This is a genomic window from Pseudomonas sp. SHLD1 (assembly GCF_028640935.1).
Classification (GTDB): Bacteria; Pseudomonadota; Gammaproteobacteria; order Pseudomonadales; family Pseudomonadaceae; genus Chryseomonas; species Chryseomonas aestiva.
In genome coordinates, this window is record NZ_JAQZAD010000006.1 from 168080 (window position 1) to 612618 (window position 444539).

Annotated in this window: 413 protein-coding genes, 1 tRNA gene and 14 pseudogenes (2 of these 428 running past the window's edge); 210 read left to right on the plus strand and 218 right to left on the minus strand. The window is 65.3% G+C overall.

Annotated features, from left to right (window positions below; genetic code table 11):
- Nucleotides 1-81: the start of a Dps family protein gene (locus tag PVZ77_RS00785; protein ID WP_017639603.1), read on the minus strand. 450 nt of this gene lie to the left of the window's left edge; only the first 81 of its 531 coding nucleotides appear in the window; its start codon is at nt 79-81; its stop codon lies beyond the left edge, outside the window.
- Nucleotides 82-453: 372 nt separating this feature from the next.
- On the opposite strand from PVZ77_RS00785, the gene PVZ77_RS00790 reads away from it, so the two are divergent.
- From PVZ77_RS00790 to PVZ77_RS00800, 3 genes are read left to right on the plus strand one after another with little or no spacing between them, the layout of a single operon-like run.
- Entirely contained in the window at nt 454-1167 is a 714-nt protein-coding gene (locus PVZ77_RS00790; protein WP_273805692.1) for a hypothetical protein, read from the plus strand.
- A complete protein-coding gene (locus PVZ77_RS00795) occupies nt 1164-1577 on the plus strand; it encodes a phage holin family protein (RefSeq protein WP_158890583.1) in 414 nt (137 codons plus the stop codon). The genes PVZ77_RS00790 and PVZ77_RS00795 overlap by 4 nt, the downstream gene beginning before the upstream one ends.
- On the plus strand, nt 1574-2551 hold the full coding sequence (locus PVZ77_RS00800; RefSeq protein ID WP_273805691.1) for a DUF3618 domain-containing protein: 978 nt from the start codon (nt 1574-1576) through the stop codon (nt 2549-2551). The genes PVZ77_RS00795 and PVZ77_RS00800 overlap by 4 nt, the downstream gene beginning before the upstream one ends.
- 94 nt (nt 2552-2645) lie before the next feature.
- Here PVZ77_RS00800 and PVZ77_RS00805 read toward each other — a convergent pair whose 3' ends face one another.
- Complete coding sequence (locus PVZ77_RS00805; protein ID WP_169742412.1) at nt 2646-2798, minus strand: hypothetical protein; 153 nt, start codon at nt 2796-2798, stop codon at nt 2646-2648.
- A 210-nt stretch (nt 2799-3008) separates the two neighbouring features.
- Nucleotides 3009-3989, minus strand: coding sequence for an aldo/keto reductase (locus PVZ77_RS00810; protein ID WP_273805690.1), 981 nt, complete (start codon nt 3987-3989; stop codon nt 3009-3011).
- Between the two features lie 203 nt (nt 3990-4192).
- Here PVZ77_RS00810 and PVZ77_RS00815 point away from each other — a divergent pair, with 203 nt between their 5' ends.
- From PVZ77_RS00815 to PVZ77_RS00840, 6 genes are all read left to right on the plus strand, one after another.
- The gene (locus PVZ77_RS00815; RefSeq protein WP_273805689.1) at nt 4193-5107 is read left to right on the plus strand and encodes a LysR family transcriptional regulator; all 915 of its coding nucleotides are present in this window, start codon (nt 4193-4195) and stop codon (nt 5105-5107) included.
- Between the two features lie 70 nt (nt 5108-5177).
- Nucleotides 5178-6911, plus strand: coding sequence for an OPT/YSL family transporter (locus PVZ77_RS00820; protein WP_273805688.1), 1734 nt, complete (start codon nt 5178-5180; stop codon nt 6909-6911).
- Between the two features lie 219 nt (nt 6912-7130).
- Nucleotides 7131-8411, plus strand: coding sequence for an MFS transporter (locus tag PVZ77_RS00825; protein ID WP_133862022.1), 1281 nt, complete (start codon nt 7131-7133; stop codon nt 8409-8411).
- A gap of 136 nt (nt 8412-8547) precedes the next feature.
- A complete protein-coding gene (locus PVZ77_RS00830) occupies nt 8548-9606 on the plus strand; it encodes a haloacid dehalogenase-like hydrolase (protein ID WP_273805687.1) in 1059 nt (352 codons plus the stop codon).
- Between the two features lie 59 nt (nt 9607-9665).
- Nucleotides 9666-10190, plus strand: a complete 525-nt coding sequence (locus PVZ77_RS00835) for a glycine cleavage system protein R (protein ID WP_273805686.1) — start codon at nt 9666-9668, stop codon at nt 10188-10190.
- A gap of 86 nt (nt 10191-10276) precedes the next feature.
- Nucleotides 10277-11434 (plus strand): ATP-binding protein, encoded by a 1158-nt coding sequence (locus PVZ77_RS00840; protein ID WP_273805685.1) that lies wholly within the window; start codon nt 10277-10279, stop codon nt 11432-11434.
- Between the two features lie 30 nt (nt 11435-11464).
- On the opposite strand, the gene PVZ77_RS00845 is transcribed toward PVZ77_RS00840, so the two are convergent.
- The 3 genes from PVZ77_RS00845 to PVZ77_RS00855 form a co-directional block, all read right to left on the minus strand.
- Nucleotides 11465-11953, minus strand: coding sequence for a UPF0158 family protein (locus tag PVZ77_RS00845; protein ID WP_273805684.1), 489 nt, complete (start codon nt 11951-11953; stop codon nt 11465-11467).
- A gap of 77 nt (nt 11954-12030) precedes the next feature.
- A complete protein-coding gene (locus PVZ77_RS00850) occupies nt 12031-13431 on the minus strand; it encodes a sugar porter family MFS transporter (protein WP_133862027.1) in 1401 nt (466 codons plus the stop codon).
- A 201-nt stretch (nt 13432-13632) separates the two neighbouring features.
- Nucleotides 13633-14616, minus strand: a complete 984-nt coding sequence (locus tag PVZ77_RS00855) for a LysR family transcriptional regulator (protein WP_273805683.1) — start codon at nt 14614-14616, stop codon at nt 13633-13635.
- A 92-nt stretch (nt 14617-14708) separates the two neighbouring features.
- Here PVZ77_RS00855 and PVZ77_RS00860 point away from each other — a divergent pair, with 92 nt between their 5' ends.
- The 6 genes and pseudogenes from PVZ77_RS00860 (at nt 14709) to PVZ77_RS25955 (ending at nt 19217) form a co-directional block, all read left to right on the plus strand.
- Nucleotides 14709-15347, plus strand: coding sequence for an alanyl-tRNA editing protein (locus PVZ77_RS00860; protein ID WP_273805682.1), 639 nt, complete (start codon nt 14709-14711; stop codon nt 15345-15347).
- A gap of 35 nt (nt 15348-15382) precedes the next feature.
- Complete coding sequence (locus PVZ77_RS00865; RefSeq protein ID WP_133862030.1) at nt 15383-16153, plus strand: 2OG-Fe(II) oxygenase; 771 nt, start codon at nt 15383-15385, stop codon at nt 16151-16153.
- A gap of 1 nt (nt 16154) precedes the next feature.
- Nucleotides 16155-16796 (plus strand): LysE family translocator, encoded by a 642-nt coding sequence (locus tag PVZ77_RS00870; RefSeq protein ID WP_273805681.1) that lies wholly within the window; start codon nt 16155-16157, stop codon nt 16794-16796.
- Nucleotides 16797-16825: 29 nt separating this feature from the next.
- Nucleotides 16826-17155, plus strand: a complete 330-nt coding sequence (locus PVZ77_RS00875; RefSeq protein WP_273805680.1) for an Arc family DNA-binding protein — start codon at nt 16826-16828, stop codon at nt 17153-17155.
- A 217-nt stretch (nt 17156-17372) separates the two neighbouring features.
- A pseudogene (locus PVZ77_RS25950) lies at nt 17373-18518 on the plus strand (methyl-accepting chemotaxis protein); the annotation flags it as partial.
- Complete coding sequence (locus PVZ77_RS25955) at nt 18492-19217, plus strand: methyl-accepting chemotaxis protein (RefSeq protein WP_405046453.1); 726 nt, start codon at nt 18492-18494, stop codon at nt 19215-19217. The pseudogene PVZ77_RS25950 and the gene PVZ77_RS25955, both read left to right, overlap by 27 nt.
- Nucleotides 19218-19256: 39 nt before the next feature.
- On the opposite strand, the gene PVZ77_RS00885 is transcribed toward PVZ77_RS25955, so the two are convergent.
- Nucleotides 19257-19841 carry a flavin reductase family protein gene (locus PVZ77_RS00885; RefSeq protein ID WP_273805678.1) on the minus strand — a complete coding sequence of 195 codons (585 nt, stop codon included), beginning with the start codon at nt 19839-19841 and terminating at the stop codon, nt 19257-19259.
- Between the two features lie 172 nt (nt 19842-20013).
- Between PVZ77_RS00885 and PVZ77_RS00890 the strand changes: the two genes are divergently transcribed.
- Nucleotides 20014-20706 (plus strand): hypothetical protein, encoded by a 693-nt coding sequence (locus tag PVZ77_RS00890; RefSeq protein ID WP_273805677.1) that lies wholly within the window; start codon nt 20014-20016, stop codon nt 20704-20706.
- Between the two features lie 59 nt (nt 20707-20765).
- Complete coding sequence (gene rep / locus PVZ77_RS00895) at nt 20766-22778, plus strand: DNA helicase Rep (RefSeq protein WP_273805676.1); 2013 nt, start codon at nt 20766-20768, stop codon at nt 22776-22778.
- A 105-nt stretch (nt 22779-22883) separates the two neighbouring features.
- On the opposite strand, the gene PVZ77_RS00900 is transcribed toward rep, so the two are convergent.
- Entirely contained in the window at nt 22884-25484 is a 2601-nt protein-coding gene (locus tag PVZ77_RS00900) for a cellulase family glycosylhydrolase (RefSeq protein ID WP_273805675.1), read from the minus strand.
- 284 nt (nt 25485-25768) lie between these two features.
- On the minus strand, nt 25769-26746 hold the full coding sequence (locus PVZ77_RS00905) for a hypothetical protein (protein ID WP_273805674.1): 978 nt from the start codon (nt 26744-26746) through the stop codon (nt 25769-25771).
- A 127-nt stretch (nt 26747-26873) separates the two neighbouring features.
- On the opposite strand from PVZ77_RS00905, the gene PVZ77_RS00910 reads away from it, so the two are divergent.
- Entirely contained in the window at nt 26874-27455 is a 582-nt protein-coding gene (locus PVZ77_RS00910; RefSeq protein WP_273805673.1) for a DinB family protein, read from the plus strand.
- A gap of 348 nt (nt 27456-27803) precedes the next feature.
- Here the strand turns inward: PVZ77_RS00910 and PVZ77_RS00915 are convergent, their stop codons facing one another.
- From PVZ77_RS00915 to dadA, 4 genes are all read right to left on the minus strand, one after another.
- A complete protein-coding gene (locus PVZ77_RS00915; protein ID WP_273805672.1) occupies nt 27804-28358 on the minus strand; it encodes a cupin domain-containing protein in 555 nt (184 codons plus the stop codon).
- A gap of 182 nt (nt 28359-28540) precedes the next feature.
- The gene (gene alr, locus PVZ77_RS00920) at nt 28541-29611 is read right to left on the minus strand and encodes an alanine racemase (RefSeq protein WP_273805671.1); all 1071 of its coding nucleotides are present in this window, start codon (nt 29609-29611) and stop codon (nt 28541-28543) included.
- 92 nt (nt 29612-29703) lie between these two features.
- Nucleotides 29704-30060 carry a RidA family protein gene (locus PVZ77_RS00925; RefSeq protein ID WP_273805670.1) on the minus strand — a complete coding sequence of 119 codons (357 nt, stop codon included), beginning with the start codon at nt 30058-30060 and terminating at the stop codon, nt 29704-29706.
- Nucleotides 30035-31333 carry a D-amino acid dehydrogenase gene (gene dadA / locus PVZ77_RS00930; RefSeq protein WP_273805669.1) on the minus strand — a complete coding sequence of 433 codons (1299 nt, stop codon included), beginning with the start codon at nt 31331-31333 and terminating at the stop codon, nt 30035-30037. Before dadA ends, PVZ77_RS00925 begins: the two co-directional genes overlap by 26 nt.
- Before the next feature lie 157 nt (nt 31334-31490).
- Between dadA and PVZ77_RS00935 the strand changes: the two genes are divergently transcribed.
- From PVZ77_RS00935 to PVZ77_RS00985, 11 genes are all read left to right on the plus strand, one after another.
- A complete protein-coding gene (locus tag PVZ77_RS00935; RefSeq protein WP_007159864.1) occupies nt 31491-31979 on the plus strand; it encodes an Lrp/AsnC ligand binding domain-containing protein in 489 nt (162 codons plus the stop codon).
- Nucleotides 31980-32050: 71 nt separating this feature from the next.
- Nucleotides 32051-32860, plus strand: coding sequence for a class I SAM-dependent methyltransferase (locus PVZ77_RS00940; protein ID WP_273805668.1), 810 nt, complete (start codon nt 32051-32053; stop codon nt 32858-32860).
- Nucleotides 32861-32896: 36 nt separating this feature from the next.
- Nucleotides 32897-34177, plus strand: a complete 1281-nt coding sequence (locus tag PVZ77_RS00945) for an NAD(P)/FAD-dependent oxidoreductase (RefSeq protein ID WP_273805667.1) — start codon at nt 32897-32899, stop codon at nt 34175-34177.
- On the plus strand, nt 34174-35724 hold the full coding sequence (locus tag PVZ77_RS00950; RefSeq protein ID WP_273805666.1) for a phospholipase D family protein: 1551 nt from the start codon (nt 34174-34176) through the stop codon (nt 35722-35724). The genes PVZ77_RS00945 and PVZ77_RS00950 overlap by 4 nt, the downstream gene beginning before the upstream one ends.
- A 502-nt stretch (nt 35725-36226) precedes the next feature.
- Nucleotides 36227-37276: a biotin synthase BioB gene (gene bioB / locus PVZ77_RS00955; protein WP_007159868.1), complete on the plus strand. Its 1050-nt coding sequence runs from the start codon at nt 36227-36229 to the stop codon at nt 37274-37276.
- Nucleotides 37277-37355: 79 nt separating this feature from the next.
- Nucleotides 37356-38531: an 8-amino-7-oxononanoate synthase gene (gene bioF, locus PVZ77_RS00960; RefSeq protein WP_273805665.1), complete on the plus strand. Its 1176-nt coding sequence runs from the start codon at nt 37356-37358 to the stop codon at nt 38529-38531.
- Between the two features lie 7 nt (nt 38532-38538).
- Entirely contained in the window at nt 38539-39264 is a 726-nt protein-coding gene (locus PVZ77_RS00965; RefSeq protein WP_273805664.1) for an alpha/beta fold hydrolase, read from the plus strand.
- Nucleotides 39245-40042, plus strand: a complete 798-nt coding sequence (bioC, locus tag PVZ77_RS00970) for a malonyl-ACP O-methyltransferase BioC (protein WP_273805663.1) — start codon at nt 39245-39247, stop codon at nt 40040-40042. Before PVZ77_RS00965 ends, bioC begins: the two co-directional genes overlap by 20 nt.
- Nucleotides 40043-40047: 5 nt before the next feature.
- A complete protein-coding gene (gene bioD / locus PVZ77_RS00975) occupies nt 40048-40719 on the plus strand; it encodes a dethiobiotin synthase (protein WP_273805662.1) in 672 nt (223 codons plus the stop codon).
- A 76-nt stretch (nt 40720-40795) separates the two neighbouring features.
- Nucleotides 40796-41902: a hypothetical protein gene (locus tag PVZ77_RS00980; RefSeq protein WP_273805661.1), complete on the plus strand. Its 1107-nt coding sequence runs from the start codon at nt 40796-40798 to the stop codon at nt 41900-41902.
- Nucleotides 41903-41991: 89 nt separating this feature from the next.
- Nucleotides 41992-42258, plus strand: coding sequence for a hypothetical protein (locus tag PVZ77_RS00985; protein ID WP_273805660.1), 267 nt, complete (start codon nt 41992-41994; stop codon nt 42256-42258).
- 52 nt (nt 42259-42310) lie between these two features.
- Here the strand turns inward: PVZ77_RS00985 and PVZ77_RS00990 are convergent, their stop codons facing one another.
- Entirely contained in the window at nt 42311-44368 is a 2058-nt protein-coding gene (locus PVZ77_RS00990) for a methyl-accepting chemotaxis protein (RefSeq protein WP_273805659.1), read from the minus strand.
- Between the two features lie 180 nt (nt 44369-44548).
- On the opposite strand from PVZ77_RS00990, the gene PVZ77_RS00995 reads away from it, so the two are divergent.
- A complete protein-coding gene (locus PVZ77_RS00995) occupies nt 44549-45121 on the plus strand; it encodes a xanthine phosphoribosyltransferase (protein ID WP_027597415.1) in 573 nt (190 codons plus the stop codon).
- Between the two features lie 3 nt (nt 45122-45124).
- Nucleotides 45125-45529, plus strand: a complete 405-nt coding sequence (locus PVZ77_RS01000) for a YkgJ family cysteine cluster protein (protein ID WP_093255091.1) — start codon at nt 45125-45127, stop codon at nt 45527-45529.
- Between the two features lie 131 nt (nt 45530-45660).
- On the opposite strand, the gene PVZ77_RS01005 is transcribed toward PVZ77_RS01000, so the two are convergent.
- Nucleotides 45661-45975 (minus strand): YkgJ family cysteine cluster protein, encoded by a 315-nt coding sequence (locus PVZ77_RS01005; RefSeq protein WP_273805658.1) that lies wholly within the window; start codon nt 45973-45975, stop codon nt 45661-45663.
- Nucleotides 45976-46104: 129 nt separating this feature from the next.
- Here PVZ77_RS01005 and PVZ77_RS01010 point away from each other — a divergent pair, with 129 nt between their 5' ends.
- Nucleotides 46105-47808 carry a peptidoglycan D,D-transpeptidase FtsI family protein gene (locus PVZ77_RS01010; protein WP_273805657.1) on the plus strand — a complete coding sequence of 568 codons (1704 nt, stop codon included), beginning with the start codon at nt 46105-46107 and terminating at the stop codon, nt 47806-47808.
- Between the two features lie 62 nt (nt 47809-47870).
- Here the strand turns inward: PVZ77_RS01010 and PVZ77_RS01015 are convergent, their stop codons facing one another.
- The 4 genes from PVZ77_RS01015 to znuA form a co-directional block, all read right to left on the minus strand.
- Nucleotides 47871-48323: a thioesterase domain-containing protein gene (locus PVZ77_RS01015; RefSeq protein ID WP_017642321.1), complete on the minus strand. Its 453-nt coding sequence runs from the start codon at nt 48321-48323 to the stop codon at nt 47871-47873.
- Between the two features lie 61 nt (nt 48324-48384).
- On the minus strand, nt 48385-49779 hold the full coding sequence (locus PVZ77_RS01020) for an ATP-binding protein (RefSeq protein ID WP_273805656.1): 1395 nt from the start codon (nt 49777-49779) through the stop codon (nt 48385-48387).
- Nucleotides 49776-50453 carry a response regulator transcription factor gene (locus tag PVZ77_RS01025; protein ID WP_007159882.1) on the minus strand — a complete coding sequence of 226 codons (678 nt, stop codon included), beginning with the start codon at nt 50451-50453 and terminating at the stop codon, nt 49776-49778. The genes PVZ77_RS01020 and PVZ77_RS01025 overlap by 4 nt, the downstream gene beginning before the upstream one ends.
- A 518-nt stretch (nt 50454-50971) precedes the next feature.
- Nucleotides 50972-51958: a zinc ABC transporter substrate-binding protein ZnuA gene (znuA, locus tag PVZ77_RS01030; RefSeq protein WP_273805655.1), complete on the minus strand. Its 987-nt coding sequence runs from the start codon at nt 51956-51958 to the stop codon at nt 50972-50974.
- A 65-nt stretch (nt 51959-52023) separates the two neighbouring features.
- On the opposite strand from znuA, the gene PVZ77_RS01035 reads away from it, so the two are divergent.
- From PVZ77_RS01035 to znuB, 3 genes are read left to right on the plus strand one after another with little or no spacing between them, the layout of a single operon-like run.
- Nucleotides 52024-52509: a Fur family transcriptional regulator gene (locus PVZ77_RS01035; protein WP_133860004.1), complete on the plus strand. Its 486-nt coding sequence runs from the start codon at nt 52024-52026 to the stop codon at nt 52507-52509.
- The gene (znuC, locus tag PVZ77_RS01040; RefSeq protein ID WP_273805654.1) at nt 52506-53276 is read left to right on the plus strand and encodes a zinc ABC transporter ATP-binding protein ZnuC; all 771 of its coding nucleotides are present in this window, start codon (nt 52506-52508) and stop codon (nt 53274-53276) included. The genes PVZ77_RS01035 and znuC overlap by 4 nt, the downstream gene beginning before the upstream one ends.
- Nucleotides 53269-54054: a zinc ABC transporter permease subunit ZnuB gene (gene znuB, locus PVZ77_RS01045; protein WP_273805653.1), complete on the plus strand. Its 786-nt coding sequence runs from the start codon at nt 53269-53271 to the stop codon at nt 54052-54054. Before znuC ends, znuB begins: the two co-directional genes overlap by 8 nt.
- 5 nt (nt 54055-54059) lie before the next feature.
- Here the strand turns inward: znuB and PVZ77_RS01050 are convergent, their stop codons facing one another.
- Nucleotides 54060-55016, minus strand: coding sequence for a sulfonate ABC transporter substrate-binding protein (locus PVZ77_RS01050; protein ID WP_273805652.1), 957 nt, complete (start codon nt 55014-55016; stop codon nt 54060-54062).
- 197 nt (nt 55017-55213) lie between these two features.
- On the opposite strand from PVZ77_RS01050, the gene PVZ77_RS01055 reads away from it, so the two are divergent.
- Both PVZ77_RS01055 and PVZ77_RS01060 read left to right on the plus strand, forming a co-directional pair.
- Nucleotides 55214-55510, plus strand: coding sequence for a YciI family protein (locus PVZ77_RS01055; protein WP_058791723.1), 297 nt, complete (start codon nt 55214-55216; stop codon nt 55508-55510).
- A gap of 302 nt (nt 55511-55812) precedes the next feature.
- The gene (locus tag PVZ77_RS01060) at nt 55813-56874 is read left to right on the plus strand and encodes an acyltransferase family protein (protein ID WP_273805651.1); all 1062 of its coding nucleotides are present in this window, start codon (nt 55813-55815) and stop codon (nt 56872-56874) included.
- 57 nt (nt 56875-56931) lie between these two features.
- Here PVZ77_RS01060 and PVZ77_RS01065 read toward each other — a convergent pair whose 3' ends face one another.
- Entirely contained in the window at nt 56932-57948 is a 1017-nt protein-coding gene (locus PVZ77_RS01065; protein ID WP_273805650.1) for a zinc-dependent alcohol dehydrogenase family protein, read from the minus strand.
- Nucleotides 57949-58097: 149 nt separating this feature from the next.
- On the opposite strand from PVZ77_RS01065, the gene PVZ77_RS01070 reads away from it, so the two are divergent.
- The 10 genes from PVZ77_RS01070 to PVZ77_RS01115 all read left to right on the plus strand — a co-directional run bounded on the left by PVZ77_RS01070 (nt 58098) and on the right by PVZ77_RS01115 (nt 71733).
- Nucleotides 58098-59018 (plus strand): LysR family transcriptional regulator, encoded by a 921-nt coding sequence (locus PVZ77_RS01070; RefSeq protein ID WP_273805649.1) that lies wholly within the window; start codon nt 58098-58100, stop codon nt 59016-59018.
- 596 nt (nt 59019-59614) lie between these two features.
- A complete protein-coding gene (locus PVZ77_RS01075; protein WP_133860010.1) occupies nt 59615-60832 on the plus strand; it encodes an efflux RND transporter periplasmic adaptor subunit in 1218 nt (405 codons plus the stop codon).
- Nucleotides 60833-60961: 129 nt separating this feature from the next.
- A complete protein-coding gene (locus PVZ77_RS01080) occupies nt 60962-64138 on the plus strand; it encodes an efflux RND transporter permease subunit (RefSeq protein WP_273805648.1) in 3177 nt (1058 codons plus the stop codon).
- The gene (locus tag PVZ77_RS01085) at nt 64135-65568 is read left to right on the plus strand and encodes an efflux transporter outer membrane subunit (protein ID WP_273805647.1); all 1434 of its coding nucleotides are present in this window, start codon (nt 64135-64137) and stop codon (nt 65566-65568) included. Before PVZ77_RS01080 ends, PVZ77_RS01085 begins: the two co-directional genes overlap by 4 nt.
- Before the next feature lie 432 nt (nt 65569-66000).
- Nucleotides 66001-68808, plus strand: coding sequence for a monovalent cation/H+ antiporter subunit A (locus PVZ77_RS01090; protein ID WP_273805646.1), 2808 nt, complete (start codon nt 66001-66003; stop codon nt 68806-68808).
- A gap of 1 nt (nt 68809) precedes the next feature.
- On the plus strand, nt 68810-69139 hold the full coding sequence (locus PVZ77_RS01095) for a Na+/H+ antiporter subunit C (protein ID WP_058791729.1): 330 nt from the start codon (nt 68810-68812) through the stop codon (nt 69137-69139).
- Nucleotides 69136-70635 (plus strand): monovalent cation/H+ antiporter subunit D, encoded by a 1500-nt coding sequence (locus PVZ77_RS01100; RefSeq protein ID WP_273805645.1) that lies wholly within the window; start codon nt 69136-69138, stop codon nt 70633-70635. The genes PVZ77_RS01095 and PVZ77_RS01100 overlap by 4 nt, the downstream gene beginning before the upstream one ends.
- Nucleotides 70632-71135 carry a Na+/H+ antiporter subunit E gene (locus PVZ77_RS01105; RefSeq protein ID WP_273805644.1) on the plus strand — a complete coding sequence of 168 codons (504 nt, stop codon included), beginning with the start codon at nt 70632-70634 and terminating at the stop codon, nt 71133-71135. Before PVZ77_RS01100 ends, PVZ77_RS01105 begins: the two co-directional genes overlap by 4 nt.
- Entirely contained in the window at nt 71120-71389 is a 270-nt protein-coding gene (locus tag PVZ77_RS01110) for a K+/H+ antiporter subunit F (protein ID WP_059228879.1), read from the plus strand. Before PVZ77_RS01105 ends, PVZ77_RS01110 begins: the two co-directional genes overlap by 16 nt.
- Before the next feature lie 14 nt (nt 71390-71403).
- Complete coding sequence (locus tag PVZ77_RS01115; RefSeq protein ID WP_059228877.1) at nt 71404-71733, plus strand: Na+/H+ antiporter subunit G; 330 nt, start codon at nt 71404-71406, stop codon at nt 71731-71733.
- Between the two features lie 51 nt (nt 71734-71784).
- Here PVZ77_RS01115 and PVZ77_RS01120 read toward each other — a convergent pair whose 3' ends face one another.
- On the minus strand, nt 71785-73362 hold the full coding sequence (locus PVZ77_RS01120; protein ID WP_273805643.1) for an ABC transporter substrate-binding protein: 1578 nt from the start codon (nt 73360-73362) through the stop codon (nt 71785-71787).
- 391 nt (nt 73363-73753) lie between these two features.
- Here PVZ77_RS01120 and rpmB point away from each other — a divergent pair, with 391 nt between their 5' ends.
- A complete protein-coding gene (gene rpmB / locus PVZ77_RS01125) occupies nt 73754-73990 on the plus strand; it encodes a 50S ribosomal protein L28 (protein WP_007159903.1) in 237 nt (78 codons plus the stop codon).
- An 11-nt stretch (nt 73991-74001) separates the two neighbouring features.
- Nucleotides 74002-74157, plus strand: coding sequence for a 50S ribosomal protein L33 (rpmG, locus tag PVZ77_RS01130; RefSeq protein ID WP_007159904.1), 156 nt, complete (start codon nt 74002-74004; stop codon nt 74155-74157).
- A gap of 95 nt (nt 74158-74252) precedes the next feature.
- Here the strand turns inward: rpmG and PVZ77_RS01135 are convergent, their stop codons facing one another.
- From PVZ77_RS01135 to PVZ77_RS01145, 3 genes are all read right to left on the minus strand, one after another.
- Complete coding sequence (locus PVZ77_RS01135; protein ID WP_273805642.1) at nt 74253-75647, minus strand: aminoacyl-tRNA deacylase and HDOD domain-containing protein; 1395 nt, start codon at nt 75645-75647, stop codon at nt 74253-74255.
- A gap of 75 nt (nt 75648-75722) precedes the next feature.
- Nucleotides 75723-77798 carry an ATP-dependent DNA helicase RecG gene (gene recG / locus PVZ77_RS01140; RefSeq protein WP_273805641.1) on the minus strand — a complete coding sequence of 692 codons (2076 nt, stop codon included), beginning with the start codon at nt 77796-77798 and terminating at the stop codon, nt 75723-75725.
- The gene (locus PVZ77_RS01145) at nt 77795-78727 is read right to left on the minus strand and encodes a hydrogen peroxide-inducible genes activator (RefSeq protein ID WP_007159908.1); all 933 of its coding nucleotides are present in this window, start codon (nt 78725-78727) and stop codon (nt 77795-77797) included. Before PVZ77_RS01145 ends, recG begins: the two co-directional genes overlap by 4 nt.
- A gap of 151 nt (nt 78728-78878) precedes the next feature.
- Here PVZ77_RS01145 and PVZ77_RS01150 point away from each other — a divergent pair, with 151 nt between their 5' ends.
- Nucleotides 78879-79724, plus strand: a complete 846-nt coding sequence (locus PVZ77_RS01150) for an NAD-dependent epimerase/dehydratase family protein (protein ID WP_273805640.1) — start codon at nt 78879-78881, stop codon at nt 79722-79724.
- Nucleotides 79725-79775: 51 nt separating this feature from the next.
- Here the strand turns inward: PVZ77_RS01150 and gltP are convergent, their stop codons facing one another.
- The 5 genes from gltP to PVZ77_RS01175 all read right to left on the minus strand — a co-directional run bounded on the left by gltP (nt 79776) and on the right by PVZ77_RS01175 (nt 85521).
- Nucleotides 79776-81125 carry a glutamate/aspartate:proton symporter GltP gene (gltP, locus tag PVZ77_RS01155; RefSeq protein ID WP_273805639.1) on the minus strand — a complete coding sequence of 450 codons (1350 nt, stop codon included), beginning with the start codon at nt 81123-81125 and terminating at the stop codon, nt 79776-79778.
- Nucleotides 81126-81435: 310 nt separating this feature from the next.
- Nucleotides 81436-82266, minus strand: a complete 831-nt coding sequence (locus tag PVZ77_RS01160; protein ID WP_273805638.1) for an aldo/keto reductase — start codon at nt 82264-82266, stop codon at nt 81436-81438.
- A gap of 67 nt (nt 82267-82333) precedes the next feature.
- Nucleotides 82334-82696: a hypothetical protein gene (locus PVZ77_RS01165; RefSeq protein WP_273805637.1), complete on the minus strand. Its 363-nt coding sequence runs from the start codon at nt 82694-82696 to the stop codon at nt 82334-82336.
- A gap of 144 nt (nt 82697-82840) precedes the next feature.
- Complete coding sequence (gene fdhA / locus PVZ77_RS01170) at nt 82841-84040, minus strand: formaldehyde dehydrogenase, glutathione-independent (RefSeq protein WP_133860026.1); 1200 nt, start codon at nt 84038-84040, stop codon at nt 82841-82843.
- Nucleotides 84041-84207: 167 nt separating this feature from the next.
- Nucleotides 84208-85521 (minus strand): MFS transporter, encoded by a 1314-nt coding sequence (locus PVZ77_RS01175; RefSeq protein WP_273805636.1) that lies wholly within the window; start codon nt 85519-85521, stop codon nt 84208-84210.
- A gap of 481 nt (nt 85522-86002) precedes the next feature.
- Between PVZ77_RS01175 and PVZ77_RS01180 the strand changes: the two genes are divergently transcribed.
- The gene (locus PVZ77_RS01180) at nt 86003-86404 is read left to right on the plus strand and encodes an acyl-CoA thioesterase (RefSeq protein WP_026083995.1); all 402 of its coding nucleotides are present in this window, start codon (nt 86003-86005) and stop codon (nt 86402-86404) included.
- An 18-nt stretch (nt 86405-86422) separates the two neighbouring features.
- Here the strand turns inward: PVZ77_RS01180 and PVZ77_RS01185 are convergent, their stop codons facing one another.
- Nucleotides 86423-87631: an aldose 1-epimerase family protein gene (locus PVZ77_RS01185; RefSeq protein WP_273805635.1), complete on the minus strand. Its 1209-nt coding sequence runs from the start codon at nt 87629-87631 to the stop codon at nt 86423-86425.
- Between the two features lie 231 nt (nt 87632-87862).
- On the opposite strand from PVZ77_RS01185, the gene PVZ77_RS01190 reads away from it, so the two are divergent.
- Nucleotides 87863-88300 carry a hypothetical protein gene (locus PVZ77_RS01190; protein WP_273805634.1) on the plus strand — a complete coding sequence of 146 codons (438 nt, stop codon included), beginning with the start codon at nt 87863-87865 and terminating at the stop codon, nt 88298-88300.
- Between the two features lie 44 nt (nt 88301-88344).
- On the opposite strand, the gene PVZ77_RS01195 is transcribed toward PVZ77_RS01190, so the two are convergent.
- The 7 genes from PVZ77_RS01195 to PVZ77_RS01225 form a co-directional block, all read right to left on the minus strand.
- On the minus strand, nt 88345-89745 hold the full coding sequence (locus tag PVZ77_RS01195; protein WP_133860029.1) for a sugar porter family MFS transporter: 1401 nt from the start codon (nt 89743-89745) through the stop codon (nt 88345-88347).
- A gap of 109 nt (nt 89746-89854) precedes the next feature.
- Nucleotides 89855-90907: an SMP-30/gluconolactonase/LRE family protein gene (locus tag PVZ77_RS01200; RefSeq protein WP_273805633.1), complete on the minus strand. Its 1053-nt coding sequence runs from the start codon at nt 90905-90907 to the stop codon at nt 89855-89857.
- Between the two features lie 104 nt (nt 90908-91011).
- Nucleotides 91012-92337 carry an MFS transporter gene (locus PVZ77_RS01205; RefSeq protein ID WP_273805632.1) on the minus strand — a complete coding sequence of 442 codons (1326 nt, stop codon included), beginning with the start codon at nt 92335-92337 and terminating at the stop codon, nt 91012-91014.
- A gap of 331 nt (nt 92338-92668) precedes the next feature.
- Nucleotides 92669-93817, minus strand: coding sequence for a galactonate dehydratase (gene dgoD / locus PVZ77_RS01210; RefSeq protein ID WP_183632456.1), 1149 nt, complete (start codon nt 93815-93817; stop codon nt 92669-92671).
- Nucleotides 93818-93856: 39 nt separating this feature from the next.
- Nucleotides 93857-94483, minus strand: coding sequence for a 2-dehydro-3-deoxy-6-phosphogalactonate aldolase (locus tag PVZ77_RS01215; protein WP_273805631.1), 627 nt, complete (start codon nt 94481-94483; stop codon nt 93857-93859).
- Complete coding sequence (locus tag PVZ77_RS01220; protein WP_273805630.1) at nt 94476-95429, minus strand: 2-dehydro-3-deoxygalactonokinase; 954 nt, start codon at nt 95427-95429, stop codon at nt 94476-94478. The genes PVZ77_RS01215 and PVZ77_RS01220 overlap by 8 nt, the downstream gene beginning before the upstream one ends.
- On the minus strand, nt 95426-96220 hold the full coding sequence (locus PVZ77_RS01225; protein WP_273805629.1) for an IclR family transcriptional regulator: 795 nt from the start codon (nt 96218-96220) through the stop codon (nt 95426-95428). Before PVZ77_RS01225 ends, PVZ77_RS01220 begins: the two co-directional genes overlap by 4 nt.
- Before the next feature lie 159 nt (nt 96221-96379).
- Between PVZ77_RS01225 and phoB the strand changes: the two genes are divergently transcribed.
- From phoB to PVZ77_RS01240, 3 genes are read left to right on the plus strand one after another with little or no spacing between them, the layout of a single operon-like run.
- Entirely contained in the window at nt 96380-97069 is a 690-nt protein-coding gene (gene phoB / locus PVZ77_RS01230; RefSeq protein WP_133860036.1) for a phosphate regulon transcriptional regulator PhoB, read from the plus strand.
- An 18-nt stretch (nt 97070-97087) separates the two neighbouring features.
- The gene (gene phoR, locus PVZ77_RS01235; RefSeq protein ID WP_273805628.1) at nt 97088-98401 is read left to right on the plus strand and encodes a phosphate regulon sensor histidine kinase PhoR; all 1314 of its coding nucleotides are present in this window, start codon (nt 97088-97090) and stop codon (nt 98399-98401) included.
- A 54-nt stretch (nt 98402-98455) separates the two neighbouring features.
- Complete coding sequence (locus PVZ77_RS01240) at nt 98456-100207, plus strand: sensor histidine kinase (protein ID WP_273805627.1); 1752 nt, start codon at nt 98456-98458, stop codon at nt 100205-100207.
- On the opposite strand, the gene PVZ77_RS01245 is transcribed toward PVZ77_RS01240, so the two are convergent.
- Nucleotides 100204-100425 carry a hypothetical protein gene (locus tag PVZ77_RS01245; protein ID WP_273805626.1) on the minus strand — a complete coding sequence of 74 codons (222 nt, stop codon included), beginning with the start codon at nt 100423-100425 and terminating at the stop codon, nt 100204-100206. The two genes, PVZ77_RS01240 and PVZ77_RS01245, sit on opposite strands and share 4 nt — an antisense overlap.
- A gap of 131 nt (nt 100426-100556) precedes the next feature.
- On the opposite strand from PVZ77_RS01245, the gene PVZ77_RS01250 reads away from it, so the two are divergent.
- The 10 genes and pseudogenes from PVZ77_RS01250 to PVZ77_RS01295 all read left to right on the plus strand — a co-directional run bounded on the left by PVZ77_RS01250 (nt 100557) and on the right by PVZ77_RS01295 (nt 110211).
- Complete coding sequence (locus PVZ77_RS01250) at nt 100557-101231, plus strand: thermostable hemolysin (protein WP_273805625.1); 675 nt, start codon at nt 100557-100559, stop codon at nt 101229-101231.
- Nucleotides 101221-102699 (plus strand): annotated as a pseudogene (locus PVZ77_RS01255) (AMP-binding protein). Before PVZ77_RS01250 ends, PVZ77_RS01255 begins: the two are co-directional and overlap by 11 nt.
- Nucleotides 102696-103379 carry a TenA family transcriptional regulator gene (locus PVZ77_RS01260; protein ID WP_273805624.1) on the plus strand — a complete coding sequence of 228 codons (684 nt, stop codon included), beginning with the start codon at nt 102696-102698 and terminating at the stop codon, nt 103377-103379. Before PVZ77_RS01255 ends, PVZ77_RS01260 begins: the two are co-directional and overlap by 4 nt.
- Nucleotides 103366-104175, plus strand: coding sequence for an SDR family oxidoreductase (locus tag PVZ77_RS01265; RefSeq protein WP_273805623.1), 810 nt, complete (start codon nt 103366-103368; stop codon nt 104173-104175). Before PVZ77_RS01260 ends, PVZ77_RS01265 begins: the two co-directional genes overlap by 14 nt.
- A complete protein-coding gene (locus tag PVZ77_RS01270) occupies nt 104172-104819 on the plus strand; it encodes a hypothetical protein (RefSeq protein WP_273805622.1) in 648 nt (215 codons plus the stop codon). The genes PVZ77_RS01265 and PVZ77_RS01270 overlap by 4 nt, the downstream gene beginning before the upstream one ends.
- Before the next feature lie 10 nt (nt 104820-104829).
- On the plus strand, nt 104830-105489 hold the full coding sequence (locus tag PVZ77_RS01275) for a response regulator transcription factor (RefSeq protein WP_027597373.1): 660 nt from the start codon (nt 104830-104832) through the stop codon (nt 105487-105489).
- Entirely contained in the window at nt 105486-106859 is a 1374-nt protein-coding gene (locus PVZ77_RS01280) for a sensor histidine kinase (protein ID WP_273805621.1), read from the plus strand. Before PVZ77_RS01275 ends, PVZ77_RS01280 begins: the two co-directional genes overlap by 4 nt.
- 64 nt (nt 106860-106923) lie before the next feature.
- Nucleotides 106924-108249 carry a sigma-54-dependent transcriptional regulator gene (locus PVZ77_RS01285; protein WP_273805620.1) on the plus strand — a complete coding sequence of 442 codons (1326 nt, stop codon included), beginning with the start codon at nt 106924-106926 and terminating at the stop codon, nt 108247-108249.
- Nucleotides 108250-108419: 170 nt separating this feature from the next.
- The gene (locus PVZ77_RS01290; protein ID WP_273805619.1) at nt 108420-109727 is read left to right on the plus strand and encodes an MFS transporter; all 1308 of its coding nucleotides are present in this window, start codon (nt 108420-108422) and stop codon (nt 109725-109727) included.
- 175 nt (nt 109728-109902) lie between these two features.
- Nucleotides 109903-110211: a hypothetical protein gene (locus tag PVZ77_RS01295; RefSeq protein ID WP_017642364.1), complete on the plus strand. Its 309-nt coding sequence runs from the start codon at nt 109903-109905 to the stop codon at nt 110209-110211.
- A gap of 188 nt (nt 110212-110399) precedes the next feature.
- Here PVZ77_RS01295 and PVZ77_RS01300 read toward each other — a convergent pair whose 3' ends face one another.
- Nucleotides 110400-112364: a DNA topoisomerase III gene (locus tag PVZ77_RS01300; protein ID WP_273805618.1), complete on the minus strand. Its 1965-nt coding sequence runs from the start codon at nt 112362-112364 to the stop codon at nt 110400-110402.
- Between the two features lie 243 nt (nt 112365-112607).
- Here PVZ77_RS01300 and PVZ77_RS01305 point away from each other — a divergent pair, with 243 nt between their 5' ends.
- Nucleotides 112608-112799 carry a hypothetical protein gene (locus PVZ77_RS01305; protein WP_144945249.1) on the plus strand — a complete coding sequence of 64 codons (192 nt, stop codon included), beginning with the start codon at nt 112608-112610 and terminating at the stop codon, nt 112797-112799.
- Between the two features lie 18 nt (nt 112800-112817).
- Here the strand turns inward: PVZ77_RS01305 and PVZ77_RS01310 are convergent, their stop codons facing one another.
- The gene (locus PVZ77_RS01310) at nt 112818-113723 is read right to left on the minus strand and encodes a LysR substrate-binding domain-containing protein (RefSeq protein ID WP_115946315.1); all 906 of its coding nucleotides are present in this window, start codon (nt 113721-113723) and stop codon (nt 112818-112820) included.
- A 155-nt stretch (nt 113724-113878) separates the two neighbouring features.
- On the opposite strand from PVZ77_RS01310, the gene PVZ77_RS01315 reads away from it, so the two are divergent.
- Nucleotides 113879-114493, plus strand: coding sequence for a glutathione S-transferase (locus PVZ77_RS01315; protein WP_044342513.1), 615 nt, complete (start codon nt 113879-113881; stop codon nt 114491-114493).
- A 138-nt stretch (nt 114494-114631) separates the two neighbouring features.
- Here PVZ77_RS01315 and gcvT read toward each other — a convergent pair whose 3' ends face one another.
- The 5 genes from gcvT to vapB all read right to left on the minus strand — a co-directional run bounded on the left by gcvT (nt 114632) and on the right by vapB (nt 120126).
- Nucleotides 114632-115741, minus strand: coding sequence for a glycine cleavage system aminomethyltransferase GcvT (gene gcvT, locus PVZ77_RS01320; protein ID WP_115946314.1), 1110 nt, complete (start codon nt 115739-115741; stop codon nt 114632-114634).
- 212 nt (nt 115742-115953) lie between these two features.
- The gene (gene gcvP / locus PVZ77_RS01325) at nt 115954-118809 is read right to left on the minus strand and encodes an aminomethyl-transferring glycine dehydrogenase (RefSeq protein WP_273805617.1); all 2856 of its coding nucleotides are present in this window, start codon (nt 118807-118809) and stop codon (nt 115954-115956) included.
- A gap of 7 nt (nt 118810-118816) precedes the next feature.
- On the minus strand, nt 118817-119185 hold the full coding sequence (gene gcvH, locus PVZ77_RS01330; protein ID WP_007159937.1) for a glycine cleavage system protein GcvH: 369 nt from the start codon (nt 119183-119185) through the stop codon (nt 118817-118819).
- A 297-nt stretch (nt 119186-119482) separates the two neighbouring features.
- Nucleotides 119483-119896: a type II toxin-antitoxin system tRNA(fMet)-specific endonuclease VapC gene (gene vapC, locus PVZ77_RS01335; RefSeq protein ID WP_027597361.1), complete on the minus strand. Its 414-nt coding sequence runs from the start codon at nt 119894-119896 to the stop codon at nt 119483-119485.
- Nucleotides 119896-120126, minus strand: coding sequence for a type II toxin-antitoxin system VapB family antitoxin (vapB, locus tag PVZ77_RS01340; RefSeq protein ID WP_042135407.1), 231 nt, complete (start codon nt 120124-120126; stop codon nt 119896-119898). Before vapB ends, vapC begins: the two co-directional genes overlap by 1 nt.
- Before the next feature lie 282 nt (nt 120127-120408).
- Here vapB and poxB point away from each other — a divergent pair, with 282 nt between their 5' ends.
- Entirely contained in the window at nt 120409-122133 is a 1725-nt protein-coding gene (poxB, locus tag PVZ77_RS01345; protein ID WP_273805616.1) for a ubiquinone-dependent pyruvate dehydrogenase, read from the plus strand.
- Between the two features lie 18 nt (nt 122134-122151).
- On the opposite strand, the gene PVZ77_RS01350 is transcribed toward poxB, so the two are convergent.
- From PVZ77_RS01350 to PVZ77_RS01365, 4 genes are all read right to left on the minus strand, one after another.
- The gene (locus PVZ77_RS01350; RefSeq protein WP_273805615.1) at nt 122152-122886 is read right to left on the minus strand and encodes a substrate-binding periplasmic protein; all 735 of its coding nucleotides are present in this window, start codon (nt 122884-122886) and stop codon (nt 122152-122154) included.
- Nucleotides 122883-124742 (minus strand): GGDEF domain-containing protein, encoded by a 1860-nt coding sequence (locus PVZ77_RS01355; protein WP_273805614.1) that lies wholly within the window; start codon nt 124740-124742, stop codon nt 122883-122885. Before PVZ77_RS01355 ends, PVZ77_RS01350 begins: the two co-directional genes overlap by 4 nt.
- Before the next feature lie 5 nt (nt 124743-124747).
- On the minus strand, nt 124748-125488 hold the full coding sequence (locus tag PVZ77_RS01360) for a substrate-binding periplasmic protein (protein WP_273805613.1): 741 nt from the start codon (nt 125486-125488) through the stop codon (nt 124748-124750).
- A 75-nt stretch (nt 125489-125563) separates the two neighbouring features.
- The gene (locus PVZ77_RS01365) at nt 125564-127084 is read right to left on the minus strand and encodes a sigma-54-dependent transcriptional regulator (RefSeq protein WP_108581666.1); all 1521 of its coding nucleotides are present in this window, start codon (nt 127082-127084) and stop codon (nt 125564-125566) included.
- 88 nt (nt 127085-127172) lie between these two features.
- On the opposite strand from PVZ77_RS01365, the gene PVZ77_RS01370 reads away from it, so the two are divergent.
- From PVZ77_RS01370 to PVZ77_RS01380, 3 genes are all read left to right on the plus strand, one after another.
- On the plus strand, nt 127173-127607 hold the full coding sequence (locus tag PVZ77_RS01370) for a MarR family winged helix-turn-helix transcriptional regulator (RefSeq protein ID WP_027597356.1): 435 nt from the start codon (nt 127173-127175) through the stop codon (nt 127605-127607).
- Nucleotides 127608-127752: 145 nt separating this feature from the next.
- On the plus strand, nt 127753-128169 hold the full coding sequence (locus PVZ77_RS01375; protein ID WP_027597355.1) for an organic hydroperoxide resistance protein: 417 nt from the start codon (nt 127753-127755) through the stop codon (nt 128167-128169).
- 68 nt (nt 128170-128237) lie between these two features.
- Nucleotides 128238-129263 carry an alpha/beta hydrolase gene (locus PVZ77_RS01380; RefSeq protein WP_027597354.1) on the plus strand — a complete coding sequence of 342 codons (1026 nt, stop codon included), beginning with the start codon at nt 128238-128240 and terminating at the stop codon, nt 129261-129263.
- Nucleotides 129264-129323: 60 nt separating this feature from the next.
- Here the strand turns inward: PVZ77_RS01380 and PVZ77_RS01385 are convergent, their stop codons facing one another.
- On the minus strand, nt 129324-130232 hold the full coding sequence (locus tag PVZ77_RS01385) for a LysR family transcriptional regulator (protein ID WP_027600609.1): 909 nt from the start codon (nt 130230-130232) through the stop codon (nt 129324-129326).
- 105 nt (nt 130233-130337) lie between these two features.
- Between PVZ77_RS01385 and PVZ77_RS01390 the strand changes: the two genes are divergently transcribed.
- The 3 genes from PVZ77_RS01390 to nfsB are packed head-to-tail and all read left to right on the plus strand — an operon-like array spanning nt 130338 to nt 133159.
- Nucleotides 130338-131345 (plus strand): zinc-binding alcohol dehydrogenase family protein, encoded by a 1008-nt coding sequence (locus PVZ77_RS01390; RefSeq protein WP_273805612.1) that lies wholly within the window; start codon nt 130338-130340, stop codon nt 131343-131345.
- Nucleotides 131345-132493, plus strand: coding sequence for an L-dopachrome tautomerase-related protein (locus PVZ77_RS01395; RefSeq protein ID WP_273805611.1), 1149 nt, complete (start codon nt 131345-131347; stop codon nt 132491-132493). The genes PVZ77_RS01390 and PVZ77_RS01395 overlap by 1 nt, the downstream gene beginning before the upstream one ends.
- Before the next feature lie 18 nt (nt 132494-132511).
- A complete protein-coding gene (gene nfsB / locus PVZ77_RS01400; protein ID WP_027600607.1) occupies nt 132512-133159 on the plus strand; it encodes an oxygen-insensitive NAD(P)H nitroreductase in 648 nt (215 codons plus the stop codon).
- Nucleotides 133160-133491: 332 nt separating this feature from the next.
- On the opposite strand, the gene PVZ77_RS01405 is transcribed toward nfsB, so the two are convergent.
- Together PVZ77_RS01405 and PVZ77_RS01410 are read right to left on the minus strand one after the other, a co-directional pair.
- Nucleotides 133492-134493: an LLM class flavin-dependent oxidoreductase gene (locus PVZ77_RS01405; RefSeq protein WP_007159949.1), complete on the minus strand. Its 1002-nt coding sequence runs from the start codon at nt 134491-134493 to the stop codon at nt 133492-133494.
- A complete protein-coding gene (locus PVZ77_RS01410) occupies nt 134477-134887 on the minus strand; it encodes a winged helix-turn-helix transcriptional regulator (RefSeq protein ID WP_027597349.1) in 411 nt (136 codons plus the stop codon). Before PVZ77_RS01410 ends, PVZ77_RS01405 begins: the two co-directional genes overlap by 17 nt.
- Nucleotides 134888-135082: 195 nt before the next feature.
- On the opposite strand from PVZ77_RS01410, the gene betI reads away from it, so the two are divergent.
- The 3 genes from betI to betA all read left to right on the plus strand — a co-directional run bounded on the left by betI (nt 135083) and on the right by betA (nt 139230).
- Nucleotides 135083-135670, plus strand: a complete 588-nt coding sequence (gene betI / locus PVZ77_RS01415) for a transcriptional regulator BetI (RefSeq protein ID WP_007159951.1) — start codon at nt 135083-135085, stop codon at nt 135668-135670.
- 255 nt (nt 135671-135925) lie between these two features.
- A complete protein-coding gene (gene betB, locus PVZ77_RS01420; protein ID WP_273805610.1) occupies nt 135926-137398 on the plus strand; it encodes a betaine-aldehyde dehydrogenase in 1473 nt (490 codons plus the stop codon).
- 89 nt (nt 137399-137487) lie between these two features.
- Nucleotides 137488-139230 (plus strand): choline dehydrogenase, encoded by a 1743-nt coding sequence (betA, locus tag PVZ77_RS01425; RefSeq protein ID WP_273805609.1) that lies wholly within the window; start codon nt 137488-137490, stop codon nt 139228-139230.
- Between the two features lie 168 nt (nt 139231-139398).
- Here the strand turns inward: betA and PVZ77_RS01430 are convergent, their stop codons facing one another.
- Nucleotides 139399-139743 carry a hypothetical protein gene (locus tag PVZ77_RS01430; protein ID WP_145153766.1) on the minus strand — a complete coding sequence of 115 codons (345 nt, stop codon included), beginning with the start codon at nt 139741-139743 and terminating at the stop codon, nt 139399-139401.
- 117 nt (nt 139744-139860) lie between these two features.
- Between PVZ77_RS01430 and PVZ77_RS01435 the strand changes: the two genes are divergently transcribed.
- Nucleotides 139861-139936, plus strand: a tRNA-Thr gene (locus PVZ77_RS01435).
- A gap of 124 nt (nt 139937-140060) precedes the next feature.
- Entirely contained in the window at nt 140061-142058 is a 1998-nt protein-coding gene (locus PVZ77_RS01440; RefSeq protein WP_181125838.1) for a DUF4214 domain-containing protein, read from the plus strand.
- A 103-nt stretch (nt 142059-142161) separates the two neighbouring features.
- Here PVZ77_RS01440 and PVZ77_RS01445 read toward each other — a convergent pair whose 3' ends face one another.
- The 12 genes from PVZ77_RS01445 to PVZ77_RS01500 all read right to left on the minus strand — a co-directional run bounded on the left by PVZ77_RS01445 (nt 142162) and on the right by PVZ77_RS01500 (nt 162085).
- Entirely contained in the window at nt 142162-144312 is a 2151-nt protein-coding gene (locus tag PVZ77_RS01445) for a DUF6311 domain-containing protein (protein WP_273805608.1), read from the minus strand.
- Nucleotides 144313-144342: 30 nt separating this feature from the next.
- Nucleotides 144343-144756, minus strand: coding sequence for a GtrA family protein (locus tag PVZ77_RS01450; protein WP_273805607.1), 414 nt, complete (start codon nt 144754-144756; stop codon nt 144343-144345).
- Nucleotides 144753-145739: a glycosyltransferase family 2 protein gene (locus PVZ77_RS01455; RefSeq protein ID WP_145153757.1), complete on the minus strand. Its 987-nt coding sequence runs from the start codon at nt 145737-145739 to the stop codon at nt 144753-144755. The genes PVZ77_RS01450 and PVZ77_RS01455 overlap by 4 nt, the downstream gene beginning before the upstream one ends.
- 171 nt (nt 145740-145910) lie before the next feature.
- Nucleotides 145911-147302, minus strand: coding sequence for a TolC family outer membrane protein (locus PVZ77_RS01460; RefSeq protein WP_273805606.1), 1392 nt, complete (start codon nt 147300-147302; stop codon nt 145911-145913).
- A gap of 7 nt (nt 147303-147309) precedes the next feature.
- Nucleotides 147310-148629 carry an HlyD family type I secretion periplasmic adaptor subunit gene (locus tag PVZ77_RS01465; RefSeq protein WP_273805605.1) on the minus strand — a complete coding sequence of 440 codons (1320 nt, stop codon included), beginning with the start codon at nt 148627-148629 and terminating at the stop codon, nt 147310-147312.
- Nucleotides 148626-150392 (minus strand): type I secretion system permease/ATPase, encoded by a 1767-nt coding sequence (locus PVZ77_RS01470; RefSeq protein WP_273805604.1) that lies wholly within the window; start codon nt 150390-150392, stop codon nt 148626-148628. Before PVZ77_RS01470 ends, PVZ77_RS01465 begins: the two co-directional genes overlap by 4 nt.
- Nucleotides 150393-150474: 82 nt before the next feature.
- Nucleotides 150475-153801, minus strand: coding sequence for a glycosyltransferase (locus tag PVZ77_RS01475; protein ID WP_273805603.1), 3327 nt, complete (start codon nt 153799-153801; stop codon nt 150475-150477).
- Nucleotides 153802-153815: 14 nt separating this feature from the next.
- A complete protein-coding gene (locus PVZ77_RS01480) occupies nt 153816-155084 on the minus strand; it encodes an alginate O-acetyltransferase AlgX-related protein (protein WP_273805602.1) in 1269 nt (422 codons plus the stop codon).
- A gap of 17 nt (nt 155085-155101) precedes the next feature.
- Nucleotides 155102-157456 (minus strand): glycosyltransferase family 2 protein, encoded by a 2355-nt coding sequence (locus PVZ77_RS01485; protein WP_273805601.1) that lies wholly within the window; start codon nt 157454-157456, stop codon nt 155102-155104.
- The gene (locus tag PVZ77_RS01490; protein WP_273805600.1) at nt 157449-159950 is read right to left on the minus strand and encodes a glycosyltransferase; all 2502 of its coding nucleotides are present in this window, start codon (nt 159948-159950) and stop codon (nt 157449-157451) included. Before PVZ77_RS01490 ends, PVZ77_RS01485 begins: the two co-directional genes overlap by 8 nt.
- 104 nt (nt 159951-160054) lie before the next feature.
- Nucleotides 160055-161167, minus strand: coding sequence for a DUF4214 domain-containing protein (locus PVZ77_RS01495; RefSeq protein ID WP_273805599.1), 1113 nt, complete (start codon nt 161165-161167; stop codon nt 160055-160057).
- Nucleotides 161168-161191: 24 nt separating this feature from the next.
- Complete coding sequence (locus PVZ77_RS01500; protein ID WP_273805598.1) at nt 161192-162085, minus strand: cell wall-binding repeat 2 family protein; 894 nt, start codon at nt 162083-162085, stop codon at nt 161192-161194.
- 313 nt (nt 162086-162398) lie between these two features.
- On the opposite strand from PVZ77_RS01500, the gene PVZ77_RS01505 reads away from it, so the two are divergent.
- Nucleotides 162399-163505, plus strand: a complete 1107-nt coding sequence (locus PVZ77_RS01505) for a glycosyltransferase (RefSeq protein ID WP_273805597.1) — start codon at nt 162399-162401, stop codon at nt 163503-163505.
- Between the two features lie 7 nt (nt 163506-163512).
- Here PVZ77_RS01505 and PVZ77_RS01510 read toward each other — a convergent pair whose 3' ends face one another.
- Genes PVZ77_RS01510 through PVZ77_RS01540 form a run of 7 tightly spaced genes read right to left on the minus strand, consistent with a single transcriptional unit; the run spans nt 163513 to nt 173785 of the window.
- Nucleotides 163513-164649, minus strand: coding sequence for a glycosyltransferase family 4 protein (locus PVZ77_RS01510; RefSeq protein WP_273805820.1), 1137 nt, complete (start codon nt 164647-164649; stop codon nt 163513-163515).
- A gap of 5 nt (nt 164650-164654) precedes the next feature.
- Nucleotides 164655-165551 (minus strand): NAD-dependent epimerase/dehydratase family protein, encoded by an 897-nt coding sequence (locus PVZ77_RS01515; RefSeq protein WP_273805596.1) that lies wholly within the window; start codon nt 165549-165551, stop codon nt 164655-164657.
- A gap of 14 nt (nt 165552-165565) precedes the next feature.
- Complete coding sequence (gene gmd / locus PVZ77_RS01520; protein WP_007159973.1) at nt 165566-166597, minus strand: GDP-mannose 4,6-dehydratase; 1032 nt, start codon at nt 166595-166597, stop codon at nt 165566-165568.
- A 57-nt stretch (nt 166598-166654) separates the two neighbouring features.
- Nucleotides 166655-170371: a glycosyltransferase gene (locus tag PVZ77_RS01525; RefSeq protein ID WP_273805595.1), complete on the minus strand. Its 3717-nt coding sequence runs from the start codon at nt 170369-170371 to the stop codon at nt 166655-166657.
- Nucleotides 170371-171780, minus strand: coding sequence for a class I SAM-dependent methyltransferase (locus PVZ77_RS01530; RefSeq protein WP_273805594.1), 1410 nt, complete (start codon nt 171778-171780; stop codon nt 170371-170373). Before PVZ77_RS01530 ends, PVZ77_RS01525 begins: the two co-directional genes overlap by 1 nt.
- On the minus strand, nt 171777-172994 hold the full coding sequence (locus tag PVZ77_RS01535; RefSeq protein ID WP_007159976.1) for an ABC transporter ATP-binding protein: 1218 nt from the start codon (nt 172992-172994) through the stop codon (nt 171777-171779). Before PVZ77_RS01535 ends, PVZ77_RS01530 begins: the two co-directional genes overlap by 4 nt.
- Nucleotides 172991-173785: an ABC transporter permease gene (locus PVZ77_RS01540; protein ID WP_132832639.1), complete on the minus strand. Its 795-nt coding sequence runs from the start codon at nt 173783-173785 to the stop codon at nt 172991-172993. The genes PVZ77_RS01535 and PVZ77_RS01540 overlap by 4 nt, the downstream gene beginning before the upstream one ends.
- Nucleotides 173786-174343: 558 nt before the next feature.
- Between PVZ77_RS01540 and PVZ77_RS01545 the strand changes: the two genes are divergently transcribed.
- Nucleotides 174344-175912 carry a cellulase family glycosylhydrolase gene (locus PVZ77_RS01545; protein ID WP_273805593.1) on the plus strand — a complete coding sequence of 523 codons (1569 nt, stop codon included), beginning with the start codon at nt 174344-174346 and terminating at the stop codon, nt 175910-175912.
- 919 nt (nt 175913-176831) lie between these two features.
- Here the strand turns inward: PVZ77_RS01545 and PVZ77_RS01550 are convergent.
- Complete coding sequence (locus tag PVZ77_RS01550; RefSeq protein ID WP_273805592.1) at nt 176832-177725, minus strand: helix-turn-helix transcriptional regulator; 894 nt, start codon at nt 177723-177725, stop codon at nt 176832-176834.
- A gap of 153 nt (nt 177726-177878) precedes the next feature.
- Here PVZ77_RS01550 and PVZ77_RS25905 point away from each other — a divergent pair.
- The 7 genes and pseudogenes from PVZ77_RS25905 to PVZ77_RS01580 all read left to right on the plus strand — a co-directional run.
- A pseudogene (locus PVZ77_RS25905) lies at nt 177879-178175 on the plus strand (5-aminolevulinate synthase); the annotation flags it as partial.
- A pseudogene (locus tag PVZ77_RS25910) lies at nt 178174-178398 on the plus strand (asparagine synthase (glutamine-hydrolyzing)); the annotation flags it as partial. The pseudogenes PVZ77_RS25905 and PVZ77_RS25910, both read left to right, overlap by 2 nt.
- A 69-nt stretch (nt 178399-178467) precedes the next feature.
- Nucleotides 178468-179667, plus strand: coding sequence for an MFS transporter (locus tag PVZ77_RS01560; RefSeq protein ID WP_273805591.1), 1200 nt, complete (start codon nt 178468-178470; stop codon nt 179665-179667).
- A gap of 14 nt (nt 179668-179681) precedes the next feature.
- Nucleotides 179682-179771: pseudogene (locus PVZ77_RS01565) on the plus strand (LysR family transcriptional regulator); the annotation flags it as partial.
- Nucleotides 179772-179918: 147 nt separating this feature from the next.
- The gene (locus PVZ77_RS01570) at nt 179919-181487 is read left to right on the plus strand and encodes a ParB family protein (RefSeq protein WP_273805590.1); all 1569 of its coding nucleotides are present in this window, start codon (nt 179919-179921) and stop codon (nt 181485-181487) included.
- A 29-nt stretch (nt 181488-181516) separates the two neighbouring features.
- Nucleotides 181517-182068: a DUF2857 domain-containing protein gene (locus tag PVZ77_RS01575; RefSeq protein ID WP_273805589.1), complete on the plus strand. Its 552-nt coding sequence runs from the start codon at nt 181517-181519 to the stop codon at nt 182066-182068.
- Between the two features lie 11 nt (nt 182069-182079).
- Nucleotides 182080-183288, plus strand: coding sequence for an STY4528 family pathogenicity island replication protein (locus tag PVZ77_RS01580; protein ID WP_273805588.1), 1209 nt, complete (start codon nt 182080-182082; stop codon nt 183286-183288).
- 346 nt (nt 183289-183634) lie between these two features.
- On the opposite strand, the gene PVZ77_RS01585 is transcribed toward PVZ77_RS01580, so the two are convergent.
- Nucleotides 183635-183871, minus strand: coding sequence for a type II toxin-antitoxin system Phd/YefM family antitoxin (locus PVZ77_RS01585; protein ID WP_042134779.1), 237 nt, complete (start codon nt 183869-183871; stop codon nt 183635-183637).
- A 446-nt stretch (nt 183872-184317) separates the two neighbouring features.
- Between PVZ77_RS01585 and pilL2 the strand changes: the two genes are divergently transcribed.
- From pilL2 to PVZ77_RS01620, 7 genes are all read left to right on the plus strand, one after another.
- The gene (gene pilL2 / locus PVZ77_RS01590) at nt 184318-184836 is read left to right on the plus strand and encodes a PFGI-1 class ICE element type IV pilus protein PilL2 (protein ID WP_273805587.1); all 519 of its coding nucleotides are present in this window, start codon (nt 184318-184320) and stop codon (nt 184834-184836) included.
- 23 nt (nt 184837-184859) lie between these two features.
- Complete coding sequence (locus PVZ77_RS01595) at nt 184860-185504, plus strand: hypothetical protein (protein WP_273805586.1); 645 nt, start codon at nt 184860-184862, stop codon at nt 185502-185504.
- Nucleotides 185501-186214 carry a TIGR03759 family integrating conjugative element protein gene (locus PVZ77_RS01600; RefSeq protein ID WP_273805585.1) on the plus strand — a complete coding sequence of 238 codons (714 nt, stop codon included), beginning with the start codon at nt 185501-185503 and terminating at the stop codon, nt 186212-186214. The genes PVZ77_RS01595 and PVZ77_RS01600 overlap by 4 nt, the downstream gene beginning before the upstream one ends.
- Nucleotides 186199-186798 carry a transglycosylase SLT domain-containing protein gene (locus PVZ77_RS01605; RefSeq protein ID WP_273805584.1) on the plus strand — a complete coding sequence of 200 codons (600 nt, stop codon included), beginning with the start codon at nt 186199-186201 and terminating at the stop codon, nt 186796-186798. Before PVZ77_RS01600 ends, PVZ77_RS01605 begins: the two co-directional genes overlap by 16 nt.
- A 62-nt stretch (nt 186799-186860) precedes the next feature.
- Nucleotides 186861-187319 (plus strand): integrating conjugative element protein, encoded by a 459-nt coding sequence (locus PVZ77_RS01610; protein ID WP_273805818.1) that lies wholly within the window; start codon nt 186861-186863, stop codon nt 187317-187319.
- A gap of 8 nt (nt 187320-187327) precedes the next feature.
- The gene (gene traD, locus PVZ77_RS01615; RefSeq protein ID WP_273805583.1) at nt 187328-189418 is read left to right on the plus strand and encodes a type IV conjugative transfer system coupling protein TraD; all 2091 of its coding nucleotides are present in this window, start codon (nt 187328-187330) and stop codon (nt 189416-189418) included.
- The gene (locus tag PVZ77_RS01620) at nt 189411-190133 is read left to right on the plus strand and encodes a DUF4400 domain-containing protein (protein WP_052382640.1); all 723 of its coding nucleotides are present in this window, start codon (nt 189411-189413) and stop codon (nt 190131-190133) included. Before traD ends, PVZ77_RS01620 begins: the two co-directional genes overlap by 8 nt.
- A 260-nt stretch (nt 190134-190393) precedes the next feature.
- Here the strand turns inward: PVZ77_RS01620 and PVZ77_RS01625 are convergent, their stop codons facing one another.
- Nucleotides 190394-190837: an Rrf2 family transcriptional regulator gene (locus PVZ77_RS01625; RefSeq protein ID WP_042134791.1), complete on the minus strand. Its 444-nt coding sequence runs from the start codon at nt 190835-190837 to the stop codon at nt 190394-190396.
- Between the two features lie 118 nt (nt 190838-190955).
- Here PVZ77_RS01625 and PVZ77_RS01630 point away from each other — a divergent pair, with 118 nt between their 5' ends.
- Nucleotides 190956-191843 carry an NAD(P)/FAD-dependent oxidoreductase gene (locus PVZ77_RS01630; protein ID WP_042134793.1) on the plus strand — a complete coding sequence of 296 codons (888 nt, stop codon included), beginning with the start codon at nt 190956-190958 and terminating at the stop codon, nt 191841-191843.
- Between the two features lie 134 nt (nt 191844-191977).
- On the opposite strand, the gene PVZ77_RS01635 is transcribed toward PVZ77_RS01630, so the two are convergent.
- The gene (locus PVZ77_RS01635; RefSeq protein ID WP_042134795.1) at nt 191978-192235 is read right to left on the minus strand and encodes a hypothetical protein; all 258 of its coding nucleotides are present in this window, start codon (nt 192233-192235) and stop codon (nt 191978-191980) included.
- Between the two features lie 504 nt (nt 192236-192739).
- Here PVZ77_RS01635 and PVZ77_RS01640 point away from each other — a divergent pair.
- Genes PVZ77_RS01640 through PVZ77_RS01680 form a run of 9 tightly spaced genes read left to right on the plus strand, consistent with a single transcriptional unit; the run spans nt 192740 to nt 200369 of the window.
- Nucleotides 192740-193099, plus strand: coding sequence for an integrative conjugative element protein, RAQPRD family (locus PVZ77_RS01640; RefSeq protein ID WP_273805582.1), 360 nt, complete (start codon nt 192740-192742; stop codon nt 193097-193099).
- The gene (locus PVZ77_RS01645; protein WP_007160000.1) at nt 193096-193335 is read left to right on the plus strand and encodes a TIGR03758 family integrating conjugative element protein; all 240 of its coding nucleotides are present in this window, start codon (nt 193096-193098) and stop codon (nt 193333-193335) included. Before PVZ77_RS01640 ends, PVZ77_RS01645 begins: the two co-directional genes overlap by 4 nt.
- 12 nt (nt 193336-193347) lie before the next feature.
- Nucleotides 193348-193719 (plus strand): TIGR03745 family integrating conjugative element membrane protein, encoded by a 372-nt coding sequence (locus tag PVZ77_RS01650; protein ID WP_042135424.1) that lies wholly within the window; start codon nt 193348-193350, stop codon nt 193717-193719.
- 21 nt (nt 193720-193740) lie between these two features.
- A complete protein-coding gene (locus PVZ77_RS01655; protein ID WP_042134799.1) occupies nt 193741-194160 on the plus strand; it encodes a TIGR03750 family conjugal transfer protein in 420 nt (139 codons plus the stop codon).
- Nucleotides 194157-194825, plus strand: coding sequence for a PFL_4703 family integrating conjugative element protein (locus PVZ77_RS01660; RefSeq protein WP_042134801.1), 669 nt, complete (start codon nt 194157-194159; stop codon nt 194823-194825). Before PVZ77_RS01655 ends, PVZ77_RS01660 begins: the two co-directional genes overlap by 4 nt.
- Nucleotides 194822-195712 carry a TIGR03749 family integrating conjugative element protein gene (locus PVZ77_RS01665; RefSeq protein ID WP_273805581.1) on the plus strand — a complete coding sequence of 297 codons (891 nt, stop codon included), beginning with the start codon at nt 194822-194824 and terminating at the stop codon, nt 195710-195712. Before PVZ77_RS01660 ends, PVZ77_RS01665 begins: the two co-directional genes overlap by 4 nt.
- Nucleotides 195699-197093 carry a TIGR03752 family integrating conjugative element protein gene (locus tag PVZ77_RS01670; protein WP_042134805.1) on the plus strand — a complete coding sequence of 465 codons (1395 nt, stop codon included), beginning with the start codon at nt 195699-195701 and terminating at the stop codon, nt 197091-197093. The genes PVZ77_RS01665 and PVZ77_RS01670 overlap by 14 nt, the downstream gene beginning before the upstream one ends.
- Entirely contained in the window at nt 197074-197502 is a 429-nt protein-coding gene (locus tag PVZ77_RS01675) for a TIGR03751 family conjugal transfer lipoprotein (RefSeq protein WP_042134807.1), read from the plus strand. Before PVZ77_RS01670 ends, PVZ77_RS01675 begins: the two co-directional genes overlap by 20 nt.
- The gene (locus PVZ77_RS01680) at nt 197502-200369 is read left to right on the plus strand and encodes a conjugative transfer ATPase (RefSeq protein WP_042134809.1); all 2868 of its coding nucleotides are present in this window, start codon (nt 197502-197504) and stop codon (nt 200367-200369) included. The genes PVZ77_RS01675 and PVZ77_RS01680 overlap by 1 nt, the downstream gene beginning before the upstream one ends.
- Before the next feature lie 272 nt (nt 200370-200641).
- Here PVZ77_RS01680 and PVZ77_RS01685 read toward each other — a convergent pair whose 3' ends face one another.
- Both PVZ77_RS01685 and PVZ77_RS01690 read right to left on the minus strand, forming a co-directional pair.
- On the minus strand, nt 200642-201145 hold the full coding sequence (locus PVZ77_RS01685; RefSeq protein WP_042134811.1) for an RES family NAD+ phosphorylase: 504 nt from the start codon (nt 201143-201145) through the stop codon (nt 200642-200644).
- Nucleotides 201142-201612 (minus strand): antitoxin Xre/MbcA/ParS toxin-binding domain-containing protein, encoded by a 471-nt coding sequence (locus tag PVZ77_RS01690; protein ID WP_042135426.1) that lies wholly within the window; start codon nt 201610-201612, stop codon nt 201142-201144. The genes PVZ77_RS01685 and PVZ77_RS01690 overlap by 4 nt, the downstream gene beginning before the upstream one ends.
- 414 nt (nt 201613-202026) lie before the next feature.
- On the opposite strand from PVZ77_RS01690, the gene PVZ77_RS01695 reads away from it, so the two are divergent.
- The 6 genes from PVZ77_RS01695 (at nt 202027) to PVZ77_RS01720 (ending at nt 207406) form a co-directional block, all read left to right on the plus strand.
- Nucleotides 202027-202368, plus strand: coding sequence for a TIGR03757 family integrating conjugative element protein (locus PVZ77_RS01695; RefSeq protein WP_273805580.1), 342 nt, complete (start codon nt 202027-202029; stop codon nt 202366-202368).
- Complete coding sequence (locus tag PVZ77_RS01700; protein WP_115946258.1) at nt 202365-203300, plus strand: TIGR03756 family integrating conjugative element protein; 936 nt, start codon at nt 202365-202367, stop codon at nt 203298-203300. The genes PVZ77_RS01695 and PVZ77_RS01700 overlap by 4 nt, the downstream gene beginning before the upstream one ends.
- 74 nt (nt 203301-203374) lie before the next feature.
- A complete protein-coding gene (locus tag PVZ77_RS01705) occupies nt 203375-204709 on the plus strand; it encodes an integrating conjugative element protein (RefSeq protein WP_115946406.1) in 1335 nt (444 codons plus the stop codon).
- Nucleotides 204706-205050 carry a hypothetical protein gene (locus PVZ77_RS01710; protein ID WP_042134816.1) on the plus strand — a complete coding sequence of 115 codons (345 nt, stop codon included), beginning with the start codon at nt 204706-204708 and terminating at the stop codon, nt 205048-205050. Before PVZ77_RS01705 ends, PVZ77_RS01710 begins: the two co-directional genes overlap by 4 nt.
- A 15-nt stretch (nt 205051-205065) precedes the next feature.
- Nucleotides 205066-206583, plus strand: coding sequence for a conjugal transfer protein TraG N-terminal domain-containing protein (locus PVZ77_RS01715; RefSeq protein ID WP_042134818.1), 1518 nt, complete (start codon nt 205066-205068; stop codon nt 206581-206583).
- Nucleotides 206584-206647: 64 nt separating this feature from the next.
- Nucleotides 206648-207406, plus strand: a complete 759-nt coding sequence (locus tag PVZ77_RS01720; RefSeq protein ID WP_255211819.1) for a TraI domain-containing protein — start codon at nt 206648-206650, stop codon at nt 207404-207406.
- A 105-nt stretch (nt 207407-207511) separates the two neighbouring features.
- Here PVZ77_RS01720 and PVZ77_RS01725 read toward each other — a convergent pair.
- Nucleotides 207512-208161, minus strand: a pseudogene (locus PVZ77_RS01725) (GlxA family transcriptional regulator); the annotation flags it as partial.
- A gap of 454 nt (nt 208162-208615) precedes the next feature.
- On the opposite strand from PVZ77_RS01725, the gene PVZ77_RS01730 reads away from it, so the two are divergent.
- The 3 genes and pseudogenes from PVZ77_RS01730 to PVZ77_RS01740 form a co-directional block, all read left to right on the plus strand.
- Nucleotides 208616-209080, plus strand: a complete 465-nt coding sequence (locus tag PVZ77_RS01730) for a helix-turn-helix domain-containing protein (protein ID WP_042135427.1) — start codon at nt 208616-208618, stop codon at nt 209078-209080.
- Entirely contained in the window at nt 209080-209655 is a 576-nt protein-coding gene (locus tag PVZ77_RS01735) for a PIN domain-containing protein (RefSeq protein WP_273805579.1), read from the plus strand. Before PVZ77_RS01730 ends, PVZ77_RS01735 begins: the two co-directional genes overlap by 1 nt.
- A gap of 142 nt (nt 209656-209797) precedes the next feature.
- Nucleotides 209798-209923: pseudogene (locus PVZ77_RS01740) on the plus strand (helix-turn-helix domain-containing protein); the annotation flags it as partial.
- A gap of 11 nt (nt 209924-209934) precedes the next feature.
- Here the strand turns inward: PVZ77_RS01740 and PVZ77_RS01745 are convergent.
- On the minus strand, nt 209935-210606 hold the full coding sequence (locus PVZ77_RS01745; protein ID WP_042134825.1) for a nucleoside/nucleotide kinase family protein: 672 nt from the start codon (nt 210604-210606) through the stop codon (nt 209935-209937).
- Between the two features lie 273 nt (nt 210607-210879).
- On the opposite strand from PVZ77_RS01745, the gene PVZ77_RS01750 reads away from it, so the two are divergent.
- Entirely contained in the window at nt 210880-212340 is a 1461-nt protein-coding gene (locus tag PVZ77_RS01750) for a YdgA family protein (RefSeq protein ID WP_042134826.1), read from the plus strand.
- 108 nt (nt 212341-212448) lie between these two features.
- Here PVZ77_RS01750 and PVZ77_RS01755 read toward each other — a convergent pair whose 3' ends face one another.
- The 5 genes from PVZ77_RS01755 to PVZ77_RS01775 form a co-directional block, all read right to left on the minus strand.
- Nucleotides 212449-214410, minus strand: a complete 1962-nt coding sequence (locus tag PVZ77_RS01755; protein ID WP_042134828.1) for a DUF7844 domain-containing protein — start codon at nt 214408-214410, stop codon at nt 212449-212451.
- Complete coding sequence (locus PVZ77_RS01760; RefSeq protein ID WP_007160025.1) at nt 214407-214727, minus strand: DUF2388 domain-containing protein; 321 nt, start codon at nt 214725-214727, stop codon at nt 214407-214409. The genes PVZ77_RS01755 and PVZ77_RS01760 overlap by 4 nt, the downstream gene beginning before the upstream one ends.
- A 34-nt stretch (nt 214728-214761) precedes the next feature.
- Nucleotides 214762-215061, minus strand: a complete 300-nt coding sequence (locus PVZ77_RS01765) for a DUF2388 domain-containing protein (protein WP_037006567.1) — start codon at nt 215059-215061, stop codon at nt 214762-214764.
- A gap of 100 nt (nt 215062-215161) precedes the next feature.
- Nucleotides 215162-215482, minus strand: a complete 321-nt coding sequence (locus PVZ77_RS01770) for a DUF2388 domain-containing protein (RefSeq protein WP_007160027.1) — start codon at nt 215480-215482, stop codon at nt 215162-215164.
- Nucleotides 215483-215555: 73 nt separating this feature from the next.
- Entirely contained in the window at nt 215556-215765 is a 210-nt protein-coding gene (locus PVZ77_RS01775) for a DUF1127 domain-containing protein (protein ID WP_042134830.1), read from the minus strand.
- A gap of 261 nt (nt 215766-216026) precedes the next feature.
- Here PVZ77_RS01775 and argC point away from each other — a divergent pair, with 261 nt between their 5' ends.
- Nucleotides 216027-216980 carry an N-acetyl-gamma-glutamyl-phosphate reductase gene (gene argC / locus PVZ77_RS01780; RefSeq protein ID WP_042134831.1) on the plus strand — a complete coding sequence of 318 codons (954 nt, stop codon included), beginning with the start codon at nt 216027-216029 and terminating at the stop codon, nt 216978-216980.
- Nucleotides 216981-217168: 188 nt separating this feature from the next.
- Here argC and yihA read toward each other — a convergent pair whose 3' ends face one another.
- Complete coding sequence (gene yihA / locus PVZ77_RS01785) at nt 217169-217807, minus strand: ribosome biogenesis GTP-binding protein YihA/YsxC (RefSeq protein WP_027598614.1); 639 nt, start codon at nt 217805-217807, stop codon at nt 217169-217171.
- A 201-nt stretch (nt 217808-218008) separates the two neighbouring features.
- On the opposite strand from yihA, the gene PVZ77_RS01790 reads away from it, so the two are divergent.
- The 3 genes from PVZ77_RS01790 to PVZ77_RS01800 all read left to right on the plus strand — a co-directional run bounded on the left by PVZ77_RS01790 (nt 218009) and on the right by PVZ77_RS01800 (nt 221414).
- Nucleotides 218009-218638 carry a thiol:disulfide interchange protein DsbA/DsbL gene (locus PVZ77_RS01790; RefSeq protein WP_027598615.1) on the plus strand — a complete coding sequence of 210 codons (630 nt, stop codon included), beginning with the start codon at nt 218009-218011 and terminating at the stop codon, nt 218636-218638.
- Between the two features lie 177 nt (nt 218639-218815).
- The gene (locus PVZ77_RS01795; RefSeq protein ID WP_042134835.1) at nt 218816-220603 is read left to right on the plus strand and encodes a diguanylate cyclase; all 1788 of its coding nucleotides are present in this window, start codon (nt 218816-218818) and stop codon (nt 220601-220603) included.
- A 25-nt stretch (nt 220604-220628) separates the two neighbouring features.
- A complete protein-coding gene (locus PVZ77_RS01800) occupies nt 220629-221414 on the plus strand; it encodes an N-acetylmuramoyl-L-alanine amidase (RefSeq protein WP_042134837.1) in 786 nt (261 codons plus the stop codon).
- 15 nt (nt 221415-221429) lie between these two features.
- On the opposite strand, the gene PVZ77_RS01805 is transcribed toward PVZ77_RS01800, so the two are convergent.
- Nucleotides 221430-222527 (minus strand): GlxA family transcriptional regulator, encoded by a 1098-nt coding sequence (locus tag PVZ77_RS01805; RefSeq protein WP_443218019.1) that lies wholly within the window; start codon nt 222525-222527, stop codon nt 221430-221432.
- A 466-nt stretch (nt 222528-222993) separates the two neighbouring features.
- Here PVZ77_RS01805 and choX (PVZ77_RS01810) point away from each other — a divergent pair, with 466 nt between their 5' ends.
- The 4 genes from choX (PVZ77_RS01810) to choV all read left to right on the plus strand — a co-directional run bounded on the left by choX (PVZ77_RS01810) (nt 222994) and on the right by choV (nt 227336).
- Nucleotides 222994-223932: a choline ABC transporter substrate-binding protein gene (choX, locus tag PVZ77_RS01810; RefSeq protein WP_273805578.1), complete on the plus strand. Its 939-nt coding sequence runs from the start codon at nt 222994-222996 to the stop codon at nt 223930-223932.
- Between the two features lie 270 nt (nt 223933-224202).
- On the plus strand, nt 224203-225141 hold the full coding sequence (locus PVZ77_RS01815) for a choline ABC transporter substrate-binding protein (protein WP_027598620.1): 939 nt from the start codon (nt 224203-224205) through the stop codon (nt 225139-225141).
- A gap of 116 nt (nt 225142-225257) precedes the next feature.
- Entirely contained in the window at nt 225258-226100 is an 843-nt protein-coding gene (gene choW, locus PVZ77_RS01820) for a choline ABC transporter permease subunit (RefSeq protein ID WP_027598621.1), read from the plus strand.
- Nucleotides 226101-226103: 3 nt separating this feature from the next.
- Nucleotides 226104-227336, plus strand: a complete 1233-nt coding sequence (gene choV / locus PVZ77_RS01825; protein ID WP_027598622.1) for a choline ABC transporter ATP-binding protein — start codon at nt 226104-226106, stop codon at nt 227334-227336.
- Between the two features lie 275 nt (nt 227337-227611).
- Here choV and purU read toward each other — a convergent pair whose 3' ends face one another.
- From purU to glyA, 6 genes are all read right to left on the minus strand, one after another.
- On the minus strand, nt 227612-228469 hold the full coding sequence (gene purU, locus PVZ77_RS01830) for a formyltetrahydrofolate deformylase (protein WP_042134842.1): 858 nt from the start codon (nt 228467-228469) through the stop codon (nt 227612-227614).
- A 98-nt stretch (nt 228470-228567) separates the two neighbouring features.
- Nucleotides 228568-229197: a sarcosine oxidase subunit gamma gene (locus PVZ77_RS01835; RefSeq protein ID WP_042134845.1), complete on the minus strand. Its 630-nt coding sequence runs from the start codon at nt 229195-229197 to the stop codon at nt 228568-228570.
- A 15-nt stretch (nt 229198-229212) separates the two neighbouring features.
- On the minus strand, nt 229213-232233 hold the full coding sequence (locus tag PVZ77_RS01840) for a sarcosine oxidase subunit alpha (protein WP_115946254.1): 3021 nt from the start codon (nt 232231-232233) through the stop codon (nt 229213-229215).
- Entirely contained in the window at nt 232230-232529 is a 300-nt protein-coding gene (locus PVZ77_RS01845; RefSeq protein WP_017639232.1) for a sarcosine oxidase subunit delta, read from the minus strand. The genes PVZ77_RS01840 and PVZ77_RS01845 overlap by 4 nt, the downstream gene beginning before the upstream one ends.
- Before the next feature lie 11 nt (nt 232530-232540).
- Nucleotides 232541-233791 carry a sarcosine oxidase subunit beta family protein gene (locus PVZ77_RS01850; protein WP_017639231.1) on the minus strand — a complete coding sequence of 417 codons (1251 nt, stop codon included), beginning with the start codon at nt 233789-233791 and terminating at the stop codon, nt 232541-232543.
- A gap of 79 nt (nt 233792-233870) precedes the next feature.
- The gene (gene glyA, locus PVZ77_RS01855; protein WP_027598628.1) at nt 233871-235124 is read right to left on the minus strand and encodes a serine hydroxymethyltransferase; all 1254 of its coding nucleotides are present in this window, start codon (nt 235122-235124) and stop codon (nt 233871-233873) included.
- A 214-nt stretch (nt 235125-235338) separates the two neighbouring features.
- On the opposite strand from glyA, the pseudogene PVZ77_RS25960 reads away from it, so the two are divergent.
- The 3 genes and pseudogenes from PVZ77_RS25960 to PVZ77_RS01865 form a co-directional block, all read left to right on the plus strand.
- A pseudogene (locus tag PVZ77_RS25960) lies at nt 235339-236109 on the plus strand (PAS domain-containing protein); the annotation flags it as partial.
- A 111-nt stretch (nt 236110-236220) separates the two neighbouring features.
- A pseudogene (locus PVZ77_RS25965) lies at nt 236221-236697 on the plus strand (methyl-accepting chemotaxis protein); the annotation flags it as partial.
- A gap of 81 nt (nt 236698-236778) precedes the next feature.
- Nucleotides 236779-237207 (plus strand): universal stress protein, encoded by a 429-nt coding sequence (locus PVZ77_RS01865; protein WP_007160045.1) that lies wholly within the window; start codon nt 236779-236781, stop codon nt 237205-237207.
- A gap of 58 nt (nt 237208-237265) precedes the next feature.
- Here PVZ77_RS01865 and PVZ77_RS01870 read toward each other — a convergent pair whose 3' ends face one another.
- On the minus strand, nt 237266-238045 hold the full coding sequence (locus PVZ77_RS01870; RefSeq protein WP_007160046.1) for an exodeoxyribonuclease III: 780 nt from the start codon (nt 238043-238045) through the stop codon (nt 237266-237268).
- An 80-nt stretch (nt 238046-238125) separates the two neighbouring features.
- Between PVZ77_RS01870 and pyrE the strand changes: the two genes are divergently transcribed.
- The 4 genes from pyrE to PVZ77_RS01890 all read left to right on the plus strand — a co-directional run bounded on the left by pyrE (nt 238126) and on the right by PVZ77_RS01890 (nt 241112).
- Entirely contained in the window at nt 238126-238767 is a 642-nt protein-coding gene (pyrE, locus tag PVZ77_RS01875) for an orotate phosphoribosyltransferase (RefSeq protein ID WP_158890670.1), read from the plus strand.
- Between the two features lie 24 nt (nt 238768-238791).
- Nucleotides 238792-239388 carry a DUF4124 domain-containing protein gene (locus tag PVZ77_RS01880; protein WP_273805576.1) on the plus strand — a complete coding sequence of 199 codons (597 nt, stop codon included), beginning with the start codon at nt 238792-238794 and terminating at the stop codon, nt 239386-239388.
- A gap of 191 nt (nt 239389-239579) precedes the next feature.
- On the plus strand, nt 239580-240245 hold the full coding sequence (locus tag PVZ77_RS01885; RefSeq protein WP_273805575.1) for a GntR family transcriptional regulator: 666 nt from the start codon (nt 239580-239582) through the stop codon (nt 240243-240245).
- Between the two features lie 15 nt (nt 240246-240260).
- Nucleotides 240261-241112: an urea carboxylase-associated family protein gene (locus tag PVZ77_RS01890; RefSeq protein WP_273805574.1), complete on the plus strand. Its 852-nt coding sequence runs from the start codon at nt 240261-240263 to the stop codon at nt 241110-241112.
- A gap of 60 nt (nt 241113-241172) precedes the next feature.
- Here the strand turns inward: PVZ77_RS01890 and argB are convergent, their stop codons facing one another.
- From argB to PVZ77_RS01915, 5 genes are all read right to left on the minus strand, one after another.
- The gene (argB, locus tag PVZ77_RS01895) at nt 241173-242075 is read right to left on the minus strand and encodes an acetylglutamate kinase (protein WP_273805573.1); all 903 of its coding nucleotides are present in this window, start codon (nt 242073-242075) and stop codon (nt 241173-241175) included.
- Nucleotides 242076-242149: 74 nt separating this feature from the next.
- A complete protein-coding gene (gene algC, locus PVZ77_RS01900) occupies nt 242150-243544 on the minus strand; it encodes a phosphomannomutase/phosphoglucomutase (protein ID WP_218568701.1) in 1395 nt (464 codons plus the stop codon).
- A 1212-nt stretch (nt 243545-244756) separates the two neighbouring features.
- A complete protein-coding gene (gene dut, locus PVZ77_RS01905; protein ID WP_273805572.1) occupies nt 244757-245212 on the minus strand; it encodes a dUTP diphosphatase in 456 nt (151 codons plus the stop codon).
- The gene (gene coaBC, locus PVZ77_RS01910) at nt 245205-246428 is read right to left on the minus strand and encodes a bifunctional phosphopantothenoylcysteine decarboxylase/phosphopantothenate--cysteine ligase CoaBC (protein ID WP_273805571.1); all 1224 of its coding nucleotides are present in this window, start codon (nt 246426-246428) and stop codon (nt 245205-245207) included. The genes dut and coaBC overlap by 8 nt, the downstream gene beginning before the upstream one ends.
- 340 nt (nt 246429-246768) lie before the next feature.
- Entirely contained in the window at nt 246769-247440 is a 672-nt protein-coding gene (locus tag PVZ77_RS01915; RefSeq protein ID WP_273805570.1) for a uracil-DNA glycosylase family protein, read from the minus strand.
- A 140-nt stretch (nt 247441-247580) separates the two neighbouring features.
- Here PVZ77_RS01915 and PVZ77_RS01920 point away from each other — a divergent pair, with 140 nt between their 5' ends.
- On the plus strand, nt 247581-247958 hold the full coding sequence (locus PVZ77_RS01920; RefSeq protein ID WP_273805569.1) for a glutaredoxin family protein: 378 nt from the start codon (nt 247581-247583) through the stop codon (nt 247956-247958).
- A gap of 112 nt (nt 247959-248070) precedes the next feature.
- Here PVZ77_RS01920 and PVZ77_RS01925 read toward each other — a convergent pair whose 3' ends face one another.
- From PVZ77_RS01925 to PVZ77_RS01975, 11 genes are all read right to left on the minus strand, one after another.
- Nucleotides 248071-248619, minus strand: coding sequence for a DUF3299 domain-containing protein (locus PVZ77_RS01925; protein ID WP_273805568.1), 549 nt, complete (start codon nt 248617-248619; stop codon nt 248071-248073).
- Nucleotides 248620-248786: 167 nt separating this feature from the next.
- Nucleotides 248787-249035, minus strand: a complete 249-nt coding sequence (locus PVZ77_RS01930) for a GlsB/YeaQ/YmgE family stress response membrane protein (RefSeq protein ID WP_007160058.1) — start codon at nt 249033-249035, stop codon at nt 248787-248789.
- Nucleotides 249036-249163: 128 nt separating this feature from the next.
- Entirely contained in the window at nt 249164-250246 is a 1083-nt protein-coding gene (locus PVZ77_RS01935) for a 5-(carboxyamino)imidazole ribonucleotide synthase (RefSeq protein WP_273805567.1), read from the minus strand.
- Nucleotides 250243-250737, minus strand: coding sequence for a 5-(carboxyamino)imidazole ribonucleotide mutase (gene purE / locus PVZ77_RS01940; RefSeq protein WP_007160060.1), 495 nt, complete (start codon nt 250735-250737; stop codon nt 250243-250245). The genes PVZ77_RS01935 and purE overlap by 4 nt, the downstream gene beginning before the upstream one ends.
- A 314-nt stretch (nt 250738-251051) precedes the next feature.
- A complete protein-coding gene (locus tag PVZ77_RS01945) occupies nt 251052-251972 on the minus strand; it encodes a dihydrodipicolinate synthase family protein (RefSeq protein WP_273805566.1) in 921 nt (306 codons plus the stop codon).
- Nucleotides 251969-252760, minus strand: coding sequence for an AraC family transcriptional regulator (locus PVZ77_RS01950; protein ID WP_273805565.1), 792 nt, complete (start codon nt 252758-252760; stop codon nt 251969-251971). Before PVZ77_RS01950 ends, PVZ77_RS01945 begins: the two co-directional genes overlap by 4 nt.
- Nucleotides 252757-253992: an NAD(P)/FAD-dependent oxidoreductase gene (locus PVZ77_RS01955; protein WP_273805564.1), complete on the minus strand. Its 1236-nt coding sequence runs from the start codon at nt 253990-253992 to the stop codon at nt 252757-252759. The genes PVZ77_RS01950 and PVZ77_RS01955 overlap by 4 nt, the downstream gene beginning before the upstream one ends.
- Nucleotides 253989-254225 carry a (2Fe-2S)-binding protein gene (locus tag PVZ77_RS01960; protein WP_273805563.1) on the minus strand — a complete coding sequence of 79 codons (237 nt, stop codon included), beginning with the start codon at nt 254223-254225 and terminating at the stop codon, nt 253989-253991. The genes PVZ77_RS01955 and PVZ77_RS01960 overlap by 4 nt, the downstream gene beginning before the upstream one ends.
- Nucleotides 254219-255334 (minus strand): NAD(P)/FAD-dependent oxidoreductase, encoded by a 1116-nt coding sequence (locus PVZ77_RS01965; protein WP_273805562.1) that lies wholly within the window; start codon nt 255332-255334, stop codon nt 254219-254221. Before PVZ77_RS01965 ends, PVZ77_RS01960 begins: the two co-directional genes overlap by 7 nt.
- Nucleotides 255331-256269 carry a 4-hydroxyproline epimerase gene (locus tag PVZ77_RS01970; protein ID WP_273805561.1) on the minus strand — a complete coding sequence of 313 codons (939 nt, stop codon included), beginning with the start codon at nt 256267-256269 and terminating at the stop codon, nt 255331-255333. The genes PVZ77_RS01965 and PVZ77_RS01970 overlap by 4 nt, the downstream gene beginning before the upstream one ends.
- 106 nt (nt 256270-256375) lie before the next feature.
- A complete protein-coding gene (locus PVZ77_RS01975; RefSeq protein WP_273805560.1) occupies nt 256376-257281 on the minus strand; it encodes a LysR substrate-binding domain-containing protein in 906 nt (301 codons plus the stop codon).
- 154 nt (nt 257282-257435) lie between these two features.
- Here PVZ77_RS01975 and aspA point away from each other — a divergent pair, with 154 nt between their 5' ends.
- The 3 genes from aspA to PVZ77_RS01990 all read left to right on the plus strand — a co-directional run bounded on the left by aspA (nt 257436) and on the right by PVZ77_RS01990 (nt 260866).
- Nucleotides 257436-258869 (plus strand): aspartate ammonia-lyase, encoded by a 1434-nt coding sequence (gene aspA / locus PVZ77_RS01980; RefSeq protein ID WP_273805559.1) that lies wholly within the window; start codon nt 257436-257438, stop codon nt 258867-258869.
- Nucleotides 258870-259079: 210 nt separating this feature from the next.
- Entirely contained in the window at nt 259080-259439 is a 360-nt protein-coding gene (locus PVZ77_RS01985; protein ID WP_273805558.1) for a cupin domain-containing protein, read from the plus strand.
- Between the two features lie 221 nt (nt 259440-259660).
- Nucleotides 259661-260866 carry a GGDEF domain-containing protein gene (locus tag PVZ77_RS01990; protein WP_273805557.1) on the plus strand — a complete coding sequence of 402 codons (1206 nt, stop codon included), beginning with the start codon at nt 259661-259663 and terminating at the stop codon, nt 260864-260866.
- On the opposite strand, the gene PVZ77_RS01995 is transcribed toward PVZ77_RS01990, so the two are convergent.
- Nucleotides 260863-261651, minus strand: a complete 789-nt coding sequence (locus PVZ77_RS01995) for a helix-turn-helix domain-containing protein (protein ID WP_273805556.1) — start codon at nt 261649-261651, stop codon at nt 260863-260865. The two genes, PVZ77_RS01990 and PVZ77_RS01995, sit on opposite strands and share 4 nt — an antisense overlap.
- Before the next feature lie 271 nt (nt 261652-261922).
- On the opposite strand from PVZ77_RS01995, the gene PVZ77_RS02000 reads away from it, so the two are divergent.
- Nucleotides 261923-263377, plus strand: a complete 1455-nt coding sequence (locus PVZ77_RS02000) for an alanine/glycine:cation symporter family protein (RefSeq protein ID WP_158890251.1) — start codon at nt 261923-261925, stop codon at nt 263375-263377.
- Between the two features lie 161 nt (nt 263378-263538).
- The gene (locus PVZ77_RS02005) at nt 263539-264522 is read left to right on the plus strand and encodes an asparaginase (protein ID WP_273805555.1); all 984 of its coding nucleotides are present in this window, start codon (nt 263539-263541) and stop codon (nt 264520-264522) included.
- 228 nt (nt 264523-264750) lie between these two features.
- Here PVZ77_RS02005 and PVZ77_RS02010 read toward each other — a convergent pair whose 3' ends face one another.
- Nucleotides 264751-265653, minus strand: a complete 903-nt coding sequence (locus PVZ77_RS02010; protein WP_273805554.1) for a D-hexose-6-phosphate mutarotase — start codon at nt 265651-265653, stop codon at nt 264751-264753.
- A 171-nt stretch (nt 265654-265824) separates the two neighbouring features.
- Between PVZ77_RS02010 and ampC the strand changes: the two genes are divergently transcribed.
- Entirely contained in the window at nt 265825-266979 is a 1155-nt protein-coding gene (gene ampC, locus PVZ77_RS02015; RefSeq protein WP_273805553.1) for a class C beta-lactamase, read from the plus strand.
- Nucleotides 266980-267184: 205 nt separating this feature from the next.
- Here the strand turns inward: ampC and PVZ77_RS02020 are convergent, their stop codons facing one another.
- The 4 genes from PVZ77_RS02020 to PVZ77_RS02035 form a co-directional block, all read right to left on the minus strand.
- Nucleotides 267185-268855, minus strand: coding sequence for a Na/Pi cotransporter family protein (locus tag PVZ77_RS02020; RefSeq protein WP_007160079.1), 1671 nt, complete (start codon nt 268853-268855; stop codon nt 267185-267187).
- 164 nt (nt 268856-269019) lie between these two features.
- Nucleotides 269020-269772, minus strand: a complete 753-nt coding sequence (locus tag PVZ77_RS02025) for a TerC family protein (protein ID WP_273805552.1) — start codon at nt 269770-269772, stop codon at nt 269020-269022.
- A 116-nt stretch (nt 269773-269888) separates the two neighbouring features.
- Nucleotides 269889-271223: a CitMHS family transporter gene (locus PVZ77_RS02030; RefSeq protein WP_273805551.1), complete on the minus strand. Its 1335-nt coding sequence runs from the start codon at nt 271221-271223 to the stop codon at nt 269889-269891.
- Between the two features lie 242 nt (nt 271224-271465).
- A complete protein-coding gene (locus PVZ77_RS02035) occupies nt 271466-272407 on the minus strand; it encodes a LysR family transcriptional regulator (RefSeq protein WP_273805550.1) in 942 nt (313 codons plus the stop codon).
- A gap of 100 nt (nt 272408-272507) precedes the next feature.
- On the opposite strand from PVZ77_RS02035, the gene PVZ77_RS02040 reads away from it, so the two are divergent.
- Complete coding sequence (locus PVZ77_RS02040; RefSeq protein ID WP_273805549.1) at nt 272508-273260, plus strand: SDR family oxidoreductase; 753 nt, start codon at nt 272508-272510, stop codon at nt 273258-273260.
- Between the two features lie 74 nt (nt 273261-273334).
- Here PVZ77_RS02040 and PVZ77_RS02045 read toward each other — a convergent pair whose 3' ends face one another.
- On the minus strand, nt 273335-274237 hold the full coding sequence (locus PVZ77_RS02045) for a homocysteine S-methyltransferase family protein (protein WP_273805548.1): 903 nt from the start codon (nt 274235-274237) through the stop codon (nt 273335-273337).
- Nucleotides 274238-274337: 100 nt separating this feature from the next.
- On the opposite strand from PVZ77_RS02045, the gene PVZ77_RS02050 reads away from it, so the two are divergent.
- From PVZ77_RS02050 to PVZ77_RS02070, 5 genes are all read left to right on the plus strand, one after another.
- Nucleotides 274338-275165: an ABC transporter substrate-binding protein gene (locus tag PVZ77_RS02050; RefSeq protein ID WP_042134911.1), complete on the plus strand. Its 828-nt coding sequence runs from the start codon at nt 274338-274340 to the stop codon at nt 275163-275165.
- A complete protein-coding gene (locus PVZ77_RS02055) occupies nt 275162-275968 on the plus strand; it encodes an amino acid ABC transporter permease (RefSeq protein WP_273805547.1) in 807 nt (268 codons plus the stop codon). The genes PVZ77_RS02050 and PVZ77_RS02055 overlap by 4 nt, the downstream gene beginning before the upstream one ends.
- 136 nt (nt 275969-276104) lie before the next feature.
- Nucleotides 276105-276995 carry an SH3 domain-containing protein gene (locus tag PVZ77_RS02060; protein WP_273805546.1) on the plus strand — a complete coding sequence of 297 codons (891 nt, stop codon included), beginning with the start codon at nt 276105-276107 and terminating at the stop codon, nt 276993-276995.
- A gap of 12 nt (nt 276996-277007) precedes the next feature.
- Nucleotides 277008-278903 (plus strand): hypothetical protein, encoded by a 1896-nt coding sequence (locus PVZ77_RS02065; RefSeq protein WP_273805545.1) that lies wholly within the window; start codon nt 277008-277010, stop codon nt 278901-278903.
- Nucleotides 278903-279910 carry a hypothetical protein gene (locus PVZ77_RS02070; RefSeq protein WP_273805544.1) on the plus strand — a complete coding sequence of 336 codons (1008 nt, stop codon included), beginning with the start codon at nt 278903-278905 and terminating at the stop codon, nt 279908-279910. The genes PVZ77_RS02065 and PVZ77_RS02070 overlap by 1 nt, the downstream gene beginning before the upstream one ends.
- 9 nt (nt 279911-279919) lie before the next feature.
- Here the strand turns inward: PVZ77_RS02070 and pdxR are convergent, their stop codons facing one another.
- Nucleotides 279920-281335, minus strand: coding sequence for a MocR-like pyridoxine biosynthesis transcription factor PdxR (gene pdxR, locus PVZ77_RS02075; protein ID WP_273805543.1), 1416 nt, complete (start codon nt 281333-281335; stop codon nt 279920-279922).
- Nucleotides 281336-281425: 90 nt separating this feature from the next.
- On the opposite strand from pdxR, the gene PVZ77_RS02080 reads away from it, so the two are divergent.
- From PVZ77_RS02080 to PVZ77_RS02090, 3 genes are read left to right on the plus strand one after another with little or no spacing between them, the layout of a single operon-like run.
- Nucleotides 281426-282058, plus strand: a complete 633-nt coding sequence (locus PVZ77_RS02080) for an FMN-binding negative transcriptional regulator (RefSeq protein WP_273805542.1) — start codon at nt 281426-281428, stop codon at nt 282056-282058.
- Nucleotides 282059-282072: 14 nt separating this feature from the next.
- Nucleotides 282073-282522 carry a GNAT family N-acetyltransferase gene (locus PVZ77_RS02085; RefSeq protein ID WP_273805541.1) on the plus strand — a complete coding sequence of 150 codons (450 nt, stop codon included), beginning with the start codon at nt 282073-282075 and terminating at the stop codon, nt 282520-282522.
- On the plus strand, nt 282519-283190 hold the full coding sequence (locus tag PVZ77_RS02090) for a GNAT family N-acetyltransferase (RefSeq protein WP_273805540.1): 672 nt from the start codon (nt 282519-282521) through the stop codon (nt 283188-283190). The genes PVZ77_RS02085 and PVZ77_RS02090 overlap by 4 nt, the downstream gene beginning before the upstream one ends.
- Nucleotides 283191-283194: 4 nt before the next feature.
- On the opposite strand, the gene PVZ77_RS02095 is transcribed toward PVZ77_RS02090, so the two are convergent.
- The 8 genes from PVZ77_RS02095 to PVZ77_RS02130 form a co-directional block, all read right to left on the minus strand.
- Entirely contained in the window at nt 283195-283629 is a 435-nt protein-coding gene (locus PVZ77_RS02095; protein WP_007160094.1) for a CBS domain-containing protein, read from the minus strand.
- 66 nt (nt 283630-283695) lie between these two features.
- A complete protein-coding gene (locus PVZ77_RS02100) occupies nt 283696-284541 on the minus strand; it encodes a metal ABC transporter permease (RefSeq protein ID WP_273805539.1) in 846 nt (281 codons plus the stop codon).
- Complete coding sequence (locus PVZ77_RS02105) at nt 284541-285395, minus strand: metal ABC transporter permease (RefSeq protein ID WP_273805538.1); 855 nt, start codon at nt 285393-285395, stop codon at nt 284541-284543. The genes PVZ77_RS02100 and PVZ77_RS02105 overlap by 1 nt, the downstream gene beginning before the upstream one ends.
- On the minus strand, nt 285395-286156 hold the full coding sequence (locus PVZ77_RS02110) for a metal ABC transporter ATP-binding protein (protein WP_273805537.1): 762 nt from the start codon (nt 286154-286156) through the stop codon (nt 285395-285397). Before PVZ77_RS02110 ends, PVZ77_RS02105 begins: the two co-directional genes overlap by 1 nt.
- Nucleotides 286153-287046: a metal ABC transporter substrate-binding protein gene (locus tag PVZ77_RS02115; RefSeq protein WP_273805536.1), complete on the minus strand. Its 894-nt coding sequence runs from the start codon at nt 287044-287046 to the stop codon at nt 286153-286155. The genes PVZ77_RS02110 and PVZ77_RS02115 overlap by 4 nt, the downstream gene beginning before the upstream one ends.
- A gap of 167 nt (nt 287047-287213) precedes the next feature.
- Nucleotides 287214-287345, minus strand: coding sequence for a hypothetical protein (locus PVZ77_RS02120; RefSeq protein ID WP_273805535.1), 132 nt, complete (start codon nt 287343-287345; stop codon nt 287214-287216).
- A gap of 146 nt (nt 287346-287491) precedes the next feature.
- Nucleotides 287492-289297, minus strand: coding sequence for a sodium-extruding oxaloacetate decarboxylase subunit alpha (oadA, locus tag PVZ77_RS02125; RefSeq protein ID WP_273805534.1), 1806 nt, complete (start codon nt 289295-289297; stop codon nt 287492-287494).
- 13 nt (nt 289298-289310) lie between these two features.
- Entirely contained in the window at nt 289311-290726 is a 1416-nt protein-coding gene (locus PVZ77_RS02130) for an acetyl-CoA carboxylase biotin carboxylase subunit (protein WP_273805533.1), read from the minus strand.
- A gap of 138 nt (nt 290727-290864) precedes the next feature.
- Between PVZ77_RS02130 and PVZ77_RS02135 the strand changes: the two genes are divergently transcribed.
- Nucleotides 290865-291839, plus strand: a complete 975-nt coding sequence (locus PVZ77_RS02135; RefSeq protein WP_273805816.1) for a LysR family transcriptional regulator — start codon at nt 290865-290867, stop codon at nt 291837-291839.
- Here the strand turns inward: PVZ77_RS02135 and PVZ77_RS02140 are convergent.
- Nucleotides 291769-291990: a PA3496 family putative envelope integrity protein gene (locus tag PVZ77_RS02140; protein ID WP_081594569.1), complete on the minus strand. Its 222-nt coding sequence runs from the start codon at nt 291988-291990 to the stop codon at nt 291769-291771. The two genes, PVZ77_RS02135 and PVZ77_RS02140, sit on opposite strands and share 71 nt — an antisense overlap.
- 74 nt (nt 291991-292064) lie before the next feature.
- Nucleotides 292065-292934 (minus strand): transcriptional regulator HexR, encoded by an 870-nt coding sequence (hexR, locus tag PVZ77_RS02145; protein ID WP_017639169.1) that lies wholly within the window; start codon nt 292932-292934, stop codon nt 292065-292067.
- 340 nt (nt 292935-293274) lie between these two features.
- Here hexR and PVZ77_RS02150 point away from each other — a divergent pair, with 340 nt between their 5' ends.
- The 3 genes from PVZ77_RS02150 (at nt 293275) to PVZ77_RS02160 (ending at nt 296526) form a co-directional block, all read left to right on the plus strand.
- Entirely contained in the window at nt 293275-293793 is a 519-nt protein-coding gene (locus PVZ77_RS02150; protein WP_017639168.1) for an Hcp family type VI secretion system effector, read from the plus strand.
- 133 nt (nt 293794-293926) lie between these two features.
- Nucleotides 293927-296095, plus strand: a complete 2169-nt coding sequence (gene uvrD / locus PVZ77_RS02155; protein WP_273805532.1) for a DNA helicase II — start codon at nt 293927-293929, stop codon at nt 296093-296095.
- 2 nt (nt 296096-296097) lie between these two features.
- A complete protein-coding gene (locus tag PVZ77_RS02160; RefSeq protein WP_273805531.1) occupies nt 296098-296526 on the plus strand; it encodes an EamA family transporter in 429 nt (142 codons plus the stop codon).
- Between the two features lie 180 nt (nt 296527-296706).
- Here PVZ77_RS02160 and PVZ77_RS02165 read toward each other — a convergent pair whose 3' ends face one another.
- Nucleotides 296707-298467: a cation:proton antiporter gene (locus PVZ77_RS02165; RefSeq protein ID WP_273805530.1), complete on the minus strand. Its 1761-nt coding sequence runs from the start codon at nt 298465-298467 to the stop codon at nt 296707-296709.
- A 271-nt stretch (nt 298468-298738) separates the two neighbouring features.
- On the opposite strand from PVZ77_RS02165, the gene PVZ77_RS02170 reads away from it, so the two are divergent.
- From PVZ77_RS02170 to PVZ77_RS02185, 4 genes are all read left to right on the plus strand, one after another.
- The gene (locus tag PVZ77_RS02170) at nt 298739-299596 is read left to right on the plus strand and encodes a Tim44 domain-containing protein (RefSeq protein WP_263258561.1); all 858 of its coding nucleotides are present in this window, start codon (nt 298739-298741) and stop codon (nt 299594-299596) included.
- A gap of 179 nt (nt 299597-299775) precedes the next feature.
- On the plus strand, nt 299776-300177 hold the full coding sequence (locus PVZ77_RS02175; protein ID WP_133860206.1) for an SMI1/KNR4 family protein: 402 nt from the start codon (nt 299776-299778) through the stop codon (nt 300175-300177).
- A 68-nt stretch (nt 300178-300245) separates the two neighbouring features.
- Nucleotides 300246-301004 carry an SDR family NAD(P)-dependent oxidoreductase gene (locus PVZ77_RS02180; protein ID WP_027598710.1) on the plus strand — a complete coding sequence of 253 codons (759 nt, stop codon included), beginning with the start codon at nt 300246-300248 and terminating at the stop codon, nt 301002-301004.
- 59 nt (nt 301005-301063) lie between these two features.
- Nucleotides 301064-301546, plus strand: coding sequence for an acyl-CoA thioesterase (locus tag PVZ77_RS02185; RefSeq protein WP_133860207.1), 483 nt, complete (start codon nt 301064-301066; stop codon nt 301544-301546).
- Between the two features lie 207 nt (nt 301547-301753).
- Here PVZ77_RS02185 and PVZ77_RS02190 read toward each other — a convergent pair whose 3' ends face one another.
- Both PVZ77_RS02190 and PVZ77_RS02195 read right to left on the minus strand, forming a co-directional pair.
- Nucleotides 301754-302716 (minus strand): energy transducer TonB, encoded by a 963-nt coding sequence (locus PVZ77_RS02190; protein WP_273848527.1) that lies wholly within the window; start codon nt 302714-302716, stop codon nt 301754-301756.
- A 131-nt stretch (nt 302717-302847) separates the two neighbouring features.
- A complete protein-coding gene (locus tag PVZ77_RS02195; protein WP_273805528.1) occupies nt 302848-303804 on the minus strand; it encodes a CobW family GTP-binding protein in 957 nt (318 codons plus the stop codon).
- A 51-nt stretch (nt 303805-303855) separates the two neighbouring features.
- Between PVZ77_RS02195 and PVZ77_RS02200 the strand changes: the two genes are divergently transcribed.
- Nucleotides 303856-304206: an NADH:ubiquinone oxidoreductase gene (locus tag PVZ77_RS02200; RefSeq protein ID WP_273805527.1), complete on the plus strand. Its 351-nt coding sequence runs from the start codon at nt 303856-303858 to the stop codon at nt 304204-304206.
- A gap of 18 nt (nt 304207-304224) precedes the next feature.
- Here PVZ77_RS02200 and glmS read toward each other — a convergent pair whose 3' ends face one another.
- The 21 genes from glmS to rpmH form a co-directional block, all read right to left on the minus strand.
- Nucleotides 304225-306060 carry a glutamine--fructose-6-phosphate transaminase (isomerizing) gene (gene glmS, locus PVZ77_RS02205; RefSeq protein ID WP_273805526.1) on the minus strand — a complete coding sequence of 612 codons (1836 nt, stop codon included), beginning with the start codon at nt 306058-306060 and terminating at the stop codon, nt 304225-304227.
- A gap of 67 nt (nt 306061-306127) precedes the next feature.
- The gene (locus tag PVZ77_RS02210; RefSeq protein WP_273805525.1) at nt 306128-306898 is read right to left on the minus strand and encodes a DeoR/GlpR family DNA-binding transcription regulator; all 771 of its coding nucleotides are present in this window, start codon (nt 306896-306898) and stop codon (nt 306128-306130) included.
- A 54-nt stretch (nt 306899-306952) separates the two neighbouring features.
- The gene (glmU, locus tag PVZ77_RS02215; RefSeq protein WP_273805524.1) at nt 306953-308320 is read right to left on the minus strand and encodes a bifunctional UDP-N-acetylglucosamine diphosphorylase/glucosamine-1-phosphate N-acetyltransferase GlmU; all 1368 of its coding nucleotides are present in this window, start codon (nt 308318-308320) and stop codon (nt 306953-306955) included.
- Between the two features lie 154 nt (nt 308321-308474).
- Nucleotides 308475-308900: a F0F1 ATP synthase subunit epsilon gene (locus PVZ77_RS02220; protein WP_007160117.1), complete on the minus strand. Its 426-nt coding sequence runs from the start codon at nt 308898-308900 to the stop codon at nt 308475-308477.
- A gap of 38 nt (nt 308901-308938) precedes the next feature.
- Nucleotides 308939-310315, minus strand: a complete 1377-nt coding sequence (atpD, locus tag PVZ77_RS02225; RefSeq protein WP_017641466.1) for a F0F1 ATP synthase subunit beta — start codon at nt 310313-310315, stop codon at nt 308939-308941.
- 30 nt (nt 310316-310345) lie between these two features.
- Entirely contained in the window at nt 310346-311209 is an 864-nt protein-coding gene (gene atpG / locus PVZ77_RS02230; RefSeq protein ID WP_273805523.1) for a F0F1 ATP synthase subunit gamma, read from the minus strand.
- A gap of 48 nt (nt 311210-311257) precedes the next feature.
- Nucleotides 311258-312802: a F0F1 ATP synthase subunit alpha gene (gene atpA / locus PVZ77_RS02235; RefSeq protein ID WP_017641467.1), complete on the minus strand. Its 1545-nt coding sequence runs from the start codon at nt 312800-312802 to the stop codon at nt 311258-311260.
- Between the two features lie 18 nt (nt 312803-312820).
- Complete coding sequence (locus tag PVZ77_RS02240; RefSeq protein ID WP_007160121.1) at nt 312821-313357, minus strand: F0F1 ATP synthase subunit delta; 537 nt, start codon at nt 313355-313357, stop codon at nt 312821-312823.
- A 12-nt stretch (nt 313358-313369) separates the two neighbouring features.
- Nucleotides 313370-313840 (minus strand): F0F1 ATP synthase subunit B, encoded by a 471-nt coding sequence (locus tag PVZ77_RS02245; RefSeq protein WP_184289321.1) that lies wholly within the window; start codon nt 313838-313840, stop codon nt 313370-313372.
- Nucleotides 313841-313895: 55 nt separating this feature from the next.
- The gene (atpE, locus tag PVZ77_RS02250) at nt 313896-314153 is read right to left on the minus strand and encodes a F0F1 ATP synthase subunit C (RefSeq protein WP_003097235.1); all 258 of its coding nucleotides are present in this window, start codon (nt 314151-314153) and stop codon (nt 313896-313898) included.
- A 139-nt stretch (nt 314154-314292) separates the two neighbouring features.
- The gene (gene atpB / locus PVZ77_RS02255; protein WP_133860216.1) at nt 314293-315156 is read right to left on the minus strand and encodes a F0F1 ATP synthase subunit A; all 864 of its coding nucleotides are present in this window, start codon (nt 315154-315156) and stop codon (nt 314293-314295) included.
- Between the two features lie 16 nt (nt 315157-315172).
- Nucleotides 315173-315577 (minus strand): F0F1 ATP synthase subunit I, encoded by a 405-nt coding sequence (locus tag PVZ77_RS02260; protein WP_183632190.1) that lies wholly within the window; start codon nt 315575-315577, stop codon nt 315173-315175.
- A 146-nt stretch (nt 315578-315723) separates the two neighbouring features.
- Nucleotides 315724-316596 carry a ParB/RepB/Spo0J family partition protein gene (locus PVZ77_RS02265; protein WP_273805486.1) on the minus strand — a complete coding sequence of 291 codons (873 nt, stop codon included), beginning with the start codon at nt 316594-316596 and terminating at the stop codon, nt 315724-315726.
- A 9-nt stretch (nt 316597-316605) separates the two neighbouring features.
- Complete coding sequence (locus PVZ77_RS02270; RefSeq protein WP_133860219.1) at nt 316606-317400, minus strand: ParA family protein; 795 nt, start codon at nt 317398-317400, stop codon at nt 316606-316608.
- Between the two features lie 8 nt (nt 317401-317408).
- Nucleotides 317409-318053: a 16S rRNA (guanine(527)-N(7))-methyltransferase RsmG gene (rsmG, locus tag PVZ77_RS02275; RefSeq protein ID WP_273805485.1), complete on the minus strand. Its 645-nt coding sequence runs from the start codon at nt 318051-318053 to the stop codon at nt 317409-317411.
- On the minus strand, nt 318053-319945 hold the full coding sequence (gene mnmG, locus PVZ77_RS02280; RefSeq protein ID WP_273805484.1) for a tRNA uridine-5-carboxymethylaminomethyl(34) synthesis enzyme MnmG: 1893 nt from the start codon (nt 319943-319945) through the stop codon (nt 318053-318055). Before mnmG ends, rsmG begins: the two co-directional genes overlap by 1 nt.
- 444 nt (nt 319946-320389) lie before the next feature.
- Nucleotides 320390-321754: a tRNA uridine-5-carboxymethylaminomethyl(34) synthesis GTPase MnmE gene (gene mnmE / locus PVZ77_RS02285; protein WP_273805483.1), complete on the minus strand. Its 1365-nt coding sequence runs from the start codon at nt 321752-321754 to the stop codon at nt 320390-320392.
- Nucleotides 321755-321817: 63 nt separating this feature from the next.
- Nucleotides 321818-323533 (minus strand): membrane protein insertase YidC, encoded by a 1716-nt coding sequence (gene yidC, locus PVZ77_RS02290; RefSeq protein WP_273805482.1) that lies wholly within the window; start codon nt 323531-323533, stop codon nt 321818-321820.
- A gap of 2 nt (nt 323534-323535) precedes the next feature.
- Nucleotides 323536-323784, minus strand: coding sequence for a membrane protein insertion efficiency factor YidD (gene yidD, locus PVZ77_RS02295; RefSeq protein WP_133860224.1), 249 nt, complete (start codon nt 323782-323784; stop codon nt 323536-323538).
- The gene (gene rnpA / locus PVZ77_RS02300; RefSeq protein ID WP_133860591.1) at nt 323777-324178 is read right to left on the minus strand and encodes a ribonuclease P protein component; all 402 of its coding nucleotides are present in this window, start codon (nt 324176-324178) and stop codon (nt 323777-323779) included. The genes yidD and rnpA overlap by 8 nt, the downstream gene beginning before the upstream one ends.
- Nucleotides 324179-324190: 12 nt before the next feature.
- Nucleotides 324191-324325 carry a 50S ribosomal protein L34 gene (rpmH, locus tag PVZ77_RS02305; protein WP_017641476.1) on the minus strand — a complete coding sequence of 45 codons (135 nt, stop codon included), beginning with the start codon at nt 324323-324325 and terminating at the stop codon, nt 324191-324193.
- A 526-nt stretch (nt 324326-324851) separates the two neighbouring features.
- On the opposite strand from rpmH, the gene dnaA reads away from it, so the two are divergent.
- Genes dnaA through gyrB form a run of 4 tightly spaced genes read left to right on the plus strand, consistent with a single transcriptional unit; the run spans nt 324852 to nt 330984 of the window.
- Nucleotides 324852-326315 carry a chromosomal replication initiator protein DnaA gene (gene dnaA, locus PVZ77_RS02310; RefSeq protein ID WP_273805481.1) on the plus strand — a complete coding sequence of 488 codons (1464 nt, stop codon included), beginning with the start codon at nt 324852-324854 and terminating at the stop codon, nt 326313-326315.
- A gap of 28 nt (nt 326316-326343) precedes the next feature.
- Entirely contained in the window at nt 326344-327447 is a 1104-nt protein-coding gene (gene dnaN / locus PVZ77_RS02315) for a DNA polymerase III subunit beta (protein WP_007160136.1), read from the plus strand.
- 10 nt (nt 327448-327457) lie between these two features.
- Entirely contained in the window at nt 327458-328567 is a 1110-nt protein-coding gene (gene recF, locus PVZ77_RS02320; protein ID WP_007160137.1) for a DNA replication/repair protein RecF, read from the plus strand.
- A complete protein-coding gene (gene gyrB, locus PVZ77_RS02325) occupies nt 328564-330984 on the plus strand; it encodes a DNA topoisomerase (ATP-hydrolyzing) subunit B (RefSeq protein WP_133860228.1) in 2421 nt (806 codons plus the stop codon). Before recF ends, gyrB begins: the two co-directional genes overlap by 4 nt.
- Nucleotides 330985-331370: 386 nt before the next feature.
- Here the strand turns inward: gyrB and PVZ77_RS02330 are convergent, their stop codons facing one another.
- Genes PVZ77_RS02330 through glyQ form a run of 4 tightly spaced genes read right to left on the minus strand, consistent with a single transcriptional unit; the run spans nt 331371 to nt 335688 of the window.
- Nucleotides 331371-332120: a lysophospholipid acyltransferase family protein gene (locus tag PVZ77_RS02330; RefSeq protein ID WP_273805479.1), complete on the minus strand. Its 750-nt coding sequence runs from the start codon at nt 332118-332120 to the stop codon at nt 331371-331373.
- Nucleotides 332120-332662, minus strand: coding sequence for a D-glycero-beta-D-manno-heptose 1,7-bisphosphate 7-phosphatase (gmhB, locus tag PVZ77_RS02335; protein WP_273805478.1), 543 nt, complete (start codon nt 332660-332662; stop codon nt 332120-332122). The genes PVZ77_RS02330 and gmhB overlap by 1 nt, the downstream gene beginning before the upstream one ends.
- A 3-nt stretch (nt 332663-332665) precedes the next feature.
- Nucleotides 332666-334723 (minus strand): glycine--tRNA ligase subunit beta, encoded by a 2058-nt coding sequence (gene glyS, locus PVZ77_RS02340; protein WP_273805477.1) that lies wholly within the window; start codon nt 334721-334723, stop codon nt 332666-332668.
- Complete coding sequence (gene glyQ / locus PVZ77_RS02345) at nt 334723-335688, minus strand: glycine--tRNA ligase subunit alpha (protein ID WP_150340262.1); 966 nt, start codon at nt 335686-335688, stop codon at nt 334723-334725. The genes glyS and glyQ overlap by 1 nt, the downstream gene beginning before the upstream one ends.
- Before the next feature lie 356 nt (nt 335689-336044).
- On the opposite strand from glyQ, the gene PVZ77_RS02350 reads away from it, so the two are divergent.
- From PVZ77_RS02350 to PVZ77_RS02360, 3 genes are all read left to right on the plus strand, one after another.
- Nucleotides 336045-336629: a DNA-3-methyladenine glycosylase I gene (locus tag PVZ77_RS02350; protein WP_273805476.1), complete on the plus strand. Its 585-nt coding sequence runs from the start codon at nt 336045-336047 to the stop codon at nt 336627-336629.
- Between the two features lie 90 nt (nt 336630-336719).
- Complete coding sequence (locus tag PVZ77_RS02355) at nt 336720-337607, plus strand: lysophospholipid acyltransferase (RefSeq protein ID WP_187980760.1); 888 nt, start codon at nt 336720-336722, stop codon at nt 337605-337607.
- Between the two features lie 171 nt (nt 337608-337778).
- The gene (locus PVZ77_RS02360; RefSeq protein WP_017641486.1) at nt 337779-338051 is read left to right on the plus strand and encodes a PilZ domain-containing protein; all 273 of its coding nucleotides are present in this window, start codon (nt 337779-337781) and stop codon (nt 338049-338051) included.
- Here the strand turns inward: PVZ77_RS02360 and PVZ77_RS02365 are convergent.
- From PVZ77_RS02365 to def, 4 genes are read right to left on the minus strand one after another with little or no spacing between them, the layout of a single operon-like run.
- Entirely contained in the window at nt 338042-338359 is a 318-nt protein-coding gene (locus tag PVZ77_RS02365; protein WP_273805475.1) for a tetratricopeptide repeat protein, read from the minus strand. The two genes, PVZ77_RS02360 and PVZ77_RS02365, sit on opposite strands and share 10 nt — an antisense overlap.
- A 10-nt stretch (nt 338360-338369) precedes the next feature.
- On the minus strand, nt 338370-339671 hold the full coding sequence (gene rsmB, locus PVZ77_RS02370; RefSeq protein WP_273805474.1) for a 16S rRNA (cytosine(967)-C(5))-methyltransferase RsmB: 1302 nt from the start codon (nt 339669-339671) through the stop codon (nt 338370-338372).
- The gene (gene fmt, locus PVZ77_RS02375; RefSeq protein WP_273805473.1) at nt 339668-340612 is read right to left on the minus strand and encodes a methionyl-tRNA formyltransferase; all 945 of its coding nucleotides are present in this window, start codon (nt 340610-340612) and stop codon (nt 339668-339670) included. Before fmt ends, rsmB begins: the two co-directional genes overlap by 4 nt.
- Nucleotides 340613-340670: 58 nt before the next feature.
- Nucleotides 340671-341177 carry a peptide deformylase gene (gene def / locus PVZ77_RS02380; RefSeq protein WP_007160149.1) on the minus strand — a complete coding sequence of 169 codons (507 nt, stop codon included), beginning with the start codon at nt 341175-341177 and terminating at the stop codon, nt 340671-340673.
- A 229-nt stretch (nt 341178-341406) separates the two neighbouring features.
- Here def and PVZ77_RS02385 point away from each other — a divergent pair, with 229 nt between their 5' ends.
- From PVZ77_RS02385 to PVZ77_RS02395, 3 genes and pseudogenes are all read left to right on the plus strand, one after another.
- Nucleotides 341407-342438 (plus strand): LysM peptidoglycan-binding domain-containing protein, encoded by a 1032-nt coding sequence (locus tag PVZ77_RS02385; protein ID WP_273805471.1) that lies wholly within the window; start codon nt 341407-341409, stop codon nt 342436-342438.
- A 50-nt stretch (nt 342439-342488) separates the two neighbouring features.
- Nucleotides 342489-343551: pseudogene (gene dprA, locus PVZ77_RS02390) on the plus strand (DNA-processing protein DprA).
- A 79-nt stretch (nt 343552-343630) separates the two neighbouring features.
- Nucleotides 343631-344185 carry an L-threonylcarbamoyladenylate synthase gene (locus tag PVZ77_RS02395; RefSeq protein ID WP_273805470.1) on the plus strand — a complete coding sequence of 185 codons (555 nt, stop codon included), beginning with the start codon at nt 343631-343633 and terminating at the stop codon, nt 344183-344185.
- Nucleotide 344186: 1 nt separating this feature from the next.
- Here PVZ77_RS02395 and PVZ77_RS25970 read toward each other — a convergent pair whose 3' ends face one another.
- From PVZ77_RS25970 to PVZ77_RS02405, 4 genes and pseudogenes are all read right to left on the minus strand, one after another.
- Nucleotides 344187-344645 carry a response regulator gene (locus tag PVZ77_RS25970; protein WP_443218024.1) on the minus strand — a complete coding sequence of 153 codons (459 nt, stop codon included), beginning with the start codon at nt 344643-344645 and terminating at the stop codon, nt 344187-344189.
- A pseudogene (locus PVZ77_RS25975) lies at nt 344646-344888 on the minus strand (ATP-binding protein); the annotation flags it as partial.
- A gap of 198 nt (nt 344889-345086) precedes the next feature.
- Nucleotides 345087-347570 (minus strand): annotated as a pseudogene (locus PVZ77_RS02400) (PAS domain S-box protein); the annotation flags it as partial.
- Between the two features lie 158 nt (nt 347571-347728).
- On the minus strand, nt 347729-348706 hold the full coding sequence (locus PVZ77_RS02405) for an NADPH:quinone reductase (RefSeq protein WP_273805468.1): 978 nt from the start codon (nt 348704-348706) through the stop codon (nt 347729-347731).
- 143 nt (nt 348707-348849) lie between these two features.
- Here PVZ77_RS02405 and hemF point away from each other — a divergent pair, with 143 nt between their 5' ends.
- Nucleotides 348850-349779 (plus strand): oxygen-dependent coproporphyrinogen oxidase, encoded by a 930-nt coding sequence (gene hemF / locus PVZ77_RS02410; protein WP_273805467.1) that lies wholly within the window; start codon nt 348850-348852, stop codon nt 349777-349779.
- A 4-nt stretch (nt 349780-349783) separates the two neighbouring features.
- Complete coding sequence (gene aroE, locus PVZ77_RS02415) at nt 349784-350599, plus strand: shikimate dehydrogenase (RefSeq protein ID WP_273805466.1); 816 nt, start codon at nt 349784-349786, stop codon at nt 350597-350599.
- Between the two features lie 184 nt (nt 350600-350783).
- On the opposite strand, the gene PVZ77_RS02420 is transcribed toward aroE, so the two are convergent.
- The gene (locus tag PVZ77_RS02420; protein WP_273805465.1) at nt 350784-351209 is read right to left on the minus strand and encodes a hypothetical protein; all 426 of its coding nucleotides are present in this window, start codon (nt 351207-351209) and stop codon (nt 350784-350786) included.
- A 71-nt stretch (nt 351210-351280) separates the two neighbouring features.
- Here PVZ77_RS02420 and PVZ77_RS02425 point away from each other — a divergent pair, with 71 nt between their 5' ends.
- Complete coding sequence (locus PVZ77_RS02425) at nt 351281-351631, plus strand: MerR family transcriptional regulator (protein WP_273805464.1); 351 nt, start codon at nt 351281-351283, stop codon at nt 351629-351631.
- 177 nt (nt 351632-351808) lie between these two features.
- Here the strand turns inward: PVZ77_RS02425 and PVZ77_RS02430 are convergent, their stop codons facing one another.
- Entirely contained in the window at nt 351809-352360 is a 552-nt protein-coding gene (locus PVZ77_RS02430) for a gamma carbonic anhydrase family protein (protein WP_273805463.1), read from the minus strand.
- Nucleotides 352361-352404: 44 nt separating this feature from the next.
- Here PVZ77_RS02430 and prlC point away from each other — a divergent pair, with 44 nt between their 5' ends.
- From prlC to gloA2, 5 genes are all read left to right on the plus strand, one after another.
- Complete coding sequence (gene prlC / locus PVZ77_RS02435; protein ID WP_273805462.1) at nt 352405-354501, plus strand: oligopeptidase A; 2097 nt, start codon at nt 352405-352407, stop codon at nt 354499-354501.
- Nucleotides 354498-354770, plus strand: coding sequence for a YheV family putative zinc ribbon protein (locus PVZ77_RS02440; protein ID WP_158890069.1), 273 nt, complete (start codon nt 354498-354500; stop codon nt 354768-354770). Before prlC ends, PVZ77_RS02440 begins: the two co-directional genes overlap by 4 nt.
- Nucleotides 354771-355134: 364 nt before the next feature.
- A complete protein-coding gene (locus tag PVZ77_RS02445; protein WP_273805460.1) occupies nt 355135-355593 on the plus strand; it encodes an anti-virulence regulator CigR family protein in 459 nt (152 codons plus the stop codon).
- Nucleotides 355594-355855: 262 nt separating this feature from the next.
- A complete protein-coding gene (locus PVZ77_RS02450) occupies nt 355856-357022 on the plus strand; it encodes a lactonase family protein (protein ID WP_273805459.1) in 1167 nt (388 codons plus the stop codon).
- The gene (gloA2, locus tag PVZ77_RS02455) at nt 357022-357411 is read left to right on the plus strand and encodes an SMU1112c/YaeR family gloxylase I-like metalloprotein (protein ID WP_273805458.1); all 390 of its coding nucleotides are present in this window, start codon (nt 357022-357024) and stop codon (nt 357409-357411) included. The genes PVZ77_RS02450 and gloA2 overlap by 1 nt, the downstream gene beginning before the upstream one ends.
- Before the next feature lie 7 nt (nt 357412-357418).
- Here gloA2 and PVZ77_RS02460 read toward each other — a convergent pair whose 3' ends face one another.
- Nucleotides 357419-358405 carry a choline sulfate utilization transcriptional regulator gene (locus PVZ77_RS02460; protein ID WP_273805457.1) on the minus strand — a complete coding sequence of 329 codons (987 nt, stop codon included), beginning with the start codon at nt 358403-358405 and terminating at the stop codon, nt 357419-357421.
- A 117-nt stretch (nt 358406-358522) separates the two neighbouring features.
- Here PVZ77_RS02460 and betC point away from each other — a divergent pair, with 117 nt between their 5' ends.
- Complete coding sequence (gene betC, locus PVZ77_RS02465; RefSeq protein ID WP_273805815.1) at nt 358523-360022, plus strand: choline-sulfatase; 1500 nt, start codon at nt 358523-358525, stop codon at nt 360020-360022.
- 21 nt (nt 360023-360043) lie between these two features.
- Nucleotides 360044-360961: a choline ABC transporter substrate-binding protein gene (locus PVZ77_RS02470; RefSeq protein WP_158890080.1), complete on the plus strand. Its 918-nt coding sequence runs from the start codon at nt 360044-360046 to the stop codon at nt 360959-360961.
- A gap of 17 nt (nt 360962-360978) precedes the next feature.
- On the opposite strand, the gene norR is transcribed toward PVZ77_RS02470, so the two are convergent.
- Nucleotides 360979-362517, minus strand: a complete 1539-nt coding sequence (norR, locus tag PVZ77_RS02475; protein ID WP_273805456.1) for a nitric oxide reductase transcriptional regulator NorR — start codon at nt 362515-362517, stop codon at nt 360979-360981.
- A gap of 131 nt (nt 362518-362648) precedes the next feature.
- Here norR and hmpA point away from each other — a divergent pair, with 131 nt between their 5' ends.
- Complete coding sequence (gene hmpA, locus PVZ77_RS02480; RefSeq protein ID WP_273805455.1) at nt 362649-363818, plus strand: NO-inducible flavohemoprotein; 1170 nt, start codon at nt 362649-362651, stop codon at nt 363816-363818.
- A gap of 87 nt (nt 363819-363905) precedes the next feature.
- Here hmpA and PVZ77_RS02485 read toward each other — a convergent pair whose 3' ends face one another.
- Together PVZ77_RS02485 and PVZ77_RS02490 are read right to left on the minus strand one after the other, a co-directional pair.
- Nucleotides 363906-364133 (minus strand): DUF1161 domain-containing protein, encoded by a 228-nt coding sequence (locus PVZ77_RS02485; RefSeq protein WP_273805454.1) that lies wholly within the window; start codon nt 364131-364133, stop codon nt 363906-363908.
- 44 nt (nt 364134-364177) lie between these two features.
- Complete coding sequence (locus tag PVZ77_RS02490) at nt 364178-364393, minus strand: dodecin (protein ID WP_017641514.1); 216 nt, start codon at nt 364391-364393, stop codon at nt 364178-364180.
- Between the two features lie 217 nt (nt 364394-364610).
- Here PVZ77_RS02490 and PVZ77_RS02495 point away from each other — a divergent pair, with 217 nt between their 5' ends.
- Nucleotides 364611-364934, plus strand: a complete 324-nt coding sequence (locus PVZ77_RS02495) for a DUF883 family protein (RefSeq protein ID WP_158890088.1) — start codon at nt 364611-364613, stop codon at nt 364932-364934.
- 39 nt (nt 364935-364973) lie between these two features.
- Here PVZ77_RS02495 and PVZ77_RS02500 read toward each other — a convergent pair whose 3' ends face one another.
- Nucleotides 364974-365870 (minus strand): LysR family transcriptional regulator, encoded by an 897-nt coding sequence (locus PVZ77_RS02500; protein ID WP_273805453.1) that lies wholly within the window; start codon nt 365868-365870, stop codon nt 364974-364976.
- Nucleotides 365871-365962: 92 nt separating this feature from the next.
- Between PVZ77_RS02500 and trpB the strand changes: the two genes are divergently transcribed.
- Together trpB and trpA are read left to right on the plus strand one after the other, a co-directional pair.
- Entirely contained in the window at nt 365963-367171 is a 1209-nt protein-coding gene (trpB, locus tag PVZ77_RS02505) for a tryptophan synthase subunit beta (RefSeq protein WP_273805452.1), read from the plus strand.
- Nucleotides 367168-367974 carry a tryptophan synthase subunit alpha gene (gene trpA, locus PVZ77_RS02510; protein ID WP_273805451.1) on the plus strand — a complete coding sequence of 269 codons (807 nt, stop codon included), beginning with the start codon at nt 367168-367170 and terminating at the stop codon, nt 367972-367974. The genes trpB and trpA overlap by 4 nt, the downstream gene beginning before the upstream one ends.
- Before the next feature lie 732 nt (nt 367975-368706).
- Here trpA and PVZ77_RS02515 read toward each other — a convergent pair.
- The 4 genes from PVZ77_RS02515 to gbcA form a co-directional block, all read right to left on the minus strand.
- Complete coding sequence (locus PVZ77_RS02515) at nt 368707-369117, minus strand: DUF2141 domain-containing protein (RefSeq protein ID WP_133860259.1); 411 nt, start codon at nt 369115-369117, stop codon at nt 368707-368709.
- Between the two features lie 10 nt (nt 369118-369127).
- Nucleotides 369128-369760 (minus strand): HAD hydrolase-like protein, encoded by a 633-nt coding sequence (locus tag PVZ77_RS02520; RefSeq protein WP_273805450.1) that lies wholly within the window; start codon nt 369758-369760, stop codon nt 369128-369130.
- Between the two features lie 97 nt (nt 369761-369857).
- Complete coding sequence (locus PVZ77_RS02525; protein ID WP_273805449.1) at nt 369858-371483, minus strand: methyl-accepting chemotaxis protein; 1626 nt, start codon at nt 371481-371483, stop codon at nt 369858-369860.
- An 82-nt stretch (nt 371484-371565) separates the two neighbouring features.
- Nucleotides 371566-372864: a glycine-betaine demethylase subunit GbcA gene (gene gbcA / locus PVZ77_RS02530; protein ID WP_273805448.1), complete on the minus strand. Its 1299-nt coding sequence runs from the start codon at nt 372862-372864 to the stop codon at nt 371566-371568.
- 328 nt (nt 372865-373192) lie between these two features.
- Here gbcA and PVZ77_RS02535 point away from each other — a divergent pair, with 328 nt between their 5' ends.
- On the plus strand, nt 373193-374290 hold the full coding sequence (locus tag PVZ77_RS02535; RefSeq protein ID WP_187980786.1) for a hybrid-cluster NAD(P)-dependent oxidoreductase: 1098 nt from the start codon (nt 373193-373195) through the stop codon (nt 374288-374290).
- Nucleotides 374291-374358: 68 nt separating this feature from the next.
- Here PVZ77_RS02535 and PVZ77_RS02540 read toward each other — a convergent pair whose 3' ends face one another.
- The 8 genes from PVZ77_RS02540 to PVZ77_RS02575 form a co-directional block, all read right to left on the minus strand.
- The gene (locus PVZ77_RS02540; protein WP_273805447.1) at nt 374359-375471 is read right to left on the minus strand and encodes a hybrid sensor histidine kinase/response regulator; all 1113 of its coding nucleotides are present in this window, start codon (nt 375469-375471) and stop codon (nt 374359-374361) included.
- The gene (locus PVZ77_RS02545; RefSeq protein WP_273805446.1) at nt 375464-377221 is read right to left on the minus strand and encodes an ATP-binding protein; all 1758 of its coding nucleotides are present in this window, start codon (nt 377219-377221) and stop codon (nt 375464-375466) included. The genes PVZ77_RS02540 and PVZ77_RS02545 overlap by 8 nt, the downstream gene beginning before the upstream one ends.
- On the minus strand, nt 377214-378194 hold the full coding sequence (locus PVZ77_RS02550) for a SpoIIE family protein phosphatase (RefSeq protein WP_273805445.1): 981 nt from the start codon (nt 378192-378194) through the stop codon (nt 377214-377216). Before PVZ77_RS02550 ends, PVZ77_RS02545 begins: the two co-directional genes overlap by 8 nt.
- Nucleotides 378191-378544 (minus strand): ATP-binding protein, encoded by a 354-nt coding sequence (locus tag PVZ77_RS02555; RefSeq protein ID WP_133860267.1) that lies wholly within the window; start codon nt 378542-378544, stop codon nt 378191-378193. Before PVZ77_RS02555 ends, PVZ77_RS02550 begins: the two co-directional genes overlap by 4 nt.
- 4 nt (nt 378545-378548) lie before the next feature.
- Nucleotides 378549-378974, minus strand: a complete 426-nt coding sequence (locus PVZ77_RS02560) for an STAS domain-containing protein (RefSeq protein ID WP_007160184.1) — start codon at nt 378972-378974, stop codon at nt 378549-378551.
- 10 nt (nt 378975-378984) lie between these two features.
- Nucleotides 378985-379824: an STAS domain-containing protein gene (locus PVZ77_RS02565; protein ID WP_273805444.1), complete on the minus strand. Its 840-nt coding sequence runs from the start codon at nt 379822-379824 to the stop codon at nt 378985-378987.
- A 114-nt stretch (nt 379825-379938) separates the two neighbouring features.
- Complete coding sequence (locus PVZ77_RS02570) at nt 379939-380202, minus strand: PepSY domain-containing protein (RefSeq protein ID WP_007160186.1); 264 nt, start codon at nt 380200-380202, stop codon at nt 379939-379941.
- Between the two features lie 75 nt (nt 380203-380277).
- Nucleotides 380278-381243, minus strand: a complete 966-nt coding sequence (locus PVZ77_RS02575) for a CHAD domain-containing protein (protein ID WP_273805443.1) — start codon at nt 381241-381243, stop codon at nt 380278-380280.
- 199 nt (nt 381244-381442) lie between these two features.
- Here PVZ77_RS02575 and pap point away from each other — a divergent pair, with 199 nt between their 5' ends.
- A complete protein-coding gene (pap, locus tag PVZ77_RS02580) occupies nt 381443-382927 on the plus strand; it encodes a polyphosphate:AMP phosphotransferase (RefSeq protein WP_273805442.1) in 1485 nt (494 codons plus the stop codon).
- Between the two features lie 420 nt (nt 382928-383347).
- Here the strand turns inward: pap and PVZ77_RS02585 are convergent, their stop codons facing one another.
- Complete coding sequence (locus tag PVZ77_RS02585; protein WP_007160189.1) at nt 383348-383557, minus strand: cold-shock protein; 210 nt, start codon at nt 383555-383557, stop codon at nt 383348-383350.
- 268 nt (nt 383558-383825) lie between these two features.
- Between PVZ77_RS02585 and PVZ77_RS02590 the strand changes: the two genes are divergently transcribed.
- From PVZ77_RS02590 to PVZ77_RS25985, 3 genes and pseudogenes are all read left to right on the plus strand, one after another.
- Nucleotides 383826-387296: an acyl-[ACP]--phospholipid O-acyltransferase gene (locus PVZ77_RS02590; protein ID WP_273805441.1), complete on the plus strand. Its 3471-nt coding sequence runs from the start codon at nt 383826-383828 to the stop codon at nt 387294-387296.
- A 92-nt stretch (nt 387297-387388) separates the two neighbouring features.
- Nucleotides 387389-388114 (plus strand): annotated as a pseudogene (locus PVZ77_RS25980) (MCP four helix bundle domain-containing protein); the annotation flags it as partial.
- Nucleotides 388115-388423: 309 nt separating this feature from the next.
- A pseudogene (locus PVZ77_RS25985) lies at nt 388424-389020 on the plus strand (methyl-accepting chemotaxis protein); the annotation flags it as partial.
- Between the two features lie 13 nt (nt 389021-389033).
- Here the strand turns inward: PVZ77_RS25985 and PVZ77_RS02600 are convergent.
- The 7 genes from PVZ77_RS02600 to PVZ77_RS02630 all read right to left on the minus strand — a co-directional run bounded on the left by PVZ77_RS02600 (nt 389034) and on the right by PVZ77_RS02630 (nt 396955).
- Complete coding sequence (locus tag PVZ77_RS02600; protein WP_273805439.1) at nt 389034-390452, minus strand: MFS transporter; 1419 nt, start codon at nt 390450-390452, stop codon at nt 389034-389036.
- A 139-nt stretch (nt 390453-390591) separates the two neighbouring features.
- The gene (locus PVZ77_RS02605) at nt 390592-391542 is read right to left on the minus strand and encodes a sugar-binding transcriptional regulator (RefSeq protein WP_273805438.1); all 951 of its coding nucleotides are present in this window, start codon (nt 391540-391542) and stop codon (nt 390592-390594) included.
- A gap of 187 nt (nt 391543-391729) precedes the next feature.
- Complete coding sequence (locus tag PVZ77_RS02610) at nt 391730-392530, minus strand: SDR family oxidoreductase (RefSeq protein ID WP_273805437.1); 801 nt, start codon at nt 392528-392530, stop codon at nt 391730-391732.
- Between the two features lie 54 nt (nt 392531-392584).
- Entirely contained in the window at nt 392585-393349 is a 765-nt protein-coding gene (locus PVZ77_RS02615; RefSeq protein ID WP_273805436.1) for an SDR family oxidoreductase, read from the minus strand.
- A 14-nt stretch (nt 393350-393363) separates the two neighbouring features.
- Nucleotides 393364-394869, minus strand: coding sequence for a sugar ABC transporter ATP-binding protein (locus PVZ77_RS02620; protein WP_273805435.1), 1506 nt, complete (start codon nt 394867-394869; stop codon nt 393364-393366).
- A 101-nt stretch (nt 394870-394970) separates the two neighbouring features.
- Nucleotides 394971-395903 (minus strand): sugar ABC transporter substrate-binding protein, encoded by a 933-nt coding sequence (locus PVZ77_RS02625; protein ID WP_273805434.1) that lies wholly within the window; start codon nt 395901-395903, stop codon nt 394971-394973.
- Between the two features lie 56 nt (nt 395904-395959).
- Entirely contained in the window at nt 395960-396955 is a 996-nt protein-coding gene (locus PVZ77_RS02630) for an ABC transporter permease (RefSeq protein ID WP_443218020.1), read from the minus strand.
- A 337-nt stretch (nt 396956-397292) separates the two neighbouring features.
- Between PVZ77_RS02630 and PVZ77_RS02635 the strand changes: the two genes are divergently transcribed.
- Genes PVZ77_RS02635 through PVZ77_RS02645 form a run of 3 tightly spaced genes read left to right on the plus strand, consistent with a single transcriptional unit; the run spans nt 397293 to nt 400588 of the window.
- Nucleotides 397293-398129, plus strand: coding sequence for a transketolase (locus PVZ77_RS02635; RefSeq protein ID WP_133860280.1), 837 nt, complete (start codon nt 397293-397295; stop codon nt 398127-398129).
- Nucleotides 398119-399075, plus strand: coding sequence for a transketolase family protein (locus tag PVZ77_RS02640; RefSeq protein WP_273805433.1), 957 nt, complete (start codon nt 398119-398121; stop codon nt 399073-399075). The genes PVZ77_RS02635 and PVZ77_RS02640 overlap by 11 nt, the downstream gene beginning before the upstream one ends.
- 40 nt (nt 399076-399115) lie before the next feature.
- A complete protein-coding gene (locus PVZ77_RS02645; RefSeq protein WP_273805432.1) occupies nt 399116-400588 on the plus strand; it encodes an FGGY family carbohydrate kinase in 1473 nt (490 codons plus the stop codon).
- 243 nt (nt 400589-400831) lie between these two features.
- Here PVZ77_RS02645 and PVZ77_RS02650 read toward each other — a convergent pair whose 3' ends face one another.
- Both PVZ77_RS02650 and algB read right to left on the minus strand, forming a co-directional pair.
- Complete coding sequence (locus PVZ77_RS02650) at nt 400832-402622, minus strand: ATP-binding protein (RefSeq protein ID WP_273805431.1); 1791 nt, start codon at nt 402620-402622, stop codon at nt 400832-400834.
- Nucleotides 402619-403968 carry a sigma-54-dependent response regulator transcription factor AlgB gene (gene algB, locus PVZ77_RS02655; protein WP_273805430.1) on the minus strand — a complete coding sequence of 450 codons (1350 nt, stop codon included), beginning with the start codon at nt 403966-403968 and terminating at the stop codon, nt 402619-402621. Before algB ends, PVZ77_RS02650 begins: the two co-directional genes overlap by 4 nt.
- A gap of 437 nt (nt 403969-404405) precedes the next feature.
- On the opposite strand from algB, the gene PVZ77_RS02660 reads away from it, so the two are divergent.
- From PVZ77_RS02660 to PVZ77_RS02670, 3 genes are read left to right on the plus strand one after another with little or no spacing between them, the layout of a single operon-like run.
- Nucleotides 404406-404660 (plus strand): hypothetical protein, encoded by a 255-nt coding sequence (locus PVZ77_RS02660; RefSeq protein ID WP_007160204.1) that lies wholly within the window; start codon nt 404406-404408, stop codon nt 404658-404660.
- 10 nt (nt 404661-404670) lie between these two features.
- On the plus strand, nt 404671-404892 hold the full coding sequence (locus PVZ77_RS02665; RefSeq protein WP_273805429.1) for a hypothetical protein: 222 nt from the start codon (nt 404671-404673) through the stop codon (nt 404890-404892).
- Between the two features lie 29 nt (nt 404893-404921).
- Nucleotides 404922-405083, plus strand: a complete 162-nt coding sequence (locus PVZ77_RS02670; protein ID WP_007160206.1) for a DUF1328 domain-containing protein — start codon at nt 404922-404924, stop codon at nt 405081-405083.
- A 316-nt stretch (nt 405084-405399) separates the two neighbouring features.
- Here the strand turns inward: PVZ77_RS02670 and PVZ77_RS02675 are convergent, their stop codons facing one another.
- The 4 genes from PVZ77_RS02675 to PVZ77_RS02690 are packed head-to-tail and all read right to left on the minus strand — an operon-like array spanning nt 405400 to nt 410155.
- A complete protein-coding gene (locus tag PVZ77_RS02675) occupies nt 405400-406299 on the minus strand; it encodes an efflux RND transporter periplasmic adaptor subunit (protein ID WP_273805428.1) in 900 nt (299 codons plus the stop codon).
- A gap of 10 nt (nt 406300-406309) precedes the next feature.
- Nucleotides 406310-406510 carry a DUF1656 domain-containing protein gene (locus PVZ77_RS02680; protein WP_007160208.1) on the minus strand — a complete coding sequence of 67 codons (201 nt, stop codon included), beginning with the start codon at nt 406508-406510 and terminating at the stop codon, nt 406310-406312.
- A complete protein-coding gene (locus PVZ77_RS02685) occupies nt 406500-408656 on the minus strand; it encodes an FUSC family protein (protein ID WP_273805427.1) in 2157 nt (718 codons plus the stop codon). The genes PVZ77_RS02680 and PVZ77_RS02685 overlap by 11 nt, the downstream gene beginning before the upstream one ends.
- Nucleotides 408653-410155, minus strand: a complete 1503-nt coding sequence (locus PVZ77_RS02690; RefSeq protein WP_273805426.1) for an efflux transporter outer membrane subunit — start codon at nt 410153-410155, stop codon at nt 408653-408655. The genes PVZ77_RS02685 and PVZ77_RS02690 overlap by 4 nt, the downstream gene beginning before the upstream one ends.
- Before the next feature lie 255 nt (nt 410156-410410).
- Between PVZ77_RS02690 and PVZ77_RS02695 the strand changes: the two genes are divergently transcribed.
- Entirely contained in the window at nt 410411-411364 is a 954-nt protein-coding gene (locus PVZ77_RS02695) for a LysR family transcriptional regulator (protein WP_273805425.1), read from the plus strand.
- Between the two features lie 243 nt (nt 411365-411607).
- Nucleotides 411608-412597 (plus strand): DMT family transporter, encoded by a 990-nt coding sequence (locus tag PVZ77_RS02700; RefSeq protein WP_273805424.1) that lies wholly within the window; start codon nt 411608-411610, stop codon nt 412595-412597.
- Here the strand turns inward: PVZ77_RS02700 and ubiA are convergent.
- The 3 genes from ubiA to PVZ77_RS02715 all read right to left on the minus strand — a co-directional run bounded on the left by ubiA (nt 412582) and on the right by PVZ77_RS02715 (nt 414715).
- A complete protein-coding gene (ubiA, locus tag PVZ77_RS02705; protein ID WP_273805423.1) occupies nt 412582-413529 on the minus strand; it encodes a 4-hydroxybenzoate octaprenyltransferase in 948 nt (315 codons plus the stop codon). The genes PVZ77_RS02700 and ubiA overlap by 16 nt on opposite strands.
- Before the next feature lie 75 nt (nt 413530-413604).
- The gene (locus PVZ77_RS02710) at nt 413605-414162 is read right to left on the minus strand and encodes a chorismate--pyruvate lyase family protein (protein WP_273805422.1); all 558 of its coding nucleotides are present in this window, start codon (nt 414160-414162) and stop codon (nt 413605-413607) included.
- Nucleotides 414146-414715 (minus strand): DUF2780 domain-containing protein, encoded by a 570-nt coding sequence (locus PVZ77_RS02715; protein WP_273805421.1) that lies wholly within the window; start codon nt 414713-414715, stop codon nt 414146-414148. The genes PVZ77_RS02710 and PVZ77_RS02715 overlap by 17 nt, the downstream gene beginning before the upstream one ends.
- 127 nt (nt 414716-414842) lie before the next feature.
- Between PVZ77_RS02715 and PVZ77_RS02720 the strand changes: the two genes are divergently transcribed.
- Nucleotides 414843-416072, plus strand: a complete 1230-nt coding sequence (locus PVZ77_RS02720; protein WP_273805420.1) for a nucleoside recognition domain-containing protein — start codon at nt 414843-414845, stop codon at nt 416070-416072.
- Here PVZ77_RS02720 and PVZ77_RS02725 read toward each other — a convergent pair.
- Nucleotides 416054-416722, minus strand: coding sequence for a hypothetical protein (locus PVZ77_RS02725; protein ID WP_273805419.1), 669 nt, complete (start codon nt 416720-416722; stop codon nt 416054-416056). The genes PVZ77_RS02720 and PVZ77_RS02725 overlap by 19 nt on opposite strands.
- Before the next feature lie 147 nt (nt 416723-416869).
- Here PVZ77_RS02725 and PVZ77_RS02730 point away from each other — a divergent pair, with 147 nt between their 5' ends.
- The gene (locus PVZ77_RS02730; RefSeq protein WP_273805418.1) at nt 416870-417100 is read left to right on the plus strand and encodes a DUF1161 domain-containing protein; all 231 of its coding nucleotides are present in this window, start codon (nt 416870-416872) and stop codon (nt 417098-417100) included.
- 103 nt (nt 417101-417203) lie between these two features.
- Complete coding sequence (locus PVZ77_RS02735) at nt 417204-417380, plus strand: hypothetical protein (RefSeq protein WP_273805417.1); 177 nt, start codon at nt 417204-417206, stop codon at nt 417378-417380.
- Nucleotides 417381-417423: 43 nt separating this feature from the next.
- Here PVZ77_RS02735 and PVZ77_RS02740 read toward each other — a convergent pair whose 3' ends face one another.
- Together PVZ77_RS02740 and PVZ77_RS02745 are read right to left on the minus strand one after the other, a co-directional pair.
- Nucleotides 417424-417858: a PA0061/PA0062 family lipoprotein gene (locus PVZ77_RS02740; protein WP_273805416.1), complete on the minus strand. Its 435-nt coding sequence runs from the start codon at nt 417856-417858 to the stop codon at nt 417424-417426.
- 34 nt (nt 417859-417892) lie between these two features.
- A complete protein-coding gene (locus PVZ77_RS02745) occupies nt 417893-418315 on the minus strand; it encodes a PA0061/PA0062 family lipoprotein (RefSeq protein ID WP_133860296.1) in 423 nt (140 codons plus the stop codon).
- On the opposite strand from PVZ77_RS02745, the gene PVZ77_RS02750 reads away from it, so the two are divergent.
- On the plus strand, nt 418314-419435 hold the full coding sequence (locus PVZ77_RS02750; protein ID WP_273805415.1) for an aminopeptidase: 1122 nt from the start codon (nt 418314-418316) through the stop codon (nt 419433-419435). The genes PVZ77_RS02745 and PVZ77_RS02750 overlap by 2 nt on opposite strands.
- Here PVZ77_RS02750 and PVZ77_RS02755 read toward each other — a convergent pair.
- Both PVZ77_RS02755 and PVZ77_RS02760 read right to left on the minus strand, forming a co-directional pair.
- Nucleotides 419432-420778, minus strand: a complete 1347-nt coding sequence (locus tag PVZ77_RS02755; RefSeq protein ID WP_273805414.1) for an MFS transporter — start codon at nt 420776-420778, stop codon at nt 419432-419434. The genes PVZ77_RS02750 and PVZ77_RS02755 overlap by 4 nt on opposite strands.
- A complete protein-coding gene (locus PVZ77_RS02760; RefSeq protein WP_273805413.1) occupies nt 420775-421569 on the minus strand; it encodes a siderophore-interacting protein in 795 nt (264 codons plus the stop codon). The genes PVZ77_RS02755 and PVZ77_RS02760 overlap by 4 nt, the downstream gene beginning before the upstream one ends.
- A gap of 54 nt (nt 421570-421623) precedes the next feature.
- Between PVZ77_RS02760 and PVZ77_RS02765 the strand changes: the two genes are divergently transcribed.
- The 3 genes from PVZ77_RS02765 to PVZ77_RS02775 all read left to right on the plus strand — a co-directional run bounded on the left by PVZ77_RS02765 (nt 421624) and on the right by PVZ77_RS02775 (nt 422771).
- Nucleotides 421624-422040, plus strand: coding sequence for a MarR family winged helix-turn-helix transcriptional regulator (locus PVZ77_RS02765; protein WP_044341206.1), 417 nt, complete (start codon nt 421624-421626; stop codon nt 422038-422040).
- A 65-nt stretch (nt 422041-422105) separates the two neighbouring features.
- Nucleotides 422106-422339, plus strand: a complete 234-nt coding sequence (locus tag PVZ77_RS02770) for a hypothetical protein (protein WP_273805412.1) — start codon at nt 422106-422108, stop codon at nt 422337-422339.
- Nucleotides 422340-422498: 159 nt separating this feature from the next.
- On the plus strand, nt 422499-422771 hold the full coding sequence (locus PVZ77_RS02775) for a cupin domain-containing protein (protein ID WP_273805411.1): 273 nt from the start codon (nt 422499-422501) through the stop codon (nt 422769-422771).
- On the opposite strand, the gene PVZ77_RS02780 is transcribed toward PVZ77_RS02775, so the two are convergent.
- On the minus strand, nt 422768-422896 hold the full coding sequence (locus tag PVZ77_RS02780; RefSeq protein ID WP_260175707.1) for a hypothetical protein: 129 nt from the start codon (nt 422894-422896) through the stop codon (nt 422768-422770). The genes PVZ77_RS02775 and PVZ77_RS02780 overlap by 4 nt on opposite strands.
- Nucleotides 422897-423012: 116 nt before the next feature.
- On the minus strand, nt 423013-423441 hold the full coding sequence (locus tag PVZ77_RS02785; RefSeq protein ID WP_017641568.1) for an OsmC family protein: 429 nt from the start codon (nt 423439-423441) through the stop codon (nt 423013-423015).
- Between the two features lie 118 nt (nt 423442-423559).
- Between PVZ77_RS02785 and PVZ77_RS02790 the strand changes: the two genes are divergently transcribed.
- Entirely contained in the window at nt 423560-424540 is a 981-nt protein-coding gene (locus tag PVZ77_RS02790; protein WP_273805410.1) for an aldo/keto reductase, read from the plus strand.
- A gap of 221 nt (nt 424541-424761) precedes the next feature.
- Here the strand turns inward: PVZ77_RS02790 and PVZ77_RS02795 are convergent, their stop codons facing one another.
- A complete protein-coding gene (locus tag PVZ77_RS02795) occupies nt 424762-425364 on the minus strand; it encodes an FMN-dependent NADH-azoreductase (RefSeq protein WP_273805409.1) in 603 nt (200 codons plus the stop codon).
- A 110-nt stretch (nt 425365-425474) separates the two neighbouring features.
- Here PVZ77_RS02795 and PVZ77_RS02800 point away from each other — a divergent pair, with 110 nt between their 5' ends.
- Nucleotides 425475-426383, plus strand: a complete 909-nt coding sequence (locus PVZ77_RS02800; RefSeq protein WP_273805408.1) for a LysR family transcriptional regulator — start codon at nt 425475-425477, stop codon at nt 426381-426383.
- Here the strand turns inward: PVZ77_RS02800 and PVZ77_RS02805 are convergent.
- The 3 genes from PVZ77_RS02805 to PVZ77_RS02815 form a co-directional block, all read right to left on the minus strand.
- On the minus strand, nt 426380-426964 hold the full coding sequence (locus PVZ77_RS02805) for a LysE family translocator (protein WP_273805407.1): 585 nt from the start codon (nt 426962-426964) through the stop codon (nt 426380-426382). The two genes, PVZ77_RS02800 and PVZ77_RS02805, sit on opposite strands and share 4 nt — an antisense overlap.
- Before the next feature lie 47 nt (nt 426965-427011).
- Complete coding sequence (locus tag PVZ77_RS02810; RefSeq protein ID WP_273805406.1) at nt 427012-427851, minus strand: AraC family transcriptional regulator; 840 nt, start codon at nt 427849-427851, stop codon at nt 427012-427014.
- Nucleotides 427852-427926: 75 nt separating this feature from the next.
- A complete protein-coding gene (locus tag PVZ77_RS02815) occupies nt 427927-428823 on the minus strand; it encodes a LysR family transcriptional regulator (protein ID WP_273805405.1) in 897 nt (298 codons plus the stop codon).
- 105 nt (nt 428824-428928) lie between these two features.
- Between PVZ77_RS02815 and PVZ77_RS02820 the strand changes: the two genes are divergently transcribed.
- From PVZ77_RS02820 to PVZ77_RS02830, 3 genes are all read left to right on the plus strand, one after another.
- Nucleotides 428929-430014, plus strand: coding sequence for a tartrate dehydrogenase (locus tag PVZ77_RS02820; RefSeq protein WP_273805404.1), 1086 nt, complete (start codon nt 428929-428931; stop codon nt 430012-430014).
- Between the two features lies 1 nt (nt 430015).
- Nucleotides 430016-430894 (plus strand): alpha/beta fold hydrolase, encoded by an 879-nt coding sequence (locus PVZ77_RS02825; protein ID WP_273805403.1) that lies wholly within the window; start codon nt 430016-430018, stop codon nt 430892-430894.
- A gap of 104 nt (nt 430895-430998) precedes the next feature.
- Complete coding sequence (locus tag PVZ77_RS02830) at nt 430999-431790, plus strand: phosphatase PAP2 family protein (RefSeq protein ID WP_273805402.1); 792 nt, start codon at nt 430999-431001, stop codon at nt 431788-431790.
- 6 nt (nt 431791-431796) lie between these two features.
- Here PVZ77_RS02830 and PVZ77_RS02835 read toward each other — a convergent pair whose 3' ends face one another.
- The 6 genes from PVZ77_RS02835 to choX (PVZ77_RS02860) form a co-directional block, all read right to left on the minus strand.
- Nucleotides 431797-432048 (minus strand): hypothetical protein, encoded by a 252-nt coding sequence (locus PVZ77_RS02835; protein ID WP_064309107.1) that lies wholly within the window; start codon nt 432046-432048, stop codon nt 431797-431799.
- 276 nt (nt 432049-432324) lie between these two features.
- Nucleotides 432325-433305 (minus strand): alpha/beta hydrolase, encoded by a 981-nt coding sequence (locus PVZ77_RS02840; RefSeq protein WP_273805401.1) that lies wholly within the window; start codon nt 433303-433305, stop codon nt 432325-432327.
- On the minus strand, nt 433302-433772 hold the full coding sequence (locus PVZ77_RS02845) for a thioesterase family protein (RefSeq protein ID WP_273805400.1): 471 nt from the start codon (nt 433770-433772) through the stop codon (nt 433302-433304). Before PVZ77_RS02845 ends, PVZ77_RS02840 begins: the two co-directional genes overlap by 4 nt.
- An 8-nt stretch (nt 433773-433780) precedes the next feature.
- On the minus strand, nt 433781-434725 hold the full coding sequence (locus PVZ77_RS02850) for an L-carnitine dehydrogenase (protein WP_273805399.1): 945 nt from the start codon (nt 434723-434725) through the stop codon (nt 433781-433783).
- Entirely contained in the window at nt 434722-435609 is an 888-nt protein-coding gene (locus PVZ77_RS02855) for a 3-keto-5-aminohexanoate cleavage protein (RefSeq protein ID WP_273805398.1), read from the minus strand. The genes PVZ77_RS02850 and PVZ77_RS02855 overlap by 4 nt, the downstream gene beginning before the upstream one ends.
- Before the next feature lie 19 nt (nt 435610-435628).
- On the minus strand, nt 435629-436561 hold the full coding sequence (choX, locus tag PVZ77_RS02860; protein ID WP_273805397.1) for a choline ABC transporter substrate-binding protein: 933 nt from the start codon (nt 436559-436561) through the stop codon (nt 435629-435631).
- Between the two features lie 158 nt (nt 436562-436719).
- Here choX (PVZ77_RS02860) and PVZ77_RS02865 point away from each other — a divergent pair, with 158 nt between their 5' ends.
- The 6 genes from PVZ77_RS02865 to etfA all read left to right on the plus strand — a co-directional run.
- Entirely contained in the window at nt 436720-437706 is a 987-nt protein-coding gene (locus tag PVZ77_RS02865; RefSeq protein ID WP_273805396.1) for a GlxA family transcriptional regulator, read from the plus strand.
- Between the two features lie 131 nt (nt 437707-437837).
- Nucleotides 437838-438815 (plus strand): dipeptidase, encoded by a 978-nt coding sequence (locus tag PVZ77_RS02870; RefSeq protein WP_027597310.1) that lies wholly within the window; start codon nt 437838-437840, stop codon nt 438813-438815.
- Nucleotides 438816-439003: 188 nt separating this feature from the next.
- Nucleotides 439004-439534: a DUF5943 domain-containing protein gene (locus PVZ77_RS02875; RefSeq protein ID WP_007160248.1), complete on the plus strand. Its 531-nt coding sequence runs from the start codon at nt 439004-439006 to the stop codon at nt 439532-439534.
- Between the two features lie 105 nt (nt 439535-439639).
- Complete coding sequence (gene dgcA / locus PVZ77_RS02880) at nt 439640-441700, plus strand: dimethylglycine demethylation protein DgcA (protein WP_273805395.1); 2061 nt, start codon at nt 439640-439642, stop codon at nt 441698-441700.
- 146 nt (nt 441701-441846) lie between these two features.
- A complete protein-coding gene (gene dgcB / locus PVZ77_RS02885) occupies nt 441847-443838 on the plus strand; it encodes a dimethylglycine demethylation protein DgcB (RefSeq protein WP_273805394.1) in 1992 nt (663 codons plus the stop codon).
- A gap of 175 nt (nt 443839-444013) precedes the next feature.
- Nucleotides 444014-444539, plus strand: the beginning of a protein-coding gene (gene etfA / locus PVZ77_RS02890; RefSeq protein WP_273805393.1) for an electron transfer flavoprotein subunit alpha. It continues 710 nt past the right edge of the window; only the first 526 of its 1236 coding nucleotides appear in the window; its start codon is at nt 444014-444016; its stop codon lies off the right edge, out of view.

The following is a 444539-nucleotide window of genomic DNA, read 5'->3' on the forward strand; positions in this document are numbered from 1 at the left end:
GGTGGCGTCCTCGCCCTGATGGGCCTTTTGCTTGACGCTGGAAACGGTCTTGAGTTCTTGCTTGGCATTGGCTACGGCCATGAGAGATCTCCTGTCAGGACGTGAAGAGAAAGAGGGTTCGCTTGAAGGAGCGCGAACAACAACGTCTGCAGAAATCGACCGCACCGGGCGAAAAATCGTTCATCGAATTTGCATATCGCCACCATGGGCAAGACGAATGGTTGCTGCCAGTGCGACTGCGTTTCATTGCCCGCTCCAGAGCCTGCCCCTGCGATGGCCGCTGCGCTTGTAGCTAGATGTGTAGGTAAAACCGTTTGTCAGCTTTGCCGCTAAACCACGGCGGTGCGAGAACTGCCGCTCGCTTGTCCCGGTCACCTTAAAGGCAAGGCACACGAACGGTCGCCGACAGCTCTCCGCCGGCCATTACCAGGTTCTGCAAACAGGTAGACGAGTATGACAAACCCCCTCGATACGGCTCAGGGAAGCACCTTGCAGGCCAAGGACGGCACCTCGGCAGAGGCCCATCTGCACGACCTCAAGGAGGTCGCCAAGGACACGGTGCAAGACGCCAAGCAAGAAGGCGCTGCCCACTTCGAACACTATCGGGACACCGCTGCCGACCAGCTCGGTGCCATTGCCCAAGGCGCCCAGGCGGCCGCTGACGAACTGGAAGACAAGGACACCCTGGGCCTCGCTCACTACGTCAGCGACATGGCGCAGAGCCTGACCGGCCTGGCCGAGGATCTGCGCGGCAAGAGCGCCGAGCAGCTATTGCATCAGGCCGGCACCCTGGCACGGGAGAATCCGGCGCTGTTCCTCACCGGCAGCATCGCCATCGGCTTCGGCCTGTCGCGCTTTCTCAAGGCCTCCAGCCAGCCGGACACCAGTAGCAGCCCGGGTGTCAGCGGCTCGAACGAGATGCCCTCGCTGACCACTCCCTCGGTCGCCGCGGAAAACGAACTGGTGGAGCCGGCGGCCGGAGCCGACGTCATCCATACCAACAACATTCCCAAGGGTACTGGCATCCATACGCCGACCACCACCGGCAGCGGTGACCCCATCGGCGGTGCAGCGATCAACCCGGCGCATACCGACAGCAGCCTGAACACCGGCATCTCGTCCAGCCATCTGGACCGTCCCACCCTGAGCGGAGACAAGCAGCCATGATCAACGAGAATCCCACTCCGCGTCCCGCCGAGGGCGATACCTCGGTCGTCGGCCTGGTCAAGCAGCTGGTTCACGAGGTACCGGCGCTGTTCACCAAGGAACTGGCGCTGGCCAAGGCCGAACTGGGCGAGTCGCTGCGCACCACCAAGGCCGGTGTGGCCGGGGTCGCGGCCGGCGCCATCGTGCTGCTGGCCGGCTTCATCGTGCTGCTCATGGGCATCGTCTATTTCCTCTCCCAGTACCTCACCCCCTGGGCCGCCGCGCTGCTGGTGGGCGCCGTGGTCATGGTGATCGGCTTCATCATGCTGCAGTCGGGCAAGAAGCAGTTCGAGCCGTCCCACTTCACCCCTGATCGCACCGTCAACAGCCTGCAGAAGGACAAGGACGCCGTACGGAGAGCCGCACAATGAGCATCACCGATCAGATCGATCAGGAATCCCGCAAGAATCCCGACGAGCTCGAGCGCGAGATCGACCAGAAGCGCGAGCGTATCGAAGACCTGGTAGGGGCCCTGGAAAGCCAACTGTCGCCTGGCCAGCTGTTCGACCAGGCGCTGTCCTACACCAAGGGCCATGGCGGTGAGTTCGCCCATAACCTGGGCAACACCCTCAAGGCCAATCCGGTTCCGGCGGTGCTGACCTCCGTAGGCCTGCTGTGGCTGGCGCTGGGGCAGAATCGCACACCGGCGCCGGCCACCACGGGCACCCCGCTCAAGGACAAGCTGTCCGGTGCGCTGGACTCGGTCGCCAACAGCGCGGGCCATACCCGCGATTCCCTGAATCGTGGCAGTCACGATGTCCGCGACAAGGTGACCGGCCTGGGCGAGAGCGTATCGGCCAAGGCCTCCCAGACCGGGGAGCGGCTGAGCGATACCGCTGCGCAGGCAAAGGACACCCTGGCTGACCAGGCGCAACAGCTCAAGGGCACCTTCGAGACCCTGCTGCGCGACCAGCCACTGGTGGTCGGTGCGCTGGGCATAGCCCTCGGTGCCCTGCTGGGCGCTTCCCTGCCACGCACCGAGACCGAGGACCGCGCCCTGGGCAGGCACAGTGACAAGCTGACCGCCAAGGCCAAGCAGGCCGCGAGCAGTGGCTACGAGCAGGTCAAGGCGGCAGGACAGGATGTGGCGAAGGAGACGCGTCAGGCCACCCAGGCCAACGACAGCCAGCCGGCAGGTGCGGGGACTGCGCCCAGAAACCTGGGCAATGATCCCGATGCCGGGGTCGAATCCATGGCAGGCTCGCCGAGGGCGGGCACCGGCAGCACCCTTGGGGCCACCCAGGCGACAGCGGGCATGAATGTCGGCCGCACCGCGGCCAGCGGCAATACCCCTGGAGCGGTAGGCGACGAGAGTGGCATGGCCACCCCACCGCGCAGCATCTGACCGGCAGGATGGCCGGGGTCAGCAAGTGACCTCGGTAGCAAAAGCAAGGGCGCACCGGTCCGAACCGGTGCGCCCTTGTCGTTTGATGCCTGTCTCAGTAACCCGGATCCGGGTTTTCCTTGGGCTGTTCGGGTCGCTTGCTGTCCTGCGGACGCTGCTCTTCACCGCCCTGATTGAGTTCCTTGTGGGTCTCGCCGACCTTGCCGGCGTTTTCCGGCTTGTGGTCGAGATCGTCGCGCTTGGCCATGATGCTCACCTCTTGTGGCTGAGTACGTTAGGCAACGGGACGGGGCCAGGGTGCCCCGCCGGCGTCGGCTAGGCCCATCTAGAAAAGTCGCCAAGCGAAGGTCAGGCAAGGCAAAAATCAGCAAGGAAGCGGAGTCTACGAGTGGTAAATGAGCATTCCGAGCTGATTTTTAACGCAGCATGGCCGAGCGCGGGCAGTTTTCGAATGCGCCTACCGCAGGGGCGGCGCCATGAATTCCGGCCCCACCGGGTCCTTGACGTGCTCGGCGAGAAGGGCGTCGATGGCCGCCAGGTCCTCGGCGGACAGCCGCCAGCCGAAGGCCTCGTCCAGTCCCTGCAGCTGCTCGGGCTTGCGCGCGCCCCACAGGGCGATGGTCGGCCCCTGATCTAGGATCCAGCGCACCGCCAGGGCCAGCACCGACTTGCCATGGCGCTCGCGGGCAAAGGCGGTCAGGGCCTCCACCGCGGCCAGGTACTGGGCGAAGCGCGGGGCCTGGAACTTGGGATCGCCCTGGCGCAGGTCGTCGCCGTCGAAGCGCGTCTGCGCATTCATGCGCCCGGACAACAGGCCGCGGCAGAGCGCACCATAGGCCAGCACCACCAAGCCATGGCGCTGGGCATAGGGCAGCACATCAGCCTCGATGGTGCGCTCGAAGAGGTTGTAGGGCGGCTGCACCGTAGAAGGGTTGGCGAACTGGCGGAAGGCCTCCAGTTGCTCGGGCGAATAATTGCTCACGCCGATGGCGAGGATCTTGCCCTCCTGCCGCAGGCGCTCCAGTTCGCGCGCGGTTTCCTCGTGGGGCACCTGGGGATCGGGCCAGTGCACCTGGTAGAGATCGATGCGATCGGTGCGCAGACGCCGCAGGGAATCCTCCACCTCCTGACGGATGCGCGCGGCGCTGGCGTTGCGGCGCACCTCTTCATTCGGCCACTCCAGGGCCACCTTGGTGGCGATCACCGCCTGGTCGCGGATGCCTTCCAGGGCCTTGCCGACGATTTCCTCGGAACGACCGAAGCCGTACACCGGCGCGGTGTCGATCAGGTTGATGCCGCCTTGTACGGCGCCACGGATGGTCTCGATGGAGCGGGCTTCGTCGGTACCGCCCCACATCCAGCCACCGATGGCCCAGGTGCCGAGGGCGATGCGGGAAACGGGGGTATCGATACCCGGGATACGTAGGGTTTCAGTCATGGAAAGCTCCAGGCGAAAGACGCCAGTCGGAAGGATCAACCTTGTGAGGCTAATTCAAAAGGCGTTGAATAGGGCTCAACGAACGCTTGACCCCTAGAGCGTGTTCAAAGGCTCGCGAGCTGGAGACAAACAAGGCATCTTCAACGCCGTTTGGCCGACGCGCAGCATTTTTGAACAGGCTCTTATTCGCGCGAGGACCGTGCATGCCCACCCTGAATCGCGGTGAACTGGCCGATCTCAACGTCTTTGTCGCCCTGGTCCGGCGGCGCAGCTTTCGCCAGGCCGCCATCGAACTGGGCGTCACCACCTCGGCGCTGAGCCATGCCCTGCGCCAGCTGGAGACCCGGCTGGGGGTCAAGCTGCTCAATCGCACCAGCCGCTCGGTGGTGCCGACCCTGGCCGGCGCAGCCCTGGCGGAAAAGCTCGAACAGGGCTTCGCTCTCATCGGCGAGGCCCTGGGCGAGCTGGACCAGCACCGCGACGCCCCGGTCGGGCGCCTGCGCCTGAGCGTGCCGCGCGATGCGGCGCGGCTGCTGGTGACCCCGACCCTGCCCCGCCTGCTGGCGGCCTATCCACAGTTGCAGCTGGACATCAGCGTCGAGGATCGCCCGGTGGACATCGTCGCCGACGGCCTCGATGCCGGCATCCGCTATGGCGACACCGTGCCCCAGGACATGGTCGCCCTGCCGCTCACCGACGAGTTGCGCTGGATCGTGGTGGGCGCCCCCGCCTACCTCGACCGTCACGGTCGACCGCAGCAGCCGGAGGAGCTTGCCGAGCATCGCTGCGTGCGCCTGCGCCTGGGCAGCGGCGCCCTCTATCGCTGGGAACTGGGCAGCGGCGCCACCACCCGAACGATCGACGTGCCCGGCCCGCTCACGGTCAACGAGACCGAGACCTCGATCCAGGCCGCCCTCGACGGCCTGGCCCTGGCCTATTGCCTGGAATGGCGGGTGGCCGACGAACTGCGCGACGGTCGCCTGGAGCAGGTGCTGCCGGACTGGGCCTCGCCCGGCGCGCCGCTGTGCATCTACTACCCGAGTCGGCGCCAGCCACCACCCGGCCTGCGCCAGCTGATCGAGGCCCTGCGCCAGACCTGGACCGGTCGCCACCCCTGAGGGCGCGAACCAACCGCCACGCCCGGGGGTCCCCTGACCACGCCATGATCGCCTGACCGAGGAGGCCCTCTTGCCCGCAGCCAACGCCGCCGCATCCGACCTGCCGCTGCCCGTGGAGCGCGAACTCAGCCCCCGGGCGCTGCTCACCGGGGCGCTGCTGGGCATCCTGCTGACCCCGGCCAATGTCTATGCCGGCCTCAAGATCGGCTGGTCGTTCAACATGTCGATCATCGCCCTGCTGGTGAGCTACGGCCTCTGGCACCGCCTGGGTCGCCGCCTGCAGCAACCGGGCTGGACGCTGCACGAGAGCAACATCAACCAGACCGTGGCCTCGGCGGCGGCCAGCATCGTCTCCGGCGGCCTGGTCGCGCCCATTCCGGCCTACACCCTGCTCACCGGCCAGGAATTGCCGACCCTGCCCCTGATGGGCTGGGTGTTCGCGGTGAGCTTTCTCGGCATCTGGGTGGCCTGGTATCTGCGCCCCCTGCTGCTGGCCGATGCCAGCCTGAAATTCCCCGAGGGCCTGGCCACCCTGGAAGCCCTGCGCCAGGTCTATGCCAGCGGCGCCGAAGCCCTGAGCCGCTTGCGGGTGCTGCTGGGCGCCCTGGCGCTGTCGGCGGCGGTCAAGCTGGTGGACAGCTTCGCCTGGACGCTGCCGCGAGTCGCGCCCTCGCCGGCCCTGGAACGCCTGACCTTCAGCTTCGATCCCTCGCTGCTGCTGCTCGGCTTTGGCGGCATCATCGGCCTGAGGGTCGGGCTGTCGCTGCTGCTCGGCACCCTGCTGGCCTGGGGCGGTGTCGCGCCCTGGCTGCTGGACAGCGGTGTCGCCGCGCTGCCGGCCGGCGCCAGCGGCCCGCAATACGCCTTCCTGGTGCAATGGCTGCTCTGGCCCGGGGTGAGCCTGATGGTCAGCGCCACCCTGGCTTCGCTGGCCGTGCGGCTGATCACCCTGCCCCGCGCCGAACGTCGTCGCCAGGGCTGGCGGCGGCCGCGCGCCTGGCCGCTGGCGCTGCTGCTGGGGGCGGCCCTGCTGGTGGTGGTGCTGCAGGTGCGGCTGTTCGGCATCGATCCCTGGCTGGCCCTGCTGGCCCTGCCCCTGGCGCTGTTTCTCGCTGCCATGGCCGCGCGGGTGGTCGGTGCCACCGGCATTCCTCCCATCGGCGCCATCGGCCAGCTGTCGCAGCTGACCTTCGGCCTGGCCGCCCCTGGGCAGGTCAACATCAACCTCATGGGTGCCAACACCGCCGGCGGCGCGGCGGGCCAGAGCACCGACCTGATGAACGACTTCAAGGTCGGCCAGGCCATCGGCGCCACCCCGGCCAAGCAGGTGGTCGCCCAGTGCCTGGGCATCGCCCTGGGCGCGGTGACCGGGGTGCTCACCTACCGGCTGCTGATTCCCGATCCCCAGGCGCTGCTGCTCAGCGCCGCCTGGCCGGCGCCGGCGGTGGCCCAGTGGAAGGCGGTGGCGGAGACCCTGACCCAGGGCCTGGGCGCCCTCGATGGCGCCATGCGCCTGGGTATCGTCCTGGGCGCCCTGGCCGGCTTGCTGCTGGGCCTGGCCGAAGCCCTGCTGCCCGCCCGCCGCGCGCACTGGCTGCCCAGCTCGGCAGCCCTGGGGCTGGCCTTCATCCTGCCGGCCTCGGTAGCCCTGATGATGACCCTGGGCGCCCTGCTCACCGCCCTGGTGCGCTGGCGGGCGCCGGGCCTGGCCGAGCGCTTCGCCCTGGCCGCCGCGGCGGGGCTCATCGCCGGGGAAAGTCTGGCCGGCGTCGGGGCGGCGTTCTGGCAAATGCTCGCCGCCTGAACTGCGACAACGTGTCAACTGGACAATAATTTCCAGACGTAATGTCGCGAACCTTTCAATAACCTTTCAAACCCATGAAATTCGGGGGTTCCGGTCCGATTCAGCTTGCCAGCGCGCTTTTGCAACACATAAGGTTACAAATAGCGCGACCCACCCGCGAGAGGTCTGGGCGCCCTGCGCGAGCTGTCTCCATAACAAACCCAATCCGAGCTAGCAGTCATGGCCACCACCTCGAAAGCCAAATCCGTCTTCCGCGTCGTCAGCGGAAACTTCCTCGAAATGTACGATTTCATGGTCTATGGCTTCTATGCCACGGCCATCGCCAAGACGTTCTTTCCCGGCGACAACGAACTCGCCTCCCTGATGCTGTCGCTGGCCACCTTCGGTGCCGGCTTCCTGATGCGCCCCCTGGGGGCGATCTTCCTCGGCGCCTACATCGACCGCCACGGCCGTCGCCACGGCCTGATCGTCACCCTGGCGCTGATGGCCCTGGGCACCCTGCTGATCGCCGTGGTGCCGGGCTATGCCACCCTGGGCGTCGCCGCACCGCTGCTGGTGCTGCTCGGCCGCCTGCTGCAGGGCTTCTCCGCCGGCGTCGAACTGGGCGGCGTGTCCGTCTACCTGTCGGAAATCGCCACCCCCGGCCGCAAGGGCTTCTTCGTCTCCTGGCAGTCCGCCAGCCAGCAGGTCGCAGTGGTCTTCGCCGGCGTGCTGGGCGCCCTGCTGAACCACTGGCTATCGCCCGCAGAGATGGGTGAGTGGGGCTGGCGCATTCCCTTCCTGATCGGCTGCCTGATCGTGCCCTTCCTGTTCATCATCCGGCGTTCCCTGGAAGAGAGCCCCGAGTTCGAGGCGCGCAAGCATCGGCCGACCTTCGGCGAGACCATGACTTCCATCGGCCAGAACTTCGGCGTGGTGCTGGCGGGCGTGGCCATGGTCTCCATGACCACCGCCTCCTTCTACCTGATCACCGCCTACACCCCGACCTTCGGCCGTCACGAGTTGCACCTGACCGATCTGGACAGCCTGATCGTCACCGCCTGCGTGGGCATCTCCAACTTCATCTGGCTGCCGGTGATGGGCGCCCTGAGCGATCGCGTCGGCCGTCGTCCGCTGCTGATCTTCGCCACCGTGCTGGCCATCCTCACCGCCTACCCGGCGATGATCTGGCTGACCCACGCCCCGGGCTTCTCGCGCCTGCTGATGGTCGAGCTGTGGCTGTCCTTCCTCTATGGCACCTACAACGGTGGCATGGTGGTGGCCCTGACCGAGGTGATGCCGGCCCATGTGCGCACCACCGGCTTCTCCCTGGCCTACAGCCTGGCCACCGCGACCTTTGGCGGCTTCACCCCGATGGTCTGCACCTGGCTGATCCAGGAGACCGGCAACAAGGCCGCCCCCGGCATGTGGCTGACCCTGGCCGCCGTGCTCGGCCTGGTCGCGACCCTGACCTTGTTCAAGGGCAACGCCCAGCCGCGCTTCAAGACCGTCACCGCCTGACAGGCCTGTCGCAGAGCGGCAGGCCCTGCCGCTCTCGCGCCCACCCAGGTCGCTCCGTGCATCGAACTGTCATGACCTTTTGCTATGGTCTAGACCAGATGACCGCATGCCGCGGTCACCGTGCCGGAGCCCGCCGATGCCCACCCTTCCCCGCCTTCTCGCCGGCCTGGCCGGCGGTCTGCTCAGCCTCACCGCTGCCGCCACCGAGCTGACCCACTGGCCGGCCGATGCCGCCCGCCAGCTCGACGCCCTGATCGCCGCCAATGCCAACCAGGGCAACTACGCGGTGTTCGACATGGACAACACCAGCTATCGCTACGACCTGGAAGAGGCCCTGCTGCCCTTCCTGGAGATGAAGGGCGTGCTGACCCGCGACACCCTGGATCCCTCGCTCAAGCTGATCCCCTTCAAGGACGTCGGCGGCCACAAGGAGAGCCTCAACAGCTACTACTACCGGCTGTGCGAGGTCGACGACCTGGTCTGCTACCCCTGGGTCGCCCAGGTGTTTTCCGGCTTCACCCTCAAGCAGCTCAAGGGCTACGTCGACGAGCTGATGGCCTACGGCAAGCCGATCCCCGCCACCTACTACGGCAAGGACGACACCGTCGAGACGGTGGAGATCAACCCGCCCAAGCCCTTCACCGGCCAGCAGGAGCTCTATCACAAGCTGATGGAGAACGGCATCGAGGTCTATGTGATCAGCGCCGCCCACGAGGAGCTGGTGCGCATGGTGGCCGCCGATCCGCGCTACGGCTATGGCGTGAAGCCGGAAAACGTCATTGGCGTCAGCACCCTGCTCAAGGACCCGGCCACCGGTGCCCTGACCACCGCCCGCAAGCAGATCGCCGAAGGCAAGTACGATCCCCAGGCCAACCTGAAGCTGCAGGTCACGCCCTATCTCTGGACCCCGGCCACCTGGTTCGCCGGCAAGTACGCGGCCATCCTCACCTACATAGATCCCTGGAAGAAACCCATCCTGGTCGGCGGCGACACCCCGGTCAGCGACGGCCCCATGCTGTTCCAGGGCGTGGACGCCGCCAAGAACGGCATCCACCTGTGGATCGACCGCAAGTCCAAGTACCGCACCCAGATCGAGGCGATGATGAAGAGCAACGCCGAGGGTCAGGCCAAGGCCGGTGTGGCGGTGAACGCGGACCAGCACTGGGTGATCGTCAAACCCGAAGACATCCAGTAGGCCCGCGGCGATCGGGCGGGCTAGACTGGAGACTCCTTCTGCCCGCCCTGGAGCCCGCCATGGAACACCTGGTCCTGACCGTCATCGCCCCCGATCGCCCCGGTCTGGTGGAAGCCCTGGCCGACTGCGTGGCCGCCCAGGGCGGCAACTGGCTGGAAAGCCGCATGGCCCACCTGGCCGGGCAGTTCGCCGGCATCCTCTCGGTGGAAGTGGAACCGGAATTGCGCAACGGCCTGGTGGAGACCCTGCAGCAGCTGGCCATTCCCGGCCTGCGCATCCTGGTGGGCGAGCCGGGCCAGCCGGCTGCGGTGGGTGCACCGCTGGTGCAGCTCGACCTGCTGGGCAACGACCGCGTCGGCATCGTCCGCGACATCACCCGGGCGCTGCATCAGGTGGGCGTCAACGTCGAGCGCCTGTCCACCGAGACCCGCCCGGCACCCATGAGCAGCGAGGTGCTGTTTCACGCCACCGCCCTGCTGGCGCTTCCGGCGGACCTCGAGCTCGAGGCCCTGCAGGCCCACCTGGAAACCCTCACCGACGACCTGATGGTAGAGCTCAAGCTCTATCGGCACGGGCATGACTAGCGTTGCGCAGACATCAGGGCGACGATCTATAAAGATCTATAAAGATCTATAATCGACTTTAATCGCCTTTAAATAGGGACTTGTCGATGTCTGAGCGCTTCTATCACCGCCACGCCATGGCCACTACCTATGCCGCCAAGATCATGGCAGACCCTCTGCATCCTGGTCTGTTTTTGGCGGCACCACGGCGCACCGGCAAGACCACCTTCATGCGTGAAGATCTGGCGCCCGCACTTCAGCTCGCAGGGGCCGAGGTGATCTACGTCGATCTCTGGTCGAATCGACAAGCTGATCCGGCTGAGTTGATCAACCAGGCGGTTCAGGTTGCCATCGAACGCAATCTTGGTCTGATCGCCAAGCTGACCAAGCAAAGTGGCGTGGTGAAACTCAAGGTGGGTGGGGTCGAGATAGATACCGGCAGCATCGGCAAAGACAAGGGCGTCACCCTGGCCGCTGCGCTCGCCGCGCTTTCCGACAGCCTGGGCAAACCCATAGCCTTGATCATCGACGAAGCCCAGCATGCGGTAACCACAGCCGCCGGCAGCAATACGCTCTTCGCCCTCAAGGCTGCCCGCGACGAATTGAATGGCTCGCACCACCACGGCCTGAGGCTCATCTGCACCGGCTCTAGCCGGGACAAGCTGGCCATGCTTAGAAACAGTCGCGACCAGGCTTTCTTCAATGCGCCCCTGGTCAACTTTCCCCATCTCGACAGAGGCTATGTGGACTGGTTCTGTGCGCAGTCCAGACTTGAATTCCCGCTGGATCCAGAAGTGGTCTGGAACAAGTTCGTCGCAGCGGGCTATCGCCCCGAGGCGCTGCAGGCAGCCCGTGAGGTGCTCGAGTACTCGATGATCGTCGATGCCACCGAAGGCAATGTCGCCTTCGCCCAGGCCGTCGACGAGCATGTGCGAGAAATGTCCGAGAGCGCCCTATCGGTGATTCGCAGCCTCACACCCATTCAGGCAGCGGTGTTGAAGGTCATGGCGATCCAGGGCAAGGATTACGCCCCTTTCGAATTGGCCACTCTCGGCAAATATGCCGAGATGCTGCAGTTGGCCGGCATGCCCGAAGCCCAGGCTCAGGAGGCAGCCTATGCGCAGAATGTGCAGCAGGCGTTGTCTGCCTTACAGGAGAAGGCCCTTATCTGGAAAGCTGAGCGCGGCGTCTATGCCATCGAAGAACAAGGACTGCCTGACCTCATGCGCAGCGCCAGCATGCTACCGACCGCCTTGGCGACCTGAAGCGATCAGCGAATTTAAGGGTGATGGGCTTCAAGGCTCCCGCCCCTTCTCCAACCGCCGCCGGATGCCCTCGGGGACATCGTCCGGCAGCGGCATCCGCCCGTCCGCCGGCAGGGCTTCAAGGCCAGCTTCGTCCAGCAGTGCCAGCACCTCCTCCTTGAGACGACTCAGGGCAAAGGCCTGCCAGGCCTCACGTACCGAGGGGAAGAGGTCCAGTTCGTAGTTGAAGGTACGAATCGGCCGGCGGCTCTCCAGGGCGGCACGCAGGAGCGGCTGGGCGTGGGGATGGCGCAGCTGGTGCAGAAAGGCTTCGCGTAGCTCCAGGCGATCCTCCTGGGTCAGGCGCGGCAGCGGCAGGTAGCGTTCGAGATCTTCCAGTTCCTCGCGTTCCTCCAGACTGAGGTCGTCCGGATCGAGCAGGCGCAGGGCGCCGCTTGCAAGGTCGAGGAAGTGGGTGCCTCGCTCCCGGCTGTCGAGGGCGGCAGCCAGCAGATCGAGGTCGAGGGTGAAGGGGCGCATGGCAGGACTCCGGCACAGGCGAACAGGAGCGGAGGTTACCTCCGCTCCTGTTGCGACCCTAGTACCGGAGCTCGCGTTCAGCCCTTCCGCTGATAGGGAAAGAAGCGCCGCTCGCGCAGGTCGTGCTCGATCTGCTCCAGGCTCTTGCCCTTGGTCTCCGGCACCAGGCGCCAGATGAACAGCAGCGCCACCAGGGAAATCCCGGCATAGAGCCAGAAGGTGTGGGCGGCGCCCAGCTTGGTCACCAGGCTCAGGGTGGTGAGGGTCACCAGCAGGTCGAAGCCCCAGTGGCTGAAGGCACCGACGCTGGCACCCTTGCCGCGCACGAACAGCGGATAGACCTCGGCGTTGATCAGCCAGATGCAGACACCGAAACCGCCGCAGTTGAGCATCAGGTAGGCGGCCAGGCAGGCCACCACCGTCCAGCGCTCCACGTCGGTCTGGGGACCGGCGCCCTGGAACAGGTAGCCCATGATCGCAAGGGCGACGATGGAGCCGGGAATCAGCGTCAGCAGATAGCGGCGGCGACCGATGCGATCCACCAGGAAGCTGCCGACCACGGTCATGATCACCACCAGGATGGTGCTGCAGCCGGTGGCCAGCACCGCGGTCTGGTCGGAGAAGCCGGCCTGGGTGAGGATGGTCGGTGCATAGTAGATCAGCGCATTGTTGCCGGTGATCTGCGAGAACATGGCGATGCCGGCGCCCACCAGCAGGGCCGGACGCACCCAGGGCGAGAACAGATCGCTCCAGTTGCCTTCCGGCGCGTTGCTCACGGTCTTGATCTCGGCCAGTTCGGCCTCGGCCGCGGCCTTGCCACCGCGGACCCGCTCCAGCACCGCCAGGGCGTCAGCCTCGCGGCCCTTGACCAGCAGCCAGCGCGGACTTTCCGGCAGCACCGTCATGCCCGCCAGCAGGATCAGCGCCGGCACCAGGCCGAGGCCGAACATCCAGCGCCAGTGCTCGTCCAGGGCGAAGCCGGTGAAGTAGGCCACGGTGATACCGAACACCACCATGAACTGGAACAGCACCACCAGCTTGCCGCGGTGCTCCGGCGGCGCTACCTCGGCGATGTACACCGGAATGATCTGGGTGGAGCTACCGGCCGACAGGCCGAGCAGGAAGCGCGACAGGATCAGCAGGGTGACGTTGGGCGACAGTGCCGAAAGCACCGAGCCCAGGGCGAACACCAGGGCCACGCCGATGATGGTCTTGCGGCGGCCGAGGCGGTCGGAGATCGGGCCGGTACCGAGGCAGCCGAACAGGGCGCCAAAGATGATGGCGCCGGTCACCAGCTGCTTGACGGTGTCGTCCATGGCGAATTCGCGGCCGAGGCCGAGCAGGGCGACGCCGATGATGCCGGTGTCGTAGCCGAACAGCAGGCCGCCGAGGGCGGCGATCACGGCGATGAGCACGACCAGCCCCTTGCGCGGGGTGGCCGCCACGGGTGCGGCGAGCGAGGGTGATGAAGCGAGCATGGGGAAATCCTTTCTTGTTTTGCCAGGGCAAGGATCGCGGTGGCAACCCGATCCACCCGCGCAGGCGGGCCGTGGGGGAGCATGGCCCAGAGAAAAGCGCGATGCGGCAGGCAGAGAAACGTTAGGTGAATCGTTTCACCTAATACCGCCAGTTGTAACAGGACTTGTGAAAAGCATCACGAAAGACGGATCGGATGTGGCCTAGCTGCCGATGGTCAATTCCTGGAAGCGCTGCTCGGGCAGCGCGGCGGCACCCTGGCCGGGGCGCAGCGCCTGGTCGCCCAGGCGCTCGACCAGAAAGTCGATGAACACCTTGAGCTTGGGCGGCAGGTGGCGGGTCGCCGGATAGAGCAGCCAGGCGCCGCCATGGTAGTGCGGCAGAAAGGACCACTCCGGCAGCACCTGGACGATCTCGCCTCGGGCCAGGGCCGCCTGAGCGGTGAACAGCGGCAGGCTGCCGATGCCGATGTGGTTGAGCACCGCGTCCAGGCGCACCCCGGTGTGGTTGGCGGCATAGCGCCCACGCACATTGACGTGGACCACCTTGGCGCCCTGGCGGAATTTCCAACGTGAATCGGCCGGCTCTTCCGCCAGGTAGATGCAGCTGTGCCCGGCCAGATCGCGGGGATGGGCGGGCCGACCATGCTCGGCCAGGTACTGCGGCGTGGCGCAGAGCAGGTGCTCGATGGTCAGCAACTGGCGGCCCACCAGTCCGGGCGGTGGCCGGTCAGTGATGCGGATGGCCAGGTCGACGTTCTCGTCGATCAGATCGACATAGCGGTCCTCCAGCAGCAACTGCACGTCCACCGCCGGGTAGCGCCGCAGGAAGTCGGCCATGTGCGGATGGATCACCGTGCTGCCCACCGCCTTGGGTACCGACAGCCGGACGATGCCGGCCGGCGCCTGGTTGAACTGGCCACTGACCTCCAGCACCGCCCGCGCGGCGCCGACCATGTCGCTGCAGCGCCGAAAAACCTCCTCCCCCGCCTCCGACAGCCGTAGCTTGCGCGTACTGCGATTGAGCAGGCGCGTGCCCAGGGCCTTCTCCAGGCGTGCCACGCTACGACTGGTGGAAGACGGGGTCAGACCGAGCTGACGGGCCGCCGCAGAGAAGCTGCCGCTCTCCACCACCCGCACGAAAATGGCCATCTCGCTGAGCAGCGGCAGGGGAAGATTTATGCTCACAGCGCAAAATTCCTTTGGAGAAAGGGTGGATTATCACCCTTGCGTGCGCTCTTTAGAATGAGGATGTTTCTCGTTTTCTAGGTAGTAGACGTATGACCGAGCGCCTGTATTTTCTGAGCGACAGCCTGATCGCCGAGGTCGAGGTCCACGCCTGTAGCGCCGCCGAGGACGGTTATGTCGTCGAATTGCTGACCACGCCCTTCCATCCCCAGGGCGGCGGGCAGCCCAGCGACACCGGCTGGATCGGCACCGCCGAGGTGACCCGGGTGGTCCAGGACGGCGACCGCATCCTGCACCACACCACCCGCCCCCTGTCGCCCGGCCGCGTGCTGGCCCGGGTCGACGAAGACCGGCGCCAGCTGCATTCGCGGCTGCATTCGGCCGGGCACCTGCTCGGCCACATCGGCGAGAGCCATGGCTGGAAGCCGGTCAAGGCCCATCACTGGCCGGGTGAAGGCCGCATCGAATTCATCCCGGGCGAGGCGTCGCAACCGCTGGACAGCGAAGTCCTGCAGGCGCACTTCGACGCCCTGGTGGAAGAAGACCTGCCGCTGCACGTCGAGGTGCAGGCCGATGGCCAGCGCCAGGTGTGCTTTGGCGAGGACGTGGCGCGCTATGCCTGCGGCGGCACCCACGTGCGCTCGCTGCGCGCGGTTGGCGCCCTGAGCGCCCTGGGCGTCAAGGAAAAGAAGGGACGCCTGCTGGTGAGCTACGACATGGCTGGCGCCTGATCAACCGCTCACCTCACCCGCAGAAAGGAAACGCCATGCTGCTCGAACTCGACGCTCTCGACACCGAGAGCCTGCTCCGTCTCACCGAAGAACGCCTGCTGGCGGTGCGGGTGCGCCGCTTCGTGCCGCGCCCGCTGGCCGACGACCTCGGCCAGCAGATCCTCGGCAACGGCTTCGCCACCTACACCAACGCCCCCAGTATCGGCCGCATCGGCATGGCCTTCTACGAGGCGGAACACCAGCGCGCGCAGATGGACGACTATTTCGCCAGCGTCGCCAGCAACCTGGAAGAATTGCGCCGGCGCTGCCGCCCCTATCTCAACCCCATCGACCTGGTGCGCTGCACCCTCGACGAGGTCTGGCCCGCCGGCGCCCGCCTGCAGACCCTCTGGGGCCGCAAGATGTACGTCGGCCTGTCGCGGGTGGTGAAGCCGGGGGTGCGCTTTCTCGCCCATCACGACATCTTCGCCAAGGACGCGCCGGGCAGCGAGGAAGCCGAAAGCCTGGTCACCCAGCTGGCCTGCAACGTCTACCTGACCATGCCCAGCCTGGGTGGCGAACTGCAGCTCTGGTCACGCGAGCTGTCGCCGGCGGCCTTCGACGCCCTGCGCGGCGACAGCTACGGCATCGAGCCCGACCGGCTCGGCCCGCCTTGCCTGACCATCCGCCCCGAACCGGGCGACCTGATTCTCTTCAATTCCCGCCGCATGCACGCCGTGACGCCCGGCAACGACCAGCCACGGCTGTCGCTGTCGTGCTTCGTGGGCTATCGCGGGGCGGCCGAACCCCTCACGTACTGGAGCTGACATGTCCCCCTACCTGAGCGAATTCCTCGCCCTGGCGACCATCCACTTCCTCGCCGTGCTGGCGCCCGGTCCGGATTTCGCCGTGACCGTGCGGCAGAGCGTGAGATACGGGCGCCTGATCGGCCTGTGCACCGCCCTGGGCATCGGCGCCGGAATCTCGGTCCACGTGCTCTACACCCTGCTCGGCATCGGCGCCCTGATGCACGCCACGCCCTGGCTGCTGGGGGCCGCCAAGGTGGTCGGCGGCGCCTACATCCTCTGGCTGGGCTTCAACCTGATCCGCAGCAAGCCCACCGCCGCGCCGCTGGACGACAGCCAATGGCAGCAGGCCGACCTGCAGCGGCAGTCGCCCGGCAAGGCCTTCCTCACCGGCTTCCTGACCAACGCCACCAATCCCAAGGCCACCCTGTTCTTCCTGGCCATCTTCACCACCGTGGTCAGCGGCAGCACGCCGCTGACCGTCCAGGGCCTCTATGGCCTGTGGATGTGCGCGGTCAACGCCGGCTGGTTCGCCCTGGTCAGCCTGCTGTTTTCCAGTCCGCGCGTTCGCCAGACCTTCCTGCGCCTGGGCCACTGGTTCGAGAGAACCATGGGCCTGGTGCTGGTTTTCTTCGCCGGTCGACTGCTGTTGTCGGCGCTTTGACGTCAGTCCATTCGTATTGGAGGTCCTCCATGCCCTACGTCCACCGCGCTCCCGCCGGTATTCCCACGGAAAAGTTCGTCGTCCGCCTGCCCGACGGGATGCGTGAACGCATCGCCGCCGTGGCCCGCTCCCATCGGCACAGCATGAACACCGAGATCGTCGCCTGGCTGGAACGCAGCCTGGTACAGGACGGCGTGCTGGAACAGCAACATGTCGAAGCGGACGACGAGCTGCTCAATGCCAGCGAGCAACTGCTGCTGCAGCGCTTTCGCCAGCTCAACGAGCGTCAGCAGAATGCGCTGATCTCGGTGCTGGAGCTGGAGTTGCCCGTTCCCGTGCACAACCGCGAAACCGCCTGAAGCCATCCGGCAGCACCGCGGACGGCGCCCGCCGTCCGCGGCGGGGCCGCGATCCAGGCGGCCCTGACGTGCGGCTTTCAAGTATCGATCGGGACGGCCGATGAAGGGGGTCTTCGTACTCTCTTCCGGAATTCCCATGTCTGTATCCAAAGCCTCCTGGCTGAGCAATCTCGGCATTTCCAAGAAGCTGGCGCTGGGCTTCGGTGCCCTGCTGGTCATGGTGACGGTGGTGGCTCTGTTCGGCTATTTCACCGCCAACACCCTGCTCGAGCGCATCAACAAGACGCGCTACAGCGGTCAGCTCAAGGCCGACGTGCTCGACGTCAGGATCGACGAAAAGGCCTATCTGCTCGATCCCAGCGCCGCCAACGGCACCCGGCAACAGGCCACCCTGGCCAGGGTGACGGCAGACATCGGCAAGGGCCTCACCCTGCTGACCAACCCGGCCAACGTCGCCATCCTGGGCAGCATCCAGCAGGAGATGAAGACCTATCAGGAGCGCTTCGCTGCCCTGCAACAGGCCAACCAGACCAGCGCCGATGCGCAAAAGGAACTGACCCGGGTCTCCGATACCGTTACCGAGACCCTCGACCAGCTGTTCGAATTGGTCTTTGCTCCGGGTGGCAGCTACAGCACCGCCGACCTCAAGGCCATGGCCGAGATGAAGGCGCAGATGGTCGGGGTGCGCCTGGCCATCCGCCGCTTCCTCGGCACCCCCGATGACAGCAAGTCCCAGGCGACCCTCAAGGTCATCGACGAGCTGCTCAAGACCCTGGCCAGCGCCCAGAAGCAGATCGACGGCGACACCGCCGCGCGCCTCTACAGCGCCACCCAGGACGTGACCCGCTATCGCGCCTTCTTCGAATCCATCGTCGCCCAGAATCGCCAGGCCCAGGCCGCCGTTGCCAGCCTCCAGGAGCAGGGTAACAAGCTGGTGCAGCTGCTGGACCAGCTGGGCGAAGGCCAGCTCAAGTCCGCCGCGGCCGAGCGCCAGGCCGCCCTGCTCAAGCTGCTGCTGAGCAGCCTGATCGCCCTGCTGATCGGCATCGCCGCCGCCTGGCTGATCACCCGCCAGATCACCCAGCCGCTGGCGACCGCCATGGCCATGCTCAAGCGCGTCGCCGCTGGCGATCTCACCCAGCGCAGCGAGATCAATCGGCGTGACGAGCTGGGCGAACTGCAACGCACCACCCAGGCCATGGCCGATGACCTGCGCCAGCTGGTCAGTGGCATCGCCAGCGGCGTGGGACAGCTCAGCAGCGCGGCCGACGAACTCTCGGCCTTTGGCGTCCAGACCAGCCGCGGCGCCACCCAGCAGCGCGACGAGATGCATCAGGTGGCCACCGCCATGAACGAGATGGCGGCCACGGTGCACAACGTCGCGCAAAACACCGCCAACGCCTCCAGCGCCGCGCAGAACGCCGACAGCATGGCCCGCGAAGGCAGTCGCACGGTCAAGCGCGCGGCCCAGGAAATCACCCTGGCCGCCGAAGAGGTGCAGGGCCTGGGCGCTGCCATGGAGCGCCTGGACACCGCCAGCGGTCGCATCGGCAGCGTCATCGACGTGATCAAGGCGATCGCCGAGCAGACCAACCTGCTGGCGCTCAACGCCGCGATCGAAGCCGCTCGCGCCGGCGAACAGGGCCGCGGCTTTGCCGTGGTGGCCGACGAGGTCCGCTCCCTGGCCCAGCGGACCCAGGAGTCCACCCAGGAAATCGGCGAACTCATCGCCACCCTGCAGCAGGGCACCACCGAGGCCAGCGCGCGGATGCAGGCCAGTCGCGACCGTACCCTGGGCACCGTGACCCTGGCCCAGGACGCCGAGCGCGCCCTGGAGGTCATCTACCAGGCGGTAGCGGAGATCCAGGGTCTCAACCAGCAGATCGCCACCGCGGTGGAGGAGCAGAGCCTGGTGGCCGAGGAAATCAACGGCAACGTGGTCAAGGTCAGCGGCCTGGCCGAGGAATCGGCCACTGCCAACGCCCACGCCGCGGCATCGGTCAACGAACTGGCCCGCCTGGGCGGCGATCTGCAGCAGATGGTCGCGCGCTTCCGCGTCTGACCCCGGCCGCGCCAGCGCCAGGCACTGGCGTCGGCGGTCTCAGGCTTTCGGCTTCAGCATCTGCCCCTGGATACCGTCGCCGATCACCAGGAAGTGACCGCCGGCGACGTGGTGCAGGGTGCGCAGGCCATCCTGGCCGCGAAAATCCCAGCGGCCTTCGCGAAACACCCGGGTATCGGCCCGGGCGGCGAGTACCTCACCGAGAAACAGGTCGTAGCCTTGCTGGTTGTGCGCCTCGGGCAGCAAGCGGCATTCCAGCCAGGCCACGCAGTCGGCGATCAGCGGCGCGCCAACCTGTTCGCCGGCCAGCGTCTCGATGCCGTAGGCGGCGAACTTGTCCAGCTCGCGACCGCTGGTATTGCCTACTGTCTGCACCAGATCCACCTGGTCGGCGCAGGGCACGCTGAGCACGAAGCTGCCCTCGGCTTCCAGCAGTTCGCGGGTCCAGGTCTGCTTGTCGAGCACCACCGCCACCTTGCCCGGCTCGAAATCCACCGCCATGGCCCAGGCCGCGGCCATGACGTTGCGCCGGCCGGCGTGGGCGGCGCTGACCAGCACCGTGGGACCGTGGTTGAGCAGGCGATAGGCCTTGGACAGGGGGACGGCGGCAAGGGTCGAATTCATGGATGGACTCCCGCGGGAAAAGCCCAGGTTAACGCAGCCCTTGCCGTTCGGCGCCGCGCGGGTGAAAAATTGCCGCTTTGCGCCGCGCTCGCCAAACGCCGGGGGACATCAAGGGTCTATCGCCCACTCCCGGTATGGGACCGACAAGAAACCTGCGTTAAGGATGACCTCTATGCCCACTCGCCTGGCTCTCTCCGCCCTGCTGTTCTGCGCCTGCTGTCTTGGTCTGCCGCTGGCCCAGGCACAGACCGCCAGCCCATCGCACGCGACTTCCGCTACCCAGCCACTCCTCTCCAGCTCCATCAACGACTTCAGCAACGAAGACTGGGATCGTGGCGTCCTGCGCCGGGTGGCCGGCGTGACTATTCCGGCGACCCCGGCCAACGTCGAGGGCTTCATCAGCGGACGGCAGGTCCAGCTGGGCGACGGTGAGTGGCGCGCCATCACCGAGGTCCAGCGGGTCGGCGACAACCTGGCCGTGTTCATCGAGGGCAAGCCGCTGGATGCCGAGGCCGTGGGTTATCCCCGGCGCCTGGCGGTGGACGACGCCCCCGGTACCGGGCGCCATCTGCAGCGCCTGCCGGGGCGCTTCAACACCCCGATCAACGACTTCACCAACCAGGACTGGCTCAAGGGCATCTACCGCAAGGCCGCCGGCATTTCCATCCCGGTCACCGAGCGCAATCGCGAGGAATTCAAGCCGGGCGCCATCGTCCGCCTGGCCGACGGCCAGGACTATGCCGTCACCCACGTCAGCGAATTCGGCCGCAGCATGGGGGTGTTCCTCGACAGCCCGGTGCTGCCCGGCGAGAAGTACGGCTATCCGCGCCAGCTGACCTTCGTCGCGCCACCGCCCAAGCCCTGAGACCAGGGCTGACCGGCGCTGGTAGAATCCCCCGCCCAGCGTCGTCACCCCGGTCCGCCATGTCCAAGCTCAATCCCCGCCAGGCCGAAGCCGTGGCCTACATCAGCGGTCCCCTGCTGGTGCTGGCCGGTGCCGGCTCCGGCAAGACCAGCGTCATCACCCGCAAGATCGCCTACCTGGTGCAGCAGTGCGGCGTCCGCGCCCAGTACATCTGCGCCGTGACCTTTACCAACAAGGCGGCGCGCGAGATGAAGGCGCGGGTGGCCAGCCTGCTGAAAGCCGGCGAGGGCCGTGGCCTGACCGTCTCGACCTTCCACAACCTCGGGCTGAACATCATCCGCCGCGAGTACGTGCACCTGGGCTACAAGCCGGGCTTCTCGATCTTCGACGAGGGCGACATCAAGGCGCTGCTCACCGACATCATGCAGAAGGAATACCAGGGCGACGACGGCCTGGACGAGATCAAGAACTACATCGGCAACTGGAAGAACGACCTCATCCTGCCGGAAGAAGCCCTGGAAAAGGCGCGCACGCCCAAGGAGCAGACCGCCGCGGTGGTCTACCTGCACTACCAGCGCACCCTCAAGGCCTACAACGCGGTCGACTTCGACGACCTCATCCTGATGCCGGTCAAGTTGTTCCAGGAGCATCCCGAGGTGCTGGAGCGCTGGCGCAATCGCATCCGCTACATGCTGGTGGACGAATACCAGGACACCAACACCAGCCAGTACCTGCTGGTGAAGATGCTGGTGCAGGAGCGCGCCCAGTTCACCGTGGTGGGCGACGACGATCAGTCGATCTACGCCTGGCGCGGCGCGCGACCGGAAAACCTGATGCAGCTCAAGGACGACTTTCCCTCGCTCAAGGTGGTGATGCTGGAGCAGAACTACCGCTCCACCAGTCGCATCCTCAAGTGCGCCAACGTGCTCATCGCCAACAACCCCCACGTGTTCGAGAAGCAGCTGTGGAGCGAGATGGGCCACGGCGATCCAATCCGGGTATTGCGCTGCAAGAACGAGGATGGCGAGGCCGAGCGCATCGCCCTGGAGATCCTCACGCTGCACCTCAAGACCCAGCGGCCCTACGCGGATTTCGCCATCCTCTATCGCGGCAACCACCAGGCCAAGCTGATGGAGCTCAAGCTCCAGCACCACCAGATTCCCTACCGGCTCTCCGGCGGCACCAGCTTCTTCGCCCGCCAGGAGGTCAAGGACGTGATGTCCTACCTGCGCCTGCTGGTGAATCCGGACGACGACAACGCCTTCCTGCGGGTCATCAACGTGCCGCGCCGGGAGATCGGCTCCACCACCCTGGAAAAGCTCGGCAACTATGCCGGCAGCCGGGATCGCTCGATGTACGCCGCCGCCGACGAGATCGGCCTGGGCGAGCACCTGGACGCCCGCTTCACCGAACGCCTGTCGCGCTTCAAGCGCTGGATGGACGGGGTCCGCAAGAACTGCGCGGGCGAGGACCCGATCGGCGCCCTGCGCAGCATGGTGATGGACATCGACTACGAGAACTGGATCCGCCAGAACGCTAGCTCCGACAAGGTCGCCGACTTCCGCATGGGCAACGTCTGGTTCCTCCTGGATGCCTTGAAGAACATCCTGGAAAAGGATGAAGACGGCCAGATGACCATCGAGGACGCCATCGCCAAGCTGGTCCTGCGCGACATGCTCGAACGCCAGCAGGAAGAAGAGGAAGGCGCCGACGGGGTGCAGATGATGACCCTGCACGCCTCCAAGGGCCTGGAATTCCCCTATGTGTTCATCATGGGCATGGAAGAGGAAATCCTGCCGCACCGCTCCAGCATCGAGGCCGACACCATCGAGGAGGAGCGCCGCCTGGCCTACGTGGGCATCACCCGCGCGCGCCAGACCCTGGCCTTCACCTACGCCACCCGGCGCAAGCAGTACGGCGAGCTGATCGACTGCACCCCCAGTCGCTTCCTCGACGAACTGCCACCCGAGGACCTGCAGTGGGAAGGCCTGGAAGAAGCGCCCCAGGAACAGAAGGCCGCCCGCGGCAACGACGCCCTGGCGGCGATGCGGGCGATGCTCAAGCGGGGTTGAGGATTTCTTCCGGCAATGACCCTCACCCACTACCGCTCCCCCAAAACGACACCGCCCCCGCTACCGGTCAGGCAGCGGGGGCGGTGGTGTGGCCGCGCCGGGGACTTACTTGGCGAAGCTGGTCACCATGTCGAAGATCGGCTTGGGACGCTTGAGGTCATACATCATCCCGAAGTGGCGCTCGTGGACCACCGAGAGGGTCGGCTCGTCGAGCAGTTCGTAGACGTTGATCTCCGCCACCACGTCCCTGTAGCTGGTGTTGAGCACCGTGAGCATCTGCTTGACGCTGTCGTAGCAGGCCCGATCGCCGTCACGGCCGCCGTCGGTGTTGCCCTGGTAGACGTTGCCGCAGTTCATCTCGTTGAAGAACACCTTGGTCTTGTACTTGTTGGCCATGGCGCGTATCTGGCCCAGGTACATGTCCATCCAGTAGCCCTTGTCGTCGACATAGGGGTAGTAGTGGAAGCTGATGTAGTCGAAGTTGAAGCCCGACGCCTTGGCCTGGTCGAGGAACCACATGGCCCCATTGCGATCACCCGGGCAACGGGAGGTGGTGGTGCGGTCATCCGAGTTGCACGCCATCACGTTGATGGTGGTCTTGAGGTTGGCGCCCAGCTCGTCCGAGGCCTGCTTGATGCCGCGATAGATCCCGACCAGGGTGTTGATGCGATCCTGCGCACCCGCCTTGGCGTAGTCCTGCTCGTTGCCGATCTCCCAGATCTTGATGTCGTTGGCGTACCGCTTGGCCAGGGTGTAGGCCTGCGCCTGGGTCAGCTTGTGGGTGATCACCGGCCGCAGGGTGATGTTGTACTTGCGCGCCAGGGACACCAGCCGATCCAGCTCGGGCAGGTTGGTCACCAGATACTCGCCGGAGCGATAGGTGCGCAGATTGCGCGCCGCCAGAAGCTGCAGGCGGCCCTCCATCTCGGCAGGCGGATAGGCGGCGCTGTTGTCGTGGCCGACCACCCCCAGGGGGATGTTCTTGTAGCCGGTCAGCGGCGCCGAGGAGACGCTGCCACTGGCGACCGGCAGGACCACGTTCTGCACCGGTTGCACGCTGGCCGCGGGGGTCGGCGTGGTCGTGGTGGTGCCCTGGGCCAGAGCGGTGTTCACCTTCTTGTCGAAGGCGGTCTTGTCGTCGCCCGCGGCGCCACGCATGACCTCCAGCGGCAGGTTGGCGCGCGAGGTGACGCCGTTGGCCAGGCGACTGGTCCAGTAGGCGCTGCCGCTGCTGTCGGCGCTGCGGCCATAGAGGTTCTGGTAGACCTGGTTGACCAGGGCCGCACCGCTCAGCGAGCCATAGAGGGCGGTCGATTCGCTGTTGCCGGCGAAGTTGGCCGCCAGCTGCTCGACGCTCATGTCGCCAGCCAGGCGCGAGGCCCAGTAGTTGAGGCCACCGGCATCGGCTGCCCGGCCGTAGTAGGCCAGGTAGAGCTGCTCGACGGTGGTCAGCTTGGACGAGGTCGCGGCATTGGCAGTGGTGCCAGTGACGGCGCCAGCCATGGGCGTGCTGCCCGCGGTGGCACCCGTGGTGCTGGTACCCGTGGCCGGTGCGGCGCCGGTGGTGGTGCCGGTGGTCGCTCCGGGCGTGCCAGTGGCCCCGGTCCCGCCGGTGGTGCCCGCGGTCGCACCGCCCGTGGCGGTCTCGGTCTTGGGCGGCGTGGCGGCCGTCGGGGTCACCTGCGGGCCGATGCCGGCGCAGCTGTCCTTGTCCAGGTACTTGGCCAGCACCGCCCACTGCGGACGCTCCTTGCCATTGATCGGCTCGACCGCCTGGTTGTAGGTGCCCCAGCCCGGGCCGGCGGCCCAGTAGGTGGCCGGAATGCAGTTCTGCTTCAGATAGGCCAGCATGCCGTCGAGAATGGGCAACCAGCGCGCATCCGTGTCAGGTACGCCGAAGCCGCCGATGAAGCCGCGCTTGTTGTTGGCCTTGAGCCAGGTGACGAAGGGCTTGAGGCGCTCGACGCCATAGCCGGGCGAGAGGGTCGCCACGTTCAGGCTGGTGTCGAAGAAGGCCTGGGCCATGAAGATCAGGTTGTTGGCCGGGTCGTTGAGCTTGAGCAGCGTATCGTTCCACTGCGGCCAGCGGGTGGTGTCGGCCCAGCCGTTGCCTTCGATGAAGATCGGATGGGTCGAATCGACCGCGCGCACGCCATTGATGCCGTACTGGGCGGCGGTCGGCCAGTTGCTCACGGCGTCATGGGGCTCGTTCATGATGTCGTAGCCATAGAGCGCCGCATGGGTGCCCCAGCGCTGAGCGACGCGGGTCATGAGATTCTGGAAGGCTTCGTAGGGGACTTCGCCCGCGCCGATGACCTTGCCCTGGTAGCGGGCGTAGTTATGCAGATCGAGGATGACCTTGACGCCGTACTTCTGGGCGTAGCCCAGGGTGCGATCGACCAGGCCGGCGTAGGTGGGATCGAAATTGACCCCCATGGACGGTTGCAGGCGCTCCCAGAGAATGGGGAAGCGCACCAGCTTCACGCCCTTGGCGCTCCACTGCTGGAAATGGCTCTCGGCCGGGAAGATGAAGTTGCGGTCGTTGACACCTGGCAGTACCTGGGCGGCGAAGGTGGCGCCGGAGAAGTTGAGACCGACCAGGTCAACGGCCTGGGCGGAGGTGGCAAGCGAAGCGGTGGCGAACAGGGCAGGCAACAGCAGCGCCTGACGCGGCAGGCGGCGGGAGATGGAGCTAAGGATTGTCATCAAGAAGGAACCAGATAGGCCGAGGTGCGCGATTCGATCCGTGCATCCCACCTCGGTACAGCAGGAAAACTGCCGGGGAAGATCGTTTCCCTAGCACCTGCAAAGCCTAGTGCAAGCGCTAGACCAATAAGAACCCGTGCCATCACGAAGCAGGGGTAAACGCAGCGTTTTGCCAGATGTACGGTGCCGATGATGGCACTTTGTCTACCGTTCGTCGGTGACCACTCGGTCACCCAAGAGACCTGTTCTCGCAGTGAAGTCAGGTTCGTCCGCTTTCTGGCGGCTCAGGGCTGGCCGGCATAGCGGCGGATCAGTTCCATGACCGGTTTTGGGCGGTCCAGGTCGTACATCAGCCCGAAGTGACGCTCATGGGCAATCGGATGGGTCGGCTCGTCGAGCAATTCGTAGACGTTGATCTCGCGGACGATGTCGCGATAGCGCCCATTGAGCTCGGAAAGGATGGCTTCGAGGCTGTCATGGCAGCCGCGATCCCCCGGTCGACCGCCATCGGTGGCGCCCTGGTAGATCTCGCCGCAATTGACCTCGTTGAAGAAGATCCGCGTCCGGTACTTTTCCGCCATGGCGCGCATCTGCCCCAGGTAGAGATCCATCCAGCGGCCGCGATCGTGGTAGTGCGGGTAATAGTGGAAGCTGATGTAGTCGAACGCGAAGCCGGCGGCCCGGGCCTGATCGAGAAACCACATGGACCCCAGGCGATCGCCCGGACAACGGGCCTTGGCGCCCCGATCGTCGGGGTTGCAGGACATCACGTTGATGGTGGTCTCGAGGCCGGCGTTGAGCTCGTCGGAGGCGCGGCGGATACCGCGATAGATGTCCACCAGGCGACTGATGCGGATGCCGGCGCCGACCCGCGAATAGTCCTGCTCGTTGCCGATCTCCCAGACCTTGATGTCCTTGGCGTAGCGTTTGGCCAGGGCATAGGCCTGGGCCTGGGTCAGTTGCTGGGTGATCACCGGTCGCAGGGTGATGCGGTACTGGCGGGCCAGGGCCACCAGGCGATCCAGGCGTGGCAGGTCCAGCAGCAGGAATTCACCCGAGCGATAGCTGCGCAGGTTGTAGCGGTCGAGCAGCTGCAGGCGCCTTTCCATCTGCGCATCGGGATAGGCGGCGTTGTTGTCGTGGCCGACCACGCCCAGGGGGATGTAGGGCAGGTCGGGCAGGGAGACGGATTCGGCGGCCCCGACCGGGGCACCCAGGCACAGGGCGGCGACCAGGCCTAACCAGGGCGAAATTCTAGGCATCGGGCGCATCCTTGCAGATAAAGAGCAGAGCGGCGGAGCATGGCAAAGTGCCGGCAGCGGCTCAATGCCAAGGCTGCCCAGGCTGCCCAGGCTGCGACCTCCACCACATCGCCGCAGGTTACAGTAGGTGTCCGCGCGCCTTGCCGAGGACCTGTCCATGACCACCACCCTGCTGCTGGCCCAGGCCTGCAACAATCGCTGGTCGAACCACCGCCTGCTGGCGGCCTGCGCCCTGTTGCCGGTCGCCGCCCTGCGGGCGAACCAACCCGCCGCCTTCTTCGGCTCGCTCTGGGCCCTGCTCGGCCATCTGCTCGATGTCGATCGCTTCTATCTCGATGCGCTGCACGACCAGCCCCGGCCCTACCAGGATACCGACTGGCCTGACCTGGCGGCGCTGCGTGCGGCCCAGATCGCCAGTGACCAGCGCCTCGTCGCCCTGTGCCGCAGGCTCGGTCCGCAGCAATTGACCCAGCTCATCACCCTGCCCCGCGTCAGCGGCCCGGTACGGGAACAGCGACTGCGCACCCTGCAGCACCTCTTCGTGCACCAGCTGCACCACCGCGGCCAGGCCCACGCCCTGCTCCTGGCCAGCGGCGTGGCGCCACCGCAACTGGACGAATTCTTTCTCGCCCAGGACGAACCGCTCCGCCGGGCGGAGCTGGCGGCGCTGGGGATCGAGGAAGGGGAGCTGTGGGGGACTGACCCGTAGGTTGGGTTGAGCGCAGCGAAGCCCGACAGGCCTTGCCTCAGCGTGGCGGCAATGTTGGGCTTCGACGATGAAACTGTCTCAGCCCAACCTACGGACTCGAGCGCTCACTCGGACAACCCCCTCTCCTTTCGGGAGAGGGTTGGGGTGAGGGCCGCCCCGGGCACCGCCCTCAACGTGGAAAAGGCTACGCCGTTTTCCACCCTACATGGCCAGAGGAACTCGAGCGCCCACTCGGACAGCCCCCTCGCCCTCCGGGAGAGGGTTGGGGTGAGGGGTGCACCCTGCACCGGCTTCAACGCGGAAAAGGCTGCGCCGTTTTCCCCCCTACAACCGCAGCGCTGCGGGTGCTCAGAAATTCGCCGGCGTGGTCGCGCTGATCAGCCGGGCGGGGGCTTCGAAGGGATTGCGGAAGCGGTGCGGGCGGCTGCTCTCGAAGTAGTAGCTGTCGCCGGGTTCGAGGATGTGCACCTCGCCGCCCACGGTCAGCTCCAGGCGGCCTTCCACCACCAGGCCGGCCTCCTCGCCTTCATGGGCGTACATCTCTTCGCCGGTGTCGGCGCCGGGCGGATAGGTCTCGTCGAGAAAGGCCAGGGCGCGACTGGGATGGGCCCGACCGACCAGGCGCATGCGCACGGTATGGGCGCCACTGGCGATGTCGATGAGCTCATTGGCGCGATAGACCACCTGGGTCGGCGTGTCCTGCTCCAGATCCAGGGAAAAGAATTCCACCAAGGACATGGGAATCCCGGCCAGCACCTTTTTCAGCGAGCTGATGGAAGGACTGACGCTGTTCTTCTCGATCATCGAGATGGTGCTGTTGGTCACCCCTGCACGCTTGGCGAGTTCGCGCTGGGAGAGGCCCTTGAGGGTACGGATGGTTTGCAGGCGGGCACCGACGTCCAAGGTGGGAAAGACTCCTCGAGCAGGCGGGTGAGACGTGGCCAGGCCACGCGCTGAAGGCGTGCCGCGGCACGGTGTTCAGCATCATGGCAACGCTGTTCGAGATTTACAACACCACGACGGACGTGCGGCCCCCGCAGGGCGTTCGCCTGGCGGCGGCAGCGCCCGGAGGCCCTGCCCAGGGCCTAATCGCGATAGCTGCGCGCCACCCGCTTGAGGTTGCACAGCAGCTGATAGGGAATGGTGTCGCAGCGTTCCGCCAGGTCCGCCACCGACACCTGGCGGCCCCAGAACTCCACCTCGCTGCCCACCCTGGCCTGGGGGTGATCGGTGAGGTCGACGGTGAGCATGTCCATGGATACCCGGCCGATCAGTTGGCCGGGACGGCCTTCGATGGCTACCGGGGTGCCGTTGGGCGCATGGCGCGGATAGCCGTCGGCATAGCCCAGGGCGACCACGCCGACCCGGGTCGGCCCGGCGGTGACGAAGCGCGCGCCATAGCCCACCGGCTCGCCGGCCGGCAGTTCGCGTACGGCGATCACCCGCGAGGTCAGGGTCATCACCGGTTGCAGTCGTTCGGCAGCGGCCTGGGCCGTGGCGAAGGGCGAGACGCCATAGAGCATCAGCCCGGGGCGCACCCAGTCACCGGCCGCCTGGGGCCAGCCCAGGGTCGCCGGCGAATTGCGCAGGCTGGTGGGGCCGGGCAGGCCCTCGGTGGCCGCGCGGAAGGTGGCGATCTGCGCCGCGGTGGCCGGGCTGTCCGGTTCGTCGGCGCGGGCGAAGTGGGTCAGCTTGACGATGCCGCTGACCTTGCCGCTGGCCAGCAGTCGCCCGTAGGCGGCGGCGTAGTCCTGGGGAAAGAAGCCGACCCGGTGCATGCCGGAATCCAGCTTCAGCCAGACCTGCAGGGGCCGCGCCAGGGTGGCCCGTTCCACCGCCTGGAGTTGCCAGTCGGCATGGATCACCGTCCAGAGATCGTGCTCGACGATCAGCGGCAATTCGTCGACGCCGAAGAAGCCTTCCAGCAGCAGGATGGGCGCGCGGATACCGGCGGCGCGCAGCTCCAGCGCCTCCTCGATGCAGGCCACGGCAAAACCGTCAGCCTCCTTGGCCAGGGCGCTGGCCACCGCCACGGCGCCATGGCCATAGGCATCGGCCTTGATCACCGCCAGGGCGCGGGCATCGGAGAGTTCACGGGCCAGGCGATAGTTCTGGCGCAGGGCGGCGAGGTCGATGACGGCGCGGGCGGGACGCATGGGAGGTCTCGGCAAAGGAAGCGTGAGGGACAGGAGGGCTAAACAGCGCCCTCACCCCGGCCCTCTCCCTGGGGAGAGGGGCAACAGCGGTCTTACACCTTGACGGCGGCGATGATGTTCATTTCCACCAGGATGTCCGGCTTGGCCAGCTTGGCTTCGACGGTGGTGCGACCCGGGGTGGCACCCTGGGCGGCCCACTCGTCCCAGGCGCGGTTCATGCCCTCGAAGTGCAGGGCGATGTCGCGCAGGAAGATGGTCACCACCAGGATGTGCTGCTTGTCGCTGCCGGCCTCGGCGAGGAATTTGTCGACATTGGCCAGGGTCTCGCGGGTCTGCTGGTAGATGTCGCCGGAAAAGTCGTCGGCCAGCTGGCCGGCTAGGTAGACGGTGCCGTTGTGGATATTGATTTCGCTGAGGCGGCGATCAGTGTGCAGACGCTGTACGGGCATTGCGCGAGGACTCCTGGGTAGCGGAATAACGGGAGATGTCGAGACCCTCGGCGCTGATCTGCGGCTGCTTGCGGGCGATCAGATCGGCCAGCAGGCGACCGGAGCCGCAGGCCATAGTCCAGCCCAGCGTCCCGTGCCCGGTATTGAGGAACAGGTTGCGATAGCGGGTGGCGCCGACGATGGGGGTCCCGTCCGGGGTGGCGGGCCGCAGACCGGTCCAGAAACTGGCCCGGGCGAGGTCGCCGCCGCGAGGATAGAGGTCCCCGGTGATCATTTCCAGGGTGGCGCGGCGACGCGGGTCCAGGCTCAGGTCGAAGCCGCAGATCTCGGCCATGCCGCCGACACGGATACGGTCGTCGAAGCGGGTGATGGCGACCTTGTAGGTCTCGTCGAGGATGGTCGAGGTCGGCGCCATGGCGGCATCGACGATGGGCACCGTCAGCGAATAGCCCTTGAGCGGATAGACCGGGGCGCGAATGCCCAGGGGCGCCAGCAGGTGCGGCGAATAGCTGCCAAGGGCCAGGACGTAGTGATCGGCGGTGAGCAGTTCGCCATCGACCCTGACGCCATCGATGCGATCGCCATTGGCACTGAGTTGCTGGATCTCGGCGCCGAAGCGGAATTCCACGCCCAGGCGGCGGGCCTCCTCGGCCAGGCGATTGGTGAACAGGAAGCAGTCGCCGGTCTGGTCGTTGGGCAGGCGCAGGCCGCCGGCCAGCTTATGCTTGACCGCTGCCAGCGCCGGTTCGACCCGGGCCACGCCCTCGCGGTCGAGCAGTTCGAAGGGCACGCCGGAACGCTCCAGCACGGCGATGTCCTTGGCCGCGGCCTCCACTTGCTGCTGGGTGCGGAAGATCTGGGTGGTGCCCAGCTGGCGGCCTTCGTAGGCGATGCCGGTGTCCTGGCGCAGCTCGTCGAGGCAGTCGCGGCTGTATTCGGACAGCCGCACCATGCGCTCCTTGTTCACCGCGTAGCGGGCCGCGGTGCAGTTGCGCAGCATCTGCGCCATCCACAGGTACTGGCTGCTGTCGCCGGTCAGGCGGATGGCCAGGGGCGCGTGCTTCTGGAACAGCCACTTCAGCGCCTTGAGCGGTACGCCGGGCGCGGCCCAGGGCGAGGCATAGCCAGGCGAGACCTGACCGGCGTTGGCATGACTGGTCTCCAGGGCGGGACCGGCCTGGCGATCGACCACGACCACCTCGAAACCCTGACGGGCCAGATAGTAGGCGCTGGTCGTGCCGATGACGCCGCTACCCAGAACCAGTACACGCATCGCTAGCTCCTGGCCGGTGAGAGGATTTCGCCGGCTTTCGTCGGAATGAAGGCAGATACGGCAAGTATAGAAAGCCGCTCGCAGTGCTAATCACTGAAGAATTGCCTATATTCGGAGTAATTTTCCGGTAAAGCCCCCTTTGGCAGAGACCCCCGCGATGCGTACCCATCACCAGGCCAGACGCGAGCTGGACAAGATCGACCGCAACATCCTGCGCATCCTCCAGGACGATGGCCGCATCTCCTTCACCGAGCTGGGCGAACGGGTGGGGCTGTCCACCACGCCCTGCACCGAGCGTGTCCGCCGGCTGGAGCGCGAAGGCATCATCCAGGGCTACAACGCCCGCCTCAATCCGCAGCACCTCAAGGCCGGCCTGCTGGTGTTCGTCGAGCTGAGCCTGGACTACAAGTCCGGCGACACCTTCGAGGAATTCCGCCGCGCTGTGCTCAAGCTGCCCCAGGTGCTGGAATGCCACCTGGTCTCCGGCGAATTCGACTACCTGGTCAAGGCGCGCATCTCCGAGATGGCCTCCTATCGCAAGCTGCTGGGCGACATCCTGCTCAAGCTGCCCCACGTGCGCGAATCCAAGAGCTACATCGTGATGGAAGAGATCAAGGAGACCCTGAGCCTGCCGGTGCCGGACTAGCGCTCGCCTGGCGATCCCGGGGATCACCGTCTAGGCTGCGGTCTTTCGTCAGATCGCCAAGGAGGCAGCCCATGGACCCCCGCCAACGCCAACTCATCACCGCCGCCAATCGCCAGGCCTGGGAGGTGTCGGCGCCGCTCCATGCCCAGGGCGAGGACTGGCAGCGCCTGCTGGAACAGGCCCGGCAACCCGGCTTTTCGGTCCTCGACGCCTGCCTGACCGCCACCCTCTCCGGACTGGACATCCGCAGCCTGAGTTGCGCACAGGTGGGCTGCAACAACGCCCGCGAATTGCTCTCCCTGGCGTCCTTTGGCGCCCGGCCCGCACTGGGCATCGACCAGTCGCCGACCTTCCTCACCCAGGGCGAGCAGCTGGCCGCGGCGGCGGGCCTGGCGCCGCGGCTGGTGGCGGCCGACATCTACGCCCTGCCCGCCGGGCTCGGCCAGCACGACCTGGTGCTGATCACCATCGGCGTGCTGAACTGGATGCCGGACCTGCCGGCCTTCTTCGCCGCGGTGCAGGGCCTGCTGGCGCCGGGCGGACGCCTGGTGATCTACGAGACCCATCCCTTCCTGGAAGTCTTCGAGCCCCACGCGGACCAGCCGCTGGTGCCGCACTACAGCTACTTCCGCCGGGAGCCGCTGGTCAGCGAGGACCTCATCACCTACGACGGTCTGGATCACGGACACGGCGCGCCGAGCTACTGGCACATCCACACCCTGGGCGCCATCGTCACCGCCTGCCTGGATGCCGGCCTGAGGTTGCAACGGCTGGAGGAGCATCCGCACTCCAATCGCGAGGCCGACTATGACCGCTACATCGGCCAGGCCGCCCAGTTGCCGATGAGCTATACCCTGGTGGCTCAACGCCCGACGGCTTAGCATGGTCCTCTTGTCCCCAGCCGACCTCTGTCTTCCATGCAGCCCCACGCGCCTTCCTACTACGCCGCCACCGCCAACCAGACGCTGAGTGCTCCGCCCCTGGAGGGCGAGGTCCAGGCCGATGTCTGCGTGGTCGGCGGTGGCTTTTCCGGGCTCAATACCGCCCTGGAACTGGCCGAGCGCGGCGCCCGGGTGGTGCTGCTGGAGGCCCGCCGCATCGGCTGGGGCGCCAGTGGCCGCAACGGCGGCCAGCTGATCCGCGGCGTCGGCCATGACGTCGAGCAATTCGAATCGGTCGTCGGTGCCGAAGGGGTGCGCGAACTCAAGCGGCTGGGCTTCGAGGCGGTGGATCGGGTCCGCCAGCGCATCGCCCGCCATGGCATCGACTGCGATCTCACCTGGGGCTTCGCCGACCTGGCCAACAAGCCGCGCCACTGGCAGCACCTGCAGGAGGAGCATGCCGCGCTGCAGGCCCTGGGCTATCCCCATCCGCTGCGCCTGGTGCCCAAGGCCCAGCTGGCCGAAGTGGTCGGCTCCGACCGCTACCAGGGCGCTCTGGTGGACGAGGGCTCCGGCCACCTGCATCCGCTCAACCTGGCCCTCGGCGAAGCCGCCGCGGCCCGGGCGCTGGGCGTACAGCTGCACGAAGACAGCCAGGTCACCCGCCTGGAATACGGCCCCAAGGTGCGGGTGCATACCGCCCGCGGCCAGGTCTCGGCCGATACCCTGGTGCTCTGCTGCAACGCCTATATCGACGACCTACAACCCGATCTCGCCGCCCAGGTGCTGCCGGCCGGCAGCTATGTGATCGCCACCGAGCCGCTGTCCGCCGAACGCGCCGCGCGCCTGTTGCCGGGCAATCGCGCGGTCTGCGACCAGAACGTGGCGGTGGACTACTTCCGCCTCTCCACCGACCGCCGCCTGCTGTTCGGCGGTGCCTGCCACTATTCCGGGCGCGATCCCAGGGACATCGCCGGCTACATGAGGCCGAAGATGCTGGAGGTGTTCCCCGAGCTGGCCGACGTCCGCATCGACTACGCCTGGGGCGGCATGATCGGCATCGGCGCCAATCGCCTGCCGCAGATTGGTCGGCTGCGCGAGCATCCCAACGTCTTTTATGCCCAGGCCTATGCCGGCCACGGGGTCAACGCCACCCACCTGGCCGGTCACCTGCTCGCCGAGGCGATCCTGGCCCAGTCGGCCGGTTTCGATCTCTTCGCCCAGGTGCCCCATGCGCGCTTTCCCGGCGGTCGCCACCTGAGGTCGCCGCTGCTGGCCCTGGGCATGCTCTGGTATCGCCTCAAGGACAGCCTGTGATCCGTCTGGTCGTGCCTCTGCTGCTGGCGCTGCTGGCCGGCTGCGCCACCCCGATTCCGCGCCACGCCTCCCAGGTCCTGCCGGTCGCCGGCACCGCCCTCGACAGCCAGGTGCGCGCGGCCGGCGCCACGCACCCGGGCCGGTCGGGTCTGCGTCTGCTGGAAACCAGCACCGACGCCTTCACCGCTCGCGCCGAGCTGATCCGCAAGGCCGAGCGCAGCCTGGACATCCAGTACTACATCGTCCACGACGGCCTCACCACGCGGCTGCTGGTCAACGAGTTGCTCAAGGCGGCGGATCGCGGCGTGCGCATCCGCTTTCTCATCGATGACACCAGCAGCGACGGCAACGACTACCAGATCGCCGTGCTGGCGGCCCATCCCAATGTGCAGATCCGCGTCTTCAATCCGCTGCACCTGGGTCGCAGCACCGGTCCGACCCGAGCCCTGGGCCGCCTGGTGGATCTCAACCATCAGCACAGACGCATGCACAACAAGCTGTGGCTGGCCGACGACAGCGTGGCCATCGTCGGCGGCCGCAATCTGGGCGACGAGTACTTCGATGCCCGCCCGGAGATGAACTTCACCGATCTCGATCTGCTCGCCGCCGGTCCGGTGGCGCGCCAGCTGGGCACCAGCTTCGACCAGTACTGGAACAGTCCGCTGAGCCAGCCGGCCCGGCGGCTGCGCTGGTTCGCCCCCTCGCCCACCGCCCTGGTGCGACTGCGCGCGCGGCTGCACCACTACCTCGACAGCGAACGCACCCGCGACCTGGCGCTGTACAACCGCCTGCGTCGCTACGCCACCGCGCCCCAGCTCGACGGCTGGCTGCGGGAGCTGACCTGGGCCCACGCCCAGGCGTTCTGGGATGCGCCGCGCAAGGTGCTGGCCGAGGACGAACCGGACTGGCAACTGCTGCTCACCCATCAGCTGCAACCGACCCTGGACGGCGCCCAGCGCGAACTGCTGCTGGTCTCCTCCTACTTCGTGCCGATGAATCAGGGGGTCGCCTACCTGGGTGGCCTGGCCGCCCGCGGCGTGGAGGTCCGGGTGCTGACCAACGCCCTGGAGGCCACCGACGTGCCCGCCGTGCACGCCGGCTATGCGCCCTATCGCGCGGCCCTGCTGGCCCAGGGGGTCAAGCTCTATGAGTTGCGCGCCCGCCCGGACCAGAAACGATCCGCCCTGCCCTACAGCTTTGGCGAATCCGAATCCAGTCTGCACAGCAAGGCCATGGCCATCGACGGGCGCTGGTCCTTCATCGGCTCCTTCAATTTCGATCCGCGCTCGGTGCTGTGGAATACCGAGGTCGGCATCCTGGTGGACAGCCCGGCCCTCACCGGTCGCCTGCGCCAGCTGATGCTGCAGGGCATGGACCCGAGCGTCTCCTATGCGGTCAGGCGCGTCGATGATCGGGGGCGGGTGCGGCTGGAATGGGTCAGCGAGCGCGACGGCCAGCCACGGGTGCTGCACCACGAACCGGGCAGCGCCTGGCGTCGCTTCAACGCCTGGGTGGTCAAGGCGGTCGGGCTGGAGCGGATGCTCTAGGCTTCGCCCTCCCCCCCAACCCTCTCCCAAGGGGAGAGGGGGCTAGCTCGTAGGTTGGGTTGAGACAGCTCCACTGTCGAAGCCCAACAACCCACGCCGTGCCAACCCTGTTGGGCTTCGCTGGCGCTCAACCCAACCTACGCGCCCACTCCTCCGCACCGTAGGTTGGGTTGAGACAGCCCTACCGTCGAAGCCCAACTACCCACGTCGTGCCGACCCTGTTGGGCTTCGCTGGCGCTCAACCCAACCTACGCGCCCACTCCTCCGTACCGTAGGTTGGGTTGAGACAGCTCCACCGTCGAAGCCCAACGATCAGCACCACGCCAGCCCTGTTCAGCTTCGCTGCGATCAAGCCAAACCGGCGACGCCCTCAATCTCCCTGCAAAAAATCCGGCAATTGCTCATTTTATGAGCAGTAGTCAACCCAGACTTCGGCTAAGGTCGACCGCATTCATCGGCCCCGCTCCGGCACCCGGCCGTTTCAATGCATCGAGGATCTCCCATGAGCGCTACCGCCCTGCGTCACGACTGGACTCTCGCCGAAGTCCGCGCCCTGTTCCAGCAGCCCTTCAACGACCTGCTGTTCCAGGCCCAGGGCGTGCATCGCCAGCACTTCGATCCCAATCGCGTGCAGGTCTCCACCCTGCTGTCGATCAAGACCGGCGCCTGCCCGGAAGACTGCAAGTACTGCCCCCAGTCCGGCCACTACAACACCGGCCTGGAAAAGGAAAAGCTGATGGAGGTGCAGAAGGTGCTGGAGGCGGCCGCCGAGGCCAAGGCCATCGGCTCGACCCGCTTCTGCATGGGCGCCGCCTGGAAGCACCCGTCCGCCAAGGACATGCCCTATGTCCTGCAGATGGTGCAGGGCGTCAAGGCGCTGGGCCTGGAGACCTGCATGACCCTGGGCCGCCTGGACCAGGAGCAGACCCGCGCCCTGGCCGACGCCGGCCTGGACTACTACAACCACAACCTCGACACCTCGCCGGAGTTCTACGGCAACATCATCACCACCCGCACCTACGGCGAGCGCCTGCAGACCCTGGCCTACGTCCGTGAAGCCGGGATGAAGATCTGCTCCGGCGGCATCCTCGGCATGGGCGAGTCGGTGGATGATCGCGCCGGCCTGCTGATCCAGCTGGCCAACCTGCCCGAGCACCCCGAATCGGTGCCGATCAACATGCTGGTCAAGGTGCAGGGCACCCCGCTAGCGGAAGAGAAGGACGTCGATCCCTTCGACTTCATCCGCACCCTGGCGGTGGCACGCATCCTCATGCCCAAGTCCCATGTGCGCCTGTCCGCCGGTCGCGAGCAGATGAACGAGCAGATGCAGTCCCTGGCCTTCCTGGCCGGTGCCAACTCCATCTTCTACGGCGAGAAGCTGCTGACCACCGGCAACCCCCAGGCCGACAAGGACATGCAGCTGTTCGCCCGCCTCGGCATCCAGCCCGAAGCCCGCGAAGAGCACGCCGACGAGGTGCACCAGGCCGCCATCGAGCAGGCCCTGGTGGAACAGCGCAACAGCGAACTCTTCTACGACGCCGCCACCGCCTGACCCACGCCCCGCCCCGCTTCTACCCCTCTCTCTCTGAGAGGGCTGGGGTGAGGGGCCTTGCAACCTGATCGAGAACCCCATGGCCTTCGACCTCGCCGCCCGCCTGGCCCAGCGTCACGCCGAGCACCTCTATCGGCGGCGCCCGCTGCTGGAAGCCCCCCAGGGTCCCGAGGTGGTGGTGGATGGCGAACCCCTGCTGGCCTTCTGCAGCAATGACTATCTGGGCCTGGCCAATCACCCCCAGGTGATCGCCGCCCTGCGCGCGGGCGCCGAGCGCTGGGGCGTGGGCGGTGGCGCCTCGCACCTGGTGATCGGCCACAGCGGCCCGCACCACCAGGTCGAAGAGGCCCTGGCCGAACTCACCGGACGGCCGCGCGCCCTGCTGTTTTCCACTGGCTACATGGCCAACCTGGCGGCGGTCACCGCCCTGGTCGGGCGTGGCGACACCGTACTGGAAGACCGCCTCAACCACGCCTCCCTGCTCGATGCCGGTCTGCTCAGCGGCGCGCGCTTCGGCCGCTATCTGCACAACGATCCCGTTAGCCTGGCCACGCGCCTGGCCAAGGCCGAAGGCGACACCCTGGTGGTCACCGACGGGGTCTTCAGCATGGATGGCGATCTGGCCGCCCTGCCCGAACTCTGCCAGGTCGCCCAGCGTCACGGCGCCTGGACCCTGGTGGACGATGCCCACGGCATCGGCACCCTGGGCGCCAGCGGTGGCGGCATCGTCGAGCACTTCGGCCTGGACCAGAGTCAGGTCCCGGTGCTGGTCGGCACCCTGGGCAAGGCCTGCGGCACCGCCGGGGCCTTCGTCGCCGGCAGCGAAGCGCTGATCGAGACGCTGATCCAGTTCGCCCGGCCCTACATCTACACCACCAGCCAGCCGCCGGCGGTGGCCTGCGCCACCCTCGCCGCCCTGCAGCTCGTCCGTGAGGAAGGCTGGCGCCGTGAGCTTCTGCACACTTTGATCCAGAGATTCCGCAGGGGCGCGACGGCTCTCGGCCTGGACCTTATGCTCAGCGCCACGCCGATCCAGCCCATCCTGGTCGGCGACAGCGCGCGCGCCCTCGCACTCTCCGCCGCCCTGCGCCGACGCGGGATCCTGGTCACCGCCATCCGACCGCCCACCGTACCGGCCGGCAGTGCCCGCCTGCGGGTAACCCTGACGGCGGCCCATCGCGAAGCGCACGTGGACCTCTTGCTCGACGCTCTGGCCCAGGCCATGGCCGAATTACCGCCTGACGCGGATAAGTGACCGACCCATGCGCGATACCCTGATCTTGCTGCCCGGCTGGGGCCTGGGCAACGCTCCGCTGGAGCCCCTGCGTGACGAACTCGTCGAGCAGGCACCCTTTCTCGACGTGCTGATCGAACCACTGCCGACCCTGACCGACACCCAGGCCTGGTTCACCGACCTGGAAGCCCGCATCGCCGAGGGCGGCTGGCTGGCCGGCTGGTCGCTGGGCGGCATGCTCGCCAGCGAATTCACCCTGCGCCGCCCCCAGGGCGTGCACGGCCTCATCACCCTGGCCAGCAATCCCTGCTTCGTCGCCCGCCCCGGCTGGCAGACCGCCATGGCGCGCAGCGTCTTCACCGATTTCTTCGAGGCCTGCTCGCTGGACGCCGACCAGACGCTCAGGCGTTTCACCCTGCTGGTGGCCCAGGGCGCGCGCGACAGCCGCACCCTCGCCCGCCAGCTGCAGGTGACCCTGCCCGAGATCGACCCCGAGGTGGTCATCGCCGGTCTGGAGTTGCTCGCGCGCCTGGACACCCGCGCCGCCCTGCAGGCCTTCAGCGGTCCCCAGCTGCACCTGTTCGGCGCCCATGACGCCCTGGTCCCGGCGACGGCTGCCCAGGCCCTGCGCGACGAGCTGCCCAACGCCCAGATCGAGGTCCTGGAGCACGCCAGCCATGGCCTGCCCCTGGAACGCCCGGACGAGGTGGCCACCCGTATCCGTGAATTCATCTATGCAGGACGCGATGGCTGACGTATTGCCCGACAAGCGCCAGGTGGCGCTGTCCTTTTCCCGCGCCGCCGCGCAGTACGACGGCGCCGCCCTGCTGCAACGCAGGGTCGCCGACGGCCTGCTCGCCCGGCTACCCGCTCTGCATCCGCAACGCTGGCTGGACCTCGGCAGTGGCACCGGCTATTGCAGCCGTGCCCTGGCCCAACGCCATCCGCAGGCCCAAGGCCTGGCCCTGGACCTGGCGCCCGGCATGCTCCGCCATGCCCGTGCCCAGGGCGCCGGTGCCGGCCACTACCTGACCGCCGACGCCGAACGCCTGCCGCTGCGCGACGCCTGCTGCGATCTCGTCCTCTCCAGCCTGGCCCTGCAGTGGTGCCCGGACCTGCCCGCCGTGCTCGCCGAGGCGCGCCGCATCCTGCGGCCAGGCGGTCTGCTGGCCTTCAGCAGCCTGGTCGAAGGCACCCTCGACGAATTGCGCCAGAGCTGGGCCCAGGTGGACGACCAGGTGCACGTCAATCGCTTTCGCCGCCAGGCGGCCTATGCCGACGCCGCCGCGGCCAGTGGCCTGCAGGTGCTGGGGTTGGAGGTCGCGCCCGAGCGCCTGCACTTCCCCGATCTGCGCGCCCTGACCCAGCACCTCAAGGCCATCGGCGCTCACAACCTCAACCAGGGGCGTCCCCAGGGCCTCACCGGGCGCCAGCGCCTGGCCGCCTTCACCCAGGCCTACGAGGGCCTGCGCGAGCCCGCCGGCCTGCCCGCCACCTATCAGGTGATCCACGTCCTGCTGCGCAAGGAATGACCGCCATGCCCGCCTATTTCGTCACCGGCACCGACACCGAGATCGGCAAGACCACCATCGCCGCCGGCCTGCTGCACCGGGCCCGGCTGCAGGGCCTCGCCACCGCCGGGGTCAAGCCGGTGGCCTCCGGGTGCGAACGCACCGCCGAGGGCCTGCGCAACGGCGACGCCCTGGCCCTGCTCGGCGAGACCTCGCTGCCGCTCGGTTACGGCGACATCAACCCCATCGCCCTGGAACCCGCCATCGCCCCGCACCTGGCGGCCCGCGAAGCCGGCATCGACCTCAGCGTCGCCGCCCTGGCCGCACCGGTGCGGCGGATCCTGGCGCTGCAGGCCGACTTCAGCCTGGTGGAAGGTGCCGGTGGCTGGCGCGTGCCCCTGGCTGGCCGCGAGTCCCTGTCCGATCTCGCCCGCGAGCTGGGTCTGCCGGTGATCCTGGTGGTGGGTGTGCGCCTGGGCTGCATCAACCACGCCCTGCTCAGCGCCGAGGCCATCCTCGCCGACGGCCTGCCGCTGGCCGGCTGGGTCGCCAATCTGGTGGCGCCGGCCACCCTGCGCCTGGACGACAACCTCGCCACCCTGCACGAACGCCTGCCGGCGCCCTGCCTGGGCACGGTGCCGCACCTGGCCGCGGCCACCCCCGCCGCGGTCGCCGCGCACCTGCGCCTGCCGGGCTGATATCAGTCTTTCGGGCGATGGCCGCAGGGTCAGGCCGGCGGCAGACTGCCCTGTCTACCGCTGCCGGATCGCCCCAGTGCCTACCTTCAAATTCCTGACCTGCCTGGGCCTGCTCGGCCTGACCAGCCATGCCTGGGCGCTGGACAACCAGACCCTCGTGGAGCAGCGCGGCGAGCGCCTCGGGGCCTTCCTCAGTCAGGCAGCGGATACCCGCCAGGGCACCCTGGAGGTCAGCCAGAGCGGTCGTGCCAGCCAGGCCTATCTGACCCAGAGCGCCTCCCAGGGCGACCGTACCCGCGTCGAGCAGGGCGGCGTCGGCAACTTCACCAATGTCACCCAGGCGGCCGGCGGTGCGCGCGAGGTCCTCATCGACCAGCGCGAGGCCAGCCAGAGCCACGCCTATGTCTATCAGGGCCATGGCCAGCGCAACACGGTGGACATCGTCCAGCACGGCCTGCTCGACGAAGCCCTGGTGCGCCAGGGCGGTGACGACCAGCAGCTGCGCATCGAGCAACAGGGCGAGCGCAACGGACTGAATCTGTTCCAGGACGGTCGCGACAGCGTTGCGCGACTCAGGCAGGTGGGCGCCGATCATGTCCAAGACGTACTGAGCCTGGGCGCGCGCAACGAGGTCGAGCTGCTGCAGGGCGGCGGTGCCAATCGGGCGGAGGTCGAGCAGCGGGGTGACGACAACCGGGCGACGATTCGCCAGAGCACGCGACAGCAGGAGGCGGAGCTGGTCCAGATCGGCCAGCGCAACGGCGCGACGGTGCAGCAGAACAGCCTCGCCGATCGACCCCAGCGCGTCAGCGTGCGACAGCTGGGCGACGACAATGCCGTCCAGGCGAACGTGACCGGCAATGGCAATCGCCTCGATCTGCAACAGCAGGGCAAGCGCAACAGCGCCAGCGTCCTGATCGGCGGTGACGACTCCCGCCTGACCCTGGCTGCCCAGGGCAACGATAACGAGATCAGTGCGGTCTGGGTGGGCGACAACGTCGAGCTTGGCGTCGAGCAGTTGGGCGACGGCCATCTCCTGCAGGTGGGACTGGCCAGCGACGCCCGGGTCAGCGTCAGCCAGCAGGGCGCCGGCCAGTACGCCTCGATCAGTCAGGCAGGCCCGGGCAACGGCCTCGATCTGCGCCAGAGCGGCCAGGGCAACCGGGCGACCATCCGGCAATAGCCGGACACAGGCGGCGACACGGGCTGCTGGTTCTTTGGCGTCAAAGCTGCTTCAATAGCCCTTTGACATCACCGTCGAGGACCCTGTCCATGAACGTGACCTCAAGCAATTCACTTTACGCCGGGGTGCAGGCCTACCAGAACGGCAGCCGCACGGTCGAAAAGGCCGGTGCCGCCCTCGCCTCCCAGACGGCGCGCAACGAGCAGGACGCCCTGGGCGCGACCACCAACAGCCAGGCCGATCTGGCCAGCGAACTGGTTAATCTGGATGTCGGCAAGTACCAGGCATTGGCCGGTACCAAGGTCATGCAGGCCTCGCAGGAAACCCTGGGCCGGCTGCTCGATACTCGCGCCTGATCAGCCATGCTTTGAATGGAAGGGGCGCCCTGAGAGGCGCCCCTTCTGCGTTCTAGCCCAGGCGGAAACGGGTGGTGTTGGCCGTCAGGGTGCGACTGCCCGCCTCCAGACCCACCGCCGTGCTCTGCACCGTGCGCGCGTTGCCGAGCAGATCGGCCGCGGCCCCATCGACCTGCTGGATGTTGCCACTGACCTGATCGGCGGTGACCGCCTGCTGCTCGGCGGCGGTGGCGATCTGCACCAGGGTGTCGGAGACGCCCTGTACCGACTCGGCGATCTCTTCCAGTCGCCGTCCCAGCCCGGTGATCGACTGGGCGTCGCTGGCGGCCTGGCCGCAGGCATCCTGCATCAGGGACACGGCCTGGGCCACGGTGCCGCTCAGGCTGCCGACGGTCCCGGCGATCTGCGCCGTGGAGGCCTGGGTGCGCTGCGACAGCGAACGCACCTCGTCGGCGACCACCGCGAATCCCCTTCCCTGGTCACCCGCCCGGGCCGCCTCGATGGCGGCGTTGAGCGCCAGCAGGTTGGTCTGTTCGGCGATGCCGCGGATGACGTCCACCACCTGCTGGATCTGTCCGGCCTGGGCATTGACCTGGGCCATGGCCGCCGCCGTCTCGTCCAGGCGCTGGTTAAGGCGCTGGATGCTGGCCGTGGTCTGGCGACTGTCGCTCTGGCTGGCCTCGGCGATGCCGCGCATCTGCTCGGCGCGGCCGGCGGCCTCTTCGCAACTCCGCGCCACGCCTTGGGCAGTGGCGGCCAGTTCGGTGGCCGCGGTGGCGATCTGGGTGATCTGCTGGCGCTGGGCTTCCACGGCACCCAGCGCCGCCTCGGCCTGCTGACCCAGCTCGCCGGAAGCCGTGCCGACCTGGCGACTCTCCTGCTCGACCGCCTGCAGGCTGCCGCGCAGCTGCACCACGGCCAGGTCCAGGGCGCGCCCGATCTCGGCCAGTTCGTCCTCGCCACTCACCTGGGCCGAGCGGGTCAGATCGCCATCGCGCAGGCCTTCGGCCAGGGTGGTGATGCGCCGCGCACTGCCGCGAATGGCGGTCTGCATGCATAGCAGCAGATAGCAGGTCACCACCAGCAGCAGACCGAAGCCGACGGCGATGGCGCCAAAGCTGCGCACGGCATCGGCGCCATAGTATTGCAGCCGTTGATCCAGGTTCTTCAGGGTCTGCTGGCGGAAGGTCTGCAGACCCTGCAGAACCCCGTCCAGGGTGGCTTCGAACTGCTCCGGCTTGAGCGTGATCTCGCCGCCGAACACCCCCTGATCGAGGGTCTTGAGACTGGCGTCCAGCTGACTGCTGACCTTCTGGTAGTCGTCCTTCCAGCCGGCCATGTCGGCGGGCAGCTTGTTGCCGAGCAGGACGGCGACCTTGGCCAGGCTCTCGCTGGAGTCGCCGACACGCGCGCGCAGGTCGCGCAGCTGCAGGCGGCTCTGCAGGCTGAACTGGCCGGAGACCACACTGGCCTGACCGACGCTGGCCAGGCGGCCGAGGCGTTCGTACAACTCGACCGACTGGGTGGTGCCGATCTGCATCAGCAGATAGGTTTCCAGCCAAGGGTCGAGGATGAGACCACTGTCCAAGGCGATTTCCTCGCGCAGCGCCTGGACGGCGCCAAGGGCAGCGGTGAATCTGTCATAGCCATCTGGCCACCAGCCCAACCCGCGCAAGTCGTTGACCTCGAGACCGGCGAGCGCCTGCTGCAGGGTCTTGAAACGGGCCTGCACATCCGCGCCGGCCCCTTCGATCTCCAGTTGCTGTCCGAGCCGGGCGAGCCGCTCGCGACGACTGTCGTCGCGACTTTCCAGGGCGGCGATGGCGGCCTGCACGGCCGGCGTCTGCTGCCGACTGGTGTCGATCGCCTTCCAGCGCGCGGTCAGGTTGCGCCGGAGGGTGAGTTCTTCTTCTACGGCGTCGAGCCGTTGCAGCAGCCGCACGCCACTGCGCTCGCCACTGACGGTGGCCAGCCTGGCCTGGAAATCGGCGCCCAGCAGCCAGAGACTGACCGCCAGGGGGAGGATGAACAGCACCAGCAGCAGGGCGAACTTGCGGGCGAAGCTGAACTGGCTCAGCACGCGAATCCCCGGTGACAACAAAACACCCATGTTCGACCACTCCTGTGCCAGCCACCGGCAAGCGTCAGCTATCCGTTGCGGATAGCGATAAGACGATTTGTCGGCAAACTAACGACTTTCTTGAAAGATAGGGCACAATCGCCGCCCTCCCGTATTCCCCGACCCGGTCCTGTACTCAGGCCCGGGCGTTGCCGTTAAAGGACCGTCCGCGTGGAACGCCTCAAAGCCAAGATTCGCAGCGAAGGCCAAGTACTCTCCGAGCAGGTGCTCAAGGTCGATGCCTTCCTCAACCACCAGATCGATCCGGCGCTGATGCGCGACATCGGTCAGGAGTTCGCCCGCCGTTTCGCCGACGCCGGCATCACCAAGATCGTGACCATCGAAGCCTCGGGGATCGCTCCGGCGGTGCTGACCGGACTGGAGCTGGGCGTGCCGGTGATCTTCGCCCGCAAGCACCAGTCGCTGACCCTGACCGACAACCTGCTGGTGGCCAGCGTCTATTCCTTTACCAAGCAGACGGAAAGTACGATCGCCGTCTCTACCATGCACCTTTCGTCCGACGATCGGGTGCTGATCATCGACGACTTCCTCGCCAACGGTAAGGCGGCCAAGGCGCTGATCTCCATCATCGGTCAGGCCGGGGCCCAGGTCGCCGGCCTTGGCATCGTCATCGAGAAGTCCTTCCAGGTTGGTCGCGCCGAACTGGATGCCCAGGGCTATCGCGTCGAATCCCTGGCCCGTGTCGCCTCCCTGGCCGATGGTCAGGTCACCTTCGCCGAGTAAGCCATGGCTCAGATACTGCGCATTCTCGGTGCCGATCTCGATCGCACCGAAACCTGGATCCGTTACGACAAGGCCATGTGCCTGGACTGCGTGTCCAGCTGCTGCACCCTGCCGGTGGAAGCCCGCCTGTCCGATCTGATCCGCATGGGCGTGGTGGATGAGTTCGAGAAGGGCGAGCCGCTCAAGGACATCGCCAAGCGGCTCAAGAAGGACGGCGTGGTCGAACGCCTCAACGCCAAGACCGGGTTGTTCACCCTGGTGCGGCTGTCCAACAACGACTGCATCTATCTGCATCCCAAGACGCGGCTGTGCACCATCTACGACCAGCGCCCGGAAACCTGCCGCAACCACCCAAGGGTCGGCCCGCGCCCGAACTACTGCGCCTACAAGCCGCAGAAGCTGCGTTAGACGGCGGCCCATCGTCGGTTGGGTTGAGCGCTAGCGAAGCGTGTCATGACATGCCTGCATTGTTAGGCTTCGACGAAGCAGCCGTCTCAACCCAACCTGCGGTCTATCGCGGCCCTGGCCACAACAAGACGCTAGAACTCACCGCTCTCCATCGCCCTTTTCATGTCCGCCCGTTCTTCCAGGCATTCCGGACCGGCCATGTCGAAGATCCGACAGACCCACGGGCGTACCTCGTAGATGCTGCAGTTCATCTCTTCGCGATCCAGGGCCGCGCACCAGCCGTCGTCGAGACGCTTCATGCGGGTGCCGGTCCAGTCTTCCTCGATGTAACGGGCAGGCACGCCGGCATCGTCGAACAGCAGGACTTCCTGGCGGCAGCACCAGGCCTGACAGCTCTCGCAGGTCACGGTAGGGGTGGAAAGGTCATGCAGGGGGATGTCACTCATGTGCGCAGTGTACCGCCCCTGACCGCCCAGCGGTTTCCGGCCGATGGCTGGACCAGTTACCATGCGCGTCCCTGACGGTTGTAACCAGTTGTGACCATGCCCAAGCCCTCTTCTCGCGCAGGAGCCGCCATGACGGCCGCACCCCGCTATCGCTTCTATGTCGTGGTCGCCGTGCTGATCCTGCTGACCTGCGTGGTCGCCGGCCGCATCACCTACCTCAAGCTGATCGATGCCGCCTTCCTCGGTGACCAGGGCGACCGCCGCTCGGTGCGCCACATTCCCATTCCGGTCACCCGCGGCATGATCACCGACCGCAACGGTGCGCCCCTGGCGGTTTCCACCGAGGTGGTGACCATCTGGTGCAACCCGGCGGAGATGCAGGACAGCGCCGACCAGCTGGGTCGCCTGGCCCAGGCCATCCACAAGCCCGAGGCGGAATTGCGCAACCTGATCCTCGGCCATCCGGAAAAGCACTTCCTCTACCTGGCCCGGGCGCTGTCGCCCATCGATGGCGAGAACATCATGGCCCTCGGCATGCCCGGGGTACGCCAGATCAAGGAATACAAGCGCTATTACCCCAGCTCCGACCTGGTGGCCCAGGTGATCGGCATGGTCAACATCGACGGCCATGGCCAGGAGGGGCTGGAACTGGGCTTCGAGGACTGGCTGGCCGGCAAGGGCGGCGTGCGTGAGGTGCTGATCAATCCGCGGGGCTCGGTGGTCAAGAACATCCGCGTGGTGCGCCAGCCGCAACCGAGCAAGGACGTCGCCCTGTCCATCGACCTGCGCCTGCAATTCATCGCCTATCGCGCGCTGCAGACCGCGGTGGAGAAGTTCGGCGCCCAGTCCGGGTCGGCGGTGCTGGTCAATCCGAAGACCGGCCAGATCCTGGCGATGACCAACTTCCCCTCCTACAACCCCAACAACCGCGCCACCCTGCAGATCCCCAACATGCGCAACCGCACCCTGACCGACGCCTTCGAGCCCGGTTCGGTGATCAAGCCGTTCAGCATGTCGGTGGCCCTGGCCTCGGGCAAGTTCAACGAGAACAGCACCGTGGACGTGGCGCCGGGCTGGATGACCATCGACGGCCATACCATCCACGACGTGGCCAAGCGCGGCGTGCTGACCATGACCGGGGTGCTGCTCAACTCGTCCAACATTGGCATGAGCAAGGTGGCCCTGCAGATCGGGCCGCTGCCCATCTACGAGCAGCTCAGCCGGGTCGGCTTCGGCAATCCCCTGGCACTGGGCTTCCCGGGCGAGAACGCCGGCTACCTGCCCGGCCACACCAAGTGGTCGCAGATCGCCACGGCCAGTATGTCCTTTGGCTACAGCCTGGCGGTCAACGTCGCCGAACTGGCCCAGGCCTACTCGGTGATCGCCAACGATGGCCAGCTGACGCCCCTGACCCTGCTCAAGGACCAGAAGCAGCAGAGCGTCCAGGCCATGGACCCGACCATCGCCCGGCGCATCCGCATGATGCTCAACCACGTGGTGGAAGACGACGGCGGCGTGATCCGCGCCCGGGTGCCCGGCTATCACGTGGCCGGCAAGTCGGGTACCGCGCGCAAGGCCGGCTCCGGCAGCTACACCGAGCACGCCTATCGCTCGATGTTCGTCGGCATGGCACCGGCGGCCGATCCCAAGCTGGTGCTGGCGGTAATGCTGGATACCCCGACCAAGGAAGGCTACTTCGGCGGCCTGGTCTCGGCGCCGACCTTCAGCGAGATCATGTCCGGTGCCCTGCGGGCCCTGGCCGTACCGCCGGACAACCTGCCCGACACCAATACCGCCCAGCAGGCTAAGTCCGAGCCGCACCCCCACGGCTAGCCGGGGAACGGCCACAAAAAAGGGCGACCCTAGGGTCGCCCTTTTGCATGCCACGCCCTCTGTCAGCGGTGCAGCACGTACTGACCGGTGAAGCGCACCCCATCCTCACCGCTCTCGGTGACGATGCGCGACTGCAGGGTGATGCGCGCGCGACCGCGGCGGCGGAAGGTGGTCTCGAAGCGTTCCCAGGCGCGGGCTTCGGGCGGTTCGCCATAGGCCAGGGCGTCGGCGGTGATGGGCCGCGGATAGCTGATCTGGCCTTCCTGGATGAGGATGTGGCCTTCTTCGATGCCGGCTTCGCGCAGACGCAGGTACAGCCAGCCCCAGCCGGCCAGCACGGCCACGCAATAGAGACTGCCGCCGAACATGGTGCTGGCGTGGTTGATGTTGGCATCCAGCGGAGCATGCAGCTGCAGGCGCTGCTCGCTCCAGTCGCGGACTTCCAGGCCCAGGGCCTTGGTGATGGGAATATCGTGGTGCAACAGGGATTCGAGGTGACGGCAGTCGCGGCTCATGCCGGGGTCCTTACAGACAGAATTTCACTATCAGGAGCAGACGCAAGCCATGACCCATGGGTCACGTCCTGGCGCCATTGTGCACCAAGGAAGGCCGCTCCGGGGAAATCGCCGCCGGCAGGCGGAAGCGGATGCGGGCGCCGCCCAGACTCGACTCGTCGATGGTCAGGCTGCTGCGATAGCCTTCGAGAATGTCCTGCACCACCGCCAGGCCGATGCCCTGCCCAGGGTGCCGGCTGTCCATGCGCATGCCGCGGCGCAGCACGCTTTCACGCCGTTCGGCAGGGATGCCGGGACCGTCATCCTCGATATCGAGCACCCAGTGCTCGGTATGGCGACGGGCGCTGACCCGCACCTGGGTCAGGCAGAGGCGATAGGCGTTTTCCAGGAGATTGCCGAACACCTCCAGCATGGCGGCTTCCTCGGCCTGCACCCGCAGATTCGGCGGCAGGTCCATTTCGGCCTGGACGCGTTTCTCGGCATAGACCTTGTCCAGGGTGCTGAACAGGGATTCCAGCAACGGCGCCAGCTCCAGCGGCCGGCTGAGCACCGCGCCGCCCTGACGGGTGGCCCGCTGCAACTGGTACATCACCTGCTGGTTCATGCGCTCGATCTGGGTCTGCAGGGTGCCGACTTCCTGATCCAGCTGCGGCCGCCGGCGCAATTCTTCGGTCACCCCCTGCAACACCGCCAAGGGGGTCTTCAGGCTGTGGGCAAGATCGCCCAGGGTGTCGCGGTAGCGCTCGCGCTGCAGCCGTTCGTGGTCGAGCAGGCGGTTGAGCGAGCGGATCAGGCGGCTGATCTCGCTGGGTACGTTCTTTTCGTCGAGCAGCTCGCGCTGGTCGGTTTCCACCGCGTCCAGCTGCTGGCTGAGGCGGCGCAGCGGTCTCAGGCTCCATTGCATGACCAGGGCCAGCAATACCAGCAGCGCACCCAGCACCCCGACCAGCCAGAGAATCACCTGGTGCACGAAGGTCGCGCGCAGCCGCTCGTACTCCTCGGCGGGTTGCATGGTGACCACGCTGAAGCCGGCCACCGGCGGATTGCCCAGCAGCACCTCGCGATCGAAGACGAAGAAGCCCTGGCCCTGGTCGTCGGTGGCCTTGACCAGCTTGACCCCGCCCCCGTCGAAGGTCGGCCGGTAGTTGGGCCGCTCCTTGATCGCCGAGCGCGAGCGCCAGAGCAGGCGACCGTTCTGGTCGTAGACGTAGCCGAGGATGGGTGAACCGGGTCGGTCGAAGACCTCTTCGGCGATCATCTCCGGCATTGCCAAGCGCCCGTCGATGGCCCGCGCCGCGCCGATCAGGGTGTTGGCGTTGGCCTCCAGCCGTGCGGCGACGAAGTTTTCCACGGTACGGTCGAACGCATTGCGGATCGCCGGCACGATCAGCGCCAGGCAGACGATCACCAGCAGCGCGGCGCTGAGCAGCAGCCGCACGCGAAAGGAACGGATCACTGGCAGCGCTCGGTGAACAGGTAGCCGCGGCCCCGGACCGTTTCGATGGGTTGCATCTGGCAGCTGGCCTCCAGCTTGCGCCGCAGGCGGCCAACCAGCACCTCGATGACGTTGCTGTCGTGCTCGCCATCATCGTCGTAGAGCTGCTCCATGAGCCGCTCCTTGGTGATCACCTGCTGGTGGTTGCGCATCAGGTATTCCAGCAGGCGGTATTCGTAGGCGGTCAGCTGCAGCGGCTGTTCTTCATTGAAGGCCTGCTGGCGGCCCAGGTCCAGCTTCAGCGACCCGGCGCGGATGCTTGGCTGGACGAAACCCGCCGAGCGACGCAGCAGCACATTGAGGCGCGCCTCCAGCTCTTCGAACTGGAAGGGCTTGACCACGTAGTCGTCCGCCCCGGCACCGAGGCCCTCGACCTTGTCCTGCCAGCTGCCGCGGGCCGTGAGGATGAGGATTGGCAGGGTGGCACCCTGGTTGCGCAGCTGACGGATCAGATCGAGGCCGCTCATGCCGGGCAGGCCCAGGTCGATGATGGCGAGATCGTGATGGAATTCGCGGGCGCTGTAGAGCGCTTCTTCCGCATCGGCCACGGCATTGACGACATGACCGGCTTCACCCAGACGCACCTTGAGGTGGTGGCGCAGCAGGTTTTCGTCTTCGACGACGAGGATCTTCATGCAGACTCCTGAACAGCTAACGAGACTCTCTGTGGCTGCGACCGCACGTAGTTCACGCTGCGCGCAGCGACGCCCGGGTACCGATTATGGCGGCTTTGGCGGGCTGACGGCGAGCGTGGGGAATACATGGACGGGGTCACTCACTTTATTCCAGGCAAAAAAAACCTCTCCAGTTGGAGAGGTAAGGAGCACTTCATGGGGATCGGAAACTGCCGTTGGGGGACGGCTCCGTCGCGAGACGGCTACAGGAGACCAGAGCTGACTTGGTGACCCTGCAGTGGAGTTACAAGGATGAACATCGCCAGGTCGGGTCGAAGTGTCCGGACGATCTGCCGTAGCGGGAGCTGCGCTAGGGTGAACATGTCCGGGCGACCTCGGCGTTGCTGATCTGACAGTTGCAGATTAGGCCAATGGCCCTGAACGCTGCCTGAACTCGTCCTGAACGCAAGCTGAACGGCCGCGAAGTGGCCCAAGGGCGACGGATGGCAGCGGGTGCCGCTCCGTCGCCCGGCAGCGCTTCAGGGCAGCTTGCTCAGGCAGCCACCCAGGGTGTCGGCGACGTTCTGCAGGAGCTGGCCATAGCCTCCGGCACCGGCCGGAATGTGCGCGCCGAGGGGATCGAGCTCCACCAGGGTCACCGGCAGACCGCTGCTCAGGGTGGTGGCGATCTTTGGCTGCAGTGGCGGTTCGGTGAAGACGCAGGTCGGGCCGGCGGCCTTGAGTTCTTCGCGCATGGCGGCCACGTGGCGGGCGCCGGGCTGGACGTCGGCGCCCAGGGCGAAGACGCCGCGATGGCTCAGGCCATAGGCTTCCTCGAAATAGTCGAAGGCTTCGTGGAAGACGAAATAGGGCTTGCCGGCCAGTGGCGCCAGCTGGGCGCGCAGGCTCTGGTCCTTGGCGGCCAGGCCGCTTTCGAAGGTCTTGAGGTTGGCCGCATAGCGCTGCGCATTGGCCGGATCGGCCTGGCTCAGGTCGGCGGCCAGCCGGGTGGCGATCACCCGGGCATTGGCCGGGCTCAGCCAGAGGTGGGCATCCAGGCTGCCCGGACGATGGTCGTGGTCGTGGGCGTATTGCGGTTCGCCGCCCTGTTCCTCACCGTGCGCATGCTCGTGCTCGTGCTCGTGCTCATCGCCGTGATCGTCGTCATGGGCGTCCGCATGCTCTTCGCCGAAGCGGCGCAGGTGCAGGCCGGGCAACTCCTGGATGGCCAGGCTGGGGCCCTGGCGTTCCTTGAGCACCGCCGGCAGGAAGGTCTCCAGATCCGGGCCGATCCAGTAGACCAGGTTGGCCTCGCGCACCTGGCGCAGATCCGAGGGCCGCAGGGCGTAATGGTGCGGCGAGGCGCCCGGCGGCAGCAGCACGGCGGGCTGGCCGGCGCCGTCCTGGATGGCCGCGGCGATCAGTTGCAGGGGCTTGATGCTGGTCAGCACCTTCACCTCGGCCTGGGCGGGCAGCAGGGTGCAGGCGAGCAGCAGGGAGGCGACGAGGGGTAGGAGGCGCGGCACGTGAAAATCCCGATTCTTAAGAGAGGTGCAATATAATAACGTCCTGGCTCCCAAGGTACTGTTTCATGTCCGACGCCCCCCTGGCCTTTCGGCCCCACGATCATTCGCGCTGCGTCGCCCACGCGCTGGCCGAGGCCGACACACTCTGCAGTCGCGCCGGCGTGCGCCTCACCGACCTGCGCAAGCGCGTGCTGGAGCTGGTCTGGCAAAGCCACAAGCCGCTCGGTGCCTACGACATCCTGGCCGTGCTCAGCGAGCAGGACGGCCGCCGCGCCGCGCCGCCCACCGTCTACCGGGCGCTGGATTTCCTGGTCGAGAACGGCCTGGTGCACCGCATCGCCTCGCTCAACGCCTTCGTCGGCTGCAACCATCCCGGCGAGGCCCACCAGGGCCAGTTCCTGATCTGCCGCAGCTGCCAGGTGAGCATCGAGCTGGAACAGCCGGCCGTGCACCAGGCCATCCTCGACGGCGCCAGCGCCGTGGGCTTCCAGGTGGAAGGCCAGACCGTGGAAGTGGTCGGTCAGTGCGCCGCCTGCCGGAAGCAGGCATGAGCGAGGCGCTGATCCGGCTGCAGGATGTCGGCGTGACCTTTGCCGGGCAGTCGGTGCTCGACCAGGTCAGCCTGACCCTGGATCCCGGCCGCATCGTCACCCTCATCGGCCCCAACGGCGCCGGCAAGACCACCCTGGTGCGCAGCGTGCTCGGCCTGCTCACACCCGATCGCGGCAGCGTCTGGCGTCGCCCGCGGCTACGCATCGGCTACATGCCGCAGAAGCTGCAGGTGGATGCCACCCTGCCGCTGTCGGTGCTGCGCTTCCTGCGCCTGGTGCCGGGCGTGAATCGCATCAGTGCCCTGGCCGCCCTGGGTGAAGTGGGCGCCGAGGGCGTCATCGACAGTCCCCTGCAGAGCATTTCCGGCGGCGAGTTGCAGCGGGTGCTGCTGGCCCGCGCGCTGCTTCGCCAGCCCGAGCTGCTGGTGCTCGACGAGCCCGTGCAGGGCGTCGACATCAACGGCCAGAGCGAGCTGTACCGGCTGATCGGCCAGTTGCGCGAGCGCCATGGCTGCGGCGTGCTGATGGTCTCCCACGACCTGCATCTGGTGATGGGCGCCACCGACCAGGTGATCTGCCTGAATCGCCACATCTGCTGCTCCGGCCATCCCGAGCAGGTCAGCGGTGATCCGGCCTATCAGGCGCTGTTCGGCCAGAGTGCGCGCAACCTCGCCGTCTATCACCATCACCACGATCACGCCCACGACCTGCATGGCGGCGTGGTCAAGACCCCGCATGTCCATGGAGCCCACTGCAAGCATGGCTGATTTTCTGCTGTATGCCCTGCTCGCCGGTCTCGCCCTCGCCCTCGTCGCCGGTCCCCTCGGCTCCTTCGTGGTCTGGCGGCGCATGGCCTACTTCGGCGACACCCTGTCCCACGCCGCCCTGCTCGGGGTCGCCGTGGGCTTTCTGCTGGATGTCAGTCCGACCCTGACCGTCACCGTCGGCTGTCTGGCGCTGGCCGTGGTGCTGGTGGTGCTGCAGCGCCGTCGTGGCCTGGCCGCCGACACCCTGCTCGGCATCCTCGCCCACAGCACCCTGTCGCTGGGCCTGGTGGCACTGTCGTTCATGCACGAGGTGCGCATCGATCTGATGAGCTACCTGTTCGGCGATCTGCTGGCGGTGGGTCCCGGCGATCTGCGCTGGATCCTTGGCGGCAGCGCCCTGGTGCTGGCGGCCCTGGCCTGCCTGTGGCGCCCGCTGCTGGCCATCACCGTGCACGAGGAACTGGCCCAGGTCGAGGGGCTGCCGGTGACCTGGATCCGCCTGGCGCTGATGCTGCTGGTGGCCATCGTCATCGCCGTGGCCATGAAGATCGTCGGGGTGCTGCTGATCACCTCGCTGCTGATCATTCCTGCCGCCACCGCCCAGCGCCACGCCCGCAGTCCCGAGCAGATGGCCTGTGGCGCCAGCCTGCTGGGCATGGCCGCGGTGTGCCTGGGCCTGACCCTGTCCTGGTACCAGGACACCCCGGCCGGGCCCTCGGTGGTGGTGGCCGCCGCCGGGATGTTTCTGCTGGGCTACCTCATACCCCGCCGCGCCTAGGCGTTCTAGCGCGGCGCCCGCCAGACCGCCTGGCTGACGTCCACCGGCCGGGGAATCAGCCCTTGGGCCTTGAAGATGTCGGCGGTCTGCTGCTGGGTGGCGATGATCGCCGGCGTCAGCGCCGTCGCGCCATACCCGGTACGCGCCTGCCAGGTGGCGATCACCGTTTCCGGCAGTCCGATCTGCTTGGCCAGGATGCGCGTCACCTCCGGCTTGTGGGCATTGGCCCAGGCGCCCGCCTTGGCCAGTTCCGCCAGCAGCAGGCGGATCGCCGCGGGATGGGCGTCGGCGAAACGGCGCGAGCCTTCATAGAAGCTGTTGGCGTGCAACAGGCCCTTGTAGTCGGCGAGCACGCGCACCGGCTGGCTCTGCTGGATGGCCGCGAGATAGGGGTCCCAGACCACCCAGGCATCCACCGAACCGTTGACGAAGGCGGCGCGGGCATCGGCTGGCGGTAGATAGACCGGCTGGATGTCCCTGAAGCTCAGCCCGGCCTTTTCCAGGGCGGCGACCAGCAGGAAGTTGGCGCTCGAGCCCTTCTGCACCGCCACCTTCCTGCCCTTGAGGCCGGCAACGTCACGGATCGGCGAGGCGGTCGGCACCAGAATGGCCTCCACCGCTTCGCTGGCCGGTTCGGCGCCCAGGTAGACCAGATCGATCCCGGCCGCCTGGGCAAAGATCGGCGGCGGTGAACCTGTGTAGCCGACGTCGATGCTGCCGGCGTTGAGCGCCTCCAGCAGCTGGGGACCGGCCTGGAATTCGCGCCAGCTCACCTGATAGCCCTGAGCGCCCAGAGCCTGCTCCAGAGTGCCCTGGGCCTTGAGCACGGCCAGCAGACCGCCGCCCTTCTGATAGCCGATGCGCAGGACCTGGTCGGCGGCCTGCGCCGGCGCGAGCATACCGAGTGTCAGCAACAGGACGGCGCCGTGCGCCAGCCATCGTTGCAGAGAGGAGCGAAACATGGTGACCTTCCTTATATTCCATTTGGAAAGGTCAGCCTGGCCTATCCAGACCAGAATGTTTAATACGTTTCGCTGCTAAGGCTATGCCCGGTCCAGGCAGCGTTGACAAGCCAAGGTCCGATTGACGCTGACACCAGGATCACGCCACCCTGCGCCAGCGGCGGCCACCGGGGCCGTCGACCCTATCGGAGCCTGCCATGCCTTTTCTGATCGAGACCTTCGACAAGCCGGACAGCCTGGCCCTGCGCCAGCAGCATCGCCCGGCCCACCTGGATTTCCTGCGCGAGAACGCCGCTGCCCTGCTGGCCTGCGGCGCCAAGCTCAGTGACGATGGCGAGACCGCCACTGGCAGCGTCTATATCGTCGATGTGGAAACCCGCACCGAAGCGGAAGCCTTCATCGCCCGCGATCCTTTCACCAGCGCCGGTCTGCCGGGCGAGGTGCGAATCACCCGCTGGCGCAAGGCGATTCTGGACGGCAAGGCGTTCGTCTGAATCGGCCCCTGGCGGCCTGACCGGCCGCCTCCGCCTTACCGCACCTTGGCTTAAGAACCCCTTAAGACTGGCACAATGCCACCTTAATCAGCGCTGTTCGCTGCCGTTGCAAGTTCACACTTCTAGGAATCGCTTCACAGAAAAGTGATGCAGCGCAAGAAAAGCCGGACTTTTCCCGCCCTCACCGCAAGGAAGCTAACGAACTAGCCTAAGCTCACCGGGCTCAGATGATCTGATGCGCCGACATCCTTTCCCACTCCTGTGGAAACGCTGTCTCGCTTAGCTAGTACAGAGGACTCAGCATGACCAAGACCACGCCTGAAAAGGATCTGCGCATCGAGACGATTCGCGGACTGGCGCTGTTTCTGATGGTAGCGGGCCATGTCATCGGCAGTTCGTCGACCCTGGGCATGAAGGTGCCGGACGAATCGGTGCTGCGCTATCTCTACGATTCTCTCGTCTATGTCCGGATGCCGCTGTTCACCGCAATCTCCGGCTATGTCTATGCGCTCCGCCCGGTGAATACCGGCAGCGACCTGTCGCGCTTCTACCAGGGCAAGTTCAAACGCATCGGCATTCCCCTGCTGGTGGTGTCGACGCTGTTCTTCGCCTTGCAGATGGCGGTGCCCAACACCAACTACAAGCCGCAGCTGACCGACATCTTCAGCATCTACTTCTTCAGCTACGCGCACTTCTGGTTCCTGCAGTCGATCTTCTGCATCTTCGTGGTGATCGCCCTGCTGGAGAAAGCCGGCCTGCTGCTGACCCTGCGCAACTTCGGCCTGGTGTTCGCCGTGGCCCTGGCGGCGTCCTTTGCCTGGGAGAGCTTTCCAGACCTGTTCAGCCTCTACAAGGCGGTGCAGCTGTTCCCCTTCTTCCTTTTGGGCCTGGGTCTCTACCGCTTCGGCGCGCAGCTCATCACCCAACGCAATGTCGTGACCATGGCCGTGGCCCTGGTGATCCTGGTGATCCTGGACCAGGCCTACCTGTTCGAGCTGGTCGATCTCGACGAGACCGACATGGCCATCATCGGTACCGCCCTCGGTCTTGCCGCCATCAGCCTGCTGATCGCCCGCCGCTTCTACTTCAAGCCGCTGGCCTGGCTGGGGTACTTCTCCTTCGAGATCTACCTGTTCCACGTCTTCGGCACCGCCGGTGCACGGATCGTGCTGAACAAGCTGCAGGTGCACGATGTCTGGGTGGTCTTTACCGTCAGCATGGTCATGGGTCTGTTCCTGCCGGTGGCGCTCAAGCTGGTGCTGGAACGGATCAGTCCGCTGCACTTTCTCAGCGTGGCCTTCTTTGGCGCCAAGACGCGCGTCAATCGCGCCACGCCGCCGCTGCAGAAGAAAGCCGCCGCCTAGCCCCACGGGCCACAAAAAACCCACGCCTTGGCGTGGGTTTTTTTGTGGCCTGATCCATCACTCGACGCTGATAACGACACGTCCCCGGGTAGGGCACTGCTCCATGCAGCGGTGGGCCTCGACGAACCGCTCGAAGGGAAAGACCTGTTTGATCTGCGCTTTGAGCAGGCGATCACGGGTCAGCTGGTCAATGTGCTGCAGGGCCTCGCGTACCGCGGCGCAATCGGCTTCCAGGCCCATCTCCGGCTGGCCGGTGAAGTCCTGCACGCAGTGGATGTAGAGCTTGAATTTCTTCTTGAAGGCCGCGCAGGCCGGCAGCGGAGTCTGGTTGCCACCGTTGAGGCCATAGAGCAGCAGCCGGCCGCGGGGCGCCATGGCCTCGCCGAGCAGCGCCAGTTGCGGCCCGCCCAGGGCATCCAGGGCCACGTGCACGCCGACGCCGTCGGTGATGCTGGCGATGCGGCTGACCAGATCCTCTTCCTCGGCGGCGATGACCCGTTCCGCACCCAGCTCCCGGAGGTAGTCACGGTCGCCGGCGTCGTGGGTACTGGCGATGACCCGGGCACCCAGGGCCTTGGCCAGCTGGATGGAGGCCGGGCCGCAGCAGCGGCTGGCATCGGTGATCAGCACCCATTCGCCCGGTTGCAGCCGGGCCTGATGCATCAGCGCGGTATAGACGGTGAGCAGCGGGTTGTAGTGCACCGCGGCTTCCACCGGGGTGAGCACGTCCGGGTAGCGCACCAGGGAGGTGGCCGGATAGACCAGGTCGTCGCCATAGGCCGGGTAGCGATTGATGTCGTGACCCAGAAAACTGGCCACGCGATCGCCTACCGCCAGGTCGGCCACGCCTTCGCCCAGGGCGGTGACCACCCCGGCCAGCTCGCAGCCGAGACCGGCCGGCGGTACGGCCTGCTCGGGGGCCAGATTCTGCCGCCAGAGCACGTCGTACCAGCTCACGCCGATGGCTGCTACCCGCACCAGCACCTCGCCTGGACCCGCCACGGGCGTGGGCCGATCGATGCAGGCGAGCACCTCCGGCGGGCCGAATTCGGTGAACTGGATCAGGCGGGACATGGCATTACCTCGCGTTGATGCCAACCCCGGGACGTTTGCCGAGGCGGACTGCTATGACTAGGACTCTAACCAGCCTTCCCTTAGGATTCTATGCATCCCCATCGATAATGGACATCGGGGGTATCGATCCACTCCCTGCCGGGGCCTGAATGAACCGTACCGATTTGCGTCGCGTCGACCTCAACCTGCTCATCGTGTTCGAGACCCTGATGCTCGAGCGCAGCGTCACCCGTGCCGCGGAAAAGCTGTTTCTCGGCCAGCCGGCGATCAGCGCGGCCCTGGCGCGGCTACGCACCCTGTTCGACGATCCGCTGTTCGTCCGCACCGGGCGCAGCATGGAACCCACCCCGCGGGCTCAGGAGATCGCCGCCCTGCTGTCGCCGGCGCTGGACCAGATCTCCAGCGCGGTGAGCCGCACCCAGAGTTTCGAGCCAGCCAACGCCGACCGAGTATTTCGTGTCGGCCTGTCCGACGACGTCGAATTCGCCCTGCTGCCGCCGCTGCTCAGGCGCATCCGCATCGAGGCACCCGGCACCACCCTGGTGGTGCGGCGGATGAACTACCTGACCGCCGCTGGCATGTTGGCCTCCGGCGAGATCACCGTGGCGGTGGGCTATACCGAGGAGTTGCCGGCCAATGCCAAGCGCCGGCCGGTACGCCGCTTCGGCTTCAAGGTGCTGCGCGCCGACAGCAAGCCCGGGCGCCTGACCCTGGACGAATACTGCGCCCGCCCCCATGCCCTGGTGTCCTATGCCGGCGATCTCACCGGCTATATCGACGAATTGCTCGACAAGCTCGGCCGCCGCCGCCGGGTGGTACTGGCGGTGCCCCAGTTCAATGGCCTGGGGTCACTGCTGGCGGAAACCGATCTGCTGGTGATGGTGCCGGACTACACCGCGCGCCTACTGGCCAGCACCGGCGGCCTCAGGTACGAGGACCCGCCGGAAGAGCTACGCGACGGCAGCCATGAGCTACCCATGGCCTGGAGCGGCGCCCAAGATCACGACCTCGGCGAGCGCTGGCTGAGGTCGCGCATCCAGATGTTCATTGGCGATCCGGACAGTCTCTAGCGCTCGCCAGCGTCGTACCTCTGGTTGCCGCGATGCGTCCGACGATTAGGGATAACGGTTCCCTCGGCACCGTCCGCACCCTTGGCGCCGGGAACGCCGCCAGGCCCAGCGGCGCCGCCCTGCCCCCCGCTACCACCCTTGCCCGGTAGCGCGCCGCTACCGCCTGCGCCACCTGCACCGCCGGCTCCCCCGTTGCCGGCCAGGAACAGGTATTTAGAATGAGCAGGTGCGGGCGTCGGCAAGACCGGCTGGGCGGCCGTTGCCGCGCTGGCCAGTAGCGCGGTGATCAATACCAGGGCGTGGCTAGATAGCAACATCGTCATCCTCCAGCGGGATCTGGGCCGGAGCCTGGAGACCATCGCGGCGCGCATGAGCAAGGCCAGGGTCTGCAGCCCTGCCACTCTAGCCCAGGGCGAACGCCGAGCTGAAGCGCTCTAGGCTGCAGCTCTACACTCAGCGCCATCACCGCCAGCGATACCTACAGTAAAACCATCATCGCCATCGATAAATAAGTTCGAGCCCTTCGATTCGTCGCTGCCCGCGCGCGGCGGCAGACTCGCCTCCCTGACCTCTTTCCACCTCGGGCGGACTCGAACATGGATCTCTTCGCGAAAACCCTCGGCCCCTTGGCCCTGACCTCAACACTGTTCCTGGCCGCCTGCGGCGATTCCCATCCCCAGGCCAGCGCCGCACCGCCCGCGCCCAAGGTGAGCGCCGCCGAGGTGCTGCGCCAGCCGGTGGTGGAATGGGACGAGGTGACCGGCCGCCTGGAAGCGCCCGAGTCCGTGGTGGTGCGTCCTCGCGTCTCCGGCTACGTCGACCGCGTACTCTTCCACGAGGGTGCCCGGGTCAAGCGTGGCGACTTGCTGCTGCAGATCGATCCGCGCCCCTTCCAGGCCGAGGTCAAGCGCCTCGAAGCCGAGCTGCAACAGGCCCGCGCCAGCGCCAGTCGCACCGCCGACGAAGCCGCCCGCGGCGAACGCCTGCGCAGCAGCAACGCCATCTCCGCGGAAATCGTCGAGGCCCGCCGCAGCGCCGCCCAGGAAGCCAAGGCCAGCGTCGCCGCCGCCCAGGCACAACTGGATGCCGCACGCCTGAACCTGGGCTTCACCGAGGTCCGCGCCGCCATCGACGGGCGCGTCGGCCGCGCCGAGGTGACCGCCGGCAACTTGGTCAACGCCGGTGACACGCGTCTCACCACCCTGGTCTCCACCGACAAGGTCTATGCCTATTTCGACGCCGACGAGCGCGTCTTCCTCAAGCAGCAGGCCCTGGCTCGCCAGGGTCAGCGCGGCACGGCCAGCCCGGTCTACATGGCGCTGTCCAACGAGGACGACTTCTCCCACGAAGGCCACATGGACTTCATGGACAACCAGCTCGATCCGCGCACCGGCACCATCCATGGTCGCGCCGTGTTCGATAACGCCGACGGTCGCTTCACCCCGGGGCTCTATGCCCGGCTGCGCCTGGTGGGCAGTGGCACCTACGACGGCACCCTGATCCAGGACGCCGCCGTGGGCACCGACCTGGGCAAGAAATTCGTGCTGGTGGTGGATGGCCAGAGCAAGACGGCCTACCGCACCGTCGATCTGGGTCCGCGCCTGGAAGGCCTGCGCATCGTGCGCAAGGGACTGGAAGCCGGCGATCGCATCGTGGTCAACGGCCTGCAGCGGGTGCGCCCGGGCATGACCGTCGACGCCCAGTCGGTGCCCATGGCCGATGCCACCACCCTGGCTGCCCTCAAGCGCCAGCGCGACGCGGTACTGGCCAGCCTGCCGGCGCCTACCCAGCCGCTCAAGGTGGGTAGTCGCTAACCGCCGCCGTAGACCGCTTCCCAGATCCGATCGACAACGCGACCTCAGAGGTCGCTCCTGCCTCCACCATGAGGCGGGAGCGACCCCGCGTGGCTGCGTTCTGCACGCCTCCTTGCCAGGACATTTCCGATGAACTTCTCCCAGTTCTTCATCCGCCGGCCGATCTTCGCCGCCGTGCTCTCACTGATCATCCTGATCGGCGGGGCCATCTCACTGTTCCAGCTGCCGATCAGCGAATACCCCGAGGTGGTCCCGCCCACCGTGGTGGTGCGCGCCACCTTCCCCGGCGCCAATCCCAAGGTGATCGGCGAGACCGTCGCCGCGCCCTTGGAGCAGGCCATGAACGGCGTGGAGCACATGCTCTACCTGTCGTCCCAGTCGACCGCCGACGGCAAGCTGACCCTGACCATCACCTTCGCCCTGGGCACCAACCTGGATACTGCTCAGGTGCAGGTGCAGAATCGCGTTACCCGCACCCTGCCCAAGCTTCCGGAAGAGGTGCAGCGCCTCGGCGTGACCGCCGACAAGGCTTCGCCGGACCTGGCGATGGTGGTGCACCTGACCTCGCCGGATCAGCGCTACGACATGCTCTATCTGTCCAACTACGCCCTGATCAATGTCAAGGACGAGCTGGCGCGACTGGACGGCGTGGGCGATGTGCAGCTGTTTGGCATGGGCGACTATTCCCTGCGCGTCTGGCTCGATCCGGACAAGGTCGCCTCGCGCGGCCTGACCGCCAGCGACGTGGTCACCGCCATCCGCGAGCAGAATCGCCAGGTCGCCGCCGGTGCCCTCGGCGCACCGCCGGCCCCCGGCAGCACCAGCTTCCAGCTGGCCATCAACACCCAGGGCCGCCTGGTGGATGAGGAAGAGTTCGCCAACATCATCGTGCGCGCCGGCAGCGACGGCCAGATCACCCGGCTGCGCGACATCGCCCGCATCGAACTGGGCTCCAACCAGTACGCCCTGAGATCCCTGCTGAACAACCAGCCGGCGGTGGCCATCCCGATCTTCCAGCGCCCCGGCAGCAATGCCATCGACCTGTCAAACCAGGTGCGCGCCAAGATGGCCGAGCTCAAGCAGAGCTTCCCCCAGGGCATGGACTACGAGATCGTCTACGACCCCACCATCTTCGTGCGCGGCTCCATCGAAGCCGTGGTGCATACGCTGTTCGAAGCCATCATCCTGGTGGTGCTGGTGGTGATCCTGTTCCTGCAGACCTGGCGCGCCTCCATCATTCCCCTGGTGGCGGTACCGGTGTCGCTGATCGGTACCTTCGCGGTGATGCACGCCTTCGGCTTCTCGCTCAATGCGCTGTCGCTGTTCGGCCTGGTGCTGGCCATCGGCATCGTGGTGGACGACGCCATCGTGGTGGTGGAAAACGTCGAACGAAACATCGGCCTGGGCCTGGAACCGGTGGCGGCCACCCGGCGCGCCATGAGCGAGGTGACCGGGCCCATCATCGCCACCGCCCTGGTGCTCTGCGCGGTGTTCGTGCCGACCGCCTTCATCTCCGGTCTCACCGGGCAGTTCTATCGCCAGTTCGCCCTGACCATCGCCATCTCCACGGTGATCTCGGCCTTCAACTCCCTGACCCTGTCGCCGGCCCTGGCCGCAGTGCTGCTCAAGGGCCACGACGCGCCCAAGGACCGTTTCTCGCGCCTGCTCGACCGGCTGTTCGGTGGCTGGCTGTTCGCCCCCTTCAACCGCTTCTTCGAAAAGGCCAGCCACGGCTATGTCGGCGCCGTGCGCCGGGTGCTGCGCGGTAGCTCCATCGTGCTGGTGCTCTATGTGGTGCTGCTGGGCCTGACCGGCCTGGGTCTGGTGAAGACGCCGACCGGCTTCGTGCCGCCCCAGGACAAGCAGTACCTGGTGGCCTTCGCCCAGTTGCCCGACGCCGCCACCCTGGATCGCAGCGAAGAGGTCATCCGCCGCATGTCGGCCATCGCCCTCAAGCACCCGGGCGTGGAAAGCACCGTGGCCTTCCCCGGCCTGTCCATCAATGGCTTCACCAACAGCCCCAACAGCGGCATCGTCTTCGTGACCCTGAAGCCCTTCGAGGAGCGCCGTGATCCCCAGCTGTCGGCCGGCGCCATCGCCGCCCAGCTGAACGGCGAATTCGCCGCCATCCAGGAATCCATCATCGCCATCTTTCCGCCGCCACCGGTGCAGGGACTGGGCAGCATCGGCGGCTTCCGCCTGCAGGTGGAGGACCGCGGCAACCTGGGCTACGAAGAGCTCTACGCCCAGACCCAGAGCGTGCTGGCCAAGGCGCGGCAGCTGCCGGAACTGGCGCCGGAGTCGCTGTTCACCAGCTACCAGGTCAACGTGCCGCAGATCGATGCCCACATCGATCGCGAGAAGGCCAAGACCCACGGGGTGCCCATCGACGCCATCTTCGACACCCTGCAGGCCTACCTGGGCTCGGTCTACGCCAACGATTTCAATCGCTTCGGCCGTACCTTCCAGGTCAACGTCCAGGCCGACCAGCGCTTCCGCCTGGAGCCCGAGCAGATCGGCCAGCTCAAGGTGCGCAACGACCGCGGCGAGATGGTGCCCCTGTCCACCTTCGTCAAGATCAGCGACACCGCCGGCCCTGATCGGGTGATGCACTACAATGGCTTCCTCACCGCCGAAATCAACGGCGCGCCGGCCCCGGGCTACAGCTCCGGCCAGGCTCAGGCGGCCATCGAGGGGCTGCTCAAGCAGGAGCTGCCCAACGGCATGACCTTCGAATGGACCGAGCTGACCTACCAGCAGATCCTCTCCGGCAATACCGCCCTGCTGGTGTTCCCGCTCTGCGTGCTGCTGGCCTTCCTGGTGCTGGCCGCCCAGTACGAGAGCTGGAGTCTGCCGCTGGCAGTGATCCTGATCGTGCCCATGACTCTGCTTTCGGCCATCACCGGGGTGATCCTGGCCGGCAGCGACAACAACATCTTCACCCAGATCGGCCTGATCGTGCTGGTGGGCCTGGCGTGCAAGAACGCCATCCTCATCGTCGAGTTCGCCAAGGACCAGCAGGCCACCGGCAAGGACCGCGTCGCCGCGGTGCTGGAGGCTTGCCGCCTGCGCCTGAGACCCATCCTGATGACCAGCTTCGCCTTCATCATGGGGGTGGTGCCCTTGGTGACCTCGACCGGGGCCGGTGCCGAGATGCGCCATGCCATGGGCGTCGCCGTGTTCTCCGGAATGCTCGGGGTGACTTTCTTCGGCCTGCTGCTCACGCCGTTGTTCTATGTGCTGGTACGCGCCTTCGTGGAGCGTCGCCAGGCCCGCTCCGCCGTTGCCCAGGAGGCCCAGGCATGAAGGCTTTCGCTCCCCTGCTGCTGGCGCTGGCGGTCTCCGCCTGCGCCGTCGGTCCGCACTACCAGGCGCCCGAGCAGGCGCCCGCGCAACTCCAGGCCAGCCAGCAGCCCGCGGTCTACGACCAGGGGCGCTTCGAGACACTCTGGTGGCGCCAGTTCGAGGACCCGACCCTCAACGCCCTGGTCGCCAGCAGCCTGGACGGCAACCGCGAATTGCGCGCGGCCTTCGCCCGGCTGCGTGCCGCCCGCGCCCTGCGCGATGACGACGCCAACGACCTCTATCCCACGGTCACCAGCCGCGCCAGCAGCCAGCTCGGCAAGGCCCAGCAGCCCGGCCTGACCGAAGAGCGAGTTAACAGCGAGCGCTATGACCTGGGCATGGACATGGCCTGGGAGCTGGACCTGTTCGGTCGCGTGCGCCATACCCTGGAAGCCAGCGATGCCCGCGCCGAAGCCGCGGCCTCCGACCTCGCCGGCCTGCAGGTCAGCCTGATCGCCGAACTGGTGGACGCCTACGGCGACCTGCGCGGCGCCCAGCTGCGCGAACGCATCGCCCGGGACAACCTGGGCAACCAGCGCGAGGCGCGCCGCCTGACCGTGACCCTCAGAGACGAAGGCATGGGCAGCGACCTGGACGTGCAGCGCAGCGAGGCGCGCCTGGCGGCCACCGAAGCCAGCCTGCCGGAATTCCAGGCCCAGGCCACCCGCGCGCGCAACCGCATCGCCACCCTGCTCGGCCAGCGCCCGGATGCGCTGAGCGTGGATCTCTCGCCCAAGGCCCTGCCCGCCATCGCCAAGCGCCTACCCATCGGCGATCCCGGCGAACTGCTGCGCCGCCGTCCGGACGTGGCGGCCGCCGAACGCCGGCTGGCCGCCGCCACCGCCGACGTTGGCGTGGCCACCGCCGATCTGTTTCCGCGGGTCAGTCTCTCCGGCTTTCTCGGCTTCACCGCCGGACGCGGCTCGCAGATCGGCAGCAGTGCCGCCCGCGCCTGGGGCCTTGGCCCGAGCATCAGCTGGGCGGCCTTCGACCTGGGCAGCGTGCGCGCCCGCCTGCGCGGCGCCCGTGCCGGTTCCGACGAGGCCCTGGCCAACTACGAGCAGCAGGTGCTGACCGCCCTGGAAGAGAGTGCCAACGCCTTCAGCGACTATGGCCGTCGCCAGGAGCGCCTGCAGGCGCTGATCCGCCAGTCGGTGGCCAGCCGCGCCGCTGCCGACCAGGCCGAGATCCGCTACCGCGAGGGCGGTACCGACTTCCTGGTACTGCTGGACGCCCAGCGCGAACGCCTGGCCGCCGAGGACCAGCAGGCCCAGGGCGAAATCGAGCTCTATCGCGGCATCGTCGCCCTCTACAAGGCTCTGGGTGGCGGCTGGGACGTCCAGCCCGCCCGTCTCGCCCAGGGCAACGCTTCCCCCGCGCCGGCGCGCTAACCGCCGGCGCTTACCCCCGACACGCGTGTTCTCTTGCTCCTTTGGCGTGTCGGGTTTTTTCTTCCGCTCCCCGGTGCGGTGCCTCGGGCACCGCACCGGGGAGCTCTCCTCCGCGCAGATCTGAGCAAAAGCCCGTCCCAGAGGTCTCAGTGAGACCCTGACAGCGCCCGCCGGGCGTTTGCGTCCTGCGCTGAACGCGGCATGCCTGTTTCCTAATATTTTGTAAGGGAGACGGAGATGGGATTTTGTGGTCTCTCTTTTATTATCACCTTAGGTTATTAAACCTTCGGTTCTTGTACGAAACTCGAACATCGATTTCTTCGCTTCTCGCCGTCTTGGCGATCGCTGCGTGGATGGATCGAATGCCGCTCGAGGTCTGAGGGAGCCCCATCTACCAACCGCCGTGAGGCGGCTCAGTTAAAGGATGCAGGCATGGTATTGGCGCTGATCATCGCGTTGCCCTTCCTGGGAACACTGCTGTCGCTGGCGACCGATCGCTTCGGCCGGCGCGCCTGCGCCCTGGGCACTGCCGTGGCCCCCGCCCTGGCCCTGGCCCTGCTGGCCACGCAACTGCCCGCGGTCCTGGACGGTGCCGTGCTGCTGCACCGGGTCGACTGGTTGCCGGTGCTGGGGCTGAATCTCAGCCTGCGTCTGGACGGCCTGGGGCTGATGTTCGCGCTGATGATCCTAGTCATCGGCCTGCTGGTGATCCTCTATGCCACCTATTACCTGAGCAAGGATGAAAAGGTCGGGCGCTTCTTCGCCTACCTGCTCTTGTTCATGGGCGCCATGCTGGGCGTGGTGCTGGCGGAGAATCTGCTGCTGCTGATGGTGTTCTGGGAGCTGACCAGCCTGTCGTCCTTCCTCTTGATCGGCTTCTGGAGCCACAGCAAGGAAGCCCGCCAGGGCGCGCGCATGGCCCTGACCGTCACCGGCGGCGGCGGCTTGGCCCTGCTCGCCGGCATCCTCCTGCTCGGCCATATCGTCGGCAGTTTCGAGCTCACCGACGTTCTCGCCGCCGGCCCGTTGATCACCGGCCATGCCCTCTATCCGCTGGCGCTGATCCTGGTGCTGCTCGGCGTCTTCACCAAGTCCGCGCAATTCCCCTTCCACTTCTGGCTGCCCCAGGCCATGGCCGCACCGACACCGGTCTCGGCCTATCTGCACTCGGCGACCATGGTCAAGGCTGGGGTCTTCCTGCTGGCGCGCCTCTATCCGGCACTGGCCGACTCCGAGTGGTGGTTCTACATCGTCACCCTCACCGGCCTCACCACCCTGGTGGTGGGCGCCATCCTGGCGCTGTTCCAGCACGACCTCAAGGGCCTGCTGGCCTACTCCACCATCAGCCACCTGGGGCTGATCACCCTGCTGTTCGGTCTGGACACCCAGCTGTCCACCGTGGCGGCGGTGTTCCACATCCTCAACCACGCCACCTTCAAGGCCTCGCTGTTCATGGCAGCCGGCATCATCGACCACGAGACCGGCAGCCGCGACATGCGCCGCCTGGCCGGACTCTGGCGCTACATGCCGCACACCGCGGTGCTGGCCATGGTCGCCGCCGCGGCCATGGGCGGGGTGCCGCTGCTCAACGGCTTCCTGAGCAAGGAGATGTTCTTCAACGAGACCCTCAACCACGGCCTGTTCGGCAGCTTCAGCTGGATCGTACCGGCGGTGGCGGTGCTCTACGGGGTCTTCTCGGTGGCCTATTCGCTGCGCTTCATCCATGACGTCTTCTTCAACGGCGAGCCGCGCGACCTGCCCCACTACCCGCCCCACGAGCCGCCGCGCTACATGAAGATCCCGGTGGAGATCCTGGTGCTGCTCTGCCTGCTGGTGGGCGTGGTGCCGGGCTACACCGTGGCGCCGCTGCTGGCCGCCGGGGCCAGCGCCGCCCTTGGCGGCAGCCTGCCCGACTACAGCCTGGCCATCTGGCACGGCTTCAACACCGCCCTGGTGATGAGCATCCTGGCCATGGTCGGCGGCGTGCTGGTCTATGCCTTCCGCCAGCCGCTGTTCCGCTGGCAGCAGGGCCTACCCGACATCGATGCCCTCCAGGTCTTCGAGAAGAGCATGAGTCGGCTGACGGGCTTCGCCCAGCGCCTGACCCTCGGCCTGGAAAGCGGCTCGCTGCAGCGCTACATCACGCTCATGCTGCTGGCCACGGTGGTGCTGCTGGTGGCGGCGCTGTCGGGTCTCGATACCCTGACCGGTCCGGTCGCTCTGTCGCCCTTCGATCCGCTCACCGCCCTGGGGTTGGGCATCCTGATGCTGACCGCGGTGCTGACCGTCTATTTCCACCGCAACCGCCTCAAGGCACTGATGGCCCTGAGCACCGTGGGCCTGATCGTCGCCCTGCTGTTCGCCCGCTACTCGGCGCCAGACCTGGCGCTGACCCAGCTGTCGGTGGAGGTGGTGACGGTCATCCTGCTGGTATTGGCGCTGTTCTTCATGCCCGATCGCACGCCCATCGAATCCAGCAGCCTGCGCGCCCTGCGCGATGTCCTGCTGGCCGGCGGCCTGGGGCTGCTAGTGGCCCTGCTGGCCTATGCCGTGCTGACCCGTCCCTATACGCACATCGGCGACTTCTTCCTGGCCAACTCGGTGTCCGGCGGTGGCGGCTACAACGTGGTCAACGTCATCCTGGTGGACTTCCGCGGCTTCGATACCCTTGGTGAGGTGACGGTACTGGCCATCGCCGCAGCGGGTATCTACGGCCTGCTCAAGCATCTGCACCTGCCGCATCCGCTGGTCGACCCCAAGGGCACGCCCTGGTCCCGCGACAGCCACCCGATGATCCTCGACAACGTGGCACGGCTGCTGCTACCTCTGGCCCTGCTGGTATCGGCCTTTATCTTCATCCGCGGACACAACCTGCCGGGAGGCGGCTTCATCGCTGGCCTGGTCACCGCCATTGCCCTGATCCTGCAGTACGTGGCCCATGGCGTGGCCTGGACGCAGCGCCGCCTGCCGATCAGCTACCACGCCATCTGCGGCGCGGGGGTACTAATCGCCGCCCTGACGGGGCTGGGTTCGCTGGCGTTTGGCCGGCCCTTCCTGACCACCGCCTTCGATTACTTCGCCATCCCCCTGGTCGGCAAGACCGAACTGGCCACCGCACTGATCTTCGACCTTGGCGTCTATCTCGCCGTGGTCGGCGCCACGTTGCTGATTCTCTCCAACCTGGGCCATGTCAGCCGGGACGAGAAGGACACCGACGGTTCCAGCCAGGAGGTGCTCTAACATGGAAATCCTGTTCTGCACGACCCTCGGGGTTCTGGTCGCCACCGGCGTCTACCTGTTGCTCAGGGCGCGCCTCTATCCGGTGGTGCTTGGTCTCACCCTGCTGTCCTATGCGGTCAATCTCTTCCTGTTCGCCATGGGTCGTCTGCGTACCGGCGTGCCGGCGGTCATCGGCAAGGCCGCCGAGCACGCCGATCCGGTGCCCCAGGCGCTGGTGCTCACCGCCATCGTCATCGGCTTCGCCATGACCGCCTTCGTGGTTGCCCTGTCACTGCGTGCCCTGGGTGAATTGCGCACCGACCACGTGGATGGCGAGGAGCCGCGCCGATGAACCCTCTGCTCATCCTGCCCATCCTCATCCCGCTGTTTACCGGCGGCTTCCTGCTGATGCGTCCGCGCCTCTCCGTAACCGCCTCGCGCTGGGTGTCGCTGCTGGCCACCGGGAGCCTGCTGCCGCTGGCGCTGCTGCTCCTGCAGCGCGCCAATGGCGGCCAGCTGGAGGTCTATGCGCTGGGCGACTGGCCGGCACCCTTTGGCATCGTCCTGCTGCTGGATCGCCTGGCCGCGCTGATGCTGACCACCGTGGCGGTACTGGCCGCGGGTGCGGCGCTCTATGCCTGCCGTGGCGACGACGAACGCGGTCCGGATTTCCATGCGCTGTTCCAGTTCCAGCTGCTGGGGATCAACGGTGCCTTCCTCACCGGCGACCTGTTCAATCTCTTCGTCTTCTTCGAGATCCTGCTGATCGCCTCCTATGCCCTGCTGGTGCACGGCGCCGGACCGGACCGGATACGCGCCGGCCTGCACTACGTGGTGCTCAACCTGGTGGGCTCGGCGCTGTTCCTGATCGGCATCGGCCTGCTCTATGGCCTGCTCGGCACCCTGAACATGGCCGATCTGGGCCTGAGGGTCGCCAGCGCCGACCCCGAGCGCGCGCCCCTGTTGGCCGCTGCGGGCTTCCTGCTGCTGGTGGTATTCGGCCTCAAGGGCGCCATCCTGCCGCTGTACTTCTGGCTGCCCAGCGCCTATTCGGCGGCCAGCGCGCCGGTCGCCGCCCTGTTCGCCATCATGACCAAGGTCGGGCTCTACGCCATCGTCCGCGTCTTCCTGCTGGTGTTCGGCACCGCCGCCGGCCCGCTCGCCCACTATGTGCTGCCCTGGCTCTGGCCGCTGGCGGCGATCACCCTGGCCGCCGGCGTATTCGGTGCCCTGGCCGCCCATCATCTCAAGGCGCTGCTCGGCTATCTGGTGGTCATCTCGGTCGGCATGCTGCTGACCGGCGTCGCCCTGGGCAGCGTCTCCGGCTTGGCCGCCGCGCTGTTCTATCTGGTACACAGCACCTGGATTGCCGGTGCGCTGTTCCTGCTGGCCGATCTCATCGCCCAGCAGCGTGGCGGGCACGGCGACCTGCTCAAGAGCGGTCCGCCGCTGCGTCACCCACGGTTGCTCGGCGGCCTGTTCTTTCTCGGGGCGATCTCCGTTGCCGGCCTGCCGCCCTTCCCCGGCTTCCTCGGCAAGGTGATGCTCCTGCAGGCCACTGGCACCGCCTGGCCGGCGCTGATCATCTGGCCGGTGGTGCTGCTGGGTGGGCTGGGCATGCTCATCGCCCTGTCCCGTGCCGGGACCACGCTGTTCTGGCGCGGCAAGGGTGCCGCCCTGGACGGGCATCTTGATCGCGTCCAACTCGTCGCCACCCTGGGTCTGCTGCTGGGCAGTCCGCTACTGGTCGCGCTGGCCGCTCCGCTGCATACCTATGCCCTGGAGACCGCCCGGCAGTTGCTGGACGTCGCTCCCTACTTCGACATCGTCCGGGGGGGCGGCCCATGAAGCACTGGCGCCTATTGCCACATCCGCTGCTTACCCTGCTGCTGACCCTCGCCTGGCTGCTGCTCAACAACAGCCTGAGTCTGGGCCAACTGCTCCTCGGGCTGTTCCTCGGCTGGGGCATTCCGCTGCTGTGCCGGGACTTCCTGCTGCGGACACCACGATTGCGGCGGCCCGGGTTGCTGCTGCGCTACATGCTAGTGGTGCTGTACGACATCGTCGTTGCCAACCTGCATGTCGCCCGTCTGGTGCTGGGCCGTCCCGAGGCCCTCCGGCCGGCCTTCATCGAGGTGCCCATCGACATCGAGGACGAATTCCTGCTCACCCTGCTGGCCTGCGTGGTGTCCCTGACCCCCGGCACCGTGTCCTCAGGTCTCAGCGGCGATCACAAGACCCTGCTGCTGCACGGTCTTGATGTCCCCGACAAGGACGAGGTGATTCGCCAGGTCAAGACGCGCTATGAAGCCCCGCTCAAGGAGATCTTCGAATGCTCACCTACGTGACCCTGCTGTGCCTGGGGATGATGGGCGTGGCCGCCGTGCTCAACGTCTATCGCCTGGTGAAGGGACCGGACATCCCGGATCGGGTGCTGGCCCTGGATACGCTCTACATCAACGTCCTGGCGATCATCATCCTATTCGGCATCTGGCTGGCTACCGACGTCTTCTTCGAAGCGGCGCTGCTCATCGCCGTGACCGGCTTCGTCGGCACCGTGGCGCTGGGCAAGCACATGCTGCATGGCGAAATCATCGATTAACGGAGCCCTATCCCATGCCTTTCTGGCTCGAACTCCTGATCTGCGCCCTGCTGCTCATCGGCAGCAGCTTCGCCCTTATCGGCGCCATCGGCCTATACCGGCTGCCGGACTTCTTCATGCGCCTGCACGGCCCGACCAAGGCCACCACCCTGGGCGTGGGCAGCACCATCGTCGCCTCGATGCTGTTCTTCAGCGTCCAGGGCGAGGGTCTCAGCCTGCACGAACTGCTGATCGCCCTGTTCATCTTCATCACCGCGCCGGTCAGCGCCCACATGCTAGCCCGCGCCGCCATCCAGCAGAAGGTCAAGCAGGTCGAGCGCACCGACGGCCAGCCCTGGCGCTAGGACTGGCCGCGCACCGCTCGCCGCGCCGGAGCGGGCGAGTCGCCAGCGGTCCTAGCGACCGCCACTGACCTTGCTGAAGTCCTGGCGGCCGAAGGGGTTGGGCTGGTAGCCCTCGACGCCGCTTCTGGCCAGCACCGTCACCGTCGGGTGCGCCAGTGGCAGCCACAGCGCTTGGTCGTGGATGATGCGCTGCGCCTGGTGATACACCGTGGCACGTGCCATCTGGTCGGACAGGGTCTTGCCCTTGCTGATGGCGCCGTCCAAGGTCTTGTCGCAATAGCGGGCGAAATTCAGGCCCGACTGCACCGAGGCGCAGGAGAATTGCGGCGTCAGGTAGTTGTCCGGGTCGCCGTTGTCGCCGGCCCAGCCCATGAACAGCAGGTCGTGCTCGCCGGTCTTGGCGCGGCGGATCAGTTCGCCCCACTCGATCACCTGGATCTGCGCATCGACGCCGATCTTCTTCAGGTCGGCCTGCAGCATCTGGGCGCCCAGTTGCGGATTGGGATTGAGCAGACTGCCGCTGGGGCGCGTCCAGATGGTGGTCTTGAAGCCGTCCTTGAGGCCCGCCTGGGCCAGCAGCGCCTTGGCCTTGGCCGGGTCATAGGGATAGGCCGGCACGTCCTTGGCATAGCCCCAGGTGGTAGGCGGATAGACGTTGTCGGCAGCCACCGCGGTGTCCTGGAACACCGCCTTCAGATAGCTCTGCTTGTCGAACGCCAGGTTGATGGCCTGGCGCACCTTGATGTTGTCCAGCGGCGGATGGCTGGTGTTGATGCCGACGAAGGCGGTCATGAAAGCCGGCGTCTGCAGCACCTGCAGGCTCTTGTCCTCCTGGGCGCTCTGCAGATCCTGGGGCTTGGGCGACAGGGCGATCTGGCACTCGCCGCGCTTGAGTCGCTGCAGGCGCACCGCCGAATCCGGAGTGATGGCATAGATCAGCCCATCCAGCTTGGGCTTGCCGGCGAAGTAGTCCGGATTGGCGACGTAGCGCACCGCGGCATCCTTCTGGTAGCGCTTGAAGATGAAGGGGCCGGTGCCTATGGGTTCGTCGTTGAGCTGGGCGGTCTTGCCGGCCTTGAACAACTGCTCGGCGTATTCGGCGGAGTAGATGGAAGCGAAGCCCATGCTCAGGGTCGGCAGGAAAGTGGCGTCCGGGCTGTTGAGCACGATGCGCACGCCGAGGTCACTGGTCTTTTCCACACTCTTGATCAGCTTGGGCCACTGCATCGACTGGGCATGGGGATAGCCGCTCTTGGCCACCGCGTGCCAGGGGTGATCCTTGTCCAGCATGCGCTGGAAGCTGAACACCACGTCGTCGGCGGTCAGGGTACGGCTGGGGGTGAAGTAGTCGGTGTGGTGAAACTTCACGTCCGGGCGCAGGGCGAAATCATAGGTCAGGCCGTCGCTCGATACCGTCCAGCTCTGCGCCAGGCTCGGCACCAGCTTGGCTTCGCTGGCGTCGTATTCCACCAGGCGATTCATCAGCACGTCGGCCGAGGCATTGGTGGTGGTCAGGGAGTTGTACTGCACCACGTCGAATCCATCCGGACTGGCTTCGGTACAGACGCTGAGCGTGGCGGCCTGCGCCATCAGGGGCGCGAAGAGCAGAGGCAAGGCGGCGAGACGCATAGAACGATTCCTTGTGGATCCGAAGTGGGCAGACGGCGCCTGGATGGCTGGCAACGGCTGACGGGCGCTGCGGGCGGTCGTCTGACGGCCGTGGATTGAAAATGGCAGTGGCTCTAAACTAGACCACCCGTCCGTCCGTCACAATGCTTCTGACCGACGAACGGTTGGCATTCCGGCCGGGCTCGCACAGCGCCCGGTGCGCGGGCATTTCATCCGTCGCCCTACCTTGTTATGCCAGAGTACTTCTGGTATAAAACAGCGCTCTTTTTTCGGGGTATGGCCGCTTCAGGTCCCCGGCATTTGCCGGCTCTCCCCGTCAAAACAGGAATCAATACAGTTACAAGCGGCCAACCCATGCCGGGTTTGGCATGAGGTTTATGAGGGCTGAGCCATGTCGAGAGTTTGCCAAGTAACCGGTAAGGGTCCGATTACTGGGAACAACGTTTCCCACGCTAACAACAAAACCCGTCGTCGTTTCCTGCCGAATCTGCAGCACCACCGTTTCTGGGTAGAATCCGAGAAGCGCTTCGTGCGTCTGCGCGTTTCTGCCAAGGGCATGCGTATCATCGACAAGCGCGGTATCGAAACCGTACTGTCCGAGCTGCGTAGCCGCGGCGAAAAATTCTAAGGGGATTCGTCATGCGTGAATTGATCCGTTTGATTTCCAGTGCCGGTACCGGCCACTTCTACACCACTGACAAGAACAAGCGCACCAAGCCCGAAAAGATCGAAATCAAGAAATTCGATCCGGTCGTGCGCAAGCATGTCATGTACAAGGAAGGCAAGATCAAGTAATTGATCGCCCCTTGAACAAGAAACCCGCCTCGGCGGGTTTTTTGTTGTCTGGCGTCTGGCCCGGCGGCGGGCGCCGCCGGAGCCTGGTCAGCGGCTCACTTGAACTGGCCTGTCAGCTCGCGCAGGGCGGCTTCGGCGCCAAGGATCTTCTGCATGCATTCCCGCGCCTTGGTCGGATCGATGCTCAGGCGCGCATAGAGGTCGTCGGGAATCGGCTGGGCCGGACCGTTGCCGATGCCCTCGGCACGCAGCAGCTGCACAGCGAGGAAGATCAGGTTGGGATAGACCGCCTGTTCGCCCTGATAGGCCGGATCGCCCTGGAAGCGCAGCGCCGTCACCACCTCTTCGGGCATCTCCCAGCAGCGCATCAGGGCCGCGCCGATCTGCTCGCGGGTGATGCCCAGCAGGTGGTGCTCGATCACCTGGTGATCGAGCTGGCGGTTGGCCTCCAGATGGCGGCAGATCAGCGAGAAGTGCGGCGGAAAGACGTGGGCCAGCACCAGATAGCCGAAGTTGTGCAGCAGGCCGCCGAGATAGGCCAGGCCCATCTCCGGTCGCTCCGCGCGCGGCATGGCGCGCGCCAGACCCTCGATCAGGGCGGCGGTGTAGATGGCCTGCTTCCAGTAGGGCGTCTCGTGCTGGGCCTGGTCGCTGGGCAGGCTCAGGGTCTTGCCCAGGGCCAGGCCAAGGGCCAGGTTGATCACCAGGTCGAAGCCCAGCACCCGCACGATGGCATCTTCCACCGAGCGGATCTTGCCAGGCGCGGCATAGTAGGGCGAGGCGGCCCAACTGATCACCTGGGCCGCCAGCGCCGGGTCGGTCTCCACCACATTGGCTAGGTCGTCCACCGTAGCGTCGGGGTCGACCCGCAGCTTGATGACCTTTTCCGCGGTCTTGGACAGCGGCGGGATCTCCAGCGTCTCCTCCAGGCGCTGGCGGATGCGCCGCGCAGTGAAGGCGGTGGCGGCATGGAGGATTTCCGCCTCGTCGCGCTCCGGTTGCCGCAGATTGGGCTGGATACCGGCCGCCGGGATGCCGAAGCTGCCGGCGGTGGCCTGATTCAGCAGGCGTCTATAGTCAGATGTTTCAACTTCCAGCAGCAGCGAGCGCTCACCGGATTCCAGCAGCAGTCGGGGCGCTTCCAGCAGACGCTCGTCATACAGGCAGGGGGAATTGGTCAGCGACGGCAGCCCCGGCAGTACATCCAGTTCGTAGCGCTCGAGGGTGCGCATCAGCCGCTCCGGCGCCACCACCGTCAGCTGCCGCCCGGTGAATTCCACCAGCCGGCGCAGATCCAGCAACTGATCCTCGGGCAGCAGCACCAGCAGCATGCCGACGCTGTCGCTCAGGAGCACCGTATGCACCCGATTCGCCTGCGGCTGGCGCGTCGTCGCCGGGGTCGGCCGATAGGCCAGGTTCAGCTGGGCAAGCAACTGCTGGATCGAAGGGGGAACCTCAGGGAGGGGCGAAGCGAGCGCTACATCGGTCATGGCATTTTCTTCCTCACGTACGCCCTGGAGTATAACCATTCGGCTTCGTAGGTAGCGTCGTCTGTATAAGCTTTGTCAAACCTGGCCGTATTGCTGCCCGTGGCGCAACCAGCGCTCCAGCAGCGGACCGGCATGACTGGGCCAGCGCGCCAGCAACTCCTGGGCAGCATCCCGGACCGCCGGCAGCCAGTGGGCGTCGCGTATCAGGTCGGCCACCTTGAACTGCAGCAGACCGGTCTGGCGGGTCCCCAGCATCTCGCCTGGGCCACGCAACTCCAGATCCTTCTCGGCAATGATGAAGCCGTCGTTGGTCTCGCGCATGATCGCCAGCCGCTCGCGACCGATCTGCGACAGCGGCGGATGGAACAGCAGCACGCAATAGCTCACGGCACTGCCCCGCCCGACGCGACCCCGCAGCTGGTGCAACTGGGCCAGACCCAGGCGTTCGGGATTCTCGATGATCATCAGACTAGCGTTGGGCACGTCCACCCCGACCTCGATCACCGTGGTGGCCACCAGCAGTTGCAGATTGCCGGCCTTGAACTCGGCCATCACCGCGGCCTTTTCCGCCGGTTTCATGCGCCCGTGGATCAGCCCGACGTGCAATTCGGCCAGGGCCAGCTGCAATTCCTCGTAGGTGGTCTCGGCCGCCTGACAGGTGAGTTCCTCGGATTCCTCGATCAGGGTGCAGACCCAGTAGGCCTGGCGCCCTTCGTGACAGGCGGCGCGCACCCGCTCCACCACCTCCTCGCGACGGCTGTCGGTGACGCTCACGGTATTGACCGGCGTCCGTCCCGGCGGCAGTTCGTCGAGCACCGAGGTGTCCAGGTCGGCGTAGGCGCTCATGGCCAGGGTGCGCGGGATGGGGGTGGCGGTCATGATCAGCTGGTGCGGTGCCAGGCGGCCGTCGACGCCCTTCTGGCGCAGGGCCAGGCGCTGCTGCACGCCGAAGCGGTGCTGTTCGTCGATCACCACCAGCGCCAGGCGGGCGAAGCGCACCTCGTCCTGGAACAGCGCATGGGTGCCCACCACCATGGGCGCCCCTGCGGCGATGCGCTCCAGGGAGCTGGCGCGGGCCTTGCCCTTGAGCTTGCCGGCCAGCCAGGCCACCTCGATGTCGAGAGCGGCGAACCAGCGCTGGAAGTTGAGGAAGTGCTGCTCGGCGAGGATCTCGGTGGGCGCCATCAGCGCCACCTGGTAGCCGGCCTCGATGGCCTGCAGGGCAGCCAGCGCGGCGACCACCGTCTTGCCCGCGCCCACGTCGCCCTGCACCAGCCGCAGCATGGGCTCGGACTGCGCCAGGTCATGGGCGATCTCGCGGCCCACGCGCTGCTGGGCACCGGTGGGGGTGAAGCCGAGGTTGTCCAGGTACAGCTGCGGCAGCCGGCGAGCGGCCGGCAAGGGTACCGCGCGCTGGGCGCGCAGGGTTTCGCGCAGGCGCTGCAGGGACAGCTGGTGGGTCAGCAATTCTTCGAAGACCAGCCGCTCCTGGGCCCAGTGCCGGCCCTCGGCCAGCTCTTCCAGGTCGGCGTCCGGCGGCGGCCGGTGCAGATAGCGCAGGGCATCGGCCAGCGGCCCCAGGCGATAGTGCTCGGCCATCTCCGGCGGCAGCCAGTCGGGCAGGGATTCGGGCCCGAGCCGCTCCAGCGTTTGGGCGCTGAGCTGGCGCAGGCGCAGCTGGGTGAGGCCTTCGGTGGTCGGGTAGATGGGCGTCAGCGTCTGCTCGACCGGCGCCGGGGCGTTCTCGTCCTGGGCGCGGTATTCGGGATGGTAGATCTCCAGGCCCGAGGCACCGGGGCGCACCTCGCCATAGCAGCGCAGCAGGGTGCCACGCTTGAGGCCGTCCTTTTGCGCCTGGCTGAAGTGGAAGAATCTCAGCGACAGGGTGCCGCTGCCGTCCTGCAAGCGCACCAGCAGGCTGCGGCGGCGCCCCATGAGCACCTCGGCGGAGGCGACCATGCCCTCCACCACCGCGTCCTGACCGGGCCGCAGGGCGCCGATGGGTACGATGCGGGTGCGGTCCTGGTAGCGCAGCGGCAGGTGGAAGAGCACGTCCTGCAGGGTTTCCAGGCCGACCCGGGCGAGTTTCTCCTGCAGGGCGGCGCCGACCCCCTTGAGGGCGGTGACCGGCGTCGCGGCCAGTTCACTCATGCCGGCTGCACGACGCCCTTGGCTTCAGGCCGCGCCACCGAGCAGAGGCGGACCGAGTCGGCCAGCACCTCGATGGCCTTGGGCCGCGGAAAGCTGGCGCGCCAGGCGATGGCCACGGTGCGGTAGGGCACCGGCCGCTCGAAGGGCCGTACCTCGATGATCCCCGGCGCATAGTGATGACTCTCCACCGCCGAGAACGGCAGCACCGAGACGCCCAGGCCCGAGGCCACCATGTGGCGAATGGTTTCCAGCGAAGACGACTCCACCGTGGAATTCTTGTTTTCCTCGTGCTTGCGCACGGTTGGGCAGGCTTCCAGGACCTGGTCGCGGAAGCAGTGGCCTTCGCCCAGCAGCAGCAGGCTCTTGTCGCTCAGCTGGTTCTGCGGAATGGCCTTGAGCTTGGTCCAGGGGTGCCGCGCCGGCATCATCACGTAGAAGGGCTCGTCGTACAGCGGCAGGGTCAGGACGTCCGGCTCGTTGAACGGCAGGGCGAGGATGACGGCATCCAGCTCACCGGTACGCAGCTTGTCGCGCAGCAGGTGGGTGAAGTTTTCCTCGATGTACAGCGGCATCTCCGGCGCCACCCGGTTGAGCTGCGGGATGAGGTGCGGAAAGAGATAGGGCCCGATGGTGTAGATGGCGCCGATCTTCAGCGGCGCGGTGAGCTGGTTCTTGCCGGCCTGGGCCAGCTCGCGGATGCCCTGGGCCTGCTCCAGCACCTTCTGCGCCTGGGCGACGATGCCCTCGCCGGTGGGGGTGAGGCGCACGGCACTCTTGCTGCGCTCGAAGATCAGAATGCCCAGCTCGTCCTCGAGCTTCTTGACGCCCACCGACAGCGTCGGCTGGCTGACGTGGCAACGCTCGGCAGCTCGGCCAAAGTGCTGTTCCTGGGCGAGCGTGACGATATAGCGCAGTTCAGTCAGGGTCATAGTCAAATTCCATGGGGTGCCGGCCAATCTTAGCGGCTGTCTCTATCAACGGCCAAGCGCGACGGGCAGCTGCCTGTTCTCCCGGGTTGGACCACGGCCAGGCGCAGGCTACCCTGGCCGTCTGTCCAGGCCTTTGCAGAAGGAAACACCGATGAGCACCATCCTGATCGCCGGTTGCGGCGATGTCGGCAGCCGTCTTGGTCTGCAACTGGTCGCCCAGGGCCATCGCGTCTTCGGCCTCAGACGCAACATCGCCGCCCTCCCCGCCGAATTGCTGCCGGTCGCGGGCGATCTCGCCGACACCGTGCCCCCGGCCGCCTGGCCGCGCGAACCCCTCGACCAGGTGGTCTATGCCACCGCCGCGACCCACCATGACGAAGCCGGCTATCGCGCCGCCTATGTCGATGGCTTGCGCCATCTGCTGGGCTGGCTGGCCGCCTGCGACCAGCGACCGCAACGGTTGCTGTTCGTCTCCAGCAGCGGCGTCTATGCCCAGGGCGACGGCGCCTGGGTCGACGAAACCGCCCCTGCCGAACCCGAGCGCTTTTCCGGACGCATCCTGCGCGAGGCGGAAGACCTGGCGCTGGGCAGTGGCCTGCCCGCCAGCGTGGTCCGCCTGACCGGTATCTACGGCCCGGGCCGCGAGGCACTGCTGCGCCAGGTGCGCGAGGGCTCCCGGGTGACCCGCGAACCGCCGCTGTATGGCAATCGCATCCATGTCGAGGACGCCGCCGGCCTGCTGGCGCTGCTGCTGCAGCGGGATCGCGAAGGGATCGCCCTGGACGCATTCTATCTGGGCGTGGACGACGATCCGGCGCCGCTGGACGAGGTGGTGGACTGGCTGCGGGCGCGCCTGGGCATCACCTTCTGGTCCGACGAAGCCCAGCTGCGCCGCGCCGGCAGCAAGAGGTGCCGCAACGCCCGCGCCCGGGCGCTGGGCTGGACGCCCCGCTACCCCAGCTATCGCGAAGGCTACGCGGCCATTCTCGACCGCTGAAACGACAGAGCCCGGCAGGGGGCCGGGCTCCGGACTGGAACGGCGACGCCCTTAGTCGCGGAGGGCTTCGCCACGGGTGGCCTGAGGACGTTCCTCGGCCTTGGCGGCGCTCTTCAGGTGCGGCAGGGCCGCCCAGTAGGCGGCGCCCTTCTCGGCGTCGTAGAGGCCTTCCCACTTGGCGATGACCAGCGCGGCCAGGGCGTTGCCAATCACGTTCAGGGCGGTACGCGCCATGTCCATGATGCGATCCACACCGGCGATGAAGGCCAGGCCTTCCAGCGGAATGCCGACGCTGCCGAGGGTGGCCAGGAGCACCACGAAGGAGACGCCCGGCACGCCGGCGATGCCCTTGGAGGTGACCATCAGGGTCAGCACCAGCAGCAGTTGCTGGCTCAGCGACAGGTCGATGCCATAGAGCTGGGCGATGAACAGCGCCGCGATGCTCTGGTAGAGGGTGGAGCCGTCCAGGTTGAAGGAGTAGCCGGTGGGCACCACGAAGCTGGTGATGGACTTGGGCGCGCCATAGGCCTCCATCTTCTCGATGATGCGCGGCAGCACGGTTTCCGAACTGGCGGTGGAATAGGCCAGGATCAGCTCGTCCTTGAGGATGCGGATGATGCGGAAGATCGAGAAGCCGAACAGCTTGGCCACCAGGCCCAGCACGCCGAGGGCGAAGAAGCCGATGGCGACGTAGACCAGCACCACCAGCTTGGCCAGCGGCAGCAGGGAGGCGAAGCCGAAGTTGGCCACGGTTACCGCGATCAGGGCGAAGACGCCGATGGGGGCGTAGTTCATGATCATGTGGGTGACCTTGAACATGGCCTCGGAAATGCCCTGGAAGACGCGCACCACGGGCTCGCGGGTGGCTTCCGGCAGAGCGCCCAGGCCCAGGCCGAACATCACCGCAAAGAAGATGATCGGCAGCATCTCGCCACGGGCGACGGCGGCGAAGACGTTGGACGGGATCAGGTTGAGGATGGTCGCGATGAAGGCATGGTCATGCTGCACCTCCGCGGTGGTCTTCTGGTACTGGGAGATGTCGGTGGTGCCCAGGGTGCTCATGTCGATGCCGGCACCGGGTTGCACGCTGTCGGCGAAGAACAGGCCGACGACGATGGCCAGGGTGGTGACGATCTCGAAGTAGAGGATGGTTTTGAGGCCGATACGACCGAGCTTCTTGGAGTCGCCGACGCCGGCGATACCGACCACCAGGGTGGCGATGACGATGGGCACCACGATCATCTTGATCAGCCGGATGAAGATATCGCCGGCCGGCTTGAGGACGTTCGAGATCCACCAGGCCTTCTCGGCGCTGAAGTGATTGAGCAGTGCGCCGACGGCGATCCCCAGCACGAGGCCGATAAGGATCTGCCACGCGAGGCTGAGCTTGGGCTTGGTCATGTACCGACACCTTTGTTCTATTTGGATGGAGTTCGGGACGAACGTCACCGTGCCGGGTCGTGATGCGCAAAGCGCATGCAACGCCAACGTGGAGGTGCGTTCAGGCTGCGGAAGCGGTGCTCGAAAAGGACGAGGAGCACCAAGGCGTCACACTTTTGCCAGAGGGTAACGGGGTATGTCTAATGCCGCTGTCGCCTGCCCTATGCCGTTCCGGCATGAGGTGTCCCGAAAGGGCCGCGCAGCATACAGGCACTGGCGCCTTGCACGCCAGGCATACAGAGGCGCCGCTCATCGCGGCGCCCCGTGCACGTCAGCCGTTGAAGGTGGCGGGATCGGGACCGAGGCGCTTGTCCTGATTCAGCCCGGCGATCTGCCGCAGGTCCTCGTCGTCCAGGGCGAAGTCGAAGATCTGCATGTTTTCTTCGATGCGCTTGGGCGTCTTGGATTTGGGGAAGATGATGTTGCCGAGCTGGATATGCCAGCGCAGTACCACCTGGGCCGGCGTCTTGCCGTGCTTGGTGGCCAGTTGCTGCAGTACCGGGCTGGCCAGCAGCTCGCCGCCCTGGGCCAGCGGACTCCAGGCTTCGGTGGCGATGCCCTTGTAGGTGTTGAAGTCGCGCAACTCCTGCTGCTGCAACAGCGGATGGCACTCGATCTGGTTGACCACCGGCACCACACCGGTCTCGGTCAGCAGGGTCTCGATATCGGCCTGGCGGAAGTTGGACACGCCGATGGACTTCACCCGACCCTGGTTGCGCAATTCGATCAGCGCCTTCCAGCTGTCGAGAAACAGGCCCTTTTCCGGCAGCGGCCAGTGGATCAGGTAGAGGTCGACATGCTCCAGGCCCAGCTTGGCCAGGCTGGTGTCGAAGGCGCGCAGGGCGCTGTCGTAGCCCTGGTCGGCATTCCACAGCTTGGTGGTGACGAACAGCTCGTCACGCGGCAGACCGGCCTGGGCGATGGCCTTGCCGACGCCTTCTTCGTTGCCGTAGATGGCGGCGGTATCTATGTGTCGATAGCCCAGGTCGAGGGCCGTCTTGACCACCTGGGCGGTCTCTTCGGCCGGAGTCTGCCAGACCCCCAGACCGAATTGCGGAATGTGGTGACCGTCGTTGAGCTGAAGACGGGTGATCGCGGACATGCGTCGCTCCTCTGGAATGAGTGGGATACCAGAGGTGTGACTGGTGGCGGTGGCCTTTTGCTCCCGATCAGTCGAGGCGCATGGCTTCGGGCACGCTGTAGCTTTCCACCCAGCCCAGCAGGGTACGGCCGTCCTGCTGCAGCTCGATGCGCTTCCAGCGCTGGAAGGAGCGGGTCTCGATCACCCGCACCTGAGTATCGCCGTCCAGCCGTACCAAGGTGTTGCGCGCGCGCTCGCGGCTACGGTCGTAGACGAAGGGCCACTTGAGGACATCGACCGGGCCGCGCAGCATCCAGCCCTGCCCTTCTTCGGCGAAGCGAAAGGACACACCGCCCTCGGCGCGGGCCAGGTTGCTGCCCAGCAGCAGTACGGACGCCACGAGCAGTGAGGGAAGGATACGGCGAAGGGTCGAAAGGACATTCGGGGTCATACTGGCCTCGTCTGTAGCACCAAAAAAAACAGCGCCCGAATCGGACGCTGCGAGGGTAGACCCTTTGGTGTGGCAAACGACTGCAGGCTTTGCCCGAGAATGCCAAATGGCCAGCATTCCCGAACGAAACCCTTGCCGCGATGATCAGGCCGCGCTGAACAGCTTGTGCGGATCGATGACGAATTTCTTCGGTACGCCCGCATCGAACTCGCTGTAGCCGCGCGGGGCCTCGTCCAGGGTGATTACCTGCACGCCGACGATGTCGGCGATCTTGATGCGATCCCACATGATGGCCTGCATCAGCTGGCGGTTGTACTTCATCACCGGGGTCTGGCCGGTGTGGAAGCTGTGGGACTTGGCCCAGCCCAGACCGAAGCGGATGCTCAGGGCACCCTGCTTGGCCGCGGCGTCGACCGCGCCCGGATCGTCGGTGACATAGAGACCGGGGATGCCGATCTTGCCAGCCACCCGCACGATGCCCATCAGCGAGTTCAGCACCGTGGCCGGGGCCTCGCTCTTGGCGCCTTCGTGACCATGGCCACGGGCTTCGAAGCCGACGGCATCGACGGCGCAATCCACTTCCGGCGTGCCCAGCAGCGCGGCGATCTGCTCGTGCAGCGGAGTATCCAGAGACAGGTCGGCGATCTCGAAACCCTGGGCCTTGGCGTGGGCCAGGCGCACCGGGTTGACGTCGCCGACGATGACCACCGCGGCGCCCAGCAGGCGGGCCGAGGCGGCAGCGGCCAGGCCCACGGGGCCGGCGCCGGCCACATAGACGCTGGTGCCCGGGCCGACGCCGGCGGTGACGGCGCCGTGGTAGCCGGTGGGCAGGATGTCGGACAGGCAGGTCAGGTCACGGATCTTTTCCATGGCCGCGTCGCGATTCGGCAGCTTGAGCAGGTTGAAGTCGGCATAGGGGACCAGCACGTATTCGGCCTGGCCACCGACCCAGCCGCCCATGTCGACGTAGCCGTAGGCACCGCCGGCGCGCGAGGGATTGACGGTCAGGCAGACGCCGGTGTCCTGCTCCTTGCAGGTGCGGCAGCGACCGCAGGCGACGTTGAAGGGCACCGAGACCAGATCGCCGACCTTGAGGGTCTCGACGTCGCGGCCCGCCTCGATGACTTCACCGGTGATCTCGTGGCCGAGAACCAGGCCTTCGGGGGCGGTGGTCCGGCCGCGCACCATGTGCTGGTCGGAACCACAGATGTTGGTGGAGACCACGCGCAGGATGACGCCGTGGTCGATACGCTTGCCCTGCGGGGTTTCCATCTTCGGGTAGGGAATGGTCTGCACCTCGACCTTGCCCGCGCCCAGATAGACGACGCCACGATTACCGGACATGTTGCACCTCGCTGTTGTTGTTGGACTGGCTCTAGCGGTTCGAGCCTAGTCTTCGCGAAGCACGGCGTCTGTGGGGATGGCGTTTTTGGTGATGCCGAGGTCGCCCTTGCAGGTCGGTCTGGCGAACCCGGTCACGCCGCCGGTGCGGGCGGCGTGACCGGTCGGGGTCAGGCGGGCGCCAGGGCGGCGGCGCGGCGCTCGCGGCTAAGCAGGTAGCAGCCGATGCCCACGCCCAGCAGGGCCAGCCCCATGACGTACCAGGCCGGGCCCAGCGGATGCTCCTTGAGCATCAGGGTGACGACCATGGGCGTTAGGCCGCCGAAAATGGCGTAGGCGACGTTGTAGGAGAACGACAGCCCCGAGAAGCGCACCTTGGGCGGGAAGGCCAGCACCATCACCCGCGGCACGCCGCCGATGACGCCGACCGCCGCACCGGCAAAGGCATAGAGCGGGAACAGCCACTCCGGATGGACCTTCAGACCGGCATAGAGCGCCCAGCTGGCCACTGCCAGGATCAGGCCACCGACGATGAACACCGGACCGCTGCCGAAGCGATCGGACAGGGCGCCGGAAACGATGCAGCCCAGGGTCAGGAAGACGATGGCCAGGCTGTTGGCCTTAAGCGCCATGGCGGCGGAGAAGCCGTACTGGGTTTGCAGCAGGGTCGGGGTCATGAGGATGACCACCACGATGCCGGCGGTGAGCATCCAGGTCAGCAGCATGGACAGGATCACGCTGCTGCGGTGGTCGCGCAGCACCGCCTTGAGCGGCACTTCCTCGGCCAGCGACTTGTGGATCGCCAGTTCGGCGAACACCGGCGTCTCGTGCAGCCAGCGGCGCAGATAGACCGAGAACAGGCCGAAGACGCCGCCGATCAGGAAGGGAAAGCGCCACGCGTAGTCGGCTACCTCCAGCGGAGTGAAGACGGTGTTGATCAGGGTCGCCATCAGCGAGCCGAGCAGGATGCCGAAGGTGAGGCCGGCGGTCAGGGTGCCGCAGGCATAGCCGACGTGCTTGCCGGGAACGTGTTCGGAGACGAACACCCAGGCGCCGGGCACCTCGCCGCCGATGGCCGCGCCCTGGATGATGCGCAGCACCAGCAGCAGGATCGGCGCGGCCACGCCGATCTGGGCGTAGGTGGGCATCAGGCCCATGCCCAGGGTCGGCAGCGCCATCATGAAGATGCTCAGGGTGAACATCTTTTTGCGCCCGAGCAGGTCACCGAAGTGGGCCATGATGATGCCGCCCAGCGGGCGCGCCAGGTAACCCGCGGCGAAGATGCCGAAAGTCTGCATCTGCCGCAGCCAGTCAGGCATGTCGGCGGGAAAGAACAGCTTCCCTACCACCGCAGCGAAGAAGACGAAGATGACGAAGTCGTAGAACTCTAGCGCACCGCCCAGGGCGGACAGCGAGAGGGTCTTGTAGTCGTTGCGGCCCAGAGGGCGCGACGTGAGTGGCGCGGCGGCGGATTGCAGTTTCATCGAGGATCCCGGACAAGAGAGGAGCGCAAAGGAAATTCGGCCTCTGGCATCCCTCCGGGTGTAGCGGACAAGACGCGGCCCCGAGTGACCGTCCGCCTGGGGCGGCTGGCAGGGATCGGGCGGGTCGCCGGATGGGCGCCGGACCTGCACCGCGCCGCCTGCGCTCTTGTGGAGCACGGCAGCAGCAGGTCTACCGATCATTACCTGATCATCGGACGTGCACGACCCTCTGGATTGCCTGGCCGTGCACGGTCTCCACGATAGCAAATCTGCAAGGAATTTCCGCTATTCATTCAGTGCCCATTCAGGGCCCATCTGCCGAGCTATGACTGTTCCATCCTGGTGCAAAAGCGGTCGAGCCGCCCTGCCCCAGGCGTTATACTGTAGCCCCCTAACGATCTCCACAGAGAGATTGGCAGCATTCTTGCGTGCAGATGCTGAACGTTACCTACCTATCCGGGCTCCCGAGGGCCCTGTCATGATCGAAGAGCTCGAACAAGAAGATCCCATCCCCCAGGGCGACCTGGCCATGCAGATCACCGCTCTGCCCCGCGAGACCAACGGCTTCGGCGACATCTACGGCGGCTGGCTGGTGGCCCAGATGGACCTGGCCGGCAGCGCCATGGCCAGTCGCCTGGCGGCTGGCCGCGTGGCCACGGTGGCCATCGACCGCATGGCCTTCATGACGCCGGTGCCCGTGGGCGCACAGCTCTCCTTCTATACCAACACCCTGGAGGTGGGCCGTAGCTCCATCCAGATCCTCATCGAGGTCTGGAGCGACGACCCCCTGTCCAGCGAATGGAGCAAGGTGACCGAGGCGGTGTTCGTCTTTGTCGCCATCGATGGCAGCGGTCGCACCCGGCCGTTGCCCGCGCGGCGCTAGCACCCGCCGGCCTTGCCGCTAGGGCTCCTGGGCCAGCGGCGTCTCTCGCACCTTGGTCGGCCGTCCGTGGCGAATGCCTTCGACCTGCTCCAACGCCTGCCGGACCTCGGCGGCGGTGGCCAGCAACCGATAATCGAGGGTGAAGTCGCGTGTGCCGCCGGCTTCGATCCGCGGCACCAGCCCCAGCGCCCGCTGCTGACTGCGGTTGTAGGAAAAGCTGGTTCCCGGTTCCAGGCCGGTGACATAGCCCTGGGCCTTGGCATCGGTGTTCTTCCACAGGGTGAAGACCGGCAGCTCCCGCACATTGAAAGCCAGCGCCACGCCCTGGTGGGCACTGTGATCGTGCAGTACCGCCAGGCTGCGCCCCTGATCGTCGCCCCAGGGGTAGAGGTTGTAGACCGTCTCGCCATAGCCCGGCATAGGCGCGCGATAGGCCTGCCATTCCCCCAGCTCCTGGCGTGCCCGCGCATCGAAGGGTGACATCTCCCGCACCGGAGCGGCGAACCGGGAGCCCTCGCCGAGCAGCGGCGGACCGAAATTGCTGTGATAGAGCACCTGGTACTCGGCGGTATGTGCCCCCTGGTTGGTCAGGCGGTCGTGCAGGGTGAAGCCGGTGGCCCCGGCCTGGGTCACCAGTTCGGTGTCGATGCGGAAGTTGGCCTGCTTGAAGGCCTCTTCGTGCAGCACGCCCTTGAGGCTGATGCGGTGCGGCGGCTGTTCGTCGATGGTCAGCACCACCTGGCTGGCCGGCAGGTAGCTGGCCCGGCCATGCAGGGTCAGCAGCTGCCCCCTGTCCATGCCCGGATGGCCGACCCACTCGAAGCCGGCGCGCGCCACCAGTTCGTTGAAGCCTTCCAGCCAGCCCAGGCCATTGCGACTTTCCAGGTTGACGAAGGCCGGATTGACCACCTCGCGTACCGGGGAATCCCAGCCCAGTCGCAGGGTGCCGGCCTGGGCGCGCAGGACGTTCATGCCGCGGGTCGCCACCACGGTGAGTTGCATAGCGCCGGTATCGATCTCGATCAGCACCGAGCCCTCCTGCCGCCCGCCACTCAGGCGGTGCACGCCGACGGTAAAGGCCAGGCCATCGCGCAGACCCAGGCGATCGCTGCTGATGCTCCAGTTCTGCACCGGCTTGTCGGGAGCGATGAGGGTGTATTCCCAGGCCGAGGCGCTGGCACTGGCAAGGAACAGGAGACAGCCAGACAACAGACGAGCACGGATCATGGAGTCCCTTGGCAGCGCGATCGCCTTGAGTCTAGACCAGCCTGGGCCAGGCTGCAGACCCTGCTCCAGACGCGTTCAGCGGCGCGAGACCCACCAATCCCGTATAGGTTTGTTCAAGGAAATCAAAGGAATGGGTAAAGACAACCTTTACCATTCAAACGACCGTTCGGTACTTGCCAGGGCAGCGATTTTTGCCGAGGATCGACTCGTCTCTACCACGGAGTGGACTCCATGAAACCTTCAGCCCTGTTCTTGTTGCTTGCCCTGGCGGGCGTTGCCCCGGCTTATGCGGGTAATACCGAAGCCGGACTCGGCGGCGCCGTGGGTGGCGTACTCGGCACTCTGGTCGGCCAGCAGGTCGGCGGCAGCACCGGTGCGGCCATCGGTGCCGGCGTGGGGGGTGCAGCAGGTGGTGTACTGGGCGCGGACCGTCGCAATCGTACCGAGGCCGCCCTTGGCGGTGGCCTGGGCGCCGCTGGCGGTAACGTGATCGGCAATCGGGTCGGTGGCAGCACCGGTGGCCTGGTTGGCGCGGCCCTGGGTGGCGGTGCCGGCAGTGCCCTGGGCAACAACCTGGGCGACAGCGGCCGCGACGACCGCCGCTATCGCGACCATCCCGGCAAGGGCTGGAAGCACGCCAAGCACCGACATAGAGGTTGGGACCGCTAACTAAAACGCCCGGCATTGCCGGGCGTTTTCTTGTGCGCTCGAGCCTACTGACCGAGATCGCGCAGGCGCTTGCCCTGCATCAGATTGCGTTCGATGCGCTCCAGGGTGACACCCTTGGTTTCCGGTACGAGCAGGAACACCAGGAAGATGAACACCACGTTCAGTCCGGCATAGATCCAGAAGGTGGTGCCCTGCCCCAGGGTGCCCAGCATGGTCAGGAAGGTGGCGCCGACGATCATGTTGGCGATCCAGTTGGTGAAGGTGGAGCAGCCGATGCCGAAGTCGCGACCCTTGAGCGGCTGGACTTCCGAGCACAGGGTCCAGATCAGCGGACCGGCCGACATGGCGAAGCCGACGATGAAGATCAGCAGCATGATCACGGTAAAGGTCTGCTGACCATGGCTCAGGTTGCCCATGCCGAGCATGGTGCCGACCACGCCCAGGCCCACGGCCATGACCACGAAGCCGGTATAGAGGATGGGTTTGCGGCCCCACTTGTCGACCAGGAAGATGGCGATGAAGGTGGCCAGCACGTTGGTCAGACCTACCGCAGCGGTAAACCACATCTGGGCGGCGGTATCGTAGCCCATGCCTTCGAAGATGCGCGGCGCGTAGTACATCACCACGTTCATGCCGGTGAACTGCTGCACCACCTGCAGCAGCACGCCCAGGCCCACCGAGCGGCGGAAGTTGGGATTCTCCTTGAACAGCGACCAGCCCTTTTGCGGGACCTTGAGCTGCTCTTCGATCTCGGCGACCTCCTGCTGGATGACCTTTTCGTCACCGCGCAGCCGGTGCAGGACCTTGATGGCCTCCTCGCGGCGACCCGCCATGATCAGCCAGCGCGGGCTGTCGGGCAGGGCGAAGACGCCGATCAGGAACAGCACCCCGGGGATGGCGATGATGCCGAGCATCCAGCGCCAGGCTTCGTAGTAGCTGAAGGCGGTGTTGGACAGGAAGGCGATCAGGATGCCGGCGGTGATCATCAGCTGGTACAGCGAGATCATCGAGCCGCGGATGTTTTCCGGAGCCACCTCGGCCAGGTACAGCGGCGCGGTGAAGGAGGCGATGCCGATGGCCAGGCCCAGCAGGAAGCGGGCGAAGATCAGCATGGTCGGCGAGGTGGCCAGGCCACAGAGGATCGAGCCGATCACGAACAGCACGGCGCCCAGCATCAGCGACTTCTTGCGACCCAGCTTGGCCGACAGCGAGCCGGCGCCGAGGGCGCCCAGGGCGGCACCGGCCATCATGCTGGAGACGATCCATTCGATCACCTGATCGGAGATCTGGAATTCCTGCTGGATGAATTTGGTGGCGCCGGAAATGACGCCGATGTCGAGGCCGAACATCAGACCGGCCAGGGCGGCCATCAGGCAGGCGAAGATCGCCTTGGGCTGGGCCTTCTCGGTGACGTGACCGTCGGCGTTGGTAGTGGTGTTGCTCATGACTGAGGCTCCTCGCTCGCCTTGTGGGCGATCTTGTTGTCGCGGGTCGTTCCGTATCCGCTTGTTACAGACCCGTCTGACGACCCTTGGTTCGGCCGGTGAGAGGCCCTTACCAGAGCCGCGCCGGCTGGGCGTTCACATAGGTGGCATAGAGCGAACCGCCGCCGGTGATGAACAGGCGATTGCCCTTGAGGCCGCCGAATTCGACGTTGGAGACGGTTTCCGGCAGGTGCAGGGTAGCCAGCGGCTGGCCGCTCGGGTTGAACACGCGCACGCTGTTCTGCTCGGCCGAGCCGGCCCAGCTGCACCAGAGATTGCCGTCGCTGTCGACGCGGAAGCCGTCGATCACGCCCTGCTCCTTGGCATCGATCAGCACCTCGCCACCACTCAGAGTGCCGTCATCCTTCAGCGTGAAGGCACGCAGGTGGTTGGGCTTGCCGGGATTGCCGCCGCCGGCGGTGTCGCTGATATAGAGCCGCTTGCCATCAGGCGCGAAGGCCAGGCCGTTGGGGCGGCCAAAATCCCCCGCCGCCACCGTGGCCTTGCCCTGGGGATCGATGCGATAGACGTTGGTGGGCAGCTCGAACTCCGCCTTGTGGCCCTCGTAGGCGCCGAGGATGCCGTAGCCCGGATCGGTGAACCAGATAGCGCCATCGGCGCCGACCACCACGTCATTGGGGGCGTTCAGCGGCTTGCCGTCGAAGCGGTCGAGCAGCACCGTGACGCTGCCGTTCAACTCGCGGCGGGTGACGCGGCGGCTGTCGTGCTCGCAGCTGATCAGCCGGCCCTCACGATCACGGGTATGGCCATTGGCGTTGTGGGACTGGTCGTCATAGACGCTGACGTGACCGTCGTCGGCGCTCCAGCGCATCACCCGGGCATTGGGGATGTCGCTGAACAGCAGGCAGCGCCAGTCGGCCATCCATACCGGCCCTTCGGTCCATAGACCACCGGACCAGAGGCGCTCGACGAAGGCATTGCCCAGACGGCCCTTGAAGGCCTGGTCGTGGATCTCCCAGGCGGGATCGGGCATGACGATGGGCGGCTTGCCCTCCCAGTTGCGGGAGAGACCGAACTTGTCGTCGGCCAGGGCGCGACTGGCGACCAGGCCGGCCGAGGCGGCCAGGGACACGCCAAGAAAGGTGCGGCGGGCGAGAGGCATGAGGAGACTCCTTTGTTGTCGTTATGGGTCCGGCAAGGCCGCTGGCAGAGCGCCTCCGCATCCAGGACGGGAGGCGCCTCCGGCGAGCGCTTCTTTAGTCGCCCTTATTCGGGCAGACGTTCCACCTTGCCCACCACCAGGCCATAGCAGAGGGCACCGACCAGCGCGGTCACGCCGATGAAGGCAATGGCCGGGGCGAAACTGCCGTCCTTGACCAGGAAGCCGATGACGATGGGCACGCAGATGGCCGAGAGGTTGCCGATGAAGTTGAACATCCCGCCGGTGAGGCCGATCAGTCGCTCCGGCGCCATGGCCGAGACCATCGACCAGGTGATGGACGCCAGGCCGTTGCCAAAGAAGGCCAGCGCCAGGCAGGCGATGATCAGGGCGGGCGAGTCGACGAAGTTGGCGCCGACGATGCTGGTGGAGATCAGCAGGCCGCCAATGATCGGCAGTTTGCGCGCCAGACCCACAGAGGCGCCGCGGCGGACCAGCCAGTCCGACAGCAGGCCCGAGCAGATCACGCCGAGGAAGGCAGCCAGGAACGGCAGCGAGGCGAGAAAGCCGGCCTTGATGAAGTCCATGCCGCGGTATTTCACTAGGTAGGTGGGGAACCAGGTGAGGAAGAACCAGAGGGTGGAGTTGAGGCAGAACTGCCCGATGTAGATGCCCCAGAGCTTGCGCTTGTTGAGCACGCTCCAGAGGTCACGCCACTGGAAGGCGGCGCGACTGCGATTCTTCTGCTCCAGATCGACCAGACCCCCACCTTCCTGGATCAGCGCGACCTCGGCGGCGTTGGCGCCGCGGAAATCCTTGGGTTCGCGATAGATCCCGTACCAGATGACCGCCCAGAGGAGGCCGACGCCGCCGGTGACGACAAAGACCATGTGCCAGCCAAAGGTCTGCTGCAGGTAGATCAGCACCGGGGTGAGAAAGGCCAGGCCGACGAACTGGCCGGAGGTATAGAAGCCGATGGCGGTGGCCCGCTCGCGCTCGGGAAACCAGGTGGTGACCACCCGGTTGTTGATCGGATAGGCCGGTGCCTCCAGGGCGCCCACGGCGAGACGCAGGATGATCAGGCCGATGAAGCTGCCGACGAAACCCAGGCCGATGGTGGCCAGCGACCAGAGCGCAATGGCCACTGGATAGAGAATGCGCGGGGCGACCTTGTCCACCAGCCAGCCGCCGGGGATCTGCATGGCGGCGTAGGTCCAGCCGAAGGCCGAGAGGATCAGCCCCATGTGCACCGGCTCGATGCCCAGGTCCTGGGCCAGGTGCGGAGCGGCGATGGAGAGGTTGCTGCGGTCGAGGTAGTTGATCACCACGGTGACGAACAGCAGCGTCATGATGAAGAAGCGTGCCCGGCTGGGCTTGGCCAGGGTCGGCGCGGCCGCGGCTGCCGCCGGGGCGGCGTGGGTAGGGGTTGGCATGGCTCGGGTCCTGTAATTGACGTTGTGGCGAGCGTTGTTGCTGTCTGGGGTTCGGGGCGCCGCGGCGGCCCTCACCCTGGCCCTCTCCCAGCGGGAGAGGGGATGGTCGGTGCGGTAGTCTTACCCCGCGCTCCTGCTCCTGCTCCCTCTTCCCTCGGGAGAGGGTTGGGGTAAGGGAGCAGCGGCGCCAATCTTCGAAAGCAACGCGTCGCGAGCGCAGGCGGAGCAAGGCGAAAGCCGGTGAGAAAGCGGAGTGCACATCAAGTGCATGAGCATTTCGAACCGGCTTTCAACGCCGCTCCGGCAAGCGCAGCAGCGTTGAATCGAAGAGTTACCACTCGGCGAAACTGCCGTCCTTGTGCCGCCAGATCGGGTTGCGCCAGCGATGGCCGATGGCGGCTTGTTCCTTGACGTATTCCTCGTTGACCTCGACGCCCAACCCCGGCCCCTGGGGAATCTTCACGTGGCCATCGGCGTAGTCGAACACCTCGGGATTCTTGATGTAGTCCAGCAGGTCGTTGCCCTGGTTGTAGTGGATGCCCAGGCTCTGCTCCTGGATGAAGGCGTTGTAGCAGTTGGCGTCCAGCTGCAGGTTGACCGCCAGGGCGATGGGGCCGAGCGGGCAATGCAGGGCGATGGCGACGTCGTAGGCCTCGGCCATGTTGGCGATCTTGCGCGTCTCGGTGATGCCACCGGCATGGGACGGATCCGGCTGCAGGATGTCGACGTAGCCTTCCTGGAGGATGCGCTTGAAGTCCCAGCGCGAGTACAGCCGCTCGCCCAGGGCGATGGGCGTGTTGCTCATCAGGGCGATCTCCTTGAGCGCCTCGTGGTGCTCGCTGAGCACCGGCTCCTCGATGAACATCAGGCGGAACTGCTCCAGCTCCTTGACCAGCACCTTGGCCATGGGCTTGTGCACCCGGCCATGGAAGTCCACGCCGATGCCGAAGTGCGGGCCGCAGGCGTCGCGGATGGCAGCGACGTTGGCGATCACCTGGTCGACCTTGTCGTAGGTGTCGACGAACTGCATCTCTTCGCTGGCATTCATCTTGATCGCGGTAAAGCCCTTGGCCTGGCGCTCCAGCGCCTGGGCCGCGGTCTCCGCCGGGCGATCACCGCCGATCCAGGAATAGACGCGGATGCTGTCGCGCACCTGGCCGCCGAGCAGTTCGTGCACCGGGACGCCCAGGGCCTTGCCCTTGATGTCCCACAGCGCCTGGTCGATGCCGGCCAGGGCGCTCATGTGGATGCCACCGCCGCGATAGAAGCCGCCGCGGTAGAGCACCGTCCAGTGGTCTTCGATGTTGCGCGGGTCCTTGCCGATCAGGTAGTCGGCCAGCTCCTCGACCGCCGCCGCCACGCTGTGGGCGCGGCCTTCCAGCACGGGTTCGCCCCAGCCGTGGATGCCCTCGTCGGTCTCGATCTTGAGAAAGCACCAGCGCGGCGGGACGACATAGGTGGTGAGTTTGGTGATCTTCATCGTGTGGGAATCTCGACTGTAATTATTGGGATCGAGGGATCAGGCGCCCTTGGTAGCCTGCCACCCCGCCGCGAAGGCCTGGGCGTTGGCACTTACCTGGGCAGCGCTCAGGCCCGGCTTGTACAGCGCAGAGCCAAGGCCGAAGCCGTTGGCGCCGGCGGCCACGTAGGGGCCCATGTTGTCGGGCGTGATGCCGCCCACCGGCAAGAGCGCCAGCTCCTTGGGGAACACTGCGCGCCAGGCCTTCACCACCGCCGGACCGAGTTGCTCGGCGGGAAACAGCTTGAGGCTGTCGGCGCCGGCGTCGAGGGCGGCGAAACCTTCCGACGGGGTGGCCACGCCCGGGGCACTGACCAGGCCGGCGGCCTTGCTGGCGCGAATCACCGCCAGGTTGGCATTGGGCGAGACGATCAGGCGGCCACCGGCGGCGTCCACCTCGGCCACCTGGGCCTCGGTGAGCACGGTGCCGGCGCCGATCAGGCAGCTTTCGCCCAGTTCGGCGGTGAGCCGGCGGATGCTCTCGAAGGGCTGCGGCGAGTTGAGCGGGATCTCGATGACGCGAAAGCCGGCGTCATAGAGGGCTCGGCCGACCGCGACGATCTCGTCCGGGGTGACGCCGCGCAGGATGGCGATCAGCGGCAGGTCCTTGAGATAGGTATCAAGCATGGGAGCCTCCAGAAGTGGGGAGCAGGCCGGCGGCCTGGGCCAGGCGCCAGAGCCCGGCCCGGGTGGCCTGCTCCAGCAGGCGGACCTGGTGGATGTCGAACAGCGCCAGGGCGTCGCGATAGCGCTGGCAGAGCGCCGCGTCGCCGATCAGCACCAGCGGTGGACAGGGGGCGCCCGCGAGGGCGGCGACCTGGCTGCGCAGCTCTTCGCCGATCAGCAGGCCGGAGAGGTAGTCGAGGCTGTGCGCCGCGCCCAGGTCGCCGGCCAGGAACCGGCTGCGGGCGGTGAAGAGGCGGCCGAACAGACCCTCGGCGCCGGCATCGCGGGCGGTGGTGAGGCCCAGGCGGAAGGCTTCGGCGCTGGCGGCGGGCCCCGCCTCGCTGGCCGGACGCCCCAGGATGGAGTGGTCGCGCAGCACGGCGAACAATTCGCCGGTCATGTAGGTGGCGAAATCGGTCAGGCGACCGTCTCGTACCCGCACCCACTTGCTGTGGGTACCGGGCAGCACCAGCAGGGCTTCGGCGGCCAGGTCCGGCTCCAGTTCGAGGGCGCCGAACACCTGGGTCTCCTCGCCGCGCAGGACATTGGGCAAGGCGCCGCGCTGCATCACCCCGGGGACCAGGTGGAGTTCGCCGCAGCCCGTGTCCAGGCGCAGCAGGCCGGCGGCCAGGCTGTGTACGTCGGCCGGGCAGTCTGCATAGGGCACCTCGCGCCAGCCGCCGCGGCTGCCGACCATGCCGCAGGCGATGGCGGGCAGGTCCGGCTGAGCCTCGCGCCAGTCGCCCACCAGGGTGCGATAGGCCGCGGCGAAGTCACCGTCGGGCACGTGCATGATGCCCCAGGGGCGGCTGCGGGTTTCCAGCACGGCGCCTTGGGCGTCGAACAGCTGGGCCCGCAGGGACGAGGTGCCCCAGTCGAGGCCGATGAGGTGTGGGGTGGCGGTCATGCAGGACTCCAGCCGAGTTCGCGGGAAATGGCCCGGGCGCAGGCAGTGACCTCGGGCTGCAGTTCATGCAGCCGCGCCTCGGGCATGTAGGGGATGGCACTGGCCACGCTCAGGGCCGCGACGATGGCGCCATCGGCGCTGCGGATGGGTGCGGCCACGCAGCGGATGCCCAATTCGTTCTCTTCTAGATCCAGGGCATAGCCCTCGGCGGCGTGGCGCCGCAGCCGCGCGCAATAGTCCGCCCAGGGCAGGAAGTCCTCGCGCAGGCCGGGCTGACCGGTCCGCCGGGTCACGCCCTCGCCATAGAGGGCCTCCCATTCGCCCTCGGCGAGATCGAGCATCAGCGCCTTGCCGACCCCGGTCAGCGCCAGCGGCATGCGCAGGCCGACGCGGGATCTCATCTCCAGGCCCCGGCTGCCCGGCAGCTTGTCGAGATAGAGCACATCGCCGCCCTCGCGCACGCCGAGGTGCACGGTGTCGCCACAGTGCTGGGCCAGGCGTTGCAGATGGGGCCGGGCCACACCGGTCAGCGGTAGTTGCTCGCGGGCCTGGTAGCCGAGGGCGATGAGATGGCTGCCCAGGATCAGCCGCCCGCCGTCATGGCGCAGATAGCCGGCCTGGGTCAGGGCAGCGACCAGCCGATGGGTGGTGCTGCGGGTGCAGCCGATGGCGGCGCCGACCTGGGCCAGGCTGTCGGCCCCGGCGGCCACGGCTTCGAGCACGGCCAGGCCGCGAAACAGGGCCTGGGCCCCACTGGGCGCTTCGCCCTTGTTGGAATTGTTGTCGTTCATGGCCTTCACTCTAGAAGCCTCGTCGGTAAATCTCAATATGTGATACGTCATCCCATATTGTGGGATGAAAGTTAGATATGACAGCCTTGTCACATAGCTGCAATATTGGCGCTATCTAATGCACGGCACATTGCAAGGACTCGAGAGGCAGAGCGCTCCATGACGGGTAAATCCATCCTGATCGTCGACGATGAGGCGCCCATTCGCGAGATGATCGCCGTGGCCCTGGAAATGGCAGGCTATGAATGCCTGGAGGCGGACAACAGCAAGGACGCCCACGCCCTGATCGTCGATCGCAAGCCCGATCTCATCCTGCTCGACTGGATGCTGCCCGGCACTTCCGGCCTGGAACTGGCCCGCCGCCTCAAGCGCGACGAGCTGACCGACGCCATCCCCATCATCATGCTCACGGCGAAGGGCGACGAGGACAACAAGGTCCAGGGGCTGGAAACCGGCGCCGACGACTACATCACTAAGCCCTTCTCGCCCCGCGAACTGGTGGCGCGCCTGAAAGCCGTGCTGCGCCGTACCGGCCACATGGAGAGCGACGGTCCGCTGGAGGTCAACGGCCTGATACTCGATCCGATCAGCCACCGGGTGACCATCGACGGCGCCCCCGCCGAGATGGGTCCCACCGAGTACCGGCTGCTGCAGTTCTTCATGACCCACCAGGAACGCGCCTACACCCGCGGCCAGTTGCTGGATCAGGTATGGGGCGGCAACGTCTATGTCGAGGAACGCACCGTGGACGTGCACATCCGCCGCCTGCGCAAGGCCCTCGGCGAGACCTACGAGAACCTGGTACAGACGGTGCGCGGCACCGGGTATCGCTTTTCCACCAAACTCTGACGCGGGATCACCGCCGCCGTGAACATCAACTGGCGCTCCCGCCTGGCCACCCAGCTGTCGACCGTGGTCGCCGGCTGCGCCCTGGCCGGCTGGCTCTTCGGCCATGTCGGGCTGGCGGTGGCTCTGGGACTGGCGGGCTATCTGGCGGTCACTCTGAGGCACCTGCTGCGCCTGCACGCCTGGCTGCTGAGCGAGGCCCCGGGCGCACCGCCGGAAGCCGAGGGGCTATGGGGCGAGGTGCTCGACCGGCTCTATCGTCGCCAGCGCCACGAACAGCGTCAGCGCGAGGAATTGCTCGCCGTCATCGGTCGCGCCCAGGCCTCCACCGAGGCCCTGCGCGACGCCATCATCCTGGTGGATCGCCACGGCAACCTGGAGTGGTGGAATCGCGCCGCGGAAACCCTGCTCGGCCTGCGCCAGCCTCAGGACCTCGGCCAGCCCATCACCAACCTGGTGCGCCATCCGCGCTTTTCCAGCTACTTTCTCGGCGGCGACTACGGCGAGCCGCTGGAACTGGCCTCGCCGCTCAACGACGATGAATACCTGCACATCCTGGTCACCCGCTTCGGCGAGGGCGATCGGCTGCTGCTGGTGCGCGACGTGACCCGTCTCCACCAGCTGGAACAGATGCGCAAGGATTTCGTCGCCAACGTCTCCCACGAGTTGCGCACCCCGCTAACGGTCATCACCGGCTACCTGGAGACCCTGCTGGACAACGCCGACCACGCCACCCCGCGCTGGCGGCGGGCGCTGGGGCAGATGCAGCAGCAGGCCGGACGCATGCAGCACACCATCGACGACCTGCTGCTGCTGGCGCGCCTGGAAGCCACCGACTATCCCGCCGACAACCGCCCGGTAGCTCTGGAGCCGCTGCTCGCCTCCATCCTGCAGGACGGCCGCGCCCTGTCCGGCACCATTGGCCACCGGCTGAGCCTGGAGTGCGAACCGGGCCTGGCGCTGCTGGGCAGCGAGACCGAATTGCGCAGCTGCTTTTCCAACCTGGTGTTCAATGCGGTCAAGTACAGTCCCGGGGGCGGCGAGGTGCGGGTGCGCGCCTGGCAGGACACCGAAGGCGCCCACGTCGCGGTGCAGGACAATGGACCCGGCATCGACGCCCGCCACCTGCCGCGCCTGACCGAGCGCTTCTATCGCCTCGACGCCAGCCGCGCCTCCAGCACCGGCGGCACCGGCCTGGGCCTGGCCATCGTCAAGCACGTGCTGATCCGCCATCGCGGCGGCCTGGACATCCACAGCGTGCCCGGCGAAGGCAGCTGCTTCACCTGCGATTTCCAGCCCGAACAGATCGCCCAGCGCACCGCCGCCTCGGCCTGAGCCGCCCCCTCCCGCCGTGCTATCGTCCGGCCATCCCTGTCACGGTCCCCTGCCATGCCCCCAGCCCTGCGCCTGCTGCCGGTCCTGCTGCTCGCCCTGATCGGCTGCCTGTTGCTAGGCAGCCAGGCCTGGCACCGCGCCGAACAGGCGAGCCTGGCCGAGGCCAGCCTGCTCGGCCAGGAGCAGTTGCGCCTGCATGCCAGCGGCCTGCAGACCCTGATCGACCGCTTTCGCGCCCTGCCGACGGTGCTGGCCCAGGACCCGGAGCTGATCGCCGCGCTCACCACCCCGCCCGATGCCGCCGCCACCGAGCGCCTCAATCTCAAGCTGGAGCGCCTGAACACGGCCGCCCAGTCCTCGACCCTGGAGCTGCTGGATCGCACCGGGCTGGCCATCGGCGCCAGCAACTGGCGGCTGCCCTCCAGCTATGTCGGCCACAACTACGGCTTCCGGCCCTATTTCCGCGAGACCCTCGCCGGCGGCAGCGGTCGCTTCTATGCCGTGGGGGTCACCACCGGCATTCCCGGCTATTTCCTTTCCCATGCGGTGCTGGACGCCCAGGGGCGCTTTCTCGGCGCAGTGGTGGTCAAGCTGGAATTCCCCGCCATCGAGGCACGCTGGGGCGAGCATCCCGAGGTCCTGCTGGTGAGCGATGCCCGCGGCGTGGTCTTTGCCGCCAATCGCCCGGCCTGGCGCTATCGCCTGCTGCGCGAGCTGACCCCGGCCGATCGCGCCGAACTGGCCACCACCCGCCAGTACGACCGGCGCACCCTGCAACCCCTGCCCTATCGCCAGGAGCGGGTGCTCGGCGAGCAGCGCCAGGTGGCGCACATCCAGGCCCCCGAAGGCAGCGCCGACTACCTCTGGGACAGCCTGCCGCTGCCCAGCGAAGGCTGGACCCTGCACCTGCTCAGGCCTACCCAGGACCTGCAAGGCGGCGGCCCGGGCGCGGCGCTGGCCGCCGCCTGCGTCTGGCTGCTGCTGGTCTGCGCCGGTCTCCTGTGGGCGCAACGGCGCCGCCTGCAGCGCCTGCGCCAGCGCAGTCGCCTGGAACTGGAGCAGTTGGTGGAAGCTCGCACCGCCGAACTCCGTACCGCCCAGGACGGCCTGGTGCAGGCCGCCAAGCTGGCCGCCCTGGGGCAGATGTCGGCGGCCCTGGTGCATGAACTCAACCAGCCGCTCACCGCCCAGCGCATGCACCTGGCGAGTCTGCGCCTGCTGCTGGATCACGGTCGGCTGGACGAAGCCCGCGCCGCCCTGGAGCGCCTCGATGGCCTGCTGACGCGCATGAGCGGCCTCACCGCCCACCTCAAGACCTATGCGCGCAAGACCCCCGCCGGGCTGCGCGAGCGGGTCGATCTGGCGCGGGTGGTGGACCAGGCGCTGGAATTGCTGGAGGCGCGGCGCGCCGAACTGGCCGTGGAGCCGATCCTGGAGTTGCCACGTCCGGCCTGGCTGCTGGGCGATCCCATCCGCCTGGAGCAGGTGCTGGTCAATCTGCTGCGCAACGCCCTCGATGCCGTGGCCGAGCGACCCCGGCCGCAGGTCCGGGTCAGCCTCGCGCGGGAGGGGGACAGCTGGTTGCTGGAGGTGGCCGACAACGGCGGCGGCATCGCCGCCGAGCACCTCGACCAGGTGTTCGACCCCTTCTTCACCACCAAGCCGGTCGGCGAAGGCCTGGGCCTGGGCCTGGCGGTGTCCTCGGCCATCGTCCAGGCCCAGGGCGGCAGCCTGGCCGCGCGCAACGGCGTCGAGGGCGCGGTCTTCGCCCTGCGCTTGCCGGCTGCGCCGGAGTCAGCCGCCTAGCGCACGCAGAGCGTCACCAGCAGGGCGAAGCCCCAGCCGAGCAGTCCGGTCACCAGCAGGGTCGCCGCATCCCACGGGCCGCGGGTGGCATCCAGCAGCGGCAGGCCGACGCCGCCGATCAGGGCGCCGGCGAGGATGCCGGCGAGGATCCGGACCAGCGGCCAGTGGCTGTCGACCGACTCCTCGGGAGCGGCAGCAAGGGTCTCTTCTTCGGACATGGCAGGGCTCCGCCGGGAAATACAGAGCGCGACCCTAGCCGGGCAACCTGAAGCTGCGATGAAGCGACGCTTCAGATTGCCTTCAGCTTGACCGCCAAGACTGCACCTCGCATTCCCCCGGAGAGGTCGCGATGCTCGACGTGACTTGGCAGTCCCCGCAAGGTTTTACCCTGGCCGATCGCAGCGGTTCGCTGCTGGCCCGCCTGGAGCCGCTCGAGGCGCCCGGCCGCCAGGCGACCGAGGCCTTCATCGGCGCCCGTTTCGCCCTGGAGCACGGCGCCCGCATCAGCCACTTCCTGCCGCTGCTGCTCGCTCTGCGCGATGCCGAAGGCGTGCTGCAGGCGGCGGTGGGGATCCGCCCCGCCCTGGACCAGCCGCTGTTTCTCGAACGCTATCTGCCCCAGTCGGTGGAGACGCACGTGGCGGCGGCGCTCGGCCGGCCGATCGATCGCGCGGAGGTGGTGGAGGTCGGCAATCTGGCGGCGCTGGGTCCGGGCCAGGCGCGCCTGCTGATCGTCGTCACCACCTGGCTGCTGGCCCGCAGCGGCCGCCGCTGGGTCACCTTCACCGGCCCTACCCGCCTGATCAACAGCTTTCACCGCCTCGGCCTCGCGCCCCGGGTACTGGGCGCCGCCGATCCGACCTGCCTGGGCGCCGAGCGCGAGAGCTGGGGCTCCTACTACGCCCAGGCTCCCCAGGTCTGCGCCGGCGACATCCAGCAGGGCTATCACCAGCTGCTGCAGGCCGGCATCTTCGCCCGCCTGGGCCTTCCCACCCTTGGCGAGGAAGACTGCCATGTCGCATGAAGCCTGCCCTGTCGTCGATTTCTTCACCACCCTGGAGCGCCATGCCTGGCACGGTGACCGACCGGCGCTGACCGGCAGTCACGAGACCTGGAGCTATGCCCGGCTGCTGCAGGAGGTCACCACCCGCGCCGCCTGGCTGCGCGAGCATGAGACCCAGCGACTGGCCCTGGACCTGCCCAACGGCCCCGAGCTACTGGCCTGGGACCTGGCCGCCCTGCATGCCGGACTGCCCTGCGTCATCCTGCCGGACTTCTTCAGCCCGGCGCAGCGCGCCCATGTGCTGCAGGACTGTGGCGCCGATCTGTTGCTGGGCAGTCCCGAGCGCGCCGCGGAATGGGCCGCCGCAGGCTTCACCGAAGGTCCCCACGGCTGGCAGCGTCCAGCCGCGGCGGCCACCGCGCTGCCGGCAGGCACCGCCAAGCTCACCTACACCTCCGGCACCACCGGCACGCCCAAGGGCGTCTGCCTCAAGGCCGGGCAACTGCTGCGGGTGGCCGCCAGCCTGGAAGCCGCCAGCGGCGCCCTGGCGCCCCGACGCCATCAGGTGCTCCTGTCGCTGGGCATCCTGCTGGAAAATCTCGGGGTCTATGCCGCCCTGCTGGCCGGTGCCGAGGTGGTGGTGCTCAAGGCCGAAGACCAGGGTGTCCGCGGCTCCGCCGGCATCGACTGGGCCCAGTTGGCTGCCTGCCTGCAGGAGCGCCAGCCGCACAGTCTGATCCTCATGCCGCAGCTGTTGTAGGGACTCGTGGAACTGGGCGAACGCGGACTGTTGCGCCTGGACGGGCTGCGCTTCGCCGCCGTGGGCGGGGCACCGCTGAGCGCGGCGCTGCTGACCCGCGCCAGCGCCCTGGGCCTGCCGGTGTTCCAGGGCTACGGCCTGTCGGAGTGCGCCTCGGTGGTGGCCCTCAATCGCGCTGACGCCAACCGTCCGGGCAGCGTCGGCCAGCCCCTGCCCCACGTGCGCCTGCGCCTGGCCGACGACGGCGAGGTGCTGGTCGGCGGCGTCGATTTCGCCGGCTACCTCGGCGAACCCGCGAGCGCCACCGACGAGGTGGCCACCGGTGATCTCGGCGAATTCGACGCCGATGGCTATCTCTACCTGCGTGGCCGCAAGAAACACCAGTTCAGCCTGGCCTCGGGGCGCAACGTCGATCCGGGCTGGATCGAAGCCGAACTCACCCAGCGCGGCGCCCTCGCCCAGGCCTATGTGCAGGGCGAAGGTGCCCGGCACCTGGTGGCGCTGCTCTGGCCACGGCAGCCGGACCTGCCCGACAGCGTGCTCGCCGACCAGGTCGCCCGCCTCAACCAGCGCCTGCCCGACTATGCCCGCATCGGCGCCTGGCACCGCCTCGCCGAACCCTTCACCCCCGCCAACGGCCTGCTCACCGCGACCGGACGCCTTCGCCGCGACGCCATCCAGGCGCATCACGCGGCCCTGCTCTCACACCTTCTGGAGGTACCAGCATGAGTTTCTTCGCCACCCTGCAAGCCGAAACCGCCGCGCAGCGCCAGGCGCTGTTCGAGGTGCCCATCATCCGCGCCGCCCTGAGCGGCAACGTCGCCCTGGAGAGCTATGTCGCCTTTCTCGGCCAGGCCTATCACCACGTCCGCCACACCGCGCCGCTGATGATGGCCTGTGGCGCCCGGCTGCCGGCGCGGCTGGAATGGCTGCGCGGCGCGGTCTGCGAATACATCGAGGAGGAATACGGCCACGACCGGTGGATCCTCAGTGACATCGCCGCCTGCGGGGGCGATGCCGAGGCGGTGCGCGCCAGCCGCCCCGAACTGCCCATCGAGCTGATGGTGGCCTATCTCTACGACTTCATCGCCCGCGACAACCCGGTCGGCCTGTTCGGCATGGTCAATGTGCTCGAAGGCACCAGCATCGCCCTGGCCACCCAGGCCGCCGGCGCCATCCGCGGCCAGCTGGGCCTGCCGGCCACGGCCTTCAGCTACCTGGACTCCCATGGCAGCCTCGACCAGGAACACATGGCGACCTACCGCCAGCTGATGGATCGCCTGGACGATCCGGCCGACCAGGCCGCGGTGATCCAGGTGTCCAAGGTGGTCTATCGCCTCTATGCCGACATGTTCCGCGCCCTGCCCGGCGCCGGCCAGCAACCGGAGCAGCGCCATGCAGCTGCCTGACTGCCGCATCCTGCTGACCGGTGCCAGCGGCGGCATCGGCCTGCCGCTGGTGGAACAACTCTGCGCCGGCGGCGCCCAGGTGCTGGCGGTGGCCCGTGACACCCGCGCCCTGCAGCCGCTGGCCGAGCGCCTGGGCGGTCGGCTGCGCGTGCTCGATGCCGATCTCACCCGCCGGGCCGACCGCCAGGCGGTGCTGGCCGAGGCCAGTCGCGGCCAGGGCGTCAACGTGCTGCTCAACGCCGCCGGCAGCAACAGCTTCGCCCTGCTCGACGCCCTCGACGACGACGCCATCGACAACCTGCTGGCGATCAACATCGGCGCGGCCATCCAGCTGACCCGCCTGCTGCTGCCGCTGCTGCGCCGCCAGCCGCGGGCGGTGATCGCCCATGTCGGCTCCACCCTAGGGTCCATCGGCTATCCCGGCTATGCGCCCTATTGCGCCAGCAAGTTCGCCCTGCGCGGCTTCACCCAGGCCCTGCGTCGGGAGCTGGCCGATACCCGCATCCGGGTGCTCTACGTGGCGCCCCTTGCCACCCGCACGGCGATGAACAGCCCGGCGGCCATGGCCGTGAACCAGGCGCTCAAGAGCCAGGTGGACGACCCCGCCATGGTCGCCGGCGCGGTGATCCGCGCCCTGGTCGAGGATCGCCAGGAGCTCCATCTCGGCTGGCCGGAAAAGCTCTTCGTCCGTCTCAACGGCCTGCTGCCCGGCCTGGTGGATCGCGCCCTGCGCCGCCAGCTGCCGGTGATCCGCCGCTTCATCGATCCCGCCTTCGCCCCGGAGAAACACCCATGACGTCCCCGCGCAAGGCCCTCGGCCTGCTGCTCGCCGCGCTACTCGCCAGCCCCTTCGCCCTGGCCGACGATGGCCAGCGCCTGGCCCAGATCCAGCAGCGCTGGGCCGAGATCCAGTACCGCCTGCCCGGCGCCGAAAAGCCCGCGGCCTTCGAACGGCTGGCCGGCGAGGCGCGTGCCTTCACCCAGGCCGCGCCGCAGTCGGCGCCGGCGCTGATCTGGCAGGGCATCGTGCTCAGCAGCTGGGCCGGTGCCCAGGGCGGGCTGGGTGCGCTGGGCAAGGTCAAGGAAGCCCGCACTGACCTGGAGCAGGCGCTCAAGCTCGACCCCACGGCGCTGCAGGGGAGCGCCTATACCAGTCTCGCCGCCCTCTACGACCGGGTCCCCGGTTGGCCAATCGCCTTTGGTGACGCCAGCGAAGCCGATCGTCTGCTGCAGCAGGCCCTCGCCCTCAACCCCACCGGTATCGATACCCTATACTTCTGGGGCGACCACCTGTATCGCCAGCAGCGCTATGCCGAGGCCCGCGCCGCCCTGCTCAAGTCGCAGCAGGCCGCACCACGGCCCGGACGCGAACTGGCCGACCAGGGACGGCGAGGCGAGATCGCCGCGTTGCTCAAGGACGTCGACCAGAAGCTGAAGTGACGAGGCCTCCATGCGCGTGCTGCTGATCGAAGACGATCCCGACCTCGGCGAGGGCATCCGCACCAGTCTGCGGGAAGAGGGCTATACCCTGGACTGGCTCAAGGACGGCGAAAGCGCCGTCCACGCCCTGCGCGAAGAGGGCTTCGACCTGGTGGTGCTGGACCTCGGCCTGCCGCGCCTGGACGGCATCCAGGTGCTGCGCCAGAGCCGCGCCAACGGCCTGACCACCCCGGTGCTGATCCTTACCGCCCGCGACGACACCGAGGACCGGGTCGCCGGCCTCGACGCCGGCGCCGACGACTACCTGGTCAAGCCCTTCGACATCAAGGAACTCAAGGCCCGCCTGCGCGCCCTGCTGCGGCGGCGCAACGGCCCCTCGCAGATCCAGCTCGAAGGCGGCGGCATCGCCCTCGACCCGGCCACCCGCCGGGTCACCTTCGACGGCCAGCCGGTCAACCTCACCCCGCGCGAATACCAGCTGCTGCACGAACTGCTGGCCAATCCGGGCAAGATCTTCAGCCGCGATCGCCTCATGGGGCTGCTCTACGGCTGGGACGAGGGGGTGGAAAGCAACACCCTGGAAGTGCACATCTACAACCTGCGCAAGAAGCTGCGCGCCGACCTGATCCGCACGGTCAGGGGCATCGGTTACCGCCTCGAATGTCCATGACCTCCATCCGCCGCCGCACCGTCGGCCTGGTGCTCTCGCTGCTGCTGATCGGCACCCTGCTGATCGCCCTGACCAACGTCCACGACAGCCAGCGCGAGATCGGCGAGATCTACGATGCGCAACTGGCGCAGAGCGCGCGCATCCTGCAGGGCATGCTGCGCGCCGCCCCCCGCGGTGAAGGCCGCCTGGCGCTGCACGCCAGTGTCACCCAGGCCCTGGCCGAAGCCACGGAGAGTCCCTATGGCCACAGATACGAGGCCAAGATGGCCTTCCAGGCCTGGAACGCCCGCGGCATCCCGCTGATGCGTTCGCCCAGCGCGCCCATCTTCAGCATGCCGACGACCCCGGGCTTCACCGAGCAGACCCTGGAGGGCGAGGCCTGGTATGGCTTCCTGCTGCCCGACCCGGAGCACGACCTGATGCTCTGGGTCGGCGAACGCGAAGAGGTCCGCGCCGATCTGGTCCGCCGCATCCTGCGCCATACCCTCACCCCGCACCTGGTCGGCCTGGTGCTGCTGTCGCTGCTGGCCTGGCTGGCCATCGGCTGGGGCCTGCGACCGCTGCGGCGCATGGCCGGGCTGATCCGCCACCGCGATCCGGAATCCCTCCAACCCCTGCAGCTCGATCCGCTGCCGCGCGAACTGGAACCCATGCAGGCCGCGCTCAATCGCCTGCTGCTGCAGATCGAGCAACTGCTGCAGCGCGAACGCCGCTTCATCGCCGACGCCGCCCACGAGTTGCGCACGCCCCTGGCGGTGCTGCGCCTGCATGCGCAGAACGCCCTGTCCGCGCAGACCGCGGCGGCCCGCGACGAGGCGCTGAAATTCGTCGTCAGCGGCACCGATCGGCTGACCCGGGTGGTCAACCAGCTGCTGATCCTGGCCCGGCTGGAACCCCGGCCGAGCTGGAGCGCCGAGCAGCGCTTCGACCTGCGCACCGCCCTCAGCGCCACCCTGGAAGAACTGGGCCCCTGGATTCTCGACAAGGACCTGGACCTCAGCCTCGACGCCGCAGCCAGCCAGGTACAGGTCCACGGCGACAGCGCCATGCTGGGTATCGCCCTGCAGAATCTGCTGACCAACGCGGTCAACGTCTCGCCCCCCGGCGGCGAGATCCGCGTCCGGCTGGAGGTCACCGCCGGCTGGGCCGAGATCCAGATCCTCGACCAGGGCCCCGGCATAGCCACGGAGATCCAGCCGCGGCTGTTCGAGCGCTTCTACAGCAGCGGCGCGGCCAACGGCGCCGGCCTGGGCCTGTCCATCGTCCAGACCGTCGCCCAGCACCTGGGCGGACGCATCGAACTGGACAACCGTCCCGAGGGCGGCGCCTGCGCCCGCCTGGGTCTGCCGGTGCTGCCGGGGCCCAGCTAGGGACTCGACCACTCGCCAGCCTTAGGGCAAGGTAGCGGCGCACCGGCCGCGAGAGGACGCCCCCATGCAAGCCCAGGTCTATCTGGTCGACGACGAAGCCAGCATCCGCGAAGCGGTGCGCCAGTGGCTGGAGCTGTCGGGGCATCAGGTGCGGCTGTTCGTCCGTGCCGAAGACTGCCTGGCGGCCGTGACGCCGGACTTCGCCGGGGTGGTGGTCAGCGACGTGCGCATGCCCGGCATGGACGGCCTGGCCCTGCTGGACCGGCTGCAGGCACTCGATCCCGACCTGCCGGTGATCCTGCTCACCGCCCATGGCGACGTCGCCCTGGCGGTGACCGCCATGCGTCAGGGCGCCTACGATTTCCTGGAAAAGCCCTTCAGCCCCGAGGCGCTGCTCGGCGATCTCGGCCGCGCCCTGGAAAAGCGCCGGCTGGTACTGGAGAACCGCCAGCTGCACCGCCGGGTCGACGACCAGAGCGCCCTCGCCCGCCGGCTGCTGGGCGTCTCGCCCGGCCTCGTGCGTTTGCGTCAACAGATCCTCGACCTGGCGCCAACGCCGGTCAATGTGCTCTTGCGCGGCGAGACCGGCAGCGGCAAGGAACTGGTCGCCCGTTGCCTGCACGACTTCGGTCCCCGCGCCGGCAAGGCCTTTGTCGCGCTCAACTGCGCGGCCATCCCCGAGCAGCTGTTCGAAAGCGAGTTGTTCGGCCACGAGAGCGGGGCCTTCACCGGCGCCCAGGGCAAGCGCATCGGCAAGCTGGAATACGCCAACGGCGGCACCCTGTTTCTCGACGAGATCGAGAGCATGCCCCTGGCGCAGCAGGTCAAGCTCTTGCGGGTGCTGCAGGAGCAGCGCCTGGAGCGCCTCGGTTCCAACCAGAGCATCGACCTGGACCTGCGCATCGTCGCCGCCACCAAGCCGGACCTGCTGGAAGAGGCCCGCGCCGGGCGCTTTCGCGAAGACCTCGCCTATCGCCTCAATGTCGCCGAGCTGCACCTGCCGCCGCTGCGGGCGCGCCGCGAAGACATCCCCCTGCTGTTCGATCACTTCCTCGCCGAGGCCGGCGCCCGCCTGGGGCGCCCGGTCACCCCGCCCGGCGCGGCGCGGCTGGCCCAGCTGCTGGGTCACGGCTGGCCGGGCAATGTCCGCGAGCTGGCCAACGCCGCCGAACGCGAGGTGCTCGGCCTGGGCGCGCCCGCCGCGACCCAGGGCAACTCCCTGGCCGATCAGCTGGAAGCCTTCGAGGCCCAGTGCCTGCGCGCCGCCCTGGCCCGCCACGGTGGCGAGATCAAGGCGGTGATGGACGAGTTGCAACTGCCACGGCGCACCCTCAACGAGAAGATGCAGCGCCATGGCCTGGTACGCGCCGACTTCCGCGACGAGGATTGAGAGGGAATAGGCGGAAATCCGCTCATTGCTCACCGCCTTTCGGCGATCTTTCGCCGATCCGCCCCGGCAAAACCCAGTCAGGACGCGGCTTCGCGACCTGGCACGCCCCCTGCTATAGCCCTTGTCGACGCCCCGAGCGCCCTAATAACAACGACAAGAGGAACACCCCTGTGGATAGCACCGCTACCCTCGCGGCCGGCCAGACCGCGCCCAAGACCACCTCGCAGCGCATCAAGTCCATCTTCAGCGGCTCCGTCGGCAACCTGGTCGAATGGTACGACTGGTACGTCTACGCCGCCTTCTCGCTGTATTTCGCCAAGGCCTTCTTTCCCCAGGGCGACCAGACCGCCCAGCTGCTCAACGTCGCCGCCATCTTTGCCGTGGGCTTTCTCATGCGCCCCATCGGCGGCTGGCTGATGGGCCTCTATGCCGACAAGGCCGGCCGCAAGTCCGCGCTGATGGTCTCGGTGATCATGATGTGCGCCGGCTCGCTGATCATCGCCCTCACCCCCAGCTACACCACCATCGGCGTCGCCGCCCCCATCATGCTGGTGCTGGCGCGGCTGCTGCAGGGCCTCTCGGTGGGCGGTGAATACGGCACCTCCGCCACCTACCTGAGCGAGATGGCGACCAAGGAAAGCCGTGGCTTCTACTCCAGCTTCCAGTACGTCACCCTGATCTCCGGCCAGCTGCTGGCCCTGGCCACCCTGATCGTGCTGCAGCAGACCCTGACCGTCGAACAGCTGGAAAGCTGGGGCTGGCGCATTCCCTTCCTGATCGGCGCCGCCTGCGCCGTGACCGCGCTCTACCTGCGCCGCGGCATGGAAGAGACCAGCTCCTTCAAGAAGGCCGAGAAGCCCAAGGAATCCCTGATGCGCACCCTGGCGCGCCATCCCAAGGAATTCCTCACCGTGGTTGGCCTGACCATGGGCGGCACCCTGGCCTTCTACACCTACACCACCTACATGCAGAAGTACCTGGTCAACTCGGTGGGCATGAGCAAGACCGACGCCACCTCCATCTCGGCGGCGACGCTGTTCCTGTTCATGCTGCTGCAGCCCGTCGTCGGAGCCCTTTCCGACCGCGTCGGCCGGCGCCCGGTGCTGATCGCCTTCGGCGTGCTCGGCACCCTGTTCACCTATCCGATCCTCACCGCCCTGGGTAGCGTCACCAGCTGGTGGGGCGCCTTCGGCCTGATCATGGTGGCGCTGGTGATCGTCAGCTTCTACACCTCGATCAACGCCGTGGTGAAGGCCGAGCTGTTCCCCACCGAGATCCGCGCCTTGGGCGTCGGCCTGCCCTATGCGCTGACCGTGTCCATCTTCGGCGGCACCGCCGAATACCTGGCGCTGTGGTTCAAGAGCATCGGCATGGAGAGCGGCTACTACTGGTACGTGACCGGCTGCATCGCCTGCTCGCTGCTGGTCTACGTCTTCATGAAGGACACCCGCGATCACTCGCGCATCGTCCACGAATAACCGCTCGTCCCTGGGTGCGGGCCTCTCGGTCATTAGATTTGGCCGTCCGGCCCGCACCCCTTTGCCTGGGCTTTGTGGCACGCCATCGTAGTGCCACCGGCAGCGCTCACAACGGTCATTTCGCTGGCCGCTGTGGCGAGTTCGCCCCCTCCTCCCAAGCCCCGGTTACACACTCATGGAAATCGACTACGGTCCCAGCTACGCCAAACTGGGTATCCAGTTTCAATACCAGTGGAGCACCCTGCTGCGCGATGCCCTGAAGAAACACGGCATCACCGACGCCCAGGCCAAGGCCATCTGCGGCGACTTCGCCTTCGATCTCTCCAAGCTCATCGACGAAGCCGAAATCAAGGCCGACGGCCTCTCCTATCGCCCGGTGATCGCCTTCACCGAGGACGAGGAAACCCTGCTGGTGCAGTCGGCCGAGTTCGACTATCACGAAGCGGCCTACGCCACCGCCGCGGCGGCGTTCGAAAAGAAGTAAGCCTCGCCGGGGGCCTCGCGCCCTCACCCCAACCCTCTCCCCAGGGAGAGGGAGCGGTCTGGAGCGGTAGCGGGCTCTTCCTCCAGGCGTGGGCCTCGATGTTGTTCCAGTGTTACCGCAATAGCGATTAGCGACACCCAGGCTAAGACCAGCTCCGGTGACTACACCTCCTGATCTCCACACCGCCCTCAGCCCGGCTTGACCCTCGGCTTGCGCACGCGCGGCGGTGCGCCACTCGTCTTCGCCGTCGCCTTGGCCTTGCTCCCACCGGTACGCCGCTTCTTCTTCCAGGGCGCGCCCTTGCCCGCCGGCGGCGGTCCGCTGATGGTCAGGGTCAGGCCGAGACAGCGCTCCACCTGCTTGCCCATCCAGGCCGATTGCTTGGTAACGAATTCGGCCAGGCTCAGCTCGCCCTCCTGCACCCGATCCAGCGCCTGCTCCCAGAGCGCCGTGGTGCCCGGATCGGCGATGGCCCGGGGCACGGCGTCGATCAGGCCGAAGGCCGCCGGCGTCGCCGCCAGGGCCTTGCCCTGCTTGACCAGGTAGCCGCGGTCCAGCAGGCCCTGGATGATGCTGGCGCGGGTCGCTTCGGTGCCGATGCCGGTGGTATCCTTGAGCTTCTGCTTGAGGGCCGGATCCTCCACCAGCTTGGCGACGTTCTTCATCGCCTTGATCAGATCGCCCTCGGTGAAGGGCTTGGGCGGCTGGGTCAGCTGATCCTTGCAGCGCACCTCCACCACCGGATAGGACTCACCCTCGCGCAACTCGGGCAGCGCCTGGGGCGGCGGTGCCTCGCGGCCCTTGGGCGGCGTGAGCGATTCGGGCAGGGCGCGCCGCCAGCCCGGTTCCACCAGCCGCTTGCCGGTGGCCCGCAGGCGTTCGCCGCCCGCCGCGAAATCGGCCTGGGTGCGATCGAATTCGTGCGGCGGCAGGAATTGCGCCAGGTAACGGGCGCGGATCAGGCCATAGACGTTGCGCTCCTGGGGACTCAGGCGGCCCAGGTCGCGGGTCACCTGCGTCGGGATGATGCCGTGGTGGGCGCTGACCTTCGCATCGTTCCAGGCCCGCGAGCGGCGACTGGCGTCCAGATGGTCGCGCAAGGGGGCGAGACTGCTGTCGGCGCCCAGCAAGGCGGCCAGCAGCGCCGGCGCCTCGGCGTGCTGGGACAGCGGCAGGTAGCCGCAATCGCTGCGCGGATAGGTGATCAGCTTGTACTTCTCGTAGAGCGCCTGGGCGACGTCCAGGGTCTGCTGGGCGCCCAGGTTGAGGCGCTTGGAGCAGACCTCCTGCAAGGTGCCCAGATCGAAGGGCAAGGGCGCCGCCTCGCGGACGCGCTCGGTCTTGAGCTTGACCAGCCGCGCCTGCCCAGCCGCCTCGATGGCCCGCGCCGCCGCCTGGGCCACCTCGGGCTTGAGACAGCGGCCCTGGTCGTCGCAGACGTCCTCTGGCGGTTGCCATTGGGCCTGGAAGCGACTGCCGGAGGCGTCCAGGGTCGCCTCCACGGTCCAGAAGGGCACCGGCACGAAGGCGGCGATGGCACGATCGCGGTCCACCACCAGGCGCAGGGTCGGCGTCTGCACCCGTCCGACCGAAAGCACGCCCTGATAGCCGGAGCGACGCCCCAGCAGGGTGAACAGCCGGCTCATGTTCATGCCGATCAGCCAGTCGGCGCGCGAGCGTCCCAGGGCGGACTGATAGAGCCCATAGGTCTCGGCACCGGGCTTGAGCGCGGCCAGGGCGCGGCGGATGGAGACGTCATCCAGCGCCGACAGCCACAGTCGGCGAATCGGCCCGCGATAGCGGCAATGCTCCACCAGCTCGCGGGCGATCATCTCGCCTTCGCGATCGGCGTCGGTGGCGATCACCAGTTCGCTGGCCTCGCCCAGCAGGCGCTTGACCGCCTTGAACTGGCTGCCGGTGGTCTTCTTGACCTGCAGCTTCCACTGCTCGGGAACGATGGGCAGGTCGTCCAGCGACCAGCGCTTGTAGCGGACGTCATAGGCGTCCGGTGGCGCCGTTTCCAGCAGGTGGCCGATGCACCAGGTCACGGTCACGCCCTGGCCCTGCAGGCAGCCCTCGCCGCGGCGGGTGGCGCCGAGGATGCGGGCGATGTCCTTGGCCTGGGAGGGTTTTTCGCAGAGATACAGCTGCATGGCGGGCGTCGCACGAGGGGAATCGCCACAGGATGCAAAGCCTGCGCGAGCGGCGCAAGGCCTAATCTGTATATCCGTACAGAAAGCGGTCTTTGCGCAAATTCGCCCAGTGGGCCACAGCGTGCTCAGGACGTGGATCACAGCTTGAACGGCGGCCGCCGCGGACGCGGAATCTTGCCGTGACTGGGCAGTCCTTGGGCTACGGCACTTTCGCCGTCTTTAGCCGAGCTCTGGGAGGCGTCAATGAACACTGTAGCTATGGATCGCGCCACGGCCGAGAGCACCGGCGCCGGAAATATCGTCGACACCGCCAGCGGCCAGGCCCTGCGGGCCAGCATTTCGGCCATGCGCCGGACCACCAGCCAGGTGCAGCGCATCAACGATCAACTCTGGGAAGTCTGGCCGGACGGCCGTCGCAAGCTGCTGCTGCGCTAAGACCTCCCGCCCGACGCCCTAGGCGGGCGTCGGCGTCTCCAGCGCGGCTAGGTAGGTCGCGACCTCGGCCTGGATCCAGGCACTGAAGCGCTCCTGCTTTTCCGCCGATTCGGCGCGTTCCGGCCAGACCAGCCAGTAGGCATAGGGATAGGGCGCTGTTACCGGACTGAGCTGGACCAGACGCCCCTCGTCCAGCGCCGCCTGCACCAGGCTGCGCCGCTCCAGCGCTAGCGCCTGACCAAGGCGTAGCGCCTCCAGTACCACGTTGGAATCATTCACGCTGATGCCGCGATTGGGTGCTGCTTCGCCTAGACCAGCCGTTTCGCCCCAGTGCAGCCAGGTTTCCTCCGTGTGCAATAGCGGCTGCGCGAGAGCCTCGTCCAGGCTGCACGGCACTTGCCCACCGTTGTAACCAGGTGCCGCCACCAGCAGCACATCGTCCTGAAACAGCCGAAGCGCCGTCAGGCCATCCCACTGGCCCTCGCCCATGCGCACTCCGATATCCACCATGCCCTGGCGCAGATCCTGGAAATCCAGGCTGGTCTGGATACGGATGCGATAGTCCGGGTACAGGGCGCGAAAACGCGGCAGCCGCGGCAGCAGCCAGTGGGTGGCGAAGGAGGGAAAGGTGGCGAATACCAGCTCGTTGCGCCGCGGGCGGGCCTGCAGTCGCCGGGTCGCCTCGCCCAGATCCTCGAGCAGCTGGCGGACCTGCTCGGCATAGACGCGACCGTCGCCGGTGACCTCGATCCCGCGCCCCTGGCGCTCGAACAGCACCATGCCCAGCTGATGCTCCAGGCCCTTCACCTGCTGACTGACCGCGGCATGGGTGAGGTGCAATTCATTGGCGGCGCGGGTCACGCTGCCCAGGCGGGCAACCGCTTCGAAGCAGCGCAGGGCATTCAACGGCGGCACACGGGACATGTAAGCTTTCCTTAACGGTCCGGTCAGAATTTCTCGCTGGAAGCAGCTTCGCTGAATCCTTAATGTCTTGTCCAGAGCGGAACCTGGCGTGAAACACGCGGCCAGGATGACGTTCCACGTGAAACAGGATTCACTCTTTCTGACAGGACGCCCCCATGCAACTCATCGGCATGCTCGACTCCCCCTATGTGCGGCGGGTCGCGATCTCCCTTCGCCTGCTGGTTCTGCCCTTCGAGCTGCGCCAGATCTCGCTGTTTCGTGAGGTCGAGCGCTTTCGCAGCTTCAATCCGGTGCTCAAGGCACCCACATTGATCTGCCTGGACGGTCAGCGGCTGATGGATTCGTCGCTGATTCTGGACTATGCCCAGCATCTCGCCTGTGGCAGTCGGCAGTTGCGGCCGAGCGGCCACGCGGCCCGGGCCACCGCCCTCAGTCGCAGCGGCCTGGCGCTGGCCCTATCCGAGAAGGCGGTGCAGCTGGTGTACGAGCGTGATCTGCGACCGGAAGAGAAGCGTCATGCGCCCTGGCAGCAGCGCGTGGAAGGTCAGTTGCGTGCGGCCTGTGGCGCCCTCGACAAGGCCTGGCTGGGCCCGCGTCCGCCGCTGGGTGAAGACAGTATCGGCCAGGACGCCATCGACACGGCGGTGGCCTGGACCTTCCTGCATTTCGCCCTCCCGGGGCTGATCGAGCGGCGTAACTACCCGACGCTGGAGGCCCTGACCGCCGAGGCGGAGGCGCTGTCGGTGTTTCGCGATTACCCGCTGGCGTGACGGAAAAGCATCGCGGCCATGGGCCGCTCCTACGAGACCCTGTTGGAGCGGCCCATGGCCGCGATAAAACGGTCAATCCTCGTCACCGGAGCGGCCGCAGCGGCGGACCGCCATAGCTAGGATCAGCCGGCCCGATCTTTATCCGCGATAATACCGCTGCGGCACGAAGGGGGTTTTGGCGACCTTGACCGGCACCTGCTTGCCGCGCACCACGGCGAACAGCTGGGTATCCAGGGCGGCGAAGGCGCTGTCGACATAGCCCATGGCCACCGGCGCTCCCAGGGTCGGGCCGAAGCCGCCACTGGTGACACGGCCGATGCTGGCGCCATTGGCGTCCACCAGCTCGGCACCCTCGCGCACCGGCACCCGCTCCTGCACCAGCAGGCCGACGCGCTTGCGGCTCACGCCTTCACGCTGCTCGGTGAAGATGCGCTCGGCACCGGGGAAACCGCCGGCGCGACCGTTGCCTTCACGACGCACCTTGGACAGCGCCCATCCCAGGTTGGCCATCACCGGCGAGGTGCCGGCATCCATGTCATGGCCATAGAGGCAGAGGCCGGCTTCCAGGCGCAGGGAGTCGCGCGCGCCCAGGCCGATCGCCTCGACCTCCGGCTCGGCCAACAGGCGGCGGGCCAGGGCCTCGGCGGCGGCGCTGGGTACCGAGATCTCGTAGCCGTCTTCGCCGGTGTAGCCACTGCGACTGACGATGCAGGGCTGGTCCAGCAGCTTGACGCGACGGACCTGCATGAAGGTCATCTCGGCCACTTCCGGCGCCAGGCGCGCCAGCACCGCGGCGGCGGCCGGTCCTTGCAGGGCCAGCAGGGCGCGATCGAATTGCGGCAGCACCTGACAGCGATCGCCGAGGTGCTTTTCCAGGTGGGCGAGGTCGGCTTCCTTGCAGGCGGCGTTGACCACCAGATAGAGGCAGTCACCCAGGTTGGCGACCATCAGGTCGTCGAGGATGCCGCCGTTGTCGTCGGTCAGCAGGGCATAGCGCTGCATGCCGCTGGGCAGGTCGATGATGTCGACCGGCACCAGGGACTCCAGGGCTTCGGCGGCTTCTTCGCCTTCGAGCAGGACCTGACCCATGTGGGACACATCGAACAACCCGGCCTGGGCGCGGGTGTGCTGGTGCTCCTTGAGCACGCCGAGCGGGTATTGCACCGGCATCTCGTAGCCGGCGAAGGGCACCATGCGGGCGCCGAGTTCCAGGTGCAGGGCGTGCAACGAAGTCTTGAGCAGGGACATGGTGGGGCTCCGTGTCGGGTGGCGGCTGTCGCCCCAGGCAAGGGGAACGGGACAGCGCTGGGCTATGAGGTCGCGACGTGGGTGATGGGGTCAGCCCTCACCCCGGCCCTCTCCCTGAGGGAGAGGGGGAAGAGCGGGCGGCTCGCGCGGGACTGCAGCGGGGCCACCGTTCTCCTCCCCTCTCCCCCTGGGAGAGGGGCCGGGGATGAGGGTCAGGCCTCGCCGTAGGCTTCGATCGGCGGGCAGGAGCAGACCAGGTTGCGATCGCCGTAGACGTTGTCGATGCGCGCCACCGGCGGCCAGTACTTGCCGTCCACCAGACTCGGCAGCGGGAAGACCGCCTGCTCGCGGCTGTAGGGGTGGGTCCACTCGCCCGCCAATTCGCGCGCGGTGTGGGGCGCGTTCTTCAGCGGGTTGTCCTGGGGATCCAGGGTGCCGGCTTCCAGGGCGCGGATCTCTTCGCGGATGGCGATCATGGCGTCGCAGAATCTGTCCAGTTCCTGCTTGGACTCGCTCTCGGTGGGCTCGATCATCAGGGTGCCAGCCACCGGGAAGGACATGGTCGGCGCATGGAAGCCGAAGTCGATCAGGCGCTTGGCCACGTCGTCCACGGTCACGCCGCTGCTGTCCTTGAGCGGGCGCAGGTCGAGGATGCACTCGTGGGCCACCAGGCCGCCGGTGCCGCTGTAGAGCACCGGGTAGTGCTCTTCCAGCCGGCGGGCAATGTAGTTGGCGCTGAGGATGGCAACCTGGGAGGCGCGGGTCAGACCGGCGCTGCCCATCATCTTCAGGTACATCCAGGAGATCGGCAGGATGCTGGCGCTGCCATAGGGCGCCGCGCAGACCGCGCCCTCCTTGCGCTCCAGCCGGGCATGGCCAGGCAGGAAGGGCGCCAGGTGCGCCTTGACGCCGATGGGGCCGACGCCCGGACCGCCGCCGCCATGGGGGATGCAGAAGGTCTTGTGCAGGTTGAGGTGGGAGACGTCACCGCCGAACTGACCCGGGGCGCAGAGACCGACCATGGCGTTCATGTTGGCGCCGTCGATATAGACCTGGCCGCCGTGGTCATGGACCACCTGGCAGATCTCGCGGATGGCTTCTTCGAACACCCCGTGGGTGGACGGGTAGGTGATCATCAGCGCGGCCAGGCGCTCGCTGTGCTGCTCGGCCTTGGCCCGCAGGTCGTCAAGGTCGACGTTGCCGCGCTTGTCGCAAGCCACCACCACCACGCGCATGTCGACCATGCTGGCGGTAGCCGGGTTGGTGCCGTGGGCCGAGGCCGGGATCAGGCAGACGTCGCGTTCGCCCTGGCCGCGGCTCGCGTGATAGGCACGGATGGCCAGCAGGCCGGCGTACTCGCCCTGGGAGCCGGCGTTGGGCTGCAGGGAGACGGCGTCATAGCCGGTGGCGGCGCAGAGCATGGCCTCCAGCTCGGTGGTGAGCTGGGCATAGCCCTCGGCCTGGTCGGCCGGGGCGAAGGGGTGGATAGCGCCGAATTCCGCCCAGGTGACCGGGATCATCTCGCTGGCGGCGTTGAGCTTCATGGTGCAGGAACCCAGCGGGATCATGGTGCGATCCAGCGCCAGGTCCTTGTCCGCCAGCTTGCGCAGGTAACGCATCAGCTCGGTCTCGGACCTGTGGCTGGCGAACACCGGATGGGTCAGGAAGGCCGATTGGCGCTGCAGCGCCGCGGGCACTTCCACGCCCTGGGCATCGCCCAGCTCGGCGACCTGGGGCGCGGGCTTGCCGTCGGCCAGGATCTCCAGCAACGCCTGGACATCGGCCAGGGTGCTGGTCTCGTCCAGGGACACGCCCAGGGCCTCGGCGCTGACTTCGCGCAGGTTGTAGCCACGGGCACGGGCGGCCTCGTGCAGGGCGGTGGTGCGCGCCCCGAACACCAGGGTCAGGGTGTCGAAGGCGGTGTGCTGGGTCTCGTGGCCCAGGCGCTGCAGGCCGGCGGCCAGCAGGCTGGTCAGACGCTGCACCCGGGTAGCGATGCGGGTCAGGCCTTCGGGACCGTGGTAGACCGCGTACATGCTGGCGATGTTGGCCAGGAGCACCTGGGCGGTGCAGATGTTGCTGGTGGCCTTCTCGCGGCGGATGTGCTGCTCGCGGGTCTGCAGCGCCAGGCGATAGGCCGGGTTGCCGTGGCGGTCGATGGACACGCCGACGACGCGCCCGGGCATGTCGCGCTTGTACTTGTCCTGGGTGGCGAAGTAGGCCGCGTGCGGGCCGCCGAAACCGAGCGGTACGCCAAAACGCTGGGCGGTGCCGATGGCCACGTCCGCGCCCAGTTCGCCGGGCGGGGTGAGCAGGGTCAGGGCCAGCAGGTCGGCGGCCATGGCCACCAGGGCACCGGCGGCCTGGAAGGCCTGGATGCTCTCCCGGTAGTCACGGATCTCGCCGGTGGTCATGGGGTACTGGAACAGCGCACCAAAGAAGCGGCCGTGGTCCTCGATCTCGGTTTCCACGCCCACGACCACCTCGATGCCCAGGGGCTCGGCACGGGTGCGCAGGACGTCCAGGGTCTGCGGATGGCAGTGCACGGAGGCAAAGAAGGCGCCGGCCTTGTTTTTCGCCAGGCGCTTGCAGAAGGTCATGGCCTCGGCGGCGGCGGTGCCCTCGTCCAGCAGCGAGGCGTTGGCCACCGGCATGCCGGTGAGGTCGCCGATCAGCGTCTGGAAGTTGAGCAGGGCTTCCAGGCGACCCTGGGAGATCTCCGGCTGGTAGGGGGTGTAGGCGGTGTACCAGGCCGGATTTTCCAGCAGGTTGCGCAGGATCGGCGCCGGGGTATGGGTGTTGTAGTAGCCCTGGCCGATCAGGCTCTTGAGCAGGCGATTCTTGCAGGCGATGGCGCGCAGCTCGGCCAGGGCGTCGGCTTCGGACAGCCCGGCGGGCAGGTCCAGCACGCTGGTGCCCTTGATGCTCTCGGGGATCACCTGGGCGGTCATGGCGTCCAGGGATTCATAGCCGAGCAGATTCAGCATGGCGATCTCGTCGAGCTCGCGCGGACCGATGTGGCGCGGGACGAATTCGTCGGCGGTGCTGAGGGTGTCGTGCAGCGACATGGCGGTCTTACCCCTTGATCAGTTGCTGATAGGCGGCTTCGTCGAGCAGCGCGGCGAAGGCTTCGGCATTGGCGGGCTGGAAACGAAAGAACCAGCCGGCGTTCAGCGGATCGCTGTTGATGGTCTCGGGCGCATCGTTCAGCGCCTCGTTGACCGCCAGGACCTCGCCGTCCAGCGGCATGGTGATGTTGCTGGCGGCCTTGACCGACTCCAGCACCGCCACCTCATCGCCCTGGGCGTAGCTGCGCAGCTCCGGCAATTGCACGAAGACCAGGTCGCCCAGAGAGTCCTGAGCATAGTCGGTGATGCCGACGGTAATGCTGCCATCGGCTTCCTGACGCAGCCATTCGTGTTCTTCGGTATAGCGCAGACCCATTGCCAGACTCCTGCGGACCTTTGTCCTGATGGATAGATGGGTCTGGGATTGCAAGGGTGATGCCAGGAACAAAGGCCAGTGTTTTCAGGGGCTTAGCTAAAGAACCCCTATTGCGCCGTAGCGAAATCGTTACGATTGACGCCCCAACCCGCCACACTCGTATCGATTTACAAACGTCGTATCGAAATCGTTACGATATTAGCCAGGCTCCTGGGTCCGACAGCTGGGCTGTACGCCCGGGCCCTGCTGTTCCTTATCACTGTGCCGCAGTCAGAGGCGGATAGAGCGCCTTGCGCGCTAATTTCCTCCCGCAGTGACCCAGTCTTCAACGCGCAGGCCTGGCACCCGGTCGAACTCGCGACGGTTGTTGGTGACCACGATCAGGCCCAGGGAGCGCGCATGCCCCGCGATCATCTGATCGTAAGGACCGATCTGCTGACCCGCTCGGGCTAGTTCGGCGCGCAACTGCCCGGTATGGGCTGCGGCTTCGGGACCGTACGTCAACACCTCCAGCCGCGCGGCGAAGCCCTCGATCACCGCCAGGTTGCGCTCCGGGCTGGAAGACTTTTCCGCACCGTAGATCAGCTCCATCAGGGTGATCGTACTGATGCACAACTGCCCCTGGTGCCGGGTGAAGGCCTCGCGAACCGACGTCGGTCGGTTCTTGATGGTGAAAATGCAGGTGTTGGTGTCGAGCATGAACTTGAGCATCAGAAGCCCTCGCGCTCCTGCTCGGCGGGCTGGTCCCGTTCCGCCATGAAATCCGCCGTGACACCCTCCCCCTCGAACCAGGAATCCCAGGATTCCCCGGCCGGGGTAATGATCCTCGTGCGACCGACCACGACCACATCGACGCGCTTCACGTCTGCGGGCAGGGCAACCGCCTTTGGCAGTCTCACCGCCTGACTGCGATTGCTTTGGAATACGGCGCCTTGATCCATGATCGACCTCTGGGATATATCGGATGTATATCCCATATTAGGGGCAAGGCTGGATCTGTCAATCGGCACCCTCTCGGCATCAGGCATCGCACTCTTCGCGCGGATGACACCTGGTGAAGCCTTGGGAAAGACGCCGGAGGCGGAAATGTCATCGGCGCGGGGCAAGATTCGGACAAGCGCACCCGCCGCGAACTTCCGCCCCGCTTCGTCGGACCAACAAGGCACAACAAGACCTCTGCCAAGCGGCTTTGCCCTCTTCCATCCTTGTCTGGAGTCTTTGTCATGGCTGTGAAAACCGTTGCCGATCTGCTCGTCGCCACCCTCGAAGCGGCTGGTGTCGACACCATCTGGGGCCTGCCGGGCGATTCGCTCAACGGCCTCACCGAAAGCCTGCGCAAGCGTGAGCGCATCCGCTGGCGTGGCGTGCGGCACGAAGAAGCCGCCGCCTTCGCCGCCAGTGCCGCGGCCGACACCAGCGGGCGTCTGGCGGTCTGCGCCGGCTCCTGTGGCCCGGGCAACCTGCACCTGATCAATGGCCTGTTCGACGCCCAGCGCAGCGGTGCGCCGGTGCTGGCCATCGCCGCCCAGATTCCTTCCAGCGAGATCGGCCTGGGCTATTTCCAGGAGACCCATCCGGAGCGGCTGTTCCGTGACTGCAGCGACTTCTGCGAGGTGGTCTCCCATCCCGAGCAACTGCCGCGCATTCTCGAGACCGCCATGCGTTCGGCCATCCTCAATCGTTCGGTGTCGGTGGTGGTGATTCCCGGCGACGTGGCCCTGGCCGAGGCGCCGATCAAGGAAGCCCAGTGGAGCGAGCCGGTGCGTCCGGTGGTGGTGCCGCCGGAGGCCGAGCTGGATGCCCTGGCCGAATTGCTGGCCGGGGAAAAGCGCATCACCCTGCTCTGCGGCGCCGGTTGCGCCGGTGCCCATGCCCAGGTAGTGGCCCTGGCCGAGCGCCTGCAGGCGCCGGTGGTCCATGCACTGCGCGGCAAGGCCCACATCGAGTATTCCAATCCCTATGGCGTGGGCATGACCGGCCTGATCGGCTTTTCGTCCGGCTATCACGCACTCAAGGAGTGCGACCTGCTGCTGATGCTGGGCAGCAACTTCCCCTATCGCAACTTCTTCCCGGATCACGGCCGCGTGGTGCAGATCGACGTGCGCGGCGCCCACCTGGGCGTACGCACCCCGCTGCTCAAGGGCCTGGTGGGCGATGTCCGCGCCACCCTCGACGCCCTGCTGCCGCGACTCCAGCCCAACAGCCACAGCCGCTTCCTGGAAAAGGCCCAGCAGCACTACCGCAAGACCCGCGCCGAGCTGGACGAACTGGCCACCGCCACCGCCGATGGCGAGCCGCTGCATCCACAGTACCTCACCACCCGCGTCAGCGAACTGGCCGCAGCGGATGCCCTCTTCACCTGCGACGTCGGCACGCCCACGGTGTGGGCGGCGCGCTACCTGGCGATGAATTTCGAGCGCAAGCTGGCCGGCTCCTTTACCCATGGCTCCATGGCCAATGCCCTGCCCCAGGCCATGGGTCTGCAGGCGGCCTATCCCGACCGCCAGGTGGTGGCGCTGGCCGGCGACGGCGGACTGTCCATGCTGCTCGGCGAACTGGCGACCCTGGCCAGCGAGAAGCTGCCGGTCAAGGTCATCGTCTACGACAACGCCACCCTGGGCTTCGTCGCCATGGAGATGAAGGCCGCCGGCATGATCGACGAGACCACGGATCTCGCCGCCGTCGACTTCGCCCAGGTGGCCGAGGCCTGCGGCGTGCGCGGCTGGAAGGTGGAATCGGCCAGCCTGCTCGACGCCACCCTGGAAGAGGCGTTCGCCCACCCCGGCCCGGCGCTGGTGGACGTGCGCATCGCCAAGCAGGAGCTGTCGCTGCCGCCGAAGATCGAAGCGGCCCAGGCCAAGGGCTTCAGCCTCTACCTGCTGCGCGCGGTGATGAGCGGGCGCGGCAGCGAGGTGCTGGACCTGGCCAAGACCAACGTGCTGCGTTGATGGTCGGGGGTCGCTCGGCTATTCCAGCAGCCGAGCGACCTCGCCACTGGCCTTGAGCTGCGCGAACGCCGTGCGCAGCCGGGCTACCAGCGGCGCCGGCGTGGTCGGGCTGAACGCCATGTACAGCGGGGTATCGAGATCCTCCAGGGCGGCGAGGCGGCGCAATCCCGGACAGGCGCTAGCCGCGTCCTGGCAGAAGCGAATGGCATCCTGCTCCGGCAGCAGCACGGCATCCACCTGACCATTGAGCAAGCGGCTGAAGTTGTCCTTTTGCTGGCCTGACACCACCAGCTGCTGGAAGCCGAGCGACTGCAAATACTGGTGGCGCACATCGTCGCGCATCACGCCCAGCCGATAGGCGCGGGCGTCGTCGAGACGCTCGATACGCACGTCGTCGCGATTCGCCAGCCGATAGAAGTAGTACCGCAGGCGCATGACCTCCCCGACCCACTGGAATTGGGTCTCGCGAGCCGGCGTGCGGGCGATCAGATAGATCAGCACCCCTGGCTCGTGCAGGGCCAGATCATAGGCGCGAGCCCAGGGATAGAGTTCCAGGCGGTAGTCGGTGATACCCGCCAGGGCCAGGGTACGCTCCACCACCGAGGTCGCCGGCCCACCCACCCGACCGTCCACGCTCCAGCTCAAGGACGTCTCTTCCGTCACGGCGCGCACCGTGGCGGCCTCCACGCCCGGCCCCAGCAAGGCCAGCAGGGCCAGCAGGGCCAGCAGGGCCAACAACAGATGACGCTTCATGGCAGCGGCTCCTCAGGCAGATGACAGCTGCGATGGCGCCCCAGGCTTTTCGCGCGGTAGAGCGCCCGGTCGGCCTGGCGCAGCAGGCTGGCGAAATCGTGCATATCGGTACTCAGGGTGGCATAGCCGATGCTCAGGGTGACGTGGCCAGCAGCCTCCGAGCCGGCATGGGTGATTTCCAGCGCGGCGACGGCCCGGCGCAAGCGCTCGGCCATCGCCCCCGCGCCCGCCAGATCGGTCGCGGGCAGCAGAACCGCGAACTCTTCGCCGCCGATCCGCGCCACCAGGTCGCCTGGGCGCGTGACGACCTGCTGCATGGCGGTCGCCACCTGCTGCAGACAGACATCGCCCTGGGCATGCCCATAGGTATCGTTGTAGCGCTTGAAAAAGTCGACATCGCAGAGCAGCAGCGCGAGGGGCTCCCCGGAGCGTCGCGCGCGGCGAAACTCCACCTCCTCGGCCTCGTCGAAACAGCGCCTATTGGGCAGCCCGGTGAGCGGATCGCTGCGCGACAGTTGCTCCAGCCGCGCGTTGGCGCTGCGCAACGCCTCCTGGGACGTCAGCAGGTCGCGCAATTGCAACTGGTGATGGGAGGCATGCAAGAGCAGTTGGGTGGTCATGTTGATGAGGGCGCGTTCATCGGTGCGCCACTCGCCGCCCAGATTGCAGCCGAAGAGCAGCAAACCGTCTTCGTCCTCGGCGATCCGCAGATGGACCAGCGCCAAGGCTTCGTTACCTAGTGCCAACAGCGGCTCCGCCGCGTCACCGAAGGCGGCCACGAGCGCCTCGCGCGTCGCGAAGGTACGGGGGACCTCGGGTTCCAGCAGGGCTTCCAGCACCTGGGCGCAGGGCGGCGGCAGTGTCAGACCGGCGGCCAACGGCTCGGCGTCGCGGAACCAGCCCTGGTAAAGGCGATAGGACGCATCCCGGGTGTCACGCTTGAACCAGAAGGCCTGACGCGCGCGCAAGCGTTGTGCGACCTCTTGTAGACAGAGCTGGCAATGCCGGTCGAAGTCCGCGTAAGGCGCATGGATCAGTTGGTTGGACAGCCTCAGGATGGTTTGCTGCGCCGTCGCCAAGGCCTCGAGCTCTGCCGTGCGCTCGCGAACTCGCTCCGCCAGGAGATCGCGATGCGCGGCGAGCTCTTCTTCGTGGCGATGCTGTTGGGCCAGGTAGCCCGCCAGGTTGCCCTGCAGGGTATTGATGCCACTCACCAGCAGATCCAGCTCGTCCTGGCGAGTAGGCCGCCGCAGTCGAAGGGGCTCGGCGAGGGTGGCGGCCGTCAGCCGGGACAGGTGGCGGGCGATCCGACGGACATGCAGGGTAACCAGCCGATTGAAGGCCAGGCTGACCAGGCCGGCGAGCAGCAGGGCGAGTGCCAGTTGGGTCAGCAGGGTACTCGCCACGCTGTCGCGCAATTCGCGCCAGAGCAGGGCTTCATTGCCTTGGATGAGGAGTTCGCCGAGCACCTCGTGACCGCCCGGATAGGGACTGTAGACCAGCGAGGAGCTTCGACTCGGCGCCAGGCTCGAGGGCGCCCAGTCGGCCTGCTGACGGGATTGGACGTCGGACTCCTGGCCGTGGCCGGTCAGCCGCAGCTCGATACGGCCGACCGAGGCGATGCGCGACGCCCCGTCCAGTTGCGCCTGCACCGCGGGCTTGTCCAGTTCCCAGATGGCCTTGGTCAGGGTCGACTGGTACACCTGCTCCAGCAATTGCAGCTCGGTATCCATACCCAGGCGATTCTGTTCCCAGATATTCCAGGTGCGCAGCCCTGCCGTGGCCGCGGAAAACAGCAGACAGAACGCCACCGTCAGCAAGGCCAGGCGGTTACCGAGCGAGAGGCGTTTCAGCACGCCCCTCATAGCCAGCGCCGCTGGAGTTCGGCCAGCGTACCGTCCTGTTGCAACGTCACGAAGGCCGCCCGCAGCCGTGCCATCACCTCGGGAGCGGTGCCCAGGCTGGCCGCCAGATACAGCGGATAGGGGGGGGCGCAGTAGGCCTGCCGCAGATCGCCCTGGGGATCGTAGCCGGCCTGGCGAGCGAGGTGATCGGCCACGGCGCGGTTGGCGATCCACAGGTCGACCCGACCGGCTTTGAGTTTCTCCAGGTTGAGGCTGTAATGCGTGCCGGATTGCAGCTCCCGTCCGACGGTGAAGCCCTGCTCCAGCAGGATGCGCTCTCCCGCATCGCCGTTGACCGTAGCGATTTGCAGGCCGCGGGCCGCCTGCAGGCTGGCCAAGGGACACACGCGGTCCCGCCAGCTGAACAGGCAGAGGGTGGTCTCGGTCAGGGGCACCACCCACTCGAACAGCGCCTCGCGCTCGGGCAGACGCGCCATGGAAAAGACGAGGACATCGGGCCGGCCCTGGGCCTGGGCGAAGGCCCGCGCCCACGGCATGACCTGCGGCTCGGCCGCAAGCTCGGCCCGGGCCAACAGCAGCCGCACCAACTCGACGGAAAAGCCGGTCACCCGGCCATCCGGCTGGACCACGCTGAACGGCGGATAGTCCTCGGTCACCAGTTGCAGTGCGCCGGCACGGACGCCCGTGCACACCAGCACCAGACCGAGAATCAGCCAATGCAAGAAGCTGCTCGTCACGAAGCCCTCCCCCCGTCCGAGCGTGATGTCGTCTGACGTTATCGGGCTGCCGTGACGAAACTTGAAGCGGCGGGGCTAGTCTCGCCGGGGGATACCATAACGGCGCAGGCGCATGGCAATGGCCGAGTGGGACGTCTGCAACCGCGCGGCCAGCTGGCGGCTGGACGGGTACTGTGGGTAGAGCCGCTCCAGTAGCGCCGCCTCGTAACCCTGGACGGCGGCCTCCAGGGTGCTGACCTCGGTCTCGACCTGCCCCGCCACCGCCGTCCCGGCCAGGTCGAGGTCGTCGACGTCGATCTGGCCACTCTCGCTGATGGCGGCGGCGCGAAAGAGGATGTTCTGCAATTGCCGCACGTTGCCCGGCCAGGCGTTGCCCAGCAGCACGCCATAGGTGGCCGGCGCCAGGCGGCACGGCGGTCGGCCGATCTGAGCGCAGGCCTGCTGCAGAAAATGCCGTGCCAGCAGCAGGATGTCCTGGCCCCGCTCGCGCAGTGCCGGCACCTGCAGGCTGAGCACATTGAGGCGATAGAAGAGGTCTTCGCGAAAGGTACCGGCGGCGACCATGGCCTGCAGATCGCGATGGGTGGCGGCGAGGATGCGCACGTTGACCTGGGTTTCCTGGGCCCCGCCAACGCGGCGGAAGGTGCCATCGGAGAGAAATCTCAGCAGCTTGGCCTGCAGATAGGGCGACATCTCGCCGACTTCGTCGAGAAACACCGTGCCCTGGTCGGCCAGTTCCAGCAGGCCCGGCTTGCCGCCGCGCTGGGCGCCGGTAAAGGCGCCCGGGGCATAGCCGAACAATTCGCTCTCGGCGAGGCTTTCCGGCAGGGCCGCGCAGTTCAGCGCCAGAAAGGGCGCCTCGCGCCGCGCACTGGCCGCATGGCAGGCGCGCGCCACCAGTTCCTTGCCGGTGCCGGTCTCGCCAAGGATCAGCAGGGGCGCCTCCAGGGCGGCCAGGCGCTGGGCGCGGGCCTTGAGGGTGCGGATGGCAGCGCAGTCGCCGAGCAGCGAATCGAAGCCCTCGGGGGTGTCGTGGCGCAGCGCCGAGAGGCGGCCACCGATACGGCTGGGGGCATAGAGGGTCAGCAGGCCACCGGCCAGGCCGCCCACCGGTTCGCCGATGGGGGTGGCGTCCAGCAGCAGCGCCTGGCCGCGCAGTACCACCTCGCGCAGGGGCAGGCGAAAGCCCTGGTCCAGCAGTTCGGCGGACAATTCGCTGTCATTGAAGAGCTCGGCCAGGGTGTTGCCGGCGCCTTCCCCGGCCAGGGCGGCAAAGGCCGGATTGGCCAGCAGGATGCGGCCCTCGCCGTCCACCGCCAGCACCGGATCGGCCATGGCGGCGAGCAGGGCGTCGAGCTGCAGGGAGCGGCGCTGGCCGGGCAGGATGTCCACCACCCGCACCGCCTCCACCCCCACCACGGTCAGCAGGGCGGCGCGCAACTCCTCCAGCACCGTCGCGCTCAGGGTCGGCGCATCGATGTAGACGTTGGGCGGCACCATCTCCACGGCGTCCAGGTTGAGATTGCGGGCACCGAGCAGCGCCAGGACTTCCTGGGTGATGCCGACACGATCGATGAACGACACATGGATACGCATGGAAACCCTGGGGTCTGAGTGCGAAAGGACTAATGCTACCCAAATGCTCGGGGTAGAATCATTTCTCATTTACCGAGGCGGGAACGCGATGAACAACAAAGACCCCCTTCTTCTCGATCAGCAGCTGTGCTTCGCCCTGTACTCCACCTCGCTGGCCATGACCAAGGTGTACAAGCCGCTGCTCGAAGAGGTGGGCCTGACCTATCCGCAGTACCTGATGATGCTGGTGCTGTGGGAAAACGATCGGCTGCCGCTCAAGGAGCTGGCGCGCCGGCTGCACCAGGACTCCGGCGCCCTGACCCCGGTGCTCAAGCGCCTGGAAGCCGAGGGCTACGTGACCCGGCAGCGCAATGCCGAGGACGAGCGCAACCTGTCCATCGAACTCACCGAGTCTGGCCGCGCCCTGCGCGAGCGGGCCCGGGAGATCAACGGCACCATCAGCAGCTATTGCGCGCTGGGCGATGCCCAGATGAATGCCCTGCGCGAAAACCTGATGACCCTGAGAGCCAAGCTGGAGCGTTAGCCTCCTTCGCTGCCGCTGGTCGGCTGCTCCTGAAAATATATTTGCGCGATAACGAATATCGCGATAACTTAAATCCGTACCCGGACGATTCCTTCGGTCAACGTCCGAACAATAAGTTATCGCGATACCTAAACAGGAGCACGCCATGAACATCCTCTATACCGCTTCCGCAACCAGCACCGGTGGCCGTGACGGCCGTTCCATCAGCAGCGACAAGGTCCTGGACGTGCAGCTGTCCACGCCCAAGGAGCTGGGCGGCGCCGGCGGTGCCGGCACCAATCCCGAGCAACTCTTCGCCGCCGGCTATTCGGCCTGCTTCATCGGCGCGCTCAAGTTCGTCGGCGCCAAGGAAAAGATCGCCGTTCCGGCTGACGTCAGCGTGACCGCCCAGGTCGGCATCGGCCCGATCCCCACCGGCTTCGCCCTGGACGTCGAGCTGGTCATCAGCCTGCCGGGCCTGGAGCGTGCCGTGGCCGAAGACCTGGTCGAGAAAGCCCACCAGGTCTGCCCCTACTCCAACGCCACCCGCGGCAACGTGGACGTGCGCCTGACCCTGGCCTAAGGGTCGCGGTATTACCCTGGCGCCTCCGCCGAGGCGCCCGGTCCTTCCCGTTCGAGGAGTCATCTGTCATGCGTACCGTCTCTCGCCTGCTTGGCCTTTCCGCGCTCAGCCTGGCTCTGGGCAGCGCCTTCGCTGCGCCCCAGCCCGATCCGCACCTGGAGCGCACCACCCAGGGCTTCGTCGATGCCCTGAACGGCAGCGGTGGCAAACCCCTGGAAACCCTGAGCCCCAAGGACGCCCGCGCGGTGCTGGCCGGCGCCCAGTCCGGCGTCAAGGTCGATCTCTCGGGGGTCAAGACCCGTGAAAAGACCATCCAGGTCGACGGCAAGCCGCTGCAGCTGACCATCGTCCGCCCGGCGAACGCCAAGGGGCAGACACCGGCCTTCATGTTCTTCCACGGCGGCGGCTGGGTGCTGGGCGACTTCCCCACCCACCAGCGCCTGGTGCGTGACCTGGTGGTGGCCTCCGGCGCCACGGCGGTGTTCGTCAACTACACCCCGAGTCCGGAAGCCCACTTCCCGGTGGCCATCAACCAGGCCTATGCCGCGACCCAGTGGGTGGCCGAGCACGGCAAGGACATCGATGTCGACGGCAGTCGCCTGGCGGTGGCCGGCAACAGCGTCGGCGGCAACATGGCCGCGGTGGTCAGCCTGATGGCCAAGGACAAGGGCACGCCCAAGCTGCGCTACCAGGTGCTGTTCTGGCCGGTGACCGATGCGAGCTTCGACAACGGCTCCTACCAGACCTATGCCGAGGGCCGCTTCCTGACCCGCAACATGATGAAGTGGTTCTGGGACAACTACACCACCAGCGACACCGAGCGCGCCAACGTCTACGCCTCGCCGTTGCGGGCCAGCGAGGCCCAGCTCAAGGGTTTGCCGCCGGCGCTGGTACAGACCGCCGAGAACGACGTGCTGCGAGACGAGGGCGAGGCCTATGCCCGCAAGCTCAACGCCGCCGGCGTCGATGTCGTCCAGGTGCGCTACAACGGCATGATCCACGACTACGGCCTGCTCAACGCCCTGGCCAAGGTACCCGAGGTCCAGGCTGCGCTGACCCAGGCCGGCCAGTTGCTCAAGCAGCACCTGCAGTAAGGCAGGCGCGGTACCCGGGGGGGGGGGTGGCTCCGTTCGCGGCGCCATCCCCTTTGCGTTTCAGGGCTGCTCGCCCAGGGCCGCGAAGCGTTCCGCCAGCCAGCCGTGCAGCTGCCGCACCGCCGGCGAGAATTGCCGCCGGTGCGGGCAGAACAGCTGCAGCGGCAAGGGCTCGCCGGGCTGCTCGGGCAGCAGCCGCACCAGCCGACCGCGCTGCAGGTCGTCGCGCATGTCCAGCCAGGACTTGTAGACGATGCCCTCCCCGGCCACCGCCCAGCGCCGCACCACCTCGGCATCGTCGCTTTGCAGGGGTCCGCTGACGGCTACCTGGCGCAGGCCACCGTCGGCCTGTGGAAAGCTCCACTTGTCATAGGTGCGCCCATGCAGCTGGTAGAGCAGGCAGGCGTGCCTGGACAGGTCGTCCAGGCTGCGCGGCGCGCCCTGGCGGGCCAGATAGGCCGGCGCCGCCGCCAGCAGCCGGCGATTGTCCGGGGCCAGCGGCAGGGCCACCAGGCTGTCGTCCTGGCTGCGGCCGTAGCGGATGGCGATGTCCACCGGATCGCGATAGACGTCGGCCTGCTGGTCCGAGACGTAGAGCCTGAGGGTCAGGCCGGGATGGCGCTGACGAAACTCGGCCAGCCAGGGCAGCAGGAGATTGCGCCCCAGGTCCGAAGGCGCCGCCACCTGCAGCACTCCGCGCAACTCAGGACTCTCCCCCTGCAACCGCTCGCGCCCTTCGCGCAAGGTCTCCAGCACCTCGCGGGCATAGGGCAGATAGGCCTCGCCCTCGGCGGTCAGGCGCAGGCTGCGGGTCGAGCGGGCGAACAGGCGAATGCCCAGTTCGCGCTCCAGCCGGCCGATGGCGGCGCTCACCTGCCCCGGCAGGAGGTCTGCCTCGCGGGCGGCGCGGGAAAAGCTGCCGAGGGCGGCGGAGCGGACGAAGAGGCCGAGGTCGTCGAAGCGGATCATTTTCACTCCTGCAGTGAAGGTGCTATCCGATTCTGCCGCTTTTTCCGGTCGAGCATGAAGACGACCATGGGCTCACGTCTTCTTATCGTACAAAGGAACCCGCCCATGAAAGCCATCGTCCACGGTGACACCACCCTGCCCGCCAGCGATCCCCGTGCCCTGCAGGACGCGGTGCTGCCCGACCCCACGCCCGAGGCCCATGACCTCCTGGTGGAAGTCCGCGCCGTGTCGGTCAATCCGGTCGATACCAAGGTGCGCCAGGGCCTGGTGCAGCGCGAGTCCAAGGTACTGGGCTGGGACGTCTCCGGCGTGGTCTGCGCCGTGGGCAGCGCCGTCAGCCGCTTCGCCGTGGGTGACGAGGTCTACTACGCCGGCGAGCTGTTCCGCCCCGGCTGCAACAGCGAACTGCACCTGGTCGACGAACACCTGGCCGGGCACAAGCCCAAGCGCCTGGATCATGCCCAGGCCGCGGCCCTGCCGCTGACCGCCATCACCGCCTGGGAATTGCTGTTCGACCGTCTCGGCGCGACCGAAGGCGGCGGCGCCGGCCAGCAGCTGCTGGTGATGGGCGCGGCGGGTGGCGTCGGCTCCGTGCTGGTGCAGCTGGCCCGCCAGCTCACCGAGCTGACGGTGATCGGTACCGCCTCGCGCCAGGAAACCCAGGACTGGGTGCGCCAGCTGGGTGCCCACCACGTCATCGACCATCACCAGCCGCTGCGACCCCAGCTCGAAGCCCTGGGTCTGGATGGCGTGACCCTGGTGGCCAGCCTCACCCACACCGATGAGCACTTCACCCAGCTGGTGGATGTCCTGCGGCCCCAGGGTCGCCTGGGCGTGATCGACGATCCGGCGCAACTCGACGTGGTGCCGATGAAGGCCAAGTCGCTGTCGCTGCACTGGGAACTGATGTTTACCCGCTCGCTGTTCCAGACCCCGGACAAGGTGCAGCAGCACGAGATCCTCGAACGCGTCGCCGGACTGATCGACCAGGGCACCCTCAAGACCACCCTCGGCGAGCACCTGGGCCGGATCGATGCCGCCAACCTGCGCCGCGCCCATGCCCAGCTGGAAAGCCATCAGGCGCGCGGCAAGCTCGTGCTGGAGGGGTTCTGATGCCTCGCTTGAGTGCCCTGACCCTCGCCGTCGCCCTGGCCGTGGGTAGCCTGACGGCCCAGGCCGTGCCGCTGCCCCAGGAGCACACCCTTGGCCAGCTGGAGCCGGTGTTCGCCTTCCAGGACGCCATGCCCACCGGCGTCACCGTCAGCGAGACCGGGCGGATCTTCGTCAACTACCCGCGCTGGGGCGACGCGGTGCCCTTCACCGTCGCCGAACTCAAGGACGGCAAGGCCGTGCCCTACCCGGACGCCGCGCTCAACGTCGAGACCCCCGGCCAGCCGGCCAAGGGCTTCATCAGCGTGCAGAGCGTGGTCGCCGACGGGCGCGGCCACCTCTGGGTGCTGGATACCGCCGCCCCCGGCTTCGCCGCGCCCAAGGCCGGCGGCGCCAAGCTGGTGGCCATCGACCTCAAGACCAACCAGGTGGTTAAGACCCTGGTCTTTCCGGCCGCGGTGCTCGAACCCAAGAGCTACGTCAACGACGTGCGTTTCGACTTTCGCGTCGGCCGCGCCGGGGTGGCCTATGTCACCGATTCGGCCCCTCCGGGCGGACTCATCGTCCTCGACCTCGCCACCGGCCAGGCCCAGCGTCACCTGACCGGCGCGCCCCAGGCCAACGTCGACCCCAGCTTCGCCCCGGTGGTGGAAGGCGAACCGTTGCTGATGCAGCGCCCCGATGGCAGCAAGGTCCGACCGGCCATCGCCAGCGACGGCATCGCCCTGTCGCCGGACGGCGGCACCCTCTACTTCAGCCCGCTGTCCAGCCGCCACCTCTATGCCGTGCCCACCGCCCTGCTGCGTGATCCCCAGGCAAGCGAGGCCCAGGTGCGCGCCGGGGTGCAGGATCTCGGCGAGAAGGGTGCCTCCGACGGCCTCGAAGCCGATGCCCAGGGTCGCGTCTATGCCGGCGACTACGAGCACAACGCCGTGCGCCAGCGCCAGACCGACGGCAGCTGGAAGACCCTGGTCCACGATCCCCGTGTGCTCTGGCCCGACACCTTCAGCATCGGTCCGGACGGCTACCTCTATTTCACCGCCAACCAGCTCCATCGCCAGGCCCAGTTCCACGGTGGCCAGGACCTGCGCCAGAAGCCCTACAGCCTGTTCCGCGTCAAGATCGACGCCCAGCCGGCCCCTACCCACTGATCCGATCAGGAGTTATCCATGCAGCTGTCCCAGATCGCCCGCACCCGTTACACCACCAAGGCCTTCGACGGCTCCCGCAGCATCCCGGCCGAACAGGTCGAGGAATTGCTGGAGCTGCTGCGCCAGGCGCCCTCCTCGGTCAACTCCCAGCCCTGGCACTTCGTGGTCGCCGCCAGCGCCGAGGCCAAGGCGCGCATCGCCCAGGGCATGCAGAGTCCCTACAACGAACCCAAGGTGCTGCCGGCGTCCCACGTCATTGTGCTGTGCACCCGCCTGGAAATGACCGAAGGCCACCTGGCCCAGGTGCTGGAGCAGGAAGCCCAGGACGGCCGCTTCGCCAAGCCCGAGGCGCGCGCCACCCAGGACGGCACCCGCCGTCACTTCGTCGACCTGCATCGTCATGAGCGCAAGGACGTGCAGCACTGGATGGAGAAGCAGACCTACCTGGCCTTGGGCACCCTGCTGCTCGGCGCCGCCGCCCTGGGCATCGATGCCACCCCCATGGAAGGCTTCGACGCCAACAGCCTGGACCAGGAACTGGGCCTGCGCGAACAGGGCTACACCGCCCTGGTAGTGGTCGGCCTGGGCTATCGCGGCGAAAGCGACTTCAATGCCGCCCTGCCCAAGTCCCGCCTGACCCGCGAGCAGGTGTTCACCTTCCTGTAAACCGCAGGACCTCGTAGCGTGGATAACGGCGCAGCCTTATCCACAGTACGAACCGGTAGCCGCCAGTGGAAAACGCTGGCGCGGTTTTCCACGCTACGCAGGCGTAGGTTGGGTTGAGCGCAGCGAAGCCCAACAGCAGCACCCATAAAAAAGCCGACCGTCGCGAGACGGTCGGCTTTTATTCGCGGCCATGCCGGTGCGCCGTAGCGACCGCTCCTACAGGGGCGATGCTTTTCATGCTTTTGTAGGAGCGGCCGCATCGGCGGACCGCCATGGCCGCGATAAATCCGGGTTACGCCGAGCCCAACGAGTCCCAACGCTACCTATCCCCATCAACCGCCCTTCAGATCCGCCAGGATCGAGAAGGCGCGCAGGCGATCCGCCTGCTCGTAGACGTCGCAGGTAAAGATCAGCTCGTCGGCGTCGGTCTTTTCCAGCAGCAGCTCCAGGCGCTCGCGGACCTTGTCCGGGCCACCGATCACCGCCATGCCGAGGAAACTCGACACCGACTCCTTCTCGTGGGGCAACCAGACCCCTTCCATGCTGCGCACCGGCGGTTGCAGGCGCAGGCTGTCGCCGCGGAACAGGGCGAGGATGCGCTGGTAGACGGTGGTGGCCAGGTAATTGGCTTCGTCGTCGCTGTCGGCTGCCACCAGCGGTACCCCGAGCATCACATAGGGGCGATCGAGCACCTTGGACGGCTTGAAGTTCTCGCGATAGAGGCGGATGGCCTCGTGCACGTAGCGCGGCGCGAAGTGCGAGGCGAAGGCATAGGGCAGGCCCTTGGCCGCCGCCAGCTGGGCGCTGAACAGGCTCGAACCCAGCAGCCAGATCGGCACCTCGGTACCCGCACCCGGCATGGCGATCACGCCCTGCCCCGGCTGTTGCGGCCCGAAGTAGTGCTGCAGCTCTTCCACGTCCCGCGGGAAGTCGTCGGAGCTGCCCAGGCGATCACGGCGCAGGGCATAGGCGGTGCGCTGATCCGAGCCCGGTGCGCGACCCAGGCCGAGCTCGATGCGGCCCGGATACAGCGAAGCCAGGGTGCCGAACTGCTCGGCCACCACCAGCGGCGCATGGTTGGGCAGCATGATACCGCCCGAACCCAGGCGCAGGGTGCTGGTGCCAGCGGCCAGATAGCCCAGCAGCACGGCGGTCGCCGAACTGGCGATGCCGTCCATGTTGTGGTGCTCGGCGACCCAGTAGCGGGAAAAGCCGAGTTGCTCGACGTGGCGCGCCAGATCCAAGGCGTTGTGCAACGCCTGGGCGGCATCGCCATCGTCACGGATGGGAGCGAGGTCGAGGACCGACAGGGCGGTCTTAGCGAGACGGGTCATCAGAGAACTCCTCGGCGACCTGATCGTAGGCCGCCCTGTGGCGCTGAATGAGAGGCTGCTTCGCGGAGGCCCAGGCGGCCAGGGCGCCCACCGGCACCATCAGGCTCTGGCCCAGTTCGGTGAGGGCGTATTCCACCTGGGGCGGCTTGCTCGGCGTCACCGTGCGGGACACCAGGCCGTCGCGCTCCAGCTGGCGCAGGGTCACGCTGAGCATGCGCTGGGAAATGCCGTCGACCCGCCGGCGCAATTCGTTGAAGCGCAGCGGACCGGGTTCCAGGGTAAAGAGCGTGAGCAGGGACCAGGCATCGCCGATCCGGTCCAGCACGTCCCTGATCGGACAGGCGTGGGCATGCAGGCGGCGACGGCTGGAGATACGACTGACCACGGCGTCCATGGCGATCCTCGAAGCAGAACTGGCTTCCAGCCTACGCCTTTCGGGCGGTTATTAAAAGTAACCACCCATCAGGACTGGTATTGCCGCCTTGGCGAGGGCACAATCCAGGAGGTCGTGACCGTTTTTATTGATTGAACGTTCAATAAAAAATAGTTACCCTCCGAGGCTCCTTCCGCTCTGTCCAGGAGATGCCTCGTGCCCAAGGTCGGGATGCAGCCCATCCGCCGTTCGCAGCTCATTGCCGCGACCCTCGAAGCCGTCGACGAAGTCGGCATGGGCGACGCCAGTATCGCCTTCATCGCCCGCAAGGCCGGGGTCTCCAACGGCATCATCAGCCACTACTTCCAGGACAAGAACGGCCTGCTCGAAGCCACCATGCGGCATCTGATGAATGCCCTGCGCCAGGCCGTGCGCGAACGCCGCGCTGCCCTGCCCGGTGACGACCCAGCCGCCAACCTGCGCGCCATCATCCAGGGCAACTTCGACGATACCCAGGTCAGCGGCCCGGCCATGAAGACCTGGCTGGCCTTCTGGGCCACCAGCATGCACCAGCCCAATCTGCGCCGGCTGCAACGCATCAACGACCTGCGGCTCTACTCCAACCTCTGCTGGCAATTCCGTCGCCTCCTGCCCCATGAGCAGGCCCGCGCCTCGGCCAAGGGCCTGGCCGCTATCATCGACGGCCTCTGGCTGCGCGGCGCCCTCTCCGGCGACACCTTCAACACCCAGCAGGCCCTGCAGATCGCCTACGACTACCTGGACCTGCAACTGGCCAAGGCCTGACCCCTCTCTCGCCGCCCCGCCCGTCCACTTGGCGCGGGGCTCTCCTCCCGCGTTTCCCGCTCCCTCCCCGCTTCGACAGAACCGCTCTGGGCCGCCCATCGCCCCGTTTCGGCACGCCTGTGAATTTTTCATTGATTGAACGTTCAATAAAAATTAAGTAGACTGGATTCATCGCTGGCGCAGAGAGACCTTTCTTTCGCGCCCCCTGTGTTCCTTGCGGGTGCCACGGCGCCCGCCCAGATTGGGAGAACGTCCATGGCCCGTTTCGCCGAACAGCAGCTGTACATCGGTGGCCGTTATGTCGCCGCCACCGGTGGTGCCACCTTCGAAACCCTGAATCCCGCCACCGGCGAGGTGCTTGCCACGGTGCAAAGCGCCAGCCGCGCCGACGTGGACAAGGCGGTGGCCGCCGCCGCCGCCGGCCAGAAGGTCTGGGCCGCGATGACCGCCATGCAGCGCTCGCGCATCCTGCGCAAGGCCGTGGACATCCTCCGCGAGCGCAACGACGAGCTGGCGCTGCTGGAAACCCTGGACACCGGCAAGGCCCTGTCCGAGACCCAGGCCGTGGACATCGTCACCGGCGCCGACGTGCTCGAGTACTACGCGGGTCTCGTGCCGGCCCTGGAAGGCGAGCAGATCCCGCTGCGCGAGACCTCCTTCGTCTACACCCGCCGCGAGCCGCTGGGCGTGGTTGCTGGCATCGGCGCCTGGAACTACCCGATCCAGATCGCCCTGTGGAAATCCGCTCCGGCCCTGGCCGCCGGCAACGCCATGATCTTCAAGCCCAGCGAAGTCACCCCGCTGACCGCGCTGAAGCTGGCCGAGATCTACACCGAGGCCGGCCTGCCCGCTGGCGTCTTCAACGTGGTCAATGGCGTCGGCCCCGAGGTGGGCGTGGCTCTGACCGAGCATCCCGGCATCGAGAAGATCTCCTTTACCGGCGGCGTCGCCACCGGCAAGAAGGTCATGGCCAGCGCCGCCGGCTCGACCCTCAAGGAAGTCACCATGGAACTGGGCGGCAAGTCGCCGCTGATCGTCTGCGATGACGCCGACCTGGATCGCGCCGCCGACATCGCCGTCATGGCCAACTTCTTCAGCTCCGGCCAGGTCTGCACCAACGGCACTCGCGTTTTCGTGCCCCAGGCGCTCAAGGCCGACTTCGAGGCCAAGGTGGTGGAGCGGGTCAAGCGCATCAAACTGGGCGATCCGCTGGCCGCCGAAACCAACTTCGGGCCGCTGGTCAGCACCCCGCACATGGAGAAGGTGCTGGGCTACATCGCCCAGGGCCAGGCTGAAGGCGCCCGCCTGCTCATGGGTGGCGAGCGCGTCACCCAGGGCGAACTGGCCAGGGGCAACTTCGTCGCCCCCACCGTCTTCACCGATTGCCGTGACGACATGGCCATCGCCCGCGAAGAGATCTTCGGCCCGGTCATGAGCATCCTGGCCTATGCCGACGAAGACGAGGTGGTGCGCCGCGCCAACGACACCGAATACGGCCTGGCGGCCGGCGTGGTCACCCGTGACCTGGCCCGTGCCCACCGCATGATCCATCGCCTGGAAGCCGGCATCTGCTGGATCAACACCTGGGGCGAATCCCCCGCCGAGATGCCGGTGGGTGGCTACAAGCATTCCGGCGTCGGTCGCGAAAACGGCCTCACCACCCTCGGCCACTACACCCGCATCAAGTCGGTGCAGGTCGAGCTGGGCGACTACGCCTCGATCTTCTAAGTCGCTTTAGCAGCGCTTTTCTCCCCTCTCCGCCGGAGAGGGCCCGGGGCTGGGGCCGGACCCCACCCGCCGTCAGGAGGAGAATCTTCATGGCACACGAATTCGATTACATCGTCATAGGCGCCGGTTCGGCCGGCAACGTCCTGGCCACCCGGCTGACCGAAGACAAGGACGTCACCGTCCTGCTGCTGGAAGCCGGCGGCCCCGACTACCGCCTGGACTTCCGCACCCAGATGCCGGCTGCCCTGGCCTATCCGCTGCAGGGCAAGCAGTACAACTGGGCCTACCAGACCGAGCCAGAGCCGCACATGGACAACCGCCGGATGGAATGCGGCCGTGGCAAGGGCCTGGGCGGCTCCTCGCTGATCAACGGCATGTGCTACATCCGCGGCAACGCCCTGGACTATGACAACTGGGCGCAACTCGACGGCCTGGAAGACTGGACCTACCTCGACTGCCTGCCCTACTTCCGCAAGGCCGAGAAGCGCGACGCCGGTGCCAACGACTGGCACGGCGGCGACGGTCCGGTCTCGGTGACCACCGCCAAGCCGAATACCAATCCCCTGTTCGAAGCCATGGTCGAAGCCGGTGTCCAGGCGGGCTATCCGCGCACCGAAGACCTCAACGGCTATCAGCAGGAAGGCTTCGGCCCGATGGACCGCTTCGTCACCCCGAACGGTCGTCGTTCCAGCACCGCGCGTGGCTATCTGGATCAGGCCAAGGGTCGCCCGAATCTAACCATCGTCACCCACGCCACCACCGATCGCATCCTCTTCGAGGGCAAGCGCGCCAATGGCGTCGCCTACATGAAGGGCGATTCGCTGGAAGCCATCACCGTGCGCGCCCGTCGTGAAGTCCTGCTCTGCGCCGGCGCCATCGCCTCGCCGCAGATCCTGCAGCGCTCCGGTGTCGGCCCCGCGCCGCTGCTGCGGCGCTTCGACATCCCGCTGGTCCACGACCTGCCCGGCGTCGGCCAGAATCTGCAGGACCACCTGGAAATGTACCTGCAGTACGAGTGCAAGCAGCCGGTCTCCCTGTACCCGGCGCTGAAGTGGTACAACCAGCCGCAGATCGGCTTGGAATGGATGCTCAAGGGGACCGGCCTGGGTGCCAGCAACCACTTCGAGGCGGGCGGCTTCATCCGCTCCAGCGAAGAATTCGACTGGCCCAACATCCAGTACCACTTCCTGCCGATCGCCATCAATTACAACGGCACCAACGCCATCGAGGCCCATGGCTTCCAGGCCCACGTCGGCTCCATGCGCTCGCCCAGCCGTGGCCGCATCGAACTGACCTCGCGCGATCCGCGCCAGCACCCGAGCATCCTGTTCAACTACATGAGCACCGAGCAGGACTGGCGCGAATTCCGCGACGGCATCCGCCTGACCCGCGAGATCATGCAGCAGCCGGCGCTGGATCCCTATCGTGGCGAAGAGATCAACCCAGGCCGCGACTGCGTGACCGACGCTCAGCTGGACGCCTTCGTGCGCTCCCATGCCGAGACCGCCTACCACCCGTCCTGCTCCAACAAGATGGGTACCGACGACATGGCAGTGGTCGACGGCGCTGGTCGTGTACACGGCCTGGAAGGCCTGCGTGTGGTGGATGCCTCCATCATGCCGATCATCGCGACGGGAAATCTCAATGCCCCGACCATCATGATCGCCGAGAAGATCGCCGACAAAATCCGCGGTCGCGCTCCGCTGCCGCGCAGCAACGCCGCCTACTACGTCGCCAACGGCGCCCCGGTACGGGGTACCCCACTGCGTGACGTCAACGGTCAGCGTGCCGCCGAGCCGGTGCCGGAACGTCGCAACCAGCCGGCCGCCTGATCCCAGGCAGCGGAACGCAAGAAGGGCGCCCTCGGGCGCCCTTCTTGTATCTGCCTTTCCAAGTGACGACGGTGGTTGCCTCGCTAAGCCTGAGCAACCACAGGCAACCCGCTCTTTCCCCTCTCCCTTGGGGAGAGGGCTGGGGTGAGGGCCACCCAGCCCCTCAACTCACAGGCAATCCTTCACCGCCGTCAGAATGGTCCGCGGCCGCAGCGGATTGTTGGCCATCTGCTCGCGCAGCTGGATGCGCGTGCCGCGCGACGCCGACCCGATGTCGATGATGGCCGCCGTGGCGCCCGGCACCTTGCTGTCCACCAGCACACGCTGCCCACTGCCCTGCGGCTGGACCAGCACGTGGCGGCCGTCCTTCTCCAGGCCGCTCACCAGACAGGAGCGATAGTCCTCGGCATTCTTGCCCGTGCGCAGCTCCATGGGTGGATTGCGCTCCAGATTCGCCTGGCTGGTGCAGCCAGCCAGCGCAGCGGCCAATATGGCCAGAGTCTTCGTTCTCATCAGCGGCTCCTGCAAGCTCTTTGCGCCATTTTAGCCGCAGCTGGCTTACGCCAGCCTTAACCGCCGCACATCCTTGGTTTACAAGGGCTTTCCCATGGCTATAATGGCGTCCCCCTTGCCGGTATAGCTCAGCTGGTAGAGCAACTGACTTGTAATCAGTAGGTCCCGGGTTCGACTCCTGGTGCCGGCACCACCTTCTTTGTAGTCCTGTCTGTCAGACGGTTTTGTCTAGCGGACGGAACGCACGCCTGCAACATGCAGCGGCAAGACATGGGTCTGTATGATGACCTGGAAGTCACCTACCGCCGCGGCCCGCCATGTTCCTTGTCAATGATCGCTCCACGTCCCCCTACCGTGAAATCGCGTTCATCCAGAGTATTTTTCCCGATGGCACTGTAGCCAGGGGCTCAGGAACGGTCGTCGGCAATAACGACGTACTCACAGCGCTACATGTGATCTACGACGACCGATACGGCGGACAGGCAATCAGTGTCACGGTTACACCGGGCGCCTACATCAATTCCACCTCTTTTTCCGCGCCTCTAGGTACCTACGCGGCCCATAGCTGGACTGGCTATTCCAACAACTGGGATAAAAACGGTGATCATGTCCCGAGTTATGAAGAGGTCGGGCACGATTTAGCGCTGATCAACCTCGACACGAATATCGGGGTGACTACCGGCATCCTGGGTATCTCGACTACGGGTTCGGATCTGACTGGTACGGTACTAGGATATCCCGTGCGCGGTACCGGGTTGATGCAAGACTCTGCAGCCGCCACCTATGTAGCCGACTACCCGCTTTATTTTGTGGATACGGGCCTAGGCGCAGGCGCTTCAGGGGGCCCGCTGCTGGAGGGTTCTGGGGCAACAGCAAGCATTCGTGGCGTGCTATCTGCCGGAGACAATGCCAACACCTTCTCTCTCTATGCCGCCCTGACCGGAGCCAATGCGGCCTGGCTAGCCAAAGCGAGCAGCGCTAACGATGGCTTGCTGGATGCCAGTAGCGCCTATCGACTAAGCGGTCTTGGAGTCGCCAGTGGCAGTGATGCAGACGATATTCTTGTCCAAGCTCGGCTGTCGTACGACACAACAGGCACCGCTCAGGTGTACGGCTATCGAGGCGCAGATGCGCTCATTATGCGCGGCGCATCTTGGTCTTATCAGCTGACGACGGCTACCGATGACCCGAGTCTATTGCAGGTGAAGGATAGCGTAAGTGGGCAGAGGCTGAACCTACACGACGTCAACGCGCTCGATTTTTCTGACAAAACTGTTTTTGTCATGACGGAAGAACAAGCTCAGCTGGCAAGGCTTTACACGGTATTTGATCGAGTGCCTGATCTTGCCGGGCTAGCTTACTGGACCGACTTGCAGGCCCACGGCATGAGCTTTACCGATATCAGTCGGAGCTTTGCCAATTCTGCTGAATTCATCGCTCACTATGGCGCCAGCACCAATAGCCAGTTTGCTTCCTTGCTATACGAGCGTGTGCTTGATCGTGCAGGTGATGGCGATGGACTGAATTACTGGACGACCTTGATGGATCAGGGCATGAATCGCCTGGACGTCATGACTCATTTCACTAACTCACCTGAAAGTCAGCAGCTCACAGAAGGCTCGGCGGGCTACCTCAAGATCGTTGACCACGTCGCCTGGACGAACGCGGATGTGGTCATCCAAAAAGGTGTCGCTTTCGGCAGCAGCTACGGAGACAGCCTCCTACAAAGCGAAATGGTTGCCGATTCTGGCCATACCATGCGGGTCTTTGGTGGCCAAGGAAACGATATTCTGTCGCTGCAAGGTACCGTAGCGGACTTCGGGCGTACCGCTACCGCACCTAGTACTCTGGTGCTCACGGCTAACAGTGGCAACGTGGCGCTGGAAGTACACGATGTGAATGTGCTGCGTTTCCAAGATAGGGATATCTTCGTACTGGATCAGCAAGAGGCGCAGATCGCGCGCCTCTATACCGCCTTCGATCGGGTGCCGGAGTATCAAGGCATCGAGTACTGGATGCACCAGCACGCTCTTGGTCGTAGCTTTGACGACATCGCCAGCAACTTCACTGCTTCGCCTGAATTTGCAGCCTGGTATGGCAGCCAAGACAATATTGGCTTCACCAACACCCTCTATCGCACCGTTCTAGGCCGGGAAGGCGAAGCCAGCGGTCTGAGCTACTGGGCGACGCAACTAGAGCACGGCATGAGCCGCGCGAACGTGATGCTGCACTTCACCGAGTCCCCGGAAAACCAGCAGCTCACCGAAGGCGGCTCGGGCTTCATTCAGTTGGTGGGACAGACGGACTGGGCATAAATCATCGCATTGCAGGCGACGCTCAAGCACAAGAACTTGCTGTGCCGCTTCATGCCGTGAGGTATCTGCAAGATGAGCCACCGGGACTCATCTTGCAGGGCTTTTAATACACCGTCAGGGTGCGAAGGCCAATCGCGAGATTCCGATCATCGCCATTGAAGCCATGTTCCTTGGGTATGACGGAGTTGGGCAGGTCCAGGGCAATTTCCAGCTCTCCCTTCGCCGCGATGGACTCCCGCATTTTGCTGGAGAACTCAATCTCAATAACGTTCTCGGTGATGCTGCGTAGTTGGAAAACGCCTGCAGGAATGCCATTTAGCGTGACACCCACCTGTTGTACCGCACTGGCAGGAGACAAGAAGGCATCCATCTTCATGGAGATACCTCTTACGCCGGTCGACGCCGGAATCTGAAGCCGGACGTGCTTGGCGTTCGACCAAACTCCCCAGGCTTCCGCGGCAGACCAGCCTTCGAGAAGATAGGCTTCGCCTTTACGATCCTTACCGAAAGACAGGATCGTGCCAGCACGTTCCTTGGGGCGACTGGCTTGGGGAGTACTTTGCTCAACGCCCTGAACAGCGAGACATTGCGGGCATTCGTTCCAACCAGGCGCCAGGACATTGAAGCCATTGACGAAGGTAAGGAGGTCCGACGGCTTTAGCGTCTTTCTGATCTCGGGCAGTTGGGCGCTGTCGACAATGTAGAGGGTATCCCGCTCATATACGCCTCGCGCAATACGCTCGCCTATTGCGGCCTTGGCATCGGCCAGTGCCGTCTGATCCATCCTCGCCAGGTAAACAATGTCAGTGGCAAGGTGGTGCGTCGCCGAGAAGTTGGAGAACGTTCCCCACTCTCCTCGCTCGTTAGCTGGATTGGTGCTTCTGACCTTCTGGTAACGCTGTGCAGCAAGGTCCCAGAAGGGGGCAACAAGCGGAGTACTCCATACCGATTCTGGCGGCGCCATCATTCGGGTACGGATACCTTCTCGAAACGGGTTAAGGTCAATGATCTGGACCACCGCCGCTAGCCAGACAAACGCCCAGACGCTCTTCCCTCCATTGCCACGCACTAGAAAATAGAGCGTAGCCAGCACGATCACATAGTAGACCGGCCAGAATATCCTGCCTGAGGCCCGGAACACGTTGGCCAGCCGCGCCAGTTTGTCGTTTAGCGGCAACGCCCATTCCAAGGAGCCAAAGCCGATCCGATTAGTAATGGCAAAGAGAGTAAGGGCAACCAAAGCGCCGAACAGGAAGGGGTAGCGCCGGATCAAGCCAGTCAGCGCTAGACGTTGATTGAAGTATCCAGGTACCGCGAGGATGATCGCTAGCAGGGTACCTAAACCTAAATAGTTAAAGCCTTCATAATCACCCTGCCCCTCTGGAATATCTCTCAGAACGTAAGACCAACTTGCGGTAGGTCCAGCAGTATAGGAGCCGACAGAATCAAATAGCGACAACAGGTTTAATCGCAGGATGCCATAACCTGTGGCAGCGACACCGTTCTTGACTGAGAAATAGCCTGCCTGCCAGGCGCACAGCAGGATCCCCGCCATCACCAGCCCTATCTCAATAGCGCCCCGTGGCAACGACTGACGCTTCTTAAGCATCTTTCCCAATAGATCCGCTGCCCAGATCGCCGCGATCATCGGCAGAAAATAGGCATGGGTCAGCGTCGCAACCATGAACAGTAGCGGCCAGGCCAGCAACCGCTGATAGTGGTCTGGCCGCAAGGCGTAATAAAGCGCGGCCAGAACAAGAAAGTGTCCGGAGAGACTGAAATGCCCCTGCATCCGCCATAGAAACGGCGGTGCAAAGACAAATAGCAACATCCCTCCCAGGCGAACCAACGGTGCTGTTGTAATCAGTCCTACGAGGCGCCAGGCAAAGAAAGACTGCAGGATGAAACAGAGAAGTAGCCAAATCCCCGTGTACTGAAACGGCTCGGGCAGCCAGTTTCCTACCAACTTGAAGAGGATGGCTAACAACGGATTTGAATCCGTGTAGACGATGGAGTTGCTCAGCTCCAAGCCAAAATTGGGATTCAATCCGAGTGGAAAGGACCACGGCGACTGACGGAAAAAAGCCCAGCCGAGGTAATGCTGCTGCGGGTCGCCAATACTCAGCCAGCCAATATTGGCTGGGTTAAGAATTCGGGGTCCGAGTACCAGCAAAAACGCCAGCGTACCTATGACAAAGGCACAGAGCAGTTCAACTCGAAGCTTAGGCTTCAAGGGAGTATGGAGGTCATTCAAGGTAAGTTTCCATCATCGACAGGCAATTGCTCACGCCTTAAATCCCCAAAGCCTGCTAGCGAAAAACGACAAGACAGGTACGATCAGGACGGCGATCAGCGCGCAGGTGGTATTTTCCAATGTGGTCCAGTACAACAGCAGCGCTAGTAGCGCACTGTTAATCAAGAAACCACCTACCGCGATAAGAAAGAAACGAAGGACGGCCCGAGCGATGCCGGCTGAACTGCGGAACGTCCAAAAATAGTGTCCACAAAAGGACACGCCGAAGGCACCCAGGAAGGCCAGCAGATTGGCTAGCAGCGGCGCTACGCCTGCTCGAATGAGCAAGGTGACGATGGCAAGGTGCACAGCTGTGGCCGCGAGCCCCACCAAACCAAAGCGGCTCGCTACCAATAGCTCGCCAAAGGCGCGGCCATCGCGCAATGCCTTAAGCCTGGCGATCATGGCTCGGCCCGATCGGTCACTGTGTAATTCTTACGCACCACATAGACCGGACGGCGCTTGGCTTCGATGTAGGTTCGCCCCAAATACTCGCCAAGAATGCCGATTCCCATGAGCTGCAGACCGCCCAAGAAAGTGACCGAGACGATGATGGAGGCATAACCCGGCACGTCTACACCCTTGATCAATACCTTCAGGGCAATGGACATGGCGAACAGGAAGGACACCAGGGAGACCGCTGATCCCAGATAGGTCCAGATCCTCAGGGGATCGGTGCTGAAGCTGGTGACGCCTTCCAAAGCGAAGTTCCACAGCCGCCAGCCATTGAATTTGGTCGAGCCGGCGACCCGCTCAGGGCGCGCATAGTCCACATAGGCGGTGCGAAAGCCCACCCAGGCGAACAACCCCTTCATGAAACGGCGCGACTCCGGGAGTTCCTTGAGCGCCTCCACCACGCAGCGATCCATGAGGCGGAAATCGCCGACATTCTCCGGCAATTGGGGATCGGCGATCTTGTTGTGCAGACGGTAGAACCAGTTGGCCGAGGCACGTTTGGCCCAGGAATCCGAATCTCGATTTAGACGCCGCCCCAGCACTACCTCGTAGCCTTCATGCCACTTGGCAATCATCTCCAAGATCACCTCGGGTGGATCCTGGAGATCGACGTCAATCGGCACTACTAACTGACCGCGCGCTTCTTCGAGGCCGGCGGTCATGGCCGCTTCCTTGCCGAAGTTGCGGCTCAGATCCAGCACTCGGATTCGCGGCTCACGCCGCTGGCATTCCAACAGCGTCTGCAAGGTCGCATCGGTACTGCCATCGTTGATGAACAGAAACTCCAGCTCGATTCCAGCCTGTGTCGCGAAGACGGCCCCTACTCGCTCTAAGAAGAAAGGAATGGCTTCTGTTTCATTGAATACCGGTATTACGAGGGTTAGTAGCACCGGAATGTCCGTGGCGCGTGGCCCGAGGTCATAGCTGTTCAACCTATCTCCTTTGGACTAGACCTGGCTTCGCCTGATAACACCGCGAACCTGTCTACCTCGTAGTGAATACTGCAATCAGGGCAATTCTTTCAGATAGAAAAGCGTCTGCCCCCAATAGGGGGCAGACGATAGGGGGTGGACGGCGCGGATGCAAACCCTATTGCCTTCCGCTCATCCCTTGGCAACCTCCCCTTCCTTAACCCCAGTCTTGCGCTCTTCACCGGGCGTAGGTACCGCCAGCCAGCCGTTGATCTTCTGGATATCGGTATCCCGGAAACCGCCGCTCCAACGCAGCAGCACCAGCTGGTTGGTAACGAAGTCGTACTGCGCCTGCAGGTAGTCACGCCGTGCGCTGTATTCCTGCTGCACCGCGTTGAGCACATCCACGGCAGTCGCCACGCCCAGGCTGAGCGATCGCTCACTGGCGGCGCGAGACTTGATCGCCGAGTCTAGCGCGTTACGCGAAGAACCGATCTTGGCCAGGTCCGCAGCGCTCTTCATGTAGGCCGTGCGCGTTTCCTTCACCACCTGACGGCGGATCGATTCGTACTCTTGCTCCGCGGCATCGCGCGAGCCATAGGAGCTGGCGACACGGGCGCTGGTCGAGCCTCCGCTATAGAACGGGATCTGCACGCTGATGGTGGCTGAGTAGGTGTTGATCGCGGAGGAGGCGATGACGTTGTCATAGGCGAAGTCGCTGCGCTGCGCGCCTAGGTTGAAGCTCAGGGTCGGCAGATGCCCGGCCTTGGCCTCGGAAATTCCGTAGTTGGCGGCATCCACGGCGCGCTGCTTGGCCTCCAGTGCAGGGTTGTTCGCCACTGCCGAATTCACCCACTGTTCTTCGTCACCTTGCGGCATGGCCAGTTGGGCTTTTTCGTTGAGGCGCTTGAGCGGCTGATAGACCGGACGGCCGATCAGCTCCCCCAGCGCCTCGCGGGTCACCTGGATCTGGTTGCGTGCTTCAATTTCCTGCGTTTTCAGGCTATCAACCTTGGCGGAGATCTGCAGCACGTCGGTGACCGTGCTCATCTGCTTGTCGAACAGCGCCTGGGCACGATCCAGGTTGCGCTGCGTCGCCTTGCGTTCGGCAGTGACCAATTCGAGATTATCTTCAGCCGCCAACGCTGCGAAATAGCGCTGCACTAGATCCGCGGCCGACTGAGTCTTGGCATCCTCATATTGGGCACGGTATTGCTCGGTCAACTGCTCATAACGCTTGAAGCCCCGCCAGGCCGCAGCGTTGTACAAGGCCTGGGTCAACGTCAGGTTGTAGCTCTCGCCGTTATAGTTGAGGTTCTGCGTGCCCTCCTCGCGTCGAACCCTACTGGTCGAGGCTCCACCGCTCAGCTGCGGCAGTATCTGGCCGAAGGCGCCGCGCTCCTGACCCTCCAGGTTCTTCACCTGGGCCTCTGCACCACGAATGCGAGGATCCGATACGGCACTGTCCTGATAGAGTTTCCAAAGATCCACAAAATCTTGTGACTGGGGTATGGCAGCGGTCTGCGCCTGAGCCCCGCCATAGCAACTCAGCAGAATAGCCAGAATAAAAGATTTGCCATTCATACCTGCGCTACTCCTCGATCATCGATCGAGCCATAGCATTGCGAGCTGGCTTGAGCAGGTATTGCAGCATGGTACGGGAACCGGTGTTGATCAACACGTCGGCTGGCATGCCCGCGACAAGCTCACGATGGCCCAGATCCTTCTTGCCCTGTTCGGTCAATTTAACCCGGCCCAAATAATAGAACGTACCATCCCGCTCGTTGGTGAGCCGGTCGGCCGACACATAGATCAACTCGCCCTCGATGATCGGCGTTGTGGCATTGCTGAAGGCACTGAACCGCACCTCAGCCTTGGTCCCCAACTCCACGCGGTCGATATCCTTGGGCTCGATGTGTACCTCAACGATGAGCTTGGCCGCGTCCGGCACGATATCGAGCAGATTGGTTCCAGACTGAATGACGCCGCCAATGGTATGAACCGTCAGGTTCATCACCATACCGCTGACCGGTGCCTTGACCTCGGTACGATTATATTTATCTTGCAAAGCGCCTAACCGCTCACGAGCCTCGTAGATTCGTGACTGGGTATCAGCCAGGCGGCTGGCTACGTCCGATTTAAATTTCTGGGTAGCCTGCAAAATTTGCAGTCTGGTCTCGCCGATCTGAACCTTCGCCCGAGCAATAGCCGAACGCTGATCTGCAATCTCCGCCTGCAGTCGTGAGAGATTGCGCTCTTGGTCACGAAGACGCTCGTTGCTGACGAAGCCTTCTTTCAACAAGCCGGTGAGATCCTTAATTTCACTGGCATAAGATTTGGCCAAACTCTCCTTGCTAGCGATGACTTCGTTGTAGCCACGAATCTGCTGTTCTAGCTCTGCTGCGCGATTTTTCAGTACGTCGATCTCACCGCGGCGCGCGTCACGCCCTGCCAGAAAGATCTGTCGCTCACTGGCGCGCGCCTCTTGGACACGTTTGTCCGCAGTGGGAAAGTCACTAACGCCAAAGGTGATGTCATTGGCGTCGTCACGCTCGGCGATGAGCCGGGCCTCCTGCGCTTGGGCGGCGACCAGTTGACCACGCGTCGCCTCCAGTTCGGAACCCGCCTGGGTGCTGTCCAATACGATCAGCACGTCTCCCGCCTTGACGTCATCACCATCATGCACCCGCACCTCTCGGACGATCCCGCCTTCTAGGTGCTGGACCGACTTGCGATAGCTATCTACGGCCACCACACCGGTAGCGAAGGCAGCGCTGTTGAGCGGTGCTAAGGCTGCCCAACTACCACCGATACCGAAAACAGCAAATAGAATGATGAAACCCAAACGACGCACAGGTGCATCATTGACCTTCAGGCCCGCCGCCTCGGCTTCCAAATAGACGTCTTTCATGCGGGCGCTCCTCCTGCACTACCAGGTTTAGGCGGCAAGGGGGTCACCGAACTTTGATTAGGCACCGGCTGCGGACTTCCGGACTGCTGTGCCTTGAGCTGAGCCAATACCTGATCACGAGCTCCGGACATCGCAATTTGGCCTTCGTTTAGTATCAGAAGGTTATCTACATAGGCCAGCGCGCTGACCCTGTGGGTAATGATGAATAGCGTCGTGCCCTTCTGCTTGAGCTTGATCAACGCTTCGCCTAAAGCGCGCTCACCGACGTCGTCCAAATTGGAGTTGGGCTCGTCGAGGATGACTAGTTTGGGATCACCGTGGACGGCGCGCGCTAGTCCGATACGCTGGCGCTGACCACCTGATAGAACACCACCATGAGCACCGATGACGGTGTCATAACCTTGTGGAAGCCTCAGGATCATCTCATGTACACCAGCCATCTTTGCTGCCTCAACGACTTTCGCCGCAACGACCTCACCAAATCTGGCGATATTTTCCGCAATAGTACCCTCGAATAGTTCAATATCCTGGGGCAAATAGCCAATGTAAGGTCCTATTTCTGCGCGATCTAGCTGAAACATGTCAGCACCATCCAATCGGACCTTACCGCTCTGGGCAGGCCATATGCCAAGCAGAGCCCGCGCCAAAGTAGACTTACCAGCTGCGCTGGCCCCGAGAATACCTACTGATGCACCAGCGGGAGCCCTAAAGGTAACGCCTTTGATGATCGGTACATGCCCACCGGGTGGCGTGACAAAAATCTGTTCAACTGACAAATCACCTTTGGGAGCCGGCAAAGACATGCGATCAGGCTCTATCGAAATTTGGCCCAACACCTCATTTAGGCGAAAGTACTGTCCACGTGCGGCAACAAATCCCCGCCAATTTGCTATCATCTGGTCTATCGGAGCCAAAGCCCTGCCAACCAAAATTGATGCTGCTGTCATAAGGCCAGCGGTAATTTGATTGTTTATTACCAAGTAAGCACCAACTCCTAAAATAAAAGATTGCAACAACATTCGCCAAGTTCGGGAGGCATTTGTAATAGCTCCTCCTAAATCGCTTGCTTGCCCCTGCAGTGCTAATACCTTATAGCCTCTGACCTTCCAGCGCTTCAACAGACTGGGGAGCATGCCCATAGATGTAATAACCTCCGCATTGCGAAGGCTTGAGTTCATTATATTTAGAGCTCCACCGCTTTCCCGATTTGCCTCCAACAGCTTCTTTCCAGTAGCCATTTCATTAGCAATAGCAAACACTATTGCTACTATCGCACCGAAAACTGTCAGCCAGCCAAACAGAGGGTGAAAATAAAACATTATCGCAACATATATCGGAATCCAGGGCACATCGAAGAATGCAAATAATCCGCTGCCTGTAAGAAACTGCCTCAGCCCAATAAGATCGCCAATAGGCTGACTTGAGACAGCCATTCCATTTGTAAAAAGCGACTGCTTAAAACTTGCGTTAAATACACGCTCTGACAACATGAGATCTAGCTTAGTGGATATTCTGACCATCATCCTAGAGCGTATCCACTCTAACAAACCGTAAGTACATAACAAAACAAACATTATAATGGTTAGCATCAGCAACGTTGTTTCGCTGCGACTGCTTACAACTCGATCATAGACCTCGAGCATATAAAAGGATGGAACCAGCATTAGCAAGTTAGTGAAAAGACTAAAAAAAGCTACAATCCAAAAGCTTTTTTTACATAGTACAATTGCTTTAAATAGCTCTTGCTGCCTTATATTTTTCACTTTTTTGCCTTTGAAATTTTTAAAATTTTAAATCTACATCGCGAAAAGCTGGCCGGACAGTCAATCTGCCTGGCCAACTAATTTAGCCTAAGCGGGCCAAATAATCAGCATAGCTAGTAGTTAACTCTATCGGAGGAGCTTTTTGATTTTTTAAACCCACATTCCACCCCACTGATAGCATTAGGTTTGATAGGGCTTCAGGAGAGCAGCTAGCATCGTAAATAGTGCCATAGCCGCATTCCTTAATACGTTCTGGAAGCGCTCCTATGTCTACAGAAACGGGCCAGACCCCTAATTCAAAAGCCAAACTTAATGTATACGAAAATGTCTCAGGCCAAACATGATTGAATAAGAAGACATCTGGACTGTGGGACGAGACCAAGTCATACAAATGATCTTCGTCATATCGACCTGTAATCTCCACATTTGGAAAATCCGCAAGTCGCGTGTCATCGAGTGTATACCCAATTATTAAAAAGTCCATGGGGATATCTTTCTCATTGACATACTTTAACAGCTCAACAATGTTCCAATAGCCTTTAATAGAAGAGATGGCGCCTATAATCCCCACCTTCATCCGATCTCTTCTTTTAAGTAGTAAAGGCTTAATTCTAGGCTGAGCCTTCAAAACTGGATGCTGAACGACCTTGTAATTACCATAAACGCCGTGCCTTATCATTCGTTTCATAACATCGATAGAGGGTGAAATCACAACCCGAGCTGAGCTAAATGCCCTCTTAAAATTATCAATATACGAAATGCCGTTCGAAACTGCGCTTTCGACCCAATACTTTAAACCGGAATGCGGGGGGTACTGCAGAAAGTCGTTTTCTGCGAGGTCACCGTGATAAACGTTATTTGGCGAAGTCATAGTTACCCATGGACAAATCCAAGAGTAGTCATGCACAGTGATCAATAAGTTATCGAGTGATTCCGCCCAAGATAAAATCTCTTTATTTAGGCCAAATGGAGAATTAAGATGCACTGACCTAAAGTTAAACTTCTTGACATCTTCAAGCAGTTTCAAATGTTCGTTTTTACTATATTTTTCGACGTGGGTTTTTTCAAAGAAGCCTTTCCACGACTTCTGATCTGTCGGTATCTCTAATACCGCCTCTCCTAAAGCATTAAACGATAGCACTACAGCCCTTCTGCCTTCCAGTTCGTGCAGCCTCGCTAAGTCATCAACATACTTTTTCGTACCGCCACCAAAGTTATGCGTAACTAGCAATGCACTTTGAGTATCTATAGAGGATAGAATCTCAATAGTTATATTTCGTCTTAAGCTAGCGGACGGGTCATCAGATATATAGCGTTGAATAAACGAGTCGTAAAAAGGGTAGTCTTTAGCAATTACTTTCGAACTTGCAAGAACCCTTTCCATTTTTTCATGCCCAAAAGACACGCTTCCTCTATGTACGACAAACGTGTCCGCTGCGAGAACATGCTTCCATCCGCCCAGCATAGCCTTTATGCAGAATTCCGTTTCTTCTCCATAACCCCTACCCCACTTCGCAGCATCTAAAAGCCCGTTGTCATCAATGGCGTATCTATTTATATACATACAAAAGCCTATCGCGACAGGCAGCTCTATTGATTTACCGCAATTCACTTTTTTCGCGACTTTATTTATCAAGCCCGCCACATATTCATCTTTTACATTGAGTGACTTGCAGAGATAAGGATACGTTGCAACTTCACCATTATTGGTAAAAGGCGTAACAGTCGCGATATTCTCATCTATTCTGGCTGCAGCTAGCATATTATCCAGCCACCCGTCTTGCACAACGGCGTCTGCATTTACGATAACAACATCTCGCCGCCCAGCGAATATTATTCCCGCGTTTACAGCTTCCGAAAATCCGCCGTTTGATTTACGGTTAAGTAGAAAGAAATTTTTTGGCTTTTTTAAATCAAACCACTTTAGGTAGTTATTGATCTCTTCATTGGGACTACAGTCATTTATAATCACGACATCGTGAGGTGCATTGATCTTTTTATGGATCAAACTCTCTATACACTCTACCGTCTCTACAAAACCATCGTAGATAGGCAAAATAATAACCACTTTGTCTTCGAGCTTTTTACTCGAAATTGGCTCCTTGACAAGATGGCAACTGACCTCGCCATAGCTATTCATAAGCCATCTAGATAGTTCCTTCTTTGGATACTCAGAAACCCTATCAAGCCCATGAACCTTACTATTCAGATCTTTTAATGCATCAAATTTCGAAGAAAGAACAAGGCTTGCGATTAAAATGCCGCTTTCATCATCCGAGACATCTATCTTTGCGCCGTGCGAAAGGCGATGCTCAGTCAAATCAAAATGAAAACCGTACCGTGCAGTCTTAATACCTAAGCTTTTTTTTACGTCTTCACGACCATGGTCAGCATACCCATCCGCCACAACCTGATCGTTGACACTTACCTTAAGAAAGACTGGGGAAGCACGGTCTTTTCTCTTTACCCAGCCTCCAATACTAGAGAAATCACCAACATCTAACTCAAAGCTATATTCAGGATACTTAAGAACAACTAGCTCACTAATCTTGTAATCATCAATACCTTTTGTTTTCAGTTGAAACACCCGTGATACCCCGTCACACAGGTCTTCTGGTATTTCCCAAAAACACTTCAGGTAGTTATCTTCAGGCTTATCTCTGACGAGTGAAACAACATCAATCCGCACGCCATTTACAAAAATTTTGGCGTCTACAATATCACCTAAATAGCCTCCAGCATAAATAGGTAAGCGACCATTCTCGATTGCACCTGTAAAAAGATTAAAACCGGACTCAAAATTATATCTTTTTGTCGGATTAGTAAGAGGATCCCCGCCGGACCTAACGCTTACGTTGCCGCTGAGCGAGATTATATGCTCCGAGTTTATTTTCTGTTTAAACCCACATTTCAACTTGGATTCCTGAACCATGCCAACGTCAGGCCTAATTGTGTTTGCTAGGACAGAATTCACCTTTTTGCCATCCAGATAGATATCTACCAGAGCTGGATCCGCATTCTTTTTGTCGACTGCCCAACCGCTTACTTCTAAATCACCACTAAGTGTTTCAAAATGGCCTACGACGGTTGATTGTCTCCGCCAAATAAAATCAATTGGCTTTTCATTTATAATGATATCTTCTGGAAGAAGCTTAAGTCGAAACGAGAACTCCCTTTCTGGCTCTATCAAAGATTTCAGATCGATGCGAAATTCGTATATTAAATTACTTTTAAAACTGGCATCACTATGATCGGCAGACCAACACCTGGCTGTTATCAAAATATTGCCACCTGACACCAAGGCTACAGAAGGGTATGAGTCGTTGTAGTTCTCACTTGAAAAGCTACCAATCAAAAAGCCATCTTCATCTATGTTTACTGATACGATAGGACTATTTTTGTAAGACACCTTCGACCCCCGAATTAAGAGATATTAACTAAATCTTCATAAAACTTATTTTTTTCTGAACCGCTCGATATATATTTTTTACTATAACCTTGCTCGTATAAGCCATTTAGCACTGAAGAGATTGATATTTCGAAATCCATTGGCTTATTTAAAAATCGCTGATTGGTTTGAAGGATAATATGATCTGCGCTTTCGTGAAAAAGTATCTTCCTATCTATCCTTCCAGCAGAGTGTACAAATACCACTCTAGAATAAAATATCGAAAGGAAATATATTAAGTTTCTACTAGACGAGGAACTCCCAAATATTAAGCAACATTTCTCTGAAAGAGCGGATTCATTTTCAATAATTACGATACTTCCAAAATGCTGCGCCTCATTTTTAAAGGTCATCCGCTCTTTAGTTTTTTCAAGATCTGCTACATAAACCCATCCTGGATTGCTTTGTATTACTTTATCTGAAAGGTCACCAAGCTCTTTTTTTAATGTATATTTAAATTTAAATAACTTTTGACATTGCTCATGAGTAAACCCTAACTTTTCTAACAAGCTAGCTGCAGCTAACGCAGCGCCGAAATCCGACCAATGCGTATCACCCTTGGAGAAACTCATCTCCCGCTGCGAGCCGAGTGATTCCAAAGGAAAAACAACCTCTCTATAGTTCCTCTGCAAATATTCAGCGACATCTAATTTAGAGGTATGCCTAGGATAATAGTCACTAAATACTTTCTCTTTAGAAGGTGCTATTAGAAAGCAGATCGCCTCCGTATACCGTGACAATACCGAACGGATATTCTTAAAATAGGCGTCCCAAGAATAAAATAACTTTCTTTTTTTTATGCCGAAAAAATCTAACTCGTTTTTTTTTGCATCTAAAAAAAGCCACTCCTTTTTTCCTACTACCGGAGAGCGTGTCCGGCGCGATATGATCTTATAGACTCCGTACTCAAGACCGTCCAAGAATAAATTTATATGTATCGAATCGTCTGAAAGCGGAATGCATATTTGGAAACCAAATTGCGGCAGCTGATTTTTTATTTCCAAAGCCTCGGCCACATCTGGTCGACTTTCTGAAGCAACAGAATCTAAAATACAGTTTCCATATTTTATTCTAATCTTTAGTGGACATTCTGAAGAGGCGCGATCGACTGCCCAGCCTTTGATATTCAAACTCGAATTGAAATTCACCCCACTACTCGGAGACTCCAATACAAGCGACAAACTTTCAGGAAGACTGCTACTTTTCCTGTCAACCTCAATAACTTCCACAGTGTATATAGACATTTAAGCTTCTAGATTAATTAATACATGCCTAATCCACCAAACGGACCAATTGCCCAGTCTGCATTAAGGCTCGGATGGTAGAAGAAATCCGTTTGGCGCGACGCATCCCAACGATCTATTAATAAAAATTGCTCGCGTAATGCTCGTTGCAATTTATCCTTTGTAATGTCCTTTCCTCTGCTTGCAGATTCGGCATGAATCAGCTCTGCGAACGGCGTCCACAGAATCTTCAGCCCTAGCTTATTGATCCTAAGACACATGTCTACGTCATTGAACGCAACTGGATGGCGGACTTCGTCCATCCCGTCGATCTGTAAGTAGAGATCACGCCTTAAAATCAAGCAGGCGGTGGTGCAGGCGCTCTGACGCCGAACAAGATGATTGAATCCCAGATAGCCAGGATCATTGCGCAGCCAATTATTACCTGTATGGGCAGCTAGCCCATTGATGCCTATTACTACACCGGCATGCTGGACCATATCGTTCTTCCACAGTAACTTGGCTCCGACTGCACCAACGTCAGGACGCACCGCCAAGCTCATCATTTCCTTCAGCCAGTCGGGATGTAGGATCTCGATATCATTGTTTATGAGCCCTATGTATTCTCCCGTAGCGAACTCAGCACCGACGTTGTTCAGGGTGGCGTAGTTGAAGGGATAGGGATGCGGCAGGATGCGGACGCCACGGCTCTTGAGTTCGTCAAAGTAGTCTAAAGTCTGCGGATCGCTGGTCTGGTTATCGACGATGATGAGTTCAAGGTCTGGGTAGTCAGTCTGGGTAAGGAGGCCTTCCATGCAGGCATGGAGAAGCTTGTAGGCATCCCGGGTAGGAATGATCAGACTCACCTTGGGCAGGCGATCGGGTAATGGCCAATGGGTGCGCAAGGCACCAGGCAATTTGGACTGGGGGATCAGACGGGTACCCGGCCGCAACTTGTTCACCAACCAGCTCATACGCTCTAGACGCTCGGGCTTGCCGGCATCGCAGGCGGCCGGCGTAGCAGGACAATTGGCACTGCGATGGCTAAGCACCTGAGTCACGCGGGCAACGCCTAGATCTTTTTGCACGGTGCTTAGGATCAAGGCAGCTAGTACACCTTCATGATCCCGCGGTAGCTCGGGTGCTGCATTCAATAGCCGTACGGCGCGCTGAATGACGTCGCGGCCGAACAAAGCAGCGGCTGTGAAGAGGTCCGCCCCTAGGTAGAGGTCCAAATCCCAGCTAGGTTTGAACCAAGGATTGCTACGCTGGCCATTCATCCCGTCTTGATCGCAGTCCGCGAACGACCAGGCGGCCGGCTCGCCCGCCGCTCCTGGTTGCAGAGCCAGAGCTAGCTGGTCCAGGGCATGGGGTCGCAGGCGGCTATCCACGGGCTGAAGTAGCACGGCTTCGGCCCCCTCCTCCAATAGCAGCTGTAGCGAAGTGGACACGTCCTTGGGATTGGCCACCGCCTGGGTGAAAGGTCGCAGACGTTGTTGGTTCAAGCTTTCCAGACATGCATGCTGCTCGGTTTCGCTAGCTTCGCCATAGAGCAGGACAGCGATCCTGCTCTTGGCGACGCTTTGCGGGTACTGAGGGGTGCGCTGGTAGTGGGCGAACCATTCAGGGTAATGGCCGAAGCCGGCGCTACGTGGACAACGCTGATCATAATCGCGTGCCAGGCGAATGAGCAGGTCGCGGGGCGCCTGATCGGCCCGCTCTGGCCAATGGGCGGCTACCAGCGCGCCAAGTCCTTCGGCATGGCAACAGATGGTGATAGGGCTGCCCAGCAGAGGTCGGCCCTGATCATCTTCAATATGCACTTCGCGGCGCTCACCGTCGCCGAAATGCCAGGGCAGCTCAAGGCTGTAGCCATGATCGGCATCTGCCCGATAAATGAGTGCGGGATGATGCAGATTTGCCTGGCAACGGGCTACGACCTGATCGCCCAAGCGCGCCCGAACTTCGACATGGCGCCCTGGGGTTGTGTCATCCCAAACCCAACCTCCTACGACGAGACCACCGCCGTACCAAACCTGGCTGCCCGGTACCTGGGCCTCAACTTTGGCCGGTTTTTCGTTGGGCAGCTCTAGGGCCTCGCCGACCCACGGACCTTCATTAGCCAATCGAACAGCGATACGCCGGGCCCCATTGAGCCAGCCTGGCTGCAACTGGAGGGCGAAGCCGTGGAAGCCATCACCCACCAGAGGATCATGCTGATAGGTATCTGCACGTACCAACGCTACGGAGGCACCGTCAATGGTGACGTCTAATGCCAAACGTAGATCGGGCTGGGCCGGATCAAAGGCCCAGCCCTGAAGCACATCACCGTGAAGACTTTCTATCTGGCCTTGCACGGTAACCAGGGCAGGAGCTTTGGAGAGTTCAGTCATGGAGAAACCTGTCGGGTAGGGCATCGCCTAGCAGAGCATTGAGGGGTGCGGGCAGCAGACTGAGGGAGTGGGCACCTATTTCGGTAGCCACTACGCCAGCCGGCGCATAGAGGGGCAAAGCGATATGCCGGGCGATCGCGGGTGCAAGCCAAGAGCTGGCCGGCGCGGCGTCTAAACTCAATGCCAGGGTGCAGCCGGCCAAAGCAGGTATTTGGGACCTCGCGACACCAGGAAGCTCGATCAAGGGGCTGACATTGCCACTGGCGAGCAAGCTCTTTTCCCAAGGGGTGCGCTCAAGGAGCAGGAAGCGGCACGCTAGGCCTTGACGACGACTCAAGCGAACCAGCTGCAGCCACGCCTGGGCCAGCTGTGAATTCGATAAGGAGTCGGCGATCAGAATGTTGCCAAGTCGCTGTGCGGGTAACATGTTGAGCGGCGGGAAAGGCACGCCTGCTCTCACCGGAACGTGGGGATTACTCATCAACAGCGTGGTAGCGAGTGCGTCGAAGGTCGAACGTTGCTCAAGGGCTGCCTTGTGGAAGCCCAAGACCGTACGGGAGGTATCCCTGGTCGTCGGATCGATCAGGCGATAAGGAACGTCGATGCGCTCAGGCAGCGTCTGCAGTAACGTGGGGCAACGTTCAGGCTGAACGTAGTCCAAAGCAGCTGGCCGCAGCTGATGCAAGTCTGCGGTCAACTGCGCGATATCCGCTGGCAGACGATAATCCAGCAGCAATGGCAAACCGAAGCCTTGAACTCGAAGTTCAACCTTAAGTACGGCATCCGACTGCTGGAAGGCGAGTACCAAAGCTGGCTCCGCACGTTCTAGCGCGGCGAGGAGGTTAAGCCGGTCGGCCGCACTAATTATCGCGTTCGCTTGAGTCCCCGCTAGCTGTTCGCTAAGCCAAGAGAGTCGCTTGCGCTGCAGACGCTGACGGTAGGGTTTGAGGGGATCATGGCGATAGAAGCGCTCAAAGGCACGTTCCGCAACCGGATAACGCTTTCGTAGAATCGCGTTATTGAATGCTACTCGTTCGAGCTTTTCCGCCCCGAAGGAAACACCACCTCGGTGGGCAACAAAAGCGCGGTGAGCCGCTACATGCCGCCAACCCTGCGATTTAGCTCTAAGGCACCAGTCAGTTTCTTCGCCATAACCGCGCTTGAGCTGAATCTCGTCGAGCAAGCCTACCTGCTCTAGCGCTCGACGTTTGATGTAGAAGCAGAAGCCACAGCCCACTTCGATCTCGGGCGGCGCTGAGGTATCAGCGGCCGCTTGGCGATGTAGGGCGCGCTGCTCGTCCATAGAGGGCATTGCATGACTTTTGCGACTTTCCGGGAAGCTGAGCAGCTCACCGTTGTTACTGAACGGGGTCGCAGTGGCGACGTCGGCTGCGGAATAGGCAGCCTCACGCAGCTTGTCCAGCCAGTCGTCACAGACCCTCGCATCGGCGTTCAGCCACACCACATCACGCGCACGATGCAGCGCCATGCCCCGATTCATGTTGCGGATGAAGCCCAGGTTAGCTGCGCTACGGTGAAGTTCGATCCGGCCAGCCTCCGCCAGCTCACGCAATGCCTGACTCAACTCCGGCTCTGGGCTTTCGTCATCGAGGACCACAATATTCATTGAGGTTTTGTTGACGTCCAGGCTATCGAGCACACTGTTAATGCAGGCTAGAGAAGCTTCGCGTCCACGATAGATGGGAATCAGGACATCTACTAACGGCTCGATCGAATCCACCGGCATTTTAACCGGCGTAGGCTGCAAGGATTCTACAGCGGCCAAGGGGCTACCTAGTACTTCGCTGCCATCTGCCCAGCACAGCCGCACGCGTCCCACTGGCGCAGGCAGACGAATACGAATACCACCATGACGGCCGCCATTGACTGATTTAGCCAGCAACGGACTGGGCAGGTTGGCAACGATGGTCTGTTGGCGATCGCCCAGATTAAGCGTGAGCTTCACTGGAGTTTGCGGATGCCGGGTGTCTAGCGCCCAACCACGAATCTCTTGGCTGCTAGGGTCAAATTCGACATGTCCCCAGCGGCGTGGCGACAGTTGACGAAGCAAGACGGCCAATTCGTCAGCGCTGTTGGCATAAGGCAGTTGCTCTATCAACTGAGCGGGTTTCACGCCAGGTAGCGCTGTTAGCGCTCGCAGACGTAAAAGCCTAACCGCGGAAGTATTACGCGCAGGATTAGCAGGATCGGAGAGAAAATCGTAGGCGGCCTGGGGTTCGCCCTTTTGCAAAAGCACATGGCCCAACAACGCGACTGTTTCACCCTGCTTTGCCAAGCTAGCGTTAGCTTCCGCTAAGGCTACAAATGCCTGGTCTAGCGCACCATTCTTGAGTGCTGCAACACCAGCAGAGACCAGCGCCACTGAGCGCTGCTCTGGAATCTGTAATGCCAGTTCGAGACGTTTTTGAGCCTCGCCTAGCTGTCCGGCTTGGAGCAGAGCCTGATAGTCCTCCATGAGTGTAAGTTGGCTCATGGCATCGGTCTCCGCGAAAAGCCAGGTGATTCTTTGTAGTACCGTTTTAAAAAAGACTTCCGGCCCTAAGGCCGGAAGTCTTGTTTCAGGTCAACGAAACGCTATTAGACCTGGCCGGTGACAACGATGACGCCGGTATCGTGAGCTTGGGATTCGGCAGAGCCGACAATGCCCACAACCACATCGGCACGGGTGTGACCGGTAACCAGCTGCTGTGCCCAGAACACCAGGCCTTCCGCATCGGCGGTACGGCCCAGGGCACCTTGGTAGATGTCCTGAATGAACTGAGCGTCAGACACGTTGCTACCGTGGACTGCGGTGTATTCAGTGGAGTTGATGAAGTTGTTAGCGATGGTGGACAGGCTAGTACCACCGTTAACTTGTTGCGTGTAGAACTGCGCGCCACCAACATCAGCGTCTCGGCCGAGCACTGCATCGAAGAGACGCAGGGCAATGCCTTCGGCCTGAGAATTGACGATGGAGATGGACTGGTTATCGGTACCAGCGACGAACTGAACATTGGTCAGGTTCAGGTTGCCATTGGTAGCACTTGCCAGGCTCACGGTACCGTTGGAGATGGTCACGCCGGTGTAAGCGCCTACGCTTACGCCTACGTTGACCACGTCGAAGCCTGCACCACCATCAATGGTGTGCACACCGTTACCCACGGTGATGACGTCGTTGCCAGCGCCAGCGCTAACGTTGTTGGTGCCATTGCCTACATGAATGGTGTCGTTACCGCCTGCAGTTACAATAGTGTCGTCACCGTCACCCGAATCGATGTAGGTATTGACATTGTCGCGGACGGTGATGGTGTCGTTGCCTGCGCCGGAAACGATGGCACGAGTAGCAGCAGCGCCTTCCACAGCAGCAGTCGGAGTAACAGTGGCGGCGGTGCCAATCGCGACAGTCACGTTTGCAGCGGTGTCGAAGACGAAGGTAGAGGCGTTAGCAAGCGCGGTAGGAATAACCACGGTTGCATTGGTGCCAGCAGCGCCCAGGTTGTCGAAGAAGGCGATGTCCGGAGTCTGAGTATTGCCCTGAGCATCAACAATGACGTTGAAGCTGCCGTTGTTGTAGGTCGAAGCAACGACGGTATTGTCTGCGACGTTCAGATCCAGAATGTCAGCAATAGCGGCTTTGGTAGTGCTGCTCAGCGAGGTAGCGTTCAGCGAGGTTTGAAAGGCAGAAGCGGTAATGGCGGCATCGTATTGCATGAAAAGAATCTCCTAGGTCGCGCGTCAGTTCGAGACTTGCGCGGAATGAAGCGGGGTTTGGGTGAGATCTTCCCTGGGAGACTGGTAGCGGGCAGCGTTCATCTCGATGCGGGGGGTGATCGATACATGTAGAGCAACTAGCTTGGCCTGCCCCTGTTGGGCAGTAACTTCCTGGCCGTCCACGAGGTCCTGCGGAGGGCATCCGGCAAAGACCGCCTGGGCGTCCAGAACGTATTCGGCGCGGCGAGGCCCGACCAGAGCCATGGCCACCGCGGTGATGGGTGCGCGCTTGCCGCGCGAACCCGAAAAATTGCCGCTGAGCACGGCCGGCTGCAGGACATCGGCGACCTTGCAGCTATAGGCGATGTCCACGCCCTGAGGTTTGTTTGGCCAGACGACGGCGAAACCTTCGAGACGGGCTTCCTGATCGATGTTACCCACCCATTCATTGGCCGTGACGTCGCCCTGGGCCTGAACATGGCCGATCAGTTTGAGCACCACAGGGCTGCCATGACGCTCGGCACGCGCTGCCGCTTCCAGGGCCTTGCTGGCCACGACCGGGGCGCTGCGCTGCTGTTCGGAGCGGATGATGTCAACGGAGGTATCGATTCGATCGACACGCAGGTCGACCTGGCGCACCGGTAGATCGGCACGCTGGTATTCGGTGATGAGCAGGGTTCCAGCACCGTTCTTGACACGCACAATCAGCGTATCGCCAAGACGGGACAGGGTATTGCGAACGACGGTTTCGCCTGGAAAGAAATCGACCGAGCTCTTGCCGATCGGGGCAGGCTGCAGGCTGATGAGGCAAGGCTCCTCGGCAGTGTCCTGGGATGCATATCGAACGATATACATGCCGGGCTCGAGGGTGAGCAGCCGAGTCTTGAAGGTGAAGGGTGAATCGTCCATTTGATCCATTACGCCCGTGACCGATGTCCTTAACAGCCCCGGATAGGTGCATCCGAGCCTTGGTCAAGTGCTAACCCTATCACACTTCTTCTGTGACGGCGCCAGCTTCTTGACGTGGTCAGAATAGAAGAATTTCATTAAATCTCAACGTCAAATCACAGCTAACCACTACCGTTCGGTAGAAAAGTTCAATGGCTTTGATAGCAAAAAGCCATAAAAAAGGGCGTATTGGTCCACAACTCCGAGATCCTTACCACTTAGATTGGAAACTGCATACTAGACACCTGTGCTAGGGTGCGTTCCTTTTGAGCTCAGATCGATCGTGCGCATTCTGCATGTCTTCAAGACCTACCTACCCGACACCCATGGTGGCATCGAACACGTCATCCGTCAGATGTGCCTGGCTACCAAGGGAGCCGGAATCGATCACAGGATCCTGACACTCAGCCGGCGTCCTGTTCCGGAGTACCTCGAGGTGGATGGCATTCCCGTCCGCCGAGTCCGGCAGGACATCGACCTCGCCTCGACTGGCCTCTCCCGGGCTGCCTTCAAAGCTTTCGCCGAGGAAGCCCGTGCTGTCGACCTGGTGCATTTCCATTTTCCCTGGCCGTTCATGGACGTCTTGCAACTGCTGATACGGCCAGGCAAGCCCTATGTCGTGAGCTACCACTCGGATATCGTCAAGCAACGCCATCTACTCAAGCTCTATGCGCCCCTGATGCAACGCTTCCTGGGCAACGCGACCTGCGTCATAGCGGCCACCGAACCCTATCGCCTATCCAGCTCGACCCTGCAGCGTCTGGGCGCCAAGGTCCGGGTAATTCCCTATGGTCTGGATCCTGACAGCTATCCGGACGCGGATCCGCAACGGATGGCGAGCTGGCGCCAGCGCCTGGGACCGCGCTACCTCCTGTTCGTAGGCGTGTTGCGCTATTACAAAGGTCTGCATCTGCTGCTGGAAGCGCTCCAAGGGCTGGACTACCCCCTGGCTATCGTAGGTGCCGGCCCGGAAGGCGACGCGCTGCGTGCGCAGTGCGAGCGGCTCGGCCTTAAGAACTGCCATTTTCTCGGACGTCAGAGCGAAGAGGATCTGGCAGCGCTCTACGCAGGTTGCGAGAGCTTTGTGTTTCCCTCGCACCTGCGCTCCGAAGCCTTTGGCATGGCGCTGCTGGAAGCGGCCATGTACGGCAAGCCAATGCTCAGTTGCGAGATCGGCTCGGGCATGAGTGAGATCAACCTCAACGGGCAGACAGGGATCGGTGTGCCACCGGAGCCTGCGGCTTTGCGCGAGGGGCTGATGACACTGTGGGAGGATGCCGAGCTACGGACCCGCTACGGGCAAGCGGCCCGGGCACGCTTCGAGACGCATTTTCGCAGCGAAATAATGGCCAGCAAGCTCATCGAGGTCTATCGCGAGGCCCTTGCCTGAGTAGAACCTACCGACCTTTCAGAGCGAGGCGATAGACCTCTAGCGTCCGAGCGGCGCAGGCGTCCCATGTGTAATCGCGGGCGCGGCGCTCGCCCTCTTCGACTCGCTGACGTACTGCCAGAGGGTCGTCGAGTACTTCCAGCATCGCCCGGGCAATGGCCTTGGGCTCCTGCGGATCGGCCTGCAAGGCCGCATCGCCGACCACTTCCGGCAGCGACGTCGTGTTGGAGCAGATCACGGGGCATCGCGCGGCGAAGGCCTCGATGGCCGGCAAACCAAAGCCTTCGAACAGCGACATGAACACCAGGGCCGCTGCACTCTGCAGCAAGGCGATGACCTCATCCTGTGGCAGATATTCCAGCCATTTGCCTTCGCCCCTGGCCTCCAGAGCACGCAGTTCCTCGACCAGGGTCTCGGCACGCCAGCCATTGCGCCCGACAACGACAAGGGGGTGCCGCTTGCGTAGCGCCTCGGGTAGCTGGGCATGAGCCGCAAGGACAGCCGCAAGGTTCTTGCGCGGTTGCAAGGTACCGACAAAGAGGAAGAAGCCAGGCTCCAGGCCATGCTTGCGCAGCACCTCATGACGCATGACGTCGGATTGCCGGGTGAAGTAGTGCCCGTCCACGCCGAGTGGCGTGACATGGACTCGCTCTTCCGCAATGCCCAGCAGCCTGACGATGTCTCTCTTGCTGTACTCCGATATGGTGATGACCTGATCTGCCCAACCTACGCTCTGGTTGAACAGCCAATTCTTCAATCTGCGCAGCTTGAGCGTGACCCACTCGGGGTGTATCTGTGGAATCAAATCCATCACGCTAGCCACCATCGCCACGTTTTTGAGTCGCGGAATGTGATGATCAGGCGCGTGGAAGACATCGACTTCGCTCGCAAATCGCTGGTCGACTTGGCGATCAGCGCCCAGCAGCGCGTTCTTCAGGACGAACTTGGGAAAGTGCGGCGCCAGGCTCGCAGGTACACCACAACTCAGGGTCGGCGTATCCACGCCGAAGGTGTAGGGCCTGACCTGAACATCCGGGCACGCCTCAAGTGCTTGGGACAGCGACTGAGTATAGATACCGATTCCATCGAGATGTCCCTTGGTCGTCCCGGAAGACCATACCGTCGTCCCCAGCCCAACCTTCAACGTCGTCAACGACTACCTCCCAAGGATACGTACAGATCCTCGAGGGTCTGCTCCAACGAAATCAGCGCTCTATCTCCTACGATCTCACGCAGGCGTACATCGCTGCCGCGGAGCGTTGGAATCTCATTAGCCCGAACGAAAGCCGGATTGACCCGGACCTCTATCGAGTAACCGGCAATGCGCTCCGTCATCTCGATGATGGTCCGCAGCGCCGTCGCCTTACCCGAGCAGACATTGACCGGGCTCGAACGATGGTCGCTGTCGAGCAGCCCAAGGTAAGCCTGCGCTAGGTCGCGAACGTCGGAGAAATCTCGACTCACGTCCAAATTGCCCAGCTCGATCACGCGCTCTCCGCGGGCGAAATGACCGACGATCTTTGGGATAAGGAAACGCTCGTCTTGACCAGGCCCGGTGTAGTTGAATGGCCGGGTGATGACGATGGGCAGACGGTCGTACCAGGTGGCGACCATATGTTCCATGGCCAATTTGCTGCAGGCGTAGTGATTCACCGGTGCCGGGCAGACGGACTCGTCGATCACTTCGATGCCCGGAGTCCCATAGATGTTGGCGCTACTGGCAATCAGCACCCGGTGTGGTTGACGCTCGAGAGCGCCGAGCGCTTCAAGCAAATTCAAGGTGCCGAACAGGTTCACCCGGTAGAAGGCTTCCTGATCGGCATGCCCGACAAAGGCCAGCGCCGCCAGATGGATCACCCAGTCCGGTTGCGCCTGACCTACGGCAGAGGCGACTGCCGCCTTGTCGGTGAGATCGCATGCCAGGGTGACATCCGCATCGGTAGCACCGCTACCGAATCCGACTACCTTGAATCCCCGCGCTTTGAGCGCCTGGATCAGATAGCGTCCTGTAAAGCCCGATGCGCCTGTTACCAGAGCGGTTGGCATGCCTATCCCCTTAGTTAGAACGAGAAGCCTTGCTCATTGCGGCGCAGGTCAGCCTCGACCATCATCTGACAGAGCTGCTCCAGGGTGGTCTTGGGTTCCCAACCCAGCTCGCGCTTGGCCTTCTCGGGATTGCCGATCAGCAGATCCACTTCAGCGGGACGGTGGAATTTCGGATTCACGGCGACGACCTTCTTGCCGCTACGGGTGCAGTAGCCTTCTTCCTTGTCACCCTCACCTTTCCACTCCAGCTGGATGTCCACAGCCTTGGCCGCCAGGCTGACGAAGTCGCGCACGGTCTCGGTGCGGTTGGTTGCCAGCACATAGGTGTCCGGCTTGTCGGCCTGCAGCATGCGCCACATGCCCTCGACGTATTCCTTGGCGAAGCCCCAGTCGCGCTTGGCGTCGAGGTTGCCCAGCTCCAGCACGTCCAGTTTGCCCAGCTTGATCTTGGCGATGCTGTCGGTGATCTTGCGGGTCACGAACTCGCGACCGCGCAGCGGCGATTCGTGGTTGAAGAGAATGCCGCTGGTGCCGAAGATGCCGTAGGACTCGCGGTAGTTGATGGTCATCCAGTGGGCATAGAGCTTGGCCACACCATAGGGACTGCGCGGATAGAACGGGGTGCTCTCGATCTGCGGGATGGCCTGGACCTTGCCGAACATCTCCGAAGTGGACGCCTGGTAGAAGCGGATCTTCGGATTGACGATGCGGATGGCTTCGAGCAGGTTCACCGGGCCGACGCCGGTGATTTCAGCAGTGGTTACCGGCTGATCGAAGGACACGCCCACGAAGCTCTGGGCAGCGAGGTTGTACACTTCGGTCGCTTCGGTGGTCTGCAGCAGGCGGATGCTGGCGGACAGATCGGTCAGGTCGTACTCGACCAGGTGCAGGTTGGGATGACCAGCGACACCCACTTCCTCAATGCGCCAGAAGTTGACCGAGCTGGTACGACGATAGGTGCCATAGACCGTATAGCCTTTTTCCAGCAGCAGTTGGGCCAGGTAGGCGCCGTCCTGACCCGTGATTCCGGTGATGATAGCTTTCATGAGGTTCTTCGTTCTCCGTTGGACCCTTGGGCTGCACTGCCAGCCGCCGGACCGTGATTATGTCGCACGGCTTTCCGTAGACATGTCGATGATGAGTTCTTGGGTGGTGCGCGCGCTTTCAGCCCAGGTCAGCCAAGGCATGGTGTGGGAGTCCGGATGCGTGCCTGCACGGTAAAGCGCAAGCCAAGCCTGAATGTCAGCAGCCAAACCGGGGCCATCTGCGACAGCAAAATAGTAGGCACTGTCCTTGGCGACCTCGCGAAAAACCGGGATATCGCGGGCAAGCACTGGAAGACCCTTCTGCGCGGCCTCAATCAGAGGCAGACCAAAGCCTTCCTCGTAAGAGGCGGCGATCAGACACACACTGACGCCATAGAGGCGCTCCAGGTACTCGTCGCTGATCCCTTGTAGCCAGAACAGACGCTGATTGGCTAGAGGATGGTCTGTCAGCCGTGCTACGACATCTTCCACCAACCATCCCTGCTTGCCGACGATAACCAGGTTGACCTTCTCACCTTGCTGCCAGAGCTGCTCGAAGGCATCCAGTACGTGCCGGTGACCTTTACGCGGCTCAATGGTACCAACCATCAGGAAGCTGGGACTATCCGTCAGCCGGTTCAGCACAGCATTAGCCTCATCCGGTAGACCGATGGTGGGTAACGAGGCCTCGATGTCGGCGCCGATATGCGATACCCGAAGCGCGAAGGCTGCGTTTGGACGACGCTGCTGCACAAGCATTCGAACTGCATCAGCCGTCGCCTGCGAAATACAGACAGCACCATCACCCTGTATGACCGTCGAGAACCAGCGATCAAACAATGGCTGAGCGCCTTCTGGAAAGTACTGTGGGTGTAGAACGGGAATGAGGTCGTAGATCAGGAAATAGGTCCTGACTCCCATCAACTTCATCTGTCTGAGCTGGTCGGCCTGTTCAGCCACCACAGCGGGCTGCAGATCCAATGCAAAGAAGATGTCGCCCGCCCGGAAGGCGATGGGCTCGTCTTGCAGGACCGGTTGAGCACCGAGGAATTCCAGCGCGAATCGCCGCGCATAGCGATAGCCTGCGGTACCGGCGACCGCGTAAACGGGCTCGATGCGATAGCCTTCAACTGGCTTTTCCAACCATTCGCGGAGCACGCTGCGTACGACACGCTGGATACCGCTACGGGCGTCGCGCTGCACCAGCTCTGAGATATCCACCAGGATCTGCCGCTGATGACAGGGCGGCGGCAAGGAAAGATCCAGTGCTCGGGCGAGCTGGCGATAGCTGGCGCCTTCTACCTGCTCAGCCCCAGCGGCCATGATGCGGCGAACCAACGCCGGCGCACCGATACTCGCCTTGTCGTAAAAGGCCTCGATTGCCTTGTGATACTGCTCAGCACATAGGCGCGGTGCATGCTGGGTAAGGATAGTAGAGCGAGCACGCTTACCAAGCTCGTGCCGCAATCCGGCATCATGGTGCAGCTGCTCCAAGGCGCGTACTAGGTCAACGTCGGCGAACTGATCGTCCAGCATCAGAACACTGCCCGCCGGTAAGTCCGCCATGCTGCCATTGGCATTTACGATGGTGGGCAGACCATATTTCATGCAGTCCAGCACGGCAGCCGACGTCTCGCCTCGTGAGCGAGTACGGAGCTGAACACCGACGTCAGCGATAGCTAGATAATCACCAAACGCTTCGGCGTCGGTCCAGCCCGTAATGCGAATATGTCGCTTGCGACCACTGGCGGCAATCTCACGCTGAATCTTCTCACCATAGATACCCTGGTCATTCTCGCCGACAAAAATAAGAACATTGTTGTCGTCTTGGGAAAGAGGCGATTGCAACCAGGCGCTCAGCAGGCGGTCGTTCATCTTGCTGGGGCCAAGCAAACCAAAGCTGCAGACCACGAAGTCGCTGCTTTTAAGCCCCAGTTTCTTGCGGATCAGCGCCCGGTCCTGTTTCAGCTGCAGATCGGGCACACGTAGGAGGGGAATGCAGGCCCAGTCCTGAGCAACGGTGCTGCCGTACCAGGCATCGGCCATTCGTTGCGAGCTCTGTGAATGGACGATCACGCCTTCGGCGTTGGCGATCACTGGATAGTTGCAGGGGTACTTCCAAACGACGTCAGCCGTATCTTCAGCCTGGAGACGCTCGATGACAGCGGCGTAGCCATGGCTTTCATAAAGCGCATTTACCCAGACGCCTTGTTGCAAGCCATGGCACTCCAAGTGCGCAAGAATGCCGGAAAGAAAGAAATCATGAAGCACCACTGTGCCCGGTATTTCTTCCAGCAGCGCAAACATGTGCTCATGAAATACAGAGTTGCCAAAATGATAGAGGACGCGATCGTAGCGGTCTGCATTGCGTCTAAACCAGGAGACATCGCGCACGGCGCAATTACCGGCAATGCAGGCAGACGTCACTTCATCCTGTGCGGCGATTACCTCTACTTCATAGTAACGACACAGTTCGGGCAGCAGCTCGGCGCTATAGTCGCTGATACCGCTACGAAGAGGCGGCAAGGGCGAAACGTAGGCTAGTCGAGGGCGCGTCTTGGGCCGGCTGGGTTTGTCCTGCGCCACCAGTGCGTGTAAAGCAGTTAGCGTCTGTTCGGCACAATGCTGCCAGGAGAAGCGACGCGACTGCTGGCGAGCATGAGCTTGCAATTGCGCCCGAAATACATCATCAGTCAGAACCTGGCCTAGCTTGTCGGCGAGGGCTTCGTCGCTACGCGGATCGAACAAAGCGGCCTCGTTACCGATGACCTCAGGCAGGCTTGAACTGTTTGAAGCGATTACCGCCCGACCACAGCTCATTGCCTCCAGCGCGGGCAGTCCGAAACCTTCGTGCCAAGACGGAAAAACGAATACCTTGCAGCTGTTATAGAGCCGCAACAGATCGTCTTCAGAAACGAAGCCGGTAAAGACGACCTCATGGGGCTTGAGTCCCTGGCTACGGACTAATGCCTCAAGGCGCTCACGCTCCGCGGGTTGAACAGAACAGACAATCGCGAGCTGAAGGGACTGACGCAACTTCGGTGACAGAAGACTATAGCCACGGATCAGACCTTCGATGTTCTTGCGGTGATCAATGCCGCCGGTATAGAGCACGAAGTCACCGGTCAGCCCGATTCGAGCCTGCAACTCAGCGCGTTCCTGCTCGGGTATCACCCTCTCCTGAAAGTGGCTATCGGCGGCCGTGGAGATCGTCACGATACGCTCGGCAGGTAGCCCCAAGTAAGTTTGGGCTTCGTTGCCAGAAGATTGAGAAATGGCCAACAGCAGATCAGCCCGGCGCAGGTGTCCAAGCTTGTTCTCATACCACCTGTCTACCGCCCACTCTTTCAGGTAAAGATCGCGATAGATGATTGGAATGAGATCGTAGAGGACCACCGCCGTAGGGACCTGTTGCGATAGCCGGCCGATACTAGTGACCGCCTCGTCCACCAGGCCTTCGAACAAACTGCAGACCAAAACAACGCTGGGATTGAGATTGGCGATAAAAGCCTCTCGCAGCAGCTCGGCCGCTTCTCGGTCCCAGGAAGTCGCCGAACCGAGCTGACGCGTTTGTGGCGGACAGCTCCAGACCCTGATCTGCTCCGGCAGGAGCAGGCCAGCGAATTCGGCGCGCAGGGGCTCGATGGTGTCTGGAAAGGCGTCCGACAGGACGATAAGTACTTCGGCTTCTCCACGTTGGGCCACGATGGCCTTGGCCAGAGACAACGAGTAGCGCCCTATACCCCGTTTACGATTTTCAGCCTGCGCACCCTGCAGATCGATAACGATGCGCATCAGGGACGATTCTCCATATCCTGTTTAACGAAAGCGGCGTAGAGCTTCTTCGAGCGCGCTGACAGATCTGCAGCATCACCCGGCATGCTCTGGCGCGGCGCGGTCGTGGCGCGTTCTACCACAACAGCCTGCCGATCACCACGCATCCGCTTAGCAAGGCCTGGATAACGAGCAACAAGAATATTCAACCGCCGTACGAACCAAGGATATTTGAGCAGCGGCCGGATACCGAGTTTGAGGACGCGTCGGGCAAAGGCCACAGGATTAGGCTGAGTGCCTTGACGCCCTTGCCCTACGCGCGACGCAAACGCCCGTAGAGGCGCGGTCAGTCGCCAGGACGTGCTGCTCAGCAAAGCGCTATTCTGCCCTTGCAGCGTATCGGCCTGAGTGTGCCAGTAGTGAGCACTTTGATGAGCAGCCTGTAGCTCGTGTCGTAGAGATTCCAGCTCGCGGTGCGCTTGCTGCCGGGCGTCCTCAGCGTGTTGCCGTTGTTCATCCGCTAGCCGCCGTGCGCTCTGCACGGCCTCGAGCTCACGACTGAGCAAGGCCACTGGCTCAGCAAAGATGCTCGACCAACGACTGGCGTCATGCAGCTGCTGGCTCAGGACGTGGATCTCGCTACGTACGGCCTGCAGCTCAGTTCGACTCTCCCAAAAGCGATGTTGAAGTTGCTGCTCGTAGCGCTGTGCCAATGCTCCTAGTGAAACCCCAAAATCCTTCTCGAAAGCCGACGTCAAGACCTCATAGCGGTTATTGTCAGCGTGCTTCTGCGCCACTACCGCATAGTCAGGGCTGGATCCACCCAGGACATCCAGCAACTGCAGTTGGTCCGTCTCTCTCACTTGAGGAGCTTCCTGCAAGCGCAGGATTTTCTGGCGAGCGAAGCCACTGTATTCGACAAGAAACTCGAGCAATTGATGAGGAAGCGGACGCTCGTGGGTAGGGTCGAGATAGAAGCTGTTGGTCCCCACTACCAGATTTTCCGCATTCGGCGTTTCTAGAATCAGCAGCCCTCCAGGCTTGAGGACGCGCAGCGCTTCGCTTACCAACTCTTGAAGTACCGAGAAGGGTATGTGCTCGACGATGTGAAAACCAGAAATGAGGATCTGACTCTCCGCCGGCAGCGCTTGCAATGCACTCAAGGCATCGCCCTGAACCGCTGGCAGTCCTCTGTCGCGACAGGCCTGGAGCATACCGTCGTCGAGGTCGACTCCCTGGGCCTGGAAGCCTTGCTCGATCAGCAGTTCAAGCCACTCGCCACGACCACATCCGATATCGAGTGCCGGACAGGCTTCATCGGCTTCCTTCAACGCCTGCAGGAAGGGTTCATATACGCGAAGGCGTTGCTTGATCAGCGCACGGGAGCCGCGATGTCGATCTTCGAAAGCACGGTAAAAATTTCCGCTCATCGCACGAGCTCCACTTCAGGTGGCATCCAGGTCAGCCCGACAAATTCCTCGCGGTCCATGTTCACGACGTTGAACACCGCGGCCAAGTCGCGCCACTCGTAGTTTTGCGCCAGATGGGTATCGGCCGTATGGAGGGCAACGGCAACCGAATAGGAGCCAACCCCAAGGTTCATTGCAAAGTTGAAGCGATACTCGATCTCCGTATCCGCTTCGAGCGCCTCAAGTTTGCATCCCAAGTGATGGGTATTGGTGCCATAGACGGATTGCCCGAGACGATCCTTGATCATGTAGCCCACCACCAACTCGGGGAGAGCCACCGAGACCGCCACCTTAATGCGCAATGAAGCGATTTCGCCTACCCGGATGAATTCCGCCGGCTGCTCGGCGGAATTGAAGACATCGACTGCAAGGATGCTGGCCTCGCCACTGCCAGAGCGCGTCTGTACCCGGCCATTGTCGAGGTGTTGCACGGTGACGCTGGTACCTTCCTTTTCGGCAATCAGCGCGTTATAGAAATCCATTACTTCTTCAGGATTCCCATCCTTGATGATGGTCCCCTTGTCGAGCAACACGGCACGGCTGCACAGGGCCTGAATCGCACTACGATCGTGAGAGACAATCAGCAGTGTGGTGCCCTGTTGCTGGAATTCGCGGATGCGGTCGAAACTCTTGTGCTGGAAATAGCCGTCGCCGACTGACAAGGCCTCGTCGATGATGAGGATTTCCGGCCGAAAGGCGGTGGCCACGGCAAAGGCCACTCGCATCTGCATACCGCTCGAATAGGTACGGACGGGCGCATCGAAATAGGATCCAATTTCAGCAAAGCTATCAATCCAATCGATAACTGAATCAATCTGCTCCTTGCTGAATCCCATCAGGCCGGCCGCGTGATAGGCGTTCTGCCTCCCGGTCAGCTCAGGGTTGAAGCCCATACCCAGTTCGAGGATGGCGGCAATTCGCCCGCGACACGTCACGGTACCCTCGCTAGGTTGGAGCGTGCCGGTGATCATCTTGAGCAGCGTGGATTTGCCAGCACCATTCTGCCCAACGATGCCGATAGCCTCACCAGGCTCTATCGAGAAATTGATGTGCCGAATGATCCAGTTTTCAGCACTGGGCTTGACCGGAAGGTAGAGCCAGCGCGCGAAGCGGAGCCACTCAGAACGATAGGAACGATAGGATTTCCCGAGGCCGGAAACACTGAGCAAGCTCATAGTACATCCGCCATTTCCGGCGCCGCGCGGCGGAACATGAGTAGGCCAAGCAGGAGGAGGCCGCAAGCGATCAAGCAGGAGGGATAGATCTGCAGCAGATCGGGCGCGCGCGCGTAAACCAATACGTCATGATAACCCGTGATGATAGGAAACAAGGGATTGTTACCCATAAAGCCCTTGAGGTACTCAGGAATGATGTTGGCGGGATAGACGATTGGGGTGAACCAGAACCACACCTGGAGCACTATGGGCACGACCTGGCCGACATCACGAACGAACACGTTGAGCACGCCAAGAATCAGACCGATTCCGACAGCAAGCGCCAAGATGGCAAGGGTCAGTGGTATGAGCCACAACATGAGCAGATCAGGAAATTTGCCGAAAAAGGCGAACACCACCAGCAAAGCACCGAAGAGCAGTACGTAGTTGAGCAGGCTTGATCCCATCACGATCACAGGCAGGGTGATCCGAGGAAAACTCATCTTCTTCAACAGGTTGCCCTGATCGACAAACAGGGTCAGGCAGCGGTTGATGACTTCAGAGAAAAGACTCCAACCCAACATGCCGGCCATCAGGTAGAGCGCATAGGCGTAGCTGTTGTTGATCCCAGGCAGTTTGGTTGCCAAGACGTTGGAAAGGATCAGTGCATAGATGGCAACCTGAGCCAGCGGATTGATGATCATCCACAGCCCACCTAGGCGACTACGGGCGAAGCGTGTCGAGAACTCGTTGCGAATGGAGGAGAGAACGAATCCCCGGTATCTCCACAGGCTCAACAACATCGATAGCATGGTCTTCCCTTCGAATTACAGAGCGCAGCGCCGATCACACTACGGCATAACGTGTCGGCAGGACTCTCGTGAGCCGCTGCTCCCTACCTTCTCTGAGCCAGAGGTCTGCTGTGCTGGTCGCGGCAACAGGTGTCCATTGGTACAGAGAATCCAACGCGGACCTACAAAAAGGTGGCGCAGTGCCATGAAACCGTTTGGCCCGGTAGGAGTTTTAGCGCGCCGTATGTTAACCCAGCGCTAGGGCCAAGGGGCCCAAACACCACGGTTTCAAAATCCAGCGACCTCTGACTATCGCGTTTTGCGAAGGGTTTCAGCTTAAGTAGCTTTTTTCTGCGTCGTCCCAGCCCAGCGTTTTCGACCTCCCGCCTCGCCCCCCTCCTCGTGCCGGCAGTAACCGCTCATCGCCTCGGATTAAAGAAGTTCGATCCAACGTCAGATACGCCTAGGCTCCCCGGGGATGCCTGGTCACGCGGTACGGCTCCGCAGGGGAATGCTATCTCCACTGCCAACCGGCTCGGCAATCCGCGTACCGCCGAGACGATACCCGGGCGATCTCTCATGGCATCTTCTTTCTTCTGCTCGAACATCTTCCGGCTCAGGACAGCCCTGATCTTAGCCATGCTGTCAGCCTTCATGGCCGGCCCTGCACGGGCGGAGCGGGTCAGCCTGCTGGGACTGAACCTATCGGGAGCCGGGTTTGCCTCGCAGATCCTGCCCGGGGTGAACGGCACCCACTACATTTTTCCTACAGAAAGCTATTTCAGTCAGTGGAGCGGCCGAGGGGTTAAGCTGATTCGCTTCCCCATTCTCTGGGAACGGCTACAACCCGTGCTTGGCGGCCCACTGGACCCTACCTATGCGGCTCTGATCGATCGCACCTTCAACTACGCGCAAAAGTACGACATCAAGATCATCCTGGACCTGCATAACTACATGCGCTATCGCGGTGTAGTGATAGGCACAGGCAACGTGTCCTATATGCACTACAAGGATGTGCTCGTTCGCATCGCTCAACGCTGGAGCACCCAGTCGTCGCTGTACGCCTACGACATCATGAACGAGCCCCATGATGCGGTGGCTCAATGGGCCACTGCGGCGCAGTACGGTATCGACGGCGTTCGATCCATCGATTCGGTTCGCCCCATCATGATCGAGGGCAACGGCTGGGCCGAGGCCACTCGCTGGCCACAATGGAACGATACGTTGCTGGGGCTCAAAGACCCGGCAAACAACCTGATTTATCAGGCCCACGTGTACTTCGACGGTGTAGGCGGCGGGGGCAACTACACCAACACAAGCGCCGCGGCCTACGGAGATAATTTTGGCGTGGAGCGGGTCAAGCCATTCGTCGAATGGCTCAAGAAGAATGGTAAGCGAGGCATGATCGGTGAGTTTGGCGTACCGGACTCAGATGGTCGCTGGAACGTCATCATGGGCAACATGTTGGCCTATCTGAAGCAAAACTGCATGCCGGCAACTTACTGGGCGGCGGGTCCTGGCTGGGCCAACTACAACCTATCGGTAGAACCAGTAAACGGGGTAGAACGACCGCAGTGGCCAACCCTTAAGAACTACCTCGATGACACCAGTTGCACGGGCATCGGGCCTGTTCAAATAACCCAGGGCGCGATCGCCAAACCAAACGCGAACAGTGCTTACGCCGGCACGGTGAAGCAGCTCTATATCGACTACCTAGGAAGAGAGGCGGAACCCGCTGGCCTAAGCTATTGGACCGGCCTGCTGGACAGCGGGACCATGTCGCTGGCATCCGTCATCAACTCGTTTTTCAATAGTGGCGAATACCAAAACCGCAGTTATGTCTGGCAGCTCTATAACAGCTACATGGGCCGCATAGCCGATCAAGCCGGACTGGCCTACTGGGCCGGACTGCTTAACTCCGGCACGATGACGCGTGATCAGGTGAAGTCCGCTATTTTGCATAGCGACGAAGCCATGAGTGTGGCACGGGACGGCGTGGTCCAGGCCTACCGTACCTATCTGGGCAGAGAGCCGGATGGTAGCGGCATGAATTATTGGGTACAGCAGATCACCGATGGAAACGCCACGTTGGATAACGCTATCGCTGCGATGAAGAGCAGTGAGGAGTATAGATTGCGTCAGCGCTAGCGGCCGAATTGGTATGTGAGCGTCACGCCTATCGGCGTCGCTTTCTAATGCCGAGCGCGTACCGTTCGCTTGCGCTCGATACGCTGACCATTCTGAAAAGGGCATCTGCGCCACCTTTGAGGACTGCTGAGTCCCAGTTGCAGTAGCAGCCTCAGAGCGTTAAATTTCGGTAGCCATGGTCAATCCCATGGCCGGGTGTAGCAACCTGACAAACCAAGGCGCGGCAGCGTCATAGCCCACAGCCAATGCTCAGCATCTGGTTGTGCGCATCCTATGGCGGGCCGTGCGGGGCAGGCTTCGGCCTGGCCGGTTCCCTTGGTTCCCGGTTTGCTACCCCCGTACGGTCCGCCTCCATACCGCGTAGCAACGGTGGTGGCGGCTCCTTAACCGAACCAAGGAGCAGCATGAACATGCATCGTCTTCCTTTTAAGCTCGCGCCCCGCCCCTGCCTTACCTCGTTGCGTTGTACCTCCATGATAGAGGTGAACAATGGCTGAGACGAAAGGTGCAGTCCTTCCCTTCCCCGTCAGCCCAGCCTCGTTGCGACAACCTGAGTTCACCCGGGAGTCGCCAGAGGCAGATGCGGATATACGGGCTTCAATTCTCAGCGACCTGTTGGATCGCCTAGCCAACGATCAGGGCAACGCGGATAGCCCAACAGACCTACGTCAGCGAATTTCGGCCTATATGGCTCGAGATTTACTCGATGAAATGGTGACGCTCTATCGCAGAGCGCTATCAGAGGCTCGTCACCCCTAGGGGAGGAGACAGCTGAGCGTCGCTCGTGTGGCGCTCAGCTGTCCATGAGGTTGTGACGGCTAGAAAAGCCTATGGGCTTTGGCGAAAGATTTCTCTAAGGCCGTTACCACCGCTTGTTCATCAGCGTAGGCTGCAAATCTGTAGTCGAGACGCGACCTGGTCATGAATACTCCTCAGCCAGGTCACTTGGCTTCGTGACATGAGCTTCTTTCTCCCCTTCCTTAAGCCAGCGCTCGAACGTCGCGTTCTGTGCTCCATCCAGCTGTGGAGCGTAGTAAACCAGCCGTAGATGTCGGTCCACATCTACTGTAAGCGTCGTGTGCTCAAACACCATCTGGCCTATTCCATCGAGTCGGAAGTATCGAATTCCTTGGCAGGGCCCATGGATGTCCTGCCGATTCCACCAGTCACAAAATTCTGGGGCTACCCGCTCCAGGTCCTTTACCAGTCCCACGATCTCTGCGTCCTGGGTTCCCTGAACAAAATCGCGCCGGAAGCTCGAAAAGATCTGGACTGCTTGGCCCTCCCATGGGTCGAGAAGCTGGCGTAGCCGCTTGGACGTAAACAGCATCCAAAGCAAATTACGTCGCTCAGGGATCTGCTCCGAAAAGCCAAACAGTCGGTCGGCCGCGTCATTCCAAGCCAACACATCCCAGCGCAGGTTCAAAACGTAGGACGGGCGGGCATCCAAATCCTCTATCAACCGAATAATCAGGGGCGGAACTACGCACCACGTCCTGCCGGGCTCACACGGTGGCCGCTGTTGGGCGAGTAGATAGAGATGACGACGCTCCGTGGCATCGAGCTTGAGTGCACGGGATAGATTGTCCAGAAAAGTCGAGGAAACGCTGATTTCTCGGCCTTGTTCGAGCCAGGTGTACCAACTGAGACCCACTCGTGCCAGCGTCGCTACCTCTTCACGCCGTAACCCAGGTGTCCGTCGTCGCCCACCGGACGGCAACCCAACCTCTTCAGGCGTCAGCCGCTCCCGGCGACTTCTTAGAAACTCTGCAAGCTCAATCCGAGAACGTTCGAAAGACCGCCCCGCCGACATGCCATTACTCCTAGTAACAGTATAAGCAACCAAATTGTAACAGGCTCAAAAGGGTGCGAAGAATAGCGCGTCCTGAAGCCGAGTGCCTCACGTCAGGGCTGCCGCGCGAGGAGAAAAAGACGCGCTTGCTATTACTGCCTAGGAGTCACACCGATGTACAACACGCTCTTGCATCAGAAGCTGGAAGCCCTGAAACAAGCTAACCAGTACCGCACCTTTACGACCTTGGACCGCTTATGTGGTCGTTACCCTTTGGCTCGCTTGGCCGACAACTCGCAATCAGCGGTCGTAATGTGGTGCAGCAATGACTACCTCGGAATGTCCCAGCATTCCGAGGTACGTAACGCTATGCACGAGGCCTTGGACACCTACGGTGCAGGTTCGGGAGGTTCGCGCAACATTGGGGGCTCTCATGCGTTGTACGGACAATTAGAGCAAAGCTTGGCCGACGCAAGATCTCGCTTACGAGCAGGGGCTACGCAAAGCCCTAGCCGCTATCCGAGATGACTCGAATGCGCCCGTCCGCCCCTTCCTCGACTTCACCCGTGTAGAAGCAGCGTTAGAAAGGCTCCTTGGCGCCCACTCGCCTATGTATGAGCGCATGGGTATGGAACTCGCGGTCGGGCTTGATACTTGGTTGCGCGAGTACGACGTCAGCGTCGAGCTTTTCTAGTTACCTGGACGACCGCCGCGTCGCCCCTTCACTTCCTATTTACCGACTCACCTCCGTGAGGACTTTGTCATGCCTTCAAATCGTACTTCACCTACCTATCTCATCGCCTTGGGCGCTTTCGCCCTTGGGATGGCCTCCTATGTGACAGCAGGGCTCATCCCGCTCATCCAAAGCTCCCTCTCAGTGTCAGTAGCCATGGCGGCCCAACTGGTTACCGCCTTTACCCTTGCTTATGGCATCGGCTCGCCTGTGTTCGTCGCCCTTGTGCCGCCCAACCGGCAACGTGCTGGACTGTTACTCGCCCTACTGGTCTTCGTACTTGCGAACGCAGGAAGCGCCCTTTCTGATAGCTTTCTGACGCTTGTAGTTTGCCGCGCAATCGCCGGTATTGGTGCCGGTGTCTACCTCGCCATGGGCATTGCTGCCGCCGCATCGCTCTCTACTCCGGAGCGCCGCGGCAAAGGTATCGCCGTAATTTTGGGCGGCATGGCCAGCGGTGTGGTCCTTGGTGTACCGCTGAGTTTGCTATTGGCTGACCAATGGGGCTGGCAAGCAGCTCTATGGTTGATCACGCTCCTGGGCGCTGTGAGCTGGGCGGGCCTTTACCTGCGTCTGCCAGCGCTACCCAAGGCGACCGCCAGCTCCCTTGGCCAAAAACTCGCCATGCTCAGCGATGGCCGAGTCCTGACCATTTTGCTCGTGTCGTTGCTAGCGGCCGTATCCAGCCTCGGCATGTATACCTTCATCGCCCCTCTGCTGTCCGACCCTGCCTACGGTGGTATCCACTCTGTCACGCCCTACCTCTGGGTATGGGGTATCGGCGGTGTACTAGGAAGTTTCTTAATTGGCCCCCTGGTTGATCGCGTTCGTGGTGCGGTGCTGACCCTAGGGATCATGGTCGTTCTGGCACTGTCTCTGCTTTTTCTTCCTCAAACCGCACAGTGGAATCAGTGGCTTGTCATGCTACCCATTGCCGCTTGGGGCGCGGTCGGCTGGGCCCTGCAGGTACCGCAGAACAACGAGCTGATCCAGGCGCGCCAACACCATGGTGATGGCAACCTTGCCGTGGCCTTGAATGAATCGGCCTTGTACTTGGGGAGCGCTCTTGGTGCGGCTGCAGGCGGGTTCGTTCTACTGCTCGAACAACCGGTCGGTAATCTGACGCTCTACGCTGCCGGCGTAGCCGCACTTGGCGCCTTTGCCCAACTGCTCCTACTACGCCAGAAAGGCACGGCATCCAATCACACCTATCTCGACTCTAAACACTGACTGAAGGAAAGGCTGTGGAACTGCGCCACTTACGCTGTTTCATTGCCGCGGCAAAAGAACGTCATTTCGCCCGGGCAGCGGCACGACTGCATATCGAGCAGTCGGTTTAGGGAGAGCGTCAGAAGCGCTTTAATCCTGGTATCTCCTCTTGGTCGTGCGCTATGAGGGCGTTTCCATCGACGGTGGCACCGTTTGCAGGAGCAACGGAGACCGGACCTATTCACCCCTACTCAATTGACCTTACGTCTGCCATGCACACGTATCCTCATGAAGCCACCGGCTCTGACGAGCCGATCAAACCTGACTCGCTTGACCCGCTGGCCCGAACAGTTTCCGGCGATGCCGAATCCCATGCCTCCCGACAGGGCGTTCCTGCCAAGGCTCACCAAGATAGCCCGGTAGAAGATTCGCGCCTGGAGCCCGAAACGTACGAAGCAGGAACGGCTTGCGAGTCGCTACGGATTGTCACCCTCGACGAGCTGCGCCCCTTTGATCACAACCCCCGTACTCTTAGAAATCCTGCCTATGACGAGATCAAGGCTTCGATCCGCGAGCGTGGTCTGGACAGCGTACCTGTCATCACGCGGCGTACTGGCGAGTCTCACTACATCATCTACAGCGGGGGTAATACGCGCCTGTCGATCCTGCGCGAGCTCTATGCCGAAACTGGCGAAGAGCGCTTTTCCCGGCTGACTTGCCGGTATCGTCCGTGGACCGAGCGTGGCGAGCTGGAGGCACTGACGGGCCACCTAGCCGAAAATGAACTCCGTGGCGGCCTCACCTTTATCGAACGCGCCAAGGCCATCCAACGGGCGCAAGCGCTGTACGAGCAAGAAGCCGGACGCACCCTCTCCCAATCCGAACTGGCACGGCGCCTCAACGCGGATGGCTATCCCGTTCGCCAATCCCACATCAGTCGCATGCAGGAAGCGTTGCGCTATCTGCTCCCTGCCATACCCACCGTGCTGTACGCCGGCCTTGGACGGCATCAAGTGGAACGCCTTGCGATTCTAAGACGGGCGTGCGAACGCACCTGGCAGCGTCTGGCAAACTACCGCGGGCGCCACACCTTTGCCGAATTGTTCCAACACGTATTGGCGCAATTTGATTCTGCGGGCGAGCACTTTTGCCCACGACGCGTACAGGACGAGCTGATCGCACAAATGGCCGCAGCGCTCGGGATGCATTACGAGGCGCTGGCACTGGACATCAATCATCAGGAAACGCGCCAACGTGCGCTCTCGCAAACGCCACCGCTCGGTTCGCACGCACCGGGGCACACACCCAATGAGACCGGTTCGGGTACTACTCCACGGCTCATGGCCATTCAACAGTTGATTGCCCGCCATACCGATGAGCCCTTCGCGCAGCCGGGAAACAAGTCCCACATGGCTCAATCTTCTCTGGGCAGGGATAAATCCAGCGACCACGCGACACCCCATGAATCTGTGCGTATCCAACCTGAGCAACTGCGGGAGCAGATTGCACATCTTGCGCAGCAGCTGGCTCGAGACGCGGGTGTCGAGCCCTACGTGAACGTCCATACCAGTCACCTGGGCTTCTCCTGTACGTGGCCGAGCGATGCTCATGCCCTGCAGCCCACCGCGCGTACCGTGTTGCTCCTGCTGCACGCGCTCAACGGCACCGCTCAGACGCTACCCCTGGTCGACCGCGCAGCCCTTGCCGATGGACTCGGCGCGCTCTTGCAGGGTCAGGCGGGCGAGATCGCCCCACTAAGTGGACCTTCGCTCTCACTGCTATTCCGGCTCATCCGCCACACCCGTCGCCTCAACCGCCTAGAGGCCGGTTCTTTCTCTTAATCCTGTGCACTGTTCCGAGAACCTCTGTCATGCCGACCAGCCACCCTCTGAACCAAGCCGTCCTGACCCAAGCCCTGCACCACTTACATCATGGCGAGCTGCGCCGCTGCCAAGCGATGGGATTTGACGAGGAGGAACTGGCCGCCCTGAAGCAGCCAGACCTGGTCAGCCTTCTGGTAAACGCGCCAGTCTCATGGTGCACGGTGTTGATCAATCGCGACGTGATCAAACGTCTGCTTGGACAATCTGCCGATGTGAGTCAGGAAATCGCGCAGATTGACCGCATGCTGCGCCTGGGCAGTAGCAGCGAGATGGTCAGTCATCGCTTCGGGCTCACCCACCAAGAGGTTGCCTTACGCCGCAAGGTGCTGGGCTTACCCAAGCGCAAAGGCCGTTATCCCGCGCTGGACGATGCGCAGGACGCCGCACTCTGGCGGCAATGGAAAACCGAGGTAGCGCAGCGAGGGCTATCAACCGACGACGAGACCGCCATGCTTGAGCTGGCCATGGAGCTTGCCGAGGCGCATGAAGTACCGCTGGCCGTTCTCTGGTCGTCGGTTCGTCGCTGGACCGGTCAATAGGGAGCGTAGGCATGGCCCACGAGGCGTTGCGGCGCGCGACTCCCGCGCCCCTGACAGCTGTCTTCAATGACGTCCTGCGCACCCTCAAACCATCCCCAAAGGCGGACGGCACGCCCCAGGATGGTTTCCTCTACAGCGGTAACCGCCACGACAGCCTACCGCGCGGGCTCCTGCTTGATCGGCGCCTGACGCCGCTAGAGCGCAACGCCTGGCAGGTTTTGCACGTGCTGCTGGATCGCAGCGGCCTGACAGCCTTTCCGACCTACGAGCGGCTCCGTCCGTACTTGGCGGTCATGCCTTGCGCCACACAAGCGTCCAACGAAACCGTGGCCCGCGCCCTGGCCCTCCTCCGACTGACGCGGTGGCTGAGTCTTGTCCGGCGACAACGTGATCCTCACACCGGCCGTATCCAGGGCAACCTCTATGTCCTGCACGATGAGCCCCTCACGCCGTTCGAAGCAATCCAGCTGGATCCGGACTATCTGAAGCTGGTGAGCCAAGCACTGAGCCACGCGGCGAAGACAGTACAGGTGGTCGCGCGACAGGTGCTAAGGGAGGTGACTGAAGATCCGCAGGTCAACCAGCGGAGCCTTCCCTCTCGCCTGCAGATCATTGCTCAACGTCTCGCTCAGCAGGGCTGGGCGGACAAAGGCGTGCTGGCGGTAACGGACCCTGAAATCCCGAAATCCGAAGACAGTACGCCCGCACCGTCTTCGGATTCCGAAGCAGGTGCAATCCCTGATTCTAACGACACCCTTCGGAATCCGAAGGCAGACTGTACTGTACGTAAAGTAGATAAAGAATTAGTACGTACGAAGATGACTGAGTCTAACGACCTCGTACTACCCCCACGCTTTCTCACCCTTGACCGCGAGCAACAGTCCGGCGCCCTAGCGGCCCTCAAGCCCGTGGAGCCCGCACAGCGACAGGCGATTCTCGATGAATGGGCGGCCCGCTGCGAGCGCTCTGCGGTTCGCAATCCCGCAGGCTATCTGTTCGGCATCATCCAGAAAGCCCTGCGTGGCGAATTCAATCGCGCGGCAGCATCTACGCCTGCCCCACCACCACTGCCGCCTGAGCCGACACCGATCATTCCTGCCAAATCGCCACCGGCGCGTGCGTGCCAGACGTCGCGAAATCCTGAGGTAGGTCGGGCTCACTTGGATCAACTACGATCAGCGCTGCGTCTCCCTCCGCGGGACGCTATCCCCAGGGGATAGCTCGTGGCAGGATCATTTGGAAACGCTCTCAGCACGGCGGTACGCTTCCAGAGAAGCTATCCCCAGGGGATAGATAGGGCAGGTTTACCGGGGCGCAACATTGTTCAGCACCGCCGCGTTCACTCCTGAAAGCTATCCCCCTGGGATAGCCTGAGACAATGCTGCTCAGTCCGGAGCAGGCGCCGGAAGTATCTATCCCCAGGGGATAGTGCGGGTAAGGCTCATCTGAGACAACGCTGGTCACCTCGGCGTCGTCCTTCAGGCCATCCTACGTAAAGAGATTCAGACACTGTTGTGAGCCTTCTTTGTGACATCGCATCGCCATATGGCTCATTGATGGTCACTCCTATGAGATGGCTTTGCTGGCCCGAAGCTGATCAATGGAGGCGCGAAGGCGCTTGGCGTTAGCCGACGATCCCAGGAGGTATATGGTTTCGCGCATACCGTTGTAATCATCCAAAGAAATCATCACAACAGGTTCGCCACGCTGACGCGTGATTACAGCAGGCTCGTGGTTTCGGCAAACCTCGTCCATCGTCTGCTCAAGGTCGGCGCGAGCCTGGCTAAAGGTCAGTACACGCATTCTTCACTCCCTTCTCAAACACCGCTTGAATTCGATGCTAAAAGCCCTTAGGCCAGCTTAGAGGCATTACCGTGGGTCCTAGAAACGCAGCAGAGATCTTTTTTCTGCAAGCAGAGATGCCTCTCGACATTGCACGCAGATCGAACATTCTGGCTCGAGCTACCCATGAAATCCATGGAGCCGCAGATCGTTCATGCCGTCGATCTGAGGGCATGCGGACAAATTGTGTGGATCGATACAGCAGCCACACGTACCTGCTGGAACGTCGCAAGAATTACCGTACGACCTGGTCATAGCTATCCCCAGGGGATAGCTATCGCGTGGCACGCAACCAACCTGCTCAGCTAACGCCTAGCGAAAACGGGTAAAGCCCCAGTACGCCTTAATTGCAGCTTCAAGACGGCCCTGCATTGGAAAGTAGGGACTCGCCTTCTCGGGAGTCTTCCATGCGCGCACCCTACGCCACCGCTTGCCTTATCCCTGCCTGCACAGGGGCCGTCCTGGGCTTACTGCTCCAAGGCTGTACCTCACTGCCGACCGACACAGCAACCGCGCTGTCCGACATCCCTTTAGTGCGCTCGCCCGCACCCGTGCCGGAACAGGAGCTTTTGGTTGTCCGCCAGGCACGCTACACCTTGGTCGAGCAAGGACCTGAACTCGCTCAACGCAACCTGATGCGCCAGATTGTGGACGTTTCCATCCCCGCTGGGGCCGACCGTACTGTGGGCGAAGCCCTGCGCTACGTGCTGATCCGCTCCGGCTTTTCACTGTGCGAGACGCAAGAGGCGACTCAGCTCTATGCGCTGCCCTTGCCGGCCGCACACCTGCAGTTGGGTCCGCTGCCGCTGCGTGACGCCCTGCAGACTCTGGCAGGTCCCGCCTGGACGCTACAGGTTGATTCGCTCGCTCGGCGTGTGTGCTTTGCACCTGCGCCCACCCATCCAACCGAGGGCCGGCCATCGTGAGGGTACGAGCGTCTTTTCTGGCCATGCGTGCTGATCGTCTACAACGCCTGGGCGGCGCTGCCTGGTTACTCGCGCTCAGCATCCTGATCGTGCATGACCACAGGGGCCAATCGCGTCTGCGTCAGCAGCTAGCGCAACACGATGACCAGCCGGGCCTTCAGGCGCTGCAGGCGGACATGGTCACCCTCAGCGCCCGACTGGATGCCCTGCCAACGCCAGAGCGCCTGGTCAGCCCGACCGAGCTAAGCGCGGTACGCGAGGACCTTGAAGCCAGATTGGCCGCCGTTGTTCAGCAGCAGGAAAAGCATGCCCAAGCTGCAGACATGCTGACTTTGCAACAACGCACTGACCGACTTGAGGCTCAGTTGTACGCCCTGATGCACCAAGCAACGGCGTTTCGCGAGAAGCGCCAAACACCGGCACGACCTGCGCCAAAGGTCAAGACGTCCAAACCGCCCTTTCAGCTACTCGGTGCAGAGCAACGTGGCGGTCACACCTTTCTTTCCCTGCTACCTGCTCATCAGCAAGGGCTCAACGCCGTCACGCTGCTCCGCGTGGGCGAGTCCTTGGGCCAATGGCAGCTCACCGGCTTGACCCAGGACACCGCGACATTTCGGGTGGATGGCCTGGTGCGGCGTCTGCCGCTGCCTGGAGGAGACACGCGATGACACAACGGTTACCTGCTACCGCGTTGCTCAGTCTGATCCTTGGCTCTATTCAGGCTGTTCAGGCATCTCCTGCGCCCGCCTCCCACGACCAGACGCGTTGGAGCGATACCCAACACAGCCGACTCGTGCTGAACGAGGAAGCACAGGCTCGGGCCTGGGGTCTGCAGGCCAGTGACTGGGTCCGCTATCGCGAGCTGATGCAGGGTCCGCTAGGTATCTACGCGCCGAACTTGGACCCATTGACCGCCCTAGGTATCGAGGCACGCAGTGACGAAGAGCGTGCGCGCTATGCGGAGTTGCAGGTCAGAGCCGAGGCCCGACGCGTCGAGAAACTGCTGACCTATCAGCGCGCCTACGACGCTGCCTGGCAGCGCCTTGCACCTGACTTGCAGCGGGTCACGCTCAAGGACGCCAACGTGGCAGACGAGGCGCGCCTTTCCGTGTTCGTCAAAGCGGACTGCACGCCCTGTCTTGACCGTGTCCGGCAGTTGCAGGCACAGGGTCGGGCCTTCGACCTGTACCTGGTGGATAGTAAAGGCGATGACGCACGACTCCGGCGTTGGGCGCGTCAGGCGCGCCTGGATCCCACACGGGTTCGGCAGCGGACCATCACCCTCAACCATGACAATGGCCGCTTTCAGTCGCTAGGTCTTGCCGGCGAATTGCCCGTCGTCGCACAGCGGGTGAATGGACAATGGCAGCGACAGTAGCCACGCCAACAAGGCGCCGTCGACCAGTCGCTGGCCTGGCTTTTTTGTTGTCGGCTTTGGTCAGCGTCGCCACCTGGGCGCAACCTCAACTGCCGCCTCCGGCTTATCAGCTTGCGGCCCAGCAAGCCGGCGTGCCCTCTCTGATTCTGTACGCCATAGCACTGCAGGAAAGCGGCCGCCGCTGGCAAGGACGATCAGTACCGTGGCCCTGGACCCTGAACGTAGCTGGCGAGGCCAAGCGCTTTGCCAATCGCCATACGGCATGCACTGGCCTGCTGCAGGCCATGGACACTGCCCCAGACCGCAAAATCGACGTGGGTCTCGGCCAGATCAACCTGGGTTACCACCGCCATCGCGTCACCCATCCGTGTGACTTGCTAGACCCCTATCAAAACCTTGCGATTGCCGCTGCAATCCTCGTCGAGCAGCGCGCAGCTGCGCCTGATTGGCCAGCCGCCATTGGCCGCTACCACCGCCCGGCCGGCGGCGCCCTTGCCGCACGCTATCAGCGCCTCGTCCAGGCGCATCTGGATCGCCTACAGGGTCAGGTAGCCAGTGGACTGCAGGTGGGAGAGCTGCCGTGAGACCTGGGTTCGGAAGACGCTCACTGTTCGTACTCGGTACGGGATGGCTATCCCTGCAGGCAATGGCGGACCCACTCATCGTGGTGGGTCACGAGGGAGGTGTTTCCACCCAGCCGTACTTCGAGCCGTTCAAGCGGACAGCTCCACCACGTACGTCTACTGTGACCCCATTTCCTGCCGATGCTTATGAGGCTGAGGCCGCAATGCTACCGGTGCGGTCACAAAGACTGCTTCCTGGCGAAGCTTCGACACGAGCGCTCCAAGCACCTGGGCTTAGCCCCCTATTTCTCATCGGTGATGATGAGTACTCACGTCATTGGCTGAGCCAGCAGCGGCGGCAGCTGAAGGACCAGCAGGCTATTGGCCTGGTGGTAAATATCGACACTGCCGCGGCCTTGGCAAAACTTCGGCGCCTGGACCCCGACCTCACCCTCATTCCAACGTCGGGGGATGACCTCGCCCAACGCCTTGGGCTGCACCACTACCCTGTGCTGCTCGTGCCAATGGCGGATGACAGGTAGCGCAGGCCATGTCCCATCCGACCGGCTATGAGCGCTGGCTTCGCCCCGCCGTGGAGTTGTACAGCGTTGGCGCCTGCATGCTAGCGGCTGGCCTTGTTGCACTCATTCCCGAAACGCTCGGGCTCTCGGCCCCAATGGCCTCGTTCGCCACAACGGCATTCCTATGCCTCGCCGCCGCACGGCTGTATCAGGCTCATCGCATCCTGCGCTACCGACGCAATCTTCGGCGGCTGCCTGCCTACACCCTGTCCAGCGCTGCGATACCGGTCAGCACGCACACGCTGTTCATCGGCCGTGGGTTTCGTTGGGAGGCGCGGCATACCCAACGCTTGCTCGAGACCTATTTGCCGCAGTGCCGCCGCTATGTCGAGCCAAGTCGGTATGACCGCTTTATCCAACACCTTTTCAAACAGCCTTCGCGGCGCGGTCACCTGACTCAAGCCGCCATTGGCGGCCTGCCTCGCCTTCATGGCGTTGAGCCTGACGAGCAAGACGTCTGCCTACCCTTGAACGAGCGTGTGGGCCATACGCTGGTACTGGGTACCACGCGGGTCGGCAAGACGCGGCTGGCCGAGCTCTTCATCGCGCAGGACATCCGCCGTCGCAATGCGCAGGGCGAGCATGAAGTGGTGATCGTGTTCGATCCCAAAGGCGATGCAGATCTGCTCAAGCGGATGTACGCCGAAGCCAAACGTGCCGGCCGTGAGCAGGAGTTTTTGGTGTTCCACCTGGGCTGGCCCGACAGCTCGGCTCGGTACAACGCCGTCGGCCGTTTTGGTCGTATCTCCGAGGTGGCTACTCGTCTTGCCGGGCAACTCTCCGGTGAAGGCGATAGCGCCGCCTTTCGCGAGTTTGCCTGGCGCTTCGTCAACATCATTGCGCGCGCGCTGGTGGAGCTGGGTCAGCGCCCTGACTATCGGTTGATCCAGCGCTATGTCATCAACATCGATGCGCTGTTTATTCAGTACGCCGAACACTACTTCGCCACACGTGAGCCCGAGGCGTGGGAGGCGATCCTCAAGCTTGAGGCGGGACTGAACAACCGTAATCTGCCGCGGCATATGATTGGGCGGGAGATCCGAGTCGTTGCCCTCGAGCAGTACCTTTCCAGTACGCATCACTTCGATCCGGTGCTCGATGGCCTGCGCAGCGCCGTGCGCTACGAGCGCAGCTTTTTCGACAAGATTGTGGCTTCGCTCCTGCCCCTGCTGGAGAAGCTCACCACCGGCAAGATCGTCCAGTTGCTCTCGCCGGACTACGAGGACATGCAGGATCCGCGGCCAATCTTCGACTGGATGCAAGTCGTTCGCCAACGCGCCATTGTTTATGTGGGCTTGGATGCCCTATCCGATGCCGAGGTCGCCGCAGCGGTAGGCAATTCCATGTTTGCGGATCTGGTTTCGGTGGCGGGACACCTCTACAAGTTCGGCGTCGACAGCGGATTACCCGGCGGCAAGCCAGGCACCAAGCCAACCATCAATCTGCACGCCGATGAGTTCAACGAACTGATGGGTGATGAGTTTATTCCCCTGGTCAACAAGGGCGGCGGCGCTGGCGTTCAGGTGACGGCCTATACCCAGACCCTGTCGGATATCGAGGCACGGCTAGGTAATCGCGCCAAGGCTGGTCAGGTGATTGGCAACTTCAACAACCTGTTCATGTTGAGGGTACGCGAAACAGCCACAGCCGAACTGCTGACCCGCCAGCTCCCCCAGGTCGACGTCTATACACCCGCGCAATCCAGTAGCGTCACCGATACCTCTGATCCAGCGGCCGCCAGCGCCTTCACCTCCAGCACTCAAGATCAGCTCGTGGGCAGCCGCCGGCCTCTCATCGAGCCTGCTCATCTCGTCGCGTTGCCCAAGGGGCAGTGCTTTGCGCTGCTTGAGGGCGGTGCGCTTTGGAAGGTGCGCATGCCCTTGCCGCTACCAGACGCCGATGATGATTTACCGGCTGATCTTCGCGCGCTGACCGCTGCCATGCGTCGGCGCCCGTTCGGATCCAAGACGGCTGAGCCATCTGGCGAACCAGACTCACCACTCCCGACCGCCCCAGAGCCACCGGTGACTTCGACTACTGAGGCATCTGCTCATGAATGATGCCGTAGACATCCGGCCGCGTCGTTACGGAGGGTTTACCCAGCTTCTGCTACTGCCCTTTACGGTCTTGGGCCTACTGTGCGCCGCGCTGCTCCTTCGGCTTTTGCTGGAAGGCTTCGGCATGTTGTTCGTTTGGCCGGATAACCGCGATCTGCACGCGCAGATCCTTTACGAGCAGGATCGACGCGATCTCGCCCGCACGCCTTGGCCGGATCGATGGCAGTCGATTTCCCGTACGTGGCTAAATACCAAACGCTCAGTACAGCTCATGGCGCTATCCAACCCGTGGATCGAGTTACAAGGCAGGCTCGAAGCCATACCCAGCCTCCTTGGCCACAGAACGCCGAGCCTGCCTTGGGCAAAAGAACGTTCGGGGCTAAAAGAGGCTTTATCTGTAGCCCGGCACAGCGCGCTGAGCGTTGGCATACGAAGCCTACTGCTGCTTCAGGCTCTGCCTCTGCTGATACTGAGCGTGCTCGTCGGTACCGTAGACGGCTTGGTCCGACGGCAAGTGCGTCGCTTCAACGTGCAACGTGAATCGGGCTATCTCCATCACCGCGCGAAGGCCCTCTTCGTTCCACTGACACTGCTGCCAGGGTTCATGTACCTGGTACTGCCCATCAGCCTGTCTATTGCCAGCTTTGCGATTGTGAGTGCGATCCTGTCAGGCCTGATGGCCACAATTGCCATTGGGACTTTCAAGAAGCATCTCTGATGAACAGCTTTGGCTATTCCATTCAGGCAAGACGTCTAGAACATCTATCGCCAGCCAGGCTAAGACACGTTTCACGTGGAACGCTGCACTGTCTCTTGATCGTGCGAGCCCAGATATAACCCTTAGCAGTTATCCAGCTGTTCGCTCATCAAGCCAAGCACGATAAGCCGCCCAACGAGCGGTCCTTTTACTTCATCACCTGAGGATAGAAGCTGCTTCCAGACAGGGCTTTGGGGATCAGCCGGAATCTTATGAAGACGTTACGCTCTGGTCGTCTCGAGTAGCTCAGCATGCTGCTCGAAGTCATCCGCTAGCTGCTGCAGCGTGATACTTCGCAGGCGCGTCAGCAGCAAAGCCTGCGCGGCATCGAATGCCTCGGTCAGCGCATTGTTTACGGCTCGCTCAACCAGACATTCAGGATGATCGGTCGCCAAACCTATGGCGAAAATCGACGACGACCCGAGCGCCTGATGGATATCTAGCAGTGTGATCTCTGCAAGGGGCTTTGCCAGCATCCACCCTCCCCGATGACCCTTTTCAGAACGAACGTACCCCTGCTCCTTGAGCAGGGCCATCGTCCTGCGCACGACCACCGGATTAGTACTCAGCATCTGCGCCAAGCTGTCAGACGTCGCAGGCTGTTCATGGCGAGCCATGTGAATCAGCGTATGCAGCATCCGCGATAGGCGCGTGTCATTTCTCATAGCTCAAAAGCCTCATTCAAGCCGGCCAGCATCTCTCGACACAGGAAAAGTTACAAGACCTAGACTTTCGCTCATCACGTAACTTATGTTGTTTCCTGAAATTCAAGAGGGAAATTCCATGATCTACGATGTGATCGTTGTGGGGGGTAGCTACGCCGGTGTGTCCGCTGCCATGCAACTGGCTAGGGCGCGCCGTTCTGTGTTGGTGATTGATGCTGCGCAACGCCGTAATCGATTCGCTGCCACGTCTCATGGGTTCTTGGGGCAAGACGGCAACAGCCCAGATGCAATTGCTGACCAAGCACGTCGGCAACTACTCGCCTACCCATCCGTCACCTGGCATGACGCGTCTGCGGTTGCAGCAGAGAAACAGGCCGATGTGATCTCTATCGCTACAAGCGATGGCCTCACCTTCAATGCCCGTCGGCTGATTCTGGCTTCCGGCGTCACCGATGAGCTGCCAGATATTCCTGGTTTGGCTGAGCGCTGGGGGCGACAGGTCTTCCACTGCCCTTACTGCCATGGGTATGAGCTGGACAAAGGAAACATCGGTGTCCTGGCCAGCTCACCACTCGCTATCCATCAGGCCCTGATGCTGCCTGATTGGGGAGCAACAACCTTATTCCTCAACGGCGCCTTCCAGCCCGATGCAGAGCAAAGCGAGAAGCTTGCACAGCGTGGCGTTTCGCTCGAGCAAGAGCAGGTTGTTTCTATTGGTGGGAAGCGGTTGGAAGTGACACTGGCCAGTGGTCGTGTGATTACGCTTGCAGGACTGTTCGTCCAACCACGCACGCATCTGAACAACCCCCTGATCAAGCAGTTGGGCCTTGCCGTTGAAAGCGGTCCCTTGGGCGACTTCCTGACAGTAGATCAGATGCGGGAAACCAGTGTGGCAGGCGTGTTTGCCTGCGGAGATGCGGCAGTGGCTGCCGGTAACGTGGCGATCGCGGTCGGCGACGGTGCTCGCACAGGTGGCGCAGCTCACCAGTCGTTGATCTTTCGCTGAGCGAAGCAACTTCAGGCCGCCGGCTTTTTACCAAAGCACTAGCACGTATTAACCTGTCTTCTTGGCAAGGACAGTAGCGCACCTGCCAGCTCTACCTTATCTGACAGGTGCAGCGTCATTGCTCAAGAGGGTTGTTAACGTCGTGCTTCTGTCAGGGCTTGGCGGTAAAGCACGACAACATCGTTAAGCAACTCGCGCATCATCGACGCAAGCAGTTGCTGACGAAGTTCTCCGTTCTCTACCGACTCAGACGCCAACTGATCAAGCAGATCGTTCAGCACTGAAACATGCAACTCAGCTTCGGCATCCGGCGTATCCGACTCGAAGTCTGGCTGGCGCGCCCGAAGCAGAGGCGTTGGAAAAGGGACTATGGTGCTAGTGCGACTAGTCATGGCGCACCTCCATGCGAGAGGTAAGACACGTAGTCGGATGTGCCAGGCGGAGCCCGGGCTTGAAAGGAGGACGAGGCATTTTCCTTTTAATCCTTGGACAGGTTAAGGAACCGCCTACCAGCCTTCTCACGAGCATAGGAGGCGGACCGTGCAAGGGTGAGAATCCGGCGTCCAAGGGAACCGGCCAGGCAAAAGCCTGCCTCACACGGCCCGCCATAGAGGAGCATTAGCGCAGCATGCAAATACTGGCTAAGCACTATGACGCTACCGCGCCTTGGACAACTTCCAGGTTCTCACGCCCGGTCGCGGGATTGACCACGACAGCCAAAATCTAACGTTCGCGGTTACCGGTTGCAACCAACAAACCGGCTGGCGTGCGCTCCGCTTTCTCGGTGAGGCCACCGTCTACAAAAAACCGGGTACGCGCTGAATCGGATTTTCTGCGGCGTGACGCTCCAGTAAACGGCACCTTCGCGCCATCGAATCGCTCAGGACGCGAGCAAGATGGCAACGCGCAAAGGCCTCGCCCTACTTCAGTGGGCACTCCTCCTCACACCGCTCTCGGTTGCCCTAAGCGCCCCCCATGCATGGGCGGGCGACGGTGACGCTGAACGTGAGCAGCTAGCTGCCGTCATCCGGCAATTGACGATCACTGAACACCTGGCCGTTCAGACCGCTGCGCACACAGCCCCTGCAGGCACCCGCTACCACTTCGACGATGCCCGCCTGCAGCAAGACCTGCGGCGCATCCGCCAGGGCATCGAACACTACCTGACGCCGTCTCGGGCCCAGCCCAGGGATCTGCAGCCGCTGGCAGGTGACTACGCCCGCGAGGTCGATCCACATGAGGCGTCCTCGCCATGACCCTCTCCGCCGCACAGAGCGCAGCCTTTCAGGCCAGCGGTGGCTTCACCCCTGCTGCCGTCTCCACGGTGGTGCTGAGCCTGGTCTTTGCCGTCTTTCAGCTCTGGGGCGTCTGGGCCCTGCGTACGGCCTTCGTGAGCTGGGCCGAACACCGCATGACCCAACGCCAATTGCTGGGCGTCGCGGTGCGTTTTTTCTTCCTGTACCTGGCCCTGATTTTTCTACTGCTCTCCTGACTTGTGGAGGACCTGAACGTGTCTACGTCGCTGCTGCGCATCTGCCCTCGCCGTCTTGCTCAATCCCTGACGGCCGTCAGTGGTATCGGGCTGATTGAAGGCGCCCACGCCGCTGGCTTGCCCAAGATGGAAGCGCCCACCCGTGGGCAAGGCACCGGCATCCTGCAGACCCTGCAGAACTACGGCTACGACATCGTCATGCTGGTCGCCCTGCTGGTTGTGGCGTCCATGTTTATCGGCGTGTGCTACCACGCCTATACCCGCTACTCCGAGATCCACACTGGCCGCGCCACCTGGGGGCAATTTGGTCTTACCGTGGCCGTAGGCGCCATGCTATTGGTCGTGGGGATCTGGCTGCTGACCACCGCCATCGGTGTGCTCTGACGCGCGGAGCGGCCCCTCACCATGGAGACCGTACGCGCCGAAGACGGCCAGGTTCTGTTCCTGCCCCACCGACTCAATCGCCAACCGGCCGTTGTTCGAGGCCTGACCGCGGACGAGCTCTGGTTTGCCTCCACCCTGTTTGCGTTGATCGGGCTAGGGCTGAGTCTGCCGCTTGCGGTTGTGGTTGGGCAGCTGGCGGTGCTGCCCACGGGCATCCTCATCACCCTCGCGGTTGGGCTCTACCTGAGCAGCGGATTGCTGCAGACCCTCAAGCGCGGACGACCTGATACCTGGCTGCATCGGCACCTGCAATGGCAGGTAGCAACCCGCCTCCCCCTCCTGGCCACCTGGGTCGGCGGACAGGCGTTGATCCTGCGCTCAGGCACCTGGAGCACACGACGTTCCCGGCCGGTCCTGCGTAAAGGGGAGCGCTGGTCATGAGTCGCTTTCGCCACGAAATCGTGCATCTGCAGGCGCACATACGCACCCTTCGCCTGGCCGCCGCTGCCCTGGCCCTACTGGCGCTGCTACTGGGCCTTGGCTGGTGGAGCGCGCCGCGCGATCTGACCATCCATATCCCACCCGACCTGCGTTCAGGTAGCACCCGACGCTGGTGGGACGTACCTCCCGAAAACGTCTATGCCTTCGCCTTCTACATCTGGCAGCAGCTGCAGCGCTGGCCCAGCGATGGCGAGGCGGATTACCCGCGCAACCTTAAAACCCTCTCGGCCTACCTCACGCCCGCCTGCCAGGACTTCCTCGAGCAGGACTATCAGCGTCGACGCGCCAACGGCGAGCTGCGGCTACGTGTCCGGGGCCTCTACGAGATCCCAGGACGCGGCTACGGCGAGGACCCGGCGCGTCGGGTCAGGGTGATCTCGGCTCGCGACTGGATCGTCACGCTGGATCTGACGGCGGATGAGTACTACAGCAGCGAGCAGATCAAGCGGGCACTGGTGCGCTACCAGCTCAAGGTCGCACGGCTGGATCAAGACCCTGAGCACAACCCGTTCGGCCTTGCGCTGGACTGCTATGCCCAGCCGCCACAACGCATCGACCGCCATCCGGACCCGACGCCTGCTCAAGCCCCAGGAGCCGCCACATGACTCGCCAGCCCCTATCCCTGCTCGCCGCGCTGTTCCTTGGGCTCGGTGTGGCAGCATCCGGTCAGGCCACACAGATCCTGCACTGGCAGCGCCTGCCCCTCACGGTGCCGCTCACGGTAGGCCAGGAACGTGTCGTGTTCCTTGACCGCAAGGTGCGCGTTGGCGTCCCTACAGCTCTGAGTGATCGCTTGCGTATCCAAAGCACCGGCGGCGCGCTGTACCTGCGCGCCAGCACCATGCTTCCGCCCACGCGGCTGCAGGTACAGGATGTGCAGACGGGCATGATCATCCTGCTCGACATCGCCGCAGAGCCGGCCAAATCGGGTCAACCGCCAGCGGAGCCGATTCGAATCGTTCTGGATGCGCCAGGCGAAGAGTCGTCGCCCGCGTCGACTACGCCCGAAGCCGGTACTGCTCAGAGCGCTCCGGACGCGGCCCTGGCGATGACCCTGACCCGCTATGCCGCCCAGCGTCTCTATGCACCCTTACGCACCCTTGAGCCAGTCGAGGGCATTCGCCCCGCCGCGGTGGAGAAAGAGCTGCCGCTGGACAGCCTGTTGCCGGGGCTACCGGTTAGGGCACACGCCCTTGCCGCCTGGCAACTGCAGCACCTGCGAGTCACCGCAGTTCGCCTGAGCAATCAAAGCGCACGTCCTATCGCGTTGGTGCCCGAGACACTACAGGGCGACTTTGTGGCTGCCACCTTCCAGCACCCCGACCTTGGCCCGTCCGGTCAGGCCACCGATACCACAGTGGTTTATCTCGTTACTCGCCACCAGGGACTGCGGGGCGCCGTGCTCCCCAGGGTCACGCCCTTCCCAGACGTCGCACCTCGCCCTCCTGTCTTACCCGCGCTGCGCCACGGTAATGTCGATGAAGACCAGTAGCCTACTCAAATGGGCGGCCATTCCCCTGGCCGGAATGATGACTGCCGTTGGCCTTACGCGATGCACCGGGTCCTCCAGTACGTCTGATGTTGAGCCCGAAACCGCTCATGCGCTGACCCAAGAGGAACGCGCCGCTTTGGGGGTTGAAGGCGACTCCCCTCGGGACACCGTCGCGACCCTGGTAGCTCAGGTCAAGCAGCTGCGTCAGGAGCTGGAGACTGCAACGCGCGATGTGCAGCACTCACGTCATGCGCCCGGCCGTCTTGAGGATGCAACCGCGCTGGTTGATCAGCGAATCGAACACGCCCTGCAGGCTGAGCGGGCGCAGCGGCAGCAGGCTCAGGAGCAGCTGGCGCGTGAACGGCAGCAAACCGAACAATTGCTCAACGACGTCAAGCAGCGCCTGCACACTCCCGCACAGGACGATGCCACGGAGCTGCCGGTAGGGCTCGGCCTTGAGCCCACCCAAGAGGCGTCGACTGAAGTACCACTGCGCTGGATTGAGCCGAGCGATGTGCCGCCTGACGCTGCGTCCAGCAAGAGCCAGGCACACCCACTGCAGCTGGGATTAGCCCCTGAGTCGCCACCCGCCCCAGTCCCTGACAACCGAATGAGCCACGCACCTGATGCTCCGGCCAAACCGGTCTATACCTTGCCGGCCAATGCCACCCTGGTGGGCTCGGTCGCCATGACGGCCCTGATCGGCCGGGTCCCCGTCGACGGCACGGTGAATGACCCCTACCCCTTCAAGGTGCTGATCGGCCCGGACAACCTGACCGCCAACGGCATCGAATTACCCGATGTGGCCGGCGCCGTGGTTAGCGGAACGGCCTCCGGTGACTGGACTCTGTCCTGCGTCCGCGGACAGATCCGCAGCCTGACCTTTGTCTTTACCGACGGCACGATCCGCACCCTACCTGACGATGACCCGCCCAGCGGCCAGGCCCGACGCGGTGAGTCGGCGGACAACGCCCTGGGCTGGATCAGCGATGACCACGGCATTCCCTGCGTAGCGGGTGAACGGCGTAGCAATGCGGCCCAGTACCTGGGCTCGCAAGCCTTGATCACCGCCGCAGGTGCTGGCGCGGCATCGCTCCTGTCAGCCGACAAGGGCACGCATGCCGTCTTCAGCGGCGCCGGCACGTTCGGCACCACCAGCACGTCCGGACAGGGGGCGCTCAACCAGATCCTGGCCAGTGGCATGCAGGACCTGTCGCAGTGGGTCAATCGGTTCTATGGCCAAGCCTTCGCGGCGGTGTACGTGAAACCCGGCGCCCAGGTTGCGGTTCACCTGGAGCGGCCCGTCACGCTCGATTACGTCCCCCAGGGGCGACGCGTTCATCACCTGACAGGAGGCTTCCATGCAGCGCCCTTGGACTGACATGACTTTCGCGCTTGCCACTCCGCTGCTGGCCCTAGCGCTGACGGGCTGCGCCAGCAAGGACATGCTACTTCCGCCCGGTGATCACACCATGCTCGACCTCTGGAGTACCTACACGAGCAGTGTCCAGGGCGCCGAGGTTCGCCTGAACGAGGCCCGGCAGCAGGTGCGTCGTCCGTTGTCCGTCGGAGATGAGCACCCCTCCAGCGGCCCGCGTGCGGACCTGCGCCAGCGCGCTCATTCCCTCAACCAGCAGTTTCCCCGCCTGCCTAACCCTGATCTGGTGATGTATGTCTTCCCGCATTTGGCCGGCGAGGAGTCAGTTCCGGTACCAGGCTACAGCACAGTATTTCCGCTCTATCGACACGTACCCTACGCCCTGCCCGGTGAGCGCGTGGAGGACTACTGATGCGCCGCGCTTGGCTCCGCTGGCCACGCCTGCGCCAGACGACACCGGATCCTCAGTCATCGGATGCCTGGCAGGCCCATGTCATGCGGCTAGCCAAGCACGGGCTGGCTGCCCCGGGCGCCTGCCTGGACCCGTCCAAACGCCGGCCTGCCACCCAAGCGGATCAGGACAGGCTGTACGCCCAGGCGCCCTCGTTCGTCGATCTCCTGCCGTGGGTGGAATACCTGCCTGATGCGCAGTGCATGCTCTTGGACGATGGCCGCTCGGTGGCAGCCTTCTTCGAGTTGCAACCACTGGCGACAGAAGGACGCGAGCCTGACTGGTTCGCCCAAGCGCGCGATGCCGTAGAAACCGCTCTGCAGGAAACACTCGATGAGCACGACGAGAGCCCCTGGGTCGTACAGTTCTATGCCCAGGACGAGCCCACCTTCGAGACTTACCTAAACACACTGTCCGACTACGTCCGCCCTCTCGCACGTCACAGCGTCTTCACGGACTACTACCTGGGCCTGACCGCCCGCCACCTGCAGGCCGTCAGCACGCCCGGCGGACTGTTCGACGACACCACCGTGACCCAGTTGCCCTGGCGTGGGCAGCACCGCCGTACCCGGATGGTCGTCTACCGGCGCCTTCCCGCCACCACGCGCCGCAGCCCTGTGTCAGCGCCTGAGCAGGATCTGAATGCAACCTGCGACCGCCTTACAGCGGCGCTCGCCAGCGCGGGTGTGTCCAGCACACGCCTGGACGCTGCCGCCATCCATGATTGGCTGCTCCGCTGGTTCAATCCCGATCCCACTCACCTGGGCCATACCGACGCCGACAAGGCACGCTTCTATACCCTGACCCGCTATCCGGACACGACACCACCCGACGCCCTGGAATTGGCCAGCGGGACCGATTTTGCGCAGCGCCTTTTCTTCACGCCACCTCGCTCAGACCGAACAACAGGGGTGTGGTACTTCGACGATCAGCCTCATCGCGTCCTGGTGGTTGATCGACTGCGTCAGCCTCCGGAAGCAGGCCACCTGAGCGGTGAGATGCGGCATGGTGAGGCTCTTAATGCGGTAATGGATCAGCTACCAGCGGGCACGGTGATGTGCCTGACGGTAGTCGCAACGCCACAGGATGGATTGGAAGCGCAGCTCAATACGCTGGCACGCAAGGCCGTGGGCGACACTTTGGCCTCCCTGCACACCCGCCAGGACGTCGAGCAGGCCCGCGCCCTGATTGGCGGACAGCACAAGCTGTATCGAGGCGCGCTGGCGTTCTATGTGCGCGCACCGGCGATGGAGAGTCTGCGCCAACGCTGCCACACGCTTAACAACGTGCTGCTGACGGCAGGCCTGCAGGTGGTACGCGAAGACGCGGAGGTGGCGCCGCTTAACAGCTACCTTCGTTGGCTACCCGCAGTCTTTGATCCTGCGGCCGACCGCCGGCATTGGTATACCCAGTTGATGTTCGTGCAGCACGCCGTGAACCTGGCCCCTGTCTGGGGCCGTAGTACGGGAACGGGTCATCCCGGCATCACCTTCTTCAATCGAGGTGGAGGTCTGGTGACCTTCGACCCGCTGAGCCGCCTTGATCGCCAGATGAACGCCCACCTGTTTCTGTTCGGTCCAACCGGGTCGGGCAAGAGCGCGACCTTGAATTACCTGCTGCAGCAGGTGACCGCGCTGTACCGACCTCGATTATTCATCGTCGAGGCCGGTAACTCCTTTGGACTGTTTGCCGACTTCGCCGCCCGCCTGGGGTTGTCCGTTCACCGCGTAACCCTCACACCGGGCAGCGGCATCAGCCTGGCACCCTTCGCCGATGCCTGGCGGCTGGTCACACCGACCTCCCCCAAAGCGCTCGACAGTACAGAGGGTAATCAGTCAGAGGCGTCGGATGAGCAGCGTGATGTCCTGGGCGAACTGGAGATCATCGCGCGCCTGATGATCACCGGCGGAGATCCACGCGAGGACGCACGCATGACCCGCGCAGACCGGAGCCTGCTGCGTCAGTGCCTATTGGCGACCGCCGAACGTTGTGTAGCGCAGGGACAGCCCGTGCTGACCCGCGATCTTTGCGCCACGTTACGCGAACAGGCGCGCGACGACGCCCTTCCCGAACCTCGACGCGCCCGCCTCTTGGACATGGCCGAAGCCATGAGCCTGTTTTGTCAGGGCAGCGACGGCGAACTCTTTGATCGCCCTGGCACGCCGTGGCCTGAGGCTGACATCACCCTGGTGGATCTGGCGACCTTTGCCCGGGAGGGCTATGGCGCGCAGCTTGCCGTGGCCTACGTCAGCCTCATCAACGCCGTGAACAACCTGGCTGAGCGCGATCAGTTCCTGGGGCGTCCCTTGATCAACGTCACCGACGAAGGACACATCATCACCAAGAACCCACTGTTGGCACCCTATGTGGTCAAGATCACCAAGATGTGGCGAAAGCTCGGCGCCTGGTTCTGGCTGGCCACTCAGAATCTGGACGATTTGCCAGCGGCGGCTGAACCCATGCTCAACATGATCGAGTGGTGGATCTGCCTGTCGATGCCGCCCGATGAGGTCGAGAAGATCGCCCGCTTTCGCGAGCTAACGCCTGCTCAGAAGGCCTTGATGCGCTCGGCACGCAAGGAAGCCGGCAAGTTTAGCGAAGGAGTCATCCTGTCCAAGTCGATGGAAACGCTCTTTCGCGTGATACCACCTAGCCTGGTTCTGGCCTTGGCCATGACCGACCCGGAAGAAAAAGCTGAGCGCTACCGCTATGTGCAACAGGACGGGCTCAGCGAGTTGGACGCAGCGTTCAAGATGGCAGAGGCGCTTGACCAGCAGCGTGGCATTACCACGGCCCTCCTTGACCCTCCTAGGCCGCCGCCTAACTGAACGAGCGGGCGCTCAGGCAGACCTGTCGCTCATTATCCGCAGGGATGATCAGTCGCCGCGCTGCCATAGGCTTTCTAGAAAACGCCTACCCCAATCTGCATGCTCCACCCAAGCGTGGCCAAATCGATTTATCCAAGCGAGGCGGTAATTTACCGTCAGCAGGAGCGGTGCTTCACATCCGTAAGGCTGGTTTCACGCTGGAAAATCCACCCGAAAGCATGCGAAACGCAAATCAGAGTTATGGGTTTGCGTTAGCAACGCTTTTGATCTTTCTACTCTTCGCTCACTTTTTTAAGCAATCTCGTATCGAGGCCAAACCGCTCCTGGCTTTCCAACCGGTATGAGCCTTCTGCCAAATCGCAGCTCATGAGCAGATTCCACGAGTGTCGAGATACCGTGGAGGGGATGAGAACAAACGGATGCTTATCTAACAGGTTGTCCCCGAACTGACACTGATTCGAGGAAGGCCGGGCACCTGTTAACCAATTGGGGTTAGGAACGTCCTCGAGTTGCACGACCTTGATCAGGTCTGGATCAAGCACAGTGAAGCAAGTCAGCACATGCGGGACGATGTCCAGCAGGTCAAACCCGGTGTGGACCGCGACTTCCAAGATCGCGGTAGCAGGATCCGCAGCCGCGTACACAACGTGGCGCCCCGGCGGATTCCATCGGCCACCCACCTTATGAGCTCCGATTCCTTTGTCCCATGTGTCCGCAAACTCAGCACGGTCGAGGCGCCAGGCATGCCACGCTCCCGACCAAGGCAAAGCATTCACTGATAGACCCCGTACTTAATCCGCTCTAGATAGTCCTCGACCGCCTGAAACCCCATCGGGTTATGGATGACATCTAAAGGAATGTCTCCGTCGAGATACTTACAGGGCCGACTCAACCACTGCTCTGCAAGCTGCTGGTCACCGAACACATTGATCGCGTCCTCTAGCACCTTGGCGTACTGGAACGCGATAGCGCTTTGAAGAGCATCCAGCCTTTCAGAGCGGCCTGCGCTGTTCTGGCGTTGCAGCGTACGGATCGATTTGCCAATGATGCGGCTGGTGATCTTTTTGTGCGCCAGAGGCTGATATGCCGAAATCAATGCATCTACGTCGTGACGGTAAAAGCCCTCTGTAGTGCGTTTGTAGATGTCGTAATCACTAAGCTGGCCAGCATCAACATGGATGAGAAACCATGTCGGCTTGGCTAGGTTGTAGTCTTTGGTCGACCGGCTGGTGACAGTAGTCATGACAAAATCCTCCAGCGTCATTTGACGCATACACTACCGCCGTTTGGCGCATAACGCACTATACCTACGAGCGATTGCGCGCTGGCCTGGCGCTCATTTCAGCCTTACAACGCAGCATGGGGCAGTGAGGTCCAGACCCGCTGCCAATTGAATTTTCGTTGAGCGTCGATCACTGCAGCTCACAAAGGATGTTCTCCGGTGCTGACCGCATGCGCGCTCAAGCAAAAACGTCGCTAAAAAATCCGGTAAGGCCCGCTTCCCTATTCTTTCTGGTACTCGGCTTCGTCGTCTTTTGAACTAGGCATATCCCCGCGCCTGGAGACGACTGCCGCCATGACCCATCGTAATGCCCGGTATCGCCCTACCTGTCTGGGACCCTTGGTCCTGGGGCTAGCCTGCCTTCGCGCAGAGGCTGTGGACGTTGTGGCCTATACGGACCGCCACCATCCACTTACCCAGACTCAAGGTGCCCGTGTCGTTCTGCTCGACGAGGCCTCGTGGCTGCAAGAAGCGCTTTCTCGAGACCTACCACCCAACCTTACGACTGCTGAACAACGGGTTCGCCATCGTCTGGAACAGACGCCGGCCCTCGCCCCGCAACTGGCCAATGCCTACCAAGACCTCCTACAGGCCTGGCATCTGGGCCTTACTCACCTGCCGGCCGTAGTGGTTGATCACCGCTACGTCGTCTATGGCGATACGAACGTGGCCCGGGCCGTGGCACGTATCGAACGCCAGCTGGGCCGCCGGCCATGAAGCGCTCTGCTCGCCTGCGCCCTTTGCTGCTGGCCGGCACCCTTGCCAGCACGACCGCGGCTTTGGCGCTGGATACCCCGGCGATCGTGGCTTCGGTGGCCTCACCCGACTGCCTGCAGTACCGCGTTGTCGGCATCTGTTACTGGCTTTACTGCACCTTAAGCGGCTGTAGCGTCCGCACCTCGCTCAAGGTCAGGCATTACGTTCCGGACGCCGTCGTTGCCAGCTATTCGAACACCGGTGAAAACCCGTGGCAGGCCCTGCGTGCACTGAGTCCGGCGACTGCCATGGCACGCTCAGGCGGCGCAGGAACCAGCGCCGAGGTGCATGAAAACAACCTTGCCCTATTCAAGAATGCGGATGTGATCGGTCATCCCGGCGCTGCCGCCCTGGGTCAGTATGCCGGCCAGTTTGGCTACACCTGCGGTGGCGCCGGGACACCGTTCAAACCCTATTTGCTCAGCACGCTCGATACCCTGGCCTGGCGATATGGCATACCCGAGCGCGCCTATCCTGAAGCGGTGTCACCCGGCCTACGGGAGATTGGCACCCGCGCGCAAGCCAACCTCTGGGGCACCGTCTATCCCCGGACCGGCTTTGTGCATCAAGCCGATGACTACAAGGGCGCTGCCGTCATCGCCCAGCGCGCAGGCGATATCGTCACACGCGAGGGACAGCCCCACGTCTACCAGCCGCTGCGGGCGCAGCCGCAACCGGGTTACTGGCCCGCCGGCCCGCTCAAAGAGGGCGATGCCCAAACCGGTAGGTGGCAGCCCTTGGCGCCTCGGCTTTCGTCCACCTGCGTGGTGTTCCCGCATGACCAAGCAGGGCCACAGGCCATGCAGGGCGACTACGCCTGGGCGTTGTGGCGCCCCTATGCCTGCTGTGAGCGCCAGGGCCAGGTGCTGCTGGGCAGCCAGGACTTTCTGTAGCGATCTCAGTAGGTATCTCCATGACCCCTTCTCATCGAATGGGCCTTTGGCGGGCTCTGCACCTCGTCACAGGCATGCTGCTGCTCACCACCAGTAGCGCGCAATCACTTCGCCTGGATAACACAGGCATCAACCTCAGCGGACCAATCTTCAGTGACGAGGTGTTCTACAGCATCGGCGGCGGCCGGGCGGTGTCCATGAGCCCGGCGGGCAACATGGAGAGCCTGGGTGTGGGCGTTGGCTGGAACAGCAACCTGGTCTGTGGCGACATGAGCCTGTCGACCACGGTGCAAAATCAGCTCAATGGCGTCACCAACGGCTTTCATAGCCTGATGAACAACGTCATCCAGAACGCCACCAGCGCGGTGGCCTCACTGCCCGCGCTCATCATCCAGCGGGCAGATCCTGCCCTGTATAACCTCCTCACCAACGGCATCCTGCAGGCGCGCCTGGACTTCGATCGCTCCAAGGCCAGTTGCCGCGCCCTGGCCGGTCGCATGGCAGATCTTGCAGGCGGAAGCGCCGGATGGGATCAGCTGGCCGAAGGCATGGCGCTCAAGCAAACCCTTGCCAGTCGCGACGGAGTGTCCGCGGTCGAGCAGGCTGAAACCCGCGGGGGTCAGCAGGGCGTGCCCTGGGTGGCCGGCGCGCCAGCGGGAGGACGTGATCAGCCCCCGATCCGCCTGATTAGCGATGTCACCCGGGCAGGCTACAACCTGCTCAACGGGCGAAATGCTCAGGAGACCACCGACCTGGACCCCGCGCAGTGCCACGACCGGTTGATCTGTCAGGTCTGGCCGTCGCCCCACGCCGCGACAGCCTGGGCCAATCGAGTCTTGGGAGAGCGCGAACTCAGAACCTGTACGCAGTGCACCAAGACCCAAACCACACCCGGCGTAGGCCTGACGCCGCTGATCCAGGAGGAGTACGACAAGGTCCTGCGCGCGCTGCGCGACCTCGTGGCAGGCACCACGCCCACCACCTCCGAGCAGCTTGCCGCTGCGGGTAGCCGCGCACTGCCCGTCACCCGAGGTGTCATCGAGGCCTTACGCGATGAGCCGGACCGAGATGTACTAAGCGAGCGTCTTGCCTCCGAGGTGGCCTTGTCACGCGTTGTGGAGCAAGCACTGTTGCTCCAGCGGTTGCTGCTGACCGGGCTCAAGGAGCCCAACGTCGCCGCAAATGAGATCGCCACGCGCACCCTTCGTACCGAGCAGGAAACCCTGACCCAGGAGGTCGGTAACCTGAAGACCGAGCTGGAGCTGCGCAGGACGCTGACGACCAATGCGGCGTCGCGTGTGGTAGATCGCCAACGCGAACGCGCCGCTCGCTCAGGCGGCATCTTCCAGGGTGATGCCACGCCCCGCCGCCTGGATGTGATTCAGGCTCCTCAGGAGGATGCGCCATGAGGCAACTCATTTGGCGTGCGGTCCGCAAACAATGCCTGCGGCGTCGCTCACTGGCCGCGCTGGTGCTCTTGGTGGTGTTCCTCCTGGCACCACAATTCGGCCAACCCTCCCTAGACCGACTACAGGCCTGGACCGCTTGGCTGGAGGCGCACGCGATGCTCCTGTTGCTGTGGCGGCTGTGCCTGTATGGCCTCACGGCGTGGGGCTGGTATGGGCTGCACCAACGGGTACGTGCCCGCGAAAGGTCATCGCGTGAGCTGGTACGTCTGTACCTGCTGGAAGGCCTCGCCCTGTCGACGCTGGCGGCTGCGGAATGGCGCCTTTGGACCCACGCCGTGTAGTGAGGACACCCTGCCATGACGCTCTACACCACGGACTACCTCGAGTACTACCTCACCCTGGTCGGCTGGCTTATCCATAACGGCATCTGGAATCTGTTGCTGGCCAGCGGTCTCTTTGCGCTGCCCTTTCTGCTGATCGTGATCCAGGAATGGCTGCACACCCGCACCATCAGTGCGGATGAAAGTCAGCAGAGCCTGCTCTCTACCCGACGCATCGAAAGCCGCATGCTCCTGGCGATCGGCATCATCGCCTTTGCAGCGATTCCCATGATCCCGGTATCGCTAAACACCCTTCAGTTTGATATGACCCGCTCCCGCCAATGCCAGGTCGATGTGGCAGCCCCTTCCAAGACGGGCTGGGCCCTGAGCTATACCCAGCTCAATGGACAGCAGGCCCTGATACCGGTCTGGTGGTTCTTCGTGCATGGGCTGTCCAAGGCCGTCACCGGCGCGGCCATCGCGGCCATTCCCTGCGGTACGGACTTGCGACAGATCCGTATGGAGCTCGATGCCACACGCATTGCCGATCCACTGCTCGCGCAGGAAGTAGCCGACTTTACCCGTGAGTGCTACGGCCCCTCGCGCGCCCGACTGTTCATGCAGCGCCCGGGCCTGGCTGCGGATCAGCGTTATGACGTCACCTGGATCGGCTCTCGCTATTTTCTCAACTCACCTGGCTTTTACGACACTGACCGCGCACGCACCCCTCGCCAGGCCTGGCCTTACGAGCCCACCCGTGATGCGGGCCTGGCACCGGGCGCGAATGGCGCGGGCTACCCAACCTGTCGCCAATGGTGGTCCGATCCGGGGCGCGGGCTGCGCGAGCGATTGCTGACCCAGGTCGATGCTGGACTGCTGAACCGCTTGGCACACTGGGCAGGCTTTGTCTCCCGGCAGACCGTAGACGATGCGGTCATACGCACTGTCGTCGCGCCGCGCCAGCAGAAGCTCAATCAGGGACAGGTCTATAGCGACTATGGTGGTCAGGTGGATATGTCGCTGCCCAACATGGCCGCACGCCTGGCGGGCGACACGGGATTAGCCTTGGGATCCCTGGGGTTCTTTCCAGCCATGGACGTCGTGCGTCAGGCACTGCCGATGGTGCTGTCACTGCTGAAGATGGCGCTGGTGATTGGCCTTCCCTTGCTGCTGGTCATAGGCACCTACGACCTCAAGACCACGCTGACGCTTAGCACCGTGCAGTTTGCGCTCTTCTTCGTGGAGTTCTGGTTTCAGCTGGCCCGTTGGCTAGACAGCACCATCCTGGATGCTCTCTATGGTTGGGGCTTTGGCGCCGGACGTCCCCATCGAAATTTCGATCCACTGATCGGCCTGAACAACGCCTTCGGTGACCTCCTGCTGAATTTCGTCATGGCCACCATGTTCATCGCCTTTCCAACGTTCTGGATAACGGCTCTGACCTGGGCAGGCTTACGGGCCGGTGCGGCCCTTCAGGCGCTGGCAACGGCCACCCAAGATGCACGAGGCGCAGGCGGCAAGGGAACCCAAGCGCTGCGACAAGGGATGCAGTAAAGGCTTACTCCTGACGCACGAGGTACCACCCGTGAACCAGCACATACGCTTTTTCCATCAGGTGATGCGATTAGCCACCAGAGACCTCAGCCTGCTCAGACATTGGCTCAATCGTCGCACCGACGCCTCTCCGCCTGATCCAGGCCCTACGACAGATTCGGCTCAACGCCTACGTCACCCCCTGCCAGGAGACGTCTTGTTGGCGCGTCCTGCGCGCACTGTCCTGGTCGAACAAATCTGGCAGCGCACCGCGGTCTCGCGCGAGCAATTCGCACAGCTGTACCTCGCTCCCCTGCAGCGGTACGCCCATTTGGTTCAGGAATTTCCCGCTTCACAGGACGGGCACTACCGGTACGCCGGAGGCATGCTCGATCAGGCGCTTCACCGCGTCATCTGCGCACTTCGTCTGCGCCAGGCCTGCCTGTTACCTGCCGGCGCGCCACCCGAGGAGCAGGCCGAGCAAGCCGAAGCCTGGACGGCCGCGGTGGTCTACGCCGTGCTGCTGCAGGATCTGGGTAAGCTGGTCGTTGATCTCCGCGTAGAACACGATGACGGAACACCATGGCGGCCTTGGCAGGGCCCGCTGCAGCGCCCCTATCGCGTTCACTATCCGGATGAGCGGCCCTATCGCTTACAAGCCGCGGCCACCGCACTGCTCCACGTCCACGTGCTGGATCCGGAGCTGCTCACCTGGCTCTCAAGCTACGATGTGCTCTGGACACAGATGCTGTACATGATGAGCGGCCAGGAAGCGCACGCAGACATCCTGGGAGATCTCGCCTTTCAGGCCGCTCAAGCTGTGGCAGATCAAGCCTCCTGTTAAGCGCGCGTAAGGGGCTCTAAGCTAAGTCGCAGCCTGAATAGCGCATGCGGATAGGCCATTTCAACGCTACCTGCCAGGTTCCACGTGAAACGTTTAAGGCCTGGGCTAGGCCAGACGACGGGCGTCGCGTCGGATCATCTGTGGCGGCACGCCGAAGCCGCGCATGAACAATCCGCGCAGATGGCGGTGATTGCGAAAGCCGGTCTCCCGCGCCACCGTTTCCAGGGAATGACGGGGCTGCTCTATCATCAAACGTGCCGTCTCCAGGCGCAGCCCCTCGACGGCCTTTGCCGGTGACTACCTCGTCTCGGCGATAAACACCCGACTAAATTGCCGCGGACTCAGGTGAGGCACCTCGGCCAGCTTCTCAACACTCAGGGGGCGGCCCAGGTGCTGCCGGGCGTATGCGAGCGCGGTCTGAATCCGATCCGATTTGGGCATCAGGGTCAGCAGTTCTGAATGCTAAGTCTGGCCGCCAGAGCGGAATTGCTGCATGACCAGCCGATGCGCCACCGAGCGCGCTACCTCCATATCCAAGCCTTTTCCACCATGCCCAGCGCCAGGTCCAGGCCGGCGGTGGTCCACACGGGGCCGTCGACGATGAAGATGCGGTCCTCCTCGACACGGATCTGTGGATAGCGATCCTGCATGGCCCGTGCGAAGGACCAATAGGTGGTAGCCCGGCGCCGGTGGAGTAGACCGGCCGCGACCAGCGCAAAGCCACAGGTACAGATCCCCGCTGTGCGGCGCGCCTGGGCGCCGGCCAAGCGGACGAAATCCAGCAGTGTGAGCAACGGCTCGATGGCCAGGGCTTAGTCTCCACCAGCAACTGCTGGCGACAGCCGCGCCATGCCACTGGACGCTTTCGTCTCCTAGACTTTGGACAAGCTGGTCACTGCCGAGACCGAGGTGCTAGTGGATCGTGTGGTGCCGCTGCGGGCCAATGCCGGCCCGCAGGAGCATGCGCTGATCAACCGGTTCAACCAGGCACTGGCCGACAACCCCATCCCCGTTGCCTGACCAAGATTGCCGGCCGCCTCCCGCGGTCGGCAGGTATCAGTGGTCGACGTGCATGTCACTCCAGCAGTGATAAGTAGGCATCAACGTTCTTTCGTTTATTTCGAATATTGCACGTTTCGTTTATTTCGACTATAAACGCTAGTGGCGTATGAGACGCCAGGAATGTGCGTTGCCTTTGGGAGATACATCATGACCACCGCCGATCTTGCTCGAACCATTCTCCCGGATGAAAAAGCAATCGCTACGGCTACTGAATCAAGCCGTCAGATCGCTGCTTTCGTTTCAACGAAGCTAGATACTCAGCGTATTGAACTGGTTGATGAGGCCCAGCAACGCCAGGTTGTTGAACTACCTACGCTCGCGCTTAAGTTGCTCGGGGACATACTCAGCGAATTGGCCTTAGGCAACACCGTGAAGGTAGTGCCGATTCATGCAGAGCTGACGACCCAAGAATGTGCCGACATGCTCAATGTCTCGCGCCCTCATCTCGTTAAGCTGCTGGACGAAGGCCAGATTCCGCACACCAAAACCGGTAGCCATCGACGTATTAGGTTCACCGACCTCATGGTCTACAAAGCTGACCGTGATAGGGCGAGTCAGGACGCTATGGAAGAACTGGCTGCGCAAGCCCAAGCGCTTAACATGGGGTATTGATGAGACATTCACCGTTCACTGTCATCTACGATGCCTGTGTTCTGTACCCCGCACCTCTGCGCGATTTGCTGATGCAACTGGCCCTCACTGGAGCGTATCGAGCGCGCTGGTCCGAGCAGATCCATGATGAGTGGACGAGAAACGTGCTGAAGAACCGTCCCGACCTGACAAGCGCGCAGCTCGATCGCACTGTCGAACTCATGAATCGGGCAGTTCCTGACTGTCTTGTGAAGGACTATGAGCCTTTGGTGAAAGGGCTCGACCTACCAGACGAAGACGACCGGCATGTATTAGCCGCTGCCATCAAATGCGGTGCTTCGGTCATCGTCACCTATAACCTCAGGGATTTTCCTGCTGAAATCCTCAAGTGCTTCGAGATCGAGGCGTTGCATCCCGACGTCTTCCTGTCCGACATCTGGGACTTGGATCAAGCAGCTGTGCTTGAAGCGGCCCGAAGACAGCGTGCTTCTTTGAAGAACCATACCCATACGCCCTGCGAGCTACTCGATACGTTGCTTAAGCAGCAGCTCCCCGAGCTCGTTAAGCATCTCTCCAACTTCGAGTCATTGATCTGACCTCTGCTAGGGCCAGAGCTCTAGGCCGGTAGGTGCGGGCCAGGTCCATCTGCTGCGCGGCGGACGCCTGAGCTTCGAAACCGCACGGGGCGAGCGGCGGGACTTGGTCGAGCCTAGCCTCATGCTGATGATTCGCCCGCGTGCGCATCAGCGCTTGCAGCAGCGCCGCCCCCTGGCGCTGATCGCCGACGAGGTCGGCTACGATAGTCCCTCGGCCCTGGCCCGCGCCTTTCGCCGCATCACCGGCGCGAGCCCGACCGAATGGCAGCGGGCACAGGCTCAGGCCTTCCCGGCAGCCGCCCCATCCCGCCATTCCACCACCAGATCCGCCCGCGCCCGGTCGCCGTCGATCAGTCGTGCATTAGGCTCATCGGTGCTTTCCACCCAGGCTTCGGCGTCCGCACGGCTGCGGCCAAAGTGCATGTGGCGGGCGACCAGCCGTTCGCGACGCTCTTCAGGATCGACACGCACATACCAGCACTCGTCGAACACCTCGGCGACATCGCTCCAGGGCGCCTGGGTCAAGAGCAGGTAGTTGCCCTCGCTGATCACCAGCTGGGTCTCGGCGTGGACCGGAATGGCATTGGCGATGGGCTCTTCGATCTCGCGATTGAACAGCGGCGCATAGACGGTCTCGCCGGCCACCGGCGCCTTCAGCCGCTGCAGCAGGGCGCGATAGCCGCGGGCGTCGAAGGTGTCCGGCGCGCCCTTGCGCTGGGCGCGGCCCAGACGCGCCAGCTCGCGATTGGCCAGGTGATAGCCGTCCATGGGCACCACCACGGCGCGCTCGCCGAGCGCTGCGGCCAAGAGTTCAGCGACGGTCGACTTGCCCGCGCCGGGAGTACCGGCGATACCCAGCAGGCGACGTCCACCCTGGGCCAGCAGCGCCTCGGCGCGGGCCAGGAGTTCAGCGGGGAGTTGCAGGCCCTCGACCGGACGCTGACTGCTCATGCCGGCACCCCCGGCAGCGCAAGGATGGAAATGGCAGGCAGGCACAGGAGAGCGGTCATGGCGGAGGTTCCGGCAGTGGGGATCGCGGCACGCTAGCACCCAGCGGAGCTGGTCGTCGACTCGGCGCCGGCATGGTCGGAAAGCCATCACAGTCTGCAGCCCGGCGAGCCGATACCGGCTGCTCCCCCTCGGCATCCACCCGGCGCTCTCGTACACTCCGCCTCCTATCGGCCGCGCGCCGCCGTGAGCCTCATACAAAAGGATTTGGTCACCATGAAGAAACCGCTACTTACCACCCTCGCCGGTGTGGCCCTGGTCGCCGTCGGCACAGCCGTGGGTGGCGCCTGGTACACCGGCACTCGGCTGGAAGGCGAATTGCGCCAGGCCGCGAGCCAGGCCCAGCTGGCTCTGCAGGCGCAACTCCCCGAGTACCCCTTGCAGCTCCAGCTGGTCGAGTTGCAGCGGGGTATCTTCAGCAGCACCGCCACCTTCAGTCTGAGCGTACAGGCCGAGGATCGGCCGCCCGTAGAGGTGCTGCGGGTGCTCGACAACATCCAGCATGGCCCCCTCCCCCTGACCCGCCTTAAGTCCCTGCAGTTGGCGCCGGTCATGGCGGTCAACCGCTTCACCCTGGCGCGCACGCCGGTCACGGCCGATCTCTTCACCCTGGCCAAGGGCGCCGAACCTGTACAGCTCGACGCCACCCTGGGCTACGACCGCGCGGTGGATGGCGGTCTCGCCCTGGCCGCCCTGCACGTGGACCAGCCCCAGGGCGCGGTGGCCTTCTCCGGCCTGACTGCCACCTTCAATACCGACATGGAAGCCAGTCGGCTGCGCCTGGACAGCACCGTCGGGCAATTCAGCCTTAATGTGCGCACGCCGGATGGCTGGGCCAAGCTGGAGACCGAAGGCTTCGGCCTGACCGGCGACAACCGTCGCAATGCCGATGGCTTCTGGCTTGGTCCAGGGCAGCTGCGTCTCGGCCGCCTGCTGTTGGCCATGCCCGGTAAGCCCGCAGTCGAGCTGCGGGATCTGCAGATTCAGGGCGACACCCGGCAACAGGGCCAGCAACTGGCAGGTACGCTCAACGCGAGCCTCAGTCAGCTTAATATCGCCGGCCAGACCCTGGGCAAGGCGACCCTGAGCAGTCACTACAGCAATCTCGACAGCCCGGCCCTGGCTCAGCTCAATGCCCTGCTGCAGCACCTGCAGCTGGATACCGAGCAAGGTCTCGACCCCACCACCCAGGCTACCCTGCAGCAGCATCTCGGCGATGTGCTCGCCGCGCGTCCCCAGCTGGTGGTGGATGATCTGCGTCTCGACACCCCAGGCGGCAGCAACCACCTGCGCCTGGACCTGACCCTGGCCAAGCCGGCGACCTACGATCTGCCGCCCGAGCAACTCGCGGCCCAGATGCTGGCCGGTCTCGATGCGCGCCTGTCGGTCGCGCGGGGCAGCCTGGTGGATGGCGTGCTGTTCCAGGCGGGCGCCCAGCGCACCCAGCCGGCCATGCAGCAGCAGGCTCAGGCCACCGCCGAAGCGCTGGCCGGCATCGGCCTGAACAGCGGCCTGCTCAAGGCTGAAGGCGAGGATCTGGTGGCTACCCTGAATTACAGCGCTGGGCGGCTGCTGCTCAACGGCCAGGAAGTCCCGCCAGAACAGCTGCTGGCCTTGTTGGAGCGCCCGCAACCCGCGGCACCCGCCAAACCCCAGGGTAAGGCGCCGAAGCGCTAGCGGATGCTTGGGCTGTTGGGCTTCGGCGATAGAGCCGCCTCAATTCAACCTACGTCACCAATCTCGTAGGTTGAATTGAGCAACGCGAAGCCCAACGCTTTAACCGCCTTACTTGAGCTCTAACCCGCCACTGGCCTTGTTCAGCTCACGCAGGTGCTTGCCGAGTAGGTCCAGGTTGGCTTCGGTCAGGTCCAGGCCATCGCGGGCCTCCGGCGAGAGCAGTTGGCGGACCTCGTTGTTGAGGGTGTCCCGGAGGCTGCGCAGGTGCGCTTGGCGCTTCTGGCTCTCGGCGGTCAACTGTTCCCACTCGCCCGGTTGCGGCAGGCCATAGCCGTCGGTGCCGAGCAGCTCGGCCGGACGGCTCAGGTAGCCGCTGTCCTTGAGGATCTGCTCCAGGGCGCCACCGGCCTTGCCGAAACGCGCCTTGTCCACCGCGTCCTGGCCCAGGTAGCGATCCTTGAGCTCGGTCTGCGCCTGCAGCAGCGCCCGGCGATAGGCCGCCTGCTCCAAGAGCAGCAAGGCGGCGCTGGCGCGCAGGTCGGCGCGCTGGAACTGCTCGCGACGCTGCTGCGGAGTCAGTGCCAGCCAGGCCTCGACATCCGCCTGGGGCAGCTTCAGGCGCTCTCGGGCCACCTTGAACATCGCCTGGAAGCGCTCGCGGAAGCTGTCGAAGCGATAGCCCAGCCGCAGCGCCTCACGTGGATCGTCTAGCACCGAGGTGTCCACCAGGTCCTTGAACCTCAGCGCATCCATCAACCCAGTGGGGGTGATGACATCGAGCTGGGCATCGGCCAGGCGCGGCACCCCGTCGTGCAGCAGCTTGAAGGTCTCCACCGCGCAGTTGTTGGTCACGAAGTAGTACTGGCCGTCATAGCTCCAGTGCACCTGGGCGGTTCGCTCGAGGAAGTCGGCGATCTCCGGACGGGTCAGCTTGAGCGGCACGGATTGCAGGCCGCGCAGCTCCACCTTGGTGTACTCGTCCACCACCTGGGCCAGGGGCAGCACGAACAGCCGCGACGGATAGGAGCCGGTCAGGCCGCGCCAGCTGGAGAGCTGGACGTCGTTGACGAAGGCGCGGAACGACAGCACTAGGTGGTATTGCAGATCCAGTCGGCAATCCGGGCCACGCGGCCGGCCGGGCGCGCAGACCACCAGGCGCAGCATGCTGTGCCCCCAGCGGCTCATGACCTTCTCGTTGCCCTCGGCCAGCAGGTAGTCCACCGCATAGACCCGCTCCGGATCGAGCCAGCCCAGGGGCGCCTCGCCGAAGTCGTTGCCGGCGTTGAGATAGGGATAGCGCCCCGGACAGGCATCGTGCTCGGGCGACCAGCCGAAGTGCTCGGCGAAGTAGCGCTGCAGCGCCGGCCGCCGGCAGGCATAGCTGGGGTCGAGCAGGAAGTACTCCATGTTCACCGCCACGAATTCCTTCGGGTTGGTGACTTCATAGAGATCGGGACTGCGGGCGATGAAGAGATTCTTGGACTCGCGATTGCCGTGCTTGCGGGTCTTCACCTGCCAGCCTGCCAGGTCCAGCAGCCGTGGATCGTCGGACAGGGTATAGCTGCGCCCGGCCTGGCCCTGGCATTTCACCGGCAGCTGGTCGGAGGTCAGCCCCAGGCCGCCGCAGGAGAGGATCAGCTGGCGCTGCGCGGGCGTCCAGACGCGCTCGCGGTCATAGAAGTGGGTCAGCTCGTGCAGCACCGTGGCCAGCAGCTCGCGGTGCTGGGTGCCATGGGGCCGGCCGGTCTGGATGCGGGTGTCGCTGCCGTCGACCAGGCTGGGCAGCAGGCGGCGATTGAGCAGCAGATTGCGCCGATCCGCTTCGCCATAGGCCTCTTCCAGCAGCTCGCTGCTCCAGCGCACCGGGATGCGCTCGTCCAGCGCCGCCTTGAATCTGGGTGGCAGCAGGGCCTGGCCTTCATCCAGCAGTTGCTGGGTCGCCTGGATCTGCGCGGGCGTCAGGCCCTGGGTATCGAGTTCGAGGTGCAGGGCGGCCTGGGCCCCACCGAGAGCCAGGCCGGCCGCGAGGCCGGCCAGCCACTGCCGCAGCCGGCCGGCGCGGTTCTTCACAGTGCCAGGATGGCCTGGGCCAGCTGCAGGTCGTTGGCCTGGCGCGCGGCCGGGAACTGGTCGCGCAGGCTGCGGAAGGCTTCTTCCAGCTGGACGCCACGGATGTCGCCGTCGGTGGCGACAAAGCTGGCGGCATCGCCGCGCGCGGCCTGGATCATCTTGGCGTCGCGGATGGAGGTGGTGGTATCGGAGGTGAAGTCGATGCTGCGCTGCAGCGCCCGCACCACGATGTTACTGGTGGCCACCAGGGTCTGGGCCTGAGCCAGGCTCGAAACGCCCAGGGTCAGGGCAGCGGCGATAAGCAGGGAACGGCGCATGGATACTCCAGGGATGTCACGGAATTGAAACGGACTACTGACTCAGAATCGCCTGGGCGAGTTCCCGGTCGGAGGCGTGCAGTGCCGGATCGGCTGCGCGCAGGGCGCGGAGGGTTTCCTCCAGCTGAGCACCGCGCAGGGCGCCGTCGGTGGCGACGAAGGCCGCGGCATCGTCACGCGCCGCCAGGACCAGCTTGTTCTGGAAGGGGCCAGTGGTGAGCTGGCTGGTGCCGTAGATGGTCTTCACCAGACCCTCGGTGGTGGAGTCGAACGCCAGGACCGGCGTGGCGAGACAGAGGCCGAGCAACAGCGCGGCAGAACGACGGATATGCATGGATGACGACCCTCCGGTGGCAGATGGTCGCCAAGGCTAACGCAGCCCCCCGCTCCGGGCTAGCAGCCACGGGGTACGGGGGGTATCGCGGTGTTGCGCGTCAGATGGCGAGAATCGCCTGGGCCAGCTGGTCATCGCTGGCCTGCCGCAGTTCGGGCGCCTGACTGCGCAGGTGGTCCAGCGCCGCTTCCAGGCGTACGCCGCGGATGTCGCCGGCGCTGCCGACGTAGGTGGCCGCATCGTCACGGGCTTCCTGGACCAGCTTGTCGTTCTTGAAGGAGCCGGTGATGGACGAGGTGGTGTCCGAGGTCGCATCGATGGCGTTGACGATGATGTCGGTGGTGACATAGAAGCTCGACGCCGAGGCGGCGGTGGACAGGCAGAACAGCGCCGCGGCGGCGCCCAGGTGCAGGGTTTTCATGGGGGACTCCCGTCTGGATAGGCCTGAGTGAGACTACCGTCAGCCCGAGGAAGTCGCATCCCGGCGCAGATTTTCACTCCCGCCAGAAGGGTTTGTCGCCTTCCCGCCGCTGATCCGCCAGATTCAGACCCAGATCGCCCAGCGCCCGGCCGTCCAGCTGCTGCAATTGCCGCCGGCCCAGGGCACGCAGGCGCCAGCGGACGAGCAGCGCGAACAGGGCGCGGCATCCGCGCCGAGGGGAGACCGAGCGGGCAATGGCACTGTCGGGCGAAAGGCGATCCATGGCGATATCCAGCGAAGCGGCAGAGGAGACTCAGCTTCGCCGCTGACGTGGAACCAGACCACTTACAGCTAAAGAATACTGTATCCGTACAAAATTCCAAATCTCGGATCTGTACCTGTCACTCCTGTCCGAACCACTCTGGCACGGCTCACTGCGCCGGTCGGACGGGATACGGCTGTATCACCTGCCTGCGGCGTATGCCTGATCTGTCCGAGTCGCTACAATCGAGGCTTTCAGCGCCCATCCGCGAGAGGCACCGCCATGAGCTTCAAAGTTTTCGTCGACGGCCAGGAAGGCACCACCGGCCTGCGTCTGCTGGACTACCTGACCGGCCGTTCGGACATCGAACTGCTGCGCATCGACGAGAGCAAGCGCAAGGATCCGGCCGAGCGTGCGCGCTTCCTCAATGCCGCCGACGTGGCCTTCCTCTGCCTGCCCGATGCCGCCTCCCGCGAAGCGGTCAGCCTGGTGACCAATCCCAACACCTGCATCATCGACGCCAGCACCGCCTTCCGCACCGACAGCAGCTGGACCTACGGCCTGCCGGAACTGGCGGCCGGTCAGCGCGAAGCGCTGCGCGCCAGCAAGCGCATCGCCAACCCCGGTTGCCACGCCACCGCCTTCATCCTGCTGGCCCGGCCGCTGGTGGATGCCGGTCTGCTGGCCCCGGACACCCCGCTGTCGGCCTTTTCCCTGACCGGCTACAGCGGTGGCGGCAAGCAGATGATCGCCGCCTACGAAGCCGGCGGCGATGCGCGCCTGCTGAGTCCGCGCCCCTATGCCATGGGCCAGGGCCACAAGCACCTGCCGGAAATGCGCGTGCAGAGCGGTCTGGCCGCCGCGCCGGTGTTCAGCCCCATCGTCGGCCCCTTCCTCAAGGGCCTGGCGGTGACCATTCCGCTGCATGCCAGCCAGCTGCGCCCGGGCACCACCGCTGCCGACCTGCAGGCGGCGCTGGCCCGTCACTATGACGGCGAAGCCTTCATTCGGGTGGCCCCGGTGGCCGCCGAGGAGGAGCTGGACAATGGCTTCTTCGACGTCCAGGCCAGCAACGACACCAACCGCGCCGATCTCTTCGTCTATGGCAATGCCGAGCGGATGACGCTGGTGGCGCGCCTGGACAACCTGGGCAAGGGCGCGGCAGGTGCTGCGGTCCAGTGCATGAACGTGCACCTGGGCGCCGACGAGGGTCTGGGGCTCGCCAGCGGCCGCTAGTCAGGGCGCCGGCTTTCTGCTCGGACGGGGCGAACCTTTTTCCTGGCGCCCCGTCTGAACTGCTGAACGGTTTGGATAGCCGTTCTGCTCCTTTGCTGTTTAGTGTTGGCAGATGCTGGACCCCTGCTTGGCGGTCCAGTCTTGAACTCCGGACTTCTCCCCTCCCCCGATGGAAGTCCGGAGTTTTTTTATGCCTCGGCGACGGGCTCGTCGAGGCCCAGCCAGCGGGCCAGCACACGCTGCGCGTCTTCCACGCCCTGACGCTTGGGCGCCGAGAACAGCTGGATGCTGGCGGTATCGCCCCAGCCCTGGCGTACGTCGCGCTGCACCTTGAGCAGGGCATTCTTCTGGGCGCCGAAGGCCAGCTTGTCGGCCTTGGTCAGCAGGATGTGCAGCGGCATGGAGCTGGCCTGGGCCCAGTCCAGCATCAGGCGGTCGAATTCGGTCAGCGGATGGCGGATGTCCATCATCAGCACCACGCCGCTGAGCGAATTGCGGCTGCTCAGATAGGCCTCCAGGTGCTCCTGCCAGTGCTGCTTGAGCGGAATCGGCACCTTGGCGTAGCCATAGCCGGGCAGGTCCACCAGGCGCCGCTCGTCGTCGAGGCTGAAGAAGTTGAGCAGCTGGGTCCGCCCCGGCGTCTTGGAGGTACGCGCCAGATTGGCGTGGGTCAGGGTGTTGAGCGCACTGGACTTGCCGGCGTTGGAGCGACCGGCGAAGGCCACTTCCAGGCCGCTGTCGAGCGGGCACTGATCGACCTTGGCGGCGCTGATGAGAAAGGACGCCTGCTGGCACAGACCGACGATGGGATTCTTGAAGCTGGACATGGGGGTACTCGCGAGCGCGCGGCAAAGCCAGCAGTATATCGGATGCGCCGGGCGAGAGCCGTGCCCCCGGCAACCTGAACGAAGCCTGAACATGGCCGGCCTCGGGCGCGCCGGCGACTAGGCGCGGCGATGCACCCGGCTACAATGCCCGCAATCCGTCATGCCCGGTTGGTGGGCGTGCCTTCTTCCAGGAGTAGTCCCATGCGCAACCTGCTTTTCTCCGCCGTGTTCGCCGCCGCCAGTCTGTTCGGCGCGGCCGCCCATGCCGACGACATCCAGGCCGGCAAGCAGTACACCGAACTGAGCAGTCCGGTTCCGGTGTCCGAACCCGGCAAGATCGAAGTAGTTGAGCTGTTCTGGTACGGCTGCCCGCACTGCTATGCCTTCGAGCCCACCCTCAACGCCTGGTCCAAGAAGCTGCCCGATGACGTCGCCTTCAAGCGCGTGCCGGCCATGTTCGGCGGCATCTGGAACGTCCACGGTCAGCTGTTCGTGACCCTGGAAGCCATGGGCGTGGAAGCCAAGGTGCATGACGCCGTCTTCGCCGCCATCCACAAGGAGCACAAGAAGCTGGCCACCCCCGAAGAGATGGCCGATTTCCTCGCCACCCAAGGCGTGGATCGTGACAAGTTCCTCAGCACCTACAACTCCTTCGCCGTGAAGGGTCAGGTGGAAAAGGACAAGAAACTGGCCATGGCCTACCAGATCACCGGCGTGCCGACCATGGTGGTCAACGGCAAGTACCGCTTCGACCTGGGCTCCTCGGGTGGTCCGGACGAGACCCTGAAGGTCGCCGACTTCCTGATCCAGAAAGAACGCGCCGCCAAGTAAGCGTTACCCGCCGCCGCGTCCCGCGGCGGCGGCTCCTCAGCTCGTCCCTCTCAAGCGGCCTCCGGTCGTCCTGCTCAAACTTTCCCCGAAACCGCCGATACCCTAGCCACTATCAAGTCGGCTGGCCGCCCCGTCGTGCCTGCCTGCTGGCCACCCTCAAGCCTTTGGAGCGGGCGGATGGAGCGCGCGGACGTCGAACGCTGGAAAAGCAAATACCTGGAGAGCCTCGAGAATCTCGAACGCCTGGAAAGCCGGTGGGAAAACCGCCTGGACCTGGTGCGTCGTGGCCTCGTGCGCAGCAGCCTGGCCGCCGAAGGCAACGACGCGGCGGTGGACGCCTGCCTGGTCGAACTGCGCGACATCCTCCGCCGTGACGACAGCGACGCCGACCTCGCCAAGCTGATTCCGCGCCTGGAGCGCACTGTGCTCGACTCCGAGCAGCGCCGGGAATTGCGTGCGCGCCAGGTGGCCGAGGCCTTTGCCGAACTCTGCCGGCTCTTGCAGACCCTGGAGTTGCCGCGCGACCAGCGCAAGGCGCTCAAGGGTTTCGCCAAGCGCGCCCAGGCCGCGGCCGACCAACCGGGTGAATTGCCCGCGCTGCTCGGTGAATTCAGCCGTCTGCAGCAACAGGCGCTGAGTCAGCTGCACCCCGAACAGCCCGCCCGCGCCGGTTTCCTGCAGCGCCTGCTGGGCGGTCGAGGCGAGGCGGCGGAAGAGGCGCCGGCGACCGCGTCGAGTCCGCTAGCTACAGACGCTTCGCCGGCGCCAGTAGCCTCGCCAGCGACGGAGGCGCTGGCAACGCCCGAACCGCCGCCGCTGCCGGTCGAAGGTATAGCCGCTGCGCCATCTGAAGCCCCTGTAGAGCCCCTGGCAGTCCAGGCCGATCCGGCCTATGCCCTGCCCCCGGTGCCCGAACCCGGCTACAGCGCCATTGCCCCGCACCTGGAAGCCACCCTGCTGCGGCTGCTCGACGACCTGGCGCTGCCGGACAGCCACAAGCCCCAGGCCGAGCACCTGCGCCAGCGCATCCAGGGCAGTCTGAACTGGTACGAACTGGTGCCGGTGCTCGACGATCTGTCGGTGCTGGTGCTGGCGCTCAACCATTCCGGGCAGAGCGAATTCCAGCTCTACCTGCGCCGCCTCAACGAGCGCCTCGCCGCCTTCCAGACCGGTTTGCAGGACGTCCATGTCGGGCGCCAGGACGGCCAGACCCAGGAGCGCGCCTTTGGCGACGCCCTGCGTGGCCAGGTCAATGAATTGCAGAACGAGGTGCAGGAGGCGACCGACCTGGACAGCCTCAAGCTGTCGCTCGACAGCCGCCTGGAAGGCCTGCTGACCAGCCTGGCCGACCAGCAGAGCCAGCGCGAGACCCGCGAGCAGGAAGCCAGCGAAAGACTCAGCGCTCTCACCGAGCGCGTCGCCGGCATGGAGCGCGAGGCCCAGCAGTATCGCGGCCATCTGGAAGAACAGCGGCAGAAAGCCCTCTGCGACCCCCTCACCGGGTTGCCCAATCGCGCCGCCTGGAGCGAGCGCCTGGAGCTGGAGGTGGCCCGCTGGCAGCGCCACGGCGGCGACCTGCTGCTGGCGGTGCTCGACGTCGATCTGTTCAAGCGCATCAACGATGGCTACGGCCACCTGGCCGGTGACAAGGTGCTCAAGATCATCGCCAGCGAATTGCAGCGTCGCCTGCGCAAGACCGACTTCATCGCCCGCTTCGGCGGCGAGGAATTCGTCATGCTACTGGGTGCCACGCCGGTCGCCGGCGGGGTCACCCTGATCGAGCAGCTGCGTGCCGCGGTCGCCGCCTGCCCCTTCCATTTCAAGGGCGAACGGGTGGTGATCACCCTGTCCGCTGGTCTCGCGGCCTTTGCGCCGGGCGAGGATGCCGATACCGTATTCGAGCGTGCCGACCAGGCGCTCTACCGCGCCAAGCGCGCCGGACGCGATCGCCTGGACGTGGCCTGACCCCTTCCACGTTCGCGAGGTAATCGTGCGAAAGCCCTTCAAGCTCCTCCCCTGGCTGCTCTGCGGCCTGCTCCTGGCCGGCTGTTCCAGCGGTCCGCGCATCAATGACGACTACACCGCCCGCGATCAGGACAGTCGGGTGCAGTACATCGTGCTGCACTACACTGCGGCCGATTCCAAGCAGTCGCTCAAGCTGCTGACCCAGGCCGGCGTCAGCGCCCACTACCTGATCGATACCGACGGCACCATCTATCGCCTGGTGGACGAGAATCGCCGCGCCTGGCATGCCGGCGTGAGCGAATGGGAAGGCCGCACCTGGCTCAATTCCACCTCCATCGGCATCGAGATGGTCAACCTGGGCTTTCGCGACACCCCGGCCGGACGCCAGTGGTATCCCTTCAGCGAAGCCCAGATCAAGGCGCTGATCCCGCTGCTCAAGGACATCGAACAACGCCACGGCCTGGATCGCCGCGCCATCGTTGGCCACAGCGACATCGCCCCGGGGCGCAAGCAGGATCCGGGTCCGCTGTTTCCCTGGGCGCGCCTGGCCGCCGCGGGCCTGATCAACTGGCCGGATCCGGCGGTGGTCGCCCAGCGCCAGGCCAGCCTGGGGGGCGTGCTGCCACCCCCGGCCTGGTTCCAGGATCAGCTGGCACGGATCGGCTATACGGTGCCCCGCACTGGCGTGCTCGATGCGGCCACCCGCGATGTGATCGGCGCTTTCCAGATGAAGTACCGGCCGGGCCGCTTCGACGGCCAGCCGGATCTGCAGACGGCGGCGCTGCTGCTCAGCCTGCCCAGCGGTCGCTAGGCGGCCGCAGGCGGCTTACAGCCGCACGCTGGCAAAGGTGGATTCGCCCTGGGCCTGGCTCAGGGCCGCCAGCGCGGACGAGGCCGGCATCAGCGACAATTCCTGGGACAGCGGCATTAGCGCAATGGGCTGCTGGATGGTCGGACCCTGGCGCTCGTCACGCGGCGGGATGCCGAAGTATTCGCGGTAGCACTTGGAAAAGTGCGGAGTGGAGACGAAGCCGCACACCGAGGCCACCTCGATGATCGACAGGGTGGTCTGCTTGAGCAGCTGCCGGGCGCGGATCAGCCGCAGCTTGAGGTAGTAGCGCGACGGCGAGCAGTGCAGGTACTTCTGGAACAGCCGCTCCAGCTGGCGTCGGGACACGTCCACGTAGACCGCCAGTTCGTCGAGGTCGATGGGTTCTTCGAGGTTGGCTTCCATCAGCGCCACGATTTCCTGCAGCTTGGGCTGGTTGGTGCCCAGCATGTGCTTGAGAGGGACGCGCTGGTGATCCTGCTCGTTGCGGATGCGCTCGTAGATGAACATTTCCGAGATCGCCGCCGACAGCTCGCGGCCATGCTCGCGACCGATCAGGTGCAGCATCATGTCCATCGGCGCGGTGCCGCCCGAGGCGGTGCAGCGATTGCGGTCGATGGTGAACAGGCGGGTGCTGAGCACCACGCGCGGATAGGCTTCCTGCAGGGCCGCCAGGGTTTCCCAGTGCACGCTGCAGTCGTAGCCGTCGAGCAGGCCGGCCCGGGCCAGGGCCCAGCTGCCGGTACAGACCGCGCCCAGCTTGCGGCCCTGGCGCGCTTGGCTCTGCAGCCAGGTGCAATGTTCGCGCGACACGCTACGCTGGATGCCCACGCCGCCGCAGACGATCACCATGTCCATCACCGGGGCGGCGCTCACGGCGCTGTCCGGGGTGATCTGCAGGCCATCGCTCGCCCGCACCGGTCGGCCGTCCAGGCTCAGGGTGCACCAGCGATAGAGTTCCCGTCCCGACAGCTGGTTGGCCATGCGCAGCGGCTCCACCACCGACGCCAGGGAAATGAGTGTGAAGTTGTCCAGCAGCAGAAAGCCGATGGACTGGATCGCACGGGCCTGTGGCGAGGTGGGAATGGGCGACATGGTTTGAATCTCCTTCACGCAGGCTGGGGCCCTTGGCTGGGCTCTAATGAGGTGCGGCGGACAACGTTGGGCGAAAGATGTGTCGCGGACGCATAAGTCATGTCGCAATTCCCATGCCGAAACTGGGTGAACCCCTGTCCAGGCAAGCTGTCTGGCACGAACAACCCATTCAGCAGCGCTCAATGACGTTGATTAGCTAGGGTTTTTATTTGCGACCTTTCTGATCCGAGACCGACCCTTTGCCGATGGCACTTCGCCAGATAAACGCCATCGGTAACACCGGGACGTAACCGACGCGCGCCAAAATGTGGCATGGCGACTCAACGGGCACGGTTGTAGGTCAGGCCCTACGACCGTCCGTCGCCCTTCTGGCCACTTATGGCGAAAAGCCACCAGGCCCCGGGTCAGACGGACCGGTACGTGCAGCGGCCAGCGGCCCTTCCCCTCGCGACCCCTAGAGTTCAGGATGAAAATCTCCCCAGCGCTGTGGTTGTCCGGTCTGTTGCTGAGCGCTGCCGTACAGGCAGGCGAAGCCGAGAATTGTCAGCAAGTACGCCTGGCCGATGTCGGCTGGTCGGATCTCAATATCACCAACGCCACGGCCCGCTATCTGCTCAGAGCCCTCGGCTACGAGACCGAGGTGCTGCGCCTGTCCCTGCCGCAGACCTACGACGCCCTGGCCGCGGGCGAAGCCGATGTCTTTCTCGGCAACTGGATGCCGGCGCAGGCCAAGCTCAGTCAGCCGCGGGTTGATGCGGGTGCGGTCGAACGCCTGCACGCCAACCTGGAAGGGGCCCGCTACACCCTGGCGGTCCCCCAGTACGTCTATGACGCCGGGGTGAAGAACTTCGCCGATATCGCCCGCTTCGCCGAGCGCTTCGATCACACCCTCTACGGCATCGAGCCCGGCAACGACGGCAATGCCCTAGTGAAGAAGATGATCGCCAGCAACGCCTTCGGCCTGGGCGACTTCAAGCTCGATGAATCCAGCGAGCAGGGCATGCTCACCCAGGTGCGGATGAAGGAACTGCTGGACCACCAGTGGATCGTCTTTCTCGGCTGGGAACCCCATCCGATGAACGTCCGGCACAAGCTGGCCTACCTCGACGGTGGCGACGAGTATTTCGGGCCGAACCAGGGCGGGGCGACGGTCTACACGGTGGTGCGCAAGGGCTACGCCCAGCAGTGCCCCAACGTGGCCCGGCTGCTGGGCAACCTGGTGTTTTCCCTGGACATGGAAAACCAGCTGATGGATCGGGTGCTCAATGAAAAGGACAATCCGCGTCGCGCCGTGCGCAACTGGCTCAAGCGCAATCCCGAACGTCTCGACGCCTGGCTCAAGGGCGTCGCCACCCGCAGCGGCGCGCCGGGCAACGTGGCGGTGAAGGCCAGTCTGGCCAACTGATCCAGGGCCGCTTCGGCCGACGCCAGCGCCTCTGGCCAGCGTTCCGCCACGGCGAGGGACGCTGCTGCCCGCCGCTCTCGCTCTGCCGCAACGCTCCGGGCGCGGACGTGCCCTGGGGCTCACGCTGGATACGACATCTCCGCTTCTGGTTACGACGCCGCGTACACTGGTAGCGACGCAGGCGGTAGGCGAGCCTGGGGGGATGGGTTACAGATAAATACACGTGGGGCGCACCGAAAGGTACCCCGCCAAACGCAAGGAGATGTGTCCATGAAAGGTTGTTCCCGTTGGCTCTTGAGTGCCGCCCTGCTGGCGCCACTCGCTGTTCAGGCGGCTGAACCGGCTTCCTGTGCCAAGGTGCGCTTTGCCGATGTCGGCTGGACCGACATCACCGTGACCACGGCCGTGACCAGCGAGGTGCTGCACGCCCTCGGCTACCAGACCACGACCAACATGATCTCCGTACCGGTCACCTACAAGTCTTTGCAGAACAAGGACATCGACGTCTTCCTCGGCAACTGGATGCCGAGCATGGCGGCGGACATCAAACCCTATGCCGACAACGGCAGCGTCGAGACCGTGCGCGCCAACCTGGAGGGCGCCAAGTACACCCTGGCCGTGCCCCAGTACGTCTACGACGCCGGAGTGAAGAGCTTCGCCGACATCGCCAAGAACGCCGACAAGTTCGACGGCAAGATCTATGGCATCGAGCCGGGCAACGACGGCAATCGCCTGATCCAGGGCATGATCGACAAGAACACCTTCGACCTGGGCAAGTTCAAGCTGGTGGAATCCAGCGAGGCGGGGATGCTGTCGCAGATCCAGCGCGCCGAGCGCCGCCAGCAGTGGGTGGTCTTCCTCGGCTGGGAACCCCATCCGATGAACACCCGCTTCAAGATGGCCTATCTCGAAGGCGGCGACGACGTCTTCGGTCCCAACTTCGGCGGCGCCACTATCTACACCAACGTCCGCAAGGGCTACGTCCAGGAATGCCCCAACGTGGGCAAGCTGCTGACCAACCTGTCCTTTACCCTGGACATGGAAAACCAGCTGATGGACAAGGTCCTCAACGAAAAACAAGCCGCGAGCGCCGCCGCCAAGGCCTGGCTCAAGGCCCATCCGCAGGTGCTCGACCAATGGCTGGCCGGCGTGACCACCCGCGATGGCAAGCCTGCGCTGGAAGCGGCCAAGGCCACCCTGGCCCCCTGATAGAACAATAACATTCGACTGTCCCGCGCCAGTTCGGGCGGGTACTGCCACAGCCGAAGCACGAATCCGCGGTTCTCGTGCTTCGACCTGTCCACTCCTACCTGACGGGCACCGTTATGTTACTTACCGACCACAAGCTCCCTCTCGGTCAGCAGATCGCCGACTTCATCGACTGGCTGACGCTGCATGGCGCCAGCGTCTTCGACAAGATCTCCGATGTGCTGTCCGGCCTCATCCACGGCCTCACCGCCGGCCTGATGTGGTTCAACCCGCTGGCCTTCATTGCCCTGGTCGCGGTAGGGGTCTATCTGCTGCAACGCAGCATCGGCCTGGTGATCTTCGCCCTCGTCTCCCTGCTGCTGATCCTCAACCTGGGGTACTGGCAGGAAACCATGGAAACCCTGGCCCAGGTGGTCTTCGCCACCCTGGTGTGCATCGCCGTCGGCGTGCCGCTGGGCATCGTCGCCGCGCACAAGCCCTGGTTCTACACCGGCCTGCGCCCGGTCCTGGACCTGATGCAGACGGTCCCCACCTTCGTTTATCTGATTCCTACCCTGACCCTGTTCGGCCTGGGCGTGGTGCCCGGGCTGATTTCCACGGTGGTGTTCGCCGTGGCCGCGCCGATCCGCCTGACCTGCCTGGGCATTCAGGACGTTCCCGCCGAGCTGATGGACGCCGGCAAGGCCTTCGGCTGCTCGCGTTGGCAGCTGCTGACCCGCATCGAGCTGCCCCACGCCATGCCCAGCATCGGCGCCGGCATCACCCAGTGCATCATGCTGTCGCTGTCCATGGTGGTGATCGCCGCCCTGGTGGGTGCCGACGGCCTCGGCAAGCCGGTGGTGAACGCCCTCAACACCGCGGACATCGCCCTGGGCTTCGAAGCCGGCCTGTCCATCGTCCTGATCGCCATCCTGCTCGACCGGGTGTGCAAGCAACCCGCCCCTCGCGAGGTTAAGTAAATCATGACCGCCATACGTTTCGAACACGTCGACGTCATCTTCGGCAAGCAGAACAAGCGCGCCTTGGAGCTGCTCGACCAGGGCAAGGGTCGCAGCGAGATCCTCCAGGAGACCGGCCAGGTGCTGGGTGTCGAAGACGCCTGCCTGGAGGTCCAGAAGGGTGAGATCTGCGTGCTGATGGGCCTGTCCGGCTCGGGCAAGTCCAGCCTGCTGCGCTGCATCAACGGCCTCAACACCGTGAGTCGCGGCAAACTGCTGATCGAGCACAAGGGCAGCGAGGTGGACATCGCCAACTGCTCCCCCGCGGTGCTCAAGGACATGCGCACCACCCGCATCGCCATGGTGTTCCAGAAGTTCGCCCTGATGCCCTGGCTGACCGTGGCCGAGAACGTCGGCTTCGGTCTGGAGATGCAGGGCCGCTCGGCCGCCGAGCGCAAGAAGCTGGTCGAGGAGAAGCTGGAGCTGGTCGGCCTGACCCAATGGCGCAACAAGAAGCCCGACTCCCTGTCCGGTGGCATGCAGCAGCGCGTCGGCCTGGCCCGCGCCCTGGCCATGGACGCCGACATCCTGCTGATGGACGAGCCCTTCTCCGCTCTCGATCCGCTGATCCGCCAGCAGCTGCAGGACGAATTGCTGCAACTGCAGGCCAAGGTCAACAAGACCATCGTCTTCGTCAGCCACGACCTCGACGAAGCCCTCAAGATCGGCACCAACATCGCCATCATGAAGGACGGTCGCATCATCCAGCACGGTCGTCCCGAGGACATCGTGCTCAATCCGGCGGACGAATACGTGCGCACCTTCGTCGCCCACACCAATCCGCTCAACGTGCTCAGCGGCTACAGCCTGATGCGCGGCTTGGACAAGTGCGGCCGCGAGGGCAACGAGATCTGCCTGGAGCGCAGCCACGACATCTGGCTGGCACTGGACAACCAGACGGTCAAGGCGCTGCGCCGCGGCGGCGAGAGCCTGGCCCTGCAACGCTGGACCCCGGGCATGCCGATCAACAGCCTGCAACGCCAGCCGACCCTGGCACCGGCCGATATCCGTATGCGCGACGCCCTGGAGATCCGCTACCACACCGGGCACAAGCTGGTGCTGGAGACCGATGGCCGCGCCGTGGGCATCCTTGGTGACAAGGAGCTCTACCACGCCCTGCTGGGCAAGAACCTGGAAAAGGCCGGCGAAGACGTCGCCCCGCCCGCGGTCCGCTCCACCCTGTCCCAGGCGGGCTGACCGCCCGCCCCGCCACCCGCCTCTCCGCTGCAGAGGCGGGTGCGCCCCTCTCCTGCTCCATCGCCGGCAGAGCCAGCAGGCTCGCCTGACAGGCTCCCGCCTCCCGTGCCCCTGAGCTACGCCTTTGACCCTGGCCAACAGACGCGCAGACGCCTTCCCCGGCAACGCCTGACGGTGCCGCCGAGCGACCAGGAGATGATCGAGGTAATACAAGGCAGGCGGGCTGCGAGCGCCTCGGCGCTCTCGCAGCCTGCCTGGAGAAGTAGTGGAAAACCCTAGAGCACCACCGTCCGCCCGGCGTTGAGGAAAACGCGGCGTTCCAGGTGATAGCCCACCGCCCGAGCCAGGGTCAGGCACTCGATGTCGCGGCCGCGGGCCACTAGGTCCTCGGCGTAGTGGGCATGGTCCACCGACTCGACGCCCTGGGCGATGATGGGGCCTTCGTCCAGGTCGTTGTTGATGTAGTGCGCCGTGGCGCCCACCAGCTTGACGCCCTTGGCATAGGCCTGGTGATAGGGCCGCGCGCCCTTGAAGCCGGGCAGCAGCGAGTGGTGAATGTTGATCGCCCAGCCGTCGAGGCGACGGCACAGCTCGGGCGACAGCACCTGCATGTAGCGCGCGAGGATCACCAGCTCGGCACCGGTCTCCTGCAGCACCTGCCAGACCCTGGCCTCCTGGGCCGGCTTGTCCTGGGGATCCAGAGGGAAATGGTGATAGGGAATGCCGTGCCAGGCCGCCAGGGGCTCCAGATCCGGGTGGTTGGAGATCACCGCCACCACGTCCATGGGCAACTGGCCGATGCGCTGGCGATAGAGCAGGTCGTTGAGGCAGTGGTCGGCCTTGGAGACCATGATGGCGACCTTGGCACGATAGCCGGGTGGGGTCAGTTCGAAGGTCATGTCGAAGGGCGTGAAGCGCAGGTCCAGACCGACGCGGAACAGGCCTTCGTTGAAGTCGCTGGGTACCTGGAATTCCACCCGGATGAAGAAGCGCTGGGCTTCACGGTCGTCGAAGCTGTGGTGCTGGGTGACATAGCAGCCCTGCTCGAACAGATAGCGCGTGACCACGTCCACGGTGCCGAGGCGACTCGGGCTCTGGGCGGTGAGAATCCAGGTATCGGGCGTGCGGCTCATGATGAATTCCTTTGCATGGAGATTAAGCCAGAATCACAAAACCCGACCTGCGCCTCACGCAGGTCGGGTTCGAGAGAACGACTGGACGCAGCGACCGATCAGGCCTCGATGCGCAGTCCGTACTCGGCGCTCGCGTCCTGCAGCCACAGCCAGACGTAGTCGGCGAAGCTGCGTCGCACCACCAGCTCCCAGGTGTCTTCCGCGGTATGGCGGATCATCAGCTGGGACTTGGCGAACACCGTCCCCACCGCCTTGCCCACCGGGAAGTTGCTCGGATGGACGTCGTAGGAGGTGGACTTCATCAGCACTTCACGCACCTTGGGGCCCTTGAGCTCGACCAGGGTCTGGCCGCCGCCGACGTTGACGATGGCGACATGGCGCTCGCCCAGGGCCTGGCGCAGGGCCTGCTCGGTGGCGAACTCGCTGCCACCAGGCACCACCAGCAGCCACTCGTCCGGGCCGAGCCACTGCAGCGAGCTCTCGCCCTTTTGGGTGATTGCCAGCGGACCGGGCACTTCCAGGCCGACCACACTCTGCACCGCGCCAGTGAAGCCTTCGTCATGGGCGTCGCCACGGAGGACCAGATGCCCCAGCAGGGCCCGCTCGCGCAGGGTCACCCCGGCGGTGGCCGGGCCGCGGCCGGCGAGCTTGTTCAGCTCGGCGTGGAACAGCGGGGATTCGGCGCGCGCCGTGGCGGAGTATTGGTCGTAGACATTGATGTTGTTCATGGGGCGCTATCCTCGTTAGGCGACGTTCTGCCGCTCACCCTTGGGGTCGTAGAACACCGGCGAGACGATCTCGGCAGCGATGTAGCGGCCATCGGCCAGCGGGGCGTAGACGGTCTGGCCCATGCGGCCCAGGCCACCCTTGACCATGGCCATGGCGAAGCCGTAGCCCAGGGTCGCGCTGTGGTAGCTGGAGGTCACGTGACCGACCATGTCCATGGGGATCGGCTGGTTGCGCTCGAACACCAGTTGCGCCCCTTCCGGCAGGACGTCGCGGGCATCCAGGGGCTTGAGGCCGACCAGCTGCTTGCGATTCTCGCGGACGCAATCCTGGCGATGCATGCCGCGCTTGCCGATGAAGGAGAAGCTCTTGTTCAGGCTCACCGCCCAGCCCATGCCCAGGTCCTGGGGCGTGACCGAACCATCGGTGTCCTGCCCGATGATGATGAAGCCCTTCTCCGCCCGCAGCACGTGCATGGTCTCGGTGCCGTAGGGGGTCAGGTCGAATTCCTTGCCCGCCGCGACCACCTGCTCGAGTACGCCCATGGCGTAGTTGGCCGGCACGTTGATCTCGTAGGAGAGTTCGCCGGTGAAGGAGATACGGAATACCCGCGCCGGTACCCCGCCCACCTGGCCTTCCTTCCAGGCCATGAAGGGGAAGGCGGCGTTGTCCAGAGCGATGTCGGTCAGCTTGGCCAGCAGCTTGCGGCTGTTGGGACCGGACAGGGTCAGGGTCGCCCAGTGGTCGGTGACCGAGGTGAAGTACACCTCCAGTTCCGGCCATTCGGTCTGGTGGTAGAGCTCCAGCCATTCGAAGACGCGCGCGGCGCCGCCGGTGGTGGTGGTCATAAGGAAGTGGTTGTCGGCGAGACAGGCGGTGACGCCGTCGTCGAAGACCATGCCGTCTTCCTTGCACATCAGGCCGTAGCGGGCCTTGCCAATGTCCAGCTTGGTCCAGGCGTTGGTGTAGACGCGGTTGAGGAATTCCCGCGCGTCCTTGCCCTGGATGTCGATCTTGCCCAGGGTCGAGGCGTCGAGCAGGCCGACGCTGCGGCGCACGGCCAGGCACTCGCGATTGACCGCGGCGTGCAGGTCCTCGCCCGCCTTGGGGAAGTACCAGGGACGCTTCCACTGGCCGACGTCCTCGAACAGCGCGCCCTGCTTGAGGTGCCAGGCATGCAGCGCGGTGTAGCGCTTGGGCTCGAACAGGTGGCCGCAATGCCGTCCGGCGATGGCGCCAAAGGTGATAGGCGTGTAGTTCGGGCGGAACATGGTGGTGCCGACTTCCGGGATGGCCTTGCTCTGCACCCGGGCAGCGATGGCCAGACCGTTGATGTTGCCCAGCTTGCCCTGGTCGGTGCCGAAGCCCATGGCGGTGTAGCGCTTGACGTGCTCGATGGACTCGAAGCCCTCGCGGCAGGCCAGCTCGATGCCGGCGGCGGTCACGTCGTTCTGCAGGTCGACGAACTGCTTGGGGGCACGCGACGACGGCTTGTCGTGGGGCACCTGGAACAGCGCCAGACTCGGCTCTTCCTGACGGAATTCGGCCTGGGGCAGCTCGCCGCTGACCACCTTGGCACCGGCTTCGGCCGCGGCGGTGGCGCCGGCCTCGAAACCGTCGGCCAGGACATCGCCCAAGGCGAAGACGCCATTCACGCCACCGGCGCAGAGGCGCTTCTGCGGCGCCGGACCGGGCACGAAGGCCTGGATGTCATCGCGCCACAGCGGACGACCGCCCAGGTGCGAGGCCAGGTGGACCACCGGGCTGTAGCCGCCGGAGGTGGCGATGAGGTCGCAATCGAGCCACTCGCCGCCACCCAGGGTACGGAAGGCGGTCAGATCGATGGTGGCGATCTTGGCGCCGGTCACCCGGGTATTGCCGCGGGCTTCGCTGACGGCGGTACCGCCCATGACGCGCACGCCACGCTTGCGCACTTCCTCGACCCAGGCGCCGCGGGGATTGGGGCGCGCATCGGCGACTGCCACTACCTGGCGACCGGCTTCGAGCCAGTCCAGGGCCACGCGGTAGGCGTAATCGTTGTTGGTGGACAGCACCAGGCGCTGACCTGGGGCCACCGCATAGCGACGGATGTAGGTGGACACGGCGCCGGCCACCATGTTGCCCGGCAGGTCGTTGTTGGCGTACACCAGCGGCCGCTCGTGGGCGCCGGTGGCCAGCACCACGCGGGTGGCGCGGACGCGGTGCAGGCGCTGACGCACCTGGCCATGGGGCGCGCGATCACCCAGGTGATCGGTGAGTCGCTCGTGGATGGTGAGGAAGTTGTGGTCGTGGTAGCCGTTGACCGTGGCGCGCGGCAGCAGCACCACGTTGTCCAGGCCCTGCAGCTCGGCCACGGCCTTGGCGGCCCAGTCGGCGGCCGGGGCGCCGTCGAGACGCTCGCGGCTGTCCAGCAGGCTGCCACCGAATTCTTCCTGTTCGTCGGCCAGGATCACCCGGGCGCCGCTGCGACCGGCGGCCAGGGCGGCGGCCAGGCCGGCGGCGCCGCCGCCCACCACCAGCACGTCGCAGTGCTGGTTGAAGTTGTCGTAGGTATCCGGATCGACCTGGGTCGGCGCGCGGCCGAGGCCGGCGGCCTTGCGGATGTACTTCTCGTAAGTCATCCACAGGTTCTGCGGATACATGAAGGTCTTGTAGTAGAACCCGGGCGGCATCATCTTGCCGCCGACCTTGCCGAGGATGCCCATGAGGTCGTTGTTGACGCTCGGCCAGCCGTTGGTGCTGGCGGAGACCAGGCCCTGGTACAGCGCCTGCTGGGTGGCCCGCACGTTGGGCACCTGGGTGGCCTCGGTGGCGCCGATCTGCATGATGGCGTTGGGTTCTTCGGCACCGGCGGCGACGATGCCGCGCGGCCGGGAGTACTTGAAGCTGCGGCCGATCACGTCGACGCCGTTGGCCAGGAGGGCCGAGGCCAGGGTGTCACCCTTGAAGCCCTGGTAGGTCTGACCGTTGAAGGTGAAGGTGATGGCCTGGCTGCGGTCCAGGCGACCGCCCTGGGTGAGTCGATGGACCTGGCTCATGTGCGCTCTCCTCGCTCGGCGGTGAAGCGGGGTTGCTCGCCGATCGGATAGGTTTCGAGAATTTCGTAGGTCTCGGTGTTACGGGTCGCGTTGAAGTACTGGCGGCAGCCCGAAGCGTGGACCCACAGCTCGTGACGCAGGCCGCGCGGGTTGTCGCGGAAGAACATGTAATCGCCCCACTCCGCGTCGCTGCAGGCCTCGGGATCCAGCGGACGCGGGATGTGCGCCTCGCCGGCGGCGTGGAATTCTTCTTCGGAGCGCAGTTCCCCGCAGTGGGGACAATGGATGTACAACATGCTCGGGCTCCTTAGTGCGCGACGGCCGCTGCGCCGTGTTCGTCGATCAGCGCGCCGGTGTGGAAACGGTCGATGGAGAAAGGCTTGGCCAGCGGATGCATCTCGCCGGAGGCGAGCGACGCCGCGAAGACGTTGCCCGAGCCCGGGGTGGCCTTGAAGCCGCCGGTACCCCAGCCGCAGTTGAAGAACAGATTTTCCACCGGGGTCTTGGAAATGATCGGGCAGGCGTCGGGCGAGGTGTCGACGATGCCGCCCCACTGGCGGTTCATGCGTACCCGCGAGAGGATCGGGAACATCTCGACGATGGCCTGCAGGGTGTGTTCGATCACCGGGTAGGAGCCGCGCTGGCCGTAGCCGACCCAGCTGTCGATACCGGCGCCGATCACCAGGTCGCCCTTGTCGGACTGGCTGATGTAGCCGTGCACCGCGTTGGACATGATGACGCTGTCGATGATGGGCTTGATCGGCTCGGACACCAGCGCCTGCAGCGGGTGGGACTCCAGCGGCAGGCGGAAGCCGGCCAGCTTGGCCATGTGCCCGGAGTTGCCGGCGGTGACCACGCCGACGCGGCGGGCGCCAATGAAGCCACGGTTGGTTTCCACGCCGATCACCTTGCCGTCCTGCTTGCGGAAGCCGGTGACCTCGGTCTGCTGGATCAGGTCGACGCCCAGGGCGTCGGCGGCGCGGGCGAAGCCCCAGGCCACGGCATCGTGACGGGCCACGCCGCCGCGGCGCTGCACGGTGGCACCAAAGATCGGGTAGCGGGTGTTCTTGCTGCAGTCCAGGTAGGGAATCTCCTCGGCCACCTGGCGGGTGTCGAGCAGTTCGCCGTCCACGCCGTTCAAGCGGTTGGCGCTGACCCGGCGCTCGGAATCGCGCATGTCCTGCAGGGTGTGGCAGAGGTTGTAGACGCCGCGCTGGGAGAACATGACGTTGTAGTTGAGGTCCTGGGACAGGCCTTCCCACAGCTTCATGGCGTGCTCATAGAGGTGTGCCGATTCGTCCCACAGGTAGTTGGAGCGGACGATGGTGGTGTTGCGCGCGGTGTTGCCGCCGCCCAGCCAGCCTTTCTCGATCACCGCGACGTTCTTCACGCCGAACTGCTTGGCGAGGTAGTAGGCGGTGGCCAGGCCATGACCGCCACCGCCGACGATGACCACGTCGTACACCGGCTTGGGCGTCGGGGTGCGCCACATCCGCTGCCAGTTCTCGTGATGGCTCAGGGAGTGCTTGAAGAGGCCGAAGCCGGAATAGCGTTGCATCTGGAGACTCCTGCAGACGACGCCCCTTTCCGCAAAGGGGGAAAGGGGTTGGATAAGGGTTGCGTCAGGCGCGTGGCGACTAGCGGTAAACCGGGTAGTCGCGGCACAGCGCGGCCACCTGGCGCGCCACCTGGGCTTCCACATCGGCATCGCCGAGGTGGTCGAGGATGTCGCAGATCCAGCCGGCGACGCGTTCGCTTTCGCTGACGCCCAGGCCGCGGGTGGTCAGGGCCGGGGTGCCGATGCGCAGACCCGAGGTCACGAAGGGCGACTGGGGATCGTTGGGCACGGCGTTCTTGTTCACGGTGATGCAGGCGCGCCCCAGGGCGGCGTCCGCGTCCTTGCCGGTGATGCCCTGCTTGATCAGGCTGACCAGGAACAGGTGGTTGTCGGTGCCACCGGAGACCACGTCGAAGCCGCGGGCCTTGAACACGCCGGCCATGGCCTGGGCGTTCCTGATCACCTGCTGCTGATAGGTCTTGAAGCCCGGCTCGAGGGCTTCCTTGAAGCACACCGCCTTGCCGGCGATGACGTGCATCAGCGGACCGCCCTGGGCCCCCGGGAATACCGCGGCGTTGAGCTTCTTCTCGATGTCGGCGTTGGCCTTGCACAGGATCAGGCCGCCACGGGGGCCGCGCAGGGTCTTGTGGGTGGTGGTGGTCACCACGTCGGCGAAGGGCACCGGATTGGGGTAGACCCCGGCGGCGACCAGACCGGCCACGTGGGCCATGTCGACGAACAGCAGAGCACCCACGCTATCGGCGATGTCGCGAAAGCGCTGGAAGTCCAGGGTCTTGGAGTAGGCGGAGAAACCCGCCACGATCATCTTGGGCTTGTGCTCTTCGGCCAGACGCTGGATCTCGTCGTAGTCGATCAGCCCGGTGTCGGTGTCGATGCCGTACTGTACGGCGTTATAGAGCTTGCCGGAGGAGCTGACCTTGGCACCGTGGGTCAGGTGACCGCCGTGGGCCAGGCTCATGCCCAGGATGGTGTCGCCAGGCTGCAGCAGCGCCAGGTACACGGCCGAGTTGGCCTGGGAACCGGAGTGCGGCTGGACGTTGGCGTAGTCGGCGCCGAACAGCTGCTTGGCGCGCTCGATGGCCAGCTGCTCGACCTTGTCCACATGCTCGCAGCCACCGTAGTAGCGCTTGCCCGGATAGCCTTCGGCGTACTTGTTGGTCAGCACGCTGCCCTGGGCTTCCATGACGCGCTGGCTGGTGTAGTTTTCGGACGCGATCAGTTCCAGGTGATGCTCCTGGCGCCGCGCTTCCTCGCCCATGGCGGCGAACAACGCATCATCGTAGCCCTGGATTTGGTCCTGCTTGCTGAACATCGCGGCGCTCCTAAAGTCTGTGGCGGTGAAAACCACCCCCTTGGCCGCGATGGTAGGCCCGGCCCCAGACCCCAAGATGCCTGTTTACGCCCCGGGCCGGCGCGTTTGCGACAGCCACTCAACGGCCGAGTTCTGCCGTTCGCCGGGTGCCATCAAGTCGCTCCGATCCGCGCCGATAGGCTGACTACCTCCCCCCCGGCCAGCGAGTCCTGCCATGTTCAATGCGCACCACAAGAAGACCATCGCTCGGCTGGAGGCCGAGTTGCACGCCAACCAGGGCCTGACCCAGGCGCTGGAGCGGTCCATGGCGGTGATCGAGTTCGATCCCGACGGTACCGTCCTGCGTGCCAACGACAACTTTCTCCGCCTGACCGGCTATCGTGCCGACACCCTGGTCGGTCAGCACCATCGCCGGCTCTGTCCGGCCAACGTGGTGCAGGGTCGCGACTATGGCGATTTCTGGGCCCGCCTCAAGCGCGGCGAGTTTGTTTCCGGCACCTTCCACCGCCTGGACGCCCAGGGCCGTACCCTCTGGCTGGAAGCCAGCTACAACCCGGTGCCCGACAGCAGCGGCAGGATCGCCAAGGTGGTGAAGTACGCCCTCGACGTCACCGCCCAGGTCGAGCGCGACAGCGAAGCCCAGAGCAACCTCAAGGCCTTGGACCGCGCCCTGGCGCGCATCGAATTCGACCTGGACGGGCGCATCCTCACGGCCAACGACAATTTCCTGGCCACCCTGGGCTACAGCCTCAAGGAGATCCAGGGCCAGCAGCATCGCCTGTTCTGCGAGCCGGCCCTGGTCAATAGCAGTGAATACGCCGACTTCTGGCGCCGCCTCAATGCCGGCGAGTTCTTTCGCGGCCAGTTCAAGCGGCTGGGTAAGCACGGCCGGGTGGTCTGGCTGGAGGCGAGCTACAACCCGGTGTACGACGCCACCGGTCGGCTATACAAGGTGGTCAAGTACGCCAGCGACATCAGCGAGCGGGTGGAAAAGCACGAAAGCGACAGCCGCAGCGCCTCGCGGGCCTATCACATCTCCGCCGAGACCGAGAAGGTCGCCGAGCACGGCACCCGGATCATCCAGGCGGCCGCCGGCGAGATGCGCGAGATCGCCCACAACGTCAGCGCCTCCGCCGAGGTGATCGGCCAGCTGGGCCAGCGCTCCGAGCAGATCACCGCCATCGTCAACACCATCCGCGGCATCGCCGACCAGACCAACCTGCTGGCGCTCAACGCCGCCATCGAGGCCGCGCGCGCCGGTGACCAGGGGCGTGGCTTCGCCGTGGTCGCCGACGAGGTCCGCCAGTTGGCGGGACGCACCAGCAGCGCCACGGCGGAGATCGCCGAGATGATCGGGCGGATCCTGAGCGAGACCCAGCAGGCGGTCGCCAGCATGGAAAGCACCCAGGGTCGAGCGGTCAAGGGCGTCGAGCTGGCCGACCAGGCCGGTGCGGTGATCGTGCAGATCCGCGATGGGGCCAGCGACGCCGTGGAAGCCGTGAGCATGTTCGCCAGCAAACTGGACGAATCCGAGGTGATTCCCAAGGGCGCGCGCAACTGGGTGGGGCATTGAGGCCGCGGCCTTGATTGGGATCAAGCGTCCCTGACAGCCAGGGTCTAGCATGAAGGCATACCCCTCTCGTGGAGATGCCCCATGCACAATGTCCTGGTCGCCTACGACGGTTCCCCCAGCGCCGACAACGCCCTGCGCTACATCCTCGACCTGGTGAAGGCCGGGCTGTCGCTGGAGCTGCACCTGCTCAACGTCCAGAACGAGCCGGAGATCTACGGCGCGCCCTTCGACGACCGCATCCTGCGCGAATGGCGCGGCAGCCTGCAGGACAAGGCCGAAGACATCCTCGTCCGGGCGCGCCCGGCCCTGCTCGAAGCCGGTATCGAGGCCCAGACCCACGTGGGCTTCGGCGGCATCGCCGAGACCATCGGCGAGACGGCGCGGCGCCTGCAGGTGGACACCGTGGTCATGGGCACCCGCGGCCTGGGCTCGCTCAGCGGCCTGCTGCTCGGCTCGGTGGCCCATCGCGTGGTCCATCAGGTGCCCTTGCCGGTGATCCTGGTGAAATAGTCGCCCAACAAAAAACCAGCCCTCGGGCTGGTTTTTTCGTTCTGGAGCAGCGTCTGGATCAGATGCTCAGGGTCCAGTCGTAGTCGACGATCAGCGGCGCGTGCTCGGAGAAGCGCGGCTGCCGTGGCAGGCGCGCCGAGCGGACGAAGCGGCGCAGACCCGGGGTCAGGATGTTGTAGTCGAAGCGCCAGCCCAGGTTGAGGTGCTCGGCCTGGTCGCTGTCCGGCCACCAGCTGAACTGGTCGCCTTCGCGGCTCACTTCGCGCAGGGCATCCACATAGCCCATGTTGCCGATCACCTCGTCCATCCAGGCCCGCTCGGGCGCCAGGAAACCGGGGATCTGCTGGCAGTCGCGCCAGTTCTTCACGTCCTGCTTCTGGTGAGCCACGTACAGCGAGCCGCAATAGATGTACTCGCGACGCTTGCGGCGCTGCTTGTTCAGGTAGTGGGTGAAGTCGTCCATGAACTTGAATTTCATGTTCAGGTCTTCGTCACCGCGCTTACCCGAGGGCAGCAGCAGGCTGGCGATGCTGACCTTGTCGAAGTCCGCCTGCAGGTAGCGACCGAAGCGATCGCAGGACTCGAAGCCCAGGCCGCTGATCACCGCCTTCGGCTGGACCCGCGTATAGAGTGCCACCCCGCCCTGGGACGGCACTTCGGCGTCGCAGGCATAGAGGATGTACCCCTCCAGCGCATAGGCCGGGTCGTCCATGTCGTAAGAAGAGGCGCGGGTATCCTGCAAGCAGATCACGTCGGCATTCTGCGCCTTGAGCCAAGGCAACAGGCCCCGCTCCACAGCGTCCTGAATACCATTGACGTTCAAGCTGATGATCCGCATAAATGGCCCCCAAAAAATCGTGGATGTATGATACCCGAGCTAAACCGGTTTAGCTAAATACAAGCCGCGCAAGGACTTATATGCAGGCGTATCAGCGTAATTTCATTCGTTTCGCCATCGAGCGCGGAGTTCTGCGCTTTGGTGAATTCACCCTGAAATCGGGTCGCATCAGCCCCTATTTCTTCAACGCCGGCCTGTTCCACAGCGGTTCGGCGCTGGCCCAGCTCGGCCGCTGCTACGCCGATGCGCTGGTCCAGGCCAATCTGCCGTTCGACGTCCTCTTCGGCCCGGCCTACAAGGGCATCCCCCTGGCCGCGGCCACGGCGGTGGCCCTGGTCGAGCACCATGGCCGCGACGTGCCTTGGTGCTTCAACCGCAAGGAAGCCAAGGATCACGGCGAAGGCGGCCTGCTGGTGGGCGCGCCCCTGACCGGTCGGGCGCTGATCATCGATGACGTCATCACCGCCGGTACCGCCATCCGCGAGGTCATGCAGATCATCGAAGGCCAGGGTGCCAGCGCGGCCGGGGTGCTCATCGCTCTGAATCGCCAGGAGCGTGGCCGCGGCGAGTTGTCGGCCATCCAGGAGGTCGAGCGTGACTACGGCATTCCGGTGCTCAGCATCGTCGCCCTGGATCAGGTGCTCGAATACCTGGCCGAGGATGCCGAGCTCAAGCGTCATCTGCCCGCCGTCCAGGACTATCGCGCCCAATACGGCATCTAGCCGTCAGCCCCAGGAGAGACGGCCATGGTCGTACGTCGCGCCGCTGCCAGCCTGTTGCTCATCGCCTTGCCGCTGGCCGGCCAGGCGGCCGAGCTGTACCGCTATCTGGACCGTAACGGCACCCTGGTCATTGATCGCCAGGGCGTCCCGCCGGAGTACGCCGGCAAGGGCTACGACGTGCTCAACGAACAGGGCCGGGTGATCCGTAAGGTCGCTCCGGCGCTGCCCGCCGCGGAACTCGATCGCCAGGCGCGCGAGCGCCAGCAGGCCCTGGTCGATGGCCAGTTGCGCAAGCTCTATAGCAATGTCGAGGACGTCGACCGCGCCAAAGCGCGCAAGCTGACGGAGCTCGACGGCCTGATGCAGATCAAGAAGGCCAACCTGGAGGCCACGCGCCAGCTGCAAAGCCAACTGATGGAGCAGGCGGCGGTGCAGCAGCGCAATGGCCAGGCGCTCCCTGCGGATCTGCAGGCTCGACTCGACGCCGCGGCGGCCGATCAGGTGCGTCTGCAGGCCGATCTGCAGCGCTATGCCGAATTGCGCATCAGCACCAGCGCCGCCTTCGACGCTGATCGCGCGCGCATGCAGCGGCTGGAAGGCGCGCCCGACGCGGATCGCTGAGCCGGTAGGGCGCAGCGCCCGGACCTGCCCTGACACCTGTCATAGAACTGGCTGCCTATCAGGCACCCCTCCCCTTGCCAGTAGCCGTCGCCCCTGCCCCAGGCGATTAACTTACTCGCCCGCAAGCTTCTGGCACGCACCATGCAACTCCGTTTTCAACGCATTGTTGAACAATCGGATGGCGAAGCCTCATGGGTGGCAAAGAAGCGGGCACGCTGTCCCTGGGGGCTCAGCTGCTCCTGGAGATGCGCGAGGACATCATCGGCGGCCGCCTGCTGCCTGGTACGGCGCTGGTCGAGGGTGAGCTGGTCAAAGCCTACAACGCCTCGCGTAACACCATCCGCGAAGCCCTGCACCAGCTGGATCGCGAGGGCCTGGCCACCTATGTGCGCCATAAGGGGGTCATGGTGCGGCGCCTGGGCCTGGCCGAGGTGCGCGACATCTTCCAGGTGCGTCGCACCCTAGAGCTGCAGGCCATCCTCACCAGCCGCCCGCTGCGCGAATACCAGTCCGATCGGATGCTGGATGCCCTGGAAGCGGCCGAACTGGCGCAGTCGCGCGAGGACTGGCGCGCCCTTGGTACCCACAGCCTGCATTTCCATCAGCACATCGTCGGCCTGCTGCGCAGTCCGCTGTTCGATGAATTCTTCGCCACCATCGCCGCCCAGATGCGCCTGCTGTTTTCCCTCGCGCCCGACGAGGAACACTTCCAGCGGCCCTGGATAGCCCGCGACCGCCAGATCCACGACCTGCTCGCCGCCGGGCACTGCCAGGCGGCGGGCGAGGCCATGGCCAGCTATCTCGACGATTCCGAAAACCGGCTGCTGGATCTGCTCAGCGCAGCCAGGCCGCTCTGACCGAGGAGACCTCCCATGTACAAGGACTACCCCGCCGCCTACCAGTCCACCCAGGGCTCCGCCCTGCAGGTCGATCAGGCCTTCTACGATCGGCTGCGTGAACGCAAGGACGGGCGCACCCTGATCGAGCAATTCGAGATTCCGATCCGTACCGGTCGCGCCTGGAAGGTGCCCGCCGGCCATCTGTTCCGCGTCACCACCCCGCACGGGCCTCAGGTCGGCGACTTCAACGTCTGGAACGCCGAGGATCCGCGTGAACGGATGTGGGCCGCGCGCACCCGGCAACTGCAGGGTGCCCACGTCAGCACCTACGACCGTCTCTGGTCCAACCTGCCCTTCCTGCGTCCGCTGCTGACCATCACCGACGACAGCCTGGCCGGCTATGGCATCGACGAACACGGTGGTCGCCTGCATGACCTGCTCGGCACCCGCTGCGACCCCTACGTCAACAAGATGCTTACCGGCGAGGACTTCCACCACCACTGCCATTCGAATCTGACTCGCGCGGTACTGCCCCACGGCCTCACCGAATTCGATGTCCACGATGTGCTGAACATCTTCCAGTGCACCGGCCTCAACCACGATGACCTGTACTTCATGAAGGCCTGCCCGGCCAAACCCGGCGACTACCTGGAATTCTTCGCCGAGATCGACGTGCTCTGCGCCCTGTCTACCTGCCCGGGCGGCGACCTATCCCTGGCGATGTGGGGGCCCGATGCCGAGGACCCGCTCAAGGTCTGCCGTCCGCTGGGGGTCGAGATCTACCGGGTCGAGGAGGCGCTGCTCCAGGGTTGGGAGTCGCCCAAGCGGGCCGCCTACAACGGCCAGCACGGCCTGACGTTGCCCAAGGCCAGCTGGGAGCAGTGAGTCCGGGCCAGCAATGAAAACGGCGCCCTGGGGCGCCGTTTTTGGTCCGACCGGAAGCGCTTAGCGCTTGCGGTTGGAAATCAGCGTACCGACGCCAACGTCGGTGAAGATTTCCAGCAGCACCGCGTTGGGCACCCGGCCGTCGATGATGTGGGCGCTCTGCACCCCGCCCTGCACCGCTTCCAGCGCGCAGCGGATCTTCGGCAGCATGCCGCCGTAGATGGTGCCGTCGGCGATCAGCGAATTGACCTGCTCGGTGGAAAGCCCCGTGAGCACCTGGCCCTGCTTGTCCATCAGGCCGGCGATGTTGGTCAGCAGCATCAGCTTCTCGGCCTTGAGCGCCTCGGCCACCTTGCCTGCCACCAGGTCGGCGTTGATGTTGTAGGACTCGCCCTCCGGACCCACGCCGATGGGTGCGATGACCGGGATGAAGTCACCGCGCACCAGCATGTTGATCAGGTCGATGTTGACCCCGGTGACCTCACCCACGTGGCCGATGTCGATGATCTCCGGCTTGGTCATCTCCGGCGTCTGCCGGCTGACCTTGAGCTTGGTGGCACGGATCAGGCCCGCGTCCTTGCCGGTCAGGCCGATGGCCTTGCCGCCATGGCGGTTGATCAGGTTGACGATGTCCTTGTTGACCTGGCCGCCCAGGACCATCTCCACCACGTCCATGGTCTGGGCGTCGGTGACGCGCATGCCGTCGATGAAGTGGCTCTCGATGGACAGGCGCTTGAGCAGGTCGCCAATTTGCGGACCGCCGCCGTGCACCACCACCGGGTTGATGCCCACCGCCTTCATCAGCACGATGTCACGGGCAAAACCGGCCTTGAGCTCGTCGCTCTCCATGGCGTTGCCGCCGTACTTGATCACCAGCGTCTTGCCGACGAACCGGCGGATATAGGGCAGCGCCTCGGACAGCACCTCGGCGACGTGCGAGGCATCCTCGCGGCTCAGGGTCATGGCTCACCTCTCAAGGTCGACTAAGAAAAGACAAAGGGCGCCTAGGCGCCCTCTGTGCTACCGCTGACCCGAGGTCAGAACGGCAGATTCAGATCCGGCTCCACCGCCAGCAGCTGCTTGCGGAACACCGTCTTGATGCGCTCCAGCTCCTCGAGGGTTTCCGCCTCGAAGCGCAGCACCAGCACCGGCGTGGTGTTGGACGCACGCACCAGACCCCAACCGTTCTGGTAATCGACGCGAACGCCGTCCAGGGTGGTGATCTGGGCATCGCCCCACTGGGCGTCGCGCTGCAGGGTCTCGATGATGCCGAACTTGCTCTCTTCGGTCACCTGGATATTGATCTCCGGGGTGGAGATGTCTACCGGGAAGGTATCGAACACCTGTTGGGCGCTGTTCTTCTCCTGGCTGAGGATCTCCAGCAGGCGCACGGCGCTGTAGATGCCGTCGTCGAAACCGAACCAGCGTTCCTTGAAGAACACGTGGCCGCTCATCTCGCCAGCCAGCAGGGCGCCGGTTTCCTTCATCTTCTTCTTGATCAGCGAGTGGCCGGTCTTCCACATGATGGGACGACCGCCGTAGCCGGCGATGAGGTTGTTCAGACGGCGGGTGCATTTGACGTCGAAGATGATGTCGGCGCCCGGATTACGGGAGACCACGTCCTTGGCGAACAGCATCAGCAGCTGGTCGGGATAGATGATCTTGCCTTCGTTGGTCACCACGCCGACGCGGTCGCCGTCGCCGTCAAAGGCCAGGCCCAGGTCGGCACCGGTTTCCTTGACCTTGGCGATCAGGTCTTCCAGGTTCTCGGGCTTGCCCGGATCCGGATGGTGGTTGGGGAAGTTGCCATCCACCTCGCAGAACAGCGGGATGACCTCACAGCCCAGGGACTCGATCAGCTGGGGGGCATTGACCGCAGCGACACCGTTACCGGCGTCCACCACCACCTTGAGCTTCTTGGCCAGCACCACGTCGTTGCGGATGTAGTCGGCGTAGCTCTTGAGCACGTCGACCTGCTTGATCTGACCCTGGCCGCTGGCCACGTCGCCGGTCTCGATGCGCTCGCGCAGACGCTGGATGGATTCGTTGGCCAGGGTCTCGCCGGCGATGACGATCTTGAAGCCGTTGTAGTCCGGCGGGTTGTGGCTGCCGGTCAGCATGACGCCGGACTTGCCTTCGAGCACGTTGGCTGCGTAGTAGAGCACCGGGGTCGGCACCATGCCGACATCGCTGACATTGGCGCCGCTGTCGGCCACGCCCTTGATCAGTTGGGCGACCAGCTCGGGGCCGGACAGGCGGCCGTCACGGCCGACGGCCACGTTGGGCTCGCCACGCGCCAGGCTCTCCGAGCCGATGGCGCGCCCGATCCAGTAGGCGGCTTCGGCGGTCAGGGAGTCACCCACCACGCCACGGATGTCGTAGGCGCGGAAGATGCTGGCGTTGAGTTGGGGGGCTTGCGGGGTAGTGCTCATCGGGGGTTTCTCCAATCCCAGGAGATCCTGGTCTTCGTCGAGGATACTGATATCGAGGATGTCGGTGGTCTGGAACAGCGGTTCGCTCTGCTGAGCGCGGCCTCTGTCGGCAAACTCCGCCAGGGTCTTGGCCACGGCATCGCTAGGTGCCGCAGCATATAGGTCCGGCGACGACCCGGCCGATCGGCTGGCCAATCGGGCCGTCGACTTGGCCACGGGTTCCATTACCGCCAGGCGCAAAGTCGGGCTTTTGGCTATCTGATTGGATTCAAGTTCCTCGGCATAGGCCGTCAGACTGCGGACGTCGTCACGGAGCCGGCGTGACAGCTCCCGGGAAAACAGCCAAAAGCCCGTCAGCATGCCAAACAGCGCCAGTAGCAGCGCCACCAGCGGAATGCCCAGGGGGGTATCGGCACCGGCCTCGGCGGCGGGTGCCAGCTCCAGTGTCCACAGCGGGCTGCCGGTGGCGAGCCGGCGCATCAATGCCGGATCGCCCGGGGCGCCGCCACTGGCCAGCACCTGCGCACTGCCGCCGGGGAATTGCTGCAGCAGGCGCCACTGGCCAACGTTCGCCGGTGGCGTGGCCAAGCTCCGCAAGACGTCCGGCAGCGCTTCCACCAGCACGGCGCTGCCGAGCAGCTGATCGCCGCGGCGGATGGGCTGAGCGCTGTACACCAGCCAGCGATCCCTCACGCGATAGGCTTCCGGCGGGGTCCGCTGGCCGCTTTCCAGGCGCTTGAGCAGATCGAGGGCGGCATAGTTAAGGGGGCCGGGGCGATCGTCTTCGATCTGGCGCATGCCGGCCGGCACCACCAGCATATCGACCACGCCGAGGCGCTCGCGCAGCTGGCGCTCAGCCGCCGTGCGCGCCGCCGGATCGTCGCCCTGCAGAGCCTGCAGTACCAGAGCATCTCCAGCGACGCCCTGCAGCCGACGGGTCAGGCCGACCAGCAATTGATTGAGGGAGGCTGCCTGGGCCTGCAGCGCCTGGTCCGCCTGCTGCTCCTGATTGCGCGCGCCTTGCGGCTGCAACACCAGAAACCACAGCAGCAGCGCGGCCAGCAGCAGGCCGGCGAGCGCTAGCAGCAGCCCCGCGCCCAGGCCGGGCAAAACCGCGACCCGTGGGGCCGCCTTGCGCACATCCTTGCCGTTCTTGCCCCTTGCCATGCCGTTCTTCTCCTTTATGTCACGGCGCGCCTTGCGTGTCTGGCGTCAGCGGGTACCGGAGTGCCCGAAGCCGCCGGCGCCCCGCTCGGTTTCGGTAAAGCTCTCGACGATATCGAAGTGCGCCTGGACCACAGGTACGAGCATCAGCTGGGCGATACGTTCGCCCACGCTCACGGTGAAGGTGGTCTGGCCGCGATTCCAGCAGGAGACCATCAGCTCGCCTTGGTAGTCCGAGTCGATCAGGCCGACCAAGTTGCCCAGCACGATGCCGTGCTTATGGCCCAGACCCGAGCGCGGCAGGATCAGCGCCGCCAGCGACGGATCGGCCACATGGATGGCGAGCCCGGTAGGAATCAGCACGGTCTGCCCCGGCACCAGCACCAGATCCTCCTGCAACATGGCGCGCAGGTCGAGGCCGGCCGAACCGGGGGTAGCGTAGGACGGCAGCGGGAAATCGCGCCCCAGGCGCGGGTCGAGGATCTTGGCTTGAAGGCTATGCATGGGTCTGGGCAGTGTCTTTCAGGTGGGTGGAAATCAGAGCGATGAGCTGGCGGGCGATCTTGCCCTTGCTGGTCTGCTCGAATCGGATCTCGTGCAGGCCACGGTCGATCACAGTGACCGCATTGTCTTCGCTGTTGAAGCCGATGGCCGGGTTGGCCACGTCGTTGGCGACGATGAGGTCGAGATTCTTGTCGCGCAACTTGCGCTGGGCGTACTCCAGCAGATTCTGGGTTTCCGCAGCGAAGCCGACGCTGAAGGGCCGATCCGGGCGCGCTGCCAGGGTGGCAAGGATGTCCGGGTTGCGTACCAGCTCCAAAAGGAGACCGTCACCGCGGGTGGGGTCCTTCTTCAGCTTGTGCGGCGCGATGACCTCGGGGCGATAGTCCGCCACTGCCGCCGAGGCGATGAGCACGTCGCAGGGCATCAGCGCCTCGCAGGCGGCCAGCATGTCGCGCGCGCTGATCACGTCGATGCGCTCGACGCGATCAGGGGTCGGCAGATGCACCGGGCCGCTCACCAGGCTGACGCGCGCGCCCGCCTCCGCCGCCGCTTCCGCCAGGGCAAAGCCCATGCGGCCGGAGCTGTGGTTGGTGATGTAGCGCACCGGGTCGATGTTTTCCTGGGTCGGGCCCGCGGTGATGACCACGTGGCGACCGGTCAGGTCGAGTCGCTGGAAGCAGTCGGCGGCGAGCTGGGCGAGGTCGGTGGCTTCCAGCATCCGGCCGGGGCCGACGTCGCCACAGGCCTGGCTGCCGCTGGCCGGGCCGAACAGCTTGATGCCACGACTGCGTAGGAGCTCGGCATTGGCCTGGGTGGCCGGGTCGCGCCACATGGCCTGGTTCATGGCCGGTGCCAGGGCGACCCGGGCATCGGTGGCCAGCACTATCGTCGTGAGCAGATCGTCCGCCACGCCCTGGGCCAGTCGCGCCATGATATCGGCGGTGGCCGGCGCGACCAAGACCAGATCGGCCCAGCGGGCCAGCTCGATATGACCCATGGCCGCTTCGGCGGCCGGGTCCAGCAGATCCAGATGCACCGGCAGCCCGGACAGCGCCTGCAGCGTCAGCGGCGTGATGAATTCGCGACCGCCGCGGGTCAGTACCACCCGCACCTCGGCGCCCTGATCCTTAAGTCGGCGCACCAGCTCGGCGCTTTTGTAAGCGGCGATGCCACCTCCGACGCCCAGCACGATGCGTTTACGATGGAGCCGCTGCATATAGCCTGTTCCGTTCTCAAACCATATAAGAGGGGATCGCGCGTCCAGTTCAGGTCTGCGCGTGCCCGCAAATCATCCGGTTAAGATAGCACAGCGCCTGTACAGCACAGGCGTCACGCCAGACAGGGTGCCGAGTAGAGCTAATGGCAAGTCAGTACGGTGAAGTCCATAAATAGCCGGATGAGGTACGCGCTCGTCCGTATCAAATTGAAGACGACTGTGATGCTCACCCAACTGTCTTACCTACCCTGCGACTCCCAAACTTAGCGAATCCGGAAAGTACCCGTTGCAGCGAAAATCCGTGTTACCCGCTTAACGGCCATGTCGAAGAGTCTTACTGTCACCGCATCAGCTCCTTCAAGCGCTGCTCTAACAGCCCGGGGAATCGCGTAAACCACGTCTGATTCAACGGCGACGGATGTGGTAGCGGATAAAGCATCAGCGTCTTGCGAGTGCCCTCCTCGGTTTCAAGCATGACCTCAATGCTGCTGTTGAAACGGTCTTCGCTCTTCCAGAAGGCTTCCAGACGGGTGCGTTCTTCCTTGGATTGACCGATGCCAAACCAGAGGAAGGCTTCGCGACCGAGAGTGATGAGCTGGGTGCCGTGCCAGTGCTCCACTAGCAAGCGGCGCATCAACGGGTGGAAGGTCTTTTTCACTCGCTCCGACCAGGCTTTGTTACCCAGCGGTTTGTAGGGCACGGTATTGGCCCAGAAGAATTGTTGGCTCAGGCTGCGGGCGGCGTCGAAATCGGCTGGAGGCTTGCCGTGCAGGTGCCTGTAGAGGACCTTGCGGGCAATCTGCCCGCCGCTGCCGATGAAGGGTTCGCCGTACTTCACCTCATCCCGCCCCGGATCGCGGCCAAAAAAGCCTAGGGGCGCGTCGGGATCGCCCAGCCCGATGATGGGGTCCAGCGGGTCCTTGGCGAACTGTTCGTAGACCGGAAGATCGACACCTGGAAGATCGGCAGCGAGCTGGCGAAAGGCTTCGCGCTCTGCGGAAGACAGCGGCATGCAACAGGTCCCTATCGAGGAATTAATTCCTCTTGTAGAGCTCTGCCCTGCGGTTGACGTTCCGTAACGACTGGCGGAGCGGCAGCTCTGGGACGATAGGGTAAACTGCCCGGCTCGAACGACCCTCAAGGTGAATCCCGTTGATCAATCTGCTACGCAACGGCCTCGGCCAGGTGATCGTCGGCCTGGATCTGGTAACCCGGCCGCGCAAGCTCCAGCGCACTGAGCAGGCTCAGACTGCCATCGAGGCGGAGCTGGCGAATTTGTCGCTCTATCAATTCCAGGCCTGCCCCTTCTGCGTGAAGACGCGTCGGGCACTGCATCGGCTGAATCTGCCGATCCGCCTTAAGGACATCAAGAAGGATCCCCAGCTGCGCGCCGAGCTGGAACAGGGCGGTGGCCGGGTGAAGGTGCCTTGCCTGCGTATCGACGAGGGCAGCCAGAGCGTATGGATGTACGAATCCGACGACATCATTGCTTATCTGGAGCAGCGCTACGGCGAGCGGCAGCCAGCCTAGGATTCAGTGGGTAAGTGATAGGTGGACGAGGCTGCGCCGCTTTCTACCTTCCAGGCGTGTATCAAAGCCGTCGGGCTGTGATGGTGGACTTGTCTTGGCCACCGACAAGACATTAGAGGTCGCTTTCTTCGACCTTGCGAACCTTGCTGGCGTCCAGGGTGTAGGAGGCTTCAGCCAGGGCGTTTTCGACCGCCTCGGTGTGCAGGGTGCCGATGACCCAGTAGGGCTCGTAGATGTCGGGGAGCGGCACGCCCTTGGGGTAGCGCACTAGCACGATCTGGTTGGGCGGGGGCGGTGGGACGTGGATGCAGGCACCCGGATAGGGCACTAGGAAAAATTCACGGAAATTGCCCTTGGCGTCGGTCTCAAGCGGCACCGGAAAACCACCCAGACGTACGTTCTTTCCATTCAAGGCGGCCACGGTGCGGGTGGAGTGCATCACCTCGGGCAGGCTATTGTCCTTCTGCTTGAGCCCTCCCGGCGAGCCGAAACCGCCCGGAGCCTCGGGGCTGTTGTGGCTGATCTCGGGCATGGTTTCTAGGGCGTGCCGGTCTTCCGCAGTGAGCAGGTCGAGCCAGTCGGTTTCCGGCGGTTCGCCCTTGGCAGCGTGGGTTAGCAGCGGCAGGCTGGCGAGCAGCAGGGTGATGAGCAGTCTGGGCATGGTCGGCAGGTCGGCGGTAAAAGGCCGAGTGTGCGGCGCGCCAGCCCAGGGGTCCAGTCGCCGGGCCGCAAAGCAGAGCCTCGCCCATGAAAAAGCCCCTGGGTCGACGGGCGACACCAGGGGCGGAAACGCTGTGCTACTTGGCTCCGCCGAGGCGAAGCGGCGTCTTAGCGACGCTTGGTCACCATGCCGTAGATGAACAGCACGATGATGGCACCGACCACGGCACCGATGAAGCCTGCGCCTTCACCGGCACGGTAGATGCCCAGTGCTTGGCCCAGGTAGGTGGCGACCACGGAGCCGACGATGCCCAGAATGATGGTCATGATCCAGCCCATGCTGTCGTCGCCCGGCTTGAGAAAGCGGGCAACCAGGCCGACGATGAGACCGATGATGATGGTTGCGATGATGCCCATGTGAAGAATCCCCTGTTTGAGTGCTGGTAAGACAACGCCGGTCAGCAGGCGTCGTTGTACTCTCCGACCACCGGTGATCCTTCGAGGTTCAGGGGAAAACGGCTTCCATGTGCGGAAGCCGTTTGGCATCAGTCCTGGATCAGGGCTTCCAGGGCAGCGATGCGGGTCTGCAGGGTGGCGGCATCAGTGCTGCGCAGGGTGGCGTGACCGACCTTGCGCCCGGCCTTGAAGGCCTTGCCGTAGTGGTGCAGGTGGCAGTCTTCCAGGGCAGTGACGGCGGCCACCGGCGGTACCGAGCCGATGAAGTTGACCATGGCGCTCTCGCCGACCTTGGCAGTGGAGCCCAGCGGGAGGCCGGCCACGGCGCGCAGGTGGTTCTCGAACTGGCTGCACTCGGCGCCTTCGATGGTCCAGTGTCCGGAGTTGTGCACGCGCGGGGCGATCTCGTTGGCCTTGAGGCCACCCTCGACCTCGAAGAATTCGAAGGCCAGCACGCCGACGTAGTCGAGCTGTTCCAGCACGCGGCGGGCATAGTCTTCGGCCAGCGCCTGCAGCGGGTGGTCGGAACTGGCCACCGACAGGCGCAGGATGCCGCTCTCATGGGTGTTGTGCACCAGCGGATAGCAGGCCACCTCGCCATCACGACCGCGCACGGTGACCAGCGAGACCTCGCCGGTGAAGGGCACGAAGCCTTCCAGCAGCAGGGGGACGCTGCCCAGTTCGGCGAAGGCGCCGGTGACGTCTTCCGGCTGGCGCAGGACCTTCTGGCCCTTGCCGTCGTACCCCAGGGTGCGGGTCTTGAGTACCGCCGGCAGGCCGATACGGGCCACGGAGGCATCCAGGTCGGCCTGGGAGAGGATGTCGGCGAAGGCCGGCGTGGGGATGCCCAGGTCGCGGAACATCGACTTCTCGAACAGGCGATCACGAGCGATGCGCAGGGCTTCGGCGGACGGATAGACCGGCACGAACTGCGAGAGGAAGGCCACGGTCTCCGCCGGGACGCTCTCGAATTCGAAGGTCACCAGATCGACTTCATCGGCCAGCTGGCGCAGGTGATCCTGGTCGCCGTAATCGGCGCGCAGGTGTTCGCCCAGGGCGGCGGCGCAGGCGTCCGGCGCCGGGTCGAGAAAGGCGAAGTTCATGCCCAGCGGCGTGCCGGCCAGGGCGAGCATGCGGCCCAACTGGCCGCCACCGATGACGCCGATCTTCATGCCTGCTCCCTCGGATCGGGATTGTCCAGCACGGTGCGGGTCTGCTCGTCGCGGAAGGCGTTCAGCCGCTCGTGGTACTCGGGGTATTTGCCGCCGAGGATGCTGGCGGACAGCAGCGCGGCGTTGATGGCGCCGGCCTTGCCGATGGCCAGGGTGGCGACCGGCACACCGGCGGGCATCTGCACGATAGACAGCAGGGAGTCGACGCCCGAGAGCATGGACGACTGCACCGGCACGCCGAGCACCGGCAGGTGGGTCTTGGCGGCGCACATGCCCGGCAGGTGGGCGGCGCCACCGGCACCGGCGATGATCACCTCGATACCGCGCCCGGCAGCCTCTTCGGCGTACTGGAACAGCAGGTCGGGAGTGCGGTGGGCGGAGACCACCTTCACTTCGTGGGGAATGCCCAGCTTGTCCAGCATGTCGGCGGTGTGGCTCAGGGTGGACCAGTCGGACTTGGAGCCCATGATCACGCCTACGAGTGCGCTCATCGTCGTGCCTCTGAAATGAAGAAGCCACGCGGCGGACGTGGCTTGGGAAATGAGCGGGACAGTATAGACGAAAGCGGGGCGGAGCGTGCCCCCGGGCCGGGTATCGCCTGTCGGTTGTGAGACAGGGTTTGGCGCCTATGGGATGGGTGGTGGTGTGGGGGCAAGAGGTGCGGGCTAGATGTCCGGACGATTGAGGTGGGATCGTCCAGGAGAGCGTCCTCACCCCAGCCCTCTCCCGCAGACGGGAGAGGGGAATGGGTCAGCTTGGATGGAAGCCTATTAATTCATCGAGACGGCGATAAGCCCCCCCCGCCTTAGATCCCCACGTCAGGCAGTTGCGGGCGGGTTTCCAGGGCCTTGGCCATCAGGCGCTCGACGAAGGTGCGGTCCGCATCCGGCAGGGCCAGGCGCGGCGGGCGAGTCAGGGCGCTGCCGCGGCCGGCGAGTTCTTCGCAGAGCTTGATGCACTGCACCAGGTCCGGGCGAGCGTCCAGGTGCAGCAGCGGCATGAACCATTCGTAGAGCGGCATGGCGTCGGCGAAGCGACCGGCCTTGGCCAGGCGGAAGATGGTTTCGCCTTCAGTGGGGAAGATGTTGGACATGCCCGAGACCCAGCCCTCGGCGCCCACGGCGATGCTTTCCAGCACCACGTCGTCGAGACCGGCGAAGAGCACGAAGCGGTCGCCCACCTCGTTGCGCACGTCGATGAAGCGGCGGGTGTCGCCGGAGGAATCCTTGAAGCAGACGATGTTGTCGACGTCGGCCAGGGAGATGAGGATGTCCGGGGTGACGTCGTTCTTGTAGATCGGCGGGTTGTTGTAGACCATCAACGGCAGGTCAAGGGCACTGGCCACGCTGCGGAAGTGGGCGGCGGTCTCGTGGGGCTTGGCCGAGTAGACCAGGGCCGGCATGAGCATGATGCCGGCGGCGCCGGCGCGCCCTACCGCCTGGGCGGTGCGGGTGGCATTGAGGCTGGTAAATTCGGCCACGCCGCAGATCACCGGTACGCGACCGCCGGCGGCGTCCTTGGCGACCTCCACCAGGGAAATTTTCTCTTCCAGGGTCAGGGCGGTGTTCTCGCCCACGGTGCCGCACATCACCAGACCGGAGACGCCATCGCGCACCAGGTTGCTGATCACGCCATGGGTCTTTTCCAGGTTGACCGAGAAATCGTCGTTGAATTGGGTGGTGACGGCGGGAAAGACGCCGCTCCAGTTGACGCGGGGAGTGCTCATGCGGGGGTTTCCTCCAGACGGGAACGGGGCTTGAGAGAGTCGCGGTATTGCCGGGGCGACAGGCCGGTGAGACGGCGGAATTGACGGCTGAAGGCGCTGTGGTCGGTGTAGCCACAGGCCAGGGCCACTTCGGTGACGGGCAGATCGCGGGCCAGCAGACGCGAGGCGGCGTCGAGCCGGGCCTTGTGCAGCAACTGCTGGGGCGTGAGACGCAGGATGCGCTTGCACTGGCGCTCGAGCTGGGAGACCGATAGCCCCACCCGCTGGCTAAGTTCGCCCACCGAGAGCGGCTGGGCGTAGTGCTCGCGCAGGTAGCGATCGACCTCGGCCACCTTGGCGTGGGCCGGATGATCGGCGGCGGGCGCCTGCAGATCATGGGAGATGCCGGCCATGCCCATCAGTTGGCCCTGGGCGTCGTGCAGCGGCAGCTTGCGGGTCAGGCACCAGCCCGGGGTACGGCCGACATAGAGGTGCAATTCCAGCTGGTCGTCCAGCGCCAGGCCTTCGCGCAACACGCGGCGATCCTGTTCGGCGTAGGCACCACCCAGGGGCGCCGGGAATACCTCCTCGGCGGTCTTGCCGAGCAATTCGCCGACGTCTTCATAGCCGCAGCGCTGGGCCAGGGTCAGGTTGACCAGCACATAACGCGCGTCCAGATCCTTGACGAAGAACACCACGCCAGGAATGGCATCGAGCAGCGGCGCCACCAGGCTCAGGCTGGCGAGCAGCGCGGGCAGGTCGGCAGGCCGGGCGCGGCTCAGGGCGTCCAGGTGGGCAGCGGCGTTCATCTCTCGTCCTCGGTCAGGGCCAGCAGGCTGTCGATACGGGTGGGTTGCAGGGGAAAGCGCGGCGCCGGGGGCGTCCAGCCCAGCAAGACGCGGGTGGCCTGGCCACAGATGCGGCCCTGGCAGGCGCCCATGCCGCAGCGACTGCGTAGCTTGGCCTGGGTCCAGTCGGCATGGCCGACCAGGGCGCCGAGGGCGACGTCCTCGCAACGGCAGACCAGGGTATCCGGCTGGGCGAGACGGGCAATGGCCGGATTCAGGGCGAAGGTGCGGGCCAATTGGGCGGCGAAGCGGCGCCAGGCACGGGCCTCGGCCTGCACGCTAGCGATGGCGTCGAGCTGGTTGCTGGCGACCAGGCCGGCGATACGGCCGGTGGCCTGGGCCAGCTCGTTGCCGCCGATGCCGGTGCATTCGCCGGCGGCCAGGATGTGCGGCTGGCTGGTGCGCTGGTAACTATCCACCGCCACGGCGCCCTCCAGGGTCGCGCAGCCTAGGCTCTGCGCCAGTTCGACATTGGGTACCAGGCCGTAGCCACAGGCCAGGCGGTCGCAGGCGACCTCCCAGCGTCGCTCGCCCTGGCGCAGGCGCACGGCTTCGAGACGATCGCTGCCGAGCGCCGCCTCGACCCAGGTGCCGGGGCTATAGCGGGGGGTGGCCAGCGTCAGCGCCTGGCGCAACTTGTTCGGCCAGCGCCAGAGCTGCAAGCCGAACTCGACTACGGCGCGGCGCTCGGCCTGCTCGGCGACCAGGGCGACCCGGGCACCTGCCTGACGGGCGGTAGCGGCGCTGGCCAGCAGCAGCGGACCGGTGCCGGCGACGACGAGGCGTTCATCGGCCACTTCCACGCCACCCTTGATCAGCGCCTGCAGGCCACCCGCGCCGGTCACCCCGGGCAGGGTCCAGCCGGGGAACGGCAGCAGCAGTTCGCGGGCGCCGGTGCAGAGGATGAGGGTATCGAAATTCAGGGTGCGGCTGCCGTGGGCGTCCTCCAGCAGCAACTGGTGCGACCCCAGGACCGCGGCGACGCGGGTCTGGGCGAGCAGGGTGACGTCCGCCGGCAACTGGCCGACTTCGGCGGCGACCTGGCCCGCCCGGGCGCGCCAGATCTGGCCGCCGGGCAAGGGATTGTCGTCCAGCAGCATCAGGTTCAGGCCTCGGCCACTGGCGGCGCGGGCAGCGGCGAGACCGGCCGGGCCGGCGCCGATGATGAGCAGATCGCAGCGCGTGGTATTCATGACAGGCGCTCCACCTGCATGCCGTCCTGGCACGGCGTCTGGCAGGCCAGGCGGCGCACGCCGTCGACCTGTACCCGGCACTCCTGGCAGATGCCCATGCCGCAGAAGGGTGCCCGGTCTTCACCGCCTACCGAACGGCGCGCGGCGGGATTGCTGCTCTTGGCCAGCGCGGCGGTGAGCAGGCTGCCGGGACGGACTTCCAGGCGTTCGCCATCGATGAACAGGGTCAGCATGTCTGACTCCTCGAGACGGTTACGAAACGCGAGGGTGCGAAGGGTTCCACGTGGAACGCCGAAGACTCGCCGAACAGTCCGTCGGCGATGGCTTCAGCGGTGGCTGGAGCGGTAGTGACGCCCAGGCCTTCGTGACCGACCGCCAACCACAGACCGGGCTGGTCGGGGTGGGCGCCGATCAGCGGCAGGCCATCGGGGCTGGCGGCGCGCTGGCCGGTCCAGCCGCGGATCAGCGAGATGTGGGTCAGGCCCGGCAGGAAGTCCAGGGCACGGCGCAGCAGCTGGCCGACCACCGCAGGTTCCACGGCCATATCCGGACGCTCGAATTGCCGCGACGAACCGATCAGCAACTGGCCGGTGGGTCGCGGCTGGACATTGAAGGCCACCGAGGCGCCGCTGCTGGCGTGGGCGCTGGCGCCGTAACCGATTTCCACCAACTGGTGGCGAACCTGCTCGGGATAGCGATCGGTGATCAGCAGATGGCCCTTCTTGGGTACCAGCGGCAGGTCCGGGCAGAGACTGGCGGCCTGCAGGCCGGCGGCGAGTACCACGGCATCGGCGCTTAGCCAGCGACCGTCGTCCAGGCGTACCCGCCGGCCTTCGACCGCCGTCACCCGGGCACGCTGGAATTCGATCAGCGGTGAGCGTTGCAGCAGCCAGGCGGCCACCACCGGGGCATAGAGCAGGCCATCGCCGGGCACCTCCAGGCTGCCGGCCAGGGTGGTCAGCGCCAGCTCGGCAGCGGCGGTGGCGGCGGCATTCAGGGGCTGGTTGGCGACGCCCTGGGCGTCCAGGCGCTGACGTTTCTCTTCGATCAGATCCAGTTCGGCCGCGTCGCGAGCCAGCCAGAGGGTGCCGCAGTTGCGGTAGTCGGCGGCGCTCGGCAGCTGGGGCACCAGCTCGCGCCAGAGCGCCAGGGAGCGCGCGCTCAGGGTCAATTCGGCGGGGTCGTCGTCCATCACCACCAGGTGGCCCATCCCGGCGGCGGAGGCGCCGGGCAGGCCGGCGTCCAGCACTCGCACGCGACAGCCGCGCGCGGCCAGGGCCGCGGCGCAACTGGCGCCGACGATGCCGCCGCCAACGACGAGGACGTCCGCCACGGGCTTCATCCCGGGATGCCCCAGGCGAAGGGATCGTCTTCGGCCAGCAACAGGGTGGCCTCGGCCATCACATGGGCGCGCCCACGGATCACCGGCAGGATGCGGCCCTCGTCGCCCGGCTGATAATGGGCCTCGAAACGACTGCCGATGACGCTGGCCTGCTGCCAGACGGCGCCGGGTTCAAGATCGCCGTCGGCCGCGAGGCACGCCAGCTTGGCGCTGGTGCCGGTGCCGCAGGGCGAGCGGTCGTAGGCGCGACCCGGGCAGAGCACATAGCTGCGGCTGTCGGCGCCGTCCGGGTCCTCGGCGAAGAGTTCGATGTGATCGATATGGCCGCCCTGCTCGCCAGTGATCCCCGTGGCCTCCAGGGCGCTCCGCAGGGCCAGGCTGAAGGTGAGCAGGCCATCAAGATTGTCGGCGGCGATGCGCTGGCCGTGATCGGCACAGAGAAAGAACCAGTTGCCGCCCCAGGCGATGTCGCCGGTGACCGGGCCATGGCCGGGGATCTCCACCTGGACGGCGTGGCGATGGCGATAGGCCGGGACGTTGCGCACGCTGACGCTGCCGTCGTCATGCAGGGTGGCGGTGACCTCGCCCACAGGCGTCTCGATCAGGTGATCGCCGGGCCCGATCCGGCCGAGATGGGCCAGGGACACCACCAGGCCGATGGTGCCATGGCCACACATGCCCAGGTAGCCGACCTCGTTGAAGAACACCACGCCAGCGCTGGCGGTAGGAGATACCGGCTCACAGAGCAGTGCGCCGACCAGCACCTCGTTGCCCCGCGGTTCACGCATGCAGGCCCGGCGAAAGGCGTCGTGCTCCCCGGCCAGCAAGGTGCGGCGCTCGGCCATGCTGCCGTGGCCGAGCTCGGGAAAACCGTCCAGCACCAGGCGAGTGGGTTCGCCGCCGGTATGGGAGTCGATGACGCGGATGCGCTGCATGGCTGACCTCCGTGAGAGAGGGGCCAGTGTCGCGCAGCCAGGCGCAAAAGGCTTGCAGGACGTCGGCTAGCTAAAAGCCGATATCAGCATAGTCACCTACCGTCGATCAGCCGCCGTGGCTTTGACTCTCGAGATGTCGCCAGACCTGCTGCACCAGTCGCTTGCGCAACAGGGCACAGCGGTAGAGGCGGATTTCCAGGCCGACCTGCCAGGCGGCATCGCCACACACGGCGAGTTCGCCGCGGGCCAGTTCCGCCGCCACCGACAGCTGCGGCACCCAGGCCACGCCCAGGCCCTGTAGCGCCATGGTCTTGAGGCTGTCGGCCATGGCGGTTTCATAGAGGGTCACGGCGCGCAGCTTGCGCTGGCGCAGGAGCAGATTCACCGAGCGACCGAGGAGGGCGCCGGCGCTGTAGGCCAGCAGGGGGACGCTGCTCTGCCCGTCCAGCTGGAACATCGGTCGGCCTTCGCCATCGGTGGCGCAGACCGGCAGCATGGCGGTGTGCGCCAGATGCAGCGAAGGAAACAGCTCCGGGTCCATCTGCAGGGCCGCATCGGGATCGTGGAAGGCCAGCATCAGGTCGCAGGCGCCGTCGCGCAGGGCATGGATGGCGTCGCCGACGTTGGTGGCCACCAGGCGACTGGCCAGTGCCAGACCCTGGCCGCGCAGCCCGGCGATCCATTGCGGAAAGAAGCCCAGGGCCAGGGAGTGGGCGGCGGCGAATTGCAGTACCTCGCCCTGCCCGCCTTCCAGGTGATGCAGATGGCGCACCGTCTCGCCCAGTTGCTCCACCACGCTGCGCGCCGTGACCAGAAACAGCTGACCGGCTTCGGTAAGGCTGATCGGGGTGTGGGATCTGTCCACCAGGGTCAGGCCGACGCTTTCCTCCAGCGCGCGGATGCGTCGGCTGAAGGCGGGCTGGGTGACGAAACGCTTTTCGGCGGCTTGGGAAAAACTGTGGGTGGCCGCCAGGGCCACGAAGTCTTCCAGCCATTTGAATTCGATGTTCATGGCACCCATACGTCGTCTGATCTCGCGAGGTCACAACCAGAGTTATGCCGATCCGGCATGAGGCTTGGCGGATCGGCATTTGCGGGGATCGGCTGGCAGGCCTAGATTCTAGGGCATCGCGGCGCCTGCCGCTCGATCGAAGCCCAACGCTATCATGTCCGACTCTGCATCATCCGTCCGCCTCGAAAAAGATCTTCTCGGTACCCTCGACGTGCCTGCCGATGCCTACTACGGCATCCAGACCCTGCGCGCCGTGCAGAACTTCCGCCTCTCCGGCGTGCCCCTCGGTCACTACCCCAAGCTGGTGGTGGCCCTGGCCATGGTCAAGCAGGCGGCGGCCGACGCCAACCACCGGCTCGGCCACCTGCCGACCGAGAAGCACCAGGCGATCGTTGACGCCTGCTCGCGCATCATTCGCGGCGAATTCCACGACCAGTTCGTGGTGGACATGATCCAGGGCGGGGCCGGCACCTCGACCAACATGAACGCCAACGAGGTGATCGCCAACGTGGCGCTGGAGCTGCTCGGCCACGCCAAGGGCGAGTATCGCCACCTGCACCCGAACAACGACGTCAACATGGCGCAGTCCACCAACGACGCCTACCCCACCGCCATCCGCCTGGGCCTGCTGCTCGGTCACGACGCCCTGCTCGCCAGCCTGGACAGCCTGATCACCGCCTTCGCCGCCAAGGGCGTGGAATTCGCCGAGGTGCTGAAGATGGGCCGCACCCAGCTGCAGGACGCGGTGCCCATGACCCTCGGCCAGGAATTCCATGCCTTCGCCACCACCCTGGGCGAAGACCTGGCACGCCTCAAGAGCCTGGCACCGGAGCTGCTCACCGAGGTCAACCTGGGCGGTACCGCCATCGGCACCGGCATCAACGCCGACCCTGGCTACCAGCTGCTGGCCGTGCAGCGTCTGGCGGACATCAGCGGCCAGCCGCTGACCCCGGCCGCCGACCTGATCGAAGCCACCTCGGACATGGGCGCCTTCGTGCTGTTCTCCGGCATGCTCAAGCGCACCGCGGTGAAGCTGTCGAAGATCTGCAACGACCTGCGCCTGCTCTCCAGCGGTCCGCGCACCGGCATCAACGAGATCAACTTGCCGCCGCGCCAGCCGGGCAGCTCCATCATGCCGGGCAAGGTCAATCCGGTGATCCCCGAGGCGGTCAACCAGGTGGCCTTCGAGATCATCGGCAACGACCTGGCGCTGACCCTGGCAGCCGAGGGCGGCCAGCTGCAGCTCAACGTCATGGAGCCCCTGATCGCCTACAAGATCTTCGATTCCATCCGCCTGCTGCAGCGCGCCATGGACATGCTGCGCGAGCACTGCATAACCGGCATCACCGCCAACGTCGAGCACTGCCGCCGTCAGGTGGAGCACTCCATCGGCCTGGTCACCGCGCTCAACCCCTACCTGGGCTACGAGACCTCCACCCGCATCGCCAAGACGGCGCTGGAAACCGGTCGCGGCGTGCTGGAACTGGTGCGCGAGGAAAATCTGCTGGACGAGGCGACCCTGGACGACATCCTGCGCCCGGAAAACATGATCGCCCCGCGGCTCGTACCCCTGAAGGCCAAGGTCTGAATCCCGGACGCTAGGCCTGAGCGGTAACCACCGGCAACTCCCCGCGGGCGCGGTATCCTTCTTGCCTGAAGGCTGCCACCGCCCCGGGGAGTTTGCGCATCTGTCTGTCAGGGGGGCGTCACTGCTCGCCAGAGGCAGGCAAGACTTCGGGGTTATCGGCCATGTCGCCTGGCGTATGCTGGCGACTCCTGCACAACGAGAGGCTCTGCCATGCCAGCCCTGCACCTGCTCGCGGACCACGGCCAACCCACCGACCAATACCGCTTACCAGCGGAAAAGCGCTTGGAGGGCGATCCGCTGCAGAGCCTCTGGCTCGACTATGAGGATGGCAGCGGCGTTTTCGCCGTCGGTTACTGGCACAGCGAGGTGGGCAAGTGGCGGGTGAACTACTCCGAAGAGGAGTACTGCCATATCCTCGAAGGCGTGAGTCTGGTCACCGATGACCAGGGCCACGCCACCCGGCTCGGTCCCGGCAGCAGCTTCGTCGTGCCACGCGGCTTCCAGGGCACCTGGGAGGTGCTGGAACCGACCCTGAAGCGCTTCGTGGTTTACGAAGCCAAGGGCGGCTGATGGCAACCTAGCCAGATCTATCCCCTTTCGGGCTCTGGCCTAACCACGCCTGGAGTCGTATCAAGGCCGGCAACTAGAGGCCAAGCTGTCCACGACCACCCGAATGGTAGCCAATGGCTACCATTCGGCGGTTACATTCCTGCGTCCGGGAACCCTCTATCGCGCTAAGGGACTTATTGTGCTGAAGTGACCCCCGGATTTTCCTGCCAGGTACGGCATCCATGTCCCTCAGTCTCGCCCTCGCCCGAGCGCTAGCCCGCCCTTTCTGGGCCCTGCGCTTCGAACCGGTATTGGAACGGCATTACCAGCACGACATCGCCCGTTCGCGCCGGCGGCACCTGCGCATCAGTCTGACCGTGGCCATCGTGGCCTATGCCAGCTTCTCGATCTGGGACTGGATCCTGATGACCGAGGCCTTCTGGCTCATCAGCCTGCTCAGCGCACTGGTGGTGGTTGGCGGCGGCCTGGTCTTGCTGGCGCTCAGGCTGATGCCGGCCGAGCATCCGGCACGCGAATGGCTGGGTATCCTCCCCAGCCTGCTGGCCTATGCGCCGCCGCTGCTGGACGTCGAGGCCACCGATGCCGCGCATCGCGCCCTCTGGCTGGCCACCATGCCGTTGATGACCCTCTTCACCAACAGCTGCATCGCCCCACCCCTGCGCCAGGCCGCGGCACACAGCCTGGTCGCCCTGCTGGCCATCGGCCTGGCCACCCAGATGCACGCCCTGCCTGCCCTGGAGGCGTCACTAGTCATGACCCTGGCGTTCGCCACCGCGAGCTTCACCCTGCTCAACAACTTCTGGATGGAGCGCGCGCGCCGTCAAGGCTATCTGCTGATCCTGCGCGACCGCTTGCGCAACGAAGAACTGACCGCTTCCAATCGCTTCCTCGCACAGCAGTCCGCCACCGACCCCCTGACCGGCGTGGCCAATCGCCGGGCGCTGATGCAGGCCCTGGCCAACGCCCTGGCCCATCCCCCGCCCCGGCCGCTGCTCCTGCTGATGATCGATGTCGATCACTTCAAGGCCTTCAACGATCGCTACGGGCATCCGGCCGGCGATCGCTGCCTGCAGCAGGTTGCCACCGCCCTGGCCGATGAACTGCGCGCCGGCGACTGCCTGGCCCGCTACGGCGGCGAGGAATTCGCCATTCTCTGCACGCCCTCGCGCGAGGAGGATGCCGGCAAACTGGCCCAACGCCTGCTCGATGCGGTACGGCGCCTGGAGATCCCCCACCTCGGGCCCCCAGCTGGTCCGCGCGTGACGGTGAGTATCGGCGGCGCCTGCGCGCGGCCGGATCACGACTGCGCCGAGACCTTTATCGAGGCCGCCGATCGCCAGCTCTACTGGGCCAAGCAGGCCGGGCGCGACCGCGCCATCCTCGAGGACTGCGATCGCTGCCACCCAGTGATCGAGGACCCCCTTTAGCCCAGGCGATAGACCCGATCGACCAGGGCCGCACTGGCCAGGCGCTGGCGCAGATCGTCGTCCAGGCGGGGATCCTGCCAGTCGTAGAGGCCGATGCGGGCATAGGCCCGACCTCGTGGCGGCCGCGTGCCGAGGTACTCCCAGACCACCCGGGTACAGGCCGGCTCGCGCCGGTCGGAGGCGCTGACGCCGAGCTTGAGTCCGTTCAGGCGATCAATGCGGTTGCGCGCGCTGGGCAGCAGCACCGTCTGCGACAACTCGTTGCCGGTGAGGGATTCGTAGTCGGTGAAGAACAGCCGGCTTTCCAGGCTCATGGCCAGGCCCAGGTAGCGAAAGCGCGCCTGGCTGGTGGCTTCATCCCGCCGGCGCAGGCGCTCGAAACGCACGTAGCGGAAGACGCCCTCCTCCGCGAACAGCCAGACCAGTCCGCAGAGCACCACGCCCGGCGTGGACAGCGACGGATAGTATTCGTGGTAATAGCCTTGGTAGCGCGCCAGACCTTCCTGACGCTCGCCGAACAAGGCCAATGCCTGCCCCGCCCAGCCTGTCTCCTGACCGACCGGCGCGCCCAGGCGCGCCGCGAATTGCCGCTGCGGGAGCTGCAGATCGCCCACTGACAGCCCGAAGAACTCCGCCAGGCGCTGCAGGTTGTAAGGCGACGGACGGCTCTGGCCGTTGAGGTAGCGATTGAACTGGGCGCGGTTGATACCGACGGCGCGACAGACGGCGGCAATCGAGCGGTGGCGCTGGCAGAGCAGCTGCAAATTGGCGGAAAAATCGCTCATGAATCCGGCCCGAGCTTGACAGACGGCCAGAAAACTAGCATCAAGTCGCGCCATTTTGAAGCGAGGCGCGGAATTGTTCACGCCGGTGGGATAGCCGAATCTAGGCGCCCGGTCCGTCTTACTGCCCGTTCCACCCGGACCGATCCGTTCCAGAGCCTGTTGCCGTCGTCTCCCCACGCCGGGAGCAGGCCCTGGCGGGATATTCCACAATAATAGCCCCAAGGCTTGCGAGCCGGCCTTGGAGCATCACTAGCATGCTCGAGGATTCTTCATGCACTACCTAGAAATGCTCAACGACTTCCTGTCCGGCCACGTGCTCATCGTGCTGATCGTCGGCCTGGGCAGCTATTTCACCCTGCGTTCGCGATTCGTGCAGGTGCGCCATTTCCCGCACATGTTCACCGTCTTCAAGGACTCCCTGCGCAACAGCGGTGACGGCCTGAGCTCCTTCCAGGCGCTGATGCTCAGCCTGGCCGGTCGTGTCGGTGCCGGCAACATCGCCGGCGTGGGCCTGGCCGTGACCCTGGGTGGCCCCGGTGCGGTGTTCTGGATGTGGGTGACCGCCCTGGTCGGCATGGCCAGCAGCTTCTTCGAGTGCACCCTGGCGCAGGTCTACAAGCGCGCCGACGGCGACGGCCTCTACATCGGTGGTCCGGCCTATTACATCCAGCACGGCCTCAACAAGCGCTGGATGGCCCTGATCTTCTCGGGCCTGTTGCTGGTGACCTACGGCTTTGCCTTCGTCGGTCTGCAGTCCTTTACCGTGACCCACTCGCTGGAAAACGCCTTCGGCCTGCCGGTGCAATACACCGGGATCGCCCTGGCCATCCTGCTGGGCCTGGTGTTCATCGGCGGCATCAAGCGCATCGCCGCGGTCTCCGACATCCTGGTGCCGGTCAAGACCCTGGCCTACATCGCCGTCACCCTCTATGTGATCATCACCCAGATCGACCTGGTCCCCGGCACCCTGCTGACCATCGTCAAGAGCGCCTTCGGCCTGGAGCCGGCCTTTGCCGGTCTGCTCGGCGCAGCCATCACCATGGGCGTCAAGCGTGGTGTCTTCGCCAACGAAGCCGGCCTGGGCGCTGCCCCCAACGTTGCCGCGGTAGCCGCGGTCAAGCACCCGGCTGCCCAGGGCGTAGTGCAGGCCTTCAGCGTCTTTCTCGACACCTTCGTCATCTGCACCTGTACCGCGCTGCTGATCCTGCTCTCAGGTTTCTACACCCCGGGCTTCGAAGGTGACGGCATTGTCCTGACCCAGAACTCCCTGGCCGCGGTGGTCGGTGACTGGGGCCGGATCTTCATCAGCGTCGCCCTGTCGCTGTTCGTCTTCACCTGCATCCTCTACAACATCTACCTGGGCGAGAACGGCCTGCGCTACCTGCTCGGCCGCGGCAAGGCCGTGCTGCTCGGCTATCGCGGCCTGGTGCTGGTGCTGATCTGCTGGGGCTCGATGCAGAATCTGACCACGGTGTTCGCCTTCGCCGACATCACCATGACCTGCCTGGCCTTCGTCAACCTGATCGCCCTGGCCATGCTGATCAAGGTCGGCATGCGCATCCTCAACGACTACGACGCCCAGCGCCGTGCCGGGGTCGACCAGCCGGTGTTCGATGCCGACCAGTTCCGCGACCTGGACCTGGATCGCCAGGCCTGGCCGGCGCTGGAGCGTCTGGAAGAGACCGTCGCCGAAGCCCGCGCCGCCCAGCCGCGCCAGGCGCACTGACCGCCGCAGCGGTCACGTTGGGCTTCGCTGCGCTCAACCCAACCTACGTCACCCGTAGGTTGGGTTGAGGCGGCTCCATCGCCGAAGCCCAACGGCGCTGAACCATGATTCGCTTGTCTGCCCCCACCCCGTGTGGGGGCAGTCTTATCAGGAAGTCCCTCATGAGCTCACCCTACCTGCACATCCTCTACACCGGTGGCACCATCGGCATGCAGGCAACCGCCGCCGGCCTGGCCCCCGCCGCCGGGTTCGAGGCGCGCATCGACGCCCTGCTGGCCAGCCATCCGGAGCTGGACACGCCGGCCTGGCGGCTGCAGGAGCTGCTGCCGCTGATCGACAGCGCCAACATGACCCCCGCCGCCTGGGAGCGCATGGCCCAGGCGATCCTGGCGGCAGCCACCGACCCCGCCTGCCGCGGCGTGCTGGTGCTGCACGGCACCGACACCCTGGCCTACAGCGCCGCCGCCCTCGCCTTCCGGCTGCTGGACCTGGCCATTCCAGTGCTGCTGACCGGCTCCATGCTGCCGGCCGGCGTACCGGACAGCGATGCCGACGGCAACCTGGCAGACAGCTTCGCCGCCTTCGCTAGCGGGCTGACGCCGGGGGTGCAGGTGCAATTCCATGGCGAACGCCTGCCGGCGGCGCGCTGCACCAAGCAGGCCAGCAGCGGCTGGAAGGCCTTCGTGGAAAGCGCCCGGCCGCGCAGTGGCGACACCGTGGTGGCCACGCCGGCCGCCTTACGCTTCGACCAGCGGCGCCAGGCGGTACGGGTAGCGGTGCTGCCGCTGTTTCCGGGCGTCGACGGCGCCACCCTGCGCGGTCTGGCGGGCAGCGGCGTACAGGGCCTGGTGCTGGAGTGCTATGGCAGCGGCACGGGCCCCGCGGATGACGCCGACTTTCTCGCCGCCCTCGCCGAATTGCGCGATGCCGGCGTCCCTGTGGTCGCCCTCAGCCAGGGCGCGCGCGGCACGGTGGAATTGAGCACCTACGCCGCTGGCAGCGGCCTGGCCGACGCCGGGGTGATCTCCGGCCGTGGCATGACTCGTGAAGCCGCCCTGGGCAAGCTGCACAGCCTGCTCGGCTGCGGCCTGGAGCGCGCGGCGGTGGCCGAGTGGATCGGGCGGAATCTGTGCGAGGAGTTGTGATCTTCGGCTAGGTGCCGGCCCCGCCACTGTCGACCCGACGCCCCTGGCATTTCGAGACGTAGGTTGGGCTGAAGCGGCTCTTTCGCCGAAGCCCAACAGCGCGTGCTCGACCTGGGCTGCGTTGGGCTTCGCTCACGCTCAGCCCAACCTACGCCATTGCACACCCGAATTCTTCCGGGCATTCCCTCTCCCTCCGGGTGAGGGCCAACCCGGACGCCTGAGCAGACCCTACAGCGCCTCGCGCCACAGGCTCACCGCCATCTCGGCCGAGGCGCCCGGCGCCACGGTGAGGACGTCGTCCATCACCCGGGCGGTCTCGATGCACAGCATGCCGGTCCAGGCGTCGTCGGCGAACTGGCTCAGGCGTGCGGCCTTGTCGATCCAGGGATTCCACAGTACCGCCGAATGGCTGTTGCGGGTCTCCACGAACAGCCGGCGCTGCCACTGGGGATCGCGGATCGCCAGGCGTGCCGGCAGGCCGACATAGACCCGATCGGTCTCGGCGGTGATGGTCGGCTCGCCGTTCTGCCGCTTGCGGGTCCAGCCGTCCAAGCAGTCGTAGTAGTCGGCGTTGGCCAGGCCTTCGATACCCACCTCGCGCACGTCGCTCACGGCGAAATAGGTGTGCAGCGCCTGACTCAGCACCAGCGGGTGATCTTCCAGATTACGCACGCTCAGGGTCAGCTCCAGGCGTTCACCGACGCTCAGACTGAGGGTCAGCTCGGTGGCATGGGGCCAGCCCGGGGTGGTCTCGGCGGAGGTGCGGTGGTGGAAGTCCAATCGCACCTGGTCGGTGTCCACCTCGACGCCGCCGGCCTGCCAGGCGACCTGACGGGCCAGGCCGTGGGCCGGGGCGTCCGCGGTGGTGGTGCACATGGCCTGGACCGCGGTCGGATTCTTCAGCAGGTCGCCGAACCAGGGCCAGCAGACCGGGATGCCGCCCCGGATCGGGGTGCCAGGCTCGAACACGGCTTCCGGATTGCCCCAGACGATGTCCGGCTCGCCATCGAAGCCGTAGCGCAGCACATGGGCGCCCTGGCAGGCCACCAGGGCTTCAGCCTGGCCGACGCGGATGCGCCAGACGGGCAATTGGCCCAGTTGGATCTGTTCGACGAGGGGGGCAACGGACATGGGATGACTCCTGGAAAAGGTGAGAGGCGACTGTAGTCCAGTCGAGGACCGGGCTCCAGCCAGCCATGGACAGCACCGGCGGCAAAATCTTCCAACGCCGGCCGCGTCTCATACCTGAGCGGCAACGCTCGGCTAGACTCCTGGCCTCCCCTCCTCAGGAATAGCTCCCGCATGTCGGCTTTCCCGCGTCTTTCCCTCCTGCTCGGCCTCGGCCTGACCCTGCCGCTGCTGGCCAACGCCGCCAATCCCCTCGACGACGAGGTCCGCGCCGCCGCCCGCGCGGTGATGGCCGAGCAGGACATTCCGGGCCTGGCCGTGGGCGTCACGGCTCCAGGCTTGCGCCGGCTCTACTACTTCGGCACCGCCGATCGCCGTAGCGGCCAGGCGGTGGACGCCGCCACCCTGTTCGAGATCGGCTCCCTGAGCAAGACCTACACCGCCACCCTGGGTGGCTACGCGGCGGCGACCGGTCGCCTGCGGCTGGACGAGTCCGCCGCTCAGGTCCGCCCGGCCCTGGCCGGCAGCGCCATCGGCCAGGCCAGCCTGCTGCAGCTGGCCACCTACAGCGCCGGCGGCCTACCGCTGCAATTTCCTGACAGCGTCACCACAAAAGATCAGACGACGGCGTTCTACCGCGCCTTCCAGCCGCCCTTCCCCGCCGGCAGCCGCCGCCTCTACTCTAATCCCAGCATCGGCCTGTTCGGCGCCCTGGCGGCCCAGCGGCTCGATGAGCCCTTCGCCATGGCTCTGCAGCGGCACGTGCTCAAACCCCTGGGGCTCAGCCATACCTATCTGCAGGTGCCGGCGGCCGAGCAGGCCCACTATGCCTGGGGCCATGGCAAGAGCGACCAGCCGCTGCGGGTCAATCCGGGCGCCTATGCCGAAGAGGCCTATGGCATCAAGACCACCGCCGGTGATCTGCTCGCCTTCATCGAGGCGAATCTGCATCCTGGCCAGTTGCCGGCGACCCTGGCCAAGGCGATCGACGCCACCCAGCAGGGCTACTACCGCAGCGGACCGATGAGCCAGGGCCTGGCCTGGGAGGCCTACGCCTATCCGCTGCCCAAGACCCAGCTGCTGGCCGGCAACACCCCAGCGATGGCCCTGGAGCCGCAACCGGTGGAATGGCAGCATCCGCCGCTGCCGGCGAGCGGCGCCCGGCTGTTGAACAAGACCGGCTCCACCAACGGCTTCGGCGCCTATGCGCTGTTCATCCCCGAGCGCCAGCTCGGCCTGGTAATCCTGGCCAACCGCAACTACCCGAATTCCGCACGGATCGAAGCGGCCTGGCAGATTTTGCAGAAGCTCGATAGCCGGGTGCAGTGAGCGAAGGGTTTATCGCGGCCATGGGCCGCTCCTACAGGGTGTGATGCTTCTGTAGGAGCGGCCATGGCCGCGATAATGCGAGCAGACCGTCATCTGTAAAAGCGGCCGCATCGGCAGACCGCCATGGCCGCGATAAATCATTGAAGCCCCGTAGGGCGGATGGCGGCGCAGCCTCATCCACGAACCCCTGCGTCAAACCGCAGCCTCACACCCCGCCCGACTCCTCGCGTCCTTCCACCGGCAGTTCGTGCTCGGTGGCATAGCCGGCATCGGCCGCCTCCAGCACGCCGTGGGCGATGCTGCAGAACAGCGAATTGACCCGGCGCATGTCGCTGAGCAGGCCCAGGTGCAGGGAGCTGGTCTCGAAGCTCTCCACCACCTGCTGATGCAGCCGCTCGACGTGGGCATGGGCATAGCGCCGCTCCAGCAGGCGGAAACGCTGCTTGAGCCGACGCAGGCGCCGCGCCGCGTCCAGGTCGCCGGAAAGATAGACCGACAGGCACAGCTTGAGGCTGTCGACCAGTAGCCGATGCAGGGCGGAGAGTTCGTCCACCCCGGAAGCCGAGAAGGAGCGCCGGGCAGCGATCTTCTTGCTGTCGACGTCGCTGGCCATGCGCTCGATCAGATCGCCGGCCTGCTCCAGGTTGATCGCCAGTTCGATGGTCTCGGCCCAGCGCCGGCTGTCGCGCTCGTCCAGGTCGTCGCGCGGCATGCGCGCCAGGTACAGCTTGATCGCCGTGTAGAGGGCGTCGACGTCGTCGTCGAGGCGGCGCACCTCGCGGGCCAGCTGCTTGTCACCCGCGTTGATCAGCACCAGCAGGTGCTGCAGCATCTGCTCGATGACGTCGCCCATGCGCAAGAGCTCACGGGAGGCGTTGGTCAGCGCCAGGGCCGGGGTGTCCAGGGCCGCGGTGTCCAGGTGGCGCGGCCGCAGGATGGTCTCGGCGCTGTCCTTGGCTGGCAGCATGGCGGTGCAGAAGCGCGCCAAGGGCCCGGTCAGCGGCAGGAACAGCAGGCAGCGCACCAGGTTGTAGGCGACGTGGAAACCGATCACCACCTCGGCATCGTTGAAGTCGTAGCCCTGCAGCCAGTCGGCCAGCAGGCCGATCCAGGGCAGCACCAGGATGCAGCCGGCGAGCTTGAACAGCAGGCTGCCCACCGCCACCCGTCGCGCCTCCACGCCCTGCTTGGCCGCGCCCATCAGTGCCAGCACGCCGCTGCCCAGGTTGGCGCCCACCACCAGGCACAGCGCCACCTTGAGCGAGATGACCCCGGAGCCGGCCAGGGTGGCGGTCAGCAGTACCGCCGCCAGGCTGGAATAGGAGACCATGGCGAAGACCGCGCCGGTCAGGGCGTCGAGCAACTGGTCGCCAGTCAGCGAAGAGAACAGCACCTTGACCCCGGCCGCGTGGGTCATGGGCGAGGCGGCCTCGACGATCAGCTGCAGCGCCAGGATGATCAGTCCCAGGCCGATGGCGACCCGGCCGAGCTGGCCGGCGCGGGTCTGCTTGCGGCCGAGAAAGAACACCACGCCGAGAAAGATCAGCAGCGGTGACAGCCAGGACAGGTCGAAGGTCAGCACCCGCGCCATCAGCGCGGTACCCACATCGGCGCCGAGCATAATGGCCAGCGCCGGGGTGAGTGGCACCAGGCCCTGGGCGACGAAGGAAGTCACCAGCAGCGCGGTGGCGTTGCTGCTCTGCACCAGGGCGGTGACGGCGATGCCCGAGAGAAAGGCCAGCGGCATGCGCTGCATGCTGCGGCTGAGCACCCGGCGCAAGCTGGCGCCGTATACCCGCAGGATACCGGTGCGCACGATATGGGTGCCCCACACCAGCAGGGCAACGGCAGATAGCAGATTGAGCAGTGTCAGCATCGTGGCGCCCTCCCGGCGCGTGTCCAAGAGCTCCTGGCGAGCTTGTCACAAAATCGTAATGACCGTTCTGCACAGACGCACGAGCCCGAAGGCAGGGCACCTTCGGGCTCGTGGGGACTTGCTGGTTTAGGCGGCGGAGAGCCGGGTGGGTTCCGCCGCCGCGATCAGATCTGCTCCTTGCGCAGCTTGACCGCTTCGCGCGCCTTGGCCTTGCCGCGCAGGCGGATGTTGATGGCTTCCACCGCCAGCGAGAAGGCCATGGCGAAGTAGACGTAGCCCTTGGGCACGTGGACTTCGAAGGCTTCGGCGATGAGCACGGTGCCGACCACGATCAGGAACGACAGCGCCAGCATCTTCAGGCTCGGGTGCTTGTCGATGAAATTGCTGATAGCGCCGGCCGCCAGCATCATCACCAGCACGGCGACGATGATCGCCGCGACCATGACCGGCACGTGGCTGACCATGCCGACCGCGGTGATCACCGAGTCCAGCGAGAAGACGATGTCGATGATGGCGATCTGGATGATGGTGCCGATGAAGCCACTGCCCTTCTTCTGAGGCGCGTCCTCGTCGTGCTCGTCTTCGCCCTCCAGGCCTTCGTAGATCTCGGCACTGCTCTTCCACAGCAGGAACAGGCCGCCGAAGAAGAGGATGAGGTCACGCCCGGAGATGCCCTGGCCGAACACGAAGAACAGATCGGCGGTGAGGCGCATCACCCAGGTGATGGACAGCAGCAGCAGGATGCGGGTGACCATGGCCAGGGCCAGGCCGAAGAAACGGGTCCGCGCCTGCATGTGCTTGGGCATGCGGCTGACCAGGATGGAGATCATGATGATGTTGTCGATGCCGAGGACGATCTCCAGGGCCGTCAGGGTAAAGAAGGCGACCCAGATTTCCGGGTTGGTCAACCATTCCATTGCGAATCCTCTTATCACGAAGGCGCGTCTGGCAGCGCGCTTTAAAGGAAAAGGCGCGTCAGGCGACGCGCCGTTTTCGAACAGCCGGCAAGGCTAGTCGTACCTCTGGCAAAACTCTAGCGGCTGTACAGCGGAAACACACCCAGTAACAAAGCACCGACCAGCAGGAACATGCAGGTCACGGTGGCCCATTTCAGGGTGAAGCGCTGATGGTCGCCGAACTCCACCTTGGCCAGGCCCACCAGCAGGTAGGTCGAGGGCACCAGGGGGCTGAGCAGGTGCACGGGCTGACCGACGATGGAGGCCCGGGCGATCTCCACCGGACTGATGCCATAGGCCGCGGCGGCCTCGGCCAGTACCGGCAGCACGCCGAAGTAGAAGGCGTCGTTGGAGATGAAGAAGGTGAACGGCAGGCTGACCAGGGCGGTGATCACCGCCATGTACGGGCCCAGGGCGTCCGGGATTACCGCCAGCAGGCCCTTGGACATGGCGTCGACCATGCCGGTACCCGAGAGGATGCCGGTGAAGATGCCTGCGGCGAAGATCAGCGAGACCACCGCCAGCACGTTTTCGGCATGGGCGGCGATGCGCTGCTTCTGCATGTTCAGGCAACGGTAGTTGACGGTCATGGCGATGCCGAAGGCGATCATGAACAGCACCGGCATCGGCAGGATACCGACGATCAGCGCGGCCATCAGCGCCAGGGTCAGCAGGCCGTTGAACCAGCGCAGGTGCGGGCGGCGGGCCTCGACGCACTGAGAGACGGTGACGTCGGCGCCTTCGGTCTCACCGATCTGCAGGATACCCAGGCGCGCGCGCTCGCTGCGGCCATAGAGGTAGGCCAGGAAGAACAGCCAGGCGATGGCCAGCAGCATGGGCGCGATCATGGGCACGAAGACGTCGGCCGGATCCACGTGCAGGGCGCTAGCGGCGCGTGCGGTCGGACCGCCCCAGGGGGTCAGGTTCATCACGCCACTGGAGAGCAGCATCAGGCAGGTCATGATCAGCGGATTCATGCCCAGGCGCCGGTACAGCGGGAACATGGCCGCCACGCAGATCATGTAGGTGGTCGAGCCGTCACCGTCCAGGGAGACCACCAGGGTCAGGAAGACGGTGCCCATGGCCACCTTGAGCGGATCGCCCTTGACCAGCTTGAGGATCCAGCGCACCGCCGGATCGAACAGGCCGGTGTCGATCATCACGGCGAAGTAGAGGATCGCGAACAGCAGCATCACGCCGGTGGGCGCCAGCTTGCGAATGCCGTCGAGCATCATCGGGCCGAGGGCATCGAGCTTGACGTGGCCGAGGCTGGCGAATTCGCTGGACAGCGCCCAGGCCAGCACGGCGAAGGCGATCGGCACCATGGTCAGGGCGATCAGCGGAGACAGGCGCTTGGTCATGATCAGGTACATGAAGGTCATGACCATGGCGAAGCCGAGGAAAGTCAGCATGGGAATACCTCTGGATTTTCGCGAAGGGAAGGAGGGTTCAGCCGCGGCGCAGGGGCGCGGAGAGGGCGAAAATCCAGGGGAGACGGGCGCGCGGGGACGCCTGGAAGGACAGATACGACATGGCAAGAATCCTGGTTATTTTTGTAGGCACGTCGCCCGCTCACGGGGGCGGGTCTTGAGCGGATCCTAAGAGGTCAACCTTTCGCCAGCCTTGCGTGGTGGCGAGTGGATGTTGCGGGATGTCACGAAGCCGACACGAACGGGTGCTGTTCGCCTCGCTGCCAGCCCGGGGTGCTCAGGTGCTCGACGAAGAAATCGAGCAGCACCTGGACCTTGGTCGGGCGACTGCGCGCCGAGGGGGTCACGAAGTAGAGGCCGCCACGGGTCAGCTGCCAGTCCGGCAGCAGCTGCACCAGCCGACCATCGGCCAGGTAATCGCTGGCGATGAAGTCCGGCAACTCGGCGATGGCCAGGCCTTCCAGCAGCACCGGCAGCAGGGCTTCGGAATTGGTGACGCGCAGGGGACCACGGGGCAGCACGCTTTCCTCGCGACCGTCGTTCCCGCTGAAGCGCCACACCTGGCTGCGCGCCCGGTAGGCGTAGCTCAGGCAGGCATGTTCGGTCAGTTCCTGCGGATGGCTTGGCTGGCCGTGGCACTCGACATAGGCCGGCGCCGCCACCAGCAGCTGGCTGACCGCGCATAGCCGTCGGGCGACCAGCGACGAGTCGGGCAAGGCGGCGATGCGCAGGGCGGCGTCGAAGCCTTCCGCCACCAGATCCACGGTGGCGTCGGACAGGTGCAGATCCACCGTCAGCTGGGGATAGCGGCGCAGCAGCTCGGGCAGCAGCGGCGCGACCCAGCGCAGGCCGAAGGCCATGGGCACCGCCAGCCGCACCTGGCCACGGGGCTGCACGGCACGCGCCTGGGCGGCACTTTCGGTCGCCTCCGCCTGGCGATAGAGATCGCCGGCCTGGGCGGCCAGCTCGCGGCCGAATTCGGTCAGCGCCAGCTGCCGCGAGGTGCGATTGAACAGCCGCCCGCCGAGGCGTTCCTCCAGGCGCGTCACCGCCCGCGAGACGGTGGCCACCGACACGCCCAGCACCCGCGCCGCGGCGGCGAAGGAGCCCTCCTCGGCGACCTTGGCGAACATCGCCAATCCTTCGAAATCCGGCAATCTGCTCATTTCATTTCTGCAACGATGGCTTGCCAATCATTCTATTTTGCAGAGAAGCCAGGGTCGATAGGCTGACTCCACCTGATCACAACCGCTCGGAGATCCAGCCATGACCCTCAAGCTCGCAGACAAGATCGCCCTCGTCACCGGCGCCACCAGCGGCATCGGCCTGGCCGCCGCCAAGCTCTTCGCCCAGCAGGGCGCCCACGTCATCCTCACCGGCCGGCGGCAGGCGGAGCTGGACGCCGCGGTCGCCCAGGTCGGCAACGCCACCGGCATCGCCGTGGACTCATCCCGTCTGGACCAGCTCGATGCCCTCTATGAGCGCATCCGCCGCGAGCACGGCCGCCTCGACGTGCTCTACGTCAACGCCGGGGGTGGCAGCATGCTGCCCCTCGCCGAGGTGACCGAAGCCCACTACGACGACACCTTCGATCGCAACGTGAAGGGGATGCTGTTCACCGTGCAGAAGGCCCTGCCGCTACTGGCGGACCATGCCTCGGTGATTCTGGCCGGCTCCACCGCCGCCAGTACCGGCACCCCGGCCTTCAGCGTCTATGGCGCGTCCAAGGCCGCCGTGCGCGCCTTCGCCCGCAACTGGATCCTGGAACTGCAGGGGCGTGGTATCCGCATCAACACCCTGAGTCCGGGGGCCACGCGTACCCCGGGCCTGGTGGAGCTGGCCGGTCCGGATGCCGCCCAGCAACAGGGGCTGCTGGACCACCTGGCCAGCCAGATCCCCCTGGGTCGCGTCGGCGAGCCGGAGGAGATCGCCAGGGTCGCCCTGTTCCTGGCGTCCAGCGATTCCAGCTTCGTCAACGGCGCCGAACTCTTCGCCGATGGTGGCCAGGCGCAGGTCTGAACGGCGTCTGGCGGCAAGAAAAAAGCGGACAGCGCTCAGGGCGCTGTCCGCTTTCTTGTCGGTTGAACGCGGCTTCAGCCGCGCAGCCGCTGATTCAACACGGCGATATGCTCCGGACCGATGCCGCAGCAGCCGCCGATTAGGCTTGCGCCACGCGCCTGCCAGTCCTGGGCGAAGCTCAGGTAGCCGGGCGGATCCAGGTCCGGACGCAGGGGGTCGAGGCCGTCGTTGGCGGTGGCCTCTTCCGGCTGGGGCGGGAAGGCATTGGCATAGGCGCCAAAGGGAATCTCAATCCCCGCCGCGGCAAAGGTCGCCCGCGCAGTATCCAGCGCTGCGGCCATCACCTCGGGCTGACTGCAATTGAACAGCAGGGCTCCGGTGCCCAGTTCCACCGCCAGCTGCGCGGCCGCGGCCACCGGCTCGCCGGATCTCAGCCGTGGGATCTCGTCAACGTCTTCGTCCTTCAGGGTGAAGGACAGCCACAGCGGCTTGCCATCCCTGGGCAGGCCGGCGGCGATGGCGCGCACCTCGGCCAGGGAGCTCTGGGTTTCCGCCAGCCAGAGATCGACATGGGGCGCCAGGCCACGGATCAGCGGCTGCAGCACCTCGTCCACCCGTCCCGGCTCGAACAGATCGGGGCGATAGGAGCCGAACAGCGGCGGCAGCGAACCTGCCACCCGCACCGGCTGACCACTGGCCACCACCGCCTGCCGTGCCAACTGACCGGCCCGCGCGGCCAGGGCCTCGCCTTCGGCGGCGAAGCGCGCCTCGCCGATATGGAAGGGCACCACCGCATAGCTGTTGCTGGTGATCACCTGGGCGCCGGCCTCGATATAGGCGCGGTGCACCGCCTCCACCTGCTCCGGCGCCTCGCTCAGGGCCAGGGCCGACCATTCCGGCTGACGGAAGGGCGCGCCGCGGCGCTGTAGCTCGCGGCCCATGCCACCGTCGAGAAGCACAAGATTCATGTTGGCCATATAGCTATTTCACTTTTCCTTATAACCAAAACGGAGTTCAATATCGGTTCTCATATCTCTCTAATACCAGGCCCTCTTACCCTTTGCAAAGGACGCCCCCATGAGAACCGCTCTGCTATCGGCCCTCGGCCTGACCCTGGCGCTGGTCGCCACCTCGGCCTCGGCCGGGGCCACCCTGGACCGCGTCAAGGCCAAGGGCGAGCTGGTCAATGTGCTCATGGAGAGCTATCCGCCCTTCTCCCAGCTCAATGCCCAGAACCAGCTGGAAGGCTTCGACGTGGACGTGGCCAAGGCCGTGGCCGACAAGCTCGGCGTCAAGCTGCGCCTGGAAACCCCTTCCTGGGACGTGATCGCCGCCGGTCGCTGGAGCGGTCGCTACGACGTCTGCATCTGCTCCATGACGCCCAGCCAGGCGCGTGCCCAGGTGTTCGATTTCCCGGTCAACTACTACGCCTCGCCGGCGGTGATCGTGGTCAACGCCGGTGACGACCGCATCCACGGCGCCAAGGACCTCTCTGGCAAGAAGGTCGGCGTCACCAGCGCCTCTTCCTATGAGAGCTACCTGAACAAGGACCTGACCATCGAGGGCCAGGAAGACAAGCCGCTGAGCTATCCCTTCGACGATGTCCAGGTGGTGCCCTTCCCCGACGACAACGTCGCCTTCCAGGACCTCGGCCTGGGCGCCGGCAAGCGCCTGGACGCGGTGCTGACCAACCTGGTGACGGCCCAGCCGCGCCTGGCCCAGGACAGCAAGTTCAAACTGGCCGGCGCGCCGCTCTATGCCGAGCCCAACGCCGTGGCCATCGAGAAGGGTGATCCGGAATTCGCCGCCACGCTGCGCGAGATCATCGAAGGGCTACGCCAGGACGGCACCCTGAAGCGGATCTCCGAGAAGTGGATCGGCGCCGACATCACCCAAGCCCCATGAGTGACCTACCACCCCCGGCCCAGCGCCGCCCCCTGCTGAGCTTTCGTACCCGCGTCTGGCTGACCTGGCTGGCGCTGCTGGCCGGGGGCGTGGTCTTCGTGCTCGGCTTCGACCTCAAGTTCGCCAGCGTCTGGCCGCGCCTGCCCAACCTGGTGGGTTGGCGCCTGGGCCCCAACGGCTTCCTGCAGGGCGCGGCCCTGACGCTGTTCCTCAGCCTCAGCTCCATCCTGGTGTCGGTACTGCTGGGCTTCGCCGCGGCCCTGGGGCGGCTGTCGTCCAGCGCCCTGGCCTATGGCGTGGCGACCTTCTACGCCTCCTTCTTTCGCGGCACCCCGCTGCTGATCCAGATCCTGCTGATCTACCTGGGCCTGCCGCAGATCGGCGTGGTGCCCGGCGCCATCAGCGCCGGCATCCTCGCCCTGTCGCTGAACTATGGCGCCTACCTCAGCGAGATCTTCCGCGCCGGCCTACTCGGCGTCCCCGGAGGTCAGCGCGAGGCAGCCCTGGCCCTGGGCCTTTCGCCGCGGGTGATCTTCTGGCGCGTCACCCTGCCCCAGGCCATGCGCAGCATCATCCCGCCCACCACCAGCCAGTTCATCTCGATGCTCAAGGACTCCTCCCTGGTTTCGGTGATGGGTGTCTGGGAGGTGATGTTCCTCGCCCAGTCCTATGGTCGCTCCAGCTATCGCTACCTGGAAATGCTCACCACCGCAGCGGTGCTCTACTGGCTGATGTCCCTGGCCATGGAATTCATGCAATCGCGCCTGGAGCGGCACTATGGGAAGGCGTATCGGGGGCGTTAAAGCTTCCTACTGCGTCTTTCAGGACATGCTAGCCCTTTGATACCAAACCCACTTTCGGTGAATCAGGTCACAACATCTCTGGAGCAAGCCTCTACCATTCCCTCCTCCTAAATTTTCGCTTCGGAAAGGACTCGTTATGAAGCCTCGTCATCGCCTTGCCGTTCTCTGCCTGGGTGGCAGCCTCGCCGTCACCGGCTGCTCCAACATGTCGCAGAACGAATGGCTCAATCAGGAAAACGTCGGCACCGTGGTCGGGGCGGCAGCCGGCATCCTCATCGGCAGCCAGATCGGTGGTGGCAGCGGCCGTACCGCCGCCATGCTGGCCGGCGCCCTCGCCGGTGGCGCCCTGGGCAAGACCCTGGGGGCCAAACTCGATCAGCGCGATCGCGAGGCCCTGGCCGTGCAGACGCAAAAGGCACTGGAACACGCCCAGGATGGTCAGGTGACCACCTGGACCTCCGACCATAGCGGCGCCACCGCCCGCATCGTGCCGGTGGCGACCGAGACCGAAGCCCGCCAGGTGGCGGTCAAGCGCACGCCCAAGGTGCAGAAGGTCGAGCAGCTGACCCTGCTCAACAAGCCCTATCAGTCGATCAAGTCGGCCAACCTGCGCGCCGCGCCCAACGACAATGCCGCCAAGGTCGGCGGACTGCCCACGGGTACGCGCTTCACCGCCCTGGGCCGTACCGGCAACGACTGGATCGCCGTGGGCCGCAAGGGCGTGACCATCGGCTATGTCTACGCGCCCCTGGTGACTCCGGCGACGGCTGCCACGCTGGCGACCGCTGGCAAGACCAAGGCTCAACCGGCACCTGCGGTGGATCTGGATACCCTGGACGTGGCCAGTGCCAAGCAGCAGGGCGTGGACCTCGACGCCGCCGATCTCGATGCCGCGCCGGTGCAGGACAAGGTCGCCGCCAAGACCACCTGCCGCACCCTGAACTACAGCCTGAGCCAGGACGGCCAGCAGGATCAGCAGACCACCAAGGCCTGCCAGGCCGCTGACGGTGCCTGGGAACTGATCTAAGGAAGGATGACCATGAAACCCACCCTGCTGGCCCTGACGCTACTGGCCACGGCCACGGCTGCCCAGGCCGAAAGTACCCGCCTCGCCTATTCCAAGGCCGAAGACGTCGAGGTCTTCGTCGATCACCCTGCGGCCGCCTGGTGCGCGCCCGATCTGGCGCTGCGCTTCGTCTATGGCAAGCCCGCCGAGGCCGTTGCCGTCGAACGCCTGATGCCCAAGATCGGCGCGCTGCTCGGCAAGCAGTGCGACCAGGCCGAACGCCTGAACTGGACGGCGACCGGCACCACCGACGCCCGGCTGAACGGCACGGCCACCAAGGCCACGGCCTGGACGGCGCAGGTACAGAATCCGGCTGCGCTGACGACAGCGCCTGCCGTTGCCGCAGTCCCGGTCGAGCCGCTCAAGGCGACGCCGCCTGCCGAGGCGCCCGCTGCGGCGGCACCTGAGACTGCCAGGCCCACCACTTCTCCTGTAGTCCCAGAGGCACCGGCACCCGAAGCTTCGCCGGCCCCGGTTGCTGAGTCGGCACCTGCCGCGCCGGCCAAGGTCGAGTCTGCACCTGCACCTGCACCTGCACCTGCACCTGCACCTGCACCTGCGGCAGCCAAGGCACCTGCCGGTCAGATCGCCACCGATTTCGATGTCGCCGGCTGGCGCCCGGGCGATGGCGAAGCCGAACTCGCCAAGAGCGACTTCATCACCACCCTCAAGGACAGCCAGGGCTGCGCCTTCCGCGTACCCTTCAAAGCCGAGGAAGACAGCCGCTACCTGCAGGTTCGCTCCAGTGGTACCCATTGCGAGAACGGCCTGGCCCAGGGCGAGGGCGAGCTCGCCCTGGAGCGGAGCGACGGCAAGCAGTTGCAGCGCTGGAAGGGTTTTTTCCTCAACGGACTGCCGCTGGACAAGCCCTTGCCGCCGCTGCGCTTTGTCGGCTTCGATAGCCAGAAGCAGGCTCTATTCCTGCTAGCCAGCGATCCGGCGACCGCCAGCTACAGCCTGCTGCGTCTCGGCTACAGCTATCGTGGCCAGTGGTCGACCAGTGGTCCGGATGTACTATTCGTGACCGGCAACAGCGAGCAATTCCGGCAGCTCGACCAGATCCGCCCCATCATCGCCAAGACCCAGCAACAGGTCGACGCGCTGGGTACGATGATTCCGCACTTCACCTTCCTAGCCGTGCGCGACTTTACCAAGGGCATCTTTCCCCGCCCCTGGAACAGCAACGAATCCAGTCAGGACTTCTGGCTGTATCGCGTCAATGTCGACCGCAACTGGCGCAGCAAGGCCTGGCAGTTCAACCCCGAGCAGGCCACCAACTACCTGTTCATGTGGGACGAGAAGCAGGCGCGCCAGCGCGAGCAGGCCGCACGTGAGCGGGAGCGCGAAGCCCGGCAGGCACGGATGCAGCAGGCGGCCCGTGCTCAAGACCAGCTAGCCACCTACGAGCGCCTGACCCAGGAAGCGCGCAGCAATCCTCAGGCGCTGCTAGCTCGCCAGGTCAACGACGTGCGCTATACGCAAGGCGGCGGCGGTGGCTATGCCGCCTTGGTCGGTGGCGCTACCCATCCCGTACGCCTGATCGCCAGGGTCACCAAGACGAATAGCGACGGCTGGAGCCTCGACTATCCCTATCCGATTCAGGCGCAGGTGCCGGCCGGCACCCCGGCCAAGACCGGTTGGTATGTCCTGAGCGGCACCCTGCAGCTCGATCCGAAGGCGCGTGACGCCGACGACCTGCCCCTGACGCACCTGACAGCCAAGGTCGTGCAGCCCTGCACCAGCGAAGGCTGCAGCGACCTGCGCGATCCCCTGGCGCTGGCACGCGTGCAATTCGAAGATCCCGCCTGGACTCCCGAGGCGGCCCGCCAACAGCTCAAGGATGCCGGTCTCGGCGAGGAGCGCTTCTGATGAAACGGACTCTCAACGTCAAATTCCTGGCCGGTGCGGCGCTGGTCGTGGTGGTCGGTGGCTATTTCGGTCTCAAGGCCTACGCCGCTCATGTCGCCGACGGACGTCTGCGCGACTGGCTGTTCGAGCACCGCCTGCAGGACAGGATCAGCTGGCAGTCGCTGTCCTCCTCACCGCTGGGTGGCACGATCAAGCTGCACGAGGTGCGCATCAGCGATGGGCCGAGCATCGCCCAATTGACCCTCTCCGACCTCAAGGACGAACCCGCTCACCGCCGGGCCGATGTCCAGTTCGAAGGCGTGGCTTTTCCGCCCGACGCCAAGGGACGCTCGACGGCGCTGCACCTGCCCCTGGTTGGCGGTCTGCTGCTCGCCAGCGGACGTGCCGAACTGGCGCCCTTTTCCGGCCGGCTGAAATGGAACGTCGAGGATGAGCTGGCGGACATCGGCCTGACCCTGGACCTGCCGGAGCTGCTGGACGTGGATGCGAGCCTGTCGCTGGCTCAGGTGCGCCGCCTGGCCGAAGACCTGAGTGATATGGCCGAAAATGGCCAGCAGGTTGGCCAGCGCGGTCTGCTGTCATCCTTCGGCCTGCTGGGCAAGCTGCAGCAGAGCGCGCAACGTTCCGAACTCAAGGGCTTGCAGGTGGACGTCAAGGATCAAGGCTATTTCAAGCGCAGCCTGGCCCTGACCCGCCGCTACCTGCCGCTAGACCCTACCGCGGGCGACTTCGACAAGCAGCGTGACCGGGCCCTGGCCGCGGCGCACCAGCGGCAGCGCGATGACTGCCTGCAGGACTTCCAGAGCCTGGGCGCGCGCGGCAAGGACCTCTGCAAGGGTCTGGTCGATCTGGCCTCCGGCGAAGAAGACGGTCTGCGGGTGAGTCTTGCGCCCAAGGAACGCGTGCGTCTGGGCGATACCCTGCAAGTCGCGCTGACCGCAGCCCTGGATCCCGCAGGCGCCGCCGGTTTGCTGGACCGCCTCAACCTGGAGTCGAAAAGCCTCTGACGGCAGCGCTCAGGCCCAGGCCCCCCGCAGCCTGGCCAGCGCCTCGACGATCCGCGCCTCCGGCACCGCCGCGAAGCCCAGCACCAGTCCGGCGCGGGCGTCGGGCGGAGTCGGGCCCTCGGGCAGCCAGTAGCGCGACAGCGCATTGAGTTCCACCCCGACCACGGCCGCCCGCTCTACCAGTTCGGCTTCGCGGGCCAGATGGGTGACCGGCAGGCACAGATGCAGGCCGGCCACCGGGACGCCCGGCGGGGCGCAGCCGGCGACCGTGGGCCAGCCGGCCAGCAGGGCATCGCGGCGACTGCGCGCGGCCCGTCGCATGCGCCGGATGTGGCGCTGGAAATGGCCCTGTTCGATGAAATCGGCCATGACCGTCTGGGTGGCGCTGTCGAGATGGCGGATTCCGGCCCGTTGCAGCTCCAGCAGCGCCGGCAGCAGCGCGGGCGGGGCCACCAGATAGCCCAGGCGCAGGCCGGGAAAGGCGATCTTGGAAAAGGTGCCGACGTAGAGCACCCGGCCGTGGCGATCCAGCGCGGCCAGGGGCGCCAGCGGTGCGCCCTGATAGCGGTACTCGCCGTCGTAGTCGTCCTCGACGATCCAGCCGTCCGCCTGTCGCGCCCAGTCCAGCAGCGCCAGGCGTCGCGGCAGGGACAGTACCGCGCCGGTGGGATACTGGTGCGACGGGGTGACATAGACCAGCCGGCAGTCCGGCAGCCCTGCCAGCTGCTCCACCACCAGCCCTGCCCCATCCACCGCGACTCCCTGCAACCGCGCCCCGCCGCTCTGCAAGGCCAGGCCCGCGGCGCGATAGCCGGGATCCTCCATGGCCGCCAGGGCTCCGGGCGCCAGCAGCAACCGGGCGCAGAGTTCGATGGCCTGCTGGGCGCCGCTGGTGATGAGGATCTGCTCGGGTGCGCAGACCAGGCCCCGCGCCTGGCGCAGGTAGGCGCTCAGCAGGCGGCGCAACCGTGGTTCGCCGCCGGGTTCGCGATAGCCCAGCAGCGCCGGCTCCGGCTGACGCCAGAAGCGCTGTTGCAGCCGCGCCCAGGTGGCGAAGGGAAACAGATCCACCGCCGGCAGGCCGACCCGAAAGGCGCACGGCGCGCCAGGCGGCACGCTGGCCAGGGGCACGGGTGTCGCCCTGGCCGTGGCTTCGGGCGCGGCCAGCACCCGGGTCACGGGCGCGACATAGGTGCCGTCACCCGGGCGGCTGTCGAGAAAACCCTCGGCCAGGAGCTGCTCGTAGGCGGCGGTCACGGTATTGCGCGACACGCCCAGCAGCCGCGCCAGTTCGCGACTGGCGGGTAGCCGCACTTCAGCGGCCAGCTCGCCGGCCAGGATGCGCTCGCGCAGGCCCTGGTAGAGCTGGCGCGCCAGACCCTGCCCTGGTTCCAGCAACAGCCCCGACGGCTCGAATCCCAGCATGGATTGGCACCCTGAAAGTCATGGAAATTGGCTCTTACAGGGAGCCAAAGGCAACCTTAGCATGGCCGGACGTCGCTGGAGTTCCTGCCCATGTATCCCAATCCCGCCTTTCGCCTCGAAGACCTACCCAGGCTGCACCAGCATCTGCGCGAGCATGCCCTGGCGCTGCTCATCAGCCAGACCGACGCCGGTCCACTGGTCAGCCATCTGCCGCTCTGGCTGGCGCCCGACGAGGGTCCCTATGGCACCCTCTACGGCCATCTGGCGCGCAGCAATCCCCAGGCCCAGGTGCTGGTCGAGGCGGGCCAGGTACTGGCGGTGTTCCAGGGTCCCCAGGCCTATGTCAGCCCGGCCTTCTATCCCGGCAAGGCCGAACACGGGCGGGTGGTGCCGACCTGGAACTACCAGGCCGTGCACGCCCGCGGCAGCGTCGAGGTATTCGATGACCCCGAGCGTCTGCTACGGCTGCTGGAACGCCTCACCGACCGGCACGAAGCCGGGCGTGCCCGCCCCTGGCAGGTCGCGGATGCGCCCGCGGATTATGTCCAGGGCATGCTGCGCGCCATCCGCGGCCTGCGCCTGCCCCTCGACAGCCTCCAGGGCATCGCCAAGCTCAGCCAGAATCGCAACGCCGCCGATCGCGAAGGCGTCCGCCAGGGGCTGGCCGCCAGCCCGGTACCCGGCGACCAGGCCCTGGCCGCCCTTATCCCCTCTCTCGCCTGACCCTGGAGCCACCCATGACCATCCGCCCCCTGAGCGAAGCCGATCACGCCGTCTGGCACGAGTTGTGGCAGGCCTACCTGGCCTTCTACGAGACCAGGCTGCCGGAAACCACCTACGCCCGCACCTGGCAACGGTTGCTCGACCCCGCCCAGCCCCTGCATGGCGCCCTGGCCTGGGACGGCGAGCGGGCCCTGGGCCTGGTGCACTTCATCTATCACCCCTCCTGCTGGACCGAAACCGACTACTGCTACCTGCAGGATCTCTATGTCGCCGAGGATCACCGCGGTGGCGGCCTGGGCCGCGCCCTGATCGAGCACGTCTATGCCCGCGCCGCAGCGGACGGCTGCGACCGGGTGCACTGGCTGACCCAGGAGACCAACCACCCGGGACGTCAGCTCTATGACCGGATCGCCACCCGCTCCGGTTTCATCCAGTACCGCCACCTGCTGGGAGACAACGCATGACCCCTCTCGACTGGACCCCGGCCCTGCTGCCTCAGCCCCGCTTGCTGCAGGGTCGCCATGTACGCCTGGAACCCCTGGACCCCCAGCGTCATGGCGACGATCTCTGGCAGGCCCTGCACGACCGGGATCCGGCCCTATGGGACTATCTGCCCTATGGCCCCTTCACCGAGCGGGCCGCCTTCGACACCTGGCTGGCCGGCCTGGCCCAGGGGCGCGATCCGCTGTTCCATGCCGTGGTGGACCCCCGCGACGGCCGCGCCCTCGGGCAACTCAGCCTGATGAGCATCGTCCCCGAACACGGCAGCATCGAGATCGGCCATGTCGCCTTTGGCGGGCGCCTGCAGCGCACCCCCCTGGCCACCGAAGCCTTCTATCTGCTGATGCAGGAAGCCTTCTCCCTTGGCTATCGGCGCCTGGAGTGGAAGTGCGACGACGCCAATGCCCGCTCGAAGCGGGCGGCCGAGCGACTGGGCATGCGCGCTGAAGGCCTGTTCCGTCAGCACCGGGTGGTCAAGGGCCGCAACCGCGACACCGCCTGGTTCAGCCTACTGGATCACGAATGGCCCACGGTCGACGCCGGCTTCCGGCGCTGGCTGGCGGCGGAGAATTTCGATGCCGAAGGGCGCCAGCTCAGCGCCCTCGCCGTGACCGCCGGACGATCCAGCTGACTCGTCACTCGCCGCGGATATAACCTTCCAGATGGCGGATCAGCTCCGCCTGCTGGACGGTGGTGGCCTTGACCAGGTCGCCGATGGACAGCAGCCCGATCAGCTTGCCGTTGCCCATCACCGGCAGGTGGCGCAGGTGGTGGTCGGTCATCATCTGCATGCAATCGCCCACGGTCTGCTGCGGCAGTACGATGATGACCGCCTCGGTCATGATCTCGCTGACCGGGGTCGCATAGGAGGAGCGCCCCTGCAGGGCCACCTTGCGCGCGTAGTCACGCTCGCTGACGATGCCCACCAGCTCGCCGTCGCGCATCACCGGCAGCGCCCCGACGTTCTTTTCCGCCATCAGTCGCAGGGCGTCGAGCACCCAGGCGTCGGGAGCGATGGTGTAGACGTCCTGCTGGGTCTTCAGGGCGAGCAACTGGGCGACGGTTTTCATTGTGGTTCTCCTGAGGTGAGGCGAGCGTGACCGGAAACGCCTGGCAGGGCCGGTCAGTCGATTACATCAGGCCACCTGAACGCCCTTGTCGCCCGAACGACGTCGATCCCGCCACAGGCGCCATGTCAGGGCCAGCAGGAAACCGGCCGTCAGCAGCACCACCATGGTCGGCGCCGGCGCACTGTCCCAGACCAGGCTCAGCAGCACCCCACCCAGGGCCGTAGCCACGGCCTGCGCCGTGGCCACTAGCAGCATCCAGCCAAAGGAGCGAGTCAGCAGGAAGGCAGTGGCACCGGGGGCGATCAGCAGCGCCACCACCGGCACCATGCCCACCGCCTGCAGGGCGCCGACCACAGTCAGGGCGATCAGGCCGAGCAGGCCGTAGTGCAGCAGCTCCACCCGCAGGCCTAGGGCCCGTGCCTGGGCTGCATCGAAGGCCAGCACCAGCAGGTCGCGCCAGCGGCAGGCCAGCGCCAGCACCACCAGGGCGGCGATCACTGCCATCTGCCAGAAGGCCGCCGGGGTCACGCCCAGCAGGTCGCCGAGCAGGATGTGGTCCAGGTGCAGCTCGGTGGGCAGCCTGGCGTGCAGCACCAGGCCCAGGCCGAACATGCCGGAGAAGACCACGCCCATGAGGGTGTCCTGCTTTACCCGGCTGTGGCGCTTGAGATAGCCAGTGGCCAGGGCGCAACCGAGCCCCGCGACAAAGGCGCCTACCACCAGCGGTGCGCCCAGCGCCGACGCCAGCACCAGGCCGGGAAAAACCGCGTGGGCGATGGCATCGCCCAGCAGCGCCCAACCCTTGAGCACCAGGAAGCAGGACAGCAGCGCCGCGGGCACCGCCACCAGCACGGCCATCAGCAGTGCCTGGCGCATGAAGTCGACTTCCAGGGTCAGCCGCAACCAGTCCATCAGCCCGCCTCCGCCGTCTGCCGCGCCCGGCGGCGGTTGGCCAGCAGGCCGTGACGCGGTGCCAGGACGAAAGCCAGCAGGAAGATGAGGGTCTGCAAGACCACCACGCAGCCACCGGTGGCGCCGTCGAGGAAGTAGCTGAGGTAGGTGCCCAGCAGTCCGCTGCCGACGCCGATGGCGACGCTGATCAGCACCACACGGGAGAAGCGGTCGCTGAGCAGATAGGCCGTCGCCCCCGGCGTCACCACCAGGGCGATGACCAGAAAGGCGCCCACCGTCTGCATCGCCGCCACGGTGCTCAGCGCCAGCAGGGTAAAGAACAGCAGCCTGTACCCCGTGGGATTGAGGCCGCAGGCGCGCGCCTGGCCTTCGTCGAAGAACACCAGCAGCAGGTCGCGCCACTTCAGCAGCAGCACCAGCAGAGAGACGGCGGCGATGATCAGCAACTGGCGACTGGCCTCGGGGGTGATGGCCAGGATGTTGCCGAAGACGATGGTCTGGATGTCCACCGCGACCGGCGCCAGCGAGACCAGGAACAACCCACCGCCAAAGAAGGCGCTGAAGATCAGGCCGATGATGACGTCTTCCTTGAGCCGGGTGTATTGCCGCAGGCCGAGCATGGCCCCGGCCGCCGCGCCACCGGCGAGAAAGGCGCCTAGGGCCAGCGGCAGGCCGAGCAGATAGGCGCCGGCCACGCCGGGTACCACGGCATGGGACAGGGCATCGCCGATCAGCGACCAGCCCTTGAGCATCAGGTAGGCGGAAAGGAAGGCACACAGTCCGCCTACCAGTGCCGCCGCGCCCAGGGCGTTTCTCATGTAGCCATAGGCCAGAGGTTCCAGCAGCCCTTCCATCAGGCATGCTCCCGGCGGCGCGGCTCTGCCTGGCCAGCCTCGAACAGGCGCAGGGCGCCGCCAAAGGTGCGTTCCAGATTCTCCCGGGTAAAGACCTCGGCCGTCGGCCCCTGGGCCAGCACGGTGCGATCGAGCAGTACGGTGCGATCGCAGAAGCGCTCGATGCTGGCCAGGTCATGGGTCGAGACCAGCATCGAGCGACCCTCGGCGCGGAGGGCCTGGAGCAATTCGATGATGGCGCGCTCGGAGGTGGCGTCCACCCCGGTGAAGGGTTCGTCCAGCAGGATCACCCGGCTGTCCTGGGCCAGGGCACGCGCGAGGAAGACGCGCTTCTTCTGGCCGCCGGAGAGTTCGCCGATCTGCCGCTTGCGCAACGCGGTCAGCCCCACCCGGGCCAGGGCGGCGTCCACCGCCTGGTGATCGGCCGCGCGGGCCAGGCGCAGGAAATTCATCCGGCCATAGCGACCCATGAGCACCACGTCTTCCACCCGCACCGGAAAGTCCCAGTCCACGTCTTCGCTCTGGGGGACGTAGGCAACGAGGTTGCGCTTGAGCGCCTGGGCCACCGGCAGGTCATCGACCCGTACCTGGCCGCTGCCCAGGGGCACGAAGCCCATGATCGCCTTGAACAGCGTCGACTTGCCGCTGCCATTGACGCCCACCAGGGCGGTGATGGAGCCGCCGGGCACCACCAGGCTGGCCTCGCGCAGGGCGGTGTGGCCGTTGCGATAGGTCACGCTGACCCCTTCGAGGGCGATCATGGCGCCAGCCCCTTGACCAGGGTCTCGGTGGTCACTCGCAACAGGTCGAGATAGGTGGGTACAGGCCCCTCGGCCGCGCTCAGGGAATCCACATAGAGCACCCCGCCATAGCGGGCGCCGCTCTCCCGCGCCACCTGCTCGGCCGGCGCGGCGGAAACCGTGCTCTCGCTGAACACCGCCGGAATCCGCTCGGCGCGCACCGTCTCGATCACCCGGCGGATCTGCTGCGGCGTGCCCTGGGCATCGGCGTTGATCGGCCAGAGATAGAGCTCCTTGAGCCCCAGGTCGCGCGCCAGGTAGCTGAAGGCGCCCTCGCTGGACACCAGCCAGCGGCGCTGTTCGGGAATCGCCTGCAGTTGCTGGCGCAGGGGATCGAGGGTGGCGGTGATGCGCGCCTTGTAGGCCTCGGCGTTGCGGCGGTAGGTATCGGCCTGGGCCGGGTCATGCGCTACCAGGGCATCGCGGATGTTGTCGACGTAGATCAGCGCCGCCCGGGGTGACATCCAGGCATGGGGGTTGGGCTTGCCGGCATAGGGGCCCTGGGCGATGGCAATGGGCTCGACGCCCCGCGAGACCACCGCGCCGGGCACGTCCTTCATGCGGCTGAAGAAGCGCTCGAACCAGAGCTCCAGATTCAGGCCGTTCCACAGCACCAGCTGCGCATCGCGCGTCTTGAGCAGATCGCCCGGGGTGGGCTGGTAATTGTGGATCTCGGCGCCGGGCTTGGTGATGGATTCCACCCGCGCGGCGTCGCCCGCCACGTTGCGCGCCATGTCGGCGATCACCGTGAAGGTGGTGACCACCCTGAACGGCTCCGCGGCCTGGGCGGCGTTGCCCAGCAGCAATCCCAGCAGACCCGCCAGGGTCCAGCGTCTCGTCTTCTCCAGCATCCGGCCCGCCTCTCGGTGGTTATAGCCTCGGCTAAATTGGATAGCACAACCTATCAGAGGTGCAGGGAGACTTTGTAACCTGGGATGAGAGGGGTCCAGGACAGAGACGAACAGGAAAAGGCGCCTCGCTCAGGACATAGCGAAGGCGCCTATGAGTGCGGCAGGGATCAGTGCGCGGCGTGGGCCGTCATGCCACGGGAACGCTCGGGCTGGGTCTCCAGCGGACGACGTTCGGCTTGACCGTCGAGCAGCTTGTCCAGCAGAGCACGCAGGGCGCGTTTCTTGAGTTCTTTCAGCATCGCGAATCCTCCCGGGATCGTTATAGCCTTGGCTATATTAAATAGCAGACCCTATCGAGAGGTGTTAGTGCTTTTTCTCAATCGAATGGATAGAAACCGCCCATAAAAAAAGGGGCCTGATGGCCCCAAGGGAAATCGAAGTGATCTCAGCCTTCGATTTCGATCAACACCTCGCCCGGATTGACCCGGTCGCCCTTGGCCACCCGTACCGCGGTGACGGTGCCGGCGATGGGAGACTGGATCTCGGTTTCCATCTTCATGGCTTCGGTGACCAGCACGCCCTGCCCGGCCTTGACCTGATCACCCTCCTTGACCAGCACCTCGACGATGTTGCCCGGCATGGTGGTGCTGACGTCGCCCGGACGCTCCGCCTGGCGCCGCCGCTGACCGCCCTCGGCGACGAACTCACCGCTGGCTTCGAACACCACCTCTTCCGGCACCCCGTCGATGGACAGGTAGAAGTGCCGCTTGCCTTCGCTCTTGAGGCCGATGCCGGTGATGTCCACCTGATAGGTCTCGCCATGCACGTCGACGCTGAACGCGGTCGGCACGCCCTGGCCACCCACCGCGGCCACGCCATCGGCCGAGGGCATGGGCAGCAGGGCTTCCGGCACCAGGGTCCCGGCGGCGCGTTCCTCGAGGAACTTGCGCCCGATGTCGGGGAACATGGCGAAGGTCATCACGTCCTCTTCGCTCTTGGCCAGGTCGCCGATCTCGGCGCGCAGTCGCGCAAGCTCGGGGCTAAGCAGATCGGCCGGACGCACTTCGATGACTTCTTCCTGGCCGATGGCCTGCTTGCGCAACTGCTCGCAGATGGCGCCCGGCGCCTTGCCGTAGCGCCCCTGCAGATAGAGCTTCACCTCGTTGGTGATGGTCTTGTAGCGCTCGCCGGCCAGCACGTTGAAGAAGGCCTGGGTACCGACGATCTGCGAGGTCGGGGTCACCAGGGGTGGGTAGCCCAGGTCCTTGCGCACCCGCGGGATCTCTTCCAGCACCTCGTTCATGCGATTGAGGGCGCCCTGCTCGCGCAACTGGTTGGCGAGGTTGGAGATCATGCCGCCCGGCACCTGGTTGACCTGCACCCGGGTATCGACACCGGTGAATTCGCTCTCGAACTGGTGGTACTTCTTGCGCACCGCATGGAAGTACAGGCCGATCTCCTGCAGCAGCTCCAGGTTTAGGCCGGTGTCGTAGGGCGTGTCGCGCAGGGCCGCGACCATGGATTCGGTCCCCGGGTGGCTGGTGCCCCAGGCCATGCTGGAGATCGCCGTGTCGATGCGATCGGCGCCGTTTTCCACCGCCTTGAGCTGGCACATGGCGGCCACCCCGGCGGTGTCGTGGGAGTGCACCACCACGTCCAGGCTCAGGGCCGCCTTGAGCGCCTTGACCAGCTCGCCGGTGGCATAGGGCGTCAGTAGACCGGCCATGTCCTTGATGGCGATGGAGTCCACGCCCAGGTCGGCCATGCGCCGCGCCTGGTCGACGAAGGCCGCCACCGTGTGCACCGGGCTGGTGGTGTAGCAGAGGGTGCCCTGGGCGTGCTTGCCGCTGGCCTTGACCGCGCGGATGGCGGTTTCCAGATTACGCACATCGTTCATGGCATCGAAGATGCGGAAGACGTCGGTGCCATTGGCCGCGGCGCGCTCGACGAAGGCCTCGACTACATCATCGCTGTAGTGCCGGTAGCCGAGCAGATTCTGCCCGCGCAGGAGCATCTGCAGCCGGGTGTTGGGCAGTGCCTGGCGCAACTGGCGCAGGCGCTCCCAGGGGTCTTCCTTGAGGAAGCGCACGCAGGCGTCGAAGGTGGCGCCGCCCCAGACCTCCAGCGACCAGTAGCCGACCTGGTCGAGCTTGGCGCAGATCGGCAGCATGTCTTCGGTGCGCATGCGGGTCGCCAGCAGCGATTGGTGGGCGTCGCGCAGGATGGTGTCGGTGATCTGGATACTTTTCATTGTTCTGTCGTCCTTACAGACCGGCGTGGGCGGCGATGGCGGCGGCGATGGCGATGGCCAGGTGCGTCGGGTTGCGCTTGATCGAGTACTGGGTCAGCTCCGGATGGCTTTCCACGAAGCTGGTGTTGAAGCGCCCGCTGCGGAATTCCGGATCGCGCAGGATGGCCTGGTAATAGGGCGCGGTGGTCTTCACCCCCTGCACGCGCATGTCGTCCAGGGCGCGCAGGCCGCGATCCATGGCCTCTTCCCAGGTCAGCGCCCAGACGACCAGCTTGAGGCACATGGAGTCGTAGTACGGCGGGATCACGTAGCCGGTGTAGATGGCCGTGTCGGTGCGTACCCCCGGTCCGCCCGGCGCGTAGTAGCGGGTGATCTTGCCGAAGCTCGGCAGGAAGTTGTTCTTCGGGTCCTCGGCATTGATGCGGAACTGCAGGGCGAATCCGCGGTGCTGGACGTCTTCCTGAGCGAAGGACAGCGGCAGCCCCGAGGCGATGCGGATCTGCTCGCGAACGATGTCGATCCCGGTGATTTCCTCGGTGATGGTGTGCTCCACCTGCACCCGGGTGTTCATTTCCATGAAATACACCTCGCCCTCGGCGAGCAGGAATTCCACGGTGCCGGCGTTCTCGTAACCCACCGCCTTGGCCGCGCGTACCGCCAGGTCGCCGATATAGGCGCGCTGCTCGGGGGTCAGCTGGGGGCTGGGCGCGATCTCGATCAGCTTCTGGTTGCGCCGCTGGATGGAGCAGTCACGCTCGAACAGGTGCACTGTATTGCCGTGGCTGTCGGCGAGGATCTGCGCCTCGATGTGCTTGGGATTGACGATGCACTTCTCGAGAAACACCTCGGCCGAGCCAAAGGCCTTGGTCGCCTCGGAGATCACCCGTGGATAGGCCTGCTCCAGTTCCTCGCGGGAGTTGCAGCGGCGGATACCCCGCCCGCCCCCGCCGGAGGTGGCCTTGAGCATCACCGGATACCCAAGGCGATCGCCTTCGCGCAGGGCCTCGGCGATGTCCGCCACGTTGCCCTCGGTGCCCGGAGTGCAGGGCACGCCAGCAGCGATCATGCTGCGCCGCGCCTCGGTCTTGTCGCCCATGCGGCGGATGACCTCGGCGGACGGTCCGATGAAGCGAATGCCGCGCTGGGCACAGATTTCCGCCAGTTCGGCATTCTCGGAAAGGAAGCCGTAGCCGGGATGCAAGGCATCGCAGCCGGTTTCCACGGCAAGGTTCACCAGCTTGCGCGGATTGAGATAACCCTCCAGCGGATCACTACCGATCCCATGGGCTTCGTCGGCACGTTTCACGTGGAGCGCTTGGCGATCGGCGTCGGAGTAGACCGCTACCGAGCGAATGCCCATCTCGGCACAGGCACGCACGATGCGCACGGCGATCTCGCCCCGATTGGCGATAAGTATCTTCTTGATCACACCTGGCTCCTTGTCTGCTGCAGTGTGCAGCCGCTTGTTATTGCCGGTGACCTGAAGCTACGTCAGGGCTTCTCTTATGGAAAATAAATAATTGTTGGATACTCCATAAGTCATTCCTTATGGATCTCGCCGATGCCCATGCGCAAGCCCCTGATGCGACTCACCTTTCGCCAGTTGCAGGTGTTCGAGGCCGTCTGCGAGGCCCGCTCCTACAGCCGTGCGGCCGACATCATGGCGCTGACCCAGCCGGCGGTGAGCCTGCAGGTGCGTCAGCTCGAAGAGGTGGTGGGCGCGCCGCTGTTCAACTACCTCAATCGCACCCTCTACCTCACCGAGGCCGGCGAGGCCCTGCGCCAGACCGGTCGTGATCTCTTCGCCCGGCTGGGCAGCCTGGACATGCAGCTGTCGAATCTGCGCGGCGCCCTGCACGGCCAGCTGCGCCTGGGGGTGGAAAGCAGTGCCCAGTACCTGGCGCCGCACCTGTTCGGCCAGTTCCGTAGCAGCCATCCCCAGGTCGACCTGGCGCTGACCGTGGGCAACCATGCCCGGGTGCTGCGTCGATTGACGGAGAATCGCGAAGACGTGGCGCTGATGTCCGGGGTACCGAGCAACGCGGACCTGGATTTCCTGCCACTGCTGGACAACGCCATCGTCGCCGTGGCGCGTCCCGGCCATGCCCTGGCCGAGCGCAGCGGCCTCAGCCTGCGCGACCTGACGGCCTATCCGCTACTGGTGCGCGAGGTCGGCTCAGGCACGCGCCAGGCCTGCGAGGACTATCTCAAGCAGAAGCGCGCGCACTTCGCCGAACAGCTGGAGATCGGCGCCTTCGAAGCGCAACGCGAGGCGGTCCGCGCCGGACTCGGCCTGGCCCTGCTGCCGCGCCAGGCCATTCGCAGCGATCTCGCCGCCGGCAGCCTGGTCGAGCTGGACGTCGCCGAGCTGCCGTTACGCCGTTCCTGGTGCGTGGTCCAGGTACGCGGCAAGCCGCTGTCGCCGGTGGCCCAGGCCTTCGTCGACTATCTGCGCGGCCAGCGCAGCCTGATCAATGCGTTAGGTATTGCCCTGGAGCCTGCTGCCGGCGCTGGGCCTGGCGCTCGTCCAGCAGCTGATTGAGAAACAACAGTTCATCGAGTTCCACGGCAAGCCGCTGTTCTTCGGCACGGGCCTCGATGGCACGGCGGAATTTCATCCGCCGTTGATCCTGTAGCTTTCTGCGAGTCTTGCTGTCGAGACGAACGCTGGATTGCTGGATGAGAGCGGTCATGCCAATTCCTCCGGGCTGGGATCGGAATGGGCAGCTTCACCCTAACAGGTGACGGTTTGGCGACAGCGAGACGACTATTGGGTGTCGCTGTGCTTGGTCGACTTCGACGACAGCCGCAGACTGCGCAGGCTGCGCTTCACGCTCTTGAGATGCTCGACCAGCGCCGGACCACGCGACATGGCCACGCCCATGGCCAGCACATCAATCACCACCAGGTGGGCGATGCGCGAGGTCAGGGGCACATAGATGTCGGTGTCCTCGTGCACGTCGATGGCGATGTTGACCGTGGACAGGTCGGCCAGCGGCGTCTGCCCCGGGCAGATGGTGATCAGCGCAGCGCCATTGTCACGCACCAGATTGGCGGTGATCAGCAGGTCCTTGGAGCGCCCCGACTGGGAGATGCAGATGGCGGCATCGGACGGTGTCAGGGTCGCCGCCGACATGGCCTGCATGTGCGGATCGGAATACGCGGTGGCGCTGAGCTGCAGGCGAAAGAACTTGTGCTGGGCGTCGTTGGCAACCGAACCCGAGGCGCCGAAGCCGTAGAACATCACCCGCTGGGCCTTGGCGATCGCCTCGATGGCCGTTTCCAGCGCCCGCATGTCCAGGCGCTCGCGCACGTCCATGAGGGTGTGCAGGGTGGTGTCGAAGATCTTCAGGCTGAAGTCTTCCACCGCATCGTTCTCATGGATGGCGAACTGGCCGAAACTGGCCCCCGCCGCCAGGCTCTGCGCCAGGCGCAGCTTGAGATCCTGGAAGCCGTCGCAACCGATTGCCCGGCAGAAACGCACGATGGTGGGCTCGCTCACGCCGACGTTGTGGGCGAGGTCGGCCATGGAGCTGTGCATGACGGCAGCCGGATCCACCATGACCTGCTCGGCGACCTTGAGCTCCGACTTGCGCAGCAGGTGGCGGGATTGAGCAATGTGTTGCATGAGGTTCACAGGCGTATCTCGTCTAGCGGGCGGATGTAGTGCGTCGCACTTATACTACATAACGATCGCCAAGGCTCTTGGTCATTACGATTCAGCACGGTCTTTTTCGCACTCTCGTCGGCACTTGGTAGTCGTCTGGACAGGTGACTACCTGAGCCGAAGCAGCTTTTGAACCGCTCTGCGCAAGGCCTTGCGCAGATTCCCGAGCAGTGGCGCACAGTAGTCCGGCCCACGTCTTGTAGTCCTTTTACAAGTCACTGATCAGAAAGGATTTTTCGGTTCTGGCACGGCCCTTGTTAAGTCCTGGTACCCGGGCCATGAAGCCCTATCACCAGGCAAGGAGAGCACCATGCCAACCCCCGCGTATCTGTCCCTCGAAGGCACCAAGCAAGGCCTGATCACCGCTGGCACCTTTACCGAAGACTCGGTCGGCAACATCTTCCAGGAAGGCCACGAAGACCAGATCCTGGTCCAGGCCTTCAATCACCAGGTGATCATTCCCCGCGATCCCCAGTCAGGTCAGCCCACCGGCCAGCGCGTGCACAAGCCGCTGATGATCACCAAGGTCTTCGACAAGGCCTCGCCGCTGATCTTCAACGCCCTCACCTCCGGCGAACGCCTCGGCAAGTGCCGCCTGGAGTGGTACCGCACCTCGGCCACCGGCACCCAGGAGCACTACTTCACCATCGAACTGGAGGACGCCATCATCGTCGACGTCCAGTCGCGCATGCCCAACTGCCAGGACCCGAGCATGGCGCACTTCACCCACCTGGAAGACGTCTACTTCACCTACCGCAAGATCGTCTGGACCCATGAGGTCTCCGGCACCTCCGGTTCCGACGACTGGCGCTCGCCGATCGCCGCCTGACGCGCCACTCCCAAGCCTTCCGCCGATCCCCGGCCAGCCCTGCTGGCCGCGGGTTAGGCTGCCCCGCGCCACCCGCCTCGCCTCCCATCCGTCTGGTTTGGCGCTCCTTCTACCGCATCGGTAGAATGCGGCGATGAATGACGACATCTCCCTGCTGCTCAATTCCCTCAACGATGCCCAGCGTCAGGCCGTGGCCGCGCCCCTGGGTCGCCAACTGGTGCTGGCCGGTGCCGGCTCGGGCAAGACCCGGGTGCTGGTGCACCGCATCGCCTGGCTGATCCAGGTCGAGCACGCCTCGCCGCACTCCATCCTCTCGGTGACCTTCACCAACAAGGCCGCCGCCGAGATGCGCCACCGCATCGAGCAATTGCTCGGCATGAGCCCCCAGGGCATGTGGGTCGGCACCTTCCACGGCCTGGCTCATCGCCTGCTGCGGGCCCACTGGCAGGAAGCGGGGCTGTCGCAGAATTTCCAGATCCTCGACAGCGACGACCAGCAGCGCATCGTCAAGCGGGTGATCCGCGAGCTGGGCCTCGACGAGCAGCGCTGGCCGGCCCGCCAGGCACAGTGGTTCATCAACGGCCAGAAGGACGAAGGCCTGCGGCCGCAGCATATCCAGGCCGCTGGCGACCTCTTCCTCAGCACCATGCGCAGCATCTACGAAGCCTACGAGGCCGCCTGCGCCCGTGCTGGAGTGATCGACTTCTCCGAGCTGCTGCTGCGCGCCCTGGATCTCTGGCGCAACAATCCCAGCCTGCTGGAGCATTACCAGCGGCGCTTCCAGCATCTCCTGGTCGACGAATTCCAGGACACCAACGCCGTCCAGTACGCCTGGCTCAAGCACCTCGCCCAGAACGGCGCCAGCCTCATGGTGGTGGGCGACGACGACCAGTCCATCTATGGCTGGCGCGGCGCCAAGATCGAGAACATCCAGCAGTTCAACGAGGACTTCTCGGCCGAGATCATCCGCCTGGAGCAGAACTACCGCTCCACCGATACCATTCTCAAGGCCGCCAACGGCCTGATCGCCCACAACTTCGGCCGTCTCGGCAAGGAGCTGTGGACCGACACCGGCGAAGGCGAGGCCATCACCCTCTATGCCGGCTTCAACGAGCACGACGAAGCCCGCTACATCGTCGAAACCATCGAGAGCGAGTTCAAGAAGGGCAGCCGGCGCAGCGAGATGGCCATCCTCTACCGCTCCAACGCCCAGTCGCGGGTGCTGGAAGAGGCGCTGCTGCGCGAAAAGATCCCCTATCGCATCTATGGCGGCCTGAGATTCTTCGAGCGCGCCGAGATCAAGAACGCCATGGCCTACCTGCGACTGATCCAGCATCGCCACGACGACGCCGCCCTGGAGCGGGTGATTAACGTGCCGCCGCGGGGCATCGGCGAGAAGACCGTGGAGGCGCTGCGCAGCGCCGCGCGGGCCCAGAACACCTCGCTGTGGCAGGCGCTGCACGACCTGGTCGGCGCCCGCGCGGTGTCGGGTCGCGCCGCCTCGGCGCTCAACGTCTTCGTCGAGCTGGTCGACACCCTGGCACTCAAGGCCGAGGACCTGTCCCTGCACAATCTCGTGCAACAGATCATCGAGCAGACCGGCCTGGTCACCTTCCACAAGGAAGAAAAGGGCGAGAAAGGCCAGGCGCGGGTGGAAAACCTGGAAGAACTGGTCAGCGCCGCGCGCTCCTTCGACTTCAGTGGCGACGAGGAGATGACGCCCCTGGCGGCCTTCCTCGACCACGCCGCCCTGGAATCCGGGGACACCCAGGCCGACAGCCACGAAGACAGCGTCCAGCTGATGACCCTGCACAGCGCCAAGGGCCTGGAATTCCCCCTGGTGTTCCTCGCCGGCATGGAAGAAGGGCTGTTTCCGCACAAGATGAGCCTGGAGGAACCCGGCCGTCTGGAAGAGGAACGTCGCCTGGCCTATGTGGGTGTCACCCGCGCCATGCGCCGCCTGGTGATGAGCTATGCGGAGACCCGCCGTCTCTACGGCAGCGAGACCTACAACAAGGTTTCGCGCTTCGTCCGCGAGGTACCGGATGGCCTGATCCAGGAGGTGCGCCTGTCCAATGCGGTCAAGCAGCCCTTTGCCGGCAGTCGTCCCAACCTCTTCGCCCAGGCACCGGTGCCGGAAACCACCTTCAGCCTCGGTCAACCGGTGCGTCATGCCCTGTTCGGCGATGGCGTCATCCTCAACTACGAGGGCTCCGGCGCCCATGCTCGGGTGCAGGTCAACTTCAAGTCCGAAGGCAGCAAGTGGCTGATGGTGAGCTACGCCAAGCTCGAACCCCTCTAGCGATGACCACCTCCTGGCTGTTCTGGGCGCTCCTGGCGGCGGCCTTCGCCGCTCTGACCGCCATCTTCGGCAAGCTGGGCGTGGAACACGTCAACGCCGATTTCGCCACCCTGCTGCGCACCCTGGTAGTCGTGGTGGTCCTGGCGGCCATCGTCCTGGCCACCGGGCAGGCGCAACCCCTGGCCAGCATCGCCGGGCGCAGCTATCTGTTCCTGGTCCTCTCGGGTGTGGCCACCGGCCTGTCCTGGCTGTGCTACTACCGGGCGCTCAAGCTGGGCCCAGCGTCGCTGGTGGCGCCAGTGGACAAGCTAAGCGTGGTGCTGGTGGCGATCTTTGGCGTGGCGCTGCTGGGTGAGCGCTTGGACCTGCGCCAGTGGTGCGGCATCGCCGCCATCGGCGGGGGCGTGCTGCTGCTCGCCTGGCGACCTTGAAGGGGCGCAGGAAAAGGGCCTGACCGCCGGTGGGAGATTGCCGGACGGCAGAAAGCGGCCAAGCCGATTTCCTGCATTGCGCATTCCCTTGCCATCGTCCCGTTCATTCAAACGGGCGACTTAGAGCGATTCTGCCGCGTCGATCCCCAGCCGGCAATGGCTGGATTCCGCAAAAGCGGCCTAATGGTGTCCGCCCTTGTCCTGTTCCAGGGTCTCGATGAAGGCGATCTGCAGCCGCGAATGGACGCGGATGAACCAGCGCCACAGCACCGCGATCACCACCACCGCGACCAGGCCGATCAGCAGCAACAGCTCGCCGCGTGGCAGGATGCTACTGCTCAGGATAGCCAGCAACACCAGGATGCCGGCCAGCGACAGCAGCGGAATCAACTCGCTGACCAGCCGCCGCACCGGCTGCGTATAGCGCCCGGCCTGGTTCTGCCTGACGCTGAGTTCGGCCATCAGCATGGCCAGGGCCTTGAGCTTGCGATAGGCGGCGATCAGGCAGGGCAGCGACAACAGCAGCGCCCCGCCCCAGATGCAGGCCTTCTGCAGATCGGGATCGGCGATCCAGGTGCTGAGCCAGCCCGCCAGGCCGCCGGCGAAATAGGCCCCGCCGAGAAAGATGGCAATGACCAGCGACAGGTTGATGCCGACCTGCAGCAGGATGCGTCTCATCATGCCGGCCAGGATCGCCTTCTCGCCCTGGGGCTGGATGCTGCGCAGCCATTCGCCATAGATGCCCAGCACTCGCTGCAGGGGCTGCGGCAGCCAGCGGCCGATCCACAGCGCCAGCGGATCGGCGGCCCTGATCAGATAGGGGGTAAGCAGCGTGGTGACCGCCGACACGGCCACCGCCACCGGATAGAGGAAATGGCTGGTGACGCCCAGGGTGATCCCCAGGGTGGCGATGATGAAGGAGAACTCGCCGATCTGGGCCAGCCCCATGCCGACTCGCAGCGAAGTCCGGCCGTCGTTGCCGGCGATCAGGGTCCCCAGGCTGCAGGCGAGGATCTTGCCCAGGACCACGGCGACGCTGATCACGGTGATCGGCCAGGCGTATTCCACCAGCACCTTGGGATCGAGCAGCAGGCCGATGGCGACGAAGAAGATGGCGCTGAACATGTCGCGCAGCGGCTCCACCAGCTTTTCGATCTGCAGCAGCTGGCGCGACTCGGCCATGATGGCGCCGATCAGGAAGGCACCCAGCACCACGCTGTACTCCAGCTTGGCCACCAGCAGGCAGAAGCCGAAGCACAGTCCCAGCACTGTGATCAGCAGCATCTCGTTGCTTTCGAAGGTGGCCACGTAGGCCAGCAGGCGCGGCACCAGCAGGATGCCGATGACCAGCGCCACGATCATGAACAGACTCAGCTTGCCGAGGGTCGAGGCCACCGCGCCTGGCTCCACCGAGCCGCTCACCGCCAGGCCCGACAACAGGGCGATGATGCCGATGCCGAGGATGTCCTCGACGATCAGCACGCCAAAGATCTGCTGGGCGAAGCGCTCGTGCTTCATCTTCAGCTCGTTGAGCGCCTTGACGATGATGGTGGTCGAGGAAATGGCCAGGATGGCGCCGAGGAACAGCGAATCCATGTGCGACCAGCCGAACATCTGCCCTACCTGGTAACCCAGCCAGAGCATCAGGCTGATCTCGAGGAAAGCGGCGATGAAGGCCGTGGCGCCCACCCGGAACAGCTTGCGCAGCGAGAATTCCAGACCAAGGCTGAACATCAGGAAGATGACCCCCACCTCGGCGAGCGTCTTGATGCTTTCTTCGTCGTGGATCAGACCGAATGGCGGGGTGTGGGGTCCGATGATGAAGCCGGCGAGGATATAGCCCAGGACCACGGGCTGCTTGAGGCGGTGGAAGAGGATGGTTACCACGCCGGCCACCAGCATGATGACGGCCATGTCCTGGATAAAAGCTAGAGCATGCATCGGCCGGGCCCTCCTCTGACGGGCCGGGCACTCTCCCGACACCTGCGCTGACTGGAGACCCAGACTAGCATCTGCAAACTCTTGTGACGGATTTTGCAAAAATCTGTAATAGATTGATGTGCTTGGAAATTTTTAACGGTTGCAAGCACTTGGTGCCCTGCTTCCAGGGAACGCCGACAGGGCAAAATACCGAAACAATTCACGCTGGCTGTACTTGACCGGGCAGCGCAAGATGTATCCAACACCAGACTCTTCACAGAGAGAACACCACATGCAACGCCTGATGAGCATCTTCATGATCCTGTGCCTGGGCCTCACGCTCAGCCTGGATGCCAATGCCAAACGCATGGGCGCCGGCAAGTCCGCTGGCGCCGCACCCATCCACCAGACCCGCCAGGCCGCGCCGACCCAGCAGCCGGGCATGGCCGCTCCTGCCGCCGGTGCTGGCGCCGCCGCCGCTGCCCGTCCCAGTGGCGCCTCGCGCTGGCTCGGCCCGCTGGCCGGTATCGCCGCCGGTGGTCTGCTGGCCTCCATGTTCATGGGTGACGGCTTCGAAGGCTTCCAGTTCTTCGACTTCCTGATCCTGGCCCTCATCGCCTTCGTGATCTTCCGCCTGATCGCCCGCCGCAAGCAGCAGGCCGGTCCGCAGCCCGCCGTGGCCGGTCATGCGCCCATGCAGCGCGAGATGCCCAACCAGCCCAGCAATGGCGGTCTGTTCGGGGGTGCCGCTGCCGGTGCTGCGCCGGTGATCAATGCACCGAGCTGGTTCAATGCCGAGCGCTTCGTGGCGGCCGGTCGTGATCACTTCATGAGCCTGCAGCAGCACTGGGACGCCAACGAGATGGACAAGATCTCCGAGTTCGTCACCCCGCAGATGCTGCAGTGGCTGCGTGACGAGCGCGCTGCGCTGGGCGAAGGCTTCCAGTCCACCTACATCGAGAACCTGAACGCTACCCTGGACGGTGTCGAGGATCTGCAAGGCAAGACCATCGCCACCATCACCTTCAACGGTGTGTCCAAGGAATCGCGCTTCGACCAGGGCCAGCCGTTCAGCGAAAGCTGGCGCATGGAGCGCATGGCGGGCGAGAACCAGCCCTGGCTGCTGGCCGGTATCCGCCAGAACGCCTGATAACGGCGCCCATGAAAAAGCCCGGCTCTACGCCGGGCTTTTTCATGGGCGCCGCCTGCCGAACATCTCTCGAAACCGCTATCAAGTCCGCACGGAAGCTGCCGTTATCCCGGACTGAACTGCTAACCTTGCGCGCCTCTTTTCCCTTTATCCGGTGCGCATTTCGAGAGAGGCCTGCTATGGAAGACGTCATCGAACGCCTGCGTGAAGAAAACGAACCCGTTCCCGTACCCCTGGAGTTGCCCGACGAAGACCTGCTGGTCGAGATCGAGGAAGAACTGCTCATCAGTCTGCCGCCGGAATTCCGTGAATTCCTGCTGACCGTCAGCGACGTGGTCTATGGCCGTATCGAGCCGGTGACCGTCACCGATCCGCAGTCCCATACCTATCTGCCGGAAGTGGCAGCCACCGCCTGGGACGAAGGTCTGCCGCGCGAGTACATTCCCCTCTGCGCCAGCGACGACGGCTACTACTGCGTCAGCCAGGAAGGCGAGGTACTGTTGTGGGAAGACGGCGACCTGACCGACGAATCCTGGGATTCGGTCTGGATCTGGGCCCGCGACGTCTGGCTGGAAGGCTGACCGGGCCGGTACTGAACGACCCTGCCTGACACGGGTCTGGATAAGGCCATCACTCCGGAGGAAGCGTCATGAGCACTCCCGTCGTCCTGATCACCGGCGCTGCGGGCGGCCTCGGCCGTGCCCTAGCGCAACGCTTCGCCCAGAGTCGCTGGCGCGTCGCCGCCGCCGACCGCGATGCCGAGGGCCTGCATGGGCTGAACGGCATCGTCGGCCTGGATTCCAGCGTGACCGCCGATATTTCCAGCGCCGAAGGCTGCCGCTCTCTGGTCAGCAAGGTCATGGCCCGTACCGGGCGCCTGGATGCCCTGATCAATGCCGCGGGCATCTGGCGCGAAGGCGAGGTGGAGACCTTTACCGAGGACGACTACGACCTGGTGATGGCGGTCAATCTCAAGGCCACCTTCTTCATGTGCTCGGCGGCCATCCCCTTCCTCAAGGAAAATCGCGGCGTCATCATCAATGTCGCCAGCGGAGCCGGGCGTCAGCCCATCGCCGGTGCGGCGGCCTATGGTGCCGCCAAGGCGGCGGTGCGCTTCTTCAGCCAGAATCTGGCGGTGGAACTGGCGCGCGACGGCGTGCGGGTCAACGCCGTCTCGCCAGGCGACATCGACACGCCCATGCTGGACTTCCAGGCTGCCCACTACGGCAGCGGCGATCCGGCGGGCTATCGTCGCAACCTGCTCAATCGCTATCCCCAGGGCGAAACCGCGCGTTTCATCCAGCCGGAAGAGGTCGCCGAGTTCGTCTATTTCCTCTGTCAGCCCCAGGCGGCAGCCATTTCCGGCGCCGACCTGCCCATCGACTTCGGTCTCTCCGCCGGCCGTTGATGGCTGTGACAGACGGCGCCGCTGCGCCGTCTACAGGATTTCCCCTCGAGGATTCGCCCATGGAAGCCGGCAACCACCAGTTGAGCATGACCATCCTGATGACCCCGGACCTGGCCAACTTTTCTGGCAAGGTCCACGGGGGCGCGTTACTCAAGTACCTCGACGAAGTGGCCTATGCCTGCGCCAGCCGCTATGCCGGGCGCTACGTGGTCACGCTATCGGTGGACCAGGTGATCTTTCGCGAACCTATCCACGTCGGTGAGTTGGTGACCTTTCTGGCCTCGGTGAACTACACCGGGACCACCTCCATGGAGATCGGCATCAAGGTCATCACCGAGAACATCCAGCAACGCTCGGTACGCCATACCAACAGCTGTTTCTTCACCATGGTCGCCGTGGACGAAGACGGCAAATCCTGCCCGGTTCCCCAACTCGAACCGGCGACGACGGACGAGAAGCGACGCTGCGTGCAGGCCCAGCAGCGCCGGCAGATCCGCCGGGAACTTCAAGAGCGCTATCAGGCGCTCAAGGAAACCTTTTGAGTTTTGCCGGTTAGGTCGCCATCGTTCGACGGCAGCGGCTCCAGGATGTCCCATGACACCCCTCGGATATCCACCCTGGCGATTGGCCTGGTCCTGGCGTTCGCCTTCGGCACCCTGGCCACCCGCCTGCGGCTGCCGCCATCGCCAGCTATCTGCTCGCCGGGGTGGCCGCCGGCCCCTTCACGCCCGACTTCGTCGCCTGACGATCTAGCGACGCTGGATCTTGAAGTTGAAGGTCTTGGTTGCCTTGCGCGGCACGATCTGACCACCGGAGACCCGCGGGGCGAAGCGCCATTCGCCCAGCACCTCGAGCACGGCGCGCTCCAGTTGCTTGTTGGAGGCTTCCAGCACCTGGATGTCGGCCAGTCGACCGTCGGCGGTCACGGTGAACATCACCCGCACCTCGCCACCCACACCGCGCCGACGGAGCATTTCCGGATATTCCGGCGGTGTCATCTTGACCGGTCGGATATCGGCATCGTCGATGCTGCCGGTAGGCAGGCCCGCGGTCTTTGGCGGGCCCGACGGCGCCGCGGCCGGTGCCGGCTGACTGGGTGCGGCGGTGGCCGCCGGCGCGGGGGCCGGTGACGGCGCGGCCTGGGCGACGGGCTCCGGTGCGGGCTCGACCTTTTTCGGCAGCGGTTTCTGCTGGCTGTGCTCGACCGGCTTGGGCTTCGGCTTGGGTTTGGGCTTCTCCACCACCGGCTTGGGCGGTTCCACGGGCTTCGGCGGTTCCACGGGCTTGGGAGGCTCCGGGGGCGGCGGTTCGGGTTGTGGTGGCGGCGGCGCGGGCGGTGCCGGGGTCGGCGCCGGGGATTCAGGAACCGGCTTGGGCAACTGGATGAAGCTGACCTGCATGGGTTCGTCACCCTTGGCGATCTTCAACTCCGGCGGCGCCTGGACCACCATGAACAGGGCCGCTGCCATGCTCGCATGCATGATCAGCGACAGCGCCGAGGCGGCGCCCCAGCCGCGGCCACGCGGTGGCTGCTCGCCCGGCTCGGCCGCACCGACCGGGGTCAGTACCGGTGTCAGGATCTCTTCGTTACGCTCGGGCATGCGGAACGACAGGATGGTGGCCGAAGGCTCGCTTCGCTCCGCATTGACCCCTGCCACCGGCTCCACGTCACCGGTCAGGGCCGCCCTGACGGATCCCTGGACGGATTCCACCTCGTCACCGTCGGAACGCGCGGCAATTACGAGGGGTTCAGGCTTGGCAAGCGACGTCGGAGCCATGGGAGCAATACGCAGAGGAAGTAAATTTAATAATCATTATCATTAACTGAACGAATTTGGCAACCTCAAATGTCGCGAATGGTCCTGCGCAGCGCCTTTTCGAGAGCCTCTAGATCCGGCCTCTCCTTCAAGATCAGCTCCAGCCGGTTGTCACGTCGCCATAGCGTCGGTTCCCAGCGGCCTTCTCTGGCGAGACCGTTGTAGGCCTGCCAGCCGTCCGCCAGCTGCAGGACCGCCTTCAGCCTGAGCAAGCCAGGAAGATCACCCAGCAGGGCCAGCAGCGCCGGCCCATCGAAGCTGTAGCTGGAGTGCCAGCGCCAACCGACGGCCTGGTGTCCCTCCTGGGCATGACTGAAGCGCAGCGGACGTCCCGGCAGCAGCAATGCCTGTGGACTGGTGGCGGCGCCAGGCTCGGGCAGTTCGCCGCCAGCCGATGCCTGGGTACTTGCCAGGGGTAGTTCGGTTAAGGGGATCTGTCCGCCTTCGGTCCAGTACAGCGGCCGGTCGCCGAATTGCACAGGCAGGGTTGTCCGGTCCAGGCCGGCGCTCTTGTTGAGCACGACCAGCCCGGCCTGCTCCAGTGCCTGTTGCTGGGCATCCGGCAGGGGCTGGCGTTGCAGCACCTGCCGGGCATCCGCTACCCAGACCAGGGGTTGCAGGCTCAGCACCCCGGCCCAGGGCGAGGCCTGGAGTTGCCGATAGAGGCTGGCGGGATGGCCGAGACCGGAGGGCTCGATGAACAGCCGCTGTGGCCGAGCGCGCCGCAACAGCCGCGTGAGGGCCACCTGCAGGGGTACGCCCTGGACGCAGCACAGGCAACCACCGGGGACCTCGGCAATACTCAGGCCCTTGTCGTCCGGGGTCATCAGCGCCGCATCGAGTCCGACCTGGCCGAACTCGTTGACCAGGATCGCCCAGCGCTCGGTGACGTGTCGCTGGGCGAACAACTGGCGGATCAGGGTGGTCTTGCCGGCCCCCAGAGGACCGGCGATCACATGGGTCTTGATATCGGCGAGGCGCATGGCGGGAGGTCGAATGCTAGAGTGGCGATTTGATCGAGGAGATGGGCTGGAATGTGGCGATCGCTGATCCCGCTGCTGCTGTTGCCGTCACTGGCACTCGCCGATGCCTGCGTGATCCGCAGTCGTCAGGGCAGTGTGGACGTGCAGATCTGCCAGAGCAATATCGATATCCCCGCCCAGCTGTTTCGTGACGGCTTCTGCCAGCCGCAGCTCAAGGAGCAGCAGACCGAGGTCCGCTTCGTCGATCGCTGCCCGGTCGGCGAGATCGGCATCTGCCAGGGCGCCCGCAGTCCGGGTGTGCCCTATCGGCAAGACATCCACTATTACGGCGAGCCCGGCGACGGCCGCTTTCTGGCCGTCGCCTGTCGCCAGCAGAATCAGGGCAGCTGGCACGTGCCCTGAGGTTCCACGTGGAACCGCTTATTCCACGGTCACCGATTTGGCCAGGTTGCGCGGCTGGTCCACGTCGGTGCCCTTGAATACGGCCACATGGTAGGACAGCAGCTGCAGCGGGATGGTGTAGAGGATGGGCGACAGGGCATCGTGGATGTGCGGCATCGGTACGATACGGGTGCCTTCGCCTTCCTCGAAAGCAGCACGCTCGTCGGCGAAGACGATCAGCTGACCGCCACGGGCGCGCACTTCCTGCAGGTTGGACTTGAGCTTTTCCAGCAGCTCGTTGTTGGGCGCCACCGTCACCACCGGCATGTCGGCATCCACCAGCGCCAGGGGACCGTGCTTGAGTTCGCCGGCCGGATAGGCCTCAGCGTGGATGTAGGAGATCTCCTTGAGCTTAAGTGCGCCTTCCATCGCCACGGGATACTGCTCGCCCCGCCCCAGGAACAGGGTGTGGTGCTTCTCGGCAAAGGATTCCGCCAGCTTCTCGACGGTCTTGTCCATGGCCAGGGCTTCGTCCAGGCGCGCCGGCAGCCGCCGCAGCTCGGCCACCAGCTCGGCTTCGACACCGACATCCAGGCGTTGCTGGCAGCGTCCCAGACTCAAGGTCAGCAACAGCAGGGAGACCAGCTGGGTGGTGAAGGCCTTGGTCGAGGCCACGCCGATCTCCGGCCCGGCCTGGGTCAGAAAGCTCAGCTGGGATTCGCGCACCAGGGAGCTGGTCGCCACGTTGCAGATCGCCAGGCTGCTCAGATAGCCGGATTGCTTGGCCATGCGCAGCGCAGCCAGGGTATCGGCGGTCTCGCCGGACTGGGAGATGGTAACGAACAGGGTATCCGGGCTGACGGCGACGCGGCGGTAGCGGAATTCGCTGGCCACCTCGACCTGGCAGGGAATGCCCACGTATTCCTCGATCCAGTAGCGCGCGACCGAACCGGCATGGAAGCTGGTGCCGCAGGCGACGATCTGTACCTGACGGACCTTGGCGAACAACGCGGACGCCGAGGGACCAAAGGCCTCGGGCAGTACCTGCCCATCACCCAGGCGCCCTTCCAGGGTGCGCTGGACCACGCTAGGCTGCTCGTGGATCTCCTTGAGCATGAAGTGACGATAGGCGCCCTTGTCGGCGGCCTCGCTGCCTTCGTGGTACTGCACCGTCTCGCGTTGGACCGGCTCGCCGTTCACGTCCCAGAGGTGGACCTGATCCAGGCGGATCTCGGCCACGTCGCCCTCCTCCAGGTAGACGAAGCGATCGGTCACCTGGCGCAGCGCCAGCTGGTCGGAAGCCAGGTAGTTCTCGCCCAGACCCAGGCCGATCACCAGGGGGCTGCCGCTGCGAGTCGCCACCAGGCGATCCGGCTGCTGCCGCCAGACCGCCGCCAGACCATAGGCCCCATGCAGTTCCTTGACCGCTGCCTTGAGCGCCGTGGTCAGGTCGCCGCTGTCCTGAAGCTTGAGGTGCAGCAGGTGGACGATGACCTCGGTATCGGTCTGGGAGGTGAAGACGTAGCCCTGAGCCTTAAGCTGGGCGCGCAGGGCTTCGTGGTTCTCGATGATGCCGTTGTGCACCACTGCCACGTCACCCTGGGAGAAGTGCGGGTGGGCATTGGCTTCGGTGGGCGCACCATGGGTCGCCCAGCGGGTGTGGGCGATGCCCAGGCGACCGGCCAGGGGGTCGGCCAGCAACGCCGCCTCCAGCTCGCTGACCTTGCCAATGCGGCGCAGGCGCTGCAACTCGCCCTGGGCGTCTAGCAGCGCCAGACCGGCGCTGTCATAGCCACGGTATTCCAGGCGCTTGAGCCCCTCGACCAGAATGGCGGTGATATTACGCTCGGCAATGGCGCCGACAATTCCACACATGCTTACCTCCCGTTGCCTGTCTTATCCACAGCGACCCGACTGGGGCGGTTGTGGATGACCTGATTGTCTAGTTTTCCACAGGGGCGCAGACCACCTGCACCCCACGGGTTTCGATCGCCCGGGCTGCCTCGGCGGGCAGGCGCTCATCGGTGATGAGCACGTCCACCCTTTCCCAAGGTAGTTCCAGATTGGGAATTCGCCTGCCCAGCTTGCTCGCTTCGGCCATGACCACCACCTCGCGTGCTACCTCCGCCATCACCCGAGACAGCGACAGATGCTCGTTGAAGGTCGTGGTGCCGCGCTCCGGATCGAGGCCGTCGGCGCCGATGAACAGCTGGTCGAAGTCGTAGGATCTGAGCACCTGCTCGGCGACCTGGCCCTGGAAGGATTCCGAATGCGGATCCCAGGTGCCACCGGTCATCAGCAGCATGGGCTCCTGTTCCAGCTCGCGCAGCGCCGTGGCCACTTGCAGGGAATTAGTCATGACCACCAGCCCGGGGCGGCGATCAAGCTGAGGAATCAGCGCTGCCGTGGTGCTGCCGCAGTCGATGATGATCCGCGCATGTTCGCGCAGGCGCTGGGCCGCGGCCCGGGCGATGGCCTGCTTGAAGGGCGATGCCTGGGGCGGTGCCTCGGCCAGCAGCTCCTGGGGCATGGCCACCGCGCCGCCGTAGCGACGCAAGAGCAGGCCGTTGCGTTCAAGGGCGGCCAGGTCCTTGCGGATGGTGACCTCAGAGGTCTCCAGCTGACGGGCCAACCCGTCCACGCTGACCTCGCCCTGCTCCTGGAGCTGGGCGAGGATGGCATGGCGACGCTGTGCGGTATTACGACGAGTCATAAATTTCGATTCGAAAGATAATGGATCGAATCAAAACCTAATAGCGGCCAGTCGTCAAGCCTTGGGGGCTTTCTTCGGTCGCTGCCAGCCGGTCTTGTTGACCTGCCGGGCCCGACCCAGGGCCAGAGCATCAGCGGGCACATCTGCCGTGATGACTGAGCCTGCCGCGGTGGTCGCGCCCGCGCCAAGATTGACCGGAGCCACCAGCGAACTGTTGGAACCCACGAAGACATCCGCGCCGATTTCGGTTCGAAACTTGTTGGCACCATCGTAGTTGCAGGTGATGGTGCCCGCGCCTATGTTGCTGCCTGGACCGATGCTGGCATCACCCAGGTAGGTGAGATGACCAGCCTTGGCGCCATCCTGCAGATGAGCGTTCTTCAGCTCGACGAAGTTGCCCACATGGGCCTTGCTGCCCAGTTCGCTGCCGGGGCGCAGACGGGCGAACGGACCGACGTCGGCGCCCTCCCCTACCACGGCACCATCCAGATGACTGTTGGCCTTGATAATGGCGCCGCGCTTGAGGACGCTGTCCTTGATCACGCAATTCGGACCGATGCTCACGCCATCTTCCAGCACTACCCGACCTTCGAGGATAACGTTGACGTCGATGGAGACGTCGCGGCCGGCTTCGACCTGCCCACGCTGATCGAAGCGCAGGGGGTCCAGCAGGGTCACGCCCTGCAGCATCAGGCGCTCGGCAGCGCGCTGCTGGAAGTGCCGCTCCAGCTGGGCCAGTTGTCGGCGATCGTTGGCACCCTGCACTTCCATGGCATCCGCCGGCTGGCTGGTGGCGATGGTCAGGCCGTCCGCTACCGCGAGGGCGATGACGTCGGTCAGGTAGTACTCGCCCTGGGCATTGCTGTTGGACAGGCGGCCCAGCCAGTCCGCCAGTCGCCGACCGGGTACTGCGAGGATACCGGTATTGCCTTCGCGAATGGCGCGCTGGGCGTCGCTGGCGTCCTTGTGCTCGACGATGGCGGTTACCTGCCCCTGGTCATCGCGCAGGATGCGGCCATAGCCGGTGGGATCGTCCAGCTCCACGGTCAGCAGCGCCAGGTGACCGTCATCCACCTGCTGCAGCAGGCGCTGCAGGGTCTCGGTCTGGATCAGGGGGACATCGCCATAGAGGATCAGCACCCGCTCCGCCGTCAGCGCCGGTGTCGCCTGGGCCACGGCATGGCCGGTGCCGAGCTGCTCGGCCTGGACCACGAAGCTCACGTCGTCGGCGGCCAGCTGACCACGGACCTGGTCGGCGCCATGACCGATGACGACGTGGATGCCGGCCGGCTGCAGTTCACGGGCGCGGTCGAGGACATGCCCCAGCATGCTGCGACCGGCCACGGGATGCAGCACCTTGGGTAGAGCGGATCTCATGCGGGTGCCCTGGCCAGCAGCCAGGATGACGATTTCCAGGGACATCGGAACCTCGGAGACAGGAAGAAGAGACGGGCCGGCGACCGAAGGCAACAGGGCCCGACGAGCGCCGACCACGCGAAATTTCTCGCCCACTTTTCGGGCGACAAAAGAAAAGGGTAGCCGAAGCTACCCTTGTCGTTACAGCCTGACCTTGCGCTTAGCGCTTGGCCTGCCGCTTGAGCTGCTGGATGGTGCGCAGCTGGGCGGCGGCTTCGGCGAGCTGAGTGGCGGCAGCGGTGTAGTCGAACTCCGTGCCCTTGTCGCTCAGGGCTGCCTCGGCGCGCTGCTTGGCTTCCAGAGCGGCAGCTTCGTCGATGTCACCGGCGCGGCTGGCGGTATCGGCCAGCACTTCGACGACATTCGGCTGCACTTCCAGGAAACCGCCGGAGATGTAGAACACCTCCTCGGCGCCCCCGGCCTTGACCAGGCGAATGGGGCCCGGTTTCAGATCGGTAAGCAGCGGCGCATGGCCCGGGGCGATACCCAGATCACCCAGGTGGCCGTGGGCGATGATCATCTCCACCGCGCCGGAGAAGATTTCCCCTTCCGCGCTGACGATGTCGCATTGGACTGTCTTGGCCATAGCGTGCCTCTAAGAGCGCCCGTCGCCGGGCGCGGCAGTTACAGTTTCTTGGCTTTCTCGATGGCTTCGTCGATGCCGCCGACCATGTAGAACGCCTGCTCGGGCAGGTGATCGTAGTCGCCACGCAGGATCCCGGAGAAGCCGGCGATGGTGTCCTTGAGGGACACGTACTTGCCGGGCGAACCGGTAAAGACCTCGGCCACGAAGAACGGCTGGGACAGGAAGCGCTGGATCTTACGAGCACGGGATACCAGCTGCTTGTCGGACTCGGACAGTTCGTCCATGCCCAGGATCGCGATGATGTCCTTCAGCTCCTTGTAGCGCTGCAGCACGTACTGGACGCCGCGGGCGGTGTCGTAGTGCTCCTGGCCGATCACGTTCGGGTCCAGCTGGCGCGAGGTGGAGTCCAGGGGATCGACCGCCGGGTAGATACCCAGGGAGGCGATGTCACGGGACAGAACCACGGTGGCGTCCAGGTGGGCGAAGGTGGTCGCCGGGGACGGGTCGGTCAAGTCATCCGCAGGGACGTAAACGGCCTGGACGGAGGTGATCGAACCCAGCTTGGTGGAGGTGATGCGCTCCTGCAGGACACCCATCTCCTCGGCCAGGGTCGGCTGATAGCCCACCGCGGACGGCATACGACCCAGCAGCGCGGACACTTCGGTGCCGGCCAGGGTGTAGCGGTAGATGTTGTCGACGAACAGCAGGACGTCACGGCCTTCGTCACGGAATTTCTCGGCCATGGTCAGACCGGTCAGGGCCACGCGCAGACGGTTGCCCGGCGGCTCGTTCATCTGGCCATAGACCAGGGCGACCTTGTCCAGAACGTTGGAGTCCTTCATCTCGTGGTAGAAGTCGTTCCCTTCACGGGTACGCTCGCCCACGCCGGCGAACACGGAATAACCGCTGTGCTCGATGGCGATGTTACGGATGAGCTCCATCATGTTGACGGTCTTGCCCACGCCGGCGCCGCCGAACAGGCCGACCTTGCCGCCCTTGGCGAAGGGGCAGACCAGGTCGATGACCTTGATGCCGGTTTCCAGCAGGTCGTTACCACCGGCCTGCTCCGCATAGGACGGGGCCTTGCGGTGGATTTCCCAGCGCTCTTCCTCGCCGATGGGGCCGGCTTCGTCGATGGGGTTGCCCAGCACGTCCATGATGCGGCCGAGGGTCTTGACGCCGACCGGGACCTTGATGGCCTCGCCGGTGTTGCCCACGTTCAGGCCGCGCTTGAGGCCTTCGGTGCTACCCATGGCGATGGTACGGACCACGCCGTCGCCCAGCTGCTGCTGGACTTCCAGGGTGGTTTCGGCACCCTGCACCTTGAGGGCGTCAAAGACGCGCGGTACCGCGTCGCGCGGGAATTCCACGTCGATCACGGCGCCGATGATTTGTACGATACGTCCGCTACTCATTTCGCGTTCCTCGAATGTTTAAGCTGTCCGTCAGACCGCGGCGGCGCCGCCGACGATTTCCGAAATTTCTTGGGTGATCGCAGCCTGGCGAGCCTTGTTGTAGACCAGCTGCAGCTCCTTGATGAGATCGCCGGCGTTGTCGGTGGCGTTCTTCATCGCGATCATCCGCGCGGCCTGTTCGCTGGCAGCGTTCTCGACCACGGCCTGGTACACCTGGGATTCCACGTAGCGCACCAGCAGACCGTCGAGCAGGGTCTTGGCGTCGGGCTCGTAGAGGTAGTCCCAATGCTTGCCTTGCAGCTCACCGCCCTCGCCCGGCACCAGCGGCACCAGCTGCTGGATGGTCGGCTTCTGGGTCATGGTGTTGACGAAGACGTTGGACACCACGTACAGACGGTCGATACGGCCGTTCAGGTAGGCATCCAGCATCACCTTGATGCTGCCGATCAGATCGCCGATCGCCGGGGCTTCGCCGAGGTGGCTGATGGCCGCGACCACGTTGCCGCCGAAGCTGCGGAAGAAGGAGGCACCCTTGGCCCCGATCACCGCGAGATCGATCTCCACGCCCTTGCCGCGCTGGTCGCTCATGTCGCGAACCAGAGCCTTGAACAGGTTGGTATTCAGACCACCGGCCAGACCCCGATCGGAGCTGACCACGATGTAGCCGACGCGCTTGACCTCGCGTTCCACCATGAAGGCATGGCGGTACTCGGGGTTGGCGTTGGCCAGGTGGCCGATCACAGCACGGATGCGCTCGGCATAAGGCTTGCTGGCAGCCATGCGGGCCTGAGCCTTACGCATCTTGCTGACCGCAACCTTTTCCATGGCGCTGGTGATCTTCTGTGTGCTTTTGATGCTCGCGATCTTGCCGCGAATCTCTTTTGCGCCTGCCATGTGACACCTATCGGGTTGGCAAACGGGGGCTGGCGCCCCCGTCGCGGCTTACCAGGTTTGCGTGGCCTTGAACTTCTCGATTCCCGCCTTGATGCCGGCGTCGATCTCGTCGTTGAAGTCGCCCTTCACGTTGATCTTGGCCATCAGGTCGGCGTGATCGCGGTTGAAGTAGGCGATCAGGGCCTGCTCGAAGCTACCGATCTTGTCCAGGGACACATCGCTCAGGAAACCACGCTCGGCGGCGTACAGGCTCAGGGACATCTCGGCGATGGACATGGGCGCGTACTGCTTCTGCTTCATCAGCTCGGTGACGCGCTGACCATGCTCGAGCTGCTTGCGGGTGGCTTCGTCCAGGTCCGAGGCGAACTGGGCGAAGGCCGCCAGTTCACGGTACTGGGCCAGCGCGGTACGGATACCGCCGGACAGCTTCTTGATGATCTTGGTCTGGGCCGCACCACCCACACGGGATACCGAGACACCGGCGTTGACCGCCGGGCGGATGCCCGAGTTGAACAGGCCGGCTTCCAGGAAGATCTGGCCGTCGGTGATGGAGATCACGTTGGTCGGAACGAAGGCGGACACGTCGCCGGCCTGGGTCTCGATGATCGGCAACGCGGTCAGCGAGCCGGTCTTGCCGGTCACGGCGCCGTTGGTGAACTTCTCGACGTAATCGGCGGAGACGCGGGAAGCGCGCTCGAGCAGACGGCTGTGGAGATAGAACACATCGCCGGGATAGGCTTCACGGCCCGGCGGACGACGCAGCAGCAGGGAGATCTGGCGATAGGCCACGGCCTGCTTGGACAGATCGTCATAGACGATCAGGGCGTCTTCACCGCGGTCGCGGAAGTATTCGCCCATGGTGCAACCCGAGTAGGGCGCCAGGAACTGCAGGGCAGCCGATTCGGACGCACTGGCTGCCACCACGATGGTGTTGTGCAGAGCGCCGTTCTCTTCCAGCTTGCGCACCACGTTGGCGATGGTCGACTGCTTCTGACCAATGGCGACGTAGACGCAGCGGATGCCGCTGTTCTTCTGGTTGATGATGGCATCGATCGCCATGGCGGTCTTGCCGATCTGACGGTCACCGATGATCAGCTCACGCTGACCGCGGCCAACCGGGATCATGGCATCGACAGCCTTGTAGCCGGTCTGCACCGGCTGGTCGACCGACTGACGCCAGATCACGCCCGGTGCGACCTTCTCGACGGCGTCGGTGGCGCTGGCGTTCAGCGGACCCTTGCCATCGATGGGGTTGCCCAGGGCATCGACGACGCGACCCAGCAGTTCCGGACCAACCGGGACTTCCAGGATGCGACCGGTGCACTTGGCGCTCATGCCTTCGGCCAGACCCAGGTAGCTACCCAGGACCACGGCGCCGACGGAGTCCTGCTCCAGGTTCAGCGCCATGCCGTAGATGCCGCCGGGGAATTCGATCATTTCGCCGTACATGACGTCGGCCAGACCGAAGATCCGCACGATACCGTCAGACACGCTGACGATGGTGCCTTCGTTGCGGGCTTGCGAGGTCACGTCGAGCTTGTCGATGCGACCCTTGATGATTTCACTAATTTCGGAAGGATTGAGTTGCTGCATGCTACTGCCCCTTCAAACTCAAGGTTTCAACGCTTCGGCCAGTTGCGCGAGCTTGCCGCGAACGGAGCCATCGATTACCAAGTCGCCGGCGCGGATTACCACACCACCGATCAGGCTCGCATCCTCGGATGCATTTAGTCGCACTTGTCGACCTAGCCTTGCGCTGAGAGCCTTGGCGAGTTTGTCTTGCTGTTCGTCGCTCAGGGCGAAAGCACTGGTGACTTCCGCCTCGATGGATTTTTCCTGCTCGGCCTTATACGCCTCGTAGATCTCGGCGATGGCCGGGAACAGGTCGATCCGGTTGTTTTCTGCCACGGTCCGAACGAAGTTCTGGGACTGTGCATCCAGCTGATCGCCACATACATCGATGAGCAATCCGGCCTTGGCGTCCGCAGTCAACTGCGGCTGCTGAAGCAGCTGGCGCACGGTCCCATCTTGGGATACCGCGGCGAGCAGCCCTAGCGCGGCCGACCATTGGGTCAGCTGCTGCTGGGACTGTGCGAACTCGAAAGCCGCCTTGGCATAGGGCCGGGCCAGCGTGTTCAGTTCTGCCATTGGTGGCCTCGCTTAGATTTCCGCTGCCAGTCGGTCGACCAACTGGGCATGAGCATTGGCATCAACGGTCGATCCGAGGATCTTCTCGGCGCCGGCCACGGCCAGCACGCCGACGCGAGCACGCAGAGCGTCCTTCGCGGTGTTGATTTCCTGCTCGATTTCCGCCTGAGCCTGCGCCTTGATCCGGTCGCCTTCGGCACGGGCCTTGGCCTGTGCGTCCTCGACGATCTGAGCGGCACGCTTGTTGGCTTGCTCGATGATCTCGGCTGCCTGACCCTTGGCTTCGTTCACTTTCTGGTTGGCTTGCTGCTGTGCCATTTCCAGATCACGAGCCGCGCGGTTGGCAGCGTCAAGGCCATCGGCAATCTTCTTCTCACGCTCACGCAGCGCCGAGATGATCGGCGGCCACACGTACTTCATGCAGAAGAGCACGAAGATGAAGAAGGCAACGGACTGGCCTATCAGGGTTGCATTAATGTTCACGCCAACACCTCGCTCGTTCGTTGTCCATCAGTCCTGCCTACACCCGTGAGGGTGATCAGCCGGCGATCTGACCAACGAAGGGGTTAGCGAAAGTGAAGAACAGGGCGATACCAACACCGATCATGGTCACGGCGTCGAGCAGACCGGCGACGATGAACATCTTGACTTGCAGCATCGGAACCATTTCCGGCTGACGAGCGGCGCCTTCGAGGAACTTGCCACCCAGCAGACCGAAGCCAATGGCGGTACCCAGAGCGCCCAGGCCAATCAGCAGAGCAACGGCGATCGCGGTCAAACCAACTACAGTTTCCATCTTTCCTCCCGACTTTTTTAGTCGTCTTGGTTAAGGTTGAAGCGAAAAAGTTTTCCCAAGTTACCCGGCGGACAATGTCCTCCGGGACTCACGGCAGAACCGCCTCCAAACGCCGTCAGCAGCGTCCGGGGGCCATTCCTTAGTGACTTTCTTCGTGCGCCATCGACAGGTAGACGATGGTCAGCATCATGAAGATGAAGGCCTGCAGGGTGATGATGAGGATGTGGAACACCGCCCACGCCCACTGCAGCACGATACCCAGGCCACCCAGCGCCAGACCGTTGGCGAACATGATGGCGATGAGGATGAAGATCAGCTCGCCAGCATACATGTTGCCGAATAGTCGCAGCGCCAGCGAGATCGGCTTGGCAATCAGGGTGACGAATTCGAGCAGGAAGTTGATCGGCACCAGGATGATCTGCAGCAGCATGTTCTTGCTGCTGAAGGGGTGCAGGGTCAGCTCGCCGAAGAAGCCGCCCAGGCCCTTCATCTTGATGCTGTAGAAGATCAGCAGGGCGAACACCGACAGGGCCATGCCCAGGGTGGCGTTCGGGTCGGTGGTGGGCACCACGCGGAAGTAGGTGTGCTCGCCGAACAGCATGCCGGCCACGGACGGCAGCCAGTCCACCGGCACCAGGTCCATCAGGTTCATCAGGAAGATCCAGACGAAGATGGTCAGGGCCAGGGGCGCGATCAGCGGATTCTTGCCATGGAAGGTGTCGCGGACGCTGCCGTCGACGAATTCGACCAGCACCTCGACGAAGTTCTGCAGGCCGCCGGGCTGACCGCTGGTGGCCTTCTTGGCGACGCTGCGGAACAGCACCAGGAAGATCAGGCCGAGGGCGACCGACCAGCCGAGGGTATCCACGTGGAAGGCCCAGAAGCCCATTTCCTTAGCTTCAGCGGGGGTGTGGGCGAAGCTCCAGCCGTTCACCGGGTGCATACCATAGGTCAGGTTCTGCAGGTGGTGCTGGATGTAGCCCGAAGCGGAGTCTGCTGCCATGTGTGCCTCGAATGCCTTAAGGTCTAGTCGGTTTTTTCAGTAGCAGGGGCGCGCCGGCATTGACCATCAGCGTCAACAGGTAGACGCCGAACAGTGCAGGAGCCGAAAGCGGTTTTACCCCAGCAAACGTCAGTGCAAAGAGCACTGCCGTGAGAATCAGTTTGCCCGCCTCGCCCGAGTAGAAAGAACGGACGATGTCTTGGGCGGCATGGGCGCCGCGATAGCGGAACGCCTTGAACGAAAAATACAGATTGGGCAGCCAGGCAATCAGCCCGCCCAACAATCCGGAATAACCGGCGACCTTACCGACGAAGCAAAACAAGACAACGGCGGCACACGACGCGACAGCCAGTTGGACGAGCAGCAGGCGAAAGGCAGGCTGGTGATGGAAAGGCAGGCGTTTGGGCGTGCGGCGGTCCATCGGCTCGAAGTCCTCTGGTGTCGGCTTAATAGTTGTTTTCACTGGCATGCTTTGTGCCGACAAAAAGCGGGCAAAGTATAGGGGCGCGTCCAGAGTGGTTCAAGCCACCCCGGACAGATTGCCGTCCAGGCTCGCAGGCATTTGTGTCAGCGAATGTGCGCCAGTACGCCTTGAAGTTCGTCCAAAGAGGTATAGCGGATCACCAGCTGGCCCTTGCCTTTTTCGCCATGGCGGATCTGCACGTTGGCGCCCAAACGTTCGGCCAGACGCTGCTCCAGCCGACTGATGTCGGGATCGACCACCGCGGCCTTCTCCTCCGGCTCCGCGCCGCTAAGCCACTGGCGCACCAGGGCTTCGGTCTGCCGCACGGTGAGGCCCCGTGCGACAACGTGCCGCGCCCCTTCGCTCTGGCGCGCCTTGGGCAGACCGAGCAGTGCCCGGGCGTGGCCCATTTCCAGCTCGCCCTTGGCTAGCAGTTCCTTGGCGTCTTCGGCCAGCGCCAGCAGGCGCAGCAGGTTGGTCACACCCGAGCGCGACTTGCCTACGGCTTCGGCCACCTGGGCCTGGGTCAGCTCGAATTCGTCCTGCAGCCGCTGCAGGGCCATGGCCTCTTCCAGCGGATTGAGATTCTGCCGCTGGATGTTCTCGATCAGCGCCAGGGCGATGGCCACCTGATCGGGCACGTCGCGTACCAGCGCCGGGATCCGCTCCAGACCGGCCTGCTGGCTGGCCCGCCAGCGGCGTTCGCCGGCGATGATCTCGTAACGACCTTCACCGATGGCACGCACTACGATGGGCTGCATCAGCCCCTGGACGCGGATGGAGTTGGCCAGCTCTTCTAGAGCGGTCGGATCCATGTGCAGGCGCGGCTGATACTTGCCGCGCTGGATGATGTCCAGCGGCAGCGATTGCAGTTCGCTGACCGGGGTGGCGGCAGCCTGCTCCTGCAGGACCTTTACGCTGGCACCGCCGAGCAGGGCGTCGAGACCGCGGCCCAGACCTCGTTTCTTCACAGCCATGGGGATTCCTTAGGCAGTCTTGGCGACGCGAGCCGCCTTGCGCTGACGTTTGACCAGCTCGCTGGCCAGTTCCAGGTAGGCCGCGGCCCCCTTGGAACTCTTGTCGTAGACCAGGGCGGGCATGCCGTAGCTGGGCGCTTCGGCCAGGCGGACGTTGCGCGGAATGATGGTTTCGTAGAGCTCGTCGCCGAAGTGCTGCTTGAGCTGGGCGGCGACGTCGTTGGCCAGGCCGATGCGCGGATCGAACATAGTGCGCAGCAGGCCCTCGATCTTCAGCTGCGGATTCAGCCGCTGGGCGATGTGCTGGATGCTGCCGACCAGATCGGTCAGGCCTTCCAGGGCGAAGTACTCGCACTGCATGGGAATGATCACGCCATCGGCGGCCACCAGGCCGTTGATGGTCAGCATGGACAGCGACGGCGGGCAGTCGATGAGCACGTAGTCGTAGTTGTCCCGCACCGGCGCCAAGGCGTCGCGCAGGCGACTCTCGCGCCCGGTCATCTCCAGCAGCTCGACTTCCGCGGCGGTGACGTCGCGGTTCGAGGGCAGCAGCTGGTAGCCGCCGTGCTCGGAGAAGTGCATGGCGTCGAGCAGACCGCAGGCCCCGGTGAGGACGTCCAGCACCGAATGCTCGAGGGCGTGCTTGTCCACCCCGCTGCCCATGGTGGCGTTGCCCTGGGGATCGAGATCGATCAGCAGCACCTTGCGCCGGTTGGTGGCGGCCAGAGAAGCGGCGAGATTGATGCACGTCGTGGTCTTGCCCACCCCGCCCTTCTGGTTGGCTATCGCGTAAACCTTGGCCATGTACCGCCTTACCCCTCTCCGTTCGTGCGGCGCAGTATCAGCAAGTGCCGCTGGCCTTGGCAACCGGGAACCGCGAGGACGTGCGCCGCCGCAACCCGGAAATCCGCTGGTAGCTTGGCCAGCTCGTCGTCGGGGTGCAGTCCCTTCATCGCCAGCCACTGTGTTTGGTTGTCGCCCAGGTGGCGCGTCCAGGTGGCGAAGTCGTCGATGGCGCTGAACGCTCGCGAGACGATGCCGGTGAAGGGCGCGGCAGGCTGGAAGGCCTCGACGCGGGCGTGGACCACCTCGACATTGGCCAGGCCCAGCTCGATCCTGGCCTGGGTCAGGAAGCGGGTCTTCTTGCCGTTGCTGTCGAGCAGGGTGAAGCGCGACTCGGGAAAGAGGATCGCCAGGGGAATGCCCGGCATGCCGCCGCCGCTGCCCACGTCCAGCCACTGCCCCGCGCCCACGTAGGGGACGATGCTGAGGCTGTCCAGCAGGTGCCGCGAGACCATCTCGTCGGGATCGCGCACCGCGGTGAGGTTGTAGGCCTTGTTCCACTTGACCAGCAGGTCCAGGTAGCCCAGCAACCGCTCTTCCACGGCGGCAGTCAGGGCTACGCCGAGGGTCTGGGCACCCTGGCGCAGTTCGTTGGCTTGGATCGCGCTGGCCATCAGGCGCTGTGCTCCAGGCTGCGACCGGCGCTGCGCTTCTTGAGATGGATCAGCAGCAGCGAGACCGCCGCTGGCGTGACGCCCGGAATGCGCGAGGCCTGGCCCAGGGTCTCGGGACGGGCCTGGGCCAGCTTGTGCTGGATCTCCTTGGACAGTCCGGAGATGGCGGCGTAGTCGAGTTCCGCCGGCAGCGCCACGGCGTCGCTGGCGCGCAGACGCTGGATCTCGTCCTGCTGGCGATCGATGTAGCCGGCGTACTTGGTCTTGATCTCGATCTGCTCGGCGACCTGGGTCTCGGCCGGTGTCTGGCCTACCGCGGCCAGCAGACCGGCATAGTCGATCTCCGGACGAGCCAGCAGATTCTGCAGGTTGTATTCGTGATTGAGCGGCGTGCCGAAGCGCTCGGCCACCGCCGTTCCCTCGGGCGTGCCCGGGCGAATCCAGATCGCCTTGAGACGCTGCTCTTCCAGGGTGATGCCCTCGCGCTTGGCTTCGAACAGCGCCCAGCGCTGGTCGTCCACCAGACCCAGCTCGCGACCCTTTTCGGTCAGGCGCAGGTCGGCGTTGTCTTCGCGCAGGATCAGCCGGTACTCGGCGCGGGAGGTGAACATCCGGTAGGGCTCCTGGGTACCCAGGGTGATGAGGTCGTCGACCAGCACGCCGAGGTAGGCCTCGTCGCGGCGCGGACACCAGGCCTCACGGCCCTGGGCGCGCAGCGCGGCATTGGCCCCGGCGAGCAGACCCTGGGCGCCGGCTTCTTCGTAACCGGTGGTGCCATTGATCTGGCCGGCGAAGAACAGGCCGGCGATGACCTTGGTTTCCAGGCTGTACTTGAGATCCTGCGGATCAAAGAAATCGTATTCGATGGCGTAGCCGGGTCGCAGGATATGGGCGTTCTCCATGCCGCGCATGGAGCGCACCACCTCGAGCTGCACATCGAAGGGCAGCGAGGTGGAGATGCCGTTGGGATAGAGCTCGTGGGTGGTCAGGCCCTCAGGTTCGAGAAAGACCTGATGGCTGTCCTTGTCGGCGAAGCGATGGATCTTGTCTTCGATGGACGGACAGTAGCGCGGCCCTACCCCTTCGATCACGCCCGAGTACATGGGCGAACGATCCAGGTTGGCGCGGATGATGTCGTGGGTGCGGGCGTTGGTGTGGGTGATCCAGCAGCTGACCTGCGCCGGATGCTGCTCGCGATTGCCGAGAAAGGACATCACCGGCAGCGGGGTATCCCCGGGCTGCTCGGTCATCACCGAGAAGTCCACCGAGCGGCCGTCGATACGTGGCGGTGTGCCGGTCTTCAGGCGGGAGACCCGCAGCGGCAGTTCCCGCAGGCGCTGGGCCAGGGCGATGGCAGGCGGATCTCCCGCTCGTCCACCGCTGTGATTCTGCATGCCGATGTGGATAAGACCACCGAGGAAGGTCCCGGCGGTCAGCACCACGTTGTCGGCATGGAATTTCAGGCCCATCTGGGTGATCACGCCAGCGACCCGATCGCCTTCGACGATGAGGTCGTCACAGGCTTGCTGGAATATCCACAGGTTGGGCTGGTTTTCCAGGGTGTAGCGGATAGCCGCCTTGTACAGCACGCGATCGGCCTGGGCGCGAGTGGCGCGGACGGCAGGTCCCTTGCGGCTGTTGAGAATGCGGAACTGGATGCCGGCGAGGTCCGTCGCCGCGGCCATGGCGCCGCCCAGCGCATCGATCTCCTTGACCAGATGGCTCTTGCCGATGCCGCCAATGGCGGGATTGCAGCTCATCTGGCCGAGAGTTTCCACATTATGCGTGAGCAGCAGGGTGCGCACACCCATGCGAGCGGCCGCCAGGGCCGCTTCGGTACCGGCATGGCCGCCACCGATCACGATGACGTCGAAACGGGAAGGAAAGTCCACCACGCACCTCGTGCCTGTTGGCAGGAATTCGAAGGAAAGCCGGCAAGTATAAGGCCTAGGCCAGTCTTGCAGAAGGGGCCCTGGCCAAAAAATGACCAGGCTCCGGGGTAGACGCTCAATATAAACAATAGAGAAGAAAGTTTTAAAAGGACTGATATAGAGCTTATGTATATGCAGGCCCTTCGCTGTGGATAAGCTTATGCAGCCCTTGGCAGGCCTGGGCTGGGGAAAACCTGAACCCCGTGCACGTCTTGTGCTGTGGATGGATACAAGCTCTCAGCATCCTGTGGATCCTTTGGCTGCTTATCCACAAGGCAGGTCATGGACAGGCAATGCACCGATTTATGGGCAGACCTCAGGCGGGTTTATCAACAGGGCTCTGGAAGGGGGAAGTGAGGACAGAAAAGGCCTGCATTGCACAGGCCTGCTACAGCGGAGCCGGAGTTACTTGCCGATGCAGAAGCTGGAGAAGATGCGGCCGAGCAGATCGTCGGAGCTGAAGGCGCCGGTGATCTCGCCGAGCACCTGCTGGGCCTGGCGCAGATCCTCGGCCAAGAGCTCGCCGGAACCGGCCAGGGTGAGCTGGCGATAGCCGTGGTCCAGGGCGCTGGCCGCCCGCTGCAGGGCATCCAGATGGCGGCGGCGGGCGCTGAAGCCGCCCTCGGTGGTCTGCTCGAAGCCCATGCAGGCCTTGAGGTGCTCGCGCAAGGCCTCGACCCCCCCGCCATCGGTGGCGCTGAGGGCGATTTCCACCGGCGCGGTCGACGCCAGCAACCCGGTGGGTTCACCGGTGAGGTCGGCCTTGTTGCGGATCACCGTCAGCTTGTCCAGCGGCGGCCTGGCGCTCAGCAGTTCCGGCCAGAGCGCCTGGGGATCGCGGGCTTCCGGTGCGCTGGCGTCCACTACCAGCAGCACTCGATCGGCGCCGGCGATGGCGTCCAGGGCCCGCTGGACGCCGATCTGTTCCACCCGGTCATCGGTGTCGCGCAGACCGGCCGTATCGACCACGTGCAACGGCATGCCATCCAGGTGGATATGTTCACGCAGGACATCGCGAGTGGTGCCGGCGATGTCGGTGACGATGGCGGCCTCGCGGCCGGCCAGGGCATTGAGCAGGCTGGACTTGCCGGCATTGGGGCGGCCGGCGATCACCACGGTCATGCCGTCACGCAGCAGGGCACCGCGATTGGCTTCGCGACGGACCTCCTGCAATTCGGCCTGGACCCCCTCCAGCAGGCCCTGGACCCGACCGTCGGCGAGGAAGTCGATCTCTTCCTCGGGAAAATCGATGGCCGCCTCGACGTAGATACGCAGCTGGATGAGTTGCTCGACCAGGCTTTCCACGCGGCGGGAGAATTCGCCCTGCAGCGAGCGCAGGGCATTGCGCGCCGCCTGTTCGGTGCTGGCCTCGATGAGGTCGGCGATGGCCTCGGCCTGGGCCAGGTCGAGCTTGTCGTTGAGAAAGGCGCGTTCGCTGAACTCGCCCGGGCGGGCCAGGCGCGCGCCTTCCTCCAGGGTACGGCGCAAGAGCAGGTCGAGGATCACCGGGCCGCCGTGACCCTGGAGTTCCAGCACGTCTTCACCGGTGAAGGAATTGGGGCCGGGAAAGAACAGCGCGATACCGGCGTCCAGCACGCTGCCGTCGGCGGCGAGGAAATTGCCGTAGTGGGCATGCCGGGGAGCTAGCTCACGGCCGCAGATCACCCGGGCCAGGGGCGCGGCCAGGGGCCCGGAGACGCGGACGATACCGACTCCGCCGCGCCCGGTGGCGGTGGCGATGGCGGCGATGCTGTCGGAAGGCAGGGACATGACGATCCTCCAGAAAGCACGACGCCCCAATCAAGGGGCGTCGTGTGGATAGGGTGAGCGGGGTCAGGCCTTCTTGCTGGCCGCCTCGATCTTCCGGGTAATGTACCACTGCTGCAGGATCGACAGGCAGTTGTTGACGATCCAGTACAGCACCAGACCGGCCGGGAACCACAGGAAGAAGAAGGTGAAGATGATCGGCATCATCTTCATGACCTTGGCCTGCATGGGATCCGGCGGTGCCGGGTTGAGCATCTGCTGCACCAGCATGGTGGCGCCCATGATGATCGGCAGGATGAAGAAGGGATCCTTGGCCGACAGGTCGGTGATCCAGAACATCCAGGGCGACTGGCGCATCTCGACGCTTTCCAGCAGCACCCAGTACAGCGCCAGGAACACCGGCATCTGCACCACGATGGGCAGGCAGCCACCCAGGGGATTGATCTTCTCCTTGCGGTAGAGCTCCATCATCGCCTGGGACATCTTCTGGCGATCGTCGCCATGCTGTTCCTTCAGCGCCTGCAGTCGCGGGCCGACGGCGCGCATGCGGGCCATGGAGCGGTAGCTGGCGGCGGACAGCGGGAAGAACAGCATCTTGATGATGATGGTCAGGACGATGATCGACCAGCCCCAGTTACCCAGGATGCTGTGGATATGCTGTAGCAGCCAGAAGATCGGCTGGGCGATGAACCACAGGAAGCCGTAGTCGACGGTCAGTTCCAGACCGTGGGACAGGGTCTTGAGGTGCTCCTGGATCTTCGGACCGGCATAGAGGGTCAGCGAGGTCTCGCCCTTGCCACCCGCCGGCACGCTGAATTGCGGACCGGTGAAGCCGACGATGTAGTTGCCCTGGGCATCCTTGCGGGTGGTGATCTGGTGCTGCTCGTCCTTGTTCGGCACCCAGGCGGTTACGAAGTAGTGCTGCAGCCACCCGACCCAGCCGCCCTGCACGGCTTCCTGCAGGCGATTCTTGTCCATGTCGCTCATGGACACCTTGCGGTAGGGCTCGGCCGGGGTACCGACCGCGGCGCCCAGGTAGGTGGACACGCCGGTGGCGGTGGTGGCCGAGGGATCGCCGCTCTTGTCACGCTTGAGCTGGGCATAGAGCACGCCGTTCCAGGCGCTGGCGCTCTGGTTGTCGATCAGGTAGCTGACCTGGATCTGGTAGGCGTCCGGGTTGATGCAGGCGATCTTCTTCTGCGCCTTCTCGGCGTCCGAGCAGTCGACCTTCAGGCCCCGGTGGAAGGTGAATCTCTTGATGTAGTCGACGCCATTGGCCTGGTACTTGAGATCCACCACCAGCTGTTGCTGGCCATCGGAGAGTACGTAGCTGGACTGCGCCGAGCTGTACAGCGGACGACCGGCGCTGTTGGCATCGGGCCCGTTGGCGCCGGTCAGGCCGCTCTGGGCCAGGTAGAGACGCTGGCTGCCGTTGTCGAACAGCATGAAGGGATCGTTGGGATGATCCTGGCGGCTCGGGTACTGCACCAGGCCGAGCTGGACGATGTCGCCGCCGCGGGGGTCGATGGCCAGATCCAGGACGTCGGTACGCACCTTGATGAGCGCGGTGCTCGGTTGGGCAGCCGCGTTGTCCACCGGGGCAGCTGCCTTGGCATCGGCCGGGACGTCGGTGGGCACGTTGGGAGTATCGCCCGGCAGGACGCTGGTCTGCGTCTTGGCCGTGGGCAGATCGCCCTGGCCGTAATCCTTGTTCCACTGGAAAACCAGGGTGTAGGACACGATCGCCAAGGCGGCAATGAGTAGCGGGCGCTTGATATCCATGTTTACTCGGCCATCGAAGAGGTCGGGGCTGGGTTCTTTGCGGGAGGAACGGGATCGTATCCGCCTGAGTGCCAGGGATGGCACCGGCACAGTCGCCGTGTGGTCAGCCAGCCACCACGCAGCAGCCCGTGGCACTCGATGGCTTCGAGGGCGTAACCGGAACAGGTCGGATAGAAACGACAGTGACTGGCCATCAAGGGGCTGATGGCATAACGGTAGAAGCGAATCAGCAGCAGGGCCGGTTTACGCATGAGCACCGTCGGGACTGTCAATGGGGTGGGCAATCGTCTTGCTCGCCTGGCGATTGAGACGTTTCCACAGTTGCAGCAGCTGATCGTGCAATTCGGGATTGTCGACCTCGCCGAGTCCCTTGCGGGCGACGAAGACCAGATCGAAGCTGCCCAGGCGGTCCTGATTCAGCCGGAAGGAATCCCGGATGACCCGCTTGATGCGATTGCGCTCGACAGAAAGCTTGACGCTTTTCTTGCCGATGACCAGCCCCAGGCGGGAATGGTCGAGCCCATTGGCATGGGCGAGCAGCAGCAGGTGCTTGCCGGATGCCTTGTGGGTGGGAGAGTCAAAGACCGCTTGGAACTGTTGGGAGCTCAGTAAGCGCCTGTCCCGACCGAAACCCTGACTCACCACCTGACCGGGCAATCAGATCGCCAGACGCTTGCGGCCTTTGGCACGGCGACGGGCGAGAACCTGACGGCCGTTCTTGGTTGCCATACGAGCACGGAAACCGTGGACACGGGCGCGCTTCAGGGTGCTGGGTTGGAAGGTGCGTTTCATGGACTTTTACCTAGGTGAAAGCGGCAAGGCATGAGTGCCCCGCGCAAAGAGACCGGCGATTCTAGAGAAAGCCTCGGTACAGGTCAATTTCCAACCAGCACCGGCTGGCAGGCGGATGCGTAAATAAAATCAACAGGTCAGAAGGTTTTAAAAGACTGTTGAAGTGAATATGTATGGTGCAGCGGTTTTCTGTGGATAGATCGTGGCAGCCCAGATCCAGCCTGGTCGGAGCGACAGCGGAAAGTCTGTTTTCAACAGGTGGGGCGAAGGTGGTCAGGCTGTCCAGAGACTGTGGATAAGCGGAGCTGTTACGCACAGCACGATTATCCACAGAGAAAAACCCCCGGTTGTCCAGAGAGGTCAGACGGCCTTATCCACAGTGCTGACGGTCATGCGTCCGGCGATGGCGGTGGTGGCGGCTATCTGCCGGGAAACTGCGCAGTCATGTGGATAACCCGGATGGGGAGGGATACAATGGGCGTTTGCTCATGGCCCGTCCGGGCCGCTCCAGTTCTTGGGAGACGCTGTGTCGGTCGAACTCTGGCAACGTTGCGTGGATGTGCTGCGCGACGAGCTGCCTTCGCAACAATTCAATACCTGGATCCGGCCACTACAGGTGGAAGCGGAAGGGGATGAGCTGCGGGTGTTCGCGCCCAACCGCTTCGTGCTCGACTGGGTCAACGAGAAATACCTGGGTCGCCTGCTCGAATTGCTCGAGGAGCATGCCGACGACGGTATCGCCCCGGTGCTGTCCTTGCTGATCGGCAGCAAGCGCAGCAACAAGCCGCGCGCCGTCCAGACGCCGAGCAGTCAGAGCGCTCCGCTGCCACCACCGGTGCAGGCGCCGCAACCGATCCAGTCGGACATCGTCACCGCGGGCGTCGCCCTGGAAGACGTGACGGCGGAATTGGCCGACGAGCCGGTCGTCAAGACCGAACGTACCGTGCAGGTGGAGGGGGCGCTCAAGCACACCAACTATCTGAACCGCACCTTTACCTTCGAGAACTTCGTCGAGGGCAAGTCCAACCAGCTGGCCCGCGCGGCGGCCTGGCAGGTGGCGGACAATCCCAAGCACGGTTACAACCCGCTCTTCCTCTATGGGGGCGTGGGTCTGGGCAAGACCCACCTGATGCATGCGGTGGGCAATCATCTGCTCAAGCGCAATCCGAACGCCAAGATCGTCTATCTGCATTCGGAGCGCTTCGTCGCCGACATGGTCAAGGCGCTGCAGCTCAATGCCATCAATGAATTCAAGCGCTTCTACCGCTCGGTGGATGCGCTGCTGATCGACGACATCCAGTTCTTCGCCCGCAAAGAGCGTTCGCAGGAAGAGTTTTTCCACACCTTCAATGCCCTGCTCGAAGGTGGACAACAGGTGATTCTCACCAGCGATCGCTATCCCAAGGAGATCGATGGCCTGGAAGAGCGGCTCAAGTCGCGCTTCGGCTGGGGACTCACCGTGGCGGTGGAGCCGCCGGAGCTGGAAACGCGGGTGGCGATCCTGATGAAGAAGGCCGACCAGGCCAAGGTCGACCTGCCCCACGACGCCGCCTTCTTCATCGCCCAGCGTATCCGTTCCAACGTGCGGGAACTGGAAGGCGCGCTCAAGCGGGTGATCGCCCATGCCCACTTCATGGGCCGGGACATCACCATCGAGCTGATCCGCGAGTCGCTCAAGGATCTGCTGGCGCTGCAGGACAAGCTGGTCAGTATCGACAACATCCAGCGCACCGCGGCCGAGTACTACAAGATCAAGATCGCCGATCTGCTGTCCAAACGCCGCTCGCGCTCGGTCGCCCGGCCGCGGCAGGTCGCCATGGCGCTGTCCAAGGAACTGACCAATCACAGCCTGCCGGAAATCGGCGACGCCTTTGGCGGACGCGATCACACGACGGTGTTGCACGCCTGTCGCAAGATCGCCGAACTTCGGGAATCCGACGCGGATATCCGCGAGGATTACAAGAACCTGCTGCGTACCCTGACCACCTGACGGACGCGGCCCTGGCAAGGACCTGACCATGCATTTCACCATTCAACGCGAAGCCCTGTTGAAACCGCTGCAGCTGGTGGCCGGTGTCGTGGAACGTCGGCAAACGCTGCCGGTGCTGTCCAACGTACTCCTGGTCGTGGAAGGCCAGCGCCTCTCGCTGACCGGTACCGACCTGGAAGTCGAGCTGGTTGGCCGGGTCGATCTGGAAGAAGCCGCCGAAGCCGGCGAGATCACCGTGCCGGCGCGCAAGCTGATGGACATCTGCAAGAGCCTGCAGCCCGATGCGCTGATCGACATCCGCACCGAGGAGCAGAAGCTGCTGATCCGTGCCGGACGCAGTCGCTTCACCCTGTCCACCCTGCCGGCCAACGACTTCCCCACCGTGGAGGAAGGTCCGGGTTCGCTGAAGTTCAGCATTCCCCAGGGCCGCCTGCGCCGCCTGATCGAGCGCACCGGCTTCGCCATGGCCCAGCAGGACGTGCGCTACTACCTTAACGGCATGCTGCTGGAAGCCAGCACCGGTCGCCTGCGCGCCGTGGCCACCGATGGTCACCGCCTGGCCATGTGCATGCTGGAGGCCGATGTCGACCAGGCCGAGAAGCACCAGGTCATCGTGCCGCGCAAGGGCATCCTGGAGCTGTCGCGCCTGCTCACCGAACCGGAAGAGCCGGTCAACGTGGTCCTTGGCCAGCACCATATCCGCGCCACCACCGGCGACTTCACCTTTACCTCCAAGCTGGTGGACGGCAAGTTCCCCGACTACGAGCGCGTGCTGCCGCGGCATGGCGACAAGCTGGTACTGGGCGAGCGCCAGCATCTGCGCGAGGCCTTCAGCCGCACTGCCATTCTCTCCAACGAGAAGTACCGTGGTATCCGCCTGCAGCTGGAAAACGGCTTCATGAAGATCCAGGCCAACAACCCGGAGCAGGAAGAGGCCGAGGAAGAGCTGCAGGTCGACTACGACGGTGGCAGCCTGGAGATCGGTTTCAACGTCAGCTACCTGCTCGACGTGCTGGGCGTGATGACCACCGACCAGGTGCGGATCACCCTGTCCGATTCCAGCAGCAGTGCACTGTTGCAGGAGGCGGGCAACGACGACTCCTCCTATGTCGTGATGCCGATGCGCCTCTGATCGCCGCTCGATGACGCTGATCCGCTTCAACGCCGACCGCCTGCGCAATCTGCAGGCGGTCGCGCTTCAGCCCTCGCCACGGGTCAACCTCCTGCATGGCGCCAACGGCAGCGGCAAGACCAGCCTGCTGGAAGCCATCCACCTGCTGGGCCTGGCCCGCTCCTTTCGCAGCACCAAGCTGGCGCCGGTCATCCAGCACGAGCAGGCCAGTTGCACGGTGTTCGGCCAGGTGCGGCTGCCCGGTGGCCAGGACTGCAACCTGGGCATCCAGCGCGAGCGCGGCGGTGACTACCAGATCCGCATCAATGGCGAGAATGCCCGCAGCGCGGCGCAGCTGGCCGAGGTGCTGCCGTTGCAGCTGATCAACCCCGACGGCTTCCGGCTGCTCGAAGGCAGCCCCAAGATCAGGCGGCAGTTTCTCGACTGGGGTGTGTTCCACGAGGAACAGCGATTTCTGCCGCTATGGCAACGCCTGCAAAAGGCGCTCAGGCAGCGGAATCACTGGCTCAGACGTGGTAAAATCGACCCTGCGGCGCAGGCCGCCTGGGATCAGGAACTGGCCCTGGCCAGCGCCGAGATTGATGGCTTTCGCCAGGCCTATATCCAGCGTCTGAAGCCGGAATTCACCGCGGTACTGGCCGAGCTGATCCAGCTCGACGGGCTGACCCTGAGCTACTACCGCGGCTGGGACCGCGAGCGCGATCTGCGCGAGGTGCTGGCGGACAGTCTGCCGCGGGATCTGCAGCTGGGGCATACCCAGGCCGGGCCCCAGCGCGCCGACCTGCGGATCCGCATCGGCAACCACAACGCGGCAGACATCCTGTCGCGCGGCCAGCAGAAGCTGGTGGTCTGCGCGTTGCGCATCGCCCAGGGGCGGTTGGTCAACCAGGTCAAGCGGGGCCAGTGCGTCTATCTCATCGACGACCTGCCCTCGGAACTGGACGAGGGACACCGGCTGGCCTTGTGCCGGCTGCTGGAGGCACTGGAGTGCCAAGTCTTCATCACCTGTGTCGAGCGCGAGACGCTACAGGCCGCCTGGCGGCCGGAGACAGAGGTCAGCGTGTTTCACGTGGAACACGGCCATATCAAGCAGACCCACACTAGCGGGAGCCAAGCATGAGCGAGACCAATACCTACGACTCTTCCAGCATCAAGGTGCTGAAGGGACTGGATGCCGTGCGCAAGCGCCCCGGCATGTACATCGGCGACACCGATGATGGCACCGGCCTGCACCACATGGTCTTCGAGGTGGTGGACAACTCCATCGACGAGGCCCTGGCCGGCTTCTGCAGCGAGATCAGCATCACCATCCACATGGATGAATCCATCACCGTGCGCGACAACGGCCGTGGCATCCCGGTGGACATCCACAAGGAAGAAGGCGTTTCGGCGGCCGAGGTCATCATGACCGTGCTGCACGCCGGCGGTAAGTTCGACGACAACACCTACAAGGTGTCCGGCGGCCTGCACGGCGTGGGCGTCTCGGTGGTGAACGCCCTGTCCGAGGAGCTGCGGCTGACCATTCGCCGCGCCGGCCAGCTGTGGGAGCAGGTCTATGTGCACGGCGTGCCCCAGGCGCCGCTGGCGGTGATTGGCGAGACCGACACCACCGGTACCCAGGTGCATTTCAAGCCGTCCGCCGAGACCTTCAACAACATCCAGTTCAGCTGGGACATCCTGGCCAAGCGGATTCGCGAACTGTCCTTCCTCAACTCCGGCGTCGGCATCGTCCTGCGCGACGAGCGCAGTGGCAAGGAAGAGTTGTTCAAGTACGAGGGCGGTCTGCGCGCCTTCGTCGATTACCTGAACACCAACAAGACCGCGGTGAACGAGGTATTCCATTTCCAGGTGCAGCGCGAAGACGATGGCGTCGGCGTGGAAGTGGCGCTGCAGTGGAACGACAGCTTCAACGAGAACATCCTCTGCTTCACCAACAACATTCCCCAGCGCGATGGCGGCACCCACCTGGCGGGCTTTCGCTCGGCGCTGACGCGCAACCTGAACAGCTACATCGAGGCCGAGGGCCTGGCCAAGAAGTTCAAGGTGGCCACCACCGGTGACGACGCCCGTGAAGGCCTGACCGCCATCATCTCGGTCAAGGTGCCGGATCCCAAGTTCTCCTCCCAGACCAAGGACAAGCTGGTCTCCTCCGAGGTGAAGACCGCGGTGGAACAGGAGATGGGCAAGCACTTCTCCGACTTCCTGCTGGAGAACCCCAACGAAGCCAAGGCGGTGGTCGGCAAGATGATCGACGCGGCCCGGGCCCGGGAAGCGGCGCGCAAGGCGCGCGAGATGACCCGCCGCAAGGGCGCCCTGGACATCGCCGGCCTGCCGGGCAAGCTGGCGGACTGCCAGGAGAAGGACCCGGCGCTGTCCGAACTCTACATCGTGGAGGGTGACTCCGCCGGTGGTTCGGCCAAGCAGGGCCGCAACCGGCGCACCCAGGCGATCCTCCCGCTCAAGGGCAAGATCCTCAACGTCGAGAAGGCGCGCTTCGACAAGATGCTCTCCTCCCAGGAGGTGGGCACCCTGATCACCGCGCTGGGCTGCGGCATCGGTCGCGAAGAATTCAACATCGACAAGCTGCGCTACCACAACATCATCATCATGACCGATGCCGATGTGGACGGATCGCACATCCGTACCCTGCTGCTGACCTTCTTCTTCCGCCAGATGCCGCTGCTGATCGAGCGGGGCTACATCTACATCGCCCAGCCGCCGCTGTACAAGGTGAAGCGTGGCAAGCAGGAGCAATACATCAAGGACGACGAGGCGATGGAGGAATACCTGACCCAGACCGCCCTGGAAGAAGCCAGCCTGCACGTCAACGAGAATGCCCCGGGCCTGTCCGGCGTGGAACTCGAGAAGCTGGTGAACAGCTATCGCCAGGTGATGAAGACCTTCAAGCGCCTGTCGCGGCTGTATCCGGCCGCCGTCAGCGAACACCTGCTGTACCTGCCGCGGGTCGGTGTCGATCAGCTGGCCGATGAAGCGGCGATGCGTCAGTGGCTGGAAGGCCTTAGCGCACGCCTGCAGACCTCCGAGCGCTCTGGCACTACCTACCGCGTCAGTTTGCGCGAGGACCGCGAGCGAGGCCTATGGCTACCAGAGGTGGAAACCCGCGCCCATGGCCTGTCCAGCTACGTCACCTTCAACCGGGATTTCTTCGGCAGCAACGACTACCGCCTGGTGACCGAGCTGGCCGCCCAGCTGGACAACCTGCTGGAAGAAGGCGCCTATGCCAAGCGCGGTGAACGCCGTCGCCCGGTCAGCACCTTCAAGGAAGCCTGGGAATGGCTGATGAACGAGACCAGCAAGAGATTCAATATCCAGCGCTACAAGGGCCTGGGTGAGATGAATCCGGATCAGCTGTGGGAAACCACCATGGACCCGAACGTGCGCCGCATGCTGCAGGTAACCATCGAGGATGCCGTAGCCGCCGACCAGATCTTCAATACCCTGATGGGCGACCACGTGGAGCCGCGTCGCGACTTCATCGAGAGCAACGCCCTGGCGGTATCGAACCTCGACGTCTGATCGACTCCGGTTATGCACAAGCCCCGCCATGCGGGGCTTTTTTGTGGAAAACATTCTGGCTAGAGAGTCGCGCCGTTTCGTTCCACGACAACAAGCGCCGTTCATCTTATAGCCGAAGGTTTTGTGGATAGTTTTCCTCAGCCGCTTTTGATCAACGCCGAAAATAGACGTAAAGGGGCCGTGCCATGCGGCATAGAGACACAGGATATAAAGGACGTTCCTGTGGATAAGCCTGGGAATAAGCTTGTCGGTACTTGTGGATGAAGGTCGATCCGCGCTAGCAGGCTAAAATTCGAAGACGCGAAAAGCCCGGTACAGCCTGTGGATAAGTCTGTGGGAAAAGGGAGGAAAAGAGGTGGAAATAGCCAGGCCTTGCGGCCTGGCGATCAGACTACGCAGCGCTCGGCCGGGTTGGCATCGGGCTTGGGCGCCAGGGCCTGCTCGATGAAGGCGAAGCAGCGCGCATTGAGATCGACGATGGCGCGGGGATCCTGGCCCTGGGGATAGAGCAGCGGGCCGATGCTGACCTTGATGGTCCCCGGCGACTTGATCCAGGAGCGATTGGGCCAGTAGGCGCCGGCATCGTGGGCGATGGGCAGGATGGGCACGTTGAGGCTGCAGGCCAGGGCGGCGCCACCGCGGGAGAACTTGCCCATCTGGCCGTAATCGATGCGGGTACCCTGGGGAAAGATCAGTACCCAGCAGCCCTGGGCGAGATAGCGGCCGCCCTGTTCGGTCAGTTGCTGCAGGGCCAGCTTGCCGTTGTCACGGTCGATGGCGATGGGCTTGAGCAGCGAGAAGGCCCAGCCGAAGAAGGGAATCCTGAGCAATTCGCGCTTGATCACCTGGGAGGTGGGCTCGAACTGGGCGGACAGGAAGAAGGTTTCCCAGGTGCTCTGGTGGTTGGCCACGATCACGCAGGGCTGCGCCGGGACGTTTTCCAGGCCGTCGATCTCGTAGCGGATGCCGCAGATGACCTTGGCCAGCCAGACCGCGAAACCGGTCCAGGCCTTGACCACCAGCCGATAGCGGGCGCGATAGGCCAGGAAGGGCGCGATCAGCAGGCTGACGCAGGACCAGAGGATGCCGCTGGTCCCCAGCAGCACATAGAACAACAGGGTACGCAAGAGCCGCATCAGGGCGCTTCCTCGAGCAGATGATCAGCTACCGCCGCCAGGTCGGCGAAGACCCGGGTACCGGACGGCAAAGGCTTGGCCAGGGTGCGCTCGCCCTTGCCGGTACGCACCAGGTAGGGCGTACAGCCGAGGGCCGCGCCGGCTTCCAGATCGCGCAGGCTGTCGCCCACCACCGGGACACCGTCCAGGTCGGTACGGCCATAGTGGTGGGCGATGTCGCGAAACAGGCCGGGCAGCGGCTTGCGGCAGTCGCAGCCCGCTTCCGGGCCATGGGGGCAGTGAAGGATCAGGTCGACCCGACCGCCCTCCTCCGCCAGCAGCCGCTGCAATTTCTCGTGCATGGCCGCCAGGTCGCCTTCCGTGAAGTAACCACGCGCCAGACCCGACTGGTTGGTGGCCACGGCCACCTGCCAACCGGCCCGGTTCAGCCGGGCGATAGCCGCGAGGCTGCCGGGCAGCGGTTGCCACTGCTCGGCGCTGCGTACGTAGTCATCGGAATCGACATTGATGACGCCGTCGCGGTCCAGCACGATCAGTTTCATGCCCTAGCCCAGCACCGAGATGTCGGCGATGCCGAGGAACAGGCCACGCAGGTGGGCGAGCAGCGCATAGCGATTGGCACGGACGCGCTCGTCCTCGGCGTTGACCAGCACCTCGTCGAAGAAGGCATCCACCGGGGCGCGCAGACTGGCCAGGCGCTCCAGGGCTGCGCCATAGCGACGGGCCTCGGCCAGGGGTGCGGCATCCTGCTCGGCCTCGGCGATGGCGGCGGCCAGGGTGCGCTCGGCATCGGTCTCGAACAGGGCGGCATCGGCCTGGGCCGCGACCTGGCCCGCGAACTTGCCGAGCAGGTTGGAGACGCGCTTGTTGGCGGCGGCCAGGGCCTCGGCCTCGGGCAGGCGACGGAAGGCCTGCACGGCCTGGACGCGCTGGTCGAAGTCCAGCGCCGAGGCCGGATGCAGGGCGCGCACGGCCAGGTAGGCGGCGGTGTCGATGCCTTCGTCCTCGTAGCGGGCGCGCAAACGGTCGAAGACGAAGTCCAGCACCTGCTCCTGCAGGCCGGCAGCCTTGACCCGCTCGCCATAGCCGGCGATGGCGAAGGCGACGGCGGCTGGCAGATCCAGCTCCAGTCCCTTCTCGATGAGGATGCGCAGCACGCCCAAGGCCTGACGGCGCAGGGCGAAGGGGTCCTTGCTGCCCGTGGGCAGCATGCCGATGCCGAAGATGCCGACCAGGGTGTCGAGCTTGTCGGCCAGGGCCACGGCCGCGCCGGTCAGGGTCTGCGGCAATTCGGCGCCGGCGCCGCGCGGCATGTACTGCTCGTTGAGCGCCAGGGCCACGTCTTCGGCCTCGCCGCCCTTCCTGGCGTAGTAGTAGCCGGCGATGCCCTGCATCTCGGGGAATTCGCCGACCATCTCGGTGGCCAGGTCGCACTTGGCGAGCACGCCGGCGCGGTGGGCGCGCTCGGCATCACCACCGATGCGTTCGGCGATAAAGGCGGCCAGGGCGGCGACGCGCTGGGCCTTGTCGTAGACGGTGCCGAGCTGGGCCTGAAAGACCACGTTCTTGAGGCGCTCGTTGAAGCTTTCCAGCGGCTGCTTCTGATCCTGCTTGAAGAAGAACTCGGCGTCGGTGAGACGGGGACGGACCACCTTCTCGTTGCCGCTGACGATCTGCGCCGGATCCTTGCTCTCCAGGTTGGCCACGGTGATGAAGCGCGGCAGCAGCTTGCCCTGGGCGTCCAGCAGGCAGAAGTACTTCTGGTTGTCCTGCATGGTGGTGATCAGGGCTTCCTGGGGCACCTCGAGGAAACGTTCCTCGAAGGCGCACACCAGCGGCACCGGCCATTCCACCAGGGCGGTCACCTCGTCCAGCAGCGCGGGCGGCACCACGGCGCTGCCCTGCTCCGCCGTGGCCAGCTCGGCTACGCGGGATTCGATCAGCTGGCGGCGCTCGGCGAAGTCGGCCAGCACATGGGCGGCGCGCAGGTCGGCGGCGTAGTGGGCCGGGGCGCTGATGCGCACGGCCTCTGGATGGTGGAAGCGATGGCCGCGGGACTCACGGCCGGCACGGCGGGTGAGGATCTCGCAGTCGATCACCTCGTCACCCAGCAGCATCACCAGCCACTGGGTGGGACGGACGAATTCCTCGCGGCGGGCGGCCCAGCGCATGCGCTTGGGAATCGGCAGCTCGGCCAGGGAGGCTTCGACGATGCCAGGCAGCAGGCTGGCCGCCGGCTGACCAGGAATGCTCTGGGAGAATCTCAGCTTGGGGCCGCTGCGATCGATGGCGCTGATGTCGACGCCACACTTGCGGGCGAAGCCCAGGGCCGCCTGGGTCGGCTGGCCATCGGCGCCAAAGGCGGCCTGGAGCGGCGGACCGTCCAGGTTGACGCTACGCTCGGGCTGCTGGGTCTGCAGGGCTTCGACCAGCACGGCCAGGCGGCGCGGCGCGGCATAGGCGCGGGCGCTGGCATAGCCGAGACCGGCCTGCTTGAGGCCCTTCTCGATACCGGCGAGAAAGCTGTCGCCCAGGGTCTTGAGCGCCTTGGGTGGCAGTTCTTCGGTACCCAGTTCGACCAGGAAATCCAGAGTGGTGCTCATCATTCGCCCTCCTTGAGCAGCGCCTGGACATCGTCGCGACCCAGGACCTCGTCACGCAGCGCGGGGCTGGCCAGCGGGAAGCCCAGCCGGGCACGGGCCTTGAAGTAGCCCTGGGCGACGCTGCGCGCCAGGGTGCGCACGCGCAGGATGTAACGCTGGCGCTCGGTCACCGAGATGGCGCGGCGGGCGTCCAGCAGGTTGAAGGTGTGGGAGGCCTTGAGCACCATCTCGTAGGTGGGCAGCGGCAGGTCCAGGGCGATCAGGCGATTGGCCTCGGACTCGTAGAAGTCGAACAGCTCGAACAGCTTGGGCACATTGGCGTGCTCGAAGTTGTAGGTGCTCTGCTCCACCTCGTTCTGGTGGAAGACGTCGCCGTAGGTCACGGTGCCGAAGGGGCCGTCGGCCCAGATCAGGTCGTAGACCGAGTCCACGCCCTGCAGGTACATGGCCAGGCGTTCGAGGCCATAGGTGATCTCGCCGGTCACCGGATAGCACTCGATACCGCCCGCCTGCTGGAAGTAGGTGAACTGGGTGACTTCCATGCCGTTGAGCCAGACTTCCCAGCCCAGACCCCAGGCGCCCAGGGTGGGCGATTCCCAGTTGTCCTCGACGAAGCGCACGTCGTGCACCAGCGGATCCAGGCCGATGGCGGCCAGGGAGCCGAGGTAGAGCTCCTGGAAGTTGTCCGGGTTGGGCTTGAGGACCACCTGGAACTGGTAGTAGTGCTGCAGGCGATTGGGGTTCTCGCCGTAGCGGCCGTCGGTGGGGCGGCGGCTGGGCTGCACATAGGCGGCGTTCCAGGTCTCGGGACCGATGGCGCGCAGGAAGGTGGCGGTGTGGAAGGTACCGGCGCCGACTTCCATGTCATAGGGCTGGAGTACCACGCAGCCCTGCTCGGCCCAGTATTGCTGCAAGGCCAGGATCAAGTCTTGGAAGGTGCGCACGGTGGGCTTGGACTGGCTCACGAAAAATACCCGTTCGGCTGCGACGAAAAGCCGGGGAGTATAGCTGAAAGCCGGGGGTGACCGCATGGGGGCTTGGGGCTGCCCGGCGGGAAAGTGCCTGCTCCCGTTATCGCGACCGGGGGCCTGCGTAGGTTGGGTCGAGCGTAGCGAAGCCCACCATTGTCTTGGGACGCCGGCCAGGTTGGGCTTCGACGATGGAGCCGTCTCAACCCAACCTACGGTCTATCGCCGCCATGGCTGCGATACGCTGACAACCTGGTAATGGGGAAAAGCGCCTGGCGAGGCCGTTGGGCTTGTCTCCTCTGCCTGGCAATTGCGCTAAGGTGAGGCCCTCCCTTCTCGACCGAGCCTTCGCCATGCCGCGTTGTTTCTGGTGCACCGCCGATCCGCTGTACATCGAGTATCACGACCATGAATGGGGCGTGCCCCAGCGCGATCCGGCGGTGCTCTTCGAATTCCTCCTGCTGGAAGGCTTTCAGGCCGGACTGTCGTGGATCACCGTGCTGAAGAAACGCGAGCGCTATCGTCAGGTGCTGCATGGCTTCGATCCCGCGCGCCTGGCGCAGCTGAGCGATGCCGAGATCGCCGTGCTGATGCAGGACCCGGGCATCATCCGCAATGGCGCCAAGCTGCGCGCCGCTCGTCAGAATGCCCAGGCCTGGCTGAGACTCGAAGACCCTTCCGGCTGGCTGTGGTCCTTTGTCGGCGGCGCGCCTAGGATCAACCACTTTCGCGATCGCCAGGAGGTGCCGGCGATCACCCCGGAAGCCGAGGCCATGAGCAAGGCGCTCAAGCGGGCTGGTTTCACCTTTATCGGTCCGACGATCTGCTATGCCTTCATGCAGGCCATGGGCCTGGTGATGGACCACACCCTCGATTGCGACCGCCATGCCGAATTGGCGGCTTCGTCGGCAGAACTGCAGGAAAAGTCGAATGTATAGGCGCCAGTTGGCGCGAACCTTACGCTTTCTTAACGTTTCCGGGACTTGTAGACGCTAAACTGTCGGTGCATTCAGACAGGAGTCCCTCTTTTGGAAAGATTCAAAGGCGCGCTGATGATCGCCTTCCTGCGCCTTTTCGCCCTGCTGCCCTGGCCATTGGTCCAGCGCCTGGGTGGATTCATCGGCTGGTGCATGTGGAAGCTGCCGACCCGCGCTAGCAAGGTTACCCGCATCAACCTCGCCCACTGTTTCCCCGAACTCGACGCCGCCGGCCTGGAACGGCTGTCGCGCGAGTGCCTGCGCGGCATCGGCAAGACCCTGACCGAGAGCGCCTGCGCCTGGATCTGGTCGCCCCAGCGTTCCCTGCGCCTGGTGCGCGAGGTGGAAGGCATGGACGTCCTCCAGGAAGCCCTGGCCTCCGGCGATGGCGTGGTGGGCATCACCAGCCACCTGGGCAACTGGGAGTTGCTCAACCACTTCTACTGCTCCCATGCCAAGCCGATCATCTTCTATCGGCCGCCCAAGCTGAAGGCGGTGGACGACCTGCTCAAGCGCCAGCGGGTCCAACTGGGCAACCGCGTGGCGCCCTCTACCCCGGAAGGCATCATCAGCGTGATCAAGGAAGTCCGTCGCGGCGGCGCCGTGGGGATTCCGGCCGATCCCGAGCCGAGTCGCAGCGCCGGGCTGTTCGTGCCTTTCCTCGGCACCACCGCCCTGACCAGCAAGTTCGTGCCCTCGCTGCTGGCGCGCGGCAAGGCCCGCGGGGTGTTCTTCCATGCCGTGCGCCTGGCAGACGGAAGCGGCTACAAGGTGATCCTGGAAGCCGCGCCGCCGGCCATGTACGACCCGGATCCGGAGGTCTCGGTGGCCGCCATGAGCGAGGTGCTGGCCGGCTACGTGCGGCGCTATCCGACCCAGTACATGTGGAGCATGAAGAGGTTCAAGAATCGTCCGGACGGCGAGGAGAAGTGGTACTAGGCCCCTTGCCCGCCCGGGTCATGCCCGGGACCTGAATGGCGCACGGTGGTCCCATGACCTATCGCTCGGCGCTTCGCCAGGACCGTTCGGTCGGCGCGCGGCTGACAGGCGCAGGGCTTTGCCGGAAGCTGCCCGGATCTCAAGGGAGCGCCCAAGCCAGGGAGTCAGGCGATGAATTCGCGCGATCAGCGCCAACATACCCGTACCCCACTCAAGTGCCGGCTGTGGATCGCCTATCCGGATGGCGAGATCGTCGGTGAGACCCGCGACCTGTCCGATGGCGGCGTCTATGTGGTGCACCCCGAGCTGACCCGGCTGCCGCAGGGCACCCGGGTGGTCGGTCAGGTACTCGATCTGCCGATCGAAGCGCCCAAGGTGACCATGGAAGTCATGCGCACCGACGCCGACGGCGCGGGCCTGAGGTTCCTGCGCGATCAGGACTGAGCGCGCCGCGCCAGGCGCTTGAGAAACACCGTCATCTCCTTTTCCGCCTGCTTGTCGCCCCTGGCTTGCGCCGCCTGCAGGCCCTGGGTCCAGGCTGCCTCGGCGCTGGCCAGGTCGCTACTTTCCTCATGGGCCTTGCCCAGCAGCTTCCAGGCCGCCGAGTAGGCCGGATCGAATTCGACGCAGCGCGCCAGGTGCTCGATCGCCCGCGCGGGCTCCCCGGCATCCAGATAGCCCTTGCCCAGACCGAACCTGAGCAGGGCGTTGTCCTGGCCGCGAGCGAGCATTTTCTCCAGGGATTCGAGCATGGCGGGATTCCTACTTGGCGATCTTGATCAGCTTGCAGTAATAGAAGCCGTCGTGGCCTTCGGGCTGCGGCAGGAGCTGGCGGCCGTGGGGCTGGGCGAGGCCCCAGGGGGCGGGGATATCCAGCTCGCGGGCGCCCGGGGTGCGGGCGAGAAAGGCGGCGAGGTTGTCGCTGTTTTCTTCCGGTAGCACCGAACAGGTGGCATAGACCAGGATGCCGCCGACTTCCAGCGTCGGCCAGAGGGCGTCCAACAGTTCGCCCTGCAGCTGCACCAGGGGCGCGATGTCGCTGGCCTGGCGGGTCAGCTTGATGTCCGGATGGCGGCGGATCACCCCGGTAGCGCTGCAGGGGGCGTCCAGCAGGATGCGCTGGAAGGGCGTGCCGTCCCACCAGTCGGCCACGGCGCGGCCGTCGGCGGCCAGGGTGCGGGCGGTGAGGCCCAGGCGTGCCAGATTCTGCTCGACCCGCTCCAGACGGCCGGCATCGGCGTCCAGCGCCACCACCTCGACCAGGGCCGGTTGGCGTTCCAGCAGGTGGCAGGTCTTGCCACCGGGCGCGGCGCAAGCGTCCAGCACCCGCTGGCCGGGCGCCAGTTCCAAGAGTTCGGCAGCCAGCTGGGCGGCTTCGTCCTGCACGCTGAGACGCCCCGTGGCAAAGCCCGGCAGGGCGGTGACGTCCTGGGGCTGCAGCAGGCGGATGCCGTCGGCGCTGAAGACGCAGGGCACGGCCTCGATGCCGGCGGCGGCCAGCTCGGCCAGATAGCTGTCGCGACTGCCCTGACGGCGATTGACCCTGAGGATCAGTGGCGGATGCAGGTTGTTGGCCGTGGCGATGGCTTCCCACTGCTCCGGCCAGCGTGCCTTGAGCGTCTTCTGCAACCAGCGCGGATGAGCCAGGCGCGCGGCCGGATCATGCTCCAGGGCCGGCAGCAGGCTGTCGTATTCGCGCTGGGCGCGGCGCAGCACGGCGTTGAGCAGGCCCTTGGCCGAGGATTTCTTCAGCTTGTCGACGCAGCCCACCGTCTCGCCGATGGCGGCATGGGCCGGGATGCGGGTATGGAACAGCTGGTAGAGCCCGATCAGCAGCAGGGCTTCGAGATCGCGGTCGCCGGCCTTGAAGGGCTTTTGCAGGAGCTTTTCTGCCAGCAGCGACAGGCGCGGCTGCCAGCGCGCGGTACCAAAGGCCAGATCCTGGGCCAGGGCGCGGTCACGCGGATCGACCTTGGCCAGTTGCTCGGGCAGGCTGCTACCGAGGGAGGCGCGGCCGGCAAGCACCGCCGCCAGGGCGCGGGTGGCCGCCAGGCGCGGATTCATAGACCCAGCACCTGACCGGGGGCGAAGCGCTCGCGACGGGCGTTGTAGAGATCGGCGAAGCCCAGTGGCTTGCCACCGGGCAGCTGCAGGCGGGTCAGGCGCAGGGCGCCCTCGCCACAGGCGACCAGCAGGCCAGCGCGATCGGCGTCGAGCACCATGCCCGCCACGCCCTGCCCTTCGGCCAGTTCCGCGGCCCAGACCTTGAGCGGTTCGCCGGCCAGGGCGGTGTGGCACAGCGGCCAGGGATCAAAGGCGCGGATGCGCCGCTCCAGGTCCACCGCCGGACGACCCCAGTCCAGCCGGGCCTCGTCCTTGTTGAGCTTGTGGGCGTAGGTGGCCAGGTTGTCGTCCTGCACCTCACCCTGCAGACTGCCGTCGGCCAGGCCCGGCAGCGCCTGGACCACGGCGGCGGCGCCCAGCGCGGCCAGGCGATCGTGCAGGCTGCCACCGGTATCCGTGGCGGTCAGCGGCGTGGTCACCTTGCTCAGCATGGGGCCGGTATCCAGACCGGCTTCCATGCGCATCACGGTGACCCCGGACTCGGCATCGCCGGCTTCCAGGGCGCGCTGGATGGGCGCTGCGCCGCGCCAGCGCGGCAGCAGCGAGGCATGGCTGTTGATGCAGCCCAGGCGCGGGATGTCGAGCACCGCCTGGGGCAGGATCAGGCCGTAGGCCACCACCACCAGCAGATCGGGTTCCAGCGCCGCCAGGGTGGCCTGGGCGGCGGGATCGCGCAGGGTCGGCGGCTGCTGCACGGGGATGCCGTGGCTCAGCGCCAGCTGCTTGACCGGACTCATGGCCAGTTTCTGGCCACGCCCGGCGGGGCGATCCGGCTGGGTGTAGACGGCGGCGATGGGATAACCGGCGTCGATCAGCGCCTGCAGGTGCACGGCGGCGAATTCCGGGGTTCCGGCGAAGACGAGGCGAAGGGATCTGGACATGGCGGACCTGGCGGAAAGGGCGAGCGGCGGACGCCGATGACGCCGTCCGCCAGGGCGATCAGGCCTTGTGGCGCTGCTGCTTTTCGAGCTTCTTCTTGATGCGATCGCGCTTGAGCGGCGACAGATAGTCGACGAACAGCTTGCCGTCGAGGTGATCGATCTCGTGCTGGATGCACACCGCCAGCAGGCCGTCGCATTCCAGCTCGAACGGCTTGCCGTCGCGGTCCAGGGCCTTGACCCGGACGCGCTCGGGGCGGCAGACCTTTTCGTAGAAACCGGGGATCGACAGGCAGCCTTCCTGGTACTCGCCCAGTTCCTGGGTGAGCGGCTCGGCCTCGGGATTGATGAAGACCAGGGGTTCGCTCTTGTCTTCGCTGACGTCGATCACCACCAGGCGGCGATGGACGTTGACCTGGGTGGCGGCCAGACCGATGCCGGGCGCTTCGTACATGGTCTCGAACATGTCGTCGATGGTCTGGCGTAGGGCGTCGTCCACCGTGTCGATGGGCTTGGCGACGGTGCGCAGGCGGGGATCGGGGAATTCGAGGATGTCTAGGATCGCCATGGCGTTGAGGGCACTTGTGGAATACAGTCAAGGGGCGCTGCTAAGATGCCGCAGCGTTGTTTCCACCCGGCTCGGGCTGGTCCCGAATGGTGGATGACGTCGGTCGACGGGGATGAGCGCCTGCGCTGCCCGGTGCCGACAAAGGTGGCGATCAGGGCACGACTGGGGCGATTCCCCGACGTTTGCGTGAAGACGGTTCTTCAAAGCTAAGTGTAAAGGGATTCGACGCATGAGGAAATCTTTGTTCGCCCTAGCGCTGGTTGCAGCGGGCGCCCTGCAGTCGGCGTACGCGGCGGTCACCCTGCGACAGGATCATCCGGAAAGCTATACCGTGGTCCGCGGCGATACTCTCTGGGACATCTCCGCCAGATTCCTCAGCAAGCCCTGGGAATGGCCGGAGATCTGGCAGGCCAATCCGCAGATCAAGAATCCCCACCTCATCTATCCCGGCGATACCCTGGTACTGAGCTATGTCGACGGTCAGCCGCGTCTGCAGCTCAACCGCGGCGCCTCGCGCGGCACGGTCAAGCTGTCGCCCACGGTGCGCAGCACGCCCATCGCCGAAGCCATCCCGGCCATTCCGCTGGAAGCGGTCAACAGCTTCCTGCTGCAGAATCGCGCCATCGATTCGGCCGAACAATTCCAGGCGGCGCCCTATGTGGTGGCCGGCAACGCCGAGCGGGTGGTGAGCGGCGCCGGCGATCGCATCTATGTGCGCGGCAAGCTGCAACCGGGCGTCTCGGCCTATGGCATCTATCGCCAGGGCAAGACCTATGTCGATCCCAAGACCGGCGCCTTCCTCGGCATCAACGGCGACTTCATTGGCAGCGCCGATCTGGTTACCCAGGAAGGCGACATCGCCACCCTGCGGCTGACCCGCACCACCCAGGAGGTGCGCCTGGGCGACCGGCTGTTCCCCACCGAGGAGCGGCTAGTGAATTCCACCTTCATGCCCAGCGCGCCGGCGCGTGACATCAGCGGGCTGATCCTCGACGTGCCCCGTGGCGTCACCCAGGTCGGCCAATTCGATGTGGTGACCCTGAACAAGGGCACCCGCGATGGGCTAACCGAAGGCAATGTGCTGGCGGTCAACAAGACCGGCGAGACGGTGCGCGATCGCATCACCGGCGAGCTGGTGAAGATCCCCGACGAGCGCGCCGGCCTGCTGATGGTGTTTCGCACCTACGACAAGATCAGCTACGGCCTCATCCTGACTGCCACCCGCCAACTTGCGATCATGGACAAGGTGCGTAACCCCTAACCCCTTCGGGTCGCCAGGACGGCGACCGGCCACCCCTCAAGGATGACACCATGGCCAGCCTCTCCCCTACCGAGCTGGACGCCCGGCTTCGCCTGCATGCCCTACCGGAACTCGGCGCGGTGCGCCAGCGCCTGCTGCTGGATGCCTTTGGCAGCGTCGCTGCCGCCCTCAATGCCCCCGCCTCGGCCTGGCGTGCCCTGCGTCTGCCGGCGTTAGCTGCGGGTGCCCGCCGTAGCCCGGCAACCCGCGAACGGGTCGATGAGGCGCTGGCCTGGCTGGACGGCCCCGAACGCCACCTGCTCTGCCTGGGTGACGACCGCTATCCGGCGTTGCTGGCCGAAATCGCCGATCCACCCCGCTGCTGTTCGTCGAAGGACAGGTCGAGTTGCTCGAATGGCCGCCACTGGCCCTGGTCGCCAGGTCAGTGCCCAGGGGCTGGACAATGCCCGGCGTTTCGCCCAAAGCCTAGCCGCGGCTGACCTCTGTATCACCAGTGGCCTGGCGCTGGGCATCGATGGCGCGGCGCATCAGGGCGCCCTGGATGCCAGCGGCGGCACGGCCGCCGTGCTGGGCACTGGCTTGCGGCAGCTCCATCCACGTCGGTACCTGGGTCTTGCCCGGCGCCTGCTGGCCGAGGGTGGCGCGCTGGTTTCGGAATTACCGCTGGATTGCACCCTCCAGGCCGCCAACTTCACACGGCGCAACCGGATCATCAGCGGCCTCAGCCTAGGTACCCTGGTGGTGGAGGCCAGTCCCTCCAGCGGTTCGCTGATCACCGCGCGACTGGCCGCCTAGCAGGGCCGCGAGGTGTTCGCCCTGCCCGGCTCCATCTATCATCCCGGTGCCCGCGGCTGTCATCAGCTGATCCGCGAGGGCGCGCAATTGGTGGAAGGCGTGGAACACATCCTCGAAGCCTTGCAAGGTTGGTGCAGCCTGGCCCCGCTCGCTGCGGCCGCGGCAGTGGAGGATCATCCCCTGCTGCGCCACCTGATCGCCGGACCGCTCGACAGCGAAGAGCCGGTGTGGCTGAGCGGCCTGTCGCTGCCGGAGATACTGGTCCAGCTGACCGAGCTGGAGCTGGACGGCCGGGTAGTGGCGCAGCAGGGCAGCTAGAGTCGACTCGGCTGGTGGCGCATGACTGGCATCGGCAGCGCGCTGGGGTAGACTTCAGGGATTTGGCGGAGGCTAGGCGATGCATAACAGCTGGCGAGTGCGGCAGGCGGCGCGAATCGTGCGCGAGGGGGGCGTCCTGGCCTACCCCACCGAGGCCGTCTGGGGCCTGGGCTGCGATCCATGGGATCAGGCCGCGGTCTATCGCCTGCTGATGCTCAAGCGGCGACCGATGGAAAAGGGTCTGATCCTCGTGGCCGACAACATCCGCCAGTTCGACTTCCTGCTCCACGATCTGCCGGAGGCTTCCCTGGCCAAACTGGCCAGCACCTGGCCGGGGCCCAACACCTGGCTGGTGCCGCACCACAATCGCCTGCCTGGCTGGGTGACCGGCGCTCACGCCACCGTGGCGTTGCGGGTCTCCGAGCATCCCCTGGTGGGCGAACTCTGCGCCCTGACCGGTCCGCTGATCTCCACCTCGGCCAATCCCGCCGGCCGCCCGGCCGCGCGCACCCGGCTGCGTGTCCAGCAGTACTTTGCTGATAACCTGGACGGCATCCTCATGGGCGAACTAGGTGGGCGCAAGAATCCCAGCGTGATTCGCGACCTGGTGACCGGAAAGGTCTTCCGGCCCTAGGTCAATCGAGCAGTTGGCGCAGCAATCGTGCAAGCGCATCGATCTGGAACGGCTTGGCCAGCGAGAGCTCGCCATTCGGGGTCGGCCGCTCGGCGTGACCGCTGACGAATAGCACCGGTAGCTTCGGCCAGCGTTCGCGCAGGCGCGCTGCCAGCTCAGCTCCGTCGAGATCCGGCAGGCCGAGATCTGTGATCAGCAGGTCACAGGGCATATCGCCGTCGACCAGGGTGAGCGCCGCCGAGGCACTGGAGGCGGTGCGCACGCGGTAGCCCAACTCGGTGAGCATCTCGCGTAGCAGCAGCCGCACCGAAACATCGTCCTCCACCAGCAGCAGCCGCTCGCCCCGGCTCTGGGCGATGGCCGCCTGGGGCGTGTCGCTCGCCGCCGGCCGCTCGGGCTGGGCACAGGGCAGCCAGAGGCTGACCCGGGTGCCGCTACCCAATTCGCTCTCCAGGGTCACCTGACCACCCGACTGCTTGATGAAGCCATAGAGCATCGACAGGCCCAGACCAGTGCCCTGGCCAATGGGCTTGGTGGTGAAAAAGGGATCGAAGGCGCGATCCACCACCTCGGCCGGCATGCCGCTGCCGGTGTCGGCGATGGTCAGGCGCACGTAATCACCCGCCGGTAGGTCATGCTCGGCGGCCAGGTCGGTGACGTGATCGAGGGCGGTTTCCAAGGTTAGCTGGCCGCCCTCGGGCATGGCGTCGCGGGCGTTGATCACCAGATTCAGCAGGGCGTTCTCCAGCTGGTTGGTGTCGGTGCGCGCCGGTGGCAACTGCAACGCGAGGCTGCTGCGCAGGCTGATGCGTTCGCCCAGGGTACGCTGGAAGAGTTCTTCCAGGGACAGGATCAGGTCATTGACGTTTACCGGCCGCGGGTCGAGGGTCTGTCGGCGCGCGAAGGCCAGCAGGCGATGAGTCAGGGCGGCGGCACGGGTGGCGGATTGCTCGGCGGTGTCCAGGTAGCGCTGCAGGTTATCGTGGCGACCCTGGTCCAGGCGTCGGCGCAGCAATTCCAGGGAGCCGCTGATGCCGGTGAGCAGGTTGTTGAAGTCATGGGCGATGCCGCCGGTGAGATGCCCGATGGCTTCCATCTTCTGCGCTTGGCGCAGCGCGGCCTCAGCGTTCTGCAAGGCCAGGGCAGCGTCGTGTTCGACCGTGACATCGCGACCGAAGACATAGATGCGTCCATCATCATCGGCAGTGGCCTTCCACATTATGTGGCGCCAGTGGCCGTCGCGGGTGCGCAGGCGCCCGGGCAGATCGCTGAGCACCTCGCCATGGCTCAAGCTGGCTAGGCGCGGAAACACTGGAGGATCGTCCGGGTGCTCCAGCGAGGTCGGCGGTTGATGACGCAATTCCTCGTCGTCCCAGCCTAGGGTACGGCCCCAAGCGGGATTGCGGCTGAGCCAGCGTTGCCCTTGGATAACGCCGAGTAGGTCGTCGGCTACCCGCCACATGCGGTCGCGCTCAACAGTGCGCTCGTGGACGCGCTGTTCTAACAGTTCGGCCAGCCGCCGCAGGCGGTGCTCGGCCATGCGGATCTCGCTGACGTCGGTGTGCACGCCCACCCATTCGCAGACTACGCCGTTCTCCCGCACTGGCAGGGCGCGCACGCTGAAGGTGCGCCACTGGCCGTCGCGACAGCGCAGCCGGTGCTCGTCGTGGAAGTCCACCTGCTGCTGCACCGCCAGGCGCCAGCGGCGCAGCGTGCGGGGGGCATCCTCGGGATGCAGGGCATCGGCCCAGCCGTCCTGCTGATACTGCGCATAGCTCTGCCCGGTCAGGGTGCTCCAGGCGAGTTGTTCGCCGAGCAGATGGCCCTGGGCGTTGCTGGTCCAGACCACCCCCTGCACCGCCTCCACGGCATTGCGGAAGCGCTGGTTGGACAGGTGCAGCGCGGCTTCGGCCTGCTTGCGCTGGGTGAGATCCACCACCACCAGACTCACCGACAGCGGCTGGCCGACTTCCGACTGCAGCGGCGAGCCGTGCAGGCTGACCCAGACCACCGAGCCATCCGGACGCAGGAAGCGCTGGTCCAGCTTGAAGCTGTCGCCCCGCTCGCGCAGGGTGTCGAGGTGGCGCTCCAGGATGGCCCGATCCTCGGGATGGGTCTGGGCCTGCAGGGTCTGTTCCAGCACCCCGACCTCGTTGCGATCGAGCATTTCGCAATAGCGACGATTGGCGAGCAGGATGCGCCCGCGGGCATCGGTCTGGCAGATGCCGACCGCCGCCTGGTTGATCAGGCTGGCCAGGCGCGCGCTGTGCTCGCGCAGGGCGGTTTCCGCATCGACGCGCTGCTGGACATCGTCGAACAGGGTAACCGAGGCGATCACCTCGCCGGTGGCCGAGCGGACCGGCGCGCTGGAGACTTCCAGCAGCCGGATGCTGCCGTCGGGTCGCCGATAGCGCATCAATTCGGGCGCCACCGCCTGACCGCTGCGCAGCACCCGTACCGTGGGATAGTCGTCCACCGCATAGGGCTGGCCATTGGCGTGCAGCGCGCCGATGGCGCCATAGCGCTCGTCCAGCGTCTCGCCGGCCGGGCGTCTGCCCAGCAGGATATCGACGCGGTCGTTGAGCATCACCGCCTCTTCGCTGCCGGCCTCGGTGATGGAGATGCCCAGGGGCGCCTGCTGCAGCACGCTGGCCAGCAGCCCCTGTTCCAGCGACAACCGCCGTTCGAGGTGGCGGACCTGGTCCTGGGTCTGCTGCCGCATGAGCAGGGCGCCCAGCAGCAGGGCCAATTGATCCAGCACCAGCCGGGTATCCGCCTCGACGGCGCCGCCCAGTTGCAGATAGCCCTGGGGCTGGGTGGCCGGGCCGAAGGGGATGAGCAACTGACCCGCCGGCGGACTGCCCGCCTCGGCCACGGCCAGCAGCCGCGCCTGGGGATCGTCGGCCAGGTCCCGCAGGGCCTGGGTGGCGCACAGTCTCAAGGCGGCCAGATCCGTGGTGCCGCTAAGGCGGCGAGACCATTCGCCGAGCGCCTGCAGGCGTTGCGGTAGGTCCCGCTCGGCGCTGCGCCGGGCGGCGAAACGGGCACGGCTCGCCGGGGCCTGCCAGACGTGCAGCAGCCAGCCCACGGCGACATCGGCTCGGCGCAGCGGCACCAGGTGCAGGTCGAGACGTACCAGGTGACCGTCGCGGTGGCGCAGGCCCTGGGTCTGGCAACGTTCGAGGGCGCTCAGCCAGCCGTCGGCCGGCGGTTCCGGGAGCAGCAGGCCGACGATGGATTCACCGAGCCAGTCCTGCGCCGTCCAGCCCAGCAGCCGGGCGACGGCCGGGCACCACTGCCCGATCCGGCCTTCGGCGGTCAGGGTGATCAGCGCCGTGTCCGTGGCGGTGTCGAGCAGGCTGGCGAGGGGGCTGGAGATAGGCATGACGAGGGCAGCGATCCGGCCGATTCTGGAAAGAACGTCGAGGCCGTGACGACCTGACTGTCCGAGATAGACCGGCGTTTACCCCCGTCGTGCCGCCTGGCTGCGGGAAACTTAATGGCCGTCACGATTTACCCGGCCAGGCACCCGGGCGCTTCGCCTCAGGGCAGCAGGATGGTCGAGCCGCTGGTCTCGCGACCCGACAGCGCCCGATGTGCCTCCTGCACCTCGGCCAGCGGATAGCGCCGGCCGATGTCCACCTGGATGCGGCCATCGGTGATCAGCTCGAACAGCTGATCGGCCATGTCCTGCAGGGCTTCGGGCGAGGCGGCGTAGGTGGCCAGGGTCGGCCGGGTCACATAGAGCGAGCCCTTCTGCGAGAGAATCCCCAGGTTGACCCCGGTGACTGCGCCGGAAGCGTTGCCGAAGCTGACCATCAGCCCGCGCGGGGCCAGGCAGTCCAGCGACATTTCCCAGGTGTCCTTGCCGACGCCGTCGTAGACCACCGGCACCTTGGCGCCCTCGGTCAATTCGCGGACCCGCGCCGGGACGTCTTCCTGGCGGTAGTCGATCACTGCCCAGGCACCCAGCGCCTTGGCCTTTTCCAGCTTTTCCGGGGAGCCGGCGGTGCCGATCAGGCGTACGCCCAGGGCCTTGGCCCACTGGCAGGCCAGAGAGCCGACGCCCCCGGCCGCGGCATGGAACAGCACGGTGTCGCCGGCCTGCAGCGGATAGGTCTGGCGCAGCAGGTACTGCACGGTCAGCCCCTTGAGCATGACCGCGGCGCCCTGTTCGAAGGAGATCGTCTCCGGCAGGTGCACCAGATGCCGCTCGGGCAGCACATGGACCTCGGCATAGGCGCCCAGCGGCCCGGTGGCATAGGCCACGCGATCGCCGGCCTTGAAGCGAGTGACGGCGCTACCGACCGCTTCCACCACCCCGGCACCCTCGGTGCCCAGACCCGAGGGCAGCGCCGGCGGCGGATAGAGGCCGCTGCGGTAATAGGTCTCGATGAAGTTGAGGCCGATGGCGTGGTTGCGCACCTGCACCTCGTCGGGGCCGGGCGCGGCGGGTTCGAAATCCACAAGTTCGAGTACTTCGGGACCACCGGTGCGGCTGAACTGGATGCGCTGGGCCATGCTTGAGTATCTCCTGGTTGGAGCCCTTGGCCGGGCTCTCTTGGGGTGAGCCTTCATCCAAGCCGCAACCGCGGGCCACGTCAACCGGTCGGATACGGGTGTTATGCTCTCCGCCCTCCCCGCCTGTTGTGGAAATCCTTGCGATGAATCCCTCCCTGGAGGCCGTCAAGGCCTATCTGCTCGATCTGCAGGAGCGAATCTGCGCCGCACTGGAAGCCGAGGATGGCAGCGCAGCTTTCGCCGAAGACGCCTGGACCCGGCCGACCGGCGGTGGTGGCCGCACCCGGGTGATCGCCGACGGCGCCCTGCTGGAAAAGGGCGGCGTGAACTTCTCCCATGTGCATGGCGACAGCCTGCCGCCCTCGGCCAGTGCCCATCGCCCGGAACTAGCCGGGCGCAGCTTCGAGGCCATGGGCGTCTCCCTGGTCATGCACCCGCGCAATCCCCATATCCCCACCGCTCATGCCAATGTGCGCTTCTTTCTCGCCGAGAAGCCCGGCGAGGCGCCGGTCTGGTGGTTCGGCGGCGGTCTCGACCTTACCCCCTACTACGGCAACGAGGCCGACTGCGTGCACTGGCACCAGGTCTGCCATGACGCCTGCGCCCCCTTCGGCGCGGACGTCTATCCGCGCTACAAGGCCTGGTGCGACCGCTATTTCCACCTCAAGCACCGGGGCGAACCACGGGGCATCGGCGGCCTGTTCTTCGATGACCTGAACGACTGGGACTTCGACACCTGCTTCGCCTTCCAGCGCGCCATCGGCGATGCCTTCGTCGACGCCTACCTGCCCATCGTCCAGCGCCGCCGCGACCAGCCCTACGGCCAGGCCGAGCGGGAATTCCAGACCTATCGCCGCGGCCGCTACGTGGAATTCAACCTGGTCTATGACCGCGGCACCCTGTTCGGCCTGCAATCCGGCGGGCGCACCGAGTCCATCCTCATGTCGCTGCCGCCCGAGGTGCGCTGGGGCTATGACTGGAAACCCGTACCCGGCTCGCCGGAAGCACGGCTGACCGATTTCTTTCTCACCGACCGCGACTGGCTCGCGCTCGCCCCGACGCCCGCAGGATAGACCCATGGATCGCTATGCCGTCTTCGGCAACCCCATCGCCCACAGCAAGTCGCCGCTGATCCACAGCCTGTTCGCCGACCAGACCGGTCAACGCCTGCACTACGGCACGCTGCTGGCGCCGTTGGACGGCTTCAGCGAAAGCGCCCGCAGCTTCTTCCAGAGCGGCCTGGGCGCCAATGTCACGGTGCCCTTCAAGGAAGAGGCCTACCAGCTGTGCGACGACCTCACCTCGCGCGCGCGGCGGGCCGGGGCGGTGAACACCCTCAAGCGCCAGCCCGATGGTCGCCTGCTGGGCGACAACACCGACGGCGCCGGGCTGGTCCGGGATCTCACGGTCAACGCCGGTCTGCAGCTGGCCGGCCAGCGCGTCCTGGTGCTGGGCGCCGGCGGCGCCGTGCGCGGCGTGCTGGAGCCGTTGCTGGCCTGCAACCCCGGACAACTGGTGCTGGCCAATCGCACCGAACTCAAGGCGGTGCAACTGGCGCGGGAGTTCGCCGAGCTGGGGGCCATCGAGGTGGCCGCCTTCTCCACCCTGCGCGAGCCCTTCGACGTCATCATCAATGGGACCTCGGCCAGTCTCGGTGGCGGTCGTCCGCCCCTGTCGGAAGCGGTCATCGGCCCGCAGACGGTGACCTACGACATGATGTACGGGAAGGACCTCACCGCCTTCAACCGCTGGGCGCAGGCCGAAGGCGCCTTCCACACCCTGGACGGTCTGGGCATGCTGGTGGAACAGGCCGCCGAGGCCTTCGAACTCTGGCGCGGCGTGCGTCCCGACAGCGCCCCGGTGCTGGCGGAGTTACGTCGCCAGCTGGGCTGAGGTCGGGCCTGGGCGGTGTTGGGCTTCGCTGTGCTCGACCCAACCCACGGCCATCGCGGCCATGGGTTGCTCCTACAGGCTCCGACGCGATCGTAGGAGCGGCCGCATTGGCGGACCGCCATGGCTGCGATCAGTCGTAGGTTGGGTTGAGGCGGCTCCATCGCCGAAGCCCAGCGGACCGCGGTCAGCCCGCCAGTGGGGGCTGGAGTCCGCGCGAGGTCGACGACACCGGCCACGCCTGGGCGACGCCGAAGCCGATTTCGACTAGCAGGAACAGCGCCAGCAAGGGACTGGCGCCCTGGTACAGCGCCCAGGCCTGCCAGAGGGCGAACAGGCCCCTGGCCACGGCGTCGTAGCGTCCCAGCAGCAGCGAAGGCCTGACCAGGCGCAGCACAGACCAGACGCACACCAGGGAGCCCAGCAGATTGCCCAGCAGCAGGGCTTCCGGCGGGAACCCCGCCAGGGGCGCCAGGCCAAGTGCCTGGCCGAGACCGTCGAGCTGCCGCAGCAGCCAGGCCAGGCTCCAGGGGGTGGCGAAGGGCGCGGTAACCAGCAGATCATAGAGGGCGCTGGCACGAACCAGCCGCAGATAGGGCGCAAGCTTCCACATGGACGGACTTCCTTGAACGAGAGGAAGTCCAGTGTCGACCCTGGAGCTAGGTCCAGGGTCAAGGAGAACGGATGCGTATCGGCACCCTCGCCCAGGCCACCGGCCTGAGTCGCGACACCCTGAGATTCTACGAGCGCCAGGGGCTGCTCAAGGCCCGGCGCCAGGCCAACGGCTATCGCGACTATCCGCCCGAAGCCGTGGAATGGCTGGGCTACATCCGTACCGCCCACCGGCTGGGTTTCAGCCTGCAGGAAATCGCCGCCAACCTTGCGGACGTCGAGCGCGCTGCTGACCCGGATGCCTATCTGCAAAAACTGTTGCGCGACAAGCTCAGGGTCATCGAGGCGCGCATCGACGAATTGCAGGCGTTGCGTGGGGTGCTGTATTCGCGCCTGGGGGAAGCCTGTCCGCTGCGGGGGTAGCCGAGCGTTGGGCTTCGCTGCGCTCAACCAAACCTACGGTCATCGCGGCCACGGGCGGCTCCTACAGGCTCCGACGCAATCGTAGGAGCGGTCGCATCGACGGACCGCCATGGTCGCGATCAGTTGTAGGTTGGGTTGAGGCGGCCTTATCGCCGAAGCCCAACAGGACCAGGCCTGCTAGGCCCCCTCCTCCCCATATCCCTCGGCCAGATGCTGGTCCTTGAGCTTCACGTAGTTGCCGGCGCTGTAGGTGAAGAAGGCGCGTTCCTTCTCCTCCAGCGGGCGGATCTGCTTGACCGGGCGACCGACGTAGAGGTGGCCGCCTGCCAGCCGCTTGCCCGGCGGGACCAGGCTGCCGGCGCCGATCACCACGTCGTCCTCCACCACCGCGCCGTCCATGACGATGCTGCCCATGCCCACCAGCACACGGTCGCCAATCGTGCAGCCGTGCAGGGTCACTTGGTGGCCGACGGTGACGTCGCTGCCGATCAGCAAGGGATAGCCGTCCGGATTGAAGGGGCCGGCGTGGGTGATATGCAGCACGCTGCCGTCCTGGATGCTGGTGCGGGCGCCGATGCAGATGCGATGCATGTCGCCGCGGATCACCGTCAGCGGCCACACCGAGCTGTCTGCGCCTAGCTCGACCTCGCCGATCACCACGGCGGTGGCGTCGACGAAGGTGCGTTCGCCCAGGTGCGGGGTCTTACCCTGGAAGGTCCTTATGGTCACGATAGATACCTTTTCTCGTCGGAAGGGTCTTGAGACCTATTAGGATGGGCTCCATATATAACTGTCAAAGCCATCGCCCCGAGGGGAACGCCGTGAGCGCCAGCAATCCGCTGCTTCAGTCCTACGACCTGCCGCCCTTTTCCGCCATCAAGCCCGAGCACGTCGAGCCGGCCATCGACACCGTCCTGGCCGAGAACCGTGCCGCCCTGGCCAAGCTGCTGGAGACGCAGAAGGAACACCCCACCTGGGCCGGCCTGGTGCTGGCGATGGACGAGCTGAACGATCGGCTGGGCCAGGCCTGGAGCCCCATCGGCCACCTCAACGCCGTGTGCAACAGCGCCGAGCTGCGCGCTGCCTACGAGGCCTGCCTGCCCAAGCTGTCGGCCTATTCCACCGAGATCGGCCAGAACAAGGACCTCTTCCAGGCCTACAGCCGCCTGGCCGAGAGCGAAGAAGCCAAGGGCTTCGACGCCGGCCAGAAGACCACCCTGGAACATGCCCTGCGTGATTTCCGCCTGTCCGGCATCGACCTGCCGCCGGCCGAGCAGCAGCGCTATGCTGCCATCCAGGCGCGCAAGTCCGAGCTGGGCAGCAAGTTTTCCAACCAGTTGCTCGACGCGACGCAGGCCTGGACCAAGCACCTCACCGACGAAGCGGCCCTCGCTGGCCTGCCCGAATCGGCCAAGGCCCAGTTGCAGGCCGCTGCCCAGGCCAAGGAGCTGGACGGCTGGCTGGTGACCCTGGAATTCCCCAGCTACTACGCGGTGATGACCTACGCCGATGACCGCGCCCTGCGTGAAGAGGTCTACGCCGCCTATGCCACCCGCGCCTCCGAGCAGGGTCCCAACGCCGGCCAGTTCGACAATGGTCCGGTGATGGAGGAACTGCTCGATCTGCGTCAGGAACTGGCGCGTCTGCTGGGCTACGCCAACTATGCCGAGCTGTCGCTGGCCACCAAGATGGCCGAGAGCAGCGACCAGGTGCTGGGTTTCCTGCGCGACCTCGCCGTGCGCTCCAAGCCCTTCGCCCAGCGCGACCTGGAAGAACTACGCGCCTTCGCCGCCGAACAGGGCGTGCAGGACCTGCAGAGCTGGGACACCGGCTATTTCGCCGAGAAGCTGCGCCAGCAGCGCTATGCGCTGTCCCAGGAAGAGGTTCGTGCCTGGTTCCCGGTGGACAAGGTGCTCTCTGGCCTGTTCGCCACCGTGCAGAAGCTCTATGGCATCGAGATCGCCGAGCTGCGCGACTTCGAGAAGTGGCACCCGGACGTGCGCCTGTTCGAGATCAAGGAAAACGGCACCTCCATCGGCCGCTTCTACTTCGATCTCTATGCCCGCGCCAACAAGCGCGGTGGCGCCTGGATGGACGGTGCTCGCGACAAGCGTCGCGATGCCCAGGGCCGACTGATCGATCCGGTGGCCTACCTGGTCTGCAACTTCACCCCGGCCAGCCCCGGCCAGCCGGCGCTGCTCACCCATGACGAGGTGACCACCCTCTTCCACGAATTCGGCCACGGCCTGCACCACCTGCTGACCCGCGTCGAGCATGCCAGCGTCTCCGGCATCAACGGCGTGGCCTGGGACGCGGTGGAGCTGCCCAGCCAGTTCATGGAGAACTGGTGCTGGGAGCCCGAGGGCCTGGCGCTGATCTCCGGTCACTACGAGACCGGCGAGCCGCTGCCCCAGGAGCTGCTGGACAAGATGCTGGCGGCGAAGAACTTCCAGTCCGGCCTGATGATGCTGCGCCAGCTGGAATTCTCGCTGTTCGACTTCGAATTGCACGCCAGCCATGGCGACGGTCGCAGCGTGCGCGAGGTGCTGGAAGGCATCCGCGACGAGATTTCCGTGGTGCGGCCGCCCGCCTACAACCGTTTCCCCAACAGCTTCGCGCACATCTTCGCCGGCGGTTATGCTGCGGGTTACTACAGCTACAAGTGGGCCGAGGTGCTGTCCGCCGATGCCTTCGCCAAGTTCGAGGAAGAAGGCGTCTTCAATCCGCAAACCGGTCGGGCCTTCCGTGAAGCCATCCTGGCCCGCGGCGGCTCCCAGGCGCCCATGGTGCTGTTCGTCGACTTCCGCGGCCGCGAACCCAGCATCGACGCCCTGCTCCGCCATTCCGGGCTTAGCGAGGAGGCGGCGTGAGCGAGCCGATCCGCAAGAGGTTCATCGCCGGGGCGGTCTGCCCGGCGTGCCAGGCGCAGGACACCCTGAAGATGTGGACTCAGGACGGCACGCCCAACCGCGAGTGCGTCTCCTGCGGCTACAGCGACACCCTGGACGAGCGCGGCAATTCGGTCCCCAAGGAATTGCCGACGCGGGTCAACATCAGTGCGCTGAAACCCAAGAAGCCCGATCCTAAGGTGCAGGCCGTGCAGTTCTTTCCCAATCCCAAGCTGAAGAAGCCGGAATAGGGAGAGGCGACCTCCAGAAAAGCCGCGCCCGGTCATTCAGGCGCGGCTTTTACATTTCCAAGATGGGGAAAATCGGTCTGCGCACGGCTTGATTGCAGGCAAAAACGGGCACCAGCGTAGGGGGGTCCCAGGCTTTATCCACAAAAAGCGGATTCGATAGCCAGCCGATCATCTTTTTAATCCATTGATAATAAAGGACTTTTATTTAGCCTCTAACAGGATTTGGAGATTTCTTGCGGAGTTATACCGCTTTTATCCCCGATTTATCCACAGGCTATAAGTCAGGAATTACCCGGGAGTCTTTTTCAGCCGCCAGACTTCAGGTGTATAACCGCTGCCGTCGCCCCCTACGAGGAATTCCCCGATGCGTACCCTCCTCTCCGCTGCAGCCCTCTGTCTGATCGGCAACCTGGTCCTGGCCGCGCCTCCGGATCACGGGCCTGGCGGGCCTAAGGGGCCGCACGGACCGGGCTGGCAGGAGCTGGGTGGCCCCCATGGTCAGGGGCCGGGTTCCGAATCGCACGGCCTGGGTCGCCCGGGTGCCGGACCGGCCGCGGGTGGACCGCCGGATCTGGGACCGGCGCGGGAGCGCATCCAGGCACTACGCGGCCAGATCGGCCGCGGTGGCGACCTGCCGCCAGGGCTGCGTCTGGAGCGCGGGCGTCCTTTGCCTCCCGGGTATGGCCGACCACTGCCGCCGGGTATCGCCCGCCAGCTGCCGGATTATCCGGGCTACGAATGGCGGCGGCTGGGTACCGACATGGTGCTGGTTGCCGTGGGCACCGGGCTCGTCTACGCCATCCTGCAGGGCGTGCTGGACTAGCCTGACCCATTCTTTTACCGGCAGGCCTCGGGCGATGCCGAGTTCACCGCAGGCTCTGGCACGGTCTCCTCAGGCCGATTGGCCCGACGTGGACCGCCAGCGCGCTGGCGCAGGCGATAAATGGCGAAAGGCCTCTGGCACAGTGCCAGCCCGGATTTCAGTAGAATAGCCGCCGCGCGTGGCCGCCTTCCGCCTACAGTCGGTAGGGAAACCAGGCCGCCTCGCATCGGTCTCAACGCCCATCGCTCGCCAAGGATTTCCCATGAGAGCTCTGCCTCGTCTGCTGCCGCTGGCCCTGTTCGCCCTGCTCGTCGGGCACAACGCCCCAGCCCGCGCCGAACCCGGCCTGTTTAATCTGCTGGTCGGCAGCTACACCGCGGGCAGCAGCCAGGGGCTGTATGTCTATCGCTTCAACAGTCGCAACGGCCAGATCGATGGCCCGCTGCGCATCGTCAAGGCATCCAATCCCTCTTTCCTGACCCTGTCGCGGGATGGCCGGACCCTGTTCACCGTTAACGAGAATGGTCGGGGTTCGAGCGGCGACAGCATCGGGCGGGTCACCTCCTATCGCTTCGAACCCGGCAATGGCCGCCTGCAGCAGATCAGCCAGGTCAAGAGCCTGGGCGACGAGCCGACCCATTCCAGCCTCAGCACCGACGGCAAGTTCCTGTTCGTGGCCAACTACTCCAGCCTGCCGGAGGGCTCCCTGGCGGTGCTGCCGATCCAGGACGGCGGCGTGCTCAGTCCGGTGGCACAGATCGAGTTCCACCAGCCCAGCGAACAGCATCCGCGCCAACAGTCCAGCCATGTGCACGCGGCGGTGACCACGCCGGACGGCCGCTTCGTCTTCGCCCCAGATCTGGGTGCCGACAAGGTATTCGTCTATCGCTATCTGCCGCAGCAGCCGGAACGGCCGCTAGTGGCCGCCGAGACGCCCTTCGTGCCGGTGCCGGAAGGCAGCGGGCCGCGCCACCTGGTGTTCAGCGCCGATGGCCGCTACGCCTACCTGACCCTGGAGCTGGCCGGCCAGGTCATGGCCTTCGCCCATCAGGACGGCATGCTGCGGCAGTTGCAGAGCTACAGCCTGACACCCCAGGAATTCACCGGCGAGCGGGATGCCGGGGCCCTGCACCTGTCCGGCGACGGACGTTTCCTCTATGTCGCCAGCCGTGGCACGGACAACCAGCTTGCCGTGTTCGCGGTCAATCCCGAGGGCACCCTGACCTTTGTCGAGCGCCATCCGGTCAATGGCCTGTCGCCGCGGGAATTCGCCATTGACCCGTCCGGACGGTACCTGCTGGTGGCCAACCAGAAATCCAACCAGCTCAAGGTCTTCGCCCGTGATCCCGACAGCGGCAAGCTCGGCGATGAACTGCAGAGCCTGGACGTTGGCGCCCCGTCCGACCTCAAATTCGTCGCGGTACCCTGATGACCCACTTCGACCGTCTGCACCACGTGGCGCTGATCTGCGCCGACTACGAACGCTCCCGGCACTTTTATACCGAGATCCTCGGGCTGCCGGTGATCGCCGAGACCTATCGCGAGGCCCGGCGCTCCTGGAAGCTGGATCTGGCAGTGGGCGCGTATGCCCAGCTGGAGCTGTTCTCCTTTCCCGATGCCCCGCCCAGGCCGTCGCGCCCGGAGGCCCAGGGACTGCGCCACCTGGCCTTTGCCGTGGCCGACTTGGACGCCACCGTCGCCCACCTGCAGGGCCATGGCGTGGTCACCGAGCCGATCCGCACCGACGAGCTGACCGGCAGGAGATTCACCTTTTTCGCCGATCCGGACGATCTGCCACTGGAAGTCTACGAGCGCTGAGTTCAGCTCAGGTCGCCAGCCGCGCGCCGGCCAGGGACTCACGCGGCAGCTCCAGCTCTTCCAGCAGCCAGTCGAGAAAGCGCTGCACCAGTCGCTGGCGCCGCTTGCGCTCGGGCAGGATGGCGTAATAGCCATAGCGCGAGGTGGCCAGTCCGGCGAAGGGGCGGCAGAGCAGTTCCTGCCGCAGCAGATCGTCCACTAGGTGGCGCCAGCCGATCGCCAGCCCCTGGCCGGCGATGGCCGCCTGGATCACCAGGGTGTAGTTGTCGAAGCTCAGCACCGCGCCGGACGGCGCCGCGGGCAGGGGCGCCAGGTCCAGCGCCGGCAGCAGGGTCTTCCAGTCGTACCAGCGGCTGTTGGGCGCCGCCTTGAGATGCAGCAGCGGCCAGCGCCCCAGCTCCATGGCGGGCAGCGGCGGCTGCCGACCCTGGAGCAGACGCGGACTGCACACCGGAAAGACCTCTTCGCGAAACAGCGGCCAGGCTTCGCCATGCTTGAAGCGGCCGTCGCCGAAGCCCAGGGTGATGTCGATCTCCGGACCGGGCAGCGGCACCCGATCGCTGGTGACTAGGCTAACGTCCAGCTCCGGGTGGCGGGCATGGAAACGCGGCAGGCGCGGCAACAGCCAATAGGCGGCGAAGGCGAAGTCAGTAGCTACCTGCAGGACTTCATGGGCAGGCCGGGCGGTGACCAGGCGTACCCCTTCGTCCAGGGTGGCGAGGCCGGCTTCCACATATTCCTGCAGCAGCTGTCCGGCCTCGGTGAGCAGGATGCCGCGATGGACCCGGTCGAACAGCCGGACCTGCAGCTGGGCTTCCAGGCGCTTGATCTGCTGACTGATGGCCGGCTGGGTGGTGCCCAGTTCGCTGGCGGCCGCGGTAAAGCTCAGGCGGCGCGCCACCACCTCGAAGGTGCGCAGGCTGTCCAGCGCCAGGGCAGGGCGGTCGGCTGGGAGGGTGGCGTCCAAGAAGGCTTTTCCATGGCGGTCAGACATAAGCCCAGCTTATCCGAAACATCACTCCAGATGGCCTTCACGCAGATTTTTCAGCATCGGATGATGGACTACCCATAAGCAACCCTGATCCTAGCGGAGGCGCTCTTGTCCAAGCCGATGAACATCCTCTTTCTCATGGCCGACCAGATGGCGGCGCCCATCCTGCCGCTGTACGACGCCGCCTCGCCGATCAAGCTGCCGAATCTGCAACGCCTGGCCGAGCGCGCCGTGGTGTTCGATTCCGCCTATTGCAACAGCCCGCTGTGCGCACCCTCGCGCTTCACCCTGGTGAGCGGCCAGCTGCCGTCGAAGATCGGCGGCTACGACAACGCCGCCGATTTCGCCGCCGACGTTCCCACCTATGCCCACCACCTGCGGCGCCTGGGTTATCGCACGGCGCTGTCGGGCAAGATGCACTTCTGCGGACCGGACCAGTTGCACGGCTACGAAGAGCGCCTGACCAGCGACATCTATCCCGCGGACTACGGCTGGGCGGTGAACTGGGACGCGGCGGACGTGCGCCCGAGCTGGTACCACAACATGTCCTCGGTGCTGCAGGCGGGGCCCTGTGTGCGCACCAACCAGCTGGATTTCGACGAGGAGGTGGTCTTCAAGGCGCGTCAGTACCTCTACGATCACGTGCGTCGCGGCGATGACCAGCCCTTCTGCCTGACCGTGTCCCTGACCCACCCCCATGACCCCTACACCATTCCCCGCGAATTCTGGGACCTGTACAGCGAGGTCGACATCCCACTGCCGGAAGGCGCCATTCCCCAGGCCCAGCAGGACCCCCACAGCCAGCGCCTGCTCAAGGTGATCGATCTGTGGGACAAACCCCTGCCCGAGGCCAAGATCCGCGACGCCCGGCAGGCCTACTATGGTGCCTGCAGCTATGTCGACGCCCAGGTCGGCCACCTGCTCAAGACCCTGGAAGAGTGCGGTCTGGCCGACGATACCGTGATCGTCTTTTCCGGCGACCATGGCGACATGCTGGGCGAGCGCGGACTCTGGTACAAGATGCACTGGTTCGAGATGGCCGCGCGGGTACCGCTGCTGATCCATGCGCCCGGGCGCTTCGCCCCGGCGCGGGTGCAGGCCTCGGTGTCGACCATGGACCTGCTGTCGACCTTCGTCGAGCTGGCCGGCGGCCAGCTGCCGGATGAGCTGCCGCTGGACGGTCGCTCGCTGCTGCCGCACCTGGAAGGCCGGGCAGGGCACGACGAGGTCATCGGCGAATACCTGGCCGAGGGTACCGTCAGCCCGCTGTTGATGATCCGTCGCGGCGCCTACAAGTACATCCATTGCGAACTGGATCCGCCGCTGCTGTTCGATTTGCAGAACGATCCGCTGGAGCGCGAAAACCTGGCCGCCAGCCCCGACTATGCCGAGCTGCTCGCCAGCTTCCAGGCCGAGGTCCGCCAGCGCTGGGACCTGCCGCGCCTGCATGGCGAGGTACTGGCCAGCCAGCGGCGGCGGCGCTTCGTCGCGGCGGCCCTGGAGCAGGGCGAGCGGACCAGCTGGGATCACCAGCCCTTCGTCGATGCCAGCCAGCAATACATGCGCAATCACATCGACCTCGACGACCTGGAGCGTCGCGCGCGCTACCCTCAACCCTGAACCGCTAACTGGAGCACGGCCATGAAACACGGAATCATCGCTACCTTCACGCTGGCCCTGGTCAGCCTGTCGGCCCAGGCCGAGGACCAGGCCTGCGCAACGGTTCGCCTGGCCGATCCGGGCTGGAGCGACATCGCCGCCACCAACGCCCTCACCGGCGCGATCCTGAGTGCGCTGGGCTATACCGGCAAGGTCGAGACCCTGGCGGTGCCGATCATCTACGGCGGCATGCGCAACGGGCAGGTGGATGCCTTCCTCGGCAACTGGATGCCGGCGCAGCAGGCGCACTACGACCAGTTCGTGAAGACCGGGCAGGTCACCGAGCTGGCGCAGAACCTGGTCGGGACCGAATTCACCCTGGCGGTGCCCACCTATGTCTGGGAAGGCGGCGTGAAGAGCTTCGACGACCTAGCCAAGCATGCCGACCAGTTCGGCAAGAAGATCTACGGCATCGGTGCCGGCGCGCCGGCCAACCAGTCGCTGCAGAAGATCATCCAGGACAACGAATTCGGACTGGGCGGCTGGCAACTGGTGGAGTCCAGCGAGCAGGCCATGCTGTCCCAGGTCGGGCGGGCGGTGAAGCGCGACAAGTGGGTGGTCTTCCTCGGCTGGACGCCGCACCCCATGAACGTCGACTACCCGATCAAGTACCTGACCGGGGGAGACAAGTATTTCGGTACCGCCGGCACGGTGAACACCCTGACGCGCAAGGGCTACGCCGAGCAGTGCCCCAATCCGGCCCGCCTGCTGACCAACATGAAGTTCACCCTGGACATGGAAAACGCCGTCATGAGCGCCGCGCGGGACAAGGGCGGCAGCTACGACGCCGCCGCCAAGGCCTGGCTCAAGGCCCATCCCCAGGTGCTGGAGCCCTGGCTGCAGGGGGTCACCACCCGCGACGGCCAGCCCGGCCTGCCGGCGGTACAGAAAGCGCTCTGACCGCTATTCTCCGAGCGCTACTTGAGCCCTAGCCGCCGCGCCAGGCGGGCGAGGTTGGCGCGGTCCAGCCCCAGGGCGGCGGCGGCCAGGGTCCAATTCTGCCCATGCTGTTCCAGGGCCAGGGTAATGGTCTGGCGCTGGAAGGCCTCCGTGGCTTCACGCAGGGAGGCGGCGGGCAGGGCGGGATCCTCGTCGGGCAGGGCCGTGCTGCCCAGCGGCAGGCCGAGCTGATCGCTGTCCAGGGTCAGGATGCCGCCGCGTTCCTCGCTGCCGGCATGGGCCTTGAGCGCCGCCCGGCTGATGAGGTGGGAGAGTTCGCGCACGTTGCCCGGCCAGTCGTAGGCCAGCAGGGTGCGTTGCGCCGCGGGGGTCAGCCGGAGGCCGCGCAGGCCCAGGCGGGCGCGATTCTGCTCCAGGTAGAAACCGGCCAGTAGCAGGACGTCGCGGCCACGCTCGCGCATGGCCGGTACGGCCAGCGGATAGACGCTCAGGCGATGGTAGAGATCGGCGCGAAAGCGCCCGGCACGCACGCAGTCGGCCAAGTCGCGATTGGTGGCGGCGATGATGCGCACGTCCACCTTGAGATCGCGATCCGAGCCCAGCCGCTGCAACTGGCCGCTCTGCAGCACCCGCAGGAGCTTGGCCTGCACCGTCAGCGGCAATTCGCCCACCTCGTCGAGAAACAGGGTACCGCCATCGGCCAGTTCGAAGCGCCCGCGGCGTTCGCTGACGGCCCCGGAAAAGGCACCGCGCACATGGCCGAAGAGTTCGCTTTCCACCAGCGCCTCGGGCAGGGCCGCGCAGTTGAGGCTGATCAGCGGCCGCTGCTGGCGCAGGGAGCGGGCATGCACGGCTTCGGCCACCAGCTCCTTGCCGACCCCGGTCTCGCCGGTGATGAGCACCGCCAGGTCGCTGGCCGCCACGGTCTCGATCTCCTGGCGCAGGCGCAGGCTGGCCGGACTCTGGCCGATGAGTTCGCGAGGCCGCTGGTGCCCCACCGATTGCTGATAGGCCACGGTCAGCTCGTGCTCGCTGACGATGCGGGCAGAGAGCTGGCCGATGCGCTCGGCGGCGGCCACGGTGGCGGCGGCCAGCCCGGCAAAGGCGGCCAGGGTGGTGAGATCCTCGGGCTGGGCGTTCTGCGCCTGCAGCGAATCCAGGGTCAACAGGCCCCAGAGCTGGTCCTGCACATAGAGTGGACAACCCAGGCAGTCGTGGACCTCCAGATGCCCCTGCACGCCTTCCACCAGCCCGTCGTAGGGATCGGGCAGGTCGCAATCGAGGGCGAAGCGGGTGGGCGCGCGACTCGCCAGCAGCAGCGCCAGGCGCGGGTGCTCGCCGACCTTGAAGCGGCGGCCCAGGGTGTCGGCCGCGAGCCCGCGCACTGCCAGGGGCACCAGCACCTCGCCATCCAGGCGCAGCAGGGCCACCGCATCGAAGGGCAGGACCTGGCGCAGGGCGTCGAGCAGGCTGGCATAGCGCTGCTGATCGGGCAGGTCGCGGGCCAGATCTGCCACCAGTGGCACCATGGCTTCGAGCAGGGTGGTACGGGTCAATTTGACCTCAACGAGTCATAGGGACCTGGTCATTATGACCTGCCCTTCGGATAAAAGACTGATCTAGCGCAGTTTTTCGGTTGGCATGACTCGTGATACGAGCAGGGCAGTCCTGTTTGGAGATCCCTGCCATGCTGTCATCAGACCAAAAAGCCATCATCAAGGCCACCGTCCCCCTGTTGGAAACCGGCGGTGAAGCCCTGACCCGGCATTTCTACGACAAGTTGCTCGGCGACAACCCCGAGATCCGCCCGCTGTTCAACGGCGCCCACCAGGCCAGTGGTGCCCAGGCGCGGGCGCTGGCCCGGGCGGTACTCATGTATGCCCGCTACATCGACCGTCTGGACACCCTGGGACCGCTGGTGGAGCAGATCGTCAACAAGCACGTCTCGCTGCAGGTGCAGGCGGATCACTATCCCCTGGTGGGCATCGCCCTGCTGCAGAGCATCCGCGAAGTGCTGGGGGCCGAGGTGGCCACCGATGCCGTGATCGACGCCTGGGCCGCCGCCTATGGCCAACTGGCCAATCTGCTGATCGACGCCGAGGAACACCGCTATGCGGCCCAGGCCGAGGCGCCCGGTGGCTGGCGCGGCGGGCGGCCGTTCCGCATCGCCCGGATCGAGCCGGAAAGCGAAGAAATCAGCTCCTTCTACCTGGAGCCGGTGGACGGCCTGCCCACCAGCGTCGCCCGGCCTGGCCAGTACCTGGGGCTGAGTCTGATCCTCGATGGGGTGGAATACCGGCGCAACTACTCGATCTCGGCGGCCAGCGATGGCCGTGGCTACCGGATCAGCGTCAAGCATCAGCCGGGTGGGGTGGTCTCGCGCTACCTGCACACCGACGCCCATGAAGGCAGCGTGCTGCAGGTCTTCGCACCGGCCGGCGAATTCGTCCTGCAGGATTCCACCCGGCCGCTGCTGCTGATCGCCGGCGGGGTCGGCATCACGCCGTTGCTGCCCATGGTATCGGCGGCGCTGCCCAGCGGGCGACCGATCCAGCTGATCCACTGCACCCGGCATGTCGGGGTGCAGGCCTTCGGCCACTGGCTGGAAGAGCAGGCCGCCCACCATCCGCAATTGCAGCTGTACTTCTGCTACAGCGAGCCGGTGGCGGAAGAGGCCTACGCGTCACGGCTGGACCGGGCGCGCCTGCAGCGCTGGCTGCCCAAGGATCGCGACCTGGATGCCTACGTCCTCGGCCCGCAGCCCTTCATGGCGCAGGTACGGCGCGATCTGCTGGAACTGGGGGTGCCGGAGCAGCAGATCCGTCACGAGTTCTTTGGTCCCGCCACGGATCTCTGAAAGCAGAAACGCCCACTGTCTGGCGACCGTGGGCGTTTCTTCGAGAGCCAGGGTGCCGCCTCTGGGCGGCGCCTTGCCGTCAGTGACCTAGCGACGCTGGTAGACGACTTCCTTGCTACCGCCTTCGCAGCTGCCCACCACCTTGGCGGAGGCGCTGGCGCTGCCCTTGTCCACCACCTCGAGACTGTAGTGCGCTACCTGCTTGGCCTGCAGCTTGGCATCGATATCGGCCTTGACCGTGTCGCACGAGGTGCCAGCGGCGAAAGCACCGCCGCTCAGGGCCAACAAACCGAGGGTAATCACGACTCTACGCATCTTGCCTGTCCTTTTGCGAGGGGAGGGAGATCTTGAATAGTTGCTCAGCTGGCTTCGATACGGAAGCCGATCTTCAGGGTGACCTGATAGTGCGCCACCTTTGCGTCCTGGATATGACCGCGGATTTCACCCACTTCGAACCATTCCAGGTTCTTTACCGACTTGGAAGTCTCGGCGAGGGCATTATTAATGGCGTCCTCGACACTGGTCGTGGAAGAGCCAACAATTTCCAGCTTCTTGTAGGTGTGATGATCGGACATGAAAATCTCCTGGGTCAGCAATGACGGGCGCTGCAGCGGATAGCCGGCAACGCGTTGACCGGTGTCGCGGTCGACTCGCCGGGAAGGGTGCTTCTGACATTTGAGGCCGCGAAAGGCCCCGATAAGTTCACTGCCAGGCTCTCGCCCACCGCTTTGCAGCACTTTCCAACGCCTCGGTAGTCACATTTCCTGAATCCGTCCATCCCAGGAGGTTGTCATGGCCCGTAACACCGATTACCAGGCGTCCATCGCCAGCATCGAGAACGAAATCAACAGCCTGCTCGACTCGCTGGCATCGTTGAAGAAGAACGCTGCACGCGAATCCCGCAGCAGCCTGAATTCCTTCAAGAGCACCGCTCGTGACGCCCTGCATCATTCGGGCGATTCGCTGGAAGAAGTCTATGACGACGTACGTCGTCTGACCCGTCAGTACGGTCGCGCCGCCAGTGGCGTGGCGCGCGAACATCCCTGGGCTACCGTCGGCATTGCCGCTGGCGTGACCGTCCTGGTCGGCTGGGCATTGCTGCGCGGCGACCACTGATCGCGGTAGTCCGAGGCATCCTGCGCGATGCCTCGGGCGCTAGCGTTCGGCCAGCTCGGTTCTGAGCCAGGCCGCCAACCGCTCCACCCGCTCATCCGCCAGCCGACCTGGCGCCCATAGCGCCAACTCCGCACCGGTCGCTGCGAAGCCCCAGGGCGCAACCAGTCTGCCCGCCTTCAGATCCGCCGCCACCAGTGGCTCCGGCGCGATCGCCACGCCCAATCCAGACAGCGCCGCCTCCAGCAGGTAATAGAGGTGCTCGAAGCCCTGCCCGTAATCCAGCACCGGCGCCTCCAGGCCCTGGGTGGCGAACCACTGTGGCCAGGCCTGGGGCCGCGACAGCGTGTGCAGCAGCCGTTCGGCCAGCAAGGCCTGCAAGTCGCCGTCCCTGAGCCGCAGATAGGCCGGGCAGTAGGGACTCAGCACCGGCCCGATGCGCTCGGGCGCCAGGTGATAGGGCAGGACGTCCGGAGGGGGCGCGGTCTCGGTGAACAACAGGCTGGCGTCCAGGCCGGCGGCGGCCAGCGGGGTGTCGTCGGTACGGGTCGAGAGGTGCAGGCGCAGCTCCGGCAGATCGCGATTGAGGCGATCCAGCCGCGGAATGAACCAGCGCGCCACCAGGCTGCCCGGGCAGCCCAGCACGAACGGCCCCCGGCGACTGCCGGCCTTGAGTTCGGCGCTCACCTCACGCAATCGCTCGAAGACCTCGCCACTCACCTCGCGCAGGCGCAGCCCCGCTTCGGTCAGCGCCAGCCCCCGGCCTTCGCGGCGAAACAGCGCCACCCCCAGCTGTTCCTCCAGGGCACGGATCTGGCGACTCACGGCACCATGGGTCACATGCAGTTCGTCCCCGGCGCGGCTCATGCCACCTAGACGGGCGGTGGCCTCGAAGGCACGCAGGGCATTCAGCGGGGGCAGGTCGCGGGGATCGCTCATCTGTGAGATTTCCTGACGGGTCATCGCGATCTTATCGATTTATCAGCGGCACTCAAGCAGGTAAGGTAGATCCATCTTCGCAGGAGAATCCCATGACCCAGTTCGCTTATCGCCAGGGCCCCGACGCTCAAGGCATGTTCGGCCAGTTCGGTGGTCGCTATGTCGCCGAAACCCTGATGCCGCTGGTCCTCGATCTGCAGCGCGAATACGAGACCGCCATGGAGGATCCGGCGTTTCTCGAGCAGCTGGCCTACTTCCAGCGCGACTACGTCGGCCGGCCCAATCCGCTGTACTTCGCCGAGCGCCTGACCGAGCACTTCGGTGGTGCCAAGATCTATCTCAAGCGCGAAGAGCTGAACCACACCGGCGCGCACAAGATCAACAACTGCATTGGCCAGATCCTGCTGGCCAAGCGCATGGGCAAGACCCGCATCATCGCCGAGACCGGCGCCGGCATGCACGGCGTGGCCACCGCTACCGTCGCCGCGCGCTTCGGCCTGCCCTGCGTCATCTACATGGGCAGCACCGACATCGACCGCCAGCAGGCCAACGTCTTCCGCATGAAGCTGCTGGGTGCCGAGGTGATCCCGGTCACGTCCGGTACCGGCACCCTCAAGGACGCCATGAACGAGGCGCTGCGCGACTGGGTGACCAATGTCGCCGACACCTTCTACCTGATCGGCACCGTGGCCGGTCCGCACCCCTATCCGGCCATGGTCCGCGATTTCCAGGCCGTGATCGGTCGCGAGACCCGCGCGCAGATCCTGGAGAAGGAAGGACGCCTGCCCGACAGCCTGATCGCCTGCGTCGGCGGCGGCTCCAATGCCATGGGCCTGTTCCATGAATTTCTCGATGACCGGGACGTCGCCATCATTGGCGTCGAGGCCGGCGGCCACGGCGTCGACACCGACAAGCATGCCTCCAGCCTCAACGGCGGGGTGCCCGGCGTACTGCACGGTAACCGTACCTTTCTGCTGCAGGACGACGATGGCCAGATCATCGATGCCCACTCCATTTCCGCCGGCCTGGACTATCCCGGCATCGGCCCAGAGCACGCCCACTTGCACGACGTGAAGCGCGTGGAATACGTGCCGATCAACGATGACGAGGCGCTCAAGGCCTTCCACCAGACCTGCCGTCTGGAAGGCATCATTCCGGCGCTGGAAACGGCTCACGCCCTGGCCGAGGCCTACAAGCGTGCACCGCACCTGCCCAAGGACCACCTGATGGTGATCTGTCTCTCGGGTCGCGGCGACAAGGACATGCAGACCGTGATGAGTCACCTGGGAGACAAGCTATGAGCCGCCTGGAAACCCGCTTCGCTGCGCTGAAGGCCGAGGGCCGCGCGGCTCTGGTCACCTACACCACCGCCGGCGATCCGAACTACGACACCGCCCTGGCCATCCTCAAGGGCCTGCCGGCGGCCGGTGCCGACGTCATCGAGCTGGGCATGCCCTTCACCGATCCCATGGCCGACGGCCCGGCCATCCAGGCTGCTGCCCTGCGGGCGCTGCAGGCGGGCCAGAATCTGGCCAAGACCCTGGAGATGGTGCGCGACTTCCGCCGCGGGGAAGGCGAGACGCCACTGGTGTTGATGGGCTATTACAATCCCATCCATCGTTATGGTGTGGAGCGCTTCCTGGCGGAAGCCGCCGAAGCGGGCGTGGATGGCCTGATCGTGGTCGACCTGCCGCCCGAGCACGACGCCGAGCTGGCGCTGCCGGCCCAGGCCGCCGGCATCGACTTCATCCGCCTGACCACCCCGACCACCGATGACGCCCGCCTGCCGCGCGTACTTAATACCAGCTCCGGCTTCGTCTACTACGTGTCCGTCGCTGGCGTGACCGGTGCCGGCTCGGCCACCACCGAGCACGTCGAGGCCGCCGTGGCGCGCCTGCGCCGCTTCACCGACCTGCCCCTGGCCGTCGGCTTCGGCATCCGTACCCCCGAGCAGGCGCGGGTGATCGCCCGCATCGCCGATGGTGTGGTGGTGGGCTCGGCGTTCGTCGATCAGATCGCCAAGGCAGAGTCCTCGGGTGCTGCCATCGACGGCGTGCTTGGCCTCTGCAAGCAGCTGTCGGACAGCGTACGCACTGCGCGCTAGGCCTTCGCCAGCTCTTCAAAAGACCGCTTCGGGCGGTCTTTTTTTATGCCTGGACAGCCTGCAAGCTGTGCATAACTCTGTGGGCAGTCTGTTCGCTTTCAACGCAAAGCCGCTTGCCAGAAGGGCTGGCCGAGCATCGGGCCTGTTGATCGAATCCGTTACGGCGTGATCCGCCGAGTCAGGCTGCGAACATTGGATGGCTTTGCCGTCATTGCCCGACAGGTAAAGGCTGTGGATAAGCCCTGGGCAAGTTGTCAGCAACCGATCAGGGGGTTGTCTGGATAAAATTGCTCAATAAATAGCCAATTCGATTCAGGTCACCTGAACAGCCGGTAGCGGACTCGGCCTCCCGGCTTTCCCACATCTGCTGTGTGCGTGCCTGTGGAAAAGATGTGGGACCTGACCTGTACGCCATGGCTGGCAAGGCCTGCAGAGGATCGTACAAAAAGTGATCAATCCGCTTTCGAGTATTTTCCACAACCCACAATAGAGCTGCATAGGCCTGTGGATAGGTTGTTTGTCTAGTGCCAGAGACCAGAGCTGGCGCGGCTTCCAGGGAATCGATCAAATAATGACCAGTTTTCCGGGATATTCCCGAGTCAAGGGATTTCTGCTGTCATCCCAAGGAGTTATCCACGTCTGTTCAACGCCGGGCTCAACGATCGCCGCTAAAAGCCTTGTGGATAACTCTGTTGATTTTCTGTTTGGAAGCCTGTGCATGACCGCTGTGGCCTAGCGCAGCGTCACCTGCTGGCGCAGGCCTGTGGCCGGCAGGGTGAAGGCGCATTCCTCGAAGGTGGCCATGCGCATGCGCAGTGGCGGATTGTTGCTGTAGCCGTATTGTTCGGTGGGCATGCCGATGAAATTGGTGTCCAGCTGGCTGTTGCCGTTGCTGTCGTGGATGACCGATACGGCGTAACGCCCGGGCGGCAGCTCGAAGCGCTGCTCCTGGGCACCCGCCTGCGCGGCGAGATGGGCCTGGGCCACCGGTGTCTTGTGCTCCTTCCAGGCCGCTTCGCTGTCGAACACCGCCAGCAGCAGCTGGCCCCCCGAGGCGTCGACCGTCTCGACCCGCACCTGCAGTTCGGCGGCGTGCAAGAGACCGCTTAGACAGAGACCAGCGACCAGCAACAGAGACTTCATGGGCATTCCTTCAGCAGGGAGAGGTCGTCAGCCGCAGCAGCTCGGCCGGCTGTTCGAAGAAGAGATCGGGGCGCTGCGCGTGCAGCGCCGCCGGGCAGCCATAGCCCCAGGCCACGGCGGCGCAGCCCAGACCGGCGCGGCGCGCGGCCTGGAGATCGCGTAGCTCGTCGCCCACATAGAGCGCATCGGCCGGCGCGACGCCCTGTCGACGGATCAGGCGTGTCAAGCGCCGGGCCTTGCCCAGCAGGGGGATGTCGAATTCGCCAGCGGCGAACAGACGTCCGGCCTGGGGCAGCACCTGGTGGACGGCCGCGGCGGAATTGGAGGTCGCCAGGCCCAGTTGCAGGCCGCTGGCCTGCAAGCGGTCGAGGGTGGCGGGAATCTCGGCGAAGGGCAGGACCTGATCGCCCCGCTGGACCAGCAGCCGGCGATAGTGCCGGGCGATGCGTGGCACCTGCCAGAGGGGGATGCCCAGGTTGTCGAGCAGACCGGTCAGGGAAGCAGCGCGCAGCCGGGGCCACTCGTCGGCGGTCGGCTGGCGAAAGCCATGGGTCCGCGCCAGCTCGCCCAGGTAGCTCAGCAGAAAGGGCAGGCTGTCCGCCAGGGTGCCGTCGAAGTCGAAGATGACGTAGCGATAGCTCATGCGAGAGAGGCGCGGTGGGCGAAGGCGCCAGCGTAGCGGTCGCCTCCCGGTTTTGCCACCGCGACGGGGTCCGGCAGGGGTTTCCCTGCCGGACAGGTCACACGCGGAAGCGGCGGATCTGGCCGTTGAGCTCCACCGCCAGTTCGGAGAGCTGCTGGCTGGCGGCGCGCGTCTGTTCGGCTCCGGCGGCGGTCTGCACCGACAGATCGCGGATACGCACCAGGTTGCGATCCACCTCGCGGGCCACCTGAGCCTGTTCTTCGGCGGCGCTGGCGATCACCAAGTTGCGCTCGTCGATGCCCGACACCGACTGGGCAATGGCGGCCAGGGCGGCGTTGGCCGACTGCGCCTGCTCGCGGGTCTGGCGCGCCTGGTCGGCGCTGGTCAGCAGCGCATCGACGGTCTGCCCGGTGCCCTGCTGGATGCTGCCGATCATGCCTTCGATCTCGCGGGTGGATTCGCCGGTGCGATGGGCCAGGGCGCGGACCTCGTCGGCGACCACGGCGAAGCCGCGACCGGCATCACCGGCACGCGCGGCTTCGATGGCGGCGTTGAGCGCCAGCAGGTTGGTCTGTTCGGCGACCGAGCGGATCACGTCCAGCACCTGGCTGATATTGCGGGTCTGCTCGGCCAGCTGGCGGGCCTGTTCGCTGGCACCCAGCACGTTCTCGGTCAGCACCTCGATGGCGCCCAGGGTATCGCCCAGCTGACGCTGGCCCTGGCGCGCGGTATCGGCGGCCTGGCGCGATTCGGACGAGGTGGAAGTGGCATTGCCGGCCACTTCGTCCACCGCCTGGCTCATCTCGGTGACGGCGGTGGCCGCCATCTCGATCTCGCTGTTCTGCTGTTGCAGGCCGTGGGCGCTCTCCTGCATGACCGCGGTCATCTCCTCGGCGGCGGAGGCCAGCTGGGTAGCGGAATGGCCCAGGTGCCCCAGGGTGTCGCGCAGATTGGTCTGCATCTGCTGCATGGCCTGCAGCAGCTGGGCGGCTTCGTCGTGACCGCGGGTATCCAGGGTCTGGGTCAGATCGCCACTGGCGATGGTCTGGGCGGCAGCCACGGCCTCGGCGATGGGCCGGGTCATGCTCAGGGTCAGGCGCCAGGCCAGCAGCACGGTCAGACCCAGGGCCAGGGCGATGACGATCCAGGTGATGGAGGTGGCCTGGGCATAGGTGTCGCCGGAGTACTTGGAGGCAGCCTTGATGTCTTCCTGGTTGATCTTGCGCAGGGCTTCGGTGCGCTCGTTCATCTGCACGCCGAGCTGGGCCATGCTGGTCTGGATCAGGCTGCGGGCCTCGTCGAGTTTGCCGGCCCCGATAAGGTCGGCCAGTTGCGCGGTGTAGCGTACATAGTCGCCATGGATCTGGCGCAGGGCATCGAAGGCCTGGCGCTCGCGATCGCTGCTGACGAGTTTTTCATAGCGACCGAAACCCGCGCCGATGTCGGCATTGATGCTGTCGATCTTCTTGCGCGTGTTGGCGACGGTGGCGGCGTCCGGAATGGCCAGCAGGCGCAGCACCTCGACCCGGGTGCGGGCCAGTTGCAGGGCAAGGTTGTCGGCTTCGACGATGCTGGGCACGTTGTTGGTCTCGATCACCTGGCCCTGGGTACGGATCTGCGAAAGTTGCAGCAGTCCGAACAGGCCCAGGCTGGCCACGAGGATGGCCAGCAGGCCGAAACACAACACACTGCGAATGGCGAGGGAGAAGGAACGAAAGGTCACGGCGGCAGCCCCGGTGAAGAGTGAGGCCTCCTTTAACGGCTAGGGTCGCCGTGACTTTATGGTCATTCGTCCTAAATCTGACTTATGCGCTGGTAGAGCCGACCTGATGCAGGTGGGGCGCCGGTTGTTCCTCGCCCAGATTCTTGAGCAGGCGCTCACTGTACCAGTCGATGAAGTTGATCACGCCGAACTCGTAAGTCTTGGAGTAGGGGCCCGGCTGATAGGCCTTGGAATTGATGCCGCGCTGGTTCTCCTCGGCCAGGCGACGATCCTGGTCGTTGGTGGCATCCCAGACCTTGCGTAGGTTGACCGGATCGTAATCGACGCCTTCCACGGCATCCTTGTGCACCAGCCACTTGGTGGTCACCACGGTCTCGGTCGGACCCAGCGGCCAGACGGTGAAGACGATCATGTGATCGCCCATGCAGTGGTTCCAGGAGTGCGGCAGGTGCAGGATGCGCATGGAGCCCAGGTCCGGGTCCTTGATGCGCCCCATGAGTTTCTTGCAGCCGGGCTTGCCGTCCATGGTCATGGAGACGGTACCGGCGAGCAGCGGCATGCGCACGATGCGGTTGCGCAGGCCGAAGCTGGCATGGGCGTAGGGGATGTTGTCGGCGTCCCAGCGACTGGTGCAGGCGGCGACCTGATCCTTGAACGCCTGGGAGGCGCGCGGATCGGTGACGTCGTCCCACTCCAGCAGGGTGTTCAGCAATTCGGGGTGGGAGCCGCTGCAGTGGTAGCACTCGCGGTTGTTTTCCAGCACCAGCTTCCAGTTGGCCTGCTCGACCAGATCGGTGCGCACCGCGACCTTGGCATTCTCCATGTCGTACGGCTCCATGTAGTGCTCGAGCGTACGCAGGAAGTCGTCGATGGCTGGTGGCTCATCGGCCAGGGAGATGAAGATGTAGCCGCCGGCGGTCTTGACGTGGACCGGCTTGAGGTTGAAGTCGGCCATGTTGAAGTCGGCGCCCATCTCGCTGCCGGCGAACAGCAGGCGGCCGTCCAGCTCGTAGGTCCACTGGTGGTAGGGGCAGACCAGCTTGGCGACCTTGCCCTTATCGCTCACGCAGAGGCGCGAACCCCGGTGGCGGCAGACGTTGTGGAAGGCATGCACCTTGCCCTCGGCACCGCGGACCACCAGGATGGGGTTGTCGCCCAGCTGCAGGGTGATGAAGTTGCCCTTGGTGGGGATCTCGCAGGTCATGCCGGCGATCAGCCATTCCTTGCCGAAGATCTCCTGCATGTCGATCTGGAACAGGCGCTCGTCGTTGTAGAACGGCTGGGGCAGGGAGTAGGTGCGCTCGCGGGTGCGCAGCATCTCGGCCGTGGCCTTGCGGGCCGGATCGAGAGGGTCGCCCAAACTCAAGGTGCTGACGTCCATCGTACATCCTCGTGGCCACCGCGGCGGGTGGCGAAAGTGGTTGGTCACGGTACTGCAAGGCTATTGGCCGACGGGGCAGGGCCGCCGAATGACCCTAGGTTTCGCCCATCGCGCGCTGTTCAGGTTCGGCTTGGGGCGGAGTGTGGGGCCGGAGCCGGGAGGGGGCCTTGCTCATGGGCGACATGGCCGACGCTGTTCACGACGCCCCAGCCCTTGCCACTGCTGGGCCGGTCGCCATCGACATGTGGATGTCGCGATTGGGAAAGTGGCGGTCGTGGGGCCCTCCCAGAATCGCCGCCAATAGCCCCAGTGGCAGTCGAGGTGCGTCATGAATACCTTCCTCAATCCCGTAACCACCCAGACTTGGACCAATGGCCGCCACCCCGTGCGCTGCGTCAAGGTCATCCAGGAAACCTGGGACGTACGCACCTTCTGCTTCACCGCCGAAATCCCGCTGATGTATTTCTTCAAGCCGGGCCAGTTCGTGACCCTGGAGCTGGAGATCGACGGCCGTCAGGTGATGCGCTCCTACACCATCTCCAGTTCGCCCTCGGTGCCCTACAGCTTCTCCATCACCGTCAAGCGCGTGCCGGGTGGTCAGGTGTCCAACTGGCTGCACGACAATCTCAAGGTCGGCGACAACCTGGCGGTGCACGGTCCGGTCGGGCTGTTCAATGCCATCGACTATCCCGCCGACAAGGTGCTCTACCTCTCCGGCGGCGTCGGCATCACCCCGGTGATGTCCATGGCGCGCTGGTTCTACGACACCAACGCCAGCGTCGACATGGTCTTCGTGCACAGCGCCCGTACCCCGCGCGACATCATCTACCAGGGTGAGCTGGAGCATATGGCCGCGCGGATCGACAACTTCGCCCTGAATCTGGTGTGCGAGCGCACCGAGCACGGTGAGTCCTGGGCCGGTTTCCGTGGCTACTTCGACCGCCGCATGCTGGAGCTGATGGCACCGGACTTCCGCGAACGCGAGATCTTCTGCTGCGGCCCCACGCCCTACATGAATGCCGTCAAGGCCATGCTCCGCGAGCTGGACTTCGACATGACCCGCTACCACGAGGAGTCCTTTGGCGCGACGCCGCCGGAAGCTAAGGTCGAGGCCGCCGAACAGGCCGAAGCCGCTGCCGACTTGCCGCCGATTCCCCTGGAAGCCCAGTGCCTGATCTCCTTCACCGAGAGCGACAAGAGCGTCAGCATCGGCCCGGGCGAGACTATCCACGGCGCCGCGGCTAAGCTCGGCCTGCACATTCCCAAGGCCTGCGGCATGGGCATCTGCGGCACCTGCAAGGTGCTCAAGAAGAGCGGCGAGGTGGTCATGGACCATAACGGTGGCATCACCGAGGAAGACGAAGCCGAAGGCTACATCCTGTCCTGCTGCAGCATCCCGCAGGGAGACGTGCAGATCGAATTCTGAGGAGGACGGTGGGGCTGAGACAGCTCTATGGTCGAAGCCCAACCTACATCCGGTCCGTAGGCGCTGGGCTAGGCCAGGCGCAGCGGCAGGTGCAGGGTGATGACCACCTCGCCCGCGCCATTGGCGAAGCGTGCCTCGCCGCCGAAGCTTTCGCTAAGCGCCTTGACGATGGGCAGGCCCAGGCCCCAGCCGCGCTTGTCACTGCGGGTGGAGATGAAATAGGGCGTGGCCAGATTGGCCAGGACTTCGTCGGGAAACTGCCCAAGGTTGCGCAGCTCCAGCATGACCTGATCATCCGCCAGCCACTGGCGGACCCGGATCGGCGTCCCCGCCTCGCCGTGCTTGGCGGCGTTGAGCACCAGGTTGTCGAAGATGCGCAGAAAGGCGTATCTGTCCCACAGCACCTCCAGCTCCGGCGTCTCCAGCTGCAGATCGAGGTGGTTGCTGAATTGCAGCTGCAGATTGGCCGCGGCCTCGTTCAGCAGCGGACCCAGCACCAGCGGATCACCGCTGAGGCGGACACCGCCACCCAGGCTCATGTGGCTGATATCCAGCACGTCGGTGATCATCTGGTTCATGCGCTGCAAATTGTCGTGCAGGGTTTGCAGCAGATCGTCGGTACGCCGCGCCGGACTGCGCTGCATCAGGTTGACCACCATAGTGGCGGCGGTGAGCGGCGAGCGTAGGTCGTGGTTGAGCGATCTCATGAAGCGTTCGAGCATGACCTTTTCCGCCTGCAGGTTCTCGCTGCGGGCGATAGCCGAATTGCGCTGCTGCTCCATGTGCCCGACCCGGGAGCTGGCCTTGAGCAGGGCGCCGACAGTGGCCAGCACTTCTTCCGGATTGATCGGGTGGGTCAGGTAGGCCTGAGCCCCGGTGTTAAAGCCCTGGGCCTTGTCCTTGCCGGAGACGAAGGTGGCCGAGATGTTGATAATGGCTGGTAACCGGCCCCAGCCGCACTTGCGCTCGATGGCCTGGATCAGCTCGAAGCCGGTGGTGTCCGGCAGATTGACGTCGATGATCACCAGTTCGACGGATTCGTCAATCAGCGCCAGGCCACTAGCGCCGCTGGCTGCTTCCAGGACCTCATAGTGGCTCTGGCTGACGAGGATCTTGCGCAGCACATAGCGATTGGCTTCGGTGTCGTCGATGATGACGATGCGGCGCAGGGCGCTAGTCATCGGACAGGCTCCGCGCCAGGGCGCAGACCTCGGCCAGCAGCCGCTCGGCGTGATCGGGGGCATGCTTGAACAGGATGGCATGGCAATAGTCCTGCAGCCGCTGGCAACCCGCCTCGTCCAGCGGCTGGGCAGTATTGATCAACACCCGCCGGTGCATGCTCCAGTCCATGCTGGCGAGCAGGTCCTCACCGTTGATGTCGGGCAGGTCGAGGTCGAGGATGATGATGTCCGGGCGCACGGCGTTGAGGCGATCCAGGCTGCTGCGGGCGCTGTCGGCCTCCAGCAGGACCGGATTGAGGCGTTCGAGGGTGCGGCGGACCAGATAGCGATCCCCTTCGTTGTCCTCGATCACCAGCACGGTGAGGCCGCTGAGATCAGGTTCCGGCGCGGCATCCCGGTGGCTGGCGTAGTGGCGTGGCAGAAGCAGGGTGAAGCGACTACCGCGACCGACCGCGCTGTCGAGGGACAGCTCGCCACCGAGCAGCACGGCCAGGCGCTGGGCGAGGGGCAGGCCCAGGCCGGTGCCTTCGATGTGGGTCAGGTGCGGCGAGCGAATGCGCTCGAACTCCTCGAAGATCTTCTGCTGATCCGCGGCGGCGATGCCGATGCCGCTGTCTTCCACCAAGAATTCCAGGCTGGCGTCGTCCGGCTGGAATACCTGGATGCGCACCTGGCCCTGGGGGGTGTATTTGAAGGCGTTGGAGATCAGGTTGCGCAGCACTTGGAACAACCGACTCTCGTCGGTATCCAGCAGCACTTCCGCAGGTGGCGGCGCGACGCTGAAGCTGACCTGGGGATAGCGTGGCGCCAGGGCCGCGGCGAACTGTTCGAGGCGATCGATGAAGGGCGCCAGGGCAAAGGGCTGGGGCACGATGGTCAGACGCCCGGACTGCACCTCGGCCAGGGCCAGCAGCTCGCTGACCAGATTGGCCAGTTCCAATGCTGCGTCGCTGATGAAGCGCACCTGGCGCTGCTGTTCGGCATTGAGTGCCCCGTCCACGCCGCTGGCGAGCAGCTTGGCGACATTCTCGATGATGTTGATCGGGGTGCGGAATTCATGGGTCATGTTGGAGAAGAAGCGCGTCTTCGCCTCGCTGGCCTCCTTGAGTTCCTGGGTGGCCTTTTCCAGCTCGGAATAGAGCGCCACCACGCCCTGGTTGGTGTTTTCCAGTTCCTTGTTGGTGACTTCCAATTCCGACTGGCGCAGTTGCAGTTCGGTGTTGGTCAGCAGCAGCTCTTCGCTCTGCAGGCGGATCTGCTGATAGGGATCCGCTGGCGGACTGCCCTGCAATTCGGCCGTCAGCGCCTGCAGCAGCGCGGCCTCGGGAAAGGCGAGTGGCGCCTGGTACTTGCGGGCGGTGATGCGGGTACCGGCAGAGGAGGTCTGGATGTCGAAGTCATCGAACAGCCGCTGGGCGCCGCGCAGGCCGATGCCCATGCCGGTGCTGGAACGATAGCTGCCCGCGCGGATAGCCTCCATCTCGGCGATGCCCGGACCCTGGTCGATCGCACGCACCTCCAGGCCGCGCAGGCGCTGGCCTTCGTCACGCAGCAGGGCGAAGTCGAACTGACCGCTGCCGGCATACTGATGGATGTTGCGCGCCAGTTCGGAGACGGCGGTGGCCAGGCGGATCTGCTCCAGCATCGGCCAGTCCAGGGCCGCGGCCAGGCGCTTGGCGGCCTGGCGGCAATGCACGATGTCCTGCTCGCTGCGCAGGGCGAGGGTCAACAGGGGCAAGACGTCAGACATGCTTGAGTACCAAGACGGTGGCATCGTCGGCGGAACGCCGGAAATCACGATGCAGGAGGGCGGCGATCAAGGCCGGATGGCGCGCCCCGAGCCCGGAGTGCTCGCCCAGTCCCACCTTGGACGTCAGTCCATCGGAGTTCAGCACCAGCAGGGTGCTGGGTGTCCAGGGGTAGGTGTAGGTCTGGATCCGCCCGATCCGGTAGCCCAGGGTGCCATTGTTGGACACCAGGCTACGCGAGGTGTTGCCGAGCAGGCGTCCGGCGATGTTGCCGATGCCGCAAAAGCTCACCTGGCCCTGATCCGGGTCCAATTCGGCCAGCGCCAGGGCGGCGCCGCGGGTGTCCATTAACGCCTGGTGCAGATTCTCCATCAGCCGCTGCAGCGGCAGGTGCGTGCCATGGCGCAGGAACACCTCCCGTGCCCGCCGACTAGCCATGGCGGCCTGCTGGCCATGCCCCAGACCGTCGCACACCAGCAGGCGCCGTCCGCTGACCGCCCAGGTGTCACCGCAGACCTGTTCCTCGGGGTGTGGCGTGCACAGGGCGCCATGCTGCAACCGGGTACCGGGTGCTCCGGCCAGATGGAAGCGCGCCAGCACCACCGTCCCCTGGCCGGGTCGCGAATGGATGTCGAAGACATCGGACTGCCGGCGGATCGCCCCCAGACCGGCACCCAGGGTGGCCGCCGTGCTGTAGTGATCGCTCAGGCAGCGGGCGACGTCGTGCATGCCCGGGCCGCGATCCACCGCCAAAACATCCAGCACGCCTTCGCCGCTCAAGGTGGCCAGGAGCTCGCCGTGCCCGGCATGGCGAACCAGGTTGTAGCCCAGCTCCTGGGCAACGATGGTCAGGCGCCCCAGTAGGGTTTCATCGGTGGTGACGCTAGTGGCCAGCCGGACCAGGGCACGCCGGGCGGCATCGACATGGACCGTGGTGGTCACCGGCAGCACCAGGCTGCACGGCTGGTCGTTCATCGCCACTTCCAGAGTTCGACGGTGGTGCCCTGGCCGGGCTGGCTGTCGATGTGGAAGTCGTCCACCAGTCGCCGCGAGCCGGACAGGCCGAGGCCCAGGCCCTTGCCCGAGGTGTAGCCATCGACCATGGCGCGGTCGAGATCGGCAATACCCGGACCCTGGTCGCGGATCACCAAACGGATCGCCGGCTTGCCGGCGCGCTGCGTCTCCTCGATCAGACATTCGCCGCCCAGCCCGTAGACCAGGCCGTTGCGCGCGATCTCGCTGGCCGCGGTGACGATCTTGGTCTGGGAGATCAAGCCCAGGCGGATGGCTTCGGCGACCTTGCGCACCTGCTGACGGATCAGCACGATGTCAGTCTCCTGGCGGAGTGGAAGCGTCTGTGTCTTCGCCACCCTCTGACTCCTCAAGCGATTCGTCCGCGGCGACCATGGCTTCCAGCCGGCGCATGCCCTTTTCCATGTTCAGCGCCGTGGCGATGCCTTCCAGCGACAGCCCTAGCTCCACCAGGGTGATGGCCACCGCCGGCTGCATGCCGACCACGATCACCTTAGCATCGAGGATGCGCGAGACCTGGGCGATGTGGGACAGCATCCGGCCAATGAAGGAGTCGACGATTTCCAGCGCCGAGATGTCGATGAGTACGCCCTTGGCCTTGTGCCGCACGATCTGCTCGGTGAGGTCTTCCTGCAGGTCCAGCGCCAGCTGGTCGTGCATGTCGACCTGGATGCTCAGCAGCAGGAAGGGGCCCAGCTTGAGGATCGGAATCCGCTCGATCATGGCGTGTTCCTCAAACCCTTACCGGGGCGGCCAGGCGCATGCCCTGCTGGCGCAGGGCCAGGCGGAAAGCATCAGCCAGGGACGCCTTGGTGATCACATCGCCAAGGTCCACGCCCAGATGGACGATGGTGGCGGCGATCTGCGGTCGAATGCCGCTGATGATGCACTGGGCACCCATCAGGCGGGCGGCGGTCACCGTCTTGAGCAGGTGCTGGGCGACCATGGTGTCCACCGTGGGCACGCCGGTGATATCGATGATGGCGATGTCCGACTCGGTCTGGACGATCTTTTCCAGCAGCGACTCCATTACCACCTGGGTGCGATTGCTGTCCAGCGCCCCGATCAGCGGGATGGCGAGGATGCCGTCCCACAGCTCCACCACCGGGGTAGACAGTTCCAGCATGCTTTCCTGCTGCTCGCGGATCACCGTCTCGCGGCCGCTCATATAGCTTTCCATGCTGTACAGGCCAAGATGGTCGATCAGCCGGGTGGCGGCCCAGATCTCGGCGAGCGGGTCGTCGCACTCGTTCTGGATCAGGTTGAACAGCGGTTCCTTGAGAGAGAAGACGAAGGTCGCCGTCTGCGCGGGCGTCAGGCCCGCACGGCTCTGGTCGAAGGAGAAGCGCTCTAGCAGCGCCCGTACCGGCTGCCAGTGAGGCTCGCGCAGATCCCCCAGGCCCTGGGCGGCGGCCACGGTGATCCGCCGCAGCAACTCGGCGGAATTGGCCAGGATGGTGGTTTCGTCGAGCAGGTCGATGCGCATGCCGGCGGCGCGCTGGGCGCCGATCCAGGCATCGAGCAGCGGCCGCTCATGGGTGCGCAGCAGCTCGACCAAAGCGGTACTGTACATGAAGGTTCCTAGGTGACGAGAAGACGGCTCAGGATGGGCCGACCGAGCGGAAAGCGTGAGAAGAGGCGGCAGGTGCAGGCAGGGATCCAACCGCGTGATCGGATCCCCAGGAAATCACATGTCCATCTTTTCCTTGGTGATCTTGCCGGTCTTGGCGTCGGCATGGAAGTCGTACTTCATACCATCTTTCTTCATGCCTTCGCCTTCCCACTGACCGTCATCGGCTTCGATCTTGGTGATCGAGGTGTAGCCCTGCTCCATGAGCTTGGACTTGACGTCGTTCATGGGCATCCAGTCGGCGCCGGGCTGGTCGGCCAGGGCCGCGGTGCTGGCCAGTACGGAACAGGCAAACAGGGAAGCGAGCAGCTTGGATTTCATCGCGAGACCTCGTCGTGGTGGTATGCCCAGGGTTGGACCACCACCACGCGCGACAGATCCCCTCTGGCTCAGGCGTTAGACTGACAATTCTTCGACCAGGTGCGGCAACAGCCCGACCGGTGCCGACTTGGGCTTACCCTTGACCTTGCGCGGCGTATAGGGGTGACTGGCCAGCCGCCAGAGATCGCGCCAACGCTCGGCGAGGGCGGTGGGCTTGTCCAGATAGAGGCGCAGGCCCAGGGAAAAGGCCTTCGCCTGCAGCCGCTCGCGCTGCTGGGCCAGGCTTTCGCCGATGGCCAGGCGGGTGTTGCTGGCGCCGAACAGGGTCGGCTCGTCCACCAACAGCTGCTGCATCACCGCCAGGTCGTGATCGTCGCCCAGGTATTCCGAAAGACGCTTGAGGCTCTTCTGGCGGGTCTTGAACTCCGCGGGCCAGGCCGCAGCCAGCAACTGGGTGTGATACCAGTGATCCTTCACCCGCTTGCGCCAGTCGTGCAGGGTGTCGTCGGTGGGCTTGTCGCGAGCGGTCTTGAGCGCCTGGCGCCCGGCCTTGTAGTTGTCTTCCAGGCCGCGGGCGAAGAGGGCAAAGCCCTTGCCGGAGAGTTTCCAGCCGGCTACCTCCTCACGCATGGCGGTCAGCGCCTCGAGCAGCTCGGGATGGCCGCTGGCCGCGGCGATCTGCTGGTCGGCGCGCTCCTGCAGGCGCTGGCGCACGCGCTTCATGGCCGGCGAGGCGAAACGCTTGCGGTCGGACTCGCCCAGCTTGTCCCAGCTTTCCACCAGGGCGGCGCTGTCACGCAGCGAGGACAGCTCGCGCCCGAGGTCGCGCAGGCGCCGATTGCGACTGGCGAAGGCGCGCTTGCCCAGGGCGCCGTGCAGCAGCCGCAGGAGGGCGCGCAGTTCCTTGAGTCGCTTGCGCGTCTCGTGGACGCCCTTGGGGGTAGCGCTGGACAGGGACGCCTCAGCCTGCACCAGACGATCCGTCACCACGCGGCGGACTTCCTCGTCAGCCGGTTGCCGCGCATCGAAACGAAAGGCCATCGAACTCTCCTCAATAGGTGGACTGCAACACCCGCTTGCGCGGGAGCGTAACGGTAAGAAAGACCTTCACGACAGCGGGAGATGCCAAATTTCATCTAAACGTCATATTTCCTTCATGCCGCTCACGCCGGGCACCGCCTGCCGCCGGGTCGGTCAGAAGGGCTATAGTTGCCCGACCACCCCGCGCAAGGAGATCCGGATGTTCGAAGCCGCCGAAAACGAACACCTGCTCGACGAGGCCACCTACGACGCCAAGCTGCCCAAGCTGCGCGAGGCGCTGCTGGCCGCCCAGTACGAACTCAAGACCCAGGGCCGCTTCCCGGTGATCGTGCTGATCAATGGCATCGAGGGCGCGGGCAAGGGCGAGACGGTCAAGCTGCTCAACGAGTGGATGGATCCGCGTCTGATCCGCGTCGAGACCTTTCTGCAGCCCAGCCACGAGGAACGCCAGCACCCGCCGGCGTGGCGCTACTGGCAGCGCCTGCCAGGCAAGGGGCGGATCGGCGTGTTCTTCGGCAACTGGTACAGCCAGATGCTGCACGGCCGGGTCAACAAGGAACTCAGTCGCGTCGAGCTGGATGCCGCCATCGGCCAGGCGGAACGTTTCGAGCGCATGCTCGCCGACGAGGGCGCGCTGATCCTCAAGTTCTGGTTCCACCTCTCCAAGCCCCAGCTCAAGCAGCGCCTGAAGCACCTCAAGAACGATCCCCGCCTGGGCTGGAAGCTCAGTCCGCTGGACTGGCGCCAGGCCAAGGTCTATGACCGCTTCGTGAAGGAGGGCGAGCGCGTGGTGCGGCGAACCCATCACGACTATGCCCCCTGGCATGTGGTGCCCGGTTTCGACGAGCGCTTTCGCAGCCTGACCGTCGGCACCGTGCTGCTCAAGGCGCTGCAACGCGCCCTGGCCAACAAGCCGCGCAAGCAGCGCAAGGCCGCCGCGGTACTGCCGCCGCCGGTCGATGGCCGCGGCGTGCTGGAGGCCATGGACCTGAGTCAGCGCCTGGACAAGGCCGATTACGACGACCAGCTGCTCGCCGAGCAGGCCCGGCTGGCGCGGCGGCTGCGCGACAAGAAGTATCGCCACCATGCCCTGGTGGCGGCCTTCGAGGGCAACGACGCCGCTGGCAAGGGCAGTGCCATCCGCCGCGTCACGGGTGCCCTGGATCCCCGGCAGTACCGCATCGTCCCGATCGCCGCGCCCAGCGACGAAGAACTGGCCCAGCCCTATCTCTGGCGCTTCTGGCGGCATATCCCGCGGCAGGGCAATTTCACCATCTTCGATCGTTCCTGGTACGGCCGGGTACTGGTGGAGCGGGTCGAGGGACTGACCCCCGCCGCCGACTGGCATCGCGCCTATGGCGAGATCAACGACTTCGAGGAACAGCTCCACGACGCCGGCCTCGTGCTGGCCAAGTTCTGGCTGGCCATCGACCAGGACACCCAGCTGGAGCGCTTTCGCGCCCGCGAGGAAACGCCCTTCAAGCGCTTCAAGATCACCGAGGACGACTGGCGCAATCGCGACAAGTGGGACCTCTACAGCCAGGCGGTCAACGACATGGTGGTGCAGACCAGCACCGCCATCGCGCCCTGGACGCTGGTGGAGGCCAACGACAAGCGATTCGCCCGGGTGAAGGTGGTGCGGACGCTCAACGAGGCATTGGAGCGGGCGTACGATAAAGATTGAGAGGCTGCTGCCTGGGGGCTAGGTGCTTCGCTTCACACGTATATCGCGACGTTTATCGTAGACGTGCAGGTGCGGAGGATGCGCCCCGTTCCAGAAGGGTGAGCGGAATCGCTGCGCAAGGGGTTGAGCGGCATGGATGCCGCGAGAGTCGCGAGGGCCATGGATGGCCCTTCGCGGCGTGCCCCTGGAGCGGCGATGGAGCAAACGAACCCCGGCGCAGCTGGGGCCGATGGTGGGGCAAGCGTTTTTGGTTACTTTTGCCGCGACTGGCAAAAATGACTCGCCCGGGTGGGCGAAATAGCAAGCATCCACAGACACGGTAATCAGCTGTGTACCCAATACCAGCGGCAGTCCATCACCTAAATCCCAGAAACGAAAAAGCCCCACCGAAGTGGGGCCTTTCTGCAACCGGATCAGTCGTTAGACGACTTGAACCTGGTCAGCTTGCATACCCTTCTGGCCTTTGACAGCCACGAAAGTGACCTTCTGGCCTTCGCTCAGGCTCTTGAAGCCGGCGCTTTCGATGGAGCGGTAGTGCACGAACAGGTCGGCGCCGCTTTCCGGGGTGATGAAGCCGTAGCCTTTTTCATCGTTGAACCACTTGACGGTGCCATTTTCACGATTGGACATGAGTATCTCCAGGGTGTAGGGGGAACAACCACGTTAGCGAGACATTCGCTAGCGGGACTGTAATGCGAGAGTGAGACGAGCCAGGAGATGAAAATGAAGCAACATCAAGCAGGTATCGAGTAACTATTGCAGTAGCAGTGCCCACACCATACTCGCTTTCGCGAGCTTGTATAGCCCTGATTCGCATATTTGTTGACCAGTGGCGCTGCTTGCGCTGCCAGAGCGTCTCACTCAGGCTACGGATTCCCCTGCTCGAAAGAGACTCCGCATGGACAAGCTGCACCGGATCAAGGGGGCCTGGCCCTACCTGATCGCCGTCTTTCTCAACGCCTTCGTCGATCTTGGCCACAAGATCGTCATCCAGAACACCGTGTTCAAGGTCTATGACGGTTCCACCCAGGTGGTGCTGACCGCCCTGGTCAACGGCATGATGCTGTTGCCCTTCATCCTGCTGTTCAGTCCCTCCGGCCATGTGGCCGATCGCTTCGCCAAGGTCCGGGTGCTGCGCCTCGGCGGCTGGGCGGCGGTGGCCATCACCCTGGGCATCACCCTGGCCTACTATGCCGGGCTGTTCGAGCTGGCCTTCGCCATGACGCTCCTGCTGGCCATCCAGGCGACCTTCTACTCGCCGGCCAAGTACGGCTACATCAAGGCGCTGTTCGGCAAGCAGCGGCTGGCCGAGGGCAATGGCCTGGTGCAGGCCAATTCCATCATCGCCATTCTCGCCGGCACCGTCGTCTTCACCGCCTTCTTCCAGCTGCACCTGGGCGAGGGCCAGGCCACGCCCCATGCGATCCTGCAGGACATCGCGCCGCTGGGCTGGCTGCTGGTGCTCTGCAGCCTGGCCGAGGTGGCGCTGCTCTATCGCCTGCCGCTGCTGGAAGAGCCCAGGCCGCGCGAGCCCTTCGACTGGCATGCCTATCTACGGCTGCAGACCGCCCGGCGCAACCTGGCGGTGATCGGCGAGAATCCGGTGATCCGCCTGTCGATCATCGGCCTGGCGGTGTTCTGGTCGGTGGGCCAGGTGCTGCTGGCGAGCTTTCCGGCCTATGCCAAGGATCATCTGGGCATCGACAACGTGCTGCTGTTGCAGGGCATCCTGGCCTGCGCCGGGATCGGCATCGCCATCGGCTCGGCGCTGGCCAGTCGGGCCTCGCGTGGGCGCATCGAGACCGGGCTGATCCCGGTGGGCGCCCTGGGCATCGCCCTCGGCCTGTGGTGGCTGCCGGCGCCCAGTTCGGCCTGGGTGCATGCGCTCAACTTCATCTTCATCGGCCTGATGGGCGGGCTGTTCATCGTCCCGCTCAACGCCCTGATCCAGTTCCATGCCCGCGAGGAGCAGCTCGGTACGGTGCTGGCGGCCAACAACTGGGTGCAGAACGTCGCCATGCTGAGCTTTCTAGTGCTCACCGCGGTGATCGCCCTGCTCGGTCTGGACAGTCGCTGGCTGCTGCTGCTGATCGCCGCCGTGGCGCTGATCGGCGGCGCCTACACGGTGTGGAAGCTGCCCCAGAGCCTGGTGCGTTTCCTGCTCGGCCTGATGGTCACCCGGCACTACCGCATCCAGGTGCAGGGCCTGCAGAACCTGCCGGCCCAGGGCGGGGTACTGCTGCTGGGCAATCACATCAGCTGGGTGGACTGGGCCATGGTGCAGATCGCCAGCCCGCGCCCGGTACGCTTCGTGATGCTGCGCGCGATCTACGAGCGCTGGTACCTGAAGCCCTTCCTCAAGGCCATGGGCTGCCTGCCCATCGCCCAGGGCAGCGGTGCCGGCGCGGCGCTGGAACAGGTGGCCGGGCTGCTGAGCGCCGGCGAGGTGGTCTGCCTGTTTCCGGAAGGGGCGATCAGCCGCACCGGTCAGCTCGGCGAATTCCGCCGCGGCTACGAAAAGGCCTGCGAGCGGGTCGGTCCCGAGGTGCAGATCGTGCCCTTCTACCTCCGCGGCCTCTGGGGCAGCCAGTTCTCGCGCTCTTCCAGCAAGCTCAAGGAGCTGCGGGACAGCCCGCTGCACCGCGAGGTGGTGGTGGCCTTCGGCAAGGCGTTGCCCAAGGACACCCCGGCCGATGTGCTCAAGCGGCGGATCTTCGAGTTGTCGATTCGCTCCTGGGAGCGCTACATGCATGGCCTGCCGTCGCTGGCCGATGCCTGGGTCGCCAGCGTCAAGCGCCGGCCCAATGGCCTGGCGCTGATCGACGACCTGGGCGCTCCGCTCAAGGCCGCCCAGGCGCTCACCGGCGCCGCCTGCCTGGCGCGGCGGATGCGCAAGCGGCCCGAGGCCAATCTCGGCCTGCTGCTGCCCACCAGCAGCGGCGGCGTGCTGGCCAACATGGCGGTGCTGCTGGCCGGCAAGACCCTGGTCAATCTCAACTACACGGCCACGCCCGAGGCGCTGGCGTCCGGCCTGGACCAGGCCGGTATCCGGACCGTCTACACCTCCAAGCGCTTTCTCGACCGCCTGCGCAAGCGCGGCCTGCCGGTAGACGAGTTGCTCGCCGGGCGCGAGGTGGTGGATCTGGAGGAGTTGCGCGCCGGCATCGGCAAGGCTGAACTGCTGGCCAACTGGCTGGCGGTCTGGCTGTTGCCCACCGCCATGCTGCAGGTGCTGCTGAGTCGCGCCCACGATCCCGAGGCCACCGCCGCCATCCTCTTCTCCAGTGGCAGCGAGGGCACGCCCAAGGGGGTGATGCTCAGCCACAGCAACCTCATGGCCAATCTCAAGCAGACCTCGGACGTGCTCAACACCCAGGACGACGACGTCTTCATGGCCTCGCTGCCGCTGTTCCACGCCTTCGGCCTCACCGTGACCCAGTTCCTGCCGCTGATCGAAGGAGTGCCGGTGGTCTGCCAGGCTGATCCCACCGACGTGGCCGGCATCGCCAAGGCGGTGGCGACCCATCGCGCCACGGTGCTCTGCGGCACCTCGACCTTCCTGCGGCTGTTCGTGCGCAACACCAAGGTACATCCGCTGATGCTGGAGAGTCTGCGCATCGTTGTGGCCGGTGCCGAGCGCCTGGATCCGGCGGTGCGCGAGGCCTTCAAGCTCAAGTTCAACCAGGACATCTACGAGGGCTACGGCGCCACCGAGACCGCGCCGGTGGCCTCGGTCAACCTGCCCGATGCCCTGGACATGAGCTACCTGCAGGTGCAGCGCGGCGGCAAGCTCGGCACCGTGGGCATGCCGCTGCCGGGAACCGGCTTCAAGATCGTCGACCCCCAGACCTTTGCCGAATTGCCCACCGGCGCGGCCGGCATGGTGCTGATCGGCGGGCCGCAACTGATGCAGGGGTATCTGAACGATCCCGAGCGCACCGCCAAGGCGATCCGCGAGATCGACGGCGAGCGCTGGTACGTGACCGGCGACCAGGGTCGGCTGGACGAGGACGGCTTTCTCACCATCGTCGACCGCTATTCGCGCTTCGCCAAGATCGGCGGCGAGATGGTCAGCCTGGGCGCCGTGGAGCAGGCCCTGGCCAGGGCGGTGGCCGATCCGGAGATCGAGCTGCAGGCGGTCAATCTGCCGGACGCTAGGAAGGGCGAGCGCATCGTGGTGCTGCATACCAGCACCCTGGACGGCGCGGCGGTGGAAAAGACCCTGCTGGCCCAGGGGGTGAGCGGACTGCTGCTGCCCTCGGCCTGGCTGTCGGTGGAAAGCCTGCCGAAACTGGGCACCGGCAAGGCCGACGTGGCCGGCGCGAAACGCCTGGCGCAGACGCGGTTGAGCGAGGCGGGGGAGGCCTAGCGATAAATCGTCCATCCGGTGCCGGCGAACCCTAAAGCCTGGCGCCGTTTGGCCGATCATGAGGGGGCTAATCATTTTTCGAGGTCTTCCCGGTGAAGCTACGCTCCCTCAACATCGCCCCGCGGGCCCTGGTCGCCTTTGGTTTCTTCGCCCTGCTGGTAATCGGCCTCGGGCTGTTTTCCCTGGGCCAGAATCGCGTCATCAAGGAAGGCGAGGAGCAGATCGTCGGCAACGTGATCCCCAGCGTCCAGACCATCGGCGAGATCCGCGCCGATCTGCTGAGTCTGCGCATGCACAACCAGGGGCTGATGCTGGCCAGCTCCAATGCCGAGACCCAGGCGGTGCACAAGGCCATCGAGGCGGCCAAGGCCAGCCTGGAACAGCATGTGCGCCAGTTCGACGCCCTGTTGCTCACCGACACCGGGCGGGAGGTCTACACCCGCATGACCGGCCAGCTGGCCACCTACCTGAACAACCAGAATCGCTATCTCAAGGCGCTGGACGACCAGAACGACGCTGAGCTGCTCAAGCTGGCCGGGCAGGACGGCGAGATGGCCCACAGTGGCAATGCCTTGAGCGCTACCGTCAACGAACTCGCCGGGTTGGTCAACGGCAAGGTCACGCGTCTGGCCGCTGCCTCTATGGCCAGCTATCACAATGCCATCGCCATCACTGCGGCGGTGATGGTGGCGGCCCTGGCCGGTACCCTGCTGCTGGCCTGGCGCTTTACCTGCAGCCTCACCGGGCCGTTAGAAAAGGCCCTGGCGGTGGCCGAGCGCATCGCCGCCAACGACCTCAGCCGGACGGTCGAGCCGGACGGGCGCGACGAACCCGGCCGGCTGCTGGCGGCTATGGCGCGGATGCAGGACAACCTGCGCGGCACCTTGGAGCGGCTGACCCTGTCGTCCACTACCCTGGCGTCCACCTCCGAAGAGTTGTCGACGGTCACCGAGACGGGGCTGCGCGGCATCCAGCGGCAGAATGACGAACTGGCCCAGGCGGCCACCGCTGTCAACCAGATGACCGCTGCGGTGGAGGAGGTCGCGCGCAATGCCGCTGCCGCCAGCGCCGCCGCCCAGGACTCGCGCACCTCGGCCGATCTCGGACAGCGCCGGGTCGAGGAGACCCTCACCACCATTCACGCGCTGCACACGGCGGTGACCTTCAGCAGCGGCGAGATCGACGGCCTGGCCGTCCAGGTACAGCGCATCAGCGGGGTGCTCGACGTCATCCACGGCATCGCCGAGCAGACCAATCTGCTGGCGCTCAACGCCGCCATCGAAGCCGCGCGTGCCGGTGAGGCGGGCCGCGGCTTTGCCGTGGTGGCCGACGAGGTGCGCGCCCTGGCGGCCCGTACCCAGCAGTCCACCGGCGAGATCGAAGACATGATCGGCGCCATCCAGGGCGGCGCCGGCAAGGCGGTGGACGCCATGGCCACCAGCAATCAGCAGGCCGGCGTCTGCTTGGAGGTGGCCGCGGCCGCCGGCGCGGCCCTGGCCGAGATCGGTCGTCACATCGTGCAGATCACCGAGCGCAACCTGAGCATCTCCGCCGCCACCGAGGAGCAGGCCCAGGTGGCCCGCGAGGTGGATCGCAACCTCACCAGCATCCGCGACCTGTCCACCCAGAACGCCGCCGGAGCCGGGCAGACCGCCGCCGCCAGCACCGACCTGGCGCGTTTGGCCGGTGACCTGAATGGCGCGGTGCGGCAGTTCCGCCTCTGAGCGCAGGGTCCGCCTAACGGGCGATGTCCTCCAGTGCCCGGTTGCGGGTGCGCGGGCCGAACAGGCCGATGGTCAGCACTACGATCAGCATGCTGGCGACGATGAAGGCCAGCACGCCCGGGGTGCCCAGGCGCTCCAGCAGGGTGCCGATCAGCAGGCTGCTGAACACCGTGGACAGCCGGCTGAAGGAATAGCAGAAGCCCACCGCCCGGGCGCGGATGGCGGTGGGAAACAGCTCGGCCTGGTAGGAATGGAAGGCGAAGGTCAGCCAGGCGTTGCAAAAGGTGATGCCGACGCCACAGAGGATCAGACCGAGGGCGCCCTGCTGCAGGGCGAACAGGCTGCCGAATCCCACCGTCCCTAGCGCGGAGCCGACGATCTGCCACTTGTTCTCGAAGCGATTGGCGATGCGCACGAACAGCAGCGGCCCCAGCGGATAGGCGAGGGTGATGACGAAGGCATAGCCCAGGCTGTGGGTCAGGCTCACGCCCTGGCCGGACAGCAGCGCCGGCAGCCAGTTGCCAAAGCCGAAGAACCCGATGGCCTGGAACAGATTGAAGACGATCAGCATGATTACCCGGCGCCGATAGGGTGGTTGCCACAGCGCCGCGAAGCGCGCGCTCACAGCGCGTTCTTCGACGATCGCCGCCGGCGGCGGCAGCGGCTGGCCGCTGTCGGCCTGGCAGGCGGCTTCCAGGCGCTCCACGCCCCGTTCGGCTTCGTCCAGCCGGCCCTGCTGGGCCAGCCAGCGCGGTGATTCGGGCAGGCGCTGGCGCAGCCACCAGATGAACAGGGCGAAGACGGCACTGGACAGCACCACCCAGCGCCAGCCGGAGATCCCCAGCGGCGCCTGGGGTACCAGCCACCAAGACAGCAGCGCCACCGCCGGCACCGAGAGGAATTGAATGGCGAAGGCGAAGGCGAACGCCGAGGTGCGCATGGCCTTGGGCACCAGTTCCGACAGATAGGCGTCGATGGTCACCAGCTCCAGGCCCAGGCCGATGCCCACCACGAAGCGCAAGGCGATCAGCCCCAGGGCAGTGGTCTGCAGGCCCATGGCCAGGGTCGCTAGGGTGTAGCCGACCAGCGCCCAGGTAAAGATCGCCCGGCGACCGAAGCGGTCGGCGATGGGGCTGAGCAGGCTGGCACCGACGAACAGGCCGAGAAAGGTGGCCGCGGCGAAGGCGGCCTGGTCGGAGACGCCGAACACCCCGGCCGCGCCGGTCTGGAAGACGCCATCGCGCAACAGGCCGGGGCTGATGTAGGCGGTCTGGAACAGGTCGTAGAGTTCGAAGAAGCCGCCGATGGACAGCAGGGCCACCAGGCGCCACAGGCTGCGGGTGGCTGGCAGGCGATCGAGGCGCGCCGACAGAGCGGCGGCCCGCTGGGAGGCGGGCAGGGCAGTGGCCGAAGCCGAAGACGCAGAGGTCATGGGACGCTATCCAGAGAACAGTCGTCCTACAGCTTACGGGTCAGGCCGTGCCGAATGTTGCCAAAGATTTCCGTTATGGCGTTATCGTTTGGCAGGAAATCGCGTTTGCGGACTCGAATCTGGCAGCAACGTGCGCCAATCAGGGAACCAGCGCCAGGGCAGTGCGCAGATCGACCACCAAGACATCCAGATAACCGCCCTGCAGCGCGCCGCGGATGGCGTTGACCTTGCGCAGCCCCCCAGCGAGACCCACCACGCGGTCGATCTTCAGCAGTTGCGGCAGGTCCACCGCCACTACGGTCTCTTCGCTGTCGTCCAGCACCGGACGGCCCTGGGCATCGAAGTACCTTAGGCAGATGTCGCCCACCGCGCCACGGGCGGCGAGCACCTCCAGCATGGCCTCGCCGTGGTAGTTGCCGCTGTTGCGCAGCAGCTGCGACGGCTCCAGTTCGCCGATGCCGACCAGGGCCACGGTGAGCCGGGCGAAGCGCTCGGTCACCTCGCGCACCTCGTCCAGCTGCAGGATGCGCTGGCGACTTTCCGGTGACTGCTCGATGCTCTGGGACGGCAGCAGATAGGCCGGGCAACCCAGCAGGTTGGCCAGTTGCTGGGTCAGCAGGGTGGCCTCGAAGGCGCCCTTGTTGCCGACCCCGCCGAGCAGCTGCACCACCTCGGTGGCGCCCTGACGACTGCTGCCCCGGTGCATGTGGCCGACCATGGCGCGAATGGTCGAGCTCCAGGAGGAGATGCCGATGTGGTCGCGTTCGGTGACGCTGGTTTCCAGGTAGTGGGCGGCGGCCGAGCCGATGGCCTGCTTGATGGCCTCTTCGTCGTCGCCGGTGGGCTCCACCACGATCGCCTGGCGGATGCCATAGCGCTGCTGTAGCTGGCGCTCCAGTTCCAGGTGGAAATTGCGCGGGCGCTGTACCGAGATGCGCACGATGCCTTCCTTGAGCGCTCGGCTCAGGGCGCGGCTGACGAAGGATTGCGACAGGTCGAGCTGTTCGGAGATCTGCGACTGCTTGAGTCCTTCTTCGTAGTAGAGGGAGGCGATCTTGGTCAGCAGGCGTTGTTCTTCGAGGTTACTCATCCAGATTCCCGGTACCCGCGGATACGCCGCGCTCGCGGCGGCCAGCCCGAACCAGGAAGTCCCCTGACCGCGACGAACCACCGAAAAGCAGGCACGTACCTGTTAGAAAGGCGCATTTTCCAGCTATTTTCCCTCAGCCTCTCGCCGGACGCCAAGGTTTTTGCGGCCTGGCGTCCCCGGGGGTCGATCAGGACATGATCAGGCCACCGTCCACATTGATCGCCTGGCCGGTGATGTAGGCGGCGTCCGCCGAAGCGAGGAAGGCCACCAGGCCGGCCACGTCGGCGGGGGTGCCGGCGCGCTTCATGGGTATGTTGCCGACCCATTCGGTCATCAGTTCGCCCTGGCCATAGCGCTTTTCCGGGGTGGAAAGGATCTCGCCCCAGACCCGGTCGTTGTAGTCCCACATCTCGCTTTCGATGATGCCCGGGCAGAAGGCATTGACTGTGATGCCGTGGCGCGCCAGTTCGTGGGCCAGACTCTGGGTGATGCCAATGACGCCCATCTTGCTCGCCGCATAGTGCGGCGTGTAGATGAACCCCTGGCGACCCTGGCCGGAGCTGGTGTTGATCAGGCGTCCGCCACGACCGGCGGCGACCATGCGCTTGGCCGCCTCGCGGCAGCATAGCCAGACGCCGGTGGTGTTGACCTGCAGGATGCGATCGAAGTCCTCGCGCGGCATGCGGTCGAAGGCGTCGATGGTGATGATCCCGGCGTTCTGCACCGAGACGTCGATACGACCGAAGCGGGCCTCGGCCTGGGCATAGAGGTCAGCCACCGCCGCCTCGTCGGTGATGTCCACCACCAGCGGCAGCACCTCGGCACCGGTCTCGGCGGTCAGCCGCGCGGCGGTGTCGTGCACCCGCTCGGCGTTGGAGACCAGCACCAGGTTGGCGCCCTCACGACCGAAGCGCTCGGCGATACCTTCACCGATGCCGCGGCAACCGCCGGTGATGACCACGGTTTGACCTGCGAAGCGACGTTCCACGTGAAACCTCCTAGAGCGGTTGGCGATCCGGCGCGCGTGATCGCCAGCGGGTTGTTACCAGCAGACGAAACCGCCATCGACGATCAGATCGACGCCGGTGCAGAAGGACGCCGCCGGGCTGCAGAGGAAGATCGCCGGACCCACCATCTCCTCCACCTCGGCCATGCGGCCCAGCGGGGTGGTCTGCTCGAAGATCTTGACCTGGTCGGCCACCTCGGGACGGGTGTTCATCGGCGTGGCGGTGTAGCCGGGGCTGATGCAGTTGACCCGGATGCCGCGCTCGGCCCATTCCATCGCCAGGCTCTTGGTCAGGTGGATGACCCCGGCCTTGGAGGTGTTGTAGTGGGCCTGCAGGAGGCCGCGATTGACGATGCTGCCGGACATGGAGGCGATGTTGACGATGGCCCCGCGACCGCGCGGCAGCATCACCCGGGCCTGGGCCTGGCAGCTGAGCATCACCCCGGTGAGGTTGATGTCGAGCATGCGCTGCCAGCGCTCCAGTTCCAGCGCCTCGGCCGGCTGGGCGTTGGCGATGCCGGCGCTGTTGACGGCGAGACTCAGGGGACCGAGTTCGGCCTCGGTACGGGCCACGGCGGCTTCCAGGTCGGCGGCGCTGGTCACCGAGCCTTCCAGGGCCAGGGCACGGCGGCCGTGGGCCTGGATACGCTCGACGGTGCCGGCCAGGTCGCGACTGCCGGGCAGGTCGAAGCAGGCCACATTGGCCCCGGCCTCGGCGAGCCCGATGGCGATGGCCTGGCCGATGCCGCTGCCGGCACCGGTGACGAAGGCGGTCTGGCCGCCGAGATCGAAGAGACGCATGAGAGAACTCCTAGTCAGGCGGTAGCCAATTCCATCACGGCCACCGGGGTGGCCTGTTCACGTTCGAGAATGCCCATCTGCTGGCCACGGCTCATCACCATGACCCGGTGCGACAGGCCGAGGACCTCGTCGAGGTCCGAGCTGACCACGATCACCGCCATGCCGGTGGCCGCCAGTTCGGCGATCACCTGGTAGATAGCGGCGCGGGCGCCGACGTCGATGCCGCGGGTGGGCTCGTCGAGGATGAAGACCTTGGGATTGCGCGCCAGCCACTTGGCGATGATCACCTTCTGCTGGTTGCCACCCGAGAGGGCGGCGATGGCCTGCTCCGGCTGGCCCTTCACGCCGAGCCGGGCCACCGCCTTGCGGGCGAAGGCGCGCAGGCTACCGGGGGACACCCAGCCACCGGCGGCGAGCAGATCGGTGTTGCCATAGATGAGGTTTTCCTCGATAGCGTGGTCGACCACCACGCCCTGCTGCTTGCGATCCTCGGGCACCAGCACGATGCCGGCCTGGATGGCTTCGCAAGGACTGGCGAAGCGGCAGGTCCGGCCTTCCAGCACCAGGGTGCCGGTGACCTGCTCGGCAGCACCGGCGATGGCGCGGACCAGTTCGGTACGGCCGGCGCCGACCACCCCGGCCACGCCGAACACCTCGCCGGCGCGTACCGCGAAATCGATATGCTTGAGCGGCATCTCGCGGCAGCTGAGATCCTTGACCCGCAGCACCTCCCGAGTACCGGGCGCGGCCATGGCCGGGAAGATGCGTTCCACGCTGCGCCCGACCATCTCTTCCACCAGTTGCCGCACCGGCACCTGGGCGGTGGCGTGCAGGGCGATCTGGCGGCCGTCGCGCAAGACCAGCACCCGGTCGGCGATGCGTGCGATCTCTTCCAGGCGATGGCTGATATAGATGAAGGACACGCCCTCGGCCTTGAGCCGCTCGACCTGGGCGAACAGCAACTCGGTCTCTTCGCCACCCAGGGCCGCGGTGGGTTCATCGAGGATCAGCAGGCGGGCCTTGAGGGTCAGCGCCTTGGCGATCTCCACGAGTTGCTGGGCAGCCACGCTGAGGCCGGCCACGGTGCGCGTGGCGGGTACCTTCAGGCCCAGGCGATCCAGCTGGCGCTGGGCCTCGGTTTCCATGAAGGCGCGATCGATGCGACCACCGCGCATGGGCAGGCGCCCGACGAACATGTTTTCGGCGATCGTCAGTTCCGGCAGCAGACGGATCTCCTGATGGATCAGGCCGATGCCGGCGGCCAGCGCGGCGCCGGGGGAATCCGGGGCGTAGTCGCGACCCAGCCAGGTCATGCGACCCCCGGCTTCGGGTGGTACCAGGCCGGCGATGATCGATGACAGGGTGGACTTGCCCGCGCCGTTCTCGCCGAGCAGGGCCAGGACCTCACCCGGCTGGATGTCGACGTCCACGCCGCTCAGTACCTCGATGCCGGCGTATTTCTTGCCGATGCTTCTCAGGCTGAGGGCCGCGGGCTGTTCCAGGGGCATGACGGCGGACATGGGGCCTCCGAAGGGGGAGCAGAAGCTGTGCCTCCCTTGGGAGGCACCTGGATAAGGGGCGGGAGGCGGCGGCCGTTACCCGCCGCTGGCCAGACGATCCGTTACGGGTGGTTCTCGATGAAGGGGGCGACGTTGTCCTTGGTGGTCAGGATCGCCTCCTGCAGCTGCTCCTTGGGCACCTGCTTGCCTTCCTTGAGCGCTACCGCCGATTCCAGGGCCATGCGCCCCATCTTGCGGGTCTGCTGGGTCATGGTGGCGGACAGGGTGCCGGCGGCCACGGCCTTGAGGCCGGCCACGTCGCCGTCGAAGCCGACGATGGTCACCGGATGGTCGAGGTTGGCGACCTTGACCGCCTGGGCGGCACCCAGGGCCATGGCGTCGGCACGGCCGAAGAAGACGCTGATGTTGGGATCGCGCTGGAGCATGTCCTGGGCCACGGCGAAGCCCTTGTCCTGGGCCCACTCGGCGGGCTGCTGGGCGACTACCTTCAACTCCGGAAACTTGGCCAGGCCTTCGGAAAAGCCCTTGGCGCGATCGTTTTCCGGCGTGGTGCCGATCTGACCCTGGAGGATGGCGACGCGGCCCTTGCCATTGGTGACCTTGCCGACGTATTCGGCCAGGGTGCGGGCGGCGGCGACGCTGTCGCTGGCGATGAAGGTGTCACCCGGGGCGTCGGGGGCGTTGCGGTCCACCGCCACCACCGGGATGCCGGCGGCCTTGGCCGCCTTGACCGGGACACCGGCAGCGGTGGCGCCGGCCGGGATGTAGATCAGGGCGTCGACCTGGCGAGTGATCAGGTCCTGGATCTGGTTGACCTGGGTCGCCGAGTTGCCCTGGGCGTCCACGGTGATCACCTTGATGCCCTTGGCCTTGCCTTCGGCCTCGACGGCCTGCTTGATCTGGTTGAAGAAGTCGGCCTGCAGGTTGGCCACGGCCAGGCCCACGGTGAGTTCCTTGGCCTGGGCATTGAGGGCGCCGGTGCAGGTCATGGCGGCGAACAGGGTACTGAGCAACAGCTTCTTGGGGGTCAGCATGGATGGCACTCCGTTGTTATTGTTGTACTGCGGTGACGAGACGAAGCAGATCTGATCTAGCGCTGCCCGTTACGGCGGCGCAGGGTGTCCAGGGTGACGGCCAGGGCGATGACGATGCCGATGATCACCTGCTGCACGAAGGGCGAGACCCCCAGCAGATTCAGGCCGTTGCGCAGCACGCCGATGATCAGCACCCCGACCAGGGTGCCACCGACGCTGCCGACGCCGCCGCTGAGGCTGGCGCCGCCGATCACCACCGCGGCGATGGCATCCAGCTCCATGGACAGGCCGGCGCTGGGCTGGGACGAATCCAGGCGCGCCGCCATGGCCACTGCGGCCAGGCCCGCCAGGGCACCGCTCAGGGCATAGATCCAGATGGTGATGGTGCGCACCTTGATGCCCGACAACCGCGCCACCTCGGCGCTGCCACCCATGGCATAGAGGTTGCGGCCACCGGCGCGAAAGCGCAGGAACACCCAGGCCACCAGCAGCATCAGTAGGAACAGCCCGACGGTGACCGAGAGGAAGCCGAAGTGCCGCACCGTGGCCAGGTTGGTGAACCAGTCCGGGAAGCCGACGATCTGGCGACCGTCGGTGAGGATGTTGGCCAGGCCGCGGGCCACCGACATCATGGTCAGGGTGGCGATGAAGGCGGGCAGCCGGGCCCGGGCGATGAGCAGTCCCGAGACCAGGCCGCAGACCAGGCCACCGAGGATGGCGGCGGGAATCGCCAGTCCCAGCGACCAGCCGATGTCCTGGTAGAGCCAGCCCAGCAGCATCATGGAGAAGGCCAGCACCGAGCCCACCGACAGGTCGATGCCGCCGATGACGATGACCAGGGTCATGCCGATGGCCAGGATGCCGAGCACGGTCACCTGGTCGAGGATGTTGAGGGCGTTGCGCACGGAGAAGAAATACTCCGAGGCAAAGGAGAACACGGCGATCAGCAGTGCCAGGCCGATCAGCGGGCCGCCGACGTTGCGCGGCAGGCGCAGTGCCAGGCGAGCAAGGGGCTTGGCGGGTGGCGAGGCGGTCGGGGCTTTGGCGTCCACGAACTTCTCCTAGAGGTTATTGTTCTTGTGTCCGGCTCGCCTGAATATTTATGCGTGCCTGATTTTTAATTCAGACTCCGCCTGTTCCGGATGGAAGTCAAGCGCCTTTTCATCGCTGCATGCCGAACGCGATGGCGTCGGCAATCCCGCATCCCGCCACGCATTCTATCCATTCGCCAGATCGCCAACGGCCTTTCCTGGCTATTGACGGCCCTGCGGATTGAGGTCTAAATGATAAATATATTTTCAGTGACGAATAAATATTCATAAGACGCCCACTGAAACCTCGGCAGGCGTCTGCTCCATCGCAGCTTCGGATACCCGAGGGGGTCGCCTGATGAATCCGTTCCAGTACGACGTCGCGCAGATTCGCGAAAAGGCCCGGCTGATCCGCCGGCGCGTCATCCAGCTCAATGCCGGCTCGCCCGCCGGTGGCCATACCGGGGCGGATCTGTCGGAGACCGACATCCTCGCTACCCTCTATTTCCGCCTGCTCGACGTCGCCCCGGAACGCCTCGCCGATCCCCAGCGCGACATCTACATCCAGAGCAAGGGCCATGGCGTCGGCGGCCTCTACTGCTGCCTGGCCGAGGCCGGCTACTTCCCGCCGGAATGGCTCGACACCTACCAGCATTTCGACTCCCACCTGCCGGGCCATCCGGTGCGGCAGAAGACCCCCGGCATCGAGCTCAACACCGGCGCCCTGGGCCACGGCCTGCCGGTGGCCACCGGGATCGCCCTGGCCGCGCAACGCGATGGCAGTCCGCGCCGCGTCTATGTGCTGACCGGTGACGGCGAACTGGGCGAGGGCTCCAACTGGGAATCGGCGCTGACCGCCGCCAAGTACCGGCTGGACAATCTCACGGTGATCGTCGACCACAACCGCCTGCAACTGGCCGGTCCCACCGCCGAGATCCTGCCGCTGGAGCCCCTGGCCGAGAAGTGGCGCGCCTTCGGCTTCCATGTGGTCGAGTGCGACGGCAACGACGTGGCTCAGCTGGTGGAAACCCTGGAAGCGCTGCGCGAACACCGTGGCCAGCCCCAGGTGCTGATCGCCAATACCGTCAAAGGCAAGGGGGTTTCCTTCATCGAAGGCAAACCCGAATGGCACCACCGGGTGCCCAAGGGCGACGAGATCGCCGCTGCACTGGAGGAACTCGACCATGGCCACTGATACCCAGACTCCGGGCGAAGCCCATCTCGCCAGCGTCATGGTCGAGGCCTTCATCGCCGCGGTGGACGCCGGCGTCGACCTGGTGCCGGTGGTCAGCGACTCCACCTCCACGGCCAAGATCGGCCCCTTCGTCAAACGCTTCCCGGAGCGCCTGGTCAACGTCGGCATCGCCGAACAGACCCTGGTCGGGGTGGCCGCCGGCCTGGGCCTCGCCGGCAAGGTGGCGGTGACCTGCAACGCCGCCCCCTTCCTGATCTCTCGCGCCAACGAACAGGTCAAGGTGGACGTCTGCTACAACAGATCCAACGTCAAGATGTTCGGGCTTAACGCCGGGGCCAGCTATGGTCCCCTGGCCAGTACCCACCACAGCCTCGACGACATCGCCGTGATGCGCGGCTTCGGCAACGTGGAGATCTATGCTCCGGCCGATGGCAGCGAGTGCCGGCAGATCGTCGAGCACGCCCTGGCCCATGACGGTCCGGTCTATGTCCGCCTGGACGGCAAGGCGCTGCCCGACCTGCACGGTCCCGACTACCGTTTCGTCCCCGGTCAGGTCGACGTGCTGCGCCAGGGTCACGACGTCAGCCTGGTGGCCCTGGGCTCGGTGGTCCACGAGGCGGTGGACGCCGCGCGGTCGCTGGCCGAGCAGGGCATCAGCGCCCAGGTGATCAATCTGTCGTCGATCCGTCCGCTGCAGCGCGAGGCGCTGCTGGAAGCCCTCTGCGCCGCTCGCGGCGGGGTGGTGACGGTGGAAGAGCACAACGCCAACGGCGGGGTGGGCAGCCTGGTCGCCGAGGTCATGGCCGAAGCCGCGCTGGGGGTGCCGCTGATCCGCCTGGGCATCGCCGATGGCGAATATGCCGCCGCCGGTGGCCGCGGGCCGACCCGTGCCAAGCATGGTATCGATGCCGCCGGTATCGTTGCCGCGGTGCAGCGCCTGCGCTGAAGCTCAGGCGTCTGCCACGACCAGAACAACAGGAGCTGCCATGGCCGCCGAACCGCTGATCCTCGCCCTCGACGAGGGCACCACCAATGCCAAGGCGATCCTGGTGGATCGCGCCGGTCGGGTCGTGGCCCGCGGTTCTCGGCCGCTCACCGTCCAGCATCCGCAGGCGGGCTATGCCGAGCAGGATCCCCTGGCCATCTGGCAGGCCCTGCAGGGCGCCATCGGCGACTGCCTGGCCCAGACGGATGCCCCCCTGGCGGCCATCGCCATCAGCAACCAGCGCGAATCCGCCCTGGCCTGGGAGCGCAGCAGCGGTCAGTTGCTCGGCCCGCTGGTGAGCTGGCAGTGCAAGCGATCCCAGCCGCAGTGCGAAGCCTTGCACGTCGCCGGTCATGGCGAGTTGATCCTGCAGCGCAGTGGCCTGGCGCTGGACCCGATGTTTTCCGCCGGCAAATGGCGCTGGCTGCTCGATCAGATTCCCGACGGCACGGCCCGCGCCGCCGCCGGCGATCTCTGCCTGGGCACCGTGGACAGCTGGCTGCTCTGGCAACTCAGCGGTGGCGCGAGCTTTCTCATCGACGCGGCCAATGCGGCCCGTACCCAGTTGCTCGACCTGCGCGGGGGTGACTGGGATCCGCAGCTGCTGGGCCTGTTCGGCATTCCCCGGGCGGCCCTGCCGGAGATCCGCCCCAGTGCCGGCTGCTTCGGCGAGACCCGTGCCCAGGGCCCGCTGCCGGCCGGTCTGCCGATCCTGGCGATGATCGGCGATTCCCATGCGGCGCTGTTCGGCCAGGGCGGTTTCGTCCCGGGCAAGGTCAAGGCCACCCTGGGCACCGGCTCCTCGCTGATGACACCCATCGCCGAACCCGTGGTCTCCGCCCATGGCCTGGCCACCACCCTGGCCTGGCGCCTGGGCGAGACCCCGACCTTTGCCCTGGAAGGCAACATCGTCCACACCGGCGCCGCCGTGGGCTGGACGGCGCGGCTGCTGGGTGGCGCCGGAGAGCTGGAGGCCCTGGCCGCTGAAGCCGCGGCGCTGCCGGACAATGGCGGCGTCTACTTCGTGCCGGCGCTGGGTGGCCTGGGGGCACCGCACTGGCGGGCCGAGGCGCGTGGACTGTTCTGCGGCCTGGCCGAGAACTGCGGGCGGGCGCACCTGATGCGCGCGGCCCTGGAAGCCATCGCCTACCAGATTCGCGACGTCTTCGACGCCATGCAGCAGGACAGTCCGACGCCGCTGGACGAACTCTGGGTGGATGGCGGCGCCACGCGCAACGAATGGCTGCTGCAATTCCAGGCCGATCTCCTGCAGCGCCCGGTGATCTGCAGCCTGTCGCCGGAGGTCTCCGCGCTGGGCGCCGCCCACCTGGCCGGCCACGCCCTGGGCTGGTGGCAGGACGCCGCGGCCCTGGCCGATCTCGAGCGCCCCCGTCGCCGTTACGAACCCCGCCCCAATGCCGTGCCCGAACTCTATGCCGGCTGGCGCCAGGCGCTGGAGCGGACGCTGCTGTAACGATTCTGTTGGATTGAGGCGGCTCCATCGCCGCAGCCCAGCAACGCAGATTCGATCTGGACACTGTTGGGCTTCGCTGCGCTCAACCCAACCTACGGCGGCTCTCCCGAAAGGAGAGGGGGCCAGACCGTAGGTTGGGTTGAGACGGCTCCATCGTCGAAGCCCAACGACGCGGATTCGATCTGGGCAGCGTTGGGCTGCGCTGCGCTCAATCCAACCTGCGGCGGCCCCGGGCCGCCTGGCTCAGGTCGGCAGGGTCATGAAGATCTGGGTGCCCTGACCGGGGCGGGAGACCACGCCGATGCGGCCACCGTGCTGGCGGATGATTTCCTTGCACAGGGCCAGGCCCAGGCCGGCGCCGCCTTTCTGGCTGCCGATCTGCACGAAGGGCTCGAATACCCGGCCCTGCTGGGCGTAGGCGATGCCCTCGCCATTGTCCTGCACCGCCATCAGCAGCTGCTCGTTCTGGCGCATGGCCTGGATGACGATACGGCCGCCCGCCGGGGTATGGCGCAGGGCATTGCTCAGCAGGTTGTCGAACACCCGGCCCAGTTGCTTGGGATCCAGGCTGACCCGTGGCAGCGGCGTATGCAGCAACTCGACGGCCAGCTCGACATCGCGCTCGCGGGCCTCGTCGGCGTGGCGGGCGCGGGCCGCTTCCAGCAGGTCGCCGATCTCGCTCGGCAATTTTTCCGGACGCTGCAGACCGCTCTGGTGACGGGAATAGTCCAGCAGGTCGTTGATCAGTTGCACCAGGCGATGGGTTTCCTCGTCCACCGTCTGCAGCAGAAAGGCCTCGCGGGATTCCGGCGCCACCTTGAGGCGTTCGCGCAACAGACCGAAGGCCATGTGCATGCCGGTGACCGGGGTGCGCAATTCATGGGAGGCACGCAGGACGAATTCGTTGCGCACCCGGTCGAAGGCGCGCTGCTCGGTGACATCGCGCAGCACCATCAGCGCCCCCACGCTGCGGCCATCGGCGTGGTTGACCGGGGTCAGACTCCAGGCCAGCAGGCGTACCTCGTCGTCGACGCGGATTTCCAGGTCTTCGGGTGCCGCGTCCAGGGCGCCACCGGCCAGGACCCGTTGCACGCTGGCCTCGATTTCCGGGCGTTCCAGGGCCGCGATCAGGGATTCGCCCAGGTGATTCTCGTTCCAGCCCAGCTGGCGGCAGGCCACCGGATTGGCATGTTCGATGTTGCCCTGGGGATCGAGGATCACCAGGCCGTAGTCGATGCTGTCGAGTACCGCCTGCAGGCGTCGCTGCCCGGCCACCAGGGCCTCGACATTGGTCTGGCTGAGGCGGTGCAGGGCCTGTGCCATGTTGCCGAAGCGGCGGCTGAGCAGGGTGAATTCGGCGATCTGCGAGGTCGGCAGCTGAACGTCGAAGTTGCCCTGGCTGATGCGCTCGGCGGCCTTGGCCAGGCCATCGATGGGGCCGGTGAAGCGCCGGGCGATGCCGTTGGCGGTCACCACCCCGGTGACCAGGATGGCCACGCCGATCAGCGCCAGCAGCAGGGCGATGATCACCGCCCGGTCATGGGCCTCGTCCTGCATGCGCTCCAGGGTCACCACGTAGCTGCGCTGCAGGTCGTAGATGCGCGTGCGCAGCGCATTGAGGGTTTGCTGGAAGCCGCGATCGGCACGCAACTCGCCATAGCCCGCCGGCGGTGAGCGCAGGTAGTCGGCGAAGCGCTGGTAGCGCTGCTTGACGTCTTCCAGGATGGCCAGCTGCTCGGGATTGCGCATCTGGCCTTCGACCAGCTCCAGGTACTCCTGGAAACGCTGATGGGCCGCCACCAGGGACTGCGGATCGGGTGCCCCGTCGAGCATCTGGAACAGGCTGTTGCTCAATTCCTGGCGCATGTTCAGCGTCAGGTTGATGAAGTCCAGGTTGCTGCGGGTCTGGACGCTCTGCTCGCGCGCCAGGTGCAGCACGCTGACCAGGCCGACCAGCAGCCCGATGAGGGCTACGGCGATCAGGGCGGAGATGCTGAGAAAGAGGCGGGTGTGCAGCTTGATCGGCAGTTTCATAGCCCGTACTGCTTGCGTTTTCGATAGAGCGTGGAGGCATCGATGCCCAGGGTCCTGGCGGCCTGGTCGAGGGTCTCGCTGGTGGCCATCACCGCGGCGATGTGGGCGCGCTCCAGGGCTTCCAGGCTCAACGCCTCGCCGACCCGTGGGGCGCTGGCGGCGCCGCTGGTGGCCGGGCTGTCACCCAGGCCCAGGTGATTGACGTCCACCAGGTCCTGGCCGCAGATGATGCTCGCGCGTTCGATGACGTTGCGCAGCTCGCGGACATTGCCCGGCCAGCCGTAGTTGCGCAGGGCGTCCAGGGCCGCCTCGCTGAAGCCGTGGGCGGGTCTGTTGTAGTCCTTGACGAAGCGGGCGAGGAAGCGCTCGGCGAGATCGACGATATCTTCTTTGCGCTCGCGCAGCGGCGGCAGGTTGAGGACGATGACGTTGAGGCGATAGAGCAGGTCTTCGCGGAATTCGTTTTCCGCCACCATCTGTTCCAGGTTGCGGTTGGTGGCGGCGAGGATGCGCACGTCGGCGCGGCGGGTCACCGGATCGCCGACGCGCTCGTATTCCTTGTCCTGGATGAAACGCAGCAGCTTGGGCTGCAGGGCCAGGGGGAAGTCGCCGATCTCATCGAGGAAGAGAGTGCCGCCGTCGGCCTGGCTGACGCGGCCGAGGGTGCTCTCGCTGGCCCCGGTAAAGGCGCCGCGGGTATGGCCGAACATCTCGCTTTCCATCAGGTCGGCGGACAGCGAGGGGCAGTTGATGGTGACGAAGGTCTTTTTCGTGCGGCGACTCCAGGCGTGGATGGCGCGGGCCAGTTCGCCCTTGCCGGAACCGGATTCGCCGAGGATCAGCACGTTGGCATCGGTGGTGGCGACCTGTCGGGCGGTCTCCAGGATGCTCATCATCGTCGGACTGCGCGAATCGAGACCGGCGCTGGATTTGCGCACCTCGCCTTCGAGCGCCTCCAGGCGCGCCGAGAGCTGGCGGAACTCCAGCTGCTTGGCCGCGGCCATGCGCAACTGGTCGGGACTGCAGGGTTTGACCAGGTAGTCGGCGGCGCCGGCCTGCATGGCGTCCACCGCGGTGTCGATGGCCGAGTGGGCGGTAACGATCACCACCCGCATCCAGGGCGCCTGGATGCGCATCTGCTGCAGGACATCCAGACCGTTGTCCGCACCCAGGCGCAGATCGAGAAAGCAGAGGTCGTAGACCTGACGCAGTAATAGGGCTTCGGCCTGGGCCGCGCTATTGGCCGTGGCGACGCTGTAGCCGGCATCTTCTAGACAGAAGCGGAAGGTACGCAGGATGGCGGCTTCGTCGTCCACGAGCAGGATGCGACCGCTGGTTTGTTCCATGACGGCAAAACTCCGGGCCAAAGGGCCGAAACGCGCTAAAGGACAGGGCTGGCAGTTAGTCCATGATACATCGTGCAAGTTGCAATCCGCAGAACCATCGGGCCATCCACCGTGCTTTGGCGAGCATCGTGCAGATCGCAACCCGGAAGGGCGAAAACCGGGAAAAGAGGGTTTTCCTGGTACCTGGGAAGACTTTTGCCCCGTCTTTTGCCGTTGCGCCTGGCAGGCGCCCGGGCCGGGGCTATCCAATCGACCCCTGGCCATCATGCAAAACGCAATGCTTCAGGCGTTGCACCTTGCAAGGTGCATGTGTGGCAGCTACCAGTGAAAACTATAAGTTACTGTTTTATAAGGTAAAAAAGGTTTTCGAAAAGCTGGCACGCAGTCTGCAATCTCCTTGGCAAGCCGGCCTTAGGGCCAACTGCAGGAGAGACCCGATGATCAGCCAGACCCTTCGCAAGCACTTGGTAGGTACTGCGCTCTTCGCTTGCTTCGCCAGCGCCGCCGTCGCAGCCCCCCAGGGCCAGGACGTCAGCCGCGAACAGGCCCTCATCGCCTCCACTCGCATTGCTGCCCAGGCCATGGTGCCCGCAGCCAAACCGCTGGCAAGTCAAGGTCGTGGGGAACTCAAAGCCATCCCGGCACAGTCCAACGGTGACCGTCTGGTAAAGCAGACCCGCTGGGTGTTCTGAGGTCATGACCATGATGTGGATGCTGCTGTTGATTGTGTTGTTCGCTGCAGCGGCGGTCGTGATCGGGATGTTGCTCAGCGCTTTGATAATGGGTCGTGCGCTCAATCAGACGCACAACCTCAACGGTCTGGATCTCGATCTGACCGCTGTGGAACCACGGATGGCGAGTCTGGATACCCAGGATTTCGCTAATAAAACCACTGCTCGCTGGACAGGTGCTGTCGTCCGCTGAGTGCACTTGTAATACATAGGAGAAACACCATGCTGAGCTGGGCTATCACTTTCCTGATCATCGCGATCATCGCAGGCGTCCTGGGTTTCGGTGGCATCGCCGGTACTGCCACCAGTATCGCCAAGATCCTGTTCGTGCTGTTCCTGGTGCTTTTCGTGGTGTCGTTCTTCATGGGCCGTCGTCGTCCCTGACGCCAGCCTCATGAGAGACAGGCTGCCGGTCGTGATGACCGGCAGCTGAGGCGCTGTCATCGAATTGCAGCTTTAAGCCGATTCAATGGACATCCTCGAAGTCGTCTCCTGAACCGAGACGCAAGGGCCACATGGTCGGGACGCTCTGCAGTACGGGAGGGTTCCAAGAGTACAGGGAGTACTTTCGCACTCGCGGCGGACTGGGCTGGATACGACCACACCCCTGAATTCGACCGGTTTCGTCTCAAGCGAAACCCGCCGGTGTCAGGGGTGTTGTCGTTTTAGCGCAGCGAAAAGTCTGGCGATCGGGCAGGTCTCAACCCTGCCAGAAGGCGTCCCACCAGGAGCGTTCGCCGCGAGCGTCTTCCAGGACCACGGTGCAAGTGGTGCCCGCCGCCAGCATCAGGCCTTCGGGCAGCGGATCCAGGGCGATACGCACCGGTACCCGCTGGGCCAGGCGAACCCAGTTGAAGGTGGGGTTCACGTCGGCGGTGAGTTCACGACTCTGGGGATTGTCGCGGTCATAGATGCCACGCGCGATGCTTTCCACATGCCCGCGCAACGTCTGGCCACTCATCAGGCGCATCTCGGCGGCTGCTCCCACCTGCACGTGAGGCAACTTGGTTTCTTCGAAGTAGCCATAGACCCAGAACGAATGGGCGTCGATGACGGCCAGCTTGGGTGCGCCGGCGGCGGCGTAGTCGCCCCTGAACACCGAGAGGTTGGTGACGTAGCCGTCGACCGGTGCCAGCACCCGGGTGCGCTTGAGGTTGAGACGCGCCGATTCCAGCTGGGCCTGGGCCTGGCGCAGATCGGCCTCGGCGGCCAGCGCGGCGCTGCTGGCGTCTTCGCGGTTCTCGCGGGAAACCACCAGGCTGTCGATGTCGGCACGGCGGCGGGCGTTCTGCTGGCGCATGGCGAGGGTGGCCTTGCGCGCGGCGACCGTGGCCTCGGCCTGATGCACGGCGATCTCGTAGTGCTCCGGATCGATCTGCAGCAGCAGGTCGCCCTTGTTGACCCACTGGTTGTCGCGCACGGCGATCTCGGTCACCAGCCCCGCCACGTCCGGCGCGATGGTGATGACCTCGGCGCGCACCCGGCCATCGCGGGTCCAGGGGTCGTTCATGTAGTGCACCCAGAGCAGCCGCCCGAGGATCAGCGCCAGGCAGACCACCAGCAGGGTAAAGAGCACGCCGAAGAGTTTCTTGAGGATCATGGCAGGAGTCCTAGCGATAGACGCACAGCGCCAGGGCGCAGTAGAGGCAGATGAACAGGGCCAGGCGCAGCAGCGCCGGATGCCAGACGACGTGGTAGAGGCCGACCGCGGCGAGCACCCGGTCAAGCGCCCAGGCGAGCAGGGCGGCGACCAGGAACAGCACCGTCACGGTGGGCAGGTAGAGGCCGTGGAAGGCGATTTCACGGGGCATGGGGGATCTCGTGATAGCGGGCCAGGGGCCCCTGGGGATCGAGCAGGGCACTGCGGATGAAATGCAGGTCGCTCTGCACCTGGCGCAGGGGCGACTCGTCATAGGGCAGTTCCGGCGGTTCGGTCACGGTCGCCACGGCAAGCAGGGCCGCGTCCACTGCCACCAGCGCCCGCCGCAGATGTTCCGCGCCGGGCTTGAGGAAGAGGCGTACCAGGGCGCGCCCGAGCACCCGGATGGCCTGGCGCCAGGCGCTGCTCTCGGCATAGCGCGGGGCCGCGGGCAGGCGGGCCTGCAACTGGCGCAGTTCGATCACCGCATGACCGATCTCCAGCACCACGAAGGCCCAGCCGATCAGGCGACGCTGCGCTTCACCGCGTCCGGCGCTGACGCCATAGGCCTGGTTGAGCAGGTCGCGGGTCTGGCCTTCGAAGGCCGGTGCCAGGTGCGGCAATGGCGCGCTCACCGCCCGCACCACCTGCTGGCGCAGGTCACGCTCCAGGCGGCGCCACAGCCAGGGGCTGTTGGGTGGTAGCAGCACCGCCGAGACCGCCGCGGTGATGACCATCGACAGGACCACGGCGATGCCGTTGTTGATGAAGGCGTAGGCGTCGTAGACCGGCGGGTTGTCGGGGATCGAGGTGAAGCAGAAGAACACCAGGCAACCCAGGCCATAGCCCATCCAGCCCGGGCGCAGGGAAATCCAGGTGCCCAGCATGAACACCGGCGCCAGGGTCAGCAGCAGCAGGGGCAGGCCGGTGATCCAGGGAAAGACGAAGAAGGTCAGGAAGAAGCCCAGCACCACGCCGCCACTGGCGCCGACCGCCATCTGCAGGGCGGTGCGCTTGGGATCGGGCGAGGCCGAGGCCAGCGCCGAGACGGCCGCGGCGTTGAGTGCCAGCATGCCGCCGCTGGGATAGGCGCTGGCGATCCAGAAGGCGCCCAGCACCAGCACCAGAAAGGCGCTACGGATGCCGGTGACCGCCGCGCCCAGGGCATTGGCCTTGGCCACGAAGCGCGGCTTCCACTGTTCGCGACTGTGGCGCGGCGCTGCCAGGGAGGCATGGGTCTGCAGATAGTCGTGCCATTCGCCAGTGAAGCGAAAGAGCAGCTCCACGGCGGTCTCGACGTCGCGGCGGTCGGCTTCGCTCAGGGGCGGCAACTCGGCACGCAGGGCGCGAATGCGCGGCCGCAGGCCCTGATGCAGCTGCTCCAGACGCGCCGCCGCCGTCAGGGCCGCGTGTTCGGTAAGGGCCTGGCCGCGCCATTCCTCGAACACCTCCAGCAGCGGGGCCCAGAGGCGTTCGAGGGCTGCCAGTGGCAACTGGGCGTCGCGCTCGCGCAGGCGCATCAACAGGCGGCTGAGGGCATGCAGGCGGGTGGTCAGGCCCATGAATTCGGCGTTCAGTCGGGCCAGGCGCCCACTGCGCATGCGCATGTGCGGGTCTTCGAAGGCCGAGGCGCTGCGCAGGCTTTCCAGTCCCACCGCCTCGGCGGCCAGGCGTACTCCGGCAGCCTCCAGGGAGGCACGGTCGAGACGACCGCGAAGGACGTCGGCGGCCAGTCCGGCAAAGCCACCCATGCGTCTATAGAGGGTCGCGCGCATGGCCGTGGCGCTGGTCTGCGGAAAGACCGCCGCGCTCACCGCGCCGCTGCAGAGCACGCCCAGGGTAATGGCCAGGACCCGCATCACCGCCGACATGAAGGCGGTATCGGCATTGAGCGCGGCGGGAATGCCGATCAGCGCGGCGGTGTAGCCCGCCAGCATGCAGGCATAGCTGCGAAAGTCCCGATAGCGCGCCGAACCGGCCACGCAGAGGCCGATCCACAACGCCAGGAAGATCAGGAAGGGCACCCGTTCCTGGGCGAACAGGGCGATCAGCACCAGCATCACCGCCAGTCCCAGCAGGGTACCCATGACCCGGTAGAAGCTCTTGGCCAGCACCTGGCCGCTCTGCGGCTGCATGACGATGAACACGGTGATCACCGCCGAGCTGGGATGCGGCAGTTGCAGGCGCATGGCCAGCCAGAGGGTCAGGCTGGCGGCGAGCAGCACCTTGGCCTGGTACAGCCAGAGGCTGCCATCGCTGCGCGCCCAGGCGCCCAGGGCCTGGCGCAGTGGCGAGTGGGCGGTAGCGTGGGTACTCACCGCGCGGCCCGCTCGACGGCGACGCGGGCCGGTACCAGATCCTGGTCGCCCGGCCCGCGTTCGAGGTCCGCGCCGCCGCCGAGGGCGACCAGGGCAGCGGCCTGGGCCGCCAGGCGCAGGGCGTGCACCTGGGCGGTGACGCGTTGCTGGGCGAACAGCCGGGTCTGGGCGTCGAGCACGTGCAGGTAGTCGGTCAGGCCACGGCGAAAGGCCTCGCGGGCGATGTCGTAGGTGCGCTGGGCCTCCTGGCTGGCCTGGTCGGCGAGGGTGGCCTGCCTGGCCGCCGAATCGGCCTTGATCAGGGCGTCGGAAATGTCCTTGAGGGCGTCGATGAGGGTCTGGTTGTAGGCGCTGACGGCCACGTCGTAGGCCGCCGACTCCGCGCCGAGGCGACCGCGCAGGGCGCCACCGTCATAGATCGGCAAAGAAAAGGCGGGACCTATGAAGGAACCGGTCTTGGCGTGGGTCAGCATCTCGCTGAGGCGACCCAGGGTCAGGAACTGGCCGACGTTGGCCACCAGGTCGATGTTGGGATAGAAGCTGGCGCGGGCGACGTCCACGCCCTTCGCCGCCGCGGCGATCTGCCAGCGACGCGCCACCACGTCGGGGCGCTTGCCGACCAGTTCCAGCGGCAGGGCGCTGGGCAGGCGCGGTGCCGCGCCCAGGGTCAGACGCGGGCGCTGCAGGCTGGCGCCGGCACCCGGACCCTTGCCGGCCAGGGCGGCGAGCTGGTTGCGATCCAGCGCCAGGGTCTCGTCCAGGGCTTCCAGCTGGCGTTCGGTCTCGGGCAGCAGGGCGCGCGCCTGGCTGACCTCGAACTGGGTGCCAAGGCCACCGTCCAGCTGGCGCTGGGCGAGGTCGGCCAGGTGCCGCTGCTGCTCCAGGGTGGCGGCGAGGATGTCGCGCTGATCGTGGTGCAGGGCGAAGCCGATATAGCTGCGGACGATGTTGCCGGTCAGCTCCAGCTCGGCCGCGCGCACCTCGGCGGCGGCCTGGTGGGCCTGGTCCAGGGCCTGGGCGCTGGCGTCGCGTTCGCGGCCCCAGAAGTCCAGGGCATAGCTCAAACCCAGTTCGGCATTGTTGTTCCAGGTGGTGCGATCGGCCAGCTCGCCCGGGCCATAGAAGCCGTCGGTGGGCCAGCTGTAGCGCTTGAAGGCGCCCTTGCCCTCGACCTGCAGGGCTTCGCGGGATTCGGCCAGGCCGGCCAGGGACTCGGCGCGGCGTACCCGGGCGGCGGCCGTGGCCAGGCGCGGGTTGTCCGCCAGGGCGCCGCTGATCCAGGCATCCAGCTGGGGATCGCCATAGGCGCGCCACCACTGGCGCTCGGGCCAGGCGGCCTGGCTGGCGGCGGCCTGGATGGCACCGTCGGTGGCCAGCGCCTGGTCATCGAGGCGCTGCGCCTGGGGCGCGTTGTGACCGGTACCGATACAGCCGGCCAGCAGGGTCGCGAGGGCGACCACCGTGAGCGCAGGCCAGACTCTGCTAGAGGAAGGCGACACGTGGAGGTCCGTTGGCAACAGGGCCATACCTGCGTCTGGCATGAGGCAGCGCAGCGAGGTTGGCGAGATGAGCTGGAACTGAAGAGGACGCCGTGGAGGACGGCCATGAACCGCGAGGTCAGCGGACGTTACCATTAGGCTGCTAACGATTCTATAAAATTCCGGGGTGGTCGATTAGCGCGCCAACCCGCGAATCTTTGTTTCACATACTGAAATAATATGGAGAATGACGCTTTTCCCGACTGTCGAGGCGGCATGGACACCCTGCACAACATGCGCGTTTTCGTCGCCGTGGTGGAAAGCGGCAGCTTTACCGGCGCGGCCCAGACGCTGCAGACCACCACGGCCCACGTCTCCCGGGCGGTGGCCCACCTGGAAACCCATCTGCGCACCCGCCTGCTGCACCGCACGACGAGACGCATCGCCCTGACCGAAGCCGGCCAGCGCTACCTGGCGCGCTGCGAGCAGATCCTCGCCTATGTCGAGGAGGCCGAAGCCGAGGCCGGGCATGCCCAGGCGCGGCCCGAGGGACGGCTGCGGGTGCACAGCATGACCGGCATCGGTCAGCATTATGTGATCCGCGCCATCGCCGGCTATCGCGCCCTGCACCCCGAGGTGCGCTTCGACCTGACCATGGCCAACCGCATCCCCGATCTGCTCGAGGAGGGCTTCGACCTGGCCATCGTGGTAGCCGTGGAGCTGCCCGACTCCGGCTTCGTCTCCCAGCAGATCGGCCACACCTACAGCATCCTCTGCGCCTCGCCGGCCTATCTGCAGGAACACGGCCAGCCGCAGACGCCGGCGGAACTGGCCAATCACGCCTGCCTGAGATTCATCAGCCCGGTGGTGTCCTTCGACCGCTGGCACTTCGACGGCCCCAATGGACCGGAAACCTATCGCATCGGCGAGACCCCCTTTCAGGTCAATGTCGGCGACGCCATGACCGAGGCCCTGCGCCAGGGACTGGGGATTGGCGTGCTGCCGCTCTATTCGGCGGTGGACGGCCTGCGCGACGGCAGCCTGGTGCGGGTGCTGCCGGCCTATCGCCTGCAGCGCCTCAACGTCTATGCCCTCTATGCCTCGAGGCAGTACCTGGATGCCAAGATCCGCACCTGGGTGGCCTATCTGCGCGAACATATCCCCGGGGCGCTGGAGGCGGACGAGGCCTTCGTGCGGGCCGTCAGCGAAGTCGTCGGACAATCGCATTGAGATCGGCGGGGCGCTTGGACTAAGCTCGGGGGAGACCGGGCTGCACGTCGGGTCATAGTTAGTAAGCTATTGAAATATCGCCCGGTATCGCGGTCCTGAGGGCGACAGGACGGCTGCTCGACGGCACGCTCCAGTGTCGTCGAGGTCCATGTCCCGAGTCGGTGGTCACGCCGACGGACCGCCGTGCAGGACGGCCGGATCATGCAGGCGGTCAGGGACCGCCGTCAGCGCCACGGGAGTCCAATGAGCGCCCAAGCAGGACCCACTCTGAGATTCGCCGACCAGCCGCTCAAGGGCATCGCCCTGATCTGCCTCGCGGTCTGGCTGTTCGCCTCCCACGACGCCCTCTCCAAGTACCTGTCCGGCTTCTATCCGGTGGTCATGGTGGTCTGGGCCCGCTACCTCTCCCACACCCTGCTGATGATGGGCATCTTCATCCCGCGCTCGGGGCTGGCGGTGATCCGCACCAAGCGGCCGGGGTTGCAGGTGCTCAGGGCGCTGTGCCTGATCGGCTGCAGCCTGTTCTTCACCACCGGGCTGCGCTATCTGCCGATGGCCGAGGCCACCGCGGTCAACTTCCTCGCCCCGCTGATGGTGACGGCACTGTCGGTGCCGCTGCTCAAGGAGAGCGTTACCCGCAGCCAGTGGGCGGCGGTGCTGGCTGGCTTCATCGGGGTGCTGGTCATCGTGCGGCCGGGCGGCCAGCTGTTCACCCCGGCGGTGCTGCTGCCGGTCTGCTCGGCGGTGTGCTTCGGCCTCTACCAGCTGCTGACGCGCCTGCTCAGCGGCATCGACAGCCCCACCACCAGCAACTTCCTCACCGGCATCATCAACACTCTGGTGCTGAGCAGCGTGGTGCCCTTCTTCTGGGAGATCCCGACCCTGACCCATGGCTTCATGCTGGCGCTGCTCGGCCTCTTTGGCATGTCCGGCCACCTGCTGCTGACCCAGGCCTTCCGTTATGCGCCGCCGGCGCTGCTGGCGCCCTTCAGCTACGGCCAGATCGTCACCGCCGGCATCATCGGCTACCTCGTCTTCGGCCATGTGCCGGACAGTGGCGCGCTGATCGGCATCCTCATCATCTGCGCCAGCGGCCTGGCGGTGGCCTGGCAGCAGAGCCGCAAGGCGTCCAGGGCCAAGAAGGCCCGGGCGGTGCCAGCGGCGCAACCCGAGGCGCTGCCGGAGGTGGTGGCCGATGCCGCCGTAGGCGCTCCGGCTCAGCGCAATCCGTAATCGGCGATGATCCCGACGAGGATCGCCAGACCCGCCCAGTGGTTGTGCAGGAAGGCCTTGAAGCACACCAGCGGGTCGCGGTCGCGGGTGACGTGGAATTCCCAGGCGAAGCAGCCGGCTGCCACCAGCAGGCCCAGGTAGAAGGGCAGGCCCAGGCCGAAGCGGCCGCCGGCCAGCGCCAGGCAGAACAGGGTCAGGCCCTGCAGGGTGGCGATGATCACCCGGTCGGCATCGCCGAACAGGATGGCGGTGGATTTCACCCCGATCTTGAGATCGTCTTCGCGGTCGGCCATGGCGTAGTAGGTGTCGTAGCCCACCGTCCAGATCACGTTGGCGACGAACAGCAGCCAGGCCGCCGCCGGCAACGCGCCGGTCTCGGCGGTGAAGGCCATGGGCATGCCCCAGGAAAAAGCCGCACCCAGCACCGCCTGGGGGTAGTAGGTGTATCTCTTCATGAAGGGATAGAGCGCCGCCACGCCGAGGGCGCCAAAGGACAGCCAGACGGTGGTGGCATTGGTGCAGAGCACCAGGCCGAAGCTGAGCAGCACCAGCACGGCAAAGAACAGCAGGGCTTCCTTGGGCGAGATGCGCCCGGTGGCCAGGGGACGATTCCTGGTGCGGGCGACGTGGCCGTCGAAGTGGCGGTCGGCGAAGTCGTTGATCACGCAGCCGGCCGATCTCATCAGCACCACGCCGAGCACGAAGATCACCAGATTCTTCAGGCTCGGTACGCCCTCGGCGGCGATCCACAGCGCCCAGAGGGTGGGCCAGAGCAGCAGGTAGATGCCGATGGGTCGGTCCAGCCGGGTCAGCTGGACGAAGTCGCGGATGCGCTCGCGGCGGGGGCGCGTGGCGATCACCCGGGCGCTGGGCTCGGGGCCGCGGGGCGCGGCAGGACGGTGATCACGGGGACGGGAGGCGTTCTTTTTCATCGGACGGCTGCATGGCGAAGGGCCTGGCGATTATAGGGGCCCCGGGGCGTCGCCGCTGCCGTCGTGATGATCCGCCTAGCCCTCGCGCCCGGCGTGAGGCCAGAAGGCCGGCAGGAAGACCTCGCCCACCAGGATCGCCAGGGGACCGCGCCGGAACACCGAGCGCCGGGCCCAGCAGGGCGTGGTTGCCGCCCCTGCGGGCAGCCAGGCCAGCGGATAGCGGCAGGCCTCCAGCGGCCCGCGGACAAAGGCCGGCGCCTGGAACAGCCAGTGCCCGAGCGGCCGCTCGCCCAGCGCCGCCAGGTCGAAATCCGCCGCTTCCAGGGCCTCGCGCGCCGCCACGCTGCGGGCGAAGACCCAGGCTTCGCCATTGCCGCGCAGCCAGACCTCGCGCACCCAGCCGGGGCTGGCCGGCGGCACCTCGAGCGCCTGGCACTCGTCCGGGCGCAGCGGTTGCCAGCCCTGCGCGATCACCTCGACGGCGAAGCGTCCGCTGCTGAGGGCGGTCAGTCGTTCGGTGAGGGAACCACGGTCCGCATAGAGCCAACCGAGCGGTGCCTCGCTGTAATCCGGCACCTGGCTGGCCGCCGCGCGGGTCAGCCAGCGCGGAGCGCCGTCACAGACCCCAGACATTGCCCAGGGTGCTCAGCAGGGAGGGCTGGGTGCCTTGCTTGCCGAGATAGCCGAGGATCACCTGGGCGAACTGGCTGGTCATGCCGCTGTTCATGCCCAGGGCGTTGAAGGTCTTGTCGACGTCCTGGCGGCTGTCGACATTGCCCAGCAGGCTGCCCAGCGGACTCTGCTTGGCGTCCTGACCGCCGCCACCGAGCAGACTGCCCAGGCCGCCCAGTTGCGACAGCCCGCCGGTGGCATTGGCGCCGGCCAGCTGATCCAGGCCTGGCACGGCCTTGGCCAACTGGCGATAGTCGTTGCCCACCAGTTGATTCTTGGCCAGGCCGAGCAGGGCGCCGGTGCCACCCACCGCCTGCTGCGGGGTGACGTTGAGCTGGCTGGTCAGCGCCTGCAGCAGGCCCTGGGCCTGGGGCGTGGCTGCCGCGGCGGCGGTGGCCTTGGCGTTGTTGTTGCCGTTGGCGCCGTTGTAGGCGTTGACGGCGTCGTTGAGGTTGAAGGCGAATACCGGGCTGGCGGAGAGCACCAGCGGCAGGGCGAGAACGGACAGACGCATGGGCAGACTCCAGCGGGCTTTATGAAAGGTCAGAGGATAACCCGACGGCGATGACCACAGACTGAACGGCGTCCCTGCAGGGAGCGGACGCTGCGGTTATCATCGCCGTTTTGCCGGGAGAACCGAGATGCTCAACGGGTTGTGGCTGGGCTTCTTCATCGTTGCCGGGATCAGCGCCTTCGGCCAGTGGCTGGTAGCCGGCAATGCCGGGGTCTTCGCCGCCATGGTGGAGAGTCTGTTCGCCATGGCCAAGCTGTCGGTGGAGGTCATGGTGCTCTTGTTCGGCACCCTGACCCTCTGGCTCGGCATCCTGCGCATCTCCGAGAAGGCCGGGCTGGTGGACGCCCTGGCGCGGCTGCTCGGACCGCTGTTCGCCCGGCTGATGCCCGAGGTGCCGCGCGGCCATCCGGCGCTGGGACTGATCACCCTCAACTTCGCCGCCAACGGCCTGGGCCTGGACAACGCCGCCACGCCCATCGGCCTCAAGGCCATGCGCGCCCTGCAGGAACTCAACCCCAGCAGCACCACGGCGAGCAATGCGCAGATCCTCTTCCTGGTGCTCAACGCCTCCTCACTGACGCTGCTGCCGGTGACGGTGTTCATGTACCGCGCCCAGCAGGGCGCCCCCGATCCGACCCTGGTGTTTCTGCCGATCCTGCTGGCCCACACCTGCGCCAACCTGGTGGGGCTGTTCTCGGTGGCCTTCATGCAGCGGCTGAAACTCTGGGATCCGGTGGTGCTAGCCTGGATCGGCGGGGGCGCCCTGGCCTTTGGCGCCTTCGTCGCCTTTCTCTTCACCCTGACCGCCACGGCGCTGGCCGGGCTGTCATCGCTGCTCGGCAACCTGACCCTGTTCGGCATCATCCTGGCGTTCATGATCCTTGGCGCCCTGCGCAAGGTGCCGGTCTACGAAGCCTTCGTCGAAGGCGCCAAGGAAGGCTTCGACGTCGCCAAGTCGCTGTTGCCCTACCTGGTGGCCATGCTCTGCGCGGTGGGCGTGCTACGCGCCTCCGGCGCCTTGGAAGCCATCCTCGAAGGCGTTCGCCATGCGGTGACCTTCTTTGGCTGGGACACCCGCTTCGTCGAGGCCTTGCCCACCGCCCTGGTCAAGCCCTTCTCTGGCAGCGCCGCTCGCGCGCTGCTGATCGAGACCATGCAGACCCACGGCGTGGACAGCTTTCCGGCGCTGGTGGCGGCGACCATCCAGGGCAGTACCGAGACCACCTTCTATGTGCTGGCGGTGTACTTCGGCGCGGTGGGCATCCAGCGCGCCCGCCATGCGGTGGGCTGCGCGCTGCTGGCGGAATTCACCGGGGTCACGGCGTCGATCCTGATCTGCTACTGGTTCTTTGGCTGAGCCTTGGGTTCCAGGTCGACCATCCAGTCGTTTTGCACCATGCGCCGCTGACGGCGCGTGGTCAGCTGCTGGGTCTGCCAGTCCTCGGCAATCAATGCACAGTAGTTGCCGTCGTGCTGGCCCAGGCGAAAGCGCCGGCGTACCCCGATGGGGTCGTGATCCGAGCCATAGAAGGCTACCGCGCGGATCTCCAGGCCCTCGAACACCCAGCCCTCGGGCGGCCGGTGGTTTTCCAGGGTCAGGCCGTTGTACTCGGCGGCGCGGCGGATCAGGCCCTGGAAGGTACCGATGTGCGTGAAGTCACCGGTGTTGAGCGGACCCTGGTGGGTCGCCTCGCCCAGCACCAGATCAGGGTCGAAGTCATCCTGGCCGCTCTCGCGGATGTCGGTGACATCGGTATAGAGCGTCTCGCGATTGGTCTTGAGGATCACCGTGAGCTGGTTGATGAACACCGGCTCGGCGCTCATGTTGGACAGCAGGCAGAGGGCGCCCACGCCCTTGCCGGCGCCGCGGTTGATGATCAGCCGCGGCTGGCGCTGGCGCTTGTAGTTGTTGAGCAGGAGCTGCGCATAGAGCACCCAGACGCCCAGGGTGCAGCACTGGGCAAAGAGCGTGAGGACTTGGGAGTTGTCTTTCAACCACTGGAACATGGGGGCACTTCACTGGAAGGAATGAGCATCGGAAATACCATTCGGGTTCCAGGTTCCACCGCTTCGCTGGCCAAAGGGCCGCGCTGAGAACATCGGCACAGCTCGGGCGTCCAAGCCTGAGAGGTCATCACGCCAAGGAAAACCGCCATGCTGCGTTTATCGCTACTCTGCTGCACCGCCCTGCTGAGCACCTCCGTGCTGGCCGAACCCCTGTCCTGCGACCAGCTCAAGGCCGACATCGAGGTCAAGATCCAGTCAGCCGGGGTGACCGCCTATACCCTCGAAGCGGTCCCCAATGCCGAGGTGCGCGATCCCAACATGGTGGTGGGCAGCTGCGCCAATGGGACCTACAAGATCCTCTATCAGCGCAACGACTGATCCCCGACCCGGGGGACAGACCGTTCATCCGCTGGATACTTGTACAGTTCCGCCTGGCTTAGTACTGTTTGCGCATACAGTATTTAGCCAAGAGGGTAATGCCATGTCGCCGTTCGCCCGGATTCGCCAAGCTCTGTCCCTTGCCCAGCCCGCGCCGCGCTGGATGGAACGCGAGGATTTCCTGCGCATGAGTCGCCAGCTGCGGGAGCAGAAAGGTCGTCCGCCCGTGGTTCGCAGCCAGGACCGCAGCCAGGACGACTGGCTCAGCGTGCCGGCCTAGCGGCCTGTCGCCTGACCGTGCTGGCCGCCTTGCCAGTCGTGGGTCAGAAGGGCGAGCAGATGCCTCGCTCGGAACTTACCAGTTCGCGCGGGCCGTCGTAGAGGGTGATCTCGCCCTGGCCAAAGGTGTTCTCGGCTTCCAGGCGATAGCGCCGGCCGGCCTGGAAGTCCGGGTAGTCCAGTTCCAGATAGCACTGGATCTGCAGCGGTTCCCTCCAGCCGAATCGCGAACCGAAGCCGCCGCCGCCATAGAGTTCGTAGCGATAGCTCACCTTGAGGCTGTGGCTGCCGGGGGAGAGCTGGAAATAGCGGCCGTCGTCGAGACGCCTGCCGTCCTGGGATTCGGCCAGCAGCGACGCGCCTACCGCGGGTTCGCGCAGCACCAGATCAACCCACGCCTGGTGGGGATCCACAGGGGGGAGCGGCGTGGTGCAGCCGCCCAGCAGTAGCAGCAGAGGGACCAGCAGGCGCAGACGCATGGATGGCGACTCGCGGCAGGGAGATCAGCCGAGTCTACACGTCGCCGCAACGACTGGCAGTGCTGCGCGCCACTTCCTGATTGCGCTCGTCATAGAGGCGCGCCCAGGGCCGCCAGCCGGTCTGGCCGGCTTCCAGGCGATAGCGCTCGCCCGCGGCGAAGGCCTTGTAGTTGAGGGTCACCAGGCAGGTGCGCGCCAGCGGATCGGCCACCTGGGCGCCGATGTTGGTGGGCTGCACTTCGAACTGGTAGCGTACCTGCAGATCATGGCTCCCTGGCCAGACCTGGAAATAGCGTTTGTCTTCGAGATCCTTGCGATCGGCGCGCAGGGCTTCCAGCTTGGCCTTGCCATCGCTGTCCAGATCGATCCAGGCCTGTGCCGGATCGGGCTTGGGCAAGGGCCACAGGGAACAGCCACCTAGGAACAGCACAGGCAACAGCAGGCACAGTCTACGCATGACGGCTACAACTCCGGGCAGGGAAGGGCGCGCCACCCAGCCAGGCACCCTGCCTGCGCAACGCACGAGCCGCTGGCTGGCGCTGCTGTCCCTCGTTATCGGACTGAGCGGTTGTACCTCGGTCGGGTACTACGGCCAGATGGTACAGGGCCAGTGGGCGCTGATCCGTGATCGCGAGCCCATTGCGACGGTCGTCGCAGATCCGGCGCGACCCGCCGTCCTGCGCGAACGCCTCGCTGCCGCGGCGGCGGCCCGCCGCTTCGCCAGTGCCGAGCTGGCCCTGCCCGACAACGCCAGCTATCGCGGTTTCGTCGAGCTCAGGCGGCCCTTCGTGCTGTGGAATGTCTTCGCCACCGCCGAATTTTCCACTCGGCCCACCACCCACTGCTTTCCCATCGCCGGTTGCGTGGCCTATCGCGGCTACTACCAAGAAGCCAAGGCGCGGGCCGAGGCGCAGCGGCTGCAGGCCCAGGGCCAGGACACCTATGTCGGTGGCGTGCCGGCCTATTCGACGCTGGGCTGGTTCAGCGATCCCCTGCTCAGCAGCATGCTGCGCTGGGACGACGACCAGGTGGCGGCGACCATCTTCCACGAGCTGGCGCACCAGCGGTTCTATCTGCCCGGCGATACCGCCTTCAACGAGTCCTATGCCACCTTCGTCGAGGGCGAAGGCCTGCGGCAATGGCGCGCCAGTCGCGGCCTGCCGCCACCCGATGCGGGGCGCGAAGCCCGCTATCAGCAATTCCGCGCGCTGCTGCTGACCGCTCGCGCAGACCTGGCCAGGCTCTATGCCCAGCCATTGACGACCGCGGCCAAGCGCGCGGCCAAGGCCAGACGCTTCGCGCAGCTACGCAGCGATTATCAGCAGCTGCGCGCTACCCCGGCCTGGCGTGACGATCGCCGCTTCGATGGCTGGATGAGCCAGCCGCTCAACAACGCGCGGCTGGTGCCCTATGGTCTGTACGAACAGTGGGTGCCGGCCTTTGCCGCCCTCTATCGACAGCACCCGGGCAACTGGCCGGCGTTCTTCCAGCGGGTCCGACTGCTGGGCGAGCGCCCGGCGGCCGAACGCGAGCAGGTGCTCAAGGCGCTGCTCGTCCAGACGATAGCGCAGCCCTAGCGCGGCGCTCGCCAGTTGGACCAGGCGGCGACCAGACCCAGCGTTGCCGCCAGGGCCAGTCCCAGCCGCGGTGCCAGGCTGCTGTCCAGATGCAGCAGCAGCGCCAGGGCTGCGGCGCCCAGGGCCATGCCGGTCTGGCGCGCGGTGGCCTGGACGCCGCCGGTGGCGCCGTTGCGACCGGCCGGGGCGGCGGTCAGCATGATCCTGTTGTTGGGTACCTGGAAGAAACCGAAGCCGATGCCGCCGAGGATCAGGCAGGGGATCAGCAGGGCGGTCGAGCGCTCCAGTGGCATGACCGCCGCCGCGGCCAGCCCCAGGGCGATGCCCAGGCCACCGAGCATGCACAGCCGCTGCGGCGGATGGCGATCGGCCAGGCGCCCGGCCACCTGCGCCGAGACGGCCACGGTGAGCGGCCAGGCCAGCATCAGCAGGGCGACCTGCAGGGGCACCAGCCCGAGCTGGTGTTGCAGATAGAAGGGCAGGGCGAGAAAGCAGAGCATCTGCGCGGCAAAGGAACAGACCGAAGCCAGCACCGAATGACGCATGGCCGGCAACCCCAGCAGGTCCACCGGGAGCAGGGGCGCCGGCAGACCGCGCTCGCGGCGTACCAGCAACACCAGGCTGGCCGCGGCCAGCAGCAGCAGGCCCACGCCCTGCAACGGCGCGGCGCCGAGGCGTTCGAGACCGCCGATGCCGGCGCAGAACAGTAGGGCGTTGAGCAGCACGCTGAACGGATCGAGGCGGCGCTGCGCACGAGGACTGTCGGGCAGGTTGTGCACCAGCAGCGCGATCAGCATCGCCACCGGCACATTGACGGCGAACAGCCAGGGCCAGCCGCCCAGGACCAGGATGGCCGCCCCCAGGCTGGGCGCAGCGGCCGATCCCAGGGCCACGCAGAGGGCATTGATGGCGATGCCACGACCCAGCCGGTCACGTGGATAGGAGAGCCGGACGATACCGGCGCTGACGCACATGATGGCAGCGGCGCCCACCCCCTGCAGCGCCCGCGCAGCCACCAGGCTGGCGAGATCCGGCGCCAGGGCGCAGCCCAGGGAGGCCAGGCCGAAGATCCCGACCCCGGCAGTGAAGACCGGGCGCAGGCCAAGACGCTCTGCCACCGCGGCCAGGGGAAACAGCAGGGCGACCAGACTCAACTGATAGGCGCTGACGATCCAGACCGCCGCGGCGGCCGAGACGTCTAGGGCTTCGGCGATGCTGGGCAGCGCCAGGTTGGCGATGCCGCTGTCCAGCACCGTCATGCTGATGGCCAGCAACAGGGCGGCCACGGCGCGATAGCGGCGTGGCGGGGGCAGGCCGTCGGTGACGGCGGCGGTGGTGCTCAATCCTCGACCTTCACGTGCTGGTCGCTTTCGCCAAGCTTCCAGTACCCGGCCGCCTTGACCCAGTCCCGCGGCAGTCCCTTGGCCAGCAGCGCCTGGCGCGCGGCGCGGGCTTGGGTGGCTTCACCGGCGATCCAGGCATAGCCTTCGCCCATGGGCAACTCCAGCTGCTCCAGGGCCTGCACCAGGGCATTGGCCGCGGTTTCGCGATAGACCCAGCGGATCTCGGCGGCGGCGGCCGTCGACAGGGCGACTTCCAGGCCAGGACGAGCCACTTCGGCGACGACCTGGACGCGGACGCCGGCTGCCAGCTGCTCCAGGCGGCGGGCGATGGCGGGCAGGGCGGTTTCGTCGCCGGCCAGCAGGTACCAGTCGAAGTCCTCGGGCGGCACCAGGGCGCCCTTGGGGCCACCGATGATCAGCTCGGCACCCGGCTCCGCCTGGCGGGCCCAGGTAGTCAGCACCCCGGCTTCATGCAGATAGAAGTCGATGGCCAGTTCGCCACGGGCGGCATCGTAGTGGCGCGGCGTGTAGTGCCGACCCACCAGCTGCTCGGGGCTGGCGGCGCGGATCGGGGTGGTGTCGGCGGGGACGAACAGCTTCACGTGCTCGTCGAAGGCCGCGCTCTGGAAATCGGCCAGATCGCTGCCACCAAAGGTCAGGCGCAGCAGGTCGCCACCCAGGTCTTCGCGGCGGACGACGGTCGCCCAACGCCGCTTGAGGTCGAAGCGCACACGCTGGAAAAGGTGAGGGGCACTGGCATCGCCCTCGCGGCTGTGAAAAGATGTCGCCATTGCGGAGGTACCATTCATTGAGGTTCCTCACTATATTCGAGGTAAGCAGCTTTCATGTCAACCGCCGCCGCCATTGCCGAAGCCCTGATGGATCTGAAACGGCAGATGCGCCAACAACTGGATGAGACCCTCAAGGCCTCCGGACTTTCCTTCGCCCGCTACAAGGTGCTCAAGGTGCTGGAACGCCTGGGGCCCTGCCGTCCGGGCGAGGTCGCCGAACAGCTGCGCCATGCGCCCCGTACCCTGACCGATGCATTCGACGCCCTGGAGCGCGACGGCCTGGTACGTCGCGAACCCCATCCCCAGGATCGCCGGGCGCTGCTGGTCCATCTGACCGAGCAGGGCCGCCAGGCGCTGGACCAGGCCCAGGTGCCGCGCACCCAGGCGCTGGAAGCGGTCTTCGCACCGCTGGATGCCAGCGAGCAGGCGCAGTTGCTGGCCTATCTGGAGCGGGTTCGCATCCGCAATTGAATCGCTGGCGAACTCCCTGTCGGTCGTTGCGCTCGAAAGAGACACCCTACCGAGGAGAGCCTGCCATGAATGACCAGCGTTCCGATGCCCACCTGGGCAAGACCCCGCCCAACGAACCCGCCCTCGATGAGGCGGGCCGTCCGGTGGATGTGGTGAAAAAGGATATGGAGCAGCCGGAATCGACGCCGACCGATGCCATCGACAAGGTCCTCACGCCGACCGACATCAAGACCAAGGAGCAGGAAGCCGAAGCGCTCAAGCGCAAGACTGCCGAGGTCGAGCGCAAGCTGGAGCGCTGATGCTCCACGTGGAACCTCGGGCCGCCGAGGTTTCCATTGCCTCGGCAGGCGTGGTCAGCCATAGCGGCAGCCATGCCCTGTCATAGCGGTATTGCACTGGCTCGATCCGGGCCGGGCTTCTAAGCTGGGCGTTGATCGTCATCCGCTCAAGGAGCGCTCTTGGACCAGGCCACCTTCATCGAGCAACTCGCCCGCGAGGGCTTTCAGTCACCGGTGCTGGTCGAGCGTGAAGCCTTGGGCAGCCTGGAGTCCCATGCTCATCCCTTCGAAGCGAAGGCGCTGGTCATCCAGGGCGAACTGCGCATTCGCACGGCAGCGGGCGAGCGTCGTTATGGGGCAGGGGAGGTCTTTCACCTGGCCGCCCACGAGCCTCATTCGGAAGTCTTTGGCGCCCAGGGCGTGCGCTATCTGGCGGGTCGGCGACCGGCCTAGCCCTCGCTGTCGTTCTTCTCGATATCCTTGCGCTGGCGGTTGAGGATCACGCAGCCGTAGACACCGCCGCCCAGCAGCAACAGGGCGAGGATGGAAAACAGGGTCATGAAGATGGAGTCGTTCATCGTGCTCTCCGAAAGCGGGGTCGGAGCAGTCTAGCGACTCGCCGAGGTCTCGGCGAACGGGCTCTGGAACAGGGTGTTGCCGATGCCTGGGCGGCACCGGCAGGCACCTGTGACCCTTAGCCTTCGAGCGTGGCGTTCAGGTTGATCTTGGCGCCCTTGAGCACCTTGGACACCGGGCAGCCTTCCTTCGCCTGATTGGCGATGGTGGTGAACTGCTCCTGGGTGGCACCGGGGATCTTGGCCTTCATGGTCAGATCGATGGTAGTGATCTCGAAGCCGTCGCCGACCTTGTCCAGGGTCACGTCGGCCTTGGTCTCGATCCGCTCGGGGGTCAGACCGTTCTGGCCCAGCAGCATGGAGAAGGCCATGGAGAAGCAGCCGGCATGGGCCGCGCCGATCAGTTCTTCGGGGTTGGTACCCGGCGTACCTTCGAAACGGGTATTGAAGCCGTAGGCATTGTCCTTGAGCGCGCCGCTCTCGGTGGAGATATGGCCTTTGCCATCCTTCAGACCGCCTTGCCAGACTGCGGAAGCATATTTCTTCATGGAGCGTCTCCGGTTGTGGATGAGAATTCATCTAGAACCAGGCGGCAGCCGGTAAGTTCGCTGCAGTCGATCCGGGACCGCCGTGGTCAACCCTTTTCGACCACTTCTGGAGGCCCCCATGAACTACCGCAATCTAGGCCGCACCGGCCTGAAGATCTCGCCCCTCTGCCTTGGCTGCATGACCTATGGCGTGCCCGAGCGCGGCAATCACCCCTGGACCCTGCCGGAAGACCAGAGCCAGCCGCTGCTGAAGAAGGCGCTGGATCTCGGCATCAACTTCTTCGACACCGCCAACAGCTACTCCGACGGCACCAGCGAAGAGATCGTCGGCCGCTTCCTCAAGGCCAACGCGGTGCGCGAGGAGATCGTGCTGGCGACCAAGGTGTACTTCCCGCTGCGCGACAAGCCCAATGTCGGCGGCCTGTCGCGCAAGGCCATCTTCGCCGCTATCGACGCCAGCCTGCAGCGGCTGGGCACCGACTATGTCGATCTCTACCAGATCCATCGCTGGGACTATCACACGCCCATCGAGGAGACCCTGGAAGCCCTGCACGACGTGGTCAAGGCCGGCAAGGCGCTGCACATCGGTGCCAGCAGCATGTACGCCTGGCAATTCGCCAAGGCGCTGCACACCGCCGAGCGCCATGGCTGGACGACATTCGCCACCATGCAGAACCACGTCAACCTGCTCGCTCGCGAAGAGGAGCGGGAGATGCTGCCGCTGTGTCGCGATGCCGGCATCGGCGTGATCCCCTGGAGTCCGCTGGCCCGTGGCCGCCTGACCCGCGACTGGGACGCCAGCACCGCGCGCACCGAAAGCGATGCCTTCGGCAAGACGCTCTATACCGCCAGTGAGGAATCCGATCGGCAGATCGTTGCCACCGTGGCGCGCATCGCCGAAGCCCGCGGCGTGTCGCGTGCCCAGGTGGCCCTGGCCTGGCTGCTGCAGAAGCCGGGCATCGACGCGCCCATCGTCGGGGCGTCCAAGCCGCAGCATCTGGAGGATGCGGTGGCGGCGTTGGAACTGCGCTTGAGCGACGAAGAGATCGATGCCCTGGAAGCGCCCTATGTGCCGCACCCAGTGGTGGGGTTCAGCTGAGGCGGGGGCTTGCCCTCACCCCGGCCCTCTCCCGGAGGGAGAGGGGAAAGAGCGGATCGGTGCGGTCGGATGAGCTCTGGTGCCCGAGACCCTGCAGAGCTTGCTGCGTTCTTTAAAGTGAGGGGCCCTCAGGCGCACCCAAATCTCACCTTACAAAAACTAGGGCCGCTCTGCTCCCCTCTCCCTGAAGGAGAGGAGCCCGGGGGTGAGGACGTCCGGACTCAGGCGTACTGGTCGGCGATCTGGCGTTCAGCGCTGGCCAGGGCGGCGCTCTTGGCTTCGTCGCCGTAGGCCAGGCCTTCGGCGCGGACGATCTGGACATCGGTGATGCCGAGGAAGCCCAGCAGGAGCTTCAGATAGTCTTCGTGGGCGATACCGGTGGGCTTGCCGGCATGGATGCCGCCCGCGGTGGCAACGATGATCGCCTTCTTGTCGCCACACAGGCCTTCCGGACCGGCTTCGCCATAGCGGAAGGTGGTGCCGGCCACGGAGATGCGGTCGATCCAGGCCTTAAGCTGGGTCGGGATGGTGAAGTTGTACATGGGCGCACCCAGTACCAGTACGTCGGCGGCAAGGAATTCCTGCAGGGCGCGGGCGTTGCGCTCGGCTTCGTCGCGTTGCTCGGCGCTGCGCTGCTCGGCCGGGGTCGCACCGGCAGCCAGACTGGCGGCGGAGAAGTGACCCAGGGAATCGTGGGCGAGGTCATGGTAGCTGACCTCGAGGCCTGGCGTAGCGGCCTTGAGGGCACCAACGACCTTGGAGGTCAGGGCACGGGAGGCGGAATGCTCGCCCAGGATGCTGGAATCGATGTGCAAGAGCTTCATGGCGGTAGTCCTGTAGGGTTCGACGCGATGAGCCCAGACTACCGATAAGACAATCGGCTGATTAGTCACCTAGAATGCGATGCTTCGTCCCATGGATAGGACAATCGCCCATGCAAGACCTCAATGATCTCGCCTACTTCGCCAAAGTGGTGGAAGCCGGTGGCTTCGCCGCCGCCGGGCGCCTGCTGGGCATTCCCAAGTCGCGACTGTCCCGGCGCATCGCCGAACTGGAGACCCGCCTGGGCGCGCGGCTGCTGCAGCGCACCACCCGTACCCTGACCCTGACCACCCTCGGCGAGCGCTACCTGGTGCACTGCCAGGCAGTGTTGCGCGAGGCGGAGAACGCCGCGGAAACCGCCGCCAGCCTGTCCAGCGAACCCCGTGGACCGCTGCGGGTGTCCTGTCCGGTGGCCCTGGCCCAGGACTATCTGCCCGACGTCGTCACCCGCTTCCTGCAGCGCTATCCTCTGGTGCAGCTGGAGCTGGTGCTGGTCAATCGGCGGGTGGACGTGGTCAACGAGGGCCTCGACGTGGCCCTGCGGGTAAGGGACGTCGACGACGTGGAGCCGGGGCTGATCGTGCGCCGCCTGCGCCAGGCCTCCGGGGTGCTGGTGGCCGCACCCGCCTTTCTCGTCGGTCGCCAGCTGGATGCGCCGGAAGCCCTGCTGGGTGTCCCGCTGCTCGGCGCCCTGGAGCTGGATCGCCGGGTGCACCTGCGCATGGTCGGTCCCGCCGGCCAGCGCCGCGAACTGGTGCTGGAAGCCCGGTTGGGCATCGACGACTTCAGCGTGCGCAAGACCGCCGCCCTGGCGGGCCTCGGCTACACGATGCTGCCGCTGCTCTATTGCGAGGCCGAACTGGCCGAGGGTCGCCTGCAGCGCCTGCTGCCGGACTGGTCGCTGCCCGGCGGCCACCTGCAGGCCGCCTATGCCCACAGGCGCGGCCAGTTGCCGGCGGTACGCGCCTGGCTGGAGCACCTGGAGGACAGCTTTCGCGATCAGGGCGGGATGCCGGTCTAGATCACCGTCGCCCAGGCCGAGGCGAGCAGCAGCGCCGCCATCCCCAGGTTGAAGCCGCGCCAGGCGCGGGTCGATTTCAGGCCATGCGCCGCGACCCGGCCAAGCAGCGCCCAGAGGCCCAGGCAGGGTACGGACACCAGCAGGAACACCAGGGCCAGCACCAGCACCTGCTGCCAGAGATCGGCACCGGGTTCGGCGTAGACGGTCACCACCGCCAGCGCCATGCTCCAGGTCTTGGGATTGAGCACCTGCAGCCCGGCGGTACCCCCAAAGCCCAGGCGGGCACCGTCATCCGCCACCTTGGGCGCGCCGGCGCGGGCCAGTTGCCAGGCCAGCCAGCTCAGCCAGAGCACCCCCGCCCAGGCCAGGCCGCGCTGCCAGTCGGGATGTTGCGCCAGGGTCTGGCCAAGACCGAAGCCCACCACCAGCACCAGGGCCACCGCGCCCAGGCTGCCGCCCAGCACCAGCGGCAGGCTGGCCCGGGCACCATGGCGGGCGCTGTGGCCGAGGATGAGCACATTGGTCGGTCCGGGGGTGATGGAGGCGACCAAGGCGAACAGCAGGAAGGGCAACAGGGACATGGGAGACTCCTGGAAGGACTGAGCCTCCAGGGTCGCAAGCCTTGCCGCTAGCGGTCTGGAAGATTCGAGCAGCGGGCGCGATAGGCCGCCGGGGTCAGGCCATAGGCGCGGCGGAACCAGCGACCCAGGTGACTTTGGTCAGCAAAGCCCAGGGCGGCGGCGGTCTCCGCCGGCGACATGCCGTCGGCCAGCAGGCGGCGCGCCCGCGACAGGCGCAGCTGCACCAGATAGGCGTGGGGCGCCAGTCCAAAGGCGGCCTTGAAGGCGCGGGTCAGGCGGAATCTGTCGACGCCAGCGGCCTGGGCCAGTGCTTCCAGACCAATGTCCTCATGGTGATGGGCATGCAGGAAGTCGCGGGCACGCAGGGCCACCTGGGGCAGCCGTGGATCGCCGGCCTGGGGCGCCCGCCATTGCAGGTGCGGCAGGAGGCGCAGCAGCAGGGCATCGAGGGCGCTCTGGCGGACGATGCGCAATTCCGGACGACTCAGGACCTCATGGGCCCAGGCCACGGCGCGATTCAGCTCGGCCTGCTCCACCAGGGTCCGGGCGAAGCCGGGTTCGCCCAGGGGCCGGGCGTCGCCGTGCAGCCCCTGCAGCTCGCGCGCCAGCCACTGGGGATCGAGATAGAGCATGGAATAGGTGAAGCCCTCGGCCTCCGGCGCCTGGCCGTCGTGCAGTTCGCCGGGCTCTAGCAGGAAGACCTGCCCGGGGGTGCTCAGATGACGCTGGCCCCGGCAGTGGAATTGCTGCAGACCCTGCTCGGTGTAGCCGACCAGATAGGCGTCGTGCCAGTGCGGGTCATAGGCATGGCCCTCGAAATGGGCGCGCAGGGTCTCGATGCCGGTCTCGGCGTCCTGCTGCAGCTGGATCCAGTGATCGTCGGCCATGGCGAGAAAAAGGGGCTCTGCGGGCTTTCCAGTCTAGGCTGAGATCCGGCGGCGGTCTGGAAGATTCGTGCAGCGTTAGCCACCCAGACGCGCGGGCAGCTCCCGCGCCAGATGGCGGATCAGCTCGGACAGTCGGCGCGGCACGTGGCGCTGCTGGCGATGCACCGCATAGATGGCCGCCGCCGATGCCTCATGATCGGTCAGCAGCGGTACCAGGGCGCCGCTGGCAATCAGCTCGGCCACGTCCCATTCCGATCTCAGGATCAGCCCGTGGCCCTCCAGCGCCAGGCGCACCACTACTTCGCCATCGTTGCTGCTCAGGCTGCCGCGGACCTTCTGGGCGAAATGCTCGCCGTCCCGGGTGAAGCGCCAGACGGCGTAGTCGCCCGCGTCCTGGCGCAGCACCAGGCAGTTGTGCCGCGCCAAGTCGGCCACGCTTTCCGGCACGCCGGCCCGAGCCAGGTAGGCGGGGGCAGCGCAGAGCAGGCGGCGGTTGTCCAGCAGGCGGTGGGCGATGACCCGGGCGTCCGGCGGTTCGCCAACGCGGATGTCCAGGTCGAAGGGGCCGTCCAGCAGATTCACCGGATGGCTGGAGAGGTGCAGGTTGAGCTCAAGCTCGGGATGGCGGCGGGCGAAGTCCGACAGCAGCGGCGCCAGGTGCCGGCGGCCGAAGCCGAAGGTGGCGTTGAGATTGAGCACCCCGGCGAGGGGCGCATCGGGTCGGCCGACCGCGGCTTCCAGGTCCTCCAGCTGGGTCAGCAGCGGGCGGGCGCCTTCCAGATAGCGCAGGCCTTCCGGGGTCAGGTCCAGGCGTCGCGTGGTGCGACGGATCAGCTGCACACCCAGCCGGCGCTCTAGGGCGGTGAGTCTCTTGCTCACCGCCGCCAGCGACAGGCCCAGTTCCCGGGCGGCGGCGGTCAGGCTGGGATGGCCAGCCAGGCGGACGAAGAAGGCGAGGTCATCGGCGGACAAGATTCTTGATCCCAGGTTAAGAATGGCTTTCCCTGGAGCGGGATTGTACGCCTCCGGCGCGAGACTACACTGGGCCCATCCCACCCAGACTGCCGGAGAACGTCCATGCAAGCGTCCAAGCCCTACAAGATCGCGGTCATCGCCGGTGACGGCATCGGCAAGGAGGTCATGCCCGAAGGCATCCGCGTGCTGGACGCCGCCGCCCGCCGCTTCGGTATCGCCCTGCAGTGGGACCACTTCGACTTCGCCAGCGCCGAGTACTACCAGGCCCACGGCAAGATGCTGCCGGATGACTGGTTCGAAACGCTCAAGGGTTACGATGCCCTCTACTTCGGCGCCGTCGGCTGGCCGGACGTGGTACCCGACCATATCTCCCTCTGGGGCTCGCTGCTGCAATTCCGCCGTCGCTTCGACCAGTACGTCAACCTGCGCCCCTGCCGGCTGATGCCCGGGGTCAAGGCGCCCCTGGCCAATCGTCAGCCGGGCGACATCGACTTCTATGTGGTGCGCGAGAACACCGAGGGCGAGTATTCCAGCGTCGGCGGCATCATGTTCGAAGGCACCGAGCGCGAGGTGGTGATTCAGGAAACGGTGATGACCCGTCACGGCACCGACCGCATCCTCAAGTTCGCCTTCGACCTGGCCCAGCAGCGGCCACGCAAGAAGCTGACCTCGGCCACCAAGTCCAATGGCATCGCCATCACCATGCCCTGGTGGGACAGGCGCGTGGAGGAGATGGGCAAGGCCTATCCGGACGTGGCGGTGGACAAGTTCCACATCGACATCCTCACCGCCAACTTCGTCCTGCACCCGGACTGGTTCGACGTGGTGGTGGCCAGCAACCTGTTCGGCGACATTCTCTCCGACCTGGGCCCGGCCTGCACCGGCACCATCGGCATCGCGCCCTCGGCCAACATCAATCCGGAACGCACCTTCCCCAGCCTGTTCGAGCCGGTGCACGGCTCGGCGCCGGATATCGCCGGCCGGGGCATCGCCAATCCCATCGGCCAGATCTGGTGCGGCGCCATGATGCTGGAGCATCTGGGCCATGCCGAAGCCGGCGCTGCCGTGGTGGCGGCCATCGAGGCGGTGCTGCGCCAGGGTCCCGAACAGGCGCCCCTGACCCGCGACCTCGGTGGCCAGGGCACCACCGAAAGCCTGGGCCTGGCCATCGCCGCGGCCCTGGCCTGAGATGGACGGCCTCTTTGCGGGATTCGCGCAGCGGCGGCTGGACGTCGACGGCGTCGAGCTCAATTGCCGCATCGGCGGCCAGGGCCCGGCACTGCTGCTGCTCCACGGCCATCCCCAGACCCATGTCATGTGGCACAGGGTAGCGCCGCGGCTGGCCGAGCGCTTCACTCTGGTGGCCGCCGACCTGCGCGGCTATGGCGACAGCGCCAAGCCGGACGCAGGTGCCGAGGCGTACAGCAAGCGCACCCTGGCGCAGGACAATGTCACGCTGATGCGCCTACTGGGCCACGACCGCTTCGCCGTACTGGCCCACGACCGCGGCGCCCGGGTCGCCCATCGCCTGGCGCTGGATCATCCGGAGACGGTGGAGCGGTTGATGCTGCTGGACATCGCACCGACCCTGGCCATGTATCGGCAGACCGACGAGGCCTTCGCCCGCGCCTACTGGCACTGGTTCTTCCTGATCCGCCCGGCGCCGCTGCCGGAGCGGTTGATCGAGGCCGATCCGGAAGGCTATCTCAAGGGCGTGATGGGTACCCGCAGTGCCGGCCTGGCGCCCTTTCCACCCGAGGTGCTGGCCGAATACCTGCGCTGCCTGAGCCTGCCCGGTACCGCCCGCGGCATCTGCGAGGACTATCGGGCCAGTGCCGGGATCGATCTGGCGCATGACCAGGCCGATCTGGATGCGGGGCGCCGGCTGGAATTGCCGCTGCGCATACTCTGGGGTGCGGAAGGCACCGTGGGGCGCTGCTTCGATCCTCTCGCCGAATGGCGACAGGTGGCCACCCAGGTCAGCGGCCGCGCCTTGCCGGGCGGGCATTACCTGGCGGAGGAATTACCAGATCTGGTTGCAGACGAGGCCCTGGCCTTCTTTGGTTGAGTCAGCGGATGCAAAGGACTATTGCGTCATCTGGCTGTAACAAAGTGTGACGTTATCGAGGTCAAGCGGGTCTATTCGTGAAATTTTCGTGAAAAGAGACCTCGATGAACGCTCCACTCTTCACTTCCACCTGGCAGTGGCGCCGCCTGGCGCTCTGCCAGGGGCTGGCCCTGGGCCTGCTGCTGCTCTGGCTGATCCCTGACGTTCGGAGTCAGTTGCTGGCCTTCGACGCCAAGTTGTTCCACGCCCTCAATGCCCCGCTGGCACAGTCCACCGCCTGGCTCTATCTCTGGACCTTCTTCAGCCTGAGACCGGTGGATGCCCTGGTCGGCCTGATCCTGCTGGCGCTCCTGGTCCGGGGCGGCTGGGCCTATCCGGCCCGGCAGGTACGGCCAGCGCTGGCGGCCTTCGTCGGTCTGCTGGTGATCCTGCTGATCGTGCGCACCCTGCTGACCAAGGGCATCGAAGCCACGGGCCTGCAGCACGCCAGTCCGTCCGATGCGCTCGCCGGCGCCTATCTGCTCAGCGATCGCTTTCCCGGGCTGGAACACGGCTGGGAACTGAAGGACAGATCCGGCGCCAGCTTTCCCGGCGACCATGCCTCGGTGCTGCTGCTCTGGGCGCTATTCATGGCGCATTTCACCCGCGGTGGACGGCGGCTGATAGTGGCCGCGCTGGCCGTGCTGTTCATGCTGCCGCGGCTGGTGGCCGGCGCCCACTGGGGCTCGGATGACTATGTAGGCGGGCTGGCCCTGGCTCTGGGCGTGATCAGCCTGGGCCTGCATACACCGCTGGCCGCCGCCTTTGCCCATCAGGGCGAGCGCCTGCTGACGCCGCCATTGCGGGGCCTGGGACGGTTGCCGCTGCTGGGCCGGCTGAGTCTGCTGCGGCCCTAGCGTTCGCTAGGCACGCGTCGGGGCCAGGGCCGGCAGCAATTGCTGGTCGATGGCCTGGCGCACCGCCGGCAGCAGCGCCGCGCTGCCGGACAGCAATTCCTGGATCAGTTGCCGCAGGACCTGGGCGCGTTCCTGGTTGAGGCCCGTCACCGCCTGGCGACAGGCCTCGTCCGCGGTTGCTGCGGGCGTCACGTTGAAACCCAGCGCACGCAGGCGGTCGCGGAAGTCGTCCTGGTCGATCAAGTCGGCGATCATCATGGTGCTGCCCTCTCCGGTGGAATGCCTGGATTCTCCCATTGGTGTCGCAGACGGCAAGCCGGGCTGGCGTCGCCGCATAGCCGGATGTCGTTTTTGGAAAGCGCCTCGCCTGCCCGCCAGGCAATGTAGGTTTATTACGACGCCATGCCCGGACAATCTGCCGCAGGGTCAAAAACGACGTTCGCCGTTAGAATGGCGCCTATCAACGATATTTTTCGGTTGTTCGCCACCAGAGTCGAGCAACCCCCGGTTACACACTGAGGCCCATCAGGGCGTTTAAACCTCTTCCGTCTCCAGCGGTTGAGGTTTTTTTTTGTCTTTTGCCAGGTCAGCGGCGGGCAGGGCGTCCAGTTCGACAGCGAGAAAAAGTTCCAGGGCCTCGCGCAGGGCCTCGGCCCGCCGGCCCCGCGCGCGCAGGGCGCCGTGCAGCAGACCGGCACCCTGCCACAGGCGACAGGGCGTCCCGCCGCCACGCAGGGCAGTGGCATAGGCGCGGCCATGGTCGGCCAGGGGATCGCGCTGCGCCACGGCGACCAAGGCGGGTGCCAGCCCGCTGAAATCGCCAGCCTGCAGCGGCAGGGCAAGAGGCTCGCGGCGCTCCGCCGGGCGGGGCAGATAGACGTCCAGACACGCCCGCCAGTCGGCGGCGCTCAGCAGCGGCGCCTGGGCCTGCCGACGTTCGCTGGGCAGCACCCGGGCGGTCAGCGCGGGATAGATCAGCGCCTGGGCCCGGGGCTGGGTATGCCCCTGCTGCCGCAGCGCCAGGCACAGGGCGGCGGCGAGAGTGCCGCCGGCGCTGTCACCGGCCACCGCCAGCCGGCTCTTGTCCAACCCCAGCGCCGGGGCTTCACATTCCAGCCATTCCCAGGCCTGCTGAGCATCGTCCAGGGCAGCGGGATAGGGATGCTCCGGCGCCAGGCGATAGTCCACCAGCAGCACCGCCAGCCCCAGTCGCCGCGCCAAACGCGCCGCGAGAAAACCGTGGGAATCCAGGTCGCCGAGCATCCAGCCGCCGCCGTGCAGATAGAGCAGGGCGGGGCGGTCAGCGGCGGCCTCCTGCGGCGCCACCAGCCGTAACGGCACGGCGCCGGCGCGGTGATCGCTGACCGCCAGGCCCCTGTAGTCAGCCGGCGCCAGGGCGGCGCAGAGCCGCGCATAGGCCTGGCGCTGTGCCTGGGGGGCCGGATCGGTAGTGACGAAGGCCTGGCTGACCGCGACGAAGGCGGCCATGTCCGCCGACAGCGGCGGCGCCTTCATGGGCGGGGCGGGGGCAGGCCAATGACCCGCCCGACATGCTCCGGCCAGGGCGCGTCCCGCTGCGCCGCCAGCCGGGTCGCCAGCCAGTCGTGCACCCGTGGCGCGAAGGGCGCGGAGCGGGGGCCGTCCAGGTGGACGTGCAGCAGCAGCTGCTCGGAGGCGGCCAGCAAGTCGGCCTGGCCCTGGTGATGGAGGCCGAAGTGCAGGTGCAGGCGCTTGGCGTCCAGCGCCAGGAATCTCACCCGCACCTCCAGCCGGGCATCCGCCTTCACCTCATGGAGGAAGTTGAGGTGGCACTCCAGGGTGAACAGCGAGTGCCCGCTGGCGGCGCGGCCGGCGGCGTCCAGGCCCATGGCGTCCATCAGGGCATCGCTGGCGTGGCTGAAGATCAGCAGGTAGTAGGCGTCGCGCAGATGGCCGTTGTAGTCGACCCACTCGGGCGCGACCGCGGTGCGATGGATGATCATGGCCGCTCCTAGTCCCGAATCCCGTGGCGCGTCTTGCAGTCGGCGATGGCCGCCTGCACCGCCAGCAGGCAGTCGTCGCGATAGCGCTCCAGCGCCGCCAGTTCCAGGTCGCCCTGCTGGGCCTGGGTACCCTCGACCACGGCGTCGATCAGACCGTCGGTCAGCTCCGGGGCTTCCAGGTAGGTCCAGGGCAGCTTCAGCGCCGGACCGAATTGCTGCATGAAGTGGCGCATGCCCGCCGGGCCGCCGGCCAGGGTGTAGGTCAGGAAGGTGCCCATGAACGACCAGCGCAGGCCGGCGCCATAGCGGATGGCGTCGTCGATCTCGCCGGTGGTGGCGACGCCGTCGTTGACCAGGTGCAGGGCCTCGCGCCAGAGGGCTTCGAGCAGGCGATCGGCGATGAAGCCGGGCACCTCCTTGCGTACCCGCAGCGGTCGCATGCCCAGCTCGCGATAGAAGGCTTCGGCGCGCGCCAGGTTGGCCGCCGTGGTCTGGCTGCCGCCCACCACCTCCACCAGCGGCAGGAGATAGACCGGATTGAACGGATGGCCCACCAGGCAGCGCTCGGGGTGCAGCGCCTCGGCATAGAAGTCGCTCGGCAGCAGGCCCGAGGTGCTGGAGCAGATCAGGGCGTCGGGCCGGGCCGCGCGACTGACCCGGGCATGCAGCTCGCGCTTGAGCTCCAGGCGTTCGGGAGCGCTTTCCTGGATGACGTCGGCGTTGGCCACCGCGGCGTCCAGATCGGTATGGAAGCTCAGGCGATCCAGGCTGGCACCGGGTGCCAGGCCCTGGGCTTGCAAGGCTGGCCAGGCATTGACCAGGCGGGTGCGCAGGGCGGCTTCGGCGCCGGGTGCCGGATCCCAGGCGCGCACCGTGAGGCCGCGGGCCAGGGCGCGGGCGATCCAGCCGGCACCGATCACGCCGGTGCCGAGGGCGGCGAAGACGGCGCTCATCGGGCACCTCCCAGCTGCATGCGGTCCCGCCCTTCGGCGGGGCTCAGGGCGCGGCCGCCCAGGCGCTCGATGATCTGGATGACCCGTTCCACCAGGCTGCCGTTGGTGGCGTGGACGCCCCGGTCCAGCCAGAGATTGTCTTCCAGGCCGACGCGGACGTTGCCGCCCAGCAGCATGGCCTGGGCGGCCATGGGCATCTGCATCCGGCCGATGCCGAAGCCGGCCCAGCAGGCGCCCGCCGGCAGGTTGTCGACCATGGCCTTCATGGTGGTGGTGTCGGCCGGGGCGCCCCAGGGAATGCCCAGGCACAGCTGGAACAGCGGATCCTTCAGCAACCCCTCCTTGAGCAGCTGCTTGGCGAACCAGAGGTGGCCGGTGTCGAAGATCTCCAGCTCGGCCTTCACCCCCAGCTCGGTGATGCGCCTGGCTCCGGCGCGCAGTTGCGCGGGGGTGGAGACATAGATGAAGTCGCCATCGCCGAAGTTGAGGGTGCCGCAATCCAGGGTACAGATGTCCGGGCGCAATTCCTCGATGTGCAGCAGGCGGGTGAGGGGGCCGACCAGGTCCGAGCCGGGGCCGAAGTCGGTGGGCGTCTCGCCCGGGCCGATCTCCAGGTCGCCGCCCATGCCGGCGGTGAGGTTGATGACGATCTCGGCGTCCGCCTCGCGGATGCGCTCGACCACCTCGCGATAGAGGGCCACGTCGCGACTCGGCTTGCCGGTGGCGGGATCGCGGACATGCGCATGCACCACGGTGGCACCGGCGCGCGCCGCTTCCAGGGCGGCGGCGGCGATCTGCGCCGGGGTAACGGGGACATAGGGATTGCGGCCTACGGTATCACCGGCGCCGGTCAGGGCGCAGGTGACGATGACATCGGTGTTCATGGGGTCTGTCCTTGGGCGATCAGAGCTTGAGGGCGGCGGGCTGGCCGGCGCGGGTGGTCACGCCCTGGAGAAAGGCGTCGAGGCGTTGCGGATTTTTCTTGAGCCAGGCGCGGGCGGCGTCCTTGGGCGCGGTGCGCTCCAGGATGGGCGCCATCACGGCACTCACCTCGGCGCTGTCCATGTGCAGATTGCCGAGCAGGCGCTGGACGTTGGCGCAGCGCTGCGGATAGTCGGCGGTGGTGACCACCGAGACCGTGGCCTGGCCTTCGTTGGGGCCGAAGACGTCCTCGCTGCCGGTCAGGTAGCGCATCTTGATCTGCAGGTTCATCGGGTGCGGCTTCCAGCCGAAGAACACGATCCACTCCTTGCGCTTCTCGGCGCGGCGCACGGCGGTGAGCATGCCCGCCTCGCTGGACTCCACCAGCTGGAAGTCCTTGAGGCCGAAGCGGTCGGTCTTGATCATCTCGGCGGTGCCGCGGTTGGCGCCGCTGCCCGGCTCGATGCCGTAGATCTTGCCGCCGAGCTTGTCCTTGAAGCGGGCGATGTCGGCAAAGGTCTTCAGGCCGCCCTCGTAGACGTACTCGGGTACCGCGAAGGTGGACTGGGCATCGGCCAGCAGCGGCGGGGTCAGCACCTTGACCTGGCCCTTGTCGACGAAGGGCTGCACCACCGGCTGCATGGTCGGCTGCCAGTAGCCGAGGAACACGTCCAGATTCTTGTCGCCCATGGCCGCCATGATGATCTGCTGCGAGGCGGTGGTCGGCTTCACGCCGTAGCCGAGGCCTTCGAGCATGACCTCGGCCAGGGCACTGGTGGCGACCACGTCGGTCCAGCCGACGATGCCCATCCGCACGGTCTGGCAGCTGTCGGGATCGGCGGCGCGGGCGCTGCCGAGGGTGGCGGCCAGGAGGCCGCAGGCGAGGAGGGTGGCGCTTAGGGTCTTGTTGGGCATGACGAACTCCCTGGGGCGGCGGCGGGCGGGGATGACTGCCGGTTGCCTTCTACCCTAGGCGCCTCGGCCGGCCGCCATGTGCAGCGCGACGACCGGAATTTGCACCCTGGCGACCTTCTTGCTTGCACAAGCCAACCGTTACCGGGGACGCCCCACCCATGCCGCAGTCCTTTGCCTTTCTCCTGCTGCCCGGCTTTTCCGCCCTGGGCTTCATCGCCACCCTGGAACCCCTGCGGGTGGCCAATCGCTTTCGTCCGGGCAGCTATGGCTGGCGCATCCTCGGTCGCGAGGGGGCGGCGGTGACCGCCAGCAACGGCATGTCGGTCAATGTCGACGGTGGCCTCGACGCCCTGGAAGCGGGCACCACCCTGTTCGTGGTGGCCGGTTTCGAGCCCCTGGCCCATTACGACGATGGCCTCGCCAGCTGGCTGCGCCAGGTCGCCCGCCACGGCCATCCCCTGGGCGGCATCGACACCGGTGCCCTGGTGCTGGCCCGTGCCGGGCTGCTGGACGGCCACCGGATCACCCTGCACTGGGAGGCGGTGGCGGCCTTTCGCGAAGCCTGGCCGCAGCTCGAGGTGACCGGCGAGCTGTTCGAGATCGACCGCGGTCGCATCACCTGCGCCGGCGGCACGGCCAGTCTCGACCTGCTGCTGGAGCTGATCGGCCGCAGGCATGGCAGCGAACTGGCGGTGCAGGTCTCCGAGCAATTCGTGCTCGGGCGCATCCGCCCGCCGCGCGAGCACCAGCGGCTGCAGGTGGCGCAGCGCTACGGTATCGCCAACCGCAAGCTGATCCGGGTGGTGGAGCGCATGGAGCGCCATACCGAGACGCCCCTGGGCACCCTGGAACTGGCCGCCGGCATCCAGGTGACCCGGCGCCAGCTGGAGCGGCTGTTCCGCCTCCATCTGCAGACGACCCCCTCCACCTTCTATCTGCAGCTGCGCCTGGACCGGGCGCGCCAGCTGCTGCAGCAGGGCGCGACCAGCGTGCTGGACGTCGCCCTGGCCTGCGGCTTCGAGTCCGCGTCCTATTTCTCCCGCTGCTACCGCCAGCGCTTCGGCCTGAGTCCGCGGGAAGACCGGCCGCACCGGTCGTCGGCGCCGGAGTCCGCGGTGGCGGTCGCGGGCCTGCCGCCGGGGTAGGCCGACCCGGTCACTGACGCTTCTGGTGATACCCCTGTCGTTTTTGCATCCGGTCGGCCAGGACCCCGGGGCTATGCTGGCCTCGAATCGCCGGCACCCGTTCCGGCGCGAGACCAACGCCGGAGCCTGTCATGAATGCCACCGAACTCCACGCCGACAGCATCGTCATCGACGGGCTGATCATCGCCAAGTGGAACCGCGAACTCTTCGAAGACATGCGCAAGGGTGGCCTGACCGCCGCCAACTGCACCGTCTCGGTATGGGAGGGCTTCCAGGCGACGGTCAACAACATCGCGGCGAGCCAGAAGCTGATCCGCGAGTGCAGCGACCTGGTGGTTCAGGTGCGCACCACCGCCGAGATCCGCCAGGCCAAGGCCCAGGGCAAGACCGGCATCCTGTTCGGCTTCCAGAACGCCCATGCCTTCGAAGACCAGATCGGCTACGTCGAGATCTTCAAGCAGCTCGGCGTGGGCATCGTGCAGATGTGCTACAACACCCAGAACCTAGTCGGCACCGGCTGCTACGAGCGCGACGGCGGCCTGTCCGGCTTCGGCCGCGAGATCGTCGCCGAGATGAACCGCGTCGGCATCATGTGCGACCTCTCCCACGTCGGCTCCAAGACCAGCGAGGAAGTCATCCTCGAATCCAAGAAGCCGGTCTGCTACTCCCACTGCCTGCCGTCCGGCCTGAAAGAGCATCCGCGCAACAAGTCGGACGCGGAACTCAAGTTCATCGCCGACCACGGCGGCTTCGTCGGCGTGACCATGTTCGCCCCCTTCCTGGCCAAGGGCATCGACTCGACCATCGACGACTACGCCGAGGCCATCGAGTACGTGATGAACCTGGTGGGCGAAGACTCCATCGGCATCGGTACCGACTTCACCCAGGGCCACGGCCATGACTTCTTCGAGTGGCTGACCCACGACAAGGGCTACGCCCGGCGCCTGACCAACTTCGGCAAGATCGTCAACCCGCTGGGCATCCGCACCGTGGGCGAATTTCCCAACCTGACCGAGACCCTGCTCAAGCGCGGCATGCCCGAGCGCACCGTGCGCAAGGTCATGGGCGAGAACTGGATGCGCATCCTCGGCGAAGTCTGGGGCGAGTAGTGAATACCTCCGGAGCCTACTGCGCACACCGCTAGCGGCGTCGCGTCCTCGCGCCAGGTTCGCCGTACCCCGGTACTGCTCTCACCTGGCGCTGCGGGGCTCCTTGCCAGCGGCGCGCTCGCTACGGCTCCACAGGCATTCACCCACACCTTTTTTTAGATACGTATTAGCGAATCGGAGCTCCACACATGGCCAGCCACGCCCCCGAAATGCCCATCCAGGTCGACGACGAAACCGGCGTCTGGACCACCGACGCCCTGCCGATGCTGTACGTACCCCGGCACTTCTTCGTCAACAACCACATGGGCATCGAAGAAGTCCTGGGCGCCGACAAGTACGCCGAGATCCTCTACAAGGCCGGCTACAAGTCCGCCTGGCACTGGTGCGAGAAGGAAGCCGAATGCCATGGCATCCACGGCGCCGCGGTGTTCGAGCACTACATGAAGCGCCTGTCGCAGCGCGGTTGGGGCCTGTTCGAGACCCAGAAGCTCGACCTGGACACCGGCTACGCCGAGGTCAAGCTCAAGCATTCCGCCTTCGTCTACGTCTACGGCAAGGTCAATCGCAAGGTGGACTACATGTTCACCGGCTGGTTCTCCGGCGCCATCGACCAGATCCTGGCCGCCAAGGGCAGTGCCATCCGCACCGTCACCGTCCAGGAATACAGCGGTTCCGAAGAAGGCCACGACGACGGCCTGTTCGTCACCCGGCCGAAGTAACGCCACGCCCCCGGGTGGCCGCCGACCCGCTCGCCGCCACCCCAGCGACACCCCTGAGCAAGAGCGCGGCTCAAGACCGCGCACCAGCCGATCGAGGAGAAGGTCATGGCCTTCGAAGCAATGTTCCAGCCGATCCAGATCGGCAAGCTCACCATCCGCAACCGCGTACTCTCCACGGCCCACGCCGAGGTCTATGCCACCGACGGCGGCATGACCACCGAGCGCTACGTCAAGTATTACGAAGAGAAGGCCAAGGGCGGCATCGGCCTGGCCATCTGCGGGGGTTCCTCGGTGGTCGCCATCGACAGCCCACAGCACTGGTGGAGTTCGGTCAACCTCTCCACCGACCGCATCATTCCGCACTTCCAGAATCTGGCCGACGCCATGCACAAGCACGGCGCCAAGATCATGATCCAGATCACCCACATGGGTCGCCGCTCGCGCTGGGACGGCGGCCACTGGCCGACCCTGATGTCCCCGTCGGGCATCCGCGAGCCCGTGCACCGCGCCACCTGCAAGACCATTGAGCCGGAAGAGATCTGGCGGGTGATCGGCAACTTCGCCCAGGCCGCGCGCCGGGCCAAGGCCGGCGGCCTGGACGGCGTCGAGCTGTCCGCCGTGCACCAGCACATGATCGACCAGTTCTGGTCGCCGCGGGTCAACAAGCGTACCGATGAATGGGGTGGCAGCTTCGAGAACCGCATGAGATTCGGCATGGAGGTGCTCAAGGCCGTGCGCGCCGAGGTCGGTGACGACTTCTGCGTCGGCATGCGCATCACCGGCGACGAATTCCACCCGGACGGTCTGTCCCACGACGACATGAAGCAGATCGCCAAGTACTACAGCGACACCGGCATGCTCGACTTCATCGGCGTGGTCGGCTCGGGTTGCGACACCCACAACACCCTGGCCAACGTCATCCCGAACATGACCTATCCGCCGGAGCCCTTCCTGCACCTGGCCGCAGGCATCAAGGAAGTGGTCAACGTGCCGGTGCTGCACGCCCAGAACATCAAGGACCCGAACCAGGCCACCCGCATCCTGGAGGGCGGTTACGTCGACATGGTCGGCATGACCCGCGCCCACATCGCCGATCCGCACCTGATCACCAAGATCAAGATGGGGCAGATCGACCAGATCCGGCAGTGCGTCGGCGCCAACTACTGCATCGACCGCCAGTACAACGGCCTCGACGTGCTGTGCATCCAGAATGCCGCCACCAGCCGCGAATACATGGGCCTGCCGCACATCATCGAGAAGTCCACCGGGCCCAAGCGCAAGGTGGTCATCGTCGGCGGCGGTCCGGCCGGCATGGAGGCCGCGCGCGTCTCGGCCGAGCGTGGCCATGACGTCACCCTGTTCGAGAAGCAGGAGCAACTCGGCGGCCAGATCACCCTGGCCTCCCGCGCGCCGCAGCGCGACCAGATCGCCGGCATCACCCGCTGGTACCAGTTGGAGCTGACGCGTCTGGGCATCGACCTGCGCCTGGGCACCGCCGCCGATCCGGCGACCATCCTCGACCTGCGCCCGGACATCGTCATCCTGGCCAACGGCGGCCATCCCTTCCTGGAACAGGTCGACCACTGGCACGCCGCCGACGGCCTGGTCGTCAGCAGCTGGGATATCCTCTCGGGCAAGGTCGAGCCGGGCAAGAACGTGCTGGTGTACGACACCATCTGCGAATTCACCGGCATGTCGGTGGCCGACTACCTGGCCGACAAGGGCGCCCAGGTCGAGATCGTCACCGACGACATCAAGCCGGGCGTGGCCATCGGCGGGACCACCTTCCCTACCTACTACCGCAGCCTCTATCCCAAGGAAGTGATCATGACCGGCGACCTGATGCTGGAAAAGGTCTACGCCGAGGGCGACAAGAAGATCGCGGTGCTGGAGAACGAATACACCGGCGCCCGCGAGGAGCGCGTGGTCGACCAGGTCGTCATCGAGAACGGCGTGCGCCCGGACGAGGGGCTCTACTACGCCCTCAAGGAAGACTCGCGCAACAAGGGCCAGATGGACATCGAGGCGCTATTCGCCATAGAACCGCAACCGGCGCTCGGCGAGGCCGGCAATGGCTACCTGCTCTACCGGATCGGCGATTGCGTGGCCCAGCGCAACACCCACGCCGCCATCTACGACGCCCTGCGCCTGTGCAAGGACTTCTAAGACGGCCTGATTGATCGCGGCCATGGGCCGCTCCTACGCCTGAACCCGTAGGAGCGGCCCATGGCCGCGATAGCTCACCTTCTGCGGCCCCCGGCGCTTCGCCACCCCGGCCGCGCCTGCGGGGCCCGCCCTGTGAGGATAGATCGATGTTGAACACCATCCTCCCCATCCTGCTCTTCGCCGCCCTGGCCCTCACCGTGATCGGCGCCGTGCGCCGCTTCAGCCTCTGGCGACAGGGGCGTCCGGCCGAGGTCGACTGGCTGGGTGGGCTGCTGAAGATGCCACGGCGCTACCTGGTGGATCTGCACCACGTGGTCGACCGCGACAAGTACATCTCCAAGACCCACGTGGCCACCGCGGGCGGTTTCGTCCTGGCGGCGCTGCTGGCCATCCTGGTGCACGGCTTCGGCCTGCACAGCCGCATCCTCGGGTGGGCGCTGCTGGCGGCCACCGCCTGCATGTTCACCGGTGCCCTGTTCGTCGCCAAGCGCCGCCGCAACCCGCCGGCCCGGCTGTCCAAGGGCCCCTGGATGCGCCTGCCCAAGAGCCTGCTGGCCTTTGCCGCGAGCTTCTTCATCGCCACGCTGCCGGTCGCCGGCATCCTGCCGCCGGACTTCGGGGGCTGGATTCTGGCCGTGGTCCTGGCGGTGGGCGTGGCCTGGGGCGTGTCCGAGCTGTTCCTCGGCATGACCTGGGGCGGCCCCATCAAGCACGCCTTCGCCGGTGCCCTGCACCTGGCCTGGCACCGCCGCGCCGAGCGCTTCAGCACCCCGCACAACGCCAGCGCCGCCCGCTCCAGCGGCCTCAAGGCGCTGGACCTGCACGATCCCAAGGCGCCACTGGGCGTGGAAAAGCCCGCCGACTTCACCTGGAACCAGTTGCTCGGCTTCGACGCCTGCGTCCAGTGCGGTCGCTGCGAGGCCATGTGCCCGGCCTTCGCCGCCGGCCAGCCGCTCAACCCCAAGAAGCTGATCCAGGACATGGTGATCGGCCTCAAGGGCGGCAGCGATGCCCGCTACTTCGGCTCGCCCTATCCCGGCAAGCCGGTCGGCGAACACGCCGGCGGTCCGCACCTGCCCATCGTCGCCCGCCAAGGCAAGGCCCTGGTGGACGCCGAGACCCTCTGGTCCTGCACCACCTGCCGCGCCTGCGTCGAGGAGTGCCCGATGATGATCGAGCACGTCGATGCCATCGTCGACATGCGCCGGCACCTGACCCTGGAACGCGGCGAGACGCCGAACAAGGGCGCCGAGGTGCTGGAGAATCTCATCGCCACCGACAACCCCGGCGGCTTCGCCCCCGGTGGCCGCCTGAACTGGGCCGCCGACCTGGACCTGCCGCTGATGAAGGACAAGGGCCAGGCCGAGGTGCTGTTCTGGGTCGGCGACGGCGCCTTCGACATGCGCAACCAGCGCACCCTGCGCGCCTTCGTCAAGGTGCTCAAGGCGGCCAGGGTGGACTTCGCCGTGCTCGGCCTGGAAGAACGCGACAGCGGTGACGTGGCCCGCCGTCTGGGTGACGAGGCGACCTTCCAGCAACTGGCCAGGCGCAACATCGAGACCCTGGGCAAATATCGCTTCCAGACCATCGTCTCCTGCGATCCCCACAGCTTCCACATGCTCAAGAACGAATACGGCGACCTGGGTGGCCACTACCAGGTGCAGCACCACAGCACCTTCATCGAGACCCTGCTCAGCCGCGGCACCCTGCACCTGGGCCAGCACGCCCTGGCCGAGCAGGGCGCCACCATCACCTATCACGATCCCTGCTACCTGGGCCGCTACAACGGCGAGTACGAGGCGCCGCGCGCGGTGCTCAAGGCGCTGGGCATCGCGGTCAAGGAGATGGAGCGTTCCGGCTTCCGTTCGCGCTGCTGCGGCGGTGGCGGCGGAGCGCCGATCACCGATATCCCCGGCAAGCAACGGATTCCCGACATGCGCATGGCCGACATCCAGGAAACCGGCGCCGAGCTGGTGGCCGTGGGCTGCCCCCAGTGCACCCTGATGCTGGAAGGCGTGGTCGCCCCGCGCCCGGAGATCAAGGACATCGCCGAGCTGGTGGCCGAGGCCATCGTCGAGGCACCGGTGGACAGCAAGCCGGCCGCCGCGCGGCGGCCGGTAGCGGAGGCCCTGTCGTGAGCGGGCGTCGGGGCCCTCTCACCCTGGCCCTCTCCCCGGGGGGAGAGGGGATGATCAGGTGCGCCAGACAAGTCCCGGTGTTCACCGCTTTTACCCCCTCTCCCCTCGGGGGAGAGGGCTGGGGTGAGGGGCCTACCGCGCACCTTACCCGCCATCCCAACACGGAGCGCCCAGCATGAGCATCATTCGTCGCGACCCGCGCCGCGAGTGGATCGCGCGCAACCGTCTGCATCCGCTGCATGCGAGCATCACCAGCAGCGCCGATGCCGAAAGCCGCTGGATGGGGCCCAACGGCCTGGTCCGCAAGAATCCCCACGCCGCAGCCGCCGGTTTCGTCGGCCCCCAGGGCGTCAAGCGTATCGACCGCAGTGGCGCCCAGCAGGGCGGCGGTCGCCGTGGCGCCGCCCAGGCGGTGGAAGAACAATTGCCGCTGCACCAGATCGCCGCGCCGGCCTTCTACATCGCCGTGGTTCCGGATCTGGTCAGCGGTCGCCTGACCGCCCATGACCGTGACCTGCTGGGCCTGGCCCGGCAACTTGCCGGTGCCGAGGGCGCCGTGCTGGCGGTGGTCTTCGGCGAGGTCAAGGAAACCGCCTTCGATACCGCCGGGGTGGATCGCCTGCTGCATCTGGAAGGCGAGCAATTCCAGGGCTATGCCCCCGAACAGCGGGTGCTGGCGCTGCGCGCGGTCAACAACGAAC

What these genes read in the sequence shown, in the direction of transcription:
- vapC (WP_027597361.1), bottom strand. Translation starts at nt 119,896, where the DNA reads ATGCTCAAGTTCATGCTCGACACCAACACCTGCATTTTCACCATCAAG.
- vapB (WP_042135407.1), bottom strand. Translation starts at nt 120,126, where the DNA reads ATGGATCAAGGCGCCGTATTCCAAAGCAATCGCAGTCAGGCGGTGAGA.
- PVZ77_RS02405 (WP_273805468.1), bottom strand. Translation starts at nt 348,706, where the DNA reads ATGGCCCAGCGCATCCAGTTCAGCCGCACCGGTGGTCCCGAAGTACTC.
- pilL2 (WP_273805587.1), top strand. Translation starts at nt 184,318, where the DNA reads ATGCGCGCACCCTACGCCACCGCTTGCCTTATCCCTGCCTGCACAGGG.
- PVZ77_RS02820 (WP_273805404.1), top strand. Translation starts at nt 428,929, where the DNA reads ATGCAAGCGTCCAAGCCCTACAAGATCGCGGTCATCGCCGGTGACGGC.
- algB (WP_273805430.1), bottom strand. Translation starts at nt 403,968, where the DNA reads ATGGAACAAACCAGCGGTCGCATCCTGCTCGTGGACGACGAAGCCGCC.
- PVZ77_RS02620 (WP_273805435.1), bottom strand. Translation starts at nt 394,869, where the DNA reads ATGTCCGCCGTCATGCCCCTGGAACAGCCCGCGGCCCTCAGCCTGAGA.
- PVZ77_RS01870 (WP_007160046.1), bottom strand. Translation starts at nt 238,045, where the DNA reads ATGCGGATCATCAGCTTGAACGTCAATGGTATTCAGGACGCTGTGGAG.
- PVZ77_RS01065 (WP_273805650.1), bottom strand. Translation starts at nt 57,948, where the DNA reads ATGTCCCGCCTGATCCAGTTCACCGAATTCGGCCCGCCGGAGGTGCTC.
- algC (WP_218568701.1), bottom strand. Translation starts at nt 243,544, where the DNA reads ATGAGCACTACCCCGCAAGCCCCCCAACTCAACGCCAGCATCTTCCGC.
- PVZ77_RS01885 (WP_273805575.1), top strand. Translation starts at nt 239,580, where the DNA reads ATGGGTGGCAAAGAAGCGGGCACGCTGTCCCTGGGGGCTCAGCTGCTC.
- PVZ77_RS01395 (WP_273805611.1), top strand. Translation starts at nt 131,345, where the DNA reads ATGCCTCGCTTGAGTGCCCTGACCCTCGCCGTCGCCCTGGCCGTGGGT.
- PVZ77_RS02645 (WP_273805432.1), top strand. Translation starts at nt 399,116, where the DNA reads ATGGCCGCCGAACCGCTGATCCTCGCCCTCGACGAGGGCACCACCAAT.
- PVZ77_RS02360 (WP_017641486.1), top strand. Translation starts at nt 337,779, where the DNA reads ATGAATTCGCGCGATCAGCGCCAACATACCCGTACCCCACTCAAGTGC.
- PVZ77_RS01665 (WP_273805581.1), top strand. Translation starts at nt 194,822, where the DNA reads ATGACTCGCCAGCCCCTATCCCTGCTCGCCGCGCTGTTCCTTGGGCTC.
- PVZ77_RS01110 (WP_059228879.1), top strand. Translation starts at nt 71,120, where the DNA reads ATGCTCACCTACGTGACCCTGCTGTGCCTGGGGATGATGGGCGTGGCC.
- PVZ77_RS01135 (WP_273805642.1), bottom strand. Translation starts at nt 75,647, where the DNA reads ATGACCGATGTAGCGCTCGCTTCGCCCCTCCCTGAGGTTCCCCCTTCG.
- recF (WP_007160137.1), top strand. Translation starts at nt 327,458, where the DNA reads ATGACGCTGATCCGCTTCAACGCCGACCGCCTGCGCAATCTGCAGGCG.
- PVZ77_RS02330 (WP_273805479.1), bottom strand. Translation starts at nt 332,120, where the DNA reads ATGCGGCTCTTGCGTACCCTGTTGTTCTATGTGCTGCTGGGGACCAGC.
- PVZ77_RS01495 (WP_273805599.1), bottom strand. Translation starts at nt 161,167, where the DNA reads ATGCAATACGATGCCGCCATTACCGCTTCTGCCTTTCAAACCTCGCTG.
- PVZ77_RS01840 (WP_115946254.1), bottom strand. Translation starts at nt 232,233, where the DNA reads ATGAGCCAGGTCCATCGACTCACCCAGGGCGGTCGCCTGGACCGCAGC.
- pyrE (WP_158890670.1), top strand. Translation starts at nt 238,126, where the DNA reads ATGCAGGCGTATCAGCGTAATTTCATTCGTTTCGCCATCGAGCGCGGA.
- yidC (WP_273805482.1), bottom strand. Translation starts at nt 323,533, where the DNA reads ATGGATATCAAGCGCCCGCTACTCATTGCCGCCTTGGCGATCGTGTCC.
- glyA (WP_027598628.1), bottom strand. Translation starts at nt 235,124, where the DNA reads ATGTTCAGCAAGCAGGACCAAATCCAGGGCTACGATGATGCGTTGTTC.
- PVZ77_RS01365 (WP_108581666.1), bottom strand. Translation starts at nt 127,084, where the DNA reads ATGCGTATCCATGTGTCGTTCATCGATCGTGTCGGCATCACCCAGGAA.
- PVZ77_RS01700 (WP_115946258.1), top strand. Translation starts at nt 202,365, where the DNA reads ATGAAGCGCTCTGCTCGCCTGCGCCCTTTGCTGCTGGCCGGCACCCTT.
- PVZ77_RS02425 (WP_273805464.1), top strand. Translation starts at nt 351,281, where the DNA reads ATGCGTATCGGCACCCTCGCCCAGGCCACCGGCCTGAGTCGCGACACC.
- PVZ77_RS00940 (WP_273805668.1), top strand. Translation starts at nt 32,051, where the DNA reads ATGGACCCCCGCCAACGCCAACTCATCACCGCCGCCAATCGCCAGGCC.
- PVZ77_RS00835 (WP_273805686.1), top strand. Translation starts at nt 9,666, where the DNA reads ATGGAACACCTGGTCCTGACCGTCATCGCCCCCGATCGCCCCGGTCTG.
- atpB (WP_133860216.1), bottom strand. Translation starts at nt 315,156, where the DNA reads ATGGCAGCAGACTCCGCTTCGGGCTACATCCAGCACCACCTGCAGAAC.
- PVZ77_RS01305 (WP_144945249.1), top strand. Translation starts at nt 112,608, where the DNA reads ATGAACACTGTAGCTATGGATCGCGCCACGGCCGAGAGCACCGGCGCC.
- hmpA (WP_273805455.1), top strand. Translation starts at nt 362,649, where the DNA reads ATGCTGTCATCAGACCAAAAAGCCATCATCAAGGCCACCGTCCCCCTG.
- PVZ77_RS02180 (WP_027598710.1), top strand. Translation starts at nt 300,246, where the DNA reads ATGAGCACTCCCGTCGTCCTGATCACCGGCGCTGCGGGCGGCCTCGGC.
- PVZ77_RS01050 (WP_273805652.1), bottom strand. Translation starts at nt 55,016, where the DNA reads ATGTTTCGCTCCTCTCTGCAACGATGGCTGGCGCACGGCGCCGTCCTG.
- PVZ77_RS01595 (WP_273805586.1), top strand. Translation starts at nt 184,860, where the DNA reads ATGCGTGCTGATCGTCTACAACGCCTGGGCGGCGCTGCCTGGTTACTC.
- PVZ77_RS01280 (WP_273805621.1), top strand. Translation starts at nt 105,486, where the DNA reads ATGACCTCCATCCGCCGCCGCACCGTCGGCCTGGTGCTCTCGCTGCTG.
- PVZ77_RS02560 (WP_007160184.1), bottom strand. Translation starts at nt 378,974, where the DNA reads ATGATCGAGCGGATTCCGATCCTCAAGCTGGGCCCCTTCCTGCTGCTG.
- PVZ77_RS01965 (WP_273805562.1), bottom strand. Translation starts at nt 255,334, where the DNA reads ATGAAGCCCGTGGCGGACGTCCTCGTCGTTGGCGGCGGCATCGTCGGC.
- glmU (WP_273805524.1), bottom strand. Translation starts at nt 308,320, where the DNA reads ATGTCCCTGGAAATCGTCATCCTGGCTGCTGGCCAGGGCACCCGCATG.
- PVZ77_RS02055 (WP_273805547.1), top strand. Translation starts at nt 275,162, where the DNA reads ATGAGTGACCTACCACCCCCGGCCCAGCGCCGCCCCCTGCTGAGCTTT.
- PVZ77_RS01540 (WP_132832639.1), bottom strand. Translation starts at nt 173,785, where the DNA reads ATGCTATCGATGTTGTTGAGCCTGTGGAGATACCGGGGATTCGTTCTC.
- PVZ77_RS02550 (WP_273805445.1), bottom strand. Translation starts at nt 378,194, where the DNA reads ATGAACGACCAGCCGTGCAGCCTGGTGCTGCCGGTGACCACCACGGTC.
- PVZ77_RS01315 (WP_044342513.1), top strand. Translation starts at nt 113,879, where the DNA reads ATGCAACTCATCGGCATGCTCGACTCCCCCTATGTGCGGCGGGTCGCG.
- PVZ77_RS01085 (WP_273805647.1), top strand. Translation starts at nt 64,135, where the DNA reads ATGAAGGCTTTCGCTCCCCTGCTGCTGGCGCTGGCGGTCTCCGCCTGC.
- PVZ77_RS01350 (WP_273805615.1), bottom strand. Translation starts at nt 122,886, where the DNA reads ATGAAGCGTCATCTGTTGTTGGCCCTGCTGGCCCTGCTGGCCCTGCTG.
- gcvT (WP_115946314.1), bottom strand. Translation starts at nt 115,741, where the DNA reads ATGTCCCTGCTCAAGACTTCGTTGCACGCCCTGCACCTGGAACTCGGC.
- PVZ77_RS01105 (WP_273805644.1), top strand. Translation starts at nt 70,632, where the DNA reads ATGAAGCACTGGCGCCTATTGCCACATCCGCTGCTTACCCTGCTGCTG.
- purE (WP_007160060.1), bottom strand. Translation starts at nt 250,737, where the DNA reads ATGAGCGCACTCGTAGGCGTGATCATGGGCTCCAAGTCCGACTGGTCC.
- PVZ77_RS01215 (WP_273805631.1), bottom strand. Translation starts at nt 94,483, where the DNA reads ATGCTTGATACCTATCTCAAGGACCTGCCGCTGATCGCCATCCTGCGC.
- PVZ77_RS01005 (WP_273805658.1), bottom strand. Translation starts at nt 45,975, where the DNA reads ATGAGTGACATCCCCCTGCATGACCTTTCCACCCCTACCGTGACCTGC.
- PVZ77_RS02810 (WP_273805406.1), bottom strand. Translation starts at nt 427,851, where the DNA reads ATGGCCGACGATCACTGGATCCAGCTGCAGCAGGACGCCGAGACCGGC.
- PVZ77_RS02470 (WP_158890080.1), top strand. Translation starts at nt 360,044, where the DNA reads ATGAAACACGGAATCATCGCTACCTTCACGCTGGCCCTGGTCAGCCTG.
- PVZ77_RS00825 (WP_133862022.1), top strand. Translation starts at nt 7,131, where the DNA reads ATGGCCACCACCTCGAAAGCCAAATCCGTCTTCCGCGTCGTCAGCGGA.
- phoB (WP_133860036.1), top strand. Translation starts at nt 96,380, where the DNA reads ATGACGGGTAAATCCATCCTGATCGTCGACGATGAGGCGCCCATTCGC.
- PVZ77_RS02540 (WP_273805447.1), bottom strand. Translation starts at nt 375,471, where the DNA reads ATGACTAGCGCCCTGCGCCGCATCGTCATCATCGACGACACCGAAGCC.
- dgcA (WP_273805395.1), top strand. Translation starts at nt 439,640, where the DNA reads ATGGCCTTCGAAGCAATGTTCCAGCCGATCCAGATCGGCAAGCTCACC.
- dadA (WP_273805669.1), bottom strand. Translation starts at nt 31,333, where the DNA reads ATGCGTGTACTGGTTCTGGGTAGCGGCGTCATCGGCACGACCAGCGCC.
- glyS (WP_273805477.1), bottom strand. Translation starts at nt 334,723, where the DNA reads ATGAGCACCACTCTGGATTTCCTGGTCGAACTGGGTACCGAAGAACTG.
- PVZ77_RS02675 (WP_273805428.1), bottom strand. Translation starts at nt 406,299, where the DNA reads ATGATCCTCAAGAAACTCTTCGGCGTGCTCTTTACCCTGCTGGTGGTC.
- PVZ77_RS00945 (WP_273805667.1), top strand. Translation starts at nt 32,897, where the DNA reads ATGCAGCCCCACGCGCCTTCCTACTACGCCGCCACCGCCAACCAGACG.
- PVZ77_RS02800 (WP_273805408.1), top strand. Translation starts at nt 425,475, where the DNA reads ATGCAAGACCTCAATGATCTCGCCTACTTCGCCAAAGTGGTGGAAGCC.
- PVZ77_RS01955 (WP_273805564.1), bottom strand. Translation starts at nt 253,992, where the DNA reads ATGAATACCACGCGCTGCGATCTGCTCATCATCGGCGCCGGCCCGGCC.
- PVZ77_RS01430 (WP_145153766.1), bottom strand. Translation starts at nt 139,743, where the DNA reads ATGAGAACGAAGACTCTGGCCATATTGGCCGCTGCGCTGGCTGGCTGC.
- gloA2 (WP_273805458.1), top strand. Translation starts at nt 357,022, where the DNA reads ATGACCCACTTCGACCGTCTGCACCACGTGGCGCTGATCTGCGCCGAC.
- purU (WP_042134842.1), bottom strand. Translation starts at nt 228,469, where the DNA reads ATGAGCCGCACGCCCGATACCTGGATTCTCACCGCCCAGAGCCCGAGT.
- PVZ77_RS01930 (WP_007160058.1), bottom strand. Translation starts at nt 249,035, where the DNA reads ATGGGCATCATCGCAACCATCATCATCGGTCTCATCGTCGGCCTGGTT.
- yidD (WP_133860224.1), bottom strand. Translation starts at nt 323,784, where the DNA reads ATGCGTAAACCGGCCCTGCTGCTGATTCGCTTCTACCGTTATGCCATC.
- PVZ77_RS02590 (WP_273805441.1), top strand. Translation starts at nt 383,826, where the DNA reads ATGGACAAGCTGCACCGGATCAAGGGGGCCTGGCCCTACCTGATCGCC.
- oadA (WP_273805534.1), bottom strand. Translation starts at nt 289,297, where the DNA reads ATGAAAAGTATCCAGATCACCGACACCATCCTGCGCGACGCCCACCAA.
- PVZ77_RS01720 (WP_255211819.1), top strand. Translation starts at nt 206,648, where the DNA reads ATGCGATTAGCCACCAGAGACCTCAGCCTGCTCAGACATTGGCTCAAT.
- PVZ77_RS02495 (WP_158890088.1), top strand. Translation starts at nt 364,611, where the DNA reads ATGGCCCGTAACACCGATTACCAGGCGTCCATCGCCAGCATCGAGAAC.
- bioB (WP_007159868.1), top strand. Translation starts at nt 36,227, where the DNA reads ATGAGCGCTACCGCCCTGCGTCACGACTGGACTCTCGCCGAAGTCCGC.
- znuB (WP_273805653.1), top strand. Translation starts at nt 53,269, where the DNA reads ATGGCTGATTTTCTGCTGTATGCCCTGCTCGCCGGTCTCGCCCTCGCC.
- gmhB (WP_273805478.1), bottom strand. Translation starts at nt 332,662, where the DNA reads ATGAAACTGATCGTGCTGGACCGCGACGGCGTCATCAATGTCGATTCC.
- PVZ77_RS01835 (WP_042134845.1), bottom strand. Translation starts at nt 229,197, where the DNA reads ATGAACAACATCAATGTCTACGACCAATACTCCGCCACGGCGCGCGCC.
- PVZ77_RS01710 (WP_042134816.1), top strand. Translation starts at nt 204,706, where the DNA reads ATGAGGCAACTCATTTGGCGTGCGGTCCGCAAACAATGCCTGCGGCGT.
- PVZ77_RS01205 (WP_273805632.1), bottom strand. Translation starts at nt 92,337, where the DNA reads ATGCCAACCCCTACCCACGCCGCCCCGGCGGCAGCCGCGGCCGCGCCG.
- PVZ77_RS01990 (WP_273805557.1), top strand. Translation starts at nt 259,661, where the DNA reads ATGTCCCTCAGTCTCGCCCTCGCCCGAGCGCTAGCCCGCCCTTTCTGG.
- PVZ77_RS02040 (WP_273805549.1), top strand. Translation starts at nt 272,508, where the DNA reads ATGACCCTCAAGCTCGCAGACAAGATCGCCCTCGTCACCGGCGCCACC.
- ampC (WP_273805553.1), top strand. Translation starts at nt 265,825, where the DNA reads ATGTCGGCTTTCCCGCGTCTTTCCCTCCTGCTCGGCCTCGGCCTGACC.
- PVZ77_RS02825 (WP_273805403.1), top strand. Translation starts at nt 430,016, where the DNA reads ATGGACGGCCTCTTTGCGGGATTCGCGCAGCGGCGGCTGGACGTCGAC.
- PVZ77_RS02720 (WP_273805420.1), top strand. Translation starts at nt 414,843, where the DNA reads ATGCTCAACGGGTTGTGGCTGGGCTTCTTCATCGTTGCCGGGATCAGC.
- PVZ77_RS02210 (WP_273805525.1), bottom strand. Translation starts at nt 306,898, where the DNA reads ATGACTCGTCGTAATACCGCACAGCGTCGCCATGCCATCCTCGCCCAG.
- PVZ77_RS01535 (WP_007159976.1), bottom strand. Translation starts at nt 172,994, where the DNA reads ATGAGCTTGCTCAGTGTTTCCGGCCTCGGGAAATCCTATCGTTCCTAT.
- PVZ77_RS02865 (WP_273805396.1), top strand. Translation starts at nt 436,720, where the DNA reads ATGCCGCAGTCCTTTGCCTTTCTCCTGCTGCCCGGCTTTTCCGCCCTG.
- PVZ77_RS01245 (WP_273805626.1), bottom strand. Translation starts at nt 100,425, where the DNA reads ATGTCCGAAGAAGAGACCCTTGCTGCCGCTCCCGAGGAGTCGGTCGAC.
- PVZ77_RS01195 (WP_133860029.1), bottom strand. Translation starts at nt 89,745, where the DNA reads ATGAGCAACACCACTACCAACGCCGACGGTCACGTCACCGAGAAGGCC.
- PVZ77_RS02790 (WP_273805410.1), top strand. Translation starts at nt 423,560, where the DNA reads ATGAACTACCGCAATCTAGGCCGCACCGGCCTGAAGATCTCGCCCCTC.
- rep (WP_273805676.1), top strand. Translation starts at nt 20,766, where the DNA reads ATGTCCAAGCTCAATCCCCGCCAGGCCGAAGCCGTGGCCTACATCAGC.
- PVZ77_RS02065 (WP_273805545.1), top strand. Translation starts at nt 277,008, where the DNA reads ATGAAACCCACCCTGCTGGCCCTGACGCTACTGGCCACGGCCACGGCT.
- dnaN (WP_007160136.1), top strand. Translation starts at nt 326,344, where the DNA reads ATGCATTTCACCATTCAACGCGAAGCCCTGTTGAAACCGCTGCAGCTG.
- PVZ77_RS01705 (WP_115946406.1), top strand. Translation starts at nt 203,375, where the DNA reads ATGCTGCTGCTCACCACCAGTAGCGCGCAATCACTTCGCCTGGATAAC.
- PVZ77_RS02650 (WP_273805431.1), bottom strand. Translation starts at nt 402,622, where the DNA reads ATGAAACTGCCGATCAAGCTGCACACCCGCCTCTTTCTCAGCATCTCC.
- argB (WP_273805573.1), bottom strand. Translation starts at nt 242,075, where the DNA reads ATGACCCTGAGCCGCGAGGATGCCTCGCACGTCGCCGAGGTGCTGTCC.
- PVZ77_RS00935 (WP_007159864.1), top strand. Translation starts at nt 31,491, where the DNA reads ATGCGTACCCATCACCAGGCCAGACGCGAGCTGGACAAGATCGACCGC.
- aspA (WP_273805559.1), top strand. Translation starts at nt 257,436, where the DNA reads ATGTCCGACTCTGCATCATCCGTCCGCCTCGAAAAAGATCTTCTCGGT.
- PVZ77_RS02095 (WP_007160094.1), bottom strand. Translation starts at nt 283,629, where the DNA reads ATGAAAACCGTCGCCCAGTTGCTCGCCCTGAAGACCCAGCAGGACGTC.
- PVZ77_RS01185 (WP_273805635.1), bottom strand. Translation starts at nt 87,631, where the DNA reads ATGATCCGTGCTCGTCTGTTGTCTGGCTGTCTCCTGTTCCTTGCCAGT.
- PVZ77_RS02850 (WP_273805399.1), bottom strand. Translation starts at nt 434,725, where the DNA reads ATGAGCGCCGTCTTCGCCGCCCTCGGCACCGGCGTGATCGGTGCCGGC.
- PVZ77_RS01550 (WP_273805592.1), bottom strand. Translation starts at nt 177,725, where the DNA reads ATGTCGGCGGGGCGGTCTTTCGAACGTTCTCGGATTGAGCTTGCAGAG.
- betC (WP_273805815.1), top strand. Translation starts at nt 358,523, where the DNA reads ATGAACATCCTCTTTCTCATGGCCGACCAGATGGCGGCGCCCATCCTG.
- rsmB (WP_273805474.1), bottom strand. Translation starts at nt 339,671, where the DNA reads ATGAATCCGCGCCTGGCGGCCACCCGCGCCCTGGCGGCGGTGCTTGCC.
- betA (WP_273805609.1), top strand. Translation starts at nt 137,488, where the DNA reads ATGGCACACGAATTCGATTACATCGTCATAGGCGCCGGTTCGGCCGGC.
- bioD (WP_273805662.1), top strand. Translation starts at nt 40,048, where the DNA reads ATGCCCGCCTATTTCGTCACCGGCACCGACACCGAGATCGGCAAGACC.
- gcvP (WP_273805617.1), bottom strand. Translation starts at nt 118,809, where the DNA reads ATGTCGCTGCACGACACCCTCAGCACCGCCGACGAATTCGTCCCGCGC.
- PVZ77_RS01970 (WP_273805561.1), bottom strand. Translation starts at nt 256,269, where the DNA reads ATGCAGCGCATCCGCGTCATCGACTCCCATACCGGCGGCGAACCCACT.
- PVZ77_RS01530 (WP_273805594.1), bottom strand. Translation starts at nt 171,780, where the DNA reads ATGAGCGGAAATTTTTACCGTGCTTTCGAAGATCGACATCGCGGCTCC.
- atpD (WP_017641466.1), bottom strand. Translation starts at nt 310,315, where the DNA reads ATGAGTAGCGGACGTATCGTACAAATCATCGGCGCCGTGATCGACGTG.
- PVZ77_RS02240 (WP_007160121.1), bottom strand. Translation starts at nt 313,357, where the DNA reads ATGGCAGAACTGAACACGCTGGCCCGGCCCTATGCCAAGGCGGCTTTC.
- PVZ77_RS02050 (WP_042134911.1), top strand. Translation starts at nt 274,338, where the DNA reads ATGAGAACCGCTCTGCTATCGGCCCTCGGCCTGACCCTGGCGCTGGTC.
- PVZ77_RS02200 (WP_273805527.1), top strand. Translation starts at nt 303,856, where the DNA reads ATGTGGCGATCGCTGATCCCGCTGCTGCTGTTGCCGTCACTGGCACTC.
- coaBC (WP_273805571.1), bottom strand. Translation starts at nt 246,428, where the DNA reads ATGCAGCGGCTCCATCGTAAACGCATCGTGCTGGGCGTCGGAGGTGGC.
- PVZ77_RS02160 (WP_273805531.1), top strand. Translation starts at nt 296,098, where the DNA reads ATGACCACCTCCTGGCTGTTCTGGGCGCTCCTGGCGGCGGCCTTCGCC.
- PVZ77_RS01310 (WP_115946315.1), bottom strand. Translation starts at nt 113,723, where the DNA reads ATGTCCCGTGTGCCGCCGTTGAATGCCCTGCGCTGCTTCGAAGCGGTT.
- trpB (WP_273805452.1), top strand. Translation starts at nt 365,963, where the DNA reads ATGACCCAGTTCGCTTATCGCCAGGGCCCCGACGCTCAAGGCATGTTC.
- PVZ77_RS01055 (WP_058791723.1), top strand. Translation starts at nt 55,214, where the DNA reads ATGCCTTTTCTGATCGAGACCTTCGACAAGCCGGACAGCCTGGCCCTG.
- choX (WP_273805397.1), bottom strand. Translation starts at nt 436,561, where the DNA reads ATGCCCAACAAGACCCTAAGCGCCACCCTCCTCGCCTGCGGCCTCCTG.
- PVZ77_RS01285 (WP_273805620.1), top strand. Translation starts at nt 106,924, where the DNA reads ATGCAAGCCCAGGTCTATCTGGTCGACGACGAAGCCAGCATCCGCGAA.
- PVZ77_RS02365 (WP_273805475.1), bottom strand. Translation starts at nt 338,359, where the DNA reads ATGCTCGAATCCCTGGAGAAAATGCTCGCTCGCGGCCAGGACAACGCC.
- PVZ77_RS00840 (WP_273805685.1), top strand. Translation starts at nt 10,277, where the DNA reads ATGTCTGAGCGCTTCTATCACCGCCACGCCATGGCCACTACCTATGCC.
- PVZ77_RS02845 (WP_273805400.1), bottom strand. Translation starts at nt 433,772, where the DNA reads ATGATCATCCATCGCACCGCGGTCGCGCCCGAGTGGGTCGACTACAAC.
- PVZ77_RS01645 (WP_007160000.1), top strand. Translation starts at nt 193,096, where the DNA reads ATGACCCTCTCCGCCGCACAGAGCGCAGCCTTTCAGGCCAGCGGTGGC.
- PVZ77_RS02165 (WP_273805530.1), bottom strand. Translation starts at nt 298,467, where the DNA reads ATGCATGCTCTAGCTTTTATCCAGGACATGGCCGTCATCATGCTGGTG.
- PVZ77_RS02025 (WP_273805552.1), bottom strand. Translation starts at nt 269,772, where the DNA reads ATGGAATGGTTGACCAACCCGGAAATCTGGGTCGCCTTCTTTACCCTG.
- PVZ77_RS01175 (WP_273805636.1), bottom strand. Translation starts at nt 85,521, where the DNA reads ATGAAACTGCAATCCGCCGCCGCGCCACTCACGTCGCGCCCTCTGGGC.
- rpmG (WP_007159904.1), top strand. Translation starts at nt 74,002, where the DNA reads ATGCGTGAATTGATCCGTTTGATTTCCAGTGCCGGTACCGGCCACTTC.
- PVZ77_RS00885 (WP_273805678.1), bottom strand. Translation starts at nt 19,841, where the DNA reads ATGAATTCGACCCTTGCCGCCGTCCCCCTGTCCAAGGCCTATCGCCTG.
- PVZ77_RS01600 (WP_273805585.1), top strand. Translation starts at nt 185,501, where the DNA reads ATGACACAACGGTTACCTGCTACCGCGTTGCTCAGTCTGATCCTTGGC.
- PVZ77_RS02150 (WP_017639168.1), top strand. Translation starts at nt 293,275, where the DNA reads ATGCCAACCCCCGCGTATCTGTCCCTCGAAGGCACCAAGCAAGGCCTG.
- poxB (WP_273805616.1), top strand. Translation starts at nt 120,409, where the DNA reads ATGGCTGTGAAAACCGTTGCCGATCTGCTCGTCGCCACCCTCGAAGCG.
- PVZ77_RS02715 (WP_273805421.1), bottom strand. Translation starts at nt 414,715, where the DNA reads ATGCGTCTGTCCGTTCTCGCCCTGCCGCTGGTGCTCTCCGCCAGCCCG.
- PVZ77_RS01805 (WP_443218019.1), bottom strand. Translation starts at nt 222,527, where the DNA reads ATGTCGCCCATTCCCACCTCGCCACAGGCCCGTGCGATCCAGTCCATC.
- PVZ77_RS01935 (WP_273805567.1), bottom strand. Translation starts at nt 250,246, where the DNA reads ATGAAGATCGGCGTCATCGGTGGCGGCCAGTTGGGCCGCATGCTCGCC.
- pap (WP_273805442.1), top strand. Translation starts at nt 381,443, where the DNA reads ATGTTCGAAGCCGCCGAAAACGAACACCTGCTCGACGAGGCCACCTAC.
- PVZ77_RS01675 (WP_042134807.1), top strand. Translation starts at nt 197,074, where the DNA reads ATGCAGCGCCCTTGGACTGACATGACTTTCGCGCTTGCCACTCCGCTG.
- PVZ77_RS01465 (WP_273805605.1), bottom strand. Translation starts at nt 148,629, where the DNA reads ATGAAAGACGTCTATTTGGAAGCCGAGGCGGCGGGCCTGAAGGTCAAT.
- PVZ77_RS01200 (WP_273805633.1), bottom strand. Translation starts at nt 90,907, where the DNA reads ATGCCTCTCGCCCGCCGCACCTTTCTTGGCGTGTCCCTGGCCGCCTCG.
- bioF (WP_273805665.1), top strand. Translation starts at nt 37,356, where the DNA reads ATGGCCTTCGACCTCGCCGCCCGCCTGGCCCAGCGTCACGCCGAGCAC.
- PVZ77_RS01275 (WP_027597373.1), top strand. Translation starts at nt 104,830, where the DNA reads ATGCGCGTGCTGCTGATCGAAGACGATCCCGACCTCGGCGAGGGCATC.
- PVZ77_RS02485 (WP_273805454.1), bottom strand. Translation starts at nt 364,133, where the DNA reads ATGCGTAGAGTCGTGATTACCCTCGGTTTGTTGGCCCTGAGCGGCGGT.
- PVZ77_RS01025 (WP_007159882.1), bottom strand. Translation starts at nt 50,453, where the DNA reads ATGAAGATCCTCGTCGTCGAAGACGAAAACCTGCTGCGCCACCACCTC.
- PVZ77_RS01225 (WP_273805629.1), bottom strand. Translation starts at nt 96,220, where the DNA reads ATGAACGACAACAATTCCAACAAGGGCGAAGCGCCCAGTGGGGCCCAG.
- PVZ77_RS02670 (WP_007160206.1), top strand. Translation starts at nt 404,922, where the DNA reads ATGCTGAGCTGGGCTATCACTTTCCTGATCATCGCGATCATCGCAGGC.
- choX (WP_273805578.1), top strand. Translation starts at nt 222,994, where the DNA reads ATGAAAATCTCCCCAGCGCTGTGGTTGTCCGGTCTGTTGCTGAGCGCT.
- choW (WP_027598621.1), top strand. Translation starts at nt 225,258, where the DNA reads ATGTTACTTACCGACCACAAGCTCCCTCTCGGTCAGCAGATCGCCGAC.
- PVZ77_RS01620 (WP_052382640.1), top strand. Translation starts at nt 189,411, where the DNA reads ATGAATGATGCCGTAGACATCCGGCCGCGTCGTTACGGAGGGTTTACC.
- PVZ77_RS01380 (WP_027597354.1), top strand. Translation starts at nt 128,238, where the DNA reads ATGCGTACCGTCTCTCGCCTGCTTGGCCTTTCCGCGCTCAGCCTGGCT.
- PVZ77_RS02730 (WP_273805418.1), top strand. Translation starts at nt 416,870, where the DNA reads ATGCTGCGTTTATCGCTACTCTGCTGCACCGCCCTGCTGAGCACCTCC.
- PVZ77_RS00900 (WP_273805675.1), bottom strand. Translation starts at nt 25,484, where the DNA reads ATGACAATCCTTAGCTCCATCTCCCGCCGCCTGCCGCGTCAGGCGCTG.
- PVZ77_RS01375 (WP_027597355.1), top strand. Translation starts at nt 127,753, where the DNA reads ATGAACATCCTCTATACCGCTTCCGCAACCAGCACCGGTGGCCGTGAC.
- PVZ77_RS01775 (WP_042134830.1), bottom strand. Translation starts at nt 215,765, where the DNA reads ATGGATCGCCTTTCGCCCGACAGTGCCATTGCCCGCTCGGTCTCCCCT.
- PVZ77_RS01625 (WP_042134791.1), bottom strand. Translation starts at nt 190,837, where the DNA reads ATGAGAAATGACACGCGCCTATCGCGGATGCTGCATACGCTGATTCAC.
- PVZ77_RS02765 (WP_044341206.1), top strand. Translation starts at nt 421,624, where the DNA reads ATGTCAACCGCCGCCGCCATTGCCGAAGCCCTGATGGATCTGAAACGG.
- PVZ77_RS01270 (WP_273805622.1), top strand. Translation starts at nt 104,172, where the DNA reads ATGACGTCCCCGCGCAAGGCCCTCGGCCTGCTGCTCGCCGCGCTACTC.
- PVZ77_RS02265 (WP_273805486.1), bottom strand. Translation starts at nt 316,596, where the DNA reads ATGGCTGTGAAGAAACGAGGTCTGGGCCGCGGTCTCGACGCCCTGCTC.
- dgoD (WP_183632456.1), bottom strand. Translation starts at nt 93,817, where the DNA reads ATGAAGATCACCAAACTCACCACCTATGTCGTCCCGCCGCGCTGGTGC.
- PVZ77_RS01480 (WP_273805602.1), bottom strand. Translation starts at nt 155,084, where the DNA reads ATGTCTATATACACTGTGGAAGTTATTGAGGTTGACAGGAAAAGTAGC.
- PVZ77_RS00830 (WP_273805687.1), top strand. Translation starts at nt 8,548, where the DNA reads ATGCCCACCCTTCCCCGCCTTCTCGCCGGCCTGGCCGGCGGTCTGCTC.
- aroE (WP_273805466.1), top strand. Translation starts at nt 349,784, where the DNA reads ATGGATCGCTATGCCGTCTTCGGCAACCCCATCGCCCACAGCAAGTCG.
- gyrB (WP_133860228.1), top strand. Translation starts at nt 328,564, where the DNA reads ATGAGCGAGACCAATACCTACGACTCTTCCAGCATCAAGGTGCTGAAG.
- PVZ77_RS02060 (WP_273805546.1), top strand. Translation starts at nt 276,105, where the DNA reads ATGAAGCCTCGTCATCGCCTTGCCGTTCTCTGCCTGGGTGGCAGCCTC.
- PVZ77_RS02625 (WP_273805434.1), bottom strand. Translation starts at nt 395,903, where the DNA reads ATGCTGACCCCCAAGAAGCTGTTGCTCAGTACCCTGTTCGCCGCCATG.
- PVZ77_RS01410 (WP_027597349.1), bottom strand. Translation starts at nt 134,887, where the DNA reads ATGGACGCCGTGGTCAGTCGTATCTCCAGCCGTCGCCGCCTGCATGCC.
- PVZ77_RS01370 (WP_027597356.1), top strand. Translation starts at nt 127,173, where the DNA reads ATGAACAACAAAGACCCCCTTCTTCTCGATCAGCAGCTGTGCTTCGCC.
- PVZ77_RS01655 (WP_042134799.1), top strand. Translation starts at nt 193,741, where the DNA reads ATGGAGACCGTACGCGCCGAAGACGGCCAGGTTCTGTTCCTGCCCCAC.
- PVZ77_RS02035 (WP_273805550.1), bottom strand. Translation starts at nt 272,407, where the DNA reads ATGAGCAGATTGCCGGATTTCGAAGGATTGGCGATGTTCGCCAAGGTC.
- PVZ77_RS01635 (WP_042134795.1), bottom strand. Translation starts at nt 192,235, where the DNA reads ATGACTAGTCGCACTAGCACCATAGTCCCTTTTCCAACGCCTCTGCTT.
- PVZ77_RS01165 (WP_273805637.1), bottom strand. Translation starts at nt 82,696, where the DNA reads ATGACCCCGAATGTCCTTTCGACCCTTCGCCGTATCCTTCCCTCACTG.
- PVZ77_RS01950 (WP_273805565.1), bottom strand. Translation starts at nt 252,760, where the DNA reads ATGAACGCCGCTGCCCACCTGGACGCCCTGAGCCGCGCCCGGCCTGCC.
- PVZ77_RS02535 (WP_187980786.1), top strand. Translation starts at nt 373,193, where the DNA reads ATGAATACCTTCCTCAATCCCGTAACCACCCAGACTTGGACCAATGGC.
- PVZ77_RS00810 (WP_273805690.1), bottom strand. Translation starts at nt 3,989, where the DNA reads ATGACTGAAACCCTACGTATCCCGGGTATCGATACCCCCGTTTCCCGC.
- PVZ77_RS01095 (WP_058791729.1), top strand. Translation starts at nt 68,810, where the DNA reads ATGGAAATCCTGTTCTGCACGACCCTCGGGGTTCTGGTCGCCACCGGC.
- PVZ77_RS00805 (WP_169742412.1), bottom strand. Translation starts at nt 2,798, where the DNA reads ATGGCCAAGCGCGACGATCTCGACCACAAGCCGGAAAACGCCGGCAAG.
- dut (WP_273805572.1), bottom strand. Translation starts at nt 245,212, where the DNA reads ATGCATAGCCTTCAAGCCAAGATCCTCGACCCGCGCCTGGGGCGCGAT.
- PVZ77_RS00795 (WP_158890583.1), top strand. Translation starts at nt 1,164, where the DNA reads ATGATCAACGAGAATCCCACTCCGCGTCCCGCCGAGGGCGATACCTCG.
- PVZ77_RS02105 (WP_273805538.1), bottom strand. Translation starts at nt 285,395, where the DNA reads ATGGAAGGGCTGCTGGAACCTCTGGCCTATGGCTACATGAGAAACGCC.
- PVZ77_RS02140 (WP_081594569.1), bottom strand. Translation starts at nt 291,990, where the DNA reads ATGACCGCTCTCATCCAGCAATCCAGCGTTCGTCTCGACAGCAAGACT.
- PVZ77_RS00860 (WP_273805682.1), top strand. Translation starts at nt 14,709, where the DNA reads ATGACCGAGCGCCTGTATTTTCTGAGCGACAGCCTGATCGCCGAGGTC.
- PVZ77_RS01460 (WP_273805606.1), bottom strand. Translation starts at nt 147,302, where the DNA reads ATGAATGGCAAATCTTTTATTCTGGCTATTCTGCTGAGTTGCTATGGC.
- znuC (WP_273805654.1), top strand. Translation starts at nt 52,506, where the DNA reads ATGAGCGAGGCGCTGATCCGGCTGCAGGATGTCGGCGTGACCTTTGCC.
- PVZ77_RS01995 (WP_273805556.1), bottom strand. Translation starts at nt 261,651, where the DNA reads ATGAGCGATTTTTCCGCCAATTTGCAGCTGCTCTGCCAGCGCCACCGC.
- PVZ77_RS02490 (WP_017641514.1), bottom strand. Translation starts at nt 364,393, where the DNA reads ATGTCCGATCATCACACCTACAAGAAGCTGGAAATTGTTGGCTCTTCC.
- PVZ77_RS02750 (WP_273805415.1), top strand. Translation starts at nt 418,314, where the DNA reads ATGACGGCTACAACTCCGGGCAGGGAAGGGCGCGCCACCCAGCCAGGC.
- PVZ77_RS02220 (WP_007160117.1), bottom strand. Translation starts at nt 308,900, where the DNA reads ATGGCCAAGACAGTCCAATGCGACATCGTCAGCGCGGAAGGGGAAATC.
- PVZ77_RS02780 (WP_260175707.1), bottom strand. Translation starts at nt 422,896, where the DNA reads ATGAACGACTCCATCTTCATGACCCTGTTTTCCATCCTCGCCCTGTTG.
- PVZ77_RS01760 (WP_007160025.1), bottom strand. Translation starts at nt 214,727, where the DNA reads ATGCGCCGTTCCCTGCTTATCGCCGCTGCCCTGACCCTGGGCGTTTCG.
- PVZ77_RS02735 (WP_273805417.1), top strand. Translation starts at nt 417,204, where the DNA reads ATGTCGCCGTTCGCCCGGATTCGCCAAGCTCTGTCCCTTGCCCAGCCC.
- PVZ77_RS01770 (WP_007160027.1), bottom strand. Translation starts at nt 215,482, where the DNA reads ATGAAAACCCTGCACCTGGGCGCCGCCGCGGCGCTGTTCTGCCTGTCC.
- PVZ77_RS02045 (WP_273805548.1), bottom strand. Translation starts at nt 274,237, where the DNA reads ATGGCCAACATGAATCTTGTGCTTCTCGACGGTGGCATGGGCCGCGAG.
- PVZ77_RS02100 (WP_273805539.1), bottom strand. Translation starts at nt 284,541, where the DNA reads ATGGACTGGTTGCGGCTGACCCTGGAAGTCGACTTCATGCGCCAGGCA.
- PVZ77_RS02600 (WP_273805439.1), bottom strand. Translation starts at nt 390,452, where the DNA reads ATGACCTCTGCGTCTTCGGCTTCGGCCACTGCCCTGCCCGCCTCCCAG.
- PVZ77_RS01500 (WP_273805598.1), bottom strand. Translation starts at nt 162,085, where the DNA reads ATGGATCAAATGGACGATTCACCCTTCACCTTCAAGACTCGGCTGCTC.
- PVZ77_RS01975 (WP_273805560.1), bottom strand. Translation starts at nt 257,281, where the DNA reads ATGAACATCGAATTCAAATGGCTGGAAGACTTCGTGGCCCTGGCGGCC.
- PVZ77_RS01815 (WP_027598620.1), top strand. Translation starts at nt 224,203, where the DNA reads ATGAAAGGTTGTTCCCGTTGGCTCTTGAGTGCCGCCCTGCTGGCGCCA.
- PVZ77_RS00965 (WP_273805664.1), top strand. Translation starts at nt 38,539, where the DNA reads ATGCGCGATACCCTGATCTTGCTGCCCGGCTGGGGCCTGGGCAACGCT.
- PVZ77_RS02665 (WP_273805429.1), top strand. Translation starts at nt 404,671, where the DNA reads ATGATGTGGATGCTGCTGTTGATTGTGTTGTTCGCTGCAGCGGCGGTC.
- yihA (WP_027598614.1), bottom strand. Translation starts at nt 217,807, where the DNA reads ATGTCCAGCTTCAAGAATCCCATCGTCGGTCTGTGCCAGCAGGCGTCC.
- PVZ77_RS01750 (WP_042134826.1), top strand. Translation starts at nt 210,880, where the DNA reads ATGAAGAAACCGCTACTTACCACCCTCGCCGGTGTGGCCCTGGTCGCC.
- PVZ77_RS01735 (WP_273805579.1), top strand. Translation starts at nt 209,080, where the DNA reads ATGAGACATTCACCGTTCACTGTCATCTACGATGCCTGTGTTCTGTAC.
- PVZ77_RS02795 (WP_273805409.1), bottom strand. Translation starts at nt 425,364, where the DNA reads ATGAAGCTCTTGCACATCGATTCCAGCATCCTGGGCGAGCATTCCGCC.
- PVZ77_RS00870 (WP_273805681.1), top strand. Translation starts at nt 16,155, where the DNA reads ATGTCCCCCTACCTGAGCGAATTCCTCGCCCTGGCGACCATCCACTTC.
- PVZ77_RS00865 (WP_133862030.1), top strand. Translation starts at nt 15,383, where the DNA reads ATGCTGCTCGAACTCGACGCTCTCGACACCGAGAGCCTGCTCCGTCTC.
- ubiA (WP_273805423.1), bottom strand. Translation starts at nt 413,529, where the DNA reads ATGAAAAAGAACGCCTCCCGTCCCCGTGATCACCGTCCTGCCGCGCCC.
- PVZ77_RS02135 (WP_273805816.1), top strand. Translation starts at nt 290,865, where the DNA reads ATGCGCAAGCCCCTGATGCGACTCACCTTTCGCCAGTTGCAGGTGTTC.
- PVZ77_RS02010 (WP_273805554.1), bottom strand. Translation starts at nt 265,653, where the DNA reads ATGTCCGTTGCCCCCCTCGTCGAACAGATCCAACTGGGCCAATTGCCC.
- atpG (WP_273805523.1), bottom strand. Translation starts at nt 311,209, where the DNA reads ATGGCAGGCGCAAAAGAGATTCGCGGCAAGATCGCGAGCATCAAAAGC.
- PVZ77_RS01015 (WP_017642321.1), bottom strand. Translation starts at nt 48,323, where the DNA reads ATGAGCCGCGACTGCCGTCACCTCGAATCCCTGTTGCACCACGATATT.
- PVZ77_RS01070 (WP_273805649.1), top strand. Translation starts at nt 58,098, where the DNA reads ATGAACCGTACCGATTTGCGTCGCGTCGACCTCAACCTGCTCATCGTG.
- glmS (WP_273805526.1), bottom strand. Translation starts at nt 306,060, where the DNA reads ATGTGTGGAATTGTCGGCGCCATTGCCGAGCGTAATATCACCGCCATT.
- PVZ77_RS02570 (WP_007160186.1), bottom strand. Translation starts at nt 380,202, where the DNA reads ATGAAATCCAAGCTGCTCGCTTCCCTGTTTGCCTGTTCCGTACTGGCC.
- hemF (WP_273805467.1), top strand. Translation starts at nt 348,850, where the DNA reads ATGAATCCCTCCCTGGAGGCCGTCAAGGCCTATCTGCTCGATCTGCAG.
- bioC (WP_273805663.1), top strand. Translation starts at nt 39,245, where the DNA reads ATGCAGGACGCGATGGCTGACGTATTGCCCGACAAGCGCCAGGTGGCG.
- PVZ77_RS01985 (WP_273805558.1), top strand. Translation starts at nt 259,080, where the DNA reads ATGCCAGCCCTGCACCTGCTCGCGGACCACGGCCAACCCACCGACCAA.
- PVZ77_RS02395 (WP_273805470.1), top strand. Translation starts at nt 343,631, where the DNA reads ATGCATAACAGCTGGCGAGTGCGGCAGGCGGCGCGAATCGTGCGCGAG.
- PVZ77_RS02740 (WP_273805416.1), bottom strand. Translation starts at nt 417,858, where the DNA reads ATGCGTCTGCGCCTGCTGGTCCCTCTGCTGCTACTGCTGGGCGGCTGC.
- uvrD (WP_273805532.1), top strand. Translation starts at nt 293,927, where the DNA reads ATGAATGACGACATCTCCCTGCTGCTCAATTCCCTCAACGATGCCCAG.
- traD (WP_273805583.1), top strand. Translation starts at nt 187,328, where the DNA reads ATGTCCCATCCGACCGGCTATGAGCGCTGGCTTCGCCCCGCCGTGGAG.
- PVZ77_RS01100 (WP_273805645.1), top strand. Translation starts at nt 69,136, where the DNA reads ATGAACCCTCTGCTCATCCTGCCCATCCTCATCCCGCTGTTTACCGGC.
- fmt (WP_273805473.1), bottom strand. Translation starts at nt 340,612, where the DNA reads ATGTCCAGATCCCTTCGCCTCGTCTTCGCCGGAACCCCGGAATTCGCC.
- PVZ77_RS02110 (WP_273805537.1), bottom strand. Translation starts at nt 286,156, where the DNA reads ATGATCGCCCTCGAAGGGGTCAGCGTGACCTATCGCAACGGCCACACC.
- PVZ77_RS02030 (WP_273805551.1), bottom strand. Translation starts at nt 271,223, where the DNA reads ATGCTGACTTTCCTCGGCTTCGCCATGGTCATGACCTTCATGTACCTG.
- PVZ77_RS02695 (WP_273805425.1), top strand. Translation starts at nt 410,411, where the DNA reads ATGGACACCCTGCACAACATGCGCGTTTTCGTCGCCGTGGTGGAAAGC.
- PVZ77_RS01660 (WP_042134801.1), top strand. Translation starts at nt 194,157, where the DNA reads ATGAGTCGCTTTCGCCACGAAATCGTGCATCTGCAGGCGCACATACGC.
- PVZ77_RS01090 (WP_273805646.1), top strand. Translation starts at nt 66,001, where the DNA reads ATGGTATTGGCGCTGATCATCGCGTTGCCCTTCCTGGGAACACTGCTG.
- PVZ77_RS01080 (WP_273805648.1), top strand. Translation starts at nt 60,962, where the DNA reads ATGAACTTCTCCCAGTTCTTCATCCGCCGGCCGATCTTCGCCGCCGTG.
- PVZ77_RS02385 (WP_273805471.1), top strand. Translation starts at nt 341,407, where the DNA reads ATGAGGAAATCTTTGTTCGCCCTAGCGCTGGTTGCAGCGGGCGCCCTG.
- dgcB (WP_273805394.1), top strand. Translation starts at nt 441,847, where the DNA reads ATGTTGAACACCATCCTCCCCATCCTGCTCTTCGCCGCCCTGGCCCTC.
- PVZ77_RS02875 (WP_007160248.1), top strand. Translation starts at nt 439,004, where the DNA reads ATGGCCAGCCACGCCCCCGAAATGCCCATCCAGGTCGACGACGAAACC.
- atpE (WP_003097235.1), bottom strand. Translation starts at nt 314,153, where the DNA reads ATGGAAACTGTAGTTGGTTTGACCGCGATCGCCGTTGCTCTGCTGATT.
- PVZ77_RS01490 (WP_273805600.1), bottom strand. Translation starts at nt 159,950, where the DNA reads ATGAGCCAACTTACACTCATGGAGGACTATCAGGCTCTGCTCCAAGCC.
- PVZ77_RS02830 (WP_273805402.1), top strand. Translation starts at nt 430,999, where the DNA reads ATGAACGCTCCACTCTTCACTTCCACCTGGCAGTGGCGCCGCCTGGCG.
- PVZ77_RS01160 (WP_273805638.1), bottom strand. Translation starts at nt 82,266, where the DNA reads ATGTCCGCGATCACCCGTCTTCAGCTCAACGACGGTCACCACATTCCG.
- PVZ77_RS02575 (WP_273805443.1), bottom strand. Translation starts at nt 381,243, where the DNA reads ATGGCCTTTCGTTTCGATGCGCGGCAACCGGCTGACGAGGAAGTCCGC.
- PVZ77_RS02450 (WP_273805459.1), top strand. Translation starts at nt 355,856, where the DNA reads ATGAGAGCTCTGCCTCGTCTGCTGCCGCTGGCCCTGTTCGCCCTGCTC.
- PVZ77_RS01585 (WP_042134779.1), bottom strand. Translation starts at nt 183,871, where the DNA reads ATGCGTGTACTGACCTTTAGCCAGGCTCGCGCCGACCTTGAGCAGACG.
- alr (WP_273805671.1), bottom strand. Translation starts at nt 29,611, where the DNA reads ATGCGTCCCGCCCGCGCCGTCATCGACCTCGCCGCCCTGCGCCAGAAC.
- PVZ77_RS02870 (WP_027597310.1), top strand. Translation starts at nt 437,838, where the DNA reads ATGAATGCCACCGAACTCCACGCCGACAGCATCGTCATCGACGGGCTG.
- nfsB (WP_027600607.1), top strand. Translation starts at nt 132,512, where the DNA reads ATGCAGCTGTCCCAGATCGCCCGCACCCGTTACACCACCAAGGCCTTC.
- PVZ77_RS00815 (WP_273805689.1), top strand. Translation starts at nt 4,193, where the DNA reads ATGCCCACCCTGAATCGCGGTGAACTGGCCGATCTCAACGTCTTTGTC.
- PVZ77_RS01525 (WP_273805595.1), bottom strand. Translation starts at nt 170,371, where the DNA reads ATGCGCATCGTTATCGATCTGCAGGGTGCGCAGGCTGAAAATCGTAAA.
- PVZ77_RS00800 (WP_273805691.1), top strand. Translation starts at nt 1,574, where the DNA reads ATGAGCATCACCGATCAGATCGATCAGGAATCCCGCAAGAATCCCGAC.
- PVZ77_RS02700 (WP_273805424.1), top strand. Translation starts at nt 411,608, where the DNA reads ATGAGCGCCCAAGCAGGACCCACTCTGAGATTCGCCGACCAGCCGCTC.
- PVZ77_RS01795 (WP_042134835.1), top strand. Translation starts at nt 218,816, where the DNA reads ATGGAGCGCGCGGACGTCGAACGCTGGAAAAGCAAATACCTGGAGAGC.
- PVZ77_RS02020 (WP_007160079.1), bottom strand. Translation starts at nt 268,855, where the DNA reads ATGCTGACACTGCTCAATCTGCTATCTGCCGTTGCCCTGCTGGTGTGG.
- PVZ77_RS02085 (WP_273805541.1), top strand. Translation starts at nt 282,073, where the DNA reads ATGACCATCCGCCCCCTGAGCGAAGCCGATCACGCCGTCTGGCACGAG.
- PVZ77_RS01515 (WP_273805596.1), bottom strand. Translation starts at nt 165,551, where the DNA reads ATGCCAACCGCTCTGGTAACAGGCGCATCGGGCTTTACAGGACGCTAT.
- PVZ77_RS01190 (WP_273805634.1), top strand. Translation starts at nt 87,863, where the DNA reads ATGAAACCTTCAGCCCTGTTCTTGTTGCTTGCCCTGGCGGGCGTTGCC.
- PVZ77_RS02460 (WP_273805457.1), bottom strand. Translation starts at nt 358,405, where the DNA reads ATGTCTGACCGCCATGGAAAAGCCTTCTTGGACGCCACCCTCCCAGCC.
- gmd (WP_007159973.1), bottom strand. Translation starts at nt 166,597, where the DNA reads ATGAAAGCTATCATCACCGGAATCACGGGTCAGGACGGCGCCTACCTG.
- PVZ77_RS01035 (WP_133860004.1), top strand. Translation starts at nt 52,024, where the DNA reads ATGTCCGACGCCCCCCTGGCCTTTCGGCCCCACGATCATTCGCGCTGC.
- PVZ77_RS02855 (WP_273805398.1), bottom strand. Translation starts at nt 435,609, where the DNA reads ATGAACACCGATGTCATCGTCACCTGCGCCCTGACCGGCGCCGGTGAT.
- PVZ77_RS00850 (WP_133862027.1), bottom strand. Translation starts at nt 13,431, where the DNA reads ATGCTCGCTTCATCACCCTCGCTCGCCGCACCCGTGGCGGCCACCCCG.
- PVZ77_RS00875 (WP_273805680.1), top strand. Translation starts at nt 16,826, where the DNA reads ATGCCCTACGTCCACCGCGCTCCCGCCGGTATTCCCACGGAAAAGTTC.
- gbcA (WP_273805448.1), bottom strand. Translation starts at nt 372,864, where the DNA reads ATGGACGTCAGCACCTTGAGTTTGGGCGACCCTCTCGATCCGGCCCGC.
- PVZ77_RS02835 (WP_064309107.1), bottom strand. Translation starts at nt 432,048, where the DNA reads ATGATGATCGCCGACTTGATCGACCAGGACGACTTCCGCGACCGCCTG.
- PVZ77_RS01295 (WP_017642364.1), top strand. Translation starts at nt 109,903, where the DNA reads ATGGAAATCGACTACGGTCCCAGCTACGCCAAACTGGGTATCCAGTTT.
- rpmH (WP_017641476.1), bottom strand. Translation starts at nt 324,325, where the DNA reads ATGAAACGCACCTTCCAACCCAGCACCCTGAAGCGCGCCCGTGTCCAC.
- PVZ77_RS02260 (WP_183632190.1), bottom strand. Translation starts at nt 315,577, where the DNA reads ATGGACCGCCGCACGCCCAAACGCCTGCCTTTCCATCACCAGCCTGCC.
- PVZ77_RS01865 (WP_007160045.1), top strand. Translation starts at nt 236,779, where the DNA reads ATGCACAATGTCCTGGTCGCCTACGACGGTTCCCCCAGCGCCGACAAC.
- PVZ77_RS02005 (WP_273805555.1), top strand. Translation starts at nt 263,539, where the DNA reads ATGAGCTCACCCTACCTGCACATCCTCTACACCGGTGGCACCATCGGC.
- PVZ77_RS02445 (WP_273805460.1), top strand. Translation starts at nt 355,135, where the DNA reads ATGCGTACCCTCCTCTCCGCTGCAGCCCTCTGTCTGATCGGCAACCTG.
- PVZ77_RS01260 (WP_273805624.1), top strand. Translation starts at nt 102,696, where the DNA reads ATGAGTTTCTTCGCCACCCTGCAAGCCGAAACCGCCGCGCAGCGCCAG.
- PVZ77_RS00845 (WP_273805684.1), bottom strand. Translation starts at nt 11,953, where the DNA reads ATGCGCCCCTTCACCCTCGACCTCGATCTGCTGGCTGCCGCCCTCGAC.
- recG (WP_273805641.1), bottom strand. Translation starts at nt 77,798, where the DNA reads ATGAGTGAACTGGCCGCGACGCCGGTCACCGCCCTCAAGGGGGTCGGC.
- pdxR (WP_273805543.1), bottom strand. Translation starts at nt 281,335, where the DNA reads ATGCTGGGATTCGAGCCGTCGGGGCTGTTGCTGGAACCAGGGCAGGGT.
- choV (WP_027598622.1), top strand. Translation starts at nt 226,104, where the DNA reads ATGACCGCCATACGTTTCGAACACGTCGACGTCATCTTCGGCAAGCAG.
- PVZ77_RS02270 (WP_133860219.1), bottom strand. Translation starts at nt 317,400, where the DNA reads ATGGCCAAGGTTTACGCGATAGCCAACCAGAAGGGCGGGGTGGGCAAG.
- PVZ77_RS02515 (WP_133860259.1), bottom strand. Translation starts at nt 369,117, where the DNA reads ATGAAGTCTCTGTTGCTGGTCGCTGGTCTCTGTCTAAGCGGTCTCTTG.
- rpmB (WP_007159903.1), top strand. Translation starts at nt 73,754, where the DNA reads ATGTCGAGAGTTTGCCAAGTAACCGGTAAGGGTCCGATTACTGGGAAC.
- betB (WP_273805610.1), top strand. Translation starts at nt 135,926, where the DNA reads ATGGCCCGTTTCGCCGAACAGCAGCTGTACATCGGTGGCCGTTATGTC.
- gcvH (WP_007159937.1), bottom strand. Translation starts at nt 119,185, where the DNA reads ATGGGTCTGCGCTATACCGAAGAACACGAATGGCTGCGTCAGGAAGCC.
- PVZ77_RS02185 (WP_133860207.1), top strand. Translation starts at nt 301,064, where the DNA reads ATGGAAGCCGGCAACCACCAGTTGAGCATGACCATCCTGATGACCCCG.
- PVZ77_RS01630 (WP_042134793.1), top strand. Translation starts at nt 190,956, where the DNA reads ATGATCTACGATGTGATCGTTGTGGGGGGTAGCTACGCCGGTGTGTCC.
- PVZ77_RS01715 (WP_042134818.1), top strand. Translation starts at nt 205,066, where the DNA reads ATGACGCTCTACACCACGGACTACCTCGAGTACTACCTCACCCTGGTC.
- PVZ77_RS01300 (WP_273805618.1), bottom strand. Translation starts at nt 112,364, where the DNA reads ATGCAGCTGTATCTCTGCGAAAAACCCTCCCAGGCCAAGGACATCGCC.
- fdhA (WP_133860026.1), bottom strand. Translation starts at nt 84,040, where the DNA reads ATGTCCGGTAATCGTGGCGTCGTCTATCTGGGCGCGGGCAAGGTCGAG.
- PVZ77_RS02745 (WP_133860296.1), bottom strand. Translation starts at nt 418,315, where the DNA reads ATGCGTAGACTGTGCCTGCTGTTGCCTGTGCTGTTCCTAGGTGGCTGT.
- PVZ77_RS01690 (WP_042135426.1), bottom strand. Translation starts at nt 201,612, where the DNA reads ATGACTACTGTCACCAGCCGGTCGACCAAAGACTACAACCTAGCCAAG.
- PVZ77_RS01075 (WP_133860010.1), top strand. Translation starts at nt 59,615, where the DNA reads ATGGATCTCTTCGCGAAAACCCTCGGCCCCTTGGCCCTGACCTCAACA.
- PVZ77_RS02545 (WP_273805446.1), bottom strand. Translation starts at nt 377,221, where the DNA reads ATGTCTGACGTCTTGCCCCTGTTGACCCTCGCCCTGCGCAGCGAGCAG.
- PVZ77_RS02115 (WP_273805536.1), bottom strand. Translation starts at nt 287,046, where the DNA reads ATGCTGGAGAAGACGAGACGCTGGACCCTGGCGGGTCTGCTGGGATTG.
- PVZ77_RS00990 (WP_273805659.1), bottom strand. Translation starts at nt 44,368, where the DNA reads ATGGGTGTTTTGTTGTCACCGGGGATTCGCGTGCTGAGCCAGTTCAGC.
- PVZ77_RS01240 (WP_273805627.1), top strand. Translation starts at nt 98,456, where the DNA reads ATGCCCCCAGCCCTGCGCCTGCTGCCGGTCCTGCTGCTCGCCCTGATC.
- PVZ77_RS02565 (WP_273805444.1), bottom strand. Translation starts at nt 379,824, where the DNA reads ATGTACAGTACCGCTTTGGTCGAGCTGCTGCGCACCCATGAGCGGCCG.
- PVZ77_RS02090 (WP_273805540.1), top strand. Translation starts at nt 282,519, where the DNA reads ATGACCCCTCTCGACTGGACCCCGGCCCTGCTGCCTCAGCCCCGCTTG.
- PVZ77_RS02605 (WP_273805438.1), bottom strand. Translation starts at nt 391,542, where the DNA reads ATGAGTAACCTCGAAGAACAACGCCTGCTGACCAAGATCGCCTCCCTC.
- PVZ77_RS02350 (WP_273805476.1), top strand. Translation starts at nt 336,045, where the DNA reads ATGCCGCGTTGTTTCTGGTGCACCGCCGATCCGCTGTACATCGAGTAT.
- PVZ77_RS01405 (WP_007159949.1), bottom strand. Translation starts at nt 134,493, where the DNA reads ATGACCCGTCTCGCTAAGACCGCCCTGTCGGTCCTCGACCTCGCTCCC.
- PVZ77_RS02120 (WP_273805535.1), bottom strand. Translation starts at nt 287,345, where the DNA reads ATGCTGAAAGAACTCAAGAAACGCGCCCTGCGTGCTCTGCTGGACAAG.
- PVZ77_RS02420 (WP_273805465.1), bottom strand. Translation starts at nt 351,209, where the DNA reads ATGTGGAAGCTTGCGCCCTATCTGCGGCTGGTTCGTGCCAGCGCCCTC.
- PVZ77_RS02640 (WP_273805433.1), top strand. Translation starts at nt 398,119, where the DNA reads ATGGCCACTGATACCCAGACTCCGGGCGAAGCCCATCTCGCCAGCGTC.
- PVZ77_RS01915 (WP_273805570.1), bottom strand. Translation starts at nt 247,440, where the DNA reads ATGCCGCTGTCTTCCGCAGAGCGCGAAGCCTTTCGCCAGCTCGCTGCC.
- PVZ77_RS02585 (WP_007160189.1), bottom strand. Translation starts at nt 383,557, where the DNA reads ATGTCCAATCGTGAAAATGGCACCGTCAAGTGGTTCAACGATGAAAAA.
- PVZ77_RS00985 (WP_273805660.1), top strand. Translation starts at nt 41,992, where the DNA reads ATGAACGTGACCTCAAGCAATTCACTTTACGCCGGGGTGCAGGCCTAC.
- PVZ77_RS02080 (WP_273805542.1), top strand. Translation starts at nt 281,426, where the DNA reads ATGTATCCCAATCCCGCCTTTCGCCTCGAAGACCTACCCAGGCTGCAC.
- PVZ77_RS01765 (WP_037006567.1), bottom strand. Translation starts at nt 215,061, where the DNA reads ATGCATATCCGTCGTTCTGCCGCGCTGTTGCTCGGCCTCTGTCTCGCC.
- PVZ77_RS00890 (WP_273805677.1), top strand. Translation starts at nt 20,014, where the DNA reads ATGCCCACTCGCCTGGCTCTCTCCGCCCTGCTGTTCTGCGCCTGCTGT.
- PVZ77_RS01730 (WP_042135427.1), top strand. Translation starts at nt 208,616, where the DNA reads ATGACCACCGCCGATCTTGCTCGAACCATTCTCCCGGATGAAAAAGCA.
- PVZ77_RS01570 (WP_273805590.1), top strand. Translation starts at nt 179,919, where the DNA reads ATGCACACGTATCCTCATGAAGCCACCGGCTCTGACGAGCCGATCAAA.
- PVZ77_RS02615 (WP_273805436.1), bottom strand. Translation starts at nt 393,349, where the DNA reads ATGCGTCTCTTCGATCTCGGCGGCCAGACCGCCTTCGTCACCGGTGCC.
- rsmG (WP_273805485.1), bottom strand. Translation starts at nt 318,053, where the DNA reads ATGGCCAGCGCGATCCAAGCCAACGAACTGCGCCAGGGTGCCCAGACC.
- PVZ77_RS01115 (WP_059228877.1), top strand. Translation starts at nt 71,404, where the DNA reads ATGCCTTTCTGGCTCGAACTCCTGATCTGCGCCCTGCTGCTCATCGGC.
- PVZ77_RS01640 (WP_273805582.1), top strand. Translation starts at nt 192,740, where the DNA reads ATGGCAACGCGCAAAGGCCTCGCCCTACTTCAGTGGGCACTCCTCCTC.
- PVZ77_RS01610 (WP_273805818.1), top strand. Translation starts at nt 186,861, where the DNA reads ATGGCGGACCCACTCATCGTGGTGGGTCACGAGGGAGGTGTTTCCACC.
- PVZ77_RS01960 (WP_273805563.1), bottom strand. Translation starts at nt 254,225, where the DNA reads ATGCTGACCCTGTTCATCGATGGCGAACGCCTGGAAGTCCGTCCCGGC.
- PVZ77_RS02805 (WP_273805407.1), bottom strand. Translation starts at nt 426,964, where the DNA reads ATGTCCCTGTTGCCCTTCCTGCTGTTCGCCTTGGTCGCCTCCATCACC.
- PVZ77_RS02660 (WP_007160204.1), top strand. Translation starts at nt 404,406, where the DNA reads ATGATCAGCCAGACCCTTCGCAAGCACTTGGTAGGTACTGCGCTCTTC.
- PVZ77_RS01120 (WP_273805643.1), bottom strand. Translation starts at nt 73,362, where the DNA reads ATGCGTCTCGCCGCCTTGCCTCTGCTCTTCGCGCCCCTGATGGCGCAG.
- PVZ77_RS01745 (WP_042134825.1), bottom strand. Translation starts at nt 210,606, where the DNA reads ATGAGCAGTCAGCGTCCGGTCGAGGGCCTGCAACTCCCCGCTGAACTC.
- argC (WP_042134831.1), top strand. Translation starts at nt 216,027, where the DNA reads ATGAGCTTCAAAGTTTTCGTCGACGGCCAGGAAGGCACCACCGGCCTG.
- PVZ77_RS01150 (WP_273805640.1), top strand. Translation starts at nt 78,879, where the DNA reads ATGAGCACCATCCTGATCGCCGGTTGCGGCGATGTCGGCAGCCGTCTT.
- trpA (WP_273805451.1), top strand. Translation starts at nt 367,168, where the DNA reads ATGAGCCGCCTGGAAACCCGCTTCGCTGCGCTGAAGGCCGAGGGCCGC.
- PVZ77_RS01060 (WP_273805651.1), top strand. Translation starts at nt 55,813, where the DNA reads ATGACCAAGACCACGCCTGAAAAGGATCTGCGCATCGAGACGATTCGC.
- PVZ77_RS01485 (WP_273805601.1), bottom strand. Translation starts at nt 157,456, where the DNA reads ATGACTGAACTCTCCAAAGCTCCTGCCCTGGTTACCGTGCAAGGCCAG.
- mnmE (WP_273805483.1), bottom strand. Translation starts at nt 321,754, where the DNA reads ATGTCCCTGCCTTCCGACAGCATCGCCGCCATCGCCACCGCCACCGGG.
- PVZ77_RS01145 (WP_007159908.1), bottom strand. Translation starts at nt 78,727, where the DNA reads ATGACCCTGACTGAACTGCGCTATATCGTCACGCTCGCCCAGGAACAG.
- PVZ77_RS01670 (WP_042134805.1), top strand. Translation starts at nt 195,699, where the DNA reads ATGAAGACCAGTAGCCTACTCAAATGGGCGGCCATTCCCCTGGCCGGA.
- PVZ77_RS00905 (WP_273805674.1), bottom strand. Translation starts at nt 26,746, where the DNA reads ATGCCTAGAATTTCGCCCTGGTTAGGCCTGGTCGCCGCCCTGTGCCTG.
- PVZ77_RS01945 (WP_273805566.1), bottom strand. Translation starts at nt 251,972, where the DNA reads ATGAGCACTCCCCGCGTCAACTGGAGCGGCGTCTTTCCCGCCGTCACC.
- PVZ77_RS02760 (WP_273805413.1), bottom strand. Translation starts at nt 421,569, where the DNA reads ATGGCGACATCTTTTCACAGCCGCGAGGGCGATGCCAGTGCCCCTCAC.
- gltP (WP_273805639.1), bottom strand. Translation starts at nt 81,125, where the DNA reads ATGACCAAGCCCAAGCTCAGCCTCGCGTGGCAGATCCTTATCGGCCTC.
- PVZ77_RS02680 (WP_007160208.1), bottom strand. Translation starts at nt 406,510, where the DNA reads ATGCCCCGTGAAATCGCCTTCCACGGCCTCTACCTGCCCACCGTGACG.
- PVZ77_RS01680 (WP_042134809.1), top strand. Translation starts at nt 197,502, where the DNA reads ATGCGCCGCGCTTGGCTCCGCTGGCCACGCCTGCGCCAGACGACACCG.
- def (WP_007160149.1), bottom strand. Translation starts at nt 341,177, where the DNA reads ATGGCGATCCTAGACATCCTCGAATTCCCCGATCCCCGCCTGCGCACC.
- PVZ77_RS01925 (WP_273805568.1), bottom strand. Translation starts at nt 248,619, where the DNA reads ATGCCCAGACTGCTCATCACCCTGCTGCTCGCCAGCCTGCCGCTGCTA.
- PVZ77_RS01575 (WP_273805589.1), top strand. Translation starts at nt 181,517, where the DNA reads ATGCCGACCAGCCACCCTCTGAACCAAGCCGTCCTGACCCAAGCCCTG.
- PVZ77_RS01250 (WP_273805625.1), top strand. Translation starts at nt 100,557, where the DNA reads ATGCTCGACGTGACTTGGCAGTCCCCGCAAGGTTTTACCCTGGCCGAT.
- PVZ77_RS01385 (WP_027600609.1), bottom strand. Translation starts at nt 130,232, where the DNA reads ATGATCCGCTTCGACGACCTCGGCCTCTTCGTCCGCTCCGCCGCCCTC.
- PVZ77_RS01545 (WP_273805593.1), top strand. Translation starts at nt 174,344, where the DNA reads ATGGCATCTTCTTTCTTCTGCTCGAACATCTTCCGGCTCAGGACAGCC.
- PVZ77_RS02725 (WP_273805419.1), bottom strand. Translation starts at nt 416,722, where the DNA reads ATGTTCCAGTGGTTGAAAGACAACTCCCAAGTCCTCACGCTCTTTGCC.
- PVZ77_RS01790 (WP_027598615.1), top strand. Translation starts at nt 218,009, where the DNA reads ATGCGCAACCTGCTTTTCTCCGCCGTGTTCGCCGCCGCCAGTCTGTTC.
- PVZ77_RS00790 (WP_273805692.1), top strand. Translation starts at nt 454, where the DNA reads ATGACAAACCCCCTCGATACGGCTCAGGGAAGCACCTTGCAGGCCAAG.
- PVZ77_RS01390 (WP_273805612.1), top strand. Translation starts at nt 130,338, where the DNA reads ATGAAAGCCATCGTCCACGGTGACACCACCCTGCCCGCCAGCGATCCC.
- PVZ77_RS02195 (WP_273805528.1), bottom strand. Translation starts at nt 303,804, where the DNA reads ATGCGCCTCGCCGATATCAAGACCCATGTGATCGCCGGTCCTCTGGGG.
- PVZ77_RS00925 (WP_273805670.1), bottom strand. Translation starts at nt 30,060, where the DNA reads ATGCCCGTACAGCGTCTGCACACTGATCGCCGCCTCAGCGAAATCAAT.
- PVZ77_RS01605 (WP_273805584.1), top strand. Translation starts at nt 186,199, where the DNA reads ATGGCAGCGACAGTAGCCACGCCAACAAGGCGCCGTCGACCAGTCGCT.
- PVZ77_RS02000 (WP_158890251.1), top strand. Translation starts at nt 261,923, where the DNA reads ATGCACTACCTAGAAATGCTCAACGACTTCCTGTCCGGCCACGTGCTC.
- atpA (WP_017641467.1), bottom strand. Translation starts at nt 312,802, where the DNA reads ATGCAGCAACTCAATCCTTCCGAAATTAGTGAAATCATCAAGGGTCGC.
- PVZ77_RS01220 (WP_273805630.1), bottom strand. Translation starts at nt 95,429, where the DNA reads ATGACCGCCACCCCACACCTCATCGGCCTCGACTGGGGCACCTCGTCC.
- PVZ77_RS01850 (WP_017639231.1), bottom strand. Translation starts at nt 233,791, where the DNA reads ATGCAACGCTATTCCGGCTTCGGCCTCTTCAAGCACTCCCTGAGCCAT.
- PVZ77_RS01010 (WP_273805657.1), top strand. Translation starts at nt 46,105, where the DNA reads ATGACGGCCGCACCCCGCTATCGCTTCTATGTCGTGGTCGCCGTGCTG.
- PVZ77_RS02635 (WP_133860280.1), top strand. Translation starts at nt 397,293, where the DNA reads ATGAATCCGTTCCAGTACGACGTCGCGCAGATTCGCGAAAAGGCCCGG.
- PVZ77_RS01890 (WP_273805574.1), top strand. Translation starts at nt 240,261, where the DNA reads ATGTACAAGGACTACCCCGCCGCCTACCAGTCCACCCAGGGCTCCGCC.
- PVZ77_RS01450 (WP_273805607.1), bottom strand. Translation starts at nt 144,756, where the DNA reads ATGATCGCCAGGCTTAAGGCATTGCGCGATGGCCGCGCCTTTGGCGAG.
- PVZ77_RS01880 (WP_273805576.1), top strand. Translation starts at nt 238,792, where the DNA reads ATGGTCGTACGTCGCGCCGCTGCCAGCCTGTTGCTCATCGCCTTGCCG.
- PVZ77_RS01265 (WP_273805623.1), top strand. Translation starts at nt 103,366, where the DNA reads ATGCAGCTGCCTGACTGCCGCATCCTGCTGACCGGTGCCAGCGGCGGC.
- PVZ77_RS02520 (WP_273805450.1), bottom strand. Translation starts at nt 369,760, where the DNA reads ATGAGCTATCGCTACGTCATCTTCGACTTCGACGGCACCCTGGCGGAC.
- PVZ77_RS01845 (WP_017639232.1), bottom strand. Translation starts at nt 232,529, where the DNA reads ATGTTGTACATCCATTGTCCCCACTGCGGGGAACTGCGCTCCGAAGAA.
- PVZ77_RS01560 (WP_273805591.1), top strand. Translation starts at nt 178,468, where the DNA reads ATGCCTTCAAATCGTACTTCACCTACCTATCTCATCGCCTTGGGCGCT.
- PVZ77_RS02785 (WP_017641568.1), bottom strand. Translation starts at nt 423,441, where the DNA reads ATGAAGAAATATGCTTCCGCAGTCTGGCAAGGCGGTCTGAAGGATGGC.
- PVZ77_RS01580 (WP_273805588.1), top strand. Translation starts at nt 182,080, where the DNA reads ATGGCCCACGAGGCGTTGCGGCGCGCGACTCCCGCGCCCCTGACAGCT.
- PVZ77_RS02770 (WP_273805412.1), top strand. Translation starts at nt 422,106, where the DNA reads ATGAATGACCAGCGTTCCGATGCCCACCTGGGCAAGACCCCGCCCAAC.
- prlC (WP_273805462.1), top strand. Translation starts at nt 352,405, where the DNA reads ATGGGCTCCATATATAACTGTCAAAGCCATCGCCCCGAGGGGAACGCC.
- PVZ77_RS02500 (WP_273805453.1), bottom strand. Translation starts at nt 365,870, where the DNA reads ATGAGCGATCCCCGCGACCTGCCCCCGCTGAATGCCCTGCGTGCCTTC.
- PVZ77_RS02710 (WP_273805422.1), bottom strand. Translation starts at nt 414,162, where the DNA reads ATGTCTGGGGTCTGTGACGGCGCTCCGCGCTGGCTGACCCGCGCGGCG.
- PVZ77_RS02175 (WP_133860206.1), top strand. Translation starts at nt 299,776, where the DNA reads ATGGAAGACGTCATCGAACGCCTGCGTGAAGAAAACGAACCCGTTCCC.
- PVZ77_RS02840 (WP_273805401.1), bottom strand. Translation starts at nt 433,305, where the DNA reads ATGAAGGCGCCGCCGCTGTCGGCGGACATGGCCGCCTTCGTCGCGGTC.
- PVZ77_RS01000 (WP_093255091.1), top strand. Translation starts at nt 45,125, where the DNA reads ATGGCTCAGATACTGCGCATTCTCGGTGCCGATCTCGATCGCACCGAA.
- PVZ77_RS02170 (WP_263258561.1), top strand. Translation starts at nt 298,739, where the DNA reads ATGCAACGCCTGATGAGCATCTTCATGATCCTGTGCCTGGGCCTCACG.
- PVZ77_RS01440 (WP_181125838.1), top strand. Translation starts at nt 140,061, where the DNA reads ATGTTCCTTGTCAATGATCGCTCCACGTCCCCCTACCGTGAAATCGCG.
- PVZ77_RS02070 (WP_273805544.1), top strand. Translation starts at nt 278,903, where the DNA reads ATGAAACGGACTCTCAACGTCAAATTCCTGGCCGGTGCGGCGCTGGTC.